This window comes from Phaeobacter cretensis (assembly GCF_047372505.1).
Taxonomy (GTDB): Bacteria; Pseudomonadota; Alphaproteobacteria; order Rhodobacterales; family Rhodobacteraceae; genus Phaeobacter; species Phaeobacter cretensis.
In genome coordinates this window covers 3,127,822-3,589,194 of the sequence record NZ_JBKBEU010000001.1, presented here as the reverse complement: position 1 = coordinate 3,589,194, position 461,373 = coordinate 3,127,822, and the positions used below count along the sequence as shown (strand labels likewise).

Sequence of the window (461,373 nt, the reverse complement as noted above, 5' to 3'; positions counted from 1 at the left end):
GTATCTGCATTCCATCAAGCTGACGATGACACCAAACACCTCGGCGCTGCCACCTACAGGAATTTCCAAATCCTGAGTCTGACCGTTAACTTTATCAAGACCTCTCAGAACGGCTGACTGACCATTTTCAGCTGCCCCCTTCCCCCACGCACTGGTGCCACTCAACACAAGTGAAAGGGCTATGAGCAAATGACGCATCACCCTTCGTCTCCGCCGCCGGCAACGAACTTAACCAATAGCGAGATCAAGCTCACCGCGCCTTGGGTGTCTTCGACGGCATCGCCAGCTTCGAATGCGAACGGCGACCCTCCGGGCATTACCTCAACAAAGTTCCCACCCAAAAGGCCTTCGGAGGAGATCACAACCGCACTGTCATCCGGGATTTCGATCCCGTCCTGAACGGAGAACCGGGTATCAGCACGGAAGGTTTCTGAGTTCAATTCAACCCCGGTTACGGTACCGATTTTCACACCTGCAAGCCGCACATCGGTCCCAACACTCACCCCTTCCAACGATCGGAATGACGCGTTCAGCTCATAGGCTGACCCTGCCCGTGACAGGCCAGCCGCCTGCCCGGCATAGACTGCAAACCCAATGGCCGCAGCCAGAACCAGCCCGCCTGCCAGAACTTCGGTAGTGTTATGTGACATGCTGTTTCAGCCTTCGCCTTTGGTTTGGTCAACACATCTGCTGACCGGTCAACGCCTATTACGGCGCTGTTGTCCTTATCAAAATCCGATCAAACCCTATTCAGGCGACCAGGCTTCGTAGTCGCTACGCTCTTTGGGAGCGCCTGCAGCACGGATCGACCCAGCGGGCGCATAGGCGAGCATGGTACCGGTCAGGTTTTCCTGATGCGGCTTTTCCCACGACTTATGAACCAACGGTTTCTCTGATGGCACGTCATCATAGGTGCGATGCAGCCAACCGTGCCAATCCGCACCAATACGTGAGGCCTCAACCTCGCCGTTGAACATAACCCAGCGTTTGCTGTCGTCTGCGTTGCGGTAAAACACGTTGCCCTGATCGTCTTCCCCCACCTTCGTGCCCTTTCGGGCGGTGAAAATACGCGTATTCAGGGTCGAGCCGTTCCACCAGGTGACAGCCCGCAAGAGAGAGTTCAGGATTCCCATCGGTTCCTCCGAAAATTTCGCTTCTGATATGGCGCAAATTACCGCCAACGTCCAGATGCCTAGCACTCAGCTCAGCTGAATGTCGCAAAACTTATCTACGATTGCACATTGGAGCCACATTTCCGGCCCATGATGGTCGAGAGATCTTAACATCCGATAGCGAGACAGCCCGTGCGTTTCATCCTTTCTTTTGTCGCGACTCTTATTGTCAGCATTGCCGCTCTGGACCGGCTGCAGGTTACCAACCTGATACTTGGTGACAACCGTACGCAACAAGAGGCCAAGACAACTAACGTGACGCAGAAGGATGACAGTGGATGGCAAAGCATGACGGACCATACACTAAACGCGGCTACGGTAATGCTGGGTATGCCCCCCACATCCGAAAAGAACGTGCTACAGAAACTTATGGTGGGGCGGCGCGAGGAAACGGCTCAGATGCGCGGTTTCCAATTCTAGCCGCCGGTCAACTTTGCTCAAACTTGCACCTCGTTTTGTGGTGAAGCCAGCGCCGTCACCTCAATCTCGATCCTATACTTGGGATCAATCAGGCCGCATTCGATCATCGTAGCCGCAGGTGGTGCCTCACCAAAGGTTTGCGCCAACAGAGGCCAACAGGGTTCAAACTCCGCTCGGTCAGGTACGTAATAATTGACCCGAACCACGTCCGAGAAGCTGCTACCAGCCTCTGCCAGCGCTGCCGCGATGATATCAAGCGCTGATTTACATTGCGCCACGACGTCGCCCCCCTGCCCCACGGTGCCTGCCACATGGACAAAGCCTCCCGCAACAACCGCGCGACAATAGCCGACCTTCGCCTCAAATTCTCCGCCTGAGGAAATGCGCCTAATCATGATAGATGTCCTTCTTAAAACAAAACGGCGCGAGGTTACCCCCGCGCCGTTTGTAAACAATCCTGGCTGTTACACCAAACCTCAACCGCGAGATCAACTCGCAGTGGCGGGCTCTTTCTCAGCGTCGGCGTGAATCATCAGCGGTTGTGCTTCAGAGTTTACGGCCTCCTCGTTCACGACGACTTTTTCCACGCTCTCCATTCCAGGCAGCTCAAACATGGTGTTGAGCAGGATATCTTCCAGGATGGAGCGCAGGCCACGGGCACCGGTTTTGCGTTCAATAGCCTTTTTGGCGATCGCGCTCAGCGCCTCTTCGGTGAAGTCCAACTCGGTGTCTTCGAGTTCGAACAGGCGCTGATATTGTTTGACCAGCGCATTCTTTGGCTTGGTCAGAATTGTGATCAGCGCATCTTCATCCAGATCCTCGAGCGTTGCGAGAACTGGCAAACGTCCAACGAATTCCGGAATAAGCCCGAATTTCAGCAGATCTTCGGGCTCCAGATCCTTGAAAGTCTCACCCACACCCGCGTCGCTGTCATCGCGCACGTCGGCGCCAAAGCCCATGGCAGAGCCTTTACCGCGCTGTTTGATGATTTTGTCGAGACCAGCAAACGCGCCGCCACAGATGAACAAGATATTGGTGGTGTCTACCTGCAGGAATTCCTGCTGAGGATGTTTGCGACCTCCTTGCGGAGGCACGGAGGCAACGGTGCCTTCCATCAGCTTAAGCAACGCCTGCTGTACACCCTCACCCGACACATCACGAGTGATCGACGGGTTCTCTGACTTACGGGTGATCTTGTCGACCTCGTCAATATAGACGATGCCGCGCTGCGCACGCTCGACATTGTATTCCGAGGCCTGCAGCAGCTTGAGAATGATGTTCTCAACATCCTCACCAACGTAGCCAGCTTCGGTCAACGTGGTGGCGTCCGCCATAGTAAAGGGCACATCCAGAATCCGCGCCAGCGTTTGTGCCAGCAGCGTCTTACCACAGCCTGTTGGGCCGATCAGCAGGATGTTTGATTTCGACAATTCGATGTCCGAACCCGCCTTCTGGGCATGGTTCAGGCGCTTGTAGTGATTGTGCACAGCAACCGACAACACCCGCTTGGCCATGGCCTGACCAATCACATAGTCATCCAGAACTTCGCAGATGTCCTTTGGTGTAGGGACACCATCAGTAGATTTCAGGCCAGAAGCCTTCGTCTCTTCGCGGATGATGTCCATGCACAGTTCGACGCATTCGTCGCAGATGAACACGGTTGGGCCCGCAATAAGCTTGCGCACCTCATGCTGGCTCTTGCCGCAGAAGCTGCAATAGAGCGTGTTCTTGCTGTCGCCGCTTGAGTTCGTTGCCATGGTCTACCTTTCCGTCCGGGGCGTGCATGCGCCTCCTGCGCCACCCGTAATATTGGCAGCTTATGCCACAGGCACAAGCGCCACAATCGCAAAGTGTGCCCCAATTGATAACGGGACACACCTATCAGCTTGCACCGCCGATCAGCTTTCCTCTTGGTCCAGCTTGCTGCGGTTTTCGACGATTTCGTCGATCAGTCCGAATTCTTTTGCGTCTTCAGGTGACATAAAGTTGTCGCGCTCCAGCGCATCAACGATTTTGTCGTATTCCTGACCTGTGTGCTTCACGTAGATTTCATTCAGACGCTTTTTCAACTTCAGGGTTTCTTCGGCATGGATCATGATATCCGTTGCCTGACCCTGAAAGCCGCCAGACGGTTGGTGCACCATAACCCGGCTGTTGGGCAGCGAGAAACGCATCCCGGCTTCACCTGCTGTCAACAGCAGCGAGCCCATGGACGCGGCCTGGCCAATCACCAATGTTGAAACCTTGGGTTTGATGTACTGCATGGTGTCGTAGATCGACAGGCCCGAGGTCACAACGCCGCCGGGACTGTTGATATACATCGAAATCTCTTTCGATGGGTTTTCCGCCTCAAGGTGCAGCAGCTGGGCCACGATCAGTGAACTCATCCCATCATGCACCGGACCATTCAGGAAAATGATCCGCTCTTTTAGCAGGCGGGAAAAGATATCATAGGCGCGTTCGCCGCGGCTGGTCTGTTCCACCACCATCGGCACCAGCGTGTTCATGTATGTTTCTCTTGGATCGACCATATTGACCTGCCTGCTTTGAATTGTATCGGCATCATAACCGACTGAGTATTACCTGAGTCTTAGTACCGGCACATTTGGGCTGCAAGGGCCGGCAATTGTTTTTGCTTTTCTCTGTGCCATCACTGGATACACGCCGATGGCGCAAACAGTCGTGTTGTGGTCGAAAACCGTCGTCTCGCCGTCGCAAACTGATGGATGAAAGCGGGGGATCGGGGTTAACTACCACAGTATTCTGACCCAACCGAAACCGGCGCGTTACAGGTTCCCGACATGATTGACGATTATTTTGTGCAAAAAAGAGCGTCGGCCAATCTGACGATCCCATTTGACGGTAAGCGGCAGGATTTTTACTTTCTGCTTTTGCCCAAAGCGACGTTGTTGCCAATCGCGGCCGCGGTCGAGCCTTTGCGCATTGCCAATCAAGTTACAAATACTCAGCTTTATCGCTGGTATGTCATGACGCCTGACGGCACACCCATCCAATGTTCTAACGGAATGACCATCACGCCGGACCTACCGATGGGACAACTGCCCGGGGATTCCCTCGCCTTTGTCTGCTCCGGGGTCGAGCCGCAGAATGCGGCGAACGACGCAGTGCTGAATTGGCTGCGACGCGAACGTCGTTTTGGACGGTCCATTGGAGGGATCTGCACAGGCGCTTTTGCGCTGGCACAGGCCGGGCTTCTTGGCGATCACAGGTTCACCCTGCATTGGGAAAACCAACCCGGTTTTATTGAACGCTATCCAGATCTGCTCCCGTCTCCGCGGATCTTCGAGATCAGTGATACGCTGATGACATGTGGGGGTGGAAATGCCGCTACTGACATGATGCTAAATCTGATCGAAGATCGCCATGGCAAGCAATTGGCCATTATCGTGGCCGACATGTGCCTGCATGTACGCACAGGTGGGCAGACCACCCCACAGAAATCCAACTATGCGGTCGCCATCGGAAGCCGCAATCAACGCCTGTTGAATGCGCTGCAACTGATGCAGGAGTCGATTGAAGAACCACTGTCCATCGGGGGCCTATGCGATAAGCTAGACATCTCGCGCCGCCAGTTGGAGCGGTTGTTTGCCCGCTATCTGGATCAAAGCCCAATGCATGTCTATTTCGATATGCGGCTTAGCCATGCCTTTGCCCTGATGAATGAAACATCCATGTCAGTGACCGAGATCGCGCTGGCGTCCGGATTCAACAGCGCCACGCATTTCTCTCGCCAGTTCAAACGCAAGTTTGGTGCCAGCCCACACTTTTTCCGCAAAGGCTGGAATTGATCATATTCCTTCAAGTGCCCGCTCCACCTGGGCCCAAGCCCTCCTATCGGAGCGCCCTATTCAGTCTCTGATAGCCATGATCGCCTAACCATCGATCTTGCGCCCCATAATGGCCAGTGACTGCTGGTATACAGTTGCAGCATTCCATTCCTTCAAGACCCGATAGTTGGGTTCCCCCTGCTGATAGCCACGCCCCGGTTTCCAACCTTTCTTTCGTAGGAAATATGCAGTGGAGGCCAGGGCATCTCCCATTTTGTACAAATCGACCCGGCCGTTGCCGTCCCAATCGACCCCGTAGTTGAGCGCATTGCCGGGCAGAAACTGGGTATGACCCAGTTCTCCATGTTTGGCACCTTTGGTAGCGCCGGTGATTGCCCCGCGATCAACCAGCTTCAGAGCCCCAAGCGCATGGGGTTTGAAGAAATCAGATCGGCGACAATCATAGGTCAACGTCACAATGGCGGACACGACCTTGCTGTCTCCCATGTAATTGCCAAACGCCGTTTCCATGCCATGAATGGCAATCAGGATCCCCGCAGGCACGCCATACTTTCGCTCTAGTGCGGCAAAGAACTCGGAGTTGCGTGCCTTTCGCTTACGGCCCTGGGCGATGATTGTATTAGCGCCTCGGACCTGCATGAATTTGTCCAGAGAATACCGAAAGCTCTTCTGGTTACGGTCGGCAGCGATTGTACGACGGGCATATGTGGTAGAGGCCAGCGCAGTTAACCCGGCCTGTCGCACGCCTGCGCGCTTTGCTTCCTTAGCGAAACCGCTCTTCCACGCCTCGAACCCAGATGAGGTATTGCCACACGACGCCGCCGTCGCAATTTGCGGCAGGCCACAAAGGAGCGCACCAACAATCAGAGCCGTCGCGGACTGTCGGCGGGCTGGTTTGCTCCCGCCCCCATCGGAAAGATGATGACGAACAGAATTCGGAGAGAACGGGCGAAACAACTGGGAAATCATAGGGAACCGGATCCAACGCTTGGGAAATGGACCCTCAGTCTATCCGAAACTCGTGGCAAAACCAGCCATCGCGCTGGATATCCGCTACTCGTGGCGACACATGGGGTGTCTCAGCGGCTCCGCCAAAGCCTTCTGTCAGGCGAATGCGCTGTCAGCAGCAAGTGCGAGACCATCCGCCACGGCTGTCATCGCGTTCTCGGTATATAGCTCCGCCCTTGGGCAGAGCTGCTGCATCTGATGTTGAACCCCTGCCAGCAGCGCCGAGCCACCGACAAGAACCACGCGCGACACTTGATCTCCGGTCAGATCTGCGCGTTTAAGTGTTTCCTCAGCGCAGGCCGTGATCTCGGCAACATCCGCAGACAGGCTCTGCTCAAGACATTCGTTTTTCAGCAACACCGACAGGCCCGGCTCGAGGATTTTTAGATCGATCATCGCGCGCGACTGATCAGGTTGGTTCGCGGCGATTTTGCCTCGCTCAACGGCAAAGGCCAGATCATGGCCCAGTTCATCCTCCAGTACCGAAACAAGACGGGCGAGTTTCTCAGGCTCTTCTGCATTGCGTGCAAGATCCTTCGCCGCCCGTCGGCTGTCCACAGCATAGAGAAAGGGGATCATCTGCCAGGTCGCCAGTTCATTAAACAGCCGGTTAGGTGCAGGCAGGCTGCCACCGCCGAAGCTGTTACGAATGGCACTTCCCCGCCCCAAAAGCGGCATCACGTGATCAATGCTCAGCTGGCGGTCAAAATCGGTACCACCTAACCGCACACCGTGCGACGCCAGAATTCGTGCCTGCCCATCCTGCGCCTGATCAAAAGCGGTAAAGTCCGACGTACCACCACCGATATCTACAATCAGACCAATGCCGGGGCGTGCCTGTGCCGACCGCAAAGCGGCTTCGGGTTCCAGCATGAAACGCACATCTTCAAACCCCGCCGCAAGGTAGCAAGCGCGCAAATCCACCTCCGCCTTAGCGTTGCGGGCGGCATCTTTACTGTGGAACAGCACCGGGCGGCCCGATAGCGCGTGAGTATAGGTTTGGCCAGTTGCGCTTTCGGCTCGCGCCTTCAGTTCCGCCAGAAAGCGGGCAATAATGGTCACGAAATCAATCATTTCACCATTCAAACGGCGCCTTTCATGCATCAAAGGCGTGCCGAGCAGGCTCTTCAATGCACGCATGAAACGACCCTCGTTCCCGTTGATCAACGCGCGCGTTGCGCGTCGCCCGATGTTCATGCGACGACTGTCAGGATCAAAGAACACAGCCGTCGGCAATGTGGTTTCACCCGCCTCGACCTCAATCAACCAAGGTCGGCCATTGACCGCGACACCAGCCGCAGAATTAGAGGTGCCAAAGTCGATACCGAGGGTGTTGGGATGTGTCATATCGGGCACCTGTCGCAGAGAAAGAACCGGCGTGATTATCCGAAGGGGCTCGGCAAAACAAGTGCTCGCCGAGCCTCAAGAGTGGAATTATTTCCCTGTATGCAAAACACCCTCGCAACAGATTGCACGAGGGTGTCTCAGAGGGTTCTCCACCCAGCAATTCTCAAGCTATTATTCAGTGGTTGCCGCTTTAAGATAGGCAATAATCGCTTCAATCTCAGCCTCTTTCCTGAGCCCGGAAAACGCCATTTTAGTGCCCTTCATGTATTTCTTGGGCTTGGCCAGAAATGCGGCAAGTTCTGCCTCATCCCAAACCAAACCATCCTCTCCAGCAGCTTTCATTGCCTTCGAGTATCGGAACCCTTCGACGCGCGCTGCAGGCGCGCCAATTATGCCATTCAGGATTGGGCCAGTTTTGGATTTCGCTCCCTCACCAATCTGATGACAGGCTTTGCACTTTCTGAAGGTCTTCTCCCCCTTGGCGACCAATTCCGGATCAAGTGCTGTGACCACCTCCGCGACCGGTGGTTCGACTTTCGGCTGAGTTTCGACCTCCGTGCTTGCTTCGGCTGATGGCTCCTGCGTGACGGCTTGTGCCGCTGTCACCGCTTCCTCTGGGGTGACATCCAAAACACGCGCACGCATGGTGATTTCGACGTTATCCTTGCAGTTCTCCATACACGGCTTTGCGGTCCAAAAATGCGCCTCTGAAGTCTCCCTGTCGTCCAGAATGAACCCATCGGCATTCGGCAATTGCACATCGGCAAAGCTGGCTTTTGATAGTACAAAATCATCCTCGACCAGATCATTGGAATAGAGGATATATGCTACGATTGCGTAGACCTCATCCGGGGTGAGCGATTGCGCGTCACCAAACGGCATTGAGCGGTTCACATAATCCCATGTCGTCGAGAGATAGGGCCAGTAGCTGCCTACGGTTTTTAGCGGATCATCATGGTCCAATGTGTCCTGCCCGCCCGCCAATTTGGGCCAGTTGCCAACACCTTCGGCAAAATCCCCATGGCAGACCGCGCATTTCTCAGCAAAGACCTCTTCCCCGACAAGCACATCACCAGAACCCTCGGGAAGACCTGTACCATCGGGTGCAACATCCAGATTCCAAGCCGCGACTTCTTCCGGCAAGGCCAAGCGACCAAGGTTGTATTTTTCTGCTGCGGCAGGAACTGCCAATGCCAATGCGACCGCAGTCATCGCGATTGCCTTAGGAAACTTCGACATTTTCAGCCTCCCCACTTGCTTTGACCCACCAGGTCTGGATGGCATTGTTGTGATAAATTGAGTTCAGCCCGCGCACCTCGCGCAGCTGTGCTTTGGTCGGCTGCACATATCCGGACGCATCGCGTGCGCGGCTTTGCAGCAGCATCTCAGACCCGTCCCATTTGATATCAAGATAGAAACGGGTCAGCGCCTTGTCGGTCCCAGCGGCTGCCAGACGGGCCTCCTCCCAGGTTTTGCCACCATCGCGCGAAACATCCACTCCGGTAATGGCCCCGCGGCCTGACCAAGCCAGCCCCGATACAACCAATGGTCCTTTGCCGTGCGTGATTGGTGATTGTGGGCTCGGACTGGTAACCACAGATTTCGCGTCCATTTCCCATGTCCACTTGCGACTGACACCATCAGCCAGCGTGTCTGTGTATTTTGACGTCTCCTCGCGGCTTTCAATCGGACCTTCTGTCACCTCGACACGGCGCAGCCATTTGATCCACATATTGCCTTCCCAGCCCGGCACGACCAGTCGCACAGGGTAGCCGTGCTCCTTGCGCAGCGCCTCGCCGTTAGCCTTGAACGCCACCAGCACGTCATTCATGGCCTTCTCAAGCGGGATGGACCGTCCGTTGGATGACGCATCTGCCCCTTCAACATAGATCCATTTGCCTGCCGGGTTTACGCCCGCCTCCTCCAGCAACGTACGCAGCGGCACACCGGAGTATTCCATATTGTGGATCATACCATGGGTGAATTGCGCGCCATTTAGCTGTGCACCAGCCCATTCCATTCCGGAATTCGCTGCACATTCGCAGAAATAAACGCGGTTTTCACGTGGGAAGCGTTCCAGATCCGCATAGGTAAAGACCAGAGGTCGGTCGACCAGGCCGTTGATCATCAACCGGTAGTCTTTTTTGCGCAGTTCAATTGCGCCGGAGTGATGGCGTTCAAACGCGCAGCCCTGCGGCGTAATCGTACCATCAAGCGCGTGAATGGGCGTAAAGTTGATCGAACTGATAGTGTCCGCAGTCAACCATTCCACGTTGCGCCGCACTACATCCGCCTCATATTCGATGGGCAACCCATAGGGCGTTGCATCCACACCATCCCCCAGACCTGAGGCCCAGTCCTGTACCTCTGTGATCAGTGGATCTGGTGATGCGGCATTTGCAGCGCTGCTGCTGACAGCCCCTGCCCCAACAGCGGCAGCGCCGGCCAGAAACTGGCGACGTGAGGGGCGTTGGGATTTGGATATATCGCTCATCTTTTCTGTATCTCCTTACATCGAAGAATTCACTTACATGAATTCATCAGCGCAAAAAATTTTTGACGGATGTCGGGCTTATTCGCCCGACACCTGCACGGAGTTATTTGGCGAAAGGGTTACTGTACCCATCCTACGGATGTGATCCTCCACCACGTCCCAAATCTGCGGGCCTTCTGTGCCTTCGTTGACGCTGGCCCAGCCCGACACAATATAGGTCTTTGCCGGATCAATGGCTTCCCCAGTCTTGAGCAATGTCATATTGCTGATCCGCTCGCCCTGTGGCTTGGTGATATCAATGTGATAGCCCATGCCACCCACCCGCACCATATCACCGCCCTGCTGATAATATGGATCAGGGTTGAAGATATTGTCGGCCACATCTTCCAGCACTACCTTCAGGAATTCACCCGTCATTTCATTACGGTAGACGGCACCATAGCTCATGGAAGTAACGTTCCAGATGTCTTCGCGGGTGATGTCATCCCCCGGCAGCAGCGACGGCCCCCAACGCACACCAGGCGATAGGGCAATGTCAGCTTCACGTTCGCTCAGCAAGGCATCGCAGATCAGGTCATCCCAAGTACCGTTGAAATTACCACGACGATAGAGCAACGCATCGGTCTGACCGATCACTTCGGCCAGCTGCGTTTCATAGGGGGCGCGTTGTTCGTTGATCAACTGGCCAACCGCAGGGTCCGGAGTGATTACATCAGAGAACACCGGGATCAGTTTGTGCTGCAGCCCCATTAACTGGCCATCGCGAACGTCCAGATCCACGCGCGATACGAATTTCCCGTTAGACCCCGAAGCAATAATATGGGTCGTCCCTACCAGTACCGGCTCTGGCAGCGCGTCATGCGTGTGCCCGGACAGGATCACATCAATGCCGCTAACCACGTCTGCCATTTTTTTATCGACGTCAAAACCATTGTGCGACAGCACAACAACAACATCCGCACCTTCGGCACGGACTTCGTCGACCATGGCCTGCATATGTTCGTCGCGAATACCAAAGGAGTACTCCGGGAACATCCAGCCCGGGTTTGCAATCGGCATATAGGGGAAGGCCTGACCTATGACAGCAACCTTGGAACCCCCTCGATCAAAGAACTTGTATGGTTTGAACAGTTCTGCTGGCTCATCCCATTCCGCATCAAAGATATTCTGCCCAAGCGCGGCAAACGGCAGTCCTTCAACGATCTCGTTCACCCGTTCACTGCCGAGGGTGAATTCCCAATGGAAGGTCATCGCGTCCGGCTTCAGGGCGTTCATTACATTAACCATATCCTGACCAGCGGTCTGGTGGCAGGTATAGGAACCATGCCAGGTATCCCCACCATCCAGCAGCAGGGCATCAGGGCGATCCGCACGGATTGCGTTAATGATGGTTGCGACACGATCCAGCCCACCAACCCGGCCGTAGCCCTGCGCAAGTGCTGAGAAGTCATTGTAAGTGAGAGCATAAGCAGAGGGGCTGCCATCCGTGATGCCATAGGCCGCGCGGAAATCTGCGCCAGTGATATGCGGCACATGCCCCTTGTTGGCTCCGACGCCTAGATTTACGGAAGGTTCGCGGAAAAAGATCGGCTTCAGCTGGGCGTGAATATCAGTCACATGAATGAGGCTGATATTGCCAAAAGTATCAAACTGCAAAAGCTGGTCTTGAGTTAGACGTTGCTGAGCGGCCAAGCGGCCCCAACTGCCAAAACCAGAGGTGCCAACCAACGCCGAAGCTGCCATGGAGACCTGCAAGAAATCACGCCGCGAGATCATTGGGTTCATCTTTCCACTGTGTCACACGATATATTCGCATGTTTGAATGATATAAGCAAAAACATGCCCCACACCACGTTTGATGCAGGGCAACGGTGTTTAATTGCGGACAGACGGCGCCTCAACGGACAGCCCATTGCCGCGCGAAGCGACATAAAGCTCGAGAGCCACAAAATCCGCCGAACCCGGCTTATAGGTTTCGGCCCGGGTGTCGCGTACGCAGCCCTTAAAGCGTGCATGAGCCGTGTTCAGCTTGGTATTCTTCAAGCGGTACACCGGAAAACCATTGATCTGACCCTGGCTCAGATGGTCGGCACGGATCATGTTGCCATAGTTGTCTTCATGGCAGTTTGCGCAGGATAGCTCCAACTGGCCGGTACGGGTGTAGTACATCTCCTTGCCTTGCTCCCAGGTCGACTGGGCAGGTCCGTCGATCGCTACACTTACCGGCATGCCACGCGATTGCACTGAAATCAGCGCTTCCATCGCAGCCATCTTGCCGCCCGTGTATTTCCAGGCTTCCGCACCCATCTGGTTTTCACGGCAGTCGTTGATTTGCATATTCAAAGTGCGAACTTCGCCTGCGGCCTCGTTCCATTTTGGATAGACCGCCCGCACCCCTGCCATGCTGTCTTCAACATCGCCATGACAGGACGAACAGGATTTTTCGGCTGTGCCCTCAACTTTGGACCAACTGTCAAGCGCCTGATCCACAAAGACCATCGCAGGATTTTCAAAATCATCCATCTGCAGGGCTTGCGTCTCATCCGAGCGGAAATGCCAGCCCGACACAACCTCATCCATCGCGTCAGAGACATGCGCGGGGGCAGTCGTCTTGGTCACCATCTCAATGTCTTCATTGACGACCAGCGTATCATTGTCTGATCCGGCAAAGGCGGCGACAGGCAGTGCCATCGCCATGGCAATTGCGGTGATTGCCTTATTGTTCATGTTGTTTCCTCCCTTGGGTGGTCGCTCCGCCCGACGTCCCGGACGCAGCGTTTGCCTATGGATCCGGAGGGGATCAGCCAATCGCGATTGATTTTTGTTCTGTGTAGACTGACCCGTCGTCGTCATACCAGGTGAAGACGAACTCACCCGCTTCGGGGATCGTTGTGTCAAACTGGAAATACGGATTGGTCGAGATGGCAGGCTCCATGGCCACATCAACAACACTCTCACCATTGAATTCGCAGGTGAAGCGATTGATGATTGACCGTGGAATGACGTTGCCTTCCTTGTCCTTACGCTGACCGCTTTCCATCTTGTGGCTGATCAGCGTCTTGATGGTCACCGCATCACCTGCGGCTGCTTTCTTGGGGACTTTGACGCGGGGTTTTACACCGGATGCCATTTCGTAAACTCCTGATATCTATGGGGCGAGCCTGGACTACAGATCAACTCGCACTTAGCCACCGCAACCGCCGATGGTCACCTTGACGGTCGCACTGGCCTTGGCAAAGCTGCCATCAGCCATTTTGGCAACCGCAACAACGTCCTGTGTACCTGCAAGCCTGATCCGCGTGGATGCTGATTGGCTCGCGGCCATGGGACCAAAGGCAAATGTCGCTACGCCGGGGGTCGGATTTCCAGTGGCCAAAATCATGATGGCCGCGGCGCCGGGGGCGTCGACTGCAATCGGCACCGTGTTACCGTTTTCAGCAATTTCCGGCGCGGTCAGTGTTAAACCAGTTTCGGCCATATCAGCCCCTCCGGTAAACTCCGCGATTCGGTCTTCGGCTGCAGCAACCACGCGCATGGGTAGCATGGTCAGAGCAGCGGCTCCGAGGCCAAGACCAAGGGTGTCGCGACGTGAGAACTCCATCGTATGTCTCCTTTGACGTTGATGGCGCAAAAAGATCCCGGTCTTTTGCGTCAGTCTTCCTTCAAGGTCGCAAGAAATGCGACCACATCTTCAATTTCCTGAGCTGTCAGGATGGGCGGCAACGGCTCACTACCGGCCTTGCCCGTGTAGGCGTCACCAGGACGAATAAAGCCATCGACCTTGTAAAAGGCGGGCATCATCGTGCCCTCAAATGTCATCTTTGCATTGGCCACCAGGCCACGCAGTTCAGCTTCGCTCCAGCGACTGCCAGCCCCGTCCAGCGCAGGGCCAATTTCACCGTGGAATGGCACATCCGACAGCACGGTCACCTGATGGCAGGCAACGCAATTGCCCTTCGACTTGTCACCGACCAACAATGCGCCGCTGGCGACATCCCCGGTAGCACCGCTCAGCGATGCAGCAACAGCGCCATAGTCATCATAGGCGACGCTCTTAGGCGCAATATCAGCGGCAAACGCGACTGTCCCGGCAAGACAAGCTGCCAGTGTCAGAGATATTTGCTTCATGTTTCCTCCCATTGGCTCCCACGCGCTTATGGCGTGCTTAGCTGAGTGATACCCTAGGCGACCTCCACCGCCCAACGCAACATCAAATTCAGTAATTTGAATTTCATTATATTTTTTATCTCACCGATCGATACCTAGTGTTGTCATGGCGATAGCTAACGTTAAGCCCTGACCGCAATAGTGAAACATCGGCGTACGATATGGCGCTTGCGGCCGCTTGGTCTAGTCAGCCGATCCATTGTCGCGTTCCTGAATACGACGGGCATGGTAGCGCTGGAAATCTTCACCATTATCAAGCTTATAACGTTCTTCTTTCACCCATGTGAACATGTCCAATGTGGTGCCAGCACCAAAGGCACCGGGCATCACCGACACGGCAGCTTGCGGGGCCGGCACCTCAGGCATATCTTGTGGAAGGAACATTATTGTCGGCGTAAACAGAGTGCCCCATTTGCGGGCCATATCCTTTTCCGACAGGGTCTCGCCGTCGAAATCGGTAACCTCAACGTCGCCATAAAGATTGAGCTGCACGACAAAGAAATTCTCCGCGATATAGTCGCCTATATTTGGCTTAGAGAAAACCTCTTCGTGCATCTTTGTGCAATAGATGCAGCCTCTTTGCTCGAAGAAAAGAACCAGCCGCTTCCCCTCTGCATTGGCTTCTTCAAGATCCTCCCGCAGATCCTTAAATGTGTCACGCATCCACGGGGCTTTGTGCAGGCCGTCGTCACCCATTTCCACCGCAGAAACAGGCGCCGCGAGCAGCATCCAAAGCAATCCAACAATAAGTCGTTTCATATTATTTCCTCTCACTACAGCCCGCCTGCACTCTTCGGTCAGCCGATGCTTGCAAAGCCCGGGAACCAACGGATCATTGCTTCGGCAATATACCGTACGCTGCCGGTTGCAATCAGCACGGCGAAGATAACTAGCATTGCGCCCATGCCCTTCTCCACCCAAGCAAAGGCCGCTCGGTGCCGTGCGACAAACCCTAGAAACGGTCGGGCAAACAATGCTGCAATAACAAAAGGCGCGGTCATGGCAGCCCCATAGACAAACAGTAGTAAGCCACCGTGCCAGATGTCGCCCATGCCAGACGCAATCATCAGAATCGATGCCAATGCCGGCCCCACACAGGGTGTCCAGCCAAAGCCAAAGGCAAGCCCCATCATATAGGCCCCGACTAAGGTCGAGGGTGATGCCGAGCTTTCAACCCGTGCCTCCCGGTAAAGCAGTGGAATGCGCAACACGCCCAGGAAATGCAGGCCAAACACCAATAGCAGTAGCGCAGCGACATAGGAAAGCAAATCCAAATATTGCCCGAAAACCTGCCCCAATGCGGTAGCCCCCATGCCCATCAGCATAAACACTGTGGTCACTCCGCCTGCAAAGCAGATCGACGCCACGATCAGCCGCCTCTGCGCGCCGGGTGCAATCTCGCCTTCGCTGCGCAATTCCGCCATGGACAGCCCGCCCATATAGGACAGGTAAAAAGGCACCATCGGGAGGACACAGGGGGTAAAAAAGGAGAGCAACCCAGCAATAAGCGCCCCGAATAGAGAAATTTCCAGCATCTTATCCCGTCCTTTGCCGCCGTATCCGCCTGATCTAGCAGCACCGAATACCGCAGTGAATGGATCAAACCTCATGCCAGCGGCATGTCACAGGCTATCAAATCGGGGGTTGGCTATATTTCGCCCAATTTCTGATCAGCACATTGCATAGCCCACCGCACCATCGTGCTCACCAATACTTGTACTATTCACATATTCAAATTATGTATTACATATAGACACCGTCAATCCACGGTCGTCAATGGCACAGCTTGATCACCAGGACTACATGTCACAGAACCAAATCTGATCGTCGAGACACACCGCATCATGGCCTTTCCTCCCTTGACCTATCTGCTGAACCCCGGCCGCAGGATAACTGCAGCGTTTGGCTGTTTAGCGTCTGTTTTTTTTGCCATGGATCCCCTCGATGCCGCAGAGCTGATCATGGTTGAACAACCCGGTTGTGCCTGGTGCGCGCGCTGGGACGCGGAAATCGCACCGATCTATCCCAAGACGCACGAGGGCAAATTCGCTCCGCTACGCCGCGCCGACCTGCGGAACATGCCCGTGAAACTTAAACTGTCACGCAGGGTCACATTCACGCCAACCTTCTTGATCGTCGAAGACGGTCATGAGATGGCCAGACTAGAAGGCTACCCCGGAGAGGATTTCTTCTGGCCGCTGATATCAGGGCTGTTGCACGAACATGTGGGGTTTGAAGCGCCTCCTCCTCCGGCCAAGGGTACACCGCCCGCCGCGAACACGACTCCAATTGGCACCAATGATTGAACCAGAAGAGAAACCCAATATGGCCTTGCCGCAGTTTTCCGCCGATATGGCGCCTGAAGATCTCGACACGATGGTGGATAATGCCACGCGCGCCTCGAATTTTCTTAAGGCGATCAGCCACGAAGGGCGTTTGATGATCCTGTGCCATCTGGTGTCAGGCGAGAAATCCGTAACTGAGCTGGAAGAGCTGCTCTCCGCGCGGCAGGCTGCTGTGTCGCAACAGCTTTCCCGCCTGCGACTGGAAGGGCTGGTTATCCCTCGCCGTGAAGGCAAAGCCATCTACTACCGTTTGGCCGATGAGCGGCCTCGCCGAATTCTGGAGGTCGTCTACGACCTGTTTTGCAAGGATGACTGACCTCACGCGCCCTGCGCTTCTCGCCTCAAACCCAGGTTGCTAATGCCCCAATCGGCAGCAATGCGGCCATCTCAAACGGCGGAGCTCAGCTGACATGTCCGAAACCCTGTTTGACTTTCTAAGTGACACACACCTGACCGCACTTCTGGGTTTGTTTGGTGGCGTTTTATTGGGATTGACCGCACGTCTGGGCCGTTTCTGTACGCTGGGTGCCATTGAAGACCTGCTCTATGGTGGCTCATCCCTGCGCATGCGCATGTGGGGCATGGCCATCGGCATGGCCATCCTGGGAAGTTTCGGACTGATTGCCTTTGACTGGCTGGATCCGGTAGAGTCGCAATATCTGGCCATTCGCTGGATGCCCCTGGCCTCTATCGGCGGCGGGTTACTGTTCGGCTATGGTATGGCCCTTTGCGGCATGTGTGGCTACGGCGCTATCGCTCGGTTGGGTGGTGGAGATCTGCGCAGCTTTGTCATTGTACTGGTGATGGGTGTTTCAACATTTGTGATCCTCGCAGGACCGCTCGCGCCGTTGCGGAATTTGTTTTTCCTACAGCAGACTATCACCGATGATCTGCCCGCCAGCATCGCCTACCACCTGTCTGATTACTTAGGATTTTCAGTCACATCCATTGGTTTTGCAATCGGCGGCGCTCTCTTGTTGGTGTCAACTGCCGGACGCGAGGTTCGAGACAACCCTGCCGCAATCGGCTGGGCCATCATCGTAGCCGTTGCAATCGTCAGCGGCTGGGCCGGTAGCAGCTATATCTCGCGCACCGGTTTTGACGCGGTTCCGGTCGTCTCACACTCTTTCTCCGCCCCCTTGGGCGAAACAATCATGTGGAGCATGACGGGCAGTCTACGCCCAATCAGCTTTGCTGTCGGCTCAGTTAGCGGTGTGTGGCTAGGGGCCTTCATCGGCTCTTTCCTCAAAGGGCATTTCCGCTGGGAAGCCTGTGAGGACCCTAGAGAACTACGCCGTCAGATCATCGGAGCGGCGATTATGGGTATTGGTGCCGTCATCGCTATGGGATGCACGGTTGGCCAAGGGTTAAGTGCGTTTTCACTGCTATCGCTCTCAGCCCCCATCACATTTCTATCGATCTTCGCTGGCGCGGCACTTGGACTGCGCCAGCTAATCGTTGGTTTTCGCCGCCCCGCCTGACGCTCAACTGTCAATCCCACGGCAATGTGACCGGCAAATCTGCGCGAACAAGATAGCTTGGCATCCAGCGCATCTGTGCACCTCACAACACAAAGGTTGAGGCTAACAAGCAACAAAGGAGACCATGGCATTGTTTCATTCAAAGTTTCTGATGCTCCAGATGAGCCGTGCTCGCCTGATTGTTTTGGCGTCACTGACAGTCATCCTTGCCACAACGGTATTGCTGCCGCGCGCAGCCATGGCGGAAACCATTGCAGGCCGCCCAGGCTGGGCAGTGCATACAACAGCCAAACCCTATCAACAGCTGATCCGGGACGTCATCGCAGCAACCAAGGCACAAGGCCTTGCCGTTGTGACAAAAGCGGGCCCGACCAAGGCCGCCGCCGCCCGTGGCATCACCATTCCCGGCAACCGTGTTATCGGCATTTTCAACAATAAATACGCCGTCCGAGTCTTGCGCACCTCTACCGCTGCAATGATTGAGGCTCCAATCCGACTCTATGTGACCGAAGATCCAGGAGGCCGCGCTACCCTGTCCTACAAAACTGCGACCTATGTCTTTGCCCCCTATCTGGGTGAAGGAGGTACTGAGCTGGCGGTGATTGCCTCAGAATTAGATCAACATCTTGATGCCATTGCCCAAATCGCCGCTCGCTCGGCGCCTTAACGCTCACACCCGCGTGAGGAGGCTTGCAACCTTCCCCGGTTCCGGCAATTTGGCGGAACTTGTTCACGAAGGGCGGATTTTATGACACAGACCGACACCGCGGCCACAGGCGCCACAGAACCATTGCGGGCGGCGGATGTACTGGCCCAGCGACTATATGCAGCGGGATGCCGTCATGCTTTTGGCATGCCCGGTGGTGAGGTTCTGACCCTCGTAGATGCGCTGACAAAGGCGGGTATTGCTTTTCACCTTGCCAAACATGAAAACAGCGCGGGCTTCATGGGCGAAGGTGTGCATCACAGTGATCACGCACCGGTCATCCTTGTGGCGACGCTAGGCCCCGGCGCGCTGAACGGTGTAAATGTTGTGGCCAATGCCCATCAGGACCGCGTTCCAATGCTGGTCCTGACAGGCTGCGTTGATGCGTCAGAGGCTGCAACCTATACCCATCAGGTGCTGGATCATCAGGCGGTCTTTACCCCGATCACAAAAGCCAGCTTCAGGCTTGATGCGGACGCAGCCGGGGTGATTGCCGATAAGGCCGTACGTATTGCAACAGCCCCTCGCAACGGCCCAGTGCATATTGATGTACCGATTTCTGTCGCCGATGCGCCTGCCGGCGCCCACCGCCCTTGCCTCGCGCCTGCCAGAGCGACACAGCCGCAGCCCGCAGATCTGGCGCAGGCGCGCGCTTGGATTGCTAAAGCAGAGCGCCCCTTGGCCGTAATTGGTCTCGACGCGATTGCCGAGGATGCTGGCTCAGCGCTGCTGGCTTTTCTTGAGTTAAACCAGATCCCATTTGTGACCAGCTACAAAGCGAAGGGGATCCTGCCCGAAGATCACTCTCTTTGCCTTGGTGGTGCAGGACTGTCTCCGCTCGCGGATCGGCATCTTCTTCCGCTGGTACGAGAGGCCGATCTGATCCTAGCTCTTGGGTATGACCCGATCGAGATGCGGCCTGGCTGGCGCAATGCCTGGGATTGCACCCGGCAGCGGGTGATCGACATCGCAGCCGAAGACAACACCCACTACATGCACGCCGCCGATCTCACGCTCGTCGCGGGCATTGTGCCCAGCCTGCGCGCCCTGACGGTCGGGGCGCAGCTTGCGGATGAGGCCCAAACAACGCTCGCACGCTGGCCCGAAGGTCAGCCAAAAGCTGCCCGTGATGCGCTCAATACAGCCTTCACCGCCAAGACAGAATGGGGACCTGCCGCCATCATTGAGGAATGTCAGGCCACCCTGCCCGCTGACACCCTAGCGAGTGCTGACAGCGGTGCCCACCGCATCTTACTCTCACAGATGTGGCGCTGCCATGAACCCCGCGCATTGATCCAATCTACGGGCCTTTGTACGATGGGTTGCGCCGTACCCATGGCCATTGGACGCAAGCTGGCGCAACCTCAGCGTACGGTTGTCGGCTTTTCGGGCGACGCCGGTTTTTTGATGGTGGCCGGTGAATTGTCTACAGCAACAGAACTGTGCGTAGCTCCGATCTTCGTGGTCTTCGTCGATGCCAGCCTCGCGTTGATCGACCTGAAACAACGGAAACGTCAGCTCGACAATGCAGGGGTTGATTTTGGTCAACATGACTTTGCAGCGATCGGGCGGGCCTTTGGCGGGAATGGGATCCGCGTCCGCGATCGCACAGCCCTGCGTGCAGCACTGACAGAAGCACAGCAGTCAGATCGTTTTACTGTCATTGCCGCAGAATTTGATCGGGAGGCTTATGATGGGCTCATCTGACCACATCCCCGACGACTTGCTATCTCATGGCCCTCTCGCTGGTATTAAGGTGCTGGACCTCTCCCGCATTTTGGCAGGACCGACCTGTACGCAGATGCTGGGCGACCTGGGCGCGACTGTCCTCAAGGTAGAAAACCCTCGCACGGGTGGGGATGACACCCGCCAATGGGGCCCGCCCTATGTAGTGGATGCTGACGGTCAGCAATCAGATCTGTCAGCCTATTTCATGGCCGCGAACCGCAATAAGCGGTCGATAGAGGTGGATATCACCTCTGCCGAGGGGCAATCTACCACGCGCCGTCTGGCGGCCGAAGCCGATATCCTGCTGGAGAATTTCAAGCCCGGCGGATTGGCAAAATACGGCCTCGATTACGAGAGCATGCACGCCGACTTTCCCCACCTCGTCTATGGGTCCATCTCCGGCTACGGGCAGACCGGACCAAACGCCCATAAACCCGGCTACGACCTGATGGCGCAAGGCTACGGCGGGATCATGTCTTTGACAGGCGAGCCTGATGGTCGGCCGATGAAAGTGGGCGTAGGAATCTCTGATGTGATGTGCGGTATGTATGCCTGTGTCGGCATCCTCGCTGCCCTGCGGCACAAGGAAAAAACCGGTGAGGGTCAGCAGGTTGATATCGCATTGGTAGACGCGCAGATCGCCTGGTTGATCAATGAAGGCGTCGCCACGCTCAACACCGATAGCGCCCCCAAAAGACGAGGCAATGAACACCCCAGCATCGTGCCTTATGGGCTTTATGAAACATCGGATGGCCATGTAATCTTGGCTGTCGGGAATGACGCGCAGTTTGGCCGTTTCTTATCTTTCCTTGGTCTGGATGGGCTGGCACGTGATCCTCGTTTTGCCACCAATCCGGCTCGGTTGCAAAATCGTGACGCGCTTTCTGATATTCTGCTGCCAGCCCTGCGCCAGTATGGCACCGAAGAGATCATCACCGCCATGGAAGCCCGCCAAGTCCCTGCCGGACCGGTGCAAACGTTGGATCAGGTCTTTGGCTCCGATCAGGTGGAAGCGCGCGAAATGGCGATCGAGATGTCTTCGGCAGCGGGTCCTGTCAGATTACTGGGCAACCCGCTAAAGTTCTCTCGTACACCGGTGACCTATCGCTATGCCCCGCCAACATGCGGGGACAGCACCGATCTTCTGACCAACTCGGCGAACCCTTTTGCCGAAGACATCAATTAGCGCTACCCAACTCCACCAGCAGCCAGCGAGAATCTAGCGCTACGGCCACAGGACGACACGGATTCTTGCGGTTGCTGCCTGCTATCCCCTTATGAAACTGCACAAAACACCCGCTTTGCGGATTTGCAACCGGCGGTTACTAGCCGAGTGTTACAGAAACTGGCGATCTTTGGCCAAACAGCTGTAACGAAGACTTGCCAGAGTTACAAAAATGCGAGAAATCGCTGCCAAATGCCCCGGCTAGCGCGCTAATCCAACGAGATTGCACACGCCACTTCACCAAACCGCGAGCGGGCATCGCGAGACGCCATGTCGTGCTTTAGGCTCGACACCAAAGCACCTCTGCTTTCGTTTTTGACACGGATCGGACAAACGATGATGCAAGATATTTTTGGCCAAGAGACCAGCCTGACCGACGCCTCAGCTCTCGATAACTGGAACGCTGTGCAGATGGGTGTCCTGTCACATGCCGCCGCCGCGCCACAGCATCTTGGGGCTCTACTCGAGGCCGCACCAGAGTTTGCTCTGGCACAGGCAGCCAAAGGCATGTTTGTTTTGCTGCTGGGTCGGGCTGAGGTGATGCAGGCTGCGCATGATGCTTACGCCGCCGCCAAGGCCGTCGAAGATGGCGCATTGCCACGTGAACGGCATTATATCGCTGCACTTGGCGCATGGCTGGAAGGACGGCCTTCTGTCGCCATTGCGGAAATGGAGGCGGTTCTTCACAAACATCCGGAAGACGCGCTTGCAATGAAGCTAAGTCATGCGATCCGTTTCATTCTTGGTGACAGCACGGGTATGCGTCGTTCCATCGAGCGAGTCCTGCCCGCCTATGATCCCGATCATGCTGGCCGGGGATACCTGCTGGGTTGCCATGCTTTTTCCTTGGAAGAAACAGGCGCCTATGATCTGGCGGAGGCCACAGGACGTCAAGCGCTCTGGATGGCGCCGGATGATGCCTGGGGCCTGCATGCGGTGGCGCACGTCCACGACATGACAGGAAACGCGCGCACAGGGCTTGAGTGGCTCTCGGGTCGGGAAGCAGCCTGGGCTCATTGCAACAACTTCCGTTACCACGTCTGGTGGCACAAGGCGCTGATGCATCTGGATCAAGGACAAACCGAGCAGGTTCTGGCGCTCTATGACCATGAAATTCGCAAAGACAAAACTGATGATTATCGCGATATCTCCAATGCCACTTCGCTGCTGATGCGTTTGGAGCTGGAGGGCGTTGCCATTGGAAACCGCTGGGAAGAGCTGGCCGAGCTTTGTGCCAATCGGACCGAGGATGGCTGCCTGATCTTTGCAGATCTTCACTATCTTCTGGCGCTGGTCGGAGATGACCGCAAGGTTGAGACCGGCCAACTGGTACAGCGCATTCATTCCGACGCCCGCCGTGGCGCAAGTGAAAGCGATGCCCGTATGGCCACCCCCGGCTGCGGGCTCGCGATGGGGTTGGAAGCATTCGGCGACGGCAATTACAACGAGGCGTTCGGATATCTCGCAACCGGTCGCAATACGCTACAGTTGGCCGGCGGCAGCCACGCCCAACGTGATGTGTTTGAACGCGTGACCATCGATGCCGGCATCCGCGCGGGGCGGCTGGATGCAGTGGAGGCGATCCTCAATGAACGACGCGCCCAGCGGGGCGGTGCCGAAGACAGCTATGCCCAGGCGCGCCGCATACTGATTTCTGCTGGACGCGGTGCACCGGGTGCGCAAAGCGTTCCAGCAGAATAATATAAGCAAGGACACACCAACCTATGGCGACCATCTCGCCCTTTCCCGGCGCTAAAGGCACCGAGACCACGCCAGTGGCCAATCGTCCGGTTGCCCCGCAATCGGATGTGCAACCACGTGCGCCGCGTGATCCACGGCTGGATTTCTATCGTGGCATAGCGATGTTCATCATCCTGTGCGCCCATGTTCCAGGTAACCGTTGGACCAGCTGGATCCCGGCACGGTTTGGCTTTTCGGACGCCACTGAGATTTTCGTCTTCTGCTCAGGGATGGCCTCGGCAATTGCCTTTGGCGGCAGCTTTGCGCGCCAAGGCTGGTTCTTAGGCAGTGCGCGGGTGCTGTTTCGCTGCTGGCAGGTGTTCTGGGCGCATATCGGGTTGTTTATCGTTATCGCCACCACGATGGCAGCGCTGGATCTCTATGGATCCTTTGACAAAAGCTATATCTCCTTGCTGAACCTGCGCCCTTTCTTTGAAAACCCGGTGCCGCAGCTGGTTGGGTTGATGACGCTCAGATATGTGCCGAATTACTTCGACATTCTGCCAATGTATCTGGTGGTCCTGGCCTTGATGCCATTGATGATGGGGCTGGAGCGCGTCGGCCTTTGGGCGGTGGCTATGGCCTCCGTCGCGATTTGGCTGCTGGCCAACCCTTATATTGTTGGCCTTGGTCCGGATGGGCTATCCCTATCGGCGGAACCCTGGTCAAACCGGGAGTGGTTCTTCAATCCCTTTGGCTGGCAGTTGCTGTTCTTTACCGGTTTTGCCTTCATGAAAGGCTGGCTGCCTGCCCCGCCAGTCTCTCGCATACTGATTGCGGCGGCTGCTGCCTATCTGATCCTACTTGCACCATTTGGGTCCTGGAAAGTGTTCCTCTGGGTCGATGCCTGGAATTCCGATCTGGCGGAAGCAATCCGCCCCACATGGAAGCTGACAGCACAGTGGCGGGAGAAGACAGACTTTGGCCTTCTGCGTTTTGGCCACTTCCTGTCACTGGCCTATCTCGGCTGGGTGATCGCGGGTGAAGGCGGGCGACGTCTGATTGCATCGGGTCATTCCCTGCCTGCACGAATATGGGCAGTTCTTTTGTCGCTGATCCTCAAGGTTGGTCAGCAATCGCTTGCGGTTTTTGTCTTCTCCATGGCGCTGGCACGCCTGCTCGGCTTTGCCATGGATGTGACCGATCGCTCGCTACTGACGACCGCTTTTTTCAACCTCACAGGGTTTGGCCTTATCATTGGCTGCGCCTACATCGCCGCCTGGTTTAAATCACATCCATGGAAAACCAAGAGATGAGAACAATTTCGCGACGCTCTTTTCTGGCGACCGCTTTGGCCAGTACCGCCCCCCTTGCGCTTGGCGCGCTGACTTTTCCTGCGTCAGCCGCTGGCGCACCCGCGTTTTCGCGTGAAACAGTGGTAACCCTTGCGCGGGACCTGGCCGCGCAGCCTTACACGCCGCGCCCCAGCGTTCCACAGGATTGGCAAGAACAAAGCTACGAGGAATACCAGACCCGGTGGTTCCGTAGCCGTGATGCGCTTTGGTCCAAAACCCCGCGCAGCTACAATGTCGATTTCTTTCTGCCCGGCCTCTATTTTCCGCGCCCGGTGGAGATCAATACCGTTGAAAACGAGGTCGCACAGCCGGTCGGATTTGACCTGTCACTGTTTGACAAAACTGACAAGGCACCAGAACTCAGTATCGATGACAGCCTTGGATACTCCGGTTTTCGCCTGCGCACGGATCTGAAAGAACCAGGCAAAAAGACTGAATTCTGTGTCTTTCAAGGCGCAAGCTACTTTCGCGCAATCGGGGTCGCAAATACCTATGGGTTGTCTGCGCGGGGTCTTGCTGTGAACACAGCTACAGCCGAGGGCGAAGAATTCCCTGAATTCATAGCGTTCTGGCTAGAAGCTCCAGTACCCGGACAGAAAAATATGGTTATCCATGCACTGATGGATTCACCCTCTGTGACTGGAGCCTACCGGTTCGACATCCTGCCCGGACAGGACACGGTTATGGAGGTCGAGGCGCGACTGTTTGCCCGCGAAGAGCTGGATAACATCGGACTTGGGCCACTCACCTCCATGTTCTTGTTCGACCAAACCAACCGCCACCGGTTTGATGATTTTCGCCCGGCCGTCCATGACAGCGACGGGTTGCTGGTCGTCAATGGGAATGGTGAAACGCTATGGCGGCCGCTCGCCAATCCTACGACGTTGCAGTTGTCATCTTTTGTCGATGAAAACCCTCGTGGTTTTGGCCTGATGCAGCGTCCTCGCTTGTTGTCGGACTACGAAGATCTTGAGGCGCATTATCATCAACGCCCCGCGCTTTGGGTCGAACCCAAAGGCGACTGGGGTAAGGGCGCGGTCACGCTCGTAGAGATCCCTGCAGACAAGGAAATCTACGACAATATCGTTGCCTACTGGCGGCCCCGCGCAAGCTACGCACCCGGCGCCGAAATCGCGATCGACTATCGGTTGACCTGGGGCAACGGTCCGGATCTGCCTGTACCGCAGGTTATCAATACCGCTGCGGGGGCTCGCATTTTTGGCGATCCGGGTCGGATTATGACAATCGATTTCGCCCCCCATCCGCTATTTGCAGCTGGAATTGATACCCTTCAGGCGCGCATAACCTCGCCACATGTCACCCCAACTGAAGGCGTTCTACAGGAAAACCCTGAAACCGGTGGTCTGCGCCTTGCCTTTGCCTTTGATCCGGGCGAACGCGACCATGTCGAGTTGCGCGCTGAACTGCGTATGGATGATGAACCGGCCTCCGAAGTCTGGCTGTACCGGTGGACAAAATGACAAATTTCTCGCTCATCCCGCCCGAACAGCCGCTGGCCATGCCGGAACAGAATTTCGGCGCGTATTTTCAGGACCAGGACTGCCCCACTCCGGTCGAGAGCGAGACTTCGGCAGCAGGCAAGATGGCAGAAGCATCCCAGCGCCAGGTCGCGCTGTGGCGGGTGCTGACCTTCTCTCCAGCAATGGCCGCAACCGGTTTGTTGACATGGGGAATGAAGGACTGGTTTGCGGCAGATGGGTTTTCCCTGTTGGAAGTTGCCCTATTGGTCCTGATCGCCTTCAACTTCTTCTGGATCTGCTTTTCGGTATCTACAGTCCTGTTGGGACTATGGGGCCTATCGCAACGTCCACGCGCACAAGGGCGCGGACGACCCCAGCGGATGAAGGTCGCGCTATTGATGCCGATCTACAACGAGGTGCCGTGGTATGTGCTTGGAAACGCGCAATCAATGCTGGAAGAATTGCACGCTAGGGGCGGCGTGCATGATTATGCGATGTTCATTCTGTCGGACACGCGTGACGATGCTATCGCGGCGCAGGAACGTGCCAGTGTAGAGGCACTGCGGGCGATGCTTCCTGCTGGTGCACAGCTTTACTACCGCCGTCGTGACGACAATGAAGGCCGTAAGGTTGGAAATATCGCCGAATGGGTCCGTCGCTGGGGCGCAGGTTGGGACGCTATGCTGGTGCTGGACGCGGATAGTCTGATGACCGGGCGTGCTATTGCCCGTCTATCAGATGCGTTGGCCCGAGATCCCGGCGCCGGTCTCATCCAAAGCTATCCGCAGCTGATCGGAGCAGAATCCGTCTTTGGCCGGATGCAACAATTTGCCAATGGCGTCTATGGTTTAGCACTCGCGGAAGGGCTGGCACGTTGGGCTGGGCACGAAGGGAACTACTGGGGGCACAACGCGATCATCCGCACCCGTGCCTTTGCGGCCTGTGCTGGCTTGCCACCTCTGCGGTCTGCGTTTGGCGGCGAGAAACTCATCATGAGTCACGACTTTGTCGAAGCGGGTTTACTCCGTCGTGCGGGCTGGAGCGTCCAGTTCCTGCCACGTATTCGCGGATCTTACGAAGAAACGCCGCAAACCCTTATCGACCATGTATTGCGCGACAGACGCTGGTGTCAGGGCAATCTGCAACATCTAAATCTTCTCAACGCCAAAGGCTTTCGTGCCCTGTCCCGCTTTCACCTGTTGCATGGCGCCATCGGTTATCTGATGGCTCCGGTCTGGTTTGCGCTTCTGGTCATCTGGGCTCTGATTGGGCGCGGAGAGGAGGCCTCAGTCCTGACCTATTTCAGCGAAACAAATCCGCTGATGCCGTCCTGGCCGGATATGTCAGAGCCCCGTCATGTGCTGGTGATCCTACTGATCTACGCAATGTTGCTGGCACCCAAACTGCTGGCTGTTGCAGCCCTACCGATGACGGGCAGCCGTTTCGCCGACTATGGCGGAGCTGGCACTTTCACGCTCTCGCTGATGGCTGAGATCCTGTTGGCAATTCTCTACGCACCAATTCTGATGGTCCAGCAAATGATCGCGGTGCTCAGAACCGCCTTCGGCCTGCAAAAAGGATGGTCGCCCCAGGCCCGTGATGGAGGAAGCTACTCATGGCGGACACTTTTCACCTGCCATGCCCTCGAGACTGTCAGCGGATTTGCGCTCTGGACCGGGATTTTGGCTGGCGTCGTCTCTGTTTGGCTGTTGCCGATCGCTGTCTCGCTGGTATTGGCCGTTCCTTTATCGGCGCTTTCCGGAATGCCATTGCAACGATTTGCCAAAGCGCTTTTGGCGACACGCGAAGTTCATAAAGAGCCCCACATCACCCGTGTTGCCCGCGCGCGTCGCCAACGGTTGCGCCTGGCATTGGAAGCCACGCCCGCGCATCACACTCCAGCTGAATAAATCATCAACTTTATTGAATCTTGACAATTATCAGCAAATTTTAGAAAAAAATGCTGATTTAATGTTAGAATAAGACAATGGAATTCGCAACGACACGTGTTGCATCACTGCGACAGAGGGCTTTCCTCAAACCAATCCGCGACCCAATTTGCCCATTCCTGCGGCACCCGATGACCGCCCGAAAAAAGCACAAATTCGATGTCCGCTCCAGGCCCACACTCCCAACGACGGCGCAGCTGGTTGTCTTCGGACCAGCTGCGGTTAGGCGCATGTGTGGTGCAACTGTTGGTGTCACGCCACAGCTCGAGCCCAGCAAAGATATCTCCTTGCTGAAACCGCCGGTTGCTAAGGTATCGCCCCTCCAGCGGTACAACATCGTCAGCCCATCCATGGGTATGCATCAAACGCACAGGACCTTGGCAGCTATCGGGTTGTGAACGCCAGAAGCTTCCGGAAATTGTTGCATAGGCAGCAAACTGCTCCGGGTGCGAGCAAGCAAGATAGCTGACCATAAAGGCACCTGCGGAAAAACCTGATAAAACAACATCCTGTCGGTTGATGTTAAACTTGTCTTCAGCATCTTCCAGAACCGCATCGAAAAACACAGATTCGTCCCGCCCCCCGAATGCCGGCAGGAATGCCCAGGACCGGGGGCCACCCGGGCTACGCGGCAATGCTGTTGGTGCAATCACCGCGTACCCCCGGTCGGTCAACCCATCGACCATTGCACGGTTGCGCAACGCGGCGCTGCCTGATCCGCCGTACCCATGCAGAAACATAACAACTGGCAGCTCTTCGCCCGCGCTGATTTTCGGCAATTCGATATGATAGTCGCCCTCGTCGATTTGACAGGCCTCGGCAACAGGACCACATCCTGCATGCGCCATAGGGACTAGCCCCAATCCGGTTAGGACGGCGCCCAAACTTAGAGGCCAACGCCCCATACGCTTAGAGGCGCGGCGTTGCTTGTGCTTGCAAGCCTTGATTTTAGTTTCAGAGTCTACTTTCTGTGACAGCATTGTTCCTATCCGCATTATCCCTGATCTTTCCAACGGGCTACGGGCAGATTACTGCGCAGCCACCCTGGTCCGGCGGCCGAACCAAGCATCCCCTCTGGAACGTCAATCACGTTGCTGTAGCCCGCGGCGTTCAATGCCAGCGTTACCCGTGCCGACCGCACACCACGTGCGCAGATCAATGCCAGTGGCAAGCTGCGATTACCGCCTGTGACATCATCAAGCGCTGCCAGAAAATCCTTACGACGCATATCGATCTGATGACTCCCTACAGGCACACCGCTGGCGCGCCATTCTCGGGGCGTACGGATATCAACCAATATCAACTCGCTGTCTTTGGCCTTGGCAAATGCTTCCGCTACGGAGAGGCGGGGATGGTCATGATCAGGCGGCTGCCTGCGCCACCAGATATACCCAGCGCTACCAGCTACGGCGAGTGTCCCGAAAGATGCACCGAGACGCAGCAAACCACGTCGCGAGATCAAACCGCGCGGAAGATCAGAACCAACAGGCGGTTCAGAATCCGTTGGAGCTGATGGTGCCTTCGCACTATCAGACATTTTTGATTGAGATTGCGACATCTGGCCTCTCCCTGCGCTGCAGGCGCCCTGCTACATACTCCAAGACCTAGCAGGTTCTTGCATCGTATTCAGCATGAGACATCCCGCATGGTGATCAAGTTCTTGTCAACCTGACACCAAGCCACACCAAACTGGAGTGGTTCGCAAAAAACTAACCTGATCGCCGCTTTTGTAGGCTTTGCAGGCGCGGTCGGGGCTGGCACAGTTGCGAAAAATTGCTTAGGCACCGAACGATTAGCCCAGTGCATGGAGGAGAACCGCACGTGTCCCTGTTCCTGATTGCAGCCCTGCCCTTTCTCGGCGCGGTATTTCCCGCGCTATTGATCCGTGCTGGGCGCAATGCCTCGGCATCGGCGGCAGGCCTGACAACTTTGCTCGCGTTTGTCGGACTTATGCTGCACGCCCCCGCGGTGATGCGCGGCGAGGTCATTCAGGCGCAATTCGACTGGCTACCCGCACTAGGTCTGAATGCCAATTTCTTTCTAGATGGTTTGGGTTTCCTCTTTGCAGGGCTGATCCTTGGCATCGGCCTCTTGATCATCCTCTATGCCCGGTTCTACCTGTCACGCGAAGACCCGATGGGGAATTTCTACACCTATCTTCTGCTGTTTCAGGGCGCGATGGTCGGGATCGTCACATCGGACAACATCCTGCTTCTTTTGGTCTTCTGGGAACTTACCTCGCTAAGTTCGTTTTTGCTTATTGGCTACTGGAAGCACCTTCCCGAGGGGCGCCAAGGCGCACGGATGGCACTGACGGTCACTGGAGCCGGTGGTCTGGCAATGATCGGCGGCATGCTGATCCTGGGAAATATCGTCGGGTCCTACGACCTGACAGTCATACTTGGAGCGAAAGAGATCATTCAGGCCTCACCGCTGTATTTGCCGGCTCTGATCCTGATCCTGATAGGTGCCTTCACCAAATCGGCGCAGTTTCCGTTCCATTTCTGGTTGCCGCACGCGATGGCAGCTCCCACCCCGGTATCAGCCTATCTGCACTCGGCTACAATGGTGAAGGCGGGCCTCTTCCTGATGGCGCGCATGTGGCCGGTTCTCGCGGGCACACCTGAATGGTTCTATATTGTTGCCACCACTGGCCTGATCACCATGGTTCTTGGTGCCGTCATCGCCCTGTTCAAGGATGATCTGAAGGCTCTTCTTGCGTTCTCAACCGTCAGCCATCTGGGCTTGATCACCATGCTGTTGGGCTTTGGTACGAAAATTGGAGCCGTGGCCGCTGTCTTCCACATCATCAACCACGCCACCTTTAAAGCGGCGTTGTTCATGAGCGCAGGCATCATCGATCACGAAACCCATACCCGCGACATCAAACGGCTGGGTGGCCTGCGATACCTGATGCCGATTACTTTCGCCATTGCCACAGTCGCAGCGCTTTCCATGGCCGGCATTCCACCTTTCAATGGCTTTCTCTCAAAAGAGATGATGTTGGAAGAAACCGTGCACACGGTCTGGGCTGGCTCTCACTATCTAGTACCGGGCCTTGCGCTATTGGGAGCACTGTTTTCTGCGGCTTATTCGTTCCGTTACATTGCCCATGTCTTCCTGGGTCCGAAGCGCAGCGACTATCCTGCCCCCCCGCATGATCCGGGTGCAGGTATGTGGCTGGCACCTGCCTTTCTGGTAGGCCTAGTGGTGCTGATAGGCCTATTCTCGGCCAAGATCGTCGGGCCGCTGGTAGCGACCGCCGCCTCAGCTGTGATTGGCGGCGAAAAACTGCCTTACTATTCTTTGAAACTCTGGCACGGTTTCACGCCTGCGCTTTATATGTCGATGGTGGCTGTTATTGGCGGCGTAGTCCTGTTAATGTTCCATAAACCGCTGATGCGCCTTTGGAATGCCGCTCCCCGGCCCGAGGCCAAGGTGATTTTCGACGCCATAATATCAGCATTCACTCGACTGGCACGCGCGACCACTGACGGGATGCACAACGGATCGATGCCGCGCTATGCCGCGATTATGATTACCTTTACTACTGCGCTGTCCTACTATGCCTATCAATCCGGCACTCTGGCAGCACCGACCCGTACCGTTCAGGACGTCGGCCTGATCCCGATACTCGGTTGGGCCAGCCTGCTGATCGCCACCGGCTTCCTTGTCGCGATGCACCGCAATCGTCTGCTGGCATTGGTTTTGATCGGCGTTGTAGGCCTCGTGGTGTCCATGGGGTTCAACTACATGTCCGCTCCGGACCTCGCTCTAACGCAAATTTCAGTTGAGGTTGTGACCATCATCCTGATGTTGCTAGCACTGAATTTCATGCCCAAGGAAACACCGGTTGAAAGCTCCGGCGGCGCGCGTTTTCGCGATATATCTATCGCAAGCGTCGCGGGCATTGGTGTCGGCGGGCTGATCTATGCCCTGATGACACGTGATTTCATTGGCGAAACGATTTCGGGCTTCCACCTCGAAAACTCCTACAAAGGCGGTGGTGGTACCAATGTAGTCAATGTGATCCTGGTCGACTTCCGTGGTTTTGACACCTTTGGTGAAATCATCGTTCTGGGCATTGCGGCACTGGTAATTTTTGCACTGACCGAGGCGGTCCTGGGGACCCGAGTGCGCGCCTATCTGCTGAACCGAAAGCCAGATCTGCCACAAGCCGGTGATTCCCATCCGATGATGATGGTGGTTGCCACACGGGTCATGATGCCGCTTGCACTGATGGTCGCTGCCTATATTTTCTTCCGCGGTCACAACCTGCCCGGCGGCGGATTTATTGCAGGCCTGATCGCAGCCATTGCCGTCATCATGCAGTATATGGCATCTGGCTTTGCTTGGGCGACCGAGCGGCAACGCTACCCCTATCATGCGATAATTGGCTCTGGGGTACTGATCGCCGCTGCAACCGGGATGGGATCTTGGTTCAGCGGTACGCCTTTCCTGACCAGCGCTTTTGGCTACCTGCACTGGGCACCGCTGAAGGAGTTCGAATGGGCGACGGCCGCGTTCTTTGATCTCGGTGTGTTTCTAGCGGTTGTTGGCGCAGTTTTGCTGGCGCTGGAGAGCCTGTCACGCTTTGCCTGGCAACCTGGCACCGACAGCACCCATGCGATGGATATCAACCCGGCCCGCGATGATGTGGCCGTGACCGAAAACGAGGGCTGAATATGGAAATTTTAGTCGCATCGGCTGTGGGTGTTCTGACCGCGGCCGGCATCTACCTGATCCTGCGCCGGCGCAGTTTTCCGGTCATCCTCGGGCTGTCGCTGGTCTCCTATGCGGTCAACGTATTTCTGTTCGCGACCGGGCGCTTGATGACCAACGCACCTCCGATCCTGAATAAATACGAGCAGGTCCCGTATACAGACCCGCTGCCGCAGGCGCTGGTTCTAACAGCAATTGTCATCTCCTTTGGCATGACAGCCGTTGTGGTGATGATCGCACTAGGAGCCTATCTTTCATCGCGAGATGACCGGATCAACCTAAGTGACGGCGACGCCAAAGCGGGAGATGACGCATGAACCACCTCGTGATTGCGCCGATTGTCCTTCCGGCAATTGTTGCACCCTTTATCATCATGGTCCTGCGCTACCATCTGGACCTGCAACGCATTTTCTCTGTTGCAAGCAGCATATTAGTGTTGTGCCTGACACTGGCTCTTGCCGCGCAAACCGCAGATGGCACAGTTCAGGTATACGAGCTGGGTGACTGGCCCGCACCGTTTGGCATCGTCCTGGTACTGGACAGGCTCGCGGCGATGATGATCGTCCTCACATCGGTGCTTGCTCTAGCCATTGTGCTTTATGCGATTGGCACCGGATGGGATTCCCGTGGGGCGAATTTCCATGCACTATTCCAATTTCAGATCATGGGCATTCTCGGCGCTTTCATGACCGGCGATGCCTTTAACCTCTTTGTATTCTTTGAGGTTCTGCTGATTGCCTCTTACGGGTTGATGATCCATGCAGGCGGCGCAAAACGGTTTCAGGCTGGCGTGCAATATGTTGTCTACAACCTCTTGGGGTCGACGCTGTTCCTATTTGCACTTGGCACCATCTACGCGGTTACCGGCACGCTCAATATGGCCGATCTTGCTGTCCGTGTGGCAGAGATGCCCGCCGACGAGACCGCGCTCCTGCGGGTTGGCGCGGTGATGCTTCTTTTGGTGTTTGCGATCAAAGCCGCAGTCCTGCCGCTGCATTTCTGGCTACCAGCATCATACAGTCAGGCACCTTTGCCCGTCGCCGCCTTGTTTGCGATTATGACCAAGGTCGGCGCATACGCCATCCTGCGTGTCTATACGCTGATCTTCGGCCCTGATCTTGCGATCTCGGAAGGGTTGGTCGGCGACTGGCTACTGCCCGCCGCACTTGTTACGCTGGCTGTCGGTGCTATTGGCGTTCTCGGCTCACGCGAGATCGGGCGTTTGGTGGCCTTTGGCGCGATTACATCGATGGGGACACTATTGATCTCTATCTCCCTCTTCACTCCGGCCGCCGCCGGTGCTGCGCTTTACTACATTGTTCATTCTACACTCGCGACTGCGCTTATGTTCCTGATTGCCGATCAGGTGATGGAGCGCCAGGGAGGTGCGGTGGACGCGCTCCGGCTCATGCCACAAAGTGGTCTCTTGTCAGTGATGTTCTTTATCGCAGCAATCGCACTCGCGGGCATGCCACCCCTGTCTGGGTTTATCGGCAAGCTCTTGGTGATGGATGCCGCCCGCGACAATGATCTGGTTTGGTGGATCTGGGCGGTCATTCTGGTCGGTTCGCTGGTGACCATTATCGGTCTTGCCCGTGCCGGCACGTTGATCTTCTGGAAAAGCCATGGCCTGCCAAACACCGATGACGAAACGGCTTCCGACACCGACACAGATAGGGATCTGCCGGAGGACAAGGTAGCTTCAGCGCCGGTCTTGCCCCTTGTGGTCTGTTTTGGCCTGATGGCCGCGATTGTGATGCTCACAATCTTTGCCGGTCCGATGACCCGCTTTGCAGATGCCACTGCCGCCCAACTGTTTACGCCGACCGCCTATATCGAAACCGTCCTCGGGGAGGCCTCGAAATGAAGCTCATGCGCCGCATACTGCCACACCCGATCCTGACACTTGTACTGACTGTGACCTGGTTGCTGTTGGTGAATGGCTGGTCACTCAACTCGCTGGTCTTTGGCTTCATGCTGGGGGTGTTGATCCCATTCGTAACCCAACCCTTCTGGCCGCAGCAACTGAAGATGAAAGGCCCGGTGAAGATCATTGGCTATATCTTCATTGTGCTCTACGATATTGTGGTGGCAAATCTGGTCGTGGCGAAGATCGTATTGTTCAAGCCAAATGCCAGTCGGCATCCAAATTGGGTCACCATTCCACTGGATCTGCGCACACCCGAGGCCATTACGGTTCTTGCTGCAACCATCACCATGACACCCGGTACCGTTTCTGCTGATCTGTCTGCAGAGGGTCATGCACTGCTGGTTCATTGCCTCGACGCACCAGATCCGGAAGCCGTACGGGACGAGATCAAAGACCGCTACGAACGCCGCCTGAAGGAGATTTTCGAATGATCGAAACAGCTGCAATTTTTGCGTTCGTTTGTTTTGCCTTGTCACTGCTTATGAATCTCTGGAAGGTCGTATCCGCCGAGGACATCGCAGACCGAATTCTAGCGTTGGATACCATGTTCATCAACGCCATTGCACTGATGGTGCTCTATGGATTGGCGCTTGGAACGGAGATCTTTTTCGAGGCAGCCATGATTATTGCCATGCTTGGCTTTGTATCCACTGTGGCCTACGCGCGGTTCATCCTGCGCGGCAATATCATCGAGTAAGGAGAGAGCATGGAACAGTTCTTTGACATCATCATTGCCGGGTTTCTTGTGATCGGTGGTATCTTTGGCATTGTTGGCTCCTTTGGCCTGCTGAAGCTCAACGACCGTATGTCGCGGCTGCACGCTCCGACCAAGGCGACAACACTTGGTGTTGGCGGCGTACTTATGGCGTCCATTGTTCATGCCGGAGCTTACGAACATCACCTGTCGGTACATGAGCTGATGATCACGCTGTTCCTGTTTCTGACAGCACCGATCACGGCAAATTTCATTGCCAAGATCCACATCCACAGGCACGACAGTCCCGAAAGCCTGCCCGATGCGGGCGAGGACAAAATCTGGGCCACGCATAAGCAACCAGAAAACGAAGTGATCGGCCCCGGCGTCTGATTCTTAAACCCCCTGCCGCGTTAGGTAGGGGTTCTCATCCGGGACAACGGGTTTTCGGGTGGGCTCTCCCTGCCCAGTAACGAGAACCGCTATGCACGCCGCTCCCCTACCCTTGACCAAAGATGTCGTGTTGATTGGTGGCGGTCACACCCATGCGCTGCTGTTGCGCAGATGGGGCATGCGCCCCCTAGCAGGCGCACGGCTTACGGTCATCAATCCCGGCCCTACTGCCCCCTATTCCGGCATGTTGCCGGGGTTTGTGGCTGGTCACTATGATCGTGACGAGTTGGATATAGATCTGGTTAAGTTGGCACGCTTTGCCGGGGCGCGGGTGATCCTGGGTGCCGCCGAACATATTGACACCCGCGCGCAGGAAATACATGTCGCGAGGCGCCCACCAGTCGCCTATGATGTTGCTGCGATCAATGTTGGCATCACCTCTGCTATGCCCGATATGGCCGGGTTTGCCGACAACGCCATACCGGCCAAACCTCTTGGCCGCTTTGCCGCCCGTTGGGCGGATTACCTCAATTGCGATGATCCGGCCCATATCGCGGTGGTAGGGGGGGGCGTGGCCGGGGTTGAGCTAATCCTCGCGATGTCCCATTCCCTGCGTGCACGTGACCGTCTGGAGCAAGCCACGCTGATTGATCGTAGTAAAATTCTAACCGACACAGACGCTAAATCCCGTGACCGGCTGCGTGTTGCGCTACACAGTCTTGGTATCACCGTGATAGAACACGCAGATATCGCCCAGGTCGAAGCTGAACATGTGATCCTCTCAGATGGACGCGCCGTTCGTTCTGATTTTACAACCGGAGCAGCTGGCGCACGGCCCTATCCCTGGCTCGCCAATTCAGGATTAGATCTGCACGACGGTTTTCTGAGCGTGGATGACTATCTACAAACCAGTCAGGGCGGTGTTTTTGCCAGCGGCGACTGCGCACATTTCAAGTCGAACCCACGCCCCAAGGCCGGGGTCTATGCAGTACGTCAGGCACCAATCCTATACCAGAATTTGCGCGCGACCCTGACCAAGGATCCGCTTCAGCGCTACAGCCCACAAAAAGACTATCTGAAACTGATCTCAATGGGCGGCAAGACCGCCGTCGGTGAACGATTTGGACAGACCTTTGCCGGAAGCTGGATTTGGCGTTGGAAAGACCACATAGATCAAAGCTTCATGGAGCAGTTCCGCGATCTCCCGTCGATGGATCAGCCAACACTACCGCCGGAACACACGCATGATCTGCCAGAAGCTCTGGGTCATAAACCGATGTGTGGTGGCTGTGGCGCCAAGGTCGGTGCACGCGCACTGAAAACAACACTTGGATCCCAGCCTGCCAGCCAAAGATCAGATATAACGCCTCTACCCGGCGACGATGCTGGGTTATTGGTCACCGGTGGACAGCTGCAGGTCCTCAGCACAGATCACCTGCGGGCCTTCACCGCCGACCCGGTTGTAATGGCCCGCATCGCGGCGATCCATGCGCTTGGCGACATCTGGGCGATGGGAGCGCAGCCGCAAGCTGCTACCGCAAATCTGATACTGCCAAGGTTATCGCCGGAGTTACAGGCGCGCACCCTTAGCGAAATCATGACAGCCGCCGGTGACGTTCTCCGTGACGCTGGAGCCGACATTGTCGGCGGTCATACGTCTGTCGGGGATGAACTGACAATCGGATTTACGCTCACCGGATTGTCTGATGGTCCGCCAATCACCTTGGCGGGCGCCCAGCCCGGAGATGCCTTAATCCTGACCAAGCCCCTTGGCACCGGCGTTATCATGGCGGCCGAAATGTCCGGAGAAGCCAATGGTGTCTGGGTCGCTGAAGCTTTGACAGCGATGAGCCAGCCCCAAGGCAAAACCGCCGAGCTCTTACGGGTTGCAAACGCGATGACGGATGTGACCGGCTTCGGCCTGCTGGGTCATTTGCTCGGCATTTGCGAAGCCTCATCCCTCGGTGCAGAAGTCAGTTGCGACGCCATCCCGCTGCTGCCTGGTGCCGCTCACTTGTCGGCTCGAGGGGTTCGATCCTCGCTTTTCGCAGAGAATGCGGGCCTACTGCCCGAGATCGCGACCGGTGGTCGGCAAGACCTGTTGTTTGATCCGCAAACCGCAGGCGGTTTGCTGGCTGCTGTACCCACGAACCAAGTTGCGGATTTGCTGCCAAAACTGCGCGGGTATGCACCCGAGGCAACGATCATCGGCCATATGGGACCCTCCGCTGGTGCAATTACCCTGAACTGACGCCGTTAGCGGCCCGCATCGGGCTCCGAAATGATCAGAGCCCGTCAAGAAACGTCAGAAGATCAGCCGCTATCCGATCAAGATCTGATGTGCCCAAATCCCCCGCCTGCAGCGTCGATATGACATCCGCACCGATGCTCCGGCGGGCGCTTTCATAAGCCGGATCGTAGTGCTGCACCATCAATGCCTCGGTGAGCGCAGGTTTGTCGCCTGCCGCAATCATATCAAACCAGCCATCAACAACCGCGTTGGATCGATGCGCCCGCAAGCCATCCAAACGCTCCCGCAGCATAGGTGCATTGGAGAGGATATCCTCATAGCCTGACAGCAGATACTGGCAACGCGCAGTCACCTTTGCCTCAACCTTTATCCGCGGTGCCCGTTTCAGACCAGCCCAAAGCTGCGGCGGGATAATCCGTGCGCCAATCTTACTGGATTCTGCCTCAATCAGCACTGGCCGATCGGGGTTCATCCGGGCCAGTTGCCCGGCCAGCTCAGATTCGAAGGCTTTTTGACTGGGTTGTGGTGTCAGATAGTCTCCAAGCAGAGATCCCCGATGATGCGCGAGACCTTCGAGATCCAGTACTTGTCCGCCAAGCATACCAACCCGCTTGAGAATTTCGGTTTTCGCAGTGCCTGTATAGCCGTCCAGCGCAACAAAGCGGTGCGGCAATGGCGCGTCGTATAGATAGTCGTGCACCAGGCGCCGATAGCTCTGGTAGCCACCTTCCACGACATCCGCACGCCAGCCAATCTGTTGCAACAACCAGGTGAAGCTGCCAGACCTTTGCCCACCCCGCCAGCAGTAGACAAGCGGACGCCAAGATCCCGGATGGTGGCTCAGACGTTGTTCTACATGATCGGCTGCGTTTCGGAACACTTTTGCCGCTCCCACCTTACGCGCGAGAAACGGGCTTTCCTGCACATAGATGGTGCCAACTTCGGCTCGTTCATCATTGTCTAAAACCGGCAGGTTGATAGCGCCCGGCCAATGGTCTTCTGCAAATTCAGCGGGACTCCGCACGTCAATGACGCAATCGTAGTCCTGATCAAGGATTTCGGTTAGCGATTTAAAACGAATGACCATATCCGGTGATCTACTCCGCTAGCTGTTCAAGGAAAAGTCGCATTCCCTTCAACCCGTAAACATTTTACTATGGATGGAAGATTCGCTTTAAATTCTATCTATAGTTCTGGCACACTCGACTCAATCGAGACTATTAAGAGCCATTTTCCAACGGGAGGCGAGACATGGCTGAGCCAACGATAGATACCTTGCAATCCCCCGGCCACTTAATACGACGATTGCACCAAATATCCGTCGCACTCTTTGCAGACCATATGGCGCGGCATAATATTGACCTGACCCCGGTACAATTTGCGACAGTTGCTGCCATCGCCCGTGAACCAGGCGCCGACCAAGCGACCATCGCTGCGCGCATCGCATATGACCGCGCCACGCTTGGTAAGGTGATCGACCGCCTGGTGACTAAAGCACTGATCCAGCGCGATATTTCACCTTCTGACAAGCGCGCAAGAATGGTGTCTTTGACCGAAGAAGGCCACTCTCTCTTACGCGAAGCACTTCCCATTGTAGAGGACTTGCAGTCGGATATTCTGACCGGGCTAACCCCTGCTGAACAGGTGCAAATGGCGACATTGTTGACCAAGGCCACCCAGATTGGTGACCGGCTTCGCCGCGCGCCGCACCGTGGGCATATATCGCCCCCCAAAACCTAGTGTGTCTAAGTTGCGGTCACGTAGATCTGCGCGCTTGAGTACTCGGGCTTAACCTCAAACACCGGACCTTTTCCTGTCCATCACGCACAAGAGCCGTGTAGTTGCTATTTACTGTAGGCTTTTCTTGCCAAATCCATCCGGGCCTCAAGCATCGACATTTCCTGCATGATGTCTTTCCGGCGACTACGGTCGCCGGTCTCCTGCAGCTCCAACCGCAGTGCGGCCAGCGTTCGGGATAGCGAGACGAATTCCGGTACCGCGCCATTCTCCTGCATCACCCGGCGGATCAATGCGTTTTCCGGATCCTCGACCTTGGGCAGTGGTTTCCCGGCCCCCGGAAGATTATCAAAGGCGCCCTCGGCTTCGGCCTTCTGGATACGCGCGGAGATGAGATCAATCAGTGGATGGTCCATGCATCTTTTATGCATGAGCCTATCCAAAAAACAAAGACCGCGCCCACGAAGAAGCGCGATCTCTGGTATTTTCTCTGCCATCCATAGCCAGCGGTGGTTGGTTACTTCTGGCTGATACGGCCGTCCGTATAGGGCTTGTAGGGCGCGTTTTCCGCCAGATACTCCGCCGTCACATCGGCCAGATCGGGGCCAAAGTCATAGGCATTCGCCGCGTCGCGGAACATCTTGTAGCCGTCCCCGCCATTGCGCACATAGTTGTTGGACACAACGCCATACACCGTATCCATTTCAATCGGCGCACCTGCGACCATCACATCGCTGATCCGGCTGCCGGCGGGCTGGCTTGCATCCAGCGTATAGGTCATCCCCGCTACCTGCGGGAAACGCCCGGCACCCTCTTCGAGCTTGCTCACACCGTTCTCAAGTGCCGCGACCAGCGTGGCACCGCTGACCTCAAAGGTTGACAGCGTGTTCTGGAACGGCAGAACCGTCAGCACCTCGCCCATCGTCACTTCTCCCGCATCAATCGATGCGCGGATGCCACCGCCGTTCTGGATTGCAACCTGAATACCCTGATCGGCCACCCGCGCCAACATCGCATCCGTAATCAGCGTGCCCATCGAACATTCCTGCGCCCGGCATACCGCGCGATCCCCGCCAAGCGGTTCATTGATCGTCGTCACCACCTTGTTGCGCAACTCTTCCAGCGGCTTGGCAAGCTCGGCCACACGTGCAACCGCGGTTGCGTCCTCTGTCACAGAGGCATCCAGCAGGATCGGCTCGCCCACGATTTCGGTCACGACACCAGCATCGTCAAAGGTCACATTCAGCTCACCAAGGTACTTGCTATAGGCATAGGCCTGCACAATCGGCACGCTGTTCACCATGGTGGGGTAAGGCCCTGCGGCACGCTCTGCTGTATTGCTCAGCAAGGTGTGCGAATGCCCGCCGATAATCAGGTCCACGCCGCTCAGCGCCTCGGCAAGGCGCATGTCCTCGGAAAGGCCGACATGAGTGAGCAGAATGATCTTGTTCACCCCGTCCGCCTCCAACGCATCAATCTCTGCCTGTGCGGCATCTACCGTGGGCGAGAAAATGACGGATGGTCCGGGCGAGGACGTCTCGCTTGTGTCCACGGCGAGAACCGACACGATGCCAACCTGCTCGCCGCCGACGTCAAGCGTCACCGATTTTGAGACCTTCCCGGCCAGCAGATTGTTGCCGCTGACGTCGATATTGGCTGACAAGACCGGAAAGCTGACATTGTCGAGGAACTCGGCTAGCCCTTCGGGACCATCGTCAAATTCGTGGTTGCCCACCGCCATCGCGTCATACTCAAGCTGCGTCATGAACTCGGCAACCATCGCGCCGCCATATTGCGTATAATAGAGCGACCCCTGGAACCAATCGCCCGCATCCAACAGCAGTTGGTTGTCACCCGCACGCGCGCGTGCCGCGTCAATGGCGGTGATCATCCGCGCGATACCGCCGAAACACTTGCCTTCGGTGTTGTCCTCGGCCGAACAGGGCCCATCATACTTGCTGATCGGATCAAACCGGTCATGAAAGTCGTTGGTGTGCAGAATGGTCAGCTTGTAGTCCGCTGCCGCTACGCCAGCCGTCAGGCCAAGTGCGGCTACAGACGTCAGAAAACGCGTCATCATGGAATAAAACTCCCCTGGCTTGTTTTATTGGGCGAATGGTGCGGCGAAATCCCCAAACAGTCAAAGGGGAAAAATCCCTCAACGTGCTGCCTTTACGTCAAGGTGAGTAATATTCAGCCTTGATTCACCTTCGCCCTCAGGGCATCACCGCGCCATGCTCATCTTCAAGATTTTCCGTACCGACGAATGGACTGTGCTTCAGACAGAGGGCGAGACGCTCGGCGCTCCCATCGACCTGAGTGATGGCTACATTCATTTCTCCACTGCCAGCCAATCCCAGGAGACCGCCGCCAAGCATTTTGCCGGGGCCGTCGGTCTGTGGTTGATCGCCCTTGACGCCGACCAGCTGGGCTCTGACCTACGCTGGGAAGTCTCCCGCGGCGGAGCAGAATTCCCACATCTCTATCGCAAGATGACCATGGATGATGTGATCTGGGCCAAACCGCTCCCGTTAGTGGACGGACGCCATCAATTTCCGGAGGACATGGCGTGAACCTGGTTGAACGTCTCGCCCTTGGTGCCCTGCACAAATGCGATCCCGAGGCGGCTCATGGCCTGTCGATCAAGGCGTTGAAACTGGGGCTAACCCCTGCTCCCGGTCCGGTGATATCACCCCGGCTTGCCACTCAGATTGCAGGCCTCAATCTGCCAAACCCCGTTGGGCTTGCTGCGGGCTTTGACAAAAACGCTGAGGCGCTACGCCCGCTCAGCCAGGCAGGATTTGGCTTTATCGAAGTGGGCGCCGCGACCCCACGCCCGCAACCCGGCAACCCAAAACCGCGCTTGTTTCGCTTGACGGAAGATCATGCCGCGATCAATCGGTTTGGTTTTAACAACGAAGGCATGGAGGTGATAGGACAACGCCTTGCGGCCCGGCCCCGCGATGCGGTGATCGGTCTCAACCTTGGTGCCAACAAGGATAGTGACGACCGCGCCGAAGATTTTGCCAAGGTGTTGGACCATTGCGGCGCTCATCTGGATTTCGCCACCGTTAATGTCTCGTCTCCAAACACCGAAAAACTGCGGGATCTTCAGGGCAAAGCTGCGCTATCTGCGCTCCTTAGTGGCGTAGTCAAAACCCGCGATGATCTGGACAAGCATATCCCAGTGTTCCTGAAAATTGCCCCCGACCTCGATCCTGCAGGAATCGCGGATATTGCCGAGGTTGCAATCAAAACAGGTATTGACGCCATTATTGCAACCAATACCACGCTTGATCGCGACGGGTTGCGCAGCGCCCACCGTGGCGAAATGGGTGGGCTGTCCGGCGCGCCTCTGTTTGAAAAATCCACCCGCGTGTTGGCGCAATTGTCTGAATTGCTAGATGGTCGAGTACCATTGGTCGGGGTTGGCGGAATCGCAAATGCCGAACAGGCTTACGCCAAGATCTGCGCCGGGGCCTCAGCCGTCCAGTTCTACACCGCCATGGTCTACAGCGGGCTGTCCTTGGCAGGTAAAATAGCACGTGGCCTGGATGATCTGCTTGAGCGTGATGGCTATGCCAATGTCGCAGACGCTGTGGGCAGCAAACGCGGAGACTGGTTATGATCACCTATTGGCACAACCCGCGCTGCTCAAAATCCCGCGCAGGCCTCGCCCTGCTTGAGGACGGCGGCGCAGAAATCGCGGTTCGGCTTTACCTCAAAGACGCTCCGTCGGTTGCTGAGCTAACTGAAGTCGTTGCAAAGCTTGGCATCACCGCAATTGAGATGATGCGCACTGGCGAAAAGATCTTTAAAGAGCAAAAACTTAACGCGTCAGATGGTGACGCACCCCTGATCGCGGCTATGTCAGAAAATCCGATACTGATTGAACGTCCAATCGCGATAACCCAATCAACGGCTGTGATCGGTCGCCCGACCGAAGCATTGAACCAACTCTTGTAACAACCGCTCCGGGACCCATAGGTTTCCGGGGTGATGTTCTGTCCAATCCCAGCACCTATCCCCCGATTTGCGTCTCAAGCCGCGGGTAGCGCAGGGCGAGCGTCAGACCTCTGGCCAAGTTCAATACCATCAACGCAGCCCAAAGCCCGTGATTGCCCAGTGTCGGTACCAAAATCAGCAGAGCCCCTATGTAGAGAACCACCGATTGTATAACCGAGTTCCGCATATCGCGGGTCCATGTTGCGCCAATGTAAATTCCGTCGAACATATAACTCGCCACGCTGATCAGCGGCAGCAGTGCGGCCCAGATCAAATAATCACGCCCCGCAGCTCGTACCGCTTCCGAGGTGGACATCAAATCAATCACCCAAGCGCCACCCAACAAGATCATCAGTGTCAGCGCAGCTGCTCCGCCAATGGCCCACTGGCTGGAGATCACGGCTGCTTGGCGCAGCTGCGTTCTCGCTTTGGAGCCAACCGCGCTGCCCACCAAAGCCTCTGCAGAGAAGGCAAAACCATCTAGGGCAAAGGCTGTGATTTCAACGAATTGCAGCAGCACCTGATTGGCTGCAAGGGTCACATCCCCGAGATCTGCGCCAATAAACAGAAAGGTGGTAAAGGAGCCGGTCAAGAGCACCGAGCGGATCATGATGTCAGTATTGACCTGCATCATCCGTTTCAATCTCGCCGGGTCAAAAACACGGGCCCAGTTGCACCACTGACTTCCGGCGAAGGCGTCGCGACACAGCCACAGCCCAAGCGCCAGTCCGCTCCATTCTGCAATCAAGGTGGCAATCGCAACGCCTTCAACGCCCCAATCCAGCCCCAGCACAAACCACAAATCCAACAGGATATTGAGACCGTTCATCCAGATCTGCAGGATGAATACGCCGCGTGTGCGCTCAACGGCGATCAACCACCCTGTCACGGCATAAAGCGCGATAGTCGCAGGTGCGCCCCAAATGCGGATTTCCAAATAGTCGCGCGCTAGGCTCTCCACCTCGACGCTGGCTGGGGCAAGCGCAAAGGCACCCCAAAACACCCCGGCCTGCCCTATGATGAAAGCCGCGCCAGCTGCAAACGCCAGCAGGATACCACGGGTTAAAAGAGCACCGGTTTCAGCCCAATCACCGGCGCCGCGTGCCTGCGCCGCCAGTCCCGTGGTGCCCATCCGCAGAAACCCGAAAATCCAGTAGATCGTCGCCAAAATGACAGCGCCAATGCCAACCGCTCCGATCGGCGCGGCCAGTCCCATCTGGCCGACAACCCCGGTATCTACCGCTCCCAAAATAGGCACGGTTGCATTGGACAGCACAATCGGCAGAGCAATCTTAAGCACACGTGCATGGCTGATCTGCTCCGGCACCTCAGATTTGGCCATACCCATTCTTCCCTAGCCCTTACTGTCTGACGGTATGCCCGACACAAATTCAGGCGAGGCCGTGTCTAGCGTGGCGGCGTCTTGTGGCATCAGGAAATGGCCCGTTGCCTGAGCAAATAGCTTGTCTTTGTGATCCTGCCATGCTGCCACATGCACGGACGCATAACGTCGACCTGACCGTGACACAGTCGCACGCGCGTAGGCATCACGCGGCAAACCGGAACGCAGGTAGTCCACTGTGAAATCAATGGTCTTGGGTTGGCGAGGCAGCTTTCCAGCGGTCAATTCATCTGCGTCGAGACTGCCATTCTCAATGCGCTCCCACAGGTTAGCCCAGGTCAGCGTCATCACAGCCGTCATTTCCAAAAACGCCGCTGTCACCCCACCATGGATCGCCGGGAGGAAGGGATTGCCAATAATTTTCTGGTCGAAATTCAGCTGCGCCGTTAGCTCATCGCCTCGGCGATCAAAGGTGATGTTGAGAAAACGGGCATAGGGCACCGATTCCACCAATGCCGCAAGAGCCGCATCGCGCCGCTGTTTCACCACCTGTACCGGTTCAGGACGGGCGCGGCTCAAAACTTGACCTCCACCGTGAATGCGCCGACCGCTGTTGCAACCGGATGTTCCTCATCTTCGTCCATGGCAGTTGCGCGGACAAAAGCCACATTGCGGGTCATGTGGTGGCAGGTCGCACGCGTAACAATCCGCTGTCCGGGCGTCGCCCCACGCATGTAATCTATGCGCAGATCCATCGTCGCGGTTCCACCGGGCCCCGACGGATGGCACATCACTGCAGCACCACAACATGTATCCATCAAGGCCGACACCGCTCCGCCATGGATCACCCCTGTTTCCGGATCGCCGATCAGTTTCTCGTCATAGGGCATAATAATTTCGGCGGAGCCATCCCCCAGATCGGTAAGTTTCATCCCCAATTCCTTTGCATGTGGAATTGCTTCGATGAACTGCCGCGCCAGTTCCGTCTTGTCGACCATGGGCTTCCCCGTTGTATTGTTTCACTCTTTATCAGCCATACCTTGATCGAAGAGCAACCCTGCGGTTGAACCACCTGCCTGTTGTGATTAGTTTGCCCTTAAGGGAGATTTGGGAATGACCGAACAGAAATTGTCATTCAAGGAGATGTGCAGCGAATTCGACGTGACCCCGCGCACGCTTCGCTACTATGAGTACATCGAATTGTTGCAGCCGGACCGCGAAGGCCGGTCCCGTTTTTACGGAGCCCGTGAACGCGCGCGAATGAAGCTGATCATGCGTGGACGCAAGTTCGGCTTTCAGCTTGAGGAAATCCGCCAGTGGCTCCTGATTTATGAAAATGAGGGCGATGAGGCACAGAGCCGCGCTTTTGTAGAGATGGCTGACCGGCAGATGGGAGAGCTGCTCAAACAACGTGAGCAGTTGGATGAGGCCCTGCAAGAGCTTCACGATCTGCGGGCTACCACGCTAAACTTGCTGGCACAGGACGCCTAACGACGCCCCGCAAATGAGCAGATTTCAGATGGTTTTGAAAACTTAAGCGCTCCGCCAGACCGGTGGAGCATTTATCGTTTTTGGGGGTGTTCGGTGGTTTCACGATCGCTAAGCAAGGACCCTCTCCGGACAAACCGGACATATTTCAGGCAAAAATTCCGGCTTTATTATCTAGGAAATCCGATGGAAACCCAATTTTATGGGTCATATATCAATATCAAGGTTTAAGCGACGTTACGTCATTTAACCGGATCCTACGTCACCTAAGAAAGTGACGCAGCGTTCGACTTACGTCAACGTCAACTTATTGTTGTAAACGTTTGGCAAGCTGCTCAACATAGCCTCACAACCTTTCAGTTATGAGTTACGATGATGACCGATGAAACCAAGACAATCCGCCAGATGTGCGATGAGTTCGGCGTTACGCCGCGCACACTACGGTTTTACGAAGCCAAAGAGTTGCTGTTTCCGATCCGCGAGGGTCAGAAACGCCTCTTCACAAAACGCGATCAGGCGCGGCTCAAACTGATCCTACGCGGCAAGCGGTTTGGCTTCAGCCTTGAGGAAATTCGGCAACTCCTGAACCTCTATCATATGGGTGACCAGCAGCTAACGCAGCTGACCCGCACCTATGACATCGCCTGCGAACGTCTCGCCGATATGGAACGCCAGCGCGATGAGCTGAACGAGGCAATCGATGATTTGAAAGAGCAACTGCGTTGGGGCGACCGCGTGATCGCTTCGATGAGCGCCAAACAAGAAGCCGCGGAATAGACCGCGACTTTCATTATGTGCCTGTCCCCGATGCGGGATCGGCGATCCAGACAGACACCGCAGAACCACAGCGAGGACCGCGATGCCCAGTTATACCGCCCCGATCAAAGACACTCAGTTCATCTTGCACAATGTTCTCAAGATCTCTGAAACCGCCATTCCAGGCTACAACGAGCTGGATGTCGACTTTACCAATGCCGTGCTGGAAGAGGCTGGCAAGATCTCGAGCGAAGTTCTGCACCCTCTGAACACCGTCGGCGACACTGAGGGCTGCCGCCTCGAAAACGGCGTGGTCTATACTCCGACCGGTTTCAAGGCTGCGTTTGAACAAGTCAAAGAAGGCGGTTGGACTGGTCTGGACATGCCGGAAGAGTACGGCGGTCAGAACATGCCCTATGTTATGGGCACTGCAGTGGGCGAGATGTTCTCGGCTGCGAACCAAGCCTTCACCATGTATCAGGGTCTTACTCATGGTGCCGCCTCTGCGATCCTGGCACATGGCACCGACGCACAGAAAGACACCTACCTCCCCAATATGGTGTCCTGCGAATGGACCGGAACCATGAACCTGACCGAGCCTCATTGCGGCACCGATCTGGGCATGATGCGGACGAAGGCGGAGCCGCAGGATGATGGCAGCTACAAGATCACCGGCCAGAAAATATTCATCTCGTCGGGCGATCACGACATGGCCGATAATGTCATCCATCTAGTGCTGGCTAAAATCCCTGGTGGTCCCGATGGTATCAAAGGTGTCTCGCTCTTTATCGTGCCCAAGTTTCTCGTGAACGAAGACGGCTCACTGGGTGAACGCAATGGCGTTTCAGTTGGCAAAATCGAAGAAAAGATGGGCATCCACGGCAATTCGACCTGTGTGATGAACTACGACAGTGCAACCGGTTACCTTCTCGGCACCGAGCACAAGGGCATGCGCGCCATGTTCACCATGATGAACGAGGCCCGTCTGGGCGTTGGTATGCAAGGTCTGGCACAGGCCGACGCCGCATACCAGAACGCGCTGGACTACGCCAAGGACCGCCTTCAGGGCCGCGATGTAACCGGCGCTAAAAACCCAGAAGGGCCCGCCGATCCGCTGATTGTACATCCCGACATCCGACGCAACCTTATGGATCAGAAGAGCTTCGCCGAAGGGGCACGGGCCTTTATCCTGTGGGGCGCGAAGATGATCGATCAGGCGCATCGCGCCGAGGACAAAGACGCCGACGGGCTGATCTCGCTGCTGACCCCGGTGATCAAAGGCTTCCTTACCGATCAGGGTTACGACATGACCGTTCAGGCCCAGCAAATCTACGGCGGCCACGGTTACATCGAAGAGTGGGGCATGTCGCAGTACACCCGTGATGCACGTATCGCGATGATCTATGAGGGTGCGAATGGCGTCCAAGCGCTTGACCTCGTTGGCCGAAAACTGGCGCAGGACGGCGGCAAACATGTCATGGCCTTCTTTGAGATGATTAAGAACTTCTGTAAGGAAAACGCCGATTTATCTGAGTCTTACAGCAAGGAATTCATCGATCCTTTGAAAGCCGCTTCAAAAGATCTGCAGGCGGCAGGCATGTACTTCATGCAAAACGGCATGACCAATCCAAACAATGCGCTGTCGGGGTCTTATGACTTCATGCACATGTTCGGTCACGTCTGCCTTGGATTGATGTGGGCAGAGATGGCCAAAGCAGCACAGACTGAACTTGACGCTGGGTCTTCTGACGCCGCGTTCTACGAGACAAAAATCGCAACCGGACGCTATTACATGGCACGTCGCCTGCCCGCGACCGCTCTGCACCTCAGCCGCATTCAGACTGGCGGCGACACGGTGATGGCCCTGACTGCGGATCAGTTCTAAGCACCGGCCCGCGGGGTGTCCTGTCGGAATTTTCGGACAGGATTGGCACGAAAAAAACGGGCGGTCCTGGTGCAAGCTTCCAGGGCACCCAAATCGGAGGAGAGACAATGCCCAAACGCTTTCGCCTCACGCGTCGCCTTCCGGTCGCTATGACCGAAGACGGCTATCGCCGGTTGCGCCGATTTTCTCAGGAAGCGGGGCTCGACGAAGGTGAGGCGTTGTCTTTCCTGTTTGAGAATTTCGACAGCGTTACCGACAACGAGAACCTGACCCACCGGTTGCGGCTGTTCAACGCCGAGCTTGAGGATCGTAAACGATAGGTCGCATCTCACGACCACTAGACAACAGATGCCTTAAGGCACGTTTTAACACCAAGGGAATTTCCATGAGCCCAGAGCACAAATCCAGCTGGATGACCGACGAACACCAGATGCTGGCTGACATGACCGCACAGTTTATCACTCGCGAATGGGCTCCCAAATTCGAGACCTGGCGCAAGCAAGGCATGATGGATCGCTCCACTTGGAACGAGGCTGGCGCGCTCGGTTTGCTGTGCCCATCCGTGCCGGAACAATATGGTGGCGTCGGCGGTGATTTCGGTCATGAAGCCGCAATCCTGATCGAGGGCAGCCGTGCCAATCTGGCCAGCTGGGGCCAGGGTATCCATTCTGGTATCGTCGCGCATTACGTGCTGGCCTACGGGACCGAAGAACAAAAGCAGCGCTGGCTGCCCAAGATGATCACAGGCGAGATGGTCGGTGCCCTGGCTATGACCGAACCCTCCACCGGCTCTGACGTACAACGCATCAAAACCAAAGCAATAAAAGACGGCAATGCCTACCGGCTGAGTGGTCAAAAAACCTTCATCACCAACGGCCAGCATGCGAATTTGATCTTGGTCGCTGCTAAGACTGATCCCTCCTTGGGATCAAAGGGCATCTCACTGGTGGCAGTGGAAACCGATGATGCCGACGGCTTCAGCCGTGGCCGCAACCTGGACAAGGTCGGCCTACACGCGGCTGACACGTCTGAATTGTTTTTCGACAATGTGGAAATAGCCCCGGAGAACATCCTGGGCGGAGACGAAGGTCAGGGCTTCTACCAGATGATGCAGCAGCTTCCTCAGGAACGGTTGATCATTGCCTGCGGCGCTGTTGGAGCTATGGAAGGCGCGGTAGAACGCACCATCGCCTATTGCAAAGAGCGCGAGGCCTTTGGTGGCCCCCTCACCCAGTTCCAGAACACACGGTTCAAACTGGTAGAATGTAAGACAAAAACCAAGGTAGCGCGCGCGTTTCTAGACGAGTGTATGGTCGAACATCTTGCTGGCCAACTGTCCGTAGAAAAGGCCGCCATGGCCAAATACTGGATCACCGACACGCAGGGCGAAGTGCTCGATGAATGTGTTCAGCTACATGGTGGTTATGGCTTCATGCAGGAATATGCCGTGGCCGAGATGTGGGCCGATGCCCGCGTTCAGCGCATCTACGGCGGTACCAACGAAATCATGAAGGAACTGATTGCGAGGTTCCTGTGACATTGACAGCGTCATATAGGGCAGCGGACCAGGAGCGCCTCCGGCGGGAGTGTTTGGGAAGAGATGACAGGATGGGACACGCCTGCTCCCGAGCTGTTCGCCTAATGGGCGGACGCGCCGTCACCTTTCGCGGCCATCGGCTCTCCAACCTGTACCGCAGCGTCATTTTCTCGCCATCAACCTTAATTCGGGGTGAACGCTCCGTCATCTTTCCACAAATACTCCACGGAGGTGTGGGCGTGTGAACCCCCACTGAAACGACAGCCGGAGAACATATATGAGCATAAAACTATACTGCTTCGGAGAAAGCGGCCATTCTTACAAATCGGCACTGGCGCTAGAGATGGCAGGGATTGAGTGGGCTCCCGTTTTTGTAGATTTTTTCAGTGGCAGCACGCGCGGCGATACCTTTCGCAGCGACGTCAACGAGATGGGAGAATGCCCGGTTCTTGTAGATGGCGATCTAACACTCAGCCAATCCGGGGTCATCCAGCAATACCTGTCGGAGACCTATGGCAAGTTCGGTGGCAAAACACCTGAGGAAAAGCGAGAAATCTTGCGGTGGCAACTTTGGGATAATCACAAACTCTCCTCCAATGCTGGGTTGTGTCGGTTTCTGATGAACTTCATGCCAGCTGGCAATCGCCCTGCCGAGGTAATCGCGTTCCTGCAAGGACGCTTGAAAGCTACCTATGCCATTTTGGACAAACATTTGGATGGGCGTGATTGGATTGTCGGTGGCGGCGTGACCAACGCGGACCTAACCTGCTGTTCTTATCTCTATTACCCTGAGCCCTTCGGATTTGACCGTGCCGAATGGCCCCATATTGATGCTTGGCTTTCGCAGCTGAGCGCACAACCGGGCTGGAAAGCCCCTTACGATCTAATGCCCGGCAACCCGTCGGACCGAGCCTGAGGAGACTGATATGACCGAAGCTTACATCTACGATGCCGTGCGCACCCCGCGCGGCAAGGGCCGCAAGGATGGATCGCTGCACGAAGTGACCGCCGCACGCCTCTCCGCTGTGGCACTGAACGCGCTCAAGGAGCGTAACAATCTGGAAGGTCACGCCGTTGAAGATGTGATCTGGGGCAACGTTACCCAAGTCGGCGAACAGGGTGCCTGCCTGGCGCGAACAGCCGTTCTGGCCTCAGACCTGGATGAATCAATCCCCGGCGTGTCGATCAATCGCTTCTGCGCCTCTGGCTTGGAAGCCGTGAATATGGCCGCCAACCAAGTACGCGGGCGTGCTGGCCACGCCTATATCGCGGGTGGCGTAGAATCCATGAGCCGTGTGCCCATGGGCATGGATGGTGGTGCAATCGCCGTTGATCCGGCAATCGCTATCGATAACTACTTTGTGCCGCAGGGCATTTCCGCGGATATCATCGCTACAGAATACGGTTTCTCGCGCGATGAAGCCGATGCTATGGCCGTTGAATCTCAGCGTCGTGCCAAGGCTGCTTGGGACGACAACCGCTTTGCGGGCAGCATCGTTCCTGTGCGTGACATCAATGGCCTTACGATCCTCAACCATGATGAATACATGCGCCCCGGTACCGACATGCAATCACTGGGTGGTCTGAACCCTGCATTCCAGATGATGGGCGAACAGATGCCCGGCTTTGACAAAATCGCCATGCTGAAATACCCGCATCTGGAGCGGATCCACCACATCCATCACGCGGGCAACTCTTCCGGGATCGTGGATGGCGCTGCTGCCGTTCTGATCGGCGACAAGGAATTCGGCGAAGCTATGGGCCTGAAGCCACGTGCACGCATCAAGGCAACCGCCAAGATTGGCACCGACCCAACCATCATGCTGACCGGCCCCGTTCCTGTTACCGAGAAGATCCTGCACGACAACGGCATGGAAATCGGTGACATCGACCTGTTTGAGGTCAACGAAGCCTTCGCAAGTGTTGTGATGCGGTTCGAACAAGCGTTTGACGTGGATCATGACAAGGTGAATGTCAACGGCGGCTCCATCGCAATGGGGCATCCACTGGGGGCAACCGGCGCAATGATCCTCGGCGCTTTGCTGGACGAGCTGGAGCGCAGCGACCGTGAGACCGGTCTTGCGACGCTGTGTATCGGGTCCGGCATGGGCGCGGCCACCATCATCGAACGCGTGTAACCCAGGCGGCAGGAGAATAAGATATGTCTGATTTCACAATGACAAAAGACGCCGACGGCGTCGCGATCATCACTTGGGACTGCCCTGGCAAAACCATGAACGTTCTCAATGGCCAGGCCATGCTTGACCTAGATGGGCTGGTTGATGACGCCTTGGAGGACGATGCCGTCAAAGGTATCGTCATCACTTCTGGCAAGAAAGATTTTGCCGGAGGCATGGATCTGAACGTGCTGGCCAAAATGAAAGAAGATGCTGGTGACGAACCAGCGCGCGGTCTGTTCGAAGGCATCATGAAAATGCACGAAGGTCTGCGCAAGATTGAACGCGCCGGCATGGATCCTAAGACCAACAAAGGCGGCAAACCTATTGCAGCCGCGTTGCCTGGCACCGCTGTTGGTATCGGTCTCGAACTGCCGCTCTCGACACACCGCATTTTTGCTGCAGACAATGCCAAAGCCAAGATTGGCCTCCCGGAAATCATGGTTGGAATCTTCCCCGGTGCAGGAGGCACCACCCGCCTGGTGCGCAAAATGGGCGCGATGGCCGCTGCCCCCTTCCTGCTAGAAGGTAAGCTGGTCGATCCCAAGAAAGCCAAAGGCGCGGGCATTGTGGATGAGGTTGTCGAGGATCCGCTGGCTGCAGCGCGCGCTTGGGTTTTGGAAGCAAAGGACAGCGACATCATCAAGCCCTGGGATGCCAAAGGGTATAAAATGCCCGGCGGCGCGCCCTACCACCCTGCGGGTTTTATGACATTCTTGGGGGCTGCGGCGATGGTTCACGGCAAGACCTTTGGTGCGTTCCCCGCAGCCAAAGCGCTGCTGAGTGCGGTCTACGAGGGCGCACTGGTACCATTTGATACCGCCCTGAAGATCGAAGCACGCTGGTTCACCAATGTCTTGATGAACCCCTCTTCTGAGGCCATGATCCGTTCCCTCTTCCTCAACAAGGAAGCACTGGAAAAAGGCGCGGTACGCCCCGCCGGTATAGAAGACCAATCCGTCAAGAAGATCGGCGTTCTGGGAGCGGGCATGATGGGCGCTGGGATCGCTTTGGTGTCAGCTCAGGCCGGAATGGAAGTTGTTCTGATCGACCGGGATCAGGAAGCCGCCGACAAGGGCAAGGCCTATTCCGAAAGCTACCTCGATAAAGGGATCAAGCGCGGCAAGGTCACAGCCGACAAAAAAGAGGCGATGCTGTCATGCATCACCGCGACGACAGATCTCGACCACCTAAAGGGGTGTGATCTGATCATTGAAGCGGTTTTCGAAGACCCTGACATCAAAGCCGAGATGACAAAGAAAGTCGAGGCCATCGTCCCCGACGACTGTATCTTCGCCTCCAACACGTCGACGCTGCCGATCACCGATCTGGCAGAGGCCAGCGTGCGCCCTGAACAATTCATCGGCATTCACTTCTTCTCGCCGGTTGAAAAAATGTTCCTGGTAGAGATCATCAAGGGTGAGAAAACAGGTGACCGTGCGGTGGCTAAAGCGCTGGACTACGTCCGTCAGATCCGCAAGACACCGATCGTGGTCAATGATGCCCGGTTCTTCTACTGCAACCGCTGCATCATCCCTTATGTGAATGAGGGCGCGCGTATGATCACTGAAGGCGTCGCCCCAGCGCTGATCGACAATGCAGCCCGCCAGCTGGGTTTCCCTGTCGGTCCGATCCAGCTCACTGATGAGACATCGATTGACCTGGGTGCCAAGATCGCACGCGCCACCAAGGCAGCGATGGGGGATGCTTACCCGGCAAGTGCAGCGGATGATCTGATCTTCTGGATGGAAGAACAGGGCCGTCTGGGCCGCAAATCCAATGCGGGGTTCTTTGACTACGACGATAAAGGAAAGCGTCAGGGCTATTGGGCCGGGATGCAAGAGAAATACCCGCTGGCCGATGAACAGCCTAACCTGATCGAAGTGCAGGAGCGCCTGATGTTTGCGCAAGTTCTGGAGGCAGTGCGCGCGTTGGAAGAAGGTGTTTTGATGGACATCCGGGAAGGCGACGTCGGCGCTATTCTGGCCTGGGGCTTTGCGCCTTGGTCCGGTGGTCCGCTCAGCTGGCTGGACATCATCGGTACGCCTTATGCCGCCGAGCGCTGCGACCAGCTAACAGCGAAATATGGCGAGCGTTTCACCTTCCCGCCGCTACTTCGCGAAATGGCCGAAAAAGGCCAATCTTTCTATGGTCGCTTTAGCCCGGAGGCCGTGAAGGCCGCCTGAGCGGGATAGGTCCTTTCCTGAAAACGAGAAAAGCGGCGCCTTTCCAAAGCGCCGCTTTTCACATGAAGATAACATTGCAAGTAACCTTTTTGAAACGAAAAAACTGATTCAAAACACGGTCACGTCCAAAGCATGCTCTCTATGAGTCTAGTCTTTTTGGGATGGTAGCGATCAGCCTGTCTTACGCTGTCATCGCGTATTCAGCTGCCCCATCACCACCTGGTCCCATCGGCAAATTGGTCGCCCAAACGCCTTCCTCAGTGATCATATCAATGATCAATTCACGAGCGGTGTTTGGCTCTAGCACGCGATACAGATCTGGCCGCGCATGTGTGTCAAAGGACAAGATATCGCGCGGCGATACGCAAAAGCCCAGAAGGCCTGCTTCCAGATAGATCACTTCATCCTGAGCAAACCGCGGTACGATGATTTCAAGTCGCGTGTCAGGCTCTGAACGGCGAATACCGCGATAGCCTTCCAACGCGCAGGCTGGAACAACGCTAAAGGGGTCGCCCTGCTCGTCACAGGCCAGGTCGCTCTCGATAAGGATACCCTGATCAGGCATCACCCAAAGCGGCGCACGATTGTTCAGCGCATCCTGTGGTAGATAGACAGGGCATGTTAGAGGATTGGGTGCACCGCTGCTGAGTAACAGTGTATCACGGTGGATATCGATTATGGGTTGCATTCCATGGTCAAAGGTCAGGACCATATCACCCACGGTCAGCGCCTCAATCGGACGCCAACCTAAATGAGAGGCCACATGGGTGCCCGACAGGATTCCGCCCTGCCCGGCTGCGACCAACGGGTACTCTGTCGCCAGAGCCTCGGCCATCGGAGAGAGCTTGCGTTTCAGCAGCCAATCCAGCATCGGTTTTCCCTTTCACCAAGGCAGCCATACGTTCTGCATGACCCGTAACGTTACCCGTCCGCTAGGCACCTTGACGCGCGCCCAGGGGAGCGATGTTCACAGAATGAGATCAGAGAGAGCCTATTTGACACGTGCTCCGAAAGATCTGTGATTCCATCGCTCGACTACTGGTCTATCGGTGAATCGTTAAAAGAGTATTCAAACTGGACAAGATCCTCGACGCAGGCCTCTGTTACAGCTGAGCGGGCGCCATCCGAATAGGCATCCTGCCAGGCACGCGGGCGATCCGAGAAATTGGCGCGTGGCAACTGTAGTTCAAAACCCAAATGGTCAAAGAGAGGAGCTGCATCCGTCTTAAAATACTCAAGCCGAATATAACAATCACACTGCTCCACACCGTCAGCGTGACGCATATAAGTACGCGACGGATTGGTACGAAACGCTGCCAGAATTATCGGGTGGCAGGCAAAGTCGGAAAATTCCAAAGCCTTGGCCAATGGCACAGATGGGTGATCAAAGGTCTGCATACGCAGCCAGTGATAAAGGCTAAGCACCCTGTCAAACGGATTGCGTACAAGAGTGAAGGCGAATAGTCGACGCAACTGTACCTCTGGCAACAATCCCTCAATATCCGCCAGTGTCGAATGTTTCCAACGCCGCCCACGCGTTTCTACGCCCTGAAGACGCCGTCTGCGCTTGGTTGCCTTCGGCGTATCCCCCAGCATTATGTCATCAGCCATCGCACGCGCCTCAAGCGCCAGCGACAACGCCGTTCCCCCGGTTTTAGGGATATGCACAAAGACATAGGAACGGCCAGGCGACAGGATCATAAGACAAAGCTAAGCGGTTTAATGATCAAAGAAAACCTCTGCCAACAAAACAAAAATGTCTTACTGCTTTCATTGTATGTAACTTTGCGCAATATCTTGGCGTTGAAGCGCATGAATCATCTTGAGAGGGGACAAAATGGGTTGGATGTCAGACGAGGCCGGGCTGGACAAGACCGCTGCCAATTATGTGCCACTGACGCCGCTGTCGCATCTGCGCCGGGCGGCACAGGTGTTTGCCGATGTCCCTGCGGTTGTCTACGGCAACCACCGTAAAAGTTATGCCGCTTACTACGACCGCTGTACGCGGCTCGCCTCTGCCCTTGTCGGCATGGGAGTACAGCCCGGAGACGTCGTAGCGACCTTGATCCCAAACTTGCCAGCGCAAGCCGAGGCGCATTTTGGTGTGCCTGCTTGTGGAGCGGTTTTGAATACCATCAACACACGGCTCGACATCAGCACCGTCGCCTATATTTTTAATCATGGAGAGGCCAAGGTCGTGCTTGTAGACAGCCAGTTCCTGTCTCTCGCTGAACAAGCCAAAGCTGAGTGTGACGGATCGGGACCTTTGATTATTGAGGTGCCCGATGATCAGGCAGGTTACAAAGCGTCGGGACGGCATCCCATCTATGAGGACATTCTGGCCGCAGCAGCCAATGATTTTGACTGGATCATGCCTCAGGATGAGTGGGAGAGTCTCGCGCTCAACTATACTTCGGGGACCACTGGCCGACCAAAGGGGGTCGTCTATCACCACCGTGGTGCCTATCTGATGACAATGGGCACGGTCATTTCCTGGCGGATGGTCATGCAGCCCAAATATCTTGCGATTGTGCCGCTGTTTCACTGCAACGGCTGGAACCACACATGGATGATGCCGGTTCTAGGCGGAACCCTGATCTGCTGTCGCGATGTCACCGCGCCTATGATCTATAACGCCATTGCAAACGAAGGCGTGACACACTTTGGCGGTGCCCCGATTGTGCTCAACATGCTGGTAAATGCGCCAGAGGAGGAGCGTCGTAGCTTCGAGCACACTGTCGAGGTGTTTACTGCAGGCGCTCCCCCCGCCCCGGCGACGCTAGAAAAGATTGAGGCGATTGGCTTTCATGTCACCCAAGTGTACGGCCTGACCGAAACCTATGGCCATGTCACCGAGTGCCTTTGGAAGGGGGACAACTGGGACGGGCTTGATCAGCAAAGCCGTGCAGAGATCAAGGCGCGGCAGGGCGTCGCCTTCCCAATGATGGACCATATCACCGTGATGTCGGACGACATGCAGCAGATTTCGATGAACGGCAAGGCACAGGGCGAAATCGTGATGCGCGGGAATTCCGTGATGAAAGGATACCTGAAGAACCCAGACGCTACCGCGGAAGCGTTTGAAGGAGGGTATTTTCACTCCGGGGACATCGCTGTGCAACACCCGGATGGCTATATCCAGATCGCCGATCGCGCCAAAGATATTATCATTTCGGGCGGCGAAAACATCTCTTCGGTTGAGGTTGAAGGCGTCCTGATGGGTCACCCGGCCGTGAACCTCGCGGCCGTAGTGGCCAAGCCGGATGACAAATGGGGCGAGGTGCCTTGCGCATTTGTCGAACTGAAACCCGATGCTTCAGTGGAGGCGGCAGATTTAATCCGCTTTGCCCGCGAAACACTGGCAGGCTTCAAAGCGCCGAAACAGGTGATATTCCAAGAACTTCCCAAAACCTCGACCGGTAAAATTCAGAAATTTGAGCTACGACAGCAAGCTAAGGCACTCTAATCAGAGATCTTGAGACAATGCAGCGTCGAACGGCAGCAAAGCCAATTGCTGACGTCGTTACCTGCGTGCTATTTGTTCTGTGAATAATCGACGGTGAGGACGCCACATATTCATGACGGCATTGCGGGAATATCAACGACTGGAAGCAGCCGCTCTTTGGCGTGCGGCCCCCGATGTGCAAAGGCGCGATGTCATTGTCTCGGTTGGCGATGCAACTCTGACTATTGCCGATATGAATGACCGACCGCTGGCGCATTGGTCGCTGGCAGCGTTGGAACGGCAAAACCCCGGTAGTTTTCCAGCCCTGTTCCATCCCTATGGCGACCCAGGGGAAACACTGGAAATCGCCGAAGATGAGACCGCAATGCTGGATGCCATCGATAGGCTGCAGTCTGCCATCACGCGCGCACGCGCGCGCCCCGGCCGCCTTCGTGCTGTGACACTGCTGTCCGGGCTGGCTCTCGTCACTGGGCTGGCAGTTTTCTGGCTACCCAATGCGCTGCTTTCACACACTGTCGACGTCGTACCAGATATCAAGCGCAAAGCCCTAGGCCAGGCGCTGCTTGGTAGAATTGAGCGGGTTTCAGGTCAGGCCTGCACCACATTTGAGACGGCACCCATTCTGGAACGACTGGCGGCGCGTCTGGACGTACGTCAACTGGTGATCCTGCGCAGTGGCGTGGCCAGCAGCCTTTATCTGCCAGGCGGTATTGTATTGCTAAACCGCGACTTAGTGGAGGATTATGAGGATCCCGCGGTGGCTGCAGGTGCCGTACTGGTAGAACGCGCCCGTGCCGTCGAGCGAGATCCGCTGACTGAACTTCTGGCCGCTGGCGGGATCCGCGCGACATTCAGGATGTTGACCACAGGGGAGTTGACCCGCGCTACGCTGGATCGCTACGCTGAAACCGTCATCAGCGCGCCACGTCCAACACCAGATGAGGCGACCACCCTTGCCGAGTTCGCCCGCGCAGCCGTTCCGTCCAGTCCCTATGCCTATGCGCAGGACATCACTGGCGAGACGGTGCTTGGCCTGATCGAGGCAGATCCAATGGCCGGGCGTGAGCTACAGCCTGTTCTGAATGACCGCGACTGGGTCCAGTTACAAAGCATCTGCGGCTGACGCGAACACCAGCTACGCTGACTTGCGAGGGCGCCACACTGTTGCCTGCACCGTAAGCAACTCGACAATCGCAAGTCGCACAGCTGCAGCCAACACGGTTGATTACTTGCTGCTCAACCGCGCGCCCGAAAATCCTGCAGAGCGGACCTTGGACAGTGCCGATTGTGCAGCGTCACCAGCCGCGAACGGCCCTGCCAGCACAACCTGCAACAATTGACCATTCCGGCTCACGCGCCCCATACGCACCGGTAATCCCCTTTGACGCAGGCGTTGAGCGACCGCTTCCGCTTTTGTAAGATCTGCAAGTGTTGCCGCCCGCACATAGCGTGACGTAGATTGCCGTCGCACCTGTGTACCATCTGGTTGTGCCGACCGTGTCGAAAGGCGGGTGACAAAAATATCTTCATTCACTTCCGCCGGAGCCACTTCAGCTTGCTGTCTCTGGCCGGTTTCGAGTGTCAGCACAGGTCGATCAGCAGGACGGCGAATACCGTTCTGTGGGACAGTACGCGTCCATATCCCAGTCTCCTGAGGACCACGGTTCGGATTATTGCGATCCTGCCGTGTCACGCGCGCATAGCCTGACGGCACACCACCATTGGCACGTGCGAGGACAGTGCCCAGCGACATCTCAGCCCGGCGCGGGTTGAGCCGATCATCTTCCCAAACCCGGCGATAGCCCTTGGGCACCTGCAAGCCACGACTTAGCTGGCGTTCCTGATAGACATGTTTCGGAACCACCCGGGTATTTGGATCAAGGACAGTCGACAGCCCTACCCCACCATTCTGCGGTCCGCACCTAACGTTACCTGTTTGTTTGATATATTGCTTGCTCAGCGCAGATGCTCCACGGCAGCGATCATAACCCTGGCTTGTGACAACCTCGGTGCTCGGAATAACTGGCGCACGGTAGGCATCGTCCAATACAGGTTGGCGGCGCGGTGTGGTCCGCCCAGTTGCAGCAACGCGAGCAGGCACGACCTGCCGCACTGCGCGGCGTTGAGGTTTCGTAGTGGTCACACTGCGAGGCGGGGCCGTGGCAATCACTGTGGGTGTCGATGTTTCGGTTGCAGCACCGCTCTGTATACCGGTCGCACGCGGCTCTGCAGGCAGGGTGATCAGTTCTGGCGTTGTTGCAGATGCCGATCTTGGCACGCTTGGCGCGGCCGCGACCTGCGTCGGCTCGAAGCCACACAATTGTTTCCGGCTACGGGTGACACGGGGCACCCAAGTGACGTTGCCGTCGATGCCCGCCCGGATGAAAACACATCCACGGCTATCGACATACTGCTTGCCTTCGTAAGAGGACGGCGGGAACTCAGCTGGGGGCTCAGTGGTACGGATCGTCTGCGCTTTGGCCCCGCCAAAGCCAGCCACCGCGATCAAGGCACTTGCAATAATTCTAGTAAGTGTCATCGGAAAGCCCCACAAGATATGGCGGTAGGATGCCCGAAAACCGAATCTTAGTAAAGAAGGCTTTGCCCGAATTTCCGCAAGATCTCAGAGACATCCCGGTGCGAACTTCCAAGCATATTCTACCGGTTCTACGTCACTCGAATGAGTAAAAGGCGCCTGCTCCCAGACGCCCCATTTACCAATCCTGCACGCCGAGACGCTGTTTCATTAGCACCGATCACCCCAACGTCATATTGACGGCAGCTGCCAATCCGAACGCTTACTTTGTACCAAACATCCGGTCACCAGCGTCACCAAGACCCGGCAAGATATACCCCTTCTCGTTCAGCTGACGATCGAGGGACGCGGTCACGATAGGTACATCCGGATGCAATTCCTTCATCCGATCCACCCCTTCGGGAGAGGCCAAAAGACAGAGGAACCGGATATCATTTGCGCCTGCTTCTTTCAGCAAATCAATGGCCGCAGCCGAACTGTTGCCGGTCGCGAGCATCGGATCAACCGCAATCACCAGACGGTCCTTCAACCCTTCGGGCGCCTTGAAGTAATATTGTACTGGCTGGAGAGTTTCCTCATCCCGATAGAGGCCCACGAAGCCGACGCGCGCCGATGGGATCAGCTCCAGCACGCCATCCAGCATACCATTTCCAGCTCGCAAGATGGACACCAGCGCCAGTTTCTTACCTGCAAGAATCGGCGCTTCCATCTCTTCCATCGGCGTATCGATGGTTGTCGTCGTCAGCGGCATTTCGCGGGTGATCTCATAGGCCAGAAGCTGCGTGATCTCACGCAGCAAGCGCCGGAACCCGGCGGTCGACGTGCCCTTGTCCCGCATCAAGGTCAACTTGTGCTGCACCAGCGGGTGATCGACAACGGTCAGATGATCGGACATTCGGCACTCCTTTCAGGGAAATTATAACTCTCTTAGTCTTTGCCCCTCAGGGCAGGCAAGGTGGATCTGCAGCGATCGGATACAAAATCACCCATATACAAACCTGGGCCGTGACCGAGGCTGGATACACCCTCTTCTTTTCTACGGTGGTAATGTTATCCGGACAAAACCGATCTTCCTGGCCCTTGGGCAGGCACGTTCAGATGGTCCGCGACTGTCGCAGCTACATCGACGAAATTAAGACTGCCCAGTTTCCCGATGCCTGCGCCTACCATCAAAACAGGCACCTGTTCGCGGGTATGATCGGTTCCGGGCCAACTTGGATCATTGCCATGATCCGCAGTTAGGATCAGCAGATCATCAGGACGCAACTGCGTGAGCAGTTTTGCCATCTTACCATCGAACCATTCCAGCGCCCTAGCATAGCCCGAAACGTCGCGACAGTGGCCGTAGAGACTGTCAAACTCCACGAAATTAGCAAAGGTCAGACTGCCCTCTTCTGCAGTGGCCACAGCGTTCTCAAGATGCTGCATCAACGTTGCATCATCCCCTTTTTTCAACGTATCAATCCCTTGCATGGAAAAGATATCACCGATCTTGCCTATACCATGCACGCGCTGCCCGGCATCCTGTACCCAATTGGTCAGGATCGGAGCCGGTGGCGCGATGGCATAGTCACGCCGATTGGTGGTCCGCCGAAACCCCGCCTCTGCAGTGCCAACAAATGGCCGTGCAATGACCCGGCCAACTTTCATCGCATGAAGATAGGGCGCCACTTCCTCGCAGAGCGCCAGCAACCGGTCGAGACCAAAGCTGTCTTCATGGGCCGCTATCTGAAAGACGCTATCACCAGAGGTATAGCAGATCGGAAGGCCCGACTGCATATGCGCGGCACCCTGCTCTGCGATGATCGCCGTCCCCGAGGCATGACAGTTTCCCAGAATCCCATCGGTTCCAGCCGCAGCGCAGACATGTGCCACCAAATCCTCTGGAAAAGCAGGCATCTGGTCGGAAAAATAGCACCAGTCCCAAGGAACCGGCAGGCCGGCCAATTCCCAGTGACCTGACGGTGTATCCTTGCCATTGCTGACCTCACGCGCGGCCCCCCAACGCCCCATAAGCGGACCGCCTCCAAGACCAGGGCAGGGTACGGCAGAGGCATGCGCGATTGCAGCCCCAAGACCACAGCCATCAAGCGTTGGCAGTTTCAGCGGGCCCGTGCGGCCGTCCTCAGCGCGTCCCTCCGCACAGGCCTTTGCAATATGGGCTAGGGTATTGGCGCCAAGGTCGGGCAGATCCCCGTTGAAATACCGTCCAGCGTCTGACGCGCCACCGATACCAACCGAGTCCATCACAACGAGAAAGGCACGGGGCATCAGGAGATCCTCTTGTGGATCAAGGGCGGCAATTCTGGCGCTATATCGGAAAGCTCATAGGCCGCGCGCAGGCTCGCCTCCGCTGCATCGGCCGTGGCCTCATCCGCGGCATGGACAACGCCAATCAGATCGCCCTTGTCTAAATTTGCGCCCAAAGGGGCCAGCTTTGCCAGCCCTACCGATGGATCGACGACATCGCTTTCGATCATACGTCCTCCGCCCAACCGAACCACGGCCATGCCCAGCGCCTCGCCATCAATGTCGAGGACATAACCAGACTGTTTAGCAGTGATGTGGCGTATGACCTGCGCGGTTGGCAGAATGTCCTGCCAGTTCTCTACAAAACCGGTCGGGCCACCCATTTCGGCAATCATCCTGGCAAAACGGGTCGCAACGGCACCGCTTTCGATCGATTCACGGATCATCTTGGCGCCGGCTTCGGCATCCGGTGCCAACCCACCGTGGGCCAATAGCACGCCACCCTGCGCCGCCGTCAGCTCAGCCAGCGCGCCAGTCTGGCCTGAAACGCCGGTCAGCACACGCATAACCTCCGCAACTTCCAAGGCGTTGCCCAGCGCGGGCGCAAGCGGTTGGTTCATATCCGTAATCAATGCTGAGGTCCTACAGCCAGCCGCATTGGCTGTATCACAAAGGCTGCGGGCCAGCGCTTCGGCCTCCTCAAGGGTTTTCATAAACGCGCCCGAACCGATTTTGACATCGAGCACCAAAGCATCAGTGCCTGCAGCCAATTTCTTTGACAGGATCGATGCGGTGATCAGATCCAGGCTGTCGACCGTCGCCGTCACATCGCGGATTGCATAAAGCCGTTTATCCGCCGGTGCGATCTGCGCCGTAGCCCCGACAATGGCACAGCTCACGCTTTGCATCATCGCGACCAGCTTCTGTTCAGAGATCTGTGTGCTGACGCCCGGAATCGCTTCCATCTTATCTAGCGTGCCGCCCGTGTGGCCCAGTCCTCGCCCCGAGATCATTGGAACATAGGCACCGCATTCTGCCAAAGCAGGCGCCAGCAAAAGCGACACACAATCGCCCACCCCGCCAGTTGAGTGCTTATCCAGCACCGGGCCACTCAAATCCCAATTCAGCACATCACCGCTGTCGCGCATGGCAAGCGTTAGCGCGCGCCGCGCATCCACACCAAGTCCCTGCAAGCAAATCGCCATGGCAAATGCACCTGCCTGTGCGCCACTAACATCACCGGTAGCCAGCCCTTTGGCAAACCAGCGCAGATCACCGTCGCTTGGCGTTTCACCCCGGCGCAAACTGGCAATGATGGCGCGCGCATCCATGGTTCAGCTCCGCTCCATATGGCCTGCGTCAAAAGCCCCCGGCAGCAAGTCACCGATTGTGGTTTCTCGCTCCACTCCATCGGTCGTAGCCAGCGTAACAGCCACATCCGCCGCACCAAATTCAGCCAATTTCTGGCGGCAACCACCGCAAGGCGGGATCGGAGTAGGACAATCCGCAATCACATACGCGGCCTCCAGCAGCGTATCCCCCGCGGCAACCATCGCAGCGATCGCTCCAGCCTCCGCGCAAGTCCCTTCGGGATAGGCGACATTTTCGACATTACAGCCCACATAGATCTTGCCCGATGCCGCACGGATTGCCGCCCCTACTTTGAAATTGGAGTAAGGCGCGTGCGCATTTTCACGAACAGCGGCGGCAGCATCTCTGAGGCTCATGGCGATTCCTTGATTTTTGATCAACTGGTCAGATTTCAAGACAATAGCGGGTTTTGCAGCGCGAGCGAAAGCCCCCTTCGTCACCGCTTGATCGACAGTATCATATCAAGCAACCAATGCAGTCATCGCCTGCCCTATTCCTCAGACGTCTGTTCAATACAGCTTGGTATTGAAAACACCGGGTAAGGTAACCTCAAGCAATTCCATATCATCGGATGGCACGCTAAGCCGGGTTTTCATACCCGGTGGGATAACAAAAGCATCCCCCTGCTCCAGTTGGTATGGCTCACGCCCTTCGCCTTCTAGCGTCACGGTACCATTCATGACAAAGGTGAAGTGGATATCCGTGTCATGGGCCGCCCACCGCGGTTCACCATCGCCGCGGCGAACAACCTGTACCCCAGCCACAGCTTTAGTGTTTTCTGCAATCGTGGTATCGCGGCAGATATATCCCGGCAGACGGAACGGGATCCACTCCGCATCTTTGGCGATGTTATAGACAAACCGTTGACCCTGCCATTCCCGCTCCCGGTCAATCTTTCCAGTTGGCAGAACCATCTCATGGTCGATCTCGGTCACATGCTCGGCCGGGACACCGATTTCAATCACCTGCACATTGTCGCTCGCCTCTAACACGCGATGACGAATTTCAGGCGGTTGAATGAAGCAGTCCCCTGCAGTGAGGCGCATCTTGTCGCCCTGATCCTCATAAACGACATCCACCCAACCATGGATGCAGAAGATCAGCTGGAAACCGACTTTGTGGAAGTGCACCATGTCCGGGACAGGACCGCCATCCGGGATACGAATATGGCTGGCAATAATAGATCCGCCTAGGCGATCCGGCACCAGATCACGGTAGTGCATCCCGGCACGGCCAATAATCCAGGGGGCCTGATCCTTCAGTCGACGCACGACAAAGCTATGCACCGTCTGCGGCATAACCAGTGGCGGATTGCGTTCTTCGATCTCAATCCGCGTACCATTGGGCGCCATCAGTCTGAGCACCCCATCTGCAAAACCCGCCGGATCATCAGTCAGAATGCGAATGGTGCCTGGGGCTTCCTCTGCACCGCGCTCAATCCGCAAACGCAGACCGTGGCCTGAGAACACACCAATCGCCGGATCATCTGCCGGATAGATCGAATCCAACTTCATCCCCAGCGTCTTGGTATAAAACGGGATGTCGTCCCGCAACTCCTGCGTTGGCAGCCGCAGCTCCGCAATCGTTTCGACCATTCTTCGCTCCCCTATCGTCTTTGACCACACACTGAAACGAAGCGTGCTTGGGTTCAAGGTTTTGCTGATAAGGCTGACACGACCTTGCCGCGAATAGCCTGTTTCCCTGACGTCAAAAGTCGTTTAACACTAAACTATATTCCCTGGAGAGTCCCTGGAGCGCCCGATGACCAAGAACCCGAAGTCCGACACCCAAACTCTGCGCGACGCTGCGCTGCACTATCATGCCTATCCCAATCCGGGTAAGCTGGAAATTCGCGCGACCAAGCCGATGGCCAACGGCCGGGATTTGGCCCGAGCCTATTCACCAGGTGTTGCAGAGGCCTGTCTCGAGATCAAAACTGATCCCGCAGATGCCGCCAAATACACCGCGCGCGGGAATTTGGTCGCGGTCGTCACCAACGGCACCGCGGTTTTGGGGCTCGGCAACATTGGCGCGTTGGCGTCGAAACCGGTTATGGAAGGCAAGGCCGTCCTCTTCAAGAAATTCGCCAGTATTGACTGTTTTGACATCGAGGTGAACGAAAGCGACCCGGAAAAGCTTGCCAACATCGTTTGCTCACTTGAGCCGACATTTGGTGCCATCAATCTTGAGGATATCAAAGCGCCAGACTGCTTCATCGTAGAGAAGATCTGCCGCGAGCGGATGAATATCCCTGTTTTTCATGACGACCAGCACGGGACAGCTATTGTCGTAGGGGCTGCCGCCAAAAATGCGCTCCATGTGGCCGGAAAACAATTTGAAGACATCAAGATTGTCTCGACCGGTGGTGGCGCAGCGGGGATTGCCTGCTTGAACATGCTGGTAAAACTAGGCGTAAAACGTGAGAATATCTGGCTGTGTGACCTGCACGGTTTGGTCTATGAAGGCCGCGCCGAGGACATGAATCCGCATAAGGCAGCCTTTGCCCAAAAGACTGACCTGCGCACCTTGGATCAGGTCATCGGCGATGCAGATATGTTCCTGGGCCTCTCCGGTCCTAATGTGCTGAAGCCCGAAATGGTCGCCAGGATGACCGACCGCCCCATCATCTTTGCGCTCGCCAATCCAAATCCCGAAATACTGCCCGATGCTGCGCGCGAAGTGTCCCCGGACGCGATCATCGCTACCGGGCGCAGCGACTTCCCTAATCAGGTCAACAACGTTCTCTGCTTTCCCTTCATCTTTCGCGGGGCGCTTGATGTCGGTGCGACGGAAATCAACGACGAGATGCAGATTGCCTGTGTCGAGGGGATAGCAGAAATGGCGCGCATGACCACATCCGCAGAGGCAGCAGCTGCTTACCAAGGCGAGCAGCTGACATTTGGAGCGGACTACCTTATTCCCAAACCCTTTGACCCACGCTTGGTGGGGGTTGTCTCCTCCGCCGTGGCGAAGGCTGCCATGGATAGCGGCGTGGCCCAGCGCCCTATTGAGGATTTGGTCGCCTATAGGGCAAAGCTAAACCAAACAGTCTTCAAGTCTGCCTTGCTGATGAAGCCCGTCTTTGAGGCTGCCAAAGCTTCGTCCCGCCGCATTGTTTTCACGGAAGGTGAGGATGAGCGTGTGCTGCGGACCGCGCAGGGCATACTCGAGGAAACCACCGAGACGCCTATCCTGATCGGACGCCCCGAGGTTATCGAGACCCGCTGCGAGCGGCTGGGACTTCGCATTCGACCCGGTACTGACTTCCAGATTGTGAACCCGGAGAACGATCCGCGATACTACGATTACTGGACCAGCTATCATCGCTTGATGCAGCGCGAGGGCGTCACGCCGGATTTGGCAAAGGCCATCATGCGGACCAACACAACCGCCATCGGTGCGATTATGGTTCAACGAGGTGATGCGGACAGTATGATCTGCGGTACCTTTGGCGAATATCGCTGGCACATGGACTATGTGAACCAGGTGCTGGGCGGCGACACCTATGAACCGCACGGCGCTCTGTCTCTGGTAATTCTTGAGGACGGGCCCCTGTTCATCGGCGATACCCACGTGAGGATTGAGCCCACCCCCGAACAGATCGCTCAGACCGTCCTGGGGGCAGCGCGCCACGTCCGCCGCTTTGGTCTTGAGCCGAAAATCGCGCTCTGCTCACAATCGCAATTTGGCAATACAAGCTGCGATTCCGGCACACGGTTGCGGGCCGCTATGCAGATTCTGGACGAGACACCGCGCGATTTCATCTATGAGGGCGAGATGAACATCGACACCGCGCTGGATCCTGAGCTGCGCGCACGGATCTTCCCAAATTCTCGGTTAGAGGGGGAAGCCAACGTATTGATCTTCGCCCATGCAGATGCCGCCAGCGGCGTCCGTAACATTCTGAAGATGCGTGCAGGCGGGCTAGAAGTCGGCCCAATCCTGATGGGTATGGGCAATCGGGCTCATATCGTCTCCCCCTCAATCACCGCACGTGGGTTGCTGAATATGGCCGCTATTGCAGGGACGCCGGTCGCCCACTACAGTTGACGCTTCACCTGCCCGTCGTGCCATCTTTTGCACGAAGACAAAACAACACAGGTGCTCCACTTAGAATCAGCGCGCCTGTCCGTCTTTCGGGATGGGTACGCCTATCGTCAATTCTCACTACGACTTTGCAAACCCAACGGCACATTGCTGTTAACTCGGCGAAACCACTCCATTTGCAAAACTTTGCAACACTGATTTCGCAAAAACTGCAAATTTTTTGCGCTAATCTGACCCTACGTAGCCCAGGGTGCTTGCCCGACGGCGATCCATACGCCTAACTCACTCCCAGGGATGAGTGAGGAGGAACCGCATGTCGTACTCAGAGGTCTATGAGAGCTGGAAATCCAATCCAGAACAGTTCTGGATGGAAGCCGCCAACGGCATCAGCTGGGATAGCGAACCAACCAAAGCCTTGACCGACAATGGAGACGGGCTCTTTGAATGGTTTTCTGATGCACGTGTGAATACCTGCTACAATGCCGTGGATCGTCATGTCGAGGCTGGCCGGGGTGAGCAGACTGCAATCATCTATGACAGTCCGATCACCCACACCAAACGTGAGATCTCCTACCTCGAGCTTCGCAATCGCGTCGCCACTCTGGCCGGGGCTTTACGCGCCAAAGGCGTGGAGAAAGGTGACCGCGTCATTATCTACATGCCGATGATCCCCGAAGCCATCGAGGCCATGCTTGCCTGTACCCGTCTTGGCGCGGTGCATTCGGTTGTCTTCGGTGGTTTCGCGGCCAATGAGCTGGCAGTCCGAATTGACGATGCCACGCCCAAGGCGATCATCGCCGCCTCTTGCGGGTTAGAACCAGGTCGCACCGTGCACTACAAGCCGTTGCTGGACGGTGCCATCGAACTGGCGACCCACAAGCCAGACTTCTGCGTGATTTTCCAGCGCGAACAGGACGTCGCCGAATTGATCGAAGGCCGGGATGTAAACTGGCACGGCTTCCAATATGGTGTAGAACCCGCCGAATGTGTGCCGGTCGAGGGCACGCATCCGGCTTATATCCTCTATACCTCCGGCACCACAGGTCAGCCAAAGGGCGTGATACGCCCCACCGCAGGCCATCTGGTCGCGCTTAACTGGACAATGAAGAACATCTACAATGTCGATCCCGGCGATGTCTTCTGGGCGGCTTCGGACGTCGGGTGGATCGTGGGTCACAGCTATATCTGCTACGCACCCCTGATCCATGGCAATACTACCATCGTGTTTGAGGGCAAGCCCATCGGCACACCGGATGCAGGCACCTTCTGGCGGGTGATCTCCGAACACAACGTCAAGAGCTTCTTTACTGCGCCTACTGCTTTCCGCGCAGTGAAACGCGAGGATCCCAAAGGAGAGTTTGTCCAGGAATACGATCTGTCCTGCCTCAAGCAGGTCTATCTTGCAGGCGAGCGTGCCGATCCAGATACGATTGCATGGGCACAGGATCAACTGAAGGTTCCTATAGTCGATCACTGGTGGCAGACCGAAACCGGCTGGCCCATCGCAGCTAACCCTCTGGGTATCGAAGAGTTGCCAACAAAATTGGGCTCCCCGGCGGTGCCAATGCCCGGCTACACGGTTGATATCCTCGACGAAGGCGGCCATCCCGTCGCGAACGGCAAGCTTGGAGCGATTGCTGTAAAACTACCGCTACCACCGGGCACGTTACCAACCCTTTGGAATGCAGAAGAGCGGTTTAAGAAAAGCTATCTCACCGCCTTCCCCGGCTACTATGAAACTGGTGATGCCGGCATGAAAGACGAGGATGGCTATCTCTATATCATGGCGCGCACCGATGATGTCATCAACGTCGCCGGGCACAGGTTGTCGACCGGCGCAATGGAGGAAGTGCTTTCAAGCCATCCAGATGTCGCCGAATGCGCAGTCATCGGTGTCGGCGATAGCCTCAAAGGTCAGATGCCGCTTGGTTTTCTCTGCCTCAATGCCGGCTGCGATACACCACATAATGAGGTTGTCGCACAGGTCGTCAAACTGGTGCGCGAAAAAATCGGCCCAGTGGCAGCCTTCAAACTGGCTTGTGTGGTGGACCGTTTGCCCAAAACGCGATCCGGCAAGATCCTGCGCGCCACCATGGTGAACATCGCTGATGGCACCGATTGGAAGATGCCCGCAACCATTGATGACCCTGTCATTCTGGATGAAATCACTGTTGCACTGCGGGGCATGGGTTACGCCCAGTAGCAGCGCATACCGTTCCGACATCTGACCCATGCACAAATAAATACCTTTCCGACCAATACCCCGCCCTCGTGGCGGGGTTCTTTTTGCAATATCCGCCCCCTTGCATGTCCCGCATCGCTCTCTAGTCTTCTGGCCGAGGGAGACATACGAATGAAAAGTAGCGATATCTGGCAACTAAGCGCTGTCGAACTGGCCAAAAGCACCAAAATTGGTGACATCACTGCCGAAGCAGCGGTACAGGCTTCGATTGATCGAATGGCGCAGGTAAATCCGGATCTGAACGCCGTCGTCGTGGATCTAAGCGACGATGCAATTGTTCGCGCTCGCGCGCTGGACAAATCGCGTACTGACGGGAAACCCTGCGGTCCGCTGCACGGCCTACCTGTGACAATCAAAATCAACGTTGACCAAGCAGGTCATGCCACGTCCAACGGCGTGAGCGCGCTGGTGGATCTAATTGCTCCGGATGATGCCCCAGTGGTGAAAAATCTGCAGGATGCCGGTGCCATCGTGATCGGCCGTACCAATACGCCCGAGTTTTCTTTTCGCGCTGATACCGACAATCCGCTGCATGGTCGTACACATAACCCATGGGGCAGACATATCTCGCCCGGCGGGTCCTCCGGCGGGGCCGGCGCGGCTGTTATGGCCGGTATCGGAGCATTCGCACATGGCAATGACATCGGCGGATCGCTCCGGTTTCCCGCCGCCGCCAATGGCGCCGTGACCGTGAAACCCGGTCTTGGTCGTGTTCCGGCTTGGAACCCAAGCCAGACTGTAGAACGAGGCATATTGGCCCAGAATATGTCTGTGCAGGGGGTAATAACCCGCTCTGCACGGGATCTCCATCTGGCGATGCCAAGTCTGATCGCTGCTGATCCGCGTGACCCGTTCCATGTGCCTATGCCTTGGAACGGTAAGACACAGGCCACACCGGTCCGCGTCGCCTTCTGCAAGGAGACATATGGCTATGCCCTCCATCCGGAGGTCGACGCCGCACTTGACGATGCACGGGCAGCCCTGATTGATGCGGGTTATCACGTTGAGGAGGTCACCCTACCGGATGTCTTCGACGCAGGCCGCACCGGGTATCGCGCATTGATGGGCGAGGTCTACGCCCTGATGAAAGGCGATGTAGATGCGGCGGGATCACAAACGGTGCGCGATATCTTCGCAGTGTATTTTCAGGAATTTTCACCGTTTTCTGGGGTGGAATTGCTGCAGATGATGGCCAAGCGCACACAATATGCGCGAGACTGGTCATTGTTCATGCAACGTTTCCCGCTCGTGCTGACCCCATTCCTGCCTCAGCCATTTTTTAAACCCGACCGCGACACCGAAGGCGCTGCAGGAGTGCACGAAGTATTGGGTTGCGCTTTCTACTCATATGCCATGAACTTTCTTGGCCTCCCGGCAGCCTCGGTCCCAAGCCGTCTTGCACAATTGCCCACCGGGCCGCAGCCGATCAATGTTCAGATCGCGGCTCCTCGATGGCGCGAAGATTTAGCCGTGGATGCCTGTATCGCTATTGAAGATCGTATCGGCTGCATGTGTAAGCCACTGTGGGAGCAAATGCGCAGCAGAATTTAGCCGCATAGAAATCTGACAGCCTTTTGAAGTTCACAAATTTCCTCGACGTAAAAAACCGGGGCTCGGTATGCGCCGACCCCCGGATGTTCCGATACCACCGGATACTCGTCTACAACAAACACCATACAAGGATTGCGAAACCATCGCCCCGGCGTTTCGCCCCCTCGTGGATCCAAACTCGCACGGCTCATATGAACAGCACAGCTCAAATAGTGGTCGAAATGTTAAATAGGCGGCCGATGGCATCCCGGTAGATCGTTGCGCCACTCATCGGAAACGCTGTGCCCTATGGCTGTCATCGCTGGCACCGGCCGTTTGATAAGTTCGAATATCGCACAAAATTGTGATGTCTTCAATCACAAACATTGATGAGAACATCGAGACCTACATCGCTCAGGTGAACTGTTCGGAGATCAATCGTTCTTCCAAGCCATGGCCAGGGTCAAACAAAATCTTGTGGCGGATCTTGGTCTGAGTGGCAATTTCCACTTGCACGACATTGGCAAAGGAAACGGAATCCGCCGCCGCGATCACTGGGCGCTTTTCAGGCTCCAGCACATCAAACCGCACGGTCGCGTTGCTGGGCAGCAAAGCCCCGCGCCAGCGGCGTGGGCGGAAGGCTGCAATGGCCGTCAGCGCAAGGACGTCCGAGCCAATTGGTAAGATTGGACCATGGGCGGAATAGTTATAGGCCGTGGAGCCGGCAGGAGTGGAGACCAACGCACCGTCACAGACCAGCTCCGCCATTCGCTGTCGTTCATCGACCGAAATCTTCAGCTTGGCCGCTTGCGGACCAGCCCGAAGCAGGGACACCTCGTTGATGGCAAGCGCCCGATGTCTTTGCCCCTCAATATCCAATGCGCCCATGGACAGCGGATTGATGATCTCTTCCTCTGCAGCCATGAGCCGCGCGATCAGATCAACTTCGCTATACTCATTCATCAAGAAACCGATAGTGCCACGGTTCATGCCATAAACCGGAGCCGCCAGATCAATGGTGTCATGCAGTGTATCCAGCATAAAGCCATCACCGCCTAAGGCGACAATCACGTCAGCCTCTTCTTTTGCCGCATTGCCATACCTGGCCACCATCGCGGCATGTGCTGACTGCGCCACCGGAGCCCGGCTGGCCAGAAAGGCGATTCTCGTGGTCATCAAATCTGTTTCCGGTGTTACGCAATTCGTTCCGAAACAATCACAGCTTTCCCAAGATTGCCAGTCTTGCCGCTCTCAGCGGGGATTTCGTCGCATTCCGGGCTTTCAGGGCCTAGGTGTTTCCGATAGGAAATCTCTCAAATGGAATGCCAACTCATGGAGCCAGCAGCATGACCGAGACCACCTCCCGCGACCCCGGATTTTTCACCCAATCCCTCGCCGATCGCGATCCCGAACTGTTCGGTTCAATCTCAGACGAGCTGGGGCGCCAGCGCGACGAGATCGAGCTGATTGCATCAGAAAACATCGTTTCTGCCGCCGTTATGGAAGCGCAGGGCACTGTTTTGACAAATAAATACGCTGAAGGCTATCCAGGCCGTCGCTACTACGGCGGTTGCCAACACGTTGATGTTGCGGAAAATCTGGCCATCGACCGCGCCAAACAGCTGTTCGGTTGCGAATTCGCCAACGTACAACCCAACTCAGGTTCGCAGGCGAACCAAGGTGTGTTTCAGGCACTAATCAAACCCGGCGATACCATTCTGGGTATGGATCTGGCCTCCGGAGGTCACCTGACCCATGGCGCGCGCCCCAACCAGTCTGGCAAATGGTTCAATGCAGTCCATTACGGCGTACGCGAAAACGACTGCCTGATCGACTATGATCAGGTCGAGGCCCTCGCGGTTGAGCACCAGCCCAAATTGATCATCGCAGGTGGTTCCGCCATCCCTCGCGTTATTGATTTCGCCCGATTCCGCGAGATCGCCGACAAGGTTGGCGCTTATCTGCATGTCGACATGGCACACTTCGCCGGTCTTGTTGCCGCGGGAGAGCACCCATCGCCGTTCCCCTATGCGCATGTTGCCACAACAACCACGCATAAGACCCTGCGCGGCCCCCGCGGCGGCATGATCCTGACCAACGACGCGGATATCGCAAAAAAGGTCAACTCGGCGATCTTCCCCGGCATTCAGGGCGGCCCGTTGATGCATGTGATCGCAGCCAAGGCGGTTGCCTTTGGTGAGGCATTGCGCCCCGAGTTCAAAACCTACCAGCAGCAAGTGCGTGCCAACGCCGTTGCCCTGTCTGATCAGCTGATCAAAGGCGGCCTGGACATCGTAACTGGCGGTACAGACACCCACGTCATGCTGGTTGACCTGCGCCCCAAAGGCGTGACCGGCAATGTCGTGGACAAGGCGCTTGGTCGTGCCCACATCACGACGAATAAGAACGGCATCCCCTTCGACCCTGAGAAGCCAACCGTGACCTCAGGTATTCGTCTGGGTACTCCCGCGGGCACCACCCGTGGATTTGGCGAAGTAGAATTCCGCGAAATCGCCGATCTGATCATCGAAGTTGTCGATGGTCTTGCGGCGAATGGCGAAGAGGGCAATGCAGCAGTCGAGGCTACGGTACGCGAAAAAGTATCTACTCTCTGCGCACGGTTCCCGCTGTACCCGAACCACTAAGCCTTTCTGAAAACGTATTAAAGCCGCCGCGGCATCTAGCCCGCGGCGGCTTTTACTTTTGGACAGTTTCCTGCCTTAGCAGGCTTGCCCTTCTAGAATGTTGTTTGCCGGATCATAGCGGTTTGGTCTCGGCCAGCGCTTCTTCCAGCATTTTCTCGTTACGTGCATCTTCGATCCGGCGAATGCGGTCTTCGCTGGAACGAATGTCAAAGCGATACTTCACAACGTTTATCAGGCTAAGCGTCAGCAACATGATACCCATGCCCCAGAACCCTTTGGTGGCAAGTGGCACATCGGTGGAGAGCCAGAGCGAAATACCAAGCATCCCATAGGCTACAGCCACGCCGGCCACGTTAAGGGTAATGATCAGATTGTTATCGTTGCGTGCGGTGGTCATTAGATCTCTCCGAGTTGATCGTCTTGTGTAAAAATCGAATAAGAAGATAGCATCACACCAACTACGGCGGTCGCTATCAATTACCTCAGTCTTTTGTGGCCAAGCGCGCCAGCACATCGGCAGCGGTACTGCGAGTTGGGGCTCCGAACCCAGCATCGGCCAGATCATCAGCGACCGCACCGTGGCTCAGCCCGGTTTCGATGTCCTTGAGGATCTCGCTTTGCTCGAACGGATCTTCAGCAGACATCACGCGCCTGATCAGCGCCTCCGCCTCGCCCAACGTATCCGCCGCGCCACCATTCCGCATGATATCGGTGTGGGCACCTTGTGCCTTGCGGGTCGCCTGAGCAGCGATAGCCCCTTGTTTCAGGTCGATTAGACGGCGATGGCGGGTCTCAACCGACTGGCGCAGCTGCAGAACTCGTTGTTCCAGCATATCGACAGTCCGCCGTCGCATCGCCTGCTCATTCTCTAATTCAGCAATAGCTGTGGCTGCGGTCTGCGCAAGATCCTGACGGTCTTCCGCGAGGGCTGCACGTGCCCGCTCAACCAAATCAACGATCCGCGCTGTTACTGTATCCAGCTGCCGTGTCTCCATGCGGGATTTCTGGATCAACCCAGCCAACGCTTGTTTCGCATGGGTTAGATCTAACTCGCTGCTGCGGACCTTCTGATCGATCAGTTCAATCGCATAGGTATCCGTTAAGCGGTCTTCGGCGCGGGCATCAATGCCTAAGATCAGGGTCTTAATCGTGGCGAACATGGTTTCCTCCAAAATCTGAACAACGTTCATAAATCTGGTATAGAAAACTTATGAACGCCGTTCAAGTAAAATTATGAACAGTGTTCAAGTTTTTATGTAAGGCGCGATAATACCTCGGAAATCATGTGCTCAATCTGATCGGTCGGAACCCCGGAAATGCGATTTTCCAGCCCGAGCAGCACGATTCCATGCACAGATGAGAAAAGCGCCCGCACCATCAGCATCAGATCCTGCGGCGCTTTTTCGGGAAAAAGCTCTGCAACAGGCGTAGCAATATTGGCAAACAGATCTTCTAACGCCTCACGATACCATTCAGGAATCTCGGTCTCCTGCGCCCTGACATCGAACAACGCCCGCCAAAGTCTTGTATTGTCGGCTGCAAACCCGAGATAGGCGTTGCTCATCAGGATCAATCGATCCGTCGGCGCAGCGGTTTCCGCACCGACGAGCGACTGCCGAACCGCCTGCCCTAACGCCTGGAATGTACGCCCATTAACAGACATCACTATGGCATTCAAATCTTCGAAGGCATTATAGATTGCACCAACGGCGCAGCCTGCATCTGTAGCCAGATCTCGTGCCCGCAATGCCGCCGCCCCATCCGTACGAATACGGATCTCGGCGGCTGCTACCAATTTCTCACGCAAATCTTGTTTACGGATCTCAGCCTTACTCGCCATCTGCACCCCCACCTTGAACCACGTTCAAGATACCGGCTCAGGCGGCAAAGTGAAAGAGAGATTACACGAAACCGCGCCAGCGCAATACCACTATCAATAGCACAGCAACGATGATCAGTGAAAACGCCATTGACCCAAAAACATCAAGCACTCGCCCGCGACGCCTATCAGCCAGATCAATCGCTTTTAGATGCTTGATCACCTCGCGCGCAGCGCGTTGCAAGGGACCTTGATCCAACGTCAAGCATAGCTTCGGATGAGCCAAAAGGGGCTGCGCATCCGCCAAGAGCATGCCTTGCCGGTAAATCCGCCGAGGCAAACGCCGTCGAGCCCGTTTCAAGGCGGCGGCAAGATCGCCCCCAGCATGTTCGCGGTCTTTTAGCAGATCCTGAACCTGTTCGATATCGCTGAGGAGTGTATCTGCCATGAGATGTCCAACGTCTAAGAAACTGCGGGCACATTAGCCGCGCTTGGCGGTACTCTCAATGGGTGGAGCTCGCCACTTAAACCTACAGGGCAATCCTCCGCGCAAAGGGGGCTGGCGACCCTGCAGCCGGGGCGTTATCACAGTGGCATGCTGAACACGATCCGCCATGGCGCCCCGACAGATAAGCCTACATTGATGATTGCGCATGGGCTCTATGGCTCTGCCCGCAACTGGGGAGCCATCGCCAAGCGGCTCTGCGATGATCGAGACGTCATCGCCATCGATATGCGCAACCACGGCAATAGCCCCTGGACCGACAGCCATAGCTACCTCGACCTGGCCAATGATCTGGCAGAGGTGATTGAAAACCACGGAGGGCCAGTCGATATGATTGGCCATTCGATGGGCGGCAAGGCCGCGATGACTCTGGCCCTTAATCATCCACAAGCAGTACGCCGCCTGCTGGTTGCTGATATCGCTCCGGTCGCCTACCAGCACAGCCAAATCCAGTTCATCCACGCTATGCGCAAGGTCGAGCTGAGCAAAGTCGAGCGCCGCTCAGACGCCGAGGGCCTACTGTCAGAGTTGGGTGTCGAGAAAGCCCTACGGAGCTTTTTTACGCAATCCCTCGACTTACCCAACAAACGCTGGCGCCTCAACTTGGATACGCTGGAACGAGATATGCCCAAGATTATGGGCTTCCCCGAAACGGATGCCCAGTGGGATGGCACGACCCTGTTTCTCTCCGGCGCCGCGTCCAACTATGTCCTGCCTGAACATCGCCCACTGATAAAAGCCCGGTTTAGTCAGTCACATTTTGCCAAGCTGCCAGATTGTGGTCATTGGCTCCATGCTGAGAACCCCCGCGCTTTTGTAGCAACAGCCCGCAGCTTCTTTGACGCCTGAACACTCTCGCACATGCTCGTTTAATAGCAGATCAGCCTTGGTAGAGCCTTCGGACGAGCAGATAGGACACTGAAAACCTAGTAAAAAGCCCACAACTGCTGCTATCGAAATTGCCTGAAAGATGCGTAATCCCCAACCAGAACCGTGACTACTGCAGCACCTGCAAGGCTCCTTCCGATCAAGGAACAAAGGTTGGATGCAAGGTGGATCATTGTAGTTACGCCTGTCATAGGTCCGCCAACATCATCTCTTGTCGCCTCTTTTGACCACGGCACAACAGTACCGGCCTTTGATCCAGATCAGGCTTGGGCCAATTAGGTAGATGGTCACAGCCCCTGCGTTCGCTTTATTAGCACTGCCCTCAGACTGTGCATTAGCCCATAAACAAAACTGCCGCACGTGCCTTAGCGGCACGGCGGCAAACTTTAAGGATGCGTTGCCGACGAACGCGGCCAGGGTTACACTTGGTCGGTATGTTGGCGATGGCAGGCAAGCCGAACTTCTGACGAAGCCTCAGCCAGACCTTTCCATCGTGACGCCAACAATCTTAGCCGGAAGCACGCATACCGAAATTTTGCGCGCCAGCACCATTGTTGGAGTAGGAAACGACGTTCTGGTTGCCGGACGCCGTTTTGAAGATCGAGATCTGGCGGGTCAATTCGTTGGCGTCATTCGACAACGTCTGGCTGGCAGCAGTCGCCTCTTCCACCATGGCGGCATTGTGCTGGGTCACTTGATCCAGCTGACTAACGCCCGTGTTGATCTCAACAAGGGTCACGGATTGCTCGGCGGCACCAGTCGCGATCTGACTGACGTGACCGGAAATATTGCTGACACTGCCAATGATCTTCTGCAGCTCTTCGCCCGCCCGACTTACTAGTTCCACGCCGTTACCAACGTATTGTGAGCTTTCGGTGATAAGCTGCTTGATCTCACCTGCTGCATCGGAGGAACGCTGAGCAAGAGCACGAACCTCAGAAGCCACAACTGCAAAGCCACGCCCTGCCTCACCAGCGCGGGCAGCTTCAACCCCCGCGTTAAGCGCCAGCAGATTGGTCTGGAATGCAATGTCATCAATGACTGAGATAATCTGAGAGATTTTGCCCGAAGACTCCTCAATCTGCGACATCGCCGTCACGGCATTATTAACGACTTCGCCACTTTCCTCGGCGGTCGTGCGGGCATTGCTGACAATATCTTCAACCTCGCGGGCGCCATCTGCCGCAGATCTCACTGTCGACGTCAACTCTTCGATTGCAGCGGCTGTTTCTTCCAGCGTTGCGGCCTGCGTTTCCGTACGATGCGACAACTCGTCAGAGGATTGGCTGATCTCCGCTGCAGTGCCTCCTACCGCCTCCGCCACTGACTTCACTGTTTCAACAGCTGTGTTCAGTGTATTTTGTGCTTTGTTGAATGCGGCGCAGAGCACTTTCATATCAGCCAGGTCGGAAGGCTGAACCCGATAACTCAGATCTCCTTGGCTTAGCGCCTCAAGGCCATTTGAGATATCTTCAACACTGTTTTGGCGCGCGGTGATGTCTGTTGCTAGCTTGATCACGCGTACAGTCTTGCCTTCTCCATCAAGCACCGGCGCATAGGTTGCTTGAATCCAAATCGTTTCACCGGCCTTAGAAATGCGGGGAAATTGATCTGTGAAAAACTTCCCTGAGGCAAGTTCTTTCCAAAAAACCTTATATTCTTCGCTACGCGCATACTCGGGATCCACAAACATGGAGTGATGATTGCCTACGATCTCATCAAGATCATATCCGACAGCTCCCAGAAAATTGGCATTCGCCTCCAGGATTGTTCCATTCGGTTCGAATTGGATCATGGCTTGGGTTCGATCGATCATATCAAGGATCGATTGCCCTTTCGTCGACTCATCTTGCTGCTTTTTCGCACTACGTTTGAAGAACATCGTTAACCTCGGCCATACATTGAAAATCCACACATAAATCAATATCGAAAGTTTCTTGAACAATTATTAACTCTGGAAATAGCCGCGGGCCCAGAAGATTCAACCGTGAAATTTTAGGCTTCTAAATAAAAAATATATATAAATCAAATACTTAATATTGCTCAAAAGTATCTAAAATCACGCTTATTCACTATAGTCCAGTTCCAGTCATATTTTTTACACTGCAACCATAAGATTATCCCAGATACAACAAATAATCCTTAAGTGTTATGCGCTTTACTCCTCGTGATCGAAACCCTCGTAGGAGCTCTACAATTGGACAACCCAATACGGGCGTCAGTTGGTACAAATCGCCCGTAGTATGCAATGACGTACATCATTAATAGTGATTTAACAGCTTTGCGACAGGTATGTCCGTTGAGCCTTCGCTACCGAAAAGGCAAGGATATCACCTTCATAGGTTTTCATCCCTTGATTGGAATCAGAGTGCTTTGGTGACTTTGTTGCGCAAATCGCGGTTTGAACAAGTTCCCCACTATTCCGGACGGCCTTACCCTGCTGGATCTGTGACAAGTATGCCAAAACCCGTATAGCGGGTTGAGCACGGCGACACGGACCTGAATCTCAGTGACCTGCTTGTCGAAGCCTCCGGCCATGATGCGAGGGTTGGCGTCTACTAGATCGCGCATTCCAAGACCAAAAGATCTATCATGATATTAGGAACGCTTTCGATAAGCCGCAGCTTTGGCGCGATTGCCGCAAACCTCCATGCTGCACCAGCGCCGTTTGTGGTTCTTGCTTATGTCGTGGAAAAATAGCGTACAGCCGGACCCTTCGCACCGTCGCACATGCTTCAGATCAGCTTGTGCGACGAACTCGGCGCAAGCTGTAGTGATGCGTGGCAATAGATCATCGGCGCATTGAATTTCATGTATGATTTTAAGCTCAAACCCTTTGTCATTGGATCCGCTGGGGAAAAGACGCAGCAATTGCTTTCCCTGACCCATTAAGCGATTTAGCTTTATGATCATTTGATGATCGGCGGGAACCTGTTTGTCCTCAATGATATCGCTGACAAAGCTGCGAAAATCCTCCCGGAACGCCCGAATGTCCTCAGCCGCCAAATCAAGTGCAGTGCGGTGTTTGGGCTGTCTCAGTACGGACTGTTCGTCCACTGTGATAAGGCCTGCCTCGACCAGCCAATCCAGAACGTCCGCGCCCGATGCGAGCCACTCAAACTCAACTGATCTTGGTGCTGCTAAGGAATTGATAAAATCCAGCGCCGTGCTGTCCCCAATGAAGAATGGAGCCGGGCGCGCATCTATCATTGTGATTGAAACTCCTCTCAAACTCCCCGCCATGGACGGTCTTTTAACATAACCCCCTAAGTATAGTTTTGAAAGTTAATTTTCCACAATCGACGTACAAATAAACGTGACTTGTCAACGGCTCGGTCTTGCCACCAAAAGTAACTGTCTAAAATAATTTTTAACAGTTACATGAGGCATCCGAAATGAAGAACCTTCTTCCCATCGCAAGCGCGGTGCTATGCGTCTCGTCTGGTTTGCCGGGCTGGGCCGCTAGCGAAACCCATAGCCAAGTCACCTACAACACTGTCGACGTCGGGGATGTGTCCCTGTTCTATCGTGAGGCTGGACCAAAATCGGCACCTACGATTTTGCTTCTGCATGGCTTCCCGTCCTCATCACATATGTTCCGGGACCTGATCCCTGAACTGGCCGAAACCTATCATGTTGTCGCCCCTGACTACCCGGGCTTTGGTCAGTCTTCGGCACCGGACGCAAAAGACTACGACTACGATTTCGCGACGTTATCAACGACCATCGCAGCGTTTACGGATGCACTCGAGATCGCGAACTACACGCTGTTCATGCAAGACTTCGGGGGGCCCGTTGGCTTTCGTTTGGCACAAGCCAATCCAGAAAAAGTTGACGGTATCATCATCCAAAACGCGACCATTCATGCACACGGATGGAACCCGGATATCGTCAGCCAATTTGCGCCTTTCTGGGAAAACAGAACCTCTGAAACGGAGGCCCCCTTGCGCAGTTTCTTCGCGCCGGAAACGACCAAATGGCAATACAGCCAAGGTGCCACCCTAAAGAGCCGCATCAGCCCAGACGCGTGGATCAACGACCAAGCAGGGCTGGACCGTCCAGGCAACCACGAAATCCAGCTGGAATACCTTTGGACCTATCAAGACAACGTCGCCCAATACCCTGCATGGCAGGCGTATCTCGCTGACCATCAGCCAGACACGCTTATTGTTTGGGGGCGCAACGACCCATTCTTCCTGATCGAAGGCGTCGAAGCCATCCAAGAGCTTGTGCCAGATGCTGACGTTCATGTGTTCGATGCAGGTCATTTCGCATTGGAAACCCACTCAAGCGAAATCAGCGAAGCCGTCCATGGCTTCATGTCACGCTGACCGCGCCCATTCCATCAATCCAAAACAAGAGACCAAAAACATGACCAAAGTTCTTCACATCGTCGCATCCCCAAGAGGAGATGCATCCCAATCTACAAAATTGGCCGAAGCCTACCTGAACGCCGCAACCGAAGCCGACCCATCCTTGTCTGTAGACACATTGGAGCTGTGGAAAGAAGACCTGCCCGAGTTCGATGGTGACAAAGCGGCGGCAAAGATGACCTTCTTCGGTGTTGGTGACATGGGTGCGACCCAACAAACGGCTTGGGACCAGGTTGTCGAAATCGCCTCGCGGTTCACCGATGCTGATGTCTATGTGATTTCTGTGCCTATGTGGAACGGCGGCATACCGTACAAGCTCAAGCAGTACATCGACATAATCACGCAGCCGGGGTTGCTGTTCGGCTTTGATCCAGAGGCGGGTTATTCTGGATTGCTGGAAGGCAAAAAAGCGGTGGTGTTTTATACCTCCGGCGTATGGGCCCCCGGGGCCGACAAAAGGTACGGCAGCGATTTCCACTCAGAATATCTCGGGTGGTGGCTTGATTTTGTAGGTGTCAAAGACATCAGGAAACTGCGCTTTCAGCCCTCACTTTTGACCGCCGATCCAGAAGGCGATCAAAAGGCCGCCGTAAAGAACGCGATCGATCTGGCACGCGATATCGCCTGATCCGCGCCCTTCCCCGAACCAATCAATCAGTCGCCGTTCGCGCGGTGGCTGATCTTCACACGGCTGATAGGAATAACATCATGCGCAACTTAAAAAAGACATACTAGGGATGGGCGTTGATCACTGGCGCATCCTCAGGGATCGGCAAAGAAATGGCGCGCGCGCTTGCCGCCCAAAAGTTCGATCTCATCCTTGTCGCAAGAAACGAAAACGCCCTTGAGAAGCTGTCGCGCGAGGTGATGTCGCAACATGCGGTCCAGACCAGAGTTATCGCGCTTGATCTCGTGCAAGACGACGCGCCGAAAACCCTTCACGCGCAGGTCAGTGACATCGACGTCGGGCTTCTCGTCGCCAGTGCCGGTATCGACGAAATGGGACCGTTCCTTGAAAAGGACTACGCTGATTTGCGTCGCATGATACGTCTGAATGTGGACGCCCCTACCGAACTTGCCCATTTGTTTGGAAGCAATATGGCGGCGCAGCGCAGACGTGGAAAAAAACGGACCGGCATGATCTTGGTGTCCAGCCTGTTTGCCTATCAGGGCATTCCGAACTTTGCAGTCTACGCCGCCACAAAGGCCTATGTGCTGACACTTGGCGAGGCCTTGACGGCAGAGATGAAAAAAAACGGCGTTGACGTGCTGACATTGTCACCCGGCCTCACCGCAACGCCGTTTGCTGAGGGCCTTGAGATGAACGCTGCCCTTCTTCCCATGATCCCGCAAAGCCCTCGGCGCGTGGCACGCGTCGGTCTGCGCAATTTGGGGCGCAAGATGAGCGTCGTATCCGGACTGTTGAACAAATTCTACGCGTGGGAAAACCGCCTCATTCCTCGATCCTGGCCGGTCCATTTGTTCAGCTTTCTCATTGGGAACGCGATGAAGTCATACCAACGGAGCGAAGAGAAAGCGAAAGCCAACAAGGCACGCGCATAGAAGAAAAGAATAACGCCCGCATCAATCTTGATCGGAGCGATTGCGGTGGGCGTTATTGAATTGCTCGGATTATTTATCAGATGTCTCAAGCAGACATTCAGCGTTTGATAACAAAGGTCTCTTTTGTCCCGCGCCCTGAGAATTCGACGCCTTTTGTTCGCTGCGATCTGCATGAATGGCTGGTTTTTCTGCCGCGAGGTAGCACAGACCTTTTCGCTCTTGCCACATTTTCCAAACTGTGAGCGCGCGCAGCCAGAAAATCCAAGGGACAAGTAGGGCTCATAGCCGACATCTGGCTGTTTCACTCATGCATGCCAACAGGCAAGATGCTACTTAACGATGGGGAGCCATGAATGTCGGCGGGGCCGACGAAGCACTATTTCGCTGCGGCTGCGCCACGATCTACCTGCCGTACGATTTGCGTCGAATGATGCGCCAAAGTTCCTATCGCGGCGTAGATCATCGTCGTGTTTCAGGGGCTCAATTCGGGTCGGAAATTTACTGGCCTGAGACGTAGCAATGGCAAAATTGGCGGCCTTGGGAGAGAAAGCGGCGGAAAGCGAGATGCATTTTCAGGCATTCACCGTCTAAATGTCTTCATCTTCCAAAATCTAGGCAATTGTCAGACTATGCCTTGCACTCCAACGGACTAACTGTCTCATGAAAAAAACCGGTCTCGATGCAACAGATATCCGCATACTGAGTGCTGTTCAGCAGTATGGACAACTGAGCAAAACCAAATTGGCCGAGCTGGTGAACCTGTCGCCAACGCCCTGTTGGGCGCGGCTCGATCGTCTAAAGGCTGCAGGCTACATTCGTGGGCATCACGCAACGCTCGCTTTAGAGCGCATTGTCAATTTCACCCAAGTCGTCGTGACGGTCTCGCTCACCCACCATCGCAAGGCCGACTTCGATCGCTTCGAAGCTTATATCCATGGCTTGGATGAGGTGACAGACTGCGTCGCTACAGGTGGCGGGATGGACTATGTCATGAAGACTGCAACACCAAGTCTGATTGCGTTTCAGGCGCTGATGGAAGAGATGCTGACAGCCGACCTGCAAATCGACCGCTACATGACCTACATCGCAACCCGGCAGGTCAAGACGAGCCGGCCAAATCTGGCAAAACTTGTCGCAAACAGGCCCTGAAAACAGGCGCAGTCTGAACAGTCTGAAAACCGCCTGTTTATTAGGCTGTTCAGCCTGTGAACGCGCTTTTTTAGGCCCAGTATCTCCAAGTTTTTCGATCTATATCACCAGCAGGTTTCACCACTTCACGGGTCTGTCAGACCACCTGCTACGAGGGCGAAAAGATGACACAATCAGACGGCTTTGGCTTCGGCACACAAATTCGCAAATCTCCGTATTTTGACGCGACAGTTCGCTGGGGCGCCAAGGGATTTTCCGTATACAACCACATGTATATTCCCCGTGATTTCGGCGATCCGGAGCAGAACTTCTGGAACCTCGTGAACGAGGCGATCCTGTGTGATGTGGCGGTCGAGCGCCAGGTCGAGATTACCGGACCGGACGCTGCGAAATTCGTCCAGATGCTGACTCCGCGTGACCTGTCGAAGATGGCTGTGGGCCAATGCAAATATATCCTGATTACCAACGCAGAGGGCGGTATCCTGAACGATCCGATCCTTCTGCGCCTTGCGGAAAACCACTTCTGGATTTCACTGGCTGACAGCGACATCCTGCTTTGGGCGCAGGGCGTCGCCGTGCATTCGGGTTTGGACGTGTCGATCTGCGAGCCTGATGTTTCTCCGCTTCAGCTTCAGGGGCCGAACTCGGGGCTCATCATGCAAGAGCTTTTTGGCGAAGACATCATGGACCTGAAATACTACTGGCTGCGTGAGGTGGATCTGGATGGCATCCCGCTGATCGTATCGCGCACAGGCTGGTCGAGTGAGTTGGGCTACGAGCTTTACTTGCGTGATGGGTCACATGGCGATCAGCTTTGGGAACGGATCATGGCCGTCGGAATGCAGCACAACCTCAAGCCGGGGCACACATCGTCGATCCGCCGCATCGAAGGCGCCATGCTCTCTTACCATGCCGATGCCGACATCCACACCAATCCTTACGAGCTTGGTTTCGACCGCCTTGTGAACCTCGACATTGAAGCTAATTTCATCGGCAAGGCCGCACTACGCCGCATCAAGGAAGAAGGCCCGAAGCGCAAGCAAATCGGCCTTGTGCTCGACTGCGCCCCCCTCACCGGGCCGAACACAACGTTCTGGCAAATCAACTTTGGCGGCGAGGCGATCGGCAAGGTAACATCGGCGGTCTACTCGCCGCGCCTTGAAAAGAACATCGCGCTGGCGATGGTCGACGCCGAGTGCGCCAACATCGGTGCAGAGGTCGAGGTTGTCACCATGTCGGGACCGACACGCGCAATGATCGTGGAGCGGCCTTTCTACGACGCCAAGAAGAAGATCGCAGCGGCCTGAGCCCGCTATATCGACCCGACGCGCGCTTGCTTCAAAGCGCGCGTCCTACGTCTTCTCACCTAACAAGAGACCAACGAAATGTCCGATCTTGCTATCGAGCTGCATTGGCAGCGCGCCACGCCCGTTTTGCAAACCGGCAAATACTCCAACGCGCACACCGTTCAATTTAACAGCGGCTTTGATGTTCAGGTCGATTCCGCGCCCGACTGGGGCGGAGATCCGGCCAACACCAACCCCGAGCAAGCGCTGGCAGCCGCGCTCTCCAGCTGCCATATGATGACCTTCCTGGCTCTGGCGGCAAAGGCGGGCTGGCCCGTGGCGAGCTATCACGATTATGCCGAAGCCCATCTGGGCAAGAACCCGAAAGGGCAGATGTCAGTCACTCGAATCGACCTGCACCCGGTGGTGCGCTTTGACACCGGCTTTGCCGTGGATGAGGCGCAGTTGGCCCAGATGCAGGACCGCGCGCACCGCTATTGTTTTATCGCCAACACGCTGGCTGACAGCGTCGAGATCAACATCCGCTAATGGAGCGCCCTATGACTGCGACTGACATTCTCCTCTCTGATTTGGGTGACGATGGCGTCCTGCGTCTCACGCTCAATGATGTGGCCCGCCGCAATGCGCTTTCCGAAGCGATGCTTGGCGCCTTAGGCACATCCATTGCGGAGGCCGGGCAAAACCCGGCGGTGCGCGTCATCATCCTTGCCGCCAATGGCCCCGCCTTCTGTGCAGGTCACGACCTCAAGGAAATGACAGCAGGCCGCACGGGCGCGGATGGCGGCAAAATGTACTTCGCATCAGTCATGTCCATGTGCTCGGGTGTGATGCAGGGCATCGTCAACTGTCCCAAGCCGGTGATCGCCGAAGTAACAGGCGTCGCCACCGCGGCGGGCTGTCAACTCGTGGCGAGCTGTGATCTGGCGGTTGCGGCGGACACGGCCCAGTTCAGCACCCCGGGCGTTCACATCGGCCTTTTCTGTTCGACTCCCATGGTCGCCCTGTCGCGCAATGTCTCGGCCAAATACGCGATGGAAATGCTTCTGACGGGCGACATGACGCCCGCCACACGTGCCGCCGAGATGGGCCTCGTCAATCGCGCTGTACCCGAAGACATGCTTCAAGATGCGACGCTGAACATGGCCCGTAAGATCGCCTCCAAGTCGTCGATGACGCTAGCCACCGGCAAGCGCGCCTTCTATGCACAACGCGAAATGCCGCTGGCGGAGGCCTATGACTATGCGTCCCAAGTGATGGTCGACAACATGCTCGCGCGGGACGCTGAGGAAGGTATCGGCGCCTTCATCGAAAAACGCGCACCCCAGTGGCAGGACGTTTAAAAATGTGTGCAAACCCCTACAACACCGACCTGGACCGCACCCCGGCCAACCACCAGCCGCTGACGCCGCTCACCTTCCTTGAACGCGCCGCCACGGTGTTCCCCGAACATACTGCCATCGTCCATGGCCCCCTGCGGCGCAGCTATGCCAGCTTCTATGCCCGCGCGCGAAAGCTTGCCTCAGCCCTCGCGGACAAAGGCATCGGGCGGGGCGATACAGTCTCGGCCATGCTACCCAACACACCAGCCATGCTCGAATGCCACTATGGCGTGCCCATGTGCGGTGGTGTGCTGCATTCGATAAACACGCGGCTGGACGCGGCGCTCATCGCCTTTCAGCTCGATCATGCGATGTCGAAGATCGTCATCGTTGATGCCGAGTTCCTGCCGCTCATGCAAGAGGCGCTGGTGCTGGCCGAGGTCGACCCTCTAGTGATCTTGGTGGATGACCCTGAATATGACGGCGCGCGCATGGCGTTTGACGGGCCAGACTATGAAGACATCGTCGCAGGCGGCGATCCCGTGTTTGACTGGCTCATGCCCGAAGATGAATGGGACGCGATCTCGATCAACTACACCTCGGGGACGACAGGCGATCCCAAGGGTGTCGTCTCGCACCACCGCGGTGCCTATCTGCTGGCCCAAGGCAATGCGCTGACCACGTCGATGCAAAAGCATGCCGTCTACCTTTGGACCTTGCCAATGTTCCACTGCAATGGCTGGTGTTTTCCTTGGACGCTCTCGGCGATTATCGGCACGCACGTTTGCCTGCGGCATGTGCGGGCTGAGCCGATCTGGAACGCGCTTGCCGGTGAAAAAGTCACCCACCTCTGCGGCGCACCGATCGTCATGTCGCTGCTGATCTCGGCGCCTTCGGACGTCCAGCGTGCGCTCGATCACACTGTGCAGTTTTTTACCGCTGCCGCACCGCCCCCAGAAAAGCTGCTGGCTGATATGAAAACCGCAGGCTTTGACGTAACCCACCTTTACGGGCTCACCGAAACCTACGGCCCTGCCGTGGTGAACGATTGGCATGAAAGCTGGTCATCCTTACCCGGCGAAGAACAAGCGCGGCTGAAATCACGCCAGGGCGTGCGCTATCTGCCCCTTGAGGGGCTCGATGTGCTCGATCCTGAAACCATGGAGCCCGTCCCACGCGACGGCGAGACGATGGGCGAGGTCATGTTCCGCGGCAACGTCGTGATGAAGGGCTATTTTCGTAACCCCTCTGCCACGCGACAGGCCTTTGAGGGCGGCTGGTTCCATTCCGGTGATCTGGGCGTGATCCATCCCGATGGTTATATCCAGCTCAAGGACCGCTCAAAGGACATTATCATTTCGGGCGGCGAGAACATTTCTTCGATCGAGGTCGAAGAGGTGCTTTACAACTACCCCGCAATCGAAATTGCCGCTGTTGTCGCCATGCCGCACGAGAAATGGGGCGAAACCCCCTGCGCGTTCATCGAACTGGCGCCGGGCCAGGAGATCGACACCGAGGCGCTGCGGACATGGTGCCGTGACAGGCTGGCGGCCTACAAGGTTCCCGGTCGGTTTGTCGTGACAACCATTCCCAGAACGTCGACCGGCAAGATTCAAAAGTTTGCGCTGCGTGAGTACGCAAAGGAGCTCGCGGCACAGTCATGAGCCAACGCTCGTGTGCTTCGACAGATATTCATTGATTGCTGTGACATCTCCCTAGGCTAAGACCGTATCATCTCTGAATTCTTGATCCATTGGACCACATTGCAGCCATTCTCGCACTTTGCAGCATTGGGCAAAGTGGGCTCAAAAGCCGACTTGCGGCAGTGCAGAGTGATGATCACCGGCCTAGACTGGTTGCAGTCGCCGTCGTCGGTGACCGCAGGCAGCCCTACTTGTTCCCTGGATTTTCTCGCTGCGCGCGCTCACAGTGTGGAAAATGTGGCAAGAGCGAAAAGGTCTGTGCTACCTCGCGGCAGAAAAACCAGCCATTCCTGCAGATCGCAGCGAACACAAGGCGTCGAATTCTCAGGATGCGGACGGTCAGGACCTTCGCTGCATGTACACCAATGTCAGGTTTGAAATCGGATGAAAAAGCTGGCGCCGCGTTCTCGCAAATCTCAAATCTCAAATCTCAAATCTTGCGGCTTATCAGTGAACTGCAAGGTCCAATTGGTACTATACGTAAGGGCCACTACCCTGATTTTTCTTCCGCTTTGGCGCGTACCCTTTCTTGATCAGCCAAATGGCACAAAGTACTTCCCCGACACCGCAAATCGCGAAAATTGTCAAGACACGATCAATATCGTCGTTCAGCAAGATGCCAGCAATCAACCCACTTAAGAGGACAGCAATCGGATAGAATCCCTGCGCAATTGCGCGACGTGTGCCAAGAACCTGACCGATCTTGCTCTCTGGGTGTTGCTTCAAGCGAGATTGCATGATTGACGACATTGCCCACTGGCCGGATGGCGGCACGCAGGATGAGGCCCGGCGCGTCTTTTTGGCGCCGGACATCGCCGATGCGATGACTTACATCGCAAAGCAGTCATCAAAAGGCATTGCCACTTCGGACGATGAACCCACGTTTGCAAAGTCCATCCAATCCCATGACCAGTCAGAGGATGGGTCATTCGGAGCGGCGGCCCCGTCTTGTTCCGGCGCGGCTTCTGACATCATAAACTGGGCGTTCCACCAATCGGAGTTTCCGTTGCCATTGCCCGTCCCGTTCACGCCGGTGCCAGTGTTTCCGAAGCCGTTGCCTTGGCCATTGATCCCGTCGCCGGTGTTTCCGTTGCCGTTATTGTTGCCGCTTCCGGTGGGCAGATCGTTGATGAAGTCCAAATCCAACCAGTCGCCCCAAACAAACGCGTCCCAATCATAGCCTGCAAAGATGGGAGTGTCGGTGGCATTCTCCGGCGGTTGAGACATGTCTTGAGGTTGCTCTGTATCGTCGGAGTCTGTTGCAGCCTCTGTGTCATCGTCGTCCGCCTGTGTCTCGAGATTTGGCGTTTCGGGGTCCTCGACAGTAGCGATCACTTCGGGCGTGTCGGTTGTGTCATCTTCCTCTATGTCCGCGGGTGCGCTACTCTCTGCCTCAGTTGTCCCAAAGTTTTGGGTAACCATGACAGAGTCCCAATCCCGACCGTCCGTGAAGAATTCACCCTCTTCAATCCCAATACCGATCTCAGTGAACATTGGGTTCAAGATTGCATCCCGGTGGGAAGGGCTGTTCATCAAGTTTTCATGGATCAGTTCGACGTCATCAGAAAGGCCGGGATCACCCACCTTGGAATGCCACCCAATGTTTTCGCCAACAGCGGACGCGCCTTCCAATACATAGCCAGCGTCCTCAACCCGATCTGCCGGCGCAGTTCCGTCAACACCTTGGTGGTTGAATATGTCATTGTCGAGCATCCAGCTGCTGTGATTTTCTGCTGCTAGATTTAAGTTGTTGTTAAAGGTCAACGGGGCGACGCCAACCTCGGCGCGTTCAGCATTCACGAGTTCGAGCATCTGTTGTTCCAAAGCGCTTGCTTGTGACATGGTCGTTTCCTTCTGATAATTGAAAGGGTCAGGCCTGTCCTGATCCCTTATTCTGTTGCCGGATTTGGGCCTGCGGCCGTAGCCAAAGCCCAACCCATCTTTTCGCTTTGGCCGAAGACATCCGGCCAAAGTTCTTTCGTGACCCAACCTGCGCTGATTGGGAATATTATATATTTGTTTCAGGTATCTACCGCATTGGAGGCTTCGCTGATCATGACGTCGCTTCCAATGATTTGGACACTAAGTGCGGCCCACAAGCCGACACAACTCAACCGATGCTCTTGGCAAAAAATAAGCATAAGGCTGCCCAAGTGCCCGAAAGTGACAGCCAGAAACAGCTTAGTATCGAGTTACTCTGGTTGCGTTCTCCCTGGACGCGGGAACCCGCCGGCCAACCAACCCAGAGTTTGAAAATGTTGTTTCCTGCGCAAAGCTACCGCTGACCTCGTCTGGCCGATGCCGTCTGTTGACGAAAACACTCAGATGGCCGCATCCAGCCCAAAGCGGCCGCATACTTGGTGACCCACTTGGCGCCAGCACATGCAAGTTGGGCGGAAACCGGACATTCGCGGCGAATGCGAGCAAGCTATTGGACAGCGGTTAAATCCGCCATTCAGAATCTTGGGGTTTGGCATTTTGCCACGCTGCATCTGAGGTCTAGTCTGAGTTCATTCTGCTGAATGCTGCGCGATGTTCGACGGACGTGATAGGTTGGAAGCGACGGTTGGGCGAAATCAAATTCTCTGTTAGACTTCAAAAGAGTAGATCTTGCAGAATTGTCCGTCGAAGCCTTGGTTGTTGTTCTGAGTGCAAGAAGCAACGGAGGATTGGTCGGCAATGCTAGAAATCACGCAACATAAAATCGGCATGAAAACAATCTAGCGTTCCATTTTTTGCCATCTCAAGCACTTTCCTGCGCTTCAAAACCGGTGCGGCGCGCGGGCCATATATTTTCTCAACGGATTTAAGGGTCAGGCCGGGTATCAAAGAATGCAGCTTTACACGATTGAACGCCGATAGCATTTCCAGGCCTATTGGGCCGGGGTAAAAGCTCTCGCATGGTATGCCGTTGGAGATCAGGGTTGCATGCTGATCCAACAAAACATGAAAATATGTCACATACTTCCGTTTCCTGGCATAAGAAGCCAGACGCGTTTCTTCAGCCAGATGTTTTGCCCGCACATAAAAATGCCCGCCCTTTTGATTATCTGTCATTAAAATGCAATGCTGCGGTGACACGCTGAGCGGTAAATGATTTCTCATCGCTCCCGGTTTGATCCGTACTGGGACCATATTTTTCGGCAATGGCGCAGAACCGTTCCCAAGATCTGAGCTTCCAATCCAACGCACAGGTTTTGGACCATGCTCAAGCGTTGTGACAAGGTCACCGGCGCACAGTGCTTCAACTGCAATCCCCCCCAGTGGCGTCGCAATCATCGTGCCCGATGTGAAACAAGGAATGCCAACGGCATTTAGTTTCGACGCACTGTCAACCTGCGACGGCAGAACCCCCTTTAACGTCAGGGTTTCACCGTTGGGAAAGGTCAGGATCGCGTCGCCCGTGCCGTCGCCATTGGTGTCGGTTACCACGACATCCCAAGCATCTATTGGATTGCCGCCACCGTCGATCAGGGTCGAGACATCAATCTGGTCAATCGTGGTGCCATCGCCAAAATCGGTCATGTCGAAGTTTGTGACAACATCCGACCCGGACAGGTTTGTCGTGACGAGCGTATCGCGATCGCTGTCGCTGCCAAGGTCAATGCTGTCGTTACCAACGCCACCATCGACAATGTCGGCGCCGTCCTGAGCATAAATTAGATCATCGCCGCTTTGCCCAGTTATGGTGTCATCACCCGCTCCGGCATGGATGACATCATCGTTGTCGCCTGCAAGGTTGTCGAGCGCATCGACCATGTCGCCATCGGGGTCGCCGACATAACTGCCATCAATCAGTTCTCCACCTGACGTGCCTTCAACGATGTCGTCGCTATAGGGAATACCCATGGCATTCAGAGCAGCGGGATCAGACATAGTTGCTGGCGATATGCCAAAGAAAGTCAGGCTTTCACCATTTGGAAAGGTCAGAACCGCGTTGCCCGAGCCGTTATCAGTGACTGTCACATCATTGACGGTGACCGGATAGCCATTGGCGTCATGCAGATTGGACGTATCCAACTGGTCAATGCTGGTAAAGCCACCGCCGCCAACGGGCACGGGGCCTTCGAAAAGAAAGACGTTATCATTGCCGAACCCGTCATCCAGGACCAGAACGTCGACATCGCCGTCCGAACTGAATTCCAAATCATCGTTACCCGCACCGGCAACCAGCGTATCGGCACCCTGATATCCTGCTATATAGTCATTGCCCGCGCCTGCGTCGACATAGTCATCGCCCGCGTTGCCCACAACCTGGTCATCGTCTGCGCCGCCGATGACGGTGTCATTGCCATCGCCACCTTCGAGATTGGCACTGTAGTCGCCGCCGACAATACTGTCATTGCCATCGCCACCGCGCAGGTCGTCATAGCCAGAGCCGCCCAACAGCGTATCATCGCCGCCGCCGCCAAGCACATACATGCCGCCCGTGTCGGCCGTCCCGTCATAAAGATCGTCGCCGGTGCTCGATAGCCTGACGCCCTCGATCTGGCTAAAGGCAACGGAATCGCTTCCGCTTGTGGCGGTGCCGGTCTCTGTTCCGGTCATGGTTACTGTGACAGGTCCCGTAACGGCTTCAAAATTTAGCACATCATCATCAGGTCCGGTTGTTACGGTTTCCCCACCAACGACTGTGTCGTTCCCAAACCCGTCCGAGAAAAAGAAAGTGTCTTTGTCCGCGCCGCCATCAAGGTGATCGTTTCCCGCGCCGCCATCAAGGTAATCGTTTCCCGCGCCGCCGGTGATCTGATCCCAACCGTCGCCTCCCGAGAGTGTGTCGTTTCCGGAGTCACCGTTTAGCGTGTCGTTGCTATCGCCGCCATAAATGGCATCGTCACCCCCGGTACCAGCCAAGTTGTCGACCCCTGTCGTGCCCGCGATAACATTGCTTGGGATCGTTGTTGAGCTGGCCGTGCCACTGGTCGTCATCCAGGTGTCTGGAACGAAATAGGTGTTGCCATCAGTGGCAATATAGTAGGAGCCCGTATCTGTGACGTTCGAGTAGAATTGCCCATTCCCCTCATAGATACCGGTCCAGGTCCAGCTGCCAGTGCCGACTGTGCCGACTGAGTCGAACGTCGACTGGGTGCCGGAAATCACATCGCCAGCGTCTAGAATTCCGTCGCCTAGAACGACCAGATAACCAATAGGCATAAGTACTTCCTACTAAACTCGATACAACAAGCGCTACATACGCCCTACATTTCCCGAACCTGCGGCCCAGGATTTCGAGTTAGTTTGCAACGTGAATAACTACGATTGTATTAAATGGTGGATCTGCACAAAGTTTTGGCAAATTGTGAGGAAAATAAGAAGTATCTTGACCCATTCATAATTTGAGCCGTTCGGCGTTACTAACGACATCACCCACAAGGGCGATGAATACCGAGTTTTGTGTGTCTACGGCTCAAAACCATCAGCATCGCGAATTGTTTCTGACATCAGCGGCAGTGGGGCAGATCCATTTCGCTCGAGTTTCCGTGCGCCGTTGCCGCGGAGCGCCAAAAACCGAATTTAGTGGCGCTGCAGCGATCGGCCGCTAAACGGGCTGCGGATGCAGAAACTAGTGGCTGTGGTCAACGGCAGCAATGGGGCCGGTTCGGTTCTGAAGGGCGCCCACAGTTCGCGGCTTTGCAGCGGCGGCATTCTGCGCTTCGCTGCCATTGGGGCGGGACGCAGCATCAGATCGGGCAGACTGAAGCCGCTGAGTGTCTGCTTTCGGGAAACCGGCCTTCAAATCTTGCAGATGCAGCGTTGGGCGCGAAGCACGCCATATGAAGAACCGCATTGGACTGGCTGGCGTCACCAGGCGGGTAGGATCGAGCACTGTTTTGCTGCAACAGTGCAGCCGCACTGCCGCAAGTCCGCTGTGAGCCCTCTTTAACAAATGCTGCTAGCAGCACCAATAGTCATTACGTGCGCAAAGCGGTCATGCACACAGATTTAGAAACGCCTGCGTCTTAAGCCGCGTCAGTTACACCTGATTTGCATACACGCGCATATCTTACATAGCTGCGCAGCAAGGCTCTGTGGGTGACCTCGGCCCCAGTCAGGCTTTCAAGGAAGCCGGGCAGATCATCCCGCGGAACAACGTGAAACCGCGTCAGCCAATTGCGCAAACCCCTGTCAAACCAGCGCGGCATGCGGGATTGATCACCAAAATCCACGATGTGCAATTCTCCACCCGGCGCGAGATGATCGACCGCCTCTTTGATCGCGGATTGCCACTGCGGGATCATTGAGACGCAATAGGACATAACGATGCGGTCGAATGTGGCCTGTCCGAACAGATCCCTTGGGTTGAACGCGCAGGCGTCGCCCCTCGCCAGTTTGGCCCGCTTGCCCAGCTTTGCCTCTGCGGACAGCAGCATTTCGGATGAGATATCCAGCCCATAGAGGTTCCGCCCGGGGTAGTGTCTGTCAATCTGCTGGAGATTGCGACCGGTCCCGCAGGCGATCTCCAGAATATGGGCATCCAAATCTGGCCCAAGTTCACGCAAGGCGTGGTCGCGGCCCAACAAGTAGTATTTCCGTGTCCCATCATAGACGAACCGTTGTCTGCGGTAGATCCGATCCATCAGCGCACCTTGAGGTGTGTCCATGTCCACTAACCTTTGAAATGGTATAGATGAAACCCGCCGTAAATCGCGGAGCGATCATTGCGGACCCCTTTGGCCGAGGCCTCGGTTTGATAGTCCCAGCGCGACAGCGTTCCCGCACCAACCCGCCCCGGCAGGATGTCGTCCGTCCCACCTGTGCGGAAGATCACCCGCGCACCGGGCGCCGCCGTTCGTGTGATCTCATCCCAGAGAGCGTTCAATTGGCCGTCGTTCATCCAGTCCTGCGCATCCAGCAGCACATAGCACTGTTTTGAGTCCGTTGGCTGTTGCGCCAGAACGTCGGTCAGGGACCTGTTCAGCACGCTGACCCGCGCCGCATTGGCACGCACCGCTGCGAAATGCTCGGGCGCCAGATAGGGCGGAGTGGCAGGGTTTGCGACGGGTTGGTAGCCCCGAGATGCGGCCTGCCATGCAAAATAGTTATCCGAGATGGGGAAGTCACAAAATAACTTGCGGGTCCGTTCCTGTAATACGGCCACAATGTCACCACCCGCGTCCGCCGCCAGCTTGTCATATTGGGCCGGCGGGATGCCCAAGCCAAACAAGGATGCCCGGCGCCGGGCCAGAAATTTGACAAAGCGGCTTTGATAAAGCGGGGCAATCTGCGCGTTAAAAAACGCAGTCTGCTCTTCCAGCGATTGCGCTGCCAATAGCCGCGCGAAATCTACGCGGCCGATTTTGGCCACCAGATGAACAACCCCGAGAAAACGACCTAGCAATCCGTGACGATATAGGCCCCGCGCCAAGATACGTTTGCGAGGGCCGCGCAGGGTGCGGGCGTTCCAGTAGGCCCGTGTCTCATCATCAAGATGGGGAGCGACATGGGTGTCAAACAACGCGACGTTGTCCGGCTGATCGCCCCGACCCAGCATTGCAAACAGCGTCGCATGGTCCGGCACATGCTGCACAGTCGCCAGCTTTAGTTTGTTGAGCATCACATGCGCCGGGGACAGGTCAACAGCGGTGATGGAGGCAGGGTTCGCCGTCAGATAGGACAGCATGTTGCACCCCCCCGAGGCGATGCAAACGATGTTGTCACCGGGTTGTATGTGCAGCGCGTCCATATCGACAACCGGGTCTTCCCAGATCTGCGCATAAACCAACCCGTGGAAAAGCCGGGCAAAGGCCCGCTCCAGCAAACCGTCGCGGCTCATGCTTGCGTTCTGGTTCACAGCATCGTTCAGCTGTTCGGTAACAGATGACATCAATCTCTCCTGCTAGCTGTCCACATCGGCGGACTGCCGCGCGGCTTTGCGCGCTGGTTTGTGATCGGCGGTTATTTTTTCTTCCCAATCGATCAGCTCGAATGCGCCGGTGAGATGTTCCGCAACAGCGGTACAGCTTTCGACCCAATCCCCTGTATTGATATAGGCGATGTCTTGAATTTCGCGGATATTGGCATGGTGAATATGGCCGCAAATCACGCCATCATAGCCACCACGCCTTGCCTCTTCGGCCAGAACATCCTCGTAGCGGCCAATGAAATTCACCGCGCCCTTGACCTGACGCTTGGCCCATTTTGAAAGCGACCAATACTGACGTCCCCAAAGCGACCGGATCGCGTTGATCTTGGGGTTCAGCCAGATCAGGAAATCATAGGCCGTGTCTCCGAAATGTGCGAGCCATTTGGCGTTCATCACGACCGCGTCAAATTGATCGCCATGGGTGACCAGATACCGCTTGCCGTTCATGCCCACAAAGTCGGCCGTTTGCATCACTTCGATCCCGCCAAAGTGGGTGCCAAGGTAGTTGCGCATCACCTCGTCATGATTGCCCGGCACAAAGATGATGCGGGTGCCCCGCCGTGCCTTGTCCAAAAGCGTCTGAACGACGTTGTTGTGCTCCTGCGGCCAATGCCACCCACGCCGGGCCAAAGCCCAGCCGTCAAAGATGTCACCGACCAGATAGATGGTGCCCGCATCATGTGAGCGAAGGAATTTGACCAACAGGTCAGCCCGACAGCCACGCGTACCAAGGTGTATGTCTGACAAGAAAAGATTTCTAAACAGCATTTGCCACCTAGCGCCTATTTGGTTTCAAAAAAAGTAGGTATTTTGTGTGACGGAGGTATGACGGCCGCAACATCTTAAGCGGACGTGGAAGGTTCTTCCCAAGCGCGTTTCTGGCAAAATGAACCCCCCCTTTCATCTCCAGAACGCTTTATGCAAGGCTACCTTCCGACCGTCCTTAGCTTCGCTGATATCGCGAAGCGCTCCAAGCAGTCCTTGGGACTCAAATGTCGAACGGCGGCAAAGTCTCGCACAGCCGCCGCTGCAAAGCCGCGAGATTTGGCGGCATGACTGAGGGTCTATGCCGCATGCGCAAAGGGAAAGCCGCCCTTCGCCACAAGAACAGCCTCAAATCAGGGTCGAACGGTCCAGACGCGGGACAAAGTCCAAATTATCTGCGGTTGCTCGAACGACGGCTGCTGGCGGATCGCGACGGCGCCCCCCGCAGGTAGGGCGGGAAAGGGACTTTCACTGCGATTGCGAACCTCTTTACTACTCGTCGCCAAAGGGGTCCAACGTACATCTATCACCGATGGGTATTAATTCCTGCTTTCAAAATGTGGATCTGGGTGCAGCATTCCTTGACCAAAAATCATTTTAGTCGCTCAAAAAAACTCTCAAACTCCGCGTCCGAGATTGTTGCGCACTCGTATGGGCCTGGAAATTGCTCCTCTTCAACAGACTCCGTGAACGCCGAAAGTGCAACTCGGCGTTGGTGTTATATCTGTTCATATAGTGAATTGAGATCACCAAAGGCACGTGCATGGCGAGGGCTTTCGGGTTGTTCTCCGCATATGTCGTTTTGAAAAAGGTAGATAATGTCTGCACTGGCGCCCGATCCGAGTGAGGATGTTATCAGAGATGTGCGGGCGGAAATCTCTGCCATTACTCTGTCACAGATAACTTCAGCCTCTACCGAAAAGGCTCCGGCATCTTTAGCAGCAGCTGCCTCTTCGGTTGTATTCGCCGTTGTCTGAACCAGCTTGCGGATACCCTTCAGCTCACGCAGGTCGGACGCGGTGTAGTTTCTAAGTGAGAACCCCGCGTCCCAGTCGTAGATCCGTTTCATGGCATCACCCGATATCGATAAAGACATCTCCACCTTCGACCTTAACGGGGTAGGTTTTCAGATTCACACAGACCGGTGAGCGCTTTGCCTCGCCGGTGCGATAATCGAATTGGCCGTTGTGCATGGGGCATTCGATCCGATGATTGATCACCAGACCGTCTCCCAGATGCACTTCCTCATGAGTGCACAGGCCGTCGGTGCAGTAAAATTCGTCCTCGGGGCTTCGGTAGATGGCGAAGGTACGATCGCCATTGTCATAACGGATTAGATCTTCGGTTTCGATATCATCGCAAGCGCAGGCGCGGGTCCAGTTCGTCATAGGCTTTCCTGTATTCCGGGGATTGGGTCACGCGGCCGCTATGGCTGTTGGTCGAGTGTATTCTGGACTGGGGTTAGCGTCCTTGGGCAGCAACGGCTTGCGGTCAACAAAGTAGAGAGGGTGGCTCCGTTGGATCAGAATCGCTGGGAGCATTTCGCGAAACGCCGCCAGTGTTCCCGAATAGGCCGGTGGGCAGTCTTCTTTGATTTCTTGGTGCAAGGCAGGCAGATTGTAAAACGGCACCATGGGGTACATGTGGTGTTCCACGTGGTAGTTCATGTTCGAATATACGAAGCGAAAGAACCTATTCATGTAGACAGTGCGCGAGTTCAATCGGTGATCCGGGACATCTTCCGCTAGTCCTGCGTGCTGAAGCGAAGCCAGCAAATGATGTAGCCACGAACCATAAAACGTCGGACCGCCGATCAAAACAATTGGCAACCAGGAATTCAGCGCCATTGCCAAGGCAATCGTCGCTGCGAGGATTGCGAGATGAACACGCGACGCCCAGAACGCCTTTGAGCGGTCGACTTCGATGAGGAAGGTTTTCTGATCTTTGGTCAAACGACCAACCGCCAGCCAAAACATCTTTTTCAACTCGTTCCGGCCAGATTGCAGGTGCAGCATGTTCCACAGGATGTTGATTGGATGCGGCGGTCGGGGAAACGCAATCTCGGGGTCTTTACCGACGATTACCGTATCAGTGTGATGGCGCGTATGGCTCCACCGCCAAAGATATGGGTTCTTCAGGGACATGAAGGAGGCCAGCTGATAGGCTGCGGTATTGAGCCAGGGTGTTTTGAATACAGTCCCATGGCAGCACTCATGCCAACGGCTGTCGGCACAGGAGCCATAAAAAACTCCATAGAGAATGACAGAAGATATCGCCCACCATGTACCCCAGGTCAGAACGACCAGAGCACCTGTTGCCAACACCAACCCCAGCCAGACCCCGTAATCAATCAGGGCCGGAGTATCCCGGCGCTTCATCAGTTCCTTCATCCGTTTCCGGGGGACCGGAGTGGAGTACCACTGCTTCGGTGTAAAGCTTGGGCCGCTGTCACGACCCGTCAGCGAATAATCCCGCCATGGAAGGGTATCATCCTTCGGCACATCAGGTTCCTTTTCTACATTGCTGTTGCCAAGCAGAACCGAGGAGCGCCTGAATCGTCAAACCTGTCGTGATATTTTCTATCATTTCTCTGTCTGACGTCAGCACTTATGGGTCCAAATAGGGTCATTTGCTAAGAGAGTGTTTGTTGCTCATCGTAACCACTGAGGAGTGGACGATGAGAAAGGCAACGAAGAGCCCTGGCGAGAAGATCGTCAAAGATATCAAACGGGCGACCGGCAGGCACTCTTCATCCGAAGAGAAGATCCGGATCGTGCTGGATGGCCTGCGCGGCGAGGACAGCATCGCTGAGTTGTGTCGTTGTGAGGGTATATCGCAGGGCATCCCCCGCACCACGTTCTATCGTTGGTACGATCGATACCTGCAGCGAGGCCGGGTTGCAGGATCAATCTCCTAAGCCAAAGCACGTCTGGAACCGCGTGCCTGACGAAGTGAAGCGCAAGGTTGTCGACTTCGCCCTGCAGGAAACGGAACTGTCACCGCGTGAGCTCGCGGTGACGTTCACAGATCAGGAACGCTACTTCGTGTCAGAATCTACAGTGTATCGTGTGCTGAAGGCGCATGATCTGATCACCAGCCCGGCGTTCATCGTTCTCAAGGCAGCGAACGAGTTCAAAGACAAGACGACTGGGATCAACCAACTTTGGCAGACCGACTTCACCTACATCAAGGTTCTCGGCTGGGGCTGGTTCTATCTCAGTACGGTCCTCGACGATTACAGCCGCTACATCGTCTCCTGGAAGCTCTGCACCAACATGCGGACTGAAGACGTTACCTATACGCTGGACCTCGCATTGCAGGCATCTGGATGCGACCAAGTTCACGTCGTTCACAAGCCACGTCTGCTCAGTGACAACGGCTCAAGTTACGTCTCAGGGGATCTGGCGGAATGGTTGCTGGACAAAGGCATGAAGCACTCTCGCGGTGCGCCATATCATCCGCAAACACAGGGCAAGATCGAACGCTGGCACCAGACCTTAAAGAACCGCATCTTGCTGGAAAACTATTTCCTGCCAGGTGACCTCGAAGCTCAGATCGAAGCCTTCGTCGATCACTACAACCACCAGCGCTATCACGAGAGCATCAACAACGTCACACCCGCTGACGTCTACTTCGGACGCAACAAAGCCATTCTAAGGCAACGCGAAAGGATCAAACGAAAGACACTCGAAGCGCGACGCTTGCATCACCGCCAGCACGCCGCATAATCAAACCAACCAGATGAGCCAAACCCTCTCTTAGATTAGGCGGCCATTGGTTCCAAAAACTCTGACAACGGACACGCCTTTGGCAACTCGCTGCCGTTCGCGTGCCGGAAGTGGATGCTGGTACCACCAGCGGTTAAACCTGGGTGAGAGCCCAAGGTGTTAAATGCTGCGCGACTCACAAAGGTCCGCTTCGGTGAAATTTGATGTTTGATCTCAACCTAGGTTGAGGTTGTAGACGTTCGATTTCATTTAACGGGAGAACAATTAATGCAGGTTTTCGTATTAGGCGGCACAGGGACGATTGGTACAGCGATAGTGGCAGAACTGGTGAACCGAAACCATCAGGTCTTGGCGCTGAGCCGTTCGAAAAAGTCTGACGAACTGCTTACTTCCGCTGGCGCGACACCTTTCCGAGGCAGTCTTGCAAAACCAGATAATTGGGCCGATGTGGCTGTCTCATACGACGCGGTCATACAGGCTGCTGCAACGTTTTGTGACGATATGGGCGATGTGGACGCCAAAGCTATGAAAGCGTTGGCGCAAGCATCAGAAGCTCGGACCGAGCCGACCCGCCTGATTTATACTGGCGGATGCTGGCTCTACGGTAGAACCGGCGACGAGATAGCAATGGAAGACCGGCCATTTGACCCGCTGCCTTCGTTTTCTTGGATGGTTACGCATTCGCAAATGCTACTCGACGCGCCAAAGCTGCGCACGGCGGTTGTCCATCCGGCAATGGTTTATGACATGCGCGATGGCGGAGTTTTTCACCGCTTTCTGTCAGCCGCGAATGCCGGTCAAAGAATTGAAATCTGGGGGAGTGAGGCGACACGCTGGCCCCTGATCGAAAGCTCTGATTTGGCCCGAGTTTATTGCGACCTTGTGGAACGCTCTGACCTTGTGGGGTACTTTAATGCGGTTGCTGAGGAAGGAGTCACCGTAGGCAGGATCGTTTCCGTAATTTCCGAAGCCTTCGGTTCTCCAGCAGAACCTATCATCCGCACAGAGGAAGATGCCGTTAAGGAGAACGGTGCATGGGCGAAAGGTCCGACACTCGATCAACAAATGTCGGCGCGGAAATTGCAGTCAGCCATTGACTGGCTGCCACAGATTAGAAACTTTGAGGAGCCAATGTCCCAGTGGATAGCGGACCTTCAAATTTAACTTGCGGAGGCCGATTTGTCCCGCGTTTTGTTGGTCGGAGCGGCGTGCGGTAAAAGTGCGGTCCCGGTTCCGGTCAAATCGACGCCGACGAATGACCGGAATGACGACACGCACTGCGCTGCAACAACACATGTGCCGCGAGTGAATGCTGCGTCGGCAATATGCCCAAACAGCAATGTCGGTATTGGCCGTACCTTGTAATTTCGACGCCTGATCTATGCTGCGACATCCACGAATGGCCAGTTGAACCGCTGCGCGGCAGCACGAACTTTTTCGCTCATGCCGCATTTGTCAGGCTGCGAGCGCACGCAGCACAAAATCACAACGACCGAGTCGGGCTCAAAGCTGCCTTATTGCGGCGCGGCTCCATGATCGCGCGTCTGGTCGGTTGGCTGAGTATCGTCAGGTGGCCGGAGACAGTCCAAAGAAGACGTTCATGTTACGAGCAGCGATCCACATACTGCATGCGCGGGCCTCCGGCGGTTTGGACCGGCGGCTATGCGCACAAAGCCGAAGTTGCAAAGTCGTTCAAATTAAACAGCCCAAACTTCTGCCATCGCTGCGAGGCCGCGCCGAGAATCCGCACTTCGCTATAAGTGCAGCTTCCGGCCGTCTCCGGCTGCGCATTGTGCGAATGGTGGCATTCGCGATGTCTAAAATTCCCATTGGAACCCGAGTTCGAAACCTACGGCTTCAAACCCGCTTGCGCCGATGCCATCATATGACGCTCCGAGGTTCAGGTAGGCGCCGTTACTGAATATGGTTGATCCAGAAAGTTCGAGCCTGGCGCGTCCGCCATTATAGTTTGTGACTACGGATTGGGCTGCTCCGGAACCTGATGTAGTTGAGTAGATGGCGGAGACACCGCCGCCCAAGGTCCATAGCTGACCCAGGATAGCCGCAGGCGTCTCAAAATCCAAACCCAGCTCCAACTGCCCTAATTCGATACCCTGCTCCGCTATGTGGTTGCCGAGACTGTCCGTATAGGCCAGTTGGGTATCTGCGACGTAAGAACCGGCGAGGCTGGGGATCAGGGTGGTTTCGCCATATTCCAATTGCCCTGAAACCTTAAGCTGCGCCAGCAATCGCTTGGTTTCAAATTTGTCCTTGTATGTGCCAAAGGGCTGAATACGGTTGTGGCTCATTCCAGCGAGAAGACGGCCCTCTAGATACAAAGGTTGGTTGGGCAACCGGGTGACAAAATACGGTCCTACCAGCCAGCCTGTACCTTCGATGTTCGATGTGCCACTTGATTGCCTGACATGATCAAACTCAAACAAAAGGCCCACTAGAGTATTGTCGTTGATCTCGCGATGCGCTCCAAAAGCGCCAAACAGGTAATCGCTACTGGTGCTGCTTTCATTGGTTCTTGTGCCGTTGAGCTGAAACCAGACAGGCCAGTTGGGGCGGGAGTTGAGGTTGAATGACAGGTGGCCTCTGGTGACGTTTGCCTCAGCACTCCCGCCGGAACAGCTTTGTCTAAGATGGCAGGCTAGACCAGGCTGGCTGGCGACCAGTTGATTGGCGCGGCTGGCCATAAACTGCGCGATTTGCCTTTGGGTCTGCCCGACTGTTTCGTTGCGCACCCTCGCAGAAGTAGATGCGATATTGCCGCGTCCAGCAGCATTCCGCGCGGCATTGGCAGGCACTTGCAACGTGACATCGCCACGACCTGTGGGCCTGATCCGCGCGGTGTAACTCGCACCCGATCCTGCTAGCACGATGGCGGTGGCATTCCCAAAGATCAGGTCTGCGATCTCAAAGCCGCTGACTGCTTCTGAAAATGTAATGGTTGCCGTCAGAGCGGTCTGCGCAATGAAAGTGTCTGGCAAGCCAGTGATTTCCACAGTGAGCAATGTCCCGTCAAAGATAGCGCTTTCGGTGTTCGAAGCCGCGTCATTACTGTTTCCGGCCCCATCTGAGAAGCTGTTGGCCGCAATGGCAACTGAAACGAGGCCATTGCCGCGAGGCGTTAGCGTGACCCTGTAGGTGTCGCCACTCCCTGCCAGAACGGCATCGGCGTTGACGAGGACGAGATCATCAGCGTCAAAATCCGTGCTGGGTTCGCTGAGGGTAATGGAGGCGGTGAAGGCTCCACTATCTGGCCCTGACAGCGCGCTGATTGTGGCACTGGGGAGTACTGTGTCAATGGCAATCACCAGCGTGTTGTCGGCATCAGCCCCATCCGCATTGGCGTTGCCTACCGCATCTGTGAAGCTGCCACTGGCAACAGACAGTCTCCCCTCAGTCGTGCTGCTTGCATCAGGCGAGAATGTTGCGCTGTAGCTCTGGCCTGATCCGCTGAAATCGCTCAGCGTGCCTCCGGTAACGGCAACATCTGTTTCTTCAAAATCAGTGGTGTCTTTGTTTAAATCGAATGTCACCGTTGCGGTCTGTCCCGCGCGCAGGTTGGTTGTGTCGGCAGAAAGCGCGATCGTTGGTGACGACCCATCCGTGACCACTACATCGAAATCTTCCGTGGCTTCATTGCCAGCACTGTCGATGGCGCGCACGGTGACGGTGGTTGTGCCGACGGCGAAGTCATGGGGGCTGGTGATCTGGGTACCGTTTGCAAGCTCGAAGACAAGCGTGACAGGATCCCCAGAATTATCCGAGGCGCTGGCGGTGAAAGCTGCGCTGGCGCTGCTCGCCCCTAAAGCGGCCCTTACCGGCGCGGGCGCATTTGCGCTGATCACCGGGGCCTCAATGTCCGAGATAGTGACCATAAAGCTCGCCTGCGTGGCTGCATTGCCCGATGTATCCGAGGCGTCCATGGTGACGGTTGTGGCGCCAATGGGAAAATCGAATGGCCCGCTCAACACAGTCGCGCCAACGCTGTAGGTGATTGTAGGCACAGATCCGCTATTGTCTGTCACCGATCCCAGACCAGTCACATCTAGCCGGGCAAACGGCTCTCCCGCATCAGTGTTTGCAGTCAGATCCGCAGACGCAGAGATAACAGGCGGCGTGGTATCCGATGTGGCAACAATGACAGGCGACAGCGCACCGCCGCTTGAGAAGTTGCCGCCGATATTGTCGAACTCGGCAGAGGCAAAAGTGGCGAACGTTCCGACTTCGGGATTAGAACCCGCTGTCAGCGTGATCGTGATGGAACAGCTGGCCCCCGCAGCCAGATCAACGGTCCCGCCGGCCCCGCCGCTCACCGGTGCTGGAAACTGCGTCAGAGAGCCAGAGCACCCGGCACCGCTTATTGCGCTCACCGAAGCCGTTACATTGTTGGGCAACACACCAATCGTTGGCTGATTGTTCGCATCGCCAAAGCCAGCGATAGCGGGGTCGGCCGTAACCGCAACGCCATTCGGGTTGCGCAGCGTGACCTGGTAACTGGCGCTTTGGCCCGGCAACAATGGCCCGCCGATAAACTGACCCGTCAGGTCCAGAGGCTGATTTGGGAAGGTGGTGACGGTGAATGTATCCGTTGCGACATTACCGCTGTTGTCTTCGGCCCGAACCGTGACGGTGCTGGCCCCCTCAGGGAAGGCATGGGGGCTGGTGATGGCATTGCCATTGAGTTGATAAGTGACCGCGACCGGATCGCCGGATTCGTCCGTCGCAGTGGCATTCAATATCACTGACGCGGTCGCTGCCCCTGCATCCAGTGCCTTTCGTACATTGCTGACGGTGATCACAGGCGGCGTCGTGACAGTGCCTGTTACCTCCATCATGGCGCTTGCGGCCGAGCTGGTGAACGTGTTGGCCCCAATCACCGTGCGCAAAGCCCCTGTGCGTTGCTCAAAGCTGCCCGCCGCAACGCCCGCGGTCAGGATCGGAACATCGAATGTGCAGCTGCCCCCCGGGTTAATTTGACCACCCAGCAACTGGTATTGTGACGCTGTCCCATAGGACACGAACGAAGACCCCGCCCCGCAGGGAGTGGCAGGTACAATTGCCGCGTCAATCGTGACACCAGTAGAAAAGAACGCCACATCATGTTCAAATTCGATCCGATCCACCGAACGCCCGCCTGCTGGCAGACTGATCGTATAGCGAATGCTACGCGCGGCTCCGGCCGGTAGGGAGGCAGGAACCAATTGCATGGATAAACTCGCCGGCTCAGCAGGTAAAAGATCGGTGACATTGATAGTGGAACTTCGTGCGGCAGATTGTTGTGTCGCGCCCAGAATATCCGCGGAAAGCGCACCCGTGCGCTGCTCAAGCGAGGCGTTTCTAAACGTGCCAGGCACCGCATAGTCCACCGAAAAAGAGCAGCTTTGCCCCTGACCAAGCGACATGTTGCGGAATTCGATGAAACTATCGGGAAAGCCCGGCGTGCTTGTACGCGCCGCAGTGGAGCCCGCACCGCAAAACCCGCCCGAAGGAAGCGTGGGCACTGTGATGCCAGGTGCGAAGGCTGCGAAGTCATGGTCAAAGCGTACATTCGCAGCTGTAGTGATCGTGTTGGGGTTGGTGATTGTGTAGGTAACGCTCGCCGTATCGCCAGCCTGCACCGAAGCCGCGCTGTGAGACATTGAGAATTGCAATGGCTGTACGGGTGCTGCAGTGAACGGCCCGCCAGAAACCCGAACTTGAGTGATATCATCATTCAGCGAATTAAATCTGACAATAATACCGCCTGGAAGGGCGGCGGCCCATGAGCAGAAATGCGATGGTCGGCAGGTATTAAAAGCTATGCGGCAGCCATTCCCTGACGCGCTAGATTCACATATTGGAGAAAACAAACTGGATTTATAAGAAATTTTTTGACGAAAACTAATACCATTGGATCTCGCTGTTCCGATTGGTATGCTAACATGTTCGCGAGAACCACGACTGGCATCGCACTCTCCGTTTGGGCCGGCGAACCCGACAGAAAACTCTGGTTCTAGCCGATCTCGGGAAAAAAGTTCTATGCCGGGTGCGTGTACTCGCGTGGAACGCGTGAAGTAAGTATTTCCGCAATTGGCGCTCTGCGCCTGCGCCTGATCCGGGGTTAGCAGCACAAGCCATAGTAGGATGCCGGTAAGACACCAAACAAGGCAACGCATCAGGGACACCGCGCGCAGTGGTTGGGCGGCACAGCTCATACCTACGCCTTTGAAGACTGACCTGAAATACAACATTCACCTTCCCGCCCTTATCTTGCGCAAAAGATAGAGGCGGGCCTTGCGGGCGAATATGTGTGGATTCACACATGTGATATTGCGGCCACCCTGCTAGGCTGACCCGGCCAGAGATCTCAAAAGAGGTGCGACGTGCCCCATCAGCCCGTCCTGATCATCGAAGACCGGCCCGATATTGCCACGCGTCTGATAGATGCCGTGGCCGCGACCAACGATATTGATCTGGTGGGGCATGCAATGACGCTCGATCAGGGTTTGAACATGCTGTTTGATCTGCGTCCGCGTGTTGTTCTTGTAGATATCGGCCTGCCTGACGGATCAGGGATCGAAGCGGTGCGCGCCTGTGTCAGTGCCGATTGGACGGTCGATGCCATGGTCGTGTCGATCTTTGGCGATGAGGCCCGCGTGGTCGAGGCCATTCAGGCCGGCGCCAAGGGCTATATCCTCAAAGGCGGCGGGCTCGATCAGATCGGTGACGATATTCTCAGCGTGCTGGACGGCGGCAGCCCGATCAGCCCAGCCATTGCTCGCCATCTGCTGGCGATCGTGAAAGAGGGCGCCGCCACGACCCCCGAAACCTCTCCCTTGACGGAACGCGAGACAGAGATCCTGCGCGCCGTGTCCCGTGGCTACAAACGCCACGAGATTGCGGATCAACTGGGGATCAGCGCAGGTACCGTGGGCAACCACATCACCAACATCTATCGCAAGCTTGAGGTTGGCTCGAACATGGAAGCGGTCGCACGGGCCTCAAGGATCGGTATGATATGACCCGCCACGTCTGGGTGATCTGCCTCGGTATCGCTACGTGGGTGATTGGACTGGCGGTCATGCTCTATGCGTTCAATCTTGGCAAAATCGACACGATAGACGGAGCGCAGATGATCACAGAGGTGTCTTTGTGCGATGATTTGGCCTGTACACGAACCGCACCAATCACCTTGCCCTATTTCTCTCAGGTGCGCCCATCAGATCAGATCGTGACCCGCCAGATGCAGGTGATACTGCCTCATGAAACTCCGCCCAATGACATAAAAGCCCTTTACCTACCGAAGCTTACAGACAACCTGGATGTATGGATTAACGATGCGCTGATCCACGCCAATACGCTTCCTGACCGACTTTGGAACAAACCAGTGTTAATTGACCTCCCCCCCGCTTTGCTTGCGGGACCGCAGGTTACATTGACACTCAGGCTGCACGGACGCCCGAATGAGGGGTTGGACCTGCAGCCGTTTTTCTTCGGCCCGCTCGATGTCCTCGCGCCATATCAAGCTTGGCGGTTCTTTCTCAGCCAAGGCCTTGCACGGTTCACATTGGGGCTCATGCTGGTGCTGACCGCCGCCCTGCTGGTCGTCTGGAGCTTTAGACGCCGCGAACACGAATACCTGTGGCTGGGACTGGCCTGCGTCACAGCCACAGGTATTCTGACCCAGTTTGGCTTTGGCAGCACAATGGGATCCTACACATTATCCACCCTGCTATGGACATCATGCGCATCGCTTTATGTGCTATTTATTCTCAAATTTCTGCGACGATTTCTAAGCCTGCGGATGATCTGGCCCGAGCACTTACATGCTGTGCTATTGGCGCTGGCCTGTATGGTCATTCTCATCAGCCCGTCAGGCTATACCTTCGTTATGAGCATGCTGGCGGCCGCTTTGATCACAGTGCCGTCAGCTTTTACTGTGCTGGTGATGTTATGGCTCAACCGGTCTTTGCTGACTCAGTTGGATATGCATGTGTTCTTTGGCTGCCTCAGCCTTTCGCTCGTACTAGGTCTCTATGAAATGTACCTGTTGTTGAGTGCGACGCCTGACCGAACTATTCATGTTTTCCATCTGATGCCCCTGGTGATGTCACTGGCCTGCATCTGGTTGATCCTGTCGCGATTAATCCACAGCCTGCAAGGCTATGAAACGCTGGCGGCATCGCTCAATGACACAATCACCCAGAAGTCCGCCGAGCTGGAGGCAAGCTTTGCCGAACTGACGGACATTCGCCGCCGTGAGGCAATCGCGGAAGAACGCGACCGCATCATGCTCGATTTGCATGATGGAATTGGTGGGCAATTGGTCAGCACGCTGGCCTATATGGACAGCAATCATGTCGGCGACCAAAAGGTCCGGCGGGCCCTTGAAGACGCGCTGCGTGATCTGGCGCTGATGCTTGACAGTATGGAGAATTCAGAAAGCACTGTGACCCTTCTGGGTATGCTGCGTATGCGGCTTGAAGGGTTGCTGTCTGAACACGGGATCAAATTTGACTGGCAAGTGTGCGGCGAACCTGTGCTCGTCAATCCAGGGCCATCGCAAAGCCTGCATCTGGCACGGATCGTCCAGGAGGCCATTACAAATGTGATCAAACACGCCAGGGCCAATACAATCATCGTCTTCGTAGATGAAACCCAGATAAAGATTTCCGATAACGGTCACGGGTTCAACATGGCCGAACAAGCATCTCTGGAGCACCCGTCCAACGGCATCGCAAACATGAAACGTCGCTGTACTGCAATTGGGGCTGACTTCAGTATGACGAGTGATTCAGCAGGCACGTGCATCTCACTTCGTCTCAAAAAGCAAACCTGACGAAAACCTAACGTTCGAGCAGAGTGCGGCAACGGTCATGTTGGTCTCAAAACGGCATTGTGGTGGTGTCCACGGCGCGATCTCGCATCCGCCCGATGGCAATCCGCTGATCGGCCCCGCACCGGGTGTGCGCAATTACTGGTGCTGTTGCGGCACCCAAATCGGCATTGGCTGGGGACCGGGTCTGACGCGAGAATTGGCGCAGTGGATGGTGCACGGCCCCGCTGATATTTCGATGCGCGACTATGATCCACGCCGCTTTGGCAGCTATGCGGCCAAGGACTGGCAGGTGGTGAAGGCCTGCGAAGACTACTGCCTGCGCCACGAAGTACCCTTCCCGCATTTCAACCGTCTTGCGGGACGTCCGATCAAACCCTCGCCATTACACGTGCTGCTACAAGCAAAAGGCGCTGTCCATGAAGAGGTCTACGGCTTTGAGCGCCCCCGGTGGTTTGCCCGTGATGGGGTGGCGCAAGAGGATCACTACTCTTTCCGCCGGACGGCTGTTGACGACATGGTAGCGACTGAGGTCAAGGCTGTGCGGGAAAGCGTCGGGATCATGGATGTCACCGCATTCACCAAGGTTGAGCTAGCTGGCCCCGGTGCCTACGCCCTGCTGGATAGGCTAACTGCGAACCGGATGCCGCAGAAAGTCGGGTCGATTACTCTGACACATATGTTGAACCGTGCAGGCCGGATTGAGTTGGAGACCACCATCGTTCGCATGGCCGAGGATCGGTTTTACCTGGTCTGCGCCGCCTTCTTTGAACAGCGTTTGCTGGATCATCTGGAAACGCACCGCAATGGCGTCGATGCCACCGTGACTACCCTGTCCAGCACATGGGGCGCGCTGTCGCTGAACGGACCAAAATCCCGCGATGTACTGGGCGCCTGCACCGATGCGGCCCTCGACAACGCGTCATTCCGCTGGCGCTCTGCGCAGGAGATTATTGTCGCAGGCCACAAAGTCTGGGGCTTTCGCATGTCTTATGCTGGCGAACTGGGCTGGGAATTACACATGCCCTTTGCGGCAATGGCAGACGTCTACACGGCCCTTTGGACAGCGGGACAGGCTCATGGCATCGTCGACTACGGCAGCTTTGCCATGAACGTGATGCGGATGGAAAAGGGTTTCAAGGGCGCGGGTGAGCTGACCAACGAAGTGACGCTGGCCGAGGCAGACGTTCTGCGCCTTGCGCGCACCGACAAGGCCTATCTTGGCCGCAACAAGACCTTGAACACGGATCTGCCTTGGGTCTGCGCCTACCTTGAGATTGAGCCAGATGGCGAGATTGACGGCCATGGCGGAGAGGCGGTCTTGCTACATGGCGAAGTGGTCGGATCAACCGCCTCAGTCGCCTATGGCCCCACCGTCGGCAAAATCCTCGCCTTTGCCTATATCAAACCGCAGGCCGCCGTGTCAGGAACCGCATTGGAGGTCGTCATCCACAGCAAGCCACGGCCTGCGCGCGTATTGGGCGAGCCCGCCTATGACCCGCAAAGCCTGCTGCCCAGAACAGACGCGGCGATGGAACCCGCGCAATGACAACCGCCTTGATTGAGCCAGCGAAAGTGGCGCAGCTCCGCAGGCGGTCGGACATTGCAATCACGTGCTTGAAGCCGCGGCACGTTCCCCTCACCAGCCAAGAGACGGGCCACATGGGCAAAGGTAAAACCGGCAACACGGTCGAAACGGTGGTGGTCACGGTAGAGACCGATTCAGGCATCACGGGATGGGACGAGGTCTGCCCGATCCCGCATTGCCTGCCCGCCTACGCGCGTGGTGTTGGCCCTGCTCTGACCAAACTCGCACCAATTCTGATCGGTCAGAACCCAGTGGGTGTCGAGGCCACCATGGCGCGGACCGACGCCTGGCTTCCCGGTCACGTCTATGCGAAATCCGCGCTCAACATCGCTCGGGGGGATATAACTGGTAAAGCGGCAGGCCGGCCGCTCTACCATTCGATCACCTGCGTCGCACCCGATGAAATGGCCCGAATCGCACTTGACGCACAGGCCCAAGGCATGACCCAGTTTCAAGCCGAGCTTGGCGCTTCGGGCGACTGGCAGCCGGATGTGGAGCGGCTGACCAAGGTGCGCGAAGCGGCCAGCTCAGACCCCGTCGTCTATGGTGACTGGAATTGCGAAGCGACCTCGCTCGATGCAAAACGGGTCGGACGGATCATCGCGCATCTCGACATCATGCTGGAACAACCCAGCGCTACGCTGGACGATTGCGCACGCGTGCGCTCGGCGACCGGACTGCAGATGAAACTTGACGAACTGGTCCATGACACCGGGTCTCTGTTGGAGGCCCATGGCCTTGGGATCATGGAAGTCGTGGCGCTGAAACTGTCGAAATTCGGTGGCCTTTTAACACTGCGCCGCGTCCGCGATCTGTGTCTGCAATTGGGAGCAGAAATGTGTGTCGAATGCGCTTCGGGCTCCGATGTCGCGGCCGCCGCCGCGCTGCGCCGTGCCACAGCGATGGACCCGTCCCGGATACAGAATGTCTGTGATCTATCGGCTTACGTGGCCCCACGCCTAGCTCCATCCGCCCCAAACCGGGAGCAAGGACGCATCGCCCCGCCCGATGGCCCCGGCCTTGGCATCACCAGTGACACTGACCTCCTCGGGCCACCCGACCTAATACTGGACTGACATCATGCACAGAACACACAACCAAGCCGATTGGATTGCCCGCGCCCGCGAGGTTCTGCCCGCCGCCGGTTTCGGCAATTTCGACGCAGGCGTCGTGATTGCGCGCGGTGAGGGCAGTCATGTCTGGGACGAGAATAACAATGAATACGTTGATTATCTCATTGGATCCGGCCCAATGCTGTTGGGTCACGGCCACCCCGAAGTGATGGAGGCGGTACTGGAACAATTGCCCAAGGGCATGACATTCTTCGCCAACAACGCACGCGGGATTGAGCTGGCCGAAGCCATCGTCGATGCCGTGCCCAGTTGCGAGCAGGTCCGCTTTGTCACTTCAGGGGGCGAGGCAGACATGTATGCCATCCGCTTGGCCCGCGCCTTTACCCGCAAGACCAAGATTCTGAAATTCGAGGGCGGCTACCACGGTATGAGCGCCGAAGCGCAGATGAGCCTTGCGCCAGCGCGCGCCGTGAATTTCCCCTCGGCTGTTCCGGACAGCGCAGGCATCCCAAAGGGCGTAGCCGACGAGATGCTGGTCGCGCCCTTTAACGATCTGGAGGCGGTCGCAAACCTACTAGCCGAAAACGACGACATAGCCGCCATCATCGCGGAGCCTTTGCAGCGGATCATCCCTGCAGTCTCCGGCTTTCTGCAAGGCCTGCGCGATCTGTGCGACAAACATGACGTGCTATTGATCTTCGACGAAATCGTCACCGGCTTTCGCCTCGCCTACGGAGGCGCGCAGCAACGTTATGGTGTGACGCCCGACATCTGTACACTGGGCAAGATCATCGGCGGCGGCTTTCCGTTGGCAGCCCTCGGGGCGAGCAGCGAAATTATGGCCCATTTTGACAAGGCCCGCGTCGACGCAGAGAAATGGTTGATGCAACTGGGTACGTTGTCGGGCAATCCGGTAGCCGCCGCGGCAGGCCTGAAGACAATGGAAATCCTTCGCCGCCCTGACCAGTATGACCGCTTGCGCGGCCTCGGTCAAAGCTTGATGGGCATGCAGAGCGAAGCCCTGAATAAGGTGAGTATAGACCATCAAATCTGCGGCGACCCGACCATATTTGATATCTTTTTCACCAGCAAAGACGTCAAAGACTATCGCAGTGCTGAACATCTTGACCCACAAGACAACGCGGTCTGGAACGCTATCCTGCGGGAGCACGGTATCTTCAAATCACCCGGTAAATTATATCCGTCTCTGGCCTTAACCAAAGATGACCTGCAACAGACAAAAGAAGCTTTCGGCACTGCCGCGATAGCGCTCGCAAGTAGCAAGTCGGCTAACGCATGAAAGTTGGGGGTCTAGAAACTCTGCTCGCAGAGGATGGAGAATAATAAAAGCAGCCGCTAGGCTATGTCTTCTTAGTCTTATCGGTTCGCGTTTCTGACCATCGTCGTACTCTCGGCGAATTGCGGGTTTAGGTTAGATATGCTTGACGTTTGGGTCAAAATTGCCTGACACGAAATTCTCATTTCTTGAGGTTTTCGATGTCGATTGAGGCACGGGTCCGTAACGCTCCAACGTAGCGGGATGCCAATCAGTGCAAGCACCTGTGATCAAAATAAGCGCGTCGGCGTTGCTCGGAGAGTTGCCCCTCAACAATCAATAGCCCAGCCCTGCGCAAGGTTTTCCATGCCGGACAAACTGCCGAACAATCCTTCAATAACAAAACCTTCGAGCAATGAACCGTCTAAGACTTTGCTAAAACCATTTCTTTGGCCGCAGTCCCTGCAGACTCAATATATGTTGGATCACTATGAATGAGCACCGTTGAAAATGCGCCATCCATTAGCAGAACGATATACCGTGCGAGTTCCTGCGGTTGAGAGGTGCCGCGATCCTCGAACTCCCGAGCCAACCAAGCCTCAAATTTCTTCTTATGGGCAGCACCAACCTTCATGGCCGGATGACCCGGCATATTCGCAAGCTCAGCCGCTGTGCGCAGAAAACCGCATCCTTTCCATTTTGGATGGCGGGCGGATTTGGCAAGGTTGGTGAAGATTGCCTCGACTTTCTCTGGAAGCGTGCCGTCGACCTCATCAAACCACTTCCTAAAGAGATCGAGATTGGGCTGATCCCGCGAAGCGAGATAGGCCTCGATCAGATCATCTTTGCTCTTGAAGTGATAATAAAGCGTCTTCTTGGTAAGTCCGGCTTTCGCCGATATCGCATCGACGCTGACGGCGCGAATTCCCTCAGCGTAGAACAGCCGGTTCGCTGCATCCAGAATGCGGTCTTTTGCGGGTCGGTTTTTCAATGCCATATGGATGTATACTATACAGTAAGTATACGTCAATCAAACCACGCCATATGGTTTCCAAAAGCAACGGGAGATCGACATGACTGACTTGATCAAGTTTGAGAAAAATGGCGCAATTGCTCTTCTTACATTTAATCGTCCGGAGAAGTTGAATGCGCTTAACTACGCCACCAACGACCGAATTTTGGACTTGCTCGATGAAATAGAGCGCGATCCGACACTCCGGGCTGTCATATTGACCGGCGCCGGTGAGCGGGCATTCTCTGCAGGTGGCGACATCCATGAATTCACTCAAAGCATCAAAGCCGGAGTCGACATCTCTGTGAGAGAATTTTGCAAGCGTGGCCAGACAGTGACCGCCCGGCTGGAGTCTTTTCCAAAACCGATCATTGCGGCGGTAAACGGAATTGCCTTTGGTGGCGGATGCGAAATCACCGAGGCCGTTCATCTGGCGGTCGCAAGCGAGCGGGCTGTCTTTGCAAAACCAGAAATCAATATCGGAATACCACCAACATTTGGCGGGACACAGCGATTGACCCGGCTTGCAGGCCGCAAGCGGGCACTAGAGCTCCTTTTGACCGGCGATACATTCTCAGCAGAACGAGCCCATGAAATTGGCGTGGTCAACAAAGTTGTGCCGCATGAACAGCTTCTGCCCTCGGCAATCGATCTGGCCGAGAGAATAATCCGCCATTCGCCCCTTGCAGCATCACGGATCATCGCTGCCGTGACCAGAGGTATCAATACCACGATCGATGAAGGTCTGCTGATTGAGCGCGAAATGTTCGCCAGAATGGCCGCGACAGATGATGTGCGGGAAGGGTTGGACGCCTGGATCGCGCGACGTAAACCTGAATACACAGGAACATAGTAAAACGATGGCCAGATGCTATCTAAGCTGTCCACCGGCTGGATCTGGTCATCAACGACAGCCATAGTGGTGTCCTGACGACAAATTTCACAGCTGAACGCCACATAAAAAGGCTACGAAATGAACGCTAAACCGGACACCAATTGGTATCGTAAGGGCACCTCGCGCAGTTATGCCACGACACGCGATCTAAGCTGGAGTATCGGCAAGAAAGACAGCGGCTGGCTGCTCACTATCCCGGCGGGCCGTGAATTTGAAAGCTCGGTACCTGCCTGGTTGCATTGGCTTTTTTCGCCTGACGATCCCCACTTTCTGAAATCTGCTGTAATACACGACACATTGCTGGAGGAAGGCTACCGTGTGGCCTTTGCCGACAGCCAGTGGTTTGAGGCGGCACTTAGCGTCCACGCCCCTGCCCTGCGCACCTGGGCGGCTTATTCCGCAATGCGTGCGTGCCGGTTTTGGAATTGGGCACTACGTATTCCCGAATGAAAATGGACCTGTGCCCTGCTGCACAAGCGATGCGGCACTTCACTGAAGAAAGGTTGCTTTGCAGGATTGGGCTGCGCCTAAAGTAACAACTGTCAATGCCTGCTGTTGGCGGTCACTGTATCCTGTATTCCCGATCGCTTTCCACGCTCCACCAGCCACCCGGCGAGCGATTTTAGGCCAATACCTGTCCTGAATTCGAATTCTTCATAGTGAAAGCGGCGTGGGCCGACGCCAAAGCGGCGAAGACCATCTTGCAATGAATTGCGCAGCGAAACCGGGCCACAAACGGATACCTTTGCTTGCGAAAGGTCGCAGGTGGAAACCTCGGAAATAGCGTCTGCCGAAAGCCGCCTGTTCTCACTTGAAAACATTAGATGAAGATTGAGATTGGCTTTTGACGTCGCCAATGCCTCCAATTTATCAAGGTGCGGCGCGTCCTTGCGCGACTTCGCACAATAGAAGAAATCGACCGGGGCGTGATCCACGTCAAGCGCCTGTGCCCAAGTGAGGAAGGGCGTAACCCCGATGCCCCCGGCGATCCAGACCTCTGGGCTCTTACCGGAAAAACGAAAGCGCCCAAATGGCCCTTGGATACGAACATCACATCCAACCTCCAGGGACGCCCCGAGCCGTGTCGTAAAGTCACCGAGTGGCTTTACAGTCACCCCGAGAGATCCGTCGTTGGTGATTTTCGAGAAACTGAACGGATGCGGTTCGCTGATCCTGCTATCAGCAAAACGCAAGACCCCAAACTGCCCAGGGTTCGCCTTCAGCGGCTTGCCGACAGGTGTCAAGGTGATGGCCAGTGCCCCACCCGTTTCTTCGAGTTCTGTAACCGAGTATCTTGTTGATGGTCTGAGATGGTCCGGCAGAAGCATCCAGATGTAAGCAGCAAGACCTGCAATACAAAATGCACCCGTATAGAGCCCAGCCGGATCGCTCATCGCAAATGGCTTCATGATAAAAAAGAAGTGAAACGAGCCAGCCGCGAACAGAGCGCCCATGGCCTTATGCGTCCATTTCCAAAGGTGATAGGGAACAAAGGTGGCAACCGATAGAACGACGAGGATCAGGAGGCCGTACAGGCTGATCTCACCCAATGTTTCTGCAATCTCATTGAGTGCCGTTTCTCGCCCCAACCCGCGCATCTCTGCATCAATCGTGTCATGAAGCAAAATCGCGGCCATCGCAGAAACACCCGCCCATTTATGCAGCACATAGATGCGATCCAGCCCACCAAAGATAAGCTCAATACCTGGCGAACGGGTCGACAGGATTTGCGCCCACGCCATCAGTATCAACGCTGCAAGCCCCAGGTATTGCGAAAAGAGGGCGATTTGATCCGGAACATTCTGGTGTGCGAAAAGCTGGAACGCCGGAAACGCGGCTGTCGCAACAATCAATAGTATTCCGAAGGGCTTCATATTCCGTCCTTAACTGTGTGGTGCGAGGCGGGGTTGATCAGGTTGTCAGCCATAAGGTCATCTAGAAAAATACTGAGCAGCTGCAGCCGCCCCGTGACATCTGCCTTTTTATAGATGGACGCGCACTGCGCCTTGATCGTTCCCTGCTTCGTATCCCGCAAATTTGCCATTTCAGCAATGGAGAACCCTTTAATAGCCAATATCGCGACTTCTCTTTCGGCGCTCGTCAGTGACCAAGAGGAAAAACGCGTCTCCATTACATCGTTAAATGCCCCGGAGGCTACTTTGATCTGATCTTCCAGCTTGTCTTGCCGCATCAGGATTTGACGGAGCTCGTTGCCTGTAAAGGCCAAGCCAAAAAACAATGCGATTGTCACGAGGGCTTCGAGCGTATCGCTGTCAGCGAAACGATTGATGGATGAGGGCCAAAGCAGATCCCATGTCGTATCCAGAAGGAAGTACGCACAGCAGATCCCCTGAAGCGCAAGGAGTGACCACAGAATAGCTGCTCGGGACATGTTTGATCCTTTGAACCAGGTTTAGTGCGCCCTGTTTTTAAAGGGCGCACCACCGATTGTTTAGCCTTCATCCTCATCGTCGTCATCTTCGTTGACCGCGAGAACCATGCCAGTTTCCGACGAGACTTCGATTTCGAACGATTGACCTGCAATATCAGCCTCCACTTCGATCTCTCCATCTTCGGTTTCCACTTCTGATATTGTGTACCCTTGAGCTTCAAGAGTGGCACGAATAGCGGTCTCTGACACGCCAATTTCGTCGCCGATATTGATCTCCGCGAACGCTACTCCCGGTACCGCCAATGTCGCGACGAGAGCCAGTTTTCCCAGTTTGATCATGTTGAAGTCCTTTCTGTGAGATTGACACCGCAATGTCGCGGTTGCCTTAATCTGGAAGCTTTTGACGGCGGCCGAAATTGAACTTCCGGGAGACAGACTGCGGCATAAGCCAAAGGTTTATGAGATGTGGGGACGACTTGCTGCAGTTTGTGCGCACCTCAGCATGCATTAAGTTGGGCTTGAACTTGCCATGCTGCGGTACATCGGGTGGATTGCGTCAATCGGGCATTTTACAGGGCCACCAAATGACTGCAAGTTATCCAAAGCAGGCATTCATGCTGTCCGCGGTCATCTCTATGCCGAATCTCCTAAGCCTCGGCCAGTTCTTACCGTTCAGTGAAACCCCCAGCCTGGGGTGACGCTCCAACGGCCGTTACGCCGACAACAAAGGCATTTGTCCGCTTGAATCAATGGCGGCATGTATACACTCAGCATAGGTTTTGACTGACCTTAGATGTTGCGCACGGTGGCAGTAATGTCGATGTTGCAGGCATGGCAACCGAAATAGAGTTTTCCTTTGCAGCGCTAACCAGCTCGGCACGACGGCATATTCGGGTGTTTCAGATACACCAGTTTCTTGACCGTTTTGCGATGGGCCTGACGGTTGCCGTTGTCGCTCTGGCGCTGACTGACCGAGGTATGGATCTCTTTCAGATTTCGCTTCTCTTCGGGGTCTACTCGCTCACGACGATGGCGATGGAACTGCCCTTCGGCGGCTTGGCAGACAGCATTGGCCGTAAGCCCGTCTTTCTTACGGCAACCGTTGCCAGTTTGATTTCGCTAGCACTCTTTCTCTCAACAAGTGACTTCTATGTTCTAGCACTGTCATTTGCATGCATCGGATTTGGACGGGCGCTTCGGTCGGGCACGCTTGATGCGTGGTTTGTCGAAACTTTCAAAGCCGCCGCGCCGAATGTAGATATCCAGCCCGCACTTGCTAAAGCGCAATGGGCCAATGCCATGGGATTGGCTATCGGTGCTGTTCTGGGTGGTTTTATGCCAGATGCTTTAGGCGTAGTCGCGAAAAATCTCGGGTTCAGCATCTATGATGTATCCTATGCAGCAAGTTTTGGTGTGATGCTGGGCGTGTTTGTTTTTACGCTGTTGGCCATCGTTGAAAAGCCACGTCCGAAGAATGGCAATGCTCTCAGGAAAGGGTTCGCAAACGTACCAATGGTGACAAGAGACGCAAGCCTTCTCGCCTTTGAACACCCCGCGCTGTCGATGCTTCTGGGATCACTGGCGTTCTTTCTCATGGCGACCAACCCTGTTGAAGTAATCTGGCCGACCCAAGCAAAGCCCATGTTGGATGAGGACTACGCAAATACCGTGATTGGTGTTGTGACTGCGACTTATTTCTTCTCTATCGCTTTCGGCGCATCTTTGTCTTCGTACATCAACCGTATCTTCAAGCGGCGGCACGCAGTGACGCTCGCGACCACATTTGCCTGCTTGGCAGTTGCTCAGATCGCACTGGCATTGCAAGGCAGCATCATCGGCTTTGTGGCGGTTTTCATCCTGTATTCTGTGATCCTTGGTGTCAGCGAGACGCCAGCCAGCGCTATTCTTCATCGCTGCGTTGGCGATAGTCAGCGATCGACCATGCTGTCGCTGAGATCGTTGATACAGCAGTTGGGTGCCGCATTGGGCCTAGTGCTTGTCGGAGCCGTCGCCGAAACATACTCCACACCTATCGCGTGGATTTTGGGGGCTGTTTTTCTCTTCTTGGCGATGACACTGGCCTTGGTGTTGGCCAAACGTCTCGCCCCAGAATCTGAATAACTGACGATTATGCAATGTGCAGTATTCGCCGAAATAGATTCCTCGGAGTGGTGTGGCGCCACGATTTTGAGCGAGTATGTCAACTTTGGTGCAAGCAACTTGCCCGCCGTGACTTGAAGATAGCGCACAATCCGGCAAGGCATTTTATAGAAAGAGGTTATTCGTTATTTTTCAAAGTATTAAGAATTCACCACCCCCAGCAAGGCCGCTTCAAACCTGAAAGCGATTTTGGGCGACCCGGCGCTGAGCCGGGTCGCGCCAAGTTAGCGAACATTCACGCCCGTACTGGTCAACTATGCGGCTCCTGATAGCTCTAGTTCTTGGGCATGATCTAGCGCCAATGGCGGCGCGTACTGTCGAAACAAATCGTCATTCACCATCGGATCGCAGCCCATAACAAACGCAAAGTATTCGCGCTGATCATCTTCGCAGAGGTAGCGGTTCGGCTGCCTTTGGACCTGATAGCCAAATCGCCTCAACAGGACCCCCAATGCACGCGATGACAACGACAGCAGCTTCTTGGCTCCAAGACTACGCGCGCCCGAGCATAGGCCAGCAACAATTAGTTTGGTTTCGATACAATGAGAGGATGTATAGGCCAGCGCCTCATCCGTAGCAAATCTGGTGCATTCCCAAGCAGAATTGTCACTCGGGTAGACGTCCATCAGGCCACCCGGTATACCGTCTAACTTTCCATCGGCGGCATCTTTCAGCATATAGCTCCATCGCCCGTCGACAGCGCCACAAGATAGCGCCCGTGCCCCGGCTACCACTTGGCCGTTCCTGGTCACTATTGAATACAACGCTCCCGGTCTATCATATTGGTCGCGCTCCAGCCCGCCTTGGTGCTTCAAGCTCCAGCCCAATTCATCAACAAACTTGCGCTTCCTGAGCGCAAGAAATCCTTCAAAGACCTGCCGGTACTTTGCACTTTGACCAAACGAAAAAACATGTAGCTGCATGGCGTTCTCCTAGTTGAAACGCCATGTTCATGCGGTCGGTGCTTTTGTGAATCGATTAGACCTAAATCAGACCAAATTTTATCACTAGTGATATGAGTTGCGCCGTGGAGCTGGCTTCGACCGCCTGCATAGGCGCTTGCCGTCGCTGGCGAACGGTGACGAGCTTGATACCCAGCCACTCCGCTATTTCTCGGTCCTGATAGCCCGCACACATCAGCCGTAACACTTCTTTCGATTTCTCTTTGATGGTGTAGCGGCGAGATTCACGGTGGTGAATGGCGTGGATTGCATAGAGCGCGGCCTTTGCGATCCTCCGCTCTTGCTCGCACCACTCAGGACCCGAACAGCTAACAATTGAAATCTGACCATCTACTTGGACAGACAAAGTGTTCCCCCTCTCCAAGCCATGGCGGGAGGCGCCATCAAAGAACTTGTTGGAAGCTGGATAGTTGTTAGGAGACACTTCATATTGCAGTAGCCGGAAGAGGCCGGAGGAATCCGGATCAACCCGGATGAGGCATAAAAAATCAGGCCTTCAAGACTGTACGAAGAGGGCCTACCAAGTTGGCGCTTGTCTTGCACAACATGAAAACCGAGTGGATCACGGTCGGACATCAAAAACCAAGACAGCTCGAGTTGCAGATTATTCGGGTCCACCTGCCCCAGTATTGCCTGGGCTAAGCGCATATAGTGGGCTCCACAAAGTGTGACCAGCGACCGAGCGCAGACCTTCTGACATGCTCCCCTGAAAAGTCCGCGATTTGAAGTTAGCCTGTTCTCCAAGCGAGGAGACAGGCGATGCGGAAAAGCCGTTTCAGCGAAGAGCAGATCATTGGCATCCTTAAGGAGCACCAAGCCGGAATGGGGGCGAAGGAACTGTGCCGCAAGCACGGCATCAGCGATAGCACTTTCTACAAATGGCGTTCGAAGTATGGCGGCATGGAAGTGTCCGAGGCCAAGCGGCTGAAGGCTCTGGCGGTCGAGAACGCCAAGCTCAGGAAGATGTTGGCCGAGCAGATGCTTGATGTGGCAACGCTGAAAGAGATCCGGTGTAAGGCGGAGAGCCGTGGACTGGGCCATGACAGAGAAGAACGACAACCAGCGGCGGGCCTGTGCCCTGGCCGGGATCGATCCGCGCGTCTATCGGCGTGGATCAACCAGGCCTGCGGACGCCGAGTTGCGAGAGAGGCTGAGGGAGGTGTCCAGCGAACGGCGGCGCTTCGGCTATCGTCGGCTGCACCTGCTGCTCGGCCGCGAGGGCTGGCAGGTGAACTGGAAGAAGCCCTACCGGATCTACCGCGAAGAGGGGCTGAGCCTGCGCAAGCGCGGCGGGCGAAACCGCGCCATTGGGACGCGTGCGCCCATGGCGATCCCGCAAGGGCCGAACCAGAGATGGTCGCTGGACTTCGTCTCGGACAGTTTGTCTGATGGCCGCCGTTTCCGGGTGCTCTGCGTCATTGACGACTTCAGTCGGGACTGCCTGGCTGCGGTCGTGGACACCTCACTTCTCCGGCCAGCGGGTTGCCCGTGAGCTCGACAATATCGCTCGAACGCGTGGCTATCCCTGCATGGTGGTCAGCGATAATGGGACCGAACTGACGTCGAATGCCATTCTAAAATGGCAGGAAGATCGGAAGGTGGAGTGGCATTACATCGCGCCAGGCAAGCCAATGCAGAACGGCTTTGTAGAAAGCGTCAACGGCCGCCTCCGGGACGCGTGCCTCAACGAGCACTTGTTCGCCAACCTGCGCCACGCCCGAGAGCTGATCGCGGCCTGGCGTGACGATGACAATCACCATCGCCCACATACGAGCCTCGACGGGCTCACCCCGTGGGAGTATCATCAACGGTCAGTAGAGGACCAAACCCTGAACAGAGCGAACTAATAACCGAGGACGCTGCGGGCAGCACGTCACTTCGTTCCTGCTAAAGCTAAGGTCGGCTGTGAGCCCAAAATGCCAGATGCTGCCGTTTGCACAAACAACAGCGATGCGCCGGAAGCTGGCATTGCTTTTTTGAGGACGATCCAAAGCCGCCGATGATCATGGGTCAAAAAATACTACGCTGCTGGTCATCTAACCGGACTTTGGCATCTTTTGCATGACATGGCTTTTTTAGGAACCACTTAAGTGGGAAAGGATCAAACGCGGCTCAGCCCGCGACGATTGAAACGGGATCGTTCTGATTCTTTGTTGCCGAATTCAAAAGGCCAAATCGTTTCCTAAAGCTTCCGGGGGTTGTTTCGAAAGCCTTCAGGAAGTGCTTTCTCAAGTGTTGGCCATCGACATAGCCAACCTCCCTCGCAATTGTTTCTACGTTTTGGTGAGTAGCCTTCAGCTTTGATGCGGCCAGCGTCAGCCTATGTTGATGCAGGTAGTTCATCGGCGTCTCATTCAGCGTCTTCTTGAAGCGCTTGGCAAAGGCCGTGCGCGACAAGCAGGCTTCTTGCGCCATTAAATCGATGGTCCATCTCATCTGCGGTTTTTCATGCAGAGCGATAAGAACATTCTGCAAATACGGGTCTTTGATCGCCGCAAGCAGGCCGGAACTATAGTCCGTTTGTATCACATGGGCGCGTATCTGGCTGACCAACAAGGCCTCGCTGATGTGGCTCTTGATCGCATATTCCCCCGGTCGCGTGTTGCTGCCTTCTTGGGCGATGGTGGACAAGGCCGAACGTATCATATGAAACTCTTCGCTTTCCCCTTTTCGCAGCACCCAATAATCCGGCAGCGCGTTGAAAAGACCTGTGCGGCTTTGTTCTTCGATCTCGAAGATCAGGCTCAATAGGCGAGCCTTATCTCCGCCGCCGCCCCAAGTTGTTTGGGAAAACGCGCCAGGGGGATATTGATCAAAGCCAACAAAGGCAATGTCGTCCGAATTCCAAACATCCGCGACAGGGCGGATTTCGACCCCGAGCTCTGAGCTGATCGACATGCGCCCGCCGCGCGGAAAAATGAATGAATCCCCCGTTTTAAGTTCGATTGGCTCTGCGCCCTCAGGCGTGATCCAGCAGCTGTTCTCAATCACCGTAAAACTAAAGCCGAAATCAACCCCCTCAGAGCTGAACCCCCAAGGTGCCGACAGGTTGTAAGTCCCGATCAGCATGTTCTTAATTTTGAGCGTTAAAAGCGTTTCGCTGAGAAGATCCAATGCGCCCTCCGTGTACGATTATACCCCAAATGGGCTCTGTTTGATGCTTACTAGCACTCTATGCCCGTGATTTACAGTGTCCGGAGAAATTTGGGAGGAGTATCGAAATGAGCCAGTACGATATTGTCGTCATGGGCGCCGGTCACAATGGATTGGCTGCCGCCGCCTATATGGCGAAAGCTGGGAAGAAGGTCATCGTGCTGGAACGCCAGCCGTTCTTTGGTGGCGGCGTTGTCACGCGCGAGATTATGACACCGGGTTTTTTCAACGACGAACATTCCGCGACACACGTCATGATCCTTGCCAATCCGATGATCCAAGATGATGAACTGGGGCTTCAGTCAAAGTTCGGACTGGATTATCACATTGGCGATCGCAGTGTGATCAGTGTTTGGGATGACGGCACGACACTGTCCACTTGGAAAGACCTTGATAAGACCTGCGAAGAGATAGCCAAGTTTTCGTCCAAAGACGCCGAAACATATCGCCAATTCATTGGCGTGGGACAAAAGGTTCTACCAATGATGATGGCCGGGCTTGCAACACCGCCGACACCACTTGGCGCGTTTGTTGCGATGATGGATCAATCGGATGAAGGTCGCTTTATGTTCGATATGATGCAGCGCAGTGCGCGCTTCATCATTGAGGAAAAATTCGAAAACGAAATGGTCAGACTACACCTGCTTCGCGGTATGGCCGAGGCTCTGATCAATCCCGACGAGTTGGGAACAGGCGTCGCGGCTTTGTTGACGAACGCTGTGCTGCACACCTACGGCGGCGGATCGCCCGATGGCGGATCAGGCAAGCTGTCAGAAGCTTTGGTCGCCTGTATTGAACATTACGGTGGCGAAGTACGTTGCAGTGCTGAGGTGTCACGCGTGGTCGTCTCATCTGGCAAAGCGACCGGGCTAGAGCTGACAGCCGGTGAAACGTTCATGGCCAAGGATGGTGTGATCGGCGCCATCCATCCGCATGTTTTGGAAAAATTCGTAGACGGCGTGCCTGCGCCGGTCCTTCACCGCGCCAAACGCGTGACCACGACTGAGATGTCGGTGAATATGATCCACCTAAACCTGAAGTCGCAGGCGACCTTGAAAGCCGGCAAAGAACATCACGCCCACGCAATGGAGCTGATGGATTTCTACACAGTGCGCGACATGTGCCTGGAATTTGACAAGGTACATCGCGGTATTCCGACGCCGCGTTTGATCGGCGGATTTGATGCGACACGGACGGATCCAAGCAGAGCGCCTGAGGGTTGCGGTGTCTTCTACGGCGTGCATTTGGTGCCCGCAGAGCTGCATGACGGCGGACTTGAAGGCTGGGACGCGCGCAAAGAGGACGTCGCTGATGCCGCGCTCGCGCAGTATCGCAAGTTCTTTGATGGTTTGGAGGACGATAATATCGTCGCGCGCCATATTGCATCGCCAATGGATCACCAGCGTTATAGCCCGAGCAGCTACCTAAACGGTGATATCCATGGGGCCGCCGCCCCGTTCTATCAAACAATGGGCCATCGTCCGACGCCTGACCTTAGCAACTACCGGGTTCCGAATGTTGAGGGCCTTTACCTTGTTGGCCCGGCCATGCACCCCGGTGGCGGTGTCACAGGCGGCGGGCGCGCGACGGCGCTGCAAATGATGGACGATTTGGACATCGATTACGCGGCGGTCTTTGCTGAGGACGTTAAATGAGCAAGGCCAAAGAAAAGAAAAAAGTGATGGTCTATGATGGTCAGAGCAAAGAGCTTATGACCATCAAGTCCCTAAGCCGTGACAAAAACGATCTGGTGATCACAGGGAACATCTTTGGGTCGATGCCCATGAAAGCGCGCATCAAACCCCAGGAGGCACGCACCGCTTTGAAACTGCTAGATTTCAAAACGTTCCTGTTTCTATTGACCCTTCTCTTTCGTCGCTGAAGAGCCTTCATTGACCTTCACCATATGAACTGGAATGACTCCATGACTCATAACCGCAAACCCATCCCAAAGAGCATACTCATTTTTGGCGCCGCCAATCATATCGGCCGCCCAATGGCCGAATATATTGCCAAGACAGCGCCACAAGTTCAGCTGTGTCTAGTATCGAGCAATGAAGACCGGGCCGAAGCTTTGAAGAAAGACTTCCCCAAAGCCGACATCGTTGTCGCCGATTACTACGATCTGCCCTCAATGGAAGCTGCTTTGGATGGGATCGAAGGCGTCTATATGTCTTCACCAATCACAGTTGATCCCAAGCGCTCCATGAACAACTTTGTGGCGGCCGCCAAGAAAAGCGGAACCCTTGTTCACATGGTGCGCCAGATCGCGATCATGCCGGAATACAACAAACGGCTGAATCCACGAGAATTGCCCGCCCGTCCCGGTGTTGATCCAACGCCGGATTATAAAATTAAGGAAATCTTGGACGACAGCTTGCTGCCTGTGACCTACATCAACTTTGGTGGCAGCTTCATGGATAACTTCTTGAAAGTGACCAAGATCGGCATTCGGCGCGAACGCAAACTGATCTGGCATGGCCGCAAAGTGCCCTATGTCGACCCCCGCGAAATTGCCGAAGTTGTCGCCAACTTGCTGCTGTCAGACAATCACCGCCATATCGGTTGCACGCATACGATTAACAACGGCCATGACAACCACACAGCTGAAGGCGTTGCCAAAGTGATGAGCGAAGCCTTTGGCGAAACGATCACCTTTGAAGGATCACGCGATGCCTTCCTTGAAAACTACAGCTCAGTCTTCGGACCGGTCGCACCTGGCATCTGGGCCTTCTTTGAATATGAAAGCGAATATGAAGTTGGCTGGGCGCTGAATGACTTTGCCGAAACCATGCTGGGGCGGAAGCCGAAAACGCTGCATGATTGGTTCGTAGAGCATAAAGATCAAATTCTGGGATAGGCCGGGCCGAGCATGTCATAGCAACCTGTATGCATGAAAAATTGCCTTGCGTCTGACGATCTGGGCACGGCCATGAATTCACCAAATCAGTACTTCTGTTTGAGAAAAACAATTTTTGGATTTCTCAAAACATGCCCAACCTCAATATCATTTGTAAAACCTGGGCGGACATAAATGAATTCGATAAAAGCACTCGGTGCAGCAGCGCTTGCACTGACAGCATCACTTGTACCCGCACATACCGAAACCCTTGTGTTCGCAAGCACCAACCCAGAGCCTGTAGCACTCAACTGCGGTGGAAATCACAAAGGGCGACGGCTTTGTCCGCGTCTGGGCCGTTCGACCCTGATTTGAGGCTGCTCTTGCGGCGAAGGGCGGCTTTCCCTGTACGCATGCGGCATCGCCCCTTAGTCATGCCGCCAGATCTCGCGACTTTGCAAAGGGTGCTTTCTGCGCGTCACTGACATCCATGCCAGGCGCAGCATTGTCCTGAAAAGAGAAGCAAACCTGAAGGTCCGCTAACGGGAAGTTTGGCCAGATTATTCGCGCCCGCAGCAGAGCATTCGCTGCGCCGTGAATGAATGTCTTGTTTGTGCTGACAGCCGCCCTCAGGCATGTAAAACTGAATACGATCGCGCTGCCGCCGCACTGCCGCAAGGCAGCTTTGAGCCCAATATGACCGATGCTGCAGCACGTCCAATGTCAGCTTAAGCGATTATCCTGCAAAATTACCGCATCAAATATTGAGAACACCTGCTGAACTAAAGGTGTGCCAACCAGCTCTTCACGGCTCATCGCTGATGCAATAAGTTCGCTAGACGCGACTGGCCGGTCGTTTGCATTGATCACTGACACGCCGGGAACGCCATCGTTCTCAAAGTGGACTAAGGAGATCGCGCATCGATCATTTTTGGTGGCTCCTTCCCCCCAAGCTCCATAGATTAAATCGAAATTTGCAGGGTGGTCTTCAATTGACTTACCAACAGTCCATTGAACGAAGTAACTTGCGACTGTGCCTCCACCTTCTTCATGGACCCAGCCCCAAACAGTTCGAGTTTGATTGCCGCAGCAATCGCAAATGCCGGCACCTTCTTCTATTGGTTCGACATCAAACATTAGCACAGCCTTCTTGTCTTTCATCTGAACTGAGCAGAAAGCAGACGGTTAGTCCGGAATCGGAAATGGGAGCTCCTCCGCATAGCTGCCGATCGAATCCGCCAGTGTCCTGCGCTTGCAGCATAGCGATCGTCTCGGGCTGTGCGAGTGTCCGCTTTGAGCTGGCTGCTGTCATCTGGCTGCTGGGAAATGGTGCGCAATCGCTGCGACCCTGTCGCCGCACGGCCGTATGTCGGCTGTGGGCCTATACTTCAAAACCTCTGCGATACAGCCGAAGGCTGCTCTTGGATTTGACACCGGAGACGATGGTATTTAGAAAAGGTGTTCAGGGGTAAGCAAGAACCTCGTGAGGCGCTGGCCCAATCTTGCATCCTTCCAGTCTTTTTACTTCTTATGGAGGATGCTTTATGGCGTCGTATGATGAAATCACCGTATCTGCCCTGGCTCGATTGATCGGAACCCCCGATTGTCCAACTGTTCTCGATGTGCGTACTGACGAAGATTTTGACGATGATCCAAGACTTGTTCCCGGAGCCTATCGCAAGTCATTTGAGGATGTTCTTGATCTGGCTGAAGAGCTTCGGGGCCGGTCAGTTGTGGTCTATTGCCAAAAAGGTCTGAAGATCAGTCAGGGCGCGGCGGCGTTGTTACGCACCGCCGGGGTTCAGGCGGAAGTTCTCGAAGGTGGGCAGTTCGCCTGGAGAGATGCGAAACTCCCGATGGTAACTACGAACAGGTTGCCACCACTGGATATTTCAGGTCGTTCGGTGTGGGTGACGCGCCATCGCCCGAAGATCGACCGGATTGCCTGCCCGTGGCTCATACGTCGCTTCATTGATCCAAAGGCGCAAATCCTCTTCGTGGCGGCATCACAAGTGACCAATGTGGCGGAGCGCTTCAGCGCGACCCCCTTCGACATTGAGGATGTGTTTTGGAGCCATCGCGGCGAGACCTGTACCTTCGATACAATGATCGAAGAGTTTGGCATCAGGCATGACGCCCTGACGCGGCTTGCCGCCATCGTTCGGGGAGCCGACACCAACAGACATGATCTTGCACCGGAAACAGCTGGTCTTTTGGCCGCGTCTTTAGGGCTATCGCGCATGTTCCGTAATGACCTAGATCAGCTTGAGGCTGGCATGTTGCTTTACGATGCCTTCTACCGTTGGGCGCGCGACGCGACAAATGAGGGGCATGACTGGCCCGCTGCAAAGGCAAAGTCTTAAGTCATGAGCAATACGAACAACGCCGAGGCGGAAATGGCTCCGTCTCTCGCCGATTCTACACGCGTTTGGTGGAAAATCGGCATCTTGTCTTTTGGTGGGCCTGCCGCCCAGATCGCGCTGATGCACAAAGAGGTGGTAGACGACCGCAAGTGGTTGTCTGAACAACAGTTTCTCAACGCGCTGAGCTTTTGCATGCTGCTGCCGGGACCAGAAGCCATGCAGCTTGCGACCTATACAGGTTGGCGGCTTCACGGCACGATTGGTGGTCTGATTGCCGGATTGCTTTTTGTGATCCCTGGCGCACTCGTGATCATGTCGCTTGCGGTGATCTACAGCATTTTTGGGAATGTGCCGCTGGTCGAAGCGCTGTTCTACGGGATCAAGGCCGCAGTTCTGGTGATCGTTGTTGAGGCGCTTCTACGGGTCGCGAAAAAAGCGCTTGCTCAGAGGCAGGATTGGATCATCGCGGGGGCTGCCTTTGTCGGTATATTTTTCCTAGCGATCCCCTACCCGTTGATCGTCCTGGTGGCAGGTTTCTATGGCTGGATTACGGCAACCACGCAATTGGAGCGAAATCTCGTCGATATGACACATGTGTCGGTTCTAAAGACAGCTGGTACGGTCATATTCTGGCTCGCGGTCTGGTTGCTTCCGCTGCTTGCGCTCACTTGGGTTGGCGCGCCCGACCTGGTTGTCGAGGTCGGTATTTTCTTCAGCACTCTTGCCATCGTGACGTTTGGTGGTGCCTACGCGGTCCTTGCCTATATGGCGCAGGACGTGGTCCTGCAATTCGGCTGGTTGACAGCAGGTGAGATGATTGATGCCTTGGGTCTGGCCGAGACAACACCGGGCCCACTGATCCTTGTGACACAGTTCGTGGGCTTTCTTGCCGGGTTCGAGCGCGGAGGGCTTGGTCTTGGTATGTTCACCGCTTTGGTCGCTCTTTGGATGACTTTCACACCGTGTTTTTTGTGGATCTTCACCGGTGCCCCATACATTGAATGGATTTCAAACCAGCCTCGGTTGCAAGGCGCATTGAAGGCCATCACCGCTGCTGTCGTGGGCGTTATCCTAAACTTGTCACTCTGGTTCGGCCTGCATGTACTTTTTGGCACGGTGACCCACGTAAAACGGGGCCCGATCACGCTGTGGCTGCCTGAGTTTGCCACCATCGAATGGCTCGCGCTGTTGCTCTTCGGTCTGAGCTGTGTTCTGGCCTTTCGCCTCCATTGGGGCATCATTCGCATTCTGCTGATAGCTTCGGTTCTGGGTACCGTACTAAGACTGCTGATGTGATGGAAACAGATCCAGACATTGGAGCGGCCGCAGCAGGCGCTAAGTTCGCCCGCACAGCTGCCTTCTGATTTCTTCATTCTAACGTCGGCTATGTGCCAAAGAAGTTGGTTGCATACTCGGGAATTCAGGGTGAGCAATCTCCAATGGCAACCGTAGATTTGTATCTTCTATCTGAGGCAACCATCGTTCGGATGACGCGGGAGATACCCTTCGAACGCATACCAGTAACCGGCGAATTCCTGCGGATTGGTTCAGACGGTTTGACTCAGGTGTTGATGAGAAGACTAAATTCACCCGACGTGTGACCCGACCCCAGATGTTGAGATGAGGCGCGTCACTCCCTCTTGGACAAGCCTAAACTGTTTATGGAATGACTCTAGGTACCAAATAGGCTCTGTTGCACAAATCGCGCGAGGGATTCATCTCGTGAATCCAGCGTGGTAGCTGTGATACATGAGCAGACCCACGCACCCGGCCTACAGGACCAGGAACTGGCCAGCCTACAATGAAGCGCTCAATCCCGGCCTGCGCCTGGTGATTTCCTACGCCGCCCTTGAGGAGGGCCATCACGGCGGCATTTATCAGGCTGGCAACTGGATCTATGAGGACTGCGTTGCGTCGCACGCCTTCAAAGATGGCGACAAACTGGTCCATGGCCGCACCATGAGCCTGCGCATCAAGCGCCTTGGCATGACTTACGCCGAATACGCCAAATCGCTTGGGTTCGAACAACTCCCCCGAGTTCACCTCAAACGGAACAAATACCTGATGCCCTTGGATCGGAAAATGCGCAGGCAGATCGAGCCCTTAGCAAAAGAATAACCCGATGCCCTACCACAAGATGAAAAAGAGGTTCCGGCTTAGGCCGGGGCTCCCCCTACCCCAGCAAGAACTTCAAACCGGCCTTTGAACCAGCTTGCAGCAAACGGCAGAAACGAGCCCTCTTTGACCAATGCTGCGCCGCGCATGAATGACCGCTTTCAAGTCGCTCTCAGGCCCACGCCAGACTTATCAGCCAATCTTTGGCTGCTGTAATTGACAGTCTTGATGTTTGATCAACATGCGACAACATCCAGACTTCCCTAGTCGGGCAACTCGCGCCACCTTCTAATTCGATTGCTCGAAATCGCGGATCGCCCGAAGCAATTGCGCGTGGCAAAAGCGTCTTTCCAATCCCCTCCGCAACGGCCTGCATGCCTGTCTCTGCATCCGCAACTCTCAAATTGGCACGCTGTTCCGAAGACTTCACGGCGTTTTCGAGCCAACACGCTTGCGGCAAGTCTAAATGTGCCTCGTCATAGGTGATCCACCTCAGTTTTTCATATTGGTCTGGTGAGGTGAAACTTGCAGCGTATGCCGAGAATGATAACTCGCCCAACTTTTGCGCTTTCGTCCGCAAACCCCCACCGGATGGACGTGCAAAGCGCACCGCAAGGTCTGCCTCTCGTTTGGATAGGTCCAGGTTGCCCGAGCTCGAAACCAGTTCGACCGTAAGGTTCGGATGCAAACGTTCTAAAGCGGCAAGGTTAGGAACGAGGAATCGATTCACGATAATCGGCACCGAGCTTATCCGAACACTGCCGGTGACACGCTGTGCGTTCTCGCCTGACACTGCTCTAATCGCTAAGTTCCCCGCCTCTATAGATTCAGCGTGTGGCAGGATGTTCAGCGCAGCGTCCGTTGGTTCGTATCGTCCATTGGCACTGCGTACGAACAGCGTGGTTTCTAATGTCTGCTCAAGCTGCCTGACTCTACGGGCCACCGTCGTTTCGCTGACACCAAGTATTCGACCAGCTTGAGTGAGCTTTCCTTCTCGGTGAAGTGCCAAAAGATACTTGAGATCATTCCAATCGTGACTCTGCATTCTTGCAGAGTAGGCCGTCATTTTTATCAGGACAATCCTCGGTTTTGATGTGGCAGTTATGCTCGCAGGTAATTTTACGGAGGCCAGACAATGAAGTTCATCATTTTGTTCGAAGATGCAAAAGATGCCGATCCAGACATCCGCAAGACTCATATGACGAAGCACCTCGATTTCCTTGAGCAGAACTCGGATAAGATTGAAGCCGCGGGCCCTTTGTCAGACGCCGCAGGACAAGGACGGGACGGTCTGTGGATCGTTGAAGCAGAGACCGAGGAAGAGTTGGATCGATTGGTGCATGAAGACCCATTTTGGCCGACTGGCCTCAGGAAATCCTATTCGATCATCAAATGGAAACAAGTTTATGTGGACGGGGCGCGGTTGATTCATCCGGGCTGAGGCATCAGCGTTTGGGAGGGTGGAGCGGACATTGGCGCAAGTGCAGCGGAAGCTCGCTTCGTCCGCATTGTTGCCTTCTGGGTCACTGCCAACATGGGTCCGCAATCGCTGTGTCGGCTCGGTTCCAGCGTTCCGGCTCTTTAAATGCCCCTTTTAACACCCTTTAAAACTCTCTGCCGCCCCGCCGTTTTTTAACGGTCTGGGCGGCGAACGTTCAAGTTTGCAATGGGAAGTGTCCCGTACTGCAACGGGAAGTGTCCGAGTTTGCAAACGGAAGTGTCCCGCTACACCCGGCATTCCTGGCACTGCTCGGGGGGTGACTGCACCCGCTACAACCTGTTTTAACAGAAAAATCAAATCACTAGAATAATTCCGCCAAATAAATGTGAAAAACATTTACATGCAAGCTTGAAACCTGACATCGGCACTCCGATATTCCATAATGTGAAGCGCATTTACATGGACGCCGAACATTGCAACGCTAACCTGGAGACCCCGATGACGAGTTACACCTCAACCGCCCCGCAGCCCTCCGAACAGGGCTGGTTTTCCCGCAGTGAATCCTGGCTGGACAGCAAGGGCAAAGGCGCATGGATCGCGGCTATGGTCCTCGGTTTTGTCTTTTTCTGGCCGGTTGGCCTCGCCTTGCTGTTTTACATGATCTGGAGCAAACGTATGTTCTCAAAATCCTGCACCACCCGCCGTAAGTCTTGGGCTCGCCATGGCATGTCCGCAATGACCCCATCCGGCAACAGTGCATTTGACGCCTACAAGGCCGATACACTGCAGCGGCTAGAACAGGAGCAGCATGATTTTGAAGCCTTCCTGCAGCGTCTTCGCGCCGCGAAAGACAAGTCCGAATTCGATGAATTCATGCATGAGCGTGCTCTGCACAACGACGATGAAGCCATAGAATTGGATGATGAAGCGGACGACGACAACGACGTCCGTCGCGGTAAGCGCCACTGACGCCTGCCCCCGCTTCGCCCCATTGGGGCGGAGCTATCGGAGGGAGTATCCGCATACTGGCGCGCACGGTGCTCCCATTCCGCTCCCCCAAGCTGTTTTTGCTGTCCATATGACTGCGTCAGCTTTGTCGCCACTCATATGTGCCCAAACCTAGAGCCAACAAGGAGGCGTTGATGACCGCCCTGCCCGATCCCGACTATCAGACCGAGTTCTACCAATTTGTTGCCTCTAAGCGTCTGTTTGCCTGGCTGATCGACAGCGCGTTGATCACTGTTCTGGCCAGCATCGCCGTAGTGTTAACGGCCTTTACCGGTTTGCTGATCTGGCCCCTGCTCTACCTGGCGATCGGTTTCATATATCGCGCTCTAACCATCGCCGGAGGCTCGGCCACCTGGGGGATGTATATCGCTGGGATCGAGTTGCGCGACCTTAACGGGCGCAAATTGGATGGTCAGGGCGCATTGCTGCATACGGCGGGCTATACCCTTTCCATGGCATTCCCCATAATACAGATAATCTCTATCCTGATGATGTTGATGTCTGCGCGTGGTCAGGGCCTGACCGATGCAATGCTCGGCACTGTCATGTTGAATCGGCGGGCTTGAGCAACGTTCATGAGCGACCGCTCACGAGCAACCTCCTAAATTCTGTAAACCTTAATCCAATCTGGCCCCTTGGCGCACCTCGAAGGCATTGCTATCATTCCAGTGACCACGTGGCCCGATTGCCCCGCCCTGGCAGAACAGATATGACCTGTTTCCGGTCTGATGTGAGTCATGGCAGCTTTTGTGCCGCAGCCCAAACGGACGACCACCCGCCTGATGCGCCACACTCTGCCGATTGCCCCACAGTTCTATGTGACTGCTCCGCAGCCCTGTCCCTATCTCGCAGACCGGATGGAACGTAAACTGTTCACGGCGCTGCAGGGGGATGGCGTCGAACAGTTGAATAACAGCCTGTCGCAGCAAGGGTTTCGCCGTTCTCAGAACGTGCTCTACAGACCGTCCTGTTCGGAATGTTCGGCCTGTCTTTCCGCACGCATCAATGTCGCCCAGTTCAAGCCCAGCCGTGGACAGAAGCGTACATTGCGGCGCAATTCCGGGCTTGATCGTCGGGCGACCTCACCTTGGGCCACGGAAGAACAATATGCGCTGTTCCGGAGTTACCTTGACAGCCGTCATGCCGACGGTGGCATGGCTGATATGGATGTATTCGAATATGCGGCCATGATCGAAGAAACCCCGATCCGAAGCCGTGTAGTTGAGTATAATGACCTTGAAACCAACGCCCTGACCGCTGTCTCTCTGACGGATGTGCTAGAAGACGGGCTGAGCATGGTTTATTCTTTCTATCAACCCGATATGCCGCAAGCTTCGCTTGGCACCTTCATGATCCTAGATCATATCGAAATCGCGCGCGAAGCAGGGCTGCCTTACGTTTATCTCGGCTATTGGGTCCCGGGCAGCGCTAAAATGGGCTACAAGATCAAATTCACCGGACTAGAAGTCTACTACCGCGGTACGTGGCAGCCGATGACCGACCCCAGTGCATTTGACGACAGCGCCCATCCGCTATCGACCGATCCGATAGCGGAGCAGGTCGCCAATATACACCTGCCTGATTCTCGTCGCGTAGCAAGGTAGCCGATGCAATTCTTTCATGCCCTGACACTGATTGTGCCTGACTACGATGCAGCTATCGAGTTTTATTGCACCACGCTAGGCTGGCAGCTCGCTGAAGATATCGATCAGGGGCGCAAACGCTGGGTGCGAATACTGCCTCCCGGCGCAAAGCAGGGTAGCCTAATCCTGGCCCGCGCTGACAACGATGATCAACGCGCCATCATTGGCAATCAATTCGGCGGTCGCGTAGGGCTGTTTCTGACGACCGATGATTTTGCGCGAGACCACGCCGCGATGCTGGCCTCTGGCGTCACTTTCGAGGAAGAGCCCCGTCACGAACCCTATGGCATCGTTGCAGTCTGGCGCGATCCGTTCGGCAATCGCTGGGATCTGCTCCAACTCACCTGAAGGCAGCCTGCCTTTCTCCTACCTGAATGGTCACAATGACGTAGAGCAACGTTGCTCCCTTATCCCTGATACGCAGTATCCGAATATGAAAAAGGCCCTCCAATGGAGGGCCTTTCCTGATGTCTCGTTTCGTCTCACCGTGATCAGTTTGGCATTAGAGCCGGTACAATGGTCACGATGGCGGGGAACATCCACAAGATCCCCAGACCTACGACCTGGATCAGCACAAAAGGCAGGATACCACGGTATATATGCCCAGTGGTCACCTCTTTGGGAGCTACACCGCGCAAATAGAACAGCGCAAATCCAAAGGGCGGCGTCAGGAATGAGGTCTGCAAGTTGACCGCAACCATAATGGTCACCCATTTCGGATCAAAGGAACCGCCGTAGATCACTGGCCCGACAATTGGGATCACGATGTAGATGATCTCAAGAAAGTCGAGCACGAAGCCAAGGATGAACAACACCACCATCACGATCAGGAAGACCTTCAACTCGCTGTCAAAGCTCTTCAGGAACTGTTGGATATAATGTTCACCGCCAAAGGAGATCACCACAAGGTTCAGCAGCTGCGAGCCGATCAAGATGGTGAACACCATTGAGGTCACCTTGGCCGTCTCGCGCACAACTGGCGTCAGCACCCCACCCTTGAACAGCACCCAGCAGCCATAGATCAGCCCAAAGAGAGCAAAGAGATAGGAGCCATATGCAACACCAAAGGCTATGACAGTTTCCGCTGACACGCCGCCCTGCGCATTGATGCGCAGATCGAAGTTAACGCCTACGAGGATACAGACGGCCACCGCAAGCGTTGCCCAGATGATAATCTTACCGGATTTGCCCTGGTCCTGCAGCTTACGATATGCGGCGAGCATAATCGCCCCGCCCGCCCCAAGCGCCGCAGCTGGTGTCGGGTTGGTAATGCCGCCCAAGATTGACCCAAGCACTGCAATAATCAACACCAGCGGAGGGAACACAACGCGGATCAGATCATTACTGGCGCTACGCGCCGCGGCGACCTTGCAGCCATAGAACGCAAGAAGGCTTGGCAGTGCGATCAGCAGTACTGTCACCCCGGCGGTTGTGGTTGGCGAGATTGCCACCAAATCCACAAGTGCGATCAGTAGAACCCCGATAGCGCCCAAAATCAGCGGCTTCGGATCCCGCGACGGTGCGACCCCGCGACCAACCGCCAGCGTCAGACCCATCAATACCATCAATACGGTCAGACCGGTCCCGATGGGGGCTGCGCTTTCGATTTTGGCAATCTGTGCCGCGGCCAGCTCTTCCTCGGTCAGTTTGGTGGCTTCGCTAACACCGCCTGCTGCATCGATGCTTTCCTGCTCAGCCACTGCGGCATCCCATGCCGTCTGCCCATGCAGGTCGATCATCGCCGCCTGGCAATCTTCGCCGACATTGGTGCGGAGCGAAGCAGTCTGGCCAGCATCCGAGAAGGTTGACACAGTCACGTTCTGACTGCCGATAACATTGACCGAGCCAAGTAGAACCGCGCCCACGATCAACGCTGTCGGTACACCAAGGAACCAGGTCAGACCTTCACCACGGGTGATCGGCTCACCTGTGCCACCCTCCATCATAACGGCAGGGGCTTTTTCCGGGTTCAGAAGCGCATACCCAAAGGCATAAAGCGCATAGAGCAGCGCGAGCAGGATTCCCGGGAGCAGCGCCGCCTGAAACAGCGTGCCAACTGATACCACAGCAGGCTCACCCAGATATGTCAGCGCATCAGAGCAACCAAATTCCTGCGCCCGCGCTTCTTGCGCGGTGGAATAGAGGTCACCAGCCAGCGTGCCAAGGAGAACAATCACGATTGAGGGCGGAATAATCTGCCCGAGCGTGCCAGAGGCTGCGATAACACCCGTCGCCAGCTCAGGCGAGTAGTTGTTGCGCAGCATGGTTGGCAGGGCCAGAAGCCCCATGGTCACGACCGTTGCGCCGACAATGCCGGTAGACGCCGCAAGAAACGCACCCACAACCACGATTGAAACCGCCAGACCGCCGGGCAGCGGGCCAAATACGCGCGCCATGGTGGTCAGAAGATCATTGGCAATCTTGGAGCGTTCAAGCGTGATGCCCATCAACACGAACATCAAAACCGCCAGCAGCGTCTCGATCGAGGCCCCCGCCAGAACACGCTCGTTCATGCGGTTTACGATGAAAGATAAGTTCCGATCCATGGCGGTTTCCCACCCTTGTGGGAACACGGCCTCGGCAACGCGCGGCAAGTCCGGGTATCGGAAGACCGATACCGTATCCGGTTTAACACCGGAACTCACTAGATCGCGATAGACCTGCGACGAGGTGTCAATCGCTTGGTGAACAAGGATCCCGGCGCTGTCGAGCGCTGCAATGATCCCAAAGGAGATGATACCGGCACCGCCAATGGCAAACGCCACTGGAAAACCGGATAGAATGCCGCCGAAGAGGCAAAAGAAAACAATGATCAGGCCTATTTCAACGCCATCAAGTCCGAATAGCATGGGGGCTGTCCCTTAGTTAATGCGCGCCTTCATAGGCTTCTTCACCTTCACCAAGGCTGTCCTTGTCGAGGTGTTTGTTCTCACTGTCAGGGCCTTCAACAAACTCTAGGAACGAGCGGTAGAAGAAGGCAATGGCATGAATGAAGACGATACCAGCGAAGGCGACCAACAGGATCTTGAAGAGGAAGTATCCGTTAAATCCGTTTGGGCTGAACCCGATGGTTTCGACGTTCCAGCGTAGCGCGCGGGATTTCATCAACAGCCGCTCCAATGTATCGGAAGCGGAGGGTTTGGGCACGATCAGGTGACGCCACAAGAAATACCAGCCGTACATCCATGTCAGGACCGCAGCAGGCATCATAAAGATCAAAGATCCCAGCATGTCCACAACGCGTTTGGCACGGAAGCTGATCCCCGAATAGATCAGATCCACCCGTACATGACCGCCCTGCACAAAGGTATAAGTAACGCACAGACAGACAACCAAGGCGTTGTAAAGCTTCAGTTCCTCAGCAAACCAACTGATGTCTTTTTCAAGCGCAATCCCCAAACCAAAGCTCATGTCCGGACGCGCGAACACCCTTTGCATGAACACAATAACGATCTGTTGCAGCACCATCAGAAGACCGGCCCAGGCAAACAGCCGACCCAGCGTGTTGGCAAAGCCCTCCAAACCGCGCACTACACCCCACATAATGGAATTGCGATACATGCCAGCTGCCGTGAGCACCAGAAACGCAGTGAACACGACAAAGAAGAACTCAACCGACCCGCCATAGTAGACGAACCGCATGATGGATGCCTTGTCTGACCAATCGAGCCAGAGCTGCGGGTTGGCGACGGCATAGCCGAAATTATAAAAGGCCCCCGCAAGGTTCTGGATCAACGAGATAAGACCGCCCAATAGGGCTCCAAAAAAGGAAATGCCACTTTCGTCCTGCATTTTTCCCTCGAATAAATGCGTGCAGCGCAAGTCGTCTGAATTGTCATCTTCGGGATAAAAATCAGACGTGCGCGAATACTTGGATCCGCTGGGCACATGTGGCTGTTGCCATCAGTACCGGCTGCAATTGCGAAAGGATCCCCCGCACACTGCGGAGGATCCGATTGAAACCACTCGTTGAGGGTTAGCCCAGAACGCGGTCGCGCTGTTTGGTGTAGGCGCTAGATGACAGGTTGTGCCAGCCCGAGGAAGATTTCATGGACGCCATCGCGCTGTCGTAGATCTTCTTGTACAGCTCGTCGCCCAAGTTTTCGTCGTGCACTTCCTTGGAAGCCTTGCCGAATGCATCCCAGACACTGTCAGGGAATTCCATGACCTTAACGCCACCGGCCTGCAGACGCTGCAGTGCAGCACCGTTGTTCGCCAAGAACTGGCTCAGGTTCCACTGGTGCGCTTCACCAGAAGCAATTTCGATGATCTTCTGATGCGCAGGGCTCAGGCTATCGAAAACGTCGCGGTTGGTCGCAACAGACAGACCTGCACCCGGCTCGTGGAAGCCAGCAGTGTAATAGGTCTTTGTAATTTCCTGGAAACCAGCCTTCTCGTCCGCCCAGGGGCCGATCCACTCGGTGCCGTCAATCGCACCGGAGGACAACGCCTGATACACTTCGGAACCAGGGATATTCTGAACGGATGCGCCCAGTTTACCAAGCGCCTTGCCACCCAAGCCGGGCATACGGAACTTCAGGCCGTTGAAATCTTCGGGGCTGTTGATTTCTTTGGAATACCAACCACCGGCCTGTGCACCGGTGTTGCCGCCGAGGAAGGATTTTAGACCAAAGATCTGACCCAGCTCATCGTGCAGCTGCATGCCGCCGTCCTGATAGTACCAGTTCACCAGTTCCTGTGCGGTCAGACCGAAGGGAACCGCGGTGAAAAACGCATAACCCGGATGCTGGCCAACGAAGTAGTAGTCGGCACCGTGATACATGTCAGCCTGACCGGAGGTCACAGCATCAAAGACTTCGAACGCGCCAACCAGTTCACCGGCAGCTTTCAAATCCACGGTCAGCTGGCCATCGGACATTGCGGTAATGCTGTCTGCCACGCGCTGTGCGGAATCGTGTACACCGGCAAGGCCGCGGCCCCAGGTGGTGACCATAGTCAGGGTACGTTTACCCTGTGCATAGGCTGGTGCAGCCAGAGTGGTGGCCGCAGCGGCACTGCCCCCCAGCGCGGATGTCTTCAAAAAGGAACGACGATCCATAATTTCTCCTCCCATTTAATTGAATTGCCTTGGGTCTGCGCCCAAGGCGGGTCTCATCGAGTGAGGCAAGCCTAGCCTTCGCTTGCGTCATGTGAATACCTACTACTGCGTAGAAAACCGCATTTTGGACCTTTTTTTGGCCAAAATTCAGGCAGACTACAAAACGCGCCTCAAGGGATCCGATCATTCGTGCGTTAGATGCACGAATGGGGGCTTTGATTCTCAAATTGGATTGCGTAACGATTCGACCATGCGCCTGATCCTCAATTTCCTGCGACCAAACTACGCCCAGAAGCTGTCCTTGCTTGCCACCCTGCCGCTGATTATTGCAGGGGCCGCGATCGCAGTCTTAGTCGCCGTACAGTCACGTGCGCTCGCCGAGGGTGAGATCAAAGCCCTAGAGCAGGAGCTGTTGCAAGCCAAGATGGCCGAACTCCGCAATTATGTAACCCAGGCCCGCAATGGGTTTTCACATATTTATGGGCTCGCGGCTCCTGACGATGAAGAAGCCAAGGAACAGGTCACTCAGATCCTTAGTGCGATGATCTATGGCCGTGACGGGTTTTTCTTTGTCTATGATTATGACGGCACCAATCTGGTCAGCCCACGCCAAACCGAATTTATCAATAAAAACTGGACCGGATTAACCGACAGCCGTGGCACTCCGGTGGTGGATGAGTTCATCCGCCTCGCACGAAAAGGAGCTGGTTGGCACACATTCATGTGGGAAAAACCCTCGACCGGCGAGGAGGCACAGATGGTGGCCTATGTGCTGGGACTACAAGACTGGCGATGGGCAATCGGCACTGGGGTGTTCATTGACGACGTACTGGCGTCGGTCGCCGCGTCCCGCGCGGAGGTCGAGACCCGCATCCGTCGCACATTCTACTACATCGGCGGCATCACCTTGTTTGCACTTGGGTTGGTCTTTGCGTCAGGGATGGTGCTGAACATTCGCGAGCGCCGACTGGCCGATGCAAAACTGAAAGAGTTGACCCAGCGGGTATTCGACGCCCAAGAAGAAGAGCGTGGCCGCGTGGCACGGGAATTGCACGATGGGATCAGTCAACTATTGGTCGGCGTTCGCTATGCGTTGGACAATGCGCGAAGACGCCTGTCACGTGGGGATTTCGACCGTGTCGAAGATCCACTGAACAAGGGTATTTCGCATCTCGGCACAGCCATCATCGAGGTTCGGCGCATCAGCCGCGATCTGCGCCCCGGCGTACTGGATGACCTCGGGCTCGGACCCGCGTTGAAGGCGTTGACCGATGACTTTGCAACCCGAACCGGGATTGAGACCCGTTTCAGCACCGTCGTGTTTCGCAACCGGCTGGACGGCGAGGCTAAGATCGCACTCTACCGGATCGCGCAGGAGGCTCTGACCAATATCGAGCGTCACGCCGAGGCGACTGAGGTCACCATGGATTTGCGCGGTCACCCGCGTGGGGCCACCATGCGGATCAGCGATAATGGGCGCGGCCTCCCCCCCGTGCAGGATCGTGGCGGGCCGGGGATTGGCTTGCGAAATATGCAGGAACGGATCGAACGGCTTGACGGCACCCTCCGGATATTGTCATCACGAGGCACACAAAGCGGCACGGTAATTGATGTCTTGCTGCCGTTGAGCCATCTGCTGCCCCCCGGAGACGCAGCCTCCAAACGGGTATCTTAAATCAATACCGTGCTCCTGCCAGGCCGCCACGAACGCATCGCTGCGGCAGTGGTGGGGGGCTGGATCGCACAAGCTAATTGAGGGGTGAATATGCCAAACACCATTCGTGTCCTGATCGTTGATGATCACCCAATGGTGGCCGAAGGCATTCAGTCCATCCTCGAAAGCTATGATGATATCGAAGTCGTCGGCATCCCCAACAATGGCGAGGAGGCCGTGGCCGAGGCCCGCAGTTTGCAACCTGATGTCATTCTTATGGATCTGAATATGCCCAAACTGGGAGGGCTCAGTGCAACTGAGATCATCCTAGAGCAGGCCCCCGCAACCCGTATCCTGATCCTCTCGATGCATGACAGCGCGGAATATATCTCCAGCGCACTGACCCACGGCGCGATGGGATATGTGCTTAAAGACGTACCAACCGAAGAAATCCGTCAAGCCATTGATACAGTTATGCGTGGCGAGACCTATCTGTGCACTGGCGCTGAAGGTTCGCTAAAACCGAAGGATGCCCCGGATCGTGAAGCCCTGACCGGACGTGAGCAGACCATTCTGTTGGAGCTGGCGCAGGGTAAATCAAACAAAGACGTGGCGCTGGCATTAGATATTTCTGTTCGCACCGTCGAAACTCACCGCAAGAACATCAAACGCAAGCTGGGGATTTCCTCGACCGCTGGTCTCACGCGATATGCGCTGGAGCATGGCGTGTTGCAAGGCACCGGTCACAGCTTCTGACCCGCCGTATGCCACGCGCATATGGAATGTCATTCTTGCGCAATGGCACGGCGAAAGACACAGCGAAGTAAGTCCGTAACGGTCAACACTTCCTCAATACTCAATCAAAAACGCCGAGCAGATAACGCCCGGCTAAATAAAATCACGGATTTAAGTCCGAAATGACATAGTTTGACCCGACCTAAAACCTGAAAATGTCGCGAAAGAGCCTCGCCGCGCAACAAAATGTCCCAAAACAGGGCGTTTTTGGTTCATTTCCCTGTTGACGCTCCCTGCCCCCAGTCATAAGGTCCGCTTCAACGCTAAAGGAGCCAGCACGATGAAATACCTAGTCGTAGTCGTAGGAACCACGCGCATGGGCCGGTAACGGTAGACCATAATCCAACCCATGCGCCTCCGACCAGAAATCGGGGGCTTTTTTTATGCGAAACGGACGATGCCGCCAATTGGAGCTAAAGCAGATGAAACGTGAGATGACCGGCGCAAAAATGGTTGTTCAGGCCCTGAAAGATCAGGGGGTGGACACGGTCTTTGGTTACCCCGGCGGTGCTGTCCTGCCGATTTATGACGAGATCTTTTTGCAGAATGATATCCGGCACATCCTGGTGCGCCATGAACAAGGGGCTGTCCACGCCGCCGAAGGTTATGCCCGGTCGACCGGTAAGCCCGGCGTTGTTCTGGTGACCTCCGGTCCCGGAGCGACCAATGCCGTGACGGGTATGACTGACGCACTTCTCGATTCCATTCCGTTGGTGGTTCTTACCGGTCAGGTACCAACCTTCATGATCGGCTCCGACGCTTTTCAGGAAGCCGACACCGTGGGCATCACCCGCCCCTGCACCAAGCATAACTGGCTGGTCAAAGACACCGAGAAGCTGGCAGGCACGTTGCACGAGGCCTTTCATGTTGCAACTGCGGGTCGGCCCGGACCAGTGCTGATCGATATCCCCAAGGATGTGCAGTTTGCGACCGGCACCTATCAGGGCCCCAAACCCGCTGCATCACATTACCAACCCTCCATGAAGGGCGACTTGGAAGCCATCACCGAGTTGGTCGCGGCACTGGAGACCGCGAAGCGACCAGTGTTTTACACAGGCGGTGGCGTGATCAACTCAGGGCCTGGCGCCAGCCAGCTGTTGCGCGAATTGGCCGAGGCCACAGGCATTCCAGTGACCTCAACATTGATGGGACTTGGTGCATATCCTGCTTCAGGAAAAAACTGGCTGGGAATGCTGGGGATGCATGGGCTGTATGAAGCCAATATGGCGATGCACGGCTGCGACCTAATGATCAACATCGGCGCGCGTTTTGATGACCGGATCACTGGCCGTCTTGATGCGTTCAGCCCGAATTCAACCAAGGCGCATATCGATATCGACCCGTCGTCGATCAACAAAGTGATCCGCGTGGATATACCGATCGTGGGCGACATTGGTCATGTGCTTGAGGACATTCTGAAGATCTGGAAAAGCCGCGGGCGCAAGATTGACAGTGCAGCCCTCGCCAAATGGCAGAACCAAATCAGCGAATGGCGCAATGTGCGCTGCCTGTCCTACACTGCGTCCGGAAGCACTATCAAACCGCAATACGCGCTGGAACGGCTCGAGGCTCTGACCAAGGATCGCGACCGCTACATCACCACCGAGGTGGGCCAGCATCAGATGTGGGCGGCGCAGTATCTTGGTTTTGAAGACCCCAATCGCTGGATGACCTCTGGTGGCCTGGGCACCATGGGTTACGGCACCCCTGCCTCGCTTGGGGTTCAGGTAGCCCATCCGGACGCCTTGGTGATCAATGTCGCCGGCGAAGCATCCTGGCTGATGAACATGCAGGAGATGGGCACGGCAGTGCAATATCGCCTGCCCGTCAAACAGTTCATCCTCAACAATGAACGCCTTGGTATGGTGCGTCAGTGGCAGGAATTGCTGCATGGCGAGCGCTACAGCCACTCCTGGTCGGAAGCACTGCCCGATTTTGTGAAACTCGCCGAGGCCTTTGGCGCAAAAGGCATCATCTGCAAGGATCCCAAGGATCTGGATGACGCCATCATGGAAATGCTCGATTACGACGGCCCGGTGATTTTTGACTGCCTCGTTGAAAAGCATGAAAACTGCTTCCCGATGATCCCGTCGGGCAAGGCCCATAACGAGATGCTCTTAGGCGAAGCCGATACACAAGGTGTCATCCAGGCCGGCGGCGCAGTTCTGGTTTAATCCACCAGAAACCGATTTTGCGGGGCGGTTTCGCCCTGCCCCGACTATTAGGAAAGGGACTTAAATGTCTGCCCTACATATCAAAAAAGGCTCCACCAGCCATTCCGCCTATAACCTACGTCCGAATTTTTCGGATGTTCAGGAACGTCACACGATAACCATACTGGTGGAAAACGAACCCGGTGTTCTGGCCCGTGTAATCGGACTGTTTTCGGGGCGTGGCTACAATATCGACAGCCTCACCGTCGCCGAAGTAGATCACACTGGTCACCTGTCGCGTATTACGATTGTCACGACCGGCACGCCTCAGGTAATTGAGCAAATCAAAGCACAATTGGGTCGGATTGTGCCAGTACATGAAGTGACTGACCTGACTGTGGAAGGCCCGTTTGTGGAACGTGAACTGGCGATTGTGAAGGTGGTCGGCGAAGGTGACAAACGTGTCGAAGCCATGCGTTTGGCAGAAATCTTCCGTGCCAAAGTCGTTGATACCACACTCAATAGCTTCATCTTTGAGTTGACTGGCGCACCGGACAAAATCGATGCCTTTGCTGAATTGATGCGCCCATTGGGATTGACCAAGATTGCGCGCACAGGCGTGGCTGCCCTACTGCGCGGCGCCTGATCCGGATCAAACAGCGCACAAAATGGGGGCTTCGTTGTTACGTAGCCCCTTGTCTCTGCCTACTATCGTTGGCGGCACTAGTAGATTTGAATGATCAGCCGCTTCGTCGTTTTGACTGCGCCCGTTCATCTCTTGCATGTTTGTCTGGGAAAGACACTACCGTTCCATCACCTACCTGATAACTGGACTCAGCTATCGCTGGTGTCACGTTGGTTTCAACAGATGAGCAGGCACCTGGATCAGAATATAGCGGATCACAGCGTGCATCCTCCCAAGACATAACCGTCGCACTCGATTGGCTCTGTGGCGGTTTGGCTTCGGCCTCATGCTCTGCTCGGGCAAGCTGCTTCGCCAACTCTGGGCTCTGGCTCTCTTCGATCACACGTAGATCGTAGGCCAGCCTTAAATTGCCCTCTCGGGCAATGGAAAAGGCGACACAATCGCCTTTGCGCACGTTCATCTTATTATCTTCAGCATTCCACCGAAAATAGACCAAATCCCCGTGATCCTCACACCAGATCACTGCTTGCCGTAGTTTGAAGTCCGTCCAAAGAACGACACCGATCATATCACACCTCGCGTTGCCCCCGCTCTATTCTGAGATAAATAATGACGTAGGGACACCACAAAACCCTAAATTTACTTGCGCCAATTTGTGTCCGATTTACGCAATATTGACGCTAACCAGCGTCATAAACTGCGAAGATTATCTACAACTGTGTTATTGTACTCAGTAATTGACCCCAAGATTTTGTATCCAGTGCAGTTCGACACATAGAGGGGCTAACCTTGAGCCACACCAACCGTTCCCCCGTAGAGCTCCGCAATATGTTTGGAGCAAACTTGAGGAAGTTGGCTTCGGACCATCCGTCGATCTCGGAGCTGTCGCGTCGCCTTGGCATCAACCGCACCCAACTTAATCGATATCTAACTGGTGAGAGTTTTCCACGTCCTGATGTTCTAAGCCGTATCTGCAACTTTTTTGATGTAGATGCGCGGATCTTGCTCGACCCAGTGGATCAGCTGCCCAGCAAGGGACAGATATTGCAGGGACCTATTCTTGCGGACTTCCTTGGCCCCGGCGTCACCAAAGTCACTGAGGCGTTTTTTCCATCGGGGCTATATCAGTTTGTGCGCCGGAGTTTTGTGCGGGCCGATCGCTATGTCTTAGGTTTGGTTCAGGTGTTTCGCCGCGAGGGCATTGCCTATGTGCGCGGATATGAAGCGAAATCGGCGATGCGCTATCAGGGACTGCCGTCAAACCCTCAATCAAGGGAATTTCGCGGTTATGTCTCGGCCCACGACGATGGCGTTTCATTCATGCTCGCGCGACGCGGCGGAATGACCGCCTCATTCAATTATCTGGCCAACGTGCCGTCAATGAAGGCAAATATTTGGTCTGGCTACGTCGCCCGGACCAGCCGTGACAGCGCCGCCTCCGATCGGGTCACACTTATGGTCTATGAACATTTAGGCACAGACCCTGCCGCCATCCTGAATGCTGCGCGGCGCGCTGGTTTCATTGAGCAACATCAGCTGAGCCCTTTCCAACAGCAGCTGTTGGGCGTCGGCAACCAATTTCGCTAAAGTGCAATAACAGCCCTGCAAGGCTGAAGCACTATGTGGGGGGACGGCGCTCTGGCCATCGGGTTACAGTATGATAGGCCTGTCCCAATGCCAGGAGATCCTGGTCTTGTCCATGTGCGGCAAAGATTTGCAGCCCCATTGGCAGGCCATTTTCACCGAACCCCGCCGGAGCAGCGAGACAAGGCAGGCCAAGCAGGCTGACTGGCGCAACCACTTCCATCCAGCGGTGATAACAATCCATATCGGTACCGTTTATAACCCCCGGGTGATCAAGGTCGATTTCAAATGGCCAGCATTGCGCAGTCGGCAGCACCAACGCATCATATTGCGTAAACAACCGTGCTGCGACCCGTTGCCAATCTGACCGCAGATCAGACGCCGCCTGGATCTCCCGCCCGGTCAGGGCCAGTCCCCGCTCCAACTCCCACTGTGCGCTGTCTTTCAACTGTTGTTTTTGTTCCAAAAACACCCTCAGGCCAGCAGAAACCGCGAAGGATCGCAGCGTCGTCCAACTTTGCCATATCCGCTCCGCCGCAAATGGTGGTGTCAGCAATTCAACCTGATGGCCCAACTCACGCAACACGTCCAATGCTGCTTCGCAAGTGTCCAGAATACCCGGCTCCATAGGATAAGAGCCGCCCCAATCCGCCAGCCAGCCAATGCGCATTGGGCCGATGGCAGGCTGGAGCGATACTGGCTCGTTCAATGCGGCGGTGGTTGACAGGGGCTGGCGTGGATCTGCGCCGGACATCACATTCAGCAGCAGTGCCAAATCCTCAGGGCTGCGGGCCATGGGACCATTGGTCGACAGCGTATGCAGGAACACATCACCACGTGGCTCATTCGGGACGCGGCCCCAGCTTGGACGAAACCCGTAGACATTGCACCATCCGGCGGGATTGCGCAGCGACCCCATCATATCAGACCCATCTGCCAGCGCGACCATGCCGGTAGCCAGCGCGACAGCCGCCCCACCAGACGACCCGCCGCAGCTACGCGTTCGGTCATAGGGGTTGGCGCAGGCACCATAGACCGGATTGAAAGTGTGCGAACCAAGCCCAAACTCAGGTGTATTGGTCTTGCCAATAATCAGCGCACCGGCCGCCCGCAGCCGCGCGACCATCAGATCGTCATGTTGAGGAATAAAATCCGCCAACAACGGAGAGCCTTGCGTCGACGGCACCCCCGCCACATTGGTCAAATCTTTGATCGCCATCGGCAAGCCATGCAGCGCACCGCGTGTGGTCGCTAGATCAGCGGCGGAGGCCTCAGCCATCAGGTCGTCACGATCACGCAGGGCCACTATGGCGTTGACGTCAGGATTGACCGCCTCAATGCGCGCCAGCGTTTCCTCCATCTGCGTCACAGCGCTGCGACGGCCACTAGACAAATTCTGCAAAATCTCTTGGGCACTGGACAGGCTCTGGGTCAATTATGCGGCTCCTGATGGGAATTGGTCGCAGCCTAGCCGGGCAAAACCACAAATAATACCCGCGTGCCTAGGCAAACGGATTTTCTGTCTATGTCAGTGCTTTGTCTCTGTTCAAACTCACAACTCCCTGATCCGGGCCGCGAATGTTATGCAAGGGCTGGGATCAGTCCCCCTGCGCCTCAGAGCGGCTTTTGCCAGCCACGTTCAACGCCAGTGTCGCCCCCATGAAGCCGTCCAGATCCCCATCAAGAACACCCTTTGTGTCCGACGTCTCATGGCTGGTTCGCAGATCCTTGACCATCTGATAGGGCTGCAAGACATAAGAACGGATCTGGTTACCCCAGCCAGCGTCGCCCTTCGCCTCATGTGCGGCGTTGATGTCGGCGTTACGGCGATCCAGTTCCAGCTGATAGAGCCGCGATTTCAGCGCCTTCATGGCAATGTCACGATTCTGGTGTTGCGACTTCTCAGATGACGTCACCACAATACCCGTTGGTTCATGGGTGATCCGAACCGCGGAGTCAGTGGTGTTCACGTGCTGACCGCCCGCACCTGAAGAACGATAGGTATCGATGCGAATATCAGATGGATTTACGTCAATCTCAATATTGTCATCAACCACCGGGTAGACCCAGATCGAGCTAAAGGAGGTGTGGCGTTTTGCAGCTGAGTCATAAGGCGAGATCCGCACCAGACGGTGCACACCTGACTCAGACTTCAACCAGCCATAGGCATTGTGACCCGAGATCTTGTAAGCGGCGGATTTGATACCCGCCTCTTCGCCAGCGCTCTCGGATTGAAGCTCGACCTTGTAGCCTTTTTTCTCGGCCCAGCGAACATACATCCGGGCCAGCATCGATGCCCAGTCACAGCTTTCTGTACCACCGGCACCGGCATTGATCTCAAGGAAGGTATCGTTGCTGTCAGCCTCACCATCGAGAAGCGCTTCCAGCTCCTTCTCTGCGGCAGTTTCCTTCAGCGCCTTCAGCGACTCCTCGGCGTCAGCGATGACCTCATCGTCCTCTTCCATTTCGCCCAGTTCGATCAGCTCCATATTGTCGCTGAGATCCTGCTTGATGGATTTATAGGTATCGATGGCATCGACCAGCATCTGCCGATCGCGCATCAGGGCCTGGGCCGCATCAGCGTCATCCCACAGATTGGGATCTTCAACACGTGCGTTGAACTCTTCTAGGCGGAACTCGGCGGTTTCCCAATCCAGACGCTGCGCCAAAAGCTCCAGCGACTTTTCGATATCGGCCACGATGTTCTGAGTTTCGGCGCGCATGGCAATCCCTTGAAATCACGTATCTGGCCTGCGTGATAAACCACCCGCGCCCTGCGAGCAAGCCGACGCGCAGAGAGTGGTCACAATAGCACAGGCCCAACCTCGCCCCACACAGAGTAGAGGCGGAGCAGCGTACCGCTACCCCGCCCGCCATATCACTTCATCGAGAAAGAAAGGCTAGTAGAGTCCGCCAGAACTAATAGTGCCAAAGGTTGCCTTTGGCCCAAGGACCGCGGTCCCTCCATCCGATGTTGTCACCCGACGGCTCGATTGTGCGGCTTCCTCAAACAATGGCAGGTTTGACCCCATGGCAAAGCCACCGTCAAATGCCAGACCAAAGATAGGTTCAGCGCCATCACGGAAGTATTCGGCCACTACATTGGCCCCGGAGGCCGCATCAGCTAGCCGCGCACCGGTATAGCGATCGATCTTGATGAAATGACCGCCTTCGGGTACCGCAAACCGACCACCGCCGTATTTTGCAGTCGCCTTCTTCATGAACTGCTGGAACACTGGGCCACACATGGTGCCACCATAAGCTCCGCGCCCCATTGGCCGCGGCTGGTCAAAGCCCATGTAGCAGCCTGCCACGATATTGGAGGTGAAACCAACAAACCAAACATCGCGGGCATCGTTGGTGGTCCCGGTCTTGCCAGCCGTCGGCACCGGAAGGTCGATCACACTGGAGGCCGTCCCCCGGTCGACAACGCCTCGCATCATCGAGGTCAGCTGATAGGCGGTAATCGGATCCATAACCTGCTCGCGGTTATCTACAATGCGCGGTGCCTGTCCCGTTGCCAATTCTGGTGAAGCACAGTCGACGCAATCGCGATCATCATGGCGATAAATTGTCTCGCCCCGGCGGTCCTGAATCCGGTCAACCAAGGTCGGTTGCACCCTCTCACCACCGTTGGCGAACATGGCATAGGCAGCTACCATTTTGTAAAGCGTCGTTTCTTCTGCTCCGAGCGAATTTGCCAGAAAGCTCCCCATACGCTCATAGACACCAAAACGTTCGGCATAGCCTGCAACCACCTCCATTCCGACCTCATGGGCAAGACGAATGGTCATCAGGTTCCGGCTCATCTCGATCCCGGTGCGCAGTGGTGTCGGGCCATAGAATTTGTTGGACGAGTTCTTGGGACGCCACAGGCCCTGCGGTGTGTTAAGTTCAATAGGAGCATCCACTACAATCGTGGCAGGGCTATAGCCGCTGTCCAACGCCGCCGCATAAACAAAGGGCTTGAAGCTGGAGCCCGGCTGACGCTGGGCTTGCGTGGCCCGGTTGAACACCGAGTGCTGATAGGAGAAGCCACCTTGCATAGCCAGGACACGGCCTGTGTTCACATCCATCGCGACAAATCCGCCTTGAACCTCAGGCACCTGTCGCAGCGACCAATGTTGCAGCGCCCCATCCTTTTCGACCGCACGGACTAGCAACACATCACCAGTGGAGATGTTGTCTTTAAAACTACCCTTCATCCATTTGATATCAGAGCGCGGCACCGACCCGATTTCGGCCACGTTCTCAACACCCACGCTTAGGGTTTGATCACCAACCTCTAACACGACGGCCGGGTGCCATTTACCACCAAGATCAATATCACGCGGCACGGAGGCGCTTCCCAATGCAGCACGCCAGCTCTCTTCTGATGCCATGGCGTCGGCTTCCAGCGTTACGCCGGTACCGCGCCAGTTGCCGCGCGAGCGATCGTATTTCTGCAAACCTGATCTTAAGGCAGCAGCGGCTTCTGTCTGCATTTCCTCATCAATGGTCGCGCGCACAGTGAAGCCGCCGGTAAAAAACTCGCCCTCACCAAAGTCTTCGGACAGCTGGCGGCGGATTTCATCGGTAAAGTAATCACGCGGAGGCAGCGCCGTGCGGAAGCTCTGAAAGTCGCCGTTCTGCACTGAACGCAGCGGTTGATTGACCTCAACTTCGTATACCGCATCCGAGATATAGCCGTTTTCGCGCATTTCGCGCAGCACATAGTTCCGACGTGAAAGCAGGCGCTCGCGCTGGGAGACCGGATGATATTTTGACGGCGCTTTAGGCATCGATGCCAGAGTTGCCGCCTCATGTGGGGCCAGTTGGCTCAACGTTTTATTGAAATAGGTCTGCGCCGCGGCAGTCACACCATATGAGTTTTGGCCAAGGAAAATCTCATTCATATAGAGTTCGAGAATGTCTTCCTTGCTCAGTGTTTCCTCAAGCCGAGATGCGAGGATCAGTTCTTTCACCTTGCGTTCGGCCTTCCGGTCACCTGATAGCAGGAAGTTCTTCATCACCTGTTGTGTGATGGTCGACGCGCCGCGCACGTTTTCGCCGCGGGAGCGCACAGCTTCAACCGCAGCCGCCGCGATGCCACGCATGTCGTACCCCTTGTGGCTGTAGAAGTTCTTGTCCTCAGCCGAAATAAACGCCTGTTTGACAAGGTCTGGGATTTCCTCAGAAGGGGTAAACAACCGCCGTTCCTGAGCGAACTCGTCAATCAACTGCCCCTCGCCGGAATAGATCCTGCTGATGGTCGGCGGCTGATACTGCGCCAGGGATTCGTGGCTGGGCAGATCCCGACCATAGATCCAGAACACCGCACCAATCGTCAGCGCGATCATCGCGATGCCCAGCGTGACGGTGCTGAAGATGGAACCAAAGAACGATAGAATAAATCTGACCACTGTAGAGCCTTTCTCGCGCAGTGCCGCCTATATAGATGCAGTGGCGCGTGGGGTCAAAACGGGAAACGGCATATTGATGCCGTCGGTCCGGATAAAACAGGGGGAAAGCTCCGGCGCCTGTCCCCCGATATCAAACGCGGCATCACGTGCTTCAGGTCCCGATCAGCATTTGGCCCGGCCTGTGTGACGCCCAGCAGCTACTGGCGCACCAGCGGGCGCGTTTCATCGTCCAAGATACGCCATGACAACAGCCCATTCAAAATGCCGCGCGCGGTACGTTCGCGCCAATCAAGATCCATCAAGTTGGCGAGATCACGCGGGCTTGATAAGAAACCGATTTCTACCAGAACCGATGGGATATCCGCCGATTTTAACACAGAAAACCCGGCTTCGCGTAACGGTCGGCGGTTCATTGCTCCACCTTGGGTTTTCAGCCCGTCAACCAGCGCCCGCGCCAGTGTCTGGCTACGTGGATGGGTTTCAACACGCGCCAGATCCAGCAGGATGTCAGTGACCCGATCGTCTGCCTTGCTTAAATCTGTGCCCGCAAGCAGGTCACCGCGTTCATGGCGTTCTACCAACGTGGCCGAAGCGGCATCTGATGCGTCCTCAGATAGGGTGTAGACTGTCGTGCCATGGGCGCGCCCTTCGGAAAGGCTATCCGCATGGAGCGACAAAAACAGATCTGCCTTGGCCTGATGGGCCAGCGCGATCCGGCGTTCCAAGGAGACGAAGTAATCGTCATCCCGCGTCAACTGAACATTGAACTGCCCTGAGCGGACCAGCATCTCGCCCAGTTCAATGGCGAATTGCAGCATCAGGTCTTTTTCCTGTACCAGCCCACCCTGGACAAATGCCTCTGCCCCCGGATCAATTCCGCCATGGCCCGGATCGATCACAATCAGCAATGGCGCCAGCGAATCTTTCTTTGGCGGCACGGTCATTTGCGTAGGTGCAGGCAAATCCCAGCGCGCATCATGAGGTGCCCCGGTCGTGGTTGCAAAGTCCTCGGCACTTGTCTCACGCAGCGCAACGGTCAGCTTCGCCTCGGCTGTCACCGGGTCAACATCCATCGCTGCCGCGTCGATTCGCATTGGACGGGCAATTTCCAATACCAGACGGGACCACCCAGGCACATAGGTGCCAAATTGCGCAGTCCTAATGCCATCTTCAGTGATCAGCGTATCGGCCCGCAGCCCACTCCAGTCGACCTCTTGGAAATCGAGTACGACCCGTGGCGGTGCGTCCAGCGTGAAAAGGCGGTATGGCACGCCTTGACTTAGCGACAACGTCAGATCGCTGCCGGAGCGACGGTCTGCAGCGTTGCTTTCCTGAGGCAGAATCCGTGCCAGACCACTGAAACCCTGTCCGATTGTTCTAGAGCTGGTATTCAGTGTGACCTGAGAGTTAGCCGAGCCGGTGGAGGCGGATGTCTCCTGTGCGCTGACAGGCAACGTCACTCCGATCATAAAGACCGGCAGCACTGCTGCTAGAACCGTTTTCACTCTGCTCATAGCCGTTGGTCCGCCCGTTGTCTTGTTATTGCGTCTTGTTTTGCCCGACTGACAGGACATCGGCAGGCAGTATGTACGCTCAAGGTGGTAGGTCTTTTGATCGCAGACTAAGCGATTGCACGGCCTGATTGCCAGCCTCATCATGCAGCCCTATTTCGCACATTGACCGCCGCGGGGACGATCACACCCATCTCAGCCAAGCCGTCCCGCCATAAACGTCGTGAGCCGCGCTAACCCCTCTTCGATATCGGCGGTGGAACGCGCATAGGAGAACCGCAAAGTTGTTGCTCCGCGTAGCGGATCGAAATCCAGTCCCGGCGTAACCGCAACTCCGGCCTCGTCGAGAATCTCCTTGGCAAAGGCACGGCTATCTTGGGTCAACCCGGATACATCCGCATAGACATAAAACGCCCCATCGGGCGGGGCGATACGGTCAAAACCTGCTTTCGGCAGACCTTCAAGCATCAGCGCGCGATTGCGCGCATAAACCGCCAAATTGGCTTCCATCTCCTCACCACTATCCATCGCAGCAAGTGCCGCAACCTGGCTGGCATGGGGCGCACAGATGAACATGTTTTGAGCAATCCTCTCAACGACCCTTACGTGATCTTCGGGAACAACCATCCAACCCACACGCCACCCGGTCATGGAGAAATACTTGGAGAAGGAATTGATCACATAACACTCATTCGTCATTTCAAGTGCGGTGACCGCTTTCGCCTCATATTCAATGCCGTGGTAGATCTCATCCGAGATGAACGCAGCGCCCTGCCCCTGTGCTGCATCGATCAGCGCAGCCATCGCAGGCTTGTCCAGCATGGTACCTGTAGGATTCGCGGGTGACGCTACCATAAGCCCGGCCAGATCTAACCCATCTAAATCCTGCGGCACCGGTTGTAGTCGATTGTCGAGCGAGGTTTCGATATCCACTGGCGTTAGCCCCAACGCGTGCAGGATTTGCCGATAGGACGGATAGCCCGGCGCGCCGATACCCACCCGATCACCACTGTCAAAAAGCGCGGTGAAGCTCAGCAGAAACGCCCCCGAAGATCCCGGTGTTATCACCACCCGGTCGGGATTGAGGTCAACATTATACCATTCGCCATACAGCTGTGCGATCCGCTTGCGCAGCGCTGGCAGACCCAATGCGACAGTGTACCCCAGACTGTCATGCTCCAGCGCTTTTGCCAAAGCGTCGCGCGCAGCCTTAGGCGCACCCGTGGATGGCTGGCCGACCTCCATATGGATGATGTGACGACCTGCTTCTTCGGCACGGCAGGCAGCGTCCATCACATCCATCACAATGAAGGGATCGACGTTGGACCGGCTTGAGTTTCGCATATTGATCTCCCATGGTGCGGCCATGACCTTTGACCGCTTCTCTCGCCTCGCGTCAATCCCAGCGCTTGCCTTGGCCGCACTCTGTTTTGTTGCGGGATCTCTGGCATCAACGGCGCAGGCGGCGTCCATTTCACTATTGCGCGATCCCGATATCGAACGCGGGCTAAACGAACTGGCCGCACCAGTACTGCGGGCAGCGGGACTCAATGCGAAACGGGTTCGGGTGCTGGTCGTCAACAAGGGTTCTTTCAATGCTTTTGTCGTCGATTCTCAAACGATTTTCATACATTACGGGCTGATCCTGAAAGTAGATCGCCCTGAGATGTTGCAGGCCGTCATCGCCCATGAAGCCGCGCATATTACCAATGGTCATCTGTCACGCCGGATGCAGAACATGCGTGCGGCCAACTCTGCTGCGGGCCTTGGTGCTGCGTTGGCAGTGCTGGCTGCTGCTGCAGGTGCCGGCGAAGCGGCAGCGGGCATCGCTCTTGGAACACAATCGTCCGCCTTACGCGGGTTTCTGGCGCACACTCGCGCCGAAGAAGCCTCTGCAGACCGCACTGCAGCGGGAATTTTGCAACGCGCCGGTGTGAGCCCACGCGGGCTGGTCGATGTCCATAAGATCTTTGCCGGGCAAGAGCTATTGAGCGCCGTCAATCAAGATCCCTACATGCGGTCACACCCGCTTAGCCGCGACCGCATTCGCGCCGCCGAAGCCTATCTGGCAAGCCATGGCGATGCCGCAAAACCCGACGCCAATGCGATCTATTGGTTTGCACGCCTGCGGGGCAAACTGTCAGCCTTCACCCGCTCTCCCAAATGGACGCTGCGGCGAGTGGCGGATGAACCATACAGAGATGTGCGCCTTATGCGTGAGGCCATAGCACACCATCGGCGCAACAACCTGCAAAAAGCCCTGCGTGCCATAGATGGCGCGATCTCGATCCGCCCGTCAGATCCCTACTTTCAAGAACTAAAAGGTCAGATCCTGATGGAAAACCGCCGCTGGAAACCTGCACTATCGGCATATAGCCGCGCTGTGCGCCAGACCAGCCGCGATCCTCTCATTCTCGCTAGTCTCGGCCGTGCTCAACTGGCCGCAGGCCAACCCAAGGCCGCGATCAAATCATTGGAGGCGTCGCGCGCGCGCGACTTTCGCAACGCCGCGATGCTGCGCGATATGGCGCAAGCCTACGCGAAACTTGGCCGATCAGGCATGGCCGCTCTGGCCACTGCGGAACGCTATGCCCTACAGGGGCGATTGAAAGACGCAGGGCTACACGCCAAACGCGCCACTGGCCAGTTGCCCACCGGATCACCTACCTGGCGACGCGCACAAGATGTGCTGATCGCCGCCGAACAAAACGAAAAAAGGAAATCGAGATGACCCTTATCCCCCGCTTCTCCGCGGTCTCGGCCGCTGCACTGGCCCTAGGGCTGATGGCTGCTCCCGCCGTTCAGGCGCTGGACCTCGGCCAACTGAGCGCCGAAGAACGTGCTGCCTTTGGCGAAGAAGTGCGCGCCTATTTGTTGGAAAACCCCGAAGTCATTCTTGAAGCCGTGAACAAGCTGGAACAGCAGCAGGCCGCAGATGATGCCGCCCGCGACGATGCGCTGGTTGTCGAAAACATGACTGCCCTGCACGACGATGGCTTTTCCTGGATTGGTGGCAACCCCGACGGCGACATCACTCTGGTTGAGTTCATGGACTACCGCTGCGGCTACTGCCGCCGCGCGGCACCTGAAGTCGAACAGCTCGTCTCGGGCGATGGCAATATCCGCCTGATCATAAAAGAATTCCCGATCCTGGGCGAGGCTTCGGTCTTGACGTCACGCTTTGCCATTGCCACGCGGCTCATCGCTGGAGATGAGGCCTATAAAGATGTTCACGACGCTCTGATTTCCCTCAGCGGAGAGCCAAACGAGGGCACATTGCGCCGTTTGGCAGATGGGCTTGATCTGGATGCCGATGCCATCCTTGCGCGGATGGCCGACCCTGAGATTGCCCGCCAACTGCAAGAAACCCGCGCCCTCGCGCAGCAGCTTTCCATTTCCGGCACACCGACATTTGTACTGGGGGATGAACTGCTGCGAGGGTATCTGCCCGCTGACCAAATGGAAGCCATTGTGGCTGACATCCGCGAAAAGCGCAGTTGATCACGGGGCCTGCACGGTTATATGTAAAAACGCCACGTCTGGGAGCTGATTGCCAGACGTGGTTACAAAGATAGGTATTTCGAGGCGGCCAGGGACTACTCAGCCGCCTCCTTTGCAGCGGCCTCATCCAGTTCTGCAGCCTTACGTTCGACCTGCTCGACAATGTGCTCAACCATCTGATCGTTGGACATTTTGTGGCTGGCCTTCCCCGCCAGATAGACCATACCGGCACCAGCACCACCACCTGTGAAACCGACGTCCGTCATCAGTGCCTCTCCGGGGCCATTCACCACACAACCGATAATACTGAGGCTCATCGGAGTGTGGATATGCGCTAGGCGATCCTCAAGCTTTTCCACTGTTTTGATCACGTCAAACCCCTGCCGCGCGCAAGAGGGGCAGGAAATAATATTAACCCCGCGGTGGCGCAGTCCGAGAGATTTAAGGATCTCAAAGCCGACCTTCACCTCCTCAACTGGATCGGCGGAGAGGCTGACGCGCAGAGTGTCCCCTATCCCCATCCACAACAGTTGACCCAAGCCAATGGCCGATTTGATAGTGCCCGAGACAAATCCACCCGCCTCAGTAATACCAAGGTGGATCGGCGCATCGGTAGCATCAGCGAGCTGTTGATAAGCCGCAGCAGACATGAAGACATCTGACGCTTTCACCGAGATCTTGAATTCGTGGAAATCGTGATCCTGCAGAATGCGGATATGGTCGAGCCCGCTCTCAACCATCGCCGCTGGGCACGGCTCGCCGTATTTGTCTAACAAGTGCTTTTCAAGGGATCCGGCATTCACCCCGATCCGGATAGAACAATTGTGATCTTTGGCAGCCTTGATCACCTCAGCCACGCGTTTTTCGTCACCAATGTTACCGGGGTTGATGCGCAGGCAGGCCGCACCTGCTTCGGCCGCTTCAATCCCACGTTTATAGTGGAAATGGATATCTGCGACGATCGGCACCGGGCTTTCCCGGACGATCTCTTTCAGCGCTTTGGACGACGCTTCATCCGGCACCGAAATGCGCACGATGTCTGCACCTGCCTCGGCTGCAGCCTGCACCTGTGCAACTGTCGCCGCGACATCAGTGGTTGGCGTGTTGGTCATGGTCTGCACAGCAATCGGTGCATCCCCCCCAACCGGTACATTGCCAACGTGGATCTGACGGCTCTTGCGCCGTTCGATATTGCGCCAGGGGCGAATGTGGTTGATCGACATAAGGTGCGGTCCGCGCTGTTCAGGGTTCCCCGGTTAGATACGCGCTGTGCGGCACGGCTTCAATGGGATGAAGGAAATCCTGACGACATCGTGCCAAATGTCGCGGCCCTAGGCTGTGTTGGTCACAGCATTGGACACAACATTGACCAAGGGCAACAACCGGTCAGTACGATCTATTCGCTGATTGTCTCTGCGGATGTATCGGAGAGGTTCTCGGCCTGTAGTTCGGCCACAAGCGTCGCAAGCGCGCTGTTTTGATCTGCGCTCAGATCAGCGACAGCAAAGCGCTCGGTAAGTGCATCCGAGGACAGCACAACATTCTTGGTCACCTGCCCGCGATCGCCTACCGGACCATAGTGAGCCCCGTTGACGGAAAAATAGATCGCACCGCTCTCACCGGTACGCAACAGAGGTGCCTCTTCGGTTGCCGGGATTTCGAAACGCTGGCCCGGCTCCATAATGGTCTCATAGATCACGCTGCCATCAACCGCAGTTACCTGCACCCACGAGGGCCGCACAGCGACCATTTGCAGTGCCGGTGCGATCTGCTCAACCACCTGAGGCATCGCGCTCAAAGGCACATCCGCGCTCAGGCTTGCGTCAGCGAGAACAACCGATGGCAGGTCTGGCATAACGAAATTGCCAAACCCACGTGGATCAAGCGTTGCAATTGGGCCATCACGAGGCACCATAACTGGCACATCCAAGGCCTGCGGCCGATAAAGCCGGTCCAGCGCCTCAAGTGTAGGGTCTTCGTTCTCTGTGTCGTCGTCTCGGGTTACGCCCGCCAGCGGGTCAAGATCCGCCAACACGAAAGGTGTCTGTTCCACAGGTGCCATCTGCACCTGTTGCACTTCTTTCAAGACAGCCCACCCGCCGTAACCAATACCGCCAATCAGTGTGACCAACACTGCAAGGGAGCCAACCGCACGCAGCTCAATCTGGCTGAACATGCTGCTCGCTGCCGGCACAAACGGTGTATTGGGCGACGTAAACGCATCGCTGCGAAGTCCGCCCATCCCAGTCGCAATCGGCGCACCGGCAGACTTGCGTACGGAGGCTTCGGCGGACATACCATGCGCCACCTGAAAACCGCTTTCCTGGCAGAAAGTATCAAAAGTGGTATCGGGGTTCATATTGAGGTAGCGCGCATATGAGCGCACATAGCCTGCAATAAATCCGGGTGTGTCAAATACTGTGGGATCGGAGTTTTCGATAGCAGAGATATAGGACGCTTTAATGCGCAACTCCCGTTGAACATCTAACAACGATTTACCCATGGTGGCTCGTTCGCCGCGCATGATATCGCCCAATCGCAGTTCATAATCATCAAAGCTGCGTAGCTCCGGTGATTCGTCATGCGTCTTCGATTTGCGCTGAGTAAGGCGCCCGATCATGCCTGCTGTCCCATATTAGCCTGCCGTATTCGACATTCAGGACGTCCTTGATCGCCTTATGCGATTCGCCTGCGCCCTTTGATTAGAGGTATACTACCATAATCTTACCCATTTGACACAGACCTGTGAATCAACCTGCCAATTCGGCACGATTCAGCGCACAATGAGACCACAAAACGTCCATTGCCTTGACCAACTCATCGATCTCTTTCGGGCCATGTACCGGCGACGGGGTAAACCGCAAACGTTCAGTGCCGCGCGGCACCGTGGGGAAGTTGATGGGTTGCACGTAGATACCGTGGTCAGACAGCAGCATATCGCTCAACTTCTGGGTATGTACGGCGTTACCAACAATCACTGGTACAATGTGGCTGCCGTGGTCGATAATCGGCAGGCCCAACCCTTTCAGTCGCATTTTTAGAATGCGCGCCTGCAACTGGTGCTGGTCGCGCAATTCCGGTGCTGTCTTGAGATGCGCAACAGACGCCACAGCGCCTGCAGCAACCGTTGGTGCCAACGAGGTCGTAAAGATGAAACCCGGCGCGTAAGAGCGTATAGCATCACACATTTTCGCCGATGCCGCGATATAGCCGCCCATCACGCCATAAGCCTTGGCCAATGTTCCATTAACGATATCGACCCTGTCCATCAGGCCATCACGTTCGGTCACGCCGCCACCACGCAAGCCATACATGCCCACGGCATGCACCTCGTCGATGTACGTCAGAGCACCGAATTCATCCGCCAGATCGCAAATCTCCGCAATCGCGCCGAAATCACCATCCATGGAATAGATCGATTCAAAGGCAATCAACTTAGGGGCTGCAGGGTCCGCCGCCTCCAGAAGCTCACGAAGATGAGCAACATCATTGTGGCGGAAGATACGTTTAGCCCCTCCATTGCGGCGTACGCCTTCGATCATCGAGGCATGGTTCAGAGCATCCGAAAAGATAATCAGGCCAGGAAACAGCTTAGGTAGCGTGCTTAGTGTCGCATCATTGGCAATATACGCCGACGTAAACAGCAGCGCTGCCTCTTTCTTGTGCAAATCCGCAAGCTCAGCTTCCAGCTGTTTGTGGTAGACAGTCGTGCCCGAAATGTTCCGTGTACCACCAGAGCCTGCGCCAGTTGCATCAATGGCGTCATGCATAGCGTCCAGCACCACAGGATGTTGCCCCATCCCGAGATAATCGTTGCCGCACCATACCGTTATGTCCTGCTTACGGCCATCGGGACGTGTCCAGACCGCATGCGGGAAGTGCCCGTTCTGCCGCTCGATATCGATGAATGTACGATAGCGACCTTCCGTGTGGAGTTGGTCAATCGCTTGGTCGAGTTTCGCGGTATAGTCCACCGGCATCTCCATGGCATAGTTGGCACCAGCGGATCCGGTGCAAGCTGTGGTCGGGCATATATATTCACATTATCGAATAGATAACCTGAACCTTCCGTTGGATCAATCAAATACGCAGAAGGAACAGAGGCAGCCTTGATTTAGCTCAAATAGACCTTTGCGCTCCCGGCGGCAAGAATTGTAACGCTTGTTTGACGCTACAATCCGACGCATCTCGACGTCACCTGCCAGCAGTCGCTGCGCTCTGGCCCCTGCCGAAAGGCGCTGTTAGGGTCCGGCGCAAGCCAATCAACAACAGCAGGAGCTCTCCGAATATGTCATTGAACGACGTCCTGGACCGGATCGATACCGACCTAGATGCCGCCACCCTGCGGCTTATGGAATTACTGCGCATTCAATCCATTTCCACCGATCCCGCCTATAAAAAAGACTGCGACAAGGCTGCCGACTGGCTCGTCAGCGATCTTCGCTCCATTGGGATCGATGCAGAAAAGCGTACCACCCCCGGCCACGCGATGGTGATAGGCCATGTCGGCCCTCAGGACGACTCGCTGCCGCATGTTCTGTTCTATGGCCACTATGACGTCCAACCGGTCGACCCGCTTGAGCTGTGGAAGACCCCGCCGTTTGAGCCGGTGCTGGAGGAGACCGAACGAGGAACCGTTATTCGTGGCCGTGGAGCATCAGATGACAAAGGTCAGCTGATGACCTTTGTTGAGGCCTGCCGTGCCTGGCAAGCTGTGAATGGCACCCTGCCCTGCCGCATCACATTCTTCTTCGAAGGGGAAGAAGAATCCGGCTCACCCTCATTGATACCTTTCATGGAACAGCACTCTGCAGAGCTGAAGGCAGATCTGGCCTTGATCTGTGACACCTCCATGGTCTCACGCGGTGTCCCGTCCATCTCTTCACAGCTGCGCGGCATGCTGAAGGATGAATTCACGCTAGTCGGCCCGCGCATTGATTTGCATTCCGGTCACTACGGCGGACCAGGCCTGAACCCCTTGCGTGAGCTCAGCCGTATCGTTGCGTCCTTCTATGACGAAGAAACCGGCCGCGTTGCCGTCGAAGGCTTCTACGAAGGCGTCCATGAGGTGCCAGAAGACCAGTTGCGTCAGTGGGAAGGCTGCGGCTTTGACCAGAATGACTACCTCTCCAACGCCGGGTACACCCAACCACACGGCGAAAAGGATCGCTCCGTGCTGGAACAACAGTGGGCACGACCGACATTGGAGGTGAACGGCCTTTGGGGCGGCTACAATGGCGCTGGCTCTAAAACCGTGATCCCATCGGAAGCCCACTGCAAGATCACCTGCCGTCTGGTGGGTGATATGGATCCCGACGCATTGCGCGACAAGCTTCGTAAGCACGTCGAAGACCGTCTGAAGCCCGACACTCGGGTGAAATGGGACAATGATTTGGAAGGCTCCCGCGCGTCGGTGATGAACATCTCCCGCCCCGAATTCGAGGCCGCCCGCGGTGCGCTCTCAGATGAATGGAATCGCGAAGCGGTATTTTGCGGCATGGGCGGTTCCATCCCGATTGCAGGATTCTTCAAATCGATCCTTGGCATGGATGCGATGCTGATCGGCTTTGCAAATGAGGACGACGCCATTCACTCCCCAAACGAGAAATACGATCTGGAGAGCTTTCACAAAGGCATCCGTTCTTGGGCGCGTGTCCTGGACGCTCTGACACGCAAATAATGCGATAGAACGACAGCAAAACACCGTGGTGCGCACAGCTGCGCGCCACACAATCTTTCCGAGACACACTAGCCGAAGATCTATGTACCAGCACCAAGGGCAACCTGTAGCCCGCACGGACGAACCCACTGACTAACCAAGGTCGCTAAGAACCTCTGTCACAACAATAGCAATAGCCCCTCAGAAAAAGGACATGTTCATCGATAAGGGCAGGAAAAAGTGGCGCGGTTGACGGGGCTCGAACCCGCGACCCCCGGCGTGACAGGCCGGTACTCTAACCAGCTGAGCTACAACCGCGCATGGACCTTTCGGCAAATCAGACGCTGGCGCCTGAAACATCTTTCCCCTCCGGGGCGGTCTCTCGTCTAGTACTAGACGCCCCGAGACAGGGTGAAAGTGGCGCGGTTGACGGGGCTCGAACCCGCGACCCCCGGCGTGACAGGCCGGTACTCTAACCAACTGAGCTACAACCGCGCATTTTACTTTCATCTGAACCCTTTAACCCGGATCCGGGGCTGACAGCAGTGGCGCGGTTGACGGGGCTCGAACCCGCGACCCCCGGCGTGACAGGCCGGTACTCTAACCAACTGAGCTACAACCGCTTGCTGTTCCATCCAGCGTCGCCGCTGAACGTTGGGCTGTAATATTCGCAGCACCGAGGGATCGTCAAGCGGTGTTTTGGCATTTTCTGTCGTTTCGATGAAAAAAAATGGAGCCACCGCGGCGACACATCTTAAGCTGTTGTTTTCTCGATATTCTCAAGATCATTCAACGATTTACACCATACACCATCGAAGCTCATCTCGACAGAACTACCCACCCTACCAATCGGCTATTAGATACATCAGGGCACGCAAATAATTGTCACGGCCAGAGGTAGAGCGTATTTTTCAAAGGAAGAATGGTGGGTCGTGAGAGGCTCGAACTCCCGACATCTTCGGTGTAAACGAAGCGCTCTACCAACTGAGCTAACGACCCGGTGAGCGGGGATTTAGAGAATGCTGACGGTGGGCGCAAGAGGCAAATCGAAAAAATATCCGAAAAAATGACGCCCCCTATCGCAGCACCTGCTCCTCGCCCTGCCAAAGCTGGTAAATGCACCCTTGTTCATTTGGCAACACCGCCATATCACCTCGGGAGAGCCCGCAGATTAAGCCGCGCAGCACTTGCCCCCACAGCCCATGCGCTACCACCACAGTGGGCTCGCACAGACCTTCGAGAAAATCCTCGATACGGTCACGAAAAGCCGCAAACCCCTCGCCCTCTGGGGCAGCGCAGAACAAATCAAGGTTAAGCGGGTTAGCCGCATAGATATCCGGGTGCTGTGCGGCGACCTCTGTGCGGGTCATACCCTGAAACACACCGGCCTGAGCCTCGGCCAAACGCGCATCCGTAATATAGGGCCGGCCACTCAAAGCGATCTGGGCGGTCTGCTGTGCGCGGCCCAATGGCGACACAAAACAAGCAGGCCCCTGCGCAAGGATCGGAGCCATAAGCGCTGCTTGCTGCTGCGCGTGCTCTAGGCCCAAGGGGCTAAGTTGTGATTCCAGCTGCCCCTGAATACGCCCCTCGGCGTTCCATTCCGTCTGCCCGTGCCGCAGGAACCAAATTTTCGGATATGCCATGCCTGCCCTCTTTGTTGCATCTAGTTGCATCGCCATTCGGCGTTTACCGCAAAATCTAGAGAGGTTTGTTCAAACTGAGAAGAGCTTTGCTCTCCTTAGTCAGGGATTTTGGGACAGATGGCTGCCTTATCTAAGAAAAGGTCTGGCGCATCTGATTGGTTTGATTATGCGGCGGATTTGCGGTGAAGAGAGCGTCGCGTTTCGATGGTCTTCCGTTTGATCCTTTCTCGTTGTTTCAGAATGGTTTTGCGCCGTCCGAAGTAGACGTCAGCCGGGGTGAGGTTCTTCAGGCTCTCGTGGTAGCGCTGGTTGTTGTAATGATCGACAAAGGTGTCGATCTGTTGCCTGAGGTGACCGGTCAGGTCGTAGTTCTCCGGAAGGATGCGGGTTTTAGCGTCTGATGCCAGCGCGCGATCTTGCCCTGGGTTTGCGGGTGGGTCAGGTTCATGCGGCCTGTTCCTGCGTTGCACCAAGCCGCATGACCTGCACCACGCCTTTACCAATGTTGATTGCGAAGGAATGAACCTGATCGTCATCGCGTAGAGCGGCCATGGCCAACAGTCCTGCCTCCGCACCCGGCGCAAGATCACAGCAAGGGTTTTCAGCAGCCGTCCGGGCCGATCCACCGTCTTCAAAGCGAACGCAGCCGGAAAGAGAGTTGCCAATAAACTCATCAACGCACTTTTGAATTGCAGCGTGCAGCGCAGGTTTGAATTCTTTTTCTAGCGCGACTTCAAACGCTCCTACATCTGCCTCTACAGTAAGGGTGACTTTTGATTCAGTGTTTTTGGCGGTCATTCGGGCTTTTCCTTTTTGGACGCAGCGGGGCCGGTCGTAGTTGTGGTTGTCGTGGTGTAGGGGTTTTCCAGCGTGTCGCCGCCATCACGGGCCGGCAGGTTTAGCTTCGCCTTACCCTCATTCGCAGTAATCACCCCCATGCTGCGATACTGGCCCAAGGCTGCTGCACGGGCTGTTGTGTCAGTCATCAGAAGGTCGTCGGTCACAGCCTCGAAATGGGCCGCCTTGCGTTCCTCCGGAGTCAGCAGGCACAGGGCATAGGCCCAGCTCCAATCTGTCAGCCAGGGCTTGAGCGTCATGTCATAGAACTGACGGTTGAGCTGTTCGAGTTTTGACCATGTGGCGCGGCTCAATTCACCCAGCATTGCCGCCGGGATGTTAAAGGCGCGCGCAATCTCCCGGATCTGTTCAAGCCGGTTTTCCGCAAACTGGGTATCAGCAAGGGTCATGCTCAGCGGCGTGTAATCCATGCCTTCATCAAGGATGGCCGTGCCGCCTGCCTTGGAGCCGACATGCGTCGCAAACCAACTCGATGCTACCTTCTTCTTCGCTTCCACATCCATGACCTTCTGCGCCTTGATGACGCCGGAAGGACGGCCACCGTTCGCAAAGATCCCGCCGATATGGCTTTCGAAGCTCAGAGCCAGGGCAATCGCCTTCCGGCCCAGCGTGATCGGAGATACGCCGCCGAAGGCTTCGATCCGCAAAACGTCACGATAGGACATGCGAACCTGATTGCTGTCAGTCGAAACCAGATAGAAGGGTTCACCGTCTGCCTCAAAGTTGGGCTGCACCTTGCCGGGTTCCAGCCGGTGAAGCTCATACGGGGTGCCGTCATTCAGGCGGATCACCTGGGCGTGACCGGCACCGTGCAGCAGGGCATCAGTGGTCAGCTTTTCGCGCAGCTCTGCCGCGCTCGTCCACTCGTTCGCCTCATCATGCACCAGCCGGTAAGCCGGGTGATCGGTCGGGCTTCCTTGCTGTCACGGTCATAGAGCTTTACCGACAGCGCGCCGACGGTCTCAGAGATAAGTGACACGGCACAAGCAACAGCAGGAACGCGCATTGCATTGCCGGGACCGATACTCAGGCCAGAAGTGGTTGGCACCGCTCCAAGCTGGGCCAATGCATCGGGATCAGTAAGGGTCAGCGCTTTTTGTTCGGCGCCGAATTCAAGTGCGTTTTTGAGCTTCTGAAAGGCCATGTGTTCCGCTGCGAGTTGATTGATGTGGCAAAATTACCACGCAACAATTCACGGCGAAATAAGAAAGTTATGTAATTACCTGTCAAGCACTCAAGCCATACGTGGGCAGCTTGTTGATAGCGTTGACCTTCGCCTTCAAACTCACATCTCCATAGTTCTCTGAAGCCGTCTTGCCGGAGTGGCCCTGAATGGCGTCATAGATACGCGCCGAACATCCAACTCGATACACTGGCTCTTGAAGCGGTGCCGCCAAGCGTGGGTAGGTCGCACCCCATCCGGAACTAAGTCTTTGTCGCGCAGCCATTCCGCCAGCCGGTTTGGTATCTGAGTGGCCTTGTTCTTGAATTGCGTCGCGTCTGTCCCGTGATGGAACAGCGGACCCGGTCTGCATGCGCATGGTCACATAGTCATTCCAGAGCTGTTTCATGCTGGCCGACTTGGGGGCATCTACCGGGGGCTGAGCGTCCCTAATAACCGGCGAGGTAGGTGTGCCGGAAAATCCCCTTCATCGCGCTCAGCAGCCCGCTGCCATCGCCTCTAGCTCCGCATACACAAGGCACGGGCAATCTCACGCCATTCGGTGCTGCCCGGTTCGGCGCTTAGGTTGCCAGCGGCCCGGAAGCGTTCGATCTGTGCGCCCACCAACTCGCCCAGCTCTGCGTCATTGGCTTTCTCTGCAATAGCGTCCCGCAACCACTGCACCAGCAGATCGTCAATCCCCCCCGGCCAGCGGGGGTCATTGCGCAGTTCGTCGTCAAAGGCGAGCCGCTGAGTGTAGAGGCTGTGCGCTAGCTGATCAGGCGCCAGCGGATAGCAGGCGGGAACTGCCTGCGGCTGCCCTGCCCCGGCCCTTCTCTCAGCCAGGACAATCTGGTGCTGGAGCTGGGCCACCGCCCCGGGAAGCAGCTTTAGTGCCTGCCGGTAGTCACCACCCAGTGGGGTGCGCAGTTCGGTCTTCCCAAGGATTTCCCGCAGGTGCTTCGGAATCACAAGCCGGGCGTGATAGCGCCCCTTGCGTATGACAATGTGCATGACTTTGCCAGCCATTCCCAACCCCGTTGGTAACCAAAGTTGTTACCTTGAAACGGACAAAGCCCCTTATTTGCAAGGGTTTTCTTTGTTTTAAAAGGGGTAGGATGGTGGGTGATAAGAGATTTGAACTCCTGACATCTTCGATGTGAACGAAGCGCTCTACCACTGAGCTAATCACCCTTGAGCGCGGTCATACCGTCGCCCAAAAACCGCTGCAAGAGGGGCTGCGCGAAAAAGACTAAAGCTCGACACTTTTCGCTGAGCAACATACTGGCGGGACCGTGCGTCCCTTACTTCAGGCTATTCCAAGGGCAAGACATTGCGGCAGATCATCGTCCGCAGTGTGAAGCTCGATCGGGTGTTTCGAATGCCTGGCACACGCATCAGCCGGTGTTCGAGGAACTGATCAAAATCGGTTAGATCCTGTGCCACGACGCGCAGCAGAATATCGCGACTCCCTGTCATCAGGTAACACTCCATCACCTGGTCAAACCGCCGAATAGCGGCCTCAAATGCTTGCAACCCCTCCGTCGATTGCCGCTCCAATTCCACCGCGACAAAAATAGTGACGGGGAGCCCGACTTCGGCCTGATCAACCCGCGCGGAATAGCCGGAAATTACACCACAATCCTCCAGGTTGGCGACCCGACGTGCGCAGGGCGTGGCGGAGAGGCCTACCTTCTCGGCCAACTCCGCGATTTTAATACGACCGTTTTCCTGCAGGGCGGCCAAGATCCTGCGATCAATCTTATCCACGTCTTTCCTCTCATTTTTTGCTCAATATTAGCGAAATACACCAATATGGACAATAAATATGACCCTCTTTAGGGAAAACCGGCGGCTCATTAGCGATATTCTCTGGTGAAATGGAGGAGCAATCCAGCAATGACAGCCACAATCACCCCCGTCGCCACCTCGACACATGAAGAAATTTACCGGGTTGAAGATGCCTCAGTTGGCCTTACCGGCTTTATCGCCGTGCACTCTACCCTGCTCGGCCCGGCGGCCGGCGGGCTGCGGATGCGCCCCTACGTCAGTGCCGAAGACGCCTTGATTGATGTCAAGCGCCTGAGCGAAGGCATGACCTATAAGAACGCGGCGGCTGGCCTCGCGCTTGGCGGTGGCAAGGCAGTGATCATTGGCGATCCGGCGGTACAAAAGACGCCCGAGTTGCTGCGTGCCTTTGCCCGCGCCATCGACAGTCTGAATGGTCGCTACATCACCGCCGAAGACATGGGCATGAGCCCCGCAGACATGGCGATCCTTGCCGAAGAAACCAGTTCAGTGGCCGGGTTGGCAGATGGTGACTTTGCCTCTGGCGATCCCTCCCCGATCACAGCACGCGGTATTTTTAACGCAATCCGATGCGCCTGGGAGCATCATACTGGGCAGATTGACCTGTCCAACCGAGTTGTCTCTGTTCAAGGGTTGGGTCACGTGGGCTGGTACCTCTGTGATCTCCTCAATACTGCCGGTGCCAAACTGATCGTCACCGACGTCAACAGCGCTCAGCTCGACCGCGCCGTGGCAACCTTTGGCGCTACAGCTGTCGCGCCCGAAGATATCTATGCTGCGGAGGCCGATATATTCGCCCCTTGCGCTATTGGCGGGGTTCTCAACAGCGAGACAATCCCACAGCTGAAAGTCTCGCTGGTTGCTGGTGGCGCCAATAATCAGCTGGCCACCCCGAACGACGCTATCGCCCTGCACAAACGCGGTATCCTCTATGCTCCGGATTTTGTTGCCAACGGCGGCGGCATCATCAACGTGGCGACTGAGATCCTGAAAATCAGCAATCGCAGCCGCTTTGTCGCCGACAGGCTGGAAGCACTACAAGTCACAATGGCGGCCATACTCAAGCAAGCAAAGGCAGATGACGTCACACCCGACGCCGTAGCCATTGCAACGGTACAAGCCAAGATGGCGCCCAAAGCGGCCTGAACGCATCCGGGAACTGAAATCTCAGTCTCGAAAAAGGCGGCCGTATGTGGTCGCTTTTTTTTGCCGTTGTTAAGAGACACTTCATATTACGGTAACCGGAAGAGGCCAGGGAAAGCCGGGTGAGCCTTAAAAATTGTTTTTTAAGAGGGCTTTAGGAATATAGACCAAATCAACGCTTGCCATGCACAACCGGAAAATCAGGCTGATATCGGGTGAATATCGAAAATCGGAACAGTTCAATCTGCAAGTTATTCTGTCGGCCCTTGCTGTTGACCGATCACCAAGGGCCGACAGCGTTAAGCATCCCGGTTGAAACGCGCAAGCACATGTCCAACGCCGGGATGATCAACAGGATGTAACCCACTCCAGAAATTAACAAAGCGAGTTTCAAGGAACCTTGATTGATCTGGTCAGCCTCCTCGAAGAAACTTTGTAACCGCGCTCGTAAGAAATCCCCGTACTTTACCTTCACGTCAGCTTTGGATGATGTCGATCTATAACCCCGGCCAGCGTCAGGCCTCTTATGGCCCCCTTGAATACGCTGAGGCATCTTATAGAGGTCGAGCTTATCGCCCATTTTGTATCTATCGGATTTGTCTTCTGTGTCGTCTACCGCCGCGCTTTGTTTTGCGGCAAGACGAAACGAGTCCCATTGCCCCTGAAGGTCTTCACTACGTCTGACATCAAAACGCGCAAGACGGTGATAGAGATAATAAGTAAATTGATTGTGGCAGAAATTTGCGAAGTCCAATGCGTTCTACGCGAAGCTGAGCACTCTCGGTTTCCGCCACGCATATACAAGGTGCCCCAACGCCAGAAAGAGCAAGCCGAAGTAAGTGAATAGCATTCTTACAATAGCGCCACTAAGCAACTCAATACCGCCTGTCCCGATCTTCTTGTACTCGAATAATCGATCACACGATCAGAACCCAACAGCAGAAATCCGATCAAAGTCATGGCGCCGGCCAGCCGAAAGACGTTGTTGCGTAAAAAGCCCGTATAGGTAGACCAGCGTAGATTTATCATAGGTACACGTCCTGTCTTCGAGCACCCATCTCAATGGTTAGTAGTTGATTGCTACGCATATTACTGTCTAGCCTATATGCGCGCCTCAACAGCCCAATGCATGATCCGACGGCCTGTTTTCCAGAAATAGATTTCTACTATTCAATAACTTATACAAAAATACCCATTCAGAACGCCACGCTAAACCTGAAAACGATTTTGGGCGACCCGGCACTTGGCCGGATAGCGCCAGGTCAGCGAACAGCTGCCCTGGCATCAGAAGCGTTGAACAGACACGCCTAATTGGCGTTTATCTTACGCTACACGTCATCAAGCTTGTACAAAGGACTGCCCTATGTCTCTGTTTCATCTCGACAATCGAAACCGCAGTGATAAGCACAAGAAGATCTACGCCTACTGCGAGATCGCCTACACTATTGTCGACGTCTCCGCCGCAGTTCTGTTTGTAATCGGCAGTGTATTGTTCTTCCGGGAAGAAACGACTTACGTCGGTACATGGCTGTTTCTGATCGGTTCAATTCTGTTTGGCCTACGCCCTACGATAAAACTCTACCGAGAATACTTTTACCTTCGGTTGGGCGACTATGAGGACATCACCCATCAATGACAGCAGGCCGATGATATGCCGCCCGTCCCGAACATCCCCTACTAAGAGACTGATGGTGAAAACATGCCAATTAGACAAAACGGGCAGCCCACAAGGACTGCCCATTCCAATTTCAATAAGACCTAATTTCAATACCACGTCTGATCTTTCAAGGCTGGGAGCTACCCTTCCCTTGGACCAATGAGCAGATCAATGGGCGGTGGCACCTGCACCGCCGTCAGGCGTGCCTAAAGCCGCCTTGGCGGCAGCTGCTGCTTCCTCGGCGGCCTCATCCCACTCAATGGGTTCAGGTGTGCCGGTCAGCGCGTGTTTCAGAACCTCGGACACGTGGCTGACGGGGATAATAGTCAGTCCTTCTTTCACGTTATCCGGAATATCCGGCAGGTCTTTTTCATTTTCCTGTGGGATCAACACTGTTTTGATACCGCCACGCAGGGCCGCAAGGAGTTTTTCCTTCAGCCCGCCAATGGCCGTCGCGTTGCCGCGCAAGGTGACCTCACCAGTCATGGCAATGTCCTTGCGGACAGGAATACCCGTCAGAACCGATACAATCGCCGTTACCATTGCCAGACCGGCACTTGGCCCATCCTTTGGCGTGGCCCCGTCTGGGACGTGAACGTGAATATCGATCTTGTCGAACTTGGGCGGTTTCACACCCAGTTGTGGAGAGATTGAGCGCACATAGCTCGATGCTGCCTCAATCGACTCCTTCATGACATCGCCCAGCTTACCGGTGGTCTTCATCCGACCCTTGCCCGGCAGGCGCAACGCTTCAATGCTCAACAGCTCACCGCCGACCGATGTATAGGCCAGACCGGTAACAACGCCGACCTGATCTTCTTTCTCCGCCAAACCATAGCGATACTTCGCAACACCAAGGAAATCATCAAGATTATCGTCCGTGACAGACACGCTCTCGGTTTCCTTCTTGACGATCTTGGTCAGCGACTTCCGCGCAACTTTGGCGATTTCACGCTCCAGATTTCGTACACCTGCCTCGCGGGTATAGGTCCGGATGATCTCGGTCAGCGCCTCATCTGTCAGCTCAAATTCCTTGGACTTCAGCCCGTGGTTCTTAACCTGCTTAGAGATCAAATGCTGCTTGGCAATCTCGTGCTTCTCATCTTCGGTGTAGCCAGATAGGGGAATGATCTCCATCCGGTCCAACAGCGGTCCTGGCATGTTGTAGCTGTTCGATGTGGTCAGGAACATCACGTTTGACAGGTCATATTCCACCTCAAGATAGTGGTCTATGAAGGTCGCGTTCTGTTCGGGATCCAACACCTCGAGCATGGCCGACGCTGGGTCGCCCCGGAAATCCTGCCCCATCTTGTCGATTTCATCGAGCAAGATCAGCGGGTTTGTGGTCTTGGCTTTTTTCAGTGCCTGAATAATCTTACCGGGCATGGAACCGATATAGGTCCGACGGTGGCCACGGATCTCGCTCTCGTCGCGCACGCCCCCAAGTGAGATCCGGATAAACTCCCGGCCCGTTGCTTTGGCCACAGATTTGCCAAGCGATGTTTTACCGACACCCGGAGGACCAACAAGGCACAGGATCGGCCCTTTCAGCTTAACCGAGCGTTGCTGCACCGCTAGATATTCAACGATACGTTCCTTGACCTTCTCGAGGCCATAGTGATCAGCGTCCAGAATTTCCTGAGCCCGGCTCAAGTCTTTCTTCACACGTGATTTGGTGCCCCAAGGCAGCGCCAAAATCCAGTCGAGGTAGTTGCGCACAACTGTGGCCTCGGCAGACATCGGCGACATATTTTTCAGCTTTTTCAACTCGCCTTCGGCTTTTTCGCGCGCCTCTTTCGACAGTTTTGTCTCGGCGATCTTGGCTTCCAGTTCCGCGACCTCGTTAGAGCCGTCTTCGCTGTCGCCAAGCTCCTTCTGAATGGCCTTCATCTGCTCATTCAGGTAGTATTCGCGCTGGGTCTTTTCCATCTGCGTTTTCACGCGGGTTTTGATCTTCTTTTCGACCTGCAACACCGACAGCTCGCCCTGCATCAAGCCATAGACCTTCTCGAGACGTTCGCTCACAGACAGTGTTTCCAGAAGATCCTGCTTGTTGTCGACCTCAATCCCAAGGTGGCCGGCGACCAGATCCGCCAGCTTGGCAGGCTCCGTGGTCTCGCCAACAGCGCTCAGCGCTTCTTCCGGAATGTTCTTGCGTACTTTGGCATAGCGCTCGAACTCGTCACCAACGGTACGTAGCAGTGCTTCTACGGTGGTAACATCGCCGGGCATCTCGCTGAGATACTCCGCACGCGCCTCAAAGAAGTTGTCGTTTTCGAGGTACTCGGTGATTTTCACACGGGCATGGCCCTCGACCAAAACCTTCACGGTTCCATCGGGCAGCTTCAGCAGCTGCAATACATTGGCCAGAACACCAACATTGTAGATACCGTCGGATTGCGGATCATCTTCGGCCGGATCGATCTGACTGGACAGCAGGATCTGCTTGTCGTCTGTCATCACTTCTTCCAAGGCACGCACCGATTTTTCCCGTCCGACAAACAACGGTACAATCATATGTGGGAACACAACGATATCGCGCAGCGGCAAGACAGGGTAGGATGAATTGAGTGGCTCTTGCATACTCGGTCCTTTGGTTTGGCAAGACGCCCCTGCCCCGGTTGCCGGCAGCTTTGGCGCGTCTCCTCATTGGATATTTTATCTGGTGCAGCGGAGGATGAATTTCAACCGCCCTGCCTCAATGTTTGGGTTCACATTGCCCGCAGCGCGCCCGGACCACAAGGGCGCAAATAAGCACAAGGATACCAAATGGTGAAGAGCGGCCACGGCGGGCCACTCTTTCAGGGATTTTGTTAACAAATGCGTTGCCTTCCGCACCACTTTGGGTGCGGCGTTTACAAGACCTAGTCGATCGAACCAGCACTCAGATGGCTCAGGTTACCTCCGCTGGCACGAGGATCGCCGCTATTGCCAATCAGCGCGAATATCGCCACGCCTGTCGCCAGCAAAATCATCAGCGAACAATGCGCAAGTCCTGTTGAAACGGTGTCATTCATCGGGTCTCTCCACTTCGTAGTTCCATTCCTACGTTGCAGTACAACCCTGATTTGTGGCGCAAAAGTGGTCCGGCTTGGTCGCAAGAATGAACATTCATTCAAGTTTTCAAGACCCCAAGCATACGCGCCCTTCTAGGACATCTGGCAGCGAAACTACAGCAAGCCCTTTTACAAAGGATCAATATCGCCTTGCGCACGGGTGTCGTGGAAATCCTTCTGCCAAGCCTCAAAGGTACCCACTGCAATCGCGTCGCGCATACCTTGCATGATGTCTTGGAAATACTGCAGATTGTGCCAGGTTAGCAGCATTCCCGAAATCATCTCATTGCTGCGGAACACATGGTGCAAATAAGCGCGTGAATAGCTCGAACACGCGGGGCAAGAACAAGATGCATCCAGCGGGCGTGGATCATCCTGATGGCGGGCGTTTTTGATATTCACCACCCCCTGACGGGTAAAGGCCTGACCAGTGCGGCCCGACCGTGACGGCAGAACGCAATCCATCATGTCAATCCCTCGCGCCACCGCGCCAACGATATCATCCGGCTTTCCAACGCCCATAAGATAGCGCGGCTTGTCTTGCGGCAGCATATCGGGCGCATAATCCAGACAGCCGAACATTGCCTCCTGACCTTCGCCTACGGCCAGCCCACCTACTGCGTAGCCGTCAAATCCGATACCGCGCAGCGCCTCTGCGCTCTCTTCGCGCAGATCCTGCTCAAGCCCACCCTGCATGATGCCAAACAATGCGTGGCCCGGACGGTCGCCAAAGGCATCACGCGAGCGCTCTGCCCATCGCATGGAGAGGCGCATGCTTTCAGCAATGCGGTTCCGGTCAGCTGGCAACGCAGGGCATTCATCGAAGCACATCACAATGTCGGAGCCCAACAGCTTCTGGATCTCCATAGACCGTTCCGGCGTCAGCTCATGTTTAGAGCCATCGATATGACTTTTGAATGTGACGCCCCTTTCGGTCAGCTTACGCAGCCCCGCCAGCGACATAACCTGGAACCCACCGCTGTCAGTCAGGATAGGGCGCTCCCAATTCATGAACTTATGCAGCCCACCCAAACGATCAATCCGCTCGGCAGTCGGGCGCAGCATTAGGTGATAGGTATTGCCCAGCAGGATATCGGCACCCGTTGCACGCACACTTTCGGGCATCATCGCTTTCACCGTTGCGGCCGTGCCCACCGGCATAAACGCAGGCGTACGGATCTCGCCACGCGGTGTATCAATCACACCTGTGCGGGCCTTGCCATCGGTGGCTTTCAGTTCAAACGAGATTTTCGGCGCCATGATATCTTCCTTGGGCTGTCATATGCAGTGTCCCGACGCAGCGGGTGAATTTCCAACGGGATCATCTGCCACTTGAACCCTTAGCCTCTGCGATTTGAATACAGATCAGCAGAACTTGCCGGATGTGCCTCATCTCGCCACGGTTTTCAAGCCGTAGCTGCCGTCAAGTCGCCACTGCTTTCAAGCGTGCATGGTATTCAAGCTTGCATGGCCTACACCCGCTGGGCGCCGCATCGCTTTGGGCTTTGTTCTGCGACAGCAAAGCCGTCGTTCCCCTTGCCTGCCCCAAATGCACGCGCCATAGAGAAGAAGAAATCTCCACCGCCCGATCTAGAGACATGTTAGCATGACCTTGAAATATCGAGCGACAAAGATCAAATGCATACCATAGCATACAATATAATTGCGAGGCCAAATGTCTGAAGAATTCCTACTAGCCCTGCTAACGCAGAACATTATCTATATCCTGGGTGCGATCTTCCTGGTCATCCTGATCTTCAAAGGGATCCGGATCGTACCACAGTCTGAAAAATACGTGGTCGAGCGCTTCGGCCGCTTGCACGCGGTGCTTGGCCCCGGCATCAATTTTATCGTACCATTGCTGGATTCCGTAGCCCATAAAGTCTCTATTCTTGAGCGCCAACTGCCCAATGCAACGCAGGATGCTATTACCAAAGACAATGTGCTGGTGCAGATCGACACCTCTGTGTTTTACCGTATTCTTGAACCAGAAAAGACCGTCTACCGGATCCGCGATGTCGACGGTGCCATCGCCACAACAGTGGCCGGAATTGTGCGCGCTGAAATCGGCAAGATGGACCTGGATGAGGTACAGTCTAACCGCTCGCAGCTGATCGGCCAGATTCAACACAGTGTTGAAAGCGCCGTGGACGATTGGGGCATCGAAGTCACCCGCGCCGAGATCCTGGATGTGAACCTTGATCAGGCCACACGCGACGCGATGCTGCAGCAGCTCAACGCTGAACGCGCCCGCCGGGCCCAGGTGACCGAGGCCGAAGGTCAGAAACGCTCGGTCGAGCTGGCCGCTGACGCCGAACTCTATGCCGCTGAGCAAACCGCCAAAGCGCGTCGCATTCAGGCAGATGCTGAAGCCTACGCCACCGAAGTCGTCGCCAAGGCGATTGCCGAAAACGGGCTGGAGGCTGCGCAGTATCAGGTTGCCCTGAAACAGGTCGAAGCACTCAACGCCCTTGGCGCTGGCGAAGGCAAACAGACTATTCTGGTGCCTGCCAATGCGATTGAGGCCTTTGGCAACGCCTTCAACATGCTGAAAGGGCCCAGGAAATGACCGCGATGCTGTCGATCTGGTGGGTCTGGATCGCCATCGCGATTGGCCTCGCCATCGTCGAGATACTGGCGCCGGGGTTCATCTTCCTTGGCTTCGCACTCGGGGCTGTGGTGGTCGGGATTATCCTGGCCATCACCCCTGCAGGCAGCATCTCCCTACCCGTGCTTCTCTTAATCTACGCTGCGCTCTCTCTGATCGCATGGCTCGCCCTACGTCACAGCTTCAAAGCGCCAAAAGGCCAAGTGAAGCACTTTGACAGCGATATCAATGATTGAGGAATACCCCGTCCAGTGCCCGCTGGGCGGGGTATCTTCTAGGCTTCAGATGCCGGGGCACTTTGTCCGTTGAAAGCAGCAAGGCTGTGTCTTGAGATCGCAAATGTCTGGGCGCCCAGAGCCTTCACCAAATTGCGGTAACTCCCGGAACAAAAACTCACGAGCATAAGCACGGCTAAAGCAGCCAAGTAAGTTAGCGCAAGATGTCGTGCGTCTTGAGCTGAAGGCTATTCAACCCAAACGGCAATGCAAATCAACTCGCCCCCGGGAGCGCGCCTCAGTGAACTTACGCACCGTGCGGAAAATAGGCGTAAACGAATACACATCCCCCCGCTTCCATCCCCCCGCTTCAAGGGTAGATACCCGGCTCTCGAAAAACCGTAACCTTGTTGTTTTGTAAGGATAAATACTCAAACACATACAGTTCGGTTTGAGCAATGGTGCGGACGGCGGGACTCGAACCCGCACGGCCATACGGCCAGGAGATTTTAAGTCTCCGGTGTCTACCATTCCACCACGTCCGCACAACAGTCAATGCCCGTTGCAGATACAGACCTACCGAGGACGCCGCAGCGGTACAATGGGATAATTCCCCCTCAGGAGAATTTTTTCCAAGATCAGAACAGAGATCAAAATGAGCAGCGCCTCGCCAAAACTCGCCACGCCCTATGGATCCAGCAGCACATCGTCAGAACCGGCATTTATGCCGACTACAACTCCACATCGGGATCAGGCGTATCCGGTCTTGCACCTTCAGGTGCCAGCGGCCCACCAGGTGCTCCTAGGTGCCGTTCGGGCAGCCAGGGGTTCAGCGCCAAGGCCTGCTCCAGGGCCGTGCGTGCTTCTGGCAGACGGGACAGACCGTACAGCGATAGTGCGCGACCGCTCAGCGCAGCTACATGGCGCGGAGATCGGGCAAGCGCGCGATCAAGATCCTCTAGTGCGGCAGCAAAATCGCGGCGTAAATAATGTACAAACGCTCGTTGATTATAGCCCTCGGCGTAGTCGGGACAATACTCTACCAACCTGTCAAAGGCCTCAAGCGCACCCAAGAAATCAAAAGCAGATCGCCGCGTCATCCCGCGATCCAACAGCGCCTGCGCCTGTGCATTCGGTGCATCCGCCCAATATTGCCAGAACTGATTAGAGATCTGCTGTGCCGTCACCTCATCGGGTGCTGCTTGAACACGATTGATCAAGACCTCAATTGCGGGCTGGTGATCCGGTGCGGCTGGGCATGTTGCAGTCTCAGTCGGGGCATCTTCCTGCCCTGCTGCCATATCCGGAGCTAAGGCTACAGCAGCGCCAAAACCAAAAACAACAAGCGGAGCAATCCATATTGATATCTGTCTCATGCCCCAAGTTTGGCGCAAAGCCGCCGCCGGACAAGTAACGATTTCGCGTGCAGCGCGTCTTCAGCACTGATCACGGCAGAAGTGTACTGTCCTCGATCACGGCCTGCATCGCAACATAAGTGGAGGTCGAGGCCACATGAGGCAGCGCCGAAATCTTCTCTCCAAGCACTGCGCGATAGGTCGACATCGACTGCGTTCTAACCTTCAGCAGATAGTCAAAATGCGAGGCCATCAAATGCGCTTGCTCTATCTCCGGCACCCGTGCAAGCGCCGCATTGAACTTCGCCAGCGCCTCCTCACGGGTGTCGTTCAGCCTCACCTCGACAAAGGCAACGTGATCCAACCCCAGTCGAATGGGATCTATCAAGGCACGATACCCGGTGATTATGCCATCTGCCTCCAACCGTCGCAGCCGTGCCTGGGTCGGCGTTTTTGACAGGCCAATACGCCGTGCAAGATCTGCAATGGAAATCCTTCCATCCTCCCCAAGCGCCTTCAGAATCGCCTGATCGAAACGATCCATTCCCGGAACATCCATTTGCATCGATACTCTACCCAATTTTAGTCTTTTCTCCTTCTGAATACATAATTTTAGCCGATTATCCTAGGTATTTCACATTACAATACACAGATAGACCAACCCCGACTTGCCCTATTCAAAAGCGCAGCGGTTCTTTCGGAGAGTTCCCAAAATGACAGCGACCGACACACAGCCGACACCCTCCTTAGGTGCAGATCAGGACATAGCCCTGCGCTATCGCATTGATGCGGATACATATGCTGATCAAAACGACATGCGGGATCAGCTGTTTGAGCTTGCCGATCTGAGCACAGTAGATCGCAGTACCATCAGCGCCAATGCAGCCGCTTTGGTGCGTGATATCCGGGGCCATTCCTCCCCCGGATTGATGGAGGTTTTTCTCGCTGAATACGGCCTTTCCACCGAGGAAGGTGTCGCCCTGATGTGTCTCGCCGAGGCGCTCTTACGGGTGCCCGATGCCGATACCATTGATGCGCTGATAGAGGATAAGATCGCGCCATCGGAATGGGGCAAACATCTTGGAAAATCCACCTCCTCTCTGGTCAATGCCTCTACCTGGGCGCTGATGCTGACGGGCAAGGTGCTGGATGAAAAACGCAGCCCTGTCTCCGCACTACGCGGGGCGATCAAACGTCTGGGTGAGCCGGTGATCCGCACCGCAGTCAGCCGCGCAATGAAGGAAATGGGACGCCAGTTCGTGCTTGGCGAAACCATTGAAAGCGCCATGAAACGTGCCGCCAACATGGAGGCCAACGGCTACACGTACTCTTACGACATGCTGGGCGAAGCCGCGCGCACGGAAGCTGACGCCGCTCGCTATCATCTGGCCTATTCCCGTGCCATTTCTGCCATCGCCGCTGCCTGCCACAGCGAAGACATACGCGAAAACCCTGGCATCTCGGTCAAGTTGTCAGCCTTGCACCCCCGCTATGAGCTGGCACAGGAAACCCGTGTCATGGAGGAGCTTGTTCCGCGCCTGCAAGCGCTCGCCCTTCTGGCCAAAGCAGCAGGCATGGGGCTCAATGTCGATGCCGAGGAAGCCGACCGCCTGTCGCTATCGCTAGAAGTCATAGAAGAAGTGATCTCAGATCCCGCACTGGCAGGCTGGAACGGCTTTGGCGTGGTAGTTCAGGCCTACGGCCCCCGCACCGGTGCCGCGTTGGACGCATTGTATGAAATGGCCAACCGCTATGATCGTCATCTGATGGTTCGCCTGGTGAAAGGCGCATATTGGGATACCGAGGTGAAACGCGCTCAGGTCGAGGGCGTCGACGGCTTCCCCGTCTATACCCATAAGTCACTGACCGATGTCTCCTACATCGCCAACGCCCGCAAGCTGTTGTCGATGACCGATCGGATCTATCCACAGTTCGCCACCCATAATGCACATACGGTGTCTGCCATTCTGCATATGGCCACAGACACCGATACTGGCGCATATGAATTCCAACGCCTGCATGGCATGGGCGAAACGCTGCACAATATGGTGCTGGAGCAAAAACAGACCAACTGCCGCATCTATGCACCGGTTGGTGCGCACCGTGATCTGCTCGCCTATCTGGTTCGCCGCTTGCTGGAAAATGGCGCCAACAGCTCGTTTGTGAACCAGATCGTGGATGAAAACGTAGCACCCGAAGTCGTAGCCGCTGATCCCTTTGCGCAGGTCGAGGATCTGACCGCAAACCTACGCAATGGGCCGGACTTGTTCCAACCTGAACGGCCCAACTCCATGGGGTTTGACCTTGGCCATGCCCCCAGCCTCGCGGCAATCAATGCCGCCCGCGCGCCTTGGAAGAGCCACGGCTGGACCGCAGAGCCTTTGTTGGCCAAGGCGCCCGCGTCCGCCAGCACCACAGACACCCCGGTGCGCAATCCTGCCGACCTGACAACGGTGGGCCGCGTGCACACAGCGGGTGAGGCAGAAATCGAGGCTGCACTTAGCGCCGCAACCCCTTGGACCGACAGCGCCGAAACCCGTGCGCGGGTCCTGAACCGCGCCGCTGATCTTTACGAAGAAAATTATGGCGAACTGTTTGCGCTCTTGACCCGCGAGGCGGGCAAGACCCTGCCCGACTGCGTTGCAGAGCTGCGCGAAGCCGTGGATTTCCTGCGCTACTATGCGGCCCGTATCCCAGCCGCTGATCCCGTAGGCGTCGTTACTTGCATTTCGCCGTGGAATTTTCCGCTGGCGATCTTCTCAGGTCAGATCGCGGCAGCACTGGCGGTCGGCAATGCTGTGCATGCGAAACCTGCCGAGCAAACCCCACTGATTGCACATTGCGCAATCTCGCTGTTGCACGAAGCCGGAGTACCGCGCAGCGCCTTACAGCTCTTGCCCGGTGACGGCGCTGTTGGTGGGGCCCTCACATCTGATCCGCGTGTGGGCGGCGTTGCCTTCACCGGCTCAACCGCAACCGCCCTGAAAATCCGCGCCGCTATGGCAGAGCATCTGCACCCCGGCGCGCCGCTGATTGCCGAGACCGGTGGCCTCAATGCCATGATAATTGACAGCACGGCATTGCCGGAACAGGCCGTGCAATCCATTGTCGAAAGTGCGTTCCAATCTGCTGGTCAACGCTGCTCGGCCCTGCGTTGCCTCTATTTGCAGGAAGACATCGCCGACAACGTTCTGAAAATGCTTACGGGGGCTATGGATGCCCTGCGCCTTGGCGATCCCTGGAACCTGTCAACCGACAGTGGCCCCGTAATCGACAACACCGCACGCAGCGGCATTCTGGCCCATATCGACACGGCCCGAAGCGAGGGCCGCGTGCTAAAGGAGATGACCGCACCACAGGGTGGCACATTCGTCGCTCCCACACTTATCGAAATCCACGGAATAGATGCGTTAGAGCATGAAATCTTTGGCCCGGTCCTGCATGTGGTGCGTTTCAAATCGCAGGATCTTGACCGGATCATCGACGATATCAACGCAACCGGGTACGGTCTGACCTTCGGCCTGCACACGCGGATCGATGATCGTGTGCAGTATATCTGCGACCGCATCCACGCTGGGAACCTCTATGTGAACCGCAACCAGATCGGGGCGATTGTTGGAAGCCAACCGTTTGGCGGCGAAGGTCTCTCTGGCACCGGTCCCAAGGCAGGCGGTCCCTTCTACATGATGCGTTTCTGCGCACCGGACCGGCAGCAAGGAACAGATACCTGGCCTGCGGACGCACCGATGATGTCCACACGCCCTGCGCCTACTGGCCAGCCGATGCAGGAGATCACCACCAGCCTGCCCGGCCCCACCGGGGAATCGAACCGGTTGTCACAGCTAGCCCGCCCGCCATTGCTCTGCCTTGGGCCGGGACCGAAGGCCGTTGCAGCACAAGCCCGCTCAGTTCATACCCACGGCGGCACCGCCATCGAGGCGACAGGCCCACTCGACATGCGCCAGTTGCTTGTCATGGAAGACATCTCCGGTGTGATCTGGTGGGGGGACGAGGCAACAGCTCGCGAGATCGAGACCTGGCTCGCACGGCGTGACGGGCCGATCCTGCCCTTCATACCGGGCCGGCCCGACATTGCGCGAGTTCAGGCAGAACGCCATGTCTGTGTCGACACCACAGCTGCAGGCGGCAACGCTGCCCTCCTTGGTGGTATGGGCTGATTCACATCATTCCCGCCACCAATCGGTAAGCTCTTGACGCTGGGCCATATTCGGCCCAGCGTTCTCGCATGTTTCCGATCCGTGACCATAATCCGTCGGGGCGTACGCCCTATGTGACCTATGCGCTGATAATAGCGAATATCGCGATCTTTGTGCTGACATATTTCGGCTATGACAACCCGCGGCGCCTTACTGCTCTCTACAACGCTTACGCGCTGCTCCCGGCCGAGGTCGTGGCGGGCTATGACTGGCAAACCCTCCTCACCTCGACCTTCCTACATGCGGGCTGGATGCATCTGGGCGGCAACATGCTGTTTCTCTGGATCTTTGGCGACAATATGGAAGATGAGATGGGGCACTTCATCTTTCTGGCTTTCTACGTCGTTTGCGGCATTGGTGCGGGGCTGATCCATGTTGCCAGTGCGCCGACCTCTTTGATACCCTTGGTTGGCGCCTCTGGGGCCATTGCAGGCGTAATGGGCGGTTATCTGTTGCTGTTTCCCAAGGCGCGCGTTGATATCCTCCTGATCCTCATTGTCTATTTTCGTGTCTTTTCGATCCCGGCCTTTGTGATGCTGGGCCTCTGGCTCGGCATGCAGTTTCTGGGCGGTATCGGATCCAATCCACAGGCTGGCGGCGTCGCGTACTGGGCGCATGCCGGCGGGTTTGGCGTAGGGCTGGTGCTGACAATCCCGCTGTGGCTGCGACGTGGCGGACGGGCCTATTGGGATAAAACCCATGGCCAACCGCCGCACCCCGAAACCAGCTATTCGGCCAGCCGCATCCCCCGCGTGCAACGCAAACGCTCTGCCGGTGACCGGCGCAATACCCCCTGGGGCAAATAGACACCTACCACATCGCAACACCAACAAAGAGCCCGCCCCGATGACATCAAGCACTGCCTCTCAGCCAACCGCTAACCCGATTTCGTGTCGGGCAAACTGTCACTGCGGTGCGGTTTCAATCACAGCGGAGCTCCCTTATGGTCTCGGATCTACTGGGCGTTGCAACTGCTCTTTCTGCATCCGCAGAGGGGCTGCTGCTGTCACGGCCCGAACCGCCAGTCTGACCATCCTGAAAGGTGCAGAGAACCTCTGCCTCTACACTTGGGGCAGCCACACGGCCAAACATTACTTTTGTAAGACCTGTGGCATCTACGTCTATCACCAACGCCGCTCCGACCCCGCAGAATGCGGCATCAATCTGGGCTGCATTGATGGTGGCAACCCCCGCACCCATGCAGAGATCTATGGTGAAATCCCATGGCACGATGGGGTCAATCATCCGTCGGACAGATAAGGCGACCAACCTGCGCTCTATGCGCTCCGAATCGCAGACATCTCGCAACAAAAAAACGCGACCCGAAGGCCGCGTTTCAAAACCGGATATCCGGGCCGGATGGTTTCCAGAACAGATCAGTCCCGGATCACCTTGGCGAAGGTTTCGAAAATCGCTTCGTTGGCGCAGAGCACATCCCCTGAGGTCACGATATCGTCCTCTGGCTTCACGGCTTCGATCAGACCGCCCGCTTCTTGCACGATGATCACACCAGCGGCCACATCCCAGGCATTCAGGCGGCGCTCCCAATAGCCTTCGTAGCGGCCCGCCGCCACGTAAGCCAGATCCAGCGCTGCGGCACCCCAACGGCGCACACCGGCGCAGGCAGGCATCAGACGCGCCAGATCCTGCAGAGTTTCTGGCAGATCCGAGCGGCCGGCAAACGGCAGACCGGTAGCAAAGATTGATTCAATCATACGATGACGGCCAGACACCCGCATCCGGGTGTCATTCATCCATGCGCCCGCGCCCTTCTCGGCAAAGAACATTTCATCCTTGGCAGCGTCATAGACCACGCCAGCCACAACCTTGCCCTTGTGTTCAAGCGCGATGGAAATGGCCCAATGCGGCAGGCCGTGAAGAAAGTTCGTTGTCCCATCAAGAGGATCCACGATCCAACGGCGGGTCGGATCTACGCCTTCTTCCTCGCCACCCTCTTCGGCCAACCAGCCATATGTCGGGCGCGCGCCCATCAACTCTTCTTTCAGGATCTTCTCGGCTGCGATATCGGCCTTGGAAACAAAATCCCCTGCACCCTTTCTCGACACCTGAAGGTTTTCAACTTCCCGAAAATCCTTGACCAGCGACCGGCCCGCCTTACGGGCAGCTTTGATCATGATGTTGAGGTTTGCGCTGCCAATCATACGAAAGACTCCTGAGCGAAAGAGGGGGAGATGTCGGTCAAACCGTGCCTATACGCGCCTCATTGGCACTTGCCAAGGCCCAAAGGAGCTTATGCGCGCTATCCAGACACATGAAAGCTATGTCTCAGACGCATGAGTAGCAAAGACCGAACGTTTTGGCCGGATCGGCGCTCATTTCACCCCGGCCTCTCGCCGCCAGCTACAAGGCCCTACTGCTGTTGCAGTTTGCGCGCCTCCACCTTGGCCAGCCGGATCAGCTCCTGCATATAGGGTTTTTCGCGATCCTCGCTGCGGATCGCCGCATAAAGCCTGCGGGTTATCCCCTTTGAGGTCAGCGGCCGTGTGACATAGTCTGAGGAGTACTTCACCTCCCGCACAACCCAATCAGGCAAGACTGAAATGCCCCGGTTGGAGGCCACCAGCAGCAGGATGACGGCCGTCAGCTCCACCTGCCGGATATGAGCAGGGTCCACGCCCGCCGGTGTCAGCAGCTGACTGAATATATCCAACCGTGTCTTGTCCACCGGATAGGTAATCAGGGTCTGGCCGCGGAAATCCTCGGCATCGATATGGCTTTTCTCAGCCAACGGATGCAGTGCGGATGCGACAAAGACAGGTTTGTAGTCAAAGAGTTCAATAAACTCGATCCCTGGCAAAACCTCTGGGTCAGAAGAAATCACCAGATCAACCTCCTCCTTTTGCAACGCAGGCATCGCGTCAAAGGCCAGTCCAGGACGAATATCCACATCGACATCAGCCCAGTTCTTGCGAAGGCCTTCCAAAACCGGAAACAGCCATTCAAAGCAGGCATGGCATTCAATGGCGATGTACATTCGCCCGGTGTTTCCATCCCGGAGCGCTGAAAACTCTGCCTGCATCGCCTCCACTTGCGGCAGCACCTGCTCCGCCAGCCGCAACAGCCGCAATCCGGCGGCTGACAGCTTCATCGGTTTAGAGCGTCGCAGGAACAGTTCAACTCCCGCCTGATCCTCCAGCCCCTTGATCTGATGGCTCAGCGCACTCTGGGTAATATTCAGCTGATCCGCCGCCCTCGCCAGCCCGCCTTCCTGGTGAATGGCCTTAATGGTCCGCAAGTGTCGAAATTCGATATGCATATATCGCGCCATTCATATTGTTATTGAGTATTATGAAATTGTTTCACATTACCGTCTATGCAACAAGAGACGAAATCATGTGGAGCGCTTTTAGATGACGACCCCTGACATATCTTTTGAATTCTTCCCGCCGCAGTCTCTGGAAGCTTCATTTCGGCTCTGGGACACGGTGCAGACATTGGCACCGCTGGATCCGCGATTTGTCTCGGTGACTTATGGCGCAGGTGGTACCACACGTGATCTCACCCGTGAGGCCGTGGCAACCCTCCATAAATCTTCCGGTCTCAATGTGGCTGCGCATCTGACCTGTGTGAACGCCACAAAAACCGAAACCATGGAAATCGCCGATCAATTCGCAGAGGCTGGCGTCAGCGAGATTGTCGCCCTGCGCGGTGATCCACCCAAAGGGTCGGCAGGGTTTGAACCGCATCCGGAAGGTTATGCCAATTCGCTTGAGCTGATCTCCGCGTTGGCAGAACGTGATCAATTCTCTATCCGTGTCGGTGCCTACCCCGACCGCCACCCGGAGGCTGACAATGCACGGGCGGATGTGGACTGGCTCAAGCGCAAACTGGATGCAGGCGCGGACGAAGCACTGACACAGTTTTTCTTTGAGGCTGAGACATTCTTACGCTTTCGCGATGAGTGCGCAAAGGCAGGGATCGATACCAGCCGCATTACGCCCGGTATTTTGCCCATTGAGAACTGGAAGGGTGCGCGCAATTTTGCAAAACGCTGCGGCACCCCCATTCCTGCATGGGTAGATGACGCGTTTGACAAGGCGATCCGTGACAATCGTGAGGATCTTCTGGCCACAGCCCTGTGTACCGAGCTCTGCTCCGAACTGATGGAAAACGGCGTCGACAAGCTGCATTTCTACACACTCAATCGCCCCGAACTAACGCGCGATGTCTGCTTCGCGCTTGGCATCACGCCCGATGTCTCGCTGGAGAACGTGGCGTAGCGCTTGCTCCGCGCCAGACAGGCACCTAGCCTTTGATCTTGTCGCCCCTGCTTTTTGGCGGGGGCGTTTTTTGTTCGCTTCCCGGATCAGGAGTGCTGCATGTCATCACACACGGCCACCGCCACCCCGTCCAACCCACACCGCGCAACGGGCCCTCAGGATCTGATGCGGCCCGAAGACATCGCCCGGATTTCCGGACTGGACTTTATGCTGGGTATACTCAACGGGCGCCTGCCCGGCCCGCCTATCGGGGAAACTTTAGGGTATCACCTTCACAGCGTGGAACCCGGTAAGGTGGTCTTTCGCGGCACTCCCGAGTTTGCCGTCACCAATCCGTTGGGCACCGTCCATGGTGGTTGGTACGGAACCCTTCTCGATAGCGCCATGGCCTGCGCCGTAATGACCCACGTGCCCAAAGGGTCTGTCTATACGACCTTGGAATTCAAGGTGAATATCCTGCGCTCCATCCCCCTGGGTACTGAGATCGAGTGTGTAGGCATAACAGACCATGTCGGCCGCTCGACCGGCATTGCGCATGGTGAACTACGAGGCGTAGCGGATGGACGGCTCTATGCCACTGGCTCTACGACCTGTATCGTGATGGGCGTCACCCCGTCATAAGACCGCACCGCCATGCGTCACAAATGAGTTAAAGCGGCTTCACCAGACGATGCACGCGATGGTCATGCAGGCCTACCCGCATCTCGGCGCTGAAACCGGTCGGGCTGAAACCCTCACGTTCCCAAAAGGCGCGCGCTTTTGGGTTGGCCTCGATCACTGCCAGAAACATATGGGCTGACCCACGGCTCCGCGCCAACCCTTCAACATGGGTCAAAAACTGCTTGCCGCGCCCGTTTCCACGCGCCCAAGTGCCCAATATCATAAGGCCAAGATAGGCATCATCCTGTTCAGGAAAACCAAACGACAATTCCGCCAGCCCTGACAATCGACCCTCCAAGAACAGCCCTAGCCGATAAGACCTCGCGGGGTCACATCCCGGCGGCCCGTCCGTGAAAAAGCTCTCCGCTTTTTTTCGCCCTGGCGGGCCCCCTTCAACCAACAGCCAATAGTCCGGCGCGTCACGATAGAATGCGGCGACCAAATCAACATCGGCGCTTGGATCAAGCGAGCGAATGCTCGGTTGTAGCGTATCAATAACCTGATGGGCGGGGGCAGTTTCTCTGGCAATCATGATGTTAACCTAAACAGAATATCACGCTTGCAACATCCCCTTCTCGTTTGTGCAGAGCATGGGTGCGATTACTCGATCTTCGAGATCATTTTGCGATCTCAGCAGAGTGAACACCCATACCAACCTGAATATTCACACGTCAAAATACGCGAAATTTTTCTTCTACCGCGCGGACTAACGTGCCGCTTTCGACATGTTCGACTGCCACTGCGCAAGACGCTTTTCGGTGGCGTTGCTGCTCACGCTACTGTGCAGTCTCTCGCTACTGTCTCGTCCAACCTGACGATTGCCGCGTAGCAGAAAGATCTTACCCCAACTCCGCCAAGTCCCGACAGAGGGCGCGGTGGCATCCACAGGGAATCGCATGCGCCAGTCGCGCGGCAGTGGCAGGCCACAGTTTTCTGCCCGTTCCAACATCCACACGAGCGAGACATTGGCCAACGGCCGCGCGTCCTCAAAGCCGCCAAGATGTCCGCCCACATCGGCATGGCTGCCGCGGAACCAGACTTGTTCCACCCTGCCGCCATGGCCGTCCGGGTTTTCCCAAAGCACAGGTTCAAACACCCGCCGGGTCTCATCCAAGGCAAGCGCGTGAAACCCATTTTTCACATGCCTACCCAATTGGTGGTTATGAAACCCATGGCGCCGCTCCGCCCAGCGCCACAGCAGTGGCAGCCGGAGGCCCAGCGCCTTAACCGTGTCCCAGACACCAACCATTTCGATCTCTACATCTTTGTGACAATACCGGTCGCTAAAGGTCGAAGCCACGCAACCGCCGGTCTGCGCAGCCGCCTGCGGCGTCGCGCCAATATCAACGGACAGATCCATGCCCGCATCAGCTTCGGCCACGGTTGTCGCAGTGTTACGTATCCCGCTCGCTGACGCGCCGCCGCATTGATAGTGCCGATAAGCCGTGCGGATGTTGCGCACCGTGGCGTGCTCTGCCTTTAAGAGCCCAACCCCATCGATGACCCCGGCAAGCGAGCGCACAGCATAGGCTCCGCGCGAATAGCCCATGAGATAAATCCTGTCGCCCGGGCGATACCGCGAGGCCAGATAGCCATAGGCGCGACGGATCTGGCGATTGATACCACGACCGACCATCACGTCTGGTGTCTTGCGCCAACTTTGCCACTGGACGCCTGCTTCGTAAAAGACAGAAACCTGTGGACCCGCCTCACGACAAAGCCGATAGACCATTCCGGCGTGGGTTTCGCGGCCCGGCTCCAGCGTGGACATAGTCCCATCAAGAATAATCACATGCGCCTGCGGCCCACGCAGCTTAGTTTCTGCGGAATGCTCGGAGCGTAAAGGCCGCCCGAGCCATCCCAGAAGCCTCTTACTCAGCTGCGTCAGCGACATTCCTCAATGCTTCCCATACTCTAAGTGGTGTGAACGGCATCTCGATCTGCCGTATGCCACGGTCCCAGACTGCGTCCTGCACCGCATTAGCAACTGCTGCCAAAGCACCGACGGTCCCGGCCTCTCCGCACCCTTTCATGCCCATGGGGTTCTGCGTGGATGGCACAGGCGCAAAGTCTACATCAATCATCGGCACATCCGCCGCCCGCGGCAAGGCGTAGTCCATAAACGATGCTGTGAGCAGTTGCCCGTCCGCATCATAAACAACCCGCTCCAACAACGCCTGACCTATACCCTGCACCACGCCGCCATGCACCTGACCTTCGACCAGCAACGGATTGATCAGGTTTCCAAAATCATCGACCACTGTATAGCGATCAACGCGGTTGACACCTGTTTCCGGGTCGATCACGATCTCGGCAACATGGGCCCCGTTTGGAAACGAACGCCCCGGTAATTTGGCCCGTGCAGTGTGACGCAGCAACTCGTGATGACCTTGCGCACGGGCCATCTCAGCGGCCTCCACCAGGGATGGCCGCTGGTTGCTTCCGGGTGCGCTAAATCGCTCGCCGTCAAACTTAACCGAACCAGTATCAACCCCAAGTTCATCTGCCACAAAAGGGGTGAACGCGTCGATCATCACATCAATCGCAGCAAGGGTGGCATTGGCTTGGGTGGTCACTGATCGTGAGCCGCCTGTACCGCCCCCCTGCGCAATGCGGTCACTATCGCCTTGTATCACAGTGATATCGGCAACCGGGATCCCTGTCTGGTCCGCAAGAAACTGTGCATAGACCGTCTCATGGCCCTGCCCGTTGCTTTGCGTTCCGACATAGATGTTCACCCGCCCCTCCTCTTCAAAGGCTACTTCCGCGCTTTCAGAAGGATCGCCCAAAATACTTTCGATATAGTAACACAGCCCAACGCCCCGTAAATTTCCACGCCCGGCATCAGCCGACTTGCGCGCCGCAAACCCGGCCAGGTCCGCCGCCTCAGCAGTGTTTGCCAGCAGTTGGTGAAAATCTCCGACGTCATAGGTTTCGTCCGTCGCAGTCTTATAGGGGAACTGATCCGGCCTGATGAAATTGCGCCGCCGCAGTTCCCACGGATCGATGCCAAGCTCGCGCGCCGCTTGGTCCATCACGCGTTCGATCACATAGATCGCCTCCGGACGACCAGCGCCACGATAGGCATCGACCTGTGCTGTATTGGTATAGATCCCCTCCACCCGCAGCCAGGTCGTCTTGATATCATAGACCCCGGCCAACACCCGGCTGAACAATTGCGTCTGCACTGGCTGACCGAAATGCGAGTTATATGCACCAAGATTGCATTGGCTGTGTACACGGTAGCCAGTGATGCGCAGATCCGCGTCAAAAGCCAACTCCGCCAGCGATGTCAGATCGCGCCCCGCGTTGTCGCTCAGCATGGCCTCGGTCCGGTCCGACATCCATAGCACCGGTTTCCGTAGCAGTCGTGCGGCATGGGCCACGACAAAATACTCAGGATAGGGCATCGCTTTCATGCCAAAACCGCCGCCCACATCCGGCGTCGTCACATGAACAGCCTCTGCCGCCAACCCCAACTTGTCACTGAGCTGCTTTTTCATCGCCCAAACGCCCTGGCCGCCATAAGTGAACTGCAGCCGGTCATTGGCCCACATGGCAAAGCAACCGCGTGGCTCCATTGTGTTGACGATGATCCTGTTGTCTTCGACCTGCAGGGAAATGCGATGTGCGGCAGCTGCAAAGGCGGCCTCTGTAGCGGCCTCATCCCCCAAGCCCCAATCAAACGCCCGATTGTCAGGAGCTTCGGAATGCAGCGCTGCTCCACCAGCAACAAGGTCAGTCTTAACCGGTAGGTCGTCGATATCCAGATCAATCATCTCGCCTGCATCACGGGCCTGTTCCAACGTATCTGCCACGACCACCGCGATAGGTTCACCAACGAACCGCACCCGCGTGCGTGCCAACATCGGTCGCTCTGGGGCGGCGCCCTTGCTGTCATCTCGATTTGTGACCACAGCGCCATCCATGCCCACTGTTAGACCTGCGGCCTCCAGATCAGCCAGTGTCAGAACGGCCTGCACGCCCTCTGCTTCGCAGGCCATGTCCAGATCCAGATGAGTAATAGTGCCATGTGCAACCGGACTGCGCAGCACCCAGGCGCGTAACGCATCTGCAGGGGCCACATCTTCAAGATAGCGCCCCTGCCCGGTCAGAAATCTCACATCCTCAACCCGCTTTACGGGTTGGCTCTTGCCGAATTTATCCATGATTACCCTGGCCTCTATAACGCATTGGATCAGTGTTCCAAATGCGGAACATCAAAGGCAGTGCACAAGGCATCCCTTGCTCACTGCAAAATTGATCCTGTAAGAGGCGACATTAGCCTTAGGCGCGGGCTTGTCCAGACAGCTCAATCACTGTCGCTACGTCCGACAACCCATAACCATTGAACTGCGTGCTCATGGCAGAGGAATAGGCCCCAAGCCCCGGAAACAAAACGTAGTCACCGATCCGGGTGTCGCTGGGCAGGGGCAGCCCATCCGGCAATCGATCCAAGCTATCACAGGTTGGGCCAAAGACCACGCGTGGCTGGCATGCTGCCGCGCGGCGTGTACCGTCTGGCGCGACCACCTCAACCCGACCTGGCAGCCCCATATCGCGGATATCAACCAACCCGCCATAGATCCCATCATTAAGGAACACCACCTCACCTACCTTGCGCATGCCCTTGATCCGTGCCGCAAGGGTAAAGCATTCGGACACCATCGCGCGCCCTGGCTCACATATCAGCACCGGTTTGTCATCGCCAAAGGATTCATCCACTGCGGCGGAGATCGCAGCAAAGACCTTTTCCAGATCAGGGGCCACGCCATCGCGATTGGCCGCAAACCCGCCGCCTACGTTCAGCCGCGCAATCTTCACATCTGCCGCATCGATAATGCGTTTGGCCGCGTGGACATATTCCACCCAAGCGCTTTCGTCTTCACATTGGGTGCCCGGATGGAAACACAATGACGGCGTCCAGCCCTCTTCCGCGACCCGCTTCAGCAGCTCAACGGCCATCTCAGGCTCGGCCCCGAATTTGCTGCCAAAATCATAGGCAGCACCAGCGACCGGCAGTGCAAACCGCACAGCAATCTCACAGTGTTTCGGGACATTGGCCAGCTTGTCCAGCTCGCTGGCTTCGTCCACCGACCAGCTGGCCACGCCATGGGCAATCCCATCGGCAATCTCCACATCCGAGCGTACCGGATTATTGTAGTGCATCAGTGCATCCGGGCTGGCTGCACGGACCGCATCCATTTCTGCAGGAGACGCAACATCAAAGGCCGTGATCCCCGCCGCCACCAGATTAGACAACACCGCCGGATGTGGATTGGCCTTTACCGCATAGGTCACCAACCCCGGAAACCCGACCTGAAATCGGTTTGCCACCTCATGCAGGACACGTGGCGAAAAATACAGGATCGGGTGATCAGGAGTGCTGCGCGCCAGATGCGTTTCAGGAGAAAGCCAAAGAGGTGGGATCTGCTGCATGAATATCGGCCCTATTTGCTGTTTTCTCCAGTTTCCGCCAGAACGTCGTCGATTCCACTCGTCACTTTCACTATAGTGACGAAAAATAACGTCATATCGAAGGTGATATATGAAAACCGACGAAATAGACCAGCAGCTCCTGACGCTTTTGCGCGAAAACGCACGCCGCCCGGTGGCCGATCTGGCGCGTCGTTTAGGACTTGCGCGAACCACGGTGCAGGCCCGGATCGAGCGGCTGGAAACCTCAGGCGTGATCAGCGGCTATACGCTGCGCACATCCGCCGCCGCCAAACCCCCACTGCAGGCCACAGTGTTGATTTCAATCGAGCCGCGCTCCGGTCCTGAGGTTCTGGCCCGCCTGCGTGGATTGCCGGGGGTTGAAGTGGTGCATACAACATCCGGGCGTTTTGACCTCTTGGCACAAGTGGTGGCGCAATCCACAACCGAACTGGACGAGACGATTGACCGCATCGGCGAGGCGCGTGGCGTACGGTCCTCCGAAAGCCTGATCCATCTGGCAACGAAACTGGATCGCACGGGTCAATGAAGAGGCCGCAATGAATCGTGCGCCCGGCCACCCCTGCGGTATCCGCATCAAGGGCGCCCAGGCGGCTTGAACACATAGGCATTGGCAATCAGACCCCGGACCAGGCCCGGCATAAATAAGGCGGTTTGAAACTCCACCCCGGCTGATGAGATGCGACATCACGAACTGTCATCTTCATATCTCTGTCTCCAACATTGATCGTGTCGCAGTAACCTTAAGACGCCGTTATCGCCGGGTTCGTTCAATTTTATTTCTGTTTTCCACAGATCCCCCTCACTAAAGCCGCCAGACAGCCCCCGCCCCCTATCGAGACTTTCCCTTTCCCCATCCATTCGGTATGGGATGACCCGATCAGATGGATACGCAGGCAGGACATTCCGATGGCAATGGACAAGACATTTAACGCAGCCGAAGCTGAAACCCGGCTCTCCAAGGCATGGGAACAGGCGGGCTGTTTCCGCGCGGGCGCAAACGCCAAGCGCAGCGACACCTATTGCATCATGATCCCGCCGCCGAATGTCACCGGCGTCCTGCACATGGGACATGCCTTCAACAACACGTTGCAAGACATCCTGATCCGCTGGAAACGCATGCAGGGCTTTGACACCCTGTGGCAGCCCGGCACCGACCACGCCGGTATCGCCACCCAGATGGTGGTGGAGCGTGAGCTGGCCAAGACCCAACAGCCCTCCCGCGCCGAGCTTGGCCGCGAGAAATTCCTAGAAAAGATCTGGGAATGGAAAGAGCAATCCGGCGGCACCATCATTGAACAGTTGGAACGCCTTGGCGCCTCCTGCGATTTTGACCGCACCGCCTTTACCATGGCCGGTGCCCATGGTGACACCCGCACGGGCCACGAGAACTCGCCCAATTTCCACGACGCCGTGATCAAGGTGTTCGTGGAGATGTACAACAAGGGCCTCATCTACCGCGGTAAGCGACTGGTGAACTGGGACCCGCATTTTGAGACCGCGATTTCTGACCTTGAGGTGGAGAATATCGAGGTTGCCGGCCACATGTGGCACTTCAAATACCCGCTCGCGGGTGGGGCCACCTACACCTATGTGGAGAAGGACGAGGACGGCAACGTCACGCTGGAAGAAGAGCGCGATTATATCTCCATCGCCACCACACGACCCGAAACCATGCTGGGCGACGGGGCTGTCGCAGTACATCCCTCGGACGAACGCTACGCCCCCATCGTGGGCATGCTCTGCGAAATTCCAGTAGGTCCCAAGGCGCAGCGCCGCCTGATCCCGATCATCACCGATGAGTACCCGGATAAAGACTTTGGCTCTGGCGCGGTGAAAATCACCGGTGCCCATGATTTCAACGACTATCAGGTCGCCAAACGCGGCGGCATTCCGATGTATAACCTGATGGACACCAAGGCGAATATGCGCAGCGACGGCGCGCCTTACGTCCAAGAGGCCACAACCGCCCAAGCCATCGCCAATGGTGAGGCAGAATTCACCGAAGCCAGCATCGCCGCGATGAACCTGGTGCCAGAAGAATACCGTGGCCTGACCCGCGAAGCCGCACGCGAAGCAGTGATCGCCGATATCACCGCCGAGGGTCTGGCCGTGATGCAAACCGTGACCAAGACGGTGAAGGACGATGAGGGCAACGAGACCGAGGTGTCGGAAGTTGTTCCAATGGTTGAGAACAAGCCGATCATGCAGCCCCGTGGAGATCGCTCCAAAGTAGTGATCGAGCCGATGCTGACAGACCAGTGGTTTGTCGATGCCAAAAAGATTGTTGGCCCGGCGCTGGACGCCGTAAAAAACGGCACCGTCAAGATCCTGCCGGAATCGGGCGAGAAAGTATATTATCACTGGCTGGAAAACATCGAGCCCTGGTGCATCTCGCGCCAGCTGTGGTGGGGCCATCAGATCCCGGTTTGGTATACTTGGGTTCCCGACGATTGGGAAGCTGCCCAGCGTTACTGGACGTGGGTCGAATCGCTAGATTTTGATGCAGCCCCTCAAGAAGTAGAGATGCCTAGTGATTGCGAATATGGTTTCAAACTAGAAACTGTTTGCGCGACTAATGAAGTAGATGCGCTCCGGGAAATGAAAGAGCGCCTCCCTAACTTCGTCAAACTCTCGGAGCAGGACCAAGCCGGAACGATGTCCCGAAGACTGATGGGCGGAGACGGCGGTCAAAGTGGCGGCTTTGATAAAGATGGCAATTTTACAGCGTTTTTCATCCGCGACCCCGACGTGCTGGACACTTGGTTCTCCTCCGGTCTTTGGCCCATCGGCACGCTGGGCTGGCCAGAATGGTCTGAGGAAACCTCGAAATACTTCCCGACCTCCACACTGGTCACCGGCCAAGACATCTTGTTCTTCTGGGTGGCGCGGATGATGATGATGCAGCTGGCGGTTCTGGATCAGGATCTGCCGGTCGAACAGCGCATCCCGTTTGACACGGTCTACCTGCATGGCCTCGTGCGCGACGCCAAGGGCAAGAAGATGTCGAAATCCACCGGCAACGTGGTCGACCCGCTGGAGATCATCGACGAATACGGCGCCGACGCGCTGCGCTTTACCAATGCGGCGATGGCCAGCCTTGGAGGCGTGCTCAAGCTCGACATGAAGCGGATCGAAGGCTATCGCAACTTTGTCACCAAGATCTGGCAGGCCTGTTCCTATGGCGACAGCCAGCTTGATGCCTTCAGCGTGACGCGCAGCGCTGAGCCGCCCAAGGCCACCCTGCCCCTCAACCGCTGGATCATCGGTGAAATCGCCAAACTGCGCGAAGAGGTGGATGCGGGCTTTGAAAGCTTCCGCTTCAATGACGCCGCCAATGCGCTCTATTCGACCTTCTGGAACACCTTCTGCGACCGTTATCTGGAATTCACCAAACCGGTGTTTCAGGGCGACGATGCCGCCGCCAAGGAAGAAACCCGCGCCACATTTGCCTGGGCCATAGACCAGGCCCTGATCCTGATGCACCCCATCATGCCCTTTGTCACCGAAGAGCTGTGGAACATCACCGAAGGGCGCGGCGTCAAGATGGGCGCGGCATCGCAAATGCTGGCCCATGCGCAATGGCCCAGCTACACCGCCGCCGATCTGGTCGATGCCGAGGCTGAGGCGGAAATGAACTGGGTCATCGCAGTGATCGGCAATGTCCGCTCTGCCCGTGCGCAGCTGAATGTGCCGTCCGGGTCCATCGTGCCGATGCTGGTCACCGAAATGGACGCCGCCGCACAGGGTTACTGGGATCGCAACGCCGGTTTGATCCTGAACAAGGCCCGCATCGAGAGCCTGACCAAGGCACAGGATCTGCCCAAAGGGTGTATCTCAATTGGTGCGCCTGGTGCCTCCTTTGCGCTACCGCTGGCCGATATCATTGATGTCGCGGCAGAAAAGGCACGTCAGGAAAAGAACCTCGGCAAGCTGGCAAAGGAACTGGGTGGCCTGCGTGGGCGTTTGAAAAACCCCAAGTTCGCGGCGTCGGCCCCGGAAGAGGTCGTAGCAGAAGCCCGTGAAAATCTGGCTGCCCGCGAAGAGGAAGAAGCCAAGGTCAAAGACGCGCTCGCCCGCCTGTCCGAGATCGGCTGACGACTTCCAGATACGGGGCAAGCCATTGGCCTAACTACCGGTTTGCCCCGGTCTAGTCCATTCGCACGATATGCAAGCGTGTATTTGGGCCAGTATTCTGGCGTTAAAAACACCAACCACGCCCAATATGTGCGCAATGCGCCCGCCGCAGCTGATCGACCTCCGCAAATCTTCCGCATAAGGGGAAAAACCGCCCAATGCGATCATTGCCTTTGGATCCGTTCTGTATCAGCCTGACCCAACAGATAGATGTCCGCGCCGGTAGAAGGAGCCCACAATGCCCAAAGGATACTGGGTTGCCCACGTCGATGTCGACGATATGGACCGCTACAAAGAATACGTTGCGGCCAATGCTGGCCCCTTTGCCGAATACGGCGCTAAATTTCTAGTCCGCGGCGGCCCCAAAGAAGTGCGCGAAGGCCAGACCCGCGCCCGCACTGTGGTGATCGAATTCAAGGACTTCGCAACAGCCATGGCCTGTTACGACTCCGTAGCCTATCAGCAGGCCAAAGCCCTGCGTGATCCGATCTCAACCGGCGATTTGGAGATTATCGAGGGCTACGGCGACTAGGACCCACTTGGTCTTAAGCGCGCTCAAGGGTAGACTAATGCTATGTTGAAAAAACTATTCCAGGTCTTTCGACCACCAAAGACCCCGGCTCTGCCAGACCCCGACGCCGAACTGGCGCTCGGCGCGCTTCTGGTTCGGGTGGCACAATCGGATCGGGACTATCAACTCGAAGAGATCAGCCTGATCGACCGAATTCTGGCCCGGCTCTACCAGCATGATGCGATTGGCGCGGCAAAAGTCCGTGCCGCCTGTGAAAAACTGCATGCCGCGGCCCCCGAGACCGACACCTTCGGCCGCCTGATCCGCGAAACCACCGGCCTGGAGGAGCGTCTCGCCGCATTGGATGCGCTGTGGGAAGTGGTTCTGGCCGACAGCCACGAACATCCCGGTGAAATCCGCATCGTCGAAGACGCACGCAAGGCGATGGGCCTTTCCAGGGCAGACAGCGACACCGCCCGCGCCCGTGCACGGGGAAAACTTCTCAGCCCTGATATCGGCCTTGCCGATGGTCAGCCACCGGCCGAGAATTCCGCTATCAAAGACGCATCTGAAGCTACCACGCCTCCCGCTAATCCAGACAGGGAACCCCAGCCATGATCAAGGAATTGCTAGGACGGCTTCTGGCTCCGGTGCCAGAACCTCTGGACGACGGCGATGCCCGTCTGGCGCTCAGCGCGTTGCTTGTCCGGATCGCACGCGCAGATCACAATTACACCGACGAAGAACGCGACCGGATCGACCGGATCCTACTCACCCGTTACGATATGGATCTGGGCGGCGCTATTTTGTTGCGAGAACAGGCCGAGGCGATGGAAGCCGAGGCCCCGGATACTGTCCGATTTACCCGCGCAATCAAAGATGCCGTTCCTTACGAAAACCGTATGGGTGTCGTGGAGTCTCTATGGCAGGTCGTACTGGCAGATGGCGAGCGTGACCCCGCCGAGGATGCGTTGTTGCGGCTCTCCGCCAACCTACTGGGTGTCAACGATGTGGACAGCGCCCGCGCCCGTCAACGTGCCGAGGCCAGCACATGATCGCCAGCTTGGCGATGTATGATCGCCGCGAAACCGCCCCTGCCCTTGATGCGCTCTGGCAGGGCATTCGAGATGAGCTTGGCAAGATCTCTATCGATGCCCCCGAAACACTGGCCCGTGATGGCGATCTCTGGTCGATCTGGAACGATCCATCCCTGCTGTTGGCGCAGACCTGTGGCCTGCCCTATCGCACGCGACTCTATGAGCAGGTCAATCTGGTGACCACCCTTGACCATGGTGTCGCGGATTGCCCCCCTGGGCATTACAACAGCGTCTTTATCGCTCATCGTGACAGGTCAGGTTCCGATCTGCGCAGTTTTGCGGGAAACAGCTTCGCCTATAATGAGGCCCTGTCCCAATCCGGTTGGGCCGCTCCGATGTTACATCTGCGGGATCATTCAATCCTACCCGGCAGCCTGTTTCAGTCCGGCAGCCACCGGGCATCGGCCCGTGCTGTGGTCGATGGTACAGCGGATTTCGCCGCTCTTGATGCTGTTAGCTGGTCGCTAATGCAGGACCATGATGAATGGGCCAAGAATCTGGTTGAGGTCGCGCGCACCAAACCAACCCCCGGACTACCGCTGATCACTGCCAAAACCCGCGACCCCGGCCCGCTGCGGACAGCCGTAGAGAAAGCCGTAGCAGATCTGGCAGAGAGCCACCGGCGCACTTTGCACTTGCAAGGCGTCTGCGATATCGCACCGGGTGCGTATCTGGCTGTCCCGACTCCGCTTGGACCGGTACTGACAGAGCAGTCGATCCGACAACATGTGCCGGGCTGATCGGCCAAAACCGCGTCAGCCCTCCTTGCTGGCCAAAGCTGTGAACCCTCTGATGCCCCACAACCGCACCGAGATCTGCCGTCTGCCCAGAACCTGACAACAGTGCAAACCCATATCCCTGAAGAGACCACAACAACCATCGATTTGCGCGCAATTTGATCAGACTCCCCTCCAAAATGCCAATTTCCAGACCGGCCTTATCGGTTTGCACGTTGCATCCGCACTTTTTTTCGGTCCAATAAGGACGAATTCATCGATAATTGGACGAGAGACACCTTGACCGACACAACGCCAGTTCTGGAAATCCGCGGCCTGCATAAGTCATATGGCGAATTGGAAGTGATCAAAGGTGTCGATATCACCGCTCATCGGGGCGATGTAGTCTCTCTCATCGGATCCTCTGGTTCAGGTAAATCTACGCTACTGCGCTGCTGCAACCTTCTGGAAGACAGTCAGAACGGCGATATCCTCTTCAAGGGCGAGCCGATCAGTTGGTCCGGAACGGGACTTGCACGTCGCCCCTCCGATGCAAAACAAGTGCTGCGCATCCGGACAAACCTGTCAATGGTCTTTCAGCAGTTCAATCTTTGGGCACATATGACCATCCTGCAAAATGTGATGGAAGCGCCGCTGACTGTACTGGGACGCGACCGCGCCGAGGTCGAGGATGCAGCCCGCAAGTATCTCACTAAGGTGGGTATTGGCGATAAATGTGATGTCTTCCCGGCACAGCTATCAGGCGGCCAGCAACAGCGCGCCGCCATTGCACGCGCGCTTTGCATGGAACCAGAAGCACTGCTGTTTGATGAGCCCACGTCCGCCCTGGACCCTGAGCTGGAGCAGGAGGTGGTCAAGGTAATCAAAGATCTCGCCGCCGAAGGCCGCACCATGATAATCGTGACCCATGATATGAATATGGCGGCTGATGTCTCTAGCCACGTTGTCTTCCTGCACCAAGGGTTGATCGAAGAAGAAGGCAGCCCAGAGGATGTCTTTGGCAGCACCCGCTCCGACCGTCTGCGAGGCTTTCTGTCCTCCACCAGGCACGGCGCATAACTACCTATAAAAAACCTAACCAAACGGGAGTAAACTCATGAAATCTATTATCCTCAGCACAGCCGCTCTGGCACTCAGCGCCGGTTTTGCGATGGCAGATACTGTACGTCTGGGCACCGAAGGCGCCTACCCTCCGTATAACTTCCTGAATGACGACGGTCAGGTTGATGGCTTTGAGCGCGAGCTGGGCGACGAGCTGTGCAAGCGCGCCGAACTGGATTGCGAATGGGTCACCAACGACTGGGATTCAATCATCCCCAACCTGCTGTCTGGCAACTACGACACCATCATCGCAGGCATGTCGATCACTGCTGAGCGTGAGGAAGTCGTAAACTTCACCACCGGCTACACCCGTCCGTCGCCCTCCGCCTATGCCGCGATGTCCGCTGACGTCGATGTGAACAGCGCAGTTGTTGCAGCTCAAGCCTCAACAATTCAAGCGTCCCACGTGGCCTCTACCGGTGCAACGCTGGTCGAATTCCCTACTCCGGATGAAACCGTTGCCGCCGTCAAAGCGGGCGAAGTAGACGCTGTGATGGCCGATAAGGACTTCCTGATCCCAATCGTAGACGAGACCGATATGGTATTCGTTGCAGATGATGTTCTGCTGGGTGGTGGCATTGGCATGGCGTTCCGCAAGTCCGACGATGAACTGCGCGGCAAATTCGATGCAGCCATCGAGACCATGAAAGCAGACGGTTCGCTGAATACCCTGCTGACAAAATGGGAAATCGAAGGCCAATTCTAAGCCTTCCAAACATCCTGACACAAAGGAAGGGGGGCGCCACGCCCCCTTTCGCCCTTGACCGGTCCCGCCTCGGTTGGCGCCTGCGACCTGTCCTTGTCTGAACGAGGCCCGCCATTTTTTCCTTTTGCTCTGATCCGGCCAACCTGGAGGGTTTCCAGTGGCTGAGCTGCTACCTGACCACAGGTAAGCATTTTGCTTTCTATTCTTCCTTTGGAACGGTGCTGCTGCTTCTCGCCATCACTGCTCCGGCCGCCCTCGCTTTTGGCTTTGGCGGTGCTATGGCAGCGCGGGCGCAATTCGCGCCGCTATCCTGGCTCGGCAGGGCCTATATCGCAGTGGTGCGCGGCGTGCCCGACATCGCATTTTTCCTGTTCTTCGTCATCGCACTGGATCAGGGCATCGAATGGTTGCGCCATAAGGTGAAATGCCCGGACTGGGACGCGGCGATACGGCAGGGCAATGACTTTGTGGTCTGCGACATCGCCAAAATGCCGCTCAGCAGCTCAGATCAATGGGTCCATGAAGTCTATGGCTTTACACTTGCCGTAGTGACCTTTGCCATTGTCTTTGGAGCCTTTGCAGCCAATGTGATTTTTGGCGCCATGCGCGCCGTGCCTCGTGCTCAGATAGAAACCGCCGAAGCCTATGGCATGAGCCGTCGTCAGGCATTCTGGCGTATTCTGGTGCCGCAGATGTGGACCTATGCCCTACCTGGGCTGTCAAACCTGTGGATGGTGCTGATCAAGGCCACGCCGCTGTTGTTTCTGCTCGGCGTCGAAGACATCGTCTACTGGGCCCGCGAGCTTGGCGGCTCTAAGACTGCCCGGTTTACCGACTACCCTCATGGTGACTGGCGGATGTGGTACTTCCTCGGGCTCTTAGTTTTCTACCTCGCCTTTACAAAAGTCTCCGAAGTGGTGCTGGAGCGGATCCGCACCCGGCTTTCCCGTGGCCAAGCCACGCTGGCTGGCGAAGCGCAAAGGAAAGCAACATGAGCTGTCTGTCTACCATCCAGGACTACGGCCTGCGTTCGCTAGGAATGGGCGAACGGATGCTCCCGCGCAGCGACTTCACCCTCTGCGATCAGTTTGTACTGATCGGGTCAGGTATGCTGTGGAATATCTACTTCGGCCTGATTGCAGTGGTCATCGGCTTTGTTATCGCCAATGGCGTGGCTTTGGCAAAGAACTCCTCATCCACGCCGCTCCGCAAATCGGCTGAGTGGTTCATCTTTGTGTTCCGTGGCTCGCCGCTGTTTATCCAGTTCTTCTTTGGCTACTTCCTGTTTCTTCAACTAAAGTCTGTCTCTTCGGTCTTCGACCCACTGTCGGCGGCCTGGCTCGGAGCGCTTTTGGTGCTGATCCTCAACACCGCCGCCTATTCAGCAGAGATCTTCTATGGTGCGCTGCGCTCAATCCCCAAGGGGGATATTGAGGCCGCAGACGCCTATGGCCTCAGCGGGTGGACAAGGTTTCGCCGAATCATGTGGCCGACAATGATGCGACTGGCCTGGCCCTCCTACACCAACGAAGCGATCTTTCTCTTCCATGCCACAACCCTGGTGTTCTTCTCCGGCTTTCCCGCCTGGCAACAACGGGGTGATGCGCTCTACTATGCCAGCTACTTCGCGGATAAGACCTTCAACCCGTTTGTGCCCTACCCGATCCTGGCCTTCTATTTCATCCTGCTAACGCTGGTTGTGATCGCCATCTTCGGAGCAATCAACAAGCGCCTTAACGCTCATTTGCCGCAGGAAAAGCGCCGTAAGATCCGGTTCCGCCCCAATCTGATCCGCTGAACTGCACGCTTAAGACAAACAGTAGAAAAGGCGCTCTCCGGGGCGCCTTTTCTAATAAAGGACCTCCGGAACACAACAGCGTCCATCCAAGCACCGCTCAGAAACCGTGCCATTCGGCTAAAACAGCCCGGACATAAATTGAACTAAACAAAACTTTTGATCAAATTTTCTTTGCGTCCTTCAATTCCTGTATTAGAAATGGGGCACCAAACGAGGAGCCTCCCATGGATCTGTCTCATCTGCGCAGTTTCCGCATCGCCGCCTGTGACCTGAACGGCCAGATGCGCGGCAAACGCATGCCAGCCGGATTGGCAGGCAAACTGAGTGATGGCTCTGCCAGAATGCCCGTCTCCGCCCTCAATGTTGATCTTTGGGGCCGTGACATTGAAGACAGCCCGCTGGTGTTTGAAACCGGCGACGCCGATGGCGTGCTGCTGCCAACCGAACGCGGGGCAGTCCCGATGCCATGGCTTGCCAACGCGTCCGCGCTGGTCCCGATGTCGATGTATTGGGAAGATGGCCGCCCCTTCATGGGGGACCCGCGCCATGTGCTAGCCGATGTGCTGACGCGCTATCAGAGCCGCGGCTGGCGGGTTGTGGCTGCAACCGAAATGGAATTCAATCTGCTGGATGATAGCGGTGATGACCAGCCTGCCCCGCCGACCGACCCGCTAACAGGCCGCAAACTGGATCAACAATCGGTGCTCTCCGTTGCAGAGTTAGACGCGTTTGATGCGTTTTTCACCGATCTCTACGAAGGCTCAGAGGCGATGGGGATTCCAGCCCAGTCTGCGATTTCTGAAGCCGGGCTGGGCCAGTTTGAAATCAACCTCAACCACCAGGATGCGATGCGCGCTGCCGATGATGCATGGTTGTTCAAAGCCTTGGTCAAGGGACTCGCCCGCAAACATGGTTTTGCCGCCACTTTCATGGCGAAACCCTATGCCGAGGAGGCCGGCAACGGAATGCATGTGCATTTTTCGGTCGAAGATGCCGACGGCAATAATATCTTTAACGATGGCACAGAACGCGGCTCAGATCTGTTGATGAATGCCGTCGCGGGCTGCCTGATGGCAATGCCTGCCAGCACGTTGATACTGGCCCCCCATGGCAACTCCTACGACCGGCTGATCCCCGGCGCCCACGCCCCGGTCAGCGCGGCATGGGCCTATGAAAACCGCACAGCCGCCATCCGAATTCCGGGCGGCAGCCCTAAGGCGCGCCGCATCGAACACCGCGTCGCAGGCGGCGACATAAACCCATATCTTATGCTTTCTGTTGTGCTCGGCGCAGCCTTTGCTGGGATCGAAGATAACGCCACGCCTCCTGCGCCATCGGAAGGCAATATATACGACATCGACGGGCTGCCACAGCTGGCCCCCGACTGGACTGCGGCGATCGATCTCTTTGACACAGATCCGCTGATTGCCCGCATTTTGCCGGACCGTGTGATCCGCAATCTGGTGATGACGAAACGTCAGGAGCTGGTCGGATTTGCCGAACGGCCCCCTCAGTCGCATTGGTTGTCTTGGCTAGAGGCGGTGTAACATCTACCCTTAAATTGCCCCCGTTATGCACAACCGGACCATCCCCTGCATCCAATGCTTGCCTATGTGCAAGTGCTCGGCTAGGTTAAATTTGATCAAATTTGGTGACCCATGAAAATTGGCATTCTGCAGACCGGCCATGCGCCTGAAAACCTGATCGACAGCTCGGGCAACTACGACCAGATGTTTCGCGCTTTGCTCGCGGACGGCGGGTTTGAGTTTGACACCTACGCGGTCGTCGACAATGTCTTTCCCAGCGGTGCTGACGATGCGGATGGATGGCTGATCACCGGCTCCAAACATGGCGCTTACGAAGATCACAGCTGGATCCCACCGCTTGAGGATCTGATCCGCGAGGTTCACGCGCGTAAGCAGCCGCTGGTTGGCATTTGCTTTGGCCACCAAATCATCGCGCAGGCGCTAGGTGGTAAAGTCGAAAAATTCGGCGGCGGCTGGGCCGTCGGCCCGGTCACCTACGAATTGGACGGCAAGCCGCTGCGCCTGAATGCCTGGCATCAGGATCAGGTCACAAGCCTGCCCGATGGCGCGCGCGTTTTGGCGGGCAATAACCACTGCAAAAATGGCATCATCGCCTATGATGATCATATCTGGACGCTGCAGCCGCATCCGGAATTCGCCAGCAGCTTTGTCAGTGGCCTGATCGACAGCCGTGGCCGCGGCGTTGTCCCGGACGACATCCTTGATGCCGCCAGCCGAGACTTACACCACCCCGTTCAATCGGACGAAATCGCAACCTTCCTAAACGCCTTTTTCAAGAAAGAGAGGACCTGATGTCAGCCTGGCTCGACACCCTTCCCGACGCGGCGAAAACCTACCTGGAGGGCCGTCGTCTCGACGAGGTTGAATGCATCATCTCGGACCTGCCGGGCATCGCCCGGGGCAAGGCGGTGCCAGCATCCAAATTTGCCAAGCAGGACTACTTTCACCTGCCCGACAGCATCTTCTATCAGACCATCACCGGCGATTGGGCCGAGGCTGCGGACGATGACGGCTGGATCGAAAAGGACATGATCCTGAAACCGGACATGTCCACTGCCACCGCAGCGCCATGGACTGGCGACTGGACACTGCAGGTGATCCACGACGCCTATGATCGTGATCACAACCCTATCCCGTTCAGCCCGCGCAACGTACTGAAACGCGTGGTGCAGCTCTATCATGATCGCGGATGGAATCCTGTTGTCGCACCGGAAATGGAATTCTTCCTGGTGGCCCGCAACACCGACCCTGCTCGCGGGATCGAACCGATGATGGGCCGCTCCGGACGTCCTGCCGCCGCTCGTCAGGCGTATTCGATGACCGCTGTGGACGAATTCGGCCCGGTGATTGACGATATCTATGACTTTGCCGAGCATCAGGGCTTCGAGATTGACGGCATCACCCAGGAAGGCGGTGCCGGTCAGTTGGAAATCAACCTGCTCCACGGCGATCCGGTTAAGCTGGCGGATGAGGTCTTCTACTTTAAACGGTTGATCCGCGAAGCCGCCCTACGCCACGATTGCTTTGCCACTTTCATGGCAAAACCGATCGCAGACGAACCCGGCTCAGCCATGCATATCCACCATTCGATCATCGACATCGCAACCGGCGAGAACATATTCTCTGGCCCGCAAGGGGGCGAAACCGATGCGTTTTATCACTTCATCGGAGGATTGCAGAACCACCTGCCCGCCGGTCTTGCGGTGATGGCGCCTTATGTGAATTCCTATCGCCGCTACGTGAAGGAACAGGCCGCCCCGATCAATCTGGAATGGGCGCGTGACAATCGCACCACTGGCATCCGTGTTCCACTGTCGGGACCTGAGGCCCGGCGCGTCGAGAACCGGATCGCCGGTATGGACTGTAATCCTTATCTGGGCATCGCACTGTCCCTGGCCTGCGGCTATCTGGGCCTCACCCGCGAGGAACGCCCGCGTAAACAGTTCAAGGGCGACGCCTATGCAGGCGACGGGGATATCCCACAGGTGATGGGTCAGGCGCTGGATCTCTTCGAAGAAGCCACCGATCTGCATGAGGTTCTGGGACCCGAATTCGCGCGTGTCTATTCAATTGTGAAACGTGCCGAATATGACGAGTTCCTGCAGGTGATATCCCCCTGGGAGCGCGAGCATCTACTGCTGAACGTCTAACATTCCTTGTGCCAGCGTCCGCAAGGCGTTGGCACAGGCAAGTATTCTGAAAAGATGACATGCAGCAGGGTGCCGCCCACAAAACCGCGGCAAATTGCTGGTATCGGAGGTGGGCCATGGCGTTGAATCTGCTTTATTCCAATGACCGAAAAGGGGAATACCCCAGCAGCTGGTATGCCGCCACGGCCACCGCATTGGCACCTTTTGCACCACTGCAGGGTGACGCGCGGGCCGATGTCTGCATCGTTGGCGCTGGCTATACAGGGCTATCTGCCGCGCTGCACCTCGCCGAGACCGGGCGCTCCGTCATCCTGCTTGAAGCCAACCGTGTTGGATTTGGCGCATCCGGTCGCAATGGCGGCCAGTTGGGCAGCGGCCAGCGCATGGGGCAGGATGATCTCGAGGGATTGATGGGCCAGGACGATGCGACCAAGCTGTGGCAGCTGAGCGAAGACGCCAAGGATCTGGTGAAATCTCTGATTGCACGCCACGATATCGACTGCGACCTGAAACCCGGCATCGCTCATGCCTGCTTCTCCAAGAGCGAAGTCCGCCACGAACATAGCTACGTAGAACACCTGCAAAACCGCTATGGCTATAGCGACATCACCGCGCTGGACGAACAAGCTTTGCAGGCGGTCTGCCCCTCACCCGCCTATGTCGGCGGCTCAATGGATATGGGAGCAGCCCATCTGCATCCGCTGAAATATGCGCTTGGCCTCGCCCGTGCCGCCGCCGCAGCAGGTGTGCGGATTTGTGAGGGCAGCGAAGTTCTGGACATCGTGGAAGACACGCAGGTACGGCTGAGGACCGCAAATGGGAGCGTCACTGCTGACCATCTGATCCTGGCTTGCAACGGCTACCTTGGCGGGCTCAACCGCCGGGTCGCCGGGCGCGTTATGCCCATCAATAACTTCATCGCTGCCACCGAGCCATTGGGCGATGATGCCGCCCGCGTCCTGGCTCAGGATGTGGCGGTGGCAGATAGCAAATTTGTGGTGAACTACTTCCGGCTCAGCCATGATGGTCGTCTACTGTTTGGCGGCGGCGAGAGCTATGGCTACCGTTTCCCCAGCGATATCATGGCCACAGTGCGCAAACCCATGTGCGAGATTTTTCCACATCTGCATGATGTGAAAATCGACTACGCTTGGGGTGGTACGCTGGCGATCACCATGAAGCGCATGCCCTATCTGGTACGACTGGCGCCCAATGTGCTGTCGGCCTCCGGGTATTCCGGCCATGGTGTCGGCACCGCCACCCACGCAGGGCAGCTGATGGCGCAGGCGATCGCCGGAGATAGCGACGGGTTTGACACCATGTCCCGCGTCCCTGCTCCGGCTTTTCCCGGCGGCACAGCTATGCGCAGCCCACTGCTGGCGCTTGCTATGACGTGGTTCTCCCTGCGTGACAGGCTCGGCGTCTGATATAGACGCCTACCGACAACCCCAGCCTGCCGCCCGTTCGCTTTCAGTCCAAAGCAACAGTTTCGTGAAGTTTTCCGCCAAAACCCGCCACTTGAGTAGGTCGGGCTTGGCATTTCGCTTGCGACCTTTTATATTTTTGGAAAGGTAAATTCAGGATTTTGGAATATGCAGCAATTATCACCATCGCAAGTCCCGAACGTCCACGAGGCAGAGCCAATCCCTGAGGCCGCGCGCGCCGCAATTGAGGCGTTGATGCAATCTGGCGACCTGTTCCGCTATACCGCCCCGCAGAACGCGCCTGTAGCACTGCTGGAGGAAGAGTTTGCGCAACTTCTTGGCAGCAAATACGCACTCGCGGTGTCGTCCTGCTCTGCTGCACTTTTCCTGTCACTCAAGGCCCTGAACCTGCCCCGTGATGCCCGTGTGCTGATCCCCGGGTTTACGTTCGCGGCTGTACCATCGTCGGTTATTCACGCCGACTGTGTGCCTGTGCTCTGCGAAGTGGCTGAAAACTACCGCATCGCTATCAGTGATTTCGAGGCAAAGCTGGACGATGTTCAGGCCGTGATCATCAGCCATATGCGCGGTCATACCTCAGATATGGATGCGATCATGACGCTTTGCGCGGCCCGTGGCATCCCGGTGATCGAGGATGCGGCCCATTCGCTGGGCACCATTTGGCATGGCCGCAATATCGGGACGCTGGGCGCAATTGGCTGTTTTTCCTTCCAATCCTACAAAATGATCAATGCCGGTGAGGGCGGGATCCTTGTCACCGATGATGCCGATCTAGTGGCCCGTGCAGTGATCATGTCCGGTGCCTACGAACATAACTGGAAAAAGCATAAAGGCGCTCCCGGGGACAACACCCGCGATCTGCAAGAGGCATTCGCCAAATGGCAGAACCAACTGCCGCTTTATAATCTGCGGATGAGCAATCTTTCCGCTGCGGTGATCCGTCCGCAGCTGCCAGAATTGGCACGACGGGTGCGCGACGGGCTGAAGAACCACGACTATATCGCAGACCAACTGAACCAGTCGCCCCATATCAACGTCCCTGCACCGCTGGCGCCAGAACAGCGCGCCCCGGACTCGATCCAGTTCAACTTGGTCGGAATGTCCTCCGAAGAGGTCAACCGCTTTGCCGCGTTGACCGAAGCCAAAGGCGTGAAAGTTCAGATTTTCGGCCTCTCCAAGGACAACGCCCGCGCATTTTGGAACTGGCAGTTCATGCAGGAGATCCCGGAGCTGCCCCAGACCCGCGCCATGCTGATGCAAGCCTGTGATGTGCGCCTTCCGGTGCGGCTAACCCGGTCGGAATTGGATGTGATCGCCAATGTGCTGCTCTCAGCAATGGACGAGGTGATGAGCGCAGCAGCCGCCTGATCCCGCAACCTCTGAGCACTAGCAAACACCAAGGCGCGCCCGACATGGCGCGCCTTTCCGGTGTAACCCCCAGAAGAATCGGCGAAATCCCGACCGTGCCCGCCGCCACCGCTGGACATTACCCGCCACCCTTGCGAGGGTCTCTGCGAAGACCAGAAGGACAGGCCCATGAGCGCGCGTAAGATCATTATCGATACCGACCCGGGACAGGACGACGCTGTCGCCATCCTTCTGGCACTGGCCAGCCCGCAAGAGCTTGATCTGCTGGGGATAACCTGCGTTGCCGGCAATGTCCCTCTCGCACTTACCCAAATCAATGCCCGCCGTGTCTGTGAGGTAGCAGACCGCCGCGATGTGGCCGTATACGCCGGCTGTGATGCACCGCTGGAGCGCGCTTTGGTCACCGCCGAACACGTACATGGTAAGACCGGCCTTGACGGACCTGAACTGTGGGCCCCCTCTATGCCCCTAGCTGAGCCCCATGGCGTTGACTTCATCATCGACTCCCTGCGCCGCGAACCATCTGGCACGGTCACCCTCTGCCCACTAGGGCCGCTGACCAATATTGCCGCCGCCTTTCGCAAAGCCCCAGATATCGTTGCCCGTGTGCAGGAAATCGTCCTCATGGGCGGAGCCTATTTTGAAGTTGGCAACATCACCCCTGCGGCCGAGTTCAACATCTATGTCGATCCCGAGGCCGCTGCCACAGTGCTGACCTCGGGCGTGCCCATCACCATGATGCCGCTGGACGTCACCCATAAAGCACTCGCCACCCGTTCAAGAGTGGATGCGATCCGCGCACTTGATACCAAAGTGGCGCGGTTCACCGCCGAGATGCTCGATTTTTTTGAGCGGTTTGACGTGGAAAAATATGGCTCTGAGGGCGGGCCACTGCACGATCCCTGCGTTGTTGCCTACCTCATCCAGCCAGAGCTGTTCTCCGGCCGCAAAATCAATGTGATGGTGGAAACAACCTCAGAACTGACCTTGGGCATGACCGTTGCCGATTGGTGGGGCGTTACCGACCGGGCCGCAAATGCATTGTTCATTGGTGATCTTGATGCCGATGGGTTCTTCGACCTGATCACCAACCGGCTTGCCCAGCTATGAGCCTGATTGTTGCTCCGGATCCCGGCTGGCCTGCACAGGCCCAGGCCGAAGCCAACCGCTGGCGCGCGTGCGGTTGCTCTGGCCTGGTACAGATACACCACATCGGATCAACCTCTATTCCCGGCTTACCCGCCAAGCCCATCATCGATCTGATACCCGTCTTTGCAACCGAAGCAGCGATGGATGCCGCGCGCCCAAACATAGAGGAGCTTGGCTTTGAGTGGCTGGGCGAATTCGGCCTACCCGGACGCCGCTATTGCCGCTACGATGACCCGGATACTGGCAAACGCCTGGTACAGGCTCATTGCTACGTGGATGGCTCCGAAGAAATCACCCGCCATATCGCCTTTCGCGACGCCTTGCGTATCAATGCCCCTTTGCGCGCAAGCTACGCAGCAGTCAAAGGCAAATGTGCTGCTCTCCATCCTGGTGACACGCATGGCTACGGCGATTGCAAATCCGACTGGGTGCAAAAAACCGAAGCCCAGGCGATGAAAGCCTTGGCAGAAAAGGAAACACCATGAGCGCCGCTCTGCATTTGGCCCGCCCGGAAGATCTGGATCGTGTTCTGGATCTTGTCGCCGCCTTTCACGCTGAGATGGAGATCAAGTCCGATGACGCCCTGCGCCGCGCCGCGATTGAGCCACTGCTGGAGGGGCTGCCCTATGGCGCGGTATATCTGATCGGCCCCACCCGTGCCCCGGTTGGCTATATCGTCGTCACCTTCAGTTGGTCGGTGGAGTTCGGCGGCATGGACGGGTTTGTAGATGAGCTGTTCATCCGCCCGCCCGTGCGTGGTCGTGGTATCGCCTCAGAGGTTCTTCTTCAGCTGCCCAAAACTCTGGGCGAAGCAGGTATCAAGGCCCTACACCTTGAGGTCGACCGCGAAGACGAGCACGCTCAGCGGATTTATCAACGTGCCCGGTTCCAGTCCCGCGACAGATACATGCTCATGACCAAGGTACTGTAGACAACCAGCCCCGGCTTTCTATTACAACGGCTTACGCAGTCTCGGCCCGGTCTCCTGAAAACCGTTGCGCTGGTAGAAGGCCAATGTCCGTTGCCAGGCAGGCTGTGCTGGCGCACCAACCTCCAGACGTTTCCAGCCGCGCGAACGCCCCAGATCCTCTGCCGCTTCGACCAAACGCGCCGCGACGCCCAGAGATCTATGCTCCGGTTCGACATATAACTCGGTGATCTCGCCAAAGATGCCGCCCGCATAAATCGCAGCGCATTGATTGAGCAGAATCATGCCCAGTGAGTCGCCATCCGCATTGCAGGCGAGAAATCCGGTAACATGTGCACTGGTCAACAGATCTGACGCGACCATTTCTAAAGGCCCCGACGCCACCTCTGCCCCATCGCTGAGTTCTGATATTAGGGCCGCAACCATCTGGGCAACAAGCCCAGCATCCCGCGATGTAATCGCCTTTATCTGCATGCTCACACTCATAATTTGATCAAATTATGAGAAACACTAGCCGACAGTCTGGCAAATGGATAGCCGAGTAAACGGAGGAGCGAATGAGCCCTAGGAAAAAAACCAGCGTACAGACATAAAAAACCCTGAGAGCACAAATACTCTCAGGGTTTTTTCCTTTGCTCTCAATCCCATAGAAACGTCGAAATAGCGAAGTTTACAAGATCTATGCAGAACCAAAGGATACCGATCATAGACAGTTCAGAAGATCCTAGAGCCCCCCGCCCTCCATTCCAACCTGTGTTATCGGTGACAGGCTGAGAACCGGATCCGCAGCACCAAGAGTTTGGCCACTCACCGGATAACGTCCCGGCCCAGCGCACCCCGCCAGCAGTGTCATTGCCGCGATGAAGATGAAGCCGATTGGCACCCAATTCCCGGAACCTACTGTTACGATAGCAGGCTCGATCCGGGCCTTCGGATGTGGTTTCCCTTGCATGGACTTTCCTTTCCTCAGCCAGCGCCACCCCCGTAGCGCCTGGTACCAAAGGTGGCAGGCTTGCGTTCACACGTCTGTGAAGAAAGCCACAGAAGCCCGTGATCAATGCACGAATAGCCAAAAGGACGTCTCGGGGACTATATTTTACTGCAAAATTCGTTTCTCGCGCGCGACCGTCGGATTGCCCAAGACCGCAGTAGTCAGGCAATTGTCTCAGCTACAAAGCGTACCACTGTAGGCCATCCGCCACGAAAGATCAGCAAGAGCGCATCATTTCAAGCGTGAAGAACGAGATCATTATTTCTGCGAAAACGAAGAAGGCCGGAGCAATAAGCTCCGGCCTTTGGTCTTATTTCAGGATCGAGCGACCTGCATATTCGGCCACTTCGCCCAGCATCTCTTCGATACGGATCAACTGGTTGTATTTCGCCAACCGGTCGGACCGCGCCAAAGAGCCAGTCTTGATCTGACCGCAGTTGGTAGCCACAGCGAGATCTGCAATGGTGGCATCCTCGGTCTCACCCGACCGGTGCGACATCACATTGGTGTAGCGCGCACGATGCGCCATATCGACGGCTTTCAGCGTCTCGGTCAGGGTGCCGATTTGGTTCACCTTCACCAGCATCGAGTTGGCGCAGCCGCGTTCGATACCTTCTGCCAGACGCGCTGGGTTGGTCACGAACAGATCATCACCCACCAGCTGAACCTTGTCACCCAGCTCGTCCGTCAGCGCCTTCCAGCCATCCCAGTCATCCTCGGACATGCCATCCTCGATGGAGATAATCGGGTAATCCTTCACCAAGGCCGCCAGATAGCCCGCATTCTCAGCAGACGACAGTGTCGTGCCCTCGCCCGCCAACACATATTTGCCGTCCTTGTAGTATTCAGTCGCCGCGCAATCGAGCGCCAGATAGATTTCTTCGCCCGGCTTATAGCCCGCCTTCTCGATGGACTTCAGAATGAAATCCAGGGCCTCACGGGATGAGGCAATATTTGGAGCAAAACCACCCTCGTCACCGATGCCCGTCGACAGACCTGCCGCCGACAGCTCTTTTTTCAGGGTGTGGAACACTTCGGACCCCATGCGGACAGCGTCACGGATGTTCTGCGCCGCCACTGGCATGATCATGAATTCCTGAATGTCGATCGGGTTGTCAGCATGTTCGCCGCCATTGATGATGTTCATCATTGGCACGGGTAGAACACGGGCAGAGGTGCCGCCAACGTAGCGATAGAGCGGCTGAGTGGTGAACTCCGACGCCGCCTTAGCAACCGCCATGGAGACCCCCAGAATGGCGTTTGCGCCCAAACGGCCCTTGTTCTCGGTGCCGTCCAGCTCGATCATCGCGGTATCAACAGAAACCTGTTCGCAAGCGTCAAAGCCGACCAGCTCTTCGGCGATCTCGCCGTTGACAGCCGCAACCGCCTCCAGCACGCCTTTGCCCAGATAACGGCTCTTGTCGCCATCACGCTTTTCCACGGCCTCATAGGCGCCGGTCGAAGCCCCCGAAGGCACAGCTGCGCGGCCCATGCTGCCGTCTTCCAGCATGACATCAACTTCGACGGTCGGATTGCCCCGGCTGTCCAGAATTTCACGGGCGTGGATATCAATAATGGTGCTCATCACTCAGGTCCCTGATGTTGGCAAATGGTTGCGGCAAATCTTGCCAGCGTCATAGCATCCACGGGCAAAAAGTAAACCACGCATGTTATCGCTAACGTGACTTATTTTACAGGGTTAGGGCTAACACGCCAGTGTTTGCGCAACCATTGACGTCGCCATCTTACAAGGCCGCGCCAATGGCGCTGCACTGGCGCTCAGGCTCAGGCTGCGACCACGGCCTGCTGACGCGCTGCACGCCGAGACAGACGCCGCTCACGCAGAAACGTATAAAGCCCGGAGCCAATGATCAGCGCAGATCCGATCAGCGTCATCAGATCCGGTTGCTCGGCAAAAATCACCATGCCGATCAGGGTCGAAAACACCAGTCGGGAATAGCGAAACGGTGTGATAACAGCAGCATCGCCAATCCGGGTGGCCGTGACAATACCGTAGTAGCCCACAACGCCAAAGATGATACCCCCCAGCAGCATACCCCATTGCCCCCCCTGCAGCACGACAGGATCACCCGGCAGGATCAGCAGCATCACCAAGCCTGCGGGGATCACAGATCCAAAGGCCTGCGAACTAACCACCGCTGATGGCACAGCACTATCCATCACCCGTGTCATCAAATCACGTGCGGCTACCGCCACCACGGAAATCAACACCAAAAGCACACCCGGCTCAAACCCCGCCAATCCGGGGCGAACGATCATCAACACACCGGCAAAGCCAACCAGGATCGCGCTCCAACGCCGCCAGCCGACATCCTCGCCCAGAAACAGAGCGGCACCCACCGTGACGGCAAGCGGCATCGCCTGAAACACCGCAGCCACGGTCGAAATGTCGACGACCGCCAATGCCGAGGCAAAGCTGACCGCTGCCAGTGCCTCTGTCGAGGCGCGCAGCACAGGCTGCCAACGCCAGTTCCGCGGCGCCAATACACGATGCCCCTGCAGCTTGGCCCAGATCACAAAAACAGTGCCACTGCCGAACCCCAGCATCATCAGGATCTGACCCACCGGTACGGATTGGGCAAGTTGCTTGATAAACATATCCTCTAGCGAGAACCCCGCCATAGCGAAGATCACCAGCAAAATTCCCGTGACATTGTTCATCTGCGTCGTTCCGTTCTGATGGGCATTCCGTTGGGCTTCCGAATACGGCGACCAACTTCGGCAAGAAACAGCAGCCAGCGACCCCCGGCAACTCTGTTTGCGACGCGGCATGATGACTTGATGTGGCCTGCTCCATCACATCTCGTGATGGATGACAATCACCAGGCGATGAAAATCCAGATCTTGAGCGGCAATTTGGCCCGGCTATCCCGTCAAGGTCGCGATGGGTTCATCGCTTTGGCGGTGCAGGCATGTCAGATGCTAATCCCGTTTGCGCGGCACGCCATAGAGCTCCAGCTTATGTCCGCGCAGCTCATAGCCCAGCTTCTCGGCGATCTTTTCCTGCAATGCCTCGATCTCAGGATCACAGAATTCAATCACCTCACCCGTGGTCATATCAATAAGATGATCGTGATGGTCACGGTCGGCATCCTCATAGCGGGCTCGCCCGTCACCAAACTCCAGCCGTTCCAGAATGCCAGCCTCATCAAACAGCTTCACCGTGCGATAGACCGTAGCGAGCGAAATCGCTCTATCCAGCGCGCTGGCACGGGCATATAGCTCTTCGACATCGGGGTGATCGTCGCTCTCCTCCAGCACGCGGGCAATCACCCGTCGTTGGCCTGTCATCCGCAGACCTATGGTTTCGCAGCGTTCGATAATCGTCTCGCTCATGACGGTCCCTTTTTCAGCATGGCTCCCTTGTGTAGACAAAGACGCGCGCGCCGCAAACCGGGTTTTAACATTCCTTGACGAAGAATATACAGTAATTCACCATTGACTTTAGCTGCTTCCAGGGCCATCTGCCGTCACAGGCATCCCTCCCTGCCGCGTGAGCAGAGGACGTCGGCCAGCGCCAGACAGATAGCGCAGGCAATAATACCGACCCTAAGGATATGCCACCGTTCCCAATATCACGCGTGGGGCACTCGCAGCGACCAGCGGTCTGGCATGATGCCAGCCCCGCCCGAGGTCCCTGCCCCAACGACAGACCGCCCTCGCGGCGGCACCGGCCGAGCCATTCTGGCGCGGCTGTGAAAGGACGAGACGTGACTGAATTTTCAAGCATGGGGCTGCCCGAGCAACTCCTGAAACGCATTGCAGAGCTTGGCTATAAAGATCCGACGCCGATCCAGGCGCACGCCATCCCGCATGCGCTGAACGGCAAGGATGTACTGGGCCTCGCGCAAACAGGCACCGGCAAGACCGCTGCCTTTGGCGTGCCGTTGATTGCCCAGATGATGCAATATGGCCACAAGCCTGCCGCTAAGACCGTACGCGGTCTGGTGCTGGCCCCGACCCGCGAACTGGCTAACCAGATCGCTGCGAACCTCAAGGGCCTGACCGAAGGCACACCAATGAAAACCGGCCTCGTGGTCGGTGGCGTGTCGATCAACCCACAGATCAGCCGCCTGTCGCGCGGCACTGATATCCTGATCGCCACCCCGGGCCGTCTCTTGGACATCCTTGACCGTGGCGCGCTGGATCTTGGCTCCTGTGATTTTCTGGTGCTGGACGAAGCTGACCAGATGCTGGATCTCGGCTTCATTCACGCGCTGCGCAAAATTGCATCGCTCCTGCCCGAGCAACGCCAGACCATGCTGTTCTCGGCCACCATGCCCAAGCAGATGAACGAGATCGCTAATTCTTATCTGCAAAGCCCCGTCCGGATTGAGGTGAACCCTCCCGGCAAGGCCGCCGACAAGATCACCCAGTCGGTGCACTTCATTGCCAAGGCCGAGAAACTGTCGCTCCTGAAGGAGCTTCTGGCCGGTCACAAGGATGAGCGCACGCTGGTCTTTGGCCGCACCAAACACGGCATGGAAAAGCTGATGAAGACGCTGTCTGCAGCAGGGTTCTCTGCCGCAGCCATTCACGGCAACAAATCACAAGGCCAGCGCGAGCGCGCCCTGGCGTCTTTCAAATCAGGCGAGGTCAAGATCCTTGTTGCCACTGATGTGGCGGCCCGCGGTCTGGATATCCCTGATGTGAAATATGTCTACAACTACGAGCTGCCCAACGTACCCGATGCCTATGTCCACCGCATTGGCCGGACCGCACGCGCGGGCAAAGATGGTCAGGCCGTGGCCTTCTGCGCACCCGATGAGATGGGTGAACTGAAAGCGATCCAGAAGACCATGAACCTCAACATCCCCGTCGCCTCCGGGCGTCCATGGGAGGTTCTGCCCGATGCCAAGGCTCCATCGGGCCGTCGCGGTGGCGGCAAACCCGGAGGCGGTGGCGGCAAGCCCGGCGGGCAGCGTCGACGTCGCAGTGGCGGCGGCGGTGGCGGCCAGGGTGGCGCACGCAGCGGCGGTCAGGGTGCGGGTCATGGTGGCGGACAGGGCAAACCCGGCGGTCAGCGCCGCCGCGCCCAGTAAGACCACACTCGCGATACTTACTTATCGAGAGCCGGGAGCGCCCCACGCGCCCCCGGCTTTTCTGTACAATACGGTGCGTTTACCGACCAAAAGACGCAGCCAATTTCCGCGACAGCACTATTCAGCCCCTGATGCACGTGTGATCGCCAACACACTGTTTTCGCAGCTTGACTTACCGCCCGTAGGCTCATCCTGTGGCCGCATGAGTGAAAAACGCGCAATGGATGGTATCGGGGCCACAATGCTGATCGCATTCAGCGGTTTGATGGGCCTCAATCAAGTGGTGATCAAAGTCTCCAATGGTGGCTTTGGCCCGGTTTTCCAGGCTGGGTTACGCTCGACTATCGGCCTCGGCATCTTGCTCGGCTGGCTTGCCCTGCGCGGTCGGCTAAAGCGAAACATCACCCCTCAGGTCAAATACGGAGTGTCGACCCTGCATTGGACCCGCTCGGTTCATTTCTGGGGGCTGATCTGCGGGGTCTTATTCACCGTCGAATTTATCTGCCTCTACATTGCGTTAGACCTATCATCCGTCTCGCGGGTAACGATCATTTTCAACTCCATGCCGGTCTGGCTGGCACTGGCGGGTCATTTGCTGTTGCCGGGTGAACGGCTCAGCCCGCTGCGGATGCTGGGGTTGGGGCTCGCCATGGGCGGTGTGGCCCTTGCCGTACTACACCGCAGCAGCAGTGATGCGTCCCTTCTCGGTGACATTCTCGCATTGATCGCCACGCTCAGCTGGGCAGGTATCGCGCTTTGTGCACGGCTGTCGCCGCTGGCGCAGGTTCCGCCCATCCGCCAATTGATCTATCAGCTGGCGGTATCGGCAGTGCTGCTGCTCGCAGTCTCGCCGCTGTTTGGTCCACTCCTACGCGAACCAACATTCCTGCATCTTTCTGGTGTCGTCTTTCAGGCCGTTGCCATTGCCAGCCTTGGCTATCTGCTGTGGTTCTGGCTGATTGGCATCTACCGTGCCAATGCCGTGGCATCCTTCAGTTTTCTGTCACCTGTGATGGCCGCGATCCTTAGCTGGTTGCTGCTGAGCGAAGTCATCTATCCGCAGGTCTGGGCCGCGTTGGCGCTGGTCGCCATCGGTATCGTATTGATCAACCGCAAATAGGCCATGCAGGCCTATCTGCGATCAGCTTCATGTCCCGCAGAACGTGGCCTTCACCACTTCATCAGCCGCAGGCGGGCGACGCAGATCCTCGGCGCTCTCATGCACCTGATAGGGGTCTGCAAGCACCGTATTCAGCCGCTCAAATGGTGCATAATCCCCCGCAACAGCAGAGGCGATCATGGCCTCAATCTGGTGGTTGCGTGGAATATAGACCGGGTTCGCCGCCGCCATAACAGCCTCGGGTTCAGCCTCCCGTGCCAGCCGCGCGCGCCAACCGTCAGCCCATGCATCAAATGCCTCAGGTGCTAAAACCTGATCCCTCGCGCGACCGTGCCCCGGCTGGATATCATCCGCCAAAGCCTTAAATATATTGGTAAAATCGGCACGTCCCTCCGCCATCAGGGACAGAAGATCGGTGATCAGTGTCATATCTTCACGCGCAGGATCCGCCAGGCCAATCTTGGCCCCAAACCGCCGCAACCACGCCGCCTCGGTCAGGGCAGGCATCCCATGCACAATCTCGGTTGCCTCTTCTACCATCGCTTGCGGGTCCTCTGCCTGCTGGATCAACGCTGTTGCCAACTGAGCGAGATTCCAAACCGCGATATCAGGCTGATTAGAATAGGCATAGCGCCCCGTCCGGTCGATCGAGCTGAACACCGTCTGCGGATGGTAAACGTCCATGAAGGCACAAGGCCCGTAGTCAATCGTCTCGCCTGAAATGCTGGAATTATCAGTGTTCATCACCCCGTGGATAAACCCAACCGACATCCAGGCAGAAACCAGCTCTGACTGCGCGTCCCGCACCGACCGCAACAGGCCCATCGGCCCATCGGCCTCAGGATAATGGCGCTGAAGCGCATAGTCGGTGAGCTGTCGCAATGCAGCCTGTTCGCCCCGTGAAGCAAAGATCTGGAAACTGCCAACCCGCAAATGGCTCGACGCCACCCGTGTCAGCACCGCACCGGGCAGACCGCCCTCCTCGCGCCAGACTGTCTCGCCCGTTGTTGCTGCTGCCAGCGCGCGGGTCGTCGGGATACCAAGAGCGTGCATCGCCTCGCTCACCACATATTCCCGCAACACCGGCCCAAGCCAGGCACGCCCGTCACCGCCCCGCGAATATGGCGTACGGCCCGATCCTTTCAGCTGGATGTCGCGACGTAGCCCATCCGGCCCCACGACCTCTCCAAGCAAGATCGCGCGCCCATCACCCAATTGCGGATTGTAATTGCCAAACTGATGCCCGGCATAAAGCTGCGCCAACGGATCAGCCCCCATCGGCAGCGCATTGCCGGCAAAAACTGCCGCCATGTCCTCTGCCTCCCCCGAGGTGATGCCCAAAACCTCGCCAAGAGCAGAATTATAGGCCACCAAAGCCGGTGTTTTCACAGGAACAGGGGCCTGTTTGCTGTAGAACACGGGCGGCAGCGCCGCATATGTGTTGTCAAATGGGATGTGCAATGTCATGGCCCAAACATATGCGGCAAATGCCAAATTGCCAGAGCCAACCTTTAGCAATCGCAGGCAAGAGCTATCACAGGCGACCAGCAACCACGGAGCACAAAGATGACCGCCGATGAGATCATCGCCAAACTGAACCTCCAGCCCCACCCCGAAGGCGGCTACTATCGTCAGACCTGGGTGGCTGAGAATGCCGATACCAACAGCGGCCGCGCCACCGGCACCTGCATTTATTTCCTGCTCAAAGCGGGCGAAAGCAGCCATTGGCACCATGTCGACGCAACCGAGATCTGGCTCTACCACGCTGGCGCGCCGCTCATCCTATCGCTCTCCGCCACTGACGAAGGCCCCGCGCGCGACCATGTTCTATCCCCCGATCTGACCAAAGGCGAGCCGCAACTGATCGTCCCCGAAGGCCATTGGCAGGCCGCCCGCACCACGGGCCACTACACGCTTGTCAGCTGCACCGTGTCTCCGGGGTTCCAATTTGATGGTTTTGTACTGGCCGCGCCTGAGTTTGACATTCCGCGTGAGGGGTAAAATCGCCCTATCAGTGGCAGATGCTTAGCCTTTCGCGCCCGGGACGCTAACAACCCCGCCACCGACACAGGCACGCACACCCGTGGTTCCGGGGCTGGAGGTCGGCAAGCCCCGCGCCACCCGCACGGCCAGATGCGCAAAAGCCTGCGCCTCCAGCATGTCGCCATCCAGGCCAACTGCCTCAATTGGGATAACACGACAGTCCAGAGACACCTGCAACATTTCCATAAGCACTGGATTATGCCGCCCTCCACCAGTGACCAGCACCACCTCAGGCGGTTCCGGACAATGGGTCATACCCTGCGCGACCGCCGCTGCACACATCGCAGTCAGCGTTGCCGTCGCATCGCTGTCGCTCAGCTCGGACACAAGCGTAATCATTTCCGCGAAGTCATTCCGATCCAGAGATTTTGGCGGAATCCGGGTAAAATATGGCTCGGCCAGAAACAGCTCCAGCGCGCCGGTCTCGACCACGCCACCACGGGCAATCGCGCCACCTTCATCCATCATCTGACCACAGCGTGCTTGCACCAGATCATTGATCGGCGCATTGGCAGGACCAGTGTCAAAGGCAAGCAACGCACCGGGGTCCTCTGCCGCATCAAATCGCGGATCGACATATGTAAGATTGCCCACACCGCCGAGGTTCAGAAAACACAGAGGCTTGTCCCGTTTCAAATATTTGGCACATGCAAAATGGAAAAACGGCGCCAATGGCGCGCCCTCACCGCCCAAACGCACATCATCGCTGCGAAAATCCCAAACCACCGGGATCTGCATCTCTGCTGCCAACGCCGCCCCATCGCCGACCTGCAACGTCCCTTGGCTGCGCGGTGCATGGGCTAAGGTCTGACCATGAAAACCAATGGCATCTACCGCCGATTCTGCATCCGCTGCCGCAACCTCACCCAAGACCTGCGCCAGCAATTCCACATGAGCGCGGGTCACAAACTCACCCGCGGCGTCCACTTTTGGCCCGTGCCACTGCCCCAACGCAGCGGCCAATTGCGCCCGTTCCACCGGTTCATAGGCGCGGTATCCACTGAGCCCAAACCCATGAATCGCCACACCGTCAGTTTCCACAATGGCCGCATCGACCCCGTCCAGTGACGTACCGCTCATAGTGCCAAGGGCTTTCAGAACGCCATGTTTGGGAATCGCTTTTGTGGGAGAGATGCTCATGGTTATGCTGCCTGTTCTAATTGGGGGCCACGGATCTGCCGACCGGACGCCGATTTGACAACAAGGATACAGCAGTGAATTTCTTCCGCAAAGCCGTTCACACAGCTTTCCCCCGTGCAAATTGCGTTTTATACAGCACCGCGCAATCCAAAAGCCGAGGCACATTATGACCTACCACCCAAAATCGGACTTCATCGCTGTTATGATGGAACGCGGCTATCTGGCCGACTGCACCGATTATCAGGGCCTGGACGAGGCGTTGATGACCCCCGGCCAAGCCGCCTACATCGGGTTTGACGCCACTGCGACCTCTCTGCATGTTGGTTCGCTGATCCAGATTATGATGCTCCGCTGGTTCCAAAAAACCGGCCACAAACCGATCACCCTGATGGGCGGCGGCACCACCAAGGTGGGCGATCCGTCATTCCGCGCCGATGAACGCCCTCTGCTGACCGACGCCCAGATCGACGACAATATCGCGGGCATCAAAAAGGTCTTTGACGCCTATATCGACTATGACAGCGGTGCAGGTAACGCCGCCATGATGCTGAATAACGCTGAATGGCTGGACGATCTCAACTATCTCGCTTTCCTGCGCGACATAGGACGCCATTTTTCGGTGAACCGGATGTTGTCGTTTGAATCGGTCAAATCGCGCCTTGACCGTGAACAGTCGCTGTCGTTCCTCGAATTCAACTACATGATCCTGCAGGCCTATGACTTCCTGGAGCTGAACCGCCGCTACGACTGCGTCCTGCAGATGGGCGGATCGGATCAGTGGGGCAACATTGTCAACGGCATCGACCTGACACGCCGGGTGCTGGACCATGAAATCTATGGTCTCACCTCACCGCTGTTGACCACCTCCGACGGCAAAAAGATGGGCAAATCCCAGAACGGTGCGATCTGGCTCAATGGCGATCTGCTCTCGCCCTATGAGTTCTGGCAGTTCTGGCGTAACACCACAGATGCTGATGTTGGCCGCTTCCTTAAGCTTTATACCGAGCTGCCGGTTGATGAATGCAACCGTCTGGGCGCGCTTGAAGGCTCCGAGGTGAACGCCGCCAAGGTCATTCTCGCCAATGAGGTAACCATGCTGCTGCACGGTGCCGACGCGGCTGCCGCTGCTGAGGCCACCGCCCGCGAAGTCTTTGAGAAAGGCGGCATTGGTGACGATCTCCCCACCCTGTCGCTCTCTGCCACAGATGTGGGCGATGGCATCTCCATCGTGCAGCTGATCGTGAAATCAGGTCTGGCCAAATCCGGCAAAGACGCCAAGCGCCTGATCTCAGAAAACGGTGCCAAGATCGATGACAAACCGCTGACCGACGCAAGCCTGATGATCGATGCCGCCGCACTTGCCTCGCCAATCAAACTGTCAGCAGGCAAGAAACGCCACGCATTGGTCCAGCTGGACGGCTGATCATCCAAGGGGCCGCGACTGCAGCCAGTGTAACGTGATTTGGGGGGCCTTGCTGTCCCCTTTTTCGTCGGCGGCCCGCCAACGTCCTGTGCGCCTGTTTTCCTATCCGCTCATGGCTTCAAAGCAGCAGAAGATCGACCAGTACCAGCACCAGACCAACGGGCAATGACACCCCCAGCGCCAGCAGCAAAGCAGCGGCTTTGGTCATCTTTGGAGCCGGGGCATGAAGACCGAAAATTTTATTCGCATTTTTCATATCTTCATTAACAATCATTTAGGTTTCACTGGGGTTAATGGCGCCATGTTTGATTTCACACCAGCAGATGTCATGCCCCGCCCCATTCTTCGCGACGAAACAATCCCCGCCCTACAGCAATCTACCGAGTTTGCTCGCGCGCTTCAGGCCACCGGCAAGGACCCTCTGGTGCTCGGCCAGCTGAAGGACACTGTCGTCATGCGTCGCAAAATCTGGGGCCGCATTGATGTGGCTATGGTCAACCGTGCCCGGATCGACAAACCCCTTCGCCTGCTGGAGCATTTGCAGGAGAGCGGCCTGCGCCGCACGCCCGTCATCCTATCGCCCGAAACACCCACTCCGGCCCTTGCCCGCCATGGTGCTGTGGCGCTGGTCAGCCCGGCTCATGTTGGTCTGGTTGATCTCACCCAGGATCCCGATCAACGCCGCGCTAATCTGCATCAGAAATGGCGCAACCGGTTGGTTCACGGCGAACAACAGGGCCTGCGCGTCACCCACCAATCACTGCCCCAAAATGCTGCACATTGGCTCTTTGCGGCTGATGCTGCACAGCAATCCAGCCGCCGCTATCGCAACTGGCCCGTGGATCTCACTCTGGCTTATGCACGCGAAAACAAAGGTATGGCCAAGATATTTGAGGCACATGACGGGAAAGACATCGTCGCCGCGGTACTGGTGCTCGGCCATGGCCGCGGGGCCACCTACCACATCGGTCATACCACCGATCGTGGCAAGGCGCTCTCGGCCCATAACCTCTTGATGTGGGAAGCAATGTCCTGGCTGGCCAAACGCGGCTTCGAACAGCTTGACCTTGGTGTCATCAATACCGACGACGCCGCAGGTCTGGCCCGGTTCAAACTCGGAACTGGTGCGGCGCTCCATCAACTCGGTGGAACCTGGGCCTATTGGCCGCCATTGGGTCGCCTGCTGCGCCCGCTTGCGGCACTCGACAAACGGCTTATGAACCCCGGGCTCTCTGGACACTGCTAGAGGGACGTGATTATCTGAACACATGTTCAGATATAACACTGCTAGCATTGACCCCCGGGAGGAGCCCTGCTCATGAAACTGTCGCAAACCGCCGCCGTCATCACCGGCGGCGCCTCTGGTCTTGGTGAGGCCACAGCCCGCCATTTTGCCGCCAATGGTGCCCAAGTTACCCTGTTGGATCGCGACGCCGAGCTCGGTGCTTCCGTCGCCGCCGAAATCGGCGGGCATTTTGCCCAGACTGACGTCACGGATGAGGCATCGGTCACGGCGGCGATGGCTCATGCCTCGGCGAGGATGGGTAAGATCAACGCCTGTGTGAATTGTGCAGGCATTGCGTTGGGGATAAAAACCGTCGGCCGCGACGGCGCGCATCCGCTGGATGCCTATCAGCGCACCATCGACATCAATCTTGTTGGCACATTCAATGTGGCACGTCTGGCAGCCGTGGAAATTGCCAAATGCGAGGCTGCAGAAGATGGCGGCCGTGGCGTGATCATCAACACAGCCTCTATCGCCGCCTTCGACGGCCAAAAGGGCCAGGCCGCCTATGCCGCGTCCAAGGGCGGCGTGGTGGGCATGTGCCTGCCCATGGCGCGTGATCTGGCGTCCTCGGGTGTGCGGGTGATGACCATCGCGCCGGGTATTTTCATGACACCAATGTTGGCGGGCCTGCCGGAAGAGATACAACAACAGCTCGCCGCCGATGTTCCCAACCCAGCCCGCCTTGGCGATCCCGCCGAATATGGCCGTCTTGCCGGTTTCATCGTTGAAATGGGCTACCTCAACGGCGAGGTGATCCGCCTAGACGGTGCGTTGCGGATGCGCTGAGGCAGCATCAGCCGCCCAATCAAATCATATACCCATGAGGGGCTTAACAGCCCCTCACACCTAGTCATTGAAAATCGCGCTCCCTATTTTTCTTGATCCAAGGATCAGACCAAAGCACCGAATTGAACGAAGACAGCCGTTGAAAACTCCGCTAGCCTGCAGTTAGCCGATTTCCAACACGGAGCAGATCCATGCCGCAACCCGACCTGCCGCTTGAGGGCAGCTGCCTATGCGGATCCGTGCAAATACATATCACCGCACCGCCGCTCCTGACACTTGCCTGCCACTGCCGGGATTGTCAGAAGCTCTCCGCCAGCGCCTATTCGCTAACCGCCATGTTCCCTGCAGACGCTGTAACCACCGACGGAAAACTGGTCCTTGGCGGACGGCACAGCGAGCAGCGCCAGCACTATTACTGTCCGACTTGCATGAGTTTCGTCCTATCGCGTCTCAAAGGGGCTCCGAACCGGGTGAACCTCCGGGCATCCGTCTTGGACGATCTGAGCTGGTTTGCACCTCATGTCGAAATCATGACCGAGGAAAAGCAGCCTTGGGCAACGGTTCCCGCGGCCAGGAGCTACGATCGGTTCCCGACGACTGCTGAAGAAATGTCTGCCTTGATGGATGACTACGCACAAACGATGGTGCGGCCCATCGCAGACCCCAAAACCCAAAACCGCGCTTGACCAAATCCGAACGCCAAAAGATGCAGGAAGGCGGCTGGTACTGTTGCATAGACAGCGAACTCGAGGCGTTGCGCCACCAGGCCCGCGTAGCGGTGCATCAGCATAATACCCGCGCGCCAGATCCCGCTGGCCCTCTTAGCCCGCCTCTCGCCGCGCTCTTTGCCCAATATGGGGAAAACTGCTTGATCGAATCCCCATTTCACTGTGCTTACGGGATCAACATCCGCCTCGGAAATGCTGTGTACATGAACGCAGGCTGCACCATCCTGGACACCGCGCCGATATCTATAGGTGATGGCACGATGCTGGGACCAAACGTACAGATTTTCTGCGCGGAACATCACAAAGACAGGGCGTTACGCGCCAAGGGGTTTGAAATTGCCCGGCCCGTCACACTTGGGTCAGATGTCTGGATCGGTGGCGGCGCGATCCTGTTGCCGGGCGTGACCATTGGTGACGGTGCCATCGTTGGCGCAGGCGCGGTGGTCACACGGGACGTGGAGGCTGGCACGACAGTTGTCGGCAATCCCGCACGCCCCATCCCGCACTGAACAGATCACAGGCGAACGCATGCAACGCCTGTCCAGAGAGCGTTCGCAGGTTTAACTTTCAACAATAAAATATTTATAAATTACAAAATATTATGTCGCGTTCTTTGACCCAATGTTTCGCGTGCGAAACATTGGGTCAGTCATGCTTACCAGCCTATCCAGCCCGGTTCAGTCTGCGGATTTTTCTTCCAACTCCAGCCACTCTTCTTCAGCAGCAGATAATTTTTCCTGCCGCTCCACCAGCGCATCTGTGGCCTTCTGGAACTTCACCGGTTCACGGGTGAACAGCTCAGGATCAGCCATCAATTGTTGCAGTTTGGCGATCTCTGCTTCCAGCCGTTCGATCTCTCCCGGCAGTGCCTCTAAGCGGTGCTTTTCCTTAAAGCTCAGACCATCCTTGGGCTGCGCCTCCTGCCTGGGTTTAGACTTGGAGACCTTGGTCTTCTCGGCCTTCTCCGCCGCACCTTCTGATGTGGAACGCTGGGCCAGATAGTCGCTCCAGCCACCTGCGTAAGCCGTGGCACCGCCACCACCTTCCATTGCGATTGTGGTGGTCGCAACACGGTCCAGAAAATCCCGGTCGTGGCTCACCAGCAGCACCGTGCCGTCGTAACCGTCCAGCAGCTCCTGCAGCAGATCCAGCGTCTCGACATCCAGATCGTTGGTCGGTTCGTCGAGCACCAACAGGTTGCTTTGACGTGCCATCAGACGCGCCAGCAGCAAACGTGCCTTCTCGCCACCCGATAGTGACCGCACCGGTGCACGGGCCTGTGCTTCGTCAAACAGGAATTCCTTGAGGTAACCCACCACATGTTTTGGCTGCCCCCGCACCATCACCTGATCAGCCTTGCCGGAAATCCCCAACAAGGGATCAGACGTCAGGTTTTCCCAAAGACTGGCATTACCATCCAGCTGATCACGGGTCTGGTCAAACAGTGCCAGCTCCAGATTAGTGCCCAATTGAACCTGCCCCTCATCAGGCTGTTCCAACCCCAGAAGCATCTTCAAAAGCGTCGTCTTACCCGCCCCATTCGGGCCGACAAAAGCCACGCGATCGCCGCGCTGCACCTTCAGCGAAAAATCCCGCACGATGGATTTATCGCCATATGATTTGCTCAGCGACTCGGCCTCGATCACCTTGCGACCCGACTTCGGCCCTGCATCCAGCGCCAATTCCGCTGTGCCTTGCCGTTTGATCTGGCCTGCCCGTTCCGATTTCAGATCCTGCAACGCCCGCACCCGGCCCATATTGCGCTTGCGGCGGGCCGAAATTCCTTCGACAGCCCAACGGCTTTCGGATTTGATTAGCCGATTCAACTTGTGACGCTGCTGATCCTCTTCGTCCCAAATCTTGTCGCGCCAGGCCTCAAAGGCATCAAACCCCTTTTCCTGCCGACGGACCTGCCCCCGGTCGACCCAAAGCGTCGCGCGGGTCAAGGCGCGTAAAAACGCCCGGTCGTGCGAAATCAGCACAAAGGCCGCGCGGGTCGATTTCAACTCATTCTCGAGCCAGGTGATCGCCTCAATATCGAGGTGGTTGGTCGGCTCATCCAGCAGCATCAGGTCGGGCGCTTCGGCCATCAGCTTGGCCAAGGCCGCACGTCGTTTTTCACCACCCGATGCAGTGGCCACCGGACGCGCCGGGTCAAATTTCAGCCCCTCGCCCGCGCGCTCAACCTTGTACATCTCACCCGGATCCAGTTCTGAGGCCGCAAAATCACCAAGTGTGGCAAAACCCGTCATTTGTGGGTCCTGCTCCATATAACCTACGGATTTTCCGGGCGGCACCACCAGTGATCCTGTGTCTGCTTCGACCAGACCAGCCATGATCTTCATCAGGGTGGATTTACCCGATCCGTTGCGGCCGACAAGGGCAACCCGGTCGCCAGGTTGCACCACCAGATCAAGATCCGCGAACACCGGATCGCCCCCAAAAGTGAGGGAGATACCGGACATCTGTAATAGAGGAATACGTGCCATGTGAGCCAGCTAAACCGGGGCGCCGGGCAGGTCAACGGTTGTCAGGCCCCAGCCTCGTCAAAGCCAGCCGCAACGGCCCGCAACAGCCGTTTTCGAGCCGCTGGAATGGATGCGATATCAACGCCGGTAAACAAATGTAGCGTGTTCAGGTCTCGATCAACGACCACATGATCACTGACCCAACCGCCCATCATCAGATAGCTACGCAATAGCGGTGGCATCTCCTGCAGCGCCCGTTTGCTATCAGGCGCGGGCAACTCAAGTGCCGCGAGATGAAGGGTTTCCGCAGCACGCGGTCCAATTGGCTGCCCCACTCCCTGCTCCGGCTTCACCTGATGGCGGGCCCGCAACAGCGACAGGGCATGTAGATACGGTTCGGTTCTGGTGCCTGCAAAGGACGAGCACCCAAACAGCAGCTCAACATCGTGGTGATCGACAAACGCCGTCAACGCGCCCCAAGCCAGCCGCAGAATGTCAGCGTCCTGCCAGTCGGGATGGATACAGAACCGTCCCAACTCAAGCAGCCTTCCCTTGCGAGAATACAAAGAACGTAGATCATACCGTTGCGATGCGTAGCTGTCGGCGAGATGCGCGCCACTTGGCAACAGCAGCAGGCGAAAGCAGCAAACCAGAAATCCAGAGGACCGATCTTCGACCAGCATATGCTGACAACGGCTATCCAGAGCATCGGCATCCAAAGTGCTGCGCCCAAAACACTGGCCCCGCAATTGCTGTGCGCGCTTTAGGTCACCTACCCCACCAGTCTGATCGACGCCATTAATCAGCCGCGCCTGATACCGGCCACGGGACAGAACCGGCAACCCCTCTTCCCCCACTGGGATCGTCGTCGATGGGATCAGTACATTACTCAATGCAGCTCTTCCAACGGGCACCGGCCCAAGCACATCGTTTGACTAACATAGATTGCGTATCAGCCAAATGACGAACCTTCTGGCCACAACAGGTGAAACAGCCCCCGAAAATGACGAAAGCCACCCCGGACTGGGATGGCTTCAGAAACGATGCAGACGGTACTCATGTCCGGCAAGTTATTCGACGAGCCCACCGGGGCTAAAATTGCCAAGGCTGCCCAGAAGCTGGCGCAGGAAAGTCTTGTTCTGCACGTTCGAGCTGGTCACGCGGCGTTGCAAAGGAATCACTCGACCCTGCTCCAGACCGTAGCGTTCGATGCCAGTGACGACGCCCTGATCATTGAAATTGATCGCCACCAATTCACGCGAAACAGGCTTGGTCGCCGACGGTCCGCGACGGCGCATCAGGGTGGAGACGTAGTAAAATCCGCCATCGGTCAAAACGCCCTCAGCGGCCGGTACACCAACGGTTTCAGCCACGCTATCCTTGGTATCAACGCCAACAACGACTTCCGACAACAGCTCTTCGCTGGGAACGTAGCCGTGTTTGCGATACATCGCGCAAGCCCCGACAGAGAGCCCCGCTATCAAGAGTATTGTGACCCTTGTTGCCGCCTTCAGCGACCCTGCGCGTTTGGATGTCATGCTGCTCTCTTGCCCCCCGGCTTGAATACGCCTTGGAACCGGATTACCTAAACCGAGCCTCCGGTTCAAGAAACGAAAGTCCCCCAAATGTCTGAGAGCACCGCTTTTCGGGTCGCTGACCTGCCTCAAAACCGCGCAACATCGTTTGAATTGCGCCCCGATTCTGATGTCCTGAAGGCCTTGGCGCAAGACCTCGGTGTGGATGACCTGCGCAAACTACGCTTTGCCGGAGAGATCCGTGCCTTTGGGAAACGAGACTGGGAATTGGTCGGCGATCTGGGCGCGACCGTGGTGCAGCCTTGTGTGGTCTCGCTTGATCCGGTGACCACCCGCATCGATCAGAAAATCCGCCGCAGCTTTATCGCCGGGATGGTGTATCCTGACGGCGAAGAAGAGGTCGAGATGCCGGAAGATGACACCAGCGAGCCGCTTGGCACTCATATCTCGCCGCAGGAAGTGATGGTTGAGGCGCTGGCGCTAGCGCTGCCGCAATATCCCCGCAAAGAAGGTGTCGTGTTAGGGGAAGCGGTCCATGCCGAACCAGGTATTGTCCCGATGCGGGACGAGGATACCAAGCCTTTTGCTGGGCTTGCAGCCCTGCGCGATCAGCTTGACGGCGGCGGCGAAGACTGAAAAGAGAGCAGCCAGACGATTCCGATTGGTGGTCTTGCGTTGACCGGCTGAAAAAACAGCTTGCGCCGGCGTAAATTCGCAGTATTTTCGCGCGCTCATCGGAATTTTGGTTGGACATCGGCAAGGCTGAAGCCTAAACGCACGGCAGACCGATCGAAACATTGAATGTGAAACGCGCCGCGGGGACAGCCCCAAGGCCCCAAGTGACAAAGGTTGAGACATGGCTGTCCAACAGAACAAAGTATCCAAGTCGCGTCGCAACAACCGCCGCGCGCACGATGCACTGGTTGCTGCAAACCCCAACGAATGCAGCAACTGTGGCGAACTGAAGCGCCCGCACCACGTATGCCCCTCCTGTGGCCACTACGACGAAAAAGAAATCGTAGCAGCAGCTGACGAGATCGACATGGACGAAGACGCGGCATAAGCCGCGTTTGAACCAAACACTGTCAGGCAGGCGTTTTCATGGCGGGTAAACCCGATCAGATTCAGAATAATGCCGGCCGCATAGTTATTTCGGTTGACGCCATGGGCGGAGATGCCGGTCCTGCTGTAGTAGTGGCCGGCATTGCCATGTCTGCAGATAAAAATCCTGACCTTGGGTTTATTTTGCATGGCCCCGAAGATCAGCTGAAACCGCTGGTGGCCAAGAAACGCATCCTCAAAGGACGTGTTGAATTTCGCGATGCGCGGGATGTGGTCACCATGGATGACAAGCCGAGCCAGGTCATGCGGAATGGCAAGGGCACGTCGATGTGGTCCGCATTGGACTCCGTCAAACAGGGCGAGGCCGCCGGTGCGGTCTCCTGCGGCAATACGGGCGCACTGATGGCGCTGTCGATGCTGCGGCTGCGCAAACTGCCCGGTGTAAACCGCCCGGCCATTGCGATTCTGTGGCCATCGCGTAACCCTCAGAGGTTCAATGTCATGTTGGACGTTGGCGCGGATGTACGTGCAGACGCTCAGGATTTGCTGCAATATGCGCTGATGGGCACGTCTTATGTGCGCAACTCAATGGATATCGACTATCCCCGCGTTGGCCTGCTGAATGTTGGCACCGAAGAGCACAAGGGTCATGCCGACCTGAAGGAAGCCTTTGGCCTGATCTCTGATCATGCCGAGAACGGCAACTTCGAATTTGTCGGTTTTGTCGAAGGCAGCGATATTCCTGGTGATACCGCCGATGTGATCGTCACCGACGGCTTCACCGGCAATGTGGCGATCAAGACCGGCGAAGGCACTGCCAGCCTGATGCGTATCACTCTGCGTGAGGCATTTGAATACTCCATTCTGTCCAAGATTGCCGCCCTGCTCGCGATGACGTCGCTCAAGCGGCTGTCCAAGCGATTGGACCCACGTCGGGTTAATGGTGGCGTTTTCTTGGGCCTGAATGGGACCGTGGTAAAATCCCACGGCGGCGCCGATGCCACCGGTGTATCGGCTGCGGTTAAGCTGGCATTCCGGCTCGCCCAGCAAGGGTTTGCAGAAAAACTCGCTGCACGGGTTGCATCCTCTGTGGCGCGTACTCAAGATAAACCAGCGCAAATGGACGAGCCCCAAACCGACCAGGCGCCCACCAATAAAGACTAAAAGGCAGGCAGTAGAATGACGCGACGCGCAGTAATTGTCGGGACCGGGCATCATCTCCCAGAACGCATTGTCGAAAACGCAGAATTCGAAGCCACATTGGATACCACCGACGAATGGATTCGCAGTCGCTCAGGGATTGAGCGTCGCCATTTCGCCGCCGAGGGTGAAACAACCTCGGCAATGGCAACAAAGGCTGCACAAAGTGCACTAACTGACGCTGGTCTTCAGGCGGATGACATTGACGCCATTGTGGTGGCAACGTCGACCGCCGATCTCACCTTCCCCTCTGCCGCAACCATGGTACAGGCTAAACTGGGCATGACTCGTGGGTTTGCCTTTGACGTGCAGGCCGTCTGCGCAGGATTCGTCTATGCGCTGAGCAATGCCAATGCTCTCTTGGCCTCTGGTCAGGCTGATAGGGTTTTGGTGATCGGGGCCGAGACCTTTAGCAAGATCATGGACTGGACTGACCGCTCCACCTGTGTGTTGTTCGGCGATGGCGCTGGCGCGCTGGTTCTGGAAGCGCAGGAAGGCACAGGAACAAGCGATGATCGCGGCATCCTGGCAACAGATCTGAATTCCGACGGGCGTTATAAGGACCTGCTTTACGTCGATGGTGGTGTCTCAACCCAGAACACAGGCCACCTGCGGATGCAGGGCAATCAAGTGTTCCGCCATGCTGTCGAGAAACTGGCCTCAACCGCCAATACTGCACTGGCGCGTGCAGGGTTGTCCGCCGACGACGTAGACTGGATCGTGCCGCATCAGGCCAATATCCGCATCATTCAAGGCACCGCCAAGAAGATGGGGCTGCCAATGGATAAGGTCGTGGTGACGGTTCAGGATCACGGCAATACCTCCGCCGCATCGATCCCGCTGGCCCTGTCCGTTGGCAAATCACGAGGCCAAATCAAACAAGGCGATTTGGTGGTGACAGAGGCAATTGGCGGCGGCTTGGCCTGGGGGTCGGTGGTTCTGCGCTGGTAAGCGGCAAAGCCACGCTCAGAAGGAGCGCCTTTTTACGGGTCGAACTCCCCGATGCAATTCATTGATATTGACAGGGAAATTCCCCCCGCCCTATGCTTTGACAAACAATGGGGATAGTCATGGGCGAAAAAACACTAACACGAATGGATTTGAGTGAAGCAGTATTTCGGGAAGTTGGCCTGTCGCGCAACGAAAGCGCGCAGCTCGTCGAAAGCATGCTTCAGCATATGTCTGACGCCCTGGTCCGTGGCGAGCAGGTCAAAATTTCTTCCTTTGGGACGTTCAGTGTGCGCGACAAATCCGCCCGCGTTGGCCGCAACCCGAAGACCGGCGAAGAGGTGCCCATTCAGCCTCGCCGCGTTTTGACCTTTCGACCATCGCATTTGATGAAGGATCGGGTGGCAGACGGGAACCGTAAATAACGGTCAGCAACCACAGGACACACCACGCGATGTCAAAATCACCAGACGCCTTCCGCACCATCAGCGAAGTAGCGGAGTGGCTGGGGATCCAGGCGCATGTCTTGCGTTTCTGGGAAAGTAAGTTCACCCAGATCAAACCGGTTAAACGCGCAGGCGGACGCCGGTACTATCGTCCTGCCGATGTGAATTTGCTCAGCAGTATCAAAGTGCTACTGCATGACAATGGGATGTCCATCAAGGATGTTCAGGCGCTGTTGCGCGAACATGGTCCCGCCCATGTCGCCGCCATGGGTGGTGGTGCGCCTGCTGAGGTAGACGAGTCTGATTGCATTGATGCAGAGGCCAGCGACGTTGTCTCGGAACCTGCCGCCCAGGATATGCCGCCTGACGACACTCCCGCAGTTGAAGCGTCAAGCCCGGCTGGTCAGCCTTTTGATGAGATATCCGCACCAGCAACTGCTCCGGTCGCGACAGCCGTACCCCCAGGTCCTGTAGGCGTTCCGGTTGCTCCAACAACACCGGATGTTCAGGGTGTCCAGGCCGATGTGCCCCCTCAAGGGCAGGCCGATCTAGCGCAACCCTCGGCCCCACTGCCGCCTGTAACCGCTGCAGCACCTCCGGCAGGCTCCATGCCTTCAGCCACTCCAACAGTAGAAACAACTGCCCCAGCTCCGACTGGGCAATCAAATGCGCCAGTGACTGCACAACCCGCCGCCCCCGCCGGTGACCCAGCAAAAACTGGGATCCATGACGTTGATGTTCCGACTGATGGGACACAGGTTGGCGGAATACAGGTTGGTGAGATACCGGCGGCCGCTCCGCATGTTTCAGACACCGCACCTATTGCAGATGGCTTCCCTGCCGCACAGGAGCCGGTTACCGCTGCGGCTCACCCAACCCCCTCTGCTCCGTTGCACTCGCCTGACCCGTCTAGCTTAGCAGCGCCAGACATGGCTCGGGCAGCCGAGGCTTCTGCCCCAACAGAGGTCACCGATGCCGAGGCGCCATTGTCCTCTGAAACACCTCCGGCTCCCGAATCAATGCTGGCCACCCCGCCGCTTGCATCCCCAGCAGCCGAAGCAGTTGCGCCCACCGACATCGCTGTGACTCCGGAACCCACGGTGGCTCCCGATGTAACGGTGGATTCAGACGTCCTGAAGCAGGATCCGCCTGCTGCGCCACCGGTTGACGCCGCACCAATTGAGGCAGAATCGCTTAGTTCGGCAGCGGAGATCCCAGCCCTTGAGGATGTGTCGTCACCAGAGACCGATGCGCTTGATACTCAAGCGGCGATGCCGTCTGAGCCGCCTCAGCCTCCGGCTGCAACGCAGCCAGAACCTACGAACGTCACACCGGCAGAGATACCTTCGGACGCGGACTTCGCTGTTGCAGACAGCAGCGAGACTCCGTCCGAGGATCTTGCCCCCACCGATTTCTCATCAATTGATGATCCAATCGTCGATCAATCGGCGTCGCAATCCAATTTGGACGCGGAACCTCCTTTTGTGCCAGCGGACGGCCCGTCGGTCAGTGCGCAACAAGCGGTGCCCGTGACCCCAGAGCCTGACCTGCCAGCGGAGACCGACCAGTCATTGGATAATCCAGCGGCAGAAGCTGCAACGCCGATACCCGAAACCGGACAGGAGACAGGCCATAGGACCGGACTGCCGGAACAGGCAGATCTCTGGGAAGCCGCGACTGATACGCCGGAAATAGCGCCTGATGCGGCGACGGGCTACTCTGATCCGTCCCCAACAGCGGATCTGTCTCCTGGCTCTCTTGACGATGTCCCACCTATCACATCGGCCGAACCAATTGTCTCGCCTGATGAAGTAGATGAGGCGATCGAGGCCACGTCCGGACCTACTGGCGAACAAATGCCAGATGCCCCACTGGCCGGAGAACCACTGGCAGGAGAACCACCTGCAGAGATGGCGGCGGAGGCTGAAGATCAGAACGCCTCTCCATGGATGGATGAAACGGATGACGGTGGTGCGTCACTGGAAACTGCCGACGCGCCCATAGCCGAGCCCATGTTGGCGGATGCACCCACGTTGCTACAGGGCGCCTCAGTCACGGAACAGGTCGCTGTTGCTGAAGACGCTATGAAAGAGGCACCGGCCCTTGACCTCGAGATACCTGCAGATACAGCGGAGGCCCTGCACCAGGAGATCGCTCCCGCCGAAGCTACAATCATTGATCAACAGGCAGAAAGCCCGGCTCCAGTGGTTGCGACGCTGGACGGTGAGGCTGCGTCAGCGCATGCTGAGATTGCGCAGGGCGACGCGCCCCTGAATGTTCCGGATGACGCTGCAGAGATCACCACAGATCTTGATACCGCGCCTGATACCACGCTTCTCTCAGATGTGCCTCCTATGTCCCCGGAGGACACAGTTTTAGACGCGGAGCCTGAACTGCCCGCGACCGTTGAGACGGAGTTACCGGAATTCGCACCTGACGTTGAAAATGCTCCAAGCGATCTGCTATCCGATGATACGCCTGAGCCTATCGTTGACAATGATGAAGCCTCGTTGCCCGATGATGCAGCGCTTGCTATTGATAGCACTGTGGACGCCTCGATCGACCTTGCGGAGGTGTCCGACCCGCTTGACCAGCCAGAACCCGATGTCGGAGAAGAGACCGTTGCGGATGTTGGCACAGTTAAAGAGCAGCTGAGTGAGCCGCCGCTGAATGGGTCAGTCGTTAGTGATCCGGTGGTGGGTTCACCCTCAGTTGATGAAGGCCTACTGGACACGCCCATGCAGGACGATAGCGCCCTGCAGGACGCTGAGTTTACGGCGCCAAACCCTGCCCCGGAGATCGAGGCCGGGCCTGAACTTAAACCCGAACCTGAACCTGAACCTGAACGGGCAAGCCTGGATACGGCGACGCCTGTCGATACGATCCTGCCAGAGGTCACGCAGGAGTTATCAGCTGAACTGCCTACCGAGCCTGAGACCCCTGCGCCTGAGGTGCCTGAGACTGCTGAGTTATCGGATCTGACCGAGCTGTCCGGCCCCACCGAAATCGCAGCGCCTTCTGAACTGGCCGCACCCGCAGAGCTAGCCGAAGCTGCCGAATTGGCACAGGCGACAACACATGCCGAGGCCCTGACACCACAAGACAGCTTTGATGCCCAAGAGCCACTGGAACCGGCGTTGCCAGAGGCCGCAGGATTGTCAGACATGCCGGAAAACAGCGAGGTGGTGGTTGAACCAACGGAGACTGCGCCGGAGTTGGATCAGCCGGACATCATTGGCTCGCCTGAGTTGGTTGAGCCCGGGCTGGTAGCGCCTGCGGTGACGGACCCAGAGTTGGCCGCACCCGAGCCAGCCGAGACTGTTTTGGCTGAACCAGAGATGGCCGAACCAGAACTCGTTGAGCCCGAACTGATAGAGCCTGGCCTGGTTGAAACAAACATGCCGGAGCCTGAGACGGCTGATGTCCCCGCTCCTGTAGCGCTGCCATTGGTGATTGATATTCCCGATGAGGCTGAGCAACTGCCATCACAGCGCGCGACGAGCCTGCTTTCGCAATTGGTGGGTGTCACGGCCTTGCCTACGGATCAAATGGTGCAGGCGCGGGCCTGTGCCGAGGCGTTGCGAGGGCGCGGCGGAGCTACCTAGAAACTTGTTGAAGCAGCGAAATAATCTGGTTTTTTCGCTTGCTCCTGCCGGAAAAAAGGGTAGAAACCAGCGCAACGGGCTATAGCGCAGCCTGGTAGCGCGTCCGTCTGGGGGACGGAAGGTCGCAGGTTCGAGTCCTGCTAGCCCGACCAAAATACCTCGCCTCGCAAGGGGCTTAAAAATGCCCGCCCCGCCTTGGGGTGGGCGTTTTTGTATCTGCATTACGGGACGTTGGGAGAACCGGGATGACGTCAGAAACACGGACAGACGAAGATTTGGCACAGGGCGTGCTGTCGGATCGGCAAATACGGCAGATGATCACCGAAGGCGCGATTGCGGCCTCTTCTCCGATCCTGCACGACCAGATCCAGCCAGCCAGTCTTGATCTGCGGTTAAGCGACCGCGCCTATCGTGTCCGCGCGTCCTTCCTGCCCGGGCTTGGCCGCACCGTAACGGAGCGGTTGGATGATCTGACCATGCATCAGGTCGCACTCACCGGTGGCGCTGTGCTTGAAAAAGGCTGCGTCTATGTGGTGCCATTGATCGAGCGCATTTGCCTGCCAGATGGCATGACCGCCGCCGCCAGTGCAAAATCATCCATCGGCCGATTGGATGTGATGACGAGGGTGATCACCGATCACGGCGTGGAATTTGACCGGGTGCCCGATGGCTATGACGGGCCGCTTTATGCCGAGATCTGCCCGCAGAGTTTCTCGGTTGTCGTGCAGCCCGGACAGCTGCTAACGCAGATCATATTCCGTCAGGGGCGGACATTTCTAAACGATGCAGATCTGCGGGCCGTACATGAGGCCACGCCAATTGTATCAGGTGATCCGGTCATATCAGACGGTCTGGGGTTTTCCGTCGACCTGCGGCCTGCACATGGTGATCTGGTAGGCTACCGCGCCAAGCATCATACCGGCGTCGTTGATCTGTCGAAACTTACCCACTACGACCCGGCCGACTATTGGGAAGAGGTGCGCACAACCAAAGGGCAGATCATTCTGGACCCTGGCGCGTTCTACATTCTTGTCAGCCGCGAAGCGATTGCGATCCCGCCGCAATATGCTGCCGAAATGGCCCCTTATCTGGCGATGGTGGGCGAATTCAGGGTGCATTACGCGGGCTTTTTCGATCCCGGTTTCGGCTATGCGGCAGCGGGTGGTGCCGGGTCACGCGGAGTGCTGGAAGTTCGCTGCCACGATGCACCCTTTGTGTTGGAGCACGGGCAGGTCGTGGGGCGTCTTGTCTATGAGCGGATGTCAGAGGTTCCGGAGCAGCTCTATGGCGCAGATATTGCATCGAACTATCAGGGTCAGGGGCTGAAGCTGTCCAAGCACTTCAAACCTGCAAACAAAAGCTGATCTTTAACGTCTAGAAGCGCGGCGGTCGGCTGTTGCGGCGCATCAGACGCGCCTTTTGATCTGTTGCATTGTCCTGTGATACCGGGCGGGCGTCGTTCTCAGCCGCCTGCCCCTTGCTACGTTTGGACACGGCCTTGATACCGGCACTAACACCTGCATTGACCGCACGGCCCACAAGTCGGCGCATGATCATACGCAAGATCTGTTCGATACCCATAGTGCTTGTCTCCCCTGCTGACGCGCCAGTTGCACGCAATTGCCGTTGGTCTGCCAGCAAGATACCCTAGATTTGCGGCCCTTTTGGGGCGGTATCATCTACGCTCAATCACCGAACAGTTCTGGTTGCTCCTCGACCTCATCCGTGTCGCGTCCACCGATTGGCAAGCTGCCGGGTGGAGGCCGGTTCTCCAGAAGACCTGCTGCACGCAGTTCCTTGAGGCCGGGCAGATCACGCGCACTTTCCAGTCCAAAGTGATCAAGAAACACAGGCGTCACCACAAAGGTCACGGGACGGCCCGGTGTCATCTTGCGACGGCCAAGGCGGATCCAGTCCATCTCCAGTAGCTGATCAATGGTACCGCGCGATACAGACACACCGCGGACCTCTTCGATCTCGGCACGGGTCACAGGCTGATGGTAGGCGATGATGGCAAGAGTTTCGATGGCAGCGCGCGATAGCTTGCGGGTTTCCACCGTCTCCTTCTGCATCAGGAAGCCAAGATCCGCCGCCGTTCGCAGCGCCCAGGCATCACCAACACGCACGATATGCACGCCGCGCCCATCATACCGTTTTCGCAATAGCTCCAACGCGGTGCCCGGCTCACAGCCATGCGGCATCCGGGCCTCCAGATCGCGAACCGTCACCGGTTCGGTGCTGGCAAACAAAACCGCCTCCACCATGCGTTCCTGTTCGGCCATAGGAGGCGCATCAAAAAGGCTTTCAGTATCAGGGCCTTGGGTTTGTCCGGATATATCGCCGGAGGTCAGGCTGGGGTCGTCCATCAGGTGTCCTTGTCACGAATGCGCAACTGAATGGGCGCATAGGTCTCGCTCTGGCGCAGCTCCAGACGGCCCTCTTTCACCAGTTGCAGCGAGGCGGCAAAGGTGGAGGCCGTGGCGGAGCGGCGTTTCATAGGGTCGGAATGCCACCCATCGGGCAGGTAGGTGATCATATCAGTCCAACTGCCGGTATAGCCGATCAGATGGCGCATCCGTTCTAGCGCCTCCTCCATGGTAAAGATCGCCTCGCGGTCCAGCACGAAGGGCCGGAAATCATCACGGGTACGGATCCGGGCATAGGCCTGCATCAGGTCGAGGAGGTTGGCGGAATAGCTGACAGTGCGGATGCGGGTTACATCCTCGCTTTGGCCGCGCGCGAAAAAGTTGCGCCCCAGTTGATCACGCCCCATCAGGCGTGCCGCGCTGTCGCGCATGGCCTGAAGCCGCTCCAGCTGGAAGGCCAGATGTGCCGCGAGTTCTTCACCGGATGGGCCTTCTTCGGTGGGATCAGGTGGCAGCAGAAGGCGGGATTTCAGATAGGCCAGCCAAGCCGCCATGACCAGATAATCGGCCGCTAGCTCAATACGCAGCTCATGGGCGCGTTCAACAAAGGAGAGATACTGGCGCGCCAGCTCAAGCACCGAAATGCGGCGCAGATCCACCTTTTGTGTGCGCGACAGCGACAAGAGCACATCAAGCGGGCCCTCGTATCCGTCGACATCCACGATCAATGCTTCGGCCGCTAGCCGCTCCTCGACGCTGGCCGCGTCGTCGTCAAACAAAGTGTCAGCCATATACCTGTCCGCCCATGAGGGCTGATAGTTCGGCCTCAGCCGCGGTTATGTCAAGCGGGGCGGGGTTTCGGCGTGCTGCCTCAGCCCGCTCTGCACGGGCCTGCGCGGTAGCGGTCATCTCGCCTGCGGCCTCGGCCACGGCGGTGCGTTCATCCAGGGGCGCGTTGCAGAACAACACAACATCGCAGCCCGCCGCCAGCGTATCGCAGGCGATGCCCTGCGGTGTACCGCTGAGAGCTTTCATCGAGATATCGTCACTCATGATCAGCCCATCAAAGCCGATATCAGAGCGGATCATCTGCATCACGCGAGGGGAAAGTGTCGCGGGCTGCGTATCCAGCGCCTCATAGACCAGATGAGCCGTCATCCCCATCGGCAGGTGGTTAAGCGCGGCAAAGGCTGCGAAATCCTCGCGCGCCAGATCCGCCAGCGGGGCCGTGATGCATGGCAAGTCTTTGTGGCTGTCGAGATTGGCACGACCATGACCGGGGATATGTTTGACAACCGGAACCACGCCGCCATCCAGCAGGCCTTCGGCAGTGGCGCGCGCGCGGGTGACCACGGTGGACAGATCCGTACCGTAGCATCGGTTATGTAGGAACGCGTGGGTCTCGGGGCCGGCCAAATCCGCTAGCGGTGCGCAATTGCTGTCAACACCGACGGAGCGCAGCTCGTCTGCAATCAATCGTGCACGGAGATACATCGCCCGGTTTGCACTCTCTCCGGCTGCCATGGCGTGATCCAACGCAGGCCGCCACTGGCGCGCGAGTGGTGGACGCAGGCGTTGCACGCGGCCACCTTCCTGATCGATGGTGATCAGACAGTTGCGCCCAACAGACTCTCGCAGCTCATCACACAGAGCGCGGGTCTGGTCTGCACTATCGATATTGCGGGCAAACAAGATAAAGCCAAAAGGGTTGGTACGGGCAAACAGCGCCTTCTCGTCGGCACTGAGGCGCAGGCCCTCGGCATCTAGAATTGTGGCTCCGTAACGCATTGTGATCCTCTTGTGCTCAAGGGCTGATATACCAGTGTCGGCGTGGGCGCCATGGCCGGTTCGCTCAAACTGGCGGCAGTTTTCCTAATGTTAAACGACAAACGCCCGGACTAGCCGGGCGCAGATCTGTCGAGATACAAGCCACAACCTAGCGCGTGGTAACCGGTATGCAGTCAGCGCTGCCCGCGACCAAAGCAGAGCAGAAGCGGCGCGCATCTGAAAGATCCGCAAATCCCATTGCGCGCAGACGATAGAAGGTGCGACCGCCGCTTTCGGCCCGTTGGATCACGCGTTTCTTGCCTTCCAGATAGTCAGCAAACCGTCCGTGGATACGATCCCATTCAGCACGCGCAACCTCGGCGCTTTCATAGGCTCCGAGTTGCGCCAGACGTGTGCCAGCGGGCAGGCTGTCGGGAGAGACATCCTGTGTCGACTCTGCACCCGACGGTGCCGGTGCGCTACGGGTAGGAGAAAAACGAGCAGGCCTTGCAGCGGGGCGCAGAGAAACGCGCACGCCAGGGGCACTACGTAGTGCAGCATTTGGTGTGGGCGCGACAGCAGCCACGCTGACCGGTTGCAATGCTTCGGGCTGGACGATAGCAGGAGCCGCGGCAGAGGCCGACAATTGTTCGGCGCTATTCAGCGCATCCTGCCCCAATGGGGTGACGCCATCGGTCAGTTCTGCGACCAACGAGTCGATGTCGCCGGTCTGATAAGCTGCCACAGCCTCGCTGGAAAGATCACGCGAACCGGTCAGCGTGCCCCCGTCGGATGTACCTGCATTGGCTTGCGATCCGGTCTCGAGCGATGCCTGCATTGGCTGATCGTCGTCAGTCAGCTCCACATCTTCGGGCGCGAGTGTAAGCCGGTCAGCCGGGCTTTCGACGTTGCCATTCGCAGCGACTGCATTAACCGACAGCCCTTGGTGGTCCGCAGGCTGCCCGCCGGGATTCTCAGGCTGCACACGCAAAGGGCCTTCGACGGCACGTACGACAGGAACGCCGCTGACGTCGCGGGAAATCAACTGATAGCCCCAAAGCCCGATGCCCGCGACAAGCGCAAGAGACGCCACTGCACCAAGGGCGCTGAACGCCTTACTCAGCCCGGCGCGGCCAGCACCTGCCGGTTCGGGGGCGAAGCCATATTCATCATAGCGGTAGCCCTGAGCGGTGCCAGGGCCACTATATGCATCCTCAGCCGTGTCGTCATAGGATGGCGCGGCCGACTGATAAGGATTGTAGGATTGTGCCTGCGGCTGGTGCTGTTGCTGGGCAAAATACCCGCCGCCCTGAGCCTGCTGTGGCGGTGCCGACAAAGGTTTGGCCACCGGCGGAGTCTGCGCATCATGTCCAAAGGGGTGTTTCGGCTGCGGATAGGGCGACTGGGCGATCGGATCGCGCAGATGTTCATCGGCAAAGGATGTGTCCTGCCGAAAACCCTTCGATTCTGTCGCGGGGTCCGAAGAACGGTCCCCTCCATTGGAATACGACTGGCCGTGACCTGCCTGCGTAAAATACGCCATTTCCGCCTCACTGCCCGAAAACGACGCGTGAAGCGTCGTTCGGGTTTCTACTTGATGATCTGCCTCGATCCGGCGGCCTGGGCGATTTTAGTTATCGCATCTCCTGCGCCGGTGTGACCCCAAGAATACCAAGACCGGCGGAAATGACAATGGAAACGGCTTTGGCCAGCGCCATTTTCGCATGTGTTGCAGATGGGTTGCTCTCGTTAACAAAACGTAAACCCTCATTCGTTTTGCCTAGATGGTAGAGCCCATGCAACTCAGAGGCGAGATCATAGAGATAAAAGGCGACCCGGTGCGGCTCATTGGTGCGAGCGGCGATTTCCACCAAACGGGGCCATTCAGCCAGCTTTTTGGCAACCGCCAGCTGCGCATCATCATCCAGAAGCGAGAGATCCGCACCTGCCAAAGTCGTGTCATCCGTGGCGATTCCCGCCTCGGTCGCCTTGCGCAGGGTCGAGCAGATCCGTGCGTTGGCGTATTGAACGTAGAACACCGGGTTGTCCTTGGACTGTTCCAGCGCTTTGTCGAGGTCGAAGTCAAATCCCTGATCGTTTTTGCGGGTCAGCAGCATAAAGCGGGTAACATCAGCACCCACAGCATCCACCACGTCGCGCAGGGTAACAAAGGTCCCTGCCCGTTTTGACATCTTGAATTCCTGACCGTCCTTGAACAGCTTTACCAACTGACAGAGCTTGATATCCAGCGGCACACGACCATCAGAGAGCGCGGAAACTGCTGCCTTCATCCGTTTGACATAGCCACCATGATCGGCCCCAAAAACATCGATCAGCATGTCAAAGCCGCGTTCGACTTTGTCATAGTGGTAGGCGATATCCGGCGCAAAATAGGTCCAGGCCCCATCGGATTTCTTGACTGGGCGGTCGACGTCGTCGCCGTGTTCGGTGGATTTGAACAGGGTCTGTTCGCGCGGTTCCCAGTCATCAGGCTTCTTGCCTTTTGGCGGCTCCAACACGCCCTCATAGATCAGGCCCTTGTCGTCCAGGCTTTTCAGCGCGGCTTCGATCAGGCCGGTACCATACAGGGACTTCTCAGAGAAGAACTTGTCCATCTTTATACCAAGCGACGCCAGATCGGCGCGGATCAAATCCATCATTGCATCGGTGGCAAAATTGCGGATCTTTTCCAGCCAGACATCTTCGGGCTGGTCAACATAGGCATCGCCGACCTTGTCCTTCAGCGCCGCCCCGACCGGAACCAGATAGTCCCCCGGATAGGTGCCATCAACAAAGGCAACATCCTGCCCGTGGGCCTCCAGGTATCGAAGGTAGACGGAGCGCGCCAGAACATCGACCTGACCGCCACCATCATTGATGTAGTATTCGCGGGTCACATCAAAGCCGACGAAATCCAACAGGCTGGCCAACGCATCACCAAAGACCGCACCGCGGGTATGACCAACGTGCAGCGGGCCGGTGGGGTTGGCCGAAACATATTCGACATTCACCCGCTTGCCCGCCCCAAGATCCGAACGGCCAAACTTCATATCTTGAGCCAAAACCGCGCCCAGTACGCCCTGCCAGATACTGCCATCCAGACGCAGATTAAGGAAGCCGGGGCCTGCCACCTCAGCACTGGTAACACGCGCGTCCGCGGCCAGCTTGCCTGCCAGTACGTCGGCAATATCGCGAGGTTTCATTTTGGCTGTTTTGGCCAGAACCATAGCCGCATTGGTCGCCATATCCCCATGCGCTGCATCGCGCGGCGGCTCCACCGCAACATTGGCAAAATCAAGCCCGTCGGGCAGCGTGCCCTCGGCGACCATTGCACCAAGGCAGTCAAGCACGAGCGAGCGGATATCAGTAAAGAGGTTCATGTCTGGCGTCCCATATGTTCACCGTTGCGGATACCGAGCGGCAGCGGCAGGGTCAACAGGATTGCATGATACATAGGCAGCATGAATCGGCAGTGCGGGCTGCCTCACTAAGGAAAATTCAAACTTTCGGGTTCAGTTTCCGGAGGCTTGAACTGGTAGTCTAATTGGCTATCACGGTTTGAGAAGGCCCGACTACTAGCAGTGCTCAGTTAAGCAGGTTCAACTAACAGGTGCGTCACTGACGGGCACACGGCCCCATTGGGTGATCTGGTAGCGGCGCAGCGATGCCACGTAGTAGGGATCCCGCAGGATCAAGCGTTCAACAGCGTCACGGCTTTCGGCTTCGACGTTCCAGATGGCGCCCGGGAAGTCCTGCTCAGGCCGCATCGCTAGTGCGCCACCGATCTGCAATTCAGGATGGGCGCGAACAAAGGCGATATGGGCGTCACGGCGCAGACGGTCAGCGCGGATCCGCGCCATTTCCGGCGCATCCTGAAATGTGACAGTCCAATGTGTCATGGCAGCCTCATGCATTGACCATTTTTGGCGATAGGTGATTAAGCTATAAAACCGCAAAGGCGCTGTGTCACGATAGTACCAGTTGGCACCGGCGATACCGCCAGTCGTCACTTGCCCTCTCCCTATGTGCCCAGTGGTCTTGGTTGCGAACTGACGCTATTCGACTGCAAGCAAGTCTATGGCGGCGGTGGCCTCTGCCGGAAACAGGCGGCGATGTTCCTGCAATGCAAAACGATCAGTCATGCCCGCAATGTAATCCGACACGATCCGCGCCAGCGCGGTTTGATCACCGGCAGCAGCAATGTCACCCTGCCAACGCTCGGGCATCTCTGCCGGATGATTGAGGAAATACGGGAACAGTGCCTCGACCACCTTTGAAACCTCGGTCCGTTTGCGCATCACGCTGGGCGCGTGGTACATGCGGGTAAAGAGGAAGGCGCGAATTTCCTTTAGATCCGACCAGAGCGTGTCCGAAAATACCACCACTGGCGCGCCGAGCGCGCGAACATCTTCGACACTTTGCGCGTGCGCATCAGACAGCCGCGAGCGGGCTCCGTCGATCACATCGCTGACCATTACGCCAAAGACCCGGCGCAACGCCTCATGCCGACGACGGCGCGCATCAAGGCCGGGATAGCGGCTGTCGACCGCATGATATGCAGCCCCCACCACAGGCAGTTCGGCAATGTCAGAATCTGTGAACAAACCAGCCCGCAGCCCGTCGTGCAGATCGTGGTTGTTATAAGCGATATCATCTGCCAGCGCGGCAACCTGCGCCTCGGCGCTGGCGTGGGTGTGCAATTCCAGATCTACCGCGGCGTTACATTCAGCCAGCGCCCAAGGCAGATCGCCCACCACCGGTCCATTGTGCTTGGCGATTGCTTCCAGCGTCTCCCACGTCAGATTGAGCCCATCGAATTCAGCGTAATGACGTTCCAGCGACGTGACGATCCGAATGGCCTGCGCGTTGTGATCAAAGCCACCATGGGGTGCCATAAGCGCGTGCAGCGCATCCTCGCCGGTGTGGCCAAACGGCGTGTGGCCCAGATCATGCGCCAGTGCTACGGCCTCGGTCAGTTCCTGATTGAGCATCAGAGCGCCCGCGATCGTGCGCGCCACCTGCCCCACCTCAATCGAATGGGTCAGTCGGGTGCGATAATTGTCGCCTTCGTGTTCAACAAAGACCTGCGTCTTGTGTTTCAGCCTGCGAAACGCGCTGGCGTGAATAATCCGGTCGCGGTCCCGCTGATATGGAGAACGAAAACTGCTTTCTTCTTCGGGGACTTGCCGCCCGCGGCTGCGGTCTGGCATGGTCGCGTAAGGCGCGTAGGTCACTAATCTTTTCCCCGGTCAATCTTGTCCCTTTGGCGTCACCTTTCTATATTATGATCTCCGCTGCAACATAGCAGTGATCACCGTATTGGGAGACCAGACATGCAATTGCCCCCGAAAGTGACTGAGCGTGCCTTTGCCCGGCTGGCCGAAATTGGAGCCGCCGATCAAGGTCAGGCCCTGCGCGTGGCGGTCGAAGGCGGCGGCTGTTCCGGGTTTCAGTATGAAATTGCCCTGGATGCGCCGCAGAACGATGACCTCATTCTTGAGGGTCAGGGCCAGAAAGTTGTGGTGGACGAGGTCTCGCTGCCGTTTCTGGAGAACGCAGTGATTGATTTCACCGAGGAGCTGATCGGCGCGCGGTTTGTGATCAACAACCCCAACGCGACCTCCAGCTGCGGCTGCGGCACATCGTTTTCGATGTAAACTAGTTGGTCCTGCATTAGGTGCTCAGCATTGGTCATTTGACGGCCAAGACGGGAACCTTGTTCGGAACTGAGTCGTTTTCATACCAAAACGCGCGCGAGCGATATATTTGCCGAGGCCCTGCGGTCGTTGGTTCTATGGATCATCACGCTCAGCCGGACGGTTTCTGCCGTAGCATCGATTGATCCCCACGCATAAGACCAAGCCCGCCTGCCCCGATATGACTGAGTTGAACGCTGGCCTGCCCCGGCCTGCTGAAGATACGCCAAAAATCCGCAAATTCTGCTGTGCTGTTTTGCAATCGAATTAGCTGACGGCGCATGTTTTGCCCGTAGTGTTCCGCCACATGGTCAACTGCTTGCCGCCAGAGCATGGGGGCGGTCAGATGGGGGCTATCCCCTGCAGCCATCAACCAAGTCGATACCGGGCGTAGCAGGCTGACCGCTCCGGGTGCCGCGATGTGGAGCGCCCGCCCGGCCGCCGCTGGCAGCCCTGCAGTTGGCAGATTGGTGTGAAGCAAGTCAGTGACGGATGCCTCCGCCTGCCGGTGTACCACCTGCCACCACAGGGTGACGAAATAGGTGTGATAGCCATCCATTCTGCCGTCAAACCCGTCCGGTGTCAGGATAAACTGCCCATGTGCGCTGCTCAGCATATGCTCCCAGTCAGGCGGCGGTGCCGCCCCACAATAGCGCAATGCGATGCAAATCTCCGACAATAGATCCAAATCCTGATCGAGACAGGCCAGGATCCCCGCGTAGATCAGGCTCCGGCGCGCCTGGTCATCTAAACCCGGATCGCGACGGCCATAATCGGAGAGGTAGAAGACAATATGCGTCAGCTCATATGCGGCCTTGCGATTGGGGATCGCAAATGTGCGACTGCGGCGCGCGAAGCAGCGCAGCCGATCGACCAAGCCCGGATCAATCGGTTGTACGATGCCTCGCCGGGCGAGGAGCTGCTGCACCTCCGCACGTTGCAGATCGGACAGCTCCCCCTCAACCAGCCCCTGTGTTGCGACCCAATGGGCCAGAGCGGTCGCGCTTCCTGAGGTTCCTGTCAGATCCTCATAATCGAGGCATATCGACAGGATAAAGCGATAGTATTGCGGAAAAAACTGCAGCTGGCGCGCCGCACCGTCGTAAAATGGGCGCAAGGGAGCAAGGGCGACCTCGCCCCCGCTATCCCCCACGCCGGTAGCCCCCCCGGCGCATTCTCCTGCATCCCTCTGGCCCGCCACCCTCAGCAGGCTGAGCAGCTCTGCGTTTTCCTTCAACCAGAAGACATCATCGGGCTGCCGGCGATAGCGAGCAAAACTCTCGATCCATGCGGCAGCCGTACCGGCAGCTACCGACAGGTTTCCCCCCGACTCAGTTGGAGAATTATTGCCGGATCGAGTGTTGGTGAAAGGCAGGATGATCGTCATGATTGGAAAACCGGCTGGCTAGCGTCCCCCGGCAAGCCAGGCAAATGGCCATCTGGATGACCGGCGAGCTGAGGGATCAGGCTTTAACTGCCCGAAGAGAACAGACCTGTGGCGGCACCAGTCGACATGGTACGATCATCCTGGGGAGCAGAACCGGAGGAAAACAGCGACGTCCCGGCCCCTTCGACCATATCACCCTGGGCTTCGCGGCACAGTGACCCTGATGAGAACATCTCGGCCCCGAAGCCGGTGTGGAGGTCGGTTGTCTGAGGTTTTTGATGCTGGGCAGTTGCCTGACGGCGTAGCGCGGATGTGGTCATGGATCGTCTCCCGTTCTAGGTGAAAAACACCTGACGACGTTTGGCACGTGATGCCTGTTCAGCAATAGGCAAACACGCCTTTTGGTTGTTTTTATGATGCGGAAATGGTTGAGAAAGGCGCTATAGGATATTGTTTAATTGTCACATATCCCGCTTCTACACAGATTAATCACAGATATATCCACACCCTCATAACTACAAAGACATACAGCACGCAGCGACAATCACGCTGCAATCATGCAAATCGCGTCTCGTGCGGGTCCGTCGGCGCACTCGCTGTCCGCTAGTTGATTCGCGCGCCGCATCGGTCGCGCTCTTGCCCCCTTGCCCGTATTGGGCGATAGATCGGACGCCCCCATCCTGGGCCAGACAGGCAGGAGACCGGATATGAAAATCGCCACCTTCAACATCAATGGCGTCAAGGCACGCATCAATGCGCTGCCCGAATGGCTGGACGAGGCACAGCCTGATGTGGTGGTGCTGCAGGAAATCAAGTCCGTCGACGAGGCCTTTCCGCGCGAGCTGTTTGAGGATCGCGGTTACAATGTCGAAACCCACGGGCAAAAGAGTTTTAACGGCGTGGCGATCCTGTCAAAGTTGCCGCTCGAAGACGTTCGTCGCGGTCTGCCCGGCGACGATAGCGACGAACAGGCGCGCTGGATCGAAGCCACGGTGGTTGGCAAACAGGCGATCCGCATCTGCGGGCTGTATCTGCCAAATGGCAACCCGGTTGAGCTAGACACCGATGGCCAGCCGGTTGAGGGCGGAAAATACGCCTATAAACTGGCCTGGATGGAACGGCTGCGGCAGCGTGCCAAGGACCTGTTGGCGACCGAGATGCCTGCACTGATGGCAGGGGACTACAATATAATCCCGCAAGCCGAAGACGCAAAAACACCTAGCGCTTGGAAAGATGACGCGCTCTACCGTCCCGAAAGCCGGGCCGCGTTCCAGCGGATTGTTGCGCTTGGTTTTACCGAGGCGTTTCGGGCCCGCCATCATGGACCGGGGCATTATTCATTTTGGGACTATCAGGCCGGGGCCTGGAACCGCGACAATGGTATCCGCATTGACCACTTCCTGCTGAGCCCGCAAGCAGCCGACCTGCTGCGCGACTGTCAGATCGACAAGGATGTGCGTGGTCGTGACAAACCATCGGATCACGTGCCGGTTTGGGTCGATCTGGATCTTTGACCAGCATATCGCTTATTATGAGGGCGCTTACCCGCCGCTAACAAACCGTCAGGAACGTCTTACGCTATGATTGCCTATGTCACGATTGGCGCCGATGACATCGCGCGCGCGAAACGGTTTTATTCTGCCTTCCTGCCTGCGCTTGACTATAAGCTGGAGGAAGGTCCTGAGGGCCTAAGCTGTGCACTGCCCAGACAGCCGGGGCAACCGTTTACTCTGCCCGATTTATACGTCAAACCGACCTTCGACGGGCAGCCCGCCTCGGCTGGGAACGGGACCATGGTAGCCTTTGAGGCACGTAGCCAGCTGCAGGTTCGTGACCTTCACGCCGCGGCGCTTGCCGCTGGTGGTTCTGACGAGGGCCAGCCCGGGTTCCGTGCCGCATATGGCCCTAACTTCTATGTCGGCTATCTTCGCGACCCTCAAGGCAACAAGATCGCACTGTTTTCCAGCGACCCTGACGAGCCTGGACGCGACGACGCGGATTGATCTGAATTTATGAAGCCTATGGGGCCGCATGTGTTTGTCGATCAGGCAGTATTAATCGCCTTGCAGCTGCTAGTATTTAGATAAAAGCAGTGTCCGCAGTGCGGCACAAAACCTACCTTGGTTTCTCGGACTTCGCTAACGCAGCACTTGTTTCATTCGCAGCACGGCGCCCTTTGCAATGCTGTGAGTTGCCCCAGAACGGGCATTCAGCTTTGATCTGGCGGGCTATATTCTCTGAAATCAGCACGCGCTATCGACGAGACGATAGCATTGGTTCGAATGGTCGATGTATATCGCGCTAGCACTCACTACAACTGCTAGTACATTTATAGGCTAAGAGCCTATTCGCTCCATTTTTGCACTATTTGGGTATGTTCATTTGGAACCAGTGATCATTCTTGTGACGGCAACCCGTACAGGAAACCAGATGGATGATGAGCCTGAAGTTGGCTAGCCTTCGACGTTGCCTCAATCCCCCAATGGCTGAGGACCTGTCCTTCCGTGATATGCAGTTAGGGACGCCCGTATCCGTCGCAAATTTTCAGTCGTTTCCTGAGCCCGCTGTTGCGCAACCGCAAGGGCCAAGGCATCAACAATCATCATGTGAATATATCGCGACGCCGTGGGTTTATGGATGTTTTGGTCTTCAGGTAAATTCACCAAAAGCGGTATGGTTGCGGTTTTGGCAAGCCGGGTTCCAGGTGTCGTCACGCAAATTGTCGTTGCGCCATAGTTGTTGGCAATCTCGACCGCGCCGACAATAGCATCTGCTTCGCCGCTGGCTGAGATTACGAACAAGACATCGCTTTGATTCAATGTCGCCGCACGCATTTGAAGAATGTAGCTGTCACTGGTTGCAACCGCAGGAATTCCCAGACGGAAGAACCTGTTTGCGCCCTCTTGTGATACCGCGGAAGACCCTCCACCGATACCTGCGAACAGAAGGTTGCGTGTGCCAAGAAGCGCCAATTTTGCCTCACTGAAAAGACTCTGATCCAGTTGTTCACGCATGGCCATGGCGTTCGCATGAACTGCTCCAAAAACCTGATCAATTGCGCTGGCGCCAGTTTCGGTTGGCTTCAACGCGTCAGGCGACAGATATTGCAAGCTGACAGCAAGGTTCTGAGCGAGCCGAAGCTTAAACTCTCGATATCCCTCGCACCCCAAAGTCCGACAAAACCGGATCACAGTCGGTTTGCTGACCTGACAGTGCCGGGCCAGATCAGAGATCGCCATGCTGCTGATGTCTTCCAGATTTTCTTTAACATAGTTTGCGACGCGCTGTTCTTGCGTCGCAAGCTTTCCGTCATGGAGCTGAAGCGCCGAAATTACGTCAACAGGACCAGAGATGTTGTTTCGGGGTCGCATGTCCTTGATTGTCTGCCCTGGCAATTTTGAGCCCTCATGTAAACTTGATACGTACTTTAGTTACACCAATATAAAGAGTTGTCACAGATAATTGGTGTATCAGTCAATATTAGGCGCCGAAGTGAAACTTAGGAACACTTGTAGATTGATTTTTTCCGCCACATGCGATCCTATGAAACAAAGTTACAGAATCGTTGGGAGGCGTTTCATGCAACAGAAAGCGGCTATTTGGAGTTTGCAAATCAACAAAGCCGTAGAGGCGATTGTTGCAATGTTGATGTTGGCTCTGGTCCTCGATGTTTGGCTTGGGGTGATGGATCGCTACTATTTTCATTGGCAACTTCCTTGGCCTGAAGTAATCGCACGCTACCTGATGATTTGGGCGGCAATGCTCGCGGTCTCGTCGGGGATATCACGCCGTGAACACATCGGTTTGACCGCCTTCCTCAACGCCTTCCCCAAAGCATTGCGCCGCTTGCTTTTGATCGTGATGGACGTTCTGACATTGCTGCTTTTCCTCTACGTGGCGTATTTCGGCATTGGATTTGCGCAAAGTGGCGTGTCTCGAGAGGCGATGATTTTTGGCGTTAGCCTTGCGCCATTCTACGGCGCGATCCCAGTTGCCGCTGTCTTGTGCGTTGTGCAGATCGTGCTGGTTCTGATCCGCGATCTTGGCACCCATATCGACCGCCCGCCAGTTGTCGACATCAACCAGACTGAGGGGGGCTAAGATGATTGTCGCCATAACATTTGTTGCGCTGGCTTTATTTGGGCTGCCCATCGGGTTCGCGATTGGCATAGCAGGTGTTGTCGGGTTGATCGACATGGGTGGTGGCAATTTCCTTGCCATCGGGCCGAGCAAGATCTTCAATGGTCTGAATATTTTCCCATTCCTCGCCATGCCGTTTTTCATCCTCGCAGGTGAAATCATGAATGACATCGGCATCACCAGCCGTCTGGTCAAACTGGCGCAGGTTCTGGTGGGGCGGTTTCGTGGCGGTCTAGCGCATACCAATATGCTCGCGTCCGTGTTTTTTGCGGGGCTGACTGGATCGGCCACGGCTGATGCGGCTGCCTTTGGCCGCACATTGGTCCCGGCAATGGTGAAAGAAGGGTACAAGCGCGATTACGCCTGCGCTGTGACGGCAGCCGGGTCGATCATCGGGCCAACAATCCCTCCCTCGGGCCTGATGGTCGTCTACGGATCACTTATGGGCGTTTCCATCGCAGGGCTGTTTGCCGCTGGCGTGCTGCCCGGCATGGTCATCTGTATTGTCTGCATGGGTGTGATTGCGATTGGCGGAAAACGCGAAAACCTGCCCAAAGCGCAACGTGGTGCAACCCCTCGTGAAATCTGGGACACGTTCAAATCATCACTGACGGCTCTCGCAATGCCGGTCATCATTTTGGGCGGTATTTTGGGCGGGATCGTGACCCCGACCGAGGCCGCATCCATCGCCGTGGCCTATGCATTGTTCATCGGTGTTTTCATCTATCGCACACTAACGTTCCGGGGGTTCTACGGAATGCTGGTGCGGACAGCCCGGATCATGGGTGTCATCTTTGTCATCATCGCCTTTGCGGGAATTCTGGGATGGTGGATGAGCTTTGAACGCATTCCGCAGCTGATCGCAGAAACGGTGCTCAGCCTATCTGACAACCGCTATATGGTCATCGCCATCATCATCGGGTTGCTGCTGGTTGTGGGCATGGTGATGGATATCACAGCGATCCTGATCATTCTCGCGCCGGTGCTTGTGCCACTGACCGAAAGTGTAGGACTTGAGCCGATCCACGCAGGGATCATTTTTGTGCTGGCGCTCAACATCTCGCTCATGACGCCCCCGGTCGGGGCCTGTCTGTTCGTCCTCTCCTCGGTGACCGGCGAAAAGCTGGAACGGATCTCGATCAAGTTGTTTCCGTTCCTTGTGGCGGAAATCGCCATCCTGTTCGCTTTTGCCTTCTGGGAGGACGCGGCGATGTGGCTGCCCCGCCTGTTGGGATACGCACAGTAAATCTCAACCAAACCTAAACTGAAATCGACCAAAACCAACTGGAGGAAACTATGAAAACTACGATCTCGGGCTTGGCCATTGCGGCCACACTTGTGGCGAGCGTCGCATCCGCTGAAAGCGTTATTCGCTTTGGGCATGACAACAAAACCGACCCATTCGAAAACCCCGCTCATGCCTGTACGGCTGTGTTTTCAAACATCGTGACCGCTGACACCAATGGCTCTGTCAGCGTCGAAGTGTTTGGCTCAAACCAGCTTGGCTCTGCTGCTGAACATGTTCAACAGCTTCGGGACGGTGTCATTCAGGCAACGTTGACATCAACAGGCGCGCTCGCCAGCTACTACCCGCGTATTGATGTACTGAATCTGCCTTTCGCATTTGATGGCAACGCTGCAACCTACGAAGTCTTTGACGGTCCATTCGGCGAAGCTTTGAAGGCAGACATCGAGGCCGAGCTGTCGGGCGTTGTTGTGCTGGGCTTCCCTGACACGGGTGGCTTCTTTGCTGTCACGAACTCGAAGCGCCCGATTGCTAATCTGGAAGATTTCGACGGCATCCGCGTTCGTACAATGACACTGCCGTCTCACCAGACGATCATGCAGTCATTGGGTGCCGAAGCCTATCCATTGTCTTGGGGTGAGGTTTATTCCGGCCTGCAAACCGGTGTGATCGATGGCCAGATGAACCCTGTGCCGATCATTTCCTTTGCGAACTTCGCAGAAGTTCAGGACTACATGACGCTGACAAATCACCTGTTCTCACCCTACAGCTTCATGATGAACCGTGACTTTTATGAGGGTCTGACAGATGCGGAACGCGCAACGATCCACACAGCGGCCGAAAACTGCGTAACCGCAAGCCGTGGCCTCAGTCGGATCATCGAAGCGTCTGATCGCGGCCTTGCGGGCTTGATGAACCAGATTGAGGTGACAGCTCTGACTGCAGAACAACGTGCTGCAATGGCTGGTGCCGCTCAGCCCGCGTTTGAAGCCCATGTCGCTGACAATATGGATGAAGGCGCACAAGCGCTTTTGGTATCGTTCAAAGAAGCCGTCGCAGCGGCAAATGCAAACGCCTACCTCGACTAATCTATCGCCCCGTCCCTGCGCAAAATCTGCGGAGACGGGGCTATCCATTTCCCAAGGACGAACGTATGCGGGTTTTTTGCGCTTCAATCGCTACCGAGACGAATACCTTTTCGCCGCTCCGAACCGATTTCGCGGATTTCGAGCAGAGCTTTTATGCCGCGCCCGGAGCACATCCCGAGACCCCAACCCTTTGCAGCGCCGTTTTCCCTGCACTGCGCAAGCGCGCTGTGACCGGCGAGATTGACCTGATCGAAGGCACTGCAACATGGGCAGAACCCGGCGGTTTGGTAAATGCAAAAACCTGGGCGCACCTTCGTGACGAAGTGCTTGATCAACTGCGTACAGCGGTTCCTGTGGATGCCGTCGTCCTTGGCCTGCACGGCGCGATGATTGCGGATGGCACTGTTGATTGTGAAGGTGAGTTGATCGAGGAAGCACGCAAAATTGCGGGCCCTAAAGCGAAAATCGGCGTAAGCTTTGATCCCCACAGCCATTTGAGCCAAAAAAGAGTAGAAAACGCGGATATCATCACCGTTTTCAAAGAATTCCCCCACACCGACTTTGTCGAGACCGGTGAAGCATGCGTTAACCTGACGTTGCGCGCGGCCCATGGGGACATTTCCCCGGCAATTTCTGTATTTGATGCGCGCATGATTGACGTTTTGCCAACCAGTCGCGCGCCCATGCGTGGTTTTGTCGACAAAATGATCGCGCTAGAGCAGTCAGGCGAGGTTCTTTCCGTCTCTGCGATCCATGGGTTTATGGCAGGTGACTCTCCTGATCTTGGCGCAAAAATCATTGTAATCACGGACAATGACGCCTCCAGAGCAGATCGGATTGCAGGGGAACTTGGCCGTGAACTTTATTCCTTTCGGGGGCATACAAAGCCCGAGTTCTTATCAGCCAAGCACGCACTCAAGGCTGCACGCGCATCAGATACAGGGCCAGTGGTTGTCGCAGACGTTTGGGACAATCCCGGCGGCGGAGTGGCCGGAGATTCCACATTGATGTTGCACGAAGCGATATCGCAGAACATGACCTCGGTGGTGTTTGGAACGATTTGGGATCCGATGGCCGTACGTCTTTGTCATGCGGCAGGTGAGGGTGCCGTATTGGATTTGCGTTTTGGGGGAAAAACTTCAGCTCATGCCGGGCATCCAGTCGATGCCACAGTAACCGTCATCAAAAACCAACGAAACGCTGTTCAGAGTTTTGGCGCGTCCATTGTGCCTCTTGGCGATAGTTCTGTGGTCCGCCTCGGTGGCATTGAAGTTGTGCTCAACTCAAATCGCAGCCAAGCGTTTTCCCCCGACTTATTCACCAATCTTGGCATCGACATCACTCAGAGAAAGGTCCTCGTTGTTAAATCAACGAACCATTTCCACGGCGCGTTTGCCGAGGTGGCGGCTGAGATCATCTATGCCGCAGTTGATGGCCCCTATCCCAACAGCCCAGCCACAACAAAGTACAGGAACCTGACACGCTCGATTTGGCCAATTGCGGAGCACCCTTACGAAATGGAGCTATCGTGACGTATTCACAGATCGACACCCCCGCCGTGCTTGTGGATCTCAATATTGCAGAGGCAAATATTGACCGATTTCAAGCGCATTGCAGCAAGCATGGGTTGAACCTGCGCCCACATATCAAGACGCATAAATTGCCGTTTTTGGCGAAGCGCCAGATCGAAGCCGGAGCAATTGGTATCACCTGTCAGAAAATCAGTGAAGCCGAGGCTATGATATCGGAGGGTGGCATCGACGATATTCTGATAACATTTAATATCATCGGATCAGAAAAACTGGCCCGCTTGCGAACACTCGCAGAGAAAACAAAGCTAAGTGTTGTGGCCGACAATGCGACCACGATCGACGGGTTGTCCGAGACGTTTTCTAGCGCTTCCACACCGCTTACAGTTTTGATCGAATGCGATACGGGCGCCGAACGCTGTGGCGTTTCGTCCCCTCAGGCAGCCATTGAGATGGCCAGATATGTTTCTGGCAAAACTGGGATCACATTCGGTGGCCTCATGACCTACCCTCCGACAGATAAAGAAGCCGATGTTCAGGCTTGGATAACCGAGGCAAAAGAGGGGATTGAAGCACTTGGCATCGATGTTCCCGTAGTCTCAAATGGGGGATCACCAGGTATGTGGCAGGCGCAGGATGTGCCCGTGGCCACCGAGTACCGCATTGGCACCTATGTCTATAATGATCGCTCGTTACAGGCGCGCGGCACTTGCAACTGGGAAGATTGTGCACTCAGCGTATTGGCAACAGTCGTATCTGTTCCGACGAGCAGTCGGGCTGTGATTGATGCGGGCTCGAAAGCTTTGACGTCAGACCTGCTTGGCCTTGATGGGCACGGCTATGTCATCGGACGCCCCGACATCAAGGTTGCAGGCCTGTCCGAGGAGCACGGCGTTCTCACGGCTGACACTATCAATCTTAGTGTTGGGGATCGCGTAAGGATCATTCCCAATCACGTGTGTGTCGTGTCAAATTTGTTTGACAAGGTACAGCTTACCAGGGGGCGCAAAGTTCTCCGTCCGAGCACAGTAACTGCGCGCGGTAAAGTCTGGTGACTCGCGGGATCGGTGTCGATTGGGGATCGAGCAATGCGCGCGCGTGGGTCTTTGGTGATGGCGGCGAGATACTTGCAGAAAGCACTGCTCAAATTGATTTCTCGGAGGCGAAGCAAAAAGGCTTCGAAAGATGTTTTGAAGAGTTGGTGCGGCCATTGGCTGCCTTCCAATATTTACCCGTAGTTGCCTGCGGCATGGTTGGCGCACGCGGGGGGTGGCAAGAAGTTCCATATGTCCGGACCCCGCGTGCATTGAACGATGTAGTCGCGCAACCATTTTCGGGGCCAAACCAAGAGATGTATATCCTGCCCGGCGTTTCCACGTCTTCTCCTGCACCTGACGTGATGCGGGGCGAGGAAACACAAATCTGCGGTGCGGCCCTATTGGGGCACAGCGGCTGGTTTTGTTTACCGGGAACCCATTCAAAATGGGCAAACGTCGAAGATCAAAAAATCACGGAATTCAAGACGTTTGTGACAGGTGAGCTTTTTTCCCTATCACAGCAACATGCGATCTACGGTGCGCTGTCGGAAGACGGGGTACCAGATTGGGACAGCTTTAAGATTGGCGTCCAAACGGCGATCGATACGCCCTTATTAAGTGCGTTGTTTCAGACGCGCAGCAGGGTGCTTTGTGAAGACCTGACGCCCCAACAAAGCACTTGGTTTATGTCGGGTTGTTTAATCGGAAGCGAGGTTTTTGCTGCGAAGCCTGCTGGCGGTTCGGTAACACTCATCGCGGATGGCAGGCTGCGCGAGCTCTACGCAACCGCGCTTACGTCTTTGAAGTGCGAATTCACTCTCGTTTCGGCGGAGCGATGCACCACGCACGCCTTGTTTTTTGCACTGAAAATTCTTGAGAAAGTCGCAGCATGACGACAAACAACCCCAAATTGACCCTTCCTGTATTAGCCATTCTGCGTGGTATTCACCCAGACGAGGTTTTGCCAATTGCCGAAGTGTTGATTGCGCACGGCATCACAAAAATTGAGGTGCCTCTAAACTCGCCTGATGCGTTTGCATCCATTTCGCTGCTCAAACGAACGCTAAAGGGCACTGCGTTTGTTGGAGCGGGAACGGTATTAACTTGTGACGAAGTTGCGCATCTAAGTATGATTGGCTGTGAGCTCGTAGTGTCTCCCAATTATTGCTCTGATGTTGTGAAAGCCACCAAAGCTGCCGGCATGGTATCTTGTCCCGGGGTCTTCACGCCGAGCGAGGCATTCGCTGCCCTAAAAGCTGGTGCCGACATCCTCAAGTATTTTCCAGCGGATCTGTGTGGGCCTGCAGCCATTCGAGCCTGGCGTGCTGTACTTCCCGAAAACGTCGAAATCGTTGCGACCGGTGGCACCAATGCGGGCAATCTCGGCGAATGGTTGAACAGTGGCACGCAGATGATTGGTGTCGGCAGTTGGCTTTATCGACCAGGGGATACCCCCGCTCAGGTCGGTGCCAAGGCAACCGCTTTAGCTAACGCCTATTTAAAGTATCGGACGCAGCGTGTTTGATCTTCTTTGCCTCGGTGAACCCCTGTTTGAGCTGAATGCCCAACCCGACGGGTCCTTCAAGTCCGGCTTTGGTGGTGATATCTCCAACGTCGCTATCGCAGCCGCGCGGCAAGGGGTCAAATCCGGAATAATCTCACGGGTTGGCGACGATCAATTCGGCAAAGAACTTTGCAGCCTTTGGGCGCGCGAGACTGTTTGTGCAAAACATGTTGCGATCGTGCCAGGGCAGGACACCGGGGTCTACTTTGTTTTCCATCACAATGACGAACATCACTTCAGGTATCGCCGCAAAGGTTCTGCAGCGAGCCAGATGACGGCGCGAGACCTCCCCAACTCAGCGATTTCCAAAGCAAAGATATTCTATTCATCCGGCATAGGACTTGGTGTCAGCGAAAGCCTGAGTGAGGCCGTATTTCACGCAACAGCTGTGGCACGAAGTGCCGATGTGACGATTGCATTTGACCCAAACCTTCGAACTGCGCTCTGGTCTTTGGACAAGGCCAGAGACGTAACGCATGACCTGATGCGTCACTGCGATATAGCTTTGCCGGGTCTGGACGACGCCCGGAAACTGACCGGACTGAACAGCCCAGATGAGATTGTGACTTTCTATCACGAGCTCGGAGCCAAAATCGTCGCCCTAACGCTTGGCTCCGATGGTGTCGTGGTTTCAGAGAATGGTCGCGTGGCCACTATTCCCGGCGAAGATGTCGTCGCAAAAGATGCGACCGGTGCTGGTGACTGCTTCAACGGAATATTCCTCGCCAACTACATGGAACACGGCAACATCATCAAGGCAGCAGAGCAAGCCAATCGCGGCGCGGCCTTGTCGACAACCGGCTTCGGCGCTGTTGATCCGATCCCCTTCAAATCTTCACTCACCTAAAAGGAAACTCAACATGAGCAGCAAAAATATCATTCGCCTTGGCGACGACCGTACAGGCGCAGGCGGGCAGGCACTGCCATTCGCACCAGCAGTAAGAGCGGGAGATTTTGTCTTTATTTCTGGGCAAGTCGCCATGAAAGAAAATGGCGAGATCGAAGCAGGAGGCATCGAGAGCCAAACTCGAAAAACAATGGAGAACCTAATTGCCGCACTGGCCTTAGCGGATTGCACCTTAGAAGACATCGCAAAGGTAGGGGTCTGGCTGGATGATCCACGCGATTTCTGGACCTTCAACAGGGTCTATGCCAGCTACTTCCCAAATGGAGGGCCTGCGCGTTCAACCGTTCGTTCCCAAATCATGGTTGACGCCAAAGTCGAAATAGATGCTGTGGTGTATAAGCCGCTTGGGTAGCATTGAATGTCCGAGCGTTGTGGATGCATATGAACTCAAGAGAAACCTCCTGCAAATACAAATTATTGGAGCTTCGCTCGTTCTTTGGAGTCTGTTTGCATCTACGTTTTACTAACTACATCGTATCCAATCCGCATTCTATAACTGCCCCTTTACAGCAAACGTTGAAAAGACGTTTTGTTCTGCGGCCAGTGAATTCAGGGTGATTTACTTACTGTGGCCTACAAAAATGGTCGCTATTTACGCTGCGCGGCAGCATCAAATTTCACGCTGGCGCAGCATTTTCCACGCAGAGACGGCAGACAGCAGAGAAACCGAATTCACACTTCGGGCCTAAGCCGCCGTTCGTGAATTGTGCAGTATCCGAGAATATGAGTTCGAAGCGACCATCGAGCAACCCGGTTGTGCTTAAGACGAGGCCGTTTTAGCAACTGCATGCGGCCGTTCTCACGCTCTCTCCATACAGTACTCAATCACATTTTGATTTGACTGCCGCCTCTAGTGCGACATCTCAGGCCAGCGTCGTGAGTGAACCGCCGGCGCCGGGGTCGTTTTCAGCTGGAGCAGGCGTGCCATCGGTGACGTCGTGGCCATAGATCCAATCGAACTGCTGGACCATACGCTGAGGAGCGAGGCGGCCGCCAAGCCGCATGATCTGGTGAGCGGGCCAGGCAAGCGGCTGACGCAGATGGTATTTCCAGGCGTTACCCGTGGCCGCATCGACCACTTTTGTGGCACGGTCACTACGGCGGGCCTGATAGGCGGCGAGGCCGTCCTCAGTACTTGCAGCCGTGCGTAGCGCATCAACCAGCACCCAGGCGTCCTCCAGCGCGAGGTTGGCCCCCTGCGCCATAAACGGCAGAGTTGGATGTGCCGCATCGCCCATAATCGTCAATGCTCCTTGATACCAGATCTCTGCAACTGGGTGCCGGAACAGCCCCCAAAGCGCCACCTGATCGACCTGCGCCAATAGATTTCGGGCGGTGCCACCAAACCCCTGGAAAGCGGCCCGCAGATTTTCAGGCTCGTCCGCGTGGTGCCATCCTTCATCGGCCCAGGTCTTGCGTTCCTGTACGGCGACGATGTTCATCAGGCTGCTGTCACGCAGTGGATATGTCACCAGATGCCGACCTGGCCCCATGAAGACCTGTGCCTCGACCGGATGGTTGTGCAGGTTGGCAACCGTGGCACGCCACGCCACCTGCCCAGTGAAGCGCGGCTTTGCGACGCCATTCAGCGCCGCGCGCGCCTTGGAGCGCAACCCGTCAGCACCAATCACAAGATCACCACCACATTGCGCCCCATTGGCGAGATGCACCACCGGACGCGCGCCGCTGGTGATACGGTCGACCTTCTGTAGCAACCGCACTTTGACGCCGCTCTTGCGCGCCGCGTCGGCAAGCAGGTTGATCAGATCTGCTCGGTGAACAAAGTAGAAATTCTGCCCCGGCGCATATTGGTCCAAATCCAGACGCACCACTTCGCGGCCCCGTCGGTGACTGCGCAGGACGACAGCCCGGGCGCGCGGTGCGCTCCAGGCAAGATCATCCGCCAATCCCAGCGCGCGAAGGACAGCAACACCGTTTGGGCTGATCTGGAGACCGGCGCCCACTTCTGCAATCGCCTCGGCTTGTTCCAAAACGGTGACCTCTGCGCCCTGCTGACTGAAGGCGAGAGCCGCCGCAAGGCCACCAATGCCAGCGCCGATAATGGTGATTTTTCGGTCTGTCAGTCTCATTCTGTCCCGCTTGTCTGTGCGCTGATCGGTCCGGATTGATCAAGCGACACCCCCAGATAAACGAAAAACGCCGGAGCAACAGGCCCCGGCGTTAGGTATTTTTTCGGATTTGCAAGAAAATCAGTCGTCGCGGTGAACTTTTTCGCGCCGTTCGTGACGTTCCTGTGCCTCAAGGCTCATCGTGGCGATGGGCCGGGCATCCAGACGCTTGAGCGAAATCGGCTCGCCGGTGACTTCGCAATACCCGTATTCGCCTTCGTCGATACGGCGGATGGCCGAGTCAATTTTGGCAACCAGCTTGCGCTGGCGGTCACGGGTGCGCAGTTCCAGCGCGCGATCAGTTTCTTCGCTAGCGCGGTCGGCGACATCGGGAATATTGCGAGTGTTATCTTGCAACCCTTCGATGGTGTCGCGGCTTTCAGCCAGAAGTTCCTGCTTCCAGTCATGTAGCTTGCGACGAAAATATTCCTGCTGCCGGTCATTCATGAAGGTTTCATCTTCAGCTGGACGATAGTCGTCCGGCAGAAACATTTCTTGCTTCATTTCGGTACCTTTGGTTTGCCCCATACTGCCGGTCTTCCTTCGGTATTGTTTACAAACTCAGCGGCTCCCCCCGCATGCCGCAGCGTTTATCCCCTGTGTAGGCGATTGTCACTACACAATAGTACTCACAAAGGGTTAAAACCTCCATAAGAGCGCCCCCAGGGGTTGAACAGAGGCAATGTGGCAGGAAAGATATGCAGTTTCAGGGCACTAAGGATTACGTCGCGACAGAGGATCTGAAGATCGCGGTCAATGCAGCCGTGACACTGGAGCGTCCTTTGCTGGTCAAGGGAGAGCCAGGAACGGGCAAAACCGAACTGGCGCGGCAGGTGGCAGATGCACTGGGTCTGCGGATGATCGAATGGAACGTCAAATCCACCACCCGCGCCCAACAGGGGCTGTATGAATATGATGCAGTCAGTCGCCTCCGGGACAGCCAGCTGGGCGATGAGCGGGTGCACGACGTCCGGAACTACATCAAAAAGGGGAAGCTTTGGGAGGCATTCGACGCGGACGAAAAAGTCGTCCTGCTGATTGATGAGATCGACAAAGCCGATATCGAGTTCCCGAACGACCTGTTGCAGGAGCTCGACAAGATGGAGTTCCATGTCTACGAGACCGGCGAGACGATCCGCGCCAAGCAACGTCCGATCATGATCATCACCTCTAACAATGAAAAGGAACTGCCCGACGCATTTCTGCGCCGCTGCTTCTTCCACTATATTCAATTCCCCGATGCCGATACCATGCGCAAGATCGTCGAGGTGCATCACCCTGGCATCAAGGACAGCTTGCTGACCACTGCCCTCACCCAATTCTACGAAATTCGTGACACGCAAGGGTTGAAGAAGAAACCATCAACATCCGAAGTCCTGGACTGGCTAAAGCTGCTGTTGGCTGAAGACCTGACTGCCGAGGATCTGAAACGCGATGGGGCTGATGCCCTGCCAAAACTGCACGGCGCTCTTTTGAAGAATGAACAGGACGTGCATCTGTTCGAACGCCTCGCCTTTTTGGCACGCGGTCGCCGCTGAGCCCCCCGCCCGTAAAAAGATAAACAAAACAGACCACGACAGGCCCGCTATTTCGCGGGCCTTTTGCTTGAGGTCCATCGGTCTTGCTGGCACGTTTTTTGGGGAAGCCCCTAACGAAGGTGCCGATCTACAGCGCGCCTACGGCTATGCATTCATACCTTCCATAAATTGATAGTCGCTTGCTAATCCGCCTCATGGGTCGTGGCCCCGCGGACAACCGGTAGAGGAATTCATTAATCAATCCGTGGCAAGCTGCCCCAGGCTTTGATCCCAGGCGATATGGGTCCGAGCCATTTTGGAGGAGCGGTCCCACAGTGGGTTTGCCTGCTCCACGTATGATCTGCGCGAGCAGTTTGACCTATGCGACGACCAAGACGAGCCTCGCCTGCTAAGTGATGCCTTTTCCGATGAGGTGACGAGCTGCGGTTCAAGCCTCGGACTTTGACTAACTGACCATCTGAGTGCCTGTGCCATCCCAATGCTCTGCAGGTGCCCGAAAGTGACGTGGTATCCTGCGATACATTTAAATTGGAGTAGTTTCATGACCCTAGTTCTGATTGTCGACGATGAGCCTCTTTTGCGTGAGGAACTTCAGGAAGCTCTCGAACTTGAAGACATTGATGTGGCTGCAGCAGAATCCGTCGAGGATGCCTTGAGCCAATGCGCAGTAACATCCTTTGATGCGGTGGTGACCGATCTGAAAATGCCAATGGTCGGTGGTTTGGAACTTTTGCGGCAACTCAACCAGGACGGTTATCCGGGTGCAATGTTCGTCGTGAGTGGTCATGGCGCCGAATCGTCCCGTGAGGATGCCTTGGCTTTGGGTGCCGTCGCATGTTTCGCGAAACCCATTGATACCGATGATCTTGTCGAAGCAATCAACAACGCGGTGTAGGCTAGCGCTCACTAGTATCCTCTTCGGTCCATAGGATCAGGACGTCTATACGTAGGGATAAAGCAAATAAATTCATAGGGATATAAAGTAAGAAAACCATTGTGTGCAATGGCATACTCAGCTCAAGGTGAGATTGTGACATTCACTTAGGATGGAGTTAAAGATGACAATGATTACCCAAAACGAAGCCGAACCTACCCTGACCGTTCTTGTTGTTGATGACGACCGGGATGCATTGGAAGAGCTGCAGGACATCGTGGATTTTGAGGGCTGGAATGCCATCATTGCTGATAGTGTCGACATGGCACTTGAGGTTCTGGAGTGGTACCCGCATATCGGTGTGGTTGTAACCGACGTCCATTTTGTTGACCCATCGGGCGACACATCTAATGGGTTTCAGCTGATGTCCCGCGCCGAGGCTCGGTTCCCCGAACGCGAGTTGAGCTTTGTGGTCTTAAGTGGAGATCCATCGGCGTTCAAGCCGACACGGCAGACAAGCGCCGTCGACTTTCTCTCCAAACCGCTGGATCCGGATCAGTTGATTGCAGCTGTGCGCGCGGGCGCAGAAACTGCAAAAACGGCAGCACCAACTCCGGGTCGCACCGTAAACGGTGAAGACCTGCTCAAGAAAGTGCAGCGCATTACCCAAGAAGTACATGACGCCAACGTTCAGGCATCGAGAGGAGATGCCGCATGAAAAAATTACATGCATGTATGGCAGCCCTTTGCCTGGCGTTCACCGCTCCAATATCAGCCGGGGCAGCCAGCGATGGACCTGAGGTGACTTTCGGTATTGTACCGCAACAGTCCGCCAGCCGCCTTGCCCGGATGTGGGGGCCTTTTCTGAATGAACTTGGCCGCCAGACCGGTGCAACGTTTCGGTTCCGGACAGCGAAAGATATCCCGACTTTTGAGGCCTGCCTCGCCGCCGGGGCTTTTGATTTCGCCTATATGAACCCAATGCACTACACCATTTTTTCGCAAGAGGCCGCCTACCGTGCCCTTGCCCATCAGCAGGGTAAGCGGCTGCGAGGTGTGATGGTCGCAAGAGCTGACGCTGATATTACCGAAATCTCTAGCCTTGACGGGCAAGTCATCGCTTTTCCGTCGCCAGGCGCATTTGGGGCAAGCATCCTGAACCGCGCATCCCTGCGGCAGGCCGATGTCAGCTTTGAGCCGTCCTACGTCAAATCTCATGACAGCGTCTACCGGGCTGTGGCGGCTGGATTGATGCCTGCGGGTGGCGGCGTGACGCGGACTTGGAACGCATTGGATCCCGACGTTCGTGCCCAATTGCAGATTATTTTCGAAACGGATGGTTTCACCCCACATGCAGTCGCAGTACATGAAGGCGTTGATCCTGTATTCGCAACGGGCGTTCAAACAGCCCTGCTGGGCATGGTGACCTCGGCCCCAGATCTGGTGCAGGGCATCGGCATGAAGGGGTTTGTCTCAGCAGAGGATTCTGATTGGGACGATGTCCGGGCATTAGGCATGGCCAGAGACGAAACAGGCATCACGCACAAGGGAGATATTGAATGTCCTTCCGGCTAAAAACGGTTCTTGGGATCGCACTGATTGAACTGACGGTGATGGCATTTCTAATTGCCATCAACCAGTTTGCCCTAGGCGGCTCTGCCACGACGCAATTGTATCAAAGAGCAGAGTCCACGGCCCGTGTCTTTTCCAACACCGTTGCCGATGCGGTAATCGCTACGGATCTGGCCACGCTGGATGCGACGATCGAAACCGCTGTCTCCAGCAATGAACTCACATATCTGCGTGTCAAAAACCCGGCAGGTATTGTCTTGTCGCAGGGGGGAGCCAAAGCCGCCCTCGCAGCGCCCTTTGTCAAGGACTCTAACTTTGACGAGGCTCGCAGCGACCATGTGATCGATATCGATCTACCGGTCACGGTGGAAGGGACTGAATTCGGTTCCATTGAACTGGGGCTTTCCACACTTGCTGTCGAAAGAGAAATCGCACAGGCCCTTTACTGGAACGTGGTTATTGCGTTGATCGGCATGTCGTTGGTTGCGATCTTTGGCTTCGCGCTCGGCACAATGCTCACCCGACAATTGCAGGGGCTGCGCTTGGGCGCGCTTGCAATCGCCGGCGGCAATCTCGACAGTCAGATTGACGTGAAGGGTCGTGATGAGCTTGCCGATACGGCGAAGTGTTTCAACTACATGGCGCAAACCTTATCCAGCGACCGTCGTACTCTACAAAATCAACAGGATGAACTCTTGGCCAAACGCGCCCGTGTCGAGGTTCTTGTGGGGTGTTTGCGAGACATCTCGCAAAAACGTAGCATGATCGATGTGCCGGATACTGATCGGCCGGATGAAATCGGCGACATGGCGCGTGCCACGGTTGTGTTCCAAAACGCCATGCAAGCTGTTGAAATCGCTCGGGTCGAACAACAGCGCCTGATCTCTGCGTTTGATCAGGTCGAAGAACAAGTAGCCATATTTGGAATTGACGGACAGGTGATGTTCCTCAATGCCGCGTTCCGCGCCTTCAATCAGAATATACTGGAGGCGCTACCCGAGCACTTCACACTGCGCGACTTCCTCAACGCGGGTTTTGAACAGGCTGCATTCCTGGGTGTGGAGGATCGCGACGCTTGGATCGAAGAGCAACTCTTGCGTGTTCATGGCATGCCAAGAGAGATCCGCCGTGCGCCCGACCGTATTTTACTGACCGTTCAATCGCATGTGGACGGGATCGGAACCGTGCTTTCTGCGAAGGACATCACCGACCTGCGCCAATCTGAACAACAGCTAATTCATGCATCCAAACTGGCGACCCTTGGGGAAATGGCCACCGGTGTCGCGCATGAACTGAACCAGCCGTTGGGCGTAATCCGCATGGCTTCAAATACCTGCGTGAAACGTATCGACAAGGGCAAAGCCGACCTGGAGTACCTGCGTGGAAAACTGGTCCGCGTCGGGGAGCAGACCGAACGCGCCTCTCAGATCATCAATCACATGCGGATCTTTGGACGCAAAGCCGATGGAGTCAGTGCGCCCTTCGATCTGCGTGACAGTCTGCACGAGATGTCAACGCTTGCCAGAGCACAGCTTCATACGCTGGATATTTCGCTCAAACTTGCGGTGCCGGATGAGGCGGGAATCGTACTGGGAGAAAAGGTCATCTTTGAGCAGGTCTTGCTCAACCTTGTCAGCAATGCCCGTGATGCCATCGAGGCGAGCGACGCACCCAAAGGGCAGATATCTCTCACCGCTGAATTCGCCACTGACCTTGGTCACGTGATCGAAATGCGGGACACCGGCGGCGGCATTCCCGAAGACGTACTAGACAAACTGTTTGAACCTTTCTTCACCACGAAAGATCCCGGCAAAGGCACCGGATTGGGGCTGTCGATCAGTTTCGGCACGATCCGCGACATGTCCGGAACTATCTCCGCAACGAATGAAGGTGACGGCGCGTGTTTCAGAATTATTCTGCCAAACGCGCAGCAGGATGAACAAGCATTAAATCAGCCCGCAGCCTGAATAAGACCGGCTATCAAGTAGCCGACGCAAAAGAAGATACACCCGAAAAGAAGCACAAGTTCAATGACTTCGGAGTGTCATACCTGCCAAAGTGCTCCTAGCCGGTCGGGCCAAACGTCTCAAAATGGATGTGATCCGCGGGTACACCTCCGGCCTCCAGCTCTCCGCAAATGTCTGCCAAAAAGGCAGCCGGGCCACACAGCATATATTGGGCAGCCGGGCCAGCGTTAAGCTCGAACAAGCGTTTCGCTGTAACCCGCCCTTCGCCGCTATAGTCAAGGCCCAGAACATCGTCCAATCCAGGTTCGCTATAGTAGGTGCGGCAGTGCAAATTTTCATTGCCCGCCACCAGTTGATCCACTTCGCCGCGGAATGCGTGGTCCGCGCCGCTGCGTGCGCCGTGGACAAACCAGACGATACGATCTTGCTGCTGTGCACTGGCATGCAAGGCCGAGATCATCGGCGTCAGCCCGACGCCAGCACTGACCAGAACGAGCGGACAATCGTAGCAGGGGATTACAAATCCGCCTGAGGGGTTTCGCGCTTTGATCACGTTGCCGGGGCGCAAAATGTCATGCAAAAATCGTGAAACCACCCCCTTGTCTTCGCGTTTGACACTGATGCGGTATTGTCTTTTGCCCTTGGGTGACCCTGACAGTGAATAGTTGCGTTTTATGGGCGTCGTCTGTTTGGGGATCTGCACCTCAATAGGGAGGTGTTGGCCGGCTTCGAATGTCTGCAGTGGGCGGCCATCGCAAGGTTCAAAATAAAATGACGTAATGCTGTCGGATTCTGTTTCGCGTCGCACCAATTTCAGATGGCGGGCCAGGTGATCCTGTTTGGCCCACCGCAAACCCACAGCCCCGGAACGTTCTAGCACGGCGTCAATCTCGACGTTGATTACGCGCAACGCGTCAGGGTCATGGAAGCCTTTGGGGTCCCAATCGATCGTGGTACGCCCAGACACATGCAGCAGCCCGCCGGTGTCAAAATCGACAAACATCAAGCCAATGCGCGGGTTTGAGACGAGATTGCCAATGGTGTTGAAAAAATTGTTTCCCGCATAATCCGGAATTTGCAGATGGGTGCCATCCAAAATATGCACAAAGCCCGGTGCACCACCGCGATGCGAGGCGTCAAAACCGTTTGAGGCGGCACCGGGACGCCCGTTATGACCCGAACCGACAAACATCGTGTCCGAGGCGGTGATCAAAGCGATCTGCGCATTTGTCAGCGCGTCACTGTATTGTGCATTAACAACAGCGTTCTTTGCCGCACGAGTCCAAGTGCGTTCGTGGATATACTGCGGACAGTTTCCAAAGGTCTGGTAAATGTCGATTGTATAGCCATTCGCCCCGGCCCTTATCCTTCCGCTGAAACGATTGCGACGTCTGGAAGCAAGCTCAATCCCCAAAACGCCTATATCGGTGCCGGTTTGAAACGCCTGGAATAGAGGGTCAGTAGCATCAATGTCGGTATCCAGTGTTACGGTCTGAGGATCAGGTGAAGTCACAAACCCCTCTGCCCCATCAACCATCGTGACCCAGGTCCGCCCGGACGTATCGGCCCCGGAAACAACAAGAAATGGTAGCGATGTGTGAAACGTACGGTGCTGATCTGGCAGGAAATCACGAATAAATCCGCCCGCCCATGTGGCCACATCACCTACTCCGGCCCGAATCTGGGCCTGCAATTCACCGTCGTGAAACGGGTTTACTCTGTCCTGTGTACTCATGTTGATGATCCTTTGGCGCAGAGAAAAGAAGACCGTGCCGGAGATGAATCTGGCCCCCAGCACGGGGCTGTTCTCAGGCCATTTCAGGGATCGGGGACGAGACCATGCCAACAAAATTTGGCTGTGCCTCGATACGGGTTAGCCAAGCGCGAAGATTTGGGTAGGGCTTCAGATCAACACCGCCTTCGGGTGCATGGGCGATATAACTGTAACCGGCGACGTCAGCGATTGTTATCGAACCGGTTGCCAGCCAATCGCGGCCAGCCAGGTGCGTATCCATCAATGCGAAAAGATCATGCGCTTTGGCAACTGCTGCACTGTGGTCGTAGCCCGCGCCGAAGAGCTTTACCAACCGGGCTACACAGGGGCCGGAGTAGATATTATCAGCTGCTACTGTCAGCCAACGCTGCACATCGGCAGCCTCTTTGGGAGCCGTTGGCATCCAGTCAGACCCCTGTGCGTAGGTCTGCACGAGATAGACCAGGATCGCATTGCTGTCGGCCAAGATGTAACCGCCATCATCAATCGCTGGCACCAGACCAAAGGGGTTGATTTTCAAATATTCCGGTGACTTGTGGGCACCGCTAGCCATATCCAGATCAATAGTCTCGTAGGGTAGATCCAGAAAGGCCAACATCAATTCGACGCGGTGACAATGGCCGGACTTCGGGCTGCGGTAGAGTTTGACGGGAGTTGCCATAGTTTTGTCCTTTGAGTGAGAATGGAGTTAGAGACCAAGGTCGCTCAGACCCGGATGCGCATTTGGGCGGGGCCCGAGGGGCCAATGAAACTTGCGCTCATCAGGGCGAATGGATTGCTCGTTGATCGAGGCCTGGCGATGCGCCATGTAACCCTTTTCATCGAATTCCCAGTTTTCGTTACCGTAGGCGCGAAACCAATTGCCGCTGTCATCCCGGTATTCATAGGCATAACGCACAGCGATGCGGTTGCCCGAATATGCCCAAAGTTCTTTGATCAGGCGGTAGTCGTGTTCCTTGTTCCATTTGCGGCTGAGGAATTGCTCGATCTCTGCGCGTCCCTTTGGGAACTCGGTCCGGTTGCGCCAATGGCTGTCTGGCGTATAGGCCATCGCGACCCGGGCCGGGTCGCGACCGTTCCAGCCATCTTCGGCGAGGCGTATCTTCTCACGAGCGGTATCTTCGGTGAACGGTGGCAACGGGTGTCGCGGGGCTTCGGTTGTCATGTTGGACGGCTTTCCTTCTGCGCAAGCCCTGGGCTGCAGGGGGCGGTAAGAGCCGTTGTATAGAAAGTCAAAATCGGCAATAATCCTGGAAATTTGAAAGTTATTATTTCAATTATTGATAGTAATGGGATGTGCACATGGACAGTCTTCAATCGCTTAAGGTCTTCGTTGCCGTAGCCGAAGCCGAGAGTTTTGCAGCCGGTGCCCGTGCTTTGGGGATCAGCGCTCCATCCGCGACCCGCGGGGTCAACGAGTTGGAAGAACGGCTTGGCACGCGGCTCTTTGCACGCACTACAAGAGCAGTACGCCTGACGGATATCGGCCGAACTTATCTGGAAGACGTGCGTGGCATTCTCGAGGATCTTGAAAGCGCAAACGATACGGTATCTGGTGCGATAGGTCGCCCCAAAGGCATGCTGCGATTAACCTCGCCCGTGGAATTTGGTCGAATTCACGTCGCCCCTGTTGTGGCAGCATATTTGGATGTCCATCCGGATGTGACAGCCAATATCATGATGGTAGACCGCGTCGTGAATCTTGTCGAAGAGGGGCTCGACATCGGTGTGCGGATTGGGCAACTCACAACATCCGGGCTGACAGCAGTCAAAGTAGGGCACGTCCGGCAAGTTGTCTGCGGCGCACCGGAATATTTTGCAGAACATGGTGTGCCGCAGACCCCTGCGGATTTGGCGGAGCATAAGATCGTATCAGCCTCGACCCTGACCAGAATTGATGAATGGCGGTTCGGCGCAAATCGCGACAGGGCTGTCAAGATCACCCCACGCTTGATTGTATCAAGCGTTGCCGCCGCAACGAGCCTTGCGCGATCCGGTTGGGGCCTGACCCGCGCGCTGTCCTATCAAGTTGGCCCTGAACTGATTTCTGGTGAGTTGCAAACCGTGCTGGAAGATCACGAGCCGGAGCAGTTCCCCATCCATCTCGTGCATTATGAAGGCCGCAGGGTGTCCACCAAGGTGCGCAGCTTTCTGGATTTCGCAAGGGACCAACTAAGAAAGTCGCCTGTACTGAATCAGGGTATGCAGACACGCTGAGTGCAGTTCATTTGGTCAAACCTACCCGCAAAGCCAAACCGCAGGCGCTTCGCAAATTGGGCATGCCTCCGAAGACATCTTCAGATTTTTACAGTCGACTCTTCGCTGCCCAGACAGAGATAGCGACTGCTGCAATCTTGATCATCCAGCCCATCTGCGACAGTGCTGAGATCGGTTTGTTGTCATCTCGGTCGACGCGGGACCAACCCGGTACAAAGTGGTTGTCTGATCCGCCCGTATGCGGACCCTGCGTTTCAGCGGAACTCAATGATGATGTCGGCGATGATGTCGGCTTGGCAAGGTCATCAGCAGCGCCCCTTCTTCGTCTTGGGGTATCCACATCCATCGCAGGCAGCGGGATTTGATTTTCGATCCCTGCGCAAATTCTGCACAAAAGCCCCCTCAAAGCTGCGAACACGACAATCCAAAACTGCTAGCGCTGCGGGCACCCTGCCGAGCAAAGAAACTTAAGAGCAGGAGATAAAAGACATGAGGCAGGGACTGACAATACGTGGCGTGCCCAATCGCATATTGCTGGATTCATGGTGGCTGGAAACTACGGACGAGCCAACCCAAACGGAACCTCGCCGCCATCCGCCAGAGGGGTCACTGCTGTCCACCTTAAGAGCACGCCACGCGATCGTGCTTCTCGCGTCGCTGGTCGCGATGGCCGATTGGCTATTCTGGGAGCAGCCGGTCGGCCTTTCGGTGGCGGTCTTTGCGCTGGTGCTCTCAGTTGCGATAATCGCAATGAAACCCCGGCGGCCAAGCAAGAAAGAATGGGCGGGAGCGATCACATTTGCTCTCCTCTGTAACTTGCTCACGGTCATAGACCTGCGATTACTTTCTGTTCTGTTTACCCTCGGCGGACTGATCTGCCTCGCGGTCTGGGTGATCTACGGGGAGGACGCCAATGAACGGCTGGCGCTGCGCGTCGCCCTGCGCCTGCCAACCATTGGTGCGACACTATTGCTGCGCGATACCCTTTGCACCCTGCCCGCCACAGATTTCGTATCAGGCGCCCGACACCAAGCTGCCGCAATGGCGCTACCGTTGCTTATGGGCACGGTTTTCCTGATGCTGCTGTCCTCCGCCAATCCGGTCCTGGAGGAGTTCCTGACAACGCTAGACCTCAAGCATCTTTTTGAACCGAACTTTTGGTTACGCATTCTAACCTGGACCGTGATGGCTGCGCTTTTGTGGCCCTGCCTCAATCTCAGCGAGAGATGGCTGGGCAGCGCCACGCATGCGCCCACAGTGCATAAGACAGGCCAAAGCAAGGCCACTTTTCTGATCAACCCGGCCTCGGTGCGCAACTCGCTCGTGCTGTTCAACCTGCTGTTTTTAATGCAAACGGCAATGGACATTGGGATGCTCTCAGGCGGCAGCTCCCTACCAGAAGGGAGATACGCGACGTACGCCCACCGCGGTGCTTATCCTTTGGTGGTGACGGCTCTTCTGGCAGGTGTGTTCACACTTGTAACGCGCAGTATGGTCGGCTCAAATCACGCTTTGCGCACGCTGGTGTACCTGTGGCTGGCACAGAATATGTTTCTGGTTTTTACCGCAGCAATCCGATTGCAGCATTACGTCCATGCCTACGCGCTGACTTATCTGCGGCTTGCTGCCTTCATTTGGATGGCGTTGGTCTTTGTGGGCCTGCTGTTCACGGTGGTGCAGATCTACCGCAACCTTGGGACAGCTTGGCTGCTGCGCCGTTGCTGCGCCGCGCTTCTCGGCACGCTGTATATCTGCGGTTTTGTGAATTTTGGCGCGGTTATTGCGAACTACAATCTGGCCCACAGCAACCCACTGGTTCAACGGGACTCCCGGTATATCTGCAGCCTTGGCACTGATGCCTATCCGACTATCCATACCTATGAAACCGAAACCGGTCGTCGTGTTTGCGGTGGCGCGATGAAATATGATCTGGATCGGGAGGCAATCACCAACTGGCGCGAATGGGGCTTTCGCAGGTGGCAGATCCAAGCCTATTATCAGCAGCAGAATTGAAGGACCACGTTTGATGGCTGCACGTATTCTTGTTGTCGATGACGATCCCGATATCCTTGAGATGACAGGGTTCGCGGTTCAAAAGGCAGGCTATGAGACGCTCTTTGCCAGCGATGGCCTGGACGCGCTCGACACCAACCAACAGGAGCGTCCCGACCTGATCGTGCTGGACATTGGCCTGCCGGAAAAGGATGGTTTGGAAGTCTGCCGGGAGATCCGCAAATTCTCTGACGTGCCAATATTATTCCTGACCGCTCGGGATGACGAAATTGACCGGATCGTCGGTCTGGAACTTGGCGCGGACGACTATCTGACCAAACCTTTCTCCCCGCGCGAACTGGTTGCCCGGATCAAGGTCATCCTGAAGCGCAGCGCGCCAGCTATGGCGCAGCCTGCGCTCGTTGTGACGCAGGGCGATCTTCAGCTGGATGCGGAACGACATAGGTGCGCGTTTGCAACCACGCCGGTTCCTCTGACGGGGTCCGAGTTCCGTTTGCTGGCAACCCTGATGGCGCGCCCCGATCATGTCATGTCCAGAGCACAGCTTGTTGATGCGCTATACGGTTACAACATCCATGTTTCCGACCGCACGATTGACAGCCACATCCGCAATATCCGCGCCAAGCTGACACAGGTTGGCTGCGCCGACGGGATCGTGACCGTACATGGTGTCGGTCTCAGGATGGGCACATGCAGGCTGGGCTGAACCGCAGGTGGCGGCCCAGACTGTGGACCGTCGTGCTTTTGGTGCTGGCGATCGTCCTATGCCTGCCGTTCGCCGGGCTGATCCTATTTCGTTTCTACGACAGTCAGCTTGTGCAACAGACGGAAGAGAGCCTGTTGACACAAGCGGCGGTGATGTCAGCAACCTATGCGGAGCTTTTTGCTGATGCTGCGGGGATAAATCAGCCCCGCCAAAGTGCGGCCGTTGCTGAACACGCGGTGTTCCCGTCACTCTCGATCAACAGCGAAACGGTGCTGCCGCCGCGCCCCGATGCGCAGCCGGTATCCGTGCCTCCCGCTGCAACCTACCGCGATATAGCGCTACAACTGACCCGCATTGCCGACGCCGCTCAGGCGAAAACACTGGCAGGTTATCGGTTTCTTGACGCAAGTGGCGATGTGTTCGCAGGCACTGCAGAGACCGGTAAGACTCTATCGCATGTTGCCGAAGTCAGTGACGCCCTCGCTGGCAAAACCACCTCCGTCGCGCGTACCCGCGTGCGCGAGGGCACGCCGCCTGCGCTCTACACGCTGAGCCGGGCGGCGCGCGTGCGCGTTTTTGTGGCAATGCCGGTTTTTGTCGATCAGACCCTCATTGGAGCGGTCTACCTCAGCCGCACCCCGAACCACATCTTCCGCTTTCTTTATGGCGAGCGCTTCAATCTTACCAAGGCGGCGGCATTTGTCGCCCTGTCGACCGCTCTCATCGGCTATGTGTTCTGGCGTTTCATCACCCGGCCAATACGCTTGCTGATCCAGCGCAGCCAGCGCGCCGGCCACGGCGCCCAAGCCTGGGAGCCACCGGATCAGTTGGGAACGCGTGAAATTGAGGACCTGAGCAAAAGCTTCCAATCGCTGACTGACCGCCTGCAAAGCAAGCAAGCTGCGCTTAAAACCTACACCGCCCATGTCACCCATGAGTTGAAGTCACCTCTAACCGCGCTGAAAGGCGCAACAGAGCTACTGCGCGATGACGATCTGCTCCCATCGCAAAAGCACCAGTTGCTGGACACGGTCGACAAAGGTGGCAAGCGAATGGAGGATCTATTGGCCAATATGCGCGCCTTTAGCCTCGCAGATCAGAGCGCCGTTGCAGGGACTTGCTGCCTGAATGATATCCACACAGAGATTTCCGCCGCCTTCCCGGCTCTTTTGATCAAGGTGGAGAAGGCCGCCCAGCTGCTTCCGGTTGGATCAAGTACCTTGCAGATTATCCTGACCCATATGCTGGAAAATTCGCAGCAGCACGGCGCCGCTAAGGCCGTTCTGACCGTCTACCAGGACGGGCCCACCACCTGCCTGAAGATCACAGACGACGGCCGGGGCATTAGCACAGGAAACGTGGACAAAATCCTGAAGCCGTTTTTTACAACAAAAAGAGACACCGGCGGCACAGGCATGGGCCTCAATATTGTTAAAGCCACTATGGAAGCGGTTGGTGGCAGGCTGAGTGTCGTGCCCGCAGATACGGGTGCGTGTTTTCTTCTAACCTTCGAAAAATGAGCGATGTTCCCGTCCGCATTGGACGTGAAAGACGGCGGCCCTATGTCGGCGCGGCTCCCGATTTTAGTTCTACGTCAGCTCTCAGCACCAGAATACCTGCTAGGATAATCAACACTATGCCGACGACGGTACCTATATCTGGCACCTCCCCGAAAAAGGCATAGCCCCAAAAGGCCGCGAAGATCAGATAGGCATAATCAAAGGTTGCGATGATCTGAGGGCGCGGCGATTGATAGGCCCGGGCGAGCCCTAGAGTGACACCGACGATCAATACAGCCATGACGGCCAGAACCGACACCGTATGCCAATCGAACCCTGACCATGTTCCCAGCAAGAACGGGTAGTTCGCTGCCCCGGATGGCGAGGCGATGAACAAGCCCACGCTGACCAGTGCACCGCAGAAAATCAGCGCAAGATTGAGGTTGATTGCCAACGCTACGGGCGTTTCCCGGGTGCATTTGGCACGTGTTAACACGGCCGCACAGGCATAGAGGAAAGCCGCAACTACGGGGATCAGCGACAATATCGTAAAGGCAGCACCGCCGGGTTGCACGACGCAGAGGACGCCTACGAACCCGAGCGCGACTGCCCCCCAATGGCTCAACCGGATCGGTTCTTTCAGGACAATGGCCGACAGCAGGACGATGAACAACGGGCCAGTGTAAAGCGTGGCCGCGATGACGGAGAGATCCAGCACGGGAATGGCCGCATAGATTGCCAGATACATAGCCATCAACATGATGCTCCGCAATGTGACCCAGCCCAGAGCTTGCGGCCAGATCCGTCCCCTTGCCAGCAACACCAGAAACGGCAAAGCCAGAAGAGACCGGCAAACGTAGATCTGCCAGAGCGTCATGTTGGAACTTGCGTATTTTACAAAGGCGTCCGTCAACGCCATCGCAAAGACGGTCAACAGGATCGTGATGATCCCGGTCGTTAGGGCGGTGTTGTCTGAGGCGTTCATGGGCAAGTCCCTTCATCTGGAACTTAACCGAGCCACTTTCATGTGATAATGATGTGTAAATAAAATACATTACTTAGTTGAGGTACATAATGAAGCGGGCTGATCTTCTTGGCCTCCGACTGTTTCATGCGATAGTAGCGCAAGGCACCCTGCGTGCGGCGTCGGAACACCTTGGGGTGAATGCCTCAGCGGTGTCCCAACAACTCAAGGCGTTTGAGGACAGTCTTGGCACGGCGCTTTTTGTGCGCAACACACGATCTGTGGTTCTGACTGATGCAGGCCATCAGTTGCTGGAACGGACACGACACCTGATGGGAGAGGCAGACGCCGCTATTGCAGCGATTAAATCCGAAGCAGGCACTCTATCCGGCCCACTGCGGATCACACTGCCATTCAGGGCCTGGCAAATATGCATAGCACCAAGGGTAGCCGCGTTTCAGCGCGCCTATCCGGACATCACATTAAACCTATCAATAGATGAGGATTTTGCGGACATCACCGACGCAAGCTTTCATGCGGGCATCAGGCTAGGGGATGTTTTGTCAGGCGATGTGATCGCCAAATCGCTGAGCGGGCCGATGCCAGGAGCCTATATCGCAACACCGACCTATCTGGATCAATTTGGCCACCCGGAAACACCCTCTGATCTGCTTGCCCATCGCTGCATCCGTCACCGACAAATCAGCGCAGACGAGATCGCGCCTTGGATTTTTGATATTGATGGAGAGCGGCAGACCTTGGCCGTCACCGGATCTCTGGTTTTCAATGACCTTCGATCCGTCGTCGACGCTGCGCTGCATGGGCTTGGTATTTGCTGGTCTCTTCGGGCGGGCGTTGCACATGAGCTTGATCGAGGGCAGCTCGTGCAAATTCTGACAGAATTCACACCCAAGCGCTCGGGATTCTACATTTATTTCCCTAGGCAGCTTCAGGGGTTGCCCCGGCTGCGCGCCTTTATCGAGCATTTCTCATAAGCTAAATCGAAGCCTCACAGGACAAGATGGCCTCGGCGCAGCAGACCCGAATTAACGCACTCCGCGTGCTCGCCGTATTACAGTCGCGACGAGGTGCCTTAGTCATAAGTCGGCGGTTACCCCACTTCCGGTTAGAAGTGGCCCGTCAATAAGCTTCGCGTAAGAAGCGCTCAACACGCTCCGGGTCATCTTCGATCATACGCAGGAGGATACGCGCAGGGCGTTCCGGCAGGCGACGGCCCTGCTCCCAGTTGCGCACCGAACCAAGGCGAAAGCCAAAGTGGCTGCAAAACCGTTCCTGCGACATGCCGAGCGTTTTACGAAGACGCACAACATCAACCATGGGCACCTCGCGGCTGGCGATGGTATCTAAGGGCGTCTTGCCGGAGATATCCTCCTGCATTTGCCTGAGTGCGATGGCGTCGCGGTCTGCTTCGCTTTGCTGACGAATGCCATTGCTGCTGCCCGCCTGATGTTCTGCCATGTTAATTGCCCTCCTTCAGCAGTGCTTTGATTCGGGAATTGACCACATCAAGGGCCAGGTCCCGCACCACCCGCACGCCCTGCGCCATAAGGCCAGAGAGCCGCGGATCCGATTGTCGCCGGTGGATCCTGAGCACATAGACCATCATCAAATCAGGGCTGGCCTGATGGATGCGGTAGCGCAGTGTCAGATCCCCTGCTACGTGGTGATAATCTTCATCCGTTTTGCGCCCGATTGTAGGGTCACGCACCAAGGTGGCGATCAGCCGGGCCAACTCATCCTCGTCAAGATAGGCATGGATGGCGTCTTCAATCGCGACCGGGGTGATGCGATAATCTATCCGAAGGCACTTCTGTGTCTCTTTGCGTATATACGCCATTGGCGTAGCCTTTTCAACCTGTCTCTGCGTTCACGGCCCCATAAGGGGCTGCCGATGCTGTGCAAATCCACAACCATAATGCCGACTCGAAAATCACAACATCCGTATAACGGGCGTAAAACCGTCGTACAGATGTTGCCGGGCTGCCCTTCTCTTTGGCGCAATCCTGCGATATGGCCAGCTATAACATTGATTTTTAACCCTGTCTTGGCACAAGCTGGGATACCGCGCCGCAGGAGAGATCGCTTGCCTATATTCCGGTCCTTATCATGGCCTATCGCAAGCTGCCATTCCGCCGCTAAACTGCGACACGGCACGAAACTGGCCAGTATTCGGCACGGCTTTGGACTAATCGCTCTCACATCGCTTCTGGCTGGATGCGCCGCATCGCTAACCACCGCCCCACCGGATCGAGCAGCGCCGCCCCTGGCCCCAGCCAAAAGCTTTGCCCGCGCCCATCCGGTTGCCCCGCAGCGGGCCAATAGCGACATAGCTCGCGACTTTCTGGATTTGCACTTCCGTTTGGAAGGCGGCACCACCCTGCCCGTTTTCACCCGGTTTGAGACACCGATCACAATTCGGGTCACCGGACGGCCAAGTGCTGGTCTGACCCGTGATCTAGAAGCCCTTTTGCAGCGTTTGCGGCGGGAAGCCGGACTGGATCTGCGACAAGTGCGCGACGGGCCTGCGAATATCACCATCGAAGCGGTACCCAGCAAAGCAATACGCCGCGCCTCGCCTCGGGCTGCCTGTTTTGTAGTACCAAACGTCAGTTCACTTGCGGATTACCGCCGCTATAAGCGCACGCCCCAGGCCAATTGGGCCAATCTGCGCAGTCGCCAGAAGCTTGCCATTATCGTTCCCAATGACGTCAGCCCGCAGGAGACGCGTGACTGCTTGCACGAAGAGTTGGCACAGGCAATCGGGCCGTTGAATGATCTCTACCGGTTGCCGGATTCAGTATTCAATGATGACAATGTGCATACGGTTTTAACCGGTTTCGATATGCTGATCCTTCGCGCAAGCTATGCGCCTGAGCTGCGCACCGGCATGAGAAGGGCCGAGGTTGCAGCGCGCCTACCTGCCATTCTGGCACGGATGAACCCTGCAGGTGCCAGACGTATTGCGCAGCCACTGCCCCGCAGCTCTCGCGATTGGATCCGTGCCACAGAGGCCGCCCTCACCCCTGGCAGCAGCCGCAGCAGCCGTTTACAGGCCGCCCATCGCGGTGCTGCAGTTGCCCGTGATTTGGGCTGGCGGGATCACCGTCGAGCATTCAACCACTATGTATTGGGGCGCATTCTGCAACGGGACGATCCGGAGCTGGCCCAGCAACACTTCGAAACTGCCCTGATCTACCTGCAAGGACGTTATGACAGCCCGTTGTTGCGTGCACAAATCGCCAGCCGCATGGCTGCATTTGATATCATTCGCGGCGATGCGGCCAGCGCATTGGCCCGCATCCGCCCCGCTCTGCCGATCGCAGCCCGAGGTGAGAATGCCGTCCTCTTGTCGAGCCTGATGCTGCTGGAGGCCGAAGCCTTGCTCTTGCAAGGGCAAACTGACGCTGCTTATGCGGTCAGACTGGACAGCCAGGGATGGGCGCGATACGGGTTTGGCCCGGATTGGGCGGTGCGTGGAGCTATGCAGGAAATTGCGGCCTTGGCACCGCCGCGCTAATCTGCAGCCTGTAAGCTCGGGCATTGCTCAGTTCGTTACCCGGGCCAAGGTGGCCTACCTGAAACCTGAACACTCTAATATACGGACATTGACATGATCGTAATCGGTGCATTGATCATTGGCGCACTTTTAGGGGCCCGCACGGCCCAAAAACGCGGCGGCAGCTTGGCGGATAAACTGCAATATGGCGCTGCATACGCCATAGTTTTTGCTATCTTGGCAATGTTCGTGACCATCTTTGCCGACCGCGCGCTGCTGTAAGGCAGGTAGTCGAGCCACGATATGGTCGACTGATCAGCTTTGACGGAGACCCAGATGTTTCAACCCTTCTTTGAGAACCTGCGCAAGGCGGCACTGCCGGTGTCCTTGCGGGAATATCTGACCTTCCTTGAGGGGATGAAAGCGGGTCTTGCGACCTATGATATCGACGCTTTCTACTATTTGGCGCGCGCTGCGATGGTGAAAGATGAGCGCAATATCGACAAATTCGACCGCGCGTTTGCCGCGACCTTCTCCGGGCTGGAAGCCATCCCCTCAGAAGCGGTGATGGAAGCCGTGGATATCCCCGAAGAGTGGATCCGCAAGATGGCGGAGAAGCACCTGAGCGATGAGGAGCGCAAGGAGATTGAAGCGCTCGGCGGGTTTGAAAAGCTGATGGAAACGCTGAAAGAGCGGCTAAAGGATCAGGAAGGTCGCCACCAGGGCGGCAACAAGTGGATCGGCACTGCCGGCACCTCGCCCTTTGGAGCCTATGGCTACAACCCCGAAGGCGTACGCATCGGCCAGAAAGAGAGCCGACATCAGCGCGCGGTCAAAGTCTGGGACAAACGTGAATTCAAGAACCTTGACGGCGATGTCGAACTGGGCACCCGAAACATCAAAGTTGCGCTGAAACGTCTGCGCCGCTGGGTACGCGAAGGCGCAGCAGAGGAGCTGGATCTGTCCGGCACCATCCGCGCTACCGCAGAACACGGCTACCTGGATGTGAAGACACGGCCCGAACGCCACAATGCGGTGAAGGTTCTGCTGTTTCTGGATGTGGGCGGGTCGATGGATCCACATATCAAGATCGTGGAAGAGCTGTTCTCGGCGGCCCGGAGTGAGTTCAAGCATCTGGAATACTTCTATTTCCACAATTGTCTGTATGAGGGCGTATGGCGCGACAACCGCCGACGCTGGGATGCGCAGATACCCACCCATGAGGTGCTGCGCACCTATGGGCCGGACTACAAATGCATCTTTGTCGGCGATGCCTCGATGTCGCCTTATGAAATCGCTTATCCGGGCGGTGCGAATGAGCATTGGAACCAGGAGGCTGGACAGGTCTGGCTCGAACGCGCCAGGGCGCAGTGGTCATCTCACCTCTGGATCAACCCGGTTCCCGAAGCCTATTGGGGGCACACCCACTCTATCCAGATGATCCGCGAAATTTTTGCAAACCAGATGGTGCCGATGACATTGGCAGGGCTTGAACGTGGGATGCGGGATCTCACGCGCTGAACCTCTGCCCGGCGTCAAAGGAGAGCCTCTGGGCCCGAAGCTTGCCAAGTCAGGCGGGCTCGGGTAGACCAAGCCCAGAGAATTGGAGAGTTTATGTCCTGGTGAAGAAGGGGCGGCAGAGGCCACCCCGGTTTGCAGATTGCCCCGGTGAATGCCGCCTGCCCCTATCGACAGGTGTCAGGGAAGATTTGCGCAACATTCATCAGATACCTGGATCCGGGCACAGCCCGAGATCACACCACGAAAGACATTCCCAATGACAAGGGACTATTCCCAATTCCTGAGCACGCCTGCTCCCGATCCGACGACGGCGGCAACACAACCGCTTAGCCCGCTGGATCGCCTTGGCTGGCAAAGCTTTTTCTCCCAACAAACCGATCTGGATGAGATCGCAAGTCACCCACCGGTGCGCATTACCGAAGTGAATCGAAATGGTCTGCGCGCCATGGGCGAGGGCATTGATCAGGTTATCCCCCCCGGCCCAGAAGCGACGGTGGGAGACTGGCTGATGCTGGACACGGAACTCCCAACCCGCAGCCGGGTACTGGAGCGCAAGAGCCTGATCCGCCGCCGTGCACCGGGCAAGGATCGTAAGATCCAACTGATAGCAGCCAATATCGACACGATGTTTGTGGTTACTTCCTGCAACGCCGATTTCAATGTCGCGAGGCTGGAGAGATTTATCGCCATGGCGTTCGACGCAGATGTGACGCCGGTGATCGTACTGACCAAAGTCGATCTATGCGATGATTCTGAGACCTATGTCACACAAGCCAAAACGATCTCCGATCTGGTAGAAGTGGTCCCGTTGAACGCCAAAAGCGAAACGGCACGTGATGCATTTGCGCCTTGGGTTCGGGCCGGGCAAACAGTGGCATTTCTGGGCACGTCCGGGGTTGGAAAATCGACGCTGACCAATGCCTTAGGTCAGGGGCTCGAGATCGAAACCCAAGGTATCCGCGAAGATGACGCGCGTGGACGGCATACGACGACGCGACGGCAGCTGTATTTTCTACCGGGTGGCTGCGCTGTACTGGACACCCCCGGCATGCGGGAACTGCAGCTGACAGATGCCGCCAGTGGCGTCGGCGATGTCTTTGCGGACCTGCAGGAATTGGCAACGCAATGTCGGTTTCGCGATTGCAGCCATGGCACTGAGCCGGGGTGTGCAATTCAGGCAGGGATTGAGGCCGGTGTCGTGGATTCCGAGCGGTTGGAGCGCTGGCGGAAGCTGGCCGCAGAAGAAGCCTTTAACTCAGCCACGCTGGCACAACGCCGGGCCAAGGATAAGAATTTTGGCAAGATGGTCAAATCAGTTAAGTCCATCAAGAAACGCAATCGCAAGTAACCGACCTCCATGACGTAAAACAAGAGAGGGCGCCCCACCGGAGCGCCCTCTTTTCACAAGGAAATCCCTAAATTTTCCTATCCCCGAAGGCTCAGTTGTCACCTTGTAAAAGCGGTGTGATGCGGCGCACCGCAGCGCGACGGTTGGCGCGTTCGGAGCGTTGCGTAACCACTGCCAAATCGGTCTCACCATACCCCTGCACCACCATGTTTTCCGGCGGCACCTTGAAGTATTCGGTGAGCGCCAGTGCGACGCTTTCGGCGCGACGGTCCGACAGGGCAAGGTTATAGGGCGCGGCCCCAACCGCATCGGTGTGGCCCTCGACGAGGAACACTTCCTGTGGGTTTGTGATGATCATGTCCCGGAGCGCATTGCCCAGCGCCGACAGCTCCTCTGCTTCAGCCGCACGAATGACGGCAGAGCCGGATTCAAAGTTGACCGACTGCACCGTGATTTCCGGCACCAACTGGCGAACCGCATCGATGTTGCGAATCTGGCGCAGGGAGAAGCGACGACTAACTTGTGGTGCTTCTTTTGCAGCCAATACCAAGGCCAATTCGTTAGCATCAATGGTATCGCTGCTGAAACCGGCCTGACGCGGGATCGCTGTAGGCAGCTCTGACACCACAACATTATCGGTGCGCCGGGTGTCATCGAACAACACCACAGTGCTACCATCATTGAGGGTTCGGCTCCGGCGCAAAACGCGACCGTCCGGAGCACGGATCGTCTCAACCTCGACCCCATCCTCGCGCACGACAACCGTGCGAGTTGAACCGTCCTTGAACCTATAGGTGGTGACATTGCTGCCGGGCTGGCGCAGCAGCGCATCATCATTCTTGATCACACGGTACTGGCCGTTCTGTTCGACGACAGCACGGTCACCGGAATTGCTGACGACCGTTTCACCTTGTTTTAGCAACTGGGTGATGGCAACGGCACCAAGACCCAGAAGCGCAGCCTTTTGCAGTTTACTCAAGCCGTCGTCTTGATCACCCTCGACAACGAGCGCTGCTGCCTCCGCGTTGCCAGTCTCCGTTGTTGTAGCGGGCGCGGCCGTGTCACCTGCCTCTGAAACCGGGGTGTTTACATCCGTCTCGAACTCCTCGTCAGAACTACGAGCCGTATCTTCGGTGACGATTTCCTCGACAACCTCTGCCTCCTCTGTGGTATCGGCGCTGGCTGCGGCAGCGGGGACGCTGTCACCCTCCTCATCGCTCAGCGCCAGAGCATCTGCCTGAGCCTGACTATCCAGCGGCTCGACTTCGGGTTCCGGCTCAGGGGTCGTCTCTGGGTCCTGCTCTGGTGCGGGTTGCACTTGTGCGACCGCGTCGTCAGAGGTTGCCTCTTCGTCAGTGACCTCTGCAATCTCTGCATCGGCGGCGACTTCCGCCTCTTCAGTGGTCTGACCGCCTTCGGCAACCTCAGCTTCTGTGGTGACTTGTGGGCTGTCTGTTGCGGTCGCGTCAACCTCAACGGTCTCCGCAATCGGGTCTTCTGCCTGCTCGTTTTGACTTCCTGTTGCCGTTACCGGTTCAGGCACCTGTGGTTCCGCTACGCCCGGTTCTGCCTGCGCCTGGTCGACCTCCTCGACAGCGCTGGTGACTAGCGCGGTCGAGACCAAAGCTGGGTCCAGCGCCGCGTCAAGTTCGCCAGTGACATAGGCTTGGCAGAACTTGGCTTTCGCGCCTTTTCCTTTGCCTTTCAGAATTTCGCCGTCAGGGCTAATACGACCATTTTCCAGCCAACGCAGGCAGCGTTGAACTGCTTCCGTAATCTGCTCGGGTGCCATCTGGCTTAGGTCGGTGGGGTCTGCTTTGGACTGGGCCGGGGCGGCAACCGGAAGACCGAGAGAGACAATGACCGCCAGAGCGGTAGAGGATCTAAGTAGCTGCGAAACCATGTGGTGTTCCTTTCGCTATACGTTGCGAATCCTAGGAAAGGGACATCTACGAAAGCAAATAAGTTACATGTGTTTGATGATTTCGGCCAAAGACTGCCGATTGCGTACAAGTGCTCCGCGTAGGCAATCCACGCCTATTCAGCGTTCAACATCTGCATCAGGCGCTGCTTTTCACCGCTATCTTCACCACGGCAAAGAACATCAGCCAGATCCTCAAGTGCAGCAATGGAGTGACCTGCCCGGAAACTGTCAACATGGGGCAACATGGCCCGGATGCCGCCGGCCTTTGGAGCGAAACCATCAAACCGGAGCAGCGGGTTTAGCCAGATCAAGCGGCGGGCCGACAGGTGCAAGCGCTGCATCTCTGCGCTGAGTTGTTCAGTGTCGTCGCGGTCCAGCCCATCCGTTATCAGCAGAACAACAGCGCCCTGCCCCATCACGCGTCGCGACCAATCGCGGTTGAAATCATGCAGACATGCACCGATCCTCGTACCGCCTTCCCAATCCTGAGCTTCAGCTCCCGCAGCCGCCAATGCGGCATCAACATCACGCTGCGCCAGATGGCGGGTGATATTGGTCAGCCTGGTGCCGAAGGTGAAGCCATGGACACGGGCCCAGCCCGGCCCCTTGCGGTTGGCCACGGCGTGCAGGAAATGCAGAATCAAGCGGGAGTATTGGCTCATAGAGCCGGAGATATCGCAGATTACCACCAGATTGGGCCAACGCAGTCGCCGCCTCGCGCGGGCAAGCGTGGTGATCTCTCCGCCATGACGCGTCGCTTGTGCCATTGTGCCCCGCCAGTTGATGCGGGTACCCGTAGGCGAAGCGATCAGTCGGCGCGATTGAATGGGACGGATGGGCAGTTGCATCTTGGCCAGCATTCGCTTGGCCTCGGCCATCTCCGCCGTGCTCATTTGTTCAAAATCAAGACGTCGCAGCCGTTCCTCTGGCGACATTGTCAGCTCGGCGCTCAGCTCTAGCTGCTCCGGTGGGTCCTCATCCTCGTCCTGTTCAGGGAGCTTCGGCGCCTCTGCCCCGTCGAGCAGCGCCTCTGCTGCGCGTTTCTGGGCTGGCTTGGCTGGTTTCTCCTCCTGCGTGCCCCGGATCGCAGGCAACATGGCGGCCATCATATGTTCCAGAAACCGAGGGTCCCGCCAATACAAGCGAAAGATCTGACCAAAGACCTGACGATGGTCGGGCTTGGACACAAAACACGCGTGCAGCGTCCAGTAGAAATCCTGTTTCGAGGTAAAGCCGACCGCAGCAACCGCCTCTACCGCTTCGGTGACCCGGCCCGGCCCAATGGGCAGCCCTGCGCGACGCAAGGCGCGGGCAAAATGGGTGATATTCTGGGCCAGCCGGGGCGTATCCGGCAGCGGCAACGGCGGGTATTCAGGCATTGTATGGCACGCCCCGCATCAGACAGGGCCAAGTGTGGCGCGGGCCTGATCGAGAATACGCTTGGCTTCGGAGCCATGTAAGCGGGCGATATCGTCCTGATATTTCAAAATTGCCCCCAGCGTATCGGCAATCACCTCCGGCGAAAGATCAATCACATCCAATGCCAACAGGCAGTTGGCCCAGTCTATGGTTTCGGCAATGCCAGGACGTTTGAACAGATCTTCGGTGCGCAACGCCTGTACGAAGGCGACGACCTCTTGTGACAAGCGCGGCGCAAGCCCCGGCGCGCGGGAGGTCAGAATTTCCATCTCGCGATCAAAATTCGGGTAATCAACCCAATGATAGAGACACCGGCGTTTCAGGGCGTCATGCACCTCACGGGTGCGATTGGAAGTCAGGATCACAATAGGCGGTTCCGGCGCCTTGATAGTGCCCAGTTCAGGTATGGTGACCTGAAAATCGCTGAGCGCCTCCAATAAAAAAGCCTCAAACGGCTCATCCGTGCGGTCCAGTTCATCAATCAGCAGGATCGGCGCGCCAGAAGGATCGGGCTGCATCGCCTCCAGCAGCGGGCGGCGAATAAGGTAATCATCGCTGAAAAGTTCGGTCTGCAGTGCCCCACGATCTGTCTTGCCGTCAGTCCCTGCCTCAGCGGTGCGGATGGCAATCATCTGGGCCGCAAAATTCCATTCGTACACCGCACTGGAGGCGTCCAACCCCTCGTAGCATTGCAACCGGATCAGTCGTCGGCCCAGCGCAGAAGCCAGTGTCTTTGCGATCTCGGTCTTACCGACCCCGGCCTCCCCTTCGAGAAACAGTGGTCTGCCCAGCCGCAGCGACAGGAACAAAACTGTCGCAAGCCCTCGATCCGCAACATAGCCTGACTCGGAAAGAAGAGTTTCAACGGCATCGATTGAGCCAGGCAGTTCTTGGCGGCCCTTTGGTGCGCTTTGAGCTCTATTGGTGCTGGATTGGATCGTCTTTCTCCCCTGCGACATCTGGCTTCCCTTCGGTTTCACCACAACAGGCCATGGTCGTCCCAGCGGGTCAAGCGTTTGGCCATGCCACTTTCGTCCAATAGGCAACAGCAGCAAGCGTCATCAAGCACACAGACATGCGCAACATTGACCCCCTTCGGCAGCAATGCGATGACGTAAGTGACCAACTACCGTGTCTAGGTGGTATGCAGGTGTGGCAGGGGACAGCATGCGCACAGTGGCGGTGACATGTGTGAAGAATGAGGGCGCTTTCCTGCTGGAATGGATCGCCCATCACAAAGCCGTAGGCTTTAGCGATATTCTGATCCTGTCCAATGATTGTCATGATGGCACTGACCGCATGCTCGACCGGTTGGATGAGTTGGGCCACATCACCCATCTGCGCAACGATGGCCCCTATGACCACGGCGGCATCCAGTTTACCGGCTTGAAGAAGGCCGACAAACACCGGATCGTGCGCAAGGCAGATTGGGTTATGGCGCTGGATGTCGATGAATTTGTGAACATTCACACAGGTGAAGGCAGACTGACAGATCTTCATGCGGCCTTGCCGGAAGCGGATGCGATCACCCTGACCTGGCGGCTATTCGGCAACGCCGAGACGGTACGCTATCAGGATCAGCCCGTCAGCGAACAGTTCACCCGCTGCGCTCCAGAGGTTATTCATTGGCCATGGCGAGCGGCGATGTTCAAAACGCTGTATAGAAATGATGGCACCTATCGCAAACTGGGCGTCCACCGCCCACGCAGCCCTCAGGAAGAGGCCGATCTGGACCAGTTTCGCTGGTTCGACGGATCAGGGCGGGAGCTGGAACGTGGGTTTAAGACGCAGCGGGTCTTTTCCGACTACGGCCAGCCGAATTTTGGCTTGTTGCAACTGAACCACTACCCGCTTGGCGCGATGGAGAGCTATGTCCTAAAAGCCGACCGGGGCCGCATCAATCGGCAAGCCGAGCTGGGCATGGATTATTGGGTTGAGCGCAATTTTAACACCGATGAAGACACCAGCATCGCCCGCTATGGCCCAGCGCGAGACGCCATTGCTGATCTTCTACGCGAGGATGCAAAACTGGTTCGGCTGCACGACCGCGCGGTGCAGTGGCGTCACGATCGTTTTCGCGAGCTTATGCAACAGGATGCCTATCGCACACTGTTTTCAAGACTGTTGATGACGCCGCCGTCGCGGCTGATAAGCCCCGGTACCGCGCGCACGCTAACGGGGTTTGCCACGCTCGGCCGCCATAGCGTGCGAGAGGTCAGCAGCAGGCCGGATTCTCAGGAAAACTGAGGCTACGGCAAACCTGAACCGTCACTCTGCGTAGCCCGCTCTGCACCAGAACGGCCGGCAAACCGGCCTTACAATTTCCAATTTTGGCCTTATTTCGTCCCTAGATATTGCTAAGCAGAAACCCGTCCGAATAAAGGCGGGACAAGAGGACGAAGCGATGCAACAGGATACATTGGACACGCTGGACGAGGACCTGTCCGGGCTTAAGCCCGCGCAGTGGCAGGCTCGTATGGCCGCACTCTCGGAAGAGAATGGCATGTATCAACCTCTGGGCAATCGTCACTTTGCCAGCTTCATTGATCAAGGCAACACGCTGCTGGTCAGCTTTGAGACCATCCAAGGCATTCACAACCTTTCCGACGTGGCCCAGCCGCTGGGCTTTGATCTGGTGAAAAACCTCGGTTGGTCACATCTGTGCATTATCTCCAATGGGGATACTTGGTTCCGCAATGAGCGGATCTACGGCTTTTTTGATCAGCTGGTGGACGACGGCTTTTTTGACGAATTCGACAAAGTGGTGTTCTACGGTGCTGGTCCTTGCGGCTATGCCGCTGCAGCGTTTTCGGTGGCTGCCCCTGGCGCGACTGTGGTTGCTGTGCAGCCCCAGGCCACACTGGATCCGCGACTGGCGAATTGGGATGACCGTTTTCCTGAGATGCGGCGCCTTGATTTCACCGATCGCTATGGCTTTGCACCCGATATGATGGACGCCGCCAAACAGGGTTTCGTCATCTATGACCCCAGCGAGCGGCTGGATTCGATGCATGCCGCCATGTTCGCGCGCAAAAATGTAACGCGGCTGCGCACACCCAATCTGGGAGACACCGTCCAGACGCGGCTGATTGAGATGGAGATTTTGTACAATATCATCGCACTTGCCGGCACTGATAAGCTTACAGAACAGCAATTTAACAAGCTCTACCGCGCACGCCGCACCAACGGTCCCTATCTGCGCAAGTTGATGGCCCGGCTGGATCAGGATGATCGCCCCTATTTGATGGTATTGCTGTGCCGCAATGTCTCCGGCAGGTTGCGTGCACCACGGTTCCGTCGCCGCCTAGAGGCGCTCAAGAAAAGCGCCGCAGAGGGCCATATTAAACTGCCCCCTGAACGCTAGAACACGGCGCTGTCGCATACGAAACGAGAGTTTGTACCGGATCGTCTCGGCTAAGCTGACGGCTCACCGCAACACACCAATGCATGGCGCACGACGCCATCTTGACAGCATCCCGTCGCTTCCCCTGCGCGCGACCGTGTGCTAGGCGGGCGCCATGACCGTTCAGCTTACAATCCCCCGCCCCGATGACTGGCATCTGCATCTGCGTGACGGCGCAATGCTGAGGGCCGTCCTGCCCGAAACTGCCCGTGATTTTGCCCGTGCCATCATCATGCCGAACCTCGTGCCGCCAGTGGTGACCGGTGATCAGGCGAGCGCCTACCGCGACCGCATTCTGGCCGCCCTGCCCGACGGGACGACATTCGAACCGCTGATGACGCTCTACCTAACTGAGGACACAGATCCGGCAGATGTGGCAGCGGCCCATGCCAGTGGTCTGGTGAAGGCGGTCAAGCTATACCCCGCGGGGGCGACCACCAATTCTGCGTCCGGTGTCAGCGATTTCAACAAAGTGCGCCCGGTGCTTGAGAAAATGGCTGAAATTGGCCTGCCGCTTTGCACCCATGGCGAGGTTACCGATAGTGATATCGATATCTTTGACCGCGAGGCGGTATTCATCGACCAGGTTCTGGACCCAATCCGCAAGGCGACCCCCGGCCTGCGCGTGGTGATGGAGCATATCACCACCAAAGATGCCGCCGCCTATGTCACTAGCCAGGATAGCGATCTGGGCGCGACAATCACCACGCATCATCTGATCATCAACCGCAACCACATGCTGGTTGGCGGGATCAGGCCGCACTATTATTGCCTGCCGGTCGCCAAACGCGAGGAGCACCGTCTCGCACTGCGCGCAGCGGCCACCTCAGGCGACAAGCGGTTTTTCCTCGGTACGGATTCCGCCCCACACACCGACCCGAACAAGCTCAACACCTGCGGCTGTGCCGGTTGTTTCACCGCGCCCAACACAATGCCCCTACTGGCACATGTGTTCGACGAAAATGACGCGCTGGAAAAGCTGGCCGGGTTTGCCTCCGAAAACGGCCCCGCGTTTTATCGCCTGCCGGTCAACACCGATACGATGACCTTGGCCAAACAGGACACAGCCGTAAGTTTCCCAGACAAGATTGACACCCCCGACGGCCCCGTCACCGTGTTTGATCCGGGCTTTGATGTGTTCTGGAAAGTCACCTGACCCGTCTTCTGGATAGACTACCCTCGCCGCAGACCTGTGCCCCCGGCGTCCTGCGCCGACCAAAAGGATAATAACATGATCCCCTCCGCCTACCCGTCCAAGGAAGAAATCGCCCGCCTTTCCGCCCGCATGCTGCTGGAAATCGGCGCGGTGAACTTCAACACCGAGACCCCTTACACTCTGGCCTCCGGCCTGCCCTCCCCCAGCTATATCGACTGCCGCAAGCTGATATCCTTTCCGCGGATCCGCTCTACGCTGATGGATTTCATGACCGTGACGGTGATGCGCAACGCCGGTTTTGAGGCTTTTGACAATATCGCCGGTGGCGAAACGGCTGGCATCCCCTTTGCCGCACTGGTGGCTGAACGGATGGCCTTGCCGATGACCTATGTCCGTAAAAAGCCCAAAGGCTACGGCAAGAACGCCCGCATCGAAGGTGCGATGAGCGAGGGCGAACGGGTGCTTTTGGTGGAAGACCTGACCACTGACGGCGGGTCCAAGCTCTCCTTTGTTGATGCGATCCGTGAAACAGGGGCAAGCTGTGGCCATACGGCAGTGATCTTTTACTACGACATCTTCCCTGAAACCGAGAAAACGCTCGGTGATCATGGGGTTGATCTACACTATCTTTGCACCTGGTGGGATGTGCTGGCCGAGGCCCGTGCGCAAGGCGCGTTCTCAAGCGAGACACTTGATGAAGTTGAACGCTTCCTGAAAGACCCGCGTGCCTGGCAAGAGGCGCATAAATCCGCCTGATAGCGAAGCACATAAACAAGAGATACGGGGCAGCCTGTGGACAAGGCTGCCCCTTCGAATCGCCTATGCCCCTCAGGAAGGGGCAGATATAGACAACTATCCAGCACGCACCTCATGATGTAGACTACGCCTACCGTCGGCCAGCTTTTGTGACATTGGCACACAGGTCGGCTTGCGGATATCCACAGGCTGTTCACAGATCATCCACAGAGTTTTCCAGATAGCCAAACCGGGGGCCACGCCGGTATAACGCAGGGCCAGAGACGAGAGCAGCAATGAACGATATCACGCCATTTGACCCCAACTTACCCGCCGCACCGAAGCCTGATGGCGAGGGATCCGGGGACGACGCCACCATTCTCCCTCACTCAGTTGAGGCGGAACAGCAGCTGCTTGGCGCGATCCTGACCAACAACGATGTCTACGACCGGATTGCTTCGATCATCACGTCTGCACATTTCTACGACCCGGTACATGCCCGCATCTACGAGATCGCCGCAGCGCGGATTTCGAAAAATGCGCTGGCTTCGCCGGTGACGCTAAAAGCGTTCATGGAGGACGACGAAGGTCTGAAAGAACTGGGGGGACCGGCCTATCTCGCGAAACTCGCAGGGGCATCAATCTCGGCGTTTGCCGTTCGTGACTATGCGCAGATGATCTATGATCTGGCGATCCGGCGTGAGCTGATCGCACTGGGACGTAGCATTGCCGACAAGGCACGCCGCGTCGATGTTGCCTCGGAACCCAAAGAGCAGATCGTCGAAGCCGAACAGTCGCTTTACAAACTTGCCGAGCAAGGCCAGACCGAAAGCGGGTTCAAATCGTTCCTCAAGGCCGTCACCGAAGCCGTCAACGTCACCAATGAAGCCTATCAACGTGGCGGCGGCATGGCCGGAATTTCCACCGGATTGGCAGATCTCGACAAACAGCTCGGCGGCCTGCACCCGTCTGACCTGTTGATCCTGGCGGGACGTCCGTCGATGGGGAAAACCTCACTCGCGACCAACATCGCCTTTAACGTTGCCAAAGCTTATAAACGCGGCCAAAAACCCGATGGCACCGAGGGTGCCGTGGATGGCGGCGTTGTCGGTTTCTTCTCGCTCGAGATGTCGGCCGAACAGCTGGCCGGGCGTATTCTGGCAGAAGCATCCGAGATTTCGTCGCATAAGATCCGTCAGGGCGACATGACCGAGGAAGAATTCCGCCGTTTTGTCCAAGCCGCCAAAGACCTGGAAAGCTGCCCCCTGTTCATTGATGACACGCCCGCCCTGCCGATCTCGCAGCTGGCTGCGCGCGCACGTCGCCTGAAACGGACCCACGGGCTGGACCTGCTGGTGATCGACTACCTGCAGCTGTGTCGGGGTATGGCGGAAAACCGGGTCAATGAAATCGCCGAGATTTCCATGGGTATGAAGGCCATTGCCAAAGAACTACAGATCCCGGTGGTTGCGCTGTCTCAGCTGTCGCGTCAGGTGGAAAACCGTGAGGACAAACGTCCGCAGCTGTCGGATCTTCGGGAATCCGGCTCGATCGAACAGGATGCGGATGTTGTGATGTTCGTGTTCCGCGAAGAATACTATAAGGAACGCGAAAAACCCGGCGATCACGAGCTGGATAAGATGGAAGAGTGGAAACAGGCCATGGAGCGCCTGCATGCCAAAGCCGAAGTTATCGTCGGCAAACAACGACACGGGCCTATCGGCACGGTAGAGCTGGCGTTCGAGGCACAGTTCACGCGCTTCGGCAATCTCGCCAAAGCCTGGCAGCAGGATCACGCGCCAGAGTATTAACCAAAACCTATCTGACACTATTATGACGCGCGGCTTGTTATATTGAGGCCGCGCGTTTTCTTTTGCTCAACGCAGCCCTAACCGGCCTAAATTGCTCAAGATCCCAGTTCACGCTGTTGCCTTCTGCGCAACCGAAGCCCGACGACCCGCACACTCCCCCAAGGCGAGCCCGCCCAAAACCCGCCCATCCCGCGCCAAGATACCGGTGTGATGCGGTTTCCCCCTTGACCCCTGTGCCCTCCATGTCATGAACACCTCATGACGACTGCTAAACTGACACTCAATCTGGATGCACTGGTGACCAACTGGCGCAACCTCGATGCGCTGACCAATTGCGAAACCGCCGCAGTGGTCAAAGCCAATGGCTATGGGCTGGACGCCGGCCGCGTTGGCAAGGCATTGGCCAATGCAGGCGCGCGCAATTTCTTTGTAGCCATGGCTGAAGAAGGCGTAGCCCTGCGTCGCGCAATCGGCCCCGGCCCCGGCATTTCCGTCTTTGCTGGCCATATGGAAGGCGACGCCAAACTGCTGCGCGACTTCCAACTGACGCCGATGCTGAACTCACTGGATCAGATGCTGCGCCATTTTGAGAGCCTGCCCGGCCATCACTTTGGCGTGCAGTTGGACAGCGGCATGAACCGCCTTGGTATGGAAGCCGCCGAATGGGCCGCCGTGCGCGATATCGCTCTCAGTCAGGGGCCGGTTTTGATTATGTCGCATCTGGCCTGTTCGGATGAGCCAGGCCACCCGATGAATGACCAGCAATTGCAGTCCTTCCTCGACATGACCGCAGGATTGGAGCTGCCCCGCTCGCTTGCCGCGACCGGTGGATTGCTTCTTGGACGCAACTACCATTTTGACCTGTGCCGCCCCGGCATTGGCCTCTACGGTGGTCAGCCCTATGGCGATGCGCTGCCCGTGGTCCAATTGGATCTGCCAGTGATCCAGATCCGCTCTTTGGATGTGGGGGAAACCGTTGGTTATGGCAACAGCTGGATTGCGCAACGCCCAAGTCGGATTGCAACTGTCGCCGCAGGCTATGCCGACGGGCTGCATCGCGCGCTTGGCAATGGGCAAATCCATGTCTACGCCGGCGACACGCCATGCCCCTTTGCGGGTCGTGTTTCGATGGACCTGATCACCGTGGACATCACCGATCTCAACGAAGAGCCCAGCCATCTGAGCCTCCTCAATGAGCGCCAAACCGTGGATACGCTTGCGGAAGCGGCAGGGACCATCGGCTATGAGATCCTAACCTCTCTCGGCAGTCGCTACGCACGGAGCTATACCGGATGAGCACCTCATCGCGCCTTTCTCCCCTCAGCCTGATTGCCCGGCTGGGGCAACTGGTACTTGCTGGCCTCGGCGCTGTCGGGCGGGTGACGCTCTTTGGTCTTTCTACCTTTAGCCATATGCTCCGGCCACCTTTTTACCCCCGCGAGTTGCTGAATGCGCTGCTACAAGTGGGCTGGCTGTCGCTGCCGGTGGTCGGGCTGACCGCGATTTTCACCGGGGCAGCACTTGCGCTGCAAATCTATGCCGGTGGTGCGCGTTTCAATGCCGAGGCCGTGGTGCCACAAATCGTTGCCATCGGCATGGTGCGCGAGCTTGGCCCTGTGTTGGTCGGTCTGATGATCGCGGCGCGGGTCACATCGTCGATTGCGGCAGAAATCGCTACCATGAAAGTAACCGAGCAGATTGACGCTCTGGTTACGCTCTCGACACATCCGATGAAATATCTGGTTGCACCGCGTGTACTTGCGGCGCTGATCACGGTTCCGGTGCTGGTGGGGGTTGGCGATATTATCGGCATCATGGGCGGCTACACCGTGGCAACACAAAACCTTGGCTTTAACCCGGCGGCCTATCTGAAAAACACGGTCGATTTCCTTGAACTGCGCGATATCGTGTCCAGCCTCGTAAAAGGGGCAGCATTTGGCGTTATCGCCGCCACCATGGGTTGCTACTACGGCATGCAGTCGGGCCGCGGCGCACAAGGTGTTGGCCGCGCCACCAAAGGCTCGGTTGAAGCCGCCGCAGTGCTGATACTGGCTGCCAACTTTGTCCTGACAGGGGTGTTCTTCTCGCTATGATCCAGATGCAAGACGTCCATAAGGCCTTTGGTGACAATAGAGTTCTGCAAGGCATGACGCTGGAGATCCCCAAGGGCACCTCTATGGTGATCATTGGCGGGTCTGGCACCGGGAAATCGGTGGCTCTGAAATCCGTACTGGGGTTGATCACACCTGATAAAGGCGACATTCTGGTCGATGGCAAACCCGCTGCCAGTGGGGACCGCGATGCCTTTCTGGCGCGGTTTGGCATGCTGTTTCAGGGGGGTGCGCTTTTTGACTCACTGCCCGTCTGGCAGAATGTCGCGTTTCGCCTGCTACGTGGCACTCTCAAACGACCTGTTGAAGAAGCCCGTGAAATCGCCATCGACAAGCTGCGCCGCGTTGGCCTGAAGGCCGATGTCGCCGACCGCCTGCCTGCCGAACTCTCCGGCGGGATGCAGAAACGTGTAGGCCTTGCCCGTGCGATTGCTGCCGAGCCCGAGATCATCTTTTTCGACGAACCGACAACTGGTCTTGATCCGATCATGTCTGGCGTGATCAACGATCTGATCCGCGAAATCGTGGTGGAGATGGGAGCCACGGCAATGACCATCACCCACGACATGTCCTCGGTCCGTGCGATTGCCGACAATGTCGCGATGCTCCATGCGGGCGTGATCCAATGGACTGGCCCTGTAGGCGAGATGGACCAATCGGGTGATCCCTATCTGGAGCAATTCATCCACGGCCGCGCCGAGGGGCCGATCGAGGCGGTCCGCTAAGCAAGCAGACGATAATAGAAACGAACGCCGCTGCCTAGTTGGAGGCGTTCTGACAGAAGCGTTAGGCCCACAAAGATGTAATCCACCTAGCTTTCCCCCTTCCCTCAAGGGGCCGCAGGGCACACATCATGGCGAAACAATAGACAAAGAGCCGCTATGACAGTCCGCATCCTCACCCTCTCGCTCCTGATCCTCTACCCTGTTGCGTGGTTTGCGCCTCTTATGCGCGCCGGGCTGTTGCCGATTTTTGGCCTCAGCGAGATATCGGTGATCACTGGTTTGCAAAGTCTTTGGGGCAGTGATGTCATACTGGCCCTGACCGTCACCATTTTTGCAATCTTTGCGCCCTACCTAAAGACCATCGGGCTGGCGCTGGTGCAATGGAATCTTCTGGATAGGCGCACGCAGCCAGTGCTGCATGTGTTGGGCAAGCTGGCGATGGCGGATGTGTTTCTGATCGCACTCTATATCACGCTGGCCAAGGGGATCGGGTATGCCACGATTGAAACGGCCTGGGGGCTATACCTTTTCACCGGGTGTATTCTGGCATCTTTGGTGCTGGGACTGCTGACCCAGCGCCAGACTGCACCGTGACGCAATTGGGCCTAACGCCAATAGAAACGTACCGGCTTGCACCTCCACTCTGAGCAATCGGAAGACTTGAACAAACCGGAAACATCTGCCACAGCTTGCCAATGGCAAAAACAACATTCTCGTGCTCTGCCTGCGGAGCATCCTTCTCGAAATGGTCCGGGCGCTGCGACAGCTGTGGCGAGTGGAATTCCATCACCGAAGACAAGGGCCTGTCCAAGGGTGGACCTGCGTCGAAATCCCTTGGGATGCGGCGGGGCAAGACAATCCCGCTGAGCGATCTGGCAACCGAAGAGGCACCACCGCCCCGCACCTGCTGCGGCGTCGGTGAATTGGACAGAGTGCTGGGCGGAGGATTGGTGCCTGCTTCGGCTATCCTTGTGGGCGGCGATCCAGGGATCGGCAAATCAACACTGCTGTTACAGGCGGCTGCCCAGTTTGCGCGTTCGGGCCTTAAGACAATTTATGTAAGCGGCGAGGAGGCGAGCGCACAGGTGCGTATGCGTGCACAGCGATTGGGACTGGCCGAAGCGCCGGTGAAGCTGGCAGCAGAGACCAACCTGCGCGATATCCTGACGACGCTGGAAGCGGAAAAGCCGCAGCTGGCCATTATCGACTCCATCCAGACCATGTGGGCTGATCACGTGGACAGCGCACCAGGATCTGTCAGTCAGGTTCGCGCTGCTGCACACGAGCTGACAACCTTCGCCAAAACAAACGGTATTTCCGTCATCATGGTGGGCCATGTCACCAAGGAAGGCCAAATCGCCGGACCAAGGGTGGTGGAGCATATGGTCGATACGGTTCTCTATTTCGAGGGCGAGCGCGGCCATCAATTCCGTATTCTGCGGGCGGTAAAGAACCGCTTTGGTCCTGCGGATGAGATTGGTGTTTTTGAGATGACCGGTGGCGGCTTGAGCGAAGTCAGAAACCCCTCTGCACTGTTCCTGTCCGAGCGCGGCACACCATCGCCGGGCTCCGTGGTGTTTTCCGGCATCGAAGGCACCCGCCCGGTGCTGGTCGAAATGCAGGCGCTGGTCGCACCCTCGCCCCATTCGCAGCCACGCCGGGCCGTGGTAGGTTGGGACAGTTCGCGACTTGCCATGATTCTGGCAGTACTGGAAGCACGCTGTGGCATTCCGTTTGCAGGCTTGGATGTCTATCTGAACGTCGCAGGCGGTATGAAAATCTCGGAACCTGCGGCCGACCTCGCAGTAGCCGCGGCGCTGCTCAGTGCCCGGGAAGACACCGCCCTACCCGCAGATACGGTCGTATTCGGAGAAATATCGCTCTCCGGCGCCCTGCGACCGGCCCCTCAGACCGAAAACCGGTTGAAAGAAGCGCAAAAACTTGGTTTCACGGCAGCGATAGCTCCAAGTGGTGGCAAATCCGTCGCGGTCTCAGGACTTGCTGTACGGCAGGCCTCAGATCTCGCTGGTTTTGTTGGCGAATACTTCGGAGCTGGCTAAAGTCGCAAGAATTCTAATCGCAGGTTAACGGGCGAGGGACATGGAAGGTTTCACCATTATCGACGGGGTTGTGGCCCTAGTCATTGTTTTATCAGCGTTGCTGGCCTATTCGCGCGGTTTCGTGCGAGAGGCGATGGCTATCGCTGGTTGGATCGCAGCAGCCATCTTGGCCTTTCTGTTTGCGCCGCAGGTCGAGCCGCTGATGGCGGAAATCCCGGTCATAGGAGAGTTCATCGCAGACAGCTGTGAATTGTCGATCATCGCCGCCTTTGCGGCGGTTTTCGCACTGGCGCTTATTGTGGTGTCCTTCTTCACGCCGCTGTTTTCATCGCTGGTACAGCGGTCTGCACTCGGCGGGCTGGATCAGGGCATCGGTTTCTTCTTTGGGGTGCTGCGCGGCATCCTCTTGGTCGCAATTGCCTTCTTCCTCTACAATGTCGTGATGACCGGCCAGAGCTTTACCATTGTGGATGAGAGCCGTTCTGCTGTGGTGTTTGAGCGGATGATCGGCAAGATTGAAGACCGCAACCCTGAGCAGGCACTTGGCTGGGTTACCTCGCAGTATGAAAGCCTGATCGGCTCCTGCTCGAAGTAATCATAAGGATGCGCCGCAGTATGTGGCGGCGCTGATCACCTTATTGGGACACACCAAATTGACTAAAACAGGGCGCCTTTGGGCGCCCTAAGTCTGTCTACAGTATTTGTCAGGCATTACTAACTCCTCACCTACCGCATCCTCTCGTCCTTTATTCTATAAGACTGGCGGGCTACGTGTTTTTTAGATCCCTAAAAGACAGTGAGATTTGAAATGAAATCGATTCTGAAATTACTTAGCCTACTACTATTAGGGCTGCTCGCATATTTGGCGTTTTGGCCTGTTGCCGTTAGCCCAGTTGCTTGGAACGCGCCCAAAAACTCTGGGTATTCCGGAAAATTCCAACCCAATGACCGCCTCAGTGAACTTGAGTTTGTTGATCTGGACGGTCGTACCGGCCCAGAGGATGCAGATGTCGGTCCAGATGGTCTTATCTATCTCGCCATGCATGGCGGGGAGATCCTGCGTATCGGTCAAGAGGGTGTCATTGAAACCTTTGCCGCAACAAACGGACGCCCGTTGGGGATTGAGTTTGGTAATGATGGTACACTCTTCGTGGCAGATGCTTACCTTGGGCTGCTGTCGATTGACCAAGATGGCCAGGTAACGCTGCTCGCGAATGAGACCGAGCAGGGCAGCCCCATTCTATATGCCAACGATCTGGATGTGGCAGCCGACGGGACGATCTACTTTTCAGACGCGTCCACCCGATTTGGTGCCGAAGAGAGCGGCGGGACTTTGGCCGCGTCGATTTTGGATCTGGTTGAACATTCCGCCAATGCACGTGTCCTAAAATATGCCCCCTCTTCGAGGACCACAACGGTGTTTGCAGACGGGCTGACATTCGCGAATGGCATTGCGATCGATGAAACGAACGAGGCACTACTTGTTGCCGAGACCGGTGAGTATCGCGTTTGGCAATTTCCTTTGGCGGGTGGCCCTGGGAAAGTAATTCTACAAGATATTCCCGGCTTTCCCGACAACTTGAACCATGCGTCAGACGGGACGTACTGGCTCGGTGTTGTCAGCCCCCGCAACCTGATTATGGACAAGCTGTCAGGGTCACCATTCTTTAGGCGGGTCGTGATGCGGTTGCCCGAAGCATTGAAACCGGCACCGACTCGCTACGGATTTATCCTCCGCTTTAATGCTCAGGGTGACGTGGTAGAGACCTTGCAAGATCCCAGTGGTGAATTTGCTTTGACGACTGGCGCTATCTCTCTTGCGAATGGCCAGATTGCCGTAACATCACTAACAGAACCACGGCTTGGATTGCTAAAGTGATCTAGCGGGCCCGGTGTAGCACGTAGTCCTATTTTGCCCATAGCCTTTGATCTTGATATCAAAGGCTATGAGCCGTGATAGCGGAGCCCGAGATAATCCAGTGCGATAGACTGCAGCTTCTAAAGTCACGCTAAGGCCAGTTTGGTTGCTATGAGCACCGTGGTGACAGCGGATAACAGGAAGCAGCAACGGCGAACAAAGGCCAGAGGTCTTGTCCAATTACCACATTCGGGACAATCGAACCGTTTACCTTTCCTAACATCAAAAAGTCGCATTAATGCTTTATTAACCAATTAGAATCGCAGTTATCCACAGTTAAACTTCACCTCAAACAGCCTAAATCAGGGCGCGGGACGCCGATAAAAGTTAACAAATACTGCTATTCGAGAGGTTTTTGGGCAACAATTTCGCGAATGAGGCAGGATTAAAGGCCGAAAACCCTGCTGTTGTCCCAATCGGCCCGATCCTTGCCCCATTTCCGTCCAATTTCGAAGCGCACATTGGTGTCAACAAGACGCCGGACAGAACGTCAGGCACATCGCTCAGAAGGACGACATCATGCTGCTGGATCACTCGACATCGTTTGCTGACTGTCAGCCCGTTGGTCTTTTGATGGATTTCCCAGCAGCCGTGGCCCCTGCATCCTCCGGCCGGGCACGTCCCCGCCCACGTACTGGCGGCCTACTGCCCAACGCGATGCTGGAGACGGATCGTGGCTTTGTTCAGGCCCGCAACGTAAAGCCAGGCGACAAAGTCTACACTCTGGACGGCGGTGCTCAGGAGGTAATGGCTGTGAAGCACGCCGTGCCACGCCTGACATCATTGGTACATGTGCCAGCCGGTGCACTGGGGAATGACGTAGACCTGATGCTGCCTGCGGACCAAAAAGTGGGCTTGGAGCTCGCGGCTGTGGAACGGCTGTTTGATGTCCCAACCGCGATGACCAAAGTTGTTTCGCTAATCGGACACAAGGGAATCTCCGCCGCTATGCCGGAAAAACTCGCACGCATTTACCTGTCTTTTGCAGAAGAAGAGATGATCTGGGCCGAATGCGGCATGCTAGTGCATGTCGCCTGCGAAAACGGCACTGAGTTTGAAGCCGATGGCGCCTTTCGCGAACTGTCACTGGCAGAGGCCCGTCAGATCCTTGCCAGTGAAGATGGCCGTGCCCTGTCCGATGCGGGCAAAGACGAAGACGATAGCCGCGATAATGACAGCGAAGACGTGCTGTCGGCCTTTGATATGCTGCGCGGTCTGCTGGCGGCCTAATCGAGCGGACATTGCAGACTGGGTAACTGCGATCACCACGCGCCCTACCTTGCCTGTGCACCACCCGCGTCTCAACCAAGCCAAACAGTCCGTCGGCCTGCGTGATTTCACAGGTCTTTTTGTTTCTGGACGATTTAGATTTGCGACCAGACTGCGGTTTTTTAATCCAACTGTCGTGAAACCGTGATCCTTTGGTGACATGCGCGAGCGGACCCTCTATGTGAGGGGCATCCTGACAACCGGATTCGGAGCCACACCGCCTTGCCGATGCCGCAGATGCCCCCCGCCCACCCGTTTGACGATGACAAGCTGCGCGAAGAATGCGGCATCTTTGGCGTCGTCGGCGTCCAAGATGCCTCCAACTTCGTCGCCCTTGGATTACATGCCCTGCAACACCGGGGACAGGAGGCCGGCGGTATTGTCACCCACGACTCTGTCGAAGGTTTCCAGAGTGCCCGTCGTTTTGGTTATGTCCGCGACAACTTTACCTCGCAGGACGTCATGTCCACACTGCCCGGCCCGATTGGAATCGGCCATGTGCGCTACTCGACAGCTGGATCCAAAGGGCAGACCGCGATCCGCGATGTGCAGCCTTTCTTTGGTGAGTTCGCTATGGGCGGCGCTGCAATTGCCCACAATGGCAATATCACCAACGCCGACGCGCTGCGTAAGGAACTGATTGAGCGCGGCTCAATCTTCCAAAGCTCCTCCGACAGCGAATGCATTATTCACCTGATGGCCAGGTCCTTGCAACGCAACATCCCCGAACGGATGGAAGACGCATTGCGCCGGGTAGAGGGTGCATTCTCCGTTGTTGCGATGACCCGTACCAAACTGATCGGTGTGCGAGACCCGCTGGGTGTGCGCCCGCTGGTGCTGGGCAAGATCGGTGATGGCTACGCGCTCAGCTCCGAGACCTGTGCACTGGATATCATCGGTGCTGAATTCCTACGCGAGATCGCACCGGGTGAAATGGTGGTGATTACCGAAAAGGGCATCGAGAGCCATTTTCCCTTCCGTCCACAGTCGCCCAAATTCTGCATCTTTGAGCATGTCTATTTCTCCCGTCCTGATTCGATTCTCGGCGGGCGTTCTGTTTATGAGACCCGCGAAGCAATCGGCCGCGAACTGGCGAAGGAAAATCCGATCGAAGCAGATCTGGTATGTCCTGTACCTGACAGTGGGACGCCGGCAGCCATCGGGTATTCGCTGCAATCGGGCATTCCCTATGCGATGGGGATCATCCGCAACCAATACATGGGACGGACATTTATCGAGCCCACGGAGCAGATCCGAAATATGGGTGTCCGCCTGAAGCTGAACGTGAACCGCGCGCTGATCCAAGGTAAGCGGGTCATTCTGGTGGATGACTCGGTTGTACGGGGCACAACTTCGCGCAAAATCAAAGAGATGATACTGGATGCCGGTGCAAAAGAGGTGCATTTCCGCATTGCCTCTCCGCCCACTGCATGGCCCTGTTTTTACGGCGTAGACACGCCCGAACGGGACAAGCTTCTGGCGGCTACCATGACCGAAGACCAGATGGCCAAACATCTTGCTGTCGACAGTTTGAAGTTCATCTCTCTGGACGGCCTATATCGCGCCGTTGGACAGGAAAAAGGCCGCGACAACGCCTGCCCACAGTATTGCGATGCCTGCTTCTCGGGCGAATACCCTGTTGTTCCCTCGGATATGGTGGATCGAGGGTTTGAAATGAAGCCCGCAGCAGAGTAAGAGCGCAGCCGACATCAGTTCGACTCATGAGGCGCTGGTCATCGGATCGGCGCCTCTAGCCGTTTTGCGACGGCTATATCCTTGACCACCGAAAGGCCGACCTTTGGATCCACATCTCGCCCGCATGCTCAGCTCTCAGCGCAAGTGTCGCTGTTGCGGCGCGACCTTTGCCCAGCTGCTGAGCCTCAGCTGCGATCGGCCGGACGCCTGTTCTGAAGACATGTTCGTGCATGACAATGCCGCGATCTCGACGCAATCTGGCGATGTGCTGACGGATGATTTTTGCCGTCTAGGAAAATTGCGGTTCGTTCGCGCCGTTCTGGCGGTGCCGATTGCCGATACAAGTGGAGAAGAGTTTATCCTCGGCACCTGGGCACGGCTCAGCCAGGACGATTTTGACGCTTATCTTGACCGGTTCGAGATGCAGGAAACCGAGGATCTTGGCAGCATAAGGGCGTGGCTGGCAAACGCCATCCCACCAGATGGCAGCGAGTCCGTCGAGGCGATGCTGCATATGCGCCCGGAAGGGCAATACCCGGAATTGCAGATCTCGGAGCCTGATCATCCGCTCCACAACCTGCAGATGGTTGGTGCTCAGCTAGAAGAGATTTTGGGCCTGCTTTACGCCTATGGGCACGATATGCCCTCTCTGATCTACGATGCCTGAACGGCAGGCATCGCATTTCGCACACGCTATGATTAAACGCAATCTCCTGCCTTTTGACTTCAAATTTCAAGGGCCTGTGTGCAATAGCACAGGGCTGACCTTGTTGATGCGCAAGGGTTCGCGCAGAGCTTTGGCGCACACCGGCATGGCTTTGCCGGTGCATTGCGCGCCTCTGTTCGCCGGAAGTGGCACCTGATAGCCCACCGCAAATTCATATCGATCCCCCAAAAGAAAGACACTGTTCCCAGAATGGCCAATCGTGAAAGCGGCACAACGCCTGCGAATGTCGCAGGTCATGCCACCCAGAAAGATGCGCTACGCCGTAACCACCTCAGCCTGCTGGGCCTGTTTGGTGTCAAGAACAACCTGAGCGCCATGATGCGGATGCCAAGTGGCCGCACCAAGGTCGTGACCCGTGGCAGTCGGCTGTCGGGTGGCCAAGTCATTGCCATCGATGCCGACGGCGTGATCCTGCAAAAAAACGGAAAAGCGTCGCGTATCGAAATGCCGGGCAGCTGATCGGAATAGCAGCGTAACCGAGGACATGTGCGGCTTTGGCCCCTTGACCCGCGCCGCATCGCGCCGCAAAAGGCGCACATGACACAGAAACTTGCTCTCATCACCGGGGCCTCTCGAGGCCTGGGCGCGGCTCTTGCAGAAGCCCTCGCGCCAACGCATCACATTGTTGCCGTGGCGCGCACCACAGGCGCGCTGGAAGAGCTAGACGACCGGATCAAGGCCGTAGGCGGATCCGCCACACTCGCCCCCATGGACATCACAGTACCTGAGGCCATGGCGACACTGTGCCGGGGCATATATGATCGCTGGGGCCATCTCGACCTCTGGCTGCACACCGCAATCCACGCGGCACCACTCAGCCCCGCACAGTTTGTTGCGCCCAAGGATTGGCAGAAGTCCATGGCCATCAACGCCACGGCGACCTCCGTACTGATCCCCTATGTCGCGCCGTTGCTTGGCCAGACAGGCCAGGCCGTATTCTTTGATGACCCCCGCGCCAGCGAAAAGTTCTTCGGTGCTTACGGAGCCACAAAAGCGGCGCAGATGTCGCTTGCCAACAGCTGGCAGGCCGAAACAGCTAAAACGGGGCCTATCGTGCAGGTCCTGGCACCTAGTCCAATGGCAACGGCCGTGCGTGCGCGGTTCTTTCCGGGTGAAGACCGGGATGTTCTTGCCACCCCACAGAGCGAGGCCGCACGGCTGCTGCCCCAGATCCTGACCGACAAGACCTAACACCCAACCAGATAGATCCGCGAAAAACCGCCGACTGGTGCCTTGTAGCGGCTCCGGTTACATTCGCTCTCCGGATGGCACGAAAAACCTGTGGCCTCTGTGCCTCAGGCATCGCCACGTCGAGACTTGCCCGAGGTCACGATGGGGAAAAGCTTGCCCCCTTTTGCCCCACATCTTATTCAGGTCGCAGGTGAGGATCGGCGTATTCACGCCAGAAACAATGCCTGCCAATGCCAGACGAGAGGCCAAGCTCATGCGAATTCTGATCACCAATGATGATGGCATCAGCGCCCCCGGTCTGGCAGTTCTGGAACAGATCGCCCAAGATGTGGCTGGCCCGGATGGCGAGGTCTGGACTGTTGCCCCCGCGTTTGAGCAATCAGGTGTTGGCCATTGCATCAGCTACACCCGCCCGTTCATGTTGAGCCAACTGGGTGAACGCCGCTTTGCCGCCGAAGGTTCCCCCGCCGATTGTGTTCTGGCGGGGTTGCACGTGGTGATGAAAGATCACCAACCCGATCTGGTTCTATCCGGCGTAAACCGGGGCAATAACTCAGCCGAAAACGCGCTGTATTCCGGAACACTTGGCGGTGCGATGGAAGCAGCGTTACAGGGTATACCCTCCATGGGACTATCGCAGTATTTCGGGCCCGAAAATGCGCAGTCGGAGAACCCGTTTGAAGCGGCTGCCATCCACGGGGCCGATCTCGTTCGGGACATTCTGGCAACCCAGGCTAAAGACGATGCTGATTACCGATTGTTTTATAACATAAACTTCCCACCCGTAGCCGCTGCAGACGTCAAAGGGCGACGAATTGCACCGCAAGGCTTTCGGCGCGGCAGCCATTTCTCTGCAGAGGAGCAGACCTCTCCCAATGGTCGGCGCTATCTTTGGATCCGTGGCGGCAACCAGCATATCGCCACCGCGGAGGGCAGCGACGCCGCGCAAAATCTTGCGGGCTATATCTCAGTCACGCCAATGCGGGCAGACCTGACAGCAAACGATGCGCTGGAGCGCCTGAAGGGCATTGAATGACAGGCCCCACGGCTGAAACCAAGATGCAGTTTCTCTTCGCCTTGCGATCGCGCGGGGTGACGGACGCGCAAGTTCTGGACGCGATGGAACAAGTGGATCGCGGCCCTTTTGTCCGAGGCCTATTTTCCGCGCGAGCCTATGAAGACATGCCTTTGCCAATTGCTTGTGGTCAGACGATTTCGCAGCCCTCTGTCGTCGGTTTGATGACACAGGCTTTGCAGATCTCACCTCGCGACACAGTTCTGGAGGTCGGTACTGGATCGGGCTATCAGGCCGCAATTCTCAGCAAGCTGGCGCGCCGCGTCTATACCGTGGATCGCCATGCACGGCTTGTACGTGAGGCGCGCCAGATCTTTGATCAACTGCACCTGTCCAACTTAACTTCCTTGGTTGGAGATGGCAGCCACGGCCTGCCCGAACAGGCCCCGTTTGATCGAATCATTGTGACCGCAGCCGCCGAGGATCCGCCCGGACCTCTCTTGGCGCAGCTCAAGACAGGGGGTATTATGGTTGTGCCCGTGGGGCAGTCCGACACTGTACAGACCCTGATCCGTGTTCAAAAAACCGTCAGTGGGCTAGAATACGACGAATTGCGCCCGGTGCGTTTTGTTCCCCTGCTTGAGGGGATCGGCAAAGACACGTAAAGGAAAGGGCAAGATCCGCCCACCCAATGGCCAGGAGAGATCCAAGCCGAACCACGTGGCTGACCGACTGACTATGGCAAACCCCAGGGATAATGGGGGCCCGCAAGACGGGAACGGCGTTCCGAGGAGAGCGAAATGACATTGATTGCACCCAACCGCCCCAGTCGCAAAGTGCTGATGGCGCTGCCGCTGGTGGCTGTACTGGCCGCTTGCGAAGCTCCGCTGGACTATGACTTGCGTGGCCAAATTGGTGCCTTCAACACCACCAAGGCCGCCCAGACTGCCACAGTCAACCGACCGAAGCCCGATGCAAAAGGGCTGATCACGTACCCGTCTTATCAAGTTGCTGTTGCCCGTCGTGGTGATACTCTGAGTGATGTAGCAGGCCGAATTGGTCTGCCCGCGGGCGAACTGGCAAGATTCAACGGCATGAAGACCGATGATGCCCTGCGCCAAGGAGAGGTCATCGCCCTGCCTCGACGCGCACCAGGCACTGCTACCGCTGGTAACAGCAACGGCAATGTCGATATTGCGTCGCTAGCGGGAGATGCCATCGACAGCGCGCCATCAACAACTCCGAACGCTGGCGGCAGTGTCAGCACTGCGCCACTGGCGTCTCCGGCCACGGCCAGCAAGCCGCAGGTACAAAGCGGACCAGAACCCGTACGCCACAAGGTGAAACGCGGCGAAACGGCTTATACCGTCTCGCGGCTCTATCAAGTGCCGGTAAAATCTCTGGCGGAATGGAACGGGCTGGGTAGTGACTTTGCCATTCGCGAAGGCCAGTTCTTGCTGATCCCATTGAAAGACCAGCCCGCCCCACGTAAGGAGGCGGCAGCCGCAGCAACAGCTGCGACGACTGCTCCGGGAGAAGGCACCAACACGCCTACCCCGCCAAGCGCGACAAAGCCCCTGCCGCAGGAAACAGTGGCCCCCGCCGCTGTGGTCCCCAAGGATTTGCCCAAGGTAGCAGTACCTGCTCCCACACGTAGCTCAACTGCTGCAATGACCTATCCGGTCAAGGGCAAGATCACCCGCACCTACGCCAAGGGCAAAAATGACGGCATTGATATTGCCGGCGCTGCTGGTGCCCCGGTGAAGGCTGCCGATGGCGGAACAGTGGCGGCTATCACCAAGGATTCGAACAACATTCCGATCATCGTCGTCCGGCATGATGCCAAACTCCTGACCGTCTATGCCAATGTCGATAAGATCGAAGTGAACAAGGGCGACACGGTTTCGCGTGGCCAGACCATCGCGGCCCTGCGTGACGGGCCATCAGCCTATGTCCATTTTGAAGTGCGTAACGGCTTTGAGAGCGTCGACCCACTGCCCTATCTTCAATAACCGCTTAATACGATGGTCCTAGATTGAGAAACGACGCCCCAGATTTCTGTGAGCGCCCTTCTTATTCTGGATGATAGCGCGGCGCGGACGCACAGGTTGTCTGTCAGGAGACCACGACCCCGTGCCGCCCAGCAAGATCAGTGAAGAACTGCCAGGCTACCCGGCCCGAACGTGCGCCTCGCGTAGCCTGCCATTCAATGGCTTCGGCACGAAGTTCATGTTCTGAGACTTCGACCCCATATACCGTGCAATACCCCAAAATCATGGCGAGGTATTCATCTTGATCACAAGGATGAAAGCCCAGCCATAAACCAAACCGATCCGAAAGAGAGACCTTTTCCTCAACCGCTTCGGAGGGGTTGATAGCGCTGGACCGCTCGTTTTCGATCATGTCTCGTGGCATAAGGTGGCGGCGGTTTGAGGTCGCGTAGAACAGCACATTATCGGGCCGTCCTTCGATGCCGCCGTCCAATACAGCCTTCAAGCTCTTGTAGTGCTGATCATCATGCCCGAATGACAGATCATCACAAAACAGGATAAACCGCTCTGCTGTCGTGCGGAGATGGCTCAACAGGCGCGCAACCGATGGCAGGTCTTCGCGCTGCAGTTCCACCAACTTTAGCACGGGGAACTCCGGAGACAATTTGCCATGGATCGACTTCACAAGGCTGGATTTCCCCATACCCCGTGCGCCCCACAACAGCGCATTGTTCGCACCAAACCCGGCGGCAAAGCGGCGTGTGTTATCCAGCAGAGTGTCCCGTGCGCGATCAATCCCCAATAGCAGCTCCAGATCGACCCGGTTCACAGTTTCCACTGCCTCTAACCGGTCCGGTGCCACATGCCAGACGAAAGCGGAGGCAGCAGCAAAATCGGGAGCCTTGAGCGGCGCAGGCGCCATCCGTTCCAGCGCATCGGCGATGCGGGTCAAGCTTGTCTCATCCATAGAAGAAAGCCTCCGTTTCTTTGGTCACGTTGCCGCAAGGCACCCTCAGCCGTCCTGTGGCTCGATCATGGCAACTCGGGTTGCGTGTCGGCCACCTTCGAATTCGGTATTCAGAAAGGCATCCACGATTTCAATCGCCAGGCTGTCGCCAACCACACGCGCCCCGATTGAGAGCATATTTGCATTGTTGTGCTGACGGATCATCTTGGCTGAAAAGGTTTCGGAACACACACCGCAGCGAACGCCCTTGACCTTATTCGCAGCCATCATGATGCCCTGCCCGGTACCGCAGAGGATGATGCCCAAATCGCAATCACCCGATGCCACACGTTCTGCCGCAGCCGCTCCATGCTTGGGGTAATGGGTGCTTTCAGGGGTTGTCGGGCCAATATCAACGACGTCCCAACCGTTTGCTTCGATATGCTCCGCAATAGCCTGACGCAGTTCAATTGCTGCGTGGTCACTGGAAAGAACAACGCGGGTGGGTTTTTTCTGGTCCATGGGTGTCTCCATCGGTGGGTTATCGGCGTCAAATCATGTTCCGACTGGGCGAGCAAGAGGGCAGCAGATCTCGCAGCAAGGCGATGCACCTAGACCGCGACAAAGGCGCGCCGTTGCCAGCGCGCCTTTCATTGTCAGTTCTGGAAGGAATTACTTAGAGTTATTGTCTTCGCCGTTCTCTTCTTTGTCGTCAAATTCATCCATCAGCGGGTCGTCTTCAGGATGCATATCCATCTCTTCGCCGATGTCGTCTTCGTCGTCATAGTAACCCTCGGCCCGGAGCTTGGCTTCGCGCGCCTTTTCCACCCGGCGCACCAGCAAGATCGAGATCTCGTAGAGACCGTAGACAACCGTAAACAAGATCCCTTGCGTAATCACATCCGGTGGCGTCACCAAGGCGGCCAACACAAGGATGGCAACAACGGCGTATTTGCGCACACCACCCAACCCCTCGGCGCTGACCAAACCGGCTTTCCCCATGAGCGTCAGAAGAACCGGCAACTGAAAGCACAGGCCAAAGGCCATAATGAACTTCAGTGTGATATCCAGCGACTCGTTCACCTTACCGAAGAAGGTAATGCGCACCCCATCGGTGGTTTCCGGAACAACCGCCGCGTCTGCGGGCAGGCTGCTGACCGCATTGGACATCAGGTTGGCAAAGATTGACGACACATCAGCAAAGCCAAGAAAGAAGGCCATCGCAAGCGGTGTAACCACGAAATGCGCAAAACTCGCCCCCAGAAGGAACATCACCGGCGAGGCAATAAGGAACGGCAGAAACGCATTCTTCTCCGTTTTGTAGAGACCCGGCGCAACAAAACGCCAAAGCTGGAAGCCGATCACAGGAAAGGACAGTGCAAATCCGAACACCATGGAGATCCGAAACAGTGTAAAAAGATATTCCTGTGGGCTGGTGTACTGAAGTGTCGGAGACGGATCACCAAGGTTGCGCAACGTCTCCTCTATCGGGACAAGGAGGAACTGCAGGATCGGTTCCGCAACCGTAAACGCCAGCACAATACCCACGATAAAGGCACCCACCGCCCGGATCAGACGGGTGCGCAGTTCTGCAAGATGCTCAATCAGCGGCGCTGTGCTGTCGTCAATATCTTCAGACGCACTCATGTTTTGGTCTCACTTTCTGGCGCAGCTGGGGCGTCGGTGGCAGCCAGTGCGGCCTCCGCTTCAATAGCCTTGGCTTGCGCTTCTGCAGCCTCACGTGCCTTACGGTCTGCTGCTGCCCGGGCAGTCGATGCCTGAATTTTCTTAGCGTCTTCAGCCCGTTCAGCCGCCAGTTTCCCCGTTTCGCTATCCGGGTCAAACTTGGTTGGGTCAATTGACTTCGCCATGTCCTGCGCCGCCTGCTTTACGCCATCCATTGCAGTGTTCATAGGATTGGCGGCGGCCTTCAGTCCTTTGGCCATATCGTTGACGCCTGTCTCATCAGCAGCGTCATTCATGGCCCGGCTGAATTCACGTGCCATACCCTTGGCCTTACCCACGAATCGTCCAACATTGCGGAACAAAACCGGCAGGTCCTTGGGCCCGACAACAATCAGCGCCACAACGCCGATAACCATAAGTTCGGTCCACCCAAGATCAAACATCGGCGCTTAGACCTTGTCTTTTTCGGTCTCGGGGGTCACGTCGCGCGCAGCATCGGCGGTGTTTTCTTCTTCCAGCTCTTTTGTGCTGTCATTGACGCCTTTTTTGAAGGCCGTAATTCCCTTGCCAACTTCGCCCATCAGCGAGGAAATTTTGCCGCGGCCAAACAGGACCAGCACGACGACAGCGATAAGCAGCAGGCCCGGAAGGCCGATATTGTTAAGCATGAGAGTGTCTCCTTCTCCGTGCGGGCCTAGTGATAGTCCGCAGATGTCATTTGATGACGGTTTTACGCCGGAGCTCAGGCGCAGCCTAGATCTGAGCCGCCTTGGCGAGCGCAAAATCCGATGAAATTACCGGTTTGTGTACAACGCGAGCATCCAACTGACAGGTTTATGTCAGTTGGATAAGCGTATTGCCAGCCCATCACATTTCAAAAGGAGATAAGTGATGAACAAACATGTGGCAGAGATCGTGACCTTTCACTTGGCTGATGGGGTCAAGAAACAGGACTTCGTGACCTTGATGCAGAAAACGGAAGGCTTTGTACGCGCGCAATCCGGCTTTGTGCACCGTCAGCTAAGCCAAGGTTCTGATGGCAGTTGGACCGACTATGTGGTTTGGGAAAACATGGCGAAAGCACAGGCGGTGGCGCAAAGTTTCATGCAGCAGGATTTCGCGCCTATGGTGATGGCCGCGATGGCACCAGACACCGCAAAGATGCGCCATGAAGACGTGCTGTGGATGATGGAAGCCTAAGCTCGGCGCACCCACATCTTCGCAGGAGGCAAGAGGTGGTGCTCTTGACCTCCTGCCCTCCCCGTACCAAGGCTAGGCCATGCGCCGCACTGATCGCCTTTTTGATATCATCCAGATCCTACGCGATGGGAAATTGCACCGGGCACAGGACATTGCCTCGCGGCTGGAGGTCTCCACCCGCACGATTTACCGCGATATGGACACGCTGGTCGCCAGCGGCGTACCGGTCGAGGGCGCGCGCGGTGTCGGCTACATGGTACGAGAAGCCATCACCCTGCCGCCTCTCACTCTCACAAGCGAAGAACTGGAGGCGCTGAATCTGGGTATGGCCATTGTTGCCGAAGCAGCCGACCCGGATCTGAAAGCCGCGGCCGAGAGCCTTGCCGCCAAGGTGGATGCCGTTCTGCCCGAGAGTACAATTGCAGAAGCGGATGCGTGGAAATTTGCAGTTTACCCCTTTGCAGATGCGGCACGAGGCTTTGCGCAGATGCCAACGCTACGGGCCGCCATCAAAGCCCGCCAGAAGCTTCATCTGACCTATCGCCGTATAGACGATACGCTGACAGAGCGCGTCATCCGACCACTGCATATGGAGTATTGGGGACGGGTCTGGACACTGACAGCCTGGTGCGAAGCGCGCGGGAATTTCCGGGTGTTTCGCGTTGACCTGATTGAGACCGCACAGCCGCTACCAGAGCTGTTCGTCGATGAACCGGGCAAGCGGTTGGAAGACTATCAGCCCTATGCGGATAGCGCCAGCGCAGGCTGATGCAGGGGGTTACGCCTGATTTGGGAAAACAAAACAACGGTTGCGCCGAACCGTCAGCCACATCACCCGGCCAGGATCAGGCAAGAAAACATTGGGCACCGTGGCTTTTAGCACGCTGCCATCAAAATCCATGTGGAACTCGACCAGGCTCTCATGCCCGAGAAACCGCGCGCGTTTCACAACAGCGCGCGCTGCCACCCCGTCGCTCAGCGTTGGATGCGGGCCACGTCCGTTGCGGTCGAAATCAATGCGCAGATGCTGTGGGCGAAACACGATGTCCACTTTGGTCCCATCCGGCACACCGGGTGCCAGGAATTGACCAAATGGTGTTTCCGCCAAAGCGCCGTTCACTTCGGCATGTAAGATATTTGTATCACTGAAGAACCCTACTGCCGCACGGTCCACAGGCCGTGTATAGACGTTGTAGGGCGCGCCCTGCTGCACGATTTTTCCATCACGCATCAGGGCGATTTCATCGGCCATCCGCATCGCCTCCTCCGGTTCATGCGTGACCAGAAGTACCGCAGCGTCCTCTTCCTTCAGCAACGTCAGGGTTTCGTCACGAATGCCGTCGCGCAGACGGTTATCCAACCCTGAGAACGGTTCATCCATCAGCATGATCCGTGGCTTGGGCGCCAGAGCGCGGGCCAGTGCGACGCGTTGCTGTTCACCGCCCGACAGCTGATGCGGAAATTCATCAATATACTGCGCCAGCGATACTTTTTGCAGCAGTTCCTCGACCCGCGCGCGTTTCTCATCCTTACTGCCCTTCAGGCCGAAGGCGACATTGTCGGCGACGCTCAGATGAGGGAACAGGGCAAAGTCCTGAAACATCAGACCAATCTCACGACGTTCTGGCGGCACGCGAAACACGGTGTCGCAGATCAGCTTGCCGTCGACATAAATCTCGCCGCTGTCCTGCATCTCCACCCCTGCAATCATGCGTAGGGTGGTTGACTTCCCGCAACCGGACGGCCCAAGCAGGCAGGTGACCTGTCCAGCCTGGATCTGCAGTGACACGTCATCTACCACCGCGCGCCCGTCGAAAAAGCGCCGCAAATTGCGGATTTCAAGGCGTGGCGTGGTCGCAGAGAGGCCGTCGGAGCCAACCATCGGATCAAGGGGAGCAGCAGTCATGCGACCTCGTTATTGATTTCCGATCAAAATAATCGGGCTTGGCTCGCAGATATCAACCCCATTGGTGCCATGCAAGAGAGCGGGAGGCGTCGCCCCAGATCTGCTGGTAGACAGGCAATCAACGATTACCCGGGGGCTCGTGGGTCCCACAGCGCTATTCGGTGGGCTCCAACAGATCGAAGTTAAGTTCCGCTCGCACACGTCCATTCACCAGCAGTTCTAGCCGATGCGCTCCGGGCACCAAGGTGAATGTGCTCGCCCCAGCTTTCAGGGGATGCCGTTTGCTGAGGGTGGTACCGTTGTCAGAGCCTGTGGTTTGCTTCAGCTTAAAAACCTTGGCCGAGATCTTGCCGCCGGGCCGTTGGAAATGCAGGCGATAGTCCACCAACAGTGGCGTGCCTGCTGGTGCATCCAAATGGCAGTCGAACTGCAAGGCCCCACCGACCCGTACCGGATCATCGCTAAGTGCGAGCTTTGCAGTCACAGGTGTTTCTGGATCATAGCCAAGCATCTGCATCGCCCCGTTATGACCCGCTTTGATCAGGCCACGCAGGGCATGAGCAGTCATCCAAGCCAGCTCCGCTGGGCGCTGCTGTCCTGCTGCATGCCAATGGCGCAACTGCGCAAGTACCAGATCCGGGTCTTTCTTGGAAATATCGTTCAGGTGATTAGCCACGGAACGGGTGACATATCGCGTGGGATCTGAATGCAACTGGTCCAATAAGGACAAAGGTTGCGACAAAGTGAGCGGCACCGACTGGCCCCATGGCAGCCTTGGCCGGGTGCCCTCACTCACCAGTCGTCGGACATGGTAGTTGCCGCTTGTCACCCAGCACTTCATCTCCGCCAAGGTCTGATCAGTCCAGCGGTTCAAGAAGGGGCGTATGGCCCATTCCATCGAGAACCGCTGAGTGATTTCGGATAAGAGCCGCAATGAGAGATCCGGCGCGGTATCCAAACCACGCAACACTACAAACTCACCAAGTGGTGCAAAGATGAAATCACCAAAGTCATCATCGCTCAGGCTTGGGTCCAGCGGGGGAGGCAGCGCCCCTAGCAGAATCGGGGCAGCGTCCTCCAGATCCTCGGGCAGATGGCGGACAAGCACCTCAGCTATTAGGGTGATGCGCTGTTTGAGCTCCAGCTTTGGCAGTTCAGCCATCACGTCGACCTCAAAGCGATCCGGATCAAACGTAGTATCCGCCGCCGTGAATAACCCCGCCAGATAGCGGATTTTTTCACGATTAAACAATTGGTCTTTAAGTGAAAATCCGGACGCCACTTCTCGCTCCTATCAGATGGTCATATTGGTTGCGCCGCCATCCAGCAGGATGTTCTGGCCAATCATGAACCCGGCATGTTGCGAGCATAGAAAGGCGCAGGTCGCACCAAATTCCTGTCGCGTGCCATAACGCCCGGCGGGGATGCTAGCGGCGCGCTGTTCGGCGGCCTCATCAATGGAAATTCCCTGTTGTTGCGCAACACCCGTATCCAGCGAGATCGCCCGGTCGGTTGCGTGGATACCAGGAAGCAGGTTGTTGATGGTCACGCCGCTGCTCGCGACCTGGCGGGAGGTGCCTGCGACATAGCCAGTTAACCCTGTGCGTGCCGCATTCGAAAGTCCCAAAACCGGGATCGGCGCTTTGACGGATTGTGAGGTTATATTGACGACACGCCCCCAACCACGTTGCATCATACCGGGAACCAGCGCCTTGATCAGGGCTATTGGCGTCAGCATGTTGGCATCCAAAGCTTTGATGAAATCATCGCGTTCCCAGTCGGACCACAAGCCCGGCGGTGGGCCACCAGCGTTCGTGACAAGAATATCGACACCGTCTGCTGCAGCTATTACTTTAGCCTGTCCGTCCTCGGTGGTTACATCGGCAGCGATGGTTTCGACATTGACACCATGAGCATCGCGGATCGACTGGGCCGACGCCAGAAGCGCCTCTGCTCCGCGTGCGTTCATCACAAGATCAACGCCTGCTTCCGCCAGAGCCTCAGCGCAGCCCAGACCCAGCCCTTTGCTGCTGGCGCAGACCAACGCTCGCTTACCTGCAAGTCCTAAATCCATAACATATTTCCTCTGTGCTGCAGCGATCATTCCTACCGCCACCAGATTTGGCGGATTCAGATCAAACGTGTTTGCCGTGTTGCGGCAGACCTTGCACACTCTCCGGGATTTTGGCCAGCCCTTCCGATGCCGACCGAGACAAGACGGAAGCAGCTACCACACCTTATCCAAAGCGGTGTACCTGCTCTTGGGATCACTGTGGCAGCTCCGCCCCGTTGCTTTCGCAAAACCACCCCCATCCGGTCCGCATCTCGCCACAATGTTCGCCAGTATAGGAGATCACCCGCGCAGGACGCGCGTCGTATTCTTGGTTAGGTCATTCATGCTCACCCAGCTGCATCAAAACCCCATTGCCGCCCAGACACTGCCGGTTTTTCCTGCATCAGGGTTCTGCGTGGAAACTGGTGCGAACATGGGTGATGGGCTAGGGCTGTATGACGACCTGCAGTTAGATGATGTATATCAACTGACCCACAGTAGCCCCCCCAAACAATTAGGCCTGATCGCCCGCCCGGATGGGAGGCTTGAGCTGGCTGAAGACACCGCTATCGGTAGATCCGGTGCCCGGCTGCATCTTGATTGTCTGCTGACCCTAATGCCAGATATCGGGGCGAATGCCGAAGCTCTGGTTCTGGTTGAGGTCGACGGTGATGGATTGATCGCGGCGATCTACCTACTCCCGCTCGCTCCTTTGCAAGCAGAGGCCGGTTACACACTTGTACGCAAAACCCGCGAAGGCAGGCGCCAGCGGCTTGCGCAGCTAGCCTGTGTCTCTTTCACACGCGGCACTCACATCACTTTGGACAGCGGCGCCCAACGCAGGATCGAGGATTTGGAGACCGGCGATCGTGTGCTGACCCGGGATGACGGCGCACAAGTCGTGCGTTGGATTGGCCAGTGCACATCACATGCTGTTGGCGAAATGGCTCCTATTCTCATTCGAGCCGGTGCTCTCAACAATGAAAATGACCTGCTTGTCAGCCCGGACCACCGGCTACTTGTGCACCCACGCCGTGACATTCTCCGCCGCGGTCGCCCTGATCAATTGGTACGAGCACGAGATCTGGTGAACGGGATCGATATCTTTGAGCAAAGCGGCGGTTTCGTAGACTACTTTCAGCTACTGTTTGACCGCCATCAGATCATCTTTGCAGAAGGGGTAGCCGCAGAAAGTCTGCTATTGAACCCGCTCACCCGTGCCGCATTGCCGGAGGAGCATCTAAGCCGCACCCCTGGGCTGCTCCTCGGCCATCAGCGGGTGGCCTCGGGCCTGGACATCCGCCCAGCCCTGAGGGAACGGCACCCCTCATTGCCCAATCGAAAAAGCGCATTGATGCGGTAAGCTACCGTAACGTTATCTAAGCGCTTTTACCCTTACTCTCGGGGCAAGTCGTTTTTCGGCATCAAATGTGCTGAAAAAAAGATGCTCCTTTGGGGAAACTTACGATTGTTGACCGGCTTGGCCTCATCATTTCTATTGCGATTAGTCAGGCTCCAAATGTATTTTTGTGTATGGCCTGATGATGACGAGAAAAGATCTGGTACAGCGTTGGTTTGCTGAGGTTTGGGAAAACGGCAATATCTTAGCGTTTGAAGACATGCTTGCCGCATCACTAGACAGCAGCAAGCTATTGGACGGACTACCAAACCCCCGCCAAGACTATCCCGTTTTGATTGACGTTGTGCACAATTTAGCGGGCAAAATTCGCATCGAACTGCTGAATTACATAGAAGACGGCGACTGGACATCTACCCAGTACCTACTGACCTCCGATGGCCCTGACGGTGTCACCCCCATCCACGCGGAGGGCATCATGATGATTCGGTTTGAGGGTGATAAAATCGCCGAATTGAACTCCAAGTTCGACGCATTTGCTTTCTTTGAACAACTTGGGCAATTGCCCGTGGATGCAATGCCCACTTGTCTGGGAGGACACCGGCTAGTTTGGCGATAGCCAAGCACAGATGGATAGACTGACTATGCGTCGCGTGCTGTGGACCCTGTTTATCTTGCCTCGCGCTGCCATCCTGATATACGCGCGCTCATGCTCGATACCGTCCCAAACCGCCCCGACCTGCCCGCCGAAATCGCTCGGCGCCGCACCTTTGCGATCATCTCGCATCCGGATGCCGGCAAAACCACGCTGACTGAAAAGTTCCTGCTTTATGGCGGCGCGATTCAGATGGCCGGTCAAGTACGCGCCAAGGGCGAGGCACGGCGAACACGGTCGGACTTCATGCAAATGGAAAAAGACCGAGGCATCTCCGTGTCGGCATCTGCGATGTCATTTGACTATGCCAACTACCGCTTCAATCTGGTCGACACGCCAGGTCACTCAGATTTTTCGGAAGACACCTATCGCACACTTACGGCGGTGGATGCTGCTGTCATGGTCATCGACGGTGCCAAGGGCGTGGAAAGTCAGACGCAGAAGCTGTTTGAAGTGTGCCGTCTGCGTGACCTGCCGATTCTGACGTTCTGTAACAAGATGGATCGGGAAAGCCGCGATACATTCGAGATCATTGACGAGATCCAGCAAAACCTCGCGATTGACGTAACCCCTGCCAGCTGGCCCATCGGCGTTGGCCGCGATTTCATTGGCTGTTACGACATGCTGCGTGACCGGCTGGAGCTGATGGATCGTGCGGACCGGAACAAAATCGCTGAGAGCATCGAGATCAACGGGTTGGATGATCCGAAACTGGCTGAACATGTGCCAGAGCATCTGCTTGAGAAACTCCTCGAAGAGGTGGAAATGGCCCGCGAGCTGCTTCCAACGCTTGACCCGCAATCGGTTCTTGAAGGACATATGACCCCGATCTGGTTTGGCTCTGCAATCAACTCTTTTGGTGTTAAAGAACTGATGGATGGCATCAGTGGCTATGGCCCCGAACCGCAGCCTCAGACGGCCCAACCACGCCAGATTGCACCGGATGAAAAGAAAGTTGCCGGATTTGTATTCAAGGTACAGGCCAACATGGATCCGAAGCACCGCGACCGCGTTGCGTTTGTCCGGCTGGCTTCTGGCCACTTTAAACGTGGTATGAAGCTGACCCATGTGCGGTCGAAGAAACCAATGGCGATTTCAAACCCGGTGCTGTTCCTCGCTTCCGACCGCGAACTGGCTGAAGAAGCATGGGCAGGCGACATTATCGGTATTCCCAACCACGGCCAGCTGCGTATTGGCGATACGCTGACCGAAGGCGAGGCCCTGCGCGTCAGCGGCATCCCGTCGTTTGCACCTGAACTATTGCAGGGTGTGCGGGCCGGTGATCCGATGAAGGCCAAGCATCTGGAAAAGGCGCTGATGCAGTTCGCAGAGGAAGGCGCGGCTAAGGTCTTCAAACCCTCGATTGGCTCCGGCTTTATCGTCGGCGTCGTGGGGCAACTTCAATTCGAAGTACTCGCCAGCCGGATCGAGATGGAATACGGCCTACCGGTCCGGTTCGAAGCCTCGCAATTCACCTCCGCCCGCTGGGTCAGCGGAGACAAGACTGCGCTGGATAAGTTTACGAACACCAATAAGCAGCACATCGCACATGATCACGACGGAGACGTCGTTTATCTGACGCGTTTGCAGTGGGATATTGACAGGGTGGAACGCGACTATCCGGACTTGAAACTGACCGCGACCAAGGAGATGATGGTCTAAGTACCGTTTCCCAGAACGATTGGTAAATCAGACCCGCCATGGATATCGACCACCAATATTGTCCTGGCGGGCTCTATATGCCGCTGCGTCGGCTTAAGGACAGATTTCAGGTTCAGTGTCTGTCCGCTAACGGCTGTCGCTTCCTCTGCTCCATGCCAAGCTACCAGAAGCGCGGTCCGGCATGACCCTGCAAAGCCCACCCAAATGGGGTCTTGTCAGCACGATAAAAGCTGATGCAGAGACTATATTGAATTTTGCGGCTTATCACTTGGATTTGGGCGCTCATCGGCTGCATCTGTATCTGGATACCCCCAACCTTGATGCTTACCCGCACCTGAAGGCACACCCCAAAATACGGGTGGCCACCTGCGATGACAGTCACTGGAGACAGCGTAAAAAACAGCGCCCCGAGATGCATCAGGTCCGCCAGACCATGAATGCGACCCATGCCTATGGCCGCATGCAGACCGATTGGATCGCTCACATTGATGTTGATGAGTTTATCTGGCCGAACGCCGACGCCAGCGATCAGGCACAGACAATAGCGGGCATACTTGCCAGCCAGCCAATGGAGCAAGACGCACTACGGATGCGACCGGTGGAGGCGCTCGCGGGACGGCCTGACGTTTATAAATCAATGGTTTTGAAGGACGAGAATAGAGAGCAAAAGCTGCGTGCCATCTATCCGGAGTTTGGCGCATTTCTGAAAGGCGGCTTCCTTAGCCACACTGCCGGCAAGCTGTTTGCGCGGACCGGGCTTCCGGACATTCAATTTCGCATTCACAACCTGTTCCAACACGGGGAAAAATCCTCCCGTGAGAAGGAACAAAACGATCTCCGGATTTGCCACCGCCACGCGCCCAGTTGGGACAATTGGCAAGCCACATATAGGTTCCGGTTGGCGAAAGGCTCTTATCGTCCGGGGTTAAACGCCGGCTTTCCGCGCTATTTGGGCGGGCTTAGTGCGCATGAGCTGCTGTCGATGATCGAGGAGAATCACGGCCTCGAAGGGCTTCGCCGTTTTTTTGAGGAAATCAATGCTGGGCCGCCTGAGATCTACAAGCGGTTACAGGATCGTGACATGATCCATCATTGTCCTCTGGATCTGGAGACAAAGCGCCGTCAACATTTTCCGCAATTTAGCTAAACTGTTTCGAGTTTACCCATTACGGCCGCAATAACGCGCTCAAACCCGGCTTTGTTTGACGATTGCAGTGGATTTTGCTATGCCCCGCCGCAAGCCGGTCAAGACAGGACGCAAGACCATGCGGAATCGGCCCTGACATACACGCGCGGGCCAGGTCAGTGTCCGCAAAAACGGACGCATATGACAAAATTTTCAGATCTGAACCTGAACCCCAAAGTTCTCAAAGCTATTGAGGACGCGGGTTACGAATCACCTACACCCATTCAGGCAGGAGCGATTCCTCCCGCGCTTGAAGGGCGAGACGTATTGGGGATTGCACAGACCGGCACCGGCAAGACGGCCTCTTTCACTTTGCCGATGATCACCCTGCTAGCACGTGGCCGCGCCCGAGCGCGGATGCCGCGTAGCTTGGTTCTCTGCCCCACACGCGAGTTGGCGGCTCAAGTGGCGGAAAACTTCGACACCTACACCAAACACCTGAAATTGACGAAAGCACTGCTGATTGGTGGCGTCTCGTTCAAGGAACAGGACACGCTGATCGACAAAGGCGTGGACGTTTTGATCGCCACACCCGGCCGCCTGCTCGACCATTTTGAGCGCGGTAAGCTGATCCTTTCTGATGTTAAGGTAATGGTGGTTGATGAAGCTGACCGGATGCTCGACATGGGGTTCATCCCCGATATTGAGCGTATCTTCGGCCTTACGCCCTTTACTCGCCAGACGCTGTTCTTCTCGGCAACCATGGCACCTGAGATTGAGCGGATCACCAATACATTCCTCTCTGCTCCCGAACGTGTCGAAGTGGCTCGTCAGGCGACCACCTCTGAAAATATCACTCAGGGCGTGGTTCTCTTCAAAGCGTCGCGTCGCGACCGTGAGAGCAGTGAAAAGCGGAAACTTCTGCGCCACCTCATTGATCAGGAAGGCGAGAAATGCACCAACGCAATTATATTCTGCAACCGGAAAACGGATGTCGATATCGTTGCGAAATCGCTGAAGAAATACGGCTATGATGCTGCGCCTATTCATGGCGATCTTGACCAAAGCCAGCGCACCAAAACCCTTGAAGGCTTCCGCGAAGGTGCATTGCGGTTTCTAGTGGCATCTGATGTTGCCGCGCGTGGCCTTGACGTGCCCAGCGTCAGCCATGTCTTCAACTTTGATGTGCCGAGCCATGCAGAGGACTATGTCCACCGCATTGGCCGGACGGGTCGTGCAGGCCGTGATGGTTCAGCTATGATGATCTGCGTGCCAAAGGATGAAAAAAACCTCGAAGATATCGAGCGTCTCGTCCAGAGTGAGATCCCGCGTATCGAGAACCCGTTGAAAAAAGCAAAGGCTGAGCCGAAGGCTAAAGAAAGCGTTGATGACGCCGCGACCAGCAGCGAGCCGGTCGAGCGCAAGACACGCAGCCGTCGGTCTTCCTCGCGCAGCTCTGCTGCAAAGGAAAACACGGCCGCGCCGGAGGCCGTAGCAAGCGAAGCGGCTTCCGCAGTAGTTCAAACAGCTTCTCAAAACCAGCCGTCCGAGGAAGAGAGCCGTGCAGATAGCCGGTCCTCTTCACGTGGTAAATCAACCGACAACAAATCTGGTGCTAAGTCCGGGCACAGAGGCAACCAGAAGTCAGGCCGTGGCCGTGGTGGCAATGATCGTGGCAATGACCGCAACGTGATTGGCATGGGTGATCACATGCCCAGCTTTATCGCGCTTAGCTTTGCTGAACGCCGCGCAGGCTAGTCTAGCCTCCCATATGACAATCTTCAGGGCTGCCAATCGAGGCGGCCCTTTTTCATACCGGGATCATAACTTCTGAAACAATTGTGCCCAGTCTGTCGCGAGCTTTGCACTTGCAGCATGGCGGGATTGACCATTCTCACGGATGTCATCTTACTTCGGTGCGCCTATCTTAGTGTCAACCAGACGCACAAAAGAAGATGAGGTTCGCAATGAACACAATAGAGTTTCCCGTCGTCACCGCCAACGAAATCCGCGCTATCGAAGCGCGCGCGCATGAGCTACGTGCACAAGCAATGGCCGCCTTTCTGCGCAGCTTGGGCCGTGGCATCGCAAGCCTTCCTGGCAAGCTGTCCGCCATGATCTCGCGCCCACATCACGCTTAATACTTGCCCACCAAGCAGGGTTCTGAGCAGTTCTGCTCTCCTGCTGATAATCATCCCTATTCAAAACCCCGGTTCTCTGCCGGGGTTTTGTGCGTTTTGGCTATAGCGCCATCACTTTGCAATGGACCTGCCACGCTTGCCACACTGCGCCAGTTAAACTGGTCTCCAAACCGCCAGTATCTCGTCTCGGGATTGGCGGTTCACCCAGTTACGCCCGGTGAACACAACGGGCTGTTGGTTAGAGTGATAGAACGGAAAAGGCCCGCGGCGTTAGACGCAGCGGACCTCATTTAAGTTACAAGAGATAGACAATCAGCGCATCCGGCTAAGGACGACAGTCACCTCGGGCTTCTTGCCGATCTCATTCTGTGCAGTCTGACGCGCTACGCGACGCAGATTTTCCTCAAGCTTGTCATCATCGCGCAGCGTCTTCGCTCCTGCGCGCATAACAAACTGGTTCAGATCCTCTTCCATCACTTCGACGAGTGCTGCATTAGAGCGCCCGGTCTCAGCCAGACCTTTGATATCGCACCAAGGTTCGCCTAGCGGTTCATCATCTTCGTCCAGAATAACCGTGACTACGACATGACCATTCAACGCCATGCGGATACGGTCGCGGACCACACCGTCCATCGCACCGTATTTGACGGATCCGTCCAGATACGTTCGGCCAGTATCGACGTAATCAACAACCTTAGGCGCGTCGCCGGTAAGGTCCATCATCATCCCGTTGACCACGACAGCGCTGGCGATATCCTTCGCCTCACCCAGACGGGCATGCTGGCGCAGGTGACGGTGCTCACCGTGCATAGGTATCAGCATCTGCGGTTTGATAATTTCATGCATCCGCTCCAAATCAGGACGGTTGGCATGGCCGGATACGTGATACAGCCCGGAGCTGTCATCAACCACATCAACGCCCTTTTCAGAGAATTGATTGATGATACGGATAACACCACGTTCATTGCCCGGAATGGTCTTGGAGGAGAACAGGAACATATCGCCTTCCTTGACCTCAATACCACGGTATTTCCCCCGAGCCAGCTGTGCAGATGCAGCGCGACGTTCGCCCTGACTGCCGGTCACGATCAGCATCAGGTTTTCGCGCGACAACTCCTGTGCGGCCTCGGTGCTGACCACCTTAGGAAAATCCTTCAGCACGCCAGTTTCCGTCGCCGCCTCGACCATCCGCTGCATGGCACGACCCAAGAGAACAACTGAGCGGCCTGCCCGTTGACCGGCCTCGGCGAGTGTTTTCACGCGCGCTACGTTAGAGGCAAAAGTGGTCGCGACAACCATGCCTTCGGCTTCACCCACAAGGCGGGTGATTTCCGGACCAACGTCGACCTCGGAACGGCCAGGATGAAGCGAAAAGACATTTGTGGAATCGCAGACCAGCGCCTTGACGCCGTCCTTCGCAATCTCTCCCCACATCTCTGGATCAAAGGCCTCGCCCACGATGGGCGTCGGATCGGTTTTGAAGTCACCAGTATGGACGACACGGCCCGCAGGTGTGTCGATCACCAAACCACCGCTTTCGGGGATCGAATGCGAAATAGGTGCAACGCCGATGGTGAAAGGCCCCAGCTTAGTAACCTCTGGCCATGCTGAGACGGTTTTCACCTCCTCGCTATCCAAACCAGCCTCATCCATCTTCCGGCGGGCCAGGTTGGCGGTAAATGCGCGAGCGTAGATTGGCACATTCAGATCACGGTAAAGATGCGCTACAGCACCGATGTGATCCTCATGGGCGTGGGTGATAAACACACCCTCCAGCTGGCCAGCGCGCTCTTTCAGCCAGCGGATGTCCGGCATGATCAGATCCACGCCAGGCGTGCTGTCCATATCCGGAAAAGTCACACCTAGGTCGACCAGAACCAGACGCTCCTTGCCCGGTTTGCCATAGCCATAGACATAGGCGTTCATACCAATTTCGCCTGCCCCACCGAGGGGCAGATAGATTAAACGTTCAGTGCTCATCCTCGAGACCGTTATCCTTATTATATCTGTGTATGATCTGCAGTCCGTGCATCGTGAGATCATCCTCAAATGCGTCAAACAGATCTGCTGTTTGCTGGAATAAAGGCGCCAGCCCGCCTGTCGAGATTATTGTCATAGGTACGTCGCGCTCCGCTTTGATGCGGGCACAGATTTCGCGCACCAGTCCTACGTATCCCCAGAACACACCTGACTGCATACATGCAACCGTATTGGTACCGATGACCGACTGTGGCTTGGAGATATCAACATGGGGCAATGCCGCCGCCGCCTGATGCAGCGCTTCAAGGCTAAGATTTACACCCGGTGCAATCACACCCCCAATATAGGCACCATCTTCTGCAACAACATCAAAGGTAGTCGCCGTGCCAAAGTCCACCACGATCAAGTCGCCGCCATATTTGTCAAAGCCGGAAACTGTATTGACCAATCGGTCGGGGCCGACATTGGTTCCCTGATCAACCCGCACCGACACCGGTAACAGGCAATCCGGTTTGCCGACTACGTAAGGCCGTGTATTATAGTAGCGATCAGCGAGTACCCGTAGATTGAACACCACCCGTGGCACCGTTGAGGAGATAATCATGTCGGTAATGTCCGCTTCGATCCCCTGTAAACGCATCAACGTGTTGAGCCAGACGAAGTACTGATCGGCCGTACGCCGCCAGTCGCTGGCAGTGCGCCACGTGCCGATGAAATTCTCGCCGTCCCAAATTGAAAACACGGTATTTGTGTTGCCGCAATCCACTGCCAGAAGCATGGCGCTTCCTTCCCTTGACCTAGAAAAAGATATCCGCGGCTGGAATGCTGACGCGGCCCTTGGCGGTGTTTAGGACAAGGTTACCGCTGGCGTCTACCGTTTCGAACGTGCCTTCAGTTTCAGAATTCGTCGTACGCGCGGTGATGACTTCGCCCAAACGCGCCGCACGGGCCAGCCAAGCGGTACGGATCGGCTCAAAACCGTAGGTTACAAACTGCAGCTCGTAGCGCGCAAAGGCAGCGGCGAGTTCGGTCAGAAAGTCCTCAGGAGTGACATGTACACCGGTTTCAGACAGAATAGAGACCGGCCAGACAGCGCCCGGTTCCAACCATTCCTGCATCGGTGTTTCAATGAGATTGGCACCGATACCGATGGACAGATGGGTAACACCGCCCGCCGAACCGGCACTTTCCAACAGGATGCCAGCCAGTTTGCCACCGTTCAGTAACACGTCATTGGGCCATTTCAATGCAAGGCCAACCGTTTCCCCACAGAGCGCAACACAGGCGTCGTGCAATGCAAGAGCCGCTACAAAGCTGCGGAGCGCCACCTGATCAGGGCTCCCATCTGGGCGCATAACCAAGGTTGCCGCAAAATTACCTTTCGGCTCTTTCCAGGCGCGACCTCTGCGACCGCGCCCCTTAGTCTGACGCTTTGCCAGGATCCATTCGGGGCCTGTCAGCGTGGGCGCGCGACGTGCAGCCTCATCTAGGGTGCTATCCACCTCATCAAGCAGGCTGCGACCGTAACCTTCTGGCCAATCACTCATAATGCTATCCCTTTAAGGCACAAAGGCCCGGTCCACGGACCAGGCCTTTGTGTGTTTTCTAGTAATGTGGTCAGTTGACTAAGGTAGCAGCTGCGGCAGCTGCGGCCCCCTCAATGCCGAACATGTTGATAATACCAAGCAGCATAACCGCAGCAGAAGCCATGAGGAATCCCCAGAGGATCGGAGAGCGGTTGGTTTCCAGCTCTTCGCCCTCTTCACCAAAATACATATAATAAACGATGCGCAGATAATAGAAGGCACCGATCACAGACGCGATCACACCGGCAATCGCGAGCCATGCAAGATCACCCTGATAGGCTGCGTTCAGCACATACAGCTTGCCAAAGAAGCCCAGCATCGGCGGCACACCTGCCAGCGAGAACATGAGTATAAGCAAAGCCAATGCCTTGCCCGGCTCACGACGGGAATAGAGGTTCAGCGCACGAATATCGGTGACCGGCTTACCGTCTTTTTCCATCATCAGGATGAAGGCAAACGTACCGATATTCATTGATACATAGATCGCCATATAGACAAGCAGTGCCTGCACACCATAGGCGGTGCCAGCAGCGAGCCCCATCAGAGCATAGCCCATATGCGCGATGGAGGAATATGCCATCAGACGCTTGATATCGCGCTGACCGATTGCCGCTACGGCACCGACGAACATCGACAGAAGCGACAGCAATGCCACAACCTGGCTCCAATCCTGTACCGCATGGCCAAAGGCGTCATGCAATACGCGCGCAAACAGGCCCATGGCTGCTACTTTTGGTGCAGATGCAAAAAACGCAGTGACAGGTGTTGGCGCGCCTTCATAGACGTCCGGTGTCCACATGTGGAAGGGAACAGCTGACACTTTGAACGCCATCCCAGATATCAAGAACACCAGACCAAACAGCAAACCGACGGAAACCTCGCCATGTTTGGCGACCGCATAGATGCCTGCGAAATCGGTGGTTCCGGCAAAACCATAAACCAACGATGCGCCATATAGAAGCAGACCAGATGACAGCGCGCCAAGCACGAAATACTTCAGGCCAGCTTCGGTTGATTTCACGCTGTCACGGCGCAGGGATGCAACGACATACAACGCAAGCGACTGCAACTCTAACCCCATATAGAGAGACATCAGGTTGCCCGCGGAGACCATAACCATCATGCCCACCGCGCTGAGCGCGACAAGAATAGGGTATTCGAACCGTAGCATGCCACGACGCGACATGTAGTCCTGCCCCATAACCAACACGGCCGAAGCCGAAAGCAGGATGGCCACTTTGGCAAACCGTGCAAAACCATCGTCAACGAACATACCGTTGAAAGCATCGCGGCTACCGGACGAGCCGGTTGCGATCCAGATTGCCAAGGCAGACATCAGTCCGGCCATCAGCCAGATCAGCGCCGGGGCGAGTTTGTCCTTACCCGTATAGACGGCTCCCATGAGCGCCGCCATTGCGCCGAGCGCCAGAACAATCTCTGGCAGGATAACGGTGAGATCAGCTGGGATCATCGCCCACGCCCCCTTAGTGCGAAGCCATCTGGGTCGCTGGGGACAGGTCCGCAGCGGCCAGAGATTGGTTGAAGTTTGCAATCAGCGCCTCGGTCGACGGGCTGATGATATCGGTGACAAGCGCCGGGTAGACACCCAGAAGGATGGTCATCACTACCAGCGGCGCAAAGATGAAGCGTTCGCGCGCGGTCATGTCCTTGATGGTTTTGAGGCTGCCCTTGATCAGGTCGCCAAAGGCCACTCGACGATAGAGCCAAAGCGCATAACCCGCCGAGAAGATAACGCCAGTTGCCGCAACGGCAGCCACCCATGTATTTTTCTGGAAGGTGCCCATCAGGGTCAGAAATTCGCCAACGAAGCCAGACGTCCCCGGCAAGCCGACGTTGCCCATAGTGAAGAACATGAACACCAGCGCATAGGCGGGCATGCGAACCACTAGTCCGCCATAGGCATCGATGTCGCGCGTGTGCATCCGGTCGTAGATCACACCAACGCACAGGAACAGCGCCGCTGAGATGAAGCCATGGCTCAGCATCTGGAAGATCGCGCCATCGATACCCTGTTGGTTCGCTGCGAAGATACCCATGGTTACAAAGCCCATGTGCGCAACAGAAGAGTAGGCGATCAGCTTTTTCATGTCTGACTGAACCAGTGCGACAAGCGAGGTATAGACCACCGCAATGGCCGACATCCATAGGATCAGATCGGTCATCACATCAGCGCCAACAGGGAACATCGGCAGAGAGAAGCGCAGGAAACCATAGCCACCCATTTTCAGCAGGATCGCAGCTAGTACGACGGACCCGGCGGTCGGCGCTTGCACGTGGGCATCCGGAAGCCAGGTGTGAACCGGCCACATCGGCATTTTCACTGCAAACGATGCAAAGAACGCCAGGAACAACAGCGTCTGCATTCCGCCGACGACCTGTATGCCCATCAGCTCGAAACCGGAGGCTGAGAAGCTATGCGTCAGCAGCTGTGCGATGTCGGTGGTGCCTGCATCCGTATACATCGCCACCATCGCCACCAGCATCAGAACCGATCCGAAGAAGGTATAGAGGAAGAATTTGAACGATGCGTAGATGCGTTCCTTGCCGCCCCAGATACCAATAATCAGGAACATCGGTATCAGACCCGCTTCAAAGAACAGGTAGAACAGGACAAGATCAAGCGCCATGAATACGCCAAGCATCAGCGTTTCGAGCAGCAGGAACGCGATCATGTATTCCTTAACGCGCGTGCTGACACCCCAGCTGGCCAGAATGGTCAGCGGCATTACAAATGTGGTGAGCATCACGAACAGCACCGAAATGCCGTCGACGCCCATTTTGTACTTCAGGCCAAAAATCCACTCAGCTTCTTCTACGAACTGAAAGCTTGTGTTGGAGGGGTCGAACTGAAAGTAGATGCCAAGGCTGACCAAAAAGGTGACCGTGGTAGCAAAGAGCGCAACAGACTTGGCGTTGCGTTGCGCCGCCTCATCCTCGCCGCGCAGGAACAGGGCCAGAATAGCCGCCGCGAGCGCCGGGATAAAGGTGACAATAGAAAGGAGATTGTCCATCAGTGCGCTCCTCCGCCGATCGACATCCAGGTAACCAAGGCAGCGATGCCCAGCACCATCCAGAAGGCATAAGTGAAGATGTAACCCGACTGTGCGCGACCGGCGAGGCGGGTGAAGAAAGGAATGATGCCCATGGCGATACCATTCAAAGCGCCGTCAATGGTCTTGCCGTCACCGCGCTTCCAGAGGAAGCGGCCGATCATCATGGTCGGTTTGACAAAGACAAAGTCATAGAGCTCATCAAAGTACCATTTGTTCTTGAGGAACAAATACAGAGGCTGCTGCGACTTTGCCAAACGGCCCGGCAGGCTCGGGTTTACGATATAGAATAGGATAGCAAGCCCAAGACCAAGCAGCATGGCAATGAATGGCGATACTTTCACCCATTTCGGAGCGGCATGTGCATCGTCCAATACCGTATTTTCGGGACCAAAATACAAAGCCCCTTCGCCCGGCTTACCTGCAAAGACATAGTGGTGTTCACCATGGTCCGCATCACCGTGAGACGCATCCGATGTTTCGCCATGGCTTTCGTCGCTACCATGACCCGCATCAGCTTCTTCGCCATGAGCAGTTGCCGAAGCCTCTGCGACTGGGATGCCATAGAATTTGCCGACCTTGTCGGTGTGACCGAAAAAGCTATTGTACCACAGCATACCTGAAAAGACCGCACCCAGCGCCAGAACGCCGAGCGGGATCAGCATGACCATCGGGCTTTCATGTGCGTGATCATGGGTGTGCTTGTCGCCACGTGGCTTTCCGTAGAAGGTCAGGAAAATCAAGCGCCAGCTATAGAAGGATGTCATCGCTGCTGCGACCACCAGCAACCAGAAGCCATAGGAGGACCCACCCGCATAGGCGCTTTCGATGATCGCATCCTTGGACAGGAAGCCCGCAAAGCCGATGTGAGTAAGCGGAATACCAACACCGGTGATGGCCAGTGTACCGATCATCATCGCAGCAAAGGTATAGGGTATTTTCTTACGCAGACCGCCGTAGTTCGTCATGTCCTGCTCATGGTGCATAGCATGAATAACCGACCCGGCACCGAGGAACAGCATCGCCTTAAAGAAAGCGTGCGTAAACAGGTGGAACATCGCAGCGGAGTACATGCCAACCCCTGCGGCGACGAACATATAGCCGAGCTGCGAACAGGTTGAATAAGCAATCACACGTTTGATGTCGGTTTGAACCAGACCCACTGTGGCTGCAAAGAACGCGGTGGTGGCACCAAGCACAGTGATAAAGGTTGTCGCCTCTGGCGCGAATTCCATCAGTGGCGACATGCGGCAGACGAGAAATACACCCGCGGTCACCATGGTTGCCGCGTGGATAAGCGCCGACACAGGCGTCGGACCTTCCATCGCATCCGGTAGCCAAGTGTGCAGTACCAACTGAGCCGATTTGCCCATAGCACCGATGAACAACAAAACAGCGATCAAATTCGCCGCGTTCCACTCAGACCACAGGAAGGTCAGCTGTGTTTCGGCCAACTGCGGTACGGCGGCAAAGATGTCATCGAAGTTGACGCTGTCAGTCAGGAAGAACAGTGCAAAGATACCCAGCGCAAAGCCGAAGTCCCCGACACGGTTGACAATGAAGGCTTTCATCGCAGCCGCGTTGGCCGAAGGTTTGCGGTAGTAGAACCCGATCAAAAGATATGAGGCGACGCCAACTCCTTCCCAGCCAAAGAACATCTGAACCAGGTTATCGGACGTCACCAGCATCAGCATGGCAAAGGTAAAGAACGACAGATAGGCAAAGAAGCGGGGCTTGTAGCTCTCGCCGTCTTTCCACTGCGGATCATGCGCCATGTAGCCAAAGGAATAGAGATGCACCAGCGAGGATACTGTGGTCACAACGATCAGCATGATCGCGGTCATCCGATCCAGGCGGATCGTCCAGGCTGTCGACAAGGATCCGCTTTCAATCCAGCGCATGATCTCGATTGACTGGGTCACCCCGTCAAAGCTGAGGAAGACGATCCAGGATAAAAGTGCTGACAGGAACAAAAGCCCTGTAGCCGTCCAGGTAGCTGCGGTCTCGCCGATGAACTTCCAGCCAAAGCCACAGATGATGGCCCCGACCAGAGGGGCAAAGAGAAGGATGGTTTCCATGACGCTTTAGCCCTTCATCACGTTGATGTCTTCCACGGCGATCGTGCCGCGGTTACGGAAGAAGCAAACCAGGATCGCAAGGCCGATGGCAGCCTCAGCGGCGGCCACGGTCAGTACGAACAGCGTAAAGACCTGTCCAACCAGATCCCCAAGAAAGCTGGAGAATGCCACAAGGTTTATATTCACTGCCAGAAGCATCAATTCGATGCTCATTAGCAGGATAATAACGTTCTTACGGTTCAGGAAGAGCCCGAAGATGCCGATGACGAACAATGTCGCCGCGACGGTTAGATAATGCTCGAGTGTGATCATCGTCTCAAAGCCCCTGCCCCGGTTTCACATCCTTGAGTTCCATGGCCTTTGCCGGGTCGCGCATCATCTGGGCGACGACGTCCTGACGTTTCACATCCGTACGATGGCGCAGTGTCAGCACGATCGCGCCGATCATTGCAACCAGAAGGATCAGTGCCGAGAGTTGGAACAGAAGGAAGTATTGATCATAAATGATGAGGCCAAGTGCCTCGGTGTTATGTTGGTCGGTCGGGATCGGCTGTGCCAGCTGCGTAGCTGCCGCCGGAGCAGTTTCCCAAGCACCGTAGGCCATGACGAACTGCATTAGGATAACAAGACCGATAAGCAAAGCCAGCGGCATATAGCGCGCCATCTCAGCCTTCAACTCGGCAAAGTCCACATCCAGCATCATCACCACAAAGAGGAACAACACAGCGACAGCGCCGACATAGACAATGACCAGCAACATAGCGACGAATTCCGCCCCGAGCAGAACAAACAAGCCCGCCGACGAAATGAACGACAAGATCAGCCACAGGACCGAGTGCACCGGCTGACGGCTAATCACCGTGAACAGCCCGCCGGTGATGGCGCTGATGGCAAAGAGGTAAAAGGCAAAAACGCTCATGTTTCATCGTCCCCTTTGGTGTCCAGAACCCCTTGCGCCAGCTCCAGCGCGCGGGTCATGGCCGGGATGCCGGCAAATACCGACATCTGTCCGATCGTTTCAACGATCTCTTGTTTCTTTGCACCCGCTTCGAGAGCGTGGCGCACGGTCTGGCGCACGGCTGAATCCGCCTGTGCCCCCTGCATTGTCAGCCCCGCCAGCGTCAAGAGAAGACGGGTTTTGGCATCCAGCCCGCCCTTATTGACAGTATTGCCGAACATCATCTCCATGACATCCTTCGGCATGGTCGGCCACAGCGCTTCAAAATCCTTGAACGCACCGGTCGGAGAAAAATTCTCCAACGCGGGGTTCAGGGCTTTGGCCATGTCCTGAGCCTGTGCCATCATGGCTTCAAAAGGGTTTTTGGCTTCGCTCATCGGTAAGGCGCATCCATTTCAAGGTTGCGCGCAATCTCAGCTTCCCAGCGTTCACCGTTGGAGAGCAGCTTGTCTTTGTCATAGAACAGCTCCTCGCGGGTTTCGGTAGCGAACTCAAAGTTCGGGCCTTCAACGATGGCATCTACCGGGCAGGCTTCCTGACAGAACCCACAGTAGATGCATTTGGTCATATCAATGTCGTAGCGCGTGGTGCGACGGCTACCATCTTCGCGGGGTTCCGCATCGATCGTGATCGCCTGCGCCGGGCAGACCGCTTCGCAGAGTTTGCAAGCAATGCAACGTTCTTCCCCGTTGGGATAGCGACGCAACGCGTGCTCACCACGGAAACGAGGCGACAACGGCCCCTTTTCATGCGGATAGTTCAATGTCGCCTTGGGAGCGAAGAAGTACTTTAGCCCCAGCTTGAAACCGACCCAGAAGTCTTGCAGCAGAAAGTACTTGGCGGCTCGGGTATAGTCGATGTTTGCCATTGATCAGCCTCCCACGGTCCAACGGGCAAAGATGCCCCAGAACCAGTCAAATTTTGCAGCAAAGGATACGAAGACAACCCAAGCCAGTGAGAACGGCAGGAAGACTTTCCAACCCAGACGCATCAGCTGATCATAGCGGTAACGCGGGGTAATCGCCTTCACCATTGCAAAGAGGAAGAAGAAGAACGCCATCTTTGCGATCATCCATAAGACGCCATCAGGCAAAGCAGGGATCGGGGACAACCAACCACCAAAGAACAGGAGCGATGTCAGCGCGCACATCAGGAAGATGGCGATGTATTCACCCGCCATAAACAACAGGAATGGTGTGGCCGAATATTCAACCTGATAGCCCGCAACAAGTTCAGATTCAGCTTCCGGCAAGTCAAAGGGTGGACGGTTAGTTTCCGCCAGTGCCGAAATAAAGAACAGGAACACCATCGGGAAATGCGGGATCCAGTACCAATTCAGCAGGCCCAGATCTCCGTCCTGCGCCCGGACGATATCGCCAAAGTTCATCGATCCCGTCGAGATAATGACACCGACAATGATCAAACCGATCGAGACCTCGTAGGAGATCATCTGCGCCGCAGATCGCAAGCTGCCCAGGAACGGATATTTTGAGTTCGACGCCCATCCGCCCATGATCACGCCGTAGACCTCAAGCGACGAGACCGCAAAGACATAGAGAATAGCGACATTGATGTCCGACAGAACCCAACCGTCGTTGAGAGGGATCACCGCCCAGGCGATCATCGCCAGAACAAAACTGGTGAGCGGCGCCAGAATGAATACCGTGCGGTCAGAACCCGCCGGGATCACCACTTCTTTTACAACGTATTTGAGTGCATCCGCGACCGTCTGTAACAGGCCGAAGGCGCCCACAACATTGGGGCCTCGACGCATCTGGACCGCAGCCCAGATTTTGCGGTCCCCGTAGACGAGGAAAAGAAGCGAAATCATGACAAAGGCAACAACTGCAAGCACTTGCGCCAGGATCAGTACAGCAATGCCGCCTGGGGTGTTAAAGAATTCAGCCATAGGTCCTCACACCGTGGGTATTCCGTTAGCCTCGCAATCCGCGACCACGACTTCGGCGTCGATGGTGCGCAGTCCGCGCGGGAGGGAAGGCGAGATGGTGTAGACAGCATCTGCCGTCTGAACGCCACCCTCTTGTTTCATTTTTGTGCGCACATGACGTGCAAATCCATAACCGCGGATCAGCGCATATTGCGCCGCTGCGCATTCAGCGTAATTGTCCAAATCGGCGCTATTTCGTGCGCCGGTCATTGCAACGTGGAACTGCACCAAATCCCCGTCCAGAAGACTGGTTTTGACGCCTTTGTAGTCGGGGTCAAACGCCGTCCCTGAGCCCTGCGGAGCCTGCACACAGGCTGCCAGCAGCAGAGGCGATATGATGCCCACCCGGATCACTCCGCCGCGATCTTCTCAGAGCCGCGCGCTTTTGCACCAGCCGACAGCTCCGCCATCAACTGCGACGACCGTGCAATTGGGTTGGTCAGGTAGAAATCCTTCACCGCAGGCAAGAAAGCAGCCTTGCCCATCCGCTCAAGCTCCAGCGCCTCGCCTTCGTTCTCGATCACCTCGTCAATACGCGCCAGATGCGGAACGGCGGCGATCAGCGCGGTACGCAGCTGCGCCAGCGAGTCATAGGCAAGCTTTGCGCCCAGCTCTGCACTCAACGCTCGTAAGATCGCCCAGTTTTCTTTGGCCTCACCTGGTGCAAAGCTAGCCCGCATCGCAAGTTGTGGCCGACCTTCGGTATTCACAAAAAGGCCGTTTTCCTCGGTGTATGCAGCACCCGGCAGGATGATGTCGGCGCGATGTGCACCGCGATCGCCGTGACTGCCTTGGTAGATAACAAAGGCACCACCGTCGATCTCAACCTCATCAGCGCCCAGGTTGTAGATCACCTCAGCACCATCGATGGCCGCTTCAACGCCACCTTCGGTAACCGCGTTCACATCCATCGCACCAACACGGCCCGCAGCAGTGTGCAAGACCAGTAGTTTGCTTTCTGTCAGCGTCGCGTATTTCTGAGCATGAGCCAGCACCGCAAGGCCATCTGCCTCGCGCAGGGCGCCCTGCCCGACGATGATCAACGTATCCTTGCCAATCGCCCCGCCCGTCTCGCCATTAACCAGCGCCTCAAGGGCGGCACGGTCGGTGCCGAGGTGTGCATAGTCAAAAGTCAGATCAACCGGTTGCCCGATCAAGCCGATGTTGGCACCATTGATCCAGGCCTTGCGAAGGCGCGCGTTCAACACGGGTGCCTCGTTACGAGGATCCGCACCAATCAACATAATGGCCTTTGCGCTATCGATATCCTCGATAGCGCCGGTTCCTACGTAGGCCGCGCGATTGCCAATCGGCAAGCGTGCCTTATCGGTGCGACACTCAACGGTCCCGCCCTGCCCTTCGACCAGTTGCTTGAGCGCGAAAACGGCTTCGACTGAGGCCAGATCTCCAACCAGACCTGCTACCTTCTTACCCTTAATTGCGGTAGCCGCGGCCTCCAGCGCCTCTGGCCATGTGGCAGGTTTTAGTTTGCCATCAACACGGACATATGGACGATCAAGACGCTGACGCCGCAACCCATCCCAGACGAAACGTGTCTTGTCAGAAATCCATTCCTCATTAACGCCATCATGGTTGCGCGGAAGGATCCGCATCACTTCACGACCTTTGGTATCGACACGAATGTTGGCACCGAGCGCATCCATCACATCAATGGTCTCAGTCTTAGTCAGTTCCCAAGGACGTGCGGTAAAGGCATATGGCTTCGATGTCAGCGCGCCAACCGGGCAGAGATCGATGATGTTCCCCTGAAGATTGGAATCCAGCGTCTCGTTTAGATAAGATGTGATTTCGCTGTCTTCACCGCGGCCGGTTTGGCCCATCTGGGTGATACCGGCGACCTCGGTCGTAAATCGCACACAGCGTGTGCAGGAAATACACCGGGTCATCGCGGTACCAACCAGTGGCCCCAGATCCAGATCATCAACGGCACGTTTGCCTTCGCGGAAACGAGAGAAATCGACACCATAGGCCATGGCCTGATCTTGCAGATCACATTCTCCACCCTGATCGCAGATCGGGCAATCTAGCGGATGGTTGATCAGAAGAAATTCCATCACCCCTTCGCGGGCCTTTTTGACCATCGGAGAGTTGGTCTTGACCTGTGGTGCCTGACCCTCCGGACCCGGACGCAAATCCCGCACCTGCATCGCGCAAGAGGCTGCCGGCTTCGGAGGACCGCCAACAACTTCCACAAGGCACATGCGGCAGTTGCCAGCGATGGATAGGCGCTCATGATAACAAAACCGGGGAATTTCCACCCCGGCCTCTTCGCAGGCCTGGATCAGGGTCATTGCCCCATCCACCTCAATCTCGGTTCCGTCAATGTTGATCTTGCGGAGGTCAGACATGGTCTATTTCGCCCTCAATAAAACGCCGATCGCGCTGTTTTTCTTAATTTCTGCACGACCAAACGTACAGAATGTTTCCGTTTTCTCGTAAGAGACCCCGTTCTGCGCCAGGAACCGTTCGCCCTTTGCCCGCATCCGGGTTTTTTCCTTATCCGAACCGATGTAGGCGCGGATTTCAGTATCTGTGTAGCCCAATCCGTTTGCACGTGCGCGCAGGCGGCGTAACTCGGTCAGGCCTTTCAAGTAGCGCGCAGAAATACTGTCGCAGTGATCTGACACTTCCTTGGCTAATGCGACCGCAAACAAAGGATCTTCGATCTCTTTCACGTCGCGCAAAGACGGTTTCGCCGTTGCCATCGTTGGCAACAACAACAAGCAAGTGGCACAGGTGACAATCAGGTTTCGCATGGTTGAACATTCCTTTGAAGAAGAATGCGCAGCACGTGCGGAAACGCCAGCGTTATGCAATAACACCGGCACAAGCGCTATCAGCGCTGCCGTGGGATGTGTCACGCCTATACTCACGGAGTGCAGGTTCCGCCATAGACCGCGGTATCATTATCCAGCGGAACTGCGATATCTGCATCAAGCGGATTAACCTGCCAATCAATGCGGGACGAGCCGAAATTCTCGATGCAATACCGGGTTCCTTCGTGGTGAGCCGCAAGCCGTGCCCCCTCAAGCGAACGAGGAGCCTTGGAGACGGTGACGGTGAAAACCGCGAGTGTCTCTTTTTTGTTCACAGCCTTGGATTTGCTCTTGAACGGCACGCCTGCATAGGTCGGGCGATCATTGACGATCCCTTCACAGCCCGCCAGCAACCCGCCGCAAAGGGCAAGCACTGTCATTATCTTGGTCACACCCGTGATCATCCGCTGCTCCCCCCGACCTTATTCGGCAGCCATGGCGCCCATGCGCCCGGACTTTTGTGCTTTGATACGGTCTTCAATTTCCTCACGAAAGTTTCGGATCAGACCCTGAATCGGCCAGGCTGCAGCATCACCGAGCGCACAGATCGTATGGCCTTCGACCTGCTTTGTAACGTCCCAAAGCATATCGATTTCTTCCAGCTCTGCTTCGCCTTTCACTAGACGATCCATCACACGCATCATCCAGCCGGTTCCTTCACGGCAGGGCGTACACTGCCCACAGCTTTCGTGCTTGTAGAACTTCGACAAGCGCCAGATGGCTTTGATGATGTCGGTCTGTTTGTCCATTACGATAACAGCCGCGGTGCCAAGCCCCGACCCCAGCTCACCGCGCAGGTAGTCGAAATCCATGACCGCGTCTTTCATCTTCTCGCCGCGGACACATGGAACCGAGGAACCGCCGGGAATAACCGCCAGCAGGTTGTCCCAACCGCCGCGAATGCCGCCGCAATGCTTCTCAATCAGTTCCTCAAAGGAAATGGACATCGCTTCTTCGACAACACAGGGGTTGTTGACGTGACCAGAGATTGCAAACAGTTTGGTGCCCGCATTGTTCGCACGACCAAAGCCTGCAAACCAGTCCGGACCACGTCGCAGGATTGTCGGCACCACAGCAATGGATTCGACGTTGTTCACCGTCGTCGGGCAGCCATAGAGCCCTGCACCCGCAGGGAACGGCGGCTTCATCCGCGGCATCCCCTTCTTACCCTCAAGGCTTTCGATCAAGGCAGTTTCTTCGCCGCAGATGTAGGCACCGGCCCCATGGTGTAGGAAGACATCAAAGTCCCAACCAGAACCGGCAGCGTTGCGGCCCAGCAGGCCTTGATCGTAGCATTCATCGATAGCAGCCTGCAGCGCCTCGCGTTCGCGAATATATTCGCCGCGCAAGTAGATGTAGCAGGTATGCGCATTCATCGCGAAGGACGCGATCAGCGCACCTTCGATCAACGTGTGAGGATCATGACGCATGATCTCGCGGTCTTTACATGTACCCGGCTCGGATTCATCCGCGTTGATGACCAGATAAGACGGACGCCCATCACTCTCCTTGGGCATAAAGGACCATTTGAGGCCAGTCGGGAACCCCGCGCCACCGCGTCCGCGCAGGCCGGAATCCTTCATGTTCTGAATGATCCAGTCCCGCCCTTTTTCGATGATGCCCGCAGTACCATCCCAGTGGCCCCGCTGTTTTGCGCCTGCCAATGTGCGCTCATGCATCCCGTAAAGGTTGGTAAAGATCCGGTCCTGGTCCTTCAGCATGTCTGCCTACCTTTGGCTGTCCTGGCGCATCCGCCAGAGTTGAAAAATGTTGACCACTGCATATATGAAACCGGCGAGAGCCGCGAAATCAAACAGCAGAGCATAGCGTCCAGCCAACCCCAGTGCGGGGCCAATGAACAGAGACATCGCCAGCCAGCAAAGCATGGTCGCGGCAATCACCAATGCGATGTGCCGCCCCTTTGCTGCCAGTGCTTTGTCGCGCTCTACGCTCATGTGGTCCTATATTTTAGCCCCCGCCCCTAAAGGGCCGACGCGGTTATTGTGGTGTCAGTCTTTTTTGTAGCGGTCGTCGGCTTTGGCTTTTTTGGCGAAATCCGTCTCTTCGCCAGCAGCCAGTTTACGTGCCTGTTCGATCCAGCCATCGCGGACGATGCGCCCTTTGAATTTCAATCTGCTGTCAACCCAAGCAACCTGTTCGTCGGTCCAGACTGCAATCTGGTCAAAGTGGAAGAAACCCAAATCGTTCAGGGTCTGCTCCAACTTGGGGCCAACGCCTTTCAGCATCTTAAGATCATCCGCCTTGCCGCCACGGGCAGCGGTCAAAGTTTCAGGCTTGTCCTCAACCGGCTCTGCGGCTTCAACCCCAGAGGCTTTAGCTGAGGAAGCCTCATCAACACTGCTCTTTTTGGGAGCAGCTTTCTTAGGGCTATCACTTTTTTTCTTAGGCGCATCGCTCTTGGCAGCTTTGGCCGCCTCGGCTTGTTTCGCCGCAGGCTGCGGTGTTTTCGGCGCAGGCGGTGGGCTGTCAGCACTATCCCGCCCGGCAACCTTGCCATCCTTGCCGATCCACAGTGTCAGAAGAGGCACTTCGGTCCCGTCAATACGTTTCACTGTGTCGCCAATATCAGAGGCAAGCTGTACTGATGCATTGTACTGTGCCTTGCCGCTTTCATATTCAGTCAGTGAGGTCAGACCAGATTTCGGCTCTGCAGCGTAACGGCCGTTTTGCGGACCTGGCAGAGGCACTTGGCCAGCAGACAGATCATCCAGCAATTTGGCGAACCCCTCAGCAGTCAGATCTTCGTAGTAATCTTTGCCGATCTGAGCCATGGGCGCGTTGGTACACGCACCAAGGCACTCCACCTCTTCCCATGTGAACTTCCCATCTGCTGAAAGAGTGAAGGGCTTATTGGCGATCTTTTCCTGACAGACAGAAATCAGATCCTCAGCACCACAAATCATGCAGGAGGTCGTGCCGCAAATCTGAACATGCGCTATGGATCCAGTCGGTTGCAACTGAAACATGAAGTAGAAAGACGCAACCTCGAGGGCGCGGATATACGCCATACCGAGCATATCAGCGACGTATTCAATGGCAGGCTTTGTCAACCAGCCTTCTTGCTCCTGTGCGCGCCACAAAAGTGGGATAATAGCGCTGGCCTGGCGGCCATCAGGGAACTTGGTGATCTGCGCGTCCGCCCATTTCTGGTTGTCGGACGTAAACGCAAAACTATCGGGTTGTTCGGAATGCAGACGACGAAGCATTAGCGGTCAATCTCTCCAAATACGACATCCATGGTACCAATGATGGCAGCGACGTCAGCGAGTTGGTGGCCCTTGGCCACATAATCCATGGCTTGCAGATGCAAGAAGCCCGGCGCACGCAGTTTGGCACGATAAGGTTTGTTGGAACCATCCGCGACCAGATAAACTCCGAACTCTCCTTTTGGCGCTTCGACAGCGGCATAGACCTCACCGGCAGGAACATGGAAGCCTTCAGTGTAGAGCTTGAAATGGTGGATAAGGCTCTCCATCGAGGTTTTCATGTCGCCACGCTTGGGCGGCGACAGCTTACCACGAGCCAGGATATCACCGGGCGCTTCGCGCAGCTTGCCAATACACTGACGAATGATCGACAACGACTGGCGCATCTCTTCCATGCGGACAAGGTAGCGATCATAGCAATCGCCATTCTTTCCAACCGGGATCTGAAAGTCGAATTCATCATAGCATTCATAGGGCTGCGCGCGACGCAGATCCCACGCTAGGCCCGAACCACGGACCATAACGCCGGAGAACCCGTAGTTCAGGATATCCTCTTCGGTCACGACGCCGATGTCAGCATTCCGCTGCTTGAAGATGCGGTTTTCGGTCAACAGTCCGTCGATGTCATCCATCACCGCAGGGAAGGTGTGCGTCCAGGCTTCGATATCATCGACCAGCGCATCAGGGAGATCCTGATGAACACCGCCGGGGCGAAAGTACGCAGCGTGAAGCCGGGCTCCGCAGGCGCGCTCATAGAAGATCATCAGCTTTTCGCGCTCTTCAAACCCCCACAGTGGCGGGGTCAGTGCACCGACATCCATCGCCTGTGTGGTCACGTTCAGGAGGTGGTTCAGGATCCGGCCAATCTCGGAGTATAGAACACGGATCAGCGAGGCACGGCGCGGCACCTCGACACCCGTCAGCTTTTCAATTGCCAGACACCAGGCATGTTCCTGATTCATCGGCGCCACATAATCGAGGCGGTCGAAATACGGCAGGTTCTGCAGGTATGTGCGGCTTTCCATCAGCTTTTCAGTGCCACGATGGAGTAAGCCGATGTGCGGATCACATCGTTCTACGATTTCGCCATCAAGCTCTAGCACCAAACGCAAAACACCGTGTGCAGCAGGGTGTTGCGGGCCAAAGTTGATGTTGAAATTACGGATTTTCTGTTCACCTGTCAGGGCGTCGTCCATTTTGGAGCCGTCCATCATTTCGCCCCCTCTTTTTCGTCGCCAGGGAGGATGTACTCTGCTCCTTCCCATGGGCTCATGAAGTCAAACTGACGATATTCCTGCACCAAGCTAACCGGTTCGTAGACAACACGCTTTTGCGCCTCATCGTAACGGACCTCGGTATAGCCACTTGTCGGGAAATCCTTGCGCAGCGGATAGCCGCGGAAACCGTAGTCCGTCAGGATCCGGCGCAAATCAGGGTGACCTGTGAACAGGATGCCGAACATGTCGAACACCTCACGCTCAAACCAATTCGAGGAGGGATGTATCGCGACAATCGACGGCAGCATCTCGTCTTCGCGGATCGATACGCGCAGGCGGATCCGTTGGTTCTGATACATCGACAGGAAATGATAGACCACATCGAACCGTTTCGGACGATCCGGGTAGTCTACAGCCGTAATATCAACCAGAGACGAGAATTTACACGCCGCATCTGATTTCAAAAAATCAACAAATCCGGCCAGGTTTGACGGGGTAACATCGACGTTGAGCTCATCAAAAGCAACATCCCAGCCGATTACGCAGTCAGGGCGCTTTGCAGCGATCTGGGTGCCAAGCTCGTTCAGTGCTTCAGTCATATTTGTCTCTCCAACCAAAGCCACTTAGCGCACAAGCGTGCCGGTGCGGCGAATTTTGCGCTGCAATTGCATCAGACCATACAGCAACGCCTCTGCCGTCGGCGGGCAGCCCGGCACGTAGACGTCAACCGGTACAACCCTGTCGCAGCCTCGGACCACAGAATAGCTATAGTGGTAGTAGCCACCGCCATTGGCACAAGACCCCATGGAAATCACATAGCGCGGTTCGGGCATCTGGTCGTAGACCTTACGCAGAGCGGGCGCCATCTTGTTGGTCAGTGTGCCTGCAACGATCATCACATCCGACTGGCGCGGAGACGCCCGCGGCGCGATACCGAAACGCTCTGCATCATAGCGCGGCATAGAGGTGTGCATCATCTCAACCGCACAACAAGCCAGACCGAAGGTCATCCAGTGCAGAGACCCGGTGCGGGCCCAGTTGATAATGTCTTCTGCAGAGGTGAGCAGGAAGCCTTTGTCCTGCAACTCCGCATTAAGGGCCTGGGTGACGACTTCCTTGTCGACGCCAGCCGTATTGGCTCCGGTCATCACTCCCATTCCAGGGCCCCTTTCTTCCACTCATAGGCAAAACCAATGGTCAGCACAGCGAGAAACACCATCATCGACCAGAAGCCCGCATCGCTCATGTCCTTGAAACCGACCGCCCAAGGAAACAAAAATGCAATTTCCAAATCAAAAATGATGAACAGAATCGACACCAGGTAAAACCTGACATCAAATTTCATCCGTGCGTCGTCGAATGCGTTAAATCCGCATTCATAAGCGCTGACCTTTTCAGGGTCCGGATTGCGGACGGCCAGCACAACTGCCGCCAAAATAAGAACAATTCCAAGCCCGACCGCTACGGCCAGAAACACCAGAATCGGGAGGTATTCCCGCAACATCTCTTCCACGAGTGGCTCCTTTCCGTGCGCGCGGATTTCTGCGCGCCGTCAATTGGCGTGTTGACTTGGCCTGTGTCTACTCCGCTGCCCCCTCACCGTCAACCAACGCATCGTTAATGGCTAAACCTTCTGTTACCTGCGCAGCAGATCAACATCACAGACGGTAAACCCTATTGTTTTCATAGGATAAGGCGCGCCTGGCAAAAGGCACGCCTTAGTGAAAGAAAACCGGCATTTTTGACGGAGTTATCGCTGCCAGCTCGGCTTTTCCTTAGCAAAAAACGCCGCAATGCCCTCCGGCGCCTCGTTCCCCTCCCAACGACTGATCAAGGCGGCGATGGTATGATCAATCACTGCGTCGTCGATTTTGGGCCCTAAACTCCGCGCCAACGCCTTCGCCGCGGCCACTGCTTCGGGCGCGCAACTAAGATAAGGGGTCACTTCAGCCTCGATTGCGGCGTCCAAATCTGCGGCAGGTACAACCCGCGCAAGAATCCCCAGATCGACCGCCTCGGCGGCGTCAAACAGACGCGACGACATAAACACCCGCCGTGCGCGCGCCTCGCCCATGCGCGCAACAACATAGGGGCCAATAGTAGCTGGGATCAGACCAAGCCGGGTTTCGGTCAAACCCATCTTGATATGATCCGCTCCAATCGCGACATCGCAGACCGAAGCCATCCCCACACCGCCACCAAAAGCATTGCCCTGAATGGCGCCGATGACTGGCTGCGGCAATGTATTGATGGCCATCAGCATTTCCGCCAACACCCGCGCCTCTCGTGCGCGGGTAACAGCATCGGCATCCATCTGCGCCTGCATCCAGGTCAGATCACCACCGGCGCAAAAGCTTTTACCAGCCCCCTTCAGAACAACCACACGTACAGTCTGGTCATCTGCGAGCACCGCCACAGCTGCCTTCAGCTCCTGCAGCATCTCACCGGACATGGCGTTGTGCTTTGCCGGACGGTTCAGGGTCAGTGTTGCTACGCCCCGGTCGTCGGTCGTCAGCGTGATGGTATTATACATGTCGGTCTTTCTGAATATCTTGCTCGCAGCGCGCCATCGGCCGACTACGGTATTGGTTCTGTTCCATGAGCCTTCAGGTATCACCGCTGCGCATCGCACGGGCCATATCGGCCGCATCTTTCAGAACGATGCTATCCAACCCCGTGTCATAACCAAGCCGCGTTAGGTGCTCGTGCACAGCTTCAGTTGCCACATTGCCAGCAGAGCCAGGCGCATAGGGGCACCCCCCTAACCCGCCAACCGCTGCGTCGAACACCCGCACGCCAAGCGACAGTGAAGCATCGATATTGTCAATCGCGCGGCCAGCTGTATCATGATAGTGACCCGCAAGGCGGCTCACAGGCACGCGATCGCGCACTGCCAAAAGCATTCGGGCAATCGAATCCGGGGTGGACTGACCGGTGGTATCACCAAGCGAGATTTCGTAGCACCCCATCGAAAACAACCGATCCGCAAGGGCAGCGACAGCATCCGGGTCTGTAGGGCCATCAAACGGGCACTCTGTCACACACGAGATATAGCCCCGCACTGGCATATCGATATGGCGTGCGGCTTCGATAATCGGCGTGAAACGCTCAATTGATTCCGCGACGCTGGCATTGATATTTGCCTTGGAGAAACCTTCCGAAGCGGAGGCAAAAATCGCGATTTCATCCGCTTTGGCTGTCAGAGCATCTTCGTAGCCCCGCATATTGGGCGTCAGTGCGGCATAGCGGATATTGCTGTCGCGGTTGATCCCATCTAACACGGCACCCGATCCCGCCATCTGAGGCACCCATTTGGGCGATACGAAGCTCGCCACTTCGATCCGACGAAACCCGGCACTGGTCAGGCGGTCGATCAACGCAATCTTTTCGGCGACAGGAATGTCGCGCTTCTCATTCTGCAATCCGTCCCGCGGACCAACTTCGAAAATTTCTACGCGTTCGCTCATGGCGCACCCCTCCCAAGGATATCCTGACACATCAGTCAAACCGCAATTGTTGCTGCGGTGGCAGATTCGGGCGGCCGCAAATAGGACCGCCCGACCTTATATCTGTTCAGCTTTCCGCCTCTTCCAGGCGAACCAGCGCAGCGCCTGCTTCGACCTGATCACCTGCCGCAGCCAACACCTCGGCCACCACGCCATCGCGGGCCGCCAAGAGAGAGTGTTCCATTTTCATCGCCTCAAGGATAGCCAGTCTGTCACCTTCTTTGACCTTTGCACCTGCATCGGCAAAGACCGCCTTAACCAGACCAGGCATGGGCGCTTCGATCACATTGGTATCGCCCCCGGCAGAGCCAGCCCGATCCAAGGGGTCAATCTGATCGAAGATCCGGCTTGCACCGCCAAAGACAGTCAGTCGGTTCCCGGCGCTTGCCACATTGGGCAAAACGCGACCATCCAGCCGCCAGACAGTTCCGTCGAACCGCACCTCATGCGAACTGTCGCCCAACTGCCAATGCTGTGCATGCGGCCCCAAAACCTTGACCCAGATATCAAGGATATACTCCCCATGGCTCAGTTGCACAGCTCGGAGCAAAGGTGCCCAAAGCGTAAATCCGCTATCCTCACTGGGGTTGGACAAATTCAGCGCCGATTGTGCAGCAGCGATCCATTGCACCGCATCAAGATCACCAATCGCTGTCAATACTTCTAGGTCACGTGCGATGAGACCGGTGTCCACCTCACCACGGCCAAACCCCTCATGCGCCGCTAGAGCACCCAGAAACGCAAGGTTAGTCACCGTGCCTGCAACTTCTGTCTGTTCCAATGCACGGCACAATTTCGACAGTGCAACCGCTCGGGTGGATCCATGCACAATCACCTTAGAAATCATCGGATCATACCAAGGGCTGATAGTATCGCCACTTCGCACCCCGCTGTCCGCACGGCATCCATCGGCGAAAGCCAAGTGCGTGAGCGTACCGGTTGCTGGCAAAAAGCCCTTTTGCACGTCTTCCGCATAGAGCCGCGCCTCAAACGCATGGCCCGTTATCGTCAGCTCATCTTGTTGCTTCGGCAGGCTCTCACCTGCTGCCACCCGTAGCTGCCATTCTACCAGATCAACACCCGTAATCAGCTCGGTCACCGGATGTTCCACCTGCAGGCGGGTGTTCATTTCCATAAACCAGAAACCATCGGGACGCAGCCCACCCGATCCGTCCACAATGAACTCAACCGTGCCTGCGCCCTTGTAGCCAATGGCTTCTGCCGCGCGCACGCCGGCCTCACCCATTGCGGCTCTCATCTCGGCCGTCATACCCGGCGCCGGGGCCTCTTCGATCACTTTCTGATGGCGGCGTTGAAGCGAGCAATCACGCTCAAACAAATGCACAGCCTGTGTCCCGTCACCAAAAACCTGCACTTCAATATGACGGGGCTGCTGGATATATTTCTCGATCAGAACATCCGGATTGCCAAACGCGGTCGTGGCCTCGCCCTGCGCACTGGCAAGCGCGTCAGCAAACGCATCTGCAGCTTCGACCAGACGCATGCCCTTGCCGCCGCCACCTGCAACCGCCTTGATCAGCACCGGATATCCGATCTTATCTGCCTCAGCGGTCAGAAAATCTGCGTCCTGATTGCTGCCATGGTACCCCGGCACAACAGGGACACCGGCCTTTTCCATCAATACCTTGGCAGCATCTTTCAAACCCATTTTGCGGATTGCATCCGCTGAGGGGCCGATAAAGCTGAGGCCCGCTGCTTCGACCGCGTCAACAAAGCCCGGGTTTTCTGACAGGAAGCCATAGCCCGGATGAATGGCCTCGGCTTTCACGTCCTGAGCCGCGCGAATGATCACATCGCCCTTCAGGTAGCTATCGGCCGGAGCAGGCCCGCCAATATGTACAGCCTCATCCGCCATAGCGACATGTTTCGAATTGGCATCCGCGTCAGAATAAACTGCCACGGTGCGTACACCCATATCACGCGCAGTTTCTATGACGCGACAGGCGATCTCACCGCGATTGGCAATCAGGATTTTATCAAACATTGGTCGTTCCTTACATCCGAAACACGCCAAAGCGCGTATCCTCAATCGGGGCATTCAGAGCAGCGCTCAGCGACATAGACAGAACATCGCGGGACTTGCGCGGATCAATAACACCGTCATCCCAAAGCCGGGCCGACGCGTATAGCGGGTGGCTCTGTTCCTCGAACATATCGATGGTTGGCTGCTTGAATTCAGCCTCTTCCTCGGCGGACCAATTGCCACCCTGTCGTTCGATTGCATCCCGCTTCACTGTTGCAAGCACGCCCGCGGCCTGTTCTCCACCCATCACCGAGATACGGGAGTTCGGCCAGGTCCACAGAAACCGCGGCTGATATGCACGGCCCGACATGCCATAGTTGCCAGCGCCAAATGACCCGCCGACCAGCATGGTCACTTTTGGTACATTGGTTGTGGCAACCGCTGTCACCATCTTGGCGCCGTGCCGGGCGATGCCTTCGTTTTCGTATTTACGGCCAACCATGAAGCCCGTGATGTTCTGAAGGAAAACCAACGGGATCTTGCGCTGGCTGCACAACTCAACGAAATGCGCACCTTTCTGGGCGGCTTCCGAGAACAGCACTCCGTTGTTGGCAACAATGCCGATGGGGCAGCCTTTGAGGTGGGCAAATCCCGTCACCAGTGTTTCACCGAAACGCGGTTTAAACTCGTCAAACCGCGAGCCGTCGACCAGCCGTGCAATCACCTCGCGAATATCATAAGGCGTGCGCAGATCACCGGGCACGACACCGAGAATTTCTTCAGGGTCGTAGGCGGGCTCCTCGGGGCTTGCCCAGTTCACAGTCAGCGGCCTTGTAATGTTTAGCGACTGCACAGCACGGCGCGCCAATGCCAATGCATGCGCATCGTCCTCAGCCAGATAATCGGCCACACCAGACAGGCGTGTGTGCACATCGCCGCCACCCAGATCTTCGGCACTGACCACCTCACCTGTTGCCGCCTTCACCAACGGAGGCCCCGCAAGAAAGATGGTGCCTTGTTCTTTGACGATGATCGTGACGTCTGACATAGCAGGCACATAGGCGCCACCTGCCGTGCAAGAACCCATAACAACAGCGATCTGAGAGATGCCCTTAGCTGACATCCGCGCTTGGTTGTAAAAGATACGCCCAAAGTGATCGCGGTCAGGGAAAACCTCATCCTGTTGCGGAAGGTTGGCACCACCACTGTCCACCAGATAGATACACGGTAGGCGGTTTTCTTCGGCGATCTCCTGCGCGCGGAGATGTTTTTTCACGGTCATCGGGAAATAGGTGCCGCCTTTAACGGTGGCATCATTGCAGACCACCATGACCTCTTGCCCGTGAACGCGGCCAATCCCCGCAACCACGCCAGCACTCGGCGCGGCGTCACCATACATATTATGCGCAGCGGTGGCCCCGATTTCCAGAAACGGAGAGCCGGGGTCCAGCAGGTTTGCCACCCGCCTGCGCGGCAGCATCTTGCCGCGCGACTCGTGTCGGGCACGGGATTTCTCACCGCCGCCCATGCGCGCAGCCTCTGCCGCCTCGCTGATCTGCGCGAGCGCGTCCAGATGCGCCGCACGGTTCTGTTTGAAGCCTTCGGAAGAAGGCATCGCATTGGATCTGAGTTTCATTTTCCCGGCCTCACTTTCAGATATTTTGTGATATCGATTGGTACCATTTGGGCTTGCGTCGTCATCATTGACGCTAAGAGAACAAACATGGCAGCTGGGTAGTTCACTTCGTGTGTCCAGCTAACACCGCCAGAAGGGCCGACCCCATTCAGCAGACACCTGCCATCCATTGACAAGAATACTGGCTCGATTACTTCCCCGGTGCCCGAAGAAAGAAGCTGTCGAGTATCAACGGAGTCCAAAGAAACACCGATGATCAAAGGCACATGCCTTCCATCTTTTCCGCTAGTTGCTCCGGAAATAATATAAGGTTGAGGCACATATGCAGTCCGGTCGAGGTTCATAACAGAACGAGCCTTTTCGCGTGTGTCCTGAAACTCTCGTAGGGTCATTTTGGTTTTGACTTCGACAGCCAAAATTAGTGCTTCAACCGGAATAACAGAAAGGCCATCGTTGAAAAAGAAAGGGCACGTCGCTTTGGAATAGACAATGAGGTCAAGCTGTCTGGAAAGCTTACCGTGTTGATCAATCACAAATCCAGTGGTGACTCCAAAGGCTTCAGGCAAGTGTTGTTCAAGAACTTTCTTGAAAACCAATTCGACCAGTCGCCCACGCTCGCCATTGTGCTCGACCAAACTCCGAGCAAAGGACATATCTGCTGACAGCTTTTGCTCAAGGAGTTGTTGATAGTTTTCAAAGGGGTTTTGTTCTTCGTTTTTCACTGCATTGCCTCACTTTCCTCCGAAGCCCGCGCCTTCAACTCCTTGCGGATCACCTTGCCGGTCACGGTCATCGGTAGGGCCTCTAAGAACTCCACTTCGCGTGGGTAAGAGTACTTTGCCAGACGAGATTTGACGTAGTCCTGCAGCTCCTTCTCAGAGGCGGTGGCACCGGGTTTCAGCACCACATAGGCCTTCACGATTTCTGTACGCAGCGCGTCGGGTTTGCCCACCACGCCCACCGTCGCCACCGCCGGATGGGTCATCAGGCAATCCTCAATCTCAGCTGGACCGATGCGGTAGCCGGCGGAAGTGATGACATCATCCTCGCGCCCGACAAAGCGCAGATAGTCCCCCTCCCAGATGCCGCGATCCCCGGTAACCAGCCAGTCGCCATGAAATTTTTCAGCCGTCGCGTCGGGGCGGTTCCAGTATTCAAGCATCATCGACGCAGCCCCCCGGCGCACGGCGACGTCACCCTCTCCCTTGGTGGGGAGACCCGCATCGTCCAGCACCTCAACCGTGCATCCCGGAACCGGCCTGCCGATGCAGCCCGGGCGCACCGGAAAATCAGCCCCGCAGGAAGAAACCGTCATGTTGCATTCGGTCTGGCCGTAAAATTCATTGATAGTCACGCCCAGGTGACGCTGGCCCCAGGCGAGCATCTCTGCGCCCAGGGGCTCTCCGCCAGATGCGACCGAGCGCAAACCGTCGAGCCCCTGCCCTGCTGCCTTCAACAGGCGCAATGCGGTCGGGGGGAAAAAGGCGTTGCGAACATCCCCTTGGCGGATGATCTCGGCGCAGGCCTCGGCGGTGAACTTGTCCAACCGCGTGGCAACAACCGGCACGCCCAGCGCTAGGCCCGGCATCAGCACATCAAACAATCCACCGATCCAGGCCCAATCTGCAGGCGTCCAGAGACAATCTCCCGGCTGGCCCAGATGATCATGGCTGATAGCAACACCCGGAAGATGGCCGGACAGAACCCGGTGACCGTGGAGCGCGCCTTTGGCGCTGCCGGTCGTACCGGACGTGTAGATCAAAACCGCAGGCGTTTCCGGCGTCGTATCGGCATAGGGCAGCGGATCTCGGCACGGCGTGGCAGGTTTTGCCAGAATATCACCAACCAGGACCGGCTGCGCCAGATCGCTAAGCTGCTCTGCCCCGGGCTCATCTGTCAGTACCAATGTCAAATCGGCGTCGCCGATGCGGGAGGACAGTGCATCGTGTTGAAATAGCTTGAATAATGGCACCGAGATTGCGCCGATTTTCCAAATAGCCAAATGTGCAACGGCGCAACCGACTGATTGGCTCAGCAAAACCCCGATACGGTCACCGGGACGAACCCGCTCTAGCAATTCCCGCGCCACGGCGTCTACCTGTTGGCGTAACTCTCCAAAGCTTACGTCGCACCGCGATCCAACTGTCAGGTCAATCAGTGCGACCTGTTGATCAGGATGGCTAAGCGCCTGCTCCGCCATGTTCAAGCGGGGTGGGAACTGCCAGCCGCCATCTGCACACAATCCAGGATAGGTGATTTGTTTGCGAGTGTTGCTCATACTCGCCCTTTCGCTATCTGCATGGCGGATATGCAGGATTTCCCAGCGTTTCTAAAGGGGAAGCACGGTGTTTCTTGATCCAGATCAGTGTTCGCAGTCCGTATCGGGCGCATACAGCCCCGGCGAACAAACGACCCGCAAACGACAAACGAGGGATAGCCCCAATGATCCGCATGGTTTCCGCACTGGCACTCGGCGCTGCACTGGCAGCGCTGACCAGCCCCACCCTTGCACAGCCCTACTCCCACTCGCGGGGGGATTGGACTCTTGGCATTGGCATTGCCAACGTCAATCCGAAATCCGACAACGGCACGCTTGCGGACGCGGCTGCAATTATTGATGACAACACTGCACTGACCTTCACCGCAGAGTACTTCATCCGGGACAACATCGGAATTGAACTGCTGGCAGCCAGCCCATTCGAACATGATATTTCTTTGAATGGCGCATACACCGCGACCACTAAACACCTGCCGCCGACACTCTCGGTCAACTACCACTTTCCAACCCAGACAAGGTTCAAGCCCTTTGTCGGCGTTGGGATTAACTACACAACCTTCTTTGAGGAGAGCTCCCCGGCCGGCGTTATCTCGCTTGATGACAGCGTTGGTCTGGCGCTGAACCTGGGCGCAGACTGGCAGATCTCGGATCGCGGCGCTTTGCGTGTGAACGTCCGCTACATGGACATCGAAACCGATGTAACCCTTAACGGCACCACAATCGGCACTGCCGAAATCGATCCCGTCACTGTTGGCTTTGGCTACGTTCACCGCTTTTGATCCCTTTGACGAGTAGATTTAAAAGACGAGCATTTCGGGGAGGAGCGGCACGCTGAAAGGCCTGCCGCTTTCTTGGTGCACGAGGCCAATTTGAGCTGCGCGGCCCGAATGGCCCAAAGACTACATCTGCCCCATCAATTCACGGCCGATCAGCATGCGCCGAATTTCCGACGTGCCAGCGCCAATTTCCATCAGTTTTGCATCCCGGAAGATCCGGCCGACCGGATTGTCAGACAGGTAGCCTGCTCCGCCAAATGCCTGCACCGCCTGATGCGCCTGTGTCATCGCCACCTCGGATGCATATAGACAGCATGCCGCAGCGTCCTGACGGGTCACTGTGCCCTTATCGCAGGCCTTCGCCACCTCGTAAACGTAAGCACGTGCCGTGTTCATCGCAGTGTACATATCTGCGATTTTGCCCTGCATCAGTTGGAAGTTACCGATGGGTTGGCCGAATTGCTTACGTTCTTTCATGTATGGCATCACTTCATCCATACATGCCGCCATGATGCCAGTCCCAATCCCGGCCAGCACAACGCGCTCATAGTCGAGACCGGACATAAGAACACGCGCGCCTTTGCCTTCTTCGCCCAGCACATTTTCAAACGGCACCTCTACGTCTTCAAACACCAGCTCAGCGGTGTTCGATCCACGCATGCCGAGCTTGTCGAAATGCTGAGACGTCGAGAATCCCTTGAATTCCTTTTCAATCAAGAAGGCCGTGATCCCCTTAGACCCAGCATCCGGATCCGTCTTGGCATAGACCACCAGCGTATCTGCATCCGGACCATTGGTGATCCAATACTTATTGCCGTTCAGGCGATAGTGGTCGTTGCGCTTTTCGGCCCGCAAGGACATCGAAACCACGTCCGAGCCTGCACCCGCCTCAGACATCGCCAAAGCGCCAACATGCTCGCCCGAAACCAGCCGTGGCAGATACCTAGCCTTTTGGTCGGCATTGCCGTTCAACTTGATCTGGTTGACGCAAAGGTTGGAATGCGCGCCATAGGACAATGAAACTGACGCACTCGCACGGGCGATTTCTTCAATCGCTACGGTATGGGCCAGATAAGACATGCCAGCGCCACCGAATTCCTCCGGAACGGTGATCCCCAACAGACCCAGCCCTCCCATTTCCTGCCATAGTTCGGCAGGGAATTCATTCTTCTGATCAACGTCCTGTGCAATTGGGCGCACGCGCTCCTGCGCCCAGCGGTGCACCATGTCGCGCAGGGCATTCACATCTTCACCCAGATCAAAGGTCATGCTTGCGTTGAACATCGATTCCTCCAGAATACATATTTATTGAACACCCGTTCATTAACTGCCACATCCCCCATCGTCAGTCAATATTACGCACCCCACACTGGGAAATAATCATCAACGCTACGTACTGCACCTTGGTAGCCGCCATACTGATGCCCCAGTTTAGTATTAACATATCATTACTTACGTCATGCAAAGGCCCCGCAAGATGCCCGACTTGATCATTAACGGTACGTTCAACAGCGGTTCCGCAAATTGGAGCGGCAACGATCTCGAGACCAGTTACACAGAGGACGCTTACCTCGGAAATGGTTCGAGCAATCGTGTGGCCGAAATGGATGGAGCGTCGGGTCAGACGACGATCATGGAGCAGTCATTTACGGTCAACAACCCGATCCAGACGACACTGACACTGGACGCCGCCCTACGAACGGCCTCTCTCGGTCAGGCCGGTACAGATGGGTTTAGGATCGAAATCCTAGACGCCAGTGGGACCGTCATTGCATCAATGTCCGCCCTGCCGACAACCAACAGCTTTACCCAAGTCAGCCTGAATATAGATTTCACCAATGCCGGTCAGTACACTCTGCGCCTTACCGAGCTTGGCGGAGATGATAGCCTGGGCGCAATTGTAGACAATATCTCACTGATAGTGTGCTTCTGTAATGGCACGCTGATAGATACCGCAAACGGCCCTCGTGCAATAGAAACGCTTGCGCCGGGCGATATGATTGTGACTGAAACCGGCCTCAAACCGTTGCGATGGATCGGCAAGCGGAAGGTGACATCAGTGCAAATGGCTGGAAATGAGAAACTCCGCCCCGTGCGGATTGAGGCTGGCGCACTCGGACTGGGCCTCCCCAATCGCCCACTTCAGGTTTCCCGCCAACACCGCATGCTGGTTCGTTCACGCGTTGCACAGCGCATGTTTGGCGAAACCGAAGTACTGATCCCGGCCATCCGCCTGACCGCGCTGCCAGGTATTTATGTAACGGAAACACAGGATCATGTGAGCTATTTCCATATGCTGTTTGACGACCACGAAATCGTTCAGGCCAATGGTGCACCAAGCGAGAGCCTGTTGGTCACTGAACGCTCGCTAACAGCCCTTTCGCCGACCGCGCAGGACGAATTGACACTGCTGTTTCCCGATCTAGTGAACGAGACCATGCGGAGCCATGCCAGCGCAAAACACATCCCAGCTCACAACAAGCAAAAACGACTTATTGAGCGGATTGGCAAAAACAACCACGCCATCATTGATGCTGCCTAGGCAAGGTCTCTAGGTGTCACCCGCCTGAAATACCGCCGCTACTTCGGCGCGGATGATACGGGCTATCTGCGCGCAATCTTCAAGCGAGAAGGTCAAGGGTACACGCATATCAATGATACCCTGCAAGATGCGATCACTGGCAGGCATTGCAGGCGCATCCGCATAGCGCCAGCTGTCATATCGCGAGGTAAAGGCGACAGGTTCCGGCGCGCCAAACCATTTGAGCTCGACACCGCGCCCTGCACAGCGGCTCAACACCGCATCGATTTTCTCTGCCCTCCAATCCAACAACAGGAACTGAATGGAGGAGCCGACATAATACTCTTTTTCGGATCGATCGATTAGCTTCAGACCTGGTGTATCGTGCAATCCCGCCTCAATCTGCCGATACCGCTCATTCCATCGGTCAACCTGCGCCGTCAGATCACGCAGCTGAGGGCGCAGAATTGCCGCACGCAAATTATCCATACGGCCCGAAATATTCGGGGTTTCATATTTGATGCGCTCAAAGACTTCTGGACTTGGCGCGGCACGGTGCCTGGAGTAGAGCATATAGGAGCCTGACAGCATGATTGCCCGCGCTGCAATTTCGGGATCAGACGTCACAAGAATACCTCCTTCGCCGGAGTTCACATGCTTGTAGGTCTGGCAAGAATAGCAGCCAACCGCCCCAAGACGACCGGACAGAACGCCATCCCAACGCGCACCCATTGTATGCGCGCAGTCCTCAATGACAATGACACCAGCCGCATCGCAGATTGCCATCAATCGATCCATGTCACACAGATGTCCGCGCATGTGCGACAGCATCAACACCCGCGGATATCCCGTGACACTGAGCTGCCCCTCCAGATCATCCAGATCAAGCGTCAACGCCTCTGTCACGCCAACATAAATGGGTTGCGCGCCGACAGCGGCGATGGCACCCGGCACCGGAGCAAGGGTAAAGGCATTGGTCAGAACTTTGTCATTGGGTTTCACCCCCACTGCGCGTAGGGCCGTTGCCAGCGCATACCCGCCAGACGCCACCGCCAGTGCATAAGGCGCGCCTATCTGCGCGGCGAACTCTTCTTCCAGAAGCGTCACTTCGCCCGCTTCGCCATCGGCGACATTATAGCGGTGCAAGCGACCGTGCTGCATCACCTCAACGGCGGCAGCAATCGCCTCATCGGGAATTGGTTCTTGCTGAGTGAAACTACCAGTGAAAATCTCTGTCATGACGCTTTTGTCTGCCCGCAGTGGAGCAAGGTCAAGCCCCGCCCACAGGTTATGGCTCGCTTTACAGACGAGATCAGAGCGGCAACAACCGTGCTGCCAATGCAGGAAGGTCCTCATAATGCTGCAACAAAGCGTCCGGGCGCAGTGCCTCAAGATCTGCACCAGCGGGACCAAAAGTGACCAGCACCGATGCCACCCCGGCTGCAGCAGAGGTTTTGCGATCGGTGTCCGTATCGCCAATTAGTATAGTGCGGTCAGGATCACCCCCGGCGCGGCGCGCAGCTTCTCGCAGCGGCTCTGGATCTGGTTTACGCACTGGAAGGGTGTCGGCACCGACCAACGAATGAAATGCATCTCTGACACCCAGGCTACGGGTGAGTTTTTCGGCCAACGCTTCGGGCTTGTTTGTACAGATACCCACTCGGAACCCATCGGATTTCAAGTGCTCAACCGCAGCCATGGCACCAGGATACATCACCGTATGATGATCGATAGCATCACGATAATACTCCAGCAGATGCGGATAATACTCATCAACGATCTCTTCGTGATAACGTTCTGCCCGCTTCAATCCTGTCGTCAGCATGCTCCGGCCTCCGCGCAATGCAACACCGGCATCCTGTGGCAGATTTAGCAAATCCCCCAAGCCCATCTGACGGAAACAGGCGTTTGCCGCGGCCAGCAGATCGCCGGAGGTATCCGCCAGAGTTCCGTCCAGATCGAAGATAACCGTTCGCATATCTGCCCCCTCTCGGCGCGTTTTCGCCACCGCTTATTGCAACCCGCAACCTTGTTTGATGGCGCTTTACCTTGCGCACCTGCTGTTAGCGGATAAAACGGGGGCGCTGAAAAGACAAAGAGAAAACATCATATGAGCACCGCCCTCGTCATTCTGGCCGCAGGCAAAGGCACCCGGATGAACTCCGACCTGCCCAAGGTTTTGCACCCTATTGCCCATGCCCCAATGCTGGAACATGCGTTATCCGCCGGTCGCGCACTTGCACCCGACCGCACTATCGTGGTCGCAGGTCACGAGGCCGAAAAGGTGCGGACCGCTATGGCTGACATCGACGAGGATGCCGAAATAGTTGTTCAGGAAGAGCAACTTGGCACCGCTCACGCCGTTGCCCAGGCGCGTGACGCACTGGCTGGGTTTGATGGCGACATTGTCGTACTGTATGGCGACACGCCCTTTATTAGCGCTGAAACATTGGAACGTATGATCGCTGCACGCCAGAGCGCTGATCTGGTGGTTCTTGGGTTCGAGGCTTCCGACTCCGCCCGCTATGGTCGCCTCGTGATGGACGGCAACACCCTTGAACGGATTGTCGAGTACAAAGACGCAAACGAAGAAGAGCGCACGATTAATTTTTGCAATTCCGGGCTTATGGCCTGCAATGCCACACAGATGTTTGCGCTGATTGACAGGGTTGATAGCGCCAATGCCTCTGGGGAATACTACCTCACCGATGTGGTAGAGCTGGCACGCGACGACGGTTTGCGGGTCACGGCAGTATCCTGCGACGAGGCGGAGACACTCGGCATCAATTCCCGAGCAGACTTAGCTGAGGCCGACCGAGTCTTTCAACGCCGCGCCCGCGCTGCCCTGATGGCCGACGGTGTTACCCTTATGGATCCAGAAACGGTCTACCTTGCCTTCGATACGGTGATCGGGCGCGATACAGTGATTGAGCCCAATGTTGTGTTTGGCCTGGATGTCACCGTCGAAAGCGGCGTGTTGATCCGGTCTTTTTCGCATTTTGAAGGTTGCCACATCTCGCGTGGTTCCAAGGTTGGCCCCTATGCCCGCCTGCGCCCCGGCGCGGAGCTTGCCGAAAACACCCATATTGGCAACTTTGTCGAGATCAAAAACGCCGAGATCTCCGAGGGCGCCAAAGTCAATCACCTAAGCTACATTGGCGATGCCAGCGTTGGTGCAGCGACCAACATCGGCGCAGGCACCATTACCTGCAACTATGATGGCGTTATGAAACATCGCACAGAAATCGGCGCCAGGGCATTTATTGGATCAAACACCATGCTGGTGGCTCCTGTCCGCATCGGCAACGAAGCCATGACTGCAACGGGCGCAGTAGTCACCAAATCCGTCGAGGATGGTGATCTCGCTATTGCCCGCACCGAACAACAGAACAAACCGGGCCGCGCGCGCAAACTGATGGATATGCTGCGCGCCAAGAAAGCCCGTCTTAGCAAAGGAGCCGACTAATGTGTGGCATCGTCGGCGTTCTTGGCAATCATGAAGTCGCCCCCATTCTGGTTGAGGCGCTAAAGCGGCTTGAATACCGTGGGTATGACAGCGCAGGAATCGCCACAGTGAACGGCGGCGTATTGGATCGCCGCCGCGCTGTGGGCAAGTTGGTGAACCTATCGGATCTGTTGGTGCATGAACCTCTGCCCGGAAAATCCGGCATTGGTCATACCCGGTGGGCCACCCACGGTGCGCCAACCGTGAGCAACGCACACCCCCACCGCGCTGGTGATGTTTCGGTCGTGCACAATGGCATTATTGAGAACTTCAAAGAACTGCGTGACCAACTCGGGCAGAAAGGCATCACCTTTCAGACTGAGACCGACACCGAAACCGTTGCTCTGCTTTGCGAATCCTTGATCCGTGATGGCAATTCTCCGGTTGAAGCCGCGCGCAAAACAGTGGCACGGCTTGAAGGCGCGTTCGCGCTCGCTTTCTTGTTCGAGGGTGAAGAGGATCTCATGATCGCCACCCGAAAGGGATCGCCACTTGCGATTGGTCATGGCGAAGGAGAGATGTTTGTAGGATCCGATGCTATTGCGCTGGCGCCCTTCACCGATCAGATCACCTATCTGGAAGAGGGCGATTTCGCGGTGCTGACCCGCAACAGCCTCGACATCTGGGATAAACGTGGCGCACTCGCCAATCGTGAGAAACGTCAGATACAGCTAGCCAATGCACGTGTCGACAAAGATGGCCACAAACATTTCATGGCCAAAGAGATCGCAGAACAACCGGTCGCAATTGATCGCGCTCTGAAGGCCTATCTGAGCGAGGACGGCCAGGTAAACCTGCCAGCCGAACTGGATTTCACAAAGATTGACCGGCTGACAATGGTTGCTTGTGGTACTGCGTTTTATGCATGCATGGTTGCAAAATACTGGTTCGAACAGATTGCTCGACTACCGGTCGAAGTCGATGTGGCATCGGAATTTCGCTACCGGGAACCGCCGGTGTCAGACCGGACACTCGCGCTGTTTGTGTCTCAATCGGGCGAGACTGCGGACACCTTGGCCGCTTTGCGGTACATGGAGGGCAAGGCACAGCAAATCGTTGGTCTGGTAAATGTCCCCGAAAGCTCCATCGCCCGCGAAAGCGATGTAGTGCTGCCACTGCATGCTGGCCCTGAAATCTCTGTCGCCTCGACCAAAGCGTTTACATGCCAGCTGTCGATCCTGCTGTTACTTGCGTTGCGTGCCGCCGAGCAACGGGGCCTATCGGTACCCGATGGCATGCCGGATGATCTGCGTGCCCTTCCTGGCCTGATCCATCAAGCACTGGCAGGTGAGAAACAGATCACGGCCTCAGCACGTGGGTTGGCCAAAGCACAGGATATTATCTTCCTTGGACGCGGGCAACTATATCCGTTGGCGCTGGAAGGCGCGCTGAAACTCAAGGAACTGAGCTACATTCATGCCGAAGGCTATGCCAGCGGCGAGCTGAAACACGGGCCCATCGCACTGATTGATGAAAAAGTGCCGGTCGTCGTCCTTGCCCCACGCGATGCCTTGTTCGACAAAACCGTCTCCAACATGCAGGAGGTTATGGCACGCGGTGGCAAGGTTATTCTGGTGACAGATGCCGAGGGTGCAAAGACTGCAGGTGATGGCACCCATGAAGTCATTGTGATGCCTCAGGTACCGGATACTCTCGCACCTATCCTTTATGCAGTGCCGGCTCAGCAGATCGCTTATTATACCGCAATTTCCAAAGGAACAGATGTAGACCAACCCCGGAACCTTGCGAAATCGGTGACAGTGGAATGAGCGCTCTGACCATCGATACCGCACTGGCAGCACTTGAGGCTGCCGCAGAACCTGACCGCGCAACGCAGATGGCCGGCTATCATAAACAAAAACGTCGCGTCCTAGGCGTGCCAAACCCCGTCATCAATGCACTAAGCCAAGACTGGCGCAAGGTGTTGAGTGAAGAGGAAGATAGTGTCGCGTCTCGGTGCGAACTGGCGCAGGCGCTCTGGGTGAGTGATGTGTTCGAGGCCCGGATCGCTGCAGCGAAGCTGTTAACTCAAGCACGTATCAAAGATGACGGCCCTGTTTGGGCGCTCCTGCAAAGCTGGGTGTCCGATTTTGATAGCTGGGCAATCGCGGATCACGCGGCCTCTGCGATCCAGAAACGTCTTCAGGCGGATCCGGATCGTTTGGACATCATCGAGGGCTGGACCTCCTCCGAGCATATGTGGACCAGGCGTGCAGCCCTTGTGGTGACCTTGCCATGGGCCAAACTGCCAAACCCCAAGCCGCAAGAACTTGCAGTTCGAGAACGGATCCTCGGTTGGGCAGCAAACTATGTCCCGGATCGCACCTGGTTCATACAGAAATCAATCGCTTGGTGGCTGCGTGATCTCAGCAAACATGACGCGTCACGCTCCCGCGCCTTCTTGGATGAACATGGTGAGGCGATGAAGCCTTTTGCCCGGAAGGAAGCCGCTAAATACTTGCCCTCTCCCAACGCCGACGATCAAGACATGCATCCAGAATAATAGTAGCTGTCGGACACAATCAACGCCGACAAAAAAGGCGCGTGGGATAGACCCTTCGCACCTATCATAGTGCTCGCATCTTAGCCTAAATCACCCGGCAGGCAGCACCTGCACCTCAACCAGTTCTGTCAGAGGTAGTCCAAGTGCCCGCATCGCATCAATGGACAATCGGCTACCTGCGCTGTTGTCTCCGCTTATGGGCCGCAAGGTCACGGTGACCTCGGTTCCTTTGGGCGACCGTACGCGGGCAAGTTGTGAGCTGTTGACCAGTGGCGTCTCCATCCAGAGGCCCGATTGCGAGGGATCACCCAAACTGGCAACCGTCGATGCACGGCCAGTATAGCGCAAAGTAGCCCCAACCGAGGCAGTTTGCCCATCAGCAGCGCCAAGCGGGCTTTGCTCAACGCCAGGCGCTAACGGAACGGTGCTCTCGGTGTCACTGACAGGATCAACGACAGTGCTGGAGGGCCTCCCTCCACCCAAAACTGAGGAATTCCACTGCAGTTGGCCACAGGCCCCTAGCAGCACGACAGATGAAAGGATCAAAACAAAATAACGCATGTTGTGACATTAGCCCTCACCTCACGGCTTTGCTAGCGGCAATCCCAGTCTCGGCCAAACTCAGCCCTTGCCGCAAGCCTCCCTCCGCTTTACCTATGAGGAATGACTGCCCCACTCATTGATCCCTTCGCCCGCGCGATTACATACCTGCGCGTTTCGGTTACAGACCGCTGCGATTTTCGCTGCGTCTATTGCATGTCCGAGAACATGACCTTCCTACCTAAGAAGGATCTCCTGACGCTGGAGGAACTGGATAGAATGTGCTCCACCTTTGTCAATCTCGGGGTGGAGAAACTGCGCATTACCGGTGGTGAACCTTTGGTGCGACGGGGCATCATGACGTTCTTTCGCTCCATGACCCGCCATCTGGAGAGCGGCGCTTTAAAAGAGCTGACGCTGACCACAAACGGATCCCAGTTAGAAAAATACGCACAGGACCTCTACGACGCAGGTGTACGGCGGGTGAATGTCTCACTCGACACCATCGACGAAGAGAAGTTCGCCGAGATTACGCGCTGGGGCCGCCTGCCACAGGTGCTACGCGGGATTGATGCTGCCCAGAAGGCCGGGCTGCGGATCAAGATCAACGCCGTTGCCCTGAAAGGGTTCAACGAAGATGAGTTGCCCGCCATTACCCGCTGGTGCGCTGAACGCGATATGGATCTCACGTGGATTGAAGTGATGCCGATGGGCGATATCGGCAACGAAAACCGACTGGGCCAATACTGGTCTCTGAAAGATGTGCGCAACGCTTATGAAGATCACTACAGCGTCACCGATCTTGTGGAACGGACTGGCGGCCCTGCGCGATACGTACGACTGGAGGAAACCGGCCAGAAGATCGGTTTTATCACGCCCTTGTCCCATAATTTCTGCGAAAGCTGCAATCGTGTGCGGCTAACCTGCACTGGTGAGCTGTATATGTGCCTGGGTCAGGAAGATATGGCCGATCTGCGCGCTCCGCTACGGGATCATCCCCAGGATGAAGAGGCGTTGCAGGCTGCAATCCGGACCGCGATCAAACTGAAGCCCAAAGGCCATGATTTTGACTATTCACGCCAAAAACTGGACGGGCAGATGCCACGCCACATGAGCCATACCGGCGGCTGAGATGTCCAGCCATAAGACCAGCGCGCCGCCGCTGTTGTTTCACCTATACCGCGGCGTCACCGCGCTATTGGCGCCTTTCGCCTTTCGCAAGGTCGCGGGCAAGCTGGCCGAACATGGCGTCACGCCTACACGCCAACGGGAGCGGCTTGGCTATGCCAGCCAGGCCCGACCCAGACCTCGCGCTCATGATGGCAGCCCTGCACCGCTGCTGTGGTTTCACGGTGCATCCGTGGGTGAGAGCCTCGCCGCGCTGAGCTTGATTGACAAGCTGTCGCCACGCCTTCCCGGCGCCGAATTCCTGCTGACATCTGGCACCGCCAGCTCGGCAGAAATGATGGCAAAGCGTATGCCTGGCAATTGCCATCATCAATTTGCGCCGCTGGATGCTGCTGCCCCGGTTCGCCGGTTCCTGAACCATTGGCAACCGGATGCAGCGCTATTTGTCGAAAGTGAGCTATGGCCGGTGACATTAAACGCCACCAAACGTTCGGGGGCTCGGCTGGCACTGGTCAATGCCCGGCTTTCTGATCGCTCAATCGCACGATGGAAATCGAAAGCCACTACGGCTGCTTTTGTTATGCGGCAATTCGATGTGCTGCTGAGCCAAAACCCACAGATGGGGCAAAGCCTGATCGCGCTTGGTGCCGATCCCGAAGCCGTCTATCCGAGCGGCAATCTCAAGGCGGGCTCCGCTCCGTTACCTGTCGATAACGCCGTGCTTGGCGCAATGCGCACAGATCTAGGCTCGCGTCCGGTCTGGGTGGCCAGCTCAACGCACAGGGGCGAAGAAGAAGCTATCATCGCCGCGCATAAATCTCTGCTCAAACAGTTTCCTGATCTTTGCCTCTTGTTGGCACCCCGCCATCCGGAGCGTGCAGAGGAAGTCACATTGCTGACCCAAAGCGCAGGTCTTAGCGTCGCCCGGCGCAGCACGGGACAACCGCTTGAAAAAGATACAAATGTCTATCTTGCAGATACATTGGGCGAAGTTGGTACATGGTATGCCCTTTCCCCTATTGTGTTCGTGGGCGGCTCGCTCGCTCCCATAGGCGGTCACAACCCCTTTGAGGTCGCGCAGGCAGGGGCGGCTGTAATCACCGGACCCGGGTATTTCAACTTTGCTGAAACCTATCCGCCGTTGATTTCGTCAGGCGGGGCCGTTGAGATAAGCGATTCCGATAGTCTGGCTGAGGCGGTGCAGAATTGGTTGCAAGATACAGCAGCCCTAACCTCAGCCCGCTCGGCTGTGCGCAGCGTAGTAGAGGCGCAAGCAGCTGCGCTTGATGGCGTCGTTGATCTGTTGATCGACACGCTTTCCCTGGCTCCGGCCCTCAAGGACAACTGAACGGGAACGACTGATGGCCGACCTTCTCGTCACCAACTTCAATCGCAATTTTACGGGTGTCTCTGCGACCGCCGCAAATGTAGCCCGCCAACAGGCAAGCCGATATGACATGGAATTGGTAGGGCGTGCCCTGCCCGGTTGCCCGGATCCTATCAGCGTTGTTGCAGCCCATGCGGCCTCCCGCACTCACGATACTGCCAAACCCTTTGCCATCTGGCACGTCCGTCGCAATACTGAAATGCGGGCGGCGATCTGGGCACGGGATATCCTGCGACTGCCTGTCCGGATCGTCTTCACCTCCGCCGCACAGCGGCGGCATTCGGCCTTTCCACGCTGGTTGATCTCCCGCATGGATGCTGTAATCGCTACCACCGACGCAGCTGCAACCTATGTGCCCCATGTGCGTGCAGTGGTACCGCATGGCGTCGACACAGATCTTTTCACGCCCGCGGAAAATCGCAATTCTGCCTGGGAAGCACTGGGATATGGCGGCCAGAAAGGTATCGCCACCATTGGACGCATTCGTCCCGAGAAAGGTACTGATCTATTCGTAGACACAATGCTTCATCTGCTGCCTGACCACCCCGATACAGTAGCACTGGTGATCGGTCGTGCTGCTCGGGAACATCAAGGGTTTCTGAAAGAACTGCAGGCCCGGATCGCTGCTGCAAATCTCAGCGACCGCATTTTGTTCCCCGGTGAAATTCCTGCCACTGACCTGCCGAGTGTGATGCGCGCCTTGTCACTGGTCGTACAGCTCCCGCGGTATGAGGGGTATGGCATGGCACCGCTCGAGGGCCTTGCCAGTGGCGTGCCTTTTATCGGCTCCGATACTGGTTACTACCGCACGTTTTCAGCCCAAGGGACGGTAGGGAAAGTCGTTCCACTGGAGGCCGTGGAAGAAGCGACTGCCGTGGCGGACCACATGTTGTCGTCACCTGAGCAGTTGTCCGAGACAGCCCGTAAGGGACGCGATCTGGCTGTGAGTGCTTTCAGCGCTGGTGCTGAGGCTGATGGGATAGACGCCATCTATCAGGACCTTTGGGCTTCGGGCTGAAACATTGGGATCGGACGCTGGCTTAACGTCAATCGCCCGCCCCGAGATGGGACGGGCGACAGGCCAGTAAACAAAATTTTGCAGATATCAGGCCGCTGGCATCCGCTGTTCAACGATTTCTGCCCACCAACTACAGCCAGCCGGAATGGTTTCGTCGTTGAAGTTGTATTCGGGGTGGTGAACCGGGGCAGTATCGCCGTTCCCGACCAGAATATACGCGCCTGGACGTTCTTCCAGCATGAAAGCAAAGTCTTCTCCGCCCATGACCAGCGGCGCATCATCACAGTTTCCGGAGATGTCGCCGGCAACCTTGGCCGCGAACTCCGTCTGTTCTTGGTGATTAACCATAACCGGATACCCACGGTGATACGTCACATCTGCGGTGCCGCCGAACGTGGCTGCCACGCCATCGCAAATCTCTTTGATGCGCTTTTCAGCCAGATCACGCATTTCAGTTGACATGGTCCGCACGGTGCCTTTGATCTGGACGCTCTGGGGGATCACGTTGAATGCTTTGGATGAGGTTTCAAAGGAGGTCACAGAGACGACAATCTGATGCACAGGATCTGCGTTGCGCGATGCAATGGTTTGCAGAGCCAAGACGGCCTGGGCAGCCAATACCGTGGTATCCACGGTCTCCTGCGGCTTCGCAGCATGGCCACCACGCCCCTCAAAGGTAATGTCGAACTGGTCAGTGGCCGCAAAAAATGCACCTGGGCGGATCGCAAAAGAACCAACAGGGCGTCCTGGCCAATTATGCATGCCGTAGACTTCCTGAATATTCCAGCGGTCCATCATGCCATCGTCGCACATTTCCCTGCCGCCACCGCCGCCTTCTTCTGCTGGTTGGAAGATGACGACCACAGTGCCATCGAAATTGCGTGTCTCAGACAGATATTTGGCCGCACCCAGCAACATTGCGGTATGGCCATCATGGCCACAGGCATGCATCGCGCCGTCGGTCTTTGACGCATAGTCGAGGCCGGTTTGTTCGTGGATCGGTAGCGCATCCATATCCGCCCGCAGGCCGATAACCTTACCCGCAGTATCCGACTTGCCTTTGATCACACCAACAACGCCAGTACGACCGATACCGGTGACGATCTCGTCACAACCGAACTCTTTCAGTTTTTCCGCAACCAAGGCGCTGGTGCGATGGGTTTCAAACAGGATCTCAGGGTTTTCATGAATGTCACGACGCCAAGCGGTGACTTCGCTTTGCAATTCGGCGAAACGGTTCTTAACGGGCATGGTAAGGTCCTTTTTTGATCAATACGCTGACGCTCATGGCCAGCGTTGTCTTCAGATGAAACTGTGTCAGAACGCGACAGCCTGTCGCGTCCTCAGGGCAGCGGCAGGCGCTGCTCGATCAGAGTGACAAACCAGCTGCAACCAGTTGGTATGGCCTCGTCACTGAAATCATAGGAGGGGTGGTGCAATGCCGCAGTCGGACCATTGCCTAGACGGATCATAGCACCGGGGCGTTCTTCCAGCATGAAAGAGAAATCTTCGCCGCCCATCGAAAGTGCCACATCTTCGCATCCGCCGGCCACCGCCAACGCAGCCGCACGAGCGTGATCCGTCGCGACATCATCGTTGATGGTCACAGGCACACCATTTTTCATCAACTCAAGCTCCGCCGTACATCCAAAAGTCTGCGCGATCCCGACCGTTACTGAGCGTAGACGCTCGGGAATTTTTGCGCGAACAGATGGAGCATGAGTACGTATGGTCCCCTTTACCTCTGCCCGGTCAGGGATGACGTTAAATGCCTTTGAGGAGGTTTCCGCAGAAGTGATAGAGAGAACCGCCTGCAACACCGGATCAACATTGCGAGAGACGATCGTCTGAAGAGCGGTGATCAGATGGCACATCATCACAGTCGTATCTGCCGTCTCCTGTGGCTTTGCAGCGTGGCCACCGCGTCCCTGCAACCTGATAGCGAACTCATCAACCGAGGCAAGGATTGGCCCAGCACGTAGCGCGAATTTGCCCAGCTCAACCCCGGGGGAATTGTGGATGGCATAAACCTCATCAATGCTAAAACGGTCCATCAACCCATCTTTGCACATCGCCTCAGCGCCATTTCCGCCCTCTTCTGCAGGCTGAAAGATCACAACAGCTGTCCCATCAAAATTGCGGGTCTCAGCAAGGTATTTGGCCGCACCTAGCAGCATAGCGGTATGACCATCGTGGCCACAGGCATGCATCGCACCCTCAACCTTGGAGGCATGTGGCAAACCCGTGTCCTCAGACATCGGCAGAGCATCCATATCCGCACGCAATCCAATAGCACGGTTGTTGCTGTCGCTACGTCCCCGGATCGCGCCAACGACGCCAGTGCGGCCAACGCCAGTAACCACCTCGTCACACCCAAAGGCACGCAATTTTTCTGCGACTAAGGCGCTGGTTCGATGCGTTTCATAGAGTATTTCGGGGTGTTGATGGATATCCCGACGCCAGCCAGTGATTTCAGCGTGCAGCTCGGCAAAGCGGTTCTTCACGGGCATCGGTCGTTCCTCAGACTGCGGGCATACGTCGTTCTACCAATTCGGCAAACCAGCTGCATCCTAGTGGGATCGCTTCGTCATCGAAGTCATAGGCCGGGTGATGGCACATGGCCGTATCGCCATTGCCGAGGAAGATATACGCGCCGGGACGCTCCTCCAGCATATAGGCGAAATCCTCGGATGGCATGATCGGGTCGGTATCAGCCGTAACCTTTGCCGCCACAGCTTGCGCAGCTTCGACTGCATATTCTGTCTCGGCTTCGGTATTGATCGTGACGGGATAGCCCGGCGTCCAGATCACTTCAGCTCGGGCACCATAGGCGGAAGCGATATCCTCGGCGATGCGATGTACCCGGGTCTCAGCCAGACTGCGACACTCAGTTTCCAGCGTGCGCACTGTGCCCTGCAGCCGGGCAGTATGGGCAATAACATTGGACGCGGTACTGTCGGTCTCAAACGTGCCAACAGTCAGTACGACGTTCTTCAGAGGGTCAACATTGCGCGCAACAATGGATTGAAGCGACACGACAATCTGCGCGGCAACTAACGTGGTATCAACAGCCTCATGCGGAGTTGCAGCATGCCCCCCTACGCCAGTCACTTTGATTTCAAACTCATCGGATGACGCCAGCAATGGACCCGGCCTAGTAGCAAACTCTCCGACAGGAATGCCCGGGGCATTATGAAGGCCATAGACTTCCTGAATGTTCCAACGGTCCATCAAGCCATCGTCGCACATGGCCTTACCGCCCGCGCCACCTTCTTCAGCGGGTTGGAATATCAGGACCACGCGTCCATCAAAATTGCGGGTCTCCGCCAAGTATTTCGCAGTTCCCAGTAAAATCGAGGTATGGCCATCATGGCCACAGGCATGCATCAGCCCCGGCGTTTGAGATGCATAATCGACACCAGTTGCTTCGGTGATTGGCAGCGCATCCATATCGGCCCGCAGGCCAATGACACGACCTGACCTATTGGTATTTCCCTCGATAACCGCCACGACACCGGTCTGCCCAATGCCAGTGGTTATGTCGGTGATGCCAAAGCTACGCAGCTTCTCTTCTACAAACGCCGCGGTTTTATGAACCTCATACAACAGCTCAGGGATCTGATGCAGGTGACGCCGCCAACCGGTAATTTCGGCATGCATCTCAGACAGGCGATTCTTGATCGGCATTGGCGCTTCCTTACAAATGGTCCGCTACGTCCCAACGGGCACATCCCAACACGTCCGATAGCCGTAATGTGCCATCTACTGAGGGCGGGGATGGTGGGGAAATGATACTCATCCTCCCCGAAGCAGGGCCTCTGGGTACTCTTCTTCGGGAAACCTGCCTTATCACGAAACGAGGTGCAAGCAGTTCGCCATCAGCCCTGATCATCCCAAGCTGTGAACCGGCTGCGCAGCTGAACCCAGCGCTCAGACCGCAAGCCTCTCCAACAGCTGCTGCATAAATTTGTGGCCAGCATTGAACTGTGCAACTTCGATATATTCATTGGGCTGATGGGCCTGCGCAATATCGCCAGGGCCACAAATCACGGCTGAGTAGCCTGCCTCCTGAAACTGTCCTGCCTCAGTGCCATAGCTCACCACATGGGTGCCATTGTCACCCGTAAGCGAGCGCACGAGCGATTCTGCCTCGCCTTCGACCTCGGGCACCAGTCCTGGGACGCTGAATTTTTGGCTGATATCAATGCGCGTTTCGGGGTGAACCGATTGCATTTCCGCCTCAATTTCTCGCACTGCGGTGAAAAAATCAGCTTCCCAATCGGCCGCGGATTCGCCGGGGACCACACGGAAATCCATCACAAACCGGCAATCTTTTGCCGTGATGTTATGCGCGGTACCACCTTCAATCATGCCAACATGGCAAGTGGTGAACGGTGGGGTAAAAAGCGAAGCAACGTCATCCGGAGACTTGGCCATGTTTTCCGCATTGCGCGCATTCGCCCAATCGATCAGCCGCGCACCCTGCATTATAGCACTGACCCCGGTGTGCATCAGTGAGCTGTGAACCTCAAATCCTACCAGATGCGTACTATAGCCGATGCCGCCTTTGTGCCCCGTCACAGGGCGCATCACCGAAGGCTCTCCTACGATCACGCAAGATCCTTTTGGCAAGACCTCTTGCATCGCGGCAATCATCGGTGGCGCACCGGTGCAGCCAACTTCCTCGTCAAAGCTGAGCGCAAGTTGCAACGGTCGGGATACGCCTCGATGATGTGCGGCGACCAGCGCCCAAATCGCCAGCGCATCAAACCCCTTCATATCACAGGAGCCACGGCCGTAGTACCTGCCGTCCCGCTCAACCACTGCGAACGGATCACTGTCCCATGGCTGCCCTTCAATCGGGACCACATCAGTGTGCCCTGACAGGACGACCGCGCCCTCGACATCAGGGCCAACATGGGCAAAAACTGCCGCCTTATGCGGCTGGTCAGGATCGACCCAACGATGTGCGGTAATGCTGTGACTCGCGAGGTATTCTTCAACCCATTCGACCAGCGGCAAGTTTGTTTCACTGCTGACCGTGGGAAAAGAGATCAACTTGGTCATGATCTCGAGCGGGCTAAGTTGATCTGTCATGCCTTAGTAGCCACTGTCGGTGATCAACACGAAATGACCGGGTTCCACCTCCATATATCTGGATGGCTCGGCGTGGTAATTCAGATCATGAATCGGTGAGGGGATCGGCTTAAAGTTCAGATCCTTCTCCGACTTACGCTGGTTCGGATCCGCGATAGGAACCGCTTTCATCAAAGCCTGCGTATAGGCGTGTTGCGGGTTTTCAAAGACACGCGCCCGTGGCCCCAGCTCGACAATACGGCCCAGATACATAACTCCGACCTGATGGCTGACACGTTCAACAACCGCCATATCGTGGCTGATAAACAGGAAGGAAAGCCCCAATTCAGATTGCAATTCCATCATCAAGTTCAACACCTGCGCCTGCACCGAAACATCGAGCGCCGAAACCGCCTCATCCGCGACAATCAGTTTCGGATTAAGAGCAAGCGCGCGGGCAATCGCGATCCGCTGGCGCTGACCGCCTGACATTTCGTGTGGATAACGGCGCATAAAGCTGCGCGGCAAATGCACCCTGTCGAACAGCGTCGCAACCCGGTCCTGCAGTTCGGAACCTGTTGCAAGACCATAATTTCGCATCGGTTCAGCTACTTGATCCAACAACTGCATCTGCGGATTGAGGGATGCAAAGGGATCTTGAAAGATCATCTGCATATCAAGCCGCGCCTTGTGCAGCTCTCTTTGGCTCAGATCGAGAATATCACGGCCTTCAAACTCTACCGCGCCTGAAACCGGCTCGACCAGCCGCAATATTGAGCGCCCGGCAGAAGATTTGCCACAGCCGGATTCGCCGACCAGAGACAACGTCTGCCCTTTGAACACTTTGAAGGAGACGTCTTCGACCGCATGCACATTGGCAACAGTTCGGCGCAGAACACCCCCCTTAACCGGGAAGCGCGTCACCAGGTTTTTCACTTCAAGAAGCACTTCATCGCTGCCCTTGATCGGGGCAATTGCCTGCTGTTCTACACCCATCAACTTCATCGGCTCGGGATAGTCTTTACCGCGCATCTCTCCGAGTTTGGGAACGGCAGCCAGCAGCGCTTTGGTGTAATCATGCTGTGGGTTTTCGAAGATCTCGTGGACGGTGCCCTCTTCGACTTTGTTCCCCCGGTACATAACTACCACGCGATCCGCCATTTGTGCGACGACCGCCATGTCGTGAGTGATGAACATAACCGCTGTGCCGGTTTCGCGCTTCAGGCGGTCCATCAGTGCCAGAATTTCCGCCTGAATGGTCACGTCCAGGGCCGTTGTCGGTTCATCCGCAATCAACAAGCGCGGCTCGCAGGCCATGGCCATCGCGATCACCACCCGTTGCCGCATACCGCCGGAAAGCTCATGGGGATATTGTTGCAGCCGACGCTCTGGTTCAGGGATACGCACCTCTCGCAGCAACTCAAGCGCACGCTCTTCCGCAGCTTTCTTGCCGAGATCCTTGTGGATACGCAGCCCTTCCGTCAGCTGACGGCCTACGGTGAACACCGGGTTAAGCGCGGTCATCGGCTCCTGAAAGATCATACCGATCTCATTACCGCGAATCTGTTTCATCAACGCTTGGTCGGTTTTCCCCAAATCCACCTCTTCGCCATCACGGCGATCAAACAAGAGTTGCCCCGACGTAATATCGCCACCGCCGAACTCAACCAGCCGCATCAGTGACAACGAGGAGACCGATTTTCCGGATCCGGATTCGCCAACGATACAAACGGTTTCGCCGGGATTAATGTCGAATGAGACATCCTTAACCCCCACAACCGGACCGTCCTTGGTTTGAAACTCAACCCGGAGTCCCTTAATTTGCGCGATTGGTTGATCCAGCACCGTGACGTCCCCTTCGTGTTCTTTTTTTTAGCGTTGGCGTTAACAGAAAGGTGTACGCACCTGTATTGCCCCCGTCAAACCCACTGCCAAACCCTGCGGATTTTTTTCTCGGCCGCAAGTCTTGCAATTTTGCAGGAGTCTGTATTCGATACCCGCAGTGCAGCCACGCCCACCTTCCGTTGCAAGCCATGATCGCAGTAACGTGATCTCGCTCACAACATGGCAGACCCAGCGTGTCCTACCGCACAGACCACAGAAATGTGGCGAACCTCCGGGGTGGAAGAGACCCGGTCAAAAGAAGGCACATACGTGTCCGACAAGGAGTGAATTATGAAAATCAAGACCCTTTTGCTGGGTGCAATTGCGTCAGCCGCGCTTGCCCCTGCAGCCTTTGCCGAACGGGGATCAGACGGCCAGGTTAACATTATTTATTGGCAAGCCCCCTCAATCCTGAACCCGTTCCTCTCGGGCGGGACCAAGGATGTTGAATCCGCGTCGCTGGTTATTGAACCGCTGGCCCGCTACGACCCCAACGGAGAAATGATCCCTTATCTGGTTGAGGAAATTCCCACCGTCGACAACGGCGGCGTCAGCGAAGACCTGACTTCAATCACTTGGAAAATTAAGCCCGGGCTTCTGTGGTCCGATGGCACGCCCTTCACCTCCAAAGACGTGAAGTTCACTGCTGATTACTGTATGCACCCCGAAGGCGGCTGTGCGCAGGTTACAAAATTCGAAGGCGTCACCAGCGTCGAAGCTGTTGATGACCTAACTGTTAAAGTCACTTTCGACAAGCAGACCCCTTTCCCTTATGGCCCGTTTGTGGGCGGCGAAAGCCCCATCATCCAGGCTGCGCAGTTCGCTGACTGTGTTGGCGCCAAAGCTCCTGAATGCACGACAGCCAACTTTGCACCAATCGGCACAGGTCCTTTTGTTGTCGATGAGTTCAAGCCTAACGACGTGATCACCATGTCGGCCAATACAAACTACCGTGACCCGGCTAAGCCTGCCTTTGCCAAGGTCCTGTTCAAAGGTGGCGGCGACGCGACCGCAGCTGGTCGTGCCGTTATGGAAACCGGCGAATTCGACTACGCTTGGAACCTCCAGCTGGCACCCGAAGTCATCGCTCAGATGGAAAAAGGCGGCAAAGGCGTTCCAATCGCGGGCTTTGGTCCACTGGTTGAGCGTATCATGCTGAACAACACCAACCCCGATCCGGCGCTTGGCCCGGACGAGCGCTCGGTGATCCGTCCGCATCCTTTCCTCAGCGATCCTTCGGTCTACAAAGCGCTGTCTTTGGCCATCGACCGTCCGCTGCTTGTGGAAATCGGCTATGGCAAAGCAGGCAAAGTCGGCTGTAACTGGGTTCCTGCACCTGCAGCCTTTGCTTCCGACACCTTTGACTGCTCAACACAAGATCTCGCAGCCGCAAACGCGATGCTGGACGAAGCAGGCTACAAGGACACCAATGGTGACGGCGTACGGGAAACCCCCGACGGCAAACCAATGAATATCCTGTACCAGACATCGACCAACGCCGTGCGTCAGGATTTCCAGGCTCTCATCAAACAGTGGTGGAGCGAAATTGGTATTGAGACCGAGCTGCGTAACATCAACTCTTCGGTGTTCTTCGGCGGTGACCCAGGCTCCCCAGACACCTTCCAGAAGTTCTACGCCGACGTGGAAATGTACGCCAACACATTCAATGGCACCGACCCGCAGTCCTATCTGGGCAACGGTCTTTGCGACAAGGCGCCGCGTCCTGACAGCCAATGGCAAGGTGAGAACATCTCGCGCTTCTGTGACGAGGAATTCGACAAGCTGCATGCAGAACTGTCGCAGACTGCCGGTCTGGAAGCTCGTGCAGAAATCGCCAAGCGCCTGAACGATATCATCGTCGAAAAAGGTGGCATGATTCCGCTGGTTCACCGTGGCCGTCTGTCCGCGCGGTCCAACACCCTGGGTGGTGTAGATCTGAACGTCTGGGATACCGAGATGTGGAACGCAGCTGACTGGTTCCGCTCAGAGTAAGCGTTCAACGCCTGCAGAGGCCCCGGTAACGCACCGGGGCCTCTTGCCATTTACGTCCGAATGACGTCATTGCGGCGGCCTGAAATGGATCTCAGGCATAAGACCGCCCAGTTCCACCCCATTCTTCCATTTGCAAAGGCGCCTACTGGATGCTGACCTTTACAATCAGACGCCTTGTTCTGTCGGTCCCGACGCTATTGTTCATCAGCCTGGTGATTTTCCTGCTGCTTGAACTCGCGCCTGGTGATCCGATGGCTCAGGTTCCTCTGACCGTCCCCCCCGAAGTCAAAGAAAAAATGCGCGAGGCGCTTGGCCTTGGCCAACCCGCGCATATCCGGTTCTGGAAATGGATCGTACAGTTTTTCTGGATCGAACCTCAGGTTCTGATCGACCATTATTTAGGCACCAGCTTCTCCGCCGGTGACCTCCGCGTGATCTCCTGGCAGACCCGTTCGCCCGTGATGGATATCGTTGTTCAGCGTATCCCCCAAACACTGTGGGTCGTTGGTACAGCTTATCTGGTGGCCATCGCCATCGCACTTCCGATCGGCATCTATTCGGCCTATCGCCAGTACAGCTGGTTCGATCAGGCCGGGACCTTTGTGTCGATGGTCGGATTTTCAGTGCCGCCGTTCTTCTCCGGTGTGCTGGTGATCGTGATCTTCTCTGTCCAGCTAGGATGGTTCCCTTCGATCTATGACACGACCCATGTGGTGGACAGTTGGGACGCCTTCGTACATCAGCTCAAACAGATGGTCATGCCGGTGATGGTCCTGGCGCTACAGATCACCGCACAGCTAAGCCGATTTATGCGGGCTTCGATGCTAGACAACCTAAATCAGGATTATGTCCGCACTGCGCGTGCCAAAGGCCTCAGTGAATATGTCGTAGTCATGGTCCATGTCTTGCGCAATTCGATGATCCCGGTCGTGACTGTGATTGCGCTTGGCATTCCTGCCATCTTTGGCGGTGCGATCATTACCGAACAGGTGTTCAAGGTAAACGGCATCGGCCAGCTTTTAATCGGCGCGATTGAAGCCAACGATCTGCCCATGGTGCAGACCCTGACCTTTATCTTTGCCGTGCTGATCGTTCTGTTCAACCTGATCGCTGATGTGCTCTATGGCATTCTAGACCCAAGGATCCGCTATGACTGATAAGGACCGTCTGGTACCCGACGAAGGGAGTGCCGCCGCCTCCACAACCGTGCCTGCGGTAAATGTGGCGGAAGATCTGGATCAACCGCCCCGCAGCCAATGGCTGGATGTGTGGGATCAGTTCAAATCGCACAAAGGCGCTATGCTTGGCGGAGCTTTGTTCCTGCTGATTGTACTGTCAGTCTATATCGGCCCCTTTTTCTGGGACATTGATGCCACCCATATTGATATCCGGTCACGCAACCAGGGGCCCAGTTGGGCGCACCCATTTGGAACCGACCAATTGGGCCGCGATATGCTGGCACGAATGATGGCAGGTGGTGCAACCTCTGTCTCTGTCGGTCTCACTGCGATGCTTCTCGCGTTGTTCCTCGGCTCTTTGGTTGGCGTAGTCGCCGGTTTCTTCAAGCGACTTGATGGGCCGTTAATGCGCCTCACGGACCTGTTCCTCGCCTTGCCCCTGCTACCATTGCTTCTGGTGATGATGCTCCTGTTCCGTGAACCGTTGAATGCAACCTTCGGACCGGAACAGGGGATTTTCATCCTTATCGTGGCCGCCATCGGGATCACTAGCTGGATGCCAACTGCGCGCATTGTGCGGGGAGATGTGCTCGCGATTAAGGAACGGGAATTCGTCTTAGCTGCGCGCTCTATCGGCACCACCAATACCAAGCTGATCTCGCGTCACATCCTGCCAAACGTGCTGTCGCCTATCATGGTTTCAGCCACTTTGGGCATCGCAACCGCGATTATCACTGAATCTGCACTGTCGTTCCTTGGGCTTGGTTTCCCGCCGGATTTCCCGACCTGGGGACGTTTGCTCTTTGATGCAACTGACTATCTTCAGCAGTATCCCGAAAGGGTGTTCTGGCCGGGAATGGCGATTTCGTTGACCGTGCTGAGTGTGAACTACCTTGGTGATGGTCTGCGCGACGCGCTGGATCCTCGGATCCGCGGCCGCTGATAGCAAGTCCTGTAGGTGGTTCGCCCCTACACATTCAAATAAGAACATGCAAACCGGCCATCTCCTACAGGTGGTCGGTTTGTTTTTATGCGCTGCTAATCGTACAGAACGAACGATCCGCGGGAACACCTCCTAAAGGAACACTATCCCGGCAGACAGATGTCGAACCTCGCCCTGTCGACTTGTCACCACTAATAAAACACGCCATTTCGGGAAAATATTCCAAATTCGGCTATATCGGCCGCAGTAATGGAGACAGCAGATGTTTGAAACACTTGGCTTTGAAGACACCACTGCTCGAGCAGTATCCGTCCTGTTTGCTCTGGGGATCGGCGTTCTGTTTGGTGGGTTGGCACAGCTGACCCGCTTCTGTTTCCGTCGGGCCGTGGTCGGCGAAGATCGCCAACAGGCCGCTGGTGTTTGGGCAATGGCACTCGCCGTTGCTGTCCTCGGAACACAAGCTGCGGCTGCGCAGGGCTGGATCAACTTTTCTGAGCACCGCCTGCTGGTTGCCGACTTACCCCTCGCCGCAGTTGTCATTGGTGGTTTGATGTTCGGTGCTGGCATGGTGCTGACCCGTGGCTGCGTCTCGCGTCTGATGGTGTTGACCGGTAGCGGCAATCTACGCGCATTGTTTGTGGTCGTGACCTTTGCAATTGTCGCTCATGCCACGTTAAAGGGCGTCCTCGCGCCGCTACGCATATGGATTGGTAGCTTGACCATTCCAGTCGGGGATTATGCATCTTTGGCCACCCTTCCAGGTGGTGCATTGATCGTCGCAGGCCTGATCTCTGTCGCGGCCGTTGCCATTGCCGCTCGCTCTGGCAGCCATCCACTGACATTGATCGGGGGGGCCGCCATCGGTGCGTTGGTACCGCTAGCCTGGGTCGGAACCGGCTATGTGCTCTTTGATGAGTTTGATCCTATCGCGATGGAAAGCCTTTCCTTCACCGCGCCCTCAGCAGAGACGCTGTTCTACACGCTCGCCTCCAGTGCCGTTCCAGCGGGATTTGGCTCTGGCCTTATTGGTGGTGTCCTCATCGGCGCGCTGTTTGCGGCCCTGATCAGCGGCAACTTTCAATGGCAAAGCTTTGAAAGCCCGCGTCAAACCGGCCGCTATCTTGGCGGAGCCGTACTGATGGGCATCGGTGGTGTGTTAGCCGGTGGGTGCACGGTGGGTGCTGGCCTAGCCGGCATCCCAACATTGAGCCTTGCAGCACTGCTGGCCCTAGTGTCTATCGCCGCTGGTGCAGTCGCCGCAAACGCTTGGCTCAATGCAGTCTTTTCCGGATCTGACGCACCGCAAGCCACACCAGCAATACAACCGGCAGAGTAAGCGCAGCTGTCATCATTCCCTTGCTGAGGTCTAGAATCTTGGCGAGGGGATATAGTGCATAAGACGCCAGCGATACGGCATAGTAACTAATCGCGACAACAGACAGCCCTTCCACCGTAGTTTGCAACCGCAGCGCCATATCTGCACGACGGTCCATGCTTTCGAGCAGTGCCTGATTCTGGGCGCTGCGCTCTACATCGACACGGGTACGCAACAGCTCACCTGCCCGCCGCGCTCTGTCCGCTAATGTGGCCAACCGCGCCTCGGTTGACTTCACCGTACGCATAGCAGGCTCAAACCTGCGTAGCATGAATTCAGCAAAAGTCTGATAGCCCTCAAACCTGGCTTCACGCAGCAGGGCGATGCGTTGATTAACCAGAGCGTCATAAGCCCCGGTTGCCCCGAACCGGAACGCAGCCTGCGCTGCCATGGCTTCCAGCTCTGCCGATACGACCAACAGCTGTGACAGGGTTTGTTCCGCAGGCATTCGGCCACCGGTCATCTCAAGCATCATCTCACTTAGATGAGTGTCGAGCGCCCCGATGGTTGGACTAAGCCCGCGCGCCCGTGAAAACCCCAACATCGACATCGCGCGATATGTCTCTATCTCACAGAGACGCTGTACCACCCGGCCGATCCGTTGTGCGCCTGTCTCCGCATTTGGGAACACCGCAAACCGCATATGTCCGGCCGGATCGATCCGGAAATCCCCGGCGACCACGCAGCTGTCATCCAACACCCGCGCGACCGCCAAACTCTCGGGAACGAACCAGTCCGTTAGGGCCGTTCGCAGATCGGGGGTATCGACGCGCGGGGATACACGCAGCATCAAAGAGGTGATACGTTGACCAGGTGCCTCAGAGAGCCAATCAGGCGGGAAAACGTCAAAATCCGCAGGATCAAAGGGCCGGGAACCGATACCGTCAGAGTACAGCGTATAGGACACGAATTCGGTGTGCTGTTCCCATTTGAGAGTATGGCGACCCAACTGTACTGAATGATGCGTAGCGCCCGGTTTGGGATGAGCGACGCCATGACGATCCAAAAGCTCAATCAGATGCTCAAGATCGCGACTACGGTCACGATGCACCGCCTCTTGCGGCTGCTTGATGGCCAGATAAATCACCGTCGAAGGGTTGCTCATCGTCGGGAACGGGCGCGCGTGCAACTCATTCGCCAATTGGTAACGCAGCGGGTGGTCTTGGATTGGCGGCATCTTTGGTCTCCCTGAGCGGCAGGCCACAGGTTAGCGGAGGCGAATTGACCTGTAAAGAATTACGTTATTTCAATGTCTTAACTGGATACAACCGTATACAATCCCGGAAACCCTGACGCCAGACGAGGGCATTATGCCGCCTCAAACACCTCAATCGCCGCATTCAAACCATTGATGGCCGCAGGCATCCCGCCATAAACCGCCATCTGCCAACTCACCTCCAGAATCTCTGCCTCACTTGCGCCAGCCGCACGGGTGTGAGCGATGTTAATCTTCAACTGCGGCGTTGTCTGACCGCCAAGCGCCGTCAGCGCGGCAATTGTACAGAGCTGCCGTGTGCGCAGGTCCAGGCCATCACGCGCGTAATGGCGCCCATAGGCCCATTCCACCAGGCTCTCTGCCATTCCCGGCAAATGTGCATCGTAGCGCTCAGCCAGGATCGCTTCCAGATTCGGGTTCATCTCTGCCAGCAGCTTGCGGCCATTGGTCAATGCGTCAGACATCCGCGCTTTCCTTTTCCAAGTCACGGTAGATCGCCACCTTGCGATCCATTAGGGCAAGCGTGTCATAAAGTTGCTCCAGCTGTCGGCGGATCACCTCGCGGTGGGCTTCCAGCATTTCGCGCCGTTCGGCCAGTGTTTCCCGCCCCTTGGCGCGCAATCTGGCATAGCGGACGCGATCCGCCTGCTTCATGCCAGTGGCGTTCAATTGACCCAGAAAACGGATTCAGCCGAGGATATCGCGGTCATAGACCCGCCGCCCAGCCACATCACGCGCAGGCGGGTCTATCAGCCCGATCTTCTCGTAAAAGTGCAGGGTATCCACGCTCAGGCATGTGGCCATCGCCACGTCTTAAATCTTCATGCACGTCTCTCTTGGTGCCCACCAACCATGGGTGAGTCGGGACACCCTACCGATTGGAGTACACTCCAGGTCAAGCGGTATCGGCTGCCCGTCCAATCGGTTGCCACAATTCTATTGGATTGCCTTCCGGGTCATGCAACCGCGCGAAATAGCCGATCTCACCGTCCCACTCCGGCCGCGTCTCAACAGCAATGTCTGCGGCGGTCAGCTGCGCGATCATCGCGGCCAGATCCGTTACCCGGAAATTGATCATCCACTGTTTGCTTGTGTCTCCGAAATAGTCGGTGTCCTCAGCAAACGGGGCAAAGACGGTATAGCCGCCTCCCTGCATCCAGGGTGTCCCCCCGACGGGGTCAATTCCCAGATGGTCATTGTACCATCGGCTGAGCGCTTCGGGGTCTTTGGCGCGGAAAAACACGCCACCTATGCCTTGGGCCTTTTCCATATCATCCTCCTCGGCTGCCCTATGATAGCACAGGCCCCAGTTCGCACTGGCCAATAAAAAAGAGCGCCCCCTCCGGAGCGCTCTTTCGGTGTTTGCAGCAATAAGGTGAACACTTAGCTGATCATTGTCAGCAGCTTATCGAGGCTGGCCTTGGCATCGCCATAGAACATGCGGGTGTTCTCTTTAAAGAACAACGGGTTCTCAATACCGGAGTAACCAGTACCCTGCCCCCGCTTGGAAACGAACACTTGCTTGGCTTTCCAGCATTCCAACACTGGCATACCGGCGATAGGTGAGTTCGGGTCTTCCTGAGCCGCCGGGTTCACGATGTCATTGGAACCAATGATAATTGCAACATCGGTTTCCGGGAAATCGTCATTGATCTCATCCATTTCCAAAACGATATCGTAAGGAACCTTTGCCTCAGCCAACAACACGTTCATGTGGCCAGGCAGCCGCCCTGCTACCGGGTGGATCGCAAAACGCACGTTCTTGCCCTTGGCCCGCAGACGCCGGGTCAGCTCAGCTACGTTCTGCTGCGCCTGTGCCACCGCCATACCGTAACCCGGAATGATCACGACACTGTCGGCTTCGTCCAAAGCCGCAGCAACGCCATCAGCATCGATTGCGATCTGTTCACCGTCGATCTCCATCGCGGGGCCAGCCGTGCCACCAAAGCCACCAAGGATCACCGACACAAACGACCGGTTCATTGCCTTACACATAATATAGCTGAGGATCGCACCGGAGGAGCCTACCAAGGCACCAACCACGATCAACAGGTCATTGCCAAGGCTGAAACCAATCGCCGCCGCAGCCCAGCCTGAGTAGCTGTTCAACATAGAAACAACCACTGGCATGTCTGCACCACCGATGCCCATGATCAGGTGGTAGCCGATAAACAGCGCCGCCAGTGTCATCAGGAACAGCGGGAAGAAACCACCAGTATTGAAGTACCAGATCAGACAGATCAACGAGATACCCGCTGCGCCGGCGTTCAACATATGGCCGCCAGGCAGTTTGGTCGCCGCAGAGGACACTTTGCCTGCCAGCTTGCCATAGGCAATCACAGATCCGGTAAAGGTCACAGCACCGATAAAGACGCCGAGAAACAGCTCCACCCGCAGGATCGCGATCTCAACACCGTCTTTCTTGGCCAGCAATGCGCCGAACCCTTCCAGAGCCTTTTTAGCGGTGTCGTCCATCGCCAGTACGCGACCGAGTTCGATGTGAGCAATAAAGCCCACAAAGACCGCAGCCAGACCGACAAGAGAATGCATCGCTGCCACCAGCTGGGGCATTTCGGTCATTTGCACACGTTTGGCAACGTAGTATCCGATGATGCCGCCCGCAGCGATCAACACAATCGACAGCAGCCAGAGACCAGCGCCGGGGCCAATCAACGTCGCGAACACCGCCAGCGCCATCCCGGCAATGCCGTACCAGACGGCGCGTTTTGCGCTTTCCTGACCGCTCAGACCACCAAGCGACAGGATGAAGAGAACAGCCGCGACCACATAGGCGGCAGTTGTAAAGCCAAAGTCCATAATCCCGGCCTCCTTAAGATTTCTGGAACATGGCAAGCATGCGCCGGGTGACGAGGAAACCGCCGAAGATATTGATCCCAGCCATGAATACCGACACTGCCGCGAGGAAGATCACCAGGAATGATCCGGACCCAATCTGCATCAGCGCCCCAAGAATGATGATCGAGGAGATCGCGTTCGTCACCGCCATCAACGGTGTGTGCAAGGAATGCGCAACGCCCCAGATCACCTGGAAGCCGACGAAACAAGCCAGCGCGAATACGATGAAGTGCTGCATAAAGCTGGCGGGTGCAAACAGACCAACGAACAGCACCAATGCCCCACCGACACCCAAAAGAGTGACCTGGTTCTTGGTCTGTTGTTTGAATGCTTCGACCTCCTGCGCCCGTTTTTCTTCGGGCGTCGGTTCCTTCACCTCTTTTTTGGGCTGGGCCGCGATCGCCTGTACCTTGGGAGGCGGCGGCGGGAACGTGATTTCTTTCTCGAAGGTCACTGTCGCACCACGGATCACGTCATCTTCCATGTCGTGATTAATCTGCCCGTCCTTTTCAGGCGTCAAATCTGTCAGCATGTGGCGAATGTTGGTGGCATAGAGCGTGGACGCTTGCGCAGCCATCCGGCTGGGGAAATCGGTGTAGCCGACGATTGTTACACCATTTTCGGTGACGACTTTCTCATCCATCACCGTGCCTTCAACGTTGCCACCTTTTTCGGCAGCGAGGTCGATGATGACCGAACCCGGCTTCATCGCCGCGACCATATCCTCAAGCCACAGCTTGGGCGCTTCGCGATTGGGGATCAGAGCGGTAGTAATGACAATATCGATATCAGGGGCCAGTTCGCGGAACTTGGCCAGCTGTGCTTCACGGAATTCAGGGCTGGACACCGCTGCATATCCGCCGGTGGCCGCACCATCCTGCTGGCTTTCCTCAAAATCAAGATAGACGAACTCCGCCCCCATGCTTTCGACTTGCTCAGCCACTTCGGGGCGTACGTCAAAGGCATAGGTCACCGCACCGAGGCTGGTCGACGCGCCAATTGCGGCCAGACCAGCAACACCAGCGCCCACCACCAGAACCTTAGCTGGCGGCACTTTGCCTGCAGCCGTAATCTGCCCGGTGAAAAACCGTCCAAAATTGTTGCCAGCCTCAATAACAGCACGGTAGCCGGCGATATTGGCCATGGATGACAAAGCATCCATTTTCTGCGCGCGGCTGATACGCGGCACCATTTCCATGGCGATCACATTGGCACCCTTGGAGCGGGCCAGCTCCATACCAGCTTCATTGCCGCCGGGATTAAAAAAGGATATCAGCGTTTTACCCGCCGTCATCCGCTTCAGTTCCACCTCTGTGGGCTGGCGCACCTTGGCCACGATATCCACTGCTTTCCACAGGGCAGCTGGCGTTTTGATGATCTCAACGCCGACTGCCTCATATGTGGCATCTGCGAATCCAGCCGCCGCGCCAGCGCCAGTCTCGATCGCGCAGGTATATCCCAGCTTTTGTAGCTGAACCGCAGAGTCCGGGGTCATTGCAACCCGCGCCTCGCCGTCAAACACTTCTTTTGGCGTGCCTATTTTCACCTTGTCGGTCCCCCTTTTTATACCCGCACCAGCTTCACTGAGTACGGATTGCAAATATTCTGACTACATTGCGCAATAATTTTGCGCAACAGTTTCGCTGCGTTGCCGCAACAGATCGCTGCAATGCCGCAATTTCGTCACAGCCATCGACGTGTGTCTTGTTCATAGCGAGCCCAATCCGCGCGGAATTGCCGACGCAAACGGTCTTCCTCGGGCAGGATAAAACGGCGCTCTAACACCCAGACAAAAAGCGGCAGCAATACAAGCGAAAGCACCGCATCAAACCGCAGAATGAGCCCCAAAAGCAGCAGACAATCACCCAGATAGATCGGATTGCGGCTACGTTTAAAAATGCCTGTCAGTACCAATTGGCTGGGTTGTCCATGTGGGTGCACTGTCGTCTTCTGGCGTCGCATCTCCATGACCGCAAGCAACATAAGAACAATGCCAGACCCAATCAGCAAACCACTGATCAGATCTATAACAACACCGATCACATCACCCGAGTATTCAAGTCCAAGAGGCATAAACCGCGCCTGCGACCAGGCCAGCACCGCAAAACCAAGCAACCACACAGGAGGCACGTCGATCCATTTCATTGCAGACGACACTCTAGGCGATCCTTGTCTGTCTTGATGTACATCGGCGGCAGTTTTCCCTCATGTGACCAGAACGTCCAGCCTTCAGGCAAACTGGCCGAAGGATAAGGACAAATTGCCCAGAATGGCTTTGAAACGGCGAATCCGTTCCGTTTGCGGCATGATCCTGCACAAAATGTTGCGAATGACCACGTATACTTTGGCATGCGTACAGCCACTACAAGCGCAAATAGTGCCTACTGCCCGTCACAAGAGCGTCAGCGTCCAAAGAGAAGGCAGGCCGAGGCTACTCCCACTCCATCTCCTCATAGACGCGCCCTGCGTTCTTGGTCGCCAGCTCCTCAAAGGTATCAAGTCGCTGCCAACGCGTCTGGTCTACATAATAGGCCGATGCCAGATCACCGCCCTCCTCAATATGTGCGCCAATCTTGTCGCGCAGATCGATAAGGTAATCCAGCGTGTAACGGCGCACCTGATCCAAGTTGGTTGGATGCCCATGTCCGGGAATCACATAGGTTGGCATCAACGGTTCCAGCTGGTCTTTCCAAGTCTCAATCCAGCAACTGGTGCAGGTATGTTCAAAAATCGGCAACATCCGCTCATGAAAGGCGATGTCGCCCGCGATCAGCAAGCCCCATTGTGGAATCCATACCTGAGTATCACCGGGATCATGGGCTGGCCCAAGATGCAGTATCTGAAATGCCACCCCGCCCAGAGACAAATCATAGCGATCCTCAAAATCAAGGTTCGCAGGCTCCACTCGGGTGTCTCCTGCCCTGTCCTTGTTATAATTTTGCATGCCTTGCAGAATAAAATGACCGTTTTCGACAACCTCAGCTGTGGCATCTGCATGTGCAAGAACGTCAACGCCCCGATCCCGCCAATAGCCGTTACCCAACATTGCGTGGCCTTGTCCGTTTTCATTGATCACCAGAACCACCGGCTGATCGGTTACTGCCTTGATCTCGGTATGGAGCGCCGCCGCCAGCGCATCTGACGCCCCCGCGTTTATCACCACTACACCCGCCTCAGTCACTACAAAGCTCAGATTGTTATTGTGACCGGCATTTTCATAGGATGGCGGTGCCGTAGCTCCGATTGCTGAGAATACCTGTGGGATCACCTCTATCGGCTTGGAGTACAATTCAGACTCTGGATATTGATCGGCGATATCTTCGCTGGCCAGCGCAACCACCGGAGCGATCAGCGTGGCAAACACGCCAAAGGCAACAACTTTCATGTGATCCTCCATCTAGATCGGTGACATCCGCCTCCGCTCGCCGTGACATTCACACACTTGAATATATCTGTAAACCGCTTGTCCTTCCCGCGCCCAGTTCTTGCCCGTGTCACTTCACGCGTCTCTCCGGCAAAATGACGGGACGGAGATCTTGCCAGCTGGCAAGCGGCGGTTAGGCTTAGCAGTAAGGCCCGGTGCAGTAAGGCCGGGTATAGGCACCAGACACCAGACACCAGACACCAGACACCAGACACCAGGCACCAGACACCAGACACCAGACAGCGGAGCACATCAATGACACTCAAGGGAAAACATGCGCTGATTACAGGTGGCGGCACCGGAATTGGGCTGGCCATGGCACAGGCTCTGGCAACCGAGGGAGCAGCGGTGACTATAACCGGGCGTCGCCAAGAGGTATTGGAGGAGGTCGCCACTGATGGTCTCCACCCTCTGGCCATGGACGTACGCGACGAAGCCGATGTGATTGCCAAAGTCGACACCGCTACCGCCGCCCGCGGTCCAATACAGATATGCATCGCCAATGCCGGGATCGCAGAAGGAAAAGCGCTGCATAAAATGTCGATGGACTTCTGGCGCAACATGATGGCGACCAATCTTGACGGTGCCTTTCTGACAATACGCGAATGCATGAAATCGATGCGTCAAACTAACTGGGGCCGTGTCGTCACAGTTTCTTCTATCGCAGGTCTGCGCGGGCTAAAGGGCGCGCCCTGCTATTCGGCCAGCAAACACGGGGTGATCGGACTGACACGCTCGCTAAGCGAGGATTACATCGGCACACCTTACACGTTCAACGCACTCTGCCCAGGTTATGTCGATACGCCGATCATTGATCGGAACGTGACCTCGATTTCCAAGCGTGCAAGCATAAGTGAGGAAGACGCGCTCAAGATCATGGTCTCTGCCAACCGACACAAACGGTTGATTCTGCCAGATGAGGTGGCTGCGGCACTCCTATGGTTATGCGGTCCCGGCTCACAATCGATCAACGGGCAAACCATTGAAATCGCGGGCGGTCAGACCTGATGACCCGCGAAGAGTTTAATACTTTTTGTGCAGATTTCCCCGCAGCATCACATGTGGTGCAGTGGGGGAACGCCGATGTTTGGAAGGCAGGTGGCAAGGTCTTTGCCATCTGTGGATGGGCCGATGGCAAAGACACCTTTACGTTCAAGACTGGTGACATCGCCTTTGAGGTTCTGCAGGAACGGCCCGGCGTTCGCCCTGCGCCCTATCTGGCGTCGCGTGGGATGAAATGGTTGCAGCATTTTAAAGACCCTGGCCTGACGGAGATGGAGCTGCAAGAGCAAATTACCCTCTCTTATGGATTGGTGACCGCTGGTCTGTCGAAACGCAAACGGGCAGAGTTGGGTATCCCCAACCCGCAACCTGGTCAAACCCACCGCTAGTCTCTGGACAGAACCAATTTGATGCGGTAGCAACCACAAAGCTTTAAGCATAAAGCAAATACTGCCGACCGTAAGGCCGCCCCATGACCACGAGGTTCAGATGACAGATTTTGCCGTAACCAAGGCCATGTTTTCCCTGCCCGAGGGTATGATCTATCTTGATGGCAATTCACTTGGACCGATGCCACGCGCGACCGCCGAACGAGTACGCGGCACAATCGAAGATGAATGGGGCGAAATGCTCATCACCGGCTGGAACAAAGCTGGTTGGATGCAGAAACCGACGGCTATCGGCGACCGAATCGCACGGCTGATCGGGGCGGAACCCGGCCATGTGGTGATGGGCGACACCCTATCGATCAAGGTCTATCAGGCCGTCGCCTCCGCATTGGAGCTCAATCCATCGCGCAAGGTGGTCATGTCCGACAGCGGCAACTTCCCTTCCGATCTTTATATGGTCGAAGGCTTGGTGAAATCTTTGGGTGCCGACTATTCCTTACGGGTCGTCGCACCCGAAGAAGTCAGCGCAAGTATCACCGATGATGTTGCGGTACTAATGCTGACTGAGGTGGACTACCGCACCGGCCGCAAGCACGATATGAAGGCCCTGACCAAGCAAGCGCAGGATGCAGGGATCCTCACCGTCTGGGATCTGGCCCATTCCGCAGGCGCACTGCCCGTGGATCTGTCCGGCTGCAACGCAGACTTCGCGGTGGGTTGCACATATAAATACCTCAATAGTGGCCCCGGTGGCCCGGCCTTCATATATGTCGCACCACGCCATGTGGACACGGCACGCCCTGCGCTATCTGGCTGGTTGGGACACGCGGCACCGTTTGACTTTGATCTGAGCTACAAGCCTGGCAACGGTATTGAACGGATGCGCGTTGGCACACCGCCGGTACTACAGCTCGCTGCTCTTGAGGCATCGATGGACATTTGGGACCTGGCAGATATGGCCGACGTACGAGCCAAATCGATTGAGCTCTGCGATCGGTTCATCGCCGAGGTTGAACGCCGCTGCCCGGCTTTGACATTGGCATCTCCCCGCGATGGCAACAGCCGAGGTAGCCAGGTTTCATTCGGCTTTGATGAAGGCTACGCCGCGATGCAGGCGCTGATTGCCCGTGGCGTCATCGGCGACTTCCGCGCGCCGAATATCATGCGGTTTGGCTTCACCCCACTCTATATCGACAACGGTGACGTGCGCGCAGCTGTCGATATCATAGAAGACGTCATGACCAACGCATTATGGGATCGCCCCGAATACAAAACCCGCAACGCTGTCACCTGATGCAGCCAACGCCTGCATACCACGTACCGCTATGCCGACCGGCGGGCTGGATTGCGCTGTGGCGCCGTCTGGCACAATGCGGCACTCTGAATAAGAGAAAGGCTCTTGCTTCCATCCTCTGATAGCCTACCGGAAAACAAGGAGCCTCTCCATGACCACCCCCTATGATCCCGCAAAAGAAGGCGCGCAGATGTCCTTTGACGGGCGTATGTCCTATGGCGACTACCTGTCGCTGGATACTCTGCTGAATGCCCAGAAAACCTGGACAAACACCCACGACGAGATGCTGTTCATCATTCAGCACCAGACTTCGGAATTGTGGATGCGGCTGGCCATTCACGAGCTAACAGCAGCCCGCAGCCGACTCTTGGATAGGAAACTGCACGAAGCCCTTAAGATGCTTGCCCGTGTCGCGCGTATCTTTGAACAGCTGAACTCAGCCTGGGATGTGCTGCGCACAATGACCCCGTCCGATTACACTGCCTTCCGCGATGAACTGGGGCAGAGTTCCGGGTTCCAGTCCCACCAATACCGGCAGATTGAATTTATGCTGGGCAACCGCAACAAGGCGATGCTGCGCCCCCATGCGCATCGACCCGATATTCTCAGCCTGCTTGAAACTGAGCTGGCGGAGCCATCGCTCTATGATGTGGCGTTGCGCGCACTTGGCCAAAAATTTGATCTGCCTGACACGGTTCTAAACCGCGATCTGTCCGAAGCATATGTGCCAAGCGAGGCCGTCGAGAGCGCCTGGAGCGAGGTCTATCGCAACACGGAAGCCCACTGGGATCTCTATGAACTGGCAGAGAAGCTGGTGGATTTCGAAGATTACTTCCGCCGTTGGCGCTTCAACCACGTCACCACAGTAGAACGGGTGATCGGCTTCAAACGCGGTACAGGCGGCACCGGCGGCGTCAGCTACCTTAAGCGCATGCTGGAAGTTGAGCTGTTCCCTGAGCTTTGGCATCTGCGTACAACGCTGTAAACCTCGCGCCCTAGCCAATACCCAGTCGCGGCATGCGCAATCCAATGTTGCTTATGTCTGTTCAGCCCGGTCGTAGCGCCGCGCTGAACAACTGCGCCAGCTGGCAAACCCCGGCCCGGTAGGCCACATAATCAGCGGCGGTGTGTTTGACGCCCTTCATTGCGCTGCAAAACGTACGCGCTATGTCAGCGGCCTCCCCCGGCAGATGAACCTGACTGGCAGCCTCGGCCTCTACTAGCCATTGCTCATAGATCTTGCGCATCGCGGCCTCGCCAGCTTCGATATGATCGCCTGCAGTACTCACACTCGCCTCCAACACCTCCATCCCGTGGGGCGTCGATAGCATCGCCTCCATCACCTCACCGCCCTGCGCACAAAATGCCGCCTGCAGGCGCTCGCCAAGCTCGCCATCCGCCACAAGCGCGTCACGCACCCGACCCGTGGTGTCCGCATAATGTGCATCAATCATTGCCTTAAGGATCGCTTCCTTGTTCCGGAAATGCAGATAGACTGCAGGCCGCGACATGCCCGCTCGCTTGGCAATGTCGTCCATCGAGGTTTTGCGATACCCATAGGTCGCAAAACCTCCCCAGGCTGCTTCAAGTATGGCGCGTTGTTTCGGATCGCGGGTGGAAATACTCATAAAATCGCTTCTGACAGTTTAGATGAAAAATGTCAATTGACACAATGACAAAATAGCTCAATTATGTCATCACGTCAGCCACACCTAGAAAGAGCCAACCATGTCGACCACTCTTCGCATCAATGGAACGTCGCATCAGATTGATCTGCCTGACGATGTGCCGCTTCTCTGGGTCCTGCGGGACGAAATCGGTCTGACCGGCACCAAATTCGGCTGCGGCGTCGCCGCCTGCGGCGCTTGTACAGTGCACATCGACGGTGAGGCCGTGCGCTCCTGTCAAGTTGCGCTTTCTGATGTCTGGGGTGATGTCACCACAATTGAGGGGCTGGGCACACCCGATGCCATGGCGACCGTGCAAAAAGCGTGGGCCCAAAATCAGGTCGCGCAATGCGGTTACTGTCAGTCTGGCCAAATCATGCAGGCTGCAAGCCTGCTGGCCGAAAACCCCACCCCGAGCGATGACGACATAGACGAGGCGATGCAGGGCAACCTCTGCCGCTGTGGCACCTACCCCCGTATCCGCGCCGCAATTCATGACGCCGCCAAGATGATGAAGGAGGCCTGAGCAATGGCAAGCATCAAGAAGATCGCCCGCCGCAGCTTTCTCATCGGATCTGCTGCAATTGTTGGCGGGGTCGCCTTTGGCACCTACAAATACCACCAACCCGCGCCAAATCCGTTGGAACCGCAAGAGGGCCGCGCGATATTGAACCCGTTTGTGTTTGTCGATCAGTCAGGCATCACGCTCATCGCTCCGCGCGCCGAAATGGGTCAGGGCATCAAATCCTCATGGGCGGCATTGATCGCCGAAGAACTGGACGTCGACCCCGCCAAAGTGACCGTCTTGCACGGGCCCGCGGCAAAGGCCTACTACAACAGCGCAATGATGACGGAAGCCCTGCCCGGACGTGGCTATGATACCTCTGATTTCCAGCATTCTCTGGGCGCAATTGTCGGCAATATGTCGAAGTTTCTGAATCTGCAGGTAACTGGTGGCTCCTCGTCCATGCGCGACGGTTTTGAACGGATGCGCCATGCGGGCGCAAGCGCTCGTGAAACACTGAAACAGGCGGCAGCAGAGCGGCTGGGCCTTTCTCGCGATCAGCTCACCACCGAAGACGGCCATGTGCTCGCCCCCGATGGCAATCGCATAGCCTACGCAGATCTTGCGGGCGAGGCTGCTGGCCTTGACCCGATCAAAACAGATCTACGTCCAGCCTCTGATTGGCGATTGATTGGCAAGGATGTGCCCCGCATCGATATGGCGGCCAAGGTAACCGGCACCGCCGGGTTCGGTGTTGACGTACGCTTGCACGGTATGAAGTTCGCTGCCATCCGACAAAGCCCGCATTTCGGTGTTGGCAAGGAGAGCTTTGACGCCAGCGCTGCCGAGACCATGCCCGGTGTCGAGAAAGTTCTGGATCTGGGCGACGCCGTCGCCGTGGTCGCCAGCAACACATGGCTGGCCCAACAGGCGGTGGATGCAATCGGCGTGTCTTGGCGGCCTGCCCCCTATCCCGGAACCACCGATGGTATCTTTGACGAGATCGCCCGCACATTTGAGGATGCGCCCAACTCCACGCTGCGCGATGATGGCGATGTGGAAGCCTTGCCCGACGGCGCAACCGTGATCGAGGCCGAGTATCGCCTGCCCTATCTGGCTCATGCCACGATGGAGCCAATGAACGCCACCGCGCTTTACACAGGAGCCGCCTTGCAGATCTGGGCGCCGAACCAAGGCCCCACGATTGTACAAAAGAAGGCCGCAAATATCGCAGGCCTGGATACCGAGGCTGTCGAGGTAAATACCACCTATCTGGGTGGCGGATTTGGCCGTCGGATTGAAACAGACTACACAGATCGAGCGGTGCAGATTGCGATGGCGATGAAGGGCACGCCAGTGCAGTTGACCTGGAGTCGCGAGGAAGACATGCGCCACGATGTCTATCGACCCGGCGCAATCGCGCGATACCGCGCGGCGGTGAAGGATGGTAAGGCCGTGATGGTGCACGGCAAGATCGCGGCACAATCCTCCACGGTAGAAGGTGCGGGCCGGATGTTGGGCCTGCCCATGAGCGGTCCCGACAAAGGTCATGTAGATGCGGCCTTCAATCAGCCTCTGGCGATCCCCAATTTCCGCATCGAAGGTTATCTGTCCAAACCGATGATCCCGGTAGGGTTCTGGCGCTCGGTCGGGGCATCCTTCAATGGGTTTTTCTCAGACTGCATCGTGGATGAAATGGCCCATGCCGCAGACCGTGATCCGCTCGACTTCCGGTTGGAACTGGCCCGCGCCGAATGGGAACCGGCCGCAAAAGTGTTGGAGGCAGTGCGCGACATGTCCGCCTGGACCGGCTCGACACCCGAGGGCGTGGGGCGCGGTGTGGCCATAGCTTATAGCTTTGGCACCCCGGTCGCACAGGTGATTGAAGTTATCGAAGAAGATGGCGAGATTCGCATGAGCAAAGCCTGGATCGCAGCTGATTTAGGGCAGGTGATTGACCCCCAGAACACCCGCGCACAGATGTTTGGCGGCATGGTCTACGGATTGTCTGCTGCCTGCTTCGGCGAGATTACCTTTGACGATGGCGCGGTCGAACAGGGCAACTTCCCTGACTATGATGCTCTGCGGATGCACACGATGCCAGCGGTAGAGGTGGAGCTGCTACAGAACCAACCCCGGATGGGTGGTGCTGGTGAACCCGGCACGCCCCCGGCGGCGCCGGCGTTGACCAATGCACTGTTCGATCTGACCGGGAAACGTGCCCGCCAGCTGCCGCTGATGCATGAGTTTGATCTCTTGGCCTGACAAACATATGCACCGCTCATGAGGCGGTGCATATCCACCAGTATTTTAGATCTATCTACACAGTAACAGGGCCCAGCGCGTCAGGCAGATATGCATCAGGCGCTTTGCAGATGTGTCCGAGCATTCGCTCCGTCTGCCCAGTCACGCACCGCATCGCCAAAGGCCGTAAACAACGGGCGAGAAACAGGGTCATTCGCCGCGTCCCATTCAGGATGCCACTGTACTGACAGGGTGAAGCCCGGCGCATCCTTCACATAGATCGCCTCGGGCGTGCTGTCAGGGGCCGTCCCATCAATCACGATCCGGCTGCCGGGTACCTTGATCCCTTGCCCGTGCAACGAATTGGTCATCACTTCGGGCGCGCCAAACACACGATGGAAAACACCGCCCTCAGTTAGCTGCACAATATGGCGCATGGCAAATTTCTCTTCCAGCGTCCCATCAGGTGGCATCCGGTGGTTCATCCGCCCCGGCAGATCCCGGATCTCTGGGTAGAGCGTGCCACCCATGGCGACATTCACCTCCTGAAACCCGCGGCAGATCCCCAGAAAGGGCTGCCCCCTTTCAACACAGGCGCGCACCAGCGGCAGGGCAATCGCATCCCGCGCCCGGTCGAAGGCCCCGTGGGCATCCGTTTCAGCCTCACCATATTCATTAGGGTGCACATTTGGTCGCCCCCCGGTCAGCAGAAATCCGTCGAAGCTCTCTAGAAGTTCCTCAACCGAAAGAAACCGCGGATCGGACGGGATCAGAAGCGGCATACAGCCAGACACTTCGGCCACAGCCTCGGAGTTCATCGTCCCACCAGCATGGGCCGGATATTCATCGTTGATCAGATAGGAATTGCCAATAATGCCAACTTTGGGGCGTGTCATTCTGTCCTCAGCGTTTTGAGCATCGGCCTATGGGCCCGTGCATGGACATCATGTCCGGATCGTATCGATCCTACAGTCACGCCGCAACGGGTTGCAATTCCCCTATGGGGTGCAACCCGCCGCTTTCTCGTAAAAAACTACATTTGTGATGCCGCTTTCATCACATCACGCAGTGCTACCTGCCCGTTCCTAGGGCAAGTCCCGAGATTATGCCTCCCCGGTCAGGCCCGTTGCGCTGATGCCCGCCATTGCAGCCTCGGCGTCATTGTCAGACGTATCACCGGTCACGCCCACGGCGCCAATCACCGCACCCGCATCATTGCGCAGCAACACGCCACCAGGAACCGGTACAACCTGACCTCCATAGACACCATTCACAGCCGCCATAAAGTAGGCCTGCTGTTCCGCCCGCGCCATCTGGGCCGAGCCTGCCATTCCCAGCATAACCGCGCCATACGCCTTGCCTTGCGCGATGGCAAAGCGACCCGGTGCGGCACCGTCTTCACGCTCAAATGCCAGCACATGGCCACCTGCGTCCAGTACGACAACCGACAACGGCTTTAGAGCCATCTCGCGCCCCTTTGCGCGGGTATGTTCAATAATGCTGCAGGCTTGATCCAGAGTGAGCGTCATGAGTAGCGTCCTTGATTTCGGGTATAGAAAAGGGGCAGAACATACCGCCCGCCCCCGTTTGTACGTTAGCTTTGCGCCTTAAGTTCAAGACGGCGGGCATGCAACACTGGCTCGGTGTAGCCAGAGGGTTGAACCCGGCCGCGGAACACCAGATCACTGGCGGCCTGGAAGGCTATCCCGTCAAATCCAGGCGCCATAGGTGTATAGCTAGCGTCATCCGCATTCTGCTGGTCAACAACAGCAGCCATTTTCTGCATGGCCGCCATTACCTGCTCCTCGTCGACAACGCCGTGGTGCAACCAGTTGGCAAGTGCCTGGCTAGAAATCCGACAGGTCGCCCGATCTTCCATCAAACCGACATTGTGAATATCCAGCACTTTGGAGCAGCCAACACCCTGGTCGACCCAGCGCACCACATAGCCCAGGATACCTTGCGCATTATTCTCGATTTCCTGCGCGATATCCGCATCCGACAGGTTTTCACCCTTCAGAACCGGGATCGTCAACAGATCATCCAGACTGCCACGAGCACCACCCGCCTTCAGCCCATCCTGCACCGCATGGACATCGACATGGTGATAATGCGTGGCGTGCAATGTAGCGGCGGTCGGAGACGGCACCCAAGCGCAGGTCGCGCCGGACTTCGGATGACCAATCTTGGCATCTAGCATCTCGCCCATACGATCAGGCATGGCCCACATCCCCTTGCCAATCTGGGCACGCCCTTTCAGACCACAGGCCAGACCTATGTCGACGTTGCGCTCCTCATAGGATGCAATCCACGGCGTCGCTTTCATCTCACCCTTGCGCATCATCGCGCCCGCTTCCATCGAGGTGTGGATCTCGTCACCAGTACGATCAAGAAAACCCGTATTGATGAACGCAACGCGATGTTTCGCAGCACGAATACAGGATTTGAGGTTCACCGAAGTGCGGCGTTCCTCATCCATGATACCAATTTTGACCGTATGCCGGGGCAAGCCCAGCGCGTCCTCGACATGGCCGAAAATTCGGTCCGCAAAAGCAACTTCTTCGGGGCCGTGCATCTTAGGCTTCACCACATAGACTGATCCATGCAGGGAATTGCCGCCCTCTGCATGAAGGTCATGCATCGCGGCCAGTACGGTGATCATCGCATCCAGGAAGCCCTCACCGGCTTCACGGCCCTCGCAATCCAAAACAGCTGGGTTGGTCATCAGATGGCCAACGTTGCGAACCAGCAGCAGTGAACGCCCTTTCAGCACCAGATCAGACCCATCCGGCGCTGTGTAGCGGTGGTCCTCATTGAGCACGCGAGTAAAGGTCTTGCCACCTTTGGTGACCTCTTCCGAGAGATCGCGTTTCATCAGGCCCAACCAGTTTGAATAGGCCGTCACCTTGTCTTCGCCATCGACACAAGCAACAGAATCTTCGCAATCCATAATGGTAGAGAGCGCAGATTCCAGAATAATATCATTAACATGGGCCTGATCGCCCTGACCGATATTGCCATCAGCATCCACAACGATCACCGCGTGCAAGCCGTTGTTTTTAAGGACAATACGCGCAGGAGTAGCGGCATCTCCGTCATAGCCTGCAAACTGCGCCGGATCCTTCAGAGCGGGAACCAGCGCGCCCTCGGCAATGCTCAATCCGGTGCAATCGGACCACGATCCCGATGCCAACGGAAATACGTCATCCAGCAGCTTGCGGCCCCAGGCGATCACCCGTGCCCCGCGTGCCGTGTCATACCCCTTGCCATTGGGCAGGTCGCCCATCGCATCGGTGCCATATAAGGCATCATATAGGCTGCCCCATCGGGCATTGGCCGCGTTCAGAGCGAAGCGCGCGTTGGTGATAGGCACTACCAGCTGAGGCCCCGGAACATTGGCGATCTCGGCATCGACATTCTGCGTTTCAATCTCGAAATCGTCGCCCTCTGGCAGCAAATAGCCGATCTCACGTAGGAATACCTCATAGGCTGCGGCGTCATGGGCCTGACCACGGCGCTCAATATGCCACGCATCAATCTGCCCCTGCATATCAGCCCGTTTTGCCAGAAGGCTGCGGTTTTCATCGCCCATGCCTTTGACCAGCCCCGACAGACCAGCCCAGAATGCATCCGCTGTCACGCCAGTACCGGGCAGCGCTTTGTCTTCGATGAAGGACACCAGCGTGTCAGCCACCTGCATATCATGACGTTTCTGCATCCCACCCATGGGGCAATCCTCCTAAAATGCGCGTTTGCCAACCGGATACACCAAAAGTTTCCTATCAGCAACGTCGGTGGTAATATTAGTTTACCAATTCACACGAAGCTGCTTCAAATAATCGCGATAGATGTCCAACACGGCCAAACGAGTAAGGGTTCTCAATAAGGACATGCCCCGGCAAAAACTAACCTAGCCACCAAAGCAACAAGGATCTGTGACGCTGTTCAGCGGATCCGACATTGTCAGCCACCGGCATAAAGCGCAGCTTTGTCTACAGGTCTTTGTGGTCGCTGGTGCATGGCCTCAGCCGCTGGTACATAGGCTACTAACAGATTGGCTGACGAACCTGCTCGGGTTCCAAGGAACAGGATATATTCATGAAAGATGCCGCGCCCACCACCGCACCAGAGACGTTTTATCTGAAAAATTACAAGCCGTTCGGGTTTGAGGTGGACAGTGTTGAACTGACGTTTCTGCTCTCTCCAAACGCCACTCGTGTGCTGAGCAAGATCCAGTTTTCTCCCAAATCAGACGCCGTAGATCCTCGTTTCTTTCTGCATGGGGAAGCGTTGAAGCTGATCTCAGCCAAAATCAACGGCGAAGCCGTGACCCCCGAGATGGTCGATGGCGGCTTGACCTGTGCCACACCAGATACGCCTTTTACCTGGGAAGCCGAAATTGAAATCGATCCTGCCGCCAATACCGCATTGGAAGGTCTTTATATGTCCAGTGGCATGTATTGCACCCAATGCGAAGCCGAGGGTTTCCGCAAAATCACCTACTACCCAGACCGCCCGGATGTGATGTCGACATTCTCGGTCCGTATCGAAGGCCAAGAATCCGTCCTTCTGTCCAACGGCAACCCCACAGGCCAAGGTGAAGGCTGGGCAGAATGGCACGACCCTTGGCCCAAGCCTGCGTATCTCTTTGCGCTGGTTGCCGGGGACCTTCTCAACCACCCTGATCGGTTCACCACCCAGTCAGGCCGCGATGTAGAATTGAACATCTGGGTACGCCCCGGTGACGAAGACAAATGCGCCTTTGGCATGGAGGCCCTAAAAAAATCGATGACCTGGGATGAGCAGGTCTATGGCCGCGAGTATGATCTCGACATCTTCAATATCGTTGCCGTTGATGATTTCAATATGGGTGCGATGGAGAACAAAGGGCTGAACATCTTCAACTCTTCCTGCGTCCTCGCCTCCCCCGAAACCTCAACCGACGCAAATTTTGAACGGATCGAAGCGATCATTGCTCATGAGTATTTCCACAATTGGACCGGAAACCGCATCACCTGCCGGGATTGGTTCCAACTGTGCCTAAAGGAGGGTTTAACCGTCTACCGCGACGCCCAATTCACCGCTGATATGCGGTCGGAACCGGTAAAACGTATTGAGGATGTGATTGCCCTTCGTGCCCGCCAATTCCCAGAAGACAACGGCCCTCTTGCCCATCCGCCCCGTCCCGAGCAGTTTCAGGAGATCAACAACTTCTACACTGCGACGGTTTATGAAAAAGGCGCCGAAGTGATTGGCATGCTGAAACGTCTGGTTGGTGACGACAGCTATTACAAAGCGCTCGACCTCTACTTTGATCGCCACGACGGGCAGGCCTGCACCATTGAGGACTGGCTCCAAGTGTTCGAGGATGCCACCGGGCGTGATCTCAGCCAGTTCAAACTCTGGTACAGTCAGGCAGGAACACCACGGGTCAAGGTCACTGAAGACTACACAGACGGCAACTATACGCTGACATTTGAGCAATCGACACCGCCAACTCCGGAACAGCCGGACAAATCACCGCGCGTGATTCCGATGGCAGTCGGCCTTCTGTCTGCCAATGGTGATGAAGTCTGCGCAACCCAAGTGATTGAGCTGACCAAAGCTAAGCAAGTCGTCACGTTTGAAGGCCTTACTTCCAAACCGGTGCCCTCGATTCTGCGCGAGTTCTCCGCTCCGGTAATCCTGCAACGCGAGACCACCAACGCTGAGCGCACCTTTCTTCTGGCCCATGACACCGATCCTTTCAACCGCTGGGAAGCCGGAAACGCGCTGGCCACAGAAACCCGCGTCGCCATGGTGACCCATGGCGCAGCCCCCGATGCGGCCTATTTGGATGCCTTGGAAAAACTGGTCCGTGACGACAACCTTGACCCGGCATTACGGGCACTGGTTCTGTCGCCGCCAAGCCAATCTGAAATTGCCCAGACTCTGCACGACCGAGGCATCACCCCCGACCCACAAAAGATCTATGACGCCGCCGAGACCTTCACCCAAACTCTGGCCCAGCAGTTGGAAACCAGCCTGCCTCGTCTCTATGCGGCGACTACTGTCGATGGCCCATACAAACCAGATGCCAAAGGCTCAGGCCTCCGGGCGTTGAACGGTCGCATTCTATCGCTGCTGACCCGGTTGGATGGCGGCGACCAAGCCGCGCGTCAGTACCAAGCTGCTGATAACATGACACAGCAATATGGCGCCCTTGCCTGCCTGATGAAGGCTGAAAAAGGCGCGACACAGAGCCAAGCATTCTTTGAACATTGGCAAAGCGATCGTCTGGTAATGGATAAATGGTTTGCACTGCAAGTGGCCTGTGCAACGCCACAAACCGCTGCCAATGTTGCATCTGGGCTGACCAATCATCCGCTCTTTGACATGAAAAACCCCAATCGGTTCCGGGCCGTCATGGGCGCGCTGGCTGGCAATCATGCAGGTTTCCACCACGACAGCGGTGCTGGCTATACCCTCCTGGCGCAGAACCTGATCGCACTGGACGCCCTGAACCCGCAAACCACCGCGCGGATGTGCGCCGCATTCCAGACCTGGCCGCGCTATGACAGTGTCCGGCAAGCGCTGATCCGTGCGGAGCTTGAGCGCATTTTGGCAAGTGATGGCCTGAGCCGCGACACCAATGAAATGGTGAGCCGGATCTTGCAGGGGTGAGGCTGCCTGTGACCATTGACAGCGGGCAGCCCACCTGCCCGCTGCCGCACTTATTCCAAGTATAAACGATCAAGTAAGGTACGCGAGATGACTGACACACCCTCGCATGCAGAGACTTATCAATATACCCGCACAGCCCGTTCGCCGCGTCTGATCTTCGCAGTTTGCCTTTGGGCGGCTGCGGTGTTGGGTATGTTCGTGCTGCTCTCGGCGGCGGTCTGGATCACCGCCATACTGATCCTACCTTTGCTACCGGGACTATGGGAGCTGTGGCGCAACCCAACCGCTCTCTTTAATCTGGATAAAACGCGGCTTTATTGGCGCAACGCGTCAGGTGCAACTGAGATCCCCTTGGGACAGATCAGCCATATACGGCTCGACAAGCGTTGGGATTTTTCCCACCGTGCGACAGTCCATATGACTGACGGCAAGCGGCTGCGCATTCCACCGGATTGTCAGCCACCACACCGCGCACTCGAGCAGGCTGTGACTGCCGTTGGGGTGCGTGTTGTCAGGCATCACTTCCGGATCTACTGAAGCCACCCCGATCCGACAGATCATCCGGCCAAGATATTAACGCGCGTTAACCTGCCACTGAAATATCCAAATCGCCCACTGCAATGGCCTGCTCACGCCATGATTGTGCCCCAAAGGCCGGTCAGTTTGTTTCCAGTGAATTAAGCTGCCAGCCTGGATATATATATGATCAACAAAAACACACCAGCGCGTGACCTTATCAGACAGGTTTTTTCAAACCTTTTGGCAGGTGGCGGCAACATCACAGCAGCGCGGACCTCAGATGAGCACACCCGCAAACCGTCCGACACTCTACCATTTCAAAAAGAAATCACCCATCGCTTACCCCGGCTCACCATCCCGACCAAGCGACAGGCGAAACAAAACGCCGAGCAGCTGATCGTTCCGGTCTGCGAGCCAACGCAGGATGATAGCGACTGTGGCACTTTACAGGATCAAGGGCAGTTTCTGGCGCGTCAGGATCGTTGGGATGAGTTGTCAAGGCGCATCGCAACATCCGATGACGCGCGCAAGAATACCGCACACGGCCTGCCCGCCGCCGAGCTTCTGGCCCATGGCGCGCGCAGTGACGTGGTAAATGCTGTCGAACATGCGCTCAGCGTCGGTCACGCCGGCGACCGACGCAAGATGATCGAAGGCGTTATGGGGCTGGAAACGATGTGCGTCGAGCACCGTGATGACCCTTATCTGCGCACTCTGGTCGCCCTTGCGCATATTGATGTGGCGTGGATCTGGCGCGGCTATTCCAACGTTTTGTCCATCACCATCGCCGATGGACAACGCTGTGCGGCCCATTTTGACAGGGCCGCCGCTCTTCTGCACCCCTTGGACGGTGTCGCGCTCGACAGTCCCTTCATTGCTGCAGCACAAACCGCACTGCTAGCGGGGCAGAAATCCGCCAGTGCTACGCGGGTTGCAGATGACTTTGCAGCGTTGATCGATTTGGATCCCGACAATCATCGCCATATGCGCAGCCTCGGCACGCATATGCTGCCGCGTTGGTTTGGCAGTTACTCAGCGCTGGAACTGGAGGCCCGCCGCGCCGCCGCCCGTACTGAGGAAATCTGGGGGGCCGGCGGTTACGCTTGGGTATATTTCGACGCGATCGCTCTCGATCCGGAAGCATGCGCCCGCGTCGACATCGATTTCTTTATGGATGGGCTACGTGACATTGTCTCCCGGCGCCCCGATCAGGAAATGATCAATCTTCTCTCGTCATACTGCGCCGTCGCCCTTCGCTATGGCGAAGATGCGCCATCGGACAGTGCCGCACAACGCTCAGACATAGCTGAAGCCGCGGAATGGCTGATCCGAGGGCACTTACGCGAAATCCACCCGTTGATCTGGGCCCATGCTGCGCAGCGTTTTGACAACAACCTGCGCATTGCCTCCACACGCCGCTTTGCCGACACAGGGCGACGCGACGCACTGCGATTCATCGCCGGGCTGTTTCGCTCGGAAATCGAAGCCGGACAGCGCGTGGAGTTCTCCGCCACCGGGCTGCATGTCTCACCCGAATAGACGGGTCCCGCGGCCTATTTTCAGTTTTTTTTGAAAGCATCCATCAAGGCCGCCCCCAATGCTCCGTTGCCATGGCTCGCGCCTTGATCCCGCCCTCGGTTCCCTTGGTGGTTTTGACCTCCCGTGGGTCCTGCGGAGGTTTTCGACTTGCCACCACGTTGCAGACTTGCACCTTTAGAAAGTCCGCGCGCAGTGCGATCTTCCTTGGCAGAGGCACCGCCGTCCTTTTTCATGGTCAGGCCGATCCGTTTACGCGGCACATCGACTTCAGTCACGGTGACCTTCACCACTTGACCCGTCTTCACGATCTCATGCGGATCTTTCACGAACCGATCTGCCAGCTGGCTCACATGCACCAGCCCGTCCTGATGCACGCCAACATCCACGAAAGCACCAAAGGCCGCCACATTGGTGACCGTCCCCTCCAGCACCATGCCGGGTTTCAAATCGGTAATTTGCTCAACACCGTCCTTAAACGATGCGGTCACAAACGACGGGCGCGGATCGCGGCCCGGCTTTTCCAGTTCCTCCAGAATATCCCGTACAGTGGGCAGACCAAAACTGTCGCTGACAAAATCTTCAGCCCGTACACCTTTAAGAGCATTTTCATCCCCCATGATCTGCCGGATATCACGTCCGCAGGCCGCAACTACCTGACGCGCCACATCATAGGCCTCAGGATGGACAGAGGATGCATCCAACGGTTCTTTGCCATCGCGGATGCGCAGAAAACCGGCGCATTGTTCAAATGCCTTGGGACCCAACCGCGCCACCTTGAGCAACTGCTTGCGGGAGACAAACGCCCCGTTCACATCCCTATGCGCGACAATCGCCTCCGCCAGACCGGGACCAAGACCCGAAACATGCGCCAGCAGCGGAGCAGACGCCATGTTCAGATCAACCCCCACACCGTTGACCACGTCTTCGATCACGGCTTCCAGTGATTTCGACAACTTATGCTGATCCACATCATGCTGATACTGACCGACACCAATGCTCTTGGGCTCGATCTTGACCAGCTCGGCGAGCGGATCCTGCAGCCGCCGTGCAATTGACACAGCCCCGCGCAAGGATACATCCAGATCAGGGAACTCCCGCGCCGCCAATTCTGATGCCGAATAGACAGAGGCACCCGCTTCACTCACCACAACTTTGGTCGGCACCTTGACCTTGGCAGGCAGGTTGGCCAGCACCTCGGCAACCATCCGCTCAGTCTCGCGGCTGGCTGTGCCATTCCCGATGGCGATCAACTCAACGCCGTGTTCTGCGACCAGCTTAACGATCGACACCTGTGCGCCGCGCAAATCATTCTTAGGCTGAAACGGATACAAGGTCTCTGTGGCCACCAATTTTCCGGTAGCGTCGACCACTGCCGCCTTAACGCCGGTTCGGATGCCCGGATCCAGCCCCAGTGTCGGTCGCGCGCCCGCTGGCGCTGCAAACAGCAAATCCTTCAGATTGCGCGCAAACACCTGAATGGCGTCATCCTGTGCCCGTCCACGCAAATCGCCCATCAGTTCCAGCATCATCGACAGCGAAAGTTTCACACGCCAGGTCCAGCCTGCCACCTTGCGCAGCCAGACATCTCCAGGCCCATTGCCGCCAGCCTCCAGTTCCGCGGCGACCATCGCTTCCGCGCGCGCCACACCCGTCTCCGGCTCTGGACCAACGTCCAGTGTCAGCACGCCTTCGTTTGATCCGCGCAGCATCGCCAACGCCCGGTGAGACGGTACATCGCCCCAACGTTCGGTGTGTGCAAAATAGTCTGAGAACTTAGCGCCTTCTTGCTCTTTGCCTTCGACAACCTTGGCCGTCAGCACCGCCTCTTTTTGCATGAACGACCGCAACCGGCCCAACAGAGAGGCATTTTCGCTCAGCCGCTCAGTCAGAATATCACGCGCCCCGTTTAGAGCATCTTTCACCGTCTCAACCGCGTCGGAACAATAGCCCTCAGCCACTCTCTCAGGGTCAACGGAACGGTCAGCCATGATCGAATCCGCAAGGGGCTCCAGCCCATTTTCGCGCGCAATCATCGCCTTGGTGCGGCGCTTCGGTTTATAGGGCAAATAGATATCTTCTAACTGCGCCTTGGTCTCGGCTTTCGCAATTGTGGCTGCTAGATCGTCGGTCAGCTTATCCTGTCCCTTGACCGAGGTCAGGATCGCCGCACGTCGCTTCTCCATTTCGCGCAGATAGTCCAGGCGCTCCGCCAGGGTCCGCAGCTGTGTATCATCTAACCCCCCCGTCGCTTCTTTACGGTAGCGTGCGACAAACGGAACCGTCGCCCCCTCATCCAGCAGCACAACCGCGGCGCTTACCTGCTTTGCAGCAGCACCGATCTCTGTGGCAATGGTTTGGCTGATGCGGGCGGATGTGTCCAAGGCGACCTCCTGTCTCTCTACTCGGAGGTCTTTCTTAGCCGCGTCGGCAGACCTCGCCAAGCATTTGTTTTACCAACAGCGGAGGCCCGCACTAATGTCTGTGAAGCCCCGTTTCCACCGACCTTCGAGGAAAGTGAGCACAAGACAGCTACGTATAGCCCAAGCGAACAGCCCATTGCCCTCTTGCCCCTTTCTGCGCGGGGGCCTAGAACGCTTGCCAAACATAGACATTCGGATACGGCGGAAAACCATGCTTGACCTGACATATGAACTCCCTAAGCCCAAGGTGATCGCGGGCGCCAAGCATGACTGGGAACTGGTCATCGGCATGGAAGTACATGCCCAGGTTAGCTCAAACGCTAAACTGTTCTCAGGTGCTTCCACAAAATTCGGGGCCGAGCCGAACTCAAACGTGGCCTTTGTGGACGCGGCCATGCCTGGCATGCTTCCTGTGATCAACGACTACTGCATCGAGCAGGCCGTGCGCACAGGTTTGGGGCTCAAGGCAGATATAAACCTCTGGTCCGCTTTTGACCGCAAGAACTACTTTTATCCCGACTTGCCTCAGGGCTACCAGATTTCACAGCTGTATCATCCCATCGTGGGCGAAGGCGAAGTACTGGTGGAGCTGGGTGACGGCACCGCACGCAATGTGCGCGTCGAGCGGATCCATATGGAGCAGGACGCAGGCAAATCGATCCACGACATGGATCCCAACATGTCCTTTGTCGACCTGAACCGGACAGGCGTCTGCCTGATGGAAATCGTCTCACGTCCCGATATCCGCGGGCCGGAAGAGGCTGCCGCCTATATCGCAAAGCTACGCCAGATCATGCAGTATCTGGGCACCTGTGATGGTAACATGCAGAACGGCAACCTGCGCGCAGATGTGAACGTATCTGTTTGCCTGCCGGGCCAGTATGAAAAGTATCAGGAAACGCAGGATTTCGACCATCTTGGCACCCGCTGCGAGATCAAAAACATGAACTCCATGCGTTTTATCCAGCAAGCCATCGACGTAGAGGCCCGCCGCCAGATCGCTATCATCGAAGCAGGTGGCAAGATCGATCAGGAAACCCGGCTTTATGATCCCGATAAAGGCGAAACCCGGTCCATGCGCTCCAAGGAAGAAGCCCATGACTACCGGTATTTTCCCGATCCAGATCTGCTGCCGCTGGAAATCGAACAGGCCTGGGTAGACGATATCGCTGCCAGTCTTCCGGAACTTCCGGATGAGAAAAAGGCGCGTTTTGTCAAAGACTTCAACCTGTCAGACTATGACGCATCGGTCTTGACTGCCGAGGTGGAAGCCGCCGCCTATTTTGAGGAAACCGCCAAAGGCCGTAACGGCAAGTTGGCCGCCAACTGGGTCATCAACGAGCTGTTCGGCCGTCTGAAAAAGGACGAAGACAAGTCAATCGTCGATAGCCCTGTTTCGCCCACACAATTGGGTGGCATCATTGATCTGATTTCCTCGGATGCCATTTCCGGCAAGATTGCCAAGGATCTGTTCGAAATCGTCTACAGCGAAGGCGGGGACCCCGCTGAGATCGTCGACGCACGCGGTATGAAACAGGTGACCGATACTGGCGCTATCGAAGCAGCACTGGATGAAATCATTGCTGCGAACCCGGCTCAGGTTGAAAAGGCCAAGGTGAACCCGAAACTGGCCGGCTGGTTTGTTGGTCAAGTGATGAAGGCGACCGGTGGTAAGGCAAACCCCAAAGCGGTGAATGAACTCGTCGCAAAGAAGCTCGGCGAGTAACCCCCGCATTCCACATCTGAACCCAAAGGGCGCTCTGGCAGCGCCCTTTTTGTTGGCGGCTACCCTGTACATCGAAAGTTTCACACGACTGGCACTGGTGATCGCTGGCGCAGAGCCACGCCGCCAGCGGGAGGTTCTCCGGGCAATCCGTGTTATACTCTGTCTAACCGACAGGACCCCGCGCATATGCTACACGAACGCTTGACCCCTCGCACGCTTGCGCTAAACCTGCCGCCGACACAGGAGACGTTCATGCAAGCTTTTGAGTATAAAGTTGTTCCCGCCCCAGCTAAGGGCACCAAAGCCAAAGGGGTCAAAACCGCCGAAGCGCGCTTTGCCAATTCTATCGATATTCTACTAAACGAAATGGCCGCCGAGGGCTGGGAATATCAACGCGCAGAACTGCTGCCCTCCGAAGAGCGCAGCGGGTTGACCAGCTCGACAACCAACTGGCGCAATGTGTTGATTTTCCGCCGTGCGCTGCCATCCGCAGCAGAACGACTCCAATCTCAGGCGGTGGCTCAACTCGCCGCACAAATCGGTGCACAGATTTCATCGGCTCAGACCAGCGGCCAACATGTTGCAGCACAAGAAAGCGCACCAGATACGTCAATGCCTGCCGCGACACCAAACCCAGCGAACGCCGAGACATCCCATGTACCAACTCTCGGCCCCGCCACCGCTGCACCGGCAACGACCCCAACCGCCATCGCAGGTGACCCGGAGGCCCCCGACGGTGCCATCGCTGTTCCCGGACGTGGTGCGCGTGCGATGGTGGCTGATGATGGCGTCGAGGAACTGAGCCCGGTATCGGGTCTGACAGCGGCACTGAAAGCCCGTGCCAGCCTGACCGCGACCACCCCCGGTGCCGCGATAAATCCGACCGGAAAAAGCGAACCAAAACTGACCCACGCGGACCCGTCTTCGGACGACACCGCAAAAAGTTGACCAGTGCAAAATCAGAATTCCCCGCCAACGTTGCCCTGAGGGCACATCGGCGGGGCTTTGCCTGAAATTTCGGACTAGCTGCTGATATCCAGCGCCAATGCATGAATGCGCGGGACAATCTCGCCCAACGCCTTGTGCACGGTGCGATGCCGCGCAACACGGCTCATATCCGCAAAGGCGTCAGCCCGGATATGCACGTTAAAATGGCTCTCGCCGTGCCCGTCATGGCCTGCGTGGCCAATATGCTGATCGCTCTCATCCTCGACCTGCAGCTCGCGCGGTGCAAACGCATCGCGCAAACAGGCTTCAATCTCATCACGAATGCTCATTCTGCCGTGTCCTGCATAAAAATCCCCGTATTAATTTTCCCAGCCCCCTTCAATCTGCCGCCCCTTAGACTAAACTGCTGCCTCCGAGTCGAACAGTTGCGTCTAGAAGGTGCGCCCCATGACCAAGTCAGATCCCTTTGGTTTCGATATGTCCATCCGGTCAGCCAAGAAAAAGAACCCCCGCGGCCGGCGGGCCGCTACAGGTGCGTCGGAAACATCCGTCCGCGTCTGTGATAAGGAGGGTTGCAACGAGCCCGGTAAATTCCGCGCGCCCAAAGCCCCCGACGTGCTGGATGATTTTTACTGGTTCTGCCAGGAGCACGTGCGTGAGTACAACAACAAGTGGAACTTCTTCGAAGGCACCACCGAAGCCGAGCTGAACGCCCAGCAATCCAAAGACAAAGTCTGGGAGCGCGAAACCAAGCCAATGGGCGACCCAGAAGCAAGAGCCTGGGCGCGACTTGGCATCGAGGACCCGCATCAGGTCCTGGGCCAGAATGCCACCCGCAATCCTGGTCGGTCGGCTCAGGCGGGCCGTCGCCTGCCCCCCACTGAGCGCCGCGCGCTGGAGGTGTTGGAGGCTAAGGACGACTGGAGCAAAGCCGATATCCGCAAGGCCTATAAAAAGCTGATCAAGGTGTTGCACCCCGATATGAACGGCGGCGACCGCAGTCAGGAAGAACAGCTGCAAGAGGTGGTCTGGGCCTGGGACCAGATCAAGGACAGCCGTAGCTTCAAATAGGTGGCGCGTCTGGGTGAACCACAAAGACAAAAGGCGTCGCGCAAGCGGCGCTTTTTTGTGCCTGCCCTACATCTACACGCAGGTTCCCGCCGAGCGTCACTAGGCCCAGTTGAGCATTCTCGACAAGAGTGACCCCGTGCCCGAAAAAGCCAGCCAAAAAACCTGAGGCTCCGTGGTGCACCAAAATCGGTGCATCCCGGTTTGCTCTATGAATCCACCGGCGACATTGACACCGAGCAAAGAAAGTACATCCATGCTCCTATTTCACCGCCATCCAAAATGCATCGCAAGCGCAGGTGCTATTGCAATAGCTCTGCTTCTGGCAACACAAGCTTTGGCCGAGGACCTCACATCCACTGTTCGCGCCTGGCAAGATAGGCTGGACGCTCGAATAGGTGTCCTTCTCATTCATCCAGCCTCTGGATGGGAAATCGCCCATGACGCCGACTCACGCTTCCCACTGAACAGCACGTTCAAGCCATTGCTGTGCGCCACGATCCTGTCCCGCGTAGACCAGGGGCTCGAACAGCTCTCTGCACAAGTCGATATCCGCAAGAAAGATCTGGTGGGCTTTTCGAATGTCACGAAACACCACATAGATGCGCAGCTAAACGTCGGTCAACTCTGTGACGCCGCGATCACCCGCAGTGACAACACAGCCACGAATCTGCTGTTGGAGCGCCTTGGCGGACCGCAGGAGTTTACCGGCTATATGCAACAGATCGGCGATCAGACAACGCGCTTAGACCGCTGGGAGACCGATCTAAACACCGGTACGCCAGGCGACCCACGCGATACCACGACCCCGCGCAGCATTCTGTCTTCCCTGAACAAGGCGCTGTTCGGCACCCTGCTCACTGACACGTCATCCGCGCAGCTGGCCGATTGGATGGAGCGCGATCAGCTTGCTGATGATCTGATCCGGGCACATCTGCCAAAAGGCTGGCGTATCGGTGATAAAACTGGCGCCGGTGCACAGGGCTCGCGTGGGCTGATTGCGTTTTTGCAGGATACACAGGGCGAGCAATATCTCGCAGCCATCTACATCACCGAAACAACAGTAGAACTGTCAGATCGCAATCAGGCAATTTCCGATATCGGACGCGTCATGATTGATGAAATCAAAGCCCGCAAATAACCATCCGACTGATAGTCAGCGACCGTCGCGTACGCTGACCGCCAGATATACAAAAGCCACGGAGCATATACCCCGTGGCTTTTTTGACTGGCTCAGCCTTTGCGCTGTGGCCGGGCGCTACCGCCCGGTTGCGCTGTTGTGGCACGGGCCTTGTTTTTCTTGCTGCTCTGCTTGCCCTTTGGCGGTGGCGGCCCCTTACGCCCGGATTTGCCGGGATTGGACCAATCGCCCTTGGGTTTTCCGGGAACTGCTGGCTTGGCAGGTTTCGAGGCCGCCGATCCGCGATCAGAATCCCCACGTGCCGTTACAGTTGCCTTGCCACCCTCACCGGTCCGCTTGGGCTTATCAAAGCGTGGCTTGTCACCGTAGGCCGGTTTGTCGGAGCGCGGCTTATCACCATACGGCTTACGCTCACCGCGCGGTTTGTCACCGTAAGATGGTTTGTCACCACGCGGTTTATCATAGCGGGGTTTATCGCCCTGAGGCCTACGCTCACCACGATCTCCTCGGTCACCGCGATCCTGACCTCCTGAGCCGCGTTTATCATCGCGGAAGCTACGGCCATCACGGTTCTGCGGGCGTGGAGTCTTGGGCAGATCAGGCGCTTTATCGAGGCGTGTAACGGTTGCGCCCTCTTCCAGCTCACCATGTTTGACAGCCCCCCAGAATGTATCCGCGCTGCTTTCACGCACTTCTACATAGCTCTGGTCGAACTGAATACGAATCGCGCCGATATCGTCCTTGGTCAGGTTCCCTGCGTTGCATAGCATCGGCAGCAAGCGGCGTGGCTCGGCACCGGCCTTACGACCACCAGTAACTGAGAACCATACCGACGGGCCAAAGGGCGCACGTTCTTCACGGTCGCGCTTGTCGTGCTGCGGATCGCTCAGCTCCTCGGGGGCGCTGTGGCGATCATGGAAAAGACGCAGATAGGCGGCGGCCAATTGCTCGGGCGAGAACCGTTCGATCAACTCCGCAACCGGTGCGGTCTCGTTCTCACTGACGGGTTCGCTCCAGGCTTTGTCACCCAATAAACGTTCGAAATCGCGGGCGCGCACATCATCAGCACTTGGGGCCGGGCTCGTTTCTGCAGTGATCTTGGCTGCACGCAACAAACGCAAGGCCTTGCCCTTTGCTTTGGGCGGAACGATCAACGCCGAGACACCCTGACGTCCAGCGCGGCCGGTACGGCCCGAACGGTGCAACAAGGTCTCATGGCTGGATGGCAGATCCGCATGGACAACCAGATCCAGCTTAGGAAGGTCGATCCCCCGTGCGGCCACATCAGTAGCCACACAGACCCGCGCACGGCCATCGCGCAGGGATTGCAGCGCATTTGACCGCTCAGCCTGTGTCAACTCACCCGACAAAGCAACCACAGAAAACCCGCGGTTGCTCAGACGAGTGGTCATCCGGTTTACCACAGCGCGGGTATTACAGAACACAATCGCATTGGGAGACTCGTGAAAACGCAGCACGTTGATAATGGCGTTCTCGGCGTCACGCTGTGCCACAGCCAACATCTGATACTCGATATCCGCGTGCTGCGACGCTTCAGCGACGGTTTTGATCCGCTCGTGATCTTTCAGATAGGTCTCTGCCAAGCGCGCAATACCCGTCGGCACGGTGGCCGAGAACATCAACGTGCGGCGTTCCTCAGGGGATTCACCCAGGATGAACTCAAGATCTTCGCGAAAACCAAGATCAAGCATTTCATCAGCTTCGTCCAGAACCACCGCACGAACCTGCGACAGGTTGATGGAGCCACGCATAATGTGATCGCGCAGACGTCCGGGCGTCGCCACAACGATATGTGCACCGCGTTCCAAAGCGCGCCGCTCATCGCGCATGTCCATACCGCCAACGGTAGACACAACATGTGCTCCGGCCTCGGCATAGAGCCAGCCCAGCTCACGTTTGACCTGCAATGCCAATTCGCGGGTTGGTGCAATGACCAGTGCCAGCGGCAACTCCGCCCGGTCCAGTTTCTCTGCGTCACCCAGCAATGTGGGGGCCATCGCAAGGCCAAAGCCCACGGTTTTGCCGGAACCGGTCTGTGCCGAAACCAAAAGGTCGGACTGATCCAGCTCGGGCGCGGTAACGGCTTGTTGGACGGGCGTCAAATGCTCGTAGCCGCGCGCCTGAAGCGCTTGTTCGAGTGCTGTTTTCAAGATTTCATTTCGCTTGCTGCGGGGCGCGCCACCACAGGGCACGCCGATATCGGGAATGTCCCCGACTGCGCAGGAACGCGGATGGCATCATCCAAGTGAGCGCTGATATCGACTTTGACCGCTTTTGTACAGGGTTGATTTGATCCTAACAGGCCCAGAACCGAGCAGCAGACGCAACCCCGCTATGCGTTTCACGCGCCAGTGGTGACAGTGATCTGAGCCACCGCGAGCTCGCCGAAACCCTATGCAACCTGACGCATATGTCGTGAGCGACAGGCTTCTTATGGCCAGATTGGGATCAAACACCGCGACAGCTGGTCAAACCCGGTCTTGGCCCCTTGCGATTATGTACAAGATGAGGCACCAATCCAGCGGATTGCCCGCAGCCAACGACGGCTGCGCGGATGAGGATAAGGATCGACTGCGATGACCGACGGTTTGCTGGATATGAACGCGAAACCCACCGAAACACTTTCGGTGCGCGATGTGTTCGGAATTGATACGGATATGACCATCAAAGGCTTCGCCGAAGGCTCTGACCGCGTTCCCGCCACCGACGCAACGTATAAGTTCGACCCTGAGACCACATTGGCGATCCTGGCCGGGTTTTCGCACAATCGTCGTGTGATGATCCAGGGTTACCATGGCACCGGTAAATCGACCCATATCGAACAGGTCGCCGCGCGCCTAAACTGGCCCTCCGTGCGGGTAAACCTCGACAGCCACATCTCCCGGATCGACCTGATCGGTAAGGATGCCATCAAACTGCGGGACGGCAAGCAGGTCACCGAATTCCACGAAGGCATCCTGCCTTGGGCCCTGCGTAACCCTGTTGCCATCGTATTCGACGAATATGATGCCGGCCGCGCCGATGTTATGTTTGTGATCCAGCGTGTTCTGGAACATGATGGCAAGCTGACACTTCTTGACCAGAACGAGATCATCACCCCGAACCCGTTCTTCCGGCTGTTCGCCACCGCCAACACCGTTGGCCTTGGGGACACAACCGGTCTTTATCACGGCACTCAGCAGATCAACCAGGCCCAGATGGACCGCTGGTCGCTGGTGGCTACGCTGAACTACCTCAGCCACGACGCCGAAAGCGCCATCGTGCTGTCAAAGGCACCGCATTACAACACCGAGAAAGGCCGCAAGACCATCAGCCAGATGGTCACTGTTGCCGATCTCACCCGCACCGCCTTCATGAACGGAGATCTCTCGACCGTCATGTCGCCGCGTACTGTGATCAACTGGGCGCAAAACATCGAGATTTTCCGCGATGTGGGCTATGCGTTCCGCCTTAGCTTCCTGAACAAATGTGACGAGCTGGAGCGCCAGACCGTGGCCGAGTTCTACCAGCGTTGTTTTGACGAAGAACTGCCCGAAAGTGCTGCCAGCGTGAGCCTGGGCTGATCAGGCAAAGGAACGAACATGCATATTGGATTGATTGGCGGGATCGGTGTTGCGGCCACTGTGGTCTACTATCAACGGCTCACCGCCGTCATGGCTGCCCGCAACCTGCCTCTCCGATTAACCATTGTGCATGCTGATGTTCAGGATCTGCTTCGGAACAATCGACTAGATAACAGGGCAGCCCAGGCAGATATTTATGCTGGACTGATCGATCAATTACATGGAGCCGGAGCTGATTGTGCCGCTATCACCTCTTTGGGGGGGCATTTTTGTTTCGACGAAACGGTCGCATTGTCGAGCCTTCCATTGATCTCTGCCGTATCTCCACTGGATAGCTATTTTGCTGCGCAGGGGCTGAACACTGTTGGCCTTCTTGGAACAAGTGTAGTGATGCGCACCAAGCTGTACGGGCAGTTGACCCATACACGGGCCGTAACTTTGGATGATGAAATAGATAGTTTGGGTCAAAGCTATGTGGACATGGCCGCCGCCGGGACTTGCAGCCCTCAACTGAGCAAAGCGTTTCTCAATGCTGGGCGACGTTTGGTGGAAACACAGAACGCACAGGCGATTGTTCTCGCAGGTACAGATCTGAACCTAGCCTTTGACGGACAAGACCCAGACTATAGGGTTGTAGACGCACTGGATGTACATGTGGAACTGCTGGCCCAACTTGCGGCGGGTGACACCGACCTCGATGAAGTGAGCGCGACAAAATGAAAAAACAAAACGACAATCCTGCTGATCCGTTCAAAAAAGCCCTGGCCGAGGCCACTAAGGTCATGGCGAACGATCCGGAATTGAACGTTTCCTACTCGGTTGACCCGGCCGGCCTGTCTGGGGACAGCATGCGCTTGCCACAGGTCACGCGCCGGATGAGCCGCGAAGAGGTTCTCTTGGCTCGCGGCACGGCCGATGCTCTGGCGCTGCGCCACAAGTTTCACGATGATTCCGTGCATGCCAAATACGCCCCTCCGGGTGACATGGCCCGTGACCTGTATGAGGCATTAGAATCAGCCCGCTGCGAAGCAATGGGCGCGCGGCATATGCCTGGCACCGCCTCCAACATCGATGTGAAGATCCAGAACGAGGCCCTGCGCAAGGGCTATGATCAGATCAAATCGGCAACCGAAGCCCCGCTTGCGGTTTCGGCCGGTTATCTGATCCGGCATCTCGCCACAGGCCGCCCGATGCCGGAAGCCGCCGCCAATGTCATGGAACTATGGCGCGGATTTATCGAACAGCAGGCCGGCGACACGCTGACCAATCTTGACGACACCATCGAAGATCAGGCCGCTTTTGCCAAATTTGCGCGGCAGGTGATCACCGATCTTGGCTATGGCGACCAGCTTGGCGACGACCCTGATCAGCTTGATGATGAACAGGACAGCGACGCCGAAGAAGACGCCGACGAGGAGCAAGATCCCGATAGCAGCGGGCAGGATGATTCCGACGAAGAAGAAGCTGACGCAAATCCAGAGCAGGCCCAGGAACAGCAGCAGGACGAAAGTCAGGCGCAGGTCTCAATGGATGAGATGGCTGATGAGGATCTTACCGAAGACACCGAAATGCCTGATGGCGAGGCCCCTCTGGAGCCGCCAGCGCCGCAACCGGCTTCTGACGCCGATCCTGACTACAAGGTCTTCTTGGACACCCACGACGAGGAAATCGCTGCTGAGGATTTGGCTGAACCTGCCGAGCTGGAGCGCCTGCGCGCCTATCTTGATCAGCAGTTGGAACCGCTGAAAGGTGCTGTCAGCCGTCTGGCCAACAAATTGCAGCGCCGCCTTCAAGCCCAGCAGAACCGCTCATGGGAGTTTGATCTGGAAGAAGGCATTTTGGATGCAGGCCGTTTGGCCCGTGTGGTTGCAAACCCCACAACACCTCTGTCATTCAAACGCGAAAAAGACACGGAGTTCCGCGATACCGTCGTAACGCTTCTGCTCGACAACTCCGGCTCCATGCGTGGCCGGCCAATTTCCATCGCAGCGATCTGCGCCGATGTTCTGGCGCGCACATTGGAACGCTGCAATGTGAAAGTCGAGATACTCGGGTTCACTACGCGCGCCTGGAAAGGCGGCCTCGCCCGTGAAGCATGGCTGAACGATGGCCGCCAGCAACTCCCCGGTCGCCTGAACGATCTGCGCCACATTATCTACAAGGCCGCCGATGCGCCTATGCGCCGGACCCGTGACAACCTTGGCCTGATGATGAAAGAAGGGCTGCTGAAAGAGAACATCGACGGCGAGGCGCTGGAATGGGCGCACCGTCGCATGGTTGCTCGGCAGGAGGCTCGTAAGATCCTGATGGTGATCTCCGATGGCGCACCGGTTGATGACAGTACATTGTCGGTGAACCCTGCGAATTATCTGGAAAAACACCTGCGCGATGTGATCGCCATGGTGGAACGCCGCAAGCAGGTTGAGCTTTTGGCCATCGGCATCGGCCATGACGTAACCCGCTACTACGACCGCGCTGTAACCATCACCGATGTGGAACAGCTGGCAGGGGCGATGACCGAGCAGCTAGCAGCCCTGTTTGATAGCGACCCACGCGCCCGTGCCCGCGTCATGGGGATGAAACGCGCAGGCTAATGCTTGTCCTGAATGCGCGCACGTAGAAGAGCCCCGCCTGAGTGCGGGGCTTTTGATTCATTGGCGACGCCCATTCTGATGCAGATGATCTGTTACAGGGGTTGCCAGCAGCCTCTGGATTTGGAACAACAAGTCAACAGCGCGCGCCGCATTTGGCGCGCCTTCCCCTTGTACCTGCCTTTGCCTGCGACGTGTTCCGCGCAACCTACCGTCAGAAACGATGGTGTGGCAACGGTACAGACCCGCCGTATACTGATGGAGTGCCACGATGTACCAGAGCTTTGACGTCGCGACCCGCCCAGAGCAAGGTCCGCCCCGACTGCAGGCCCTCCGCGAGAGACTGCAACGTGAAGAGCTGGATGGCTTCCTGGTGCCGCGCGCTGATGCGCATCAGGGCGAGTATGTGGCCGCCGGCGATGAGCGTCTCGCTTGGCTCACCGGGTTTACCGGTTCCGCAGGGTTCTGTGCCGTACTGCGCGACATCGCAGGTGTCTTTGTTGACGGACGCTATCGCACACAGGTGAAACAGCAAGTCTCTGATGTTTTTACTCCCGTTCACTGGCCCGAAGTGCAGCTCGCCGATTGGCTAAAGGCACAGTTGCCGACGGGCGGGCGCGTCGGGTTCGATCCCTGGCTGCACTCTGCCAGCCAGATGCAATCACTGACCAAAGCCCTCACGGCCCATGGCATCGAGTTTGTGCAATCAGATAATCTGGTAGACCGCATATGGCAGGATCAGCCCGCGCCGCCAATGCAGCCAGTCATGGCGCAGCCACTTGAATATGCAGGCCTATCTTCTGCTGAAAAAACCGCATCTCTTGCCGAAGGCTTGCGCAACGCCGGGCACAACGCTGCGGTGATCACTCTGCCCGATAGTATTATGTGGCTACTGAACATCCGTGGCAGTGACATCGCCCACAACCCCGTCGCACACGGGTTTGCCATCCTGCACAGCGACGCACGAGTCGATCTTTTCATGGCCGCTGAAAAACTCGCCGATGTAACCGGTCAGCTTGGCTCTGATGTCACGGTCCATCCGCCGGAGACCTTCTTGGCGGTCGTTGCTGCCCTGTCAGAGGATGAAGCCGCCACGGTCGCTGTGGATCTGGCATCCCTGCCCCAAATCGTTGCCGATCAGCTCGGCGACAGCTTGGTGGCCGCGGGTGACCCTTGCGCCCTGCCAAAGGCCCGCAAATGCGCTGCCGAGATCGAAGGAAGTGCAGCCGCACATCTGCGCGACGGCGTAGCGGTCGTTGAAACCCTCGCCTGGCTGGATGCCCAAACGCCCGGCAGTGTCAGCGAAATTGATGTCGTCAAACATCTTGAAACCGAACGCCGCAAAGATCCAAATCTGCGCGACATCAGCTTTGAAACCATTTCCGGCACCGGCCCCAATGGCGCAATCATTCACTACCGTGTGAGCGAAGACAGCAATTCGGTATTGGAAGATGGTCATCTTCTGGTTCTGGACAGCGGCGGGCAATATCTGGACGGCACCACCGACATCACCCGCACGCTGGCAATCGGCACGCCCCCTCCTGCAGCGCAACAGGCCTACACTCGCGTCCTGCAGGGCATGATTGCCATGTCTCGCTTGCGTTGGCCCAAAGGCCTTGCCGGTCGCGACATCGAGGCTGTGGGCCGGATGCCGCTCTGGCTGGTCGGACAGGACTTCAACCACGGGCTTGGCCACGGCGTTGGTGCTTTTCTCAGTGTGCATGAGGGCCCCCAACGGCTTAGCCGTGCAGGCACGGTCCCACTTGACCCCGGCATGATCCTCTCAAATGAACCCGGCTATTACCGCGAAGGCGCTTTTGGTATTCGCATCGAGAACCTTTTGGTGGTTGAACCGGCATCTGCATTGGACACCGCCGACCCAGAGCGAGACATGCTAAGCTGGCGTACGCTGACTTACGCCCCACTTGACCGGCGACTGATCGTCGCAGACATGCTGACAAAGGCAGAACGAGACTGGCTGAATGCCTATCATGCAGCGGTCTTGGCCAAGATTGGACCCAACGTAACTGACGCGGCGCTACGCTGGTTGGATGCCGCTACGGCACCGCTGTGATACCGCAGTGTTACATCTGAAGACGACATTGATCCGTGACGAACGACGTGAAGGAATAGAACATGACAAAGATTCAAATTCGCAAGGCAACTGGCACCTGGGTGGTGCGCTCCGGTGGCGCTGTACTTGGAGAGAGCAGCAACGCTCTCGAGCTGAGCGAGGGCGATCTCGCGCCCGTCATCTATTTTCCACGTAGCGACATTGCGTTCGCGCTTCTGGATCGCAGCGACAAAACCACCCATTGTGCAAGCAAGGGTGACGCCACCTACTTCTCAATTGTGAACAAGTCGTCAGTGACTGAAAACGCGGTTTGGAGCTATGAAGCCCCGTCGGACGCCGTTGCCGAGATCAAAGAGCACCTCGCGTTCATAACAAGTGACACGGTGAAGGTTGAACAAATCTGAGCAATCTGATTATCGGCGAAAATTCGCTGCGATGATCTATTGGGCGCCCCATCACGGGGTGCCCTTTTTGATGGATAAGCAGTGATCCGCCTAACAGAGTGGAACTATCGTAACGTCGAAAATGTCCGTTTGCATGCAGGCTATTTATACACAAGCATCGCTGCGAGCTCACGATAGTCGCCTCCTGCAAGGTCAAAATACGACCACTCACAGGAGGTAAACGTTCTACTAGACGCGAGCTATCGTAGCTAATTTCCAAAGCACGGCTCACGTATAACGGTCATTTTTTCCGTTACACAACTATATTAACCCGGTGTTTTTACCGGATCAGAGCACATCGATTTTAAGAAACAATAAGATACCAATTAACAACAGAAACAGACCGCCGAACGGCTGTGGCATTGTCAGTTAAGGATGGTCTGACACAAGTGCTGACGCGCCGCTTCTACGGACTCGCCGGTACGAAACATCTGTGCATCCCGTGCGTTTTGAACAACATAGTCGATCAATGCCTCATAGGAGGCACGCTCATTTTCCTGCTCAACTGCCTTCGCCGTGTGTTCAGCTTCTGTCGAGCTGATTTTCTTGAATTGCATGTTTTCACTTCCGAAGAATGATCACTATTGCGTTTATGTTAACCATACTTAAGTCAATGAACCGATAAAGGTTAAATTTTATCCACAAGAAAACCGCGCACCCGTTTCAGAAATATCACAGATTTCTGATCGTCTTTTACGAGAGTATTTTGTTTCACGAGATCGATTTGTCGAAAATGTCGCAAATCGACCACGCCCTGCCGTGATCCGAGATCGTTAACTGTGCTCTTCCGCAGCGGCGGCAACCAGTGCGCGGTTGTAGGCCTTGAGCGAATCAATATGGTAAAGGGCCCCAACAAGATTCGGCGAATTATCGCTGGTCTCGTCGTCAGCAAGCACGGGCAGATAAGCCAGCCCGGCCCGATCAAAAATCGGCATCGCCGCTTCAAGCGAGGCAGAGGCCTTTATGGACAGCCCTTCCTCGATCAACTCGGCGCAATCCTCTGCGCTAACGCAGCCCGGATCCCGTATTGGACGCATCACGGAACCGACGCGTAGCGTTGACAGCAGATAGGCCTGAGGGCCCGCTGCACAGCGAATATTGCGCCGCTCTAATTGGGTCAGAAAGAATGAGCGGTCAACGATGCGCGAGGCAAGTGCTGTAGACATGGACACCGCCACCATTACCGCCAGGCCGATCTGCCAATCTCCGGTCAGCTCAAATACAATCAGTGTGGTGGAAATCGGCGCGCCAAGTACCGCTGCCGCGACCGCGCCCATTCCAGCAAAGGCATAAAGCGTATGCGTGCCCGACACATCCGGCAGCACTGCCGTAGCAATCAGTCCGAAGGCCAGTCCCGTCAGTGCCCCGACCATCAGTGCTGGTGAGAAGACACCGCCGCCCATCCGGCCGCCCATGGTAACGGCGACAGCGGCCGTTTTTACCACGGCAAAGAGAATAGTCTGATGCAGCACCAAAGCGCCCGTCAATGCCAGTACCGTCGTCTCATAGCCAACGCCAATGATATGCGGAAACCAAACGGCAATCACGCCAAGGAGCAAACCAGACGCAGCCGGGCGTAGCCAGCGCGGCAAGAGCATCCGATCCTGAAGCGCGTTGCCAATCTGCTCTGCTAAGAAAATTGACCGCATCAATACGACCGCGACAAGACCACAAATCAGCCCAAGCATCAGGAATGCAGGCAGTTCTACATAGAATTGCAGCGCCCCTGGCGTGATCAGATCAAACTCCGTCACATCGCCGTATTCCAGACGGTTGATCACGGTCCCAGCGACAGATGCAATCACAATGGGGGCAAAAGCATGCACCGCGAAATGCCGCAACACCACCTCAAGCGCGAAGAGCGCGCCGGCAATAGGCGCATTAAAACTGGCCGACACCGCCGCCGCTACAGCACAGCCAAGCAGATCTCGCCCAGTGATGCCATCCGCCTGAATACGGTTGCTGATCCATGTGGAAATCACACCCGCCAGATGCACCACAGGGCCTTCGCGCCCGGTTGAGCCACCCGTACTAAGGGTCAGAAAGGACGCACACGCAGAGGCCAGACCAGCACGGACTTCCACCCGGCCATCTCCGAGCGCCGCACCCTCGATCACATCAGCTACAGATCGCACACGGGCATCCGGCGTAAACCTGTGCAGGATCAGTCCCACGATCAGCCCACCAAGGGTTGGAATAAGGATCAACCAGTACCACGGCATATCCTGAGCAAAGCTATGTAGAAAATCCACATCATCAGCGCCATAGACCCACGCCTGGAGAGCTGAAATCCCTTTGCGGAAGAATAGCGCTGAAAACCCTGCGGCGATTCCGATCAACAGTGCGATCAGCCAGAACTGAAATTGGCTCGGCCCACGGTGGCGTAACACCCGCCACACATTCCACGTTCCGGCAACGCCCTGTGCGATGAGGGTAGAAATGGCGGAACGTATGGTCTGTGGCATGATCCCGATTATCCCGGTGTCGTTCTTGTGTCTTTTGACGGTAAAATATCGACAAACGAGTTAAGCTATCATGAAAACTCAACAGCTTAGCCAATTAAATCAGTAGCTCTACGTCAGCCCACCAACAGCGCCTTAGCGGCAGCGCGAGCCTCTGGAGTGATTGTATCACCTGAAACCATGCGCGCCAGCTCATCGACACGTTCAGTCGCGTCTAGGGGAACGACCTGTGACAAAGTCTGCCCGTCGATCACCTGCTTCTGTACCCGCCAATGGTGCGCGCCCTGTGCGGCAACCTGCGGCGAATGGGTGACCACAAGAACCTGCCCACCATCGGCCAGTGACTTCAATCGACGACCAACCGCATCCGCAGTAGCACCGCCAACACCGCGATCAATTTCGTCAAAGATCATGGTCTGGTTGCCCGTTTCACCATGCAAACAAACCTTCAGAGCAAGCAGGAAACGGCTCAATTCACCACCGGAAGCGATCTTGTTCAGCGGCCCTGCCGGAGCACCGGGGTTTGTTGCAACTGTGAACGCGACAGCGTCCTGACCTTCAGGCCCCGGCTCTGCCTCTGTAAGGCGCGTTTCAAAGACCGCGCGCTCCATCTTCAGCGGGGCTAGCTCTGCCATCACTGCTGCATCCAGCGCAGCTGCTCTTTCGCGCCGCGCGGATGACAATTGTGCAGCTGCCCCTGTATAGGCGGCTTCGGCCTCTGCCAGCGCAGCCTCTTGTTCAGCGAGATCCTGATCGCCGGCATCCACCGCTGCAAGCTTTTGGCGCAGTGTATCAGCGTAACCACCTAGATCATCCGGCAGCACATCATGCTTGCGTGCAAGGGCTCTGATAGCGAACAGGCGCTCCTCGCAATCTTCCAGCTCACCGGGATTGAATTCCAACCCATCAAGGACACGAGTCACACCATCCTGTGCCTCTCCCAATTCGATCATCGCCCGCAGCAATGCTGCTATCGGTGCATCCAGCGCGGATTGAGCCTGATCGGCCACGCCTTCGAGCCAACGTTGTGCGTCACCCAATGCCGCCTCCGCTCCATCGGCGAGAATCCCTTGTGCGCGTTGAATATCGCCTCGAATACGTTCGGCGGATTGCATCTCGCGGCGGCGCTGATCCAATGCGCCATCCTCGCCCGGTAGCGGATCCAAAGTGTCCAATTCGGCCACTGCATGGCGCAGGAAATCCTCTTCGGCGCGAATAGCCTCCAGCGCTGTCCGCGTTTCAGCTACTGCTTTGCGAGCGCGGCTCGCCGCAGTCCAGCGGTCGCGGACAGCCACCAACATATCACCCAGACCCGCAAATTCGTCCAGCATTGCCCGATGACCACGCGGGTTGAGCAAGCCACGGTCGTCGTGTTGGCCGTGTAGCTCAAGCAGAGTCTCCGACAAAGCACGCAATACCTCTCCCGAGCAACGGCGGTCATTCACCCAGGCCGTCTTGCGCCCCTCCGCCGTGTTCACCCGGCGCAACAACAGCGTATCGCCGCCTGGCAACCCTGCCTCGGCCAGCACCGCATGTGCAGGGTGATCCGGTGTTAGCTCGAATTCGGCGAAGACCTCGCCCTGTTTCGCGCCCTGACGCACCAATTCGGCACGTCCCCGCCATCCAAGGACAAACCCCAGTGAATCCAGCAGGATTGATTTCCCGGCACCGGTTTCACCGGTCAGCACATTGAGACCCGGCTGAAAATTCAGTTCGAGATGGTCAATGATCAGGATATCGCGGATATCAAGCGCGCGCAGCATAGCCCGGCCCCAGTGTGGAAGTGGCGACTACAGCCACTCCCCCTTGATGGACTGACGGTAGATCTGGCTCAGCCAGTTGTTGCCGACATCGCGCATTTTCAGCCCGTTTTGCGTCAACAGCTTAAAGCTGTCCTCATACCATTCGGTCGATTGATAGTTATGGCCCAGTATGGCACCGGCGGTCTGCGCCTCGTTCACAAGGCCCAGCGACAGATAGGCTTCGACCAGACGGTGCAGCGCTTCTGCAGTATGGGTGGTGGTCTGGAAATCCTCGACCACGACACGGAACCGGTTAACTGCAGAGGTATAATGCTCCTTACGCAGATAATAACGGCCTATCTCCATCTCCTTGCCCGCCAGATGGTCAAAGGCCAGGTCAAACTTCAGGATGGCAGAGCTCGCGTATTCGCTGTCAGGATAAACCTCGATCACGGTACGCAGCGATTGCAACGCCTGAAAAGTCAGCCCCTGATCGCGCCCGACTTCATCGATCTGGTCATAGTAACTCAGCGCCAGAAGATATTGCGCATAAGCGGCATCTTCTTCAGTCGGGTAGAAATCAATATAGCGTTGTGCTGCGGCACGGCTGTCTTCGTAGTCACGACCCAGATGGTAGGCATAGGCCTGCATGATCAATGACTGTTTGGCCCAGGATGAATACGGATACAGCCGCTCGATCTCAGAGAAATAGAAGGCCGCATCCTCAGTCCGGTTACGCTCCATCTCGAACTCACCGCGTTCGTAGATCTGTTCTGGCGTAAAGCCTTCGAGCGGTTGCGAGCTCTTCGCCGCGCCCCCGTCTCCACCACATCCAGAAAGCGCAGCTACGAGTAGAACCGCGCCGATGGTTTTGGCTGCCGCCCCCATGCCGATCATGATCGCCTAACCTCACCGTCATTTAATTACGGGTGTGAACCCCGGTTCTGCCCGGTCTAGCACATTCAATTGACGCGCAAAACGTCTTTAACCGATTTCCCGCCCACTTGGCAGAGAAAGCGTCGCGGGGTCAAGGGTACGCAGCGCGCCACAGGCCAAACCCGCCAGAAGTTGATCCGCCACCAACAGAGGATTGCGCAACTCCACGCTACCAGTCTCTACGGCAACATGAGGTAAGACTGACCCCAAGGCGTGATTTTATCAGATTTTGATAACCAAGATCATCAGCTCAGACGAAATCACCGCCGCACCGCAGGTCAGCGATGATCTTCGAGCCGTCCCGCCCCTCAAAGGCCTCTCCGCCTAAAGACGGCTCGAAGATCTTCCCCGGTCCCCCAATCCACACACCCCGGTGCAAACCGCTCCGGTCGCGGGCTGAGCCAACACAAATGCCTGTATGGAAACGAACCGACGTGCAGATGACTGCTTGTTTTGCTGCATCTATCTGTTCGGAATTGACCTGCGCGCCGTCGTTGCAGCACTTGGTCTGGTTGGCGGTGGGTTCGCCCCGATCTTGGTCAGGAGCGCCCAGATCAAACGCCAGCCCCCCAGCCGACGTACCACCCGATAGCCTCAACTCAGTTAAGCAACGCGGCGCGCATCAGTTGGGATTTCCGCCCAAACCAGCCCCTGCCCCGGAAGACGCGCAGTCATCGCTGCATCGCAGCTCACCTGCCGAACAGCGCCGGGTGTCGCAAAAACAGCCCGCAGCAACGTGTTGGTCAACGAGTGACCGGCACGATCGCCAATGTAGTGACCAAATACGGGACCACCCGCCAGAGACAGGTCGCCAAGCGCGTCCAACATCTTATGGCGCACAGGCTCGTTGCTATGACGCAGCCCATGGCCGCATTCAACTTGCGGGCCGTCGAACACAACCGCGTTTTCACCGGGAACACCACCAAGAGCCAACCCGTTGGCCTGCATGTTCTCAACATCGACGCGACGGCAGAAGGTACGGCTATCACAAAGTTCGCGGGCAAAAGCACCGTTGCGCAGGTCCAGCGTTTTGCTCTGGCGGCCAATCGCCGCCTCGGTAAAATCGATGTGAAATTCAATGGTTAGACGGCTGCTGGGCAACAAAGTGGCGGTCGCACCACCGTGGCTGACAGTCACTGGTTTCAGCATCTGATAGGCCGTCACAGGCTCGCCAAGTCGCTGAACGCCCTGCTGCATGATCCCGCGCACAAAATGCGCAGAGGACCCGTCCATAATAGGCACTTCAGGGCCATCGATTTCGACCAGTGCATTGTGGATGCCGCAACCAGCCAACGCAGCCATGATGTGCTCAACCGTAGACACAGCAACACCGGAAGCATTGACCAGACGTGTGCACAGCGGCGTACGCTCAACCCGGTCCCACAGTGCGGGGACCATAGTGTTTCCCAAAGCAATGTCAGTGCGGCGGAAGCAGATACCGTGGCCAGCCGCAGCTGGCTTCAAAATCATGCGTACGTTTTCACCCGTATGAAGGCCCACGCCGTCAAAGGTCACTGATGCTTTAAGCGTATTCTGCACGTTGGCCTCATTCCGTGTGGGTGGGCCGATATTCTGGCCCTTGTTGCGGAACAGACGTAATGTGTCGCCTCGTTAGGCTCAACTCAATCTTTGTAACGGAATGAAACATCCCTGTAACAGATAGGCAAAACACTGCCTAAGGGGTGTTAATAGTATGTTTTAAAATGAAAAAAGGCCGCCAGTTGGCGACCTCTATTTCTTACATGTGATCAGTTTAGTTGGCTTGACGGCGCAGGAATGCAGGGATTTCGATGCGCTCCTGCTCCGGATTAGCCTGCCGCTGAGCTTGTGCGGCCGGTGCAGCTTGCTGACCTTGATGCGCGACCTGCGGCTGATGCATCGGTGCCTGCGGCGCAGGGGCCTGCTGAACTGGCGGTTGTTGCCGTGCCGGTTGTTGCGGCTTGGCAGCCTGCCCTTCGGCCGCACTACCTGTCATCCGGTGGATCAACGAGTTGAGGCCAAAGCGACGTTGTTCCTGACCTGCTGCACCGGGTTCCTGCTGAGGTTGCTGCTGCACCTGCTGAGGTTGCGAAACACGCGGCTGAACCGCGTCAATCGACGGGCGTTGCTGCATTTGGGCCGGCTGCTGAACCTGTGGCTGCTGAACCTGCTGCTGCATTGGCTGCTGAGGCTGTGCACGTTGCGCAGCGGCCTGCAGACGCACGATCGCCTCTGCTGACGGCGTGCCTGGTGCAGGGGCTTTCGGAGCAACAAAGCTCTCGGCGGCCTGATGGCCAGCGACATCTGCCTGTTGCTGGAATTCAGCGGCGGCAGGTGTGCCCTGATAAGCAGGTGCAGGCAGGCCATCAGCGCCCAGCTGCTCGCTTCTATCTTCCAGAACTTCGGCAAACTGACCTTCGGCAGTGGCTTGGCCGTCGTCCAACTCCGAGAACAGCGACGGCTCTTCCTGAGTTGCAGCAACTGCGTCAGCCATTGCGGGCTGTTCAACAGGGGTGCTCAACTCAAGCGGCGCACTGCTGCGTGTATCTTCGACGCTGACCGTCTGCTTCAAAGGAGCGGACATCGGGCGACGTGGCACTGGGATGTCAGTGTGGACATCAACAGCGTCGATACCGGTGGCAACCACAGAGACCCGCATCTTGCCTTCCATCTCGGTATCGAGGGTCGAACCAACGATGATGTTTGCGTTCGGGTCAACTTCTTCACGAATGCGGTTAGCTGCTTCGTCAAGTTCAAACAGCGTCAGATCATGTGCGCCGGTGATGTTGATGAGAACACCTTTGGCACCCTTGAGGCTGATTTCATCCAGCAGCGGGTTAGCAATCGCCTTCTCGGCAGCCTGAACCGCGCGATCTTCGCCCTCAGCCTCCCCGGTACCCATCATCGCCTTGCCCATTTCATCCATCACAGCACGAACATCAGCAAAGTCCAGATTAATAAGGCCCGGACGCACCATCAGATCAGTCACGCCTTTGACACCCTGATACAGGACGTCATCCGCCATCGAGAACGCCTCGGTGAAGGTGGTCTTTTCATTAGCCAAGCGGAACAGGTTCTGGTTCGGGATAATGATCAGCGTATCCACGACCTTTTGCAGGGCTTCTACACCCTCCTCAGCCTGACGCATCCGCTTGTTGCCTTCAAACTGGAACGGTTTGGTCACAACACCAACAGTCAGGACGCCCAACTCCCGCGCGGCCTGTGCGATGATCGGCGCTGCACCGGTTCCGGTGCCTCCGCCCATACCCGCAGTAATGAAGCACATGTGTGCGCCTGCGAGGTGGTCAACGATCTGCTCGATGCTTTCCTCTGCGGCAGCAGAACCAACCGAGGGGCGCGCGCCTGCGCCTAAACCTTCAGTCACTTTGATGCCGAGCTGAACACGACTTTTGGAGGCGCTTTGCTGGAGCGCCTGCGCATCGGTGTTCGCGACGACAAAATCTACGCCGTCCAGCTGCTTGTCGATCATGTTGTTGACGGCATTGCCGCCTGCCCCACCGACGCCAAATACGGTAATCCGGGGCTTCAGCTCTTCCTGGCCGGGCATCGAAAGGTTCAAGGTCATGCTCGTTCCGCCTGTGTTTATCAGCCCTCCCGCAAGGGCCTATTCCTGTCCATCGTTGCGATAATCCTACCGCGCGGCATGGGTTACGTCATCCAAAAAAGCGCTATTTTCCACAAAATATAGACATAGTATTGTCTAATTTCGCGACATTTCGCCGATTTTGACAAATCCTGTAGAAACAGCCGCCTATCACCACAACATACAGCTTGTACCCGAAAGCAATAGCCCTCGGGAGCAAGTCACATCGTTGATACTGGTGGGCAACTGCTCGCCCTACATGCGCCGCATGATGCGGTCGTTACCGTAATATTAACGCGGCGCGATTCCACTGTCACGCGCGAAACCGTCTCGCGCATGAAGTTTTTTATTAACAATTGATTAATTGGCAGGCGTACCGGTGCTCAACAAGCGGGATCTACAGCGCCGCTTGCCGACCGTGTCACCAGTTATCGCGGAACCACTTGACCGCACGTTTTAGTGTACCACTGGCATTGCGATCCACTGGCATCTCGAAGTCCCACCATTCATCCTGTGGATGGGCAGCAAACAGGCTAAGGCCAACTGCAGATGCAAAGCCCGGGCCGGTTGCCGATTGCGGTAGACCATGGACACGCAATGGCCGCCCAAGCCGAACCTGCTGCCCCAGAATACGGCTCGCCAATCCATCCAGCCCCATGATCTGACTAGATCCGCCAGTCAGCACAATCTGCTGGCTTGGCAGGCTGTCAAAGCCCGCAGCATCAAGCCGTGCGCGAACCTCTTCGAGTATCTCTTCGACGCGCGGCCGCATGATGCCGATGAGCTCTGCCCGGCTGACCGCCCGGCGATCATGTTCCCAATCGCCAGTATCAGCATGAATATCGATCATCTCGCGGTCATCCGCACCAGTGGCGTGCACGCCGCCATGAAACGTCTTGATACGCTCGGCATTAGCAGTTGGCACGCCCAGCCCCATCGAAATATCACTGGTGATATGATCACCACCCATGCGCACCGCGTCTGCATAGATCATATGCTTCTTCATGAAGACAGAAATCGACGTCGACCCGCCCCCCATGTCGATACAAGCCGCACCCAGCTCCTGCTCGTCCTCGACCAACGCCGCGAATCCTGATGCATAGGCCGAAGACGCTATCCCGGCCAGCTCCAGATCACAGCGCTGGATACAGCGCACCAGATTTTGAACAATCAACGCATCTACGGTGAGCATATGCATGTCAGCCGCCAAAGTTTGGCCCATCTGGCCACGCGGGTCATTCAGGCCAGATCGATTATCGAGTGCGAAATTCACTGGTTGGGCATGCAAAACCTCACGTCCGGCGCCGTATTCAGGCACTTCGCAGGCGGCCAAAACGCGAGCAATTTCATTCTCGGTCACGACTTGACCTTCAAGATCGACCTGCGCGTCCAGGCCATATGAGCGCGGATTGGCACCGGAGAAGCAGGCGATCACATGATCGACACGCACTTCTGCCATCTTTTGCGCCGCCTGAACCGCCGTGCGAATGGCGCGTTCCGTCTCCTGCATGGCGGTAATTTCGCCAAATTGCACGCCGCGTGAACGGGTGGTCGCCGCGCCGATCACGCGAAACCCAGACTGCCCTGCCAAAGAGCCGATGGAATTGTCATCACTCAGCCGTCCAGTCCCGTCAAAACGCAGCACCAGACAGGCAATTTTAGAACTGCCAACATCCAGAATCGCAACGACACCACGCTGCATCGCCTGACGCCGCATCTGCCGCATGGCTCTCTGGGATTGGTATAGATCGGTCATATCATAGCCCGCCTGCGTTCAACTTTCGGATCCGCCACCAATCTTCGACGGCGTTCTGTGTCATTCGTACTGTCGGCCGCGCCGCGAGGCGCATATCCACCGCTGCGATATCCCGCTCCAACAGGTCGCGCACTTCGCTAACAGCAATCACCCGCTCCAACGCGGGCACAGGATTCTCCGCGGGCAACATGATCCGCTGTTCACGGTCCAAAACGAGATCCCAGCGCCGTTCGCCGATGCGCACAAGACCGCGCATCCGCGGGCCCAACGGCTTAGCGACAGCAAATAGCCGCAGCGCTTCTTCAATGGCTTCATCGGCGCTGCGCCCGGCAACAAGCGGCAGATCCGCATGCAAGCTGCGCGCGCCCAATTCGGCCACATGCACGCCACCTGCATCCAGCAACGCCAGCCCCTCGTGGCTGCGCCAGACAACTGCCGGCTTGCGTTCGACAATGGTCACCTGAAGCACCCCACCGGGACGAATGCGCACATCCGCAGTCTCCACCGGATCTAGCCCAGTAATTTCATCCCGAACCTGCGTCAGATCCAGATCGAAAGAGCTGATGGGAAGGTCAATCGGCACCACTTCTCGAATGTCTTCGGCAACATTGCTTCCTGCGCCATCAATAGCCATAATATTGACCATGAATTCCGGACGTTCTTCGATTGAAGCCCGCAAATCGCTGATCATCACCTGCAGCCGATCCCGTCGCGCATCGTCCGCCATAAAGGCAGCTCCAGCCACAAAAACCAGGCAGAAAGGAATGCCGAAGCGAACGCCAAACCGAATACCGGGCGTCAGCATCCAGCGCTGAATGCGATAGGTCAAGCGAGATGGCGCCGGATCCGGGCGTCGATCACGCGGTTTGCGAAGGCGGTTGATCAGCGAGGACATTTTGCCTCCTCAACCAGCCGAGCACACAACTGACCAAATGCCATACCAGTATGCTCCGCCTGTTCTGGTGTAAGCGAGGTCGGTGTCATGCCGGGCTGAGTATTGGTCTCCAGCAAAATAAGCCCCTCAGCACCACGTGCCTCATCCCAGCGGAAATCAGTGCGGCTGATGCCTCGGCACCCCAGCGCCTCATGTGCCTTTACAGCGTACTCAAGACACAGTGCAAAAATCTCTTCGGGGATATCCGCAGGCACCACATGGCGCGAACCACCGGGTTTGTATTTGGCGTCGTAGTCATACCAACCGTCGGTCAGGATGTCGGTCACGGTCAGTGGCTTGTCACCCAGCACCGTTGTCGTCAGCTCCCGACCAGGAGCAAAGCTCTCAACCATCACCTCGTCAGGCATATCGTCCGAAAGTTGTGGCGGCCCATTGGCGACTTCATTCACCAGATATACGCCAACGCTGGACCCTTCGTTATTGGGCTTCACCACATAGGGCGGCGCCATCACGTGGCCGGCCATCACCTCGGTTTTGGAATAAATCCCGCTCTCAACAACGGGCAGGCCAGCAGCGCGATAAATGAATTTGGCACGCTGTTTGTCCATGGCCAGCGCGGATGCCAGCACACCGGAATGGGTATAGGGGATGCCAAGCCATTCCAGCAACCCCTGCACACAGCCATCCTCACCCCAGCGACCATGGAGCGCGTTGAACACCACATCCGGGCGATCCGCTTGCATACGTGCTGCCAGATCCGGACCAGCGTCCAGTTCCGTAACCTGATATCCCTCGTCCCGCAGCGCGGTGGCGCATTCACGCCCTGTAGACAAAGACACCTCGCGTTCAGCCGAGGGGCCACCCATCAATACCGCCACTTTCGGGAGTGTCCTGCTCGACTTACTCACGACAAGCGCCTCAAATGTTCCGGGGCTTTGCGCCCCTTGTTGTTGCGGTCTTAAATTGACCTCAATTCGCACAGACCAAGGTCTGCTTTGGCTTTGCGAGGCGTGTTCCCCGCACCGAACGGACCACCGTTGATCGCTATCACTACATTAACGTCTCAAACGTTACCGGCTCGTTAACAGTGCCTTTACCAAGATCGCGCTTTTCCAAATCACCACCTGTTGTGATTCCCAAAGAAACACCCTGTCGATCAAGATTAACATCCTGAAAAACATGGCCTTTATTGGCTACCTGGAAAGCGGATCCCCCACCCGCATGATTTCCCACTCTAGTGCTATGCCAGAATTGGCGTAAACCTCTTTTCTCACCTCTTCACCCAATCCCTCAAGATCTGCGGCAGATGCGCCACCTGTGTTAATCAAGAAATTGGAGTGTTTCTCACTCATCTGCGCACCACCCAGCCGCGCACCGCGCATTCCGGCGTCATCGATCACCTTCCAGGCCTTCAAATCATGTACATCATCGGCTTGGCCCGTTGACGAAAATCCCGCTGGATTGCGAAAGGTTGAGCCGGCAGAGCGATCCTTGGTAGGTTGGGTCGCGTCACGTTTTTCCAACTGCTCCTCCATCCGTGCATGCAAAACGGCTGGATCACCTGCGGGGCCACGCAGTATGGCCGAAACCAGCACCGCGCCCTCAGGCACGGTACTTTGGCGATAGATGAAATTCAGGTCCTCGCCGGTTAGCGTCACCACTTCACCGCTACGCAGCACGACAGTTGCCGATTGAAAAACATCGGCGACGTAGCTGCCATAGCAGCCTGCATTCATGCGCACGGCGCCGCCGATAGAGCCCGGAATTGTGCGCAGAAACGTCAGATCAATACCTGCGTCTGCCGCCTTGCGGGCAACATGTGCGTCCAATGCCGCAGCACCTGCTACAACTGTATCGCCCTTGACCTCTATCGTGTTGAAACCACGGCCAAGCCGGATCACCAGAGCCCGCAAGCCACCGTCACGCACTATCAGGTTTGATCCAACACCCATCGGGAACACAGGCACTGATGGATCTAGGTTGCGCAGCAGATAAGCCAGATCATCGATATCAGCAGGCTGGAACAGATAATCCGCCGGTCCGCCGACGCGCAGCCAAGTCAAATCCGCAAGATCGCGATTCGGATGTAGCTTGCCCCGCAGTCCGTCAATGTTCATGTGCCCTGCCTCTGCCTCAACAATCGTCTTTCCAGTCCGCCCGCATTGCCCAAAAACGCAGGTTCTGATCAGCTAGAGCAACCAACATTCGGGGCTGATCCGGCTAGGCCTGCGTTTACTCTGGTTTGGGCTGATCACACAATGGGCCAGCCGGGCGGCAAGCCAAAGAAGTTAGATCGAAAGAGGGAAAATCGGCGAGGATCAGCTGCGCTTCAGGCGTTTGCGCAGCCAGCGGCCTAAATAGATCACCGGCCAGCGCAACATCGACATGCCTGCAAACAATGCCGCCAGCCCCCACCAAGGCCCGTTTTGATAGGTCACATAGCCCAGTAGCGGAATGCCAAATGCGATCAGGATATAGGCGCGTGACCAGTGATTGTCGCGACTGGGCACCATCGCCAGCACATTGGCCGCAACCACCCAAAGACAGGCGAGGATCAGAGACAGCGTCATTTTTTCACCTCTGGCTCAGGAGATGCGCGCAGACGCGACAACAGATGAAACAACGGGCGGCGGAACATCGACGCCACAGCGAAAACACCAAACGCAGCCGCAAACCAGCCAAGATCCCGCGCAAGCATGTAGATCAGAATCGGCGCCACCACGAGCAGTGCAAATCCAGGCGCGCGTTGCAACCGAACCGGCAATGCCGCGATGCCAGTGGCAATAAACACCCATATGATTGCAGCAAACAGGCTTAGCATTGTGCCACCTCAGCCGTCGGGTCAGTGGCCCGAATGTATGAGGTCATGCCAGCCACCTTTAGCCCTGCAACCGGTCTGGCAGCCCATTGGCCCAGGCGCTAATGGTACCCGCTCCCAAGCAGACAACCATGTCTCCGGGGCGTGCCTGCTCACGCACCAGCCGTTCCAGATCTGATTCGTCCAGCAACGCACGGGCATGGCGATGACCGTGACGGATCAACCCGGCCACCAGATCATCGCGCCCCGCCCCCTCAATCGGGTCCTCTCCGGCTGCAAAAACTTCGGCAATTGCAACCACGTCGGCTTCGTTGAAGCAGGCACAAAAATCATCGAACAGGCTGGACAGGCGAGAATATCGATGCGGCTGATGCACCGCAATCACCCGGCCATCACAGGCTTGGCGTGCGGCCTTCAAAACGGCGGTTATTTCAACAGGGTGATGACCATAGTCATCAATGATAGTGACGCCGCCCACTTCGCCAACTTTGGTAAATCGACGATTGACGCCCCCGAACGCCGCCAGAGCAGCGCGTATCTCACTACTCTTCATCCCAAGGTGACTAGCCACGGCCACGGCCGACAAAGCGTTGGAGACATTGTGATCTCCCGGCATCGGCAGAGTACACCCCTCGATCACACGATCTTCAGCCTGTAGATGGATATCGAAATGCGCCACACCGGCCTTGTAGGTCAGGTTCACAGCGCGCACATCCGCCTGCGCATTAAAGCCATAGGTTACCACCCGGCGGTCGGTGATGCGGCCCACCAGCGCCTGCACTTCGGGGTGATCAGTGCAGCAAACGGCGACGCCGTAAAACGGAATATTGGAGACAAAGTCGTAAAACCCGTCGCGCAGCGTGTCAAAATCGCCCCAATGTTCCATATGCTCAGGGTCGATATTCGTGACAACAGCGATGGTGGCTGGCAAGCGGTTAAACGTCCCGTCGCTTTCATCCGCCTCAACAACCATCCACTCACCCTGCCCCATCCGTGCGTTGGACCCATAGGCGTGAATGATGCCGCCATTAACGATAGTCGGATCAAATTGACCTGCGACCATCAGCTCAGCCATCATGGTTGTGGTCGTGGTCTTGCCGTGGGTTCCAGCGATAGCAACGTTGGATTTCAGGCGCATTAGCTCTGCCAGCATCTCTGCGCGGCGGACCACCGGCAGGCCGCGCTGCCGAGCTTCATCCAGTTCAGGATTGCCAGGTTTGATCGCTGAGGAAATGACCACAACCGCGGCTTCGTCCAGGTTCTCGGCTCGCTGCCCTACAAAGATGCGCGCACCCAGTTCTTCTAGCCTTGCGGTGATCTTTGACGATTTCAGATCAGAGCCCTGCACCACATAGCCAAGGTTAAGCAGCACTTCAGCAATACCCGACATGCCGATACCCCCGATACCAACAAAATGGATCGGACCGACGTCACCGGGTAGCTTGGTTGCAGGGTTCATTACGTTCTTTCCTCGGATAACTGTTCAACAAGCCCCATGAGCCGTTCGGTTGCATCGGGAACACCTGCCTGCAAGGCGGCCCGCGACATCTGTGTTGCACCGTCGGGATTGCTGAGAACCGCGTTCATTTGCTCTGTCAGCGCGGAAACGTCAAGGGCGCTTTCTGGGATCAGGATCGCACCGCCAGCAGCGACCAAAGCTCTGGCATTTGCAGTTTGATGATCACCAGCCGCCGCCGCAAAGGGCACCAGAATGGAAGGCCGGCCTATGACAGAGATATCCGCCACTGATGAGGCACCCGACCGGGAGATCACCAATTGTGCCTCTGACATGCGGGCCGGAACATCGTTGAAAAACGGCTGGACATCAGCCGCAATGCCATGTTCTGCATAAAACTGGGCAACCCGCGCGCCGTCTTCATCGCGGGCCTGATGCGAGATACGCAACCGGCTGCGCAAAGCTTCTGGCAGGGCGGCAATGGCTATGGGCACCACATCGGATAGGATCCGCGCGCCCTGACTGCCACCCATCACGAGGATGGACATCGGATAGTCGCCGGGAGGGATATAACCGGCACCGGCCCGTTCCAGCACCGAGCCACGCACCGGATTCCCAACATGAATACCATTGGCACCGTCCGGCAGATCAGTTGGCCAAGCACCACAGGCGACCTGCGCGACGCGGGTGGCAAAGATCTGGTTCACTCGGCCCAACACGCCATTTTGTTCGTGGATCATCCGTGGCAATTTCAGCAGATGCGCGGCAGCCAATGCCGGGATAGATGGGTAGCCACCAAAACCAATCACCACATCCGGGCGATCCCGCCGCATTTGCCCAGCCATGTTCAGGACACCCATCGCAATCTTGGGGGCAACCATGGCCTTCGCCATTATCCCACCACGGGCAAATGTGGCCGAGCTTACTTCAGTAATCTCGGTCGTGTGTGGGTAGCCGCCGGTATAGCGCACGCCGCGTGCATCTGTGGAGAGCTTCACCCGCCAGCCGCGCCGCAGCATCGCCTCAGCAAGGGCCTGGGCCGGAAACATGTGGCCGCCTGTGCCCCCCGCTGCCATCAAGAGCAATTTCTGCGCCATCGTGTCTTGGTCTTTCTAGCTCTGCTTGTCTCACCCGGCGGCCACATGCGCCGGGTCTCATCCATATTGCCCGGTTATGCCCCCAGCGGTCCAGTTCTGGCTGATCCTACCTTGGCCGGGCCCCGCCTAGGGCTGGCCACGACGCTTGGCTAGTGCCCGCGCGTCTGACCATGCCCACGCAGGAAATCAGCGATCTCACCCTGAGGACGCGCTCGGGAAAACGCCAGTAACATACCAACAGCAATCCCGCCCGCAATCAATGAAGAGCCACCATAGCTGACAAAGGGCAGCGTCATGCCTTTGGCAGGCAACAGACGGACGGCTACGCCCATATTAATCATCGCCTGTACTCCGAAGGTGCAAACCAGACCGGTGCCCGCAAGCCGAATAAACGTGTCCCGTTCCCGCATCAGGCGGAACAATGTACGTGCAACAACGGCCGTATACAGAAGGATGAGGATCACCACGAGCACCAGCCCGTATTCCTCAGCCGCGACAGCAATGATGAAATCCGTATGGGCATCTGGGAGCGACCATTTCACCTCGCCCTCGCCGACACCAACGCCGAACAATCCACCTTCGCGAATTGCGTTAGTGGCATAGCCCATCTGGGTGGTCGGATCGACTTCCGGGTTCAAGAATCCATCGATACGGCGGGCAAAATGTTCCGAATTGGAATAGGCGACAACCCCGCCCATCACAACAACCGCCGCCATGATCACCAGTAGCAGCATCGGCGCGCCAGCGACGAAATACATCACTCCCCAGCCAAACAAAACCAAACACGCCTGACCGAAGTCAGGCTGCATCACCAGCATCAACACCACAGTAACGCAGAGACCAAAAGACATCAGCGTGCCCGGAGGACCGTTGATTTGCTGGCTGGCCGCAATCATCCAGGCGGCCACAACGATAAAACCCGGCTTCAGGAATTCAGATGGCTGCAGCGAGGCAAATCCAAGCGAATACCAGCGTGTCGCACCCTTACCGAAATCAGTGCCAAAAACCGGCAGCAATGCCAGCGCTACAAAGGCGCAAATGAACCCGATGACAGCCAGCCGTCGCACAAGCGTCGGCGACATCATCGACGTAATCACCATGGCCACAAGTGCTGTGATGCCAAACACCGCCTGCCGCTCTACATAGTGAAAATTGTCAAAACCGTTGCGCTCTGCCAGCGGAACTGACGCCGCCAAACCAAGCAAAAGCCCAATGACAAACAGCATCAGAACGCAGGACATCGTCCACTTGTCCAAAGTCCGCCACCATTTAGGTAGGATCGGCTCGCCCGATTGTACGGGGAGCGCGCCATAGACCATTTCAGTCATGGATAAACCGCCACTATCTGCCTCGTGATCCGTCCCGTTTTCGGGATCGTTGGGCAAACAGTAACCGGAAACTTTGCATCAGACCAGCCTCTTCCTCTTGCCTTTGGCGGTTATCCGCGCCTATGGCCGGGCATGACTTATGAAACCGTTATCCTTGGTGCCGGTGCTGCTGGCATGATGTGCGCAACCCGTTCGGGCGCCAGCACACTGGTGATAGATCACGCCAAGGCACCAGGTGAAAAGATCCGCATTTCCGGCGGTGGCCGCTGCAATTTCACCAATATGTACGCAAGCCCAGAAAACTACCTGTCGCAAAACCCCCATTTCTGCAAATCCGCGATGGCGCGCTACACTCAATGGGACTTCATCGAACTGGTTGATCGTCATGGCATCGCTTGGCACGAAAAGACCCTTGGACAACTGTTCTGTGATGGATCAGCCAAACAGATTGTCGCTATGCTGGTGCAGGAAATGCAGGCGGCAGGCGCTGAACTGTGGCTGCAAACCAGCGTCAGCGCGGTCGAGAAGACCGCAGATGGCTACCGCATTTCGACTATACGTGACGGCAAGATCAGAACGATTGATGCGGGCAATCTGGTGATCGCCACCGGTGGCAAATCCATCCCCAAGATGGGGGCAACCGGCCTCGCCTATGATCTGGCCCGTCAATTTGACCTGCCGATAACAGAAACCCGTCCCGCTCTGGTTCCCTTCACCTTCTCTGATGAGCGCTTCAAGCCCTTGGCAGGTGTTGCACTGCCTGCACGTCTATCTAATGCGCGCACCAGTTTTGACGAAGCGCTGTTGTTCACCCACCGCGGCCTCTCCGGCCCCTCGGTGTTGCAGCTGTCGTCTTACTGGCGTGAAGGTGAGCCGATCAGTGTCAACCTGATTCCGGAAACACCGTTGTTCGATCTATTGCGCGATCAACGCCAGGCCGGAGGGCGCAAGGATCTGACAACTGAACTGGCCCGCCACCTGCCCGGTCGATTGGTGGAGTTCCTCGCCCCGGAACTTGGATCGAAGGGACGCCTTGCAGATCAATCGGATGCAGCACTGCGCGATCTTTGCGACCACCTGGAAAACTGGTCGCTAACCCCATCCGGTACTGAGGGCTACCGTACCGCCGAGGTGACGTTGGGTGGCATCGACACCGATTCTTTGTCTTCCAAAACGATGGAAGCCAAAATGACCCCGGGCCTATACGTGATTGGCGAAGCCGTGGATGTAACTGGCTGGCTGGGTGGCTATAATTTCCAATGGGCATGGGCCTCCGGCGTCGCTGCGGGCAATGCTATCGCCGGGCACGGCTAGGCTCTAGAGATCATGTTTCTGATGGTTGATCTTGAAATAGCAGCGATCTCATCCCATTTAGTTATCATGATAACACAATGGAGAATTTCATGACATCCCATTTTCAGCTGATCGCCAAAATCACCCCCAAGCCCGAACACATGCAGGACGTCCGCGAAAGTCTTATGGGTATTCTCGCGCCCACCCGCGCCGAGGCAGGATGCCTGAAATTCAACCTGCTGGAGGGGCGCGAGGGCGATTGCTTTTATCTTGACGAAGAATGGAGCAACGACGCTGCTCTCGCCGCCCACTATGAGAAGGACTACATCAAGCCGATCTTTGCCAAATACCAAAACTGGCTGGCTTCACCTGTGGAGATCCACAAGATGGCTGCTCTGGCCTGATCAGATGTTTTTCCTCAAGGAATTGCCATCCCAGAAGATGGTCGCAGGTTATGCCGACGCCCATGGCGGCGACCCCGATCATATCACTGACACGCTCGTGATGATGCGCCAGGCCAGCCTGTTGATCCGCAGGCTAGAGACCTATTTCGCCAGCCATAAACTGTCGCAGCTGAGGTTTCTTGTGTTGATAGTGATCGACCGGGAACTTGACCGCCAATCACTGAAACCAAATGAGATTGCACAGCGGATTGATGTCTCGAAACCTGTGCTGACCCGCACGCTACAATCGCTTCAGACCGACGGTCTGGTGCAGATTTCATCAAGCAAAAGTGACGGCAGATCCAAGGAAATCGCACTAACCCCGGCAGGATACAACCGGTTGCAACAGCTGTTGCCCGGCTATTTCAAGATCCTGGCTGAACGCCGCGCGGTACCTGAAGAAGCTTGAACGACGTCAGGCGACACAGAAGCCGCTCTCACAGCCCTTCCATCAGCTGTCGATGAACATTTTGTTGGCCGGTGTTACGCCGCGAGTATAGGTGCAGAACGTATCATGCGCCTCCGGTGTGGTCGTATGGATCTTGATGTTTGTGATCACCTCCACCGCCCCAGCCTCCAGGCAAGCCTTCTCGGCCTGCTTCACAATATCCAGAAGCCGGTCAAGTTCACCCTTTATCGTGGTCTCCATCGCGCCCACCTGAAAGGGCAGGCCCGACGCCTTCACCACATCAATCGCCTTGTCCACGACTTCAAAATTATTGCCATCGCGCAGGCGTGGAATGACCTGAAAGGCCAGCATCACGGTGTTCTTTTGCTCTGCCGTCACAGTCTCTGTCATTGGATATCTTTCTGCTTATGCTCGCCAGAGCCTCAGCCCTATAGTTTTGCAACCTCGGCGATGAAATCTTCGCCGCGCTGCTCGAAGTTATCGTATTGGTCAAAACTGGCCGCTGCTGGAGCCAGCAGAACGGTATCCCCCGCCTCTGCATCTTCCGTTGCCCGCGCCACAGCCTCTGACATGGTTACACAGACCTCAGCCTCCACATCCAGTTGCATGGCGAATGACGCCGCCTCGCGGCCAATGACATACGCTTTGCGAACTTTACTCGTCTGACCGCGCAAAGCCTCCAAACCGCCATCTTTTTCCAACCCGCCGCAGATCCAGCGGATATTTTCAAAGGCACTCAGCGCTTTCGCCGCGCTGTCCAGATTGGTGGCCTTGCTGTCGTTGACAAACCGCACCCCCGCCACCGTGCGAATGGTTTGGCTGCGATGAGGCAAACCGGGATAGCTGGCCAGCGCATCCTCTATCAGACGCGGAGCCAACCCCAGCGCACGCGCTGCGGCATATGCAGCACAGGCATTTTGATGGTTATGCGCTCCAGGCAGCCCCTGCATCTGGCGTAGATCGATCGAGGCCGCCTGCCGCCCTTTGCGGTATTCACTCAAAAACCCCTTGCGGGCGAACACCTGCCAACCCGGTCCGGTAAGTTTTTGTTGCACAGAGATCCGTATGACCCGGTCATCACTTGCTGCTTCTGATACCTGTCCGGCCAGATACAACCCCTCGTCCTCATCAACGCCAATAATCGCACGGTCCGGCCCACCCTCAGCAAACAGACGACGTTTGGCTGCGAAATATCCGCCCATCCCTGCGTGTCGGTCCAGATGATCTGGGCTGAGGTTGGTGAACACTGCCACATCCGGCGTTAATGCACGCGCCAGGTCTGTCTGATAGCTCGACAGCTCCAAAACCACGATCCCACCGGATCCCGGCGGATCAATATCAAGCACACCACGGCCGATGTTGCCCGCCAGCTGGCTCTCACGGCCCGCCTCCTGAAGAATATGGTGAAGCAGCGCAACAGTGGTGGATTTGCCATTTGATCCGGTGATTGCCACAACACGTGGGGCCTGATCAAACCGCTCCCAGGAACGCGTAGCAACAGAGCGGAAAAAAAGCCCGATGTCATTGTCCACCGGAACACCTGCGACCAGCGCCGCGCGGATCACCGGATTGGGTTTCGGGTAAAGATGCGGAATACCCGGCGAGACGATCAGTGAAGCGATATCATCAAATGCGCCGGATTTCGTCAGGTCACGACAGGTAAACCCTTCGACCTCCGCCCGCGCCCGTGCGCCCGGGTTGTCATCCCAGCAGATCGGCTCGGCGCCGCCTTCGAGCAACGCCCGCGCAGTGGCAAACCCCGAGCGGCCTAACCCAAGCACTGCTACCCTCGCGCCTGTAAATCCTGTAACAGGGATCATCGCCCAAACTCCCGCAATACCTTTGATCAAATCGCTAGCCGATCCATTGGATCAATGCCAGCCCCGTTGCGTTGACAACAGATGCTAAGAAATGAAACTTGCGCCCAAAATAGGGAGTATTCGATGTCCGCGAAATTGCAGCAGGTATTGGACCAGATCAGCCGGGACATGCACGACAGCCATGACTGGGGCAAGGTTGCTAGCTACATTCCTGAGCTGGGGCAGGTGCGGCCAGACCAGTTTGCGATTTCCGTCGCCACCGCAGATGGTGATATGTTCAGTGCAGGCAATGCGAGCACACGGTTTTCTGCCCAGAGCATCACCAAGGTTTTCACGCTCGCGATTGCCCTTGGGCGCGCCGGTGATCAGTTATGGCGCCGCGTCGGGCGTGAACCATCGGGCACCGCCTTCAACTCCATCGTTCAGCTGGAACATGAACGCGGTCGCCCCCGCAATCCCTTTGTGAACGCAGGTGCTATCGTTACCACGGATGTGGTATTGGCCGGGCGCGAACCGCGCGAAGCGCTGGCAGAATTCCTCGGGTTTGTTCGCGCCGCAGCCGAGGATGACGATATCCACATCAACGCCGATGTTGCCCGCTCAGAAACCGCACATGGGCACCGCAACTTTGCCCATGCGCATTTCCTGGCCTCGTTTGGCAATCTCAAGAACCCGCCCGAAAAAGTGCTCGGAACATATTTCCATCATTGCGCAACCGAGCTGACAACACAGCAACTGGCCAAGGCCGGGAGGTTCCTTGTCGGTTCCAACACCTTTCCGCACATGGTTTCGCTTGACCGGGTGCGGCGGCTCAATGCGCTGATGCTGACCTGTGGCCACTACGATGGCTCTGGCGAATTTGCCTATCGCGTTGGTCTACCGGCAAAGAGCGGTGTTGGTGGTGGTATACTTGGGATTGTTCCAGGCAAGGCCAGCATCGCGGCCTGGTCACCGGGCCTGGATCGCAACGGCAATTCCAAGCTGGGCACCGCCGCAATGGAACGGCTGGCGCAGGAAATGGATTGGTCGGTGTTCTGACGCGTCAAAGGCTGTCACCAAACAGATCCGGCGTTGCGTATCCCGCGTCCGCAGTGCTCACAGGTCATTCAATCTCGCACGCTATTCTCAAGATGTTGCAACACAACGATCAGGAGACCGGCCCAAATAAACCAGCTCTTTCACAGCTGCGGAGTCCGCACAGGCCGACAGACGGACATGGTCCCTCGCAAAGGCCATCCGACACTCCGCCCATCCGGCGGCGCCGCCTTCCTTCAACGAAAAACCGCCCGAGACATCACTGCCTCAAGCGGTTTCCTAAATCAGACTAAGCACTCTTGCTCTATACGCCTCGCAGGTTCCCGCGTGGCGGCCATTAGGCGTGGTTTACCTAACTTTGAGCGTCGCCAGACCAATCATCGCGAGGATCAGCGAAATGATCCAGAAACGGATCACGATGGTCGGCTCGGCCCAGCCTTTTTTCTCGTAGTGATGATGGATCGGAGCCATCAGGAACACCCGTTTTCCGGTGCGTTTAAAATACAGCACCTGAATAATCACCGACAGCGCCTCAACCACAAAGAGGCCGCCGACAATGGCCAGAACCAGCTCGTGTTTGGTGACCACAGCGATGGCTCCCAATGCCCCGCCCAGTGCCAGCGATCCGGTGTCGCCCATGAAAACCGCAGCCGGCGGCGCATTATACCACAGGAACCCAAGGCCGCCGCCAAACAGCGCCGCCGCAAAGATCAGAATTTCACCGGTTCCAGGCACGTAGTGCACATCCAGATATTCGGTAAAATCGACCCGCCCGACCGCATAGGCAATCACGCCCAGCGTAGATGTTGCGATCATTACAGGCATGATCGCCAGCCCGTCCAAACCATCCGTCAGGTTCACAGCATTGGCTGAACCCACGATGACACAGATCGAGAATGGCACATAAAACAGGCCCAGATTGATCAGCGTATCCTTGAACACCGGCAGTGCCAGTTGGTTCTGTAACTCAACCGGATGATAGGCCGATGCCCAGATTGCCGCGATCACCGCGATGGTAATCCCCAGCGCGAGGCGCAGTTTACCCGGAACACCGGCGGTATTCTGCTTAGAGACCTTGGCGTAGTCATCCGCAAAGCCGATCAATGCAAAAGACAGTGTGACAAACAACACCAGCCAGACAAACGGGTTGTCCAAACGCGCCCAAAGCAGTGTGGCCGTAACCAGCGCACCAACAATCAGCAAGCCGCCCATTGTCGGGGTCCCCGCCTTGGCCAGATGCCCCTCGGGACCGTCATCACGGATTGGCTGCCCTTTGCCCTGCTTGCGTCGCAGCACATTGATCAAGGGCGGCCCAAACAGGAACCCAAACAGAAGCGCCGTCAGAAACGCCCCGCCCGCGCGAAAGGTGATATAGCGGAAGAGGTTGAATAGATCCCCCCCATCCGACAGCGCGGTTAACCAATAGAGCATGTCAGCTGGTCCTCAATTCATCAAAATTCAGAAAGTGGCCTCGCCATGACCCAATTCGCGGATGCCGTCAACAATCTTGGCCAACGCCATACTCAACGACCCTTTGGCGAGCACGACATCACCCGCGCGAAGATGACCCCGCAGATCAGCGCAGGCCTCGGCGCTGATGGCATAGTGGCGACCACGTTTCTCCACAGGAAGAGCCGCGTGCAACGCGCCCATCAGCGGGCCGATACAGTGGATCTGATCAATATCATGAATGGCAGGTAGCCGTGCAAGATCGCTATGTAGTGCCGCTTCCTCTGGCCCGAGTTCTTTCATATCTCCCAGATAGGCGATACGCCGCCCCTCACAGCGGGTGGCAGCCAAAACTGTCAACGCGGCCGCGACAGAGGCCGGGTTGGCATTGTAGCTGTCATCCAGCATCAGGATCTCGCCTTTGCCCGCACCAAGGCTCACAGTCTCCCGCGCGCCGCGGCCTGTCACCGGAGACCAGAGCGATAAGCTCTGCACGGCTTTGGCAAGGTTCACCCCAAGAGCGGACACACAGGCAAGCGCGCCCAGTGCGTTCATCGCAAAGTGCGCGCCAAGCGACTGGATATGCAAGATGAAATTCCGATCTTCCATTCGCACCTGCGCCACGGTTTCATCGCCATTCAGGACGGTAGATAGCAAGACGTAATCAAGCTGGCCGTGCTGCGCCGAACTCCCGAACCAACGGGCATCAACCTCTGATTTCTGTGCACCGGCGCGGAGGACATTGGCCTCGGTAATATCAGCATTGAGAACAGCAACGCCCCCCGGCTCGAGACCATCCATGATTGCGGCCTTTTCGGCGGCGATGCCCTCGATCGTGTCAAACGCTTCCAGATGCACCGGGGCAACCGTTGTCACCATCGCCACATGCGGGCGGGCCTGCTTGGCCAGTGGGCTAATCTCACCAGGGTGGTTCATGCCGATTTCGATCACGGCAAAATCGCTGTCACGCGGCATTCGAGCCAGCGTTAACGGCACCCCCCAGTGATTGTTATAACTTGCGACTGCCGCGTGGGTGCGCCCCTGGTCGGACAATATCCGCGCCAGCATTTCCTTGGTCGATGTCTTGCCAACCGAGCCTGTGACCGCAATAACCCGCGCATCCGTACGCGCGCGCCCTGCCCGACCCAAAGCCTCCAGCCCGGTCTGCACGTCCTCAACCACCAACAAAGGGGCATCTTCCGCAACCCCCTCTGGCCAGCGAGAAACCAGTGCCGCGCCGGCGCCTTTTTCCAGCGCCTGCGCCACAAAGTCATGACCGTCACGCGCTGCTTTCAGCGCCACGAACAAATCGCCCGGCGCAATACTTCGGGTGTCGATCGAAATCCCATCAACGTGCCAATCGCCATGCGCCTGCCCACCGGTGGCGGCCGCCGCCTCAGCCGCAGTCCAAAGCGTCATACCAACCTCCCGTCGAGCGCAGCAACGGCCATGCTGGCCTGCTCAACATCATCAAACGGCAGCACATCCGTGCCAACGATCTGTCCGGTTTCATGCCCCTTGCCACAAATCAGCAAAGCGTCCCCCGGCCCCAGCGCATCAACACCGCGCAGGATCGCCTCAGCCCGGTCACCGACCTCCAACGCCTCGGGTGCGCCACCCTTGACGGCGGCACGGATTACGGCCGGATCTTCGCTGCGAGGGTTGTCATCAGTCACAATGACGAGGTCGGCGTTCTCAACGGCGGCTTGCCCCATCAGCGGGCGCTTGGCCGCATCGCGATCTCCGCCTGCGCCAATGATGGCGACCAGTCGGCCCAAAACATGTGGCCGCAGCGCCTTGATCGCAGTTGCCACTGCATCGGGGGTATGGGCGTAATCTACAAAGACGGTTGCGCCATTCTCGCGGGTCGCCGCAAGCTGCATCCGACCTCGCACCGTCTGAAGGAATGGAAGGGTTGCAAACACCGCCTCCGGATCTTCGCCACTGGCAATCACCAACCCACAAGCCAAGAGGATGTTTTCCGCCTGAAAACCTCCGATCAATTTCAACTGGCTCTGGTAGGAACGATCATGCCAGGTGAACCGCATTTCCTGCCCCGCGGCATCATAGCGCGCCCCCACCAGGCTAAGATCACCAAGCCCACGCCCGACCGAGATCACCTCCTGCCCGCGTGCAGCCGCAACCGCACGCATCTCAGGCCCGCGCGGATCGTCCATATTGATCACGGTCACACCGTCATCCGGCAACACCCGGCGAAACAACCCAGCCTTGGCGGCGAAATAGGCCTCAAAACTCTCGTGATAGTCCAGATGATCTTGCGTAAAATTGGTAAAGCCCGCTGCGGCCAGATGGACACCATCCAAACGACGTTGATCCAACCCGTGGGAAGATGCCTCCATCGCAGCATGGGTCACGCCCGCCGCCGCTGCCTCGGACAGCGCATCATGCAGGGTAATCGGCTCAGGTGTCGTCTGATTGAGCGGATGGCTCCAGGCGCCTTCGACGCCAGTGGTGCCAAGGTTCACGGCCATATGGCCCAACTCGCACCAGATCTGTCGTACAAAGCTCGCGACTGAGGTTTTGCCATTGGTGCCGGTGACCGCCACCATGATCTGCGGTTGCGCACCGAACCACAGCGCCGCAGCGTAGGCCAATGCCTGACGCGGATCTTCAACCACCACCAACGCAACATGGCTGTGTTTCAGCAATTCTGCAGCAATCGAAGCGCCAGCCGCATCGGTCAGGATAGCCGTAGCCCCATTTCCAAGCGCTGCCGGAATGAACTTGGCCCCGTGCACCTGACTGCCGGGCAATGCCGCAAACAACGACCCATCAGTGACCTTGCGGCTGTCCACGGCAATATCGTGGATCATCGGATCGACACCGCCGCGAGCGGTCAGCCCCAGCTGGCTAAGAGGACGGTTTGTAATGGTGCGCATAGCGACCCCAACTTATCAGTTCGAGGTGAGGGTTATATCAGTGATCTCATCGGGTTCAACTTGTGGTCGCAGCCCCAATAGGGGTGCGATCCGGCCAATCATCTCGCCGGCCACGGGCACCGCTGTCCAACCAGCTGTGCGCCGCTCCTCGCCATGGGCAATGACCGAGGGCTCGTCCAGTGTCACCACCAGCACATATTTGGGATCATGGGCCGGGAACATCGCGGCGAAGGTGGCGATGACCTTACTCTCATAGTAGCCGCCACGCGGTTTCGGTTTGTCGGCCGTACCGGTCTTGCCGCCAACCTGATAGCCTGGAACCTCGCCAAAGCTGGCGGTCCCGGACGTAACAACCTTGCGCAGCATTGCTCGGGCCTGGCTCGCGGCCTCTGGCGACATCACCCGGTGGCCCAGTTGCGACACCTTCTGGCGTAGGATGGTGGGGCTAACATATTGGCCGCCATTGGCAATCGCCGCATACCCCGCAGCCAGATGCATCGGGCTGGTGGACAACCCGTGGCCATAGGAAATTGTGACTGTACTCAGTTCACCCCATTTACGGGGTTTCAGCGGCTTGCCGCCGGCGGCCTCGGCGATTTCGATTGGTGTGGGTTCAAACATTCCCAGAGCACGCAAGAAAGTCTGCTGCCGTTTTGCGCCAATCTGAAGCGCGAGGCGCCCGGTACCTCGGTTGGAACTGTTGACGATAATATCGGCGACGCTCAACTTACCGTAGTTTTTATTGTGAAACTCACCAATTGGGTAGCGACCGATCCGCATCGGCCCTGAAGTGTCGATTATGGTTTCCGAATTCACAATGCCCAAGTCAACCGCTTGTGCTGCAGTGAAAATCTTGAAGGTTGAACCCAGCTCATAGACCCCCTGAACCGCCCGGTTAAACAACGGGCTGTCAGAAGGATCAAAACCCGAAGTCGGCGGACGTGGTCGATCATTGGGGTCGAAATCCGGCAGTGACACGACTGAGATCACTTCGCCTGTATAGACGTCCATAAGGATGGAGGTCGCGCCCTTAGCGTTCATCAGCTTCATGCCGCCCATCAGGACACGTTCGGATGCGGCCTGTACCGTCAGGTCCAGCGACAGCTGCAAAGGGCGGCCGCCATTGCCAGGATCGCGCAAATAGTCGTCGAATTGTTTTTCAACGCCTGCAACACCGATCACCTCGGCGGCGCTCACGCCTTCCTTGCCAAAACCAGCCCCGCCCAGCACATGCGCCGCGACGCTGCCATTGGGGTAAAGCCGCATTTCGCGGGGGCCGAACAGCAGGCCGGGATCACCGATGTCATGGACCGCCTGTTTCTGCTCCGGGCTGATTTTCTTCTTGATCCATATAAACTTACGCTTGCCGACAAAGTCGCTGATCAGGCGGTCCTGATCCAGATCGGGGAAAATTTCGACCAGCCTGCGGGCCGCACCTTCGGGATCAACCATTTGCGGCGGCTGAGCGTAGAGGGAATGTGTCTCAAAGTTGGTCGCAAGAATGCGCCCCTTACGATCAACGATGTCTGCACGCTGCATAGCGATGGCACTGCCCGGGGCACTTGCCACGGGCTCGACAGGTTCGGAGGTCGCAAGCGTGGCCATACGTGCACCAATCGCAGTAAAGGCGCAGAGGAAAAACATGCCCAGAACCAGCAGACGCCCCTCAGCGCGCTGGCGGGCGTAGGTTTGAATTTCAGCGTGGCGCTGACGCAGATTTTCACGTTCAATCGCATCCGGGTTCTCGCCCCGGGCACGCGCGGTCAGAATACGGGCCAGCGGGCGAAGCGGCGTGCGGATCATGGCTGCGTTCCCGTTGTCGCCTGCCCTTCGGCCCCAAGCGACGAAACCTCGACCCCATTGGTGAAGTCCAACAACTCATCCTCTCGGGGGGGATAGGCAACCTCATCCACGCGACCAAACTGCTCAGGTCGCAGCGGCAACAGATTGAGACGCTCAAAGTTCAATTCCGCCAGCTCACGCAACCGGTCCGGACGGTTCAGATAGGCCCATTCAGCACGCAAGACACTAAGTCGAACCTGTGACTGGCCGATCTGGCGTTGCAGACTCCGGGTTTCCTTCAGCACTTGCTGGGTTGTGTAGTTTTCGCGGTAAGCCCAAAAAGCCAAACCAAAAACTGCCAAACATGTGGCGACATAAAGCAGCGTCTTCATCACCGTTTCTCTCTTGCCGACGACTGTTTCAGTTGCGGCATACCAATATCTTTTGCGCTGATATCAATCGGCGCAGCCTCGGTGCGACGCCCGACGCGCAACCGGGCGGACCGGGAACGCGGGTTTTCTGCCAGCTCTTCGTCATCCGGACCTACAGCCTTGCGGGTGACCAGCGTGAACTGCGATGGCGTTTCTTCCACCTCGGGGGCGTAACGATTGGCGCGACCGGTTTTGCCCGCACGATGTTGGAAAAACCGTTTAACCATACGGTCTTCGATAGAGTGAAAGGTCACCACCGCCAAAAGGCCACCCGGTTTAAGCGCACGTTCGGCGGCCAAAAGCCCCTCGAACAGCTCTTCATATTCGGCATTCACCGCGATGCGCAGCGCTTGGAAACTGCGGGTGGCGGGATGCGATTGACCGGGTTTTCCACGTGGCAAGCAATGCTCAATGATCCCCGCCAATTGCAATGTCGTGGCAATCGGGGCTTCGGTCCGGGCCTTAACGATAGCGCGGGCAATGCGACGGCTGGCCCGCTCTTCGCCAAACAGAAACAGGATATCGGCCAGTGCGGCCTCGTCCAGATCCGCAACAAGATCGGCTGCTGACGGACCATCCTGCGACATCCGCATATCCAAGGGGCCATCGCGCATGAAGGAAAATCCGCGTTCGGCGAGATCCAGCTGCATGGAGGACACGCCAAGATCCAGAACCACACCGTCCAAATCCTGTGCATATTCATCCATTCGGGAAAACACACCTTGTCGCAGAGTCAGTCGGCCTGAGTAGTCACCGATCCAATCCTCGGCGATTTCAAATGCCAGCGGATCGCGGTCAACGCCAACTACATGATCGGCCCCTGCCTCCAGCAAGCCACGGCTATAGCCGCCAGCACCAAATGTACCGTCAAGCCAGCGGCCCGATACCGGTGCCACAGCTTTCAACAACGGACGCAGAAGAACCGGTACGTGAGGACCGGTTGAGGTTGGGCGGTCCGTTGTCATGAATTAAGCGCCTCCGGCGCCATCGAGGAACTCCACGGGATCAAACCCATCGGGCAGCTCTTCCAGCCACTCATCCGATTTTGCGATCTCTTCCTCATTGTAGGTTTCGGGCTTCCAGATCTGGAAGGTATCGCCGGCCGCCATAAAGAAGGCCTCGGATTCCAGATCAATCTTGTTGCGCAGCTTAGCGGGCAGCACAAGGCGCCCGGTTTCATCTACCGTCGTCGGAAAGGACTGACCATGGTACAGGCGCTGCAGCATTTTACGCGGCATCGATCCACGCGGCAAAGCATCAATTTTGACGTCGACTTCCTCGATCGCCTCCATCGTATAACATTCTAGAAAGTTGCGACGGTGATCACCGTAGACGATGACCAGTTCGGGGTTGCCGCCAGATTGCCAATTGGGATCACCCGCTTCGAGAACACGACGAAAGGAGGCCGGAATCGACACCCGCCCCTTTGTATCCACCTTATGGTGGCTTTCGCCTCTGAACCTACGGCCCAATCTATCGTCCCTTTTTCCAGCGTCCCTCGTGCCGAACCAATCCCCAGAAGCAAAAGGGGCGGGTTGATCTGCTGCCACTGATCAACCCGCCTCCCTAATCCCGACATGCGGGGTGTCCGACTGCGCGCGCCACCTGGGGGGATGTCTGCTCGCTCGCGCGCCGGATCTCTCTATTTTCGATGAAAGCGAAGGCCTGTATGAAACCTGCTTCTTAGTAGTCTTGGTTGGGGTCGTTTGGTGCCCCTGCTCTTCGTCTCATTCGATGCACTAGGGATACTATGGGATTACATGGGCGACAACTGTTTTCTGTAGACGCCTTCATCACATATAGATAATGCCGCGCCGATTCCACGCCTGTGACCTGCTAATTTTCCCATGTTTAGATCAACAAATCGCAAAGAACACTACATATAGGCGCAATCCGAGACTTGGAAAAAGTGCCATGATTTCCCAAAAATATTGCACTCATACCTCAAGAATCCAAATGTTCCCACTTTGTTCGAAGAGATCACTCAACAATATCGGATGGAAATATGTAGATTTGGGCTAAATCGGCCACGAAACCCACCTTTAGGGCGGGATGATTCGGAAAAATCGGGCCGGGCTGCCGCAGAGCCACCCATGAAATCCCACGAGACCCACGATTTCCCACAGCGCCCATGAAATCCCAGATGACAGCTCTTATCTTGGGACGATCTGCGCAGGCGGCCCAACCCGCACAACGGCTGCAGCTGGCGCGAGACACAGCCCCCGCCTGAGATCTTTCGATTATACTCTGTACACTCGGGCCCTAAGGACCGGCGTCCTGGTCAGGCCATGCCGCCGCCGATCAGCCCCTCGGCGATTTTGGCGTAGGCCTCTGCCATGGCGCTCTCACCTGCTGCGATGGGCGTGCCACTATCGCCCGACAGCCGGGTTTCCAGATCGATGGGTAGCGCACCCAACAAAGGAATGCCCAGCTGCTTCGCTTCGGCTGCGACGCCGCCATGGCCAAAGATGTGGTGCTCGCTGCCGCAATCCGGGCAGGTAAAGAAGGACATGTTCTCGATCAGGCCAAGTACCGGGGTCTTTAGCGTATTGAACATATCCAACGCCTTGCGGGCATCCAAAAGCGCCACATCCTGCGGAGTAGAGACAACAATGGCACCGGACAGCTCCGCTTTGGTGCAAAGTGTCAATTGTACATCGCCGGTGCCGGGCGGCAGATCGACGATCAACACGTCCAGCTGACCCCAGTTCACCTGGCCAAGCATTTGTTGCAACGCGCCCATCAGCATCGGACCACGCCAGACCACGGCTTTGGCCTCATCCACCATAAAGCCGATCGACATCAGGGTGACACCATGCGCGTGCAGCGGTTCGATAATCTTGCCATCCGGGCTGGCCGGCCGTCCGCTGGCCCCCATCATGCGCGGCTGACTGGGCCCATATATATCCGCATCAAGCAGCCCCACTTTGCGCCCTTGCCGGGTGAGTGCGACAGCAAGGTTGGCGCTGACGGTAGATTTTCCGACTCCGCCCTTGCCGGACCCAACCGCCAGGATGCGCTTCACACCACTGGGTTTGAGCGGGCCTTGCTGAGGCTTCGGATGGCCGCCCAGCTTCAAAGTCGGCGCAGGCTTGCTGGCGGCATCGGCATGGGCGGTCAAAGCGGCGGATACATTCTCCACCCCCGGCAACGCCAGCACTGCGGCCTCAGCAGCGCGACGGAGGGGCTCCATCTGCGCTGCAATCTGAGGATTAGGCGCTTCGATCACAAAACTGACCCGGCTGCCATCGACCATCAAGGCCCGCAGCATGTCGCGCGAGACCAGCGTGCCGCCATCGGGCAATTGCAATCGCGCAAGGGCGTCGCGAATCTCATCCTGGGTGGGGGTCATAGCCGATCTCCTGTTGGTTTCTCGCCATATAAGTGGTGCAGCGGCTGAGCCCAAGCCCGGATCGTGTGAGGATTCTTACGCCCAGTCATTATGCGGTAGCCCTGCGGTGCTTACAGACTGCCCTGAATTTGGGCACTATCACTCGGCATGGCGCATAACTCAGCAATATCAACCGACTTACCCCTACGAAACCCATGCATTTGCTGCATAGCAGAATTGCCACTTTCAGGGATTGTGCAACTGCAGCATTATCATATTTATAGTCTACAAGAGAGGCCGGAAACGGTCAGACACTACTAGACGCTAAGGACAAACGCGATGGCCGCTGTTGACAACATCACAACCCGTAAAGGCGCTCTGGCCTTCAGCCCGCGCGCAGTGTTCGACGAATTGAAAGGCAAGATTGCACGCTATCGCCTGTATCGCCAGACCATTGACGAGCTGTCGACGCTCTCGGGTCGCGAACTGGCGGATCTGGGGCTCAGCCGCTCCATGCTGCGCAGCGTTGCCTATGAAGCGGCTTACGGCACGAAATAAAGAGATCAGGCTCTCTTCTCCTCCTCCCTAGAGGGCCTGTAATCGCGGTGACATCTTCCTCCTCCCTGATGTCACCGCACCCTATACCGGCGTCGTAGCCGGACCCTGATACACCATGCCTCCTCCTCCCTGAGGGTTATGGTGTTGCGCAGAACGGCGGTGCCCTCCTCCTCCCTGGCACCGCCGTTTTTTTGTGCCAAGTTGCTGGCCTGACCAATTTTGATTGCCCATTGCGGCATGCCTAGCCGGCCATTTCTCCATAACGACAATCAGAAAATGCAAAAGGCGCCGACGAAACCGTCGACGCCTGAAGTCTTGTTAATGTGCGCTAGGCATGCGCGATTGAGATTTTAGAAGGGAACGCCATCCTCGGCAGAGACAAATCGGGCCACAACTTTCTTTGATCCCGCCTTCTCAAAATCGACCTCCAGCTTATCGCCTTCAATCGCGATGATAGCGCCATAGCCGAACTTCTGATGAAAGACCCGCTCCCCGACGGTGAAAGCGGATATTGCGGTCAGGTCAATGACGCTCGATTTGCTTTCCTTGGGCTGTGACACACCACGTTCCCCGGCGCGGGATTGCATGCGCTTCCAGCCGGGAGAATTGTAGCCATCGGCAGTCGCCATGCGCTCCTCAATCGTGGAGCGCACCTGACCACCGCCGGCCGCCGCTGCACCATAGCCGCCACCATAAAGGCCCGGCGGCGTCAGCACCTCCACATGTTCCTCAGGCAGTTCATCTATGAAGCGCGAAGGGAGTTGTGATTGCCATTGACCAAAGACACGACGGTTACCTGCAAAGGAAATCGTACAGACTTCCTCCGCTCTGGTGATCCCGACATAGGCCAGGCGGCGCTCCTCCTCGAGACCTTTGAGGCCGCTTTCGTCCATCGAACGCTGCGAGGGGAACAAGCCGTCCTCCCATCCGGGCAAAAAGACCGCGGGGAATTCCAACCCTTTGGCCGCGTGCAGGGTCATGATCGAGACTTTCTGCGCGGCGTCCTGTTTATCATTGTCCATGATCAGGCTGACATGTTCGAGGAAGCCCTGAAGGTTCTCAAATGCTTCCAACGCCTTGACTAACTCCTTGAGGTTTTCCAGCCGACCAGGGGAATCGGGGCTCTTGTCGGTCTGCCACATTGTGGTGTAGCCGCTCTCATCGAGAATCGTCTCGGCCAGCTCCATATGGGTCACGTCAGTATCCCCAACGAGCCGCCCCCAACGCGCCAGATCAGTCACCAACTGACGCAGAGCATTGCCGCCCTTCCCTTTGATCTGACCGGACTCGACTGCCAGACGCGCCCCTTCAACCAGAGAGACACCATTGCTGCGCGCCATGGTCTGGATGGTCTGCTGCGCCTTATCGCCCAACCCCCGTTTGGGCGTGTTTACGATCCGCTCAAAGGCAAGATCGTCATCCGGGCTGACCGCCTGTCGGAAATAAGCCATCGCATCGCGAATCTCGAGCCGTTCATAGAAGCGCGGACCGCCAATGACCCGATATGGCAAGCCAATGGTCAGGAAGCGGTCCTCAAATGCGCGCATCTGATGCGAGGCCCTTACCAGAATAGCCATATTATTAAGGTCGATCGGTGCAAGCCCGCGGGTACCGCGCTGCATTGCCTCAACTTCCTCACCGATCCAGCGGGCTTCTTCCTCGCCATCCCAATGACCAATCAGACGGACTTTCTCGCCGCCCCTCGCCTCAGTCCACAGCTCTTTGCCAAGGCGGCCACTATTGCCACGGATCACGCCGGACGCAGCACTTAGAATATGTTCCGTGGAGCGATAATTCTGTTCCAACCGTACGACGTTGGCGCCGGGAAAATCCTGCTCGAAACGCAGGATATTACCCACCTCAGCACCGCGCCAGCCGTAGATCGACTGATCGTCATCACCGACACAGCAGATGTTTTTATGTGCCCCCGCCAGCAACCGCAGCCACAGATACTGCGCAACGTTGGTATCCTGATATTCGTCCACCATGATGAAGCGGAACCAGCGTTGATACTGCTCCAGCACATCCGGGTTATCCTGAAAGATGGTAACCATATGCAAAAGCAGATCACCAAAATCGACGGCATTCAGATCTTTGAGCCGCGCCTGATACTGGGCGTAGAAATCAACACCCCGGTGATTATAAGCGCTGGCATCGGAAACCGGCACTTTGGACGGGGTCAGCGCGCGGTTTTTCCAGTCGTCAATAACGCCTGCCAGCATTCGCGCAGGCCAACGTTTGTCGTCAATGCCCTCGACTTTAATCAGCTGCTTCAAAAGCCGGATCTGATCGTCGGTATCCAGAATCGTAAAATTCGATTTGAGGCCAACCAGCTCTGCATGGCGGCGCAACAGCTTGACGCAGATCGAATGGAATGTCCCGAGCCACGGCATCCCCTCAACCGCCTGCCCCAGCATACCTGCGACACGCTCTTTCATCTCGCGGGCGGCCTTATTGGTGAAGGTTACGGCCAGAATTTCATTCGGTTTTGCGGTGCCGGTGGTCAGCAGATGCACAATCCGTGCAGTCAGCGCCTTGGTTTTACCAGTCCCGGCCCCCGCCAGCATCAGCACCGGCCCCTCCAGACATTCAACGGCGGCACGCTGGGCCGGATTCAACCCGTCCAGATAAGGCATCGGCCGCGCCGCCATGGCGCGCGCGGAAAGCGAAATCCCCTCATAGGGGTCGATATCGTCAAAACTGCTCATGAGCGTGATCCTAGCGCGATTCAATGATGGCGAAAAGGGGCGTTCACAGTCTGTTCCGCCGGTCAGTGCGTTGCGTCAAGGCCGTAATCTCTACAAATTTTCAAGAGTTTAAACTTACAATAAATTCAGAAGCAACCATGCGTTAACCAAATCGAAAACCCCTTTGTCCAAAATAATTCAACGTCCGATTGCACTCGCAGCGCCGTAGAACCAGTACTTATTAGGCAGTGACTAGTAGAATGAAGCACGATTTCAAAACCAGCGTCACAGAGAAAATCCGCAGTATGTCCCTTCTGTTCGTGCTCATTGTAGCAGCAGGAATGTCGATCTGGGCCGTGTTTGCTGTGCCCGTCCCGATTGTCGATTACATGCTGGAATCCGACATTCGCAAGCAAGCGAATCTCTGGCAGCGCCGTGTTGTTTTGCACATGGGTGATGTTGACACCGCGTTTGAAGAAGGCATCATTCAACCGCACGATGCTCATATGCTGACACTGCTCACCGAAGAGACCGATGTTTTCCGATATCGCCTGCTTACCAGCGATGGCGAAATCTTCTGGTCCTCACGCAGCGATGAAATTGGTGAGTTCGACGCCAACGCATTCTTCACAACACAAGTCGCCCGTGGCGAAGTGTATTACATGCACGAAGAGATGCCTGCCTATGACGTAGACGGCCTGACGCTTGGTTCTGATTCTTATGATAGCAATGTCACACGTGAAGTTGCCCAAGTTTATATGCCGCTCATTCACAACGGGCATTTTGAGGGCGCCATCGATTTCTATACCGATATCACGGACATACGTAACATTTTCCTCCAGCGGGTACAGCTATCGCTGATTGTGCTCACCTCCATCGCACTTCTGGCGATGACTATCGCGGTCTATGTGGTGTTCAAAGCCAATCGCGTCAATATGAACCAGATGCGTCAGCGCAATGAAACAGAACGCGGAATCCTCGACGAACAACTCCGCCTTGCCCGTGAAGTTCAATTATTGGGCGAGCTGAATGAATGGCTGCAATCCAGCCGGTCTCTCGATGAGCTGTTTGATATGGTCGCCCGTTTTATGACACATATCCTGCCAACGGCCGAGGGCAGCGTCTATGTCTACTCCAACTCACGCGATGTACTTGACGGCTGCGCCAGCTGGAACGGCGGCATCCACAAGGATCACATCCACCCGGAGGAGTGCTGGGGGCTGCGCCGGGGACGGACCTATGAGTACGGCATGTCTGAAATTGATTTTGTCTGTGAACACGCCGAACCTCATGACGGTCGCGCCTACTACTGCTTTCCGATCCTCGCCCATGGTGAAACCGTCGGCCTGATGCATCTACGTGCGCTTGGTGATGCGACTGAGGAGTTCATCAGCAGCCGAAAACTGGCCCAAATGTGTGCAGAACAGATTTCCATGGCCATCGCAAACGTGCGGATGCGTGATCAGCTGCACGACCAGTCAGTACGCGATCCACTGACCGGATTGTTCAACCGTCGCCATATGACCGAAACCCTACGCAAGAGCATCAATGCCAGCCTTAATTCCGGCACCGCGCTTGGTTTGATCGCGGTGGATGTTGATCACTTCAAGAAGTTCAACGACAATCACGGCCACGATGCCGGCGACATGGTCTTGCGTGCAGTCGGATCAGTGCTGGAACAGGCCTGTGACGGCGAGGAAGTCGCCTGTCGCCCAGGCGGCGAGGAATTCACTTTGATCCTGCCCGGAACCAGCCCCGAGGACGTGATGACCAAAGCTGAATTGCTGCGGCAGGCCGTCGAAGCCATCGTCGTGCGCTACGGCGAAAAGGCGCTACCCGGAATTTCGATCTCGCTCGGTGTGGCCAATTACCCTCGCCACGGCACCATGCCGCAGGACCTGCTGCGCGCCGCGGACGAAGCACTATATGCTGCCAAGGCAAAAGGGAGAAACCAGGTCTGCCTCGCCTGTACAGCGGAGCAAGCCCCGCGTGATCCGGCGGCGCAGGACGGCAATTCAAAGCGCTCAGGACCTGAGTCCCCGATCGCTGCTGAATGACCGCAAACACTGCGTACAAGAGGCGATACCCCGCCAATTGCGATAGCTTTATACCTTGGTCAACCATCAGCGCACTGTCAGAAAAGCCGCTTTGCACGGTCTCTTCGTCTACCGTGCCTGACAGCTCAACAACTGCGAATACGCGCCCCGATGTTATGGACCTGCATGCAGTTATTCCGGAACAATCACAGCAGGAATAGTTACAAAATTGTTTCAGTGCTGCACTCCGCACTAGACTTTTGCTGCAAGGCAGCGACAAATGCGCGGCATGGATCTGCACCAGCGTTATCCCGCTCTCAGTGACCTTCGCCAGCGCGCCCGGCGGCGCCTGCCTCGTTTTGTTTGGGACTACCTTGACAGTGCGACGGGACAAGAGGCGACAAAGGCCCGCAACCGTGCTGCCTTGGATCAAATAGGTTTCACCCCATCCATCCTGCACGGCCCGCAAGAAGTTTCGCTAGCGTCTGATTTTTTAGGCACGCCACGTCCATTGCCGTTTGGCATTTCACCAGTCGGCATGTCTGGGCTGATCTGGCCGGACGCAGAACGTCAACTCGCGCGCTGCGCTGCAGCACATGGTATCCCCTATTGCCTGTCCACCGTTGCAAGCCAATCACCCGAAGATCTGGCTGCTGATCTTGGCGCTGCGCCGTGGTTCCAGCTTTACCCGCCCAAAGACCCTGACATTCGTCGTGATTTGCTGGATCGCGCCAAGGCGGCCGGGTTTGCTGGCCTGGTACTAACCGTGGATGTGCCCGTTGCGTCGCGCAGAGAACGGCAGACACGTTCTGGCTTAACTCAGCCGCCAAAGCTTACGCCGCGCCTGCTGGCGCAGGTAGTGTCACGGCCTGTCTGGGCGTTGGGCATGGCAAAGCATGGGATGCCGCGTATGCGGACCTTGGATCGTTACACCGACGGCGCCGCCACCAGCCTCTCGTCAACAGCTCATATCGGATATCTGCTGCGCACCTCACCTGACTGGGAGTATGTGAAATGGCTACGCGACCACTGGACTGGCCCCCTGATCGTCAAGGGGGTTCTGCGCGCTGAGGACGCAGGGCTGTTGGAGGATCTGGGGGTTGATGCGCTTTGGGTCTCGAACCACGCAGGGCGGCAATTCGATGCTGCCCCTGCTGCCATCGAAGCGCTGCCTTCCATCCGCGCTGCCAGTAATCTGCCGTTGATTTTTGACAGCGGGATCGAAGGCGGCCTGGATATCCTGCGCGCCCAAGCTTTGGGGGCCGACTTTGTCATGTTGGGTCGCGCGTTTCATTTTGCGCTCGCAGCTCTTGGGCGTGATGGCCCCGATCATCTGATCGACATCCTACGCAATGATCTGGAGGCCAATATGGGGCAACTGGGTGCGACTGACATGAACACGCTGCCCAAGCCGATGAGACTTCCGTCGATAGCACAGCCATTCACGACAGGTAGGTCCGATGCGGACTCAAATCAGCCGCCGTAATCGCGCTATATGCCGGATTCTGGCCTCAAGTCAGCGCTATCACGCTGGCCATGCACAGAACTACGTCTATACCGGACCCTAATTTGCGCATAACACTTCGCCAAACTGTACGACCCCGAGGACGCTATGACCGACTTCAAGAAAATCCTGATCGCCAACCGCGGCGAAATCGCCATCCGCGTCATGCGGGCCGCTAATGAGATGGGCAAAAAGACGGTTGCCGTCTACGCCGAAGAGGACAAGCTGGGCCTGCACAGATTCAAGGCCGACGAAGCCTACCGGATTGGTGAAGGCATGGGGCCGGTGGCCGCATATCTATCGATCGATGAAATCATTCGGGTGGCCAAGGACTGTGGTGCAGACGCCATTCACCCCGGCTACGGCCTATTGTCAGAGAACCCTGATTTTGTAGATGCCTGTGCACGCAACGGCATCACCTTCATTGGCCCAAAAGCTGAAACCATGCGCGCCTTGGGCGACAAGGCCAGCGCACGCCGCGTCGCGGTTGCAGCTGGCGTGCCAGTCATCCCCGCTACCGAAGTACTGGGCAATGACATGAACGCCATCCGCAAGGAAGCAGCCGAGGTCGGCTATCCTTTGATGCTGAAAGCGTCCTGGGGTGGCGGTGGTCGTGGAATGCGCCCGATCCTCGGTGAGAGCGAGCTGGAAGAGAAGGTACTGGAAGGCCGACGCGAGGCGGAAGCCGCCTTTGGCAACGGCGAGGGCTATCTGGAGAAGATGATCACCCGCGCCCGTCACGTCGAGGTGCAGATCCTCGGCGACAAACATGGCGAGATTTACCACCTGTTTGAGCGTGACTGTTCCGTCCAGCGTCGCAATCAGAAAGTGGTGGAACGCGCCCCTGCCCCCTATCTGACGGAAGAACAACGCACCGAGATTTGTGATCTGGGCCGCAAGATCTGTCAGCATGTGAACTATGAATGCGCAGGCACTGTCGAATTCCTGATGGATATGAATGACGGCAAATTCTACTTCATCGAGGTGAACCCCCGTGTTCAGGTTGAGCATACCGTCACCGAGGAAGTCACCGGCATAGACATCGTACAGGCGCAAATCCTGATTGCCGAGGGCAAGACCATTGCCGAGGCAACCGGGAAGACCAGTCAGGGTGAAATACAGCTGAATGGCCATGCGCTGCAAACCCGCGTGACGACCGAAGACCCTCTGAATAACTTTATTCCCGACTATGGTCGTATCACGGCCTATCGTTCGGCCACTGGTATGGGTATCCGTCTGGATGGTGGCACCGCCTATGCGGGCGGCGTGATCACCCGGTATTACGATTCCCTGCTTACAAAAGTGACAGCAAAAGCGCCAACGCCAGAGAAGGCGATTGCCCGTATGGACCGCGCCTTGCGCGAATTCCGGGTGCGCGGTGTCAGCACCAATATCGCCTTTGTTGAGAACCTGTTGAAGCACCCGACCTTCCTGTCGAATGAATACACCACCAAGTTCATTGATGAGACGCCGGAGCTGTTCCAGTTCGCCAAACGCCGTGACCGTGGAACCAAGGTGCTGACCTATATTGCCGATATCTCAGTCAATGGTCATCCGGAGACCGAAGGTCGCCCGGAACCGCATGCAGATCTGAAAGAGCCACGCGCGCCCAAGGCAGATGCTGCAACACAGCCCTACGGCACACGCAATCTGTTGGAACAGAAAGGGGCTCAGGCTGTTGCCGACTGGATGAAGGCCCAGCGCCAGCTTTTGCTGACTGACACCACCATGCGTGATGGCCACCAGTCGCTGTTGGCCACCCGGATGCGCAGCCATGACATGATCAAAGTAGCGCCCGCCTATTCGCAAAACCTCAGCCAGCTCTTTTCGATTGAGTGCTGGGGAGGCGCGACCTTTGATGTTGCATACCGGTTCTTGCAGGAATGCCCTTGGCAGCGCCTGCGCGATCTGCGCGAGCGGATGCCGAACCTGATGACGCAGATGCTGCTGCGCGCCTCAAACGGCGTCGGCTACACCAATTATCCCGACAATGTGGTCCAGAGCTTTGTGAAACAGGCAGCCACTGGCATTGACGTGTTCCGCGTTTTTGACTCGCTGAACTGGGTAGAGA

At 56.6% G+C, this 461,373-nt stretch carries 416 protein-coding genes, 7 tRNA genes and 4 pseudogenes (2 of these 427 cut by a window edge); 212 read left to right on the top strand and 215 right to left on the bottom strand.

Annotation, left to right across the window (positions count from 1 at the left end):
* The 3 genes from ACEWZM_RS17010 to ACEWZM_RS17000 form a co-directional block, all read right to left on the bottom strand.
* Positions 1-198 carry the 5' portion of a DUF2155 domain-containing protein gene (locus ACEWZM_RS17010; protein ID WP_414007566.1) on the bottom strand. Its footprint begins 165 nt before the window's first position, so only the first 198 of its 363 coding nucleotides appear in the window; it begins with the start codon at positions 196-198; its stop codon lies off the left edge, out of view.
* The gene (gene mlaD / locus ACEWZM_RS17005) at positions 198-650 is read right to left on the bottom strand and encodes an outer membrane lipid asymmetry maintenance protein MlaD (protein ID WP_414007565.1); all 453 of its coding nucleotides are present in this window, start codon (positions 648-650) and stop codon (positions 198-200) included. Before mlaD ends, ACEWZM_RS17010 begins: the two co-directional genes overlap by 1 nt.
* Before the next feature lie 96 nt (positions 651-746).
* Positions 747-1,133 carry an NADH:ubiquinone oxidoreductase subunit NDUFA12 gene (locus tag ACEWZM_RS17000; RefSeq protein WP_414007564.1) on the bottom strand — a complete coding sequence of 129 codons (387 nt, stop codon included), beginning with the start codon at positions 1,131-1,133 and terminating at the stop codon, positions 747-749.
* 171 nt (positions 1,134-1,304) lie between these two features.
* Between ACEWZM_RS17000 and ACEWZM_RS16995 the strand changes: the two genes are divergently transcribed.
* A complete protein-coding gene (locus tag ACEWZM_RS16995; protein ID WP_414007563.1) occupies positions 1,305-1,592 on the top strand; it encodes a hypothetical protein in 288 nt (95 codons plus the stop codon).
* 17 nt (positions 1,593-1,609) lie between these two features.
* On the opposite strand, the gene ACEWZM_RS16990 is transcribed toward ACEWZM_RS16995, so the two are convergent.
* The 3 genes from ACEWZM_RS16990 to ACEWZM_RS16980 form a co-directional block, all read right to left on the bottom strand.
* The gene (locus tag ACEWZM_RS16990) at positions 1,610-1,987 is read right to left on the bottom strand and encodes a Rid family hydrolase (RefSeq protein ID WP_414007562.1); all 378 of its coding nucleotides are present in this window, start codon (positions 1,985-1,987) and stop codon (positions 1,610-1,612) included.
* 93 nt (positions 1,988-2,080) lie between these two features.
* Positions 2,081-3,349, bottom strand: coding sequence for an ATP-dependent Clp protease ATP-binding subunit ClpX (gene clpX / locus ACEWZM_RS16985; protein ID WP_414007561.1), 1,269 nt, complete (start codon positions 3,347-3,349; stop codon positions 2,081-2,083).
* A gap of 141 nt (positions 3,350-3,490) precedes the next feature.
* Positions 3,491-4,123 carry an ATP-dependent Clp protease proteolytic subunit gene (locus tag ACEWZM_RS16980; RefSeq protein ID WP_414007560.1) on the bottom strand — a complete coding sequence of 211 codons (633 nt, stop codon included), beginning with the start codon at positions 4,121-4,123 and terminating at the stop codon, positions 3,491-3,493.
* 270 nt (positions 4,124-4,393) lie between these two features.
* Between ACEWZM_RS16980 and ACEWZM_RS16975 the strand changes: the two genes are divergently transcribed.
* Positions 4,394-5,401, top strand: coding sequence for a GlxA family transcriptional regulator (locus tag ACEWZM_RS16975; RefSeq protein WP_414007559.1), 1,008 nt, complete (start codon positions 4,394-4,396; stop codon positions 5,399-5,401).
* A gap of 84 nt (positions 5,402-5,485) precedes the next feature.
* Here ACEWZM_RS16975 and ACEWZM_RS16970 read toward each other — a convergent pair whose 3' ends face one another.
* From ACEWZM_RS16970 to ACEWZM_RS16920, 11 genes are all read right to left on the bottom strand, one after another.
* A complete protein-coding gene (locus ACEWZM_RS16970) occupies positions 5,486-6,370 on the bottom strand; it encodes a lytic murein transglycosylase (RefSeq protein WP_414007558.1) in 885 nt (294 codons plus the stop codon).
* Positions 6,371-6,505: 135 nt separating this feature from the next.
* Entirely contained in the window at positions 6,506-7,756 is a 1,251-nt protein-coding gene (locus ACEWZM_RS16965; RefSeq protein ID WP_414007557.1) for an Hsp70 family protein, read from the bottom strand.
* Positions 7,757-7,927: 171 nt separating this feature from the next.
* Positions 7,928-8,995, bottom strand: a complete 1,068-nt coding sequence (locus ACEWZM_RS16960) for a c-type cytochrome (protein ID WP_414007556.1) — start codon at positions 8,993-8,995, stop codon at positions 7,928-7,930.
* Positions 8,979-10,250, bottom strand: coding sequence for a sulfite dehydrogenase (gene soxC, locus ACEWZM_RS16955; RefSeq protein WP_414007555.1), 1,272 nt, complete (start codon positions 10,248-10,250; stop codon positions 8,979-8,981). Before soxC ends, ACEWZM_RS16960 begins: the two co-directional genes overlap by 17 nt.
* A gap of 78 nt (positions 10,251-10,328) precedes the next feature.
* Positions 10,329-12,026, bottom strand: a complete 1,698-nt coding sequence (gene soxB / locus ACEWZM_RS16950; RefSeq protein ID WP_414007554.1) for a thiosulfohydrolase SoxB — start codon at positions 12,024-12,026, stop codon at positions 10,329-10,331.
* Between the two features lie 99 nt (positions 12,027-12,125).
* Entirely contained in the window at positions 12,126-12,977 is an 852-nt protein-coding gene (soxA, locus tag ACEWZM_RS16945) for a sulfur oxidation c-type cytochrome SoxA (protein ID WP_414007553.1), read from the bottom strand.
* A gap of 73 nt (positions 12,978-13,050) precedes the next feature.
* Positions 13,051-13,380, bottom strand: a complete 330-nt coding sequence (gene soxZ / locus ACEWZM_RS16940) for a thiosulfate oxidation carrier complex protein SoxZ (protein ID WP_414007552.1) — start codon at positions 13,378-13,380, stop codon at positions 13,051-13,053.
* 54 nt (positions 13,381-13,434) lie between these two features.
* A complete protein-coding gene (gene soxY, locus ACEWZM_RS16935) occupies positions 13,435-13,851 on the bottom strand; it encodes a thiosulfate oxidation carrier protein SoxY (protein WP_414007551.1) in 417 nt (138 codons plus the stop codon).
* A 50-nt stretch (positions 13,852-13,901) separates the two neighbouring features.
* On the bottom strand, positions 13,902-14,378 hold the full coding sequence (gene soxX, locus ACEWZM_RS16930; protein WP_414007550.1) for a sulfur oxidation c-type cytochrome SoxX: 477 nt from the start codon (positions 14,376-14,378) through the stop codon (positions 13,902-13,904).
* Positions 14,379-14,600: 222 nt separating this feature from the next.
* Complete coding sequence (locus tag ACEWZM_RS16925; RefSeq protein ID WP_414007549.1) at positions 14,601-15,176, bottom strand: thioredoxin family protein; 576 nt, start codon at positions 15,174-15,176, stop codon at positions 14,601-14,603.
* A 38-nt stretch (positions 15,177-15,214) separates the two neighbouring features.
* Entirely contained in the window at positions 15,215-15,952 is a 738-nt protein-coding gene (locus tag ACEWZM_RS16920) for a cytochrome c biogenesis CcdA family protein (RefSeq protein WP_414007548.1), read from the bottom strand.
* Positions 15,953-16,261: 309 nt separating this feature from the next.
* Between ACEWZM_RS16920 and ACEWZM_RS16915 the strand changes: the two genes are divergently transcribed.
* The 10 genes from ACEWZM_RS16915 (at position 16,262) to mdoH (ending at position 28,328) form a co-directional block, all read left to right on the top strand.
* Positions 16,262-16,723 carry a thioredoxin domain-containing protein gene (locus ACEWZM_RS16915; RefSeq protein WP_414007547.1) on the top strand — a complete coding sequence of 154 codons (462 nt, stop codon included), beginning with the start codon at positions 16,262-16,264 and terminating at the stop codon, positions 16,721-16,723.
* A gap of 19 nt (positions 16,724-16,742) precedes the next feature.
* A complete protein-coding gene (locus ACEWZM_RS16910; RefSeq protein WP_414008070.1) occupies positions 16,743-17,078 on the top strand; it encodes an ArsR/SmtB family transcription factor in 336 nt (111 codons plus the stop codon).
* A gap of 94 nt (positions 17,079-17,172) precedes the next feature.
* A complete protein-coding gene (locus ACEWZM_RS16905) occupies positions 17,173-18,243 on the top strand; it encodes a YeeE/YedE family protein (RefSeq protein WP_414007546.1) in 1,071 nt (356 codons plus the stop codon).
* Positions 18,244-18,481: 238 nt separating this feature from the next.
* On the top strand, positions 18,482-18,910 hold the full coding sequence (locus ACEWZM_RS16900; protein ID WP_414008069.1) for a DUF302 domain-containing protein: 429 nt from the start codon (positions 18,482-18,484) through the stop codon (positions 18,908-18,910).
* A gap of 81 nt (positions 18,911-18,991) precedes the next feature.
* The gene (locus ACEWZM_RS16895) at positions 18,992-20,656 is read left to right on the top strand and encodes a thiamine pyrophosphate-binding protein (protein WP_414007545.1); all 1,665 of its coding nucleotides are present in this window, start codon (positions 18,992-18,994) and stop codon (positions 20,654-20,656) included.
* The gene (locus tag ACEWZM_RS16890) at positions 20,643-21,863 is read left to right on the top strand and encodes a CaiB/BaiF CoA transferase family protein (protein ID WP_414008068.1); all 1,221 of its coding nucleotides are present in this window, start codon (positions 20,643-20,645) and stop codon (positions 21,861-21,863) included. The genes ACEWZM_RS16895 and ACEWZM_RS16890 overlap by 14 nt, the downstream gene beginning before the upstream one ends.
* A gap of 375 nt (positions 21,864-22,238) precedes the next feature.
* Entirely contained in the window at positions 22,239-23,603 is a 1,365-nt protein-coding gene (locus ACEWZM_RS16885) for a tetratricopeptide repeat protein (protein ID WP_414007544.1), read from the top strand.
* Positions 23,604-23,626: 23 nt separating this feature from the next.
* Positions 23,627-24,898, top strand: a complete 1,272-nt coding sequence (locus ACEWZM_RS16880) for an OpgC family protein (protein WP_414007543.1) — start codon at positions 23,627-23,629, stop codon at positions 24,896-24,898.
* Positions 24,895-26,418 carry an OpgD/OpgG family glucan biosynthesis protein gene (locus tag ACEWZM_RS16875; RefSeq protein WP_414007542.1) on the top strand — a complete coding sequence of 508 codons (1,524 nt, stop codon included), beginning with the start codon at positions 24,895-24,897 and terminating at the stop codon, positions 26,416-26,418. Before ACEWZM_RS16880 ends, ACEWZM_RS16875 begins: the two co-directional genes overlap by 4 nt.
* Positions 26,415-28,328 (top strand): glucans biosynthesis glucosyltransferase MdoH, encoded by a 1,914-nt coding sequence (gene mdoH, locus ACEWZM_RS16870; RefSeq protein WP_414007541.1) that lies wholly within the window; start codon positions 26,415-26,417, stop codon positions 28,326-28,328. Before ACEWZM_RS16875 ends, mdoH begins: the two co-directional genes overlap by 4 nt.
* 104 nt (positions 28,329-28,432) lie before the next feature.
* Here the strand turns inward: mdoH and ACEWZM_RS16865 are convergent, their stop codons facing one another.
* Positions 28,433-29,215 (bottom strand): CE1 family esterase, encoded by a 783-nt coding sequence (locus ACEWZM_RS16865; protein ID WP_414007540.1) that lies wholly within the window; start codon positions 29,213-29,215, stop codon positions 28,433-28,435.
* Positions 29,216-29,361: 146 nt separating this feature from the next.
* The gene (locus ACEWZM_RS16860) at positions 29,362-29,925 is read right to left on the bottom strand and encodes a rhodanese-like domain-containing protein (RefSeq protein WP_414007539.1); all 564 of its coding nucleotides are present in this window, start codon (positions 29,923-29,925) and stop codon (positions 29,362-29,364) included.
* A gap of 263 nt (positions 29,926-30,188) precedes the next feature.
* On the opposite strand from ACEWZM_RS16860, the gene ACEWZM_RS16855 reads away from it, so the two are divergent.
* The 7 genes from ACEWZM_RS16855 (at position 30,189) to selD (ending at position 38,357) form a co-directional block, all read left to right on the top strand.
* The gene (locus ACEWZM_RS16855; RefSeq protein WP_414007538.1) at positions 30,189-33,050 is read left to right on the top strand and encodes a monovalent cation/H+ antiporter subunit A; all 2,862 of its coding nucleotides are present in this window, start codon (positions 30,189-30,191) and stop codon (positions 33,048-33,050) included.
* Positions 33,051-33,052: 2 nt separating this feature from the next.
* On the top strand, positions 33,053-33,406 hold the full coding sequence (locus ACEWZM_RS16850; protein WP_414007537.1) for a Na+/H+ antiporter subunit C: 354 nt from the start codon (positions 33,053-33,055) through the stop codon (positions 33,404-33,406).
* Positions 33,403-34,956, top strand: coding sequence for a monovalent cation/H+ antiporter subunit D (locus ACEWZM_RS16845; RefSeq protein WP_414007536.1), 1,554 nt, complete (start codon positions 33,403-33,405; stop codon positions 34,954-34,956). Before ACEWZM_RS16850 ends, ACEWZM_RS16845 begins: the two co-directional genes overlap by 4 nt.
* Entirely contained in the window at positions 34,953-35,450 is a 498-nt protein-coding gene (locus tag ACEWZM_RS16840; RefSeq protein ID WP_414007535.1) for a Na+/H+ antiporter subunit E, read from the top strand. Before ACEWZM_RS16845 ends, ACEWZM_RS16840 begins: the two co-directional genes overlap by 4 nt.
* Positions 35,447-35,716 (top strand): K+/H+ antiporter subunit F, encoded by a 270-nt coding sequence (locus ACEWZM_RS16835; RefSeq protein WP_414007534.1) that lies wholly within the window; start codon positions 35,447-35,449, stop codon positions 35,714-35,716. The genes ACEWZM_RS16840 and ACEWZM_RS16835 overlap by 4 nt, the downstream gene beginning before the upstream one ends.
* Positions 35,717-35,725: 9 nt before the next feature.
* Positions 35,726-36,106, top strand: a complete 381-nt coding sequence (locus tag ACEWZM_RS16830; protein WP_414007533.1) for a Na+/H+ antiporter subunit G — start codon at positions 35,726-35,728, stop codon at positions 36,104-36,106.
* 91 nt (positions 36,107-36,197) lie between these two features.
* Positions 36,198-38,357: a selenide, water dikinase SelD gene (selD, locus tag ACEWZM_RS16825; protein WP_414007532.1), complete on the top strand. Its 2,160-nt coding sequence runs from the start codon at positions 36,198-36,200 to the stop codon at positions 38,355-38,357.
* A 34-nt stretch (positions 38,358-38,391) separates the two neighbouring features.
* On the opposite strand, the gene mnmH is transcribed toward selD, so the two are convergent.
* Complete coding sequence (gene mnmH / locus ACEWZM_RS16820; protein WP_414007531.1) at positions 38,392-39,444, bottom strand: tRNA 2-selenouridine(34) synthase MnmH; 1,053 nt, start codon at positions 39,442-39,444, stop codon at positions 38,392-38,394.
* Between the two features lie 164 nt (positions 39,445-39,608).
* Between mnmH and ACEWZM_RS16815 the strand changes: the two genes are divergently transcribed.
* The gene (locus ACEWZM_RS16815; RefSeq protein WP_414007530.1) at positions 39,609-40,097 is read left to right on the top strand and encodes a MarR family winged helix-turn-helix transcriptional regulator; all 489 of its coding nucleotides are present in this window, start codon (positions 39,609-39,611) and stop codon (positions 40,095-40,097) included.
* Between the two features lie 104 nt (positions 40,098-40,201).
* On the opposite strand, the gene ACEWZM_RS16810 is transcribed toward ACEWZM_RS16815, so the two are convergent.
* Together ACEWZM_RS16810 and ACEWZM_RS16805 are read right to left on the bottom strand one after the other, a co-directional pair.
* Entirely contained in the window at positions 40,202-40,510 is a 309-nt protein-coding gene (locus tag ACEWZM_RS16810; RefSeq protein ID WP_414008067.1) for a DnaJ family domain-containing protein, read from the bottom strand.
* 101 nt (positions 40,511-40,611) lie between these two features.
* Positions 40,612-42,174 (bottom strand): bifunctional metallophosphatase/5'-nucleotidase, encoded by a 1,563-nt coding sequence (locus ACEWZM_RS16805; RefSeq protein WP_414007529.1) that lies wholly within the window; start codon positions 42,172-42,174, stop codon positions 40,612-40,614.
* 154 nt (positions 42,175-42,328) lie between these two features.
* Between ACEWZM_RS16805 and ACEWZM_RS16800 the strand changes: the two genes are divergently transcribed.
* From ACEWZM_RS16800 to arsC, 3 genes are read left to right on the top strand one after another with little or no spacing between them, the layout of a single operon-like run.
* Positions 42,329-42,667 (top strand): DUF952 domain-containing protein, encoded by a 339-nt coding sequence (locus tag ACEWZM_RS16800; protein ID WP_414007528.1) that lies wholly within the window; start codon positions 42,329-42,331, stop codon positions 42,665-42,667.
* Positions 42,664-43,722, top strand: coding sequence for a quinone-dependent dihydroorotate dehydrogenase (locus ACEWZM_RS16795; protein ID WP_414007527.1), 1,059 nt, complete (start codon positions 42,664-42,666; stop codon positions 43,720-43,722). Before ACEWZM_RS16800 ends, ACEWZM_RS16795 begins: the two co-directional genes overlap by 4 nt.
* Entirely contained in the window at positions 43,719-44,060 is a 342-nt protein-coding gene (gene arsC, locus ACEWZM_RS16790) for an arsenate reductase (glutaredoxin) (RefSeq protein ID WP_414007526.1), read from the top strand. The genes ACEWZM_RS16795 and arsC overlap by 4 nt, the downstream gene beginning before the upstream one ends.
* A 55-nt stretch (positions 44,061-44,115) precedes the next feature.
* On the opposite strand, the gene ACEWZM_RS16785 is transcribed toward arsC, so the two are convergent.
* Genes ACEWZM_RS16785 through ACEWZM_RS16775 form a run of 3 tightly spaced genes read right to left on the bottom strand, consistent with a single transcriptional unit; the run spans position 44,116 to position 46,439 of the window.
* Complete coding sequence (locus ACEWZM_RS16785) at positions 44,116-45,441, bottom strand: MATE family efflux transporter (protein ID WP_414007525.1); 1,326 nt, start codon at positions 45,439-45,441, stop codon at positions 44,116-44,118.
* 12 nt (positions 45,442-45,453) lie between these two features.
* Entirely contained in the window at positions 45,454-46,020 is a 567-nt protein-coding gene (locus ACEWZM_RS16780; protein WP_414007524.1) for a PaaI family thioesterase, read from the bottom strand.
* A complete protein-coding gene (locus tag ACEWZM_RS16775) occupies positions 46,017-46,439 on the bottom strand; it encodes a PaaI family thioesterase (protein ID WP_414007523.1) in 423 nt (140 codons plus the stop codon). Before ACEWZM_RS16775 ends, ACEWZM_RS16780 begins: the two co-directional genes overlap by 4 nt.
* A 115-nt stretch (positions 46,440-46,554) precedes the next feature.
* On the opposite strand from ACEWZM_RS16775, the gene ACEWZM_RS16770 reads away from it, so the two are divergent.
* The 8 genes from ACEWZM_RS16770 (at position 46,555) to ACEWZM_RS16735 (ending at position 55,470) form a co-directional block, all read left to right on the top strand.
* Positions 46,555-46,932, top strand: a complete 378-nt coding sequence (locus ACEWZM_RS16770) for a MerR family transcriptional regulator (protein ID WP_414007522.1) — start codon at positions 46,555-46,557, stop codon at positions 46,930-46,932.
* A 372-nt stretch (positions 46,933-47,304) separates the two neighbouring features.
* Complete coding sequence (locus ACEWZM_RS16765; protein ID WP_414008066.1) at positions 47,305-47,706, top strand: MerR family transcriptional regulator; 402 nt, start codon at positions 47,305-47,307, stop codon at positions 47,704-47,706.
* Positions 47,707-47,788: 82 nt separating this feature from the next.
* Entirely contained in the window at positions 47,789-49,570 is a 1,782-nt protein-coding gene (locus ACEWZM_RS16760; RefSeq protein WP_414007521.1) for an acyl-CoA dehydrogenase C-terminal domain-containing protein, read from the top strand.
* A gap of 107 nt (positions 49,571-49,677) precedes the next feature.
* Entirely contained in the window at positions 49,678-49,890 is a 213-nt protein-coding gene (locus ACEWZM_RS16755) for a hypothetical protein (protein ID WP_414007520.1), read from the top strand.
* Between the two features lie 65 nt (positions 49,891-49,955).
* A complete protein-coding gene (locus ACEWZM_RS16750; RefSeq protein ID WP_414007519.1) occupies positions 49,956-51,107 on the top strand; it encodes an acyl-CoA dehydrogenase family protein in 1,152 nt (383 codons plus the stop codon).
* A gap of 277 nt (positions 51,108-51,384) precedes the next feature.
* Complete coding sequence (locus ACEWZM_RS16745) at positions 51,385-52,023, top strand: glutathione S-transferase family protein (RefSeq protein WP_414007518.1); 639 nt, start codon at positions 51,385-51,387, stop codon at positions 52,021-52,023.
* A 10-nt stretch (positions 52,024-52,033) separates the two neighbouring features.
* Positions 52,034-53,245 (top strand): acetyl-CoA C-acetyltransferase, encoded by a 1,212-nt coding sequence (locus tag ACEWZM_RS16740; RefSeq protein ID WP_414007517.1) that lies wholly within the window; start codon positions 52,034-52,036, stop codon positions 53,243-53,245.
* A gap of 23 nt (positions 53,246-53,268) precedes the next feature.
* Positions 53,269-55,470, top strand: a complete 2,202-nt coding sequence (locus ACEWZM_RS16735; protein WP_414007516.1) for a 3-hydroxyacyl-CoA dehydrogenase NAD-binding domain-containing protein — start codon at positions 53,269-53,271, stop codon at positions 55,468-55,470.
* A 181-nt stretch (positions 55,471-55,651) separates the two neighbouring features.
* Here the strand turns inward: ACEWZM_RS16735 and ACEWZM_RS16730 are convergent, their stop codons facing one another.
* Positions 55,652-56,341: a Hint domain-containing protein gene (locus ACEWZM_RS16730; RefSeq protein WP_414007515.1), complete on the bottom strand. Its 690-nt coding sequence runs from the start codon at positions 56,339-56,341 to the stop codon at positions 55,652-55,654.
* A 164-nt stretch (positions 56,342-56,505) separates the two neighbouring features.
* On the bottom strand, positions 56,506-57,171 hold the full coding sequence (locus ACEWZM_RS16725) for a sulfotransferase family 2 domain-containing protein (protein WP_414007514.1): 666 nt from the start codon (positions 57,169-57,171) through the stop codon (positions 56,506-56,508).
* 136 nt (positions 57,172-57,307) lie between these two features.
* Between ACEWZM_RS16725 and ACEWZM_RS16720 the strand changes: the two genes are divergently transcribed.
* Complete coding sequence (locus ACEWZM_RS16720) at positions 57,308-58,936, top strand: AMP-binding protein (RefSeq protein WP_414007513.1); 1,629 nt, start codon at positions 57,308-57,310, stop codon at positions 58,934-58,936.
* A 112-nt stretch (positions 58,937-59,048) separates the two neighbouring features.
* Positions 59,049-60,059 carry a hypothetical protein gene (locus ACEWZM_RS16715; RefSeq protein ID WP_414007512.1) on the top strand — a complete coding sequence of 337 codons (1,011 nt, stop codon included), beginning with the start codon at positions 59,049-59,051 and terminating at the stop codon, positions 60,057-60,059.
* Positions 60,060-60,161: 102 nt separating this feature from the next.
* On the opposite strand, the gene ACEWZM_RS16710 is transcribed toward ACEWZM_RS16715, so the two are convergent.
* The 6 genes from ACEWZM_RS16710 to ACEWZM_RS16685 all read right to left on the bottom strand — a co-directional run bounded on the left by ACEWZM_RS16710 (position 60,162) and on the right by ACEWZM_RS16685 (position 66,688).
* The gene (locus ACEWZM_RS16710) at positions 60,162-61,475 is read right to left on the bottom strand and encodes an SPOR domain-containing protein (protein ID WP_414007511.1); all 1,314 of its coding nucleotides are present in this window, start codon (positions 61,473-61,475) and stop codon (positions 60,162-60,164) included.
* Positions 61,476-61,734: 259 nt separating this feature from the next.
* Positions 61,735-62,367: a uracil phosphoribosyltransferase gene (gene upp / locus ACEWZM_RS16705; protein WP_414007510.1), complete on the bottom strand. Its 633-nt coding sequence runs from the start codon at positions 62,365-62,367 to the stop codon at positions 61,735-61,737.
* Positions 62,368-62,522: 155 nt separating this feature from the next.
* Positions 62,523-63,743, bottom strand: a complete 1,221-nt coding sequence (locus tag ACEWZM_RS16700) for a phosphopentomutase (protein ID WP_414007509.1) — start codon at positions 63,741-63,743, stop codon at positions 62,523-62,525.
* Positions 63,743-65,053 (bottom strand): thymidine phosphorylase, encoded by a 1,311-nt coding sequence (locus ACEWZM_RS16695; RefSeq protein WP_414007508.1) that lies wholly within the window; start codon positions 65,051-65,053, stop codon positions 63,743-63,745. Before ACEWZM_RS16695 ends, ACEWZM_RS16700 begins: the two co-directional genes overlap by 1 nt.
* A gap of 3 nt (positions 65,054-65,056) precedes the next feature.
* Entirely contained in the window at positions 65,057-65,473 is a 417-nt protein-coding gene (locus ACEWZM_RS16690; RefSeq protein WP_414007507.1) for a cytidine deaminase, read from the bottom strand.
* 129 nt (positions 65,474-65,602) lie between these two features.
* Positions 65,603-66,688, bottom strand: coding sequence for a cupin domain-containing protein (locus ACEWZM_RS16685; protein ID WP_414007506.1), 1,086 nt, complete (start codon positions 66,686-66,688; stop codon positions 65,603-65,605).
* A 166-nt stretch (positions 66,689-66,854) separates the two neighbouring features.
* Here ACEWZM_RS16685 and ACEWZM_RS16680 point away from each other — a divergent pair, with 166 nt between their 5' ends.
* The 3 genes from ACEWZM_RS16680 (at position 66,855) to ACEWZM_RS16670 (ending at position 72,933) form a co-directional block, all read left to right on the top strand.
* Positions 66,855-69,143: an NADP-dependent malic enzyme gene (locus tag ACEWZM_RS16680; RefSeq protein ID WP_414007505.1), complete on the top strand. Its 2,289-nt coding sequence runs from the start codon at positions 66,855-66,857 to the stop codon at positions 69,141-69,143.
* Positions 69,144-69,453: 310 nt separating this feature from the next.
* The gene (prpE, locus tag ACEWZM_RS16675) at positions 69,454-71,343 is read left to right on the top strand and encodes a propionate-CoA ligase PrpE (protein ID WP_414007504.1); all 1,890 of its coding nucleotides are present in this window, start codon (positions 69,454-69,456) and stop codon (positions 71,341-71,343) included.
* A 150-nt stretch (positions 71,344-71,493) separates the two neighbouring features.
* Complete coding sequence (locus ACEWZM_RS16670) at positions 71,494-72,933, top strand: amidase family protein (protein WP_414007503.1); 1,440 nt, start codon at positions 71,494-71,496, stop codon at positions 72,931-72,933.
* Between the two features lie 393 nt (positions 72,934-73,326).
* On the opposite strand, the gene ACEWZM_RS16665 is transcribed toward ACEWZM_RS16670, so the two are convergent.
* Positions 73,327-74,088 (bottom strand): NAD kinase, encoded by a 762-nt coding sequence (locus ACEWZM_RS16665; protein ID WP_414007502.1) that lies wholly within the window; start codon positions 74,086-74,088, stop codon positions 73,327-73,329.
* A gap of 170 nt (positions 74,089-74,258) precedes the next feature.
* Here ACEWZM_RS16665 and glyA point away from each other — a divergent pair, with 170 nt between their 5' ends.
* The gene (gene glyA, locus ACEWZM_RS16660; RefSeq protein ID WP_414007501.1) at positions 74,259-75,557 is read left to right on the top strand and encodes a serine hydroxymethyltransferase; all 1,299 of its coding nucleotides are present in this window, start codon (positions 74,259-74,261) and stop codon (positions 75,555-75,557) included.
* Between the two features lie 112 nt (positions 75,558-75,669).
* On the opposite strand, the gene ACEWZM_RS16655 is transcribed toward glyA, so the two are convergent.
* From ACEWZM_RS16655 to ACEWZM_RS16640, 4 genes are all read right to left on the bottom strand, one after another.
* On the bottom strand, positions 75,670-75,954 hold the full coding sequence (locus ACEWZM_RS16655; protein ID WP_414007500.1) for a YiaA/YiaB family inner membrane protein: 285 nt from the start codon (positions 75,952-75,954) through the stop codon (positions 75,670-75,672).
* Positions 75,955-76,039: 85 nt separating this feature from the next.
* Positions 76,040-76,717 carry a PspA/IM30 family protein gene (locus ACEWZM_RS16650; RefSeq protein WP_414007499.1) on the bottom strand — a complete coding sequence of 226 codons (678 nt, stop codon included), beginning with the start codon at positions 76,715-76,717 and terminating at the stop codon, positions 76,040-76,042.
* 92 nt (positions 76,718-76,809) lie between these two features.
* Entirely contained in the window at positions 76,810-77,397 is a 588-nt protein-coding gene (locus ACEWZM_RS16645) for a TetR/AcrR family transcriptional regulator (RefSeq protein ID WP_414007498.1), read from the bottom strand.
* 61 nt (positions 77,398-77,458) lie between these two features.
* Positions 77,459-77,824, bottom strand: a complete 366-nt coding sequence (locus tag ACEWZM_RS16640; RefSeq protein WP_414007497.1) for a hypothetical protein — start codon at positions 77,822-77,824, stop codon at positions 77,459-77,461.
* A 147-nt stretch (positions 77,825-77,971) separates the two neighbouring features.
* Between ACEWZM_RS16640 and ACEWZM_RS16635 the strand changes: the two genes are divergently transcribed.
* Positions 77,972-78,730 carry an alpha/beta fold hydrolase gene (locus ACEWZM_RS16635; protein ID WP_414007496.1) on the top strand — a complete coding sequence of 253 codons (759 nt, stop codon included), beginning with the start codon at positions 77,972-77,974 and terminating at the stop codon, positions 78,728-78,730.
* Positions 78,731-79,277: 547 nt separating this feature from the next.
* On the opposite strand, the gene ACEWZM_RS16630 is transcribed toward ACEWZM_RS16635, so the two are convergent.
* Positions 79,278-80,651 (bottom strand): methyl-accepting chemotaxis protein, encoded by a 1,374-nt coding sequence (locus tag ACEWZM_RS16630; RefSeq protein WP_414007495.1) that lies wholly within the window; start codon positions 80,649-80,651, stop codon positions 79,278-79,280.
* Positions 80,652-81,367: 716 nt separating this feature from the next.
* A complete protein-coding gene (locus ACEWZM_RS16625; protein ID WP_414007494.1) occupies positions 81,368-81,979 on the bottom strand; it encodes a CGNR zinc finger domain-containing protein in 612 nt (203 codons plus the stop codon).
* Between the two features lie 185 nt (positions 81,980-82,164).
* On the opposite strand from ACEWZM_RS16625, the gene ACEWZM_RS16620 reads away from it, so the two are divergent.
* The 8 genes from ACEWZM_RS16620 to ACEWZM_RS16585 all read left to right on the top strand — a co-directional run bounded on the left by ACEWZM_RS16620 (position 82,165) and on the right by ACEWZM_RS16585 (position 90,144).
* Positions 82,165-83,100 (top strand): alpha/beta fold hydrolase, encoded by a 936-nt coding sequence (locus ACEWZM_RS16620; protein WP_414007493.1) that lies wholly within the window; start codon positions 82,165-82,167, stop codon positions 83,098-83,100.
* Between the two features lie 40 nt (positions 83,101-83,140).
* Positions 83,141-83,770, top strand: coding sequence for an FMN-dependent NADH-azoreductase (locus ACEWZM_RS16615; protein WP_414007492.1), 630 nt, complete (start codon positions 83,141-83,143; stop codon positions 83,768-83,770).
* Positions 83,771-83,886: 116 nt separating this feature from the next.
* The gene (locus ACEWZM_RS16610; RefSeq protein ID WP_414007491.1) at positions 83,887-84,705 is read left to right on the top strand and encodes an SDR family NAD(P)-dependent oxidoreductase; all 819 of its coding nucleotides are present in this window, start codon (positions 83,887-83,889) and stop codon (positions 84,703-84,705) included.
* Between the two features lie 660 nt (positions 84,706-85,365).
* Positions 85,366-85,854 carry an Lrp/AsnC family transcriptional regulator gene (locus ACEWZM_RS16605; protein WP_414007490.1) on the top strand — a complete coding sequence of 163 codons (489 nt, stop codon included), beginning with the start codon at positions 85,366-85,368 and terminating at the stop codon, positions 85,852-85,854.
* Positions 85,855-86,018: 164 nt separating this feature from the next.
* Positions 86,019-87,161 carry a glycine cleavage T C-terminal barrel domain-containing protein gene (locus ACEWZM_RS16600; RefSeq protein WP_414007489.1) on the top strand — a complete coding sequence of 381 codons (1,143 nt, stop codon included), beginning with the start codon at positions 86,019-86,021 and terminating at the stop codon, positions 87,159-87,161.
* A gap of 78 nt (positions 87,162-87,239) precedes the next feature.
* Positions 87,240-87,689 carry an OsmC family protein gene (locus ACEWZM_RS16595; protein ID WP_414007488.1) on the top strand — a complete coding sequence of 150 codons (450 nt, stop codon included), beginning with the start codon at positions 87,240-87,242 and terminating at the stop codon, positions 87,687-87,689.
* An 11-nt stretch (positions 87,690-87,700) separates the two neighbouring features.
* Positions 87,701-88,501 carry an enoyl-CoA hydratase gene (locus ACEWZM_RS16590; protein ID WP_414007487.1) on the top strand — a complete coding sequence of 267 codons (801 nt, stop codon included), beginning with the start codon at positions 87,701-87,703 and terminating at the stop codon, positions 88,499-88,501.
* Between the two features lie 2 nt (positions 88,502-88,503).
* Positions 88,504-90,144: an acyl-CoA synthetase gene (locus ACEWZM_RS16585; RefSeq protein ID WP_414007486.1), complete on the top strand. Its 1,641-nt coding sequence runs from the start codon at positions 88,504-88,506 to the stop codon at positions 90,142-90,144.
* 867 nt (positions 90,145-91,011) lie between these two features.
* On the opposite strand, the gene ACEWZM_RS16580 is transcribed toward ACEWZM_RS16585, so the two are convergent.
* The 8 genes from ACEWZM_RS16580 to ACEWZM_RS16545 all read right to left on the bottom strand — a co-directional run bounded on the left by ACEWZM_RS16580 (position 91,012) and on the right by ACEWZM_RS16545 (position 101,313).
* Positions 91,012-92,025, bottom strand: a complete 1,014-nt coding sequence (locus ACEWZM_RS16580; protein ID WP_414007485.1) for a CAP domain-containing protein — start codon at positions 92,023-92,025, stop codon at positions 91,012-91,014.
* Between the two features lie 840 nt (positions 92,026-92,865).
* The gene (locus tag ACEWZM_RS16575; RefSeq protein ID WP_414007484.1) at positions 92,866-95,337 is read right to left on the bottom strand and encodes a Hint domain-containing protein; all 2,472 of its coding nucleotides are present in this window, start codon (positions 95,335-95,337) and stop codon (positions 92,866-92,868) included.
* A gap of 806 nt (positions 95,338-96,143) precedes the next feature.
* Positions 96,144-96,785: a class I SAM-dependent methyltransferase gene (locus ACEWZM_RS16570; RefSeq protein WP_414007483.1), complete on the bottom strand. Its 642-nt coding sequence runs from the start codon at positions 96,783-96,785 to the stop codon at positions 96,144-96,146.
* 5 nt (positions 96,786-96,790) lie between these two features.
* Positions 96,791-98,008: a BtaA family protein gene (locus tag ACEWZM_RS16565; protein ID WP_414007482.1), complete on the bottom strand. Its 1,218-nt coding sequence runs from the start codon at positions 98,006-98,008 to the stop codon at positions 96,791-96,793.
* Positions 98,009-98,020: 12 nt separating this feature from the next.
* Entirely contained in the window at positions 98,021-98,794 is a 774-nt protein-coding gene (locus ACEWZM_RS16560; RefSeq protein WP_414007481.1) for a UDP-2,3-diacylglucosamine diphosphatase, read from the bottom strand.
* Between the two features lie 736 nt (positions 98,795-99,530).
* Entirely contained in the window at positions 99,531-99,881 is a 351-nt protein-coding gene (locus tag ACEWZM_RS16555) for a 3-methyl-2-oxobutanoate hydroxymethyltransferase (RefSeq protein ID WP_414007480.1), read from the bottom strand.
* 4 nt (positions 99,882-99,885) lie between these two features.
* Positions 99,886-100,200 (bottom strand): MocE family 2Fe-2S type ferredoxin, encoded by a 315-nt coding sequence (locus ACEWZM_RS16550; RefSeq protein WP_414007479.1) that lies wholly within the window; start codon positions 100,198-100,200, stop codon positions 99,886-99,888.
* 27 nt (positions 100,201-100,227) lie between these two features.
* Entirely contained in the window at positions 100,228-101,313 is a 1,086-nt protein-coding gene (locus ACEWZM_RS16545) for a fatty acid desaturase (RefSeq protein ID WP_414007478.1), read from the bottom strand.
* Positions 101,314-101,489: 176 nt separating this feature from the next.
* On the opposite strand from ACEWZM_RS16545, the pseudogene ACEWZM_RS16540 reads away from it, so the two are divergent.
* Together ACEWZM_RS16540 and ACEWZM_RS16535 are read left to right on the top strand one after the other, a co-directional pair.
* Positions 101,490-102,540, top strand: a pseudogene (locus tag ACEWZM_RS16540) (IS3 family transposase).
* Positions 102,541-102,807: 267 nt separating this feature from the next.
* The gene (locus tag ACEWZM_RS16535) at positions 102,808-103,704 is read left to right on the top strand and encodes an NAD-dependent epimerase/dehydratase family protein (RefSeq protein WP_414007477.1); all 897 of its coding nucleotides are present in this window, start codon (positions 102,808-102,810) and stop codon (positions 103,702-103,704) included.
* A gap of 653 nt (positions 103,705-104,357) precedes the next feature.
* On the opposite strand, the gene ACEWZM_RS16530 is transcribed toward ACEWZM_RS16535, so the two are convergent.
* Positions 104,358-108,194 carry an Ig-like domain-containing protein gene (locus ACEWZM_RS16530; RefSeq protein ID WP_414007476.1) on the bottom strand — a complete coding sequence of 1,279 codons (3,837 nt, stop codon included), beginning with the start codon at positions 108,192-108,194 and terminating at the stop codon, positions 104,358-104,360.
* A gap of 723 nt (positions 108,195-108,917) precedes the next feature.
* On the opposite strand from ACEWZM_RS16530, the gene ACEWZM_RS16525 reads away from it, so the two are divergent.
* From ACEWZM_RS16525 to ACEWZM_RS16505, 5 genes and pseudogenes are all read left to right on the top strand, one after another.
* Positions 108,918-109,556: a LuxR C-terminal-related transcriptional regulator gene (locus ACEWZM_RS16525; protein WP_414007475.1), complete on the top strand. Its 639-nt coding sequence runs from the start codon at positions 108,918-108,920 to the stop codon at positions 109,554-109,556.
* Positions 109,553-111,373: a sensor histidine kinase gene (locus ACEWZM_RS16520; RefSeq protein WP_414007474.1), complete on the top strand. Its 1,821-nt coding sequence runs from the start codon at positions 109,553-109,555 to the stop codon at positions 111,371-111,373. The genes ACEWZM_RS16525 and ACEWZM_RS16520 overlap by 4 nt, the downstream gene beginning before the upstream one ends.
* Before the next feature lie 67 nt (positions 111,374-111,440).
* Positions 111,441-112,919 (top strand): annotated as a pseudogene (locus ACEWZM_RS16515) (glycine cleavage T C-terminal barrel domain-containing protein); the annotation flags it as partial.
* A gap of 113 nt (positions 112,920-113,032) precedes the next feature.
* Positions 113,033-114,034 (top strand): mandelate racemase/muconate lactonizing enzyme family protein, encoded by a 1,002-nt coding sequence (locus ACEWZM_RS16510; RefSeq protein ID WP_414007473.1) that lies wholly within the window; start codon positions 113,033-113,035, stop codon positions 114,032-114,034.
* Positions 114,035-114,038: 4 nt separating this feature from the next.
* Entirely contained in the window at positions 114,039-115,331 is a 1,293-nt protein-coding gene (locus ACEWZM_RS16505; RefSeq protein WP_414007472.1) for an aspartate aminotransferase family protein, read from the top strand.
* 400 nt (positions 115,332-115,731) lie between these two features.
* Here ACEWZM_RS16505 and ACEWZM_RS16500 read toward each other — a convergent pair whose 3' ends face one another.
* Positions 115,732-116,304, bottom strand: coding sequence for a TetR/AcrR family transcriptional regulator (locus ACEWZM_RS16500; protein ID WP_414007471.1), 573 nt, complete (start codon positions 116,302-116,304; stop codon positions 115,732-115,734).
* A 76-nt stretch (positions 116,305-116,380) separates the two neighbouring features.
* Here ACEWZM_RS16500 and ACEWZM_RS16495 point away from each other — a divergent pair, with 76 nt between their 5' ends.
* Both ACEWZM_RS16495 and ACEWZM_RS16490 read left to right on the top strand, forming a co-directional pair.
* On the top strand, positions 116,381-117,172 hold the full coding sequence (locus ACEWZM_RS16495) for a crotonase/enoyl-CoA hydratase family protein (protein WP_414007470.1): 792 nt from the start codon (positions 116,381-116,383) through the stop codon (positions 117,170-117,172).
* Positions 117,173-117,292: 120 nt separating this feature from the next.
* Complete coding sequence (locus ACEWZM_RS16490) at positions 117,293-117,664, top strand: DUF1353 domain-containing protein (protein ID WP_414007469.1); 372 nt, start codon at positions 117,293-117,295, stop codon at positions 117,662-117,664.
* A gap of 92 nt (positions 117,665-117,756) precedes the next feature.
* Here ACEWZM_RS16490 and ACEWZM_RS16485 read toward each other — a convergent pair whose 3' ends face one another.
* Genes ACEWZM_RS16485 through ACEWZM_RS16475 form a run of 3 tightly spaced genes read right to left on the bottom strand, consistent with a single transcriptional unit; the run spans position 117,757 to position 119,945 of the window.
* Positions 117,757-119,088: a ferredoxin reductase family protein gene (locus ACEWZM_RS16485; RefSeq protein ID WP_414007468.1), complete on the bottom strand. Its 1,332-nt coding sequence runs from the start codon at positions 119,086-119,088 to the stop codon at positions 117,757-117,759.
* On the bottom strand, positions 119,085-119,606 hold the full coding sequence (locus tag ACEWZM_RS16480; RefSeq protein WP_414007467.1) for a helix-turn-helix transcriptional regulator: 522 nt from the start codon (positions 119,604-119,606) through the stop codon (positions 119,085-119,087). The genes ACEWZM_RS16485 and ACEWZM_RS16480 overlap by 4 nt, the downstream gene beginning before the upstream one ends.
* Before the next feature lie 60 nt (positions 119,607-119,666).
* On the bottom strand, positions 119,667-119,945 hold the full coding sequence (locus tag ACEWZM_RS16475; protein ID WP_414007466.1) for a PepSY domain-containing protein: 279 nt from the start codon (positions 119,943-119,945) through the stop codon (positions 119,667-119,669).
* Positions 119,946-120,437: 492 nt separating this feature from the next.
* Here ACEWZM_RS16475 and ACEWZM_RS16470 point away from each other — a divergent pair, with 492 nt between their 5' ends.
* Positions 120,438-121,727 (top strand): MFS transporter, encoded by a 1,290-nt coding sequence (locus tag ACEWZM_RS16470; protein WP_414007465.1) that lies wholly within the window; start codon positions 120,438-120,440, stop codon positions 121,725-121,727.
* Between the two features lie 293 nt (positions 121,728-122,020).
* On the opposite strand, the gene ACEWZM_RS16465 is transcribed toward ACEWZM_RS16470, so the two are convergent.
* Together ACEWZM_RS16465 and ACEWZM_RS16460 are read right to left on the bottom strand one after the other, a co-directional pair.
* The gene (locus ACEWZM_RS16465) at positions 122,021-122,689 is read right to left on the bottom strand and encodes an acyl-homoserine-lactone synthase (RefSeq protein WP_414007464.1); all 669 of its coding nucleotides are present in this window, start codon (positions 122,687-122,689) and stop codon (positions 122,021-122,023) included.
* A gap of 61 nt (positions 122,690-122,750) precedes the next feature.
* The gene (locus tag ACEWZM_RS16460; RefSeq protein WP_414007463.1) at positions 122,751-123,074 is read right to left on the bottom strand and encodes a helix-turn-helix transcriptional regulator; all 324 of its coding nucleotides are present in this window, start codon (positions 123,072-123,074) and stop codon (positions 122,751-122,753) included.
* A gap of 413 nt (positions 123,075-123,487) precedes the next feature.
* Between ACEWZM_RS16460 and ACEWZM_RS16455 the strand changes: the two are divergent.
* A pseudogene (locus ACEWZM_RS16455) lies at positions 123,488-124,575 on the top strand (IS3 family transposase).
* A 265-nt stretch (positions 124,576-124,840) separates the two neighbouring features.
* On the opposite strand, the gene ACEWZM_RS16450 reads toward ACEWZM_RS16455, so the two are convergent.
* Positions 124,841-125,842, bottom strand: coding sequence for an AraC family transcriptional regulator (locus tag ACEWZM_RS16450; protein ID WP_414007462.1), 1,002 nt, complete (start codon positions 125,840-125,842; stop codon positions 124,841-124,843).
* A gap of 107 nt (positions 125,843-125,949) precedes the next feature.
* Here ACEWZM_RS16450 and ACEWZM_RS16445 point away from each other — a divergent pair, with 107 nt between their 5' ends.
* The 4 genes from ACEWZM_RS16445 to ACEWZM_RS16430 all read left to right on the top strand — a co-directional run bounded on the left by ACEWZM_RS16445 (position 125,950) and on the right by ACEWZM_RS16430 (position 129,095).
* The gene (locus ACEWZM_RS16445; protein WP_414007461.1) at positions 125,950-127,536 is read left to right on the top strand and encodes a phytoene desaturase family protein; all 1,587 of its coding nucleotides are present in this window, start codon (positions 125,950-125,952) and stop codon (positions 127,534-127,536) included.
* Positions 127,533-127,763 carry a hypothetical protein gene (locus tag ACEWZM_RS16440; protein WP_414007460.1) on the top strand — a complete coding sequence of 77 codons (231 nt, stop codon included), beginning with the start codon at positions 127,533-127,535 and terminating at the stop codon, positions 127,761-127,763. Before ACEWZM_RS16445 ends, ACEWZM_RS16440 begins: the two co-directional genes overlap by 4 nt.
* 42 nt (positions 127,764-127,805) lie before the next feature.
* Positions 127,806-128,741, top strand: coding sequence for an NmrA family NAD(P)-binding protein (locus tag ACEWZM_RS16435; RefSeq protein WP_414007459.1), 936 nt, complete (start codon positions 127,806-127,808; stop codon positions 128,739-128,741).
* A 174-nt stretch (positions 128,742-128,915) separates the two neighbouring features.
* Positions 128,916-129,095, top strand: a complete 180-nt coding sequence (locus ACEWZM_RS16430; protein WP_414007458.1) for a hypothetical protein — start codon at positions 128,916-128,918, stop codon at positions 129,093-129,095.
* A gap of 348 nt (positions 129,096-129,443) precedes the next feature.
* On the opposite strand, the gene ACEWZM_RS16425 is transcribed toward ACEWZM_RS16430, so the two are convergent.
* The gene (locus tag ACEWZM_RS16425) at positions 129,444-129,857 is read right to left on the bottom strand and encodes a hypothetical protein (protein ID WP_414007457.1); all 414 of its coding nucleotides are present in this window, start codon (positions 129,855-129,857) and stop codon (positions 129,444-129,446) included.
* Positions 129,858-130,264: 407 nt separating this feature from the next.
* On the opposite strand from ACEWZM_RS16425, the gene ACEWZM_RS16420 reads away from it, so the two are divergent.
* The 3 genes from ACEWZM_RS16420 to ACEWZM_RS16410 all read left to right on the top strand — a co-directional run bounded on the left by ACEWZM_RS16420 (position 130,265) and on the right by ACEWZM_RS16410 (position 133,201).
* Positions 130,265-131,083, top strand: coding sequence for a chromate resistance protein ChrB domain-containing protein (locus ACEWZM_RS16420; protein WP_414007456.1), 819 nt, complete (start codon positions 130,265-130,267; stop codon positions 131,081-131,083).
* Between the two features lie 3 nt (positions 131,084-131,086).
* Positions 131,087-132,379 (top strand): chromate efflux transporter, encoded by a 1,293-nt coding sequence (gene chrA, locus ACEWZM_RS16415; RefSeq protein WP_414007455.1) that lies wholly within the window; start codon positions 131,087-131,089, stop codon positions 132,377-132,379.
* 453 nt (positions 132,380-132,832) lie between these two features.
* Positions 132,833-133,201 carry a Mom family adenine methylcarbamoylation protein gene (locus tag ACEWZM_RS16410; protein ID WP_414007454.1) on the top strand — a complete coding sequence of 123 codons (369 nt, stop codon included), beginning with the start codon at positions 132,833-132,835 and terminating at the stop codon, positions 133,199-133,201.
* Positions 133,202-133,370: 169 nt separating this feature from the next.
* Here ACEWZM_RS16410 and ACEWZM_RS16405 read toward each other — a convergent pair whose 3' ends face one another.
* Positions 133,371-134,396, bottom strand: coding sequence for a LysR family transcriptional regulator (locus ACEWZM_RS16405; protein ID WP_414007453.1), 1,026 nt, complete (start codon positions 134,394-134,396; stop codon positions 133,371-133,373).
* Here ACEWZM_RS16405 and ACEWZM_RS16400 point away from each other — a divergent pair.
* From ACEWZM_RS16400 to ACEWZM_RS16380, 5 genes are all read left to right on the top strand, one after another.
* On the top strand, positions 134,334-134,639 hold the full coding sequence (locus ACEWZM_RS16400; protein ID WP_414007452.1) for a YciI family protein: 306 nt from the start codon (positions 134,334-134,336) through the stop codon (positions 134,637-134,639). The genes ACEWZM_RS16405 and ACEWZM_RS16400 overlap by 63 nt on opposite strands.
* 498 nt (positions 134,640-135,137) lie before the next feature.
* Positions 135,138-135,608 (top strand): DUF2852 domain-containing protein, encoded by a 471-nt coding sequence (locus ACEWZM_RS16395; protein WP_414007451.1) that lies wholly within the window; start codon positions 135,138-135,140, stop codon positions 135,606-135,608.
* A 173-nt stretch (positions 135,609-135,781) separates the two neighbouring features.
* A complete protein-coding gene (locus tag ACEWZM_RS16390; RefSeq protein WP_414007450.1) occupies positions 135,782-136,213 on the top strand; it encodes an RDD family protein in 432 nt (143 codons plus the stop codon).
* A 216-nt stretch (positions 136,214-136,429) separates the two neighbouring features.
* Complete coding sequence (locus tag ACEWZM_RS16385; RefSeq protein ID WP_414008065.1) at positions 136,430-137,251, top strand: arginyltransferase; 822 nt, start codon at positions 136,430-136,432, stop codon at positions 137,249-137,251.
* A gap of 3 nt (positions 137,252-137,254) precedes the next feature.
* On the top strand, positions 137,255-137,638 hold the full coding sequence (locus tag ACEWZM_RS16380; protein WP_414007449.1) for a VOC family protein: 384 nt from the start codon (positions 137,255-137,257) through the stop codon (positions 137,636-137,638).
* 143 nt (positions 137,639-137,781) lie between these two features.
* On the opposite strand, the gene ACEWZM_RS16375 is transcribed toward ACEWZM_RS16380, so the two are convergent.
* The 3 genes from ACEWZM_RS16375 to ACEWZM_RS16365 all read right to left on the bottom strand — a co-directional run bounded on the left by ACEWZM_RS16375 (position 137,782) and on the right by ACEWZM_RS16365 (position 142,349).
* On the bottom strand, positions 137,782-140,139 hold the full coding sequence (locus ACEWZM_RS16375; protein WP_414007448.1) for a TRAP transporter large permease: 2,358 nt from the start codon (positions 140,137-140,139) through the stop codon (positions 137,782-137,784).
* A 16-nt stretch (positions 140,140-140,155) separates the two neighbouring features.
* Positions 140,156-141,082 (bottom strand): TRAP transporter small permease subunit, encoded by a 927-nt coding sequence (locus tag ACEWZM_RS16370; RefSeq protein ID WP_414007447.1) that lies wholly within the window; start codon positions 141,080-141,082, stop codon positions 140,156-140,158.
* A 184-nt stretch (positions 141,083-141,266) separates the two neighbouring features.
* Complete coding sequence (locus tag ACEWZM_RS16365) at positions 141,267-142,349, bottom strand: TRAP transporter substrate-binding protein (protein WP_414007446.1); 1,083 nt, start codon at positions 142,347-142,349, stop codon at positions 141,267-141,269.
* A gap of 250 nt (positions 142,350-142,599) precedes the next feature.
* On the opposite strand from ACEWZM_RS16365, the gene ACEWZM_RS16360 reads away from it, so the two are divergent.
* The 4 genes from ACEWZM_RS16360 (at position 142,600) to ilvN (ending at position 147,597) form a co-directional block, all read left to right on the top strand.
* The gene (locus ACEWZM_RS16360; protein ID WP_414007445.1) at positions 142,600-144,024 is read left to right on the top strand and encodes a cache domain-containing protein; all 1,425 of its coding nucleotides are present in this window, start codon (positions 142,600-142,602) and stop codon (positions 144,022-144,024) included.
* Between the two features lie 90 nt (positions 144,025-144,114).
* On the top strand, positions 144,115-144,759 hold the full coding sequence (locus tag ACEWZM_RS16355; protein WP_414007444.1) for a response regulator transcription factor: 645 nt from the start codon (positions 144,115-144,117) through the stop codon (positions 144,757-144,759).
* Positions 144,760-145,220: 461 nt separating this feature from the next.
* Positions 145,221-146,972, top strand: coding sequence for an acetolactate synthase 3 large subunit (locus ACEWZM_RS16350; protein ID WP_414007443.1), 1,752 nt, complete (start codon positions 145,221-145,223; stop codon positions 146,970-146,972).
* Between the two features lie 64 nt (positions 146,973-147,036).
* Positions 147,037-147,597 carry an acetolactate synthase small subunit gene (ilvN, locus tag ACEWZM_RS16345; protein ID WP_414007442.1) on the top strand — a complete coding sequence of 187 codons (561 nt, stop codon included), beginning with the start codon at positions 147,037-147,039 and terminating at the stop codon, positions 147,595-147,597.
* A 94-nt stretch (positions 147,598-147,691) separates the two neighbouring features.
* On the opposite strand, the gene ACEWZM_RS16340 is transcribed toward ilvN, so the two are convergent.
* On the bottom strand, positions 147,692-148,165 hold the full coding sequence (locus tag ACEWZM_RS16340) for a hypothetical protein (protein ID WP_414007441.1): 474 nt from the start codon (positions 148,163-148,165) through the stop codon (positions 147,692-147,694).
* Between the two features lie 260 nt (positions 148,166-148,425).
* Between ACEWZM_RS16340 and ACEWZM_RS16335 the strand changes: the two genes are divergently transcribed.
* Positions 148,426-149,184: a helix-turn-helix domain-containing protein gene (locus tag ACEWZM_RS16335; RefSeq protein WP_414008064.1), complete on the top strand. Its 759-nt coding sequence runs from the start codon at positions 148,426-148,428 to the stop codon at positions 149,182-149,184.
* Positions 149,185-149,215: 31 nt separating this feature from the next.
* Here the strand turns inward: ACEWZM_RS16335 and ACEWZM_RS16330 are convergent, their stop codons facing one another.
* The 5 genes from ACEWZM_RS16330 to ACEWZM_RS16310 all read right to left on the bottom strand — a co-directional run bounded on the left by ACEWZM_RS16330 (position 149,216) and on the right by ACEWZM_RS16310 (position 157,438).
* Positions 149,216-150,616: an amidase gene (locus ACEWZM_RS16330; protein WP_414007440.1), complete on the bottom strand. Its 1,401-nt coding sequence runs from the start codon at positions 150,614-150,616 to the stop codon at positions 149,216-149,218.
* Positions 150,617-150,779: 163 nt separating this feature from the next.
* The gene (gene prfB / locus ACEWZM_RS16325) at positions 150,780-151,904 is read right to left on the bottom strand and encodes a peptide chain release factor 2 (protein ID WP_414007439.1); all 1,125 of its coding nucleotides are present in this window, start codon (positions 151,902-151,904) and stop codon (positions 150,780-150,782) included.
* A 177-nt stretch (positions 151,905-152,081) separates the two neighbouring features.
* Entirely contained in the window at positions 152,082-154,583 is a 2,502-nt protein-coding gene (locus tag ACEWZM_RS16320) for a penicillin-binding protein 1A (protein ID WP_414007438.1), read from the bottom strand.
* 197 nt (positions 154,584-154,780) lie between these two features.
* Positions 154,781-156,097 carry an N-acetylmuramoyl-L-alanine amidase gene (locus tag ACEWZM_RS16315; protein ID WP_414007437.1) on the bottom strand — a complete coding sequence of 439 codons (1,317 nt, stop codon included), beginning with the start codon at positions 156,095-156,097 and terminating at the stop codon, positions 154,781-154,783.
* Positions 156,098-156,289: 192 nt separating this feature from the next.
* Complete coding sequence (locus ACEWZM_RS16310) at positions 156,290-157,438, bottom strand: pyridoxal phosphate-dependent aminotransferase (RefSeq protein ID WP_414007436.1); 1,149 nt, start codon at positions 157,436-157,438, stop codon at positions 156,290-156,292.
* Positions 157,439-157,460: 22 nt separating this feature from the next.
* Here ACEWZM_RS16310 and ACEWZM_RS16305 point away from each other — a divergent pair, with 22 nt between their 5' ends.
* Both ACEWZM_RS16305 and ACEWZM_RS16300 read left to right on the top strand, forming a co-directional pair.
* Positions 157,461-158,825, top strand: coding sequence for a M48 family metalloprotease (locus ACEWZM_RS16305; protein WP_414007435.1), 1,365 nt, complete (start codon positions 157,461-157,463; stop codon positions 158,823-158,825).
* The gene (locus tag ACEWZM_RS16300) at positions 158,822-159,595 is read left to right on the top strand and encodes a DsbA family protein (RefSeq protein ID WP_414007434.1); all 774 of its coding nucleotides are present in this window, start codon (positions 158,822-158,824) and stop codon (positions 159,593-159,595) included. Before ACEWZM_RS16305 ends, ACEWZM_RS16300 begins: the two co-directional genes overlap by 4 nt.
* A 95-nt stretch (positions 159,596-159,690) precedes the next feature.
* On the opposite strand, the gene ispG is transcribed toward ACEWZM_RS16300, so the two are convergent.
* The 3 genes from ispG to hemA form a co-directional block, all read right to left on the bottom strand.
* A complete protein-coding gene (ispG, locus tag ACEWZM_RS16295; RefSeq protein ID WP_414007433.1) occupies positions 159,691-160,818 on the bottom strand; it encodes a flavodoxin-dependent (E)-4-hydroxy-3-methylbut-2-enyl-diphosphate synthase in 1,128 nt (375 codons plus the stop codon).
* Between the two features lie 173 nt (positions 160,819-160,991).
* Positions 160,992-162,215 carry a helix-turn-helix domain-containing protein gene (locus ACEWZM_RS16290; RefSeq protein WP_414007432.1) on the bottom strand — a complete coding sequence of 408 codons (1,224 nt, stop codon included), beginning with the start codon at positions 162,213-162,215 and terminating at the stop codon, positions 160,992-160,994.
* A 130-nt stretch (positions 162,216-162,345) separates the two neighbouring features.
* Positions 162,346-163,569 (bottom strand): 5-aminolevulinate synthase, encoded by a 1,224-nt coding sequence (gene hemA, locus ACEWZM_RS16285; RefSeq protein ID WP_414007431.1) that lies wholly within the window; start codon positions 163,567-163,569, stop codon positions 162,346-162,348.
* 314 nt (positions 163,570-163,883) lie between these two features.
* Between hemA and ACEWZM_RS16280 the strand changes: the two genes are divergently transcribed.
* Positions 163,884-165,275, top strand: coding sequence for a M20/M25/M40 family metallo-hydrolase (locus tag ACEWZM_RS16280; RefSeq protein WP_414007430.1), 1,392 nt, complete (start codon positions 163,884-163,886; stop codon positions 165,273-165,275).
* A gap of 220 nt (positions 165,276-165,495) precedes the next feature.
* Here the strand turns inward: ACEWZM_RS16280 and ACEWZM_RS16275 are convergent.
* The 13 genes and pseudogenes from ACEWZM_RS16275 to ACEWZM_RS16215 all read right to left on the bottom strand — a co-directional run bounded on the left by ACEWZM_RS16275 (position 165,496) and on the right by ACEWZM_RS16215 (position 170,690).
* Positions 165,496-165,572, bottom strand: a tRNA-Asp gene (locus tag ACEWZM_RS16275).
* Between the two features lie 100 nt (positions 165,573-165,672).
* Positions 165,673-165,749 (bottom strand) — tRNA-Asp (locus tag ACEWZM_RS16270).
* Positions 165,750-165,800: 51 nt separating this feature from the next.
* Positions 165,801-165,877: transfer RNA gene (locus ACEWZM_RS16265), tRNA-Asp, on the bottom strand.
* A 300-nt stretch (positions 165,878-166,177) separates the two neighbouring features.
* Positions 166,178-166,253: transfer RNA gene (locus ACEWZM_RS16260), tRNA-Val, on the bottom strand.
* 77 nt (positions 166,254-166,330) lie between these two features.
* On the bottom strand, positions 166,331-166,900 hold the full coding sequence (locus ACEWZM_RS16255) for a histidine phosphatase family protein (RefSeq protein ID WP_414007429.1): 570 nt from the start codon (positions 166,898-166,900) through the stop codon (positions 166,331-166,333).
* 164 nt (positions 166,901-167,064) lie between these two features.
* Positions 167,065-167,336 (bottom strand): annotated as a pseudogene (locus tag ACEWZM_RS16250) (integrase core domain-containing protein); the annotation flags it as partial.
* 8 nt (positions 167,337-167,344) lie between these two features.
* A complete protein-coding gene (locus ACEWZM_RS16245) occupies positions 167,345-167,698 on the bottom strand; it encodes a hypothetical protein (RefSeq protein WP_414007428.1) in 354 nt (117 codons plus the stop codon).
* Positions 167,695-168,642 (bottom strand): phage portal protein, encoded by a 948-nt coding sequence (locus ACEWZM_RS16240; RefSeq protein ID WP_414007427.1) that lies wholly within the window; start codon positions 168,640-168,642, stop codon positions 167,695-167,697. The genes ACEWZM_RS16245 and ACEWZM_RS16240 overlap by 4 nt, the downstream gene beginning before the upstream one ends.
* Positions 168,588-168,902 carry a hypothetical protein gene (locus ACEWZM_RS16235; protein WP_414007426.1) on the bottom strand — a complete coding sequence of 105 codons (315 nt, stop codon included), beginning with the start codon at positions 168,900-168,902 and terminating at the stop codon, positions 168,588-168,590. Before ACEWZM_RS16235 ends, ACEWZM_RS16240 begins: the two co-directional genes overlap by 55 nt.
* Positions 168,903-168,984: 82 nt before the next feature.
* On the bottom strand, positions 168,985-169,329 hold the full coding sequence (locus ACEWZM_RS16230; protein WP_414007425.1) for a hypothetical protein: 345 nt from the start codon (positions 169,327-169,329) through the stop codon (positions 168,985-168,987).
* A 110-nt stretch (positions 169,330-169,439) separates the two neighbouring features.
* Positions 169,440-169,949: a DUF6538 domain-containing protein gene (locus ACEWZM_RS16225; protein ID WP_414007424.1), complete on the bottom strand. Its 510-nt coding sequence runs from the start codon at positions 169,947-169,949 to the stop codon at positions 169,440-169,442.
* Between the two features lie 90 nt (positions 169,950-170,039).
* Positions 170,040-170,114 (bottom strand) — tRNA-Val (locus ACEWZM_RS16220).
* A 120-nt stretch (positions 170,115-170,234) separates the two neighbouring features.
* Complete coding sequence (locus tag ACEWZM_RS16215; RefSeq protein WP_414007423.1) at positions 170,235-170,690, bottom strand: Lrp/AsnC family transcriptional regulator; 456 nt, start codon at positions 170,688-170,690, stop codon at positions 170,235-170,237.
* Between the two features lie 129 nt (positions 170,691-170,819).
* On the opposite strand from ACEWZM_RS16215, the gene ACEWZM_RS16210 reads away from it, so the two are divergent.
* Positions 170,820-171,875 (top strand): Leu/Phe/Val dehydrogenase, encoded by a 1,056-nt coding sequence (locus tag ACEWZM_RS16210; protein ID WP_414007422.1) that lies wholly within the window; start codon positions 170,820-170,822, stop codon positions 171,873-171,875.
* 277 nt (positions 171,876-172,152) lie between these two features.
* Here the strand turns inward: ACEWZM_RS16210 and ACEWZM_RS16205 are convergent, their stop codons facing one another.
* Complete coding sequence (locus ACEWZM_RS16205) at positions 172,153-172,626, bottom strand: hypothetical protein (RefSeq protein WP_414007421.1); 474 nt, start codon at positions 172,624-172,626, stop codon at positions 172,153-172,155.
* A gap of 609 nt (positions 172,627-173,235) precedes the next feature.
* Between ACEWZM_RS16205 and ACEWZM_RS16200 the strand changes: the two genes are divergently transcribed.
* Positions 173,236-173,508 (top strand): YrhK family protein, encoded by a 273-nt coding sequence (locus ACEWZM_RS16200; RefSeq protein WP_414007420.1) that lies wholly within the window; start codon positions 173,236-173,238, stop codon positions 173,506-173,508.
* A 189-nt stretch (positions 173,509-173,697) separates the two neighbouring features.
* Here the strand turns inward: ACEWZM_RS16200 and lon are convergent, their stop codons facing one another.
* From lon to tgt, 3 genes are all read right to left on the bottom strand, one after another.
* Entirely contained in the window at positions 173,698-176,112 is a 2,415-nt protein-coding gene (gene lon, locus ACEWZM_RS16195; protein ID WP_414007419.1) for an endopeptidase La, read from the bottom strand.
* A 281-nt stretch (positions 176,113-176,393) separates the two neighbouring features.
* Positions 176,394-176,546 carry a hypothetical protein gene (locus ACEWZM_RS16190; protein WP_414007418.1) on the bottom strand — a complete coding sequence of 51 codons (153 nt, stop codon included), beginning with the start codon at positions 176,544-176,546 and terminating at the stop codon, positions 176,394-176,396.
* A gap of 168 nt (positions 176,547-176,714) precedes the next feature.
* Entirely contained in the window at positions 176,715-177,845 is a 1,131-nt protein-coding gene (tgt, locus tag ACEWZM_RS16185) for a tRNA guanosine(34) transglycosylase Tgt (RefSeq protein WP_414007417.1), read from the bottom strand.
* Between the two features lie 415 nt (positions 177,846-178,260).
* Here tgt and ACEWZM_RS16180 point away from each other — a divergent pair, with 415 nt between their 5' ends.
* Both ACEWZM_RS16180 and ACEWZM_RS16175 read left to right on the top strand, forming a co-directional pair.
* Positions 178,261-179,154, top strand: coding sequence for an SPFH domain-containing protein (locus ACEWZM_RS16180; RefSeq protein WP_414007416.1), 894 nt, complete (start codon positions 178,261-178,263; stop codon positions 179,152-179,154).
* Positions 179,151-179,429: an NfeD family protein gene (locus ACEWZM_RS16175; RefSeq protein WP_414007415.1), complete on the top strand. Its 279-nt coding sequence runs from the start codon at positions 179,151-179,153 to the stop codon at positions 179,427-179,429. The genes ACEWZM_RS16180 and ACEWZM_RS16175 overlap by 4 nt, the downstream gene beginning before the upstream one ends.
* Before the next feature lie 438 nt (positions 179,430-179,867).
* Here ACEWZM_RS16175 and ACEWZM_RS16170 read toward each other — a convergent pair.
* From ACEWZM_RS16170 to ACEWZM_RS16160, 3 genes are all read right to left on the bottom strand, one after another.
* Positions 179,868-179,953: transfer RNA gene (locus ACEWZM_RS16170), tRNA-Leu, on the bottom strand.
* A gap of 186 nt (positions 179,954-180,139) precedes the next feature.
* Complete coding sequence (locus ACEWZM_RS16165) at positions 180,140-180,784, bottom strand: tetratricopeptide repeat protein (protein ID WP_414007414.1); 645 nt, start codon at positions 180,782-180,784, stop codon at positions 180,140-180,142.
* A gap of 70 nt (positions 180,785-180,854) precedes the next feature.
* Positions 180,855-181,328 (bottom strand): Lrp/AsnC family transcriptional regulator, encoded by a 474-nt coding sequence (locus ACEWZM_RS16160; RefSeq protein WP_414008063.1) that lies wholly within the window; start codon positions 181,326-181,328, stop codon positions 180,855-180,857.
* 148 nt (positions 181,329-181,476) lie between these two features.
* Here ACEWZM_RS16160 and putA point away from each other — a divergent pair, with 148 nt between their 5' ends.
* The 3 genes from putA (at position 181,477) to ACEWZM_RS16145 (ending at position 186,240) form a co-directional block, all read left to right on the top strand.
* Positions 181,477-184,941: a bifunctional proline dehydrogenase/L-glutamate gamma-semialdehyde dehydrogenase PutA gene (gene putA / locus ACEWZM_RS16155; RefSeq protein ID WP_414007413.1), complete on the top strand. Its 3,465-nt coding sequence runs from the start codon at positions 181,477-181,479 to the stop codon at positions 184,939-184,941.
* 68 nt (positions 184,942-185,009) lie between these two features.
* The gene (locus ACEWZM_RS16150; protein WP_414007412.1) at positions 185,010-185,786 is read left to right on the top strand and encodes a rhomboid family intramembrane serine protease; all 777 of its coding nucleotides are present in this window, start codon (positions 185,010-185,012) and stop codon (positions 185,784-185,786) included.
* A gap of 40 nt (positions 185,787-185,826) precedes the next feature.
* Positions 185,827-186,240, top strand: coding sequence for a GFA family protein (locus ACEWZM_RS16145; RefSeq protein WP_414007411.1), 414 nt, complete (start codon positions 185,827-185,829; stop codon positions 186,238-186,240).
* Positions 186,241-186,356: 116 nt separating this feature from the next.
* Here ACEWZM_RS16145 and ACEWZM_RS16140 read toward each other — a convergent pair whose 3' ends face one another.
* Positions 186,357-187,142, bottom strand: coding sequence for an inositol monophosphatase family protein (locus ACEWZM_RS16140; protein ID WP_414007410.1), 786 nt, complete (start codon positions 187,140-187,142; stop codon positions 186,357-186,359).
* 209 nt (positions 187,143-187,351) lie between these two features.
* The gene (locus tag ACEWZM_RS16135) at positions 187,352-188,257 is read right to left on the bottom strand and encodes a LysR family transcriptional regulator (RefSeq protein WP_414007409.1); all 906 of its coding nucleotides are present in this window, start codon (positions 188,255-188,257) and stop codon (positions 187,352-187,354) included.
* Between the two features lie 94 nt (positions 188,258-188,351).
* On the opposite strand from ACEWZM_RS16135, the gene metF reads away from it, so the two are divergent.
* Positions 188,352-189,221 carry a methylenetetrahydrofolate reductase [NAD(P)H] gene (gene metF / locus ACEWZM_RS16130; protein WP_414007408.1) on the top strand — a complete coding sequence of 290 codons (870 nt, stop codon included), beginning with the start codon at positions 188,352-188,354 and terminating at the stop codon, positions 189,219-189,221.
* A gap of 99 nt (positions 189,222-189,320) precedes the next feature.
* Positions 189,321-189,842 carry a PaaI family thioesterase gene (locus tag ACEWZM_RS16125; RefSeq protein ID WP_414007407.1) on the top strand — a complete coding sequence of 174 codons (522 nt, stop codon included), beginning with the start codon at positions 189,321-189,323 and terminating at the stop codon, positions 189,840-189,842.
* A 28-nt stretch (positions 189,843-189,870) separates the two neighbouring features.
* On the opposite strand, the gene ACEWZM_RS16120 is transcribed toward ACEWZM_RS16125, so the two are convergent.
* The 4 genes from ACEWZM_RS16120 to ACEWZM_RS16105 form a co-directional block, all read right to left on the bottom strand.
* On the bottom strand, positions 189,871-190,413 hold the full coding sequence (locus ACEWZM_RS16120; RefSeq protein WP_414007406.1) for a GNAT family N-acetyltransferase: 543 nt from the start codon (positions 190,411-190,413) through the stop codon (positions 189,871-189,873).
* A 174-nt stretch (positions 190,414-190,587) separates the two neighbouring features.
* Entirely contained in the window at positions 190,588-191,775 is a 1,188-nt protein-coding gene (locus tag ACEWZM_RS16115) for a DUF2235 domain-containing protein (protein ID WP_414007405.1), read from the bottom strand.
* A complete protein-coding gene (locus tag ACEWZM_RS16110; RefSeq protein ID WP_414007404.1) occupies positions 191,753-194,050 on the bottom strand; it encodes a xanthine dehydrogenase family protein molybdopterin-binding subunit in 2,298 nt (765 codons plus the stop codon). The genes ACEWZM_RS16115 and ACEWZM_RS16110 overlap by 23 nt, the downstream gene beginning before the upstream one ends.
* Positions 194,051-194,168: 118 nt before the next feature.
* Complete coding sequence (locus ACEWZM_RS16105) at positions 194,169-195,320, bottom strand: type III PLP-dependent enzyme (RefSeq protein WP_414007403.1); 1,152 nt, start codon at positions 195,318-195,320, stop codon at positions 194,169-194,171.
* A 109-nt stretch (positions 195,321-195,429) separates the two neighbouring features.
* Between ACEWZM_RS16105 and ACEWZM_RS16100 the strand changes: the two genes are divergently transcribed.
* The 18 genes from ACEWZM_RS16100 to ACEWZM_RS16015 all read left to right on the top strand — a co-directional run bounded on the left by ACEWZM_RS16100 (position 195,430) and on the right by ACEWZM_RS16015 (position 214,015).
* A complete protein-coding gene (locus ACEWZM_RS16100) occupies positions 195,430-195,867 on the top strand; it encodes an Lrp/AsnC family transcriptional regulator (protein ID WP_414007402.1) in 438 nt (145 codons plus the stop codon).
* A 380-nt stretch (positions 195,868-196,247) separates the two neighbouring features.
* Positions 196,248-199,436 carry a valine--tRNA ligase gene (locus ACEWZM_RS16095; protein ID WP_414007401.1) on the top strand — a complete coding sequence of 1,063 codons (3,189 nt, stop codon included), beginning with the start codon at positions 196,248-196,250 and terminating at the stop codon, positions 199,434-199,436.
* A 277-nt stretch (positions 199,437-199,713) separates the two neighbouring features.
* Positions 199,714-200,007 carry a DUF1330 domain-containing protein gene (locus tag ACEWZM_RS16090; protein WP_414007400.1) on the top strand — a complete coding sequence of 98 codons (294 nt, stop codon included), beginning with the start codon at positions 199,714-199,716 and terminating at the stop codon, positions 200,005-200,007.
* A 42-nt stretch (positions 200,008-200,049) separates the two neighbouring features.
* Complete coding sequence (locus ACEWZM_RS16085; protein WP_414007399.1) at positions 200,050-200,604, top strand: tellurite resistance TerB family protein; 555 nt, start codon at positions 200,050-200,052, stop codon at positions 200,602-200,604.
* Positions 200,601-201,041 (top strand): tellurite resistance TerB family protein, encoded by a 441-nt coding sequence (locus ACEWZM_RS16080; RefSeq protein WP_414007398.1) that lies wholly within the window; start codon positions 200,601-200,603, stop codon positions 201,039-201,041. Before ACEWZM_RS16085 ends, ACEWZM_RS16080 begins: the two co-directional genes overlap by 4 nt.
* Positions 201,038-201,823, top strand: coding sequence for a phosphate/phosphite/phosphonate ABC transporter substrate-binding protein (locus ACEWZM_RS16075; RefSeq protein ID WP_414007397.1), 786 nt, complete (start codon positions 201,038-201,040; stop codon positions 201,821-201,823). Before ACEWZM_RS16080 ends, ACEWZM_RS16075 begins: the two co-directional genes overlap by 4 nt.
* 276 nt (positions 201,824-202,099) lie before the next feature.
* Positions 202,100-202,879: an ABC transporter ATP-binding protein gene (locus ACEWZM_RS16070; RefSeq protein ID WP_414007396.1), complete on the top strand. Its 780-nt coding sequence runs from the start codon at positions 202,100-202,102 to the stop codon at positions 202,877-202,879.
* A 37-nt stretch (positions 202,880-202,916) separates the two neighbouring features.
* Positions 202,917-203,627: a transporter substrate-binding domain-containing protein gene (locus ACEWZM_RS16065; RefSeq protein ID WP_414007395.1), complete on the top strand. Its 711-nt coding sequence runs from the start codon at positions 202,917-202,919 to the stop codon at positions 203,625-203,627.
* A gap of 113 nt (positions 203,628-203,740) precedes the next feature.
* Positions 203,741-204,622 carry an ABC transporter permease gene (locus ACEWZM_RS16060; protein WP_414008062.1) on the top strand — a complete coding sequence of 294 codons (882 nt, stop codon included), beginning with the start codon at positions 203,741-203,743 and terminating at the stop codon, positions 204,620-204,622.
* A complete protein-coding gene (locus tag ACEWZM_RS16055) occupies positions 204,619-205,425 on the top strand; it encodes an ABC transporter permease (RefSeq protein WP_414007394.1) in 807 nt (268 codons plus the stop codon). Before ACEWZM_RS16060 ends, ACEWZM_RS16055 begins: the two co-directional genes overlap by 4 nt.
* A gap of 224 nt (positions 205,426-205,649) precedes the next feature.
* On the top strand, positions 205,650-206,972 hold the full coding sequence (locus ACEWZM_RS16050; protein WP_414007393.1) for a glutamine synthetase family protein: 1,323 nt from the start codon (positions 205,650-205,652) through the stop codon (positions 206,970-206,972).
* A gap of 111 nt (positions 206,973-207,083) precedes the next feature.
* On the top strand, positions 207,084-207,764 hold the full coding sequence (locus ACEWZM_RS16045; protein WP_414007392.1) for a type 1 glutamine amidotransferase: 681 nt from the start codon (positions 207,084-207,086) through the stop codon (positions 207,762-207,764).
* On the top strand, positions 207,764-209,122 hold the full coding sequence (locus ACEWZM_RS16040) for a glutamine synthetase family protein (protein ID WP_414007391.1): 1,359 nt from the start codon (positions 207,764-207,766) through the stop codon (positions 209,120-209,122). The genes ACEWZM_RS16045 and ACEWZM_RS16040 overlap by 1 nt, the downstream gene beginning before the upstream one ends.
* A 116-nt stretch (positions 209,123-209,238) precedes the next feature.
* Positions 209,239-210,549: an NAD(P)/FAD-dependent oxidoreductase gene (locus ACEWZM_RS16035; RefSeq protein WP_414007390.1), complete on the top strand. Its 1,311-nt coding sequence runs from the start codon at positions 209,239-209,241 to the stop codon at positions 210,547-210,549.
* A 165-nt stretch (positions 210,550-210,714) separates the two neighbouring features.
* Positions 210,715-211,935, top strand: a complete 1,221-nt coding sequence (locus tag ACEWZM_RS16030; protein WP_414007389.1) for a DegT/DnrJ/EryC1/StrS family aminotransferase — start codon at positions 210,715-210,717, stop codon at positions 211,933-211,935.
* A 168-nt stretch (positions 211,936-212,103) separates the two neighbouring features.
* Positions 212,104-213,045, top strand: coding sequence for a nucleoside hydrolase (locus ACEWZM_RS16025; RefSeq protein WP_414007388.1), 942 nt, complete (start codon positions 212,104-212,106; stop codon positions 213,043-213,045).
* On the top strand, positions 213,042-213,569 hold the full coding sequence (locus tag ACEWZM_RS16020) for a GrpB family protein (RefSeq protein ID WP_414007387.1): 528 nt from the start codon (positions 213,042-213,044) through the stop codon (positions 213,567-213,569). The genes ACEWZM_RS16025 and ACEWZM_RS16020 overlap by 4 nt, the downstream gene beginning before the upstream one ends.
* Complete coding sequence (locus ACEWZM_RS16015) at positions 213,566-214,015, top strand: GNAT family N-acetyltransferase (RefSeq protein ID WP_414007386.1); 450 nt, start codon at positions 213,566-213,568, stop codon at positions 214,013-214,015. Before ACEWZM_RS16020 ends, ACEWZM_RS16015 begins: the two co-directional genes overlap by 4 nt.
* A gap of 21 nt (positions 214,016-214,036) precedes the next feature.
* Here the strand turns inward: ACEWZM_RS16015 and ACEWZM_RS16010 are convergent, their stop codons facing one another.
* The 5 genes from ACEWZM_RS16010 to ACEWZM_RS15990 form a co-directional block, all read right to left on the bottom strand.
* Positions 214,037-214,486 carry a GNAT family N-acetyltransferase gene (locus ACEWZM_RS16010; protein WP_414007385.1) on the bottom strand — a complete coding sequence of 150 codons (450 nt, stop codon included), beginning with the start codon at positions 214,484-214,486 and terminating at the stop codon, positions 214,037-214,039.
* Between the two features lie 250 nt (positions 214,487-214,736).
* Complete coding sequence (locus tag ACEWZM_RS16005) at positions 214,737-214,964, bottom strand: hypothetical protein (protein WP_414007384.1); 228 nt, start codon at positions 214,962-214,964, stop codon at positions 214,737-214,739.
* Between the two features lie 349 nt (positions 214,965-215,313).
* Positions 215,314-216,588, bottom strand: a complete 1,275-nt coding sequence (gene eno / locus ACEWZM_RS16000) for a phosphopyruvate hydratase (RefSeq protein ID WP_414007383.1) — start codon at positions 216,586-216,588, stop codon at positions 215,314-215,316.
* A gap of 200 nt (positions 216,589-216,788) precedes the next feature.
* Complete coding sequence (locus ACEWZM_RS15995) at positions 216,789-217,685, bottom strand: DMT family transporter (protein ID WP_414007382.1); 897 nt, start codon at positions 217,683-217,685, stop codon at positions 216,789-216,791.
* 261 nt (positions 217,686-217,946) lie between these two features.
* The gene (locus tag ACEWZM_RS15990) at positions 217,947-218,360 is read right to left on the bottom strand and encodes a Fur family transcriptional regulator (protein ID WP_414007381.1); all 414 of its coding nucleotides are present in this window, start codon (positions 218,358-218,360) and stop codon (positions 217,947-217,949) included.
* Between the two features lie 374 nt (positions 218,361-218,734).
* On the opposite strand from ACEWZM_RS15990, the gene ACEWZM_RS15985 reads away from it, so the two are divergent.
* Both ACEWZM_RS15985 and ACEWZM_RS15980 read left to right on the top strand, forming a co-directional pair.
* A complete protein-coding gene (locus ACEWZM_RS15985) occupies positions 218,735-220,066 on the top strand; it encodes a DEAD/DEAH box helicase (protein WP_414007380.1) in 1,332 nt (443 codons plus the stop codon).
* Between the two features lie 202 nt (positions 220,067-220,268).
* Positions 220,269-221,186, top strand: coding sequence for a DMT family transporter (locus ACEWZM_RS15980; protein ID WP_414007379.1), 918 nt, complete (start codon positions 220,269-220,271; stop codon positions 221,184-221,186).
* A 27-nt stretch (positions 221,187-221,213) separates the two neighbouring features.
* On the opposite strand, the gene ACEWZM_RS15975 is transcribed toward ACEWZM_RS15980, so the two are convergent.
* On the bottom strand, positions 221,214-222,653 hold the full coding sequence (locus tag ACEWZM_RS15975; RefSeq protein ID WP_414007378.1) for a protein adenylyltransferase SelO: 1,440 nt from the start codon (positions 222,651-222,653) through the stop codon (positions 221,214-221,216).
* A gap of 99 nt (positions 222,654-222,752) precedes the next feature.
* Between ACEWZM_RS15975 and ACEWZM_RS15970 the strand changes: the two genes are divergently transcribed.
* Entirely contained in the window at positions 222,753-223,187 is a 435-nt protein-coding gene (locus ACEWZM_RS15970) for a cupin domain-containing protein (RefSeq protein ID WP_414007377.1), read from the top strand.
* Between the two features lie 24 nt (positions 223,188-223,211).
* Here ACEWZM_RS15970 and ACEWZM_RS15965 read toward each other — a convergent pair whose 3' ends face one another.
* A complete protein-coding gene (locus tag ACEWZM_RS15965) occupies positions 223,212-224,369 on the bottom strand; it encodes an anhydro-N-acetylmuramic acid kinase (RefSeq protein WP_414007376.1) in 1,158 nt (385 codons plus the stop codon).
* Positions 224,370-224,535: 166 nt separating this feature from the next.
* Between ACEWZM_RS15965 and tyrS the strand changes: the two genes are divergently transcribed.
* From tyrS to ACEWZM_RS15940, 5 genes are all read left to right on the top strand, one after another.
* Positions 224,536-225,792 carry a tyrosine--tRNA ligase gene (gene tyrS, locus ACEWZM_RS15960; RefSeq protein WP_414007375.1) on the top strand — a complete coding sequence of 419 codons (1,257 nt, stop codon included), beginning with the start codon at positions 224,536-224,538 and terminating at the stop codon, positions 225,790-225,792.
* Positions 225,793-226,093: 301 nt separating this feature from the next.
* On the top strand, positions 226,094-227,038 hold the full coding sequence (locus ACEWZM_RS15955) for a GNAT family N-acetyltransferase (protein WP_414008061.1): 945 nt from the start codon (positions 226,094-226,096) through the stop codon (positions 227,036-227,038).
* Between the two features lie 72 nt (positions 227,039-227,110).
* The gene (locus ACEWZM_RS15950; RefSeq protein ID WP_414007374.1) at positions 227,111-227,866 is read left to right on the top strand and encodes an SDR family NAD(P)-dependent oxidoreductase; all 756 of its coding nucleotides are present in this window, start codon (positions 227,111-227,113) and stop codon (positions 227,864-227,866) included.
* 191 nt (positions 227,867-228,057) lie between these two features.
* On the top strand, positions 228,058-228,552 hold the full coding sequence (locus ACEWZM_RS15945; RefSeq protein ID WP_414007373.1) for a GFA family protein: 495 nt from the start codon (positions 228,058-228,060) through the stop codon (positions 228,550-228,552).
* Positions 228,549-229,103, top strand: a complete 555-nt coding sequence (locus ACEWZM_RS15940; RefSeq protein WP_414007372.1) for a sugar O-acetyltransferase — start codon at positions 228,549-228,551, stop codon at positions 229,101-229,103. Before ACEWZM_RS15945 ends, ACEWZM_RS15940 begins: the two co-directional genes overlap by 4 nt.
* Before the next feature lie 168 nt (positions 229,104-229,271).
* Here the strand turns inward: ACEWZM_RS15940 and ACEWZM_RS15935 are convergent, their stop codons facing one another.
* From ACEWZM_RS15935 to ACEWZM_RS15925, 3 genes are all read right to left on the bottom strand, one after another.
* The gene (locus ACEWZM_RS15935; protein WP_462047607.1) at positions 229,272-231,083 is read right to left on the bottom strand and encodes an ABC-F family ATP-binding cassette domain-containing protein; all 1,812 of its coding nucleotides are present in this window, start codon (positions 231,081-231,083) and stop codon (positions 229,272-229,274) included.
* A gap of 41 nt (positions 231,084-231,124) precedes the next feature.
* The gene (locus ACEWZM_RS15930) at positions 231,125-231,955 is read right to left on the bottom strand and encodes a GNAT family N-acetyltransferase (RefSeq protein ID WP_414007371.1); all 831 of its coding nucleotides are present in this window, start codon (positions 231,953-231,955) and stop codon (positions 231,125-231,127) included.
* 177 nt (positions 231,956-232,132) lie between these two features.
* Positions 232,133-232,600, bottom strand: coding sequence for an outer membrane protein assembly factor BamE (locus ACEWZM_RS15925; RefSeq protein WP_414007370.1), 468 nt, complete (start codon positions 232,598-232,600; stop codon positions 232,133-232,135).
* Positions 232,601-232,687: 87 nt separating this feature from the next.
* On the opposite strand from ACEWZM_RS15925, the gene ACEWZM_RS15920 reads away from it, so the two are divergent.
* The 8 genes from ACEWZM_RS15920 (at position 232,688) to ACEWZM_RS15885 (ending at position 241,222) form a co-directional block, all read left to right on the top strand.
* On the top strand, positions 232,688-233,233 hold the full coding sequence (locus ACEWZM_RS15920; protein ID WP_414007369.1) for a YceD family protein: 546 nt from the start codon (positions 232,688-232,690) through the stop codon (positions 233,231-233,233).
* A 220-nt stretch (positions 233,234-233,453) separates the two neighbouring features.
* Positions 233,454-233,660 (top strand): 50S ribosomal protein L32, encoded by a 207-nt coding sequence (gene rpmF, locus ACEWZM_RS15915; protein WP_414007368.1) that lies wholly within the window; start codon positions 233,454-233,456, stop codon positions 233,658-233,660.
* A gap of 38 nt (positions 233,661-233,698) precedes the next feature.
* Complete coding sequence (plsX, locus tag ACEWZM_RS15910; protein WP_414007367.1) at positions 233,699-234,823, top strand: phosphate acyltransferase PlsX; 1,125 nt, start codon at positions 233,699-233,701, stop codon at positions 234,821-234,823.
* Between the two features lie 15 nt (positions 234,824-234,838).
* Positions 234,839-235,810 (top strand): beta-ketoacyl-ACP synthase III, encoded by a 972-nt coding sequence (locus ACEWZM_RS15905; protein WP_414007366.1) that lies wholly within the window; start codon positions 234,839-234,841, stop codon positions 235,808-235,810.
* A 119-nt stretch (positions 235,811-235,929) separates the two neighbouring features.
* The gene (ihfA, locus tag ACEWZM_RS15900) at positions 235,930-236,232 is read left to right on the top strand and encodes an integration host factor subunit alpha (RefSeq protein ID WP_008207184.1); all 303 of its coding nucleotides are present in this window, start codon (positions 235,930-235,932) and stop codon (positions 236,230-236,232) included.
* A gap of 29 nt (positions 236,233-236,261) precedes the next feature.
* The gene (locus ACEWZM_RS15895; protein WP_414007365.1) at positions 236,262-239,858 is read left to right on the top strand and encodes a MerR family transcriptional regulator; all 3,597 of its coding nucleotides are present in this window, start codon (positions 236,262-236,264) and stop codon (positions 239,856-239,858) included.
* Positions 239,859-239,933: 75 nt separating this feature from the next.
* A tRNA-Pro gene (locus ACEWZM_RS15890) sits at positions 239,934-240,010 on the top strand.
* A gap of 93 nt (positions 240,011-240,103) precedes the next feature.
* Positions 240,104-241,222 (top strand): 2'-deoxycytidine 5'-triphosphate deaminase, encoded by a 1,119-nt coding sequence (locus ACEWZM_RS15885; RefSeq protein ID WP_414007364.1) that lies wholly within the window; start codon positions 240,104-240,106, stop codon positions 241,220-241,222.
* 10 nt (positions 241,223-241,232) lie between these two features.
* Here ACEWZM_RS15885 and ACEWZM_RS15880 read toward each other — a convergent pair whose 3' ends face one another.
* From ACEWZM_RS15880 to ACEWZM_RS15845, 8 genes are all read right to left on the bottom strand, one after another.
* Positions 241,233-241,439 carry a hypothetical protein gene (locus tag ACEWZM_RS15880; protein WP_414007363.1) on the bottom strand — a complete coding sequence of 69 codons (207 nt, stop codon included), beginning with the start codon at positions 241,437-241,439 and terminating at the stop codon, positions 241,233-241,235.
* Between the two features lie 104 nt (positions 241,440-241,543).
* A complete protein-coding gene (gene scpB, locus ACEWZM_RS15875; protein WP_414007362.1) occupies positions 241,544-242,224 on the bottom strand; it encodes an SMC-Scp complex subunit ScpB in 681 nt (226 codons plus the stop codon).
* Positions 242,224-243,015, bottom strand: a complete 792-nt coding sequence (locus ACEWZM_RS15870; protein ID WP_414007361.1) for a segregation and condensation protein A — start codon at positions 243,013-243,015, stop codon at positions 242,224-242,226. The genes scpB and ACEWZM_RS15870 overlap by 1 nt, the downstream gene beginning before the upstream one ends.
* Positions 243,008-244,012 (bottom strand): beta-N-acetylhexosaminidase, encoded by a 1,005-nt coding sequence (gene nagZ / locus ACEWZM_RS15865; protein WP_414007360.1) that lies wholly within the window; start codon positions 244,010-244,012, stop codon positions 243,008-243,010. The genes ACEWZM_RS15870 and nagZ overlap by 8 nt, the downstream gene beginning before the upstream one ends.
* A 148-nt stretch (positions 244,013-244,160) precedes the next feature.
* Positions 244,161-245,534, bottom strand: a complete 1,374-nt coding sequence (locus ACEWZM_RS15860) for an SPOR domain-containing protein (RefSeq protein ID WP_414007359.1) — start codon at positions 245,532-245,534, stop codon at positions 244,161-244,163.
* 91 nt (positions 245,535-245,625) lie between these two features.
* Positions 245,626-247,371 (bottom strand): arginine--tRNA ligase, encoded by a 1,746-nt coding sequence (gene argS / locus ACEWZM_RS15855; RefSeq protein WP_414007358.1) that lies wholly within the window; start codon positions 247,369-247,371, stop codon positions 245,626-245,628.
* Positions 247,372-247,590: 219 nt separating this feature from the next.
* Positions 247,591-247,905, bottom strand: a complete 315-nt coding sequence (locus ACEWZM_RS15850; protein WP_414008059.1) for a YciI family protein — start codon at positions 247,903-247,905, stop codon at positions 247,591-247,593.
* 141 nt (positions 247,906-248,046) lie between these two features.
* A complete protein-coding gene (locus ACEWZM_RS15845) occupies positions 248,047-249,201 on the bottom strand; it encodes a deoxyguanosinetriphosphate triphosphohydrolase (protein WP_414008058.1) in 1,155 nt (384 codons plus the stop codon).
* Between the two features lie 123 nt (positions 249,202-249,324).
* On the opposite strand from ACEWZM_RS15845, the gene ACEWZM_RS15840 reads away from it, so the two are divergent.
* A complete protein-coding gene (locus tag ACEWZM_RS15840) occupies positions 249,325-249,648 on the top strand; it encodes a HesB/IscA family protein (RefSeq protein WP_414007357.1) in 324 nt (107 codons plus the stop codon).
* Positions 249,649-249,799: 151 nt separating this feature from the next.
* Here the strand turns inward: ACEWZM_RS15840 and ACEWZM_RS15835 are convergent, their stop codons facing one another.
* Together ACEWZM_RS15835 and ACEWZM_RS15830 are read right to left on the bottom strand one after the other, a co-directional pair.
* Entirely contained in the window at positions 249,800-251,074 is a 1,275-nt protein-coding gene (locus ACEWZM_RS15835; RefSeq protein WP_414007356.1) for a DUF6902 family protein, read from the bottom strand.
* 83 nt (positions 251,075-251,157) lie between these two features.
* Positions 251,158-251,394: a hypothetical protein gene (locus ACEWZM_RS15830; RefSeq protein WP_414007355.1), complete on the bottom strand. Its 237-nt coding sequence runs from the start codon at positions 251,392-251,394 to the stop codon at positions 251,158-251,160.
* A gap of 387 nt (positions 251,395-251,781) precedes the next feature.
* On the opposite strand from ACEWZM_RS15830, the gene xth reads away from it, so the two are divergent.
* Positions 251,782-252,588 carry an exodeoxyribonuclease III gene (gene xth / locus ACEWZM_RS15825; protein WP_414007354.1) on the top strand — a complete coding sequence of 269 codons (807 nt, stop codon included), beginning with the start codon at positions 251,782-251,784 and terminating at the stop codon, positions 252,586-252,588.
* A 66-nt stretch (positions 252,589-252,654) separates the two neighbouring features.
* On the top strand, positions 252,655-253,077 hold the full coding sequence (locus tag ACEWZM_RS15820; protein WP_414007353.1) for a VOC family protein: 423 nt from the start codon (positions 252,655-252,657) through the stop codon (positions 253,075-253,077).
* Between the two features lie 468 nt (positions 253,078-253,545).
* Here ACEWZM_RS15820 and ACEWZM_RS15815 read toward each other — a convergent pair whose 3' ends face one another.
* Positions 253,546-254,445, bottom strand: a complete 900-nt coding sequence (locus ACEWZM_RS15815) for a MurR/RpiR family transcriptional regulator (RefSeq protein WP_414007352.1) — start codon at positions 254,443-254,445, stop codon at positions 253,546-253,548.
* Positions 254,446-254,653: 208 nt separating this feature from the next.
* Between ACEWZM_RS15815 and ACEWZM_RS15810 the strand changes: the two genes are divergently transcribed.
* From ACEWZM_RS15810 to ACEWZM_RS15770, 9 genes are all read left to right on the top strand, one after another.
* Positions 254,654-255,175: a TRAP transporter small permease gene (locus ACEWZM_RS15810; protein ID WP_414007351.1), complete on the top strand. Its 522-nt coding sequence runs from the start codon at positions 254,654-254,656 to the stop codon at positions 255,173-255,175.
* 1 nt (position 255,176) lies between these two features.
* Complete coding sequence (locus ACEWZM_RS15805; protein ID WP_414007350.1) at positions 255,177-256,460, top strand: TRAP transporter large permease; 1,284 nt, start codon at positions 255,177-255,179, stop codon at positions 256,458-256,460.
* 50 nt (positions 256,461-256,510) lie between these two features.
* Complete coding sequence (locus ACEWZM_RS15800; RefSeq protein ID WP_414007349.1) at positions 256,511-257,548, top strand: TRAP transporter substrate-binding protein; 1,038 nt, start codon at positions 256,511-256,513, stop codon at positions 257,546-257,548.
* 65 nt (positions 257,549-257,613) lie between these two features.
* Complete coding sequence (locus ACEWZM_RS15795) at positions 257,614-259,080, top strand: M81 family metallopeptidase (protein ID WP_414007348.1); 1,467 nt, start codon at positions 257,614-257,616, stop codon at positions 259,078-259,080.
* The gene (locus ACEWZM_RS15790) at positions 259,077-260,132 is read left to right on the top strand and encodes a D-TA family PLP-dependent enzyme (RefSeq protein ID WP_414007347.1); all 1,056 of its coding nucleotides are present in this window, start codon (positions 259,077-259,079) and stop codon (positions 260,130-260,132) included. The genes ACEWZM_RS15795 and ACEWZM_RS15790 overlap by 4 nt, the downstream gene beginning before the upstream one ends.
* Positions 260,129-261,007, top strand: coding sequence for a 2-dehydro-3-deoxygalactonokinase (locus ACEWZM_RS15785; RefSeq protein WP_414007346.1), 879 nt, complete (start codon positions 260,129-260,131; stop codon positions 261,005-261,007). Before ACEWZM_RS15790 ends, ACEWZM_RS15785 begins: the two co-directional genes overlap by 4 nt.
* Positions 261,004-261,639, top strand: a complete 636-nt coding sequence (locus tag ACEWZM_RS15780) for a 2-dehydro-3-deoxy-6-phosphogalactonate aldolase (protein WP_414007345.1) — start codon at positions 261,004-261,006, stop codon at positions 261,637-261,639. The genes ACEWZM_RS15785 and ACEWZM_RS15780 overlap by 4 nt, the downstream gene beginning before the upstream one ends.
* Positions 261,632-262,525: a sugar kinase gene (locus tag ACEWZM_RS15775; protein WP_414007344.1), complete on the top strand. Its 894-nt coding sequence runs from the start codon at positions 261,632-261,634 to the stop codon at positions 262,523-262,525. The genes ACEWZM_RS15780 and ACEWZM_RS15775 overlap by 8 nt, the downstream gene beginning before the upstream one ends.
* 13 nt (positions 262,526-262,538) lie before the next feature.
* Positions 262,539-262,937 carry a RidA family protein gene (locus ACEWZM_RS15770; RefSeq protein WP_414007343.1) on the top strand — a complete coding sequence of 133 codons (399 nt, stop codon included), beginning with the start codon at positions 262,539-262,541 and terminating at the stop codon, positions 262,935-262,937.
* A 511-nt stretch (positions 262,938-263,448) separates the two neighbouring features.
* Here ACEWZM_RS15770 and ACEWZM_RS15765 read toward each other — a convergent pair.
* Both ACEWZM_RS15765 and dksA read right to left on the bottom strand, forming a co-directional pair.
* Positions 263,449-264,675 carry an FAD-dependent monooxygenase gene (locus ACEWZM_RS15765; RefSeq protein WP_414007342.1) on the bottom strand — a complete coding sequence of 409 codons (1,227 nt, stop codon included), beginning with the start codon at positions 264,673-264,675 and terminating at the stop codon, positions 263,449-263,451.
* Between the two features lie 120 nt (positions 264,676-264,795).
* On the bottom strand, positions 264,796-265,218 hold the full coding sequence (gene dksA / locus ACEWZM_RS15760; RefSeq protein ID WP_414008057.1) for an RNA polymerase-binding protein DksA: 423 nt from the start codon (positions 265,216-265,218) through the stop codon (positions 264,796-264,798).
* Positions 265,219-265,412: 194 nt separating this feature from the next.
* On the opposite strand from dksA, the gene ACEWZM_RS15755 reads away from it, so the two are divergent.
* The 5 genes from ACEWZM_RS15755 to ACEWZM_RS15735 all read left to right on the top strand — a co-directional run bounded on the left by ACEWZM_RS15755 (position 265,413) and on the right by ACEWZM_RS15735 (position 270,665).
* On the top strand, positions 265,413-266,252 hold the full coding sequence (locus ACEWZM_RS15755; RefSeq protein ID WP_414007341.1) for an AAA family ATPase: 840 nt from the start codon (positions 265,413-265,415) through the stop codon (positions 266,250-266,252).
* A 541-nt stretch (positions 266,253-266,793) separates the two neighbouring features.
* Positions 266,794-267,147 (top strand): response regulator, encoded by a 354-nt coding sequence (locus ACEWZM_RS15750; RefSeq protein ID WP_414007340.1) that lies wholly within the window; start codon positions 266,794-266,796, stop codon positions 267,145-267,147.
* Positions 267,148-267,310: 163 nt separating this feature from the next.
* Complete coding sequence (locus ACEWZM_RS15745) at positions 267,311-267,844, top strand: response regulator (protein ID WP_414007339.1); 534 nt, start codon at positions 267,311-267,313, stop codon at positions 267,842-267,844.
* Positions 267,841-268,701 (top strand): phosphate/phosphite/phosphonate ABC transporter substrate-binding protein, encoded by an 861-nt coding sequence (locus ACEWZM_RS15740; protein WP_414007338.1) that lies wholly within the window; start codon positions 267,841-267,843, stop codon positions 268,699-268,701. Before ACEWZM_RS15745 ends, ACEWZM_RS15740 begins: the two co-directional genes overlap by 4 nt.
* Positions 268,686-270,665 carry an ATP-binding protein gene (locus ACEWZM_RS15735; RefSeq protein WP_414007337.1) on the top strand — a complete coding sequence of 660 codons (1,980 nt, stop codon included), beginning with the start codon at positions 268,686-268,688 and terminating at the stop codon, positions 270,663-270,665. The genes ACEWZM_RS15740 and ACEWZM_RS15735 overlap by 16 nt, the downstream gene beginning before the upstream one ends.
* A gap of 97 nt (positions 270,666-270,762) precedes the next feature.
* Here ACEWZM_RS15735 and ACEWZM_RS15730 read toward each other — a convergent pair whose 3' ends face one another.
* The 3 genes from ACEWZM_RS15730 to ACEWZM_RS15720 form a co-directional block, all read right to left on the bottom strand.
* Positions 270,763-272,400, bottom strand: coding sequence for an FAD-binding oxidoreductase (locus ACEWZM_RS15730; RefSeq protein ID WP_414007336.1), 1,638 nt, complete (start codon positions 272,398-272,400; stop codon positions 270,763-270,765).
* Between the two features lie 73 nt (positions 272,401-272,473).
* On the bottom strand, positions 272,474-273,100 hold the full coding sequence (locus tag ACEWZM_RS15725) for a glutathione S-transferase family protein (RefSeq protein WP_414007335.1): 627 nt from the start codon (positions 273,098-273,100) through the stop codon (positions 272,474-272,476).
* 27 nt (positions 273,101-273,127) lie between these two features.
* The gene (locus tag ACEWZM_RS15720) at positions 273,128-273,604 is read right to left on the bottom strand and encodes a nuclear transport factor 2 family protein (protein ID WP_414007334.1); all 477 of its coding nucleotides are present in this window, start codon (positions 273,602-273,604) and stop codon (positions 273,128-273,130) included.
* 137 nt (positions 273,605-273,741) lie between these two features.
* On the opposite strand from ACEWZM_RS15720, the gene ACEWZM_RS15715 reads away from it, so the two are divergent.
* The 4 genes from ACEWZM_RS15715 (at position 273,742) to ACEWZM_RS15700 (ending at position 278,895) form a co-directional block, all read left to right on the top strand.
* Entirely contained in the window at positions 273,742-274,656 is a 915-nt protein-coding gene (locus tag ACEWZM_RS15715) for a LysR family transcriptional regulator (protein ID WP_414007333.1), read from the top strand.
* Positions 274,657-275,145: 489 nt separating this feature from the next.
* Positions 275,146-276,669: a DUF4153 domain-containing protein gene (locus ACEWZM_RS15710; RefSeq protein ID WP_414007332.1), complete on the top strand. Its 1,524-nt coding sequence runs from the start codon at positions 275,146-275,148 to the stop codon at positions 276,667-276,669.
* Between the two features lie 13 nt (positions 276,670-276,682).
* Positions 276,683-277,375 (top strand): response regulator, encoded by a 693-nt coding sequence (locus tag ACEWZM_RS15705; RefSeq protein ID WP_414007331.1) that lies wholly within the window; start codon positions 276,683-276,685, stop codon positions 277,373-277,375.
* On the top strand, positions 277,360-278,895 hold the full coding sequence (locus tag ACEWZM_RS15700; RefSeq protein WP_414007330.1) for a sensor histidine kinase: 1,536 nt from the start codon (positions 277,360-277,362) through the stop codon (positions 278,893-278,895). The genes ACEWZM_RS15705 and ACEWZM_RS15700 overlap by 16 nt, the downstream gene beginning before the upstream one ends.
* A 40-nt stretch (positions 278,896-278,935) precedes the next feature.
* Here the strand turns inward: ACEWZM_RS15700 and ACEWZM_RS15695 are convergent, their stop codons facing one another.
* On the bottom strand, positions 278,936-279,859 hold the full coding sequence (locus tag ACEWZM_RS15695; RefSeq protein ID WP_414007329.1) for a DMT family transporter: 924 nt from the start codon (positions 279,857-279,859) through the stop codon (positions 278,936-278,938).
* Between the two features lie 89 nt (positions 279,860-279,948).
* Here ACEWZM_RS15695 and ACEWZM_RS15690 point away from each other — a divergent pair, with 89 nt between their 5' ends.
* The gene (locus ACEWZM_RS15690; protein WP_414007328.1) at positions 279,949-280,833 is read left to right on the top strand and encodes a LysR family transcriptional regulator; all 885 of its coding nucleotides are present in this window, start codon (positions 279,949-279,951) and stop codon (positions 280,831-280,833) included.
* Positions 280,834-280,978: 145 nt separating this feature from the next.
* On the opposite strand, the gene ACEWZM_RS15685 is transcribed toward ACEWZM_RS15690, so the two are convergent.
* Both ACEWZM_RS15685 and ACEWZM_RS15680 read right to left on the bottom strand, forming a co-directional pair.
* Complete coding sequence (locus ACEWZM_RS15685; RefSeq protein ID WP_414007327.1) at positions 280,979-281,317, bottom strand: helix-turn-helix domain-containing protein; 339 nt, start codon at positions 281,315-281,317, stop codon at positions 280,979-280,981.
* A gap of 1 nt (position 281,318) precedes the next feature.
* Entirely contained in the window at positions 281,319-281,696 is a 378-nt protein-coding gene (locus ACEWZM_RS15680; RefSeq protein WP_414007326.1) for a hypothetical protein, read from the bottom strand.
* Between the two features lie 330 nt (positions 281,697-282,026).
* Here ACEWZM_RS15680 and ACEWZM_RS15675 point away from each other — a divergent pair, with 330 nt between their 5' ends.
* The 4 genes from ACEWZM_RS15675 to rsgA all read left to right on the top strand — a co-directional run bounded on the left by ACEWZM_RS15675 (position 282,027) and on the right by rsgA (position 286,224).
* Positions 282,027-283,376, top strand: coding sequence for a DUF2927 domain-containing protein (locus tag ACEWZM_RS15675; protein WP_414008056.1), 1,350 nt, complete (start codon positions 282,027-282,029; stop codon positions 283,374-283,376).
* Between the two features lie 93 nt (positions 283,377-283,469).
* The gene (locus ACEWZM_RS15670; RefSeq protein ID WP_414007325.1) at positions 283,470-283,637 is read left to right on the top strand and encodes a hypothetical protein; all 168 of its coding nucleotides are present in this window, start codon (positions 283,470-283,472) and stop codon (positions 283,635-283,637) included.
* 54 nt (positions 283,638-283,691) lie between these two features.
* Positions 283,692-284,876: a vWA domain-containing protein gene (locus tag ACEWZM_RS15665; RefSeq protein ID WP_414007324.1), complete on the top strand. Its 1,185-nt coding sequence runs from the start codon at positions 283,692-283,694 to the stop codon at positions 284,874-284,876.
* Positions 284,877-285,132: 256 nt separating this feature from the next.
* Positions 285,133-286,224: a ribosome small subunit-dependent GTPase A gene (gene rsgA / locus ACEWZM_RS15660; protein WP_414007323.1), complete on the top strand. Its 1,092-nt coding sequence runs from the start codon at positions 285,133-285,135 to the stop codon at positions 286,222-286,224.
* Between the two features lie 91 nt (positions 286,225-286,315).
* Here the strand turns inward: rsgA and ACEWZM_RS15655 are convergent, their stop codons facing one another.
* The 3 genes from ACEWZM_RS15655 to ACEWZM_RS15645 form a co-directional block, all read right to left on the bottom strand.
* Complete coding sequence (locus ACEWZM_RS15655; RefSeq protein ID WP_414007322.1) at positions 286,316-288,127, bottom strand: OmpA family protein; 1,812 nt, start codon at positions 288,125-288,127, stop codon at positions 286,316-286,318.
* 134 nt (positions 288,128-288,261) lie between these two features.
* A complete protein-coding gene (locus ACEWZM_RS15650; RefSeq protein WP_414007321.1) occupies positions 288,262-289,527 on the bottom strand; it encodes a vWA domain-containing protein in 1,266 nt (421 codons plus the stop codon).
* An 18-nt stretch (positions 289,528-289,545) separates the two neighbouring features.
* On the bottom strand, positions 289,546-290,526 hold the full coding sequence (locus ACEWZM_RS15645; protein ID WP_414007320.1) for an AAA family ATPase: 981 nt from the start codon (positions 290,524-290,526) through the stop codon (positions 289,546-289,548).
* Between the two features lie 208 nt (positions 290,527-290,734).
* Between ACEWZM_RS15645 and ACEWZM_RS15640 the strand changes: the two genes are divergently transcribed.
* The 20 genes from ACEWZM_RS15640 (at position 290,735) to ACEWZM_RS15545 (ending at position 311,395) form a co-directional block, all read left to right on the top strand.
* Entirely contained in the window at positions 290,735-291,814 is a 1,080-nt protein-coding gene (locus tag ACEWZM_RS15640; protein ID WP_414007319.1) for a glycosyltransferase family 2 protein, read from the top strand.
* Positions 291,815-291,971: 157 nt separating this feature from the next.
* Positions 291,972-292,931, top strand: a complete 960-nt coding sequence (locus ACEWZM_RS20880; RefSeq protein WP_462047585.1) for a phosphoadenosine phosphosulfate reductase — start codon at positions 291,972-291,974, stop codon at positions 292,929-292,931.
* A gap of 154 nt (positions 292,932-293,085) precedes the next feature.
* The gene (gene pyrC, locus ACEWZM_RS15630) at positions 293,086-294,126 is read left to right on the top strand and encodes a dihydroorotase (RefSeq protein ID WP_414007318.1); all 1,041 of its coding nucleotides are present in this window, start codon (positions 293,086-293,088) and stop codon (positions 294,124-294,126) included.
* Positions 294,127-294,201: 75 nt separating this feature from the next.
* Complete coding sequence (locus ACEWZM_RS15625; protein ID WP_414007317.1) at positions 294,202-294,882, top strand: orotate phosphoribosyltransferase; 681 nt, start codon at positions 294,202-294,204, stop codon at positions 294,880-294,882.
* A 275-nt stretch (positions 294,883-295,157) separates the two neighbouring features.
* Positions 295,158-296,672: a replicative DNA helicase gene (locus tag ACEWZM_RS15620; protein WP_414007316.1), complete on the top strand. Its 1,515-nt coding sequence runs from the start codon at positions 295,158-295,160 to the stop codon at positions 296,670-296,672.
* A 258-nt stretch (positions 296,673-296,930) separates the two neighbouring features.
* Positions 296,931-297,968, top strand: coding sequence for an alanine racemase (alr, locus tag ACEWZM_RS15615; RefSeq protein WP_414007315.1), 1,038 nt, complete (start codon positions 296,931-296,933; stop codon positions 297,966-297,968).
* Positions 297,965-298,765 (top strand): MlaE family ABC transporter permease, encoded by an 801-nt coding sequence (locus ACEWZM_RS15610; protein ID WP_414007314.1) that lies wholly within the window; start codon positions 297,965-297,967, stop codon positions 298,763-298,765. The genes alr and ACEWZM_RS15610 overlap by 4 nt, the downstream gene beginning before the upstream one ends.
* Positions 298,762-299,508 carry an ABC transporter ATP-binding protein gene (locus ACEWZM_RS15605; protein WP_414007313.1) on the top strand — a complete coding sequence of 249 codons (747 nt, stop codon included), beginning with the start codon at positions 298,762-298,764 and terminating at the stop codon, positions 299,506-299,508. Before ACEWZM_RS15610 ends, ACEWZM_RS15605 begins: the two co-directional genes overlap by 4 nt.
* Positions 299,509-299,664: 156 nt before the next feature.
* Complete coding sequence (locus ACEWZM_RS15600; RefSeq protein WP_414007312.1) at positions 299,665-300,102, top strand: paraquat-inducible protein A; 438 nt, start codon at positions 299,665-299,667, stop codon at positions 300,100-300,102.
* A gap of 101 nt (positions 300,103-300,203) precedes the next feature.
* Entirely contained in the window at positions 300,204-301,568 is a 1,365-nt protein-coding gene (gene radA, locus ACEWZM_RS15595) for a DNA repair protein RadA (RefSeq protein WP_414007311.1), read from the top strand.
* 40 nt (positions 301,569-301,608) lie between these two features.
* Positions 301,609-302,163 (top strand): CvpA family protein, encoded by a 555-nt coding sequence (locus ACEWZM_RS15590; protein WP_414007310.1) that lies wholly within the window; start codon positions 301,609-301,611, stop codon positions 302,161-302,163.
* 213 nt (positions 302,164-302,376) lie between these two features.
* A complete protein-coding gene (locus tag ACEWZM_RS15585) occupies positions 302,377-303,447 on the top strand; it encodes an SMP-30/gluconolactonase/LRE family protein (RefSeq protein WP_414007309.1) in 1,071 nt (356 codons plus the stop codon).
* Between the two features lie 558 nt (positions 303,448-304,005).
* Positions 304,006-304,716 (top strand): Hint domain-containing protein, encoded by a 711-nt coding sequence (locus ACEWZM_RS15580; RefSeq protein WP_414007308.1) that lies wholly within the window; start codon positions 304,006-304,008, stop codon positions 304,714-304,716.
* Positions 304,717-304,992: 276 nt separating this feature from the next.
* Positions 304,993-306,450 (top strand): amidophosphoribosyltransferase, encoded by a 1,458-nt coding sequence (gene purF, locus ACEWZM_RS15575; protein ID WP_414007307.1) that lies wholly within the window; start codon positions 304,993-304,995, stop codon positions 306,448-306,450.
* A 124-nt stretch (positions 306,451-306,574) separates the two neighbouring features.
* On the top strand, positions 306,575-307,117 hold the full coding sequence (locus ACEWZM_RS15570) for a DUF2199 domain-containing protein (RefSeq protein WP_414008054.1): 543 nt from the start codon (positions 306,575-306,577) through the stop codon (positions 307,115-307,117).
* Between the two features lie 249 nt (positions 307,118-307,366).
* Entirely contained in the window at positions 307,367-307,636 is a 270-nt protein-coding gene (locus ACEWZM_RS15565) for a hypothetical protein (RefSeq protein ID WP_414007306.1), read from the top strand.
* 78 nt (positions 307,637-307,714) lie between these two features.
* Positions 307,715-308,368 carry an SDR family NAD(P)-dependent oxidoreductase gene (locus tag ACEWZM_RS15560; RefSeq protein WP_414007305.1) on the top strand — a complete coding sequence of 218 codons (654 nt, stop codon included), beginning with the start codon at positions 307,715-307,717 and terminating at the stop codon, positions 308,366-308,368.
* A 253-nt stretch (positions 308,369-308,621) separates the two neighbouring features.
* Positions 308,622-309,404 carry a 5'/3'-nucleotidase SurE gene (gene surE, locus ACEWZM_RS15555; protein ID WP_414007304.1) on the top strand — a complete coding sequence of 261 codons (783 nt, stop codon included), beginning with the start codon at positions 308,622-308,624 and terminating at the stop codon, positions 309,402-309,404.
* Positions 309,401-310,048, top strand: a complete 648-nt coding sequence (locus ACEWZM_RS15550) for a protein-L-isoaspartate(D-aspartate) O-methyltransferase (RefSeq protein ID WP_414007303.1) — start codon at positions 309,401-309,403, stop codon at positions 310,046-310,048. The genes surE and ACEWZM_RS15550 overlap by 4 nt, the downstream gene beginning before the upstream one ends.
* A 135-nt stretch (positions 310,049-310,183) precedes the next feature.
* Positions 310,184-311,395 carry a LysM peptidoglycan-binding domain-containing protein gene (locus ACEWZM_RS15545; protein WP_414007302.1) on the top strand — a complete coding sequence of 404 codons (1,212 nt, stop codon included), beginning with the start codon at positions 310,184-310,186 and terminating at the stop codon, positions 311,393-311,395.
* A 103-nt stretch (positions 311,396-311,498) separates the two neighbouring features.
* Here the strand turns inward: ACEWZM_RS15545 and ACEWZM_RS15540 are convergent, their stop codons facing one another.
* From ACEWZM_RS15540 to tatA, 5 genes are all read right to left on the bottom strand, one after another.
* The gene (locus ACEWZM_RS15540) at positions 311,499-312,341 is read right to left on the bottom strand and encodes an ATP-binding protein (protein ID WP_414007301.1); all 843 of its coding nucleotides are present in this window, start codon (positions 312,339-312,341) and stop codon (positions 311,499-311,501) included.
* A gap of 45 nt (positions 312,342-312,386) precedes the next feature.
* The gene (rpiB, locus tag ACEWZM_RS15535; RefSeq protein WP_414007300.1) at positions 312,387-312,842 is read right to left on the bottom strand and encodes a ribose 5-phosphate isomerase B; all 456 of its coding nucleotides are present in this window, start codon (positions 312,840-312,842) and stop codon (positions 312,387-312,389) included.
* Between the two features lie 150 nt (positions 312,843-312,992).
* Positions 312,993-313,967, bottom strand: coding sequence for a twin-arginine translocase subunit TatC (gene tatC, locus ACEWZM_RS15530; RefSeq protein WP_414007299.1), 975 nt, complete (start codon positions 313,965-313,967; stop codon positions 312,993-312,995).
* The gene (tatB, locus tag ACEWZM_RS15525; protein ID WP_414007298.1) at positions 313,964-314,449 is read right to left on the bottom strand and encodes a Sec-independent protein translocase protein TatB; all 486 of its coding nucleotides are present in this window, start codon (positions 314,447-314,449) and stop codon (positions 313,964-313,966) included. Before tatB ends, tatC begins: the two co-directional genes overlap by 4 nt.
* A gap of 6 nt (positions 314,450-314,455) precedes the next feature.
* Positions 314,456-314,674, bottom strand: a complete 219-nt coding sequence (gene tatA / locus ACEWZM_RS15520) for a twin-arginine translocase TatA/TatE family subunit (RefSeq protein ID WP_414007297.1) — start codon at positions 314,672-314,674, stop codon at positions 314,456-314,458.
* Positions 314,675-314,897: 223 nt separating this feature from the next.
* On the opposite strand from tatA, the gene ACEWZM_RS15515 reads away from it, so the two are divergent.
* A complete protein-coding gene (locus tag ACEWZM_RS15515) occupies positions 314,898-315,206 on the top strand; it encodes a hypothetical protein (RefSeq protein WP_414007296.1) in 309 nt (102 codons plus the stop codon).
* Positions 315,207-315,285: 79 nt separating this feature from the next.
* Entirely contained in the window at positions 315,286-315,975 is a 690-nt protein-coding gene (locus tag ACEWZM_RS15510; RefSeq protein ID WP_414007295.1) for a helix-turn-helix transcriptional regulator, read from the top strand.
* 9 nt (positions 315,976-315,984) lie between these two features.
* Here the strand turns inward: ACEWZM_RS15510 and ACEWZM_RS15505 are convergent, their stop codons facing one another.
* From ACEWZM_RS15505 to ACEWZM_RS15495, 3 genes are all read right to left on the bottom strand, one after another.
* A complete protein-coding gene (locus ACEWZM_RS15505; protein ID WP_414007294.1) occupies positions 315,985-317,112 on the bottom strand; it encodes an ABC transporter ATP-binding protein in 1,128 nt (375 codons plus the stop codon).
* 154 nt (positions 317,113-317,266) lie between these two features.
* Positions 317,267-318,394, bottom strand: a complete 1,128-nt coding sequence (locus ACEWZM_RS15500; protein ID WP_414007293.1) for a hypothetical protein — start codon at positions 318,392-318,394, stop codon at positions 317,267-317,269.
* A 12-nt stretch (positions 318,395-318,406) separates the two neighbouring features.
* Complete coding sequence (locus tag ACEWZM_RS15495; protein ID WP_414007292.1) at positions 318,407-319,186, bottom strand: SDR family oxidoreductase; 780 nt, start codon at positions 319,184-319,186, stop codon at positions 318,407-318,409.
* Positions 319,187-319,508: 322 nt separating this feature from the next.
* On the opposite strand from ACEWZM_RS15495, the gene ACEWZM_RS15490 reads away from it, so the two are divergent.
* The 6 genes from ACEWZM_RS15490 (at position 319,509) to ACEWZM_RS15465 (ending at position 326,106) form a co-directional block, all read left to right on the top strand.
* Positions 319,509-320,528, top strand: coding sequence for a Hint domain-containing protein (locus tag ACEWZM_RS15490; RefSeq protein WP_414007291.1), 1,020 nt, complete (start codon positions 319,509-319,511; stop codon positions 320,526-320,528).
* A 178-nt stretch (positions 320,529-320,706) separates the two neighbouring features.
* A complete protein-coding gene (locus ACEWZM_RS15485) occupies positions 320,707-321,141 on the top strand; it encodes a nuclear transport factor 2 family protein (protein WP_414007290.1) in 435 nt (144 codons plus the stop codon).
* 90 nt (positions 321,142-321,231) lie between these two features.
* A complete protein-coding gene (locus ACEWZM_RS15480; RefSeq protein ID WP_414007289.1) occupies positions 321,232-322,839 on the top strand; it encodes a peptide chain release factor 3 in 1,608 nt (535 codons plus the stop codon).
* Between the two features lie 181 nt (positions 322,840-323,020).
* Positions 323,021-323,986 carry a glycosyltransferase family 2 protein gene (locus tag ACEWZM_RS15475; RefSeq protein WP_414007288.1) on the top strand — a complete coding sequence of 322 codons (966 nt, stop codon included), beginning with the start codon at positions 323,021-323,023 and terminating at the stop codon, positions 323,984-323,986.
* A 180-nt stretch (positions 323,987-324,166) separates the two neighbouring features.
* Positions 324,167-325,723 carry a DEAD/DEAH box helicase gene (locus tag ACEWZM_RS15470; RefSeq protein ID WP_414007287.1) on the top strand — a complete coding sequence of 519 codons (1,557 nt, stop codon included), beginning with the start codon at positions 324,167-324,169 and terminating at the stop codon, positions 325,721-325,723.
* Between the two features lie 209 nt (positions 325,724-325,932).
* On the top strand, positions 325,933-326,106 hold the full coding sequence (locus ACEWZM_RS15465) for an RSP_7527 family protein (protein ID WP_414007286.1): 174 nt from the start codon (positions 325,933-325,935) through the stop codon (positions 326,104-326,106).
* A 312-nt stretch (positions 326,107-326,418) separates the two neighbouring features.
* Here ACEWZM_RS15465 and ACEWZM_RS15460 read toward each other — a convergent pair whose 3' ends face one another.
* The 28 genes from ACEWZM_RS15460 to ACEWZM_RS15325 all read right to left on the bottom strand — a co-directional run bounded on the left by ACEWZM_RS15460 (position 326,419) and on the right by ACEWZM_RS15325 (position 354,412).
* On the bottom strand, positions 326,419-328,086 hold the full coding sequence (locus tag ACEWZM_RS15460) for a ribonuclease J (RefSeq protein WP_414007285.1): 1,668 nt from the start codon (positions 328,084-328,086) through the stop codon (positions 326,419-326,421).
* Complete coding sequence (locus ACEWZM_RS15455) at positions 328,076-328,864, bottom strand: type III pantothenate kinase (protein ID WP_414007284.1); 789 nt, start codon at positions 328,862-328,864, stop codon at positions 328,076-328,078. The genes ACEWZM_RS15460 and ACEWZM_RS15455 overlap by 11 nt, the downstream gene beginning before the upstream one ends.
* Before the next feature lie 19 nt (positions 328,865-328,883).
* The gene (locus ACEWZM_RS15450) at positions 328,884-329,633 is read right to left on the bottom strand and encodes a biotin--[acetyl-CoA-carboxylase] ligase (protein ID WP_414007283.1); all 750 of its coding nucleotides are present in this window, start codon (positions 329,631-329,633) and stop codon (positions 328,884-328,886) included.
* A 70-nt stretch (positions 329,634-329,703) separates the two neighbouring features.
* Positions 329,704-331,143 (bottom strand): NADH-quinone oxidoreductase subunit NuoN, encoded by a 1,440-nt coding sequence (gene nuoN / locus ACEWZM_RS15445; protein WP_414007282.1) that lies wholly within the window; start codon positions 331,141-331,143, stop codon positions 329,704-329,706.
* A gap of 13 nt (positions 331,144-331,156) precedes the next feature.
* Positions 331,157-332,704: an NADH-quinone oxidoreductase subunit M gene (locus ACEWZM_RS15440; RefSeq protein ID WP_414007281.1), complete on the bottom strand. Its 1,548-nt coding sequence runs from the start codon at positions 332,702-332,704 to the stop codon at positions 331,157-331,159.
* Positions 332,704-334,821: an NADH-quinone oxidoreductase subunit L gene (gene nuoL / locus ACEWZM_RS15435; protein ID WP_414007280.1), complete on the bottom strand. Its 2,118-nt coding sequence runs from the start codon at positions 334,819-334,821 to the stop codon at positions 332,704-332,706. Before nuoL ends, ACEWZM_RS15440 begins: the two co-directional genes overlap by 1 nt.
* Positions 334,822-334,827: 6 nt before the next feature.
* Positions 334,828-335,133, bottom strand: a complete 306-nt coding sequence (gene nuoK / locus ACEWZM_RS15430; RefSeq protein WP_014874166.1) for an NADH-quinone oxidoreductase subunit NuoK — start codon at positions 335,131-335,133, stop codon at positions 334,828-334,830.
* 4 nt (positions 335,134-335,137) lie between these two features.
* On the bottom strand, positions 335,138-335,740 hold the full coding sequence (locus tag ACEWZM_RS15425; RefSeq protein WP_414007279.1) for an NADH-quinone oxidoreductase subunit J: 603 nt from the start codon (positions 335,738-335,740) through the stop codon (positions 335,138-335,140).
* The gene (locus tag ACEWZM_RS15420; protein WP_414007278.1) at positions 335,737-336,156 is read right to left on the bottom strand and encodes a carboxymuconolactone decarboxylase family protein; all 420 of its coding nucleotides are present in this window, start codon (positions 336,154-336,156) and stop codon (positions 335,737-335,739) included. The genes ACEWZM_RS15425 and ACEWZM_RS15420 overlap by 4 nt, the downstream gene beginning before the upstream one ends.
* Complete coding sequence (gene nuoI / locus ACEWZM_RS15415; RefSeq protein WP_414007277.1) at positions 336,153-336,647, bottom strand: NADH-quinone oxidoreductase subunit NuoI; 495 nt, start codon at positions 336,645-336,647, stop codon at positions 336,153-336,155. Before nuoI ends, ACEWZM_RS15420 begins: the two co-directional genes overlap by 4 nt.
* Before the next feature lie 3 nt (positions 336,648-336,650).
* Complete coding sequence (gene nuoH / locus ACEWZM_RS15410; RefSeq protein WP_414007276.1) at positions 336,651-337,688, bottom strand: NADH-quinone oxidoreductase subunit NuoH; 1,038 nt, start codon at positions 337,686-337,688, stop codon at positions 336,651-336,653.
* A 6-nt stretch (positions 337,689-337,694) separates the two neighbouring features.
* Positions 337,695-338,081 (bottom strand): hypothetical protein, encoded by a 387-nt coding sequence (locus ACEWZM_RS15405; protein ID WP_414007275.1) that lies wholly within the window; start codon positions 338,079-338,081, stop codon positions 337,695-337,697.
* The gene (nuoG, locus tag ACEWZM_RS15400; protein ID WP_414007274.1) at positions 338,078-340,096 is read right to left on the bottom strand and encodes an NADH-quinone oxidoreductase subunit NuoG; all 2,019 of its coding nucleotides are present in this window, start codon (positions 340,094-340,096) and stop codon (positions 338,078-338,080) included. Before nuoG ends, ACEWZM_RS15405 begins: the two co-directional genes overlap by 4 nt.
* 3 nt (positions 340,097-340,099) lie before the next feature.
* Complete coding sequence (locus ACEWZM_RS15395; RefSeq protein WP_414007273.1) at positions 340,100-340,504, bottom strand: DUF5333 domain-containing protein; 405 nt, start codon at positions 340,502-340,504, stop codon at positions 340,100-340,102.
* A gap of 113 nt (positions 340,505-340,617) precedes the next feature.
* Positions 340,618-340,968, bottom strand: a complete 351-nt coding sequence (locus tag ACEWZM_RS15390; protein WP_414007272.1) for a hypothetical protein — start codon at positions 340,966-340,968, stop codon at positions 340,618-340,620.
* Between the two features lie 18 nt (positions 340,969-340,986).
* Positions 340,987-342,285 (bottom strand): NADH-quinone oxidoreductase subunit NuoF, encoded by a 1,299-nt coding sequence (gene nuoF, locus ACEWZM_RS15385; protein WP_414007271.1) that lies wholly within the window; start codon positions 342,283-342,285, stop codon positions 340,987-340,989.
* Between the two features lie 6 nt (positions 342,286-342,291).
* A complete protein-coding gene (locus tag ACEWZM_RS15380) occupies positions 342,292-342,519 on the bottom strand; it encodes a DUF5337 domain-containing protein (protein WP_414007270.1) in 228 nt (75 codons plus the stop codon).
* Positions 342,520-342,573: 54 nt separating this feature from the next.
* Positions 342,574-343,791 (bottom strand): NADH-quinone oxidoreductase subunit E, encoded by a 1,218-nt coding sequence (locus ACEWZM_RS15375; protein WP_414007269.1) that lies wholly within the window; start codon positions 343,789-343,791, stop codon positions 342,574-342,576.
* The gene (locus tag ACEWZM_RS15370) at positions 343,791-345,002 is read right to left on the bottom strand and encodes an NADH-quinone oxidoreductase subunit D (protein ID WP_414008053.1); all 1,212 of its coding nucleotides are present in this window, start codon (positions 345,000-345,002) and stop codon (positions 343,791-343,793) included. The genes ACEWZM_RS15375 and ACEWZM_RS15370 overlap by 1 nt, the downstream gene beginning before the upstream one ends.
* A complete protein-coding gene (locus ACEWZM_RS15365) occupies positions 345,002-345,607 on the bottom strand; it encodes an NADH-quinone oxidoreductase subunit C (protein ID WP_414007268.1) in 606 nt (201 codons plus the stop codon). The genes ACEWZM_RS15370 and ACEWZM_RS15365 overlap by 1 nt, the downstream gene beginning before the upstream one ends.
* Positions 345,608-345,631: 24 nt before the next feature.
* Positions 345,632-346,165 carry a NuoB/complex I 20 kDa subunit family protein gene (locus tag ACEWZM_RS15360; RefSeq protein ID WP_014874152.1) on the bottom strand — a complete coding sequence of 178 codons (534 nt, stop codon included), beginning with the start codon at positions 346,163-346,165 and terminating at the stop codon, positions 345,632-345,634.
* The gene (locus ACEWZM_RS15355; protein WP_014874151.1) at positions 346,156-346,521 is read right to left on the bottom strand and encodes an NADH-quinone oxidoreductase subunit A; all 366 of its coding nucleotides are present in this window, start codon (positions 346,519-346,521) and stop codon (positions 346,156-346,158) included. The genes ACEWZM_RS15360 and ACEWZM_RS15355 overlap by 10 nt, the downstream gene beginning before the upstream one ends.
* Positions 346,522-346,758: 237 nt before the next feature.
* Positions 346,759-347,541 (bottom strand): crotonase/enoyl-CoA hydratase family protein, encoded by a 783-nt coding sequence (locus ACEWZM_RS15350; protein ID WP_414007267.1) that lies wholly within the window; start codon positions 347,539-347,541, stop codon positions 346,759-346,761.
* A gap of 73 nt (positions 347,542-347,614) precedes the next feature.
* On the bottom strand, positions 347,615-348,475 hold the full coding sequence (locus ACEWZM_RS15345) for a hydroxymethylglutaryl-CoA lyase (protein ID WP_414007266.1): 861 nt from the start codon (positions 348,473-348,475) through the stop codon (positions 347,615-347,617).
* A gap of 106 nt (positions 348,476-348,581) precedes the next feature.
* Positions 348,582-350,519: an acetyl/propionyl/methylcrotonyl-CoA carboxylase subunit alpha gene (locus ACEWZM_RS15340; protein ID WP_414007265.1), complete on the bottom strand. Its 1,938-nt coding sequence runs from the start codon at positions 350,517-350,519 to the stop codon at positions 348,582-348,584.
* 10 nt (positions 350,520-350,529) lie between these two features.
* Positions 350,530-352,134 carry a carboxyl transferase domain-containing protein gene (locus ACEWZM_RS15335; RefSeq protein ID WP_414007264.1) on the bottom strand — a complete coding sequence of 535 codons (1,605 nt, stop codon included), beginning with the start codon at positions 352,132-352,134 and terminating at the stop codon, positions 350,530-350,532.
* Positions 352,131-352,856 carry a DUF6602 domain-containing protein gene (locus ACEWZM_RS15330; RefSeq protein ID WP_414007263.1) on the bottom strand — a complete coding sequence of 242 codons (726 nt, stop codon included), beginning with the start codon at positions 352,854-352,856 and terminating at the stop codon, positions 352,131-352,133. The genes ACEWZM_RS15335 and ACEWZM_RS15330 overlap by 4 nt, the downstream gene beginning before the upstream one ends.
* Positions 352,853-354,412: an AMP-binding protein gene (locus tag ACEWZM_RS15325; RefSeq protein ID WP_414007262.1), complete on the bottom strand. Its 1,560-nt coding sequence runs from the start codon at positions 354,410-354,412 to the stop codon at positions 352,853-352,855. Before ACEWZM_RS15325 ends, ACEWZM_RS15330 begins: the two co-directional genes overlap by 4 nt.
* A 164-nt stretch (positions 354,413-354,576) precedes the next feature.
* Here ACEWZM_RS15325 and ACEWZM_RS15320 point away from each other — a divergent pair, with 164 nt between their 5' ends.
* Positions 354,577-355,191 (top strand): OmpW/AlkL family protein, encoded by a 615-nt coding sequence (locus tag ACEWZM_RS15320; RefSeq protein WP_414007261.1) that lies wholly within the window; start codon positions 354,577-354,579, stop codon positions 355,189-355,191.
* A gap of 120 nt (positions 355,192-355,311) precedes the next feature.
* Here the strand turns inward: ACEWZM_RS15320 and ACEWZM_RS15315 are convergent, their stop codons facing one another.
* Positions 355,312-356,472, bottom strand: coding sequence for an isovaleryl-CoA dehydrogenase (locus ACEWZM_RS15315; RefSeq protein WP_414007260.1), 1,161 nt, complete (start codon positions 356,470-356,472; stop codon positions 355,312-355,314).
* Between the two features lie 193 nt (positions 356,473-356,665).
* Between ACEWZM_RS15315 and ACEWZM_RS15310 the strand changes: the two genes are divergently transcribed.
* Complete coding sequence (locus ACEWZM_RS15310) at positions 356,666-357,730, top strand: Hint domain-containing protein (RefSeq protein ID WP_414007259.1); 1,065 nt, start codon at positions 356,666-356,668, stop codon at positions 357,728-357,730.
* Positions 357,731-357,739: 9 nt separating this feature from the next.
* On the opposite strand, the gene ACEWZM_RS15305 is transcribed toward ACEWZM_RS15310, so the two are convergent.
* Together ACEWZM_RS15305 and ACEWZM_RS15300 are read right to left on the bottom strand one after the other, a co-directional pair.
* Entirely contained in the window at positions 357,740-358,948 is a 1,209-nt protein-coding gene (locus ACEWZM_RS15305; RefSeq protein ID WP_414007258.1) for a DegT/DnrJ/EryC1/StrS family aminotransferase, read from the bottom strand.
* A 73-nt stretch (positions 358,949-359,021) separates the two neighbouring features.
* The gene (locus tag ACEWZM_RS15300) at positions 359,022-359,687 is read right to left on the bottom strand and encodes an HAD-IA family hydrolase (RefSeq protein ID WP_414007257.1); all 666 of its coding nucleotides are present in this window, start codon (positions 359,685-359,687) and stop codon (positions 359,022-359,024) included.
* 132 nt (positions 359,688-359,819) lie between these two features.
* On the opposite strand from ACEWZM_RS15300, the gene glmU reads away from it, so the two are divergent.
* From glmU to ACEWZM_RS15285, 3 genes are read left to right on the top strand one after another with little or no spacing between them, the layout of a single operon-like run.
* Complete coding sequence (gene glmU / locus ACEWZM_RS15295; RefSeq protein WP_414007256.1) at positions 359,820-361,175, top strand: bifunctional UDP-N-acetylglucosamine diphosphorylase/glucosamine-1-phosphate N-acetyltransferase GlmU; 1,356 nt, start codon at positions 359,820-359,822, stop codon at positions 361,173-361,175.
* Positions 361,175-362,983: a glutamine--fructose-6-phosphate transaminase (isomerizing) gene (gene glmS, locus ACEWZM_RS15290; RefSeq protein WP_414007255.1), complete on the top strand. Its 1,809-nt coding sequence runs from the start codon at positions 361,175-361,177 to the stop codon at positions 362,981-362,983. Before glmU ends, glmS begins: the two co-directional genes overlap by 1 nt.
* On the top strand, positions 362,980-363,717 hold the full coding sequence (locus tag ACEWZM_RS15285) for a DNA alkylation repair protein (protein ID WP_414007254.1): 738 nt from the start codon (positions 362,980-362,982) through the stop codon (positions 363,715-363,717). The genes glmS and ACEWZM_RS15285 overlap by 4 nt, the downstream gene beginning before the upstream one ends.
* Positions 363,718-363,807: 90 nt before the next feature.
* On the opposite strand, the gene ACEWZM_RS15280 is transcribed toward ACEWZM_RS15285, so the two are convergent.
* Positions 363,808-364,278 carry a hypothetical protein gene (locus ACEWZM_RS15280; protein WP_414007253.1) on the bottom strand — a complete coding sequence of 157 codons (471 nt, stop codon included), beginning with the start codon at positions 364,276-364,278 and terminating at the stop codon, positions 363,808-363,810.
* A 102-nt stretch (positions 364,279-364,380) separates the two neighbouring features.
* Between ACEWZM_RS15280 and moaA the strand changes: the two genes are divergently transcribed.
* From moaA to ACEWZM_RS15265, 3 genes are read left to right on the top strand one after another with little or no spacing between them, the layout of a single operon-like run.
* The gene (gene moaA, locus ACEWZM_RS15275) at positions 364,381-365,388 is read left to right on the top strand and encodes a GTP 3',8-cyclase MoaA (RefSeq protein WP_414007252.1); all 1,008 of its coding nucleotides are present in this window, start codon (positions 364,381-364,383) and stop codon (positions 365,386-365,388) included.
* 1 nt (position 365,389) lies between these two features.
* On the top strand, positions 365,390-366,733 hold the full coding sequence (locus tag ACEWZM_RS15270) for a 3-deoxy-D-manno-octulosonic acid transferase (protein WP_414007251.1): 1,344 nt from the start codon (positions 365,390-365,392) through the stop codon (positions 366,731-366,733).
* Positions 366,734-366,746: 13 nt separating this feature from the next.
* On the top strand, positions 366,747-367,790 hold the full coding sequence (locus tag ACEWZM_RS15265) for a glycosyltransferase family 4 protein (RefSeq protein WP_414007250.1): 1,044 nt from the start codon (positions 366,747-366,749) through the stop codon (positions 367,788-367,790).
* Positions 367,791-367,877: 87 nt separating this feature from the next.
* Here the strand turns inward: ACEWZM_RS15265 and ACEWZM_RS15260 are convergent, their stop codons facing one another.
* From ACEWZM_RS15260 to ACEWZM_RS15240, 5 genes are all read right to left on the bottom strand, one after another.
* Complete coding sequence (locus ACEWZM_RS15260; protein WP_414007249.1) at positions 367,878-369,041, bottom strand: M20 aminoacylase family protein; 1,164 nt, start codon at positions 369,039-369,041, stop codon at positions 367,878-367,880.
* Positions 369,042-369,133: 92 nt separating this feature from the next.
* Complete coding sequence (locus ACEWZM_RS15255; RefSeq protein ID WP_414007248.1) at positions 369,134-370,300, bottom strand: M20 aminoacylase family protein; 1,167 nt, start codon at positions 370,298-370,300, stop codon at positions 369,134-369,136.
* A 10-nt stretch (positions 370,301-370,310) separates the two neighbouring features.
* On the bottom strand, positions 370,311-371,477 hold the full coding sequence (locus tag ACEWZM_RS15250) for a M20 aminoacylase family protein (protein ID WP_414007247.1): 1,167 nt from the start codon (positions 371,475-371,477) through the stop codon (positions 370,311-370,313).
* 243 nt (positions 371,478-371,720) lie between these two features.
* Positions 371,721-372,887: an acetylornithine deacetylase gene (gene argE, locus ACEWZM_RS15245; protein ID WP_414007246.1), complete on the bottom strand. Its 1,167-nt coding sequence runs from the start codon at positions 372,885-372,887 to the stop codon at positions 371,721-371,723.
* 3 nt (positions 372,888-372,890) lie between these two features.
* Positions 372,891-374,711 carry an ABC transporter ATP-binding protein gene (locus ACEWZM_RS15240; RefSeq protein ID WP_414007245.1) on the bottom strand — a complete coding sequence of 607 codons (1,821 nt, stop codon included), beginning with the start codon at positions 374,709-374,711 and terminating at the stop codon, positions 372,891-372,893.
* A gap of 330 nt (positions 374,712-375,041) precedes the next feature.
* Between ACEWZM_RS15240 and ACEWZM_RS15235 the strand changes: the two genes are divergently transcribed.
* The 4 genes from ACEWZM_RS15235 (at position 375,042) to ACEWZM_RS15220 (ending at position 380,199) form a co-directional block, all read left to right on the top strand.
* Positions 375,042-376,742 (top strand): peptide ABC transporter substrate-binding protein, encoded by a 1,701-nt coding sequence (locus tag ACEWZM_RS15235; protein ID WP_414007244.1) that lies wholly within the window; start codon positions 375,042-375,044, stop codon positions 376,740-376,742.
* A 149-nt stretch (positions 376,743-376,891) separates the two neighbouring features.
* On the top strand, positions 376,892-377,899 hold the full coding sequence (locus ACEWZM_RS15230; RefSeq protein ID WP_414007243.1) for an ABC transporter permease: 1,008 nt from the start codon (positions 376,892-376,894) through the stop codon (positions 377,897-377,899).
* Positions 377,892-378,863 (top strand): ABC transporter permease, encoded by a 972-nt coding sequence (locus ACEWZM_RS15225; protein ID WP_414007242.1) that lies wholly within the window; start codon positions 377,892-377,894, stop codon positions 378,861-378,863. The genes ACEWZM_RS15230 and ACEWZM_RS15225 overlap by 8 nt, the downstream gene beginning before the upstream one ends.
* 262 nt (positions 378,864-379,125) lie before the next feature.
* A complete protein-coding gene (locus ACEWZM_RS15220) occupies positions 379,126-380,199 on the top strand; it encodes a YeeE/YedE family protein (protein WP_414007241.1) in 1,074 nt (357 codons plus the stop codon).
* Here ACEWZM_RS15220 and ACEWZM_RS15215 read toward each other — a convergent pair.
* The 9 genes from ACEWZM_RS15215 to ACEWZM_RS15175 all read right to left on the bottom strand — a co-directional run bounded on the left by ACEWZM_RS15215 (position 380,135) and on the right by ACEWZM_RS15175 (position 387,695).
* Positions 380,135-381,415: a DUF3422 family protein gene (locus ACEWZM_RS15215; RefSeq protein ID WP_414007240.1), complete on the bottom strand. Its 1,281-nt coding sequence runs from the start codon at positions 381,413-381,415 to the stop codon at positions 380,135-380,137. The two genes, ACEWZM_RS15220 and ACEWZM_RS15215, sit on opposite strands and share 65 nt — an antisense overlap.
* A 131-nt stretch (positions 381,416-381,546) precedes the next feature.
* Positions 381,547-381,918 carry a carboxymuconolactone decarboxylase family protein gene (locus ACEWZM_RS15210; RefSeq protein ID WP_414007239.1) on the bottom strand — a complete coding sequence of 124 codons (372 nt, stop codon included), beginning with the start codon at positions 381,916-381,918 and terminating at the stop codon, positions 381,547-381,549.
* Complete coding sequence (locus ACEWZM_RS15205) at positions 381,911-382,108, bottom strand: MerR family transcriptional regulator (RefSeq protein WP_414007238.1); 198 nt, start codon at positions 382,106-382,108, stop codon at positions 381,911-381,913. The genes ACEWZM_RS15210 and ACEWZM_RS15205 overlap by 8 nt, the downstream gene beginning before the upstream one ends.
* Positions 382,109-382,141: 33 nt before the next feature.
* Positions 382,142-382,258, bottom strand: coding sequence for a MerR family DNA-binding transcriptional regulator (locus tag ACEWZM_RS15200; protein WP_414007237.1), 117 nt, complete (start codon positions 382,256-382,258; stop codon positions 382,142-382,144).
* Between the two features lie 91 nt (positions 382,259-382,349).
* Entirely contained in the window at positions 382,350-382,724 is a 375-nt protein-coding gene (locus ACEWZM_RS15195) for a VOC family protein (RefSeq protein WP_096706990.1), read from the bottom strand.
* 113 nt (positions 382,725-382,837) lie between these two features.
* Positions 382,838-384,271: an NAD(P)(+) transhydrogenase (Re/Si-specific) subunit beta gene (locus tag ACEWZM_RS15190; protein WP_414007236.1), complete on the bottom strand. Its 1,434-nt coding sequence runs from the start codon at positions 384,269-384,271 to the stop codon at positions 382,838-382,840.
* A gap of 13 nt (positions 384,272-384,284) precedes the next feature.
* Positions 384,285-385,856 carry a Re/Si-specific NAD(P)(+) transhydrogenase subunit alpha gene (locus tag ACEWZM_RS15185; RefSeq protein ID WP_414007235.1) on the bottom strand — a complete coding sequence of 524 codons (1,572 nt, stop codon included), beginning with the start codon at positions 385,854-385,856 and terminating at the stop codon, positions 384,285-384,287.
* A 137-nt stretch (positions 385,857-385,993) separates the two neighbouring features.
* A complete protein-coding gene (locus tag ACEWZM_RS15180; RefSeq protein ID WP_414008052.1) occupies positions 385,994-386,455 on the bottom strand; it encodes a methyltransferase family protein in 462 nt (153 codons plus the stop codon).
* Positions 386,456-386,741: 286 nt separating this feature from the next.
* Positions 386,742-387,695 (bottom strand): MBL fold metallo-hydrolase, encoded by a 954-nt coding sequence (locus ACEWZM_RS15175; protein WP_414007234.1) that lies wholly within the window; start codon positions 387,693-387,695, stop codon positions 386,742-386,744.
* A gap of 294 nt (positions 387,696-387,989) precedes the next feature.
* Between ACEWZM_RS15175 and ACEWZM_RS15170 the strand changes: the two genes are divergently transcribed.
* The 4 genes from ACEWZM_RS15170 to kynA all read left to right on the top strand — a co-directional run bounded on the left by ACEWZM_RS15170 (position 387,990) and on the right by kynA (position 391,404).
* On the top strand, positions 387,990-388,742 hold the full coding sequence (locus tag ACEWZM_RS15170; RefSeq protein WP_414007233.1) for an SDR family NAD(P)-dependent oxidoreductase: 753 nt from the start codon (positions 387,990-387,992) through the stop codon (positions 388,740-388,742).
* Entirely contained in the window at positions 388,742-389,125 is a 384-nt protein-coding gene (locus tag ACEWZM_RS15165; RefSeq protein WP_414007232.1) for an MmcQ/YjbR family DNA-binding protein, read from the top strand. Before ACEWZM_RS15170 ends, ACEWZM_RS15165 begins: the two co-directional genes overlap by 1 nt.
* A gap of 100 nt (positions 389,126-389,225) precedes the next feature.
* Positions 389,226-390,419, top strand: a complete 1,194-nt coding sequence (gene kynU, locus ACEWZM_RS15160) for a kynureninase (RefSeq protein ID WP_414007231.1) — start codon at positions 389,226-389,228, stop codon at positions 390,417-390,419.
* 151 nt (positions 390,420-390,570) lie between these two features.
* Positions 390,571-391,404, top strand: a complete 834-nt coding sequence (kynA, locus tag ACEWZM_RS15155; protein WP_414007230.1) for a tryptophan 2,3-dioxygenase — start codon at positions 390,571-390,573, stop codon at positions 391,402-391,404.
* 61 nt (positions 391,405-391,465) lie between these two features.
* On the opposite strand, the gene ACEWZM_RS15150 is transcribed toward kynA, so the two are convergent.
* The gene (locus tag ACEWZM_RS15150) at positions 391,466-392,047 is read right to left on the bottom strand and encodes a TetR/AcrR family transcriptional regulator (RefSeq protein ID WP_414007229.1); all 582 of its coding nucleotides are present in this window, start codon (positions 392,045-392,047) and stop codon (positions 391,466-391,468) included.
* A 100-nt stretch (positions 392,048-392,147) separates the two neighbouring features.
* Between ACEWZM_RS15150 and ACEWZM_RS15145 the strand changes: the two genes are divergently transcribed.
* Positions 392,148-392,612, top strand: a complete 465-nt coding sequence (locus ACEWZM_RS15145; protein ID WP_414007228.1) for a (2Fe-2S)-binding protein — start codon at positions 392,148-392,150, stop codon at positions 392,610-392,612.
* A 3-nt stretch (positions 392,613-392,615) separates the two neighbouring features.
* The gene (locus ACEWZM_RS15140) at positions 392,616-394,856 is read left to right on the top strand and encodes a xanthine dehydrogenase family protein molybdopterin-binding subunit (protein ID WP_414007227.1); all 2,241 of its coding nucleotides are present in this window, start codon (positions 392,616-392,618) and stop codon (positions 394,854-394,856) included.
* 95 nt (positions 394,857-394,951) lie between these two features.
* Here the strand turns inward: ACEWZM_RS15140 and ACEWZM_RS15135 are convergent, their stop codons facing one another.
* From ACEWZM_RS15135 to ACEWZM_RS15125, 3 genes are all read right to left on the bottom strand, one after another.
* Positions 394,952-395,731 carry a gamma-glutamyl-gamma-aminobutyrate hydrolase family protein gene (locus tag ACEWZM_RS15135; protein WP_414007226.1) on the bottom strand — a complete coding sequence of 260 codons (780 nt, stop codon included), beginning with the start codon at positions 395,729-395,731 and terminating at the stop codon, positions 394,952-394,954.
* Between the two features lie 207 nt (positions 395,732-395,938).
* Positions 395,939-396,364: a GlcG/HbpS family heme-binding protein gene (locus ACEWZM_RS15130; protein WP_414007225.1), complete on the bottom strand. Its 426-nt coding sequence runs from the start codon at positions 396,362-396,364 to the stop codon at positions 395,939-395,941.
* Between the two features lie 65 nt (positions 396,365-396,429).
* Positions 396,430-398,562 (bottom strand): malate synthase G, encoded by a 2,133-nt coding sequence (locus ACEWZM_RS15125; protein WP_414007224.1) that lies wholly within the window; start codon positions 398,560-398,562, stop codon positions 396,430-396,432.
* Between the two features lie 371 nt (positions 398,563-398,933).
* On the opposite strand from ACEWZM_RS15125, the gene pepN reads away from it, so the two are divergent.
* From pepN to ACEWZM_RS15110, 3 genes are all read left to right on the top strand, one after another.
* Positions 398,934-401,498, top strand: a complete 2,565-nt coding sequence (gene pepN, locus ACEWZM_RS15120; RefSeq protein WP_414007223.1) for an aminopeptidase N — start codon at positions 398,934-398,936, stop codon at positions 401,496-401,498.
* 87 nt (positions 401,499-401,585) lie between these two features.
* Positions 401,586-402,035, top strand: a complete 450-nt coding sequence (locus ACEWZM_RS15115) for a hypothetical protein (protein ID WP_414007222.1) — start codon at positions 401,586-401,588, stop codon at positions 402,033-402,035.
* A 165-nt stretch (positions 402,036-402,200) separates the two neighbouring features.
* Positions 402,201-403,556, top strand: a complete 1,356-nt coding sequence (locus ACEWZM_RS15110) for a hypothetical protein (protein WP_414007221.1) — start codon at positions 402,201-402,203, stop codon at positions 403,554-403,556.
* A 20-nt stretch (positions 403,557-403,576) separates the two neighbouring features.
* Here ACEWZM_RS15110 and ACEWZM_RS15105 read toward each other — a convergent pair whose 3' ends face one another.
* Positions 403,577-405,937, bottom strand: coding sequence for a Tex family protein (locus ACEWZM_RS15105; RefSeq protein ID WP_414007220.1), 2,361 nt, complete (start codon positions 405,935-405,937; stop codon positions 403,577-403,579).
* Positions 405,938-406,187: 250 nt separating this feature from the next.
* Here ACEWZM_RS15105 and gatB point away from each other — a divergent pair, with 250 nt between their 5' ends.
* Both gatB and ACEWZM_RS15095 read left to right on the top strand, forming a co-directional pair.
* Complete coding sequence (gene gatB / locus ACEWZM_RS15100) at positions 406,188-407,702, top strand: Asp-tRNA(Asn)/Glu-tRNA(Gln) amidotransferase subunit GatB (protein ID WP_414007219.1); 1,515 nt, start codon at positions 406,188-406,190, stop codon at positions 407,700-407,702.
* 252 nt (positions 407,703-407,954) lie between these two features.
* A complete protein-coding gene (locus tag ACEWZM_RS15095) occupies positions 407,955-408,650 on the top strand; it encodes a DUF4177 domain-containing protein (RefSeq protein ID WP_414008051.1) in 696 nt (231 codons plus the stop codon).
* Positions 408,651-408,724: 74 nt separating this feature from the next.
* On the opposite strand, the gene ACEWZM_RS15090 is transcribed toward ACEWZM_RS15095, so the two are convergent.
* Positions 408,725-408,979 (bottom strand): BolA family protein, encoded by a 255-nt coding sequence (locus ACEWZM_RS15090; protein WP_414007218.1) that lies wholly within the window; start codon positions 408,977-408,979, stop codon positions 408,725-408,727.
* A 118-nt stretch (positions 408,980-409,097) separates the two neighbouring features.
* Here ACEWZM_RS15090 and ACEWZM_RS15085 point away from each other — a divergent pair, with 118 nt between their 5' ends.
* Positions 409,098-409,721 carry a DnaJ domain-containing protein gene (locus tag ACEWZM_RS15085; protein ID WP_414007217.1) on the top strand — a complete coding sequence of 208 codons (624 nt, stop codon included), beginning with the start codon at positions 409,098-409,100 and terminating at the stop codon, positions 409,719-409,721.
* A 253-nt stretch (positions 409,722-409,974) separates the two neighbouring features.
* Positions 409,975-410,859 carry a class A beta-lactamase gene (gene bla / locus ACEWZM_RS15080; RefSeq protein ID WP_414007216.1) on the top strand — a complete coding sequence of 295 codons (885 nt, stop codon included), beginning with the start codon at positions 409,975-409,977 and terminating at the stop codon, positions 410,857-410,859.
* Between the two features lie 92 nt (positions 410,860-410,951).
* Here bla and ACEWZM_RS15075 read toward each other — a convergent pair whose 3' ends face one another.
* Positions 410,952-413,030 (bottom strand): DEAD/DEAH box helicase, encoded by a 2,079-nt coding sequence (locus ACEWZM_RS15075; RefSeq protein WP_414007215.1) that lies wholly within the window; start codon positions 413,028-413,030, stop codon positions 410,952-410,954.
* A gap of 426 nt (positions 413,031-413,456) precedes the next feature.
* Here ACEWZM_RS15075 and cobS point away from each other — a divergent pair, with 426 nt between their 5' ends.
* The 5 genes from cobS (at position 413,457) to ACEWZM_RS15050 (ending at position 419,512) form a co-directional block, all read left to right on the top strand.
* Positions 413,457-414,443, top strand: coding sequence for a cobaltochelatase subunit CobS (cobS, locus tag ACEWZM_RS15070; RefSeq protein WP_414007214.1), 987 nt, complete (start codon positions 413,457-413,459; stop codon positions 414,441-414,443).
* Positions 414,444-414,461: 18 nt separating this feature from the next.
* On the top strand, positions 414,462-415,163 hold the full coding sequence (locus ACEWZM_RS15065) for an aspartate/glutamate racemase family protein (RefSeq protein ID WP_414007213.1): 702 nt from the start codon (positions 414,462-414,464) through the stop codon (positions 415,161-415,163).
* Entirely contained in the window at positions 415,160-417,037 is a 1,878-nt protein-coding gene (gene cobT, locus ACEWZM_RS15060) for a cobaltochelatase subunit CobT (RefSeq protein WP_414007212.1), read from the top strand. The genes ACEWZM_RS15065 and cobT overlap by 4 nt, the downstream gene beginning before the upstream one ends.
* A 268-nt stretch (positions 417,038-417,305) precedes the next feature.
* Positions 417,306-419,108, top strand: coding sequence for an aminopeptidase P family protein (locus tag ACEWZM_RS15055; RefSeq protein WP_414007211.1), 1,803 nt, complete (start codon positions 417,306-417,308; stop codon positions 419,106-419,108).
* Positions 419,109-419,170: 62 nt separating this feature from the next.
* Entirely contained in the window at positions 419,171-419,512 is a 342-nt protein-coding gene (locus tag ACEWZM_RS15050) for a DUF427 domain-containing protein (RefSeq protein ID WP_414007210.1), read from the top strand.
* 404 nt (positions 419,513-419,916) lie between these two features.
* Here the strand turns inward: ACEWZM_RS15050 and ACEWZM_RS15045 are convergent, their stop codons facing one another.
* From ACEWZM_RS15045 to ftsW, 15 genes are all read right to left on the bottom strand, one after another.
* Complete coding sequence (locus ACEWZM_RS15045) at positions 419,917-420,108, bottom strand: hypothetical protein (RefSeq protein ID WP_414007209.1); 192 nt, start codon at positions 420,106-420,108, stop codon at positions 419,917-419,919.
* Between the two features lie 216 nt (positions 420,109-420,324).
* On the bottom strand, positions 420,325-422,016 hold the full coding sequence (locus ACEWZM_RS15040; protein ID WP_414007208.1) for a chloride channel protein: 1,692 nt from the start codon (positions 422,014-422,016) through the stop codon (positions 420,325-420,327).
* 113 nt (positions 422,017-422,129) lie between these two features.
* Entirely contained in the window at positions 422,130-423,776 is a 1,647-nt protein-coding gene (gene recN, locus ACEWZM_RS15035) for a DNA repair protein RecN (protein ID WP_414007207.1), read from the bottom strand.
* A 27-nt stretch (positions 423,777-423,803) separates the two neighbouring features.
* Complete coding sequence (locus ACEWZM_RS15030) at positions 423,804-424,652, bottom strand: outer membrane protein assembly factor BamD (protein ID WP_414007206.1); 849 nt, start codon at positions 424,650-424,652, stop codon at positions 423,804-423,806.
* 642 nt (positions 424,653-425,294) lie between these two features.
* On the bottom strand, positions 425,295-426,230 hold the full coding sequence (lpxC, locus tag ACEWZM_RS15025) for a UDP-3-O-acyl-N-acetylglucosamine deacetylase (protein ID WP_414007205.1): 936 nt from the start codon (positions 426,228-426,230) through the stop codon (positions 425,295-425,297).
* Between the two features lie 214 nt (positions 426,231-426,444).
* Positions 426,445-428,256 carry a cell division protein FtsZ gene (gene ftsZ, locus ACEWZM_RS15020; RefSeq protein ID WP_414007204.1) on the bottom strand — a complete coding sequence of 604 codons (1,812 nt, stop codon included), beginning with the start codon at positions 428,254-428,256 and terminating at the stop codon, positions 426,445-426,447.
* Positions 428,257-428,695: 439 nt separating this feature from the next.
* Complete coding sequence (gene ftsA, locus ACEWZM_RS15015) at positions 428,696-430,030, bottom strand: cell division protein FtsA (protein ID WP_414007203.1); 1,335 nt, start codon at positions 430,028-430,030, stop codon at positions 428,696-428,698.
* A gap of 1 nt (position 430,031) precedes the next feature.
* Complete coding sequence (locus ACEWZM_RS15010; protein WP_414007202.1) at positions 430,032-430,925, bottom strand: cell division protein FtsQ/DivIB; 894 nt, start codon at positions 430,923-430,925, stop codon at positions 430,032-430,034.
* A complete protein-coding gene (locus tag ACEWZM_RS15005) occupies positions 430,913-431,833 on the bottom strand; it encodes a D-alanine--D-alanine ligase (protein ID WP_414007201.1) in 921 nt (306 codons plus the stop codon). Before ACEWZM_RS15005 ends, ACEWZM_RS15010 begins: the two co-directional genes overlap by 13 nt.
* Before the next feature lie 285 nt (positions 431,834-432,118).
* Complete coding sequence (murB, locus tag ACEWZM_RS15000) at positions 432,119-433,042, bottom strand: UDP-N-acetylmuramate dehydrogenase (protein WP_414007200.1); 924 nt, start codon at positions 433,040-433,042, stop codon at positions 432,119-432,121.
* A 201-nt stretch (positions 433,043-433,243) separates the two neighbouring features.
* Positions 433,244-433,495 (bottom strand): DUF2484 family protein, encoded by a 252-nt coding sequence (locus ACEWZM_RS14995; protein WP_414007199.1) that lies wholly within the window; start codon positions 433,493-433,495, stop codon positions 433,244-433,246.
* Positions 433,492-433,746 (bottom strand): DUF2484 family protein, encoded by a 255-nt coding sequence (locus ACEWZM_RS14990; protein ID WP_414007198.1) that lies wholly within the window; start codon positions 433,744-433,746, stop codon positions 433,492-433,494. The genes ACEWZM_RS14995 and ACEWZM_RS14990 overlap by 4 nt, the downstream gene beginning before the upstream one ends.
* Before the next feature lie 58 nt (positions 433,747-433,804).
* Positions 433,805-435,202: a UDP-N-acetylmuramate--L-alanine ligase gene (gene murC / locus ACEWZM_RS14985; protein ID WP_414007197.1), complete on the bottom strand. Its 1,398-nt coding sequence runs from the start codon at positions 435,200-435,202 to the stop codon at positions 433,805-433,807.
* Positions 435,202-436,296: a UDP-N-acetylglucosamine--N-acetylmuramyl-(pentapeptide) pyrophosphoryl-undecaprenol N-acetylglucosamine transferase gene (locus tag ACEWZM_RS14980; RefSeq protein ID WP_414007196.1), complete on the bottom strand. Its 1,095-nt coding sequence runs from the start codon at positions 436,294-436,296 to the stop codon at positions 435,202-435,204. Before ACEWZM_RS14980 ends, murC begins: the two co-directional genes overlap by 1 nt.
* Before the next feature lie 149 nt (positions 436,297-436,445).
* Complete coding sequence (gene ftsW / locus ACEWZM_RS14975; RefSeq protein ID WP_414007195.1) at positions 436,446-437,624, bottom strand: putative lipid II flippase FtsW; 1,179 nt, start codon at positions 437,622-437,624, stop codon at positions 436,446-436,448.
* A 132-nt stretch (positions 437,625-437,756) separates the two neighbouring features.
* Between ftsW and ACEWZM_RS14970 the strand changes: the two genes are divergently transcribed.
* The 3 genes from ACEWZM_RS14970 (at position 437,757) to ACEWZM_RS14960 (ending at position 439,769) form a co-directional block, all read left to right on the top strand.
* Complete coding sequence (locus tag ACEWZM_RS14970; RefSeq protein ID WP_414007194.1) at positions 437,757-438,938, top strand: BaiN/RdsA family NAD(P)/FAD-dependent oxidoreductase; 1,182 nt, start codon at positions 437,757-437,759, stop codon at positions 438,936-438,938.
* A gap of 89 nt (positions 438,939-439,027) precedes the next feature.
* Positions 439,028-439,321 carry a putative quinol monooxygenase gene (locus ACEWZM_RS14965; protein ID WP_414007193.1) on the top strand — a complete coding sequence of 98 codons (294 nt, stop codon included), beginning with the start codon at positions 439,028-439,030 and terminating at the stop codon, positions 439,319-439,321.
* A gap of 4 nt (positions 439,322-439,325) precedes the next feature.
* Positions 439,326-439,769, top strand: a complete 444-nt coding sequence (locus ACEWZM_RS14960; RefSeq protein ID WP_414007192.1) for a MarR family winged helix-turn-helix transcriptional regulator — start codon at positions 439,326-439,328, stop codon at positions 439,767-439,769.
* 42 nt (positions 439,770-439,811) lie between these two features.
* Here the strand turns inward: ACEWZM_RS14960 and ACEWZM_RS14955 are convergent, their stop codons facing one another.
* Both ACEWZM_RS14955 and murD read right to left on the bottom strand, forming a co-directional pair.
* Positions 439,812-440,159, bottom strand: a complete 348-nt coding sequence (locus tag ACEWZM_RS14955; RefSeq protein ID WP_414007191.1) for a thiamine-binding protein — start codon at positions 440,157-440,159, stop codon at positions 439,812-439,814.
* A gap of 38 nt (positions 440,160-440,197) precedes the next feature.
* Complete coding sequence (gene murD, locus ACEWZM_RS14950; RefSeq protein ID WP_414007190.1) at positions 440,198-441,589, bottom strand: UDP-N-acetylmuramoyl-L-alanine--D-glutamate ligase; 1,392 nt, start codon at positions 441,587-441,589, stop codon at positions 440,198-440,200.
* Between the two features lie 123 nt (positions 441,590-441,712).
* On the opposite strand from murD, the gene ACEWZM_RS14945 reads away from it, so the two are divergent.
* Positions 441,713-442,627, top strand: coding sequence for a glutaminase (locus ACEWZM_RS14945; RefSeq protein ID WP_414007189.1), 915 nt, complete (start codon positions 441,713-441,715; stop codon positions 442,625-442,627).
* 345 nt (positions 442,628-442,972) lie between these two features.
* On the opposite strand, the gene mraY is transcribed toward ACEWZM_RS14945, so the two are convergent.
* From mraY to ACEWZM_RS14905, 8 genes are all read right to left on the bottom strand, one after another.
* Entirely contained in the window at positions 442,973-444,055 is a 1,083-nt protein-coding gene (gene mraY / locus ACEWZM_RS14940) for a phospho-N-acetylmuramoyl-pentapeptide-transferase (RefSeq protein WP_414007188.1), read from the bottom strand.
* 27 nt (positions 444,056-444,082) lie between these two features.
* Positions 444,083-445,492 carry a UDP-N-acetylmuramoyl-tripeptide--D-alanyl-D-alanine ligase gene (locus ACEWZM_RS14935; RefSeq protein ID WP_414007187.1) on the bottom strand — a complete coding sequence of 470 codons (1,410 nt, stop codon included), beginning with the start codon at positions 445,490-445,492 and terminating at the stop codon, positions 444,083-444,085.
* Complete coding sequence (locus ACEWZM_RS14930; RefSeq protein ID WP_414007186.1) at positions 445,489-446,973, bottom strand: UDP-N-acetylmuramoyl-L-alanyl-D-glutamate--2,6-diaminopimelate ligase; 1,485 nt, start codon at positions 446,971-446,973, stop codon at positions 445,489-445,491. The genes ACEWZM_RS14935 and ACEWZM_RS14930 overlap by 4 nt, the downstream gene beginning before the upstream one ends.
* 15 nt (positions 446,974-446,988) lie before the next feature.
* Positions 446,989-448,776 (bottom strand): peptidoglycan D,D-transpeptidase FtsI family protein, encoded by a 1,788-nt coding sequence (locus tag ACEWZM_RS14925; RefSeq protein WP_414007185.1) that lies wholly within the window; start codon positions 448,774-448,776, stop codon positions 446,989-446,991.
* Complete coding sequence (gene ftsL / locus ACEWZM_RS14920; protein ID WP_414007184.1) at positions 448,773-449,147, bottom strand: cell division protein FtsL; 375 nt, start codon at positions 449,145-449,147, stop codon at positions 448,773-448,775. The genes ACEWZM_RS14925 and ftsL overlap by 4 nt, the downstream gene beginning before the upstream one ends.
* Positions 449,147-450,151, bottom strand: a complete 1,005-nt coding sequence (rsmH, locus tag ACEWZM_RS14915) for a 16S rRNA (cytosine(1402)-N(4))-methyltransferase RsmH (RefSeq protein ID WP_414007183.1) — start codon at positions 450,149-450,151, stop codon at positions 449,147-449,149. The genes ftsL and rsmH overlap by 1 nt, the downstream gene beginning before the upstream one ends.
* Before the next feature lie 3 nt (positions 450,152-450,154).
* Entirely contained in the window at positions 450,155-450,658 is a 504-nt protein-coding gene (gene mraZ / locus ACEWZM_RS14910) for a division/cell wall cluster transcriptional repressor MraZ (RefSeq protein WP_414007182.1), read from the bottom strand.
* 809 nt (positions 450,659-451,467) lie between these two features.
* A complete protein-coding gene (locus tag ACEWZM_RS14905) occupies positions 451,468-452,538 on the bottom strand; it encodes an Mrp/NBP35 family ATP-binding protein (RefSeq protein WP_414007181.1) in 1,071 nt (356 codons plus the stop codon).
* A 318-nt stretch (positions 452,539-452,856) separates the two neighbouring features.
* Here ACEWZM_RS14905 and ACEWZM_RS14900 point away from each other — a divergent pair, with 318 nt between their 5' ends.
* Positions 452,857-453,075 carry a DUF1127 domain-containing protein gene (locus tag ACEWZM_RS14900; protein WP_414007180.1) on the top strand — a complete coding sequence of 73 codons (219 nt, stop codon included), beginning with the start codon at positions 452,857-452,859 and terminating at the stop codon, positions 453,073-453,075.
* 350 nt (positions 453,076-453,425) lie between these two features.
* Here ACEWZM_RS14900 and ACEWZM_RS14895 read toward each other — a convergent pair whose 3' ends face one another.
* Entirely contained in the window at positions 453,426-455,783 is a 2,358-nt protein-coding gene (locus tag ACEWZM_RS14895; protein WP_414007179.1) for an ATP-dependent helicase, read from the bottom strand.
* A 239-nt stretch (positions 455,784-456,022) separates the two neighbouring features.
* Here ACEWZM_RS14895 and ACEWZM_RS14890 point away from each other — a divergent pair, with 239 nt between their 5' ends.
* The 3 genes from ACEWZM_RS14890 to ACEWZM_RS14880 form a co-directional block, all read left to right on the top strand.
* Positions 456,023-457,819, top strand: a complete 1,797-nt coding sequence (locus tag ACEWZM_RS14890; RefSeq protein WP_414007178.1) for a sensor domain-containing diguanylate cyclase — start codon at positions 456,023-456,025, stop codon at positions 457,817-457,819.
* A gap of 259 nt (positions 457,820-458,078) precedes the next feature.
* Positions 458,079-459,284: an alpha-hydroxy acid oxidase gene (locus ACEWZM_RS14885; protein WP_414007177.1), complete on the top strand. Its 1,206-nt coding sequence runs from the start codon at positions 458,079-458,081 to the stop codon at positions 459,282-459,284.
* A gap of 126 nt (positions 459,285-459,410) precedes the next feature.
* Positions 459,411-461,373, top strand: the 5' portion of a protein-coding gene (locus ACEWZM_RS14880; protein WP_414007176.1) for a pyruvate carboxylase. 1,478 nt of this gene lie beyond the right edge of the window; only the first 1,963 of its 3,441 coding nucleotides appear in the window; it begins with the start codon at positions 459,411-459,413; its stop codon lies beyond the right edge, outside the window.

Excerpts from the sequence above, each read along its gene's own strand:
- mlaD (WP_414007565.1), bottom strand. The coding sequence starts at position 650 with ATGTCACATAACACTACCGAAGTTCTGGCAGGCGGGCTGGTTCTGGCT.
- ACEWZM_RS17000 (WP_414007564.1), bottom strand. The coding sequence starts at position 1,133 with ATGGGAATCCTGAACTCTCTCTTGCGGGCTGTCACCTGGTGGAACGGC.
- ACEWZM_RS16990 (WP_414007562.1), bottom strand. The coding sequence starts at position 1,987 with ATGATTAGGCGCATTTCCTCAGGCGGAGAATTTGAGGCGAAGGTCGGC.
- clpX (WP_414007561.1), bottom strand. The coding sequence starts at position 3,349 with ATGGCAACGAACTCAAGCGGCGACAGCAAGAACACGCTCTATTGCAGC.
- ACEWZM_RS16980 (WP_414007560.1), bottom strand. The coding sequence starts at position 4,123 with ATGGTCGATCCAAGAGAAACATACATGAACACGCTGGTGCCGATGGTG.
- ACEWZM_RS16975 (WP_414007559.1), top strand. The coding sequence starts at position 4,394 with ATGATTGACGATTATTTTGTGCAAAAAAGAGCGTCGGCCAATCTGACG.
- ACEWZM_RS16970 (WP_414007558.1), bottom strand. The coding sequence starts at position 6,370 with ATGATTTCCCAGTTGTTTCGCCCGTTCTCTCCGAATTCTGTTCGTCAT.
- ACEWZM_RS16965 (WP_414007557.1), bottom strand. The coding sequence starts at position 7,756 with ATGACACATCCCAACACCCTCGGTATCGACTTTGGCACCTCTAATTCT.
- ACEWZM_RS16960 (WP_414007556.1), bottom strand. The coding sequence starts at position 8,995 with ATGTCGAAGTTTCCTAAGGCAATCGCGATGACTGCGGTCGCATTGGCA.
- soxC (WP_414007555.1), bottom strand. The coding sequence starts at position 10,250 with ATGAGCGATATATCCAAATCCCAACGCCCCTCACGTCGCCAGTTTCTG.
- soxB (WP_414007554.1), bottom strand. The coding sequence starts at position 12,026 with ATGATCTCGCGGCGTGATTTCTTGCAGGTCTCCATGGCAGCTTCGGCG.
- soxA (WP_414007553.1), bottom strand. The coding sequence starts at position 12,977 with ATGAACAATAAGGCAATCACCGCAATTGCCATGGCGATGGCACTGCCT.
- soxZ (WP_414007552.1), bottom strand. The coding sequence starts at position 13,380 with ATGGCATCCGGTGTAAAACCCCGCGTCAAAGTCCCCAAGAAAGCAGCC.
- soxY (WP_414007551.1), bottom strand. The coding sequence starts at position 13,851 with ATGGAGTTCTCACGTCGCGACACCCTTGGTCTTGGCCTCGGAGCCGCT.
- soxX (WP_414007550.1), bottom strand. The coding sequence starts at position 14,378 with ATGAAGCAAATATCTCTGACACTGGCAGCTTGTCTTGCCGGGACAGTC.
- ACEWZM_RS16925 (WP_414007549.1), bottom strand. The coding sequence starts at position 15,176 with ATGAAACGACTTATTGTTGGATTGCTTTGGATGCTGCTCGCGGCGCCT.
- ACEWZM_RS16920 (WP_414007548.1), bottom strand. The coding sequence starts at position 15,952 with ATGCTGGAAATTTCTCTATTCGGGGCGCTTATTGCTGGGTTGCTCTCC.
- ACEWZM_RS16915 (WP_414007547.1), top strand. The coding sequence starts at position 16,262 with ATGGCCTTTCCTCCCTTGACCTATCTGCTGAACCCCGGCCGCAGGATA.
- ACEWZM_RS16910 (WP_414008070.1), top strand. The coding sequence starts at position 16,743 with ATGGCCTTGCCGCAGTTTTCCGCCGATATGGCGCCTGAAGATCTCGAC.
- ACEWZM_RS16905 (WP_414007546.1), top strand. The coding sequence starts at position 17,173 with ATGTCCGAAACCCTGTTTGACTTTCTAAGTGACACACACCTGACCGCA.
- ACEWZM_RS16900 (WP_414008069.1), top strand. The coding sequence starts at position 18,482 with ATGGCGGAAACCATTGCAGGCCGCCCAGGCTGGGCAGTGCATACAACA.
- ACEWZM_RS16895 (WP_414007545.1), top strand. The coding sequence starts at position 18,992 with ATGACACAGACCGACACCGCGGCCACAGGCGCCACAGAACCATTGCGG.
- ACEWZM_RS16890 (WP_414008068.1), top strand. The coding sequence starts at position 20,643 with ATGGGCTCATCTGACCACATCCCCGACGACTTGCTATCTCATGGCCCT.
- ACEWZM_RS16885 (WP_414007544.1), top strand. The coding sequence starts at position 22,239 with ATGATGCAAGATATTTTTGGCCAAGAGACCAGCCTGACCGACGCCTCA.
- ACEWZM_RS16880 (WP_414007543.1), top strand. The coding sequence starts at position 23,627 with ATGGCGACCATCTCGCCCTTTCCCGGCGCTAAAGGCACCGAGACCACG.
- ACEWZM_RS16875 (WP_414007542.1), top strand. The coding sequence starts at position 24,895 with ATGAGAACAATTTCGCGACGCTCTTTTCTGGCGACCGCTTTGGCCAGT.
- mdoH (WP_414007541.1), top strand. The coding sequence starts at position 26,415 with ATGACAAATTTCTCGCTCATCCCGCCCGAACAGCCGCTGGCCATGCCG.
- ACEWZM_RS16865 (WP_414007540.1), bottom strand. The coding sequence starts at position 29,215 with ATGGCGCATGCAGGATGTGGTCCTGTTGCCGAGGCCTGTCAAATCGAC.
- ACEWZM_RS16860 (WP_414007539.1), bottom strand. The coding sequence starts at position 29,925 with ATGTCGCAATCTCAATCAAAAATGTCTGATAGTGCGAAGGCACCATCA.
- ACEWZM_RS16850 (WP_414007537.1), top strand. The coding sequence starts at position 33,053 with ATGGAAATTTTAGTCGCATCGGCTGTGGGTGTTCTGACCGCGGCCGGC.
- ACEWZM_RS16845 (WP_414007536.1), top strand. The coding sequence starts at position 33,403 with ATGAACCACCTCGTGATTGCGCCGATTGTCCTTCCGGCAATTGTTGCA.
- ACEWZM_RS16840 (WP_414007535.1), top strand. The coding sequence starts at position 34,953 with ATGAAGCTCATGCGCCGCATACTGCCACACCCGATCCTGACACTTGTA.
- ACEWZM_RS16835 (WP_414007534.1), top strand. The coding sequence starts at position 35,447 with ATGATCGAAACAGCTGCAATTTTTGCGTTCGTTTGTTTTGCCTTGTCA.
- ACEWZM_RS16830 (WP_414007533.1), top strand. The coding sequence starts at position 35,726 with ATGGAACAGTTCTTTGACATCATCATTGCCGGGTTTCTTGTGATCGGT.
- selD (WP_414007532.1), top strand. The coding sequence starts at position 36,198 with ATGCACGCCGCTCCCCTACCCTTGACCAAAGATGTCGTGTTGATTGGT.
- mnmH (WP_414007531.1), bottom strand. The coding sequence starts at position 39,444 with ATGGTCATTCGTTTTAAATCGCTAACCGAAATCCTTGATCAGGACTAC.
- ACEWZM_RS16815 (WP_414007530.1), top strand. The coding sequence starts at position 39,609 with ATGGCTGAGCCAACGATAGATACCTTGCAATCCCCCGGCCACTTAATA.
- ACEWZM_RS16810 (WP_414008067.1), bottom strand. The coding sequence starts at position 40,510 with ATGGACCATCCACTGATTGATCTCATCTCCGCGCGTATCCAGAAGGCC.
- ACEWZM_RS16805 (WP_414007529.1), bottom strand. The coding sequence starts at position 42,174 with ATGATGACGCGTTTTCTGACGTCTGTAGCCGCACTTGGCCTGACGGCT.
- ACEWZM_RS16800 (WP_414007528.1), top strand. The coding sequence starts at position 42,329 with ATGCTCATCTTCAAGATTTTCCGTACCGACGAATGGACTGTGCTTCAG.
- arsC (WP_414007526.1), top strand. The coding sequence starts at position 43,719 with ATGATCACCTATTGGCACAACCCGCGCTGCTCAAAATCCCGCGCAGGC.
- ACEWZM_RS16785 (WP_414007525.1), bottom strand. The coding sequence starts at position 45,441 with ATGGCCAAATCTGAGGTGCCGGAGCAGATCAGCCATGCACGTGTGCTT.
- ACEWZM_RS16775 (WP_414007523.1), bottom strand. The coding sequence starts at position 46,439 with ATGGTCGACAAGACGGAACTGGCGCGGCAGTTCATCGAAGCAATTCCA.
- ACEWZM_RS16770 (WP_414007522.1), top strand. The coding sequence starts at position 46,555 with ATGACCGAACAGAAATTGTCATTCAAGGAGATGTGCAGCGAATTCGAC.
- ACEWZM_RS16765 (WP_414008066.1), top strand. The coding sequence starts at position 47,305 with ATGACCGATGAAACCAAGACAATCCGCCAGATGTGCGATGAGTTCGGC.
- ACEWZM_RS16760 (WP_414007521.1), top strand. The coding sequence starts at position 47,789 with ATGCCCAGTTATACCGCCCCGATCAAAGACACTCAGTTCATCTTGCAC.
- ACEWZM_RS16755 (WP_414007520.1), top strand. The coding sequence starts at position 49,678 with ATGCCCAAACGCTTTCGCCTCACGCGTCGCCTTCCGGTCGCTATGACC.
- ACEWZM_RS16750 (WP_414007519.1), top strand. The coding sequence starts at position 49,956 with ATGAGCCCAGAGCACAAATCCAGCTGGATGACCGACGAACACCAGATG.
- ACEWZM_RS16745 (WP_414007518.1), top strand. The coding sequence starts at position 51,385 with ATGAGCATAAAACTATACTGCTTCGGAGAAAGCGGCCATTCTTACAAA.
- ACEWZM_RS16740 (WP_414007517.1), top strand. The coding sequence starts at position 52,034 with ATGACCGAAGCTTACATCTACGATGCCGTGCGCACCCCGCGCGGCAAG.
- ACEWZM_RS16735 (WP_414007516.1), top strand. The coding sequence starts at position 53,269 with ATGTCTGATTTCACAATGACAAAAGACGCCGACGGCGTCGCGATCATC.
- ACEWZM_RS16730 (WP_414007515.1), bottom strand. The coding sequence starts at position 56,341 with ATGCTGGATTGGCTGCTGAAACGCAAGCTCTCTCCGATGGCCGAGGCT.
- ACEWZM_RS16725 (WP_414007514.1), bottom strand. The coding sequence starts at position 57,171 with ATGATCCTGTCGCCTGGCCGTTCCTATGTCTTTGTGCATATCCCTAAA.
- ACEWZM_RS16720 (WP_414007513.1), top strand. The coding sequence starts at position 57,308 with ATGGGTTGGATGTCAGACGAGGCCGGGCTGGACAAGACCGCTGCCAAT.
- ACEWZM_RS16715 (WP_414007512.1), top strand. The coding sequence starts at position 59,049 with ATGACGGCATTGCGGGAATATCAACGACTGGAAGCAGCCGCTCTTTGG.
- ACEWZM_RS16710 (WP_414007511.1), bottom strand. The coding sequence starts at position 61,475 with ATGACACTTACTAGAATTATTGCAAGTGCCTTGATCGCGGTGGCTGGC.
- upp (WP_414007510.1), bottom strand. The coding sequence starts at position 62,367 with ATGTCCGATCATCTGACCGTTGTCGATCACCCGCTGGTGCAGCACAAG.
- ACEWZM_RS16700 (WP_414007509.1), bottom strand. The coding sequence starts at position 63,743 with ATGCCCCGTGCCTTTCTCGTTGTGATGGACTCGGTTGGTATCGGTGGC.
- ACEWZM_RS16695 (WP_414007508.1), bottom strand. The coding sequence starts at position 65,053 with ATGGATGCGCGCGCCATCATTGCCAGTTTGCGCCGGGGTGAAACGCCA.
- ACEWZM_RS16685 (WP_414007506.1), bottom strand. The coding sequence starts at position 66,688 with ATGGTCGAAACGATTGCGGAGCTGCGGCTGCCAACGCAGGAGTTGCGG.
- ACEWZM_RS16680 (WP_414007505.1), top strand. The coding sequence starts at position 66,855 with ATGACCAAGAACCCGAAGTCCGACACCCAAACTCTGCGCGACGCTGCG.
- prpE (WP_414007504.1), top strand. The coding sequence starts at position 69,454 with ATGTCGTACTCAGAGGTCTATGAGAGCTGGAAATCCAATCCAGAACAG.
- ACEWZM_RS16670 (WP_414007503.1), top strand. The coding sequence starts at position 71,494 with ATGAAAAGTAGCGATATCTGGCAACTAAGCGCTGTCGAACTGGCCAAA.
- ACEWZM_RS16665 (WP_414007502.1), bottom strand. The coding sequence starts at position 74,088 with ATGACCACGAGAATCGCCTTTCTGGCCAGCCGGGCTCCGGTGGCGCAG.
- glyA (WP_414007501.1), top strand. The coding sequence starts at position 74,259 with ATGACCGAGACCACCTCCCGCGACCCCGGATTTTTCACCCAATCCCTC.
- ACEWZM_RS16655 (WP_414007500.1), bottom strand. The coding sequence starts at position 75,954 with ATGACCACCGCACGCAACGATAACAATCTGATCATTACCCTTAACGTG.
- ACEWZM_RS16650 (WP_414007499.1), bottom strand. The coding sequence starts at position 76,717 with ATGTTCGCCACGATTAAGACCCTGATCTTAGGCATTGATGCCCGCGCC.
- ACEWZM_RS16645 (WP_414007498.1), bottom strand. The coding sequence starts at position 77,397 with ATGGCGAGTAAGGCTGAGATCCGTAAACAAGATTTGCGTGAGAAATTG.
- ACEWZM_RS16640 (WP_414007497.1), bottom strand. The coding sequence starts at position 77,824 with ATGGCAGATACACTCCTCAGCGATATCGAACAGGTTCAGGATCTGCTA.
- ACEWZM_RS16635 (WP_414007496.1), top strand. The coding sequence starts at position 77,972 with ATGCTGAACACGATCCGCCATGGCGCCCCGACAGATAAGCCTACATTG.
- ACEWZM_RS16630 (WP_414007495.1), bottom strand. The coding sequence starts at position 80,651 with ATGTTCTTCAAACGTAGTGCGAAAAAGCAGCAAGATGAGTCGACGAAA.
- ACEWZM_RS16625 (WP_414007494.1), bottom strand. The coding sequence starts at position 81,979 with ATGATAGATGCGCGCCCGGCTCCATTCTTCATTGGGGACAGCACGGCG.
- ACEWZM_RS16620 (WP_414007493.1), top strand. The coding sequence starts at position 82,165 with ATGAAGAACCTTCTTCCCATCGCAAGCGCGGTGCTATGCGTCTCGTCT.
- ACEWZM_RS16615 (WP_414007492.1), top strand. The coding sequence starts at position 83,141 with ATGACCAAAGTTCTTCACATCGTCGCATCCCCAAGAGGAGATGCATCC.
- ACEWZM_RS16605 (WP_414007490.1), top strand. The coding sequence starts at position 85,366 with ATGAAAAAAACCGGTCTCGATGCAACAGATATCCGCATACTGAGTGCT.
- ACEWZM_RS16600 (WP_414007489.1), top strand. The coding sequence starts at position 86,019 with ATGACACAATCAGACGGCTTTGGCTTCGGCACACAAATTCGCAAATCT.
- ACEWZM_RS16595 (WP_414007488.1), top strand. The coding sequence starts at position 87,240 with ATGTCCGATCTTGCTATCGAGCTGCATTGGCAGCGCGCCACGCCCGTT.
- ACEWZM_RS16590 (WP_414007487.1), top strand. The coding sequence starts at position 87,701 with ATGACTGCGACTGACATTCTCCTCTCTGATTTGGGTGACGATGGCGTC.
- ACEWZM_RS16585 (WP_414007486.1), top strand. The coding sequence starts at position 88,504 with ATGTGTGCAAACCCCTACAACACCGACCTGGACCGCACCCCGGCCAAC.
- ACEWZM_RS16580 (WP_414007485.1), bottom strand. The coding sequence starts at position 92,025 with ATGTCACAAGCAAGCGCTTTGGAACAACAGATGCTCGAACTCGTGAAT.
- ACEWZM_RS16575 (WP_414007484.1), bottom strand. The coding sequence starts at position 95,337 with ATGCCTATTGGTTATCTGGTCGTTCTAGGCGACGGAATTCTAGACGCT.
- ACEWZM_RS16570 (WP_414007483.1), bottom strand. The coding sequence starts at position 96,785 with ATGGACACACCTCAAGGTGCGCTGATGGATCGGATCTACCGCAGACAA.
- ACEWZM_RS16565 (WP_414007482.1), bottom strand. The coding sequence starts at position 98,008 with ATGTCATCTGTTACCGAACAGCTGAACGATGCTGTGAACCAGAACGCA.
- ACEWZM_RS16555 (WP_414007480.1), bottom strand. The coding sequence starts at position 99,881 with ATGAAACGGATCTACGACTGGGACGCGGGGTTCTCACTTAGAAACTAC.
- ACEWZM_RS16550 (WP_414007479.1), bottom strand. The coding sequence starts at position 100,200 with ATGACGAACTGGACCCGCGCCTGCGCTTGCGATGATATCGAAACCGAA.
- ACEWZM_RS16535 (WP_414007477.1), top strand. The coding sequence starts at position 102,808 with ATGCAGGTTTTCGTATTAGGCGGCACAGGGACGATTGGTACAGCGATA.
- ACEWZM_RS16530 (WP_414007476.1), bottom strand. The coding sequence starts at position 108,194 with ATGTCTCACAGCGCGGCTTCGGTGCAGGCTGGCGATACGGCGAGCGTT.
- ACEWZM_RS16520 (WP_414007474.1), top strand. The coding sequence starts at position 109,553 with ATGACCCGCCACGTCTGGGTGATCTGCCTCGGTATCGCTACGTGGGTG.
- ACEWZM_RS16510 (WP_414007473.1), top strand. The coding sequence starts at position 113,033 with ATGGGCAAAGGTAAAACCGGCAACACGGTCGAAACGGTGGTGGTCACG.
- ACEWZM_RS16505 (WP_414007472.1), top strand. The coding sequence starts at position 114,039 with ATGCACAGAACACACAACCAAGCCGATTGGATTGCCCGCGCCCGCGAG.
- ACEWZM_RS16500 (WP_414007471.1), bottom strand. The coding sequence starts at position 116,304 with ATGGCATTGAAAAACCGACCCGCAAAAGACCGCATTCTGGATGCAGCG.
- ACEWZM_RS16495 (WP_414007470.1), top strand. The coding sequence starts at position 116,381 with ATGACTGACTTGATCAAGTTTGAGAAAAATGGCGCAATTGCTCTTCTT.
- ACEWZM_RS16490 (WP_414007469.1), top strand. The coding sequence starts at position 117,293 with ATGAACGCTAAACCGGACACCAATTGGTATCGTAAGGGCACCTCGCGC.
- ACEWZM_RS16485 (WP_414007468.1), bottom strand. The coding sequence starts at position 119,088 with ATGAAGCCCTTCGGAATACTATTGATTGTTGCGACAGCCGCGTTTCCG.
- ACEWZM_RS16480 (WP_414007467.1), bottom strand. The coding sequence starts at position 119,606 with ATGTCCCGAGCAGCTATTCTGTGGTCACTCCTTGCGCTTCAGGGGATC.
- ACEWZM_RS16475 (WP_414007466.1), bottom strand. The coding sequence starts at position 119,945 with ATGATCAAACTGGGAAAACTGGCTCTCGTCGCGACATTGGCGGTACCG.
- ACEWZM_RS16470 (WP_414007465.1), top strand. The coding sequence starts at position 120,438 with ATGGCAACCGAAATAGAGTTTTCCTTTGCAGCGCTAACCAGCTCGGCA.
- ACEWZM_RS16465 (WP_414007464.1), bottom strand. The coding sequence starts at position 122,689 with ATGCAGCTACATGTTTTTTCGTTTGGTCAAAGTGCAAAGTACCGGCAG.
- ACEWZM_RS16445 (WP_414007461.1), top strand. The coding sequence starts at position 125,950 with ATGAGCCAGTACGATATTGTCGTCATGGGCGCCGGTCACAATGGATTG.
- ACEWZM_RS16440 (WP_414007460.1), top strand. The coding sequence starts at position 127,533 with ATGAGCAAGGCCAAAGAAAAGAAAAAAGTGATGGTCTATGATGGTCAG.
- ACEWZM_RS16435 (WP_414007459.1), top strand. The coding sequence starts at position 127,806 with ATGACTCATAACCGCAAACCCATCCCAAAGAGCATACTCATTTTTGGC.
- ACEWZM_RS16430 (WP_414007458.1), top strand. The coding sequence starts at position 128,916 with ATGAATTCGATAAAAGCACTCGGTGCAGCAGCGCTTGCACTGACAGCA.
- ACEWZM_RS16425 (WP_414007457.1), bottom strand. The coding sequence starts at position 129,857 with ATGTTTGATGTCGAACCAATAGAAGAAGGTGCCGGCATTTGCGATTGC.
- ACEWZM_RS16420 (WP_414007456.1), top strand. The coding sequence starts at position 130,265 with ATGGCGTCGTATGATGAAATCACCGTATCTGCCCTGGCTCGATTGATC.
- chrA (WP_414007455.1), top strand. The coding sequence starts at position 131,087 with ATGAGCAATACGAACAACGCCGAGGCGGAAATGGCTCCGTCTCTCGCC.
- ACEWZM_RS16410 (WP_414007454.1), top strand. The coding sequence starts at position 132,833 with ATGAGCAGACCCACGCACCCGGCCTACAGGACCAGGAACTGGCCAGCC.
- ACEWZM_RS16400 (WP_414007452.1), top strand. The coding sequence starts at position 134,334 with ATGAAGTTCATCATTTTGTTCGAAGATGCAAAAGATGCCGATCCAGAC.
- ACEWZM_RS16405 (WP_414007453.1), bottom strand. The coding sequence starts at position 134,396 with ATGAGTCTTGCGGATGTCTGGATCGGCATCTTTTGCATCTTCGAACAA.
- ACEWZM_RS16395 (WP_414007451.1), top strand. The coding sequence starts at position 135,138 with ATGACGAGTTACACCTCAACCGCCCCGCAGCCCTCCGAACAGGGCTGG.
- ACEWZM_RS16390 (WP_414007450.1), top strand. The coding sequence starts at position 135,782 with ATGACCGCCCTGCCCGATCCCGACTATCAGACCGAGTTCTACCAATTT.
- ACEWZM_RS16385 (WP_414008065.1), top strand. The coding sequence starts at position 136,430 with ATGCGCCACACTCTGCCGATTGCCCCACAGTTCTATGTGACTGCTCCG.
- ACEWZM_RS16380 (WP_414007449.1), top strand. The coding sequence starts at position 137,255 with ATGCAATTCTTTCATGCCCTGACACTGATTGTGCCTGACTACGATGCA.
- ACEWZM_RS16375 (WP_414007448.1), bottom strand. The coding sequence starts at position 140,139 with ATGCTATTCGGACTTGATGGCGTTGAAATAGGCCTGATCATTGTTTTC.
- ACEWZM_RS16370 (WP_414007447.1), bottom strand. The coding sequence starts at position 141,082 with ATGCAGGACGAAAGTGGCATTTCCTTTTTTGGAGCCCTATTGGGCGGT.
- ACEWZM_RS16365 (WP_414007446.1), bottom strand. The coding sequence starts at position 142,349 with ATGGATCGTCGTTCCTTTTTGAAGACATCCGCGCTGGGGGGCAGTGCC.
- ACEWZM_RS16360 (WP_414007445.1), top strand. The coding sequence starts at position 142,600 with ATGCGCCTGATCCTCAATTTCCTGCGACCAAACTACGCCCAGAAGCTG.
- ACEWZM_RS16355 (WP_414007444.1), top strand. The coding sequence starts at position 144,115 with ATGCCAAACACCATTCGTGTCCTGATCGTTGATGATCACCCAATGGTG.
- ACEWZM_RS16350 (WP_414007443.1), top strand. The coding sequence starts at position 145,221 with ATGAAACGTGAGATGACCGGCGCAAAAATGGTTGTTCAGGCCCTGAAA.
- ilvN (WP_414007442.1), top strand. The coding sequence starts at position 147,037 with ATGTCTGCCCTACATATCAAAAAAGGCTCCACCAGCCATTCCGCCTAT.
- ACEWZM_RS16340 (WP_414007441.1), bottom strand. The coding sequence starts at position 148,165 with ATGATCGGTGTCGTTCTTTGGACGGACTTCAAACTACGGCAAGCAGTG.
- ACEWZM_RS16335 (WP_414008064.1), top strand. The coding sequence starts at position 148,426 with ATGTTTGGAGCAAACTTGAGGAAGTTGGCTTCGGACCATCCGTCGATC.
- prfB (WP_414007439.1), bottom strand. The coding sequence starts at position 151,904 with ATGCGCGCCGAAACTCAGAACATCGTGGCCGATATCGAAAAGTCGCTG.
- ACEWZM_RS16315 (WP_414007437.1), bottom strand. The coding sequence starts at position 156,097 with ATGAGCAGAGTGAAAACGGTTCTAGCAGCAGTGCTGCCGGTCTTTATG.
- ACEWZM_RS16310 (WP_414007436.1), bottom strand. The coding sequence starts at position 157,438 with ATGCGAAACTCAAGCCGGTCCAACGTCGATCCCTTCATTGTGATGGAT.
- ACEWZM_RS16305 (WP_414007435.1), top strand. The coding sequence starts at position 157,461 with ATGACCTTTGACCGCTTCTCTCGCCTCGCGTCAATCCCAGCGCTTGCC.
- ACEWZM_RS16300 (WP_414007434.1), top strand. The coding sequence starts at position 158,822 with ATGACCCTTATCCCCCGCTTCTCCGCGGTCTCGGCCGCTGCACTGGCC.
- ispG (WP_414007433.1), bottom strand. The coding sequence starts at position 160,818 with ATGTCGATCAACCACATTCGCCCCTGGCGCAATATCGAACGGCGCAAG.
- ACEWZM_RS16290 (WP_414007432.1), bottom strand. The coding sequence starts at position 162,215 with ATGATCGGGCGCCTTACTCAGCGCAAATCGAAGACGCATGACGAATCA.
- ACEWZM_RS16280 (WP_414007430.1), top strand. The coding sequence starts at position 163,884 with ATGTCATTGAACGACGTCCTGGACCGGATCGATACCGACCTAGATGCC.
- ACEWZM_RS16255 (WP_414007429.1), bottom strand. The coding sequence starts at position 166,900 with ATGGCATATCCGAAAATTTGGTTCCTGCGGCACGGGCAGACGGAATGG.
- ACEWZM_RS16245 (WP_414007428.1), bottom strand. The coding sequence starts at position 167,698 with ATGACCGCCAAAAACACTGAATCAAAAGTCACCCTTACTGTAGAGGCA.
- ACEWZM_RS16235 (WP_414007426.1), bottom strand. The coding sequence starts at position 168,902 with ATGGCCTTTCAGAAGCTCAAAAACGCACTTGAATTCGGCGCCGAACAA.
- ACEWZM_RS16230 (WP_414007425.1), bottom strand. The coding sequence starts at position 169,329 with ATGAAACAGCTCTGGAATGACTATGTGACCATGCGCATGCAGACCGGG.
- ACEWZM_RS16225 (WP_414007424.1), bottom strand. The coding sequence starts at position 169,949 with ATGGCTGGCAAAGTCATGCACATTGTCATACGCAAGGGGCGCTATCAC.
- ACEWZM_RS16210 (WP_414007422.1), top strand. The coding sequence starts at position 170,820 with ATGACAGCCACAATCACCCCCGTCGCCACCTCGACACATGAAGAAATT.
- ACEWZM_RS16200 (WP_414007420.1), top strand. The coding sequence starts at position 173,236 with ATGTCTCTGTTTCATCTCGACAATCGAAACCGCAGTGATAAGCACAAG.
- lon (WP_414007419.1), bottom strand. The coding sequence starts at position 176,112 with ATGCAAGAGCCACTCAATTCATCCTACCCTGTCTTGCCGCTGCGCGAT.
- ACEWZM_RS16190 (WP_414007418.1), bottom strand. The coding sequence starts at position 176,546 with ATGAATGACACCGTTTCAACAGGACTTGCGCATTGTTCGCTGATGATT.
- tgt (WP_414007417.1), bottom strand. The coding sequence starts at position 177,845 with ATGGCGCCGAAAATCTCGTTTGAACTGAAAGCCACCGATGGCAAGGCC.
- ACEWZM_RS16180 (WP_414007416.1), top strand. The coding sequence starts at position 178,261 with ATGTCTGAAGAATTCCTACTAGCCCTGCTAACGCAGAACATTATCTAT.
- ACEWZM_RS16175 (WP_414007415.1), top strand. The coding sequence starts at position 179,151 with ATGACCGCGATGCTGTCGATCTGGTGGGTCTGGATCGCCATCGCGATT.
- ACEWZM_RS16165 (WP_414007414.1), bottom strand. The coding sequence starts at position 180,784 with ATGAGACAGATATCAATATGGATTGCTCCGCTTGTTGTTTTTGGTTTT.
- ACEWZM_RS16160 (WP_414008063.1), bottom strand. The coding sequence starts at position 181,328 with ATGCAAATGGATGTTCCGGGAATGGATCGTTTCGATCAGGCGATTCTG.
- putA (WP_414007413.1), top strand. The coding sequence starts at position 181,477 with ATGACAGCGACCGACACACAGCCGACACCCTCCTTAGGTGCAGATCAG.
- ACEWZM_RS16150 (WP_414007412.1), top strand. The coding sequence starts at position 185,010 with ATGTTTCCGATCCGTGACCATAATCCGTCGGGGCGTACGCCCTATGTG.
- ACEWZM_RS16145 (WP_414007411.1), top strand. The coding sequence starts at position 185,827 with ATGACATCAAGCACTGCCTCTCAGCCAACCGCTAACCCGATTTCGTGT.
- ACEWZM_RS16140 (WP_414007410.1), bottom strand. The coding sequence starts at position 187,142 with ATGATTGGCAGCGCAAACCTCAACATCATGATCAAAGCTGCCCGTAAG.
- ACEWZM_RS16135 (WP_414007409.1), bottom strand. The coding sequence starts at position 188,257 with ATGCATATCGAATTTCGACACTTGCGGACCATTAAGGCCATTCACCAG.
- metF (WP_414007408.1), top strand. The coding sequence starts at position 188,352 with ATGACGACCCCTGACATATCTTTTGAATTCTTCCCGCCGCAGTCTCTG.
- ACEWZM_RS16125 (WP_414007407.1), top strand. The coding sequence starts at position 189,321 with ATGTCATCACACACGGCCACCGCCACCCCGTCCAACCCACACCGCGCA.
- ACEWZM_RS16120 (WP_414007406.1), bottom strand. The coding sequence starts at position 190,413 with ATGATTGCCAGAGAAACTGCCCCCGCCCATCAGGTTATTGATACGCTA.
- ACEWZM_RS16115 (WP_414007405.1), bottom strand. The coding sequence starts at position 191,775 with ATGTCGCTGACGCAGCTGAGTAAGAGGCTTCTGGGATGGCTCGGGCGG.
- ACEWZM_RS16110 (WP_414007404.1), bottom strand. The coding sequence starts at position 194,050 with ATGGATAAATTCGGCAAGAGCCAACCCGTAAAGCGGGTTGAGGATGTG.
- ACEWZM_RS16105 (WP_414007403.1), bottom strand. The coding sequence starts at position 195,320 with ATGCAGCAGATCCCACCTCTTTGGCTTTCTCCTGAAACGCATCTGGCG.
- ACEWZM_RS16100 (WP_414007402.1), top strand. The coding sequence starts at position 195,430 with ATGAAAACCGACGAAATAGACCAGCAGCTCCTGACGCTTTTGCGCGAA.
- ACEWZM_RS16095 (WP_414007401.1), top strand. The coding sequence starts at position 196,248 with ATGGCAATGGACAAGACATTTAACGCAGCCGAAGCTGAAACCCGGCTC.
- ACEWZM_RS16090 (WP_414007400.1), top strand. The coding sequence starts at position 199,714 with ATGCCCAAAGGATACTGGGTTGCCCACGTCGATGTCGACGATATGGAC.
- ACEWZM_RS16085 (WP_414007399.1), top strand. The coding sequence starts at position 200,050 with ATGTTGAAAAAACTATTCCAGGTCTTTCGACCACCAAAGACCCCGGCT.
- ACEWZM_RS16080 (WP_414007398.1), top strand. The coding sequence starts at position 200,601 with ATGATCAAGGAATTGCTAGGACGGCTTCTGGCTCCGGTGCCAGAACCT.
- ACEWZM_RS16075 (WP_414007397.1), top strand. The coding sequence starts at position 201,038 with ATGATCGCCAGCTTGGCGATGTATGATCGCCGCGAAACCGCCCCTGCC.
- ACEWZM_RS16065 (WP_414007395.1), top strand. The coding sequence starts at position 202,917 with ATGAAATCTATTATCCTCAGCACAGCCGCTCTGGCACTCAGCGCCGGT.
- ACEWZM_RS16055 (WP_414007394.1), top strand. The coding sequence starts at position 204,619 with ATGAGCTGTCTGTCTACCATCCAGGACTACGGCCTGCGTTCGCTAGGA.
- ACEWZM_RS16050 (WP_414007393.1), top strand. The coding sequence starts at position 205,650 with ATGGATCTGTCTCATCTGCGCAGTTTCCGCATCGCCGCCTGTGACCTG.
- ACEWZM_RS16045 (WP_414007392.1), top strand. The coding sequence starts at position 207,084 with ATGAAAATTGGCATTCTGCAGACCGGCCATGCGCCTGAAAACCTGATC.
- ACEWZM_RS16040 (WP_414007391.1), top strand. The coding sequence starts at position 207,764 with ATGTCAGCCTGGCTCGACACCCTTCCCGACGCGGCGAAAACCTACCTG.
- ACEWZM_RS16035 (WP_414007390.1), top strand. The coding sequence starts at position 209,239 with ATGGCGTTGAATCTGCTTTATTCCAATGACCGAAAAGGGGAATACCCC.
- ACEWZM_RS16030 (WP_414007389.1), top strand. The coding sequence starts at position 210,715 with ATGCAGCAATTATCACCATCGCAAGTCCCGAACGTCCACGAGGCAGAG.
- ACEWZM_RS16025 (WP_414007388.1), top strand. The coding sequence starts at position 212,104 with ATGAGCGCGCGTAAGATCATTATCGATACCGACCCGGGACAGGACGAC.
- ACEWZM_RS16020 (WP_414007387.1), top strand. The coding sequence starts at position 213,042 with ATGAGCCTGATTGTTGCTCCGGATCCCGGCTGGCCTGCACAGGCCCAG.
- ACEWZM_RS16015 (WP_414007386.1), top strand. The coding sequence starts at position 213,566 with ATGAGCGCCGCTCTGCATTTGGCCCGCCCGGAAGATCTGGATCGTGTT.
- ACEWZM_RS16010 (WP_414007385.1), bottom strand. The coding sequence starts at position 214,486 with ATGCAGATAAAGGCGATTACATCGCGGGATGCTGGGCTTGTTGCCCAG.
- ACEWZM_RS16005 (WP_414007384.1), bottom strand. The coding sequence starts at position 214,964 with ATGCAAGGGAAACCACATCCGAAGGCCCGGATCGAGCCTGCTATCGTA.
- eno (WP_414007383.1), bottom strand. The coding sequence starts at position 216,588 with ATGAGCACCATTATTGATATCCACGCCCGTGAAATTCTGGACAGCCGG.
- ACEWZM_RS15995 (WP_414007382.1), bottom strand. The coding sequence starts at position 217,685 with ATGAACAATGTCACGGGAATTTTGCTGGTGATCTTCGCTATGGCGGGG.
- ACEWZM_RS15990 (WP_414007381.1), bottom strand. The coding sequence starts at position 218,360 with ATGAGCGAGACGATTATCGAACGCTGCGAAACCATAGGTCTGCGGATG.
- ACEWZM_RS15980 (WP_414007379.1), top strand. The coding sequence starts at position 220,269 with ATGAGTGAAAAACGCGCAATGGATGGTATCGGGGCCACAATGCTGATC.
- ACEWZM_RS15975 (WP_414007378.1), bottom strand. The coding sequence starts at position 222,653 with ATGACATTGCACATCCCATTTGACAACACATATGCGGCGCTGCCGCCC.
- ACEWZM_RS15970 (WP_414007377.1), top strand. The coding sequence starts at position 222,753 with ATGACCGCCGATGAGATCATCGCCAAACTGAACCTCCAGCCCCACCCC.
- ACEWZM_RS15965 (WP_414007376.1), bottom strand. The coding sequence starts at position 224,369 with ATGAGCATCTCTCCCACAAAAGCGATTCCCAAACATGGCGTTCTGAAA.
- tyrS (WP_414007375.1), top strand. The coding sequence starts at position 224,536 with ATGACCTACCACCCAAAATCGGACTTCATCGCTGTTATGATGGAACGC.
- ACEWZM_RS15955 (WP_414008061.1), top strand. The coding sequence starts at position 226,094 with ATGTTTGATTTCACACCAGCAGATGTCATGCCCCGCCCCATTCTTCGC.
- ACEWZM_RS15950 (WP_414007374.1), top strand. The coding sequence starts at position 227,111 with ATGAAACTGTCGCAAACCGCCGCCGTCATCACCGGCGGCGCCTCTGGT.
- ACEWZM_RS15945 (WP_414007373.1), top strand. The coding sequence starts at position 228,058 with ATGCCGCAACCCGACCTGCCGCTTGAGGGCAGCTGCCTATGCGGATCC.
- ACEWZM_RS15935 (WP_462047607.1), bottom strand. The coding sequence starts at position 231,083 with ATGGCACGTATTCCTCTATTACAGATGTCCGGTATCTCCCTCACTTTT.
- ACEWZM_RS15925 (WP_414007370.1), bottom strand. The coding sequence starts at position 232,600 with ATGACATCCAAACGCGCAGGGTCGCTGAAGGCGGCAACAAGGGTCACA.
- ACEWZM_RS15920 (WP_414007369.1), top strand. The coding sequence starts at position 232,688 with ATGTCTGAGAGCACCGCTTTTCGGGTCGCTGACCTGCCTCAAAACCGC.
- rpmF (WP_414007368.1), top strand. The coding sequence starts at position 233,454 with ATGGCTGTCCAACAGAACAAAGTATCCAAGTCGCGTCGCAACAACCGC.
- plsX (WP_414007367.1), top strand. The coding sequence starts at position 233,699 with ATGGCGGGTAAACCCGATCAGATTCAGAATAATGCCGGCCGCATAGTT.
- ACEWZM_RS15905 (WP_414007366.1), top strand. The coding sequence starts at position 234,839 with ATGACGCGACGCGCAGTAATTGTCGGGACCGGGCATCATCTCCCAGAA.
- ihfA (WP_008207184.1), top strand. The coding sequence starts at position 235,930 with ATGGGCGAAAAAACACTAACACGAATGGATTTGAGTGAAGCAGTATTT.
- ACEWZM_RS15895 (WP_414007365.1), top strand. The coding sequence starts at position 236,262 with ATGTCAAAATCACCAGACGCCTTCCGCACCATCAGCGAAGTAGCGGAG.
- ACEWZM_RS15885 (WP_414007364.1), top strand. The coding sequence starts at position 240,104 with ATGACGTCAGAAACACGGACAGACGAAGATTTGGCACAGGGCGTGCTG.
- ACEWZM_RS15880 (WP_414007363.1), bottom strand. The coding sequence starts at position 241,439 with ATGGGTATCGAACAGATCTTGCGTATGATCATGCGCCGACTTGTGGGC.
- scpB (WP_414007362.1), bottom strand. The coding sequence starts at position 242,224 with ATGGACGACCCCAGCCTGACCTCCGGCGATATATCCGGACAAACCCAA.
- ACEWZM_RS15870 (WP_414007361.1), bottom strand. The coding sequence starts at position 243,015 with ATGGCTGACACTTTGTTTGACGACGACGCGGCCAGCGTCGAGGAGCGG.
- nagZ (WP_414007360.1), bottom strand. The coding sequence starts at position 244,012 with ATGCGTTACGGAGCCACAATTCTAGATGCCGAGGGCCTGCGCCTCAGT.
- ACEWZM_RS15860 (WP_414007359.1), bottom strand. The coding sequence starts at position 245,534 with ATGGCGTATTTTACGCAGGCAGGTCACGGCCAGTCGTATTCCAATGGA.
- argS (WP_414007358.1), bottom strand. The coding sequence starts at position 247,371 with ATGAACCTCTTTACTGATATCCGCTCGCTCGTGCTTGACTGCCTTGGT.
- ACEWZM_RS15850 (WP_414008059.1), bottom strand. The coding sequence starts at position 247,905 with ATGCATGAGGCTGCCATGACACATTGGACTGTCACATTTCAGGATGCG.
- ACEWZM_RS15845 (WP_414008058.1), bottom strand. The coding sequence starts at position 249,201 with ATGCCAGACCGCAGCCGCGGGCGGCAAGTCCCCGAAGAAGAAAGCAGT.
- ACEWZM_RS15840 (WP_414007357.1), top strand. The coding sequence starts at position 249,325 with ATGCAATTGCCCCCGAAAGTGACTGAGCGTGCCTTTGCCCGGCTGGCC.
- ACEWZM_RS15835 (WP_414007356.1), bottom strand. The coding sequence starts at position 251,074 with ATGACGATCATCCTGCCTTTCACCAACACTCGATCCGGCAATAATTCT.
- ACEWZM_RS15830 (WP_414007355.1), bottom strand. The coding sequence starts at position 251,394 with ATGACCACATCCGCGCTACGCCGTCAGGCAACTGCCCAGCATCAAAAA.
- xth (WP_414007354.1), top strand. The coding sequence starts at position 251,782 with ATGAAAATCGCCACCTTCAACATCAATGGCGTCAAGGCACGCATCAAT.
- ACEWZM_RS15820 (WP_414007353.1), top strand. The coding sequence starts at position 252,655 with ATGATTGCCTATGTCACGATTGGCGCCGATGACATCGCGCGCGCGAAA.
- ACEWZM_RS15815 (WP_414007352.1), bottom strand. The coding sequence starts at position 254,445 with ATGCGACCCCGAAACAACATCTCTGGTCCTGTTGACGTAATTTCGGCG.
- ACEWZM_RS15810 (WP_414007351.1), top strand. The coding sequence starts at position 254,654 with ATGCAACAGAAAGCGGCTATTTGGAGTTTGCAAATCAACAAAGCCGTA.
- ACEWZM_RS15805 (WP_414007350.1), top strand. The coding sequence starts at position 255,177 with ATGATTGTCGCCATAACATTTGTTGCGCTGGCTTTATTTGGGCTGCCC.
- ACEWZM_RS15800 (WP_414007349.1), top strand. The coding sequence starts at position 256,511 with ATGAAAACTACGATCTCGGGCTTGGCCATTGCGGCCACACTTGTGGCG.
- ACEWZM_RS15795 (WP_414007348.1), top strand. The coding sequence starts at position 257,614 with ATGCGGGTTTTTTGCGCTTCAATCGCTACCGAGACGAATACCTTTTCG.
- ACEWZM_RS15780 (WP_414007345.1), top strand. The coding sequence starts at position 261,004 with ATGACGACAAACAACCCCAAATTGACCCTTCCTGTATTAGCCATTCTG.
- ACEWZM_RS15770 (WP_414007343.1), top strand. The coding sequence starts at position 262,539 with ATGAGCAGCAAAAATATCATTCGCCTTGGCGACGACCGTACAGGCGCA.
- ACEWZM_RS15765 (WP_414007342.1), bottom strand. The coding sequence starts at position 264,675 with ATGAGACTGACAGACCGAAAAATCACCATTATCGGCGCTGGCATTGGT.
- dksA (WP_414008057.1), bottom strand. The coding sequence starts at position 265,218 with ATGAAGCAAGAAATGTTTCTGCCGGACGACTATCGTCCAGCTGAAGAT.
- ACEWZM_RS15755 (WP_414007341.1), top strand. The coding sequence starts at position 265,413 with ATGCAGTTTCAGGGCACTAAGGATTACGTCGCGACAGAGGATCTGAAG.
- ACEWZM_RS15750 (WP_414007340.1), top strand. The coding sequence starts at position 266,794 with ATGACCCTAGTTCTGATTGTCGACGATGAGCCTCTTTTGCGTGAGGAA.
- ACEWZM_RS15745 (WP_414007339.1), top strand. The coding sequence starts at position 267,311 with ATGACAATGATTACCCAAAACGAAGCCGAACCTACCCTGACCGTTCTT.
- ACEWZM_RS15740 (WP_414007338.1), top strand. The coding sequence starts at position 267,841 with ATGAAAAAATTACATGCATGTATGGCAGCCCTTTGCCTGGCGTTCACC.
- ACEWZM_RS15735 (WP_414007337.1), top strand. The coding sequence starts at position 268,686 with ATGTCCTTCCGGCTAAAAACGGTTCTTGGGATCGCACTGATTGAACTG.
- ACEWZM_RS15730 (WP_414007336.1), bottom strand. The coding sequence starts at position 272,400 with ATGAGTACACAGGACAGAGTAAACCCGTTTCACGACGGTGAATTGCAG.
- ACEWZM_RS15725 (WP_414007335.1), bottom strand. The coding sequence starts at position 273,100 with ATGGCAACTCCCGTCAAACTCTACCGCAGCCCGAAGTCCGGCCATTGT.
- ACEWZM_RS15720 (WP_414007334.1), bottom strand. The coding sequence starts at position 273,604 with ATGACAACCGAAGCCCCGCGACACCCGTTGCCACCGTTCACCGAAGAT.
- ACEWZM_RS15715 (WP_414007333.1), top strand. The coding sequence starts at position 273,742 with ATGGACAGTCTTCAATCGCTTAAGGTCTTCGTTGCCGTAGCCGAAGCC.
- ACEWZM_RS15710 (WP_414007332.1), top strand. The coding sequence starts at position 275,146 with ATGAGGCAGGGACTGACAATACGTGGCGTGCCCAATCGCATATTGCTG.
- ACEWZM_RS15705 (WP_414007331.1), top strand. The coding sequence starts at position 276,683 with ATGGCTGCACGTATTCTTGTTGTCGATGACGATCCCGATATCCTTGAG.
- ACEWZM_RS15700 (WP_414007330.1), top strand. The coding sequence starts at position 277,360 with ATGCAGGCTGGGCTGAACCGCAGGTGGCGGCCCAGACTGTGGACCGTC.
- ACEWZM_RS15695 (WP_414007329.1), bottom strand. The coding sequence starts at position 279,859 with ATGAACGCCTCAGACAACACCGCCCTAACGACCGGGATCATCACGATC.
- ACEWZM_RS15690 (WP_414007328.1), top strand. The coding sequence starts at position 279,949 with ATGAAGCGGGCTGATCTTCTTGGCCTCCGACTGTTTCATGCGATAGTA.
- ACEWZM_RS15685 (WP_414007327.1), bottom strand. The coding sequence starts at position 281,317 with ATGGCAGAACATCAGGCGGGCAGCAGCAATGGCATTCGTCAGCAAAGC.
- ACEWZM_RS15680 (WP_414007326.1), bottom strand. The coding sequence starts at position 281,696 with ATGGCGTATATACGCAAAGAGACACAGAAGTGCCTTCGGATAGATTAT.
- ACEWZM_RS15670 (WP_414007325.1), top strand. The coding sequence starts at position 283,470 with ATGATCGTAATCGGTGCATTGATCATTGGCGCACTTTTAGGGGCCCGC.
- ACEWZM_RS15665 (WP_414007324.1), top strand. The coding sequence starts at position 283,692 with ATGTTTCAACCCTTCTTTGAGAACCTGCGCAAGGCGGCACTGCCGGTG.
- rsgA (WP_414007323.1), top strand. The coding sequence starts at position 285,133 with ATGACAAGGGACTATTCCCAATTCCTGAGCACGCCTGCTCCCGATCCG.
- ACEWZM_RS15655 (WP_414007322.1), bottom strand. The coding sequence starts at position 288,127 with ATGGTTTCGCAGCTACTTAGATCCTCTACCGCTCTGGCGGTCATTGTC.
- ACEWZM_RS15650 (WP_414007321.1), bottom strand. The coding sequence starts at position 289,527 with ATGCCTGAATACCCGCCGTTGCCGCTGCCGGATACGCCCCGGCTGGCC.
- ACEWZM_RS15645 (WP_414007320.1), bottom strand. The coding sequence starts at position 290,526 with ATGTCGCAGGGGAGAAAGACGATCCAATCCAGCACCAATAGAGCTCAA.
- ACEWZM_RS15640 (WP_414007319.1), top strand. The coding sequence starts at position 290,735 with ATGCGCACAGTGGCGGTGACATGTGTGAAGAATGAGGGCGCTTTCCTG.
- ACEWZM_RS20880 (WP_462047585.1), top strand. The coding sequence starts at position 291,972 with ATGCAACAGGATACATTGGACACGCTGGACGAGGACCTGTCCGGGCTT.
- pyrC (WP_414007318.1), top strand. The coding sequence starts at position 293,086 with ATGACCGTTCAGCTTACAATCCCCCGCCCCGATGACTGGCATCTGCAT.
- ACEWZM_RS15625 (WP_414007317.1), top strand. The coding sequence starts at position 294,202 with ATGATCCCCTCCGCCTACCCGTCCAAGGAAGAAATCGCCCGCCTTTCC.
- ACEWZM_RS15620 (WP_414007316.1), top strand. The coding sequence starts at position 295,158 with ATGAACGATATCACGCCATTTGACCCCAACTTACCCGCCGCACCGAAG.
- alr (WP_414007315.1), top strand. The coding sequence starts at position 296,931 with ATGACGACTGCTAAACTGACACTCAATCTGGATGCACTGGTGACCAAC.
- ACEWZM_RS15610 (WP_414007314.1), top strand. The coding sequence starts at position 297,965 with ATGAGCACCTCATCGCGCCTTTCTCCCCTCAGCCTGATTGCCCGGCTG.
- ACEWZM_RS15605 (WP_414007313.1), top strand. The coding sequence starts at position 298,762 with ATGATCCAGATGCAAGACGTCCATAAGGCCTTTGGTGACAATAGAGTT.
- ACEWZM_RS15600 (WP_414007312.1), top strand. The coding sequence starts at position 299,665 with ATGACAGTCCGCATCCTCACCCTCTCGCTCCTGATCCTCTACCCTGTT.
- radA (WP_414007311.1), top strand. The coding sequence starts at position 300,204 with ATGGCAAAAACAACATTCTCGTGCTCTGCCTGCGGAGCATCCTTCTCG.
- ACEWZM_RS15590 (WP_414007310.1), top strand. The coding sequence starts at position 301,609 with ATGGAAGGTTTCACCATTATCGACGGGGTTGTGGCCCTAGTCATTGTT.
- ACEWZM_RS15585 (WP_414007309.1), top strand. The coding sequence starts at position 302,377 with ATGAAATCGATTCTGAAATTACTTAGCCTACTACTATTAGGGCTGCTC.
- ACEWZM_RS15580 (WP_414007308.1), top strand. The coding sequence starts at position 304,006 with ATGCTGCTGGATCACTCGACATCGTTTGCTGACTGTCAGCCCGTTGGT.
- purF (WP_414007307.1), top strand. The coding sequence starts at position 304,993 with ATGCCCCCCGCCCACCCGTTTGACGATGACAAGCTGCGCGAAGAATGC.
- ACEWZM_RS15570 (WP_414008054.1), top strand. The coding sequence starts at position 306,575 with ATGCTCAGCTCTCAGCGCAAGTGTCGCTGTTGCGGCGCGACCTTTGCC.
- ACEWZM_RS15565 (WP_414007306.1), top strand. The coding sequence starts at position 307,367 with ATGGCCAATCGTGAAAGCGGCACAACGCCTGCGAATGTCGCAGGTCAT.
- ACEWZM_RS15560 (WP_414007305.1), top strand. The coding sequence starts at position 307,715 with ATGACACAGAAACTTGCTCTCATCACCGGGGCCTCTCGAGGCCTGGGC.
- surE (WP_414007304.1), top strand. The coding sequence starts at position 308,622 with ATGCGAATTCTGATCACCAATGATGATGGCATCAGCGCCCCCGGTCTG.
- ACEWZM_RS15550 (WP_414007303.1), top strand. The coding sequence starts at position 309,401 with ATGACAGGCCCCACGGCTGAAACCAAGATGCAGTTTCTCTTCGCCTTG.
- ACEWZM_RS15545 (WP_414007302.1), top strand. The coding sequence starts at position 310,184 with ATGACATTGATTGCACCCAACCGCCCCAGTCGCAAAGTGCTGATGGCG.
- ACEWZM_RS15540 (WP_414007301.1), bottom strand. The coding sequence starts at position 312,341 with ATGGATGAGACAAGCTTGACCCGCATCGCCGATGCGCTGGAACGGATG.
- rpiB (WP_414007300.1), bottom strand. The coding sequence starts at position 312,842 with ATGGACCAGAAAAAACCCACCCGCGTTGTTCTTTCCAGTGACCACGCA.
- tatC (WP_414007299.1), bottom strand. The coding sequence starts at position 313,967 with ATGAGTGCGTCTGAAGATATTGACGACAGCACAGCGCCGCTGATTGAG.
- tatB (WP_414007298.1), bottom strand. The coding sequence starts at position 314,449 with ATGTTTGATCTTGGGTGGACCGAACTTATGGTTATCGGCGTTGTGGCG.
- tatA (WP_414007297.1), bottom strand. The coding sequence starts at position 314,674 with ATGCTTAACAATATCGGCCTTCCGGGCCTGCTGCTTATCGCTGTCGTC.
- ACEWZM_RS15515 (WP_414007296.1), top strand. The coding sequence starts at position 314,898 with ATGAACAAACATGTGGCAGAGATCGTGACCTTTCACTTGGCTGATGGG.
- ACEWZM_RS15510 (WP_414007295.1), top strand. The coding sequence starts at position 315,286 with ATGCGCCGCACTGATCGCCTTTTTGATATCATCCAGATCCTACGCGAT.
- ACEWZM_RS15505 (WP_414007294.1), bottom strand. The coding sequence starts at position 317,112 with ATGACTGCTGCTCCCCTTGATCCGATGGTTGGCTCCGACGGCCTCTCT.
- ACEWZM_RS15495 (WP_414007292.1), bottom strand. The coding sequence starts at position 319,186 with ATGGATTTAGGACTTGCAGGTAAGCGAGCGTTGGTCTGCGCCAGCAGC.
- ACEWZM_RS15490 (WP_414007291.1), top strand. The coding sequence starts at position 319,509 with ATGCTCACCCAGCTGCATCAAAACCCCATTGCCGCCCAGACACTGCCG.
- ACEWZM_RS15485 (WP_414007290.1), top strand. The coding sequence starts at position 320,707 with ATGATGACGAGAAAAGATCTGGTACAGCGTTGGTTTGCTGAGGTTTGG.
- ACEWZM_RS15480 (WP_414007289.1), top strand. The coding sequence starts at position 321,232 with ATGCTCGATACCGTCCCAAACCGCCCCGACCTGCCCGCCGAAATCGCT.
- ACEWZM_RS15475 (WP_414007288.1), top strand. The coding sequence starts at position 323,021 with ATGACCCTGCAAAGCCCACCCAAATGGGGTCTTGTCAGCACGATAAAA.
- ACEWZM_RS15470 (WP_414007287.1), top strand. The coding sequence starts at position 324,167 with ATGACAAAATTTTCAGATCTGAACCTGAACCCCAAAGTTCTCAAAGCT.
- ACEWZM_RS15465 (WP_414007286.1), top strand. The coding sequence starts at position 325,933 with ATGAACACAATAGAGTTTCCCGTCGTCACCGCCAACGAAATCCGCGCT.
- ACEWZM_RS15460 (WP_414007285.1), bottom strand. The coding sequence starts at position 328,086 with ATGAGCACTGAACGTTTAATCTATCTGCCCCTCGGTGGGGCAGGCGAA.
- ACEWZM_RS15455 (WP_414007284.1), bottom strand. The coding sequence starts at position 328,864 with ATGCTTCTGGCAGTGGATTGCGGCAACACAAATACCGTGTTTTCAATT.
- ACEWZM_RS15450 (WP_414007283.1), bottom strand. The coding sequence starts at position 329,633 with ATGAGTGATTGGCCAGAAGGTTACGGTCGCAGCCTGCTTGATGAGGTG.
- nuoN (WP_414007282.1), bottom strand. The coding sequence starts at position 331,143 with ATGATCCCAGCTGATCTCACCGTTATCCTGCCAGAGATTGTTCTGGCG.
- ACEWZM_RS15440 (WP_414007281.1), bottom strand. The coding sequence starts at position 332,704 with ATGGACAATCTCCTTTCTATTGTCACCTTTATCCCGGCGCTCGCGGCG.
- nuoL (WP_414007280.1), bottom strand. The coding sequence starts at position 334,821 with ATGGAAACCATCCTTCTCTTTGCCCCTCTGGTCGGGGCCATCATCTGT.
- nuoK (WP_014874166.1), bottom strand. The coding sequence starts at position 335,133 with ATGATCACACTCGAGCATTATCTAACCGTCGCGGCGACATTGTTCGTC.
- ACEWZM_RS15425 (WP_414007279.1), bottom strand. The coding sequence starts at position 335,740 with ATGAGCGTTTTTGCCTTTTACCTCTTTGCCATCAGCGCCATCACCGGC.
- ACEWZM_RS15420 (WP_414007278.1), bottom strand. The coding sequence starts at position 336,156 with ATGAGCGAAGCCAAAAACCCTTTTGAAGCCATGATGGCACAGGCTCAG.
- nuoI (WP_414007277.1), bottom strand. The coding sequence starts at position 336,647 with ATGGCAAACATCGACTATACCCGAGCCGCCAAGTACTTTCTGCTGCAA.
- nuoH (WP_414007276.1), bottom strand. The coding sequence starts at position 337,688 with ATGGCTGAATTCTTTAACACCCCAGGCGGCATTGCTGTACTGATCCTG.
- nuoG (WP_414007274.1), bottom strand. The coding sequence starts at position 340,096 with ATGTCTGACCTCCGCAAGATCAACATTGACGGAACCGAGATTGAGGTG.
- ACEWZM_RS15395 (WP_414007273.1), bottom strand. The coding sequence starts at position 340,504 with ATGCGAAACCTGATTGTCACCTGTGCCACTTGCTTGTTGTTGTTGCCA.
- ACEWZM_RS15390 (WP_414007272.1), bottom strand. The coding sequence starts at position 340,968 with ATGATCACGGGTGTGACCAAGATAATGACAGTGCTTGCCCTTTGCGGC.
- nuoF (WP_414007271.1), bottom strand. The coding sequence starts at position 342,285 with ATGCTGAAGGACCAGGACCGGATCTTTACCAACCTTTACGGGATGCAT.
- ACEWZM_RS15380 (WP_414007270.1), bottom strand. The coding sequence starts at position 342,519 with ATGAGCGTAGAGCGCGACAAAGCACTGGCAGCAAAGGGGCGGCACATC.
- ACEWZM_RS15375 (WP_414007269.1), bottom strand. The coding sequence starts at position 343,791 with ATGCTTCGTCGTCTGCATTCCGAACAACCCGATAGTTTTGCGTTTACG.
- ACEWZM_RS15370 (WP_414008053.1), bottom strand. The coding sequence starts at position 345,002 with ATGGACGGCTCCAAAATGGACGACGCCCTGACAGGTGAACAGAAAATC.
- ACEWZM_RS15365 (WP_414007268.1), bottom strand. The coding sequence starts at position 345,607 with ATGACTGAAGCACTGAACGAGCTTGGCACCCAGATCGCTGCAAAGCGC.
- ACEWZM_RS15360 (WP_014874152.1), bottom strand. The coding sequence starts at position 346,165 with ATGGGAGTGATGACCGGAGCCAATACGGCTGGCGTCGACAAGGAAGTC.
- ACEWZM_RS15350 (WP_414007267.1), bottom strand. The coding sequence starts at position 347,541 with ATGTATAATACCATCACGCTGACGACCGACGACCGGGGCGTAGCAACA.
- ACEWZM_RS15345 (WP_414007266.1), bottom strand. The coding sequence starts at position 348,475 with ATGAGCGAACGCGTAGAAATTTTCGAAGTTGGTCCGCGGGACGGATTG.
- ACEWZM_RS15340 (WP_414007265.1), bottom strand. The coding sequence starts at position 350,519 with ATGTTTGATAAAATCCTGATTGCCAATCGCGGTGAGATCGCCTGTCGC.
- ACEWZM_RS15335 (WP_414007264.1), bottom strand. The coding sequence starts at position 352,134 with ATGAAACTCAGATCCAATGCGATGCCTTCTTCCGAAGGCTTCAAACAG.
- ACEWZM_RS15325 (WP_414007262.1), bottom strand. The coding sequence starts at position 354,412 with ATGAGCAACACTCGCAAACAAATCACCTATCCTGGATTGTGTGCAGAT.
- ACEWZM_RS15320 (WP_414007261.1), top strand. The coding sequence starts at position 354,577 with ATGATCCGCATGGTTTCCGCACTGGCACTCGGCGCTGCACTGGCAGCG.
- ACEWZM_RS15315 (WP_414007260.1), bottom strand. The coding sequence starts at position 356,472 with ATGTTCAACGCAAGCATGACCTTTGATCTGGGTGAAGATGTGAATGCC.
- ACEWZM_RS15310 (WP_414007259.1), top strand. The coding sequence starts at position 356,666 with ATGCCCGACTTGATCATTAACGGTACGTTCAACAGCGGTTCCGCAAAT.
- ACEWZM_RS15305 (WP_414007258.1), bottom strand. The coding sequence starts at position 358,948 with ATGACAGAGATTTTCACTGGTAGTTTCACTCAGCAAGAACCAATTCCC.
- ACEWZM_RS15300 (WP_414007257.1), bottom strand. The coding sequence starts at position 359,687 with ATGCGAACGGTTATCTTCGATCTGGACGGAACTCTGGCGGATACCTCC.
- glmU (WP_414007256.1), top strand. The coding sequence starts at position 359,820 with ATGAGCACCGCCCTCGTCATTCTGGCCGCAGGCAAAGGCACCCGGATG.
- glmS (WP_414007255.1), top strand. The coding sequence starts at position 361,175 with ATGTGTGGCATCGTCGGCGTTCTTGGCAATCATGAAGTCGCCCCCATT.
- ACEWZM_RS15285 (WP_414007254.1), top strand. The coding sequence starts at position 362,980 with ATGAGCGCTCTGACCATCGATACCGCACTGGCAGCACTTGAGGCTGCC.
- ACEWZM_RS15280 (WP_414007253.1), bottom strand. The coding sequence starts at position 364,278 with ATGCGTTATTTTGTTTTGATCCTTTCATCTGTCGTGCTGCTAGGGGCC.
- moaA (WP_414007252.1), top strand. The coding sequence starts at position 364,381 with ATGACTGCCCCACTCATTGATCCCTTCGCCCGCGCGATTACATACCTG.
- ACEWZM_RS15270 (WP_414007251.1), top strand. The coding sequence starts at position 365,390 with ATGTCCAGCCATAAGACCAGCGCGCCGCCGCTGTTGTTTCACCTATAC.
- ACEWZM_RS15265 (WP_414007250.1), top strand. The coding sequence starts at position 366,747 with ATGGCCGACCTTCTCGTCACCAACTTCAATCGCAATTTTACGGGTGTC.
- ACEWZM_RS15260 (WP_414007249.1), bottom strand. The coding sequence starts at position 369,041 with ATGCCCGTTAAGAACCGTTTCGCCGAATTGCAAAGCGAAGTCACCGCT.
- ACEWZM_RS15255 (WP_414007248.1), bottom strand. The coding sequence starts at position 370,300 with ATGCCCGTGAAGAACCGCTTTGCCGAGCTGCACGCTGAAATCACTGGC.
- ACEWZM_RS15250 (WP_414007247.1), bottom strand. The coding sequence starts at position 371,477 with ATGCCGATCAAGAATCGCCTGTCTGAGATGCATGCCGAAATTACCGGT.
- argE (WP_414007246.1), bottom strand. The coding sequence starts at position 372,887 with ATGACAGATCAACTTAGCCCGCTCGAGATCATGACCAAGTTGATCTCT.
- ACEWZM_RS15235 (WP_414007244.1), top strand. The coding sequence starts at position 375,042 with ATGAAAATCAAGACCCTTTTGCTGGGTGCAATTGCGTCAGCCGCGCTT.
- ACEWZM_RS15230 (WP_414007243.1), top strand. The coding sequence starts at position 376,892 with ATGCTGACCTTTACAATCAGACGCCTTGTTCTGTCGGTCCCGACGCTA.
- ACEWZM_RS15225 (WP_414007242.1), top strand. The coding sequence starts at position 377,892 with ATGACTGATAAGGACCGTCTGGTACCCGACGAAGGGAGTGCCGCCGCC.
- ACEWZM_RS15220 (WP_414007241.1), top strand. The coding sequence starts at position 379,126 with ATGTTTGAAACACTTGGCTTTGAAGACACCACTGCTCGAGCAGTATCC.
- ACEWZM_RS15215 (WP_414007240.1), bottom strand. The coding sequence starts at position 381,415 with ATGCCGCCAATCCAAGACCACCCGCTGCGTTACCAATTGGCGAATGAG.
- ACEWZM_RS15210 (WP_414007239.1), bottom strand. The coding sequence starts at position 381,918 with ATGTCTGACGCATTGACCAATGGCCGCAAGCTGCTGGCAGAGATGAAC.
- ACEWZM_RS15205 (WP_414007238.1), bottom strand. The coding sequence starts at position 382,108 with ATGAAGCAGGCGGATCGCGTCCGCTATGCCAGATTGCGCGCCAAGGGG.
- ACEWZM_RS15200 (WP_414007237.1), bottom strand. The coding sequence starts at position 382,258 with ATGGCCACATGCCTGAGCGTGGATACCCTGCACTTTTACGAGAAGATC.
- ACEWZM_RS15195 (WP_096706990.1), bottom strand. The coding sequence starts at position 382,724 with ATGGAAAAGGCCCAAGGCATAGGTGGCGTGTTTTTCCGCGCCAAAGAC.
- ACEWZM_RS15190 (WP_414007236.1), bottom strand. The coding sequence starts at position 384,271 with ATGGACTTTGGCTTTACAACTGCCGCCTATGTGGTCGCGGCTGTTCTC.
- ACEWZM_RS15180 (WP_414008052.1), bottom strand. The coding sequence starts at position 386,455 with ATGAAATGGATCGACGTGCCTCCTGTGTGGTTGCTTGGTTTTGCGGTG.
- ACEWZM_RS15175 (WP_414007234.1), bottom strand. The coding sequence starts at position 387,695 with ATGAAAGTTGTTGCCTTTGGCGTGTTTGCCACGCTGATCGCTCCGGTG.
- ACEWZM_RS15170 (WP_414007233.1), top strand. The coding sequence starts at position 387,990 with ATGACACTCAAGGGAAAACATGCGCTGATTACAGGTGGCGGCACCGGA.
- ACEWZM_RS15165 (WP_414007232.1), top strand. The coding sequence starts at position 388,742 with ATGACCCGCGAAGAGTTTAATACTTTTTGTGCAGATTTCCCCGCAGCA.
- kynU (WP_414007231.1), top strand. The coding sequence starts at position 389,226 with ATGACAGATTTTGCCGTAACCAAGGCCATGTTTTCCCTGCCCGAGGGT.
- kynA (WP_414007230.1), top strand. The coding sequence starts at position 390,571 with ATGACCACCCCCTATGATCCCGCAAAAGAAGGCGCGCAGATGTCCTTT.
- ACEWZM_RS15150 (WP_414007229.1), bottom strand. The coding sequence starts at position 392,047 with ATGAGTATTTCCACCCGCGATCCGAAACAACGCGCCATACTTGAAGCA.
- ACEWZM_RS15145 (WP_414007228.1), top strand. The coding sequence starts at position 392,148 with ATGTCGACCACTCTTCGCATCAATGGAACGTCGCATCAGATTGATCTG.
- ACEWZM_RS15140 (WP_414007227.1), top strand. The coding sequence starts at position 392,616 with ATGGCAAGCATCAAGAAGATCGCCCGCCGCAGCTTTCTCATCGGATCT.
- ACEWZM_RS15135 (WP_414007226.1), bottom strand. The coding sequence starts at position 395,731 with ATGACACGCCCCAAAGTTGGCATTATTGGCAATTCCTATCTGATCAAC.
- ACEWZM_RS15130 (WP_414007225.1), bottom strand. The coding sequence starts at position 396,364 with ATGACGCTCACTCTGGATCAAGCCTGCAGCATTATTGAACATACCCGC.
- ACEWZM_RS15125 (WP_414007224.1), bottom strand. The coding sequence starts at position 398,562 with ATGGGTGGGATGCAGAAACGTCATGATATGCAGGTGGCTGACACGCTG.
- pepN (WP_414007223.1), top strand. The coding sequence starts at position 398,934 with ATGAAAGATGCCGCGCCCACCACCGCACCAGAGACGTTTTATCTGAAA.
- ACEWZM_RS15115 (WP_414007222.1), top strand. The coding sequence starts at position 401,586 with ATGACTGACACACCCTCGCATGCAGAGACTTATCAATATACCCGCACA.
- ACEWZM_RS15110 (WP_414007221.1), top strand. The coding sequence starts at position 402,201 with ATGATCAACAAAAACACACCAGCGCGTGACCTTATCAGACAGGTTTTT.
- gatB (WP_414007219.1), top strand. The coding sequence starts at position 406,188 with ATGCTTGACCTGACATATGAACTCCCTAAGCCCAAGGTGATCGCGGGC.
- ACEWZM_RS15095 (WP_414008051.1), top strand. The coding sequence starts at position 407,955 with ATGCAAGCTTTTGAGTATAAAGTTGTTCCCGCCCCAGCTAAGGGCACC.
- ACEWZM_RS15090 (WP_414007218.1), bottom strand. The coding sequence starts at position 408,979 with ATGAGCATTCGTGATGAGATTGAAGCCTGTTTGCGCGATGCGTTTGCA.
- ACEWZM_RS15085 (WP_414007217.1), top strand. The coding sequence starts at position 409,098 with ATGACCAAGTCAGATCCCTTTGGTTTCGATATGTCCATCCGGTCAGCC.
- bla (WP_414007216.1), top strand. The coding sequence starts at position 409,975 with ATGCTCCTATTTCACCGCCATCCAAAATGCATCGCAAGCGCAGGTGCT.
- cobS (WP_414007214.1), top strand. The coding sequence starts at position 413,457 with ATGACCGACGGTTTGCTGGATATGAACGCGAAACCCACCGAAACACTT.
- ACEWZM_RS15065 (WP_414007213.1), top strand. The coding sequence starts at position 414,462 with ATGCATATTGGATTGATTGGCGGGATCGGTGTTGCGGCCACTGTGGTC.
- cobT (WP_414007212.1), top strand. The coding sequence starts at position 415,160 with ATGAAAAAACAAAACGACAATCCTGCTGATCCGTTCAAAAAAGCCCTG.
- ACEWZM_RS15055 (WP_414007211.1), top strand. The coding sequence starts at position 417,306 with ATGTACCAGAGCTTTGACGTCGCGACCCGCCCAGAGCAAGGTCCGCCC.
- ACEWZM_RS15050 (WP_414007210.1), top strand. The coding sequence starts at position 419,171 with ATGACAAAGATTCAAATTCGCAAGGCAACTGGCACCTGGGTGGTGCGC.
- ACEWZM_RS15045 (WP_414007209.1), bottom strand. The coding sequence starts at position 420,108 with ATGCAATTCAAGAAAATCAGCTCGACAGAAGCTGAACACACGGCGAAG.
- ACEWZM_RS15040 (WP_414007208.1), bottom strand. The coding sequence starts at position 422,016 with ATGCCACAGACCATACGTTCCGCCATTTCTACCCTCATCGCACAGGGC.
- recN (WP_414007207.1), bottom strand. The coding sequence starts at position 423,776 with ATGCTGCGCGCGCTTGATATCCGCGATATCCTGATCATTGACCATCTC.
- ACEWZM_RS15030 (WP_414007206.1), bottom strand. The coding sequence starts at position 424,652 with ATGATCGGCATGGGGGCGGCAGCCAAAACCATCGGCGCGGTTCTACTC.
- ftsZ (WP_414007204.1), bottom strand. The coding sequence starts at position 428,256 with ATGACCTTGAACCTTTCGATGCCCGGCCAGGAAGAGCTGAAGCCCCGG.
- ftsA (WP_414007203.1), bottom strand. The coding sequence starts at position 430,030 with ATGACCGATCTATACCAATCCCAGAGAGCCATGCGGCAGATGCGGCGT.
- ACEWZM_RS15010 (WP_414007202.1), bottom strand. The coding sequence starts at position 430,925 with ATGTCCTCGCTGATCAACCGCCTTCGCAAACCGCGTGATCGACGCCCG.
- murB (WP_414007200.1), bottom strand. The coding sequence starts at position 433,042 with ATGAACATTGACGGACTGCGGGGCAAGCTACATCCGAATCGCGATCTT.
- ACEWZM_RS14995 (WP_414007199.1), bottom strand. The coding sequence starts at position 433,495 with ATGACGCTGTCTCTGATCCTCGCCTGTCTTTGGGTGGTTGCGGCCAAT.
- ACEWZM_RS14990 (WP_414007198.1), bottom strand. The coding sequence starts at position 433,746 with ATGCTAAGCCTGTTTGCTGCAATCATATGGGTGTTTATTGCCACTGGC.
- murC (WP_414007197.1), bottom strand. The coding sequence starts at position 435,202 with ATGAACCCTGCAACCAAGCTACCCGGTGACGTCGGTCCGATCCATTTT.
- ACEWZM_RS14980 (WP_414007196.1), bottom strand. The coding sequence starts at position 436,296 with ATGGCGCAGAAATTGCTCTTGATGGCAGCGGGGGGCACAGGCGGCCAC.
- ftsW (WP_414007195.1), bottom strand. The coding sequence starts at position 437,624 with ATGACTGAAATGGTCTATGGCGCGCTCCCCGTACAATCGGGCGAGCCG.
- ACEWZM_RS14970 (WP_414007194.1), top strand. The coding sequence starts at position 437,757 with ATGACTTATGAAACCGTTATCCTTGGTGCCGGTGCTGCTGGCATGATG.
- ACEWZM_RS14965 (WP_414007193.1), top strand. The coding sequence starts at position 439,028 with ATGACATCCCATTTTCAGCTGATCGCCAAAATCACCCCCAAGCCCGAA.
- ACEWZM_RS14960 (WP_414007192.1), top strand. The coding sequence starts at position 439,326 with ATGTTTTTCCTCAAGGAATTGCCATCCCAGAAGATGGTCGCAGGTTAT.
- ACEWZM_RS14955 (WP_414007191.1), bottom strand. The coding sequence starts at position 440,159 with ATGACAGAGACTGTGACGGCAGAGCAAAAGAACACCGTGATGCTGGCC.
- murD (WP_414007190.1), bottom strand. The coding sequence starts at position 441,589 with ATGATCCCTGTTACAGGATTTACAGGCGCGAGGGTAGCAGTGCTTGGG.
- ACEWZM_RS14945 (WP_414007189.1), top strand. The coding sequence starts at position 441,713 with ATGTCCGCGAAATTGCAGCAGGTATTGGACCAGATCAGCCGGGACATG.
- mraY (WP_414007188.1), bottom strand. The coding sequence starts at position 444,055 with ATGCTCTATTGGTTAACCGCGCTGTCGGATGGGGGGGATCTATTCAAC.
- ACEWZM_RS14935 (WP_414007187.1), bottom strand. The coding sequence starts at position 445,492 with ATGACGCTTTGGACTGCGGCTGAGGCGGCGGCCGCCACCGGTGGGCAG.
- ACEWZM_RS14930 (WP_414007186.1), bottom strand. The coding sequence starts at position 446,973 with ATGCGCACCATTACAAACCGTCCTCTTAGCCAGCTGGGGCTGACCGCT.
- ACEWZM_RS14925 (WP_414007185.1), bottom strand. The coding sequence starts at position 448,776 with ATGATCCGCACGCCGCTTCGCCCGCTGGCCCGTATTCTGACCGCGCGT.
- ftsL (WP_414007184.1), bottom strand. The coding sequence starts at position 449,147 with ATGAAGACGCTGCTTTATGTCGCCACATGTTTGGCAGTTTTTGGTTTG.
- rsmH (WP_414007183.1), bottom strand. The coding sequence starts at position 450,151 with ATGACAACGGACCGCCCAACCTCAACCGGTCCTCACGTACCGGTTCTT.
- ACEWZM_RS14905 (WP_414007181.1), bottom strand. The coding sequence starts at position 452,538 with ATGACCCCCACCCAGGATGAGATTCGCGACGCCCTTGCGCGATTGCAA.
- ACEWZM_RS14900 (WP_414007180.1), top strand. The coding sequence starts at position 452,857 with ATGGCCGCTGTTGACAACATCACAACCCGTAAAGGCGCTCTGGCCTTC.
- ACEWZM_RS14895 (WP_414007179.1), bottom strand. The coding sequence starts at position 455,783 with ATGAGCAGTTTTGACGATATCGACCCCTATGAGGGGATTTCGCTTTCC.
- ACEWZM_RS14890 (WP_414007178.1), top strand. The coding sequence starts at position 456,023 with ATGAAGCACGATTTCAAAACCAGCGTCACAGAGAAAATCCGCAGTATG.
- ACEWZM_RS14885 (WP_414007177.1), top strand. The coding sequence starts at position 458,079 with ATGCGCGGCATGGATCTGCACCAGCGTTATCCCGCTCTCAGTGACCTT.